The 461373-nt window shown below is 62.9% G+C and carries 389 protein-coding genes, 7 tRNA genes, 6 rRNA genes, 1 other RNA gene, 5 pseudogenes and 1 riboswitch (1 of these 409 only partly in view); of the genes and pseudogenes, 196 read left to right on the top strand and 212 right to left on the bottom strand.

Annotated elements, in window-relative coordinates:
• Positions 1–101, bottom strand: the beginning of a protein-coding gene (gene hemC / locus AC3D25_RS04975; protein WP_488887355.1) for a hydroxymethylbilane synthase. The gene continues 919 nt to the left of window position 1, outside the view; 101 of the gene's 1020 nt are visible here — the first part of the coding sequence; its start codon is at positions 99–101; the stop codon falls past the left edge of the window.
• A gap of 354 nt (positions 102–455) precedes the next feature.
• On the opposite strand from hemC, the gene ppc reads away from it, so the two are divergent.
• A complete protein-coding gene (gene ppc / locus AC3D25_RS04970; RefSeq protein WP_488887354.1) occupies positions 456–3584 on the top strand; it encodes a phosphoenolpyruvate carboxylase in 3129 nt (1042 codons plus the stop codon).
• Between the two features lie 75 nt (positions 3585–3659).
• Here the strand turns inward: ppc and AC3D25_RS04965 are convergent, their stop codons facing one another.
• The gene (locus AC3D25_RS04965; protein WP_488887353.1) at positions 3660–4412 is read right to left on the bottom strand and encodes a class I SAM-dependent methyltransferase; all 753 of its coding nucleotides are present in this window, start codon (positions 4410–4412) and stop codon (positions 3660–3662) included.
• Between the two features lie 153 nt (positions 4413–4565).
• On the opposite strand from AC3D25_RS04965, the gene AC3D25_RS04960 reads away from it, so the two are divergent.
• From AC3D25_RS04960 to AC3D25_RS04940, 5 genes are all read left to right on the top strand, one after another.
• Positions 4566–5408, top strand: coding sequence for a helix-turn-helix transcriptional regulator (locus AC3D25_RS04960; protein ID WP_488887352.1), 843 nt, complete (start codon positions 4566–4568; stop codon positions 5406–5408).
• A gap of 272 nt (positions 5409–5680) precedes the next feature.
• Positions 5681–6265, top strand: a complete 585-nt coding sequence (locus AC3D25_RS04955) for a sigma-70 family RNA polymerase sigma factor (protein WP_488887351.1) — start codon at positions 5681–5683, stop codon at positions 6263–6265.
• A complete protein-coding gene (locus AC3D25_RS04950; protein ID WP_488887350.1) occupies positions 6265–7041 on the top strand; it encodes an anti-sigma factor in 777 nt (258 codons plus the stop codon). The genes AC3D25_RS04955 and AC3D25_RS04950 overlap by 1 nt, the downstream gene beginning before the upstream one ends.
• 165 nt (positions 7042–7206) lie before the next feature.
• A complete protein-coding gene (gene argH / locus AC3D25_RS04945; RefSeq protein WP_488887349.1) occupies positions 7207–8610 on the top strand; it encodes an argininosuccinate lyase in 1404 nt (467 codons plus the stop codon).
• Between the two features lie 153 nt (positions 8611–8763).
• Positions 8764–9693: a bestrophin family protein gene (locus tag AC3D25_RS04940; RefSeq protein WP_488887348.1), complete on the top strand. Its 930-nt coding sequence runs from the start codon at positions 8764–8766 to the stop codon at positions 9691–9693.
• A 60-nt stretch (positions 9694–9753) separates the two neighbouring features.
• On the opposite strand, the gene AC3D25_RS04935 is transcribed toward AC3D25_RS04940, so the two are convergent.
• From AC3D25_RS04935 to apbC, 4 genes are all read right to left on the bottom strand, one after another.
• The gene (locus tag AC3D25_RS04935; protein ID WP_488887347.1) at positions 9754–12057 is read right to left on the bottom strand and encodes an Orn/Lys/Arg family decarboxylase; all 2304 of its coding nucleotides are present in this window, start codon (positions 12055–12057) and stop codon (positions 9754–9756) included.
• Positions 12058–12158: 101 nt separating this feature from the next.
• Positions 12159–12728, bottom strand: a complete 570-nt coding sequence (gene dcd / locus AC3D25_RS04930; protein WP_086972352.1) for a dCTP deaminase — start codon at positions 12726–12728, stop codon at positions 12159–12161.
• A 214-nt stretch (positions 12729–12942) separates the two neighbouring features.
• Positions 12943–13476 carry a superoxide dismutase family protein gene (locus AC3D25_RS04925; protein WP_488887346.1) on the bottom strand — a complete coding sequence of 178 codons (534 nt, stop codon included), beginning with the start codon at positions 13474–13476 and terminating at the stop codon, positions 12943–12945.
• 133 nt (positions 13477–13609) lie between these two features.
• Positions 13610–14698, bottom strand: coding sequence for an iron-sulfur cluster carrier protein ApbC (gene apbC, locus AC3D25_RS04920; RefSeq protein WP_488887345.1), 1089 nt, complete (start codon positions 14696–14698; stop codon positions 13610–13612).
• Positions 14699–14994: 296 nt separating this feature from the next.
• Here apbC and AC3D25_RS04915 point away from each other — a divergent pair, with 296 nt between their 5' ends.
• Together AC3D25_RS04915 and metG are read left to right on the top strand one after the other, a co-directional pair.
• A complete protein-coding gene (locus tag AC3D25_RS04915; RefSeq protein WP_488887344.1) occupies positions 14995–15651 on the top strand; it encodes a YiaD family glycine zipper/OmpA-like lipoprotein in 657 nt (218 codons plus the stop codon).
• A gap of 356 nt (positions 15652–16007) precedes the next feature.
• Positions 16008–18155: a methionine--tRNA ligase gene (gene metG, locus AC3D25_RS04910; protein WP_488887343.1), complete on the top strand. Its 2148-nt coding sequence runs from the start codon at positions 16008–16010 to the stop codon at positions 18153–18155.
• Positions 18156–18291: 136 nt separating this feature from the next.
• On the opposite strand, the gene AC3D25_RS04905 is transcribed toward metG, so the two are convergent.
• The 3 genes from AC3D25_RS04905 to AC3D25_RS04895 all read right to left on the bottom strand — a co-directional run bounded on the left by AC3D25_RS04905 (position 18292) and on the right by AC3D25_RS04895 (position 25622).
• Entirely contained in the window at positions 18292–19542 is a 1251-nt protein-coding gene (locus AC3D25_RS04905; RefSeq protein ID WP_488887153.1) for an IS256 family transposase, read from the bottom strand.
• Positions 19543–19705: 163 nt separating this feature from the next.
• Positions 19706–23776: a translocation/assembly module TamB domain-containing protein gene (locus AC3D25_RS04900; RefSeq protein ID WP_488887342.1), complete on the bottom strand. Its 4071-nt coding sequence runs from the start codon at positions 23774–23776 to the stop codon at positions 19706–19708.
• A 25-nt stretch (positions 23777–23801) separates the two neighbouring features.
• Positions 23802–25622 carry an autotransporter assembly complex protein TamA gene (locus AC3D25_RS04895; protein ID WP_488887341.1) on the bottom strand — a complete coding sequence of 607 codons (1821 nt, stop codon included), beginning with the start codon at positions 25620–25622 and terminating at the stop codon, positions 23802–23804.
• A 446-nt stretch (positions 25623–26068) separates the two neighbouring features.
• Between AC3D25_RS04895 and AC3D25_RS04890 the strand changes: the two genes are divergently transcribed.
• From AC3D25_RS04890 to panD, 4 genes are all read left to right on the top strand, one after another.
• Complete coding sequence (locus AC3D25_RS04890; protein ID WP_488887340.1) at positions 26069–26254, top strand: DUF3460 family protein; 186 nt, start codon at positions 26069–26071, stop codon at positions 26252–26254.
• Positions 26255–26367: 113 nt separating this feature from the next.
• Complete coding sequence (locus AC3D25_RS04885) at positions 26368–27153, top strand: segregation and condensation protein A (protein ID WP_488889599.1); 786 nt, start codon at positions 26368–26370, stop codon at positions 27151–27153.
• Positions 27154–27234: 81 nt separating this feature from the next.
• Entirely contained in the window at positions 27235–28068 is an 834-nt protein-coding gene (gene panC, locus AC3D25_RS04880; protein ID WP_488887339.1) for a pantoate--beta-alanine ligase, read from the top strand.
• 12 nt (positions 28069–28080) lie between these two features.
• Positions 28081–28467 carry an aspartate 1-decarboxylase gene (gene panD / locus AC3D25_RS04875; RefSeq protein WP_488887338.1) on the top strand — a complete coding sequence of 129 codons (387 nt, stop codon included), beginning with the start codon at positions 28081–28083 and terminating at the stop codon, positions 28465–28467.
• Between the two features lie 888 nt (positions 28468–29355).
• Here the strand turns inward: panD and AC3D25_RS04870 are convergent.
• Positions 29356–29991, bottom strand: coding sequence for a ParA family protein (locus AC3D25_RS04870; RefSeq protein WP_488887337.1), 636 nt, complete (start codon positions 29989–29991; stop codon positions 29356–29358).
• A gap of 138 nt (positions 29992–30129) precedes the next feature.
• Between AC3D25_RS04870 and AC3D25_RS04865 the strand changes: the two genes are divergently transcribed.
• The gene (locus AC3D25_RS04865; RefSeq protein ID WP_488887336.1) at positions 30130–30549 is read left to right on the top strand and encodes a PaaI family thioesterase; all 420 of its coding nucleotides are present in this window, start codon (positions 30130–30132) and stop codon (positions 30547–30549) included.
• A 14-nt stretch (positions 30550–30563) separates the two neighbouring features.
• Here AC3D25_RS04865 and AC3D25_RS04860 read toward each other — a convergent pair whose 3' ends face one another.
• On the bottom strand, positions 30564–32039 hold the full coding sequence (locus AC3D25_RS04860) for a cobyric acid synthase (RefSeq protein WP_488887335.1): 1476 nt from the start codon (positions 32037–32039) through the stop codon (positions 30564–30566).
• 168 nt (positions 32040–32207) lie between these two features.
• On the opposite strand from AC3D25_RS04860, the gene cobU reads away from it, so the two are divergent.
• The 4 genes from cobU to AC3D25_RS04840 are packed head-to-tail and all read left to right on the top strand — an operon-like array spanning position 32208 to position 35604.
• Positions 32208–32750 (top strand): bifunctional adenosylcobinamide kinase/adenosylcobinamide-phosphate guanylyltransferase, encoded by a 543-nt coding sequence (gene cobU, locus AC3D25_RS04855; RefSeq protein ID WP_488887334.1) that lies wholly within the window; start codon positions 32208–32210, stop codon positions 32748–32750.
• A gap of 7 nt (positions 32751–32757) precedes the next feature.
• Positions 32758–33699, top strand: a complete 942-nt coding sequence (cbiB, locus tag AC3D25_RS04850) for an adenosylcobinamide-phosphate synthase CbiB (RefSeq protein ID WP_488887333.1) — start codon at positions 32758–32760, stop codon at positions 33697–33699.
• Entirely contained in the window at positions 33692–34714 is a 1023-nt protein-coding gene (gene cobD, locus AC3D25_RS04845; RefSeq protein ID WP_488887332.1) for a threonine-phosphate decarboxylase CobD, read from the top strand. Before cbiB ends, cobD begins: the two co-directional genes overlap by 8 nt.
• A complete protein-coding gene (locus AC3D25_RS04840; protein ID WP_488887331.1) occupies positions 34672–35604 on the top strand; it encodes a cobalamin-binding protein in 933 nt (310 codons plus the stop codon). The genes cobD and AC3D25_RS04840 overlap by 43 nt, the downstream gene beginning before the upstream one ends.
• On the opposite strand, the gene cobC is transcribed toward AC3D25_RS04840, so the two are convergent.
• The 6 genes from cobC to AC3D25_RS04810 are packed head-to-tail and all read right to left on the bottom strand — an operon-like array spanning position 35605 to position 41710.
• Positions 35605–36174, bottom strand: coding sequence for an alpha-ribazole phosphatase (gene cobC / locus AC3D25_RS04835; RefSeq protein ID WP_488887330.1), 570 nt, complete (start codon positions 36172–36174; stop codon positions 35605–35607).
• Positions 36159–36929, bottom strand: a complete 771-nt coding sequence (locus tag AC3D25_RS04830; protein ID WP_488887329.1) for an adenosylcobinamide-GDP ribazoletransferase — start codon at positions 36927–36929, stop codon at positions 36159–36161. The genes cobC and AC3D25_RS04830 overlap by 16 nt, the downstream gene beginning before the upstream one ends.
• Before the next feature lie 4 nt (positions 36930–36933).
• Positions 36934–38016, bottom strand: coding sequence for a nicotinate-nucleotide--dimethylbenzimidazole phosphoribosyltransferase (gene cobT, locus AC3D25_RS04825; protein ID WP_488887328.1), 1083 nt, complete (start codon positions 38014–38016; stop codon positions 36934–36936).
• An 11-nt stretch (positions 38017–38027) separates the two neighbouring features.
• Positions 38028–38816 carry an ABC transporter ATP-binding protein gene (locus tag AC3D25_RS04820; RefSeq protein ID WP_488887327.1) on the bottom strand — a complete coding sequence of 263 codons (789 nt, stop codon included), beginning with the start codon at positions 38814–38816 and terminating at the stop codon, positions 38028–38030.
• A complete protein-coding gene (locus AC3D25_RS04815; protein WP_488887326.1) occupies positions 38813–39841 on the bottom strand; it encodes a FecCD family ABC transporter permease in 1029 nt (342 codons plus the stop codon). The genes AC3D25_RS04820 and AC3D25_RS04815 overlap by 4 nt, the downstream gene beginning before the upstream one ends.
• A gap of 18 nt (positions 39842–39859) precedes the next feature.
• Entirely contained in the window at positions 39860–41710 is a 1851-nt protein-coding gene (locus AC3D25_RS04810) for a TonB-dependent receptor domain-containing protein (RefSeq protein WP_488887325.1), read from the bottom strand.
• A gap of 77 nt (positions 41711–41787) precedes the next feature.
• Positions 41788–42129, bottom strand: a riboswitch (cobalamin riboswitch).
• A gap of 227 nt (positions 42130–42356) precedes the next feature.
• On the opposite strand from AC3D25_RS04810, the gene AC3D25_RS04805 reads away from it, so the two are divergent.
• From AC3D25_RS04805 to AC3D25_RS04750, 12 genes and pseudogenes are all read left to right on the top strand, one after another.
• A complete protein-coding gene (locus AC3D25_RS04805) occupies positions 42357–42758 on the top strand; it encodes an ATPase (protein WP_488887324.1) in 402 nt (133 codons plus the stop codon).
• Positions 42755–43069 (top strand): cell division protein ZapA, encoded by a 315-nt coding sequence (locus AC3D25_RS04800; RefSeq protein ID WP_488887323.1) that lies wholly within the window; start codon positions 42755–42757, stop codon positions 43067–43069. Before AC3D25_RS04805 ends, AC3D25_RS04800 begins: the two co-directional genes overlap by 4 nt.
• A gap of 151 nt (positions 43070–43220) precedes the next feature.
• Positions 43221–43402: non-coding RNA, 6S RNA (gene ssrS / locus AC3D25_RS04795), on the top strand.
• 173 nt (positions 43403–43575) lie between these two features.
• Positions 43576–44034 carry an EVE domain-containing protein gene (locus tag AC3D25_RS04790; RefSeq protein WP_488887322.1) on the top strand — a complete coding sequence of 153 codons (459 nt, stop codon included), beginning with the start codon at positions 43576–43578 and terminating at the stop codon, positions 44032–44034.
• Positions 44035–44630: 596 nt separating this feature from the next.
• Entirely contained in the window at positions 44631–47375 is a 2745-nt protein-coding gene (locus AC3D25_RS04785; protein ID WP_488887321.1) for a type VI secretion system Vgr family protein, read from the top strand.
• A complete protein-coding gene (locus AC3D25_RS04780) occupies positions 47375–48025 on the top strand; it encodes a hypothetical protein (RefSeq protein ID WP_488887320.1) in 651 nt (216 codons plus the stop codon). Before AC3D25_RS04785 ends, AC3D25_RS04780 begins: the two co-directional genes overlap by 1 nt.
• A 75-nt stretch (positions 48026–48100) precedes the next feature.
• Positions 48101–49195 (top strand): annotated as a pseudogene (istA, locus tag AC3D25_RS04775) (IS21 family transposase); the annotation flags it as partial.
• A gap of 85 nt (positions 49196–49280) precedes the next feature.
• A complete protein-coding gene (locus tag AC3D25_RS04770; RefSeq protein WP_488887319.1) occupies positions 49281–50672 on the top strand; it encodes a phospholipase D-like domain-containing protein in 1392 nt (463 codons plus the stop codon).
• A complete protein-coding gene (locus AC3D25_RS04765) occupies positions 50669–51706 on the top strand; it encodes a T6SS immunity protein Tli4 family protein (RefSeq protein ID WP_488887318.1) in 1038 nt (345 codons plus the stop codon). Before AC3D25_RS04770 ends, AC3D25_RS04765 begins: the two co-directional genes overlap by 4 nt.
• Positions 51707–51786: 80 nt before the next feature.
• On the top strand, positions 51787–53361 hold the full coding sequence (locus AC3D25_RS04760) for a phospholipase D-like domain-containing protein (protein ID WP_488887317.1): 1575 nt from the start codon (positions 51787–51789) through the stop codon (positions 53359–53361).
• Positions 53362–53420: 59 nt separating this feature from the next.
• Positions 53421–54395 (top strand): T6SS immunity protein Tli4 family protein, encoded by a 975-nt coding sequence (locus tag AC3D25_RS04755; RefSeq protein ID WP_488887316.1) that lies wholly within the window; start codon positions 53421–53423, stop codon positions 54393–54395.
• 139 nt (positions 54396–54534) lie between these two features.
• Complete coding sequence (locus AC3D25_RS04750; RefSeq protein ID WP_488887315.1) at positions 54535–55260, top strand: SIMPL domain-containing protein; 726 nt, start codon at positions 54535–54537, stop codon at positions 55258–55260.
• Positions 55261–55337: 77 nt separating this feature from the next.
• Here the strand turns inward: AC3D25_RS04750 and lgt are convergent, their stop codons facing one another.
• Together lgt and AC3D25_RS04740 are read right to left on the bottom strand one after the other, a co-directional pair.
• Complete coding sequence (gene lgt, locus AC3D25_RS04745; protein WP_488887314.1) at positions 55338–56231, bottom strand: prolipoprotein diacylglyceryl transferase; 894 nt, start codon at positions 56229–56231, stop codon at positions 55338–55340.
• Between the two features lie 56 nt (positions 56232–56287).
• A complete protein-coding gene (locus tag AC3D25_RS04740) occupies positions 56288–57262 on the bottom strand; it encodes a LysR family transcriptional regulator (protein WP_488887313.1) in 975 nt (324 codons plus the stop codon).
• Positions 57263–57368: 106 nt separating this feature from the next.
• Between AC3D25_RS04740 and ilvD the strand changes: the two genes are divergently transcribed.
• Positions 57369–59042: a dihydroxy-acid dehydratase gene (gene ilvD, locus AC3D25_RS04735; RefSeq protein ID WP_488887312.1), complete on the top strand. Its 1674-nt coding sequence runs from the start codon at positions 57369–57371 to the stop codon at positions 59040–59042.
• Positions 59043–59158: 116 nt separating this feature from the next.
• A complete protein-coding gene (locus AC3D25_RS04730; protein WP_488887311.1) occupies positions 59159–59512 on the top strand; it encodes a c-type cytochrome in 354 nt (117 codons plus the stop codon).
• 15 nt (positions 59513–59527) lie between these two features.
• On the opposite strand, the pseudogene AC3D25_RS04725 reads toward AC3D25_RS04730, so the two are convergent.
• The 3 genes and pseudogenes from AC3D25_RS04725 to AC3D25_RS04715 all read right to left on the bottom strand — a co-directional run.
• Positions 59528–59752, bottom strand: a pseudogene (locus tag AC3D25_RS04725) (DUF2486 family protein); the annotation flags it as partial.
• Positions 59753–59999: 247 nt separating this feature from the next.
• Complete coding sequence (locus tag AC3D25_RS04720; RefSeq protein ID WP_488887310.1) at positions 60000–60428, bottom strand: DNA polymerase III subunit chi; 429 nt, start codon at positions 60426–60428, stop codon at positions 60000–60002.
• A 31-nt stretch (positions 60429–60459) separates the two neighbouring features.
• Positions 60460–61971 (bottom strand): leucyl aminopeptidase, encoded by a 1512-nt coding sequence (locus tag AC3D25_RS04715; RefSeq protein WP_488887309.1) that lies wholly within the window; start codon positions 61969–61971, stop codon positions 60460–60462.
• Between the two features lie 213 nt (positions 61972–62184).
• On the opposite strand from AC3D25_RS04715, the gene lptF reads away from it, so the two are divergent.
• Genes lptF through AC3D25_RS04700 form a run of 3 tightly spaced genes read left to right on the top strand, consistent with a single transcriptional unit; the run spans position 62185 to position 64821 of the window.
• The gene (gene lptF, locus AC3D25_RS04710) at positions 62185–63282 is read left to right on the top strand and encodes an LPS export ABC transporter permease LptF (protein WP_488887308.1); all 1098 of its coding nucleotides are present in this window, start codon (positions 62185–62187) and stop codon (positions 63280–63282) included.
• 4 nt (positions 63283–63286) lie between these two features.
• Positions 63287–64435 (top strand): LPS export ABC transporter permease LptG, encoded by a 1149-nt coding sequence (gene lptG, locus AC3D25_RS04705; RefSeq protein WP_488887307.1) that lies wholly within the window; start codon positions 63287–63289, stop codon positions 64433–64435.
• 20 nt (positions 64436–64455) lie between these two features.
• Complete coding sequence (locus tag AC3D25_RS04700) at positions 64456–64821, top strand: sirohydrochlorin chelatase (RefSeq protein WP_488887306.1); 366 nt, start codon at positions 64456–64458, stop codon at positions 64819–64821.
• 91 nt (positions 64822–64912) lie between these two features.
• Here AC3D25_RS04700 and cobA read toward each other — a convergent pair whose 3' ends face one another.
• From cobA to AC3D25_RS04670, 6 genes are all read right to left on the bottom strand, one after another.
• Positions 64913–65668 carry a uroporphyrinogen-III C-methyltransferase gene (cobA, locus tag AC3D25_RS04695; RefSeq protein ID WP_488887305.1) on the bottom strand — a complete coding sequence of 252 codons (756 nt, stop codon included), beginning with the start codon at positions 65666–65668 and terminating at the stop codon, positions 64913–64915.
• Between the two features lie 18 nt (positions 65669–65686).
• On the bottom strand, positions 65687–67000 hold the full coding sequence (locus AC3D25_RS04690) for a sulfate adenylyltransferase subunit 1 (protein ID WP_488887304.1): 1314 nt from the start codon (positions 66998–67000) through the stop codon (positions 65687–65689).
• Between the two features lie 24 nt (positions 67001–67024).
• Positions 67025–67987 carry a sulfate adenylyltransferase subunit CysD gene (gene cysD / locus AC3D25_RS04685; RefSeq protein ID WP_488887303.1) on the bottom strand — a complete coding sequence of 321 codons (963 nt, stop codon included), beginning with the start codon at positions 67985–67987 and terminating at the stop codon, positions 67025–67027.
• A 104-nt stretch (positions 67988–68091) separates the two neighbouring features.
• Positions 68092–68823, bottom strand: coding sequence for a phosphoadenylyl-sulfate reductase (locus tag AC3D25_RS04680; RefSeq protein ID WP_488887302.1), 732 nt, complete (start codon positions 68821–68823; stop codon positions 68092–68094).
• Positions 68820–69353 carry a DUF934 domain-containing protein gene (locus AC3D25_RS04675; RefSeq protein WP_488887301.1) on the bottom strand — a complete coding sequence of 178 codons (534 nt, stop codon included), beginning with the start codon at positions 69351–69353 and terminating at the stop codon, positions 68820–68822. Before AC3D25_RS04675 ends, AC3D25_RS04680 begins: the two co-directional genes overlap by 4 nt.
• 28 nt (positions 69354–69381) lie before the next feature.
• Positions 69382–71061 carry a nitrite/sulfite reductase gene (locus tag AC3D25_RS04670; RefSeq protein ID WP_488887300.1) on the bottom strand — a complete coding sequence of 560 codons (1680 nt, stop codon included), beginning with the start codon at positions 71059–71061 and terminating at the stop codon, positions 69382–69384.
• A gap of 216 nt (positions 71062–71277) precedes the next feature.
• On the opposite strand from AC3D25_RS04670, the gene AC3D25_RS04665 reads away from it, so the two are divergent.
• The 3 genes from AC3D25_RS04665 (at position 71278) to AC3D25_RS04655 (ending at position 73684) form a co-directional block, all read left to right on the top strand.
• Positions 71278–72219 (top strand): CysB family HTH-type transcriptional regulator, encoded by a 942-nt coding sequence (locus tag AC3D25_RS04665; RefSeq protein WP_488887299.1) that lies wholly within the window; start codon positions 71278–71280, stop codon positions 72217–72219.
• 78 nt (positions 72220–72297) lie between these two features.
• Positions 72298–73449, top strand: a complete 1152-nt coding sequence (locus tag AC3D25_RS04660; RefSeq protein WP_488889598.1) for an ABC transporter substrate-binding protein — start codon at positions 72298–72300, stop codon at positions 73447–73449.
• A 150-nt stretch (positions 73450–73599) separates the two neighbouring features.
• A tRNA-Leu gene (locus tag AC3D25_RS04655) sits at positions 73600–73684 on the top strand.
• A gap of 107 nt (positions 73685–73791) precedes the next feature.
• On the opposite strand, the gene AC3D25_RS04650 is transcribed toward AC3D25_RS04655, so the two are convergent.
• A complete protein-coding gene (locus AC3D25_RS04650) occupies positions 73792–74196 on the bottom strand; it encodes a DUF3331 domain-containing protein (RefSeq protein ID WP_488887298.1) in 405 nt (134 codons plus the stop codon).
• Positions 74197–74699: 503 nt separating this feature from the next.
• Here AC3D25_RS04650 and AC3D25_RS04645 point away from each other — a divergent pair.
• The 3 genes from AC3D25_RS04645 to AC3D25_RS04635 all read left to right on the top strand — a co-directional run bounded on the left by AC3D25_RS04645 (position 74700) and on the right by AC3D25_RS04635 (position 76636).
• Positions 74700–75404: a pseudouridine synthase gene (locus AC3D25_RS04645; protein ID WP_488887297.1), complete on the top strand. Its 705-nt coding sequence runs from the start codon at positions 74700–74702 to the stop codon at positions 75402–75404.
• Positions 75405–75470: 66 nt separating this feature from the next.
• Positions 75471–76379 carry an alpha/beta hydrolase gene (locus AC3D25_RS04640; RefSeq protein ID WP_488887296.1) on the top strand — a complete coding sequence of 303 codons (909 nt, stop codon included), beginning with the start codon at positions 75471–75473 and terminating at the stop codon, positions 76377–76379.
• Positions 76380–76459: 80 nt separating this feature from the next.
• Positions 76460–76636 carry a hypothetical protein gene (locus AC3D25_RS04635; protein WP_488887295.1) on the top strand — a complete coding sequence of 59 codons (177 nt, stop codon included), beginning with the start codon at positions 76460–76462 and terminating at the stop codon, positions 76634–76636.
• Here AC3D25_RS04635 and AC3D25_RS04630 read toward each other — a convergent pair.
• Complete coding sequence (locus AC3D25_RS04630; RefSeq protein ID WP_488887294.1) at positions 76633–77709, bottom strand: NAD-dependent epimerase/dehydratase family protein; 1077 nt, start codon at positions 77707–77709, stop codon at positions 76633–76635. The genes AC3D25_RS04635 and AC3D25_RS04630 overlap by 4 nt on opposite strands.
• 91 nt (positions 77710–77800) lie before the next feature.
• Between AC3D25_RS04630 and AC3D25_RS04625 the strand changes: the two genes are divergently transcribed.
• From AC3D25_RS04625 to AC3D25_RS04615, 3 genes are all read left to right on the top strand, one after another.
• Positions 77801–78832 carry a CDP-6-deoxy-delta-3,4-glucoseen reductase gene (locus AC3D25_RS04625; RefSeq protein WP_488887293.1) on the top strand — a complete coding sequence of 344 codons (1032 nt, stop codon included), beginning with the start codon at positions 77801–77803 and terminating at the stop codon, positions 78830–78832.
• 275 nt (positions 78833–79107) lie between these two features.
• On the top strand, positions 79108–80292 hold the full coding sequence (locus AC3D25_RS04620) for an acetylornithine transaminase (RefSeq protein WP_488887292.1): 1185 nt from the start codon (positions 79108–79110) through the stop codon (positions 80290–80292).
• Positions 80292–80729 carry a GNAT family acetyltransferase gene (locus tag AC3D25_RS04615; protein ID WP_488889597.1) on the top strand — a complete coding sequence of 146 codons (438 nt, stop codon included), beginning with the start codon at positions 80292–80294 and terminating at the stop codon, positions 80727–80729. The genes AC3D25_RS04620 and AC3D25_RS04615 overlap by 1 nt, the downstream gene beginning before the upstream one ends.
• Positions 80730–80783: 54 nt before the next feature.
• Here the strand turns inward: AC3D25_RS04615 and AC3D25_RS04610 are convergent, their stop codons facing one another.
• From AC3D25_RS04610 to AC3D25_RS04580, 7 genes are all read right to left on the bottom strand, one after another.
• On the bottom strand, positions 80784–81488 hold the full coding sequence (locus AC3D25_RS04610) for an ABC transporter ATP-binding protein (protein ID WP_488889596.1): 705 nt from the start codon (positions 81486–81488) through the stop codon (positions 80784–80786).
• A gap of 17 nt (positions 81489–81505) precedes the next feature.
• A complete protein-coding gene (locus tag AC3D25_RS04605) occupies positions 81506–82294 on the bottom strand; it encodes an ABC transporter ATP-binding protein (RefSeq protein ID WP_488887291.1) in 789 nt (262 codons plus the stop codon).
• 29 nt (positions 82295–82323) lie between these two features.
• Complete coding sequence (locus AC3D25_RS04600; protein WP_488887290.1) at positions 82324–83493, bottom strand: ABC transporter permease subunit; 1170 nt, start codon at positions 83491–83493, stop codon at positions 82324–82326.
• A gap of 10 nt (positions 83494–83503) precedes the next feature.
• Positions 83504–84454, bottom strand: coding sequence for a branched-chain amino acid ABC transporter permease (locus AC3D25_RS04595; RefSeq protein ID WP_488887289.1), 951 nt, complete (start codon positions 84452–84454; stop codon positions 83504–83506).
• 235 nt (positions 84455–84689) lie between these two features.
• Complete coding sequence (locus AC3D25_RS04590) at positions 84690–85922, bottom strand: branched-chain amino acid ABC transporter substrate-binding protein (RefSeq protein WP_488887288.1); 1233 nt, start codon at positions 85920–85922, stop codon at positions 84690–84692.
• Positions 85923–86329: 407 nt separating this feature from the next.
• Positions 86330–87286 (bottom strand): 4-hydroxy-3-methylbut-2-enyl diphosphate reductase, encoded by a 957-nt coding sequence (gene ispH, locus AC3D25_RS04585; RefSeq protein WP_488887287.1) that lies wholly within the window; start codon positions 87284–87286, stop codon positions 86330–86332.
• Between the two features lie 2 nt (positions 87287–87288).
• Positions 87289–87744, bottom strand: a complete 456-nt coding sequence (locus tag AC3D25_RS04580) for an FKBP-type peptidyl-prolyl cis-trans isomerase (protein WP_488887286.1) — start codon at positions 87742–87744, stop codon at positions 87289–87291.
• A gap of 251 nt (positions 87745–87995) precedes the next feature.
• Here AC3D25_RS04580 and radC point away from each other — a divergent pair, with 251 nt between their 5' ends.
• The 4 genes from radC (at position 87996) to nadB (ending at position 91192) form a co-directional block, all read left to right on the top strand.
• Positions 87996–88670 (top strand): RadC family protein, encoded by a 675-nt coding sequence (gene radC / locus AC3D25_RS04575; protein ID WP_488889595.1) that lies wholly within the window; start codon positions 87996–87998, stop codon positions 88668–88670.
• 284 nt (positions 88671–88954) lie between these two features.
• Complete coding sequence (rpmB, locus tag AC3D25_RS04570) at positions 88955–89188, top strand: 50S ribosomal protein L28 (RefSeq protein WP_488887285.1); 234 nt, start codon at positions 88955–88957, stop codon at positions 89186–89188.
• A gap of 11 nt (positions 89189–89199) precedes the next feature.
• Positions 89200–89367, top strand: coding sequence for a 50S ribosomal protein L33 (gene rpmG / locus AC3D25_RS04565; RefSeq protein ID WP_006050116.1), 168 nt, complete (start codon positions 89200–89202; stop codon positions 89365–89367).
• 226 nt (positions 89368–89593) lie between these two features.
• Positions 89594–91192 carry an L-aspartate oxidase gene (gene nadB, locus AC3D25_RS04560; RefSeq protein ID WP_488887284.1) on the top strand — a complete coding sequence of 533 codons (1599 nt, stop codon included), beginning with the start codon at positions 89594–89596 and terminating at the stop codon, positions 91190–91192.
• 10 nt (positions 91193–91202) lie between these two features.
• On the opposite strand, the pseudogene nadC reads toward nadB, so the two are convergent.
• The 6 genes and pseudogenes from nadC to purN all read right to left on the bottom strand — a co-directional run bounded on the left by nadC (position 91203) and on the right by purN (position 98156).
• Positions 91203–92071 (bottom strand): annotated as a pseudogene (nadC, locus tag AC3D25_RS04555) (carboxylating nicotinate-nucleotide diphosphorylase).
• The gene (nadA, locus tag AC3D25_RS04550) at positions 92071–93201 is read right to left on the bottom strand and encodes a quinolinate synthase NadA (protein WP_488887283.1); all 1131 of its coding nucleotides are present in this window, start codon (positions 93199–93201) and stop codon (positions 92071–92073) included. Before nadA ends, nadC begins: the two are co-directional and overlap by 1 nt.
• A 134-nt stretch (positions 93202–93335) precedes the next feature.
• Positions 93336–94532 (bottom strand): DesA family fatty acid desaturase, encoded by a 1197-nt coding sequence (locus tag AC3D25_RS04545; protein WP_488887282.1) that lies wholly within the window; start codon positions 94530–94532, stop codon positions 93336–93338.
• 248 nt (positions 94533–94780) lie between these two features.
• Positions 94781–96115, bottom strand: a complete 1335-nt coding sequence (locus tag AC3D25_RS04540; RefSeq protein WP_488889594.1) for a mechanosensitive ion channel family protein — start codon at positions 96113–96115, stop codon at positions 94781–94783.
• A 17-nt stretch (positions 96116–96132) separates the two neighbouring features.
• On the bottom strand, positions 96133–97509 hold the full coding sequence (locus tag AC3D25_RS04535) for an RsmB/NOP family class I SAM-dependent RNA methyltransferase (protein ID WP_488887281.1): 1377 nt from the start codon (positions 97507–97509) through the stop codon (positions 96133–96135).
• Entirely contained in the window at positions 97506–98156 is a 651-nt protein-coding gene (gene purN / locus AC3D25_RS04530; RefSeq protein WP_488887280.1) for a phosphoribosylglycinamide formyltransferase, read from the bottom strand. Before purN ends, AC3D25_RS04535 begins: the two co-directional genes overlap by 4 nt.
• A 126-nt stretch (positions 98157–98282) precedes the next feature.
• Here purN and AC3D25_RS04525 point away from each other — a divergent pair, with 126 nt between their 5' ends.
• From AC3D25_RS04525 to dut, 6 genes are all read left to right on the top strand, one after another.
• Positions 98283–99260 carry a bifunctional riboflavin kinase/FAD synthetase gene (locus AC3D25_RS04525; RefSeq protein WP_488887279.1) on the top strand — a complete coding sequence of 326 codons (978 nt, stop codon included), beginning with the start codon at positions 98283–98285 and terminating at the stop codon, positions 99258–99260.
• Between the two features lie 112 nt (positions 99261–99372).
• Complete coding sequence (ileS, locus tag AC3D25_RS04520) at positions 99373–102213, top strand: isoleucine--tRNA ligase (RefSeq protein WP_488887278.1); 2841 nt, start codon at positions 99373–99375, stop codon at positions 102211–102213.
• A gap of 5 nt (positions 102214–102218) precedes the next feature.
• Positions 102219–102719 carry a signal peptidase II gene (lspA, locus tag AC3D25_RS04515; RefSeq protein ID WP_488887277.1) on the top strand — a complete coding sequence of 167 codons (501 nt, stop codon included), beginning with the start codon at positions 102219–102221 and terminating at the stop codon, positions 102717–102719.
• Positions 102720–103564: 845 nt separating this feature from the next.
• Positions 103565–104782: a bifunctional phosphopantothenoylcysteine decarboxylase/phosphopantothenate--cysteine ligase CoaBC gene (gene coaBC, locus AC3D25_RS04510; RefSeq protein WP_488887276.1), complete on the top strand. Its 1218-nt coding sequence runs from the start codon at positions 103565–103567 to the stop codon at positions 104780–104782.
• A gap of 13 nt (positions 104783–104795) precedes the next feature.
• The gene (locus tag AC3D25_RS04505; protein WP_488887275.1) at positions 104796–105803 is read left to right on the top strand and encodes an LLM class flavin-dependent oxidoreductase; all 1008 of its coding nucleotides are present in this window, start codon (positions 104796–104798) and stop codon (positions 105801–105803) included.
• The gene (gene dut, locus AC3D25_RS04500; RefSeq protein ID WP_488887274.1) at positions 105800–106246 is read left to right on the top strand and encodes a dUTP diphosphatase; all 447 of its coding nucleotides are present in this window, start codon (positions 105800–105802) and stop codon (positions 106244–106246) included. The genes AC3D25_RS04505 and dut overlap by 4 nt, the downstream gene beginning before the upstream one ends.
• A gap of 14 nt (positions 106247–106260) precedes the next feature.
• On the opposite strand, the gene AC3D25_RS04495 is transcribed toward dut, so the two are convergent.
• The 6 genes from AC3D25_RS04495 to clpS form a co-directional block, all read right to left on the bottom strand.
• Entirely contained in the window at positions 106261–107544 is a 1284-nt protein-coding gene (locus AC3D25_RS04495) for a D-tagatose-bisphosphate aldolase, class II, non-catalytic subunit (protein ID WP_488887273.1), read from the bottom strand.
• Between the two features lie 4 nt (positions 107545–107548).
• The gene (locus AC3D25_RS04490) at positions 107549–108520 is read right to left on the bottom strand and encodes a tagatose kinase (protein WP_488887272.1); all 972 of its coding nucleotides are present in this window, start codon (positions 108518–108520) and stop codon (positions 107549–107551) included.
• Positions 108513–109418, bottom strand: a complete 906-nt coding sequence (locus tag AC3D25_RS04485; protein WP_488887271.1) for a DeoR/GlpR family DNA-binding transcription regulator — start codon at positions 109416–109418, stop codon at positions 108513–108515. Before AC3D25_RS04485 ends, AC3D25_RS04490 begins: the two co-directional genes overlap by 8 nt.
• Before the next feature lie 115 nt (positions 109419–109533).
• The gene (locus tag AC3D25_RS04480; protein ID WP_488887270.1) at positions 109534–110916 is read right to left on the bottom strand and encodes an amino acid permease; all 1383 of its coding nucleotides are present in this window, start codon (positions 110914–110916) and stop codon (positions 109534–109536) included.
• A 146-nt stretch (positions 110917–111062) separates the two neighbouring features.
• Positions 111063–113363 (bottom strand): ATP-dependent Clp protease ATP-binding subunit ClpA, encoded by a 2301-nt coding sequence (gene clpA, locus AC3D25_RS04475; protein ID WP_488887269.1) that lies wholly within the window; start codon positions 113361–113363, stop codon positions 111063–111065.
• Positions 113360–113674, bottom strand: coding sequence for an ATP-dependent Clp protease adapter ClpS (gene clpS, locus AC3D25_RS04470; protein WP_488887268.1), 315 nt, complete (start codon positions 113672–113674; stop codon positions 113360–113362). The genes clpA and clpS overlap by 4 nt, the downstream gene beginning before the upstream one ends.
• 512 nt (positions 113675–114186) lie before the next feature.
• Between clpS and cspD the strand changes: the two genes are divergently transcribed.
• Positions 114187–114393: a cold shock domain-containing protein CspD gene (cspD, locus tag AC3D25_RS04465; RefSeq protein ID WP_008351201.1), complete on the top strand. Its 207-nt coding sequence runs from the start codon at positions 114187–114189 to the stop codon at positions 114391–114393.
• A 125-nt stretch (positions 114394–114518) separates the two neighbouring features.
• On the opposite strand, the gene AC3D25_RS04460 is transcribed toward cspD, so the two are convergent.
• The 3 genes from AC3D25_RS04460 to icd all read right to left on the bottom strand — a co-directional run bounded on the left by AC3D25_RS04460 (position 114519) and on the right by icd (position 117345).
• Entirely contained in the window at positions 114519–115280 is a 762-nt protein-coding gene (locus AC3D25_RS04460; protein ID WP_488887267.1) for a hypothetical protein, read from the bottom strand.
• Between the two features lie 153 nt (positions 115281–115433).
• A complete protein-coding gene (locus tag AC3D25_RS04455) occupies positions 115434–115868 on the bottom strand; it encodes a DUF2628 domain-containing protein (RefSeq protein WP_488887266.1) in 435 nt (144 codons plus the stop codon).
• A 220-nt stretch (positions 115869–116088) separates the two neighbouring features.
• Positions 116089–117345 (bottom strand): NADP-dependent isocitrate dehydrogenase, encoded by a 1257-nt coding sequence (icd, locus tag AC3D25_RS04450; protein WP_488887265.1) that lies wholly within the window; start codon positions 117343–117345, stop codon positions 116089–116091.
• Positions 117346–117744: 399 nt separating this feature from the next.
• Here icd and AC3D25_RS04445 point away from each other — a divergent pair, with 399 nt between their 5' ends.
• The 10 genes from AC3D25_RS04445 (at position 117745) to AC3D25_RS04400 (ending at position 128896) form a co-directional block, all read left to right on the top strand.
• Complete coding sequence (locus AC3D25_RS04445; protein WP_488887264.1) at positions 117745–118314, top strand: pseudouridine synthase; 570 nt, start codon at positions 117745–117747, stop codon at positions 118312–118314.
• Positions 118315–118679: 365 nt separating this feature from the next.
• Positions 118680–118880 (top strand): hypothetical protein, encoded by a 201-nt coding sequence (locus AC3D25_RS04440; RefSeq protein ID WP_488887263.1) that lies wholly within the window; start codon positions 118680–118682, stop codon positions 118878–118880.
• A gap of 121 nt (positions 118881–119001) precedes the next feature.
• Positions 119002–119595 (top strand): DUF192 domain-containing protein, encoded by a 594-nt coding sequence (locus AC3D25_RS04435; protein WP_488887262.1) that lies wholly within the window; start codon positions 119002–119004, stop codon positions 119593–119595.
• 245 nt (positions 119596–119840) lie between these two features.
• A complete protein-coding gene (gene fusA, locus AC3D25_RS04430) occupies positions 119841–121946 on the top strand; it encodes an elongation factor G (RefSeq protein WP_488887261.1) in 2106 nt (701 codons plus the stop codon).
• 80 nt (positions 121947–122026) lie between these two features.
• Positions 122027–122503, top strand: a complete 477-nt coding sequence (locus AC3D25_RS04425) for a cupin domain-containing protein (protein ID WP_488887260.1) — start codon at positions 122027–122029, stop codon at positions 122501–122503.
• A 187-nt stretch (positions 122504–122690) separates the two neighbouring features.
• Complete coding sequence (locus AC3D25_RS04420; RefSeq protein ID WP_488887259.1) at positions 122691–124376, top strand: ABC transporter substrate-binding protein; 1686 nt, start codon at positions 122691–122693, stop codon at positions 124374–124376.
• A gap of 56 nt (positions 124377–124432) precedes the next feature.
• Positions 124433–125440, top strand: coding sequence for an ABC transporter permease (locus AC3D25_RS04415; protein ID WP_488889593.1), 1008 nt, complete (start codon positions 124433–124435; stop codon positions 125438–125440).
• Positions 125441–125461: 21 nt separating this feature from the next.
• Positions 125462–126319, top strand: coding sequence for an ABC transporter permease (locus tag AC3D25_RS04410; protein WP_488887258.1), 858 nt, complete (start codon positions 125462–125464; stop codon positions 126317–126319).
• Entirely contained in the window at positions 126316–128403 is a 2088-nt protein-coding gene (locus AC3D25_RS04405; RefSeq protein WP_488887257.1) for an ABC transporter ATP-binding protein, read from the top strand. The genes AC3D25_RS04410 and AC3D25_RS04405 overlap by 4 nt, the downstream gene beginning before the upstream one ends.
• Positions 128404–128470: 67 nt before the next feature.
• Positions 128471–128896: a hypothetical protein gene (locus tag AC3D25_RS04400; protein ID WP_488887256.1), complete on the top strand. Its 426-nt coding sequence runs from the start codon at positions 128471–128473 to the stop codon at positions 128894–128896.
• Between the two features lie 769 nt (positions 128897–129665).
• On the opposite strand, the gene AC3D25_RS04395 is transcribed toward AC3D25_RS04400, so the two are convergent.
• The 4 genes from AC3D25_RS04395 to aspT (AC3D25_RS04380) all read right to left on the bottom strand — a co-directional run bounded on the left by AC3D25_RS04395 (position 129666) and on the right by aspT (AC3D25_RS04380) (position 135790).
• On the bottom strand, positions 129666–130511 hold the full coding sequence (locus AC3D25_RS04395) for an aldo/keto reductase (RefSeq protein WP_488887255.1): 846 nt from the start codon (positions 130509–130511) through the stop codon (positions 129666–129668).
• A gap of 117 nt (positions 130512–130628) precedes the next feature.
• Positions 130629–132284 carry a bifunctional aspartate transaminase/aspartate 4-decarboxylase gene (locus AC3D25_RS04390; protein WP_488889592.1) on the bottom strand — a complete coding sequence of 552 codons (1656 nt, stop codon included), beginning with the start codon at positions 132282–132284 and terminating at the stop codon, positions 130629–130631.
• Positions 132285–132352: 68 nt separating this feature from the next.
• On the bottom strand, positions 132353–134038 hold the full coding sequence (aspT, locus tag AC3D25_RS04385; RefSeq protein ID WP_488887254.1) for an aspartate-alanine antiporter: 1686 nt from the start codon (positions 134036–134038) through the stop codon (positions 132353–132355).
• A 69-nt stretch (positions 134039–134107) separates the two neighbouring features.
• Positions 134108–135790, bottom strand: coding sequence for an aspartate-alanine antiporter (gene aspT, locus AC3D25_RS04380; RefSeq protein ID WP_488887253.1), 1683 nt, complete (start codon positions 135788–135790; stop codon positions 134108–134110).
• Positions 135791–135884: 94 nt separating this feature from the next.
• On the opposite strand from aspT (AC3D25_RS04380), the gene AC3D25_RS04375 reads away from it, so the two are divergent.
• The 4 genes from AC3D25_RS04375 (at position 135885) to AC3D25_RS04360 (ending at position 139768) form a co-directional block, all read left to right on the top strand.
• Positions 135885–136187, top strand: a complete 303-nt coding sequence (locus AC3D25_RS04375; RefSeq protein WP_488887252.1) for a hypothetical protein — start codon at positions 135885–135887, stop codon at positions 136185–136187.
• Between the two features lie 215 nt (positions 136188–136402).
• Positions 136403–137419: a LysR family transcriptional regulator gene (locus AC3D25_RS04370; protein ID WP_488887251.1), complete on the top strand. Its 1017-nt coding sequence runs from the start codon at positions 136403–136405 to the stop codon at positions 137417–137419.
• 323 nt (positions 137420–137742) lie between these two features.
• Positions 137743–138732 carry a LysR family transcriptional regulator gene (locus tag AC3D25_RS04365; RefSeq protein ID WP_488887250.1) on the top strand — a complete coding sequence of 330 codons (990 nt, stop codon included), beginning with the start codon at positions 137743–137745 and terminating at the stop codon, positions 138730–138732.
• Between the two features lie 34 nt (positions 138733–138766).
• The gene (locus AC3D25_RS04360; protein ID WP_488887249.1) at positions 138767–139768 is read left to right on the top strand and encodes a 2-hydroxyacid dehydrogenase; all 1002 of its coding nucleotides are present in this window, start codon (positions 138767–138769) and stop codon (positions 139766–139768) included.
• Between the two features lie 8 nt (positions 139769–139776).
• On the opposite strand, the gene AC3D25_RS04355 is transcribed toward AC3D25_RS04360, so the two are convergent.
• Positions 139777–140283, bottom strand: a complete 507-nt coding sequence (locus tag AC3D25_RS04355) for a plasmid fertility inhibition factor family protein (protein WP_488887248.1) — start codon at positions 140281–140283, stop codon at positions 139777–139779.
• A 219-nt stretch (positions 140284–140502) separates the two neighbouring features.
• Here AC3D25_RS04355 and AC3D25_RS04350 point away from each other — a divergent pair, with 219 nt between their 5' ends.
• Genes AC3D25_RS04350 through pdeM form a run of 4 tightly spaced genes read left to right on the top strand, consistent with a single transcriptional unit; the run spans position 140503 to position 146532 of the window.
• The gene (locus AC3D25_RS04350) at positions 140503–141561 is read left to right on the top strand and encodes a ligase-associated DNA damage response exonuclease (RefSeq protein ID WP_488887247.1); all 1059 of its coding nucleotides are present in this window, start codon (positions 140503–140505) and stop codon (positions 141559–141561) included.
• Positions 141558–143231 (top strand): ATP-dependent DNA ligase, encoded by a 1674-nt coding sequence (locus AC3D25_RS04345; protein WP_488887246.1) that lies wholly within the window; start codon positions 141558–141560, stop codon positions 143229–143231. The genes AC3D25_RS04350 and AC3D25_RS04345 overlap by 4 nt, the downstream gene beginning before the upstream one ends.
• Positions 143228–145828 (top strand): ligase-associated DNA damage response DEXH box helicase, encoded by a 2601-nt coding sequence (locus AC3D25_RS04340; RefSeq protein ID WP_488887245.1) that lies wholly within the window; start codon positions 143228–143230, stop codon positions 145826–145828. The genes AC3D25_RS04345 and AC3D25_RS04340 overlap by 4 nt, the downstream gene beginning before the upstream one ends.
• Positions 145825–146532 (top strand): ligase-associated DNA damage response endonuclease PdeM, encoded by a 708-nt coding sequence (pdeM, locus tag AC3D25_RS04335; protein WP_488887244.1) that lies wholly within the window; start codon positions 145825–145827, stop codon positions 146530–146532. Before AC3D25_RS04340 ends, pdeM begins: the two co-directional genes overlap by 4 nt.
• On the opposite strand, the gene AC3D25_RS04330 is transcribed toward pdeM, so the two are convergent.
• Complete coding sequence (locus AC3D25_RS04330) at positions 146504–146935, bottom strand: hypothetical protein (RefSeq protein ID WP_488887243.1); 432 nt, start codon at positions 146933–146935, stop codon at positions 146504–146506. The two genes, pdeM and AC3D25_RS04330, sit on opposite strands and share 29 nt — an antisense overlap.
• A gap of 881 nt (positions 146936–147816) precedes the next feature.
• On the opposite strand from AC3D25_RS04330, the gene AC3D25_RS04325 reads away from it, so the two are divergent.
• Complete coding sequence (locus tag AC3D25_RS04325) at positions 147817–148989, top strand: MFS transporter (RefSeq protein WP_488887242.1); 1173 nt, start codon at positions 147817–147819, stop codon at positions 148987–148989.
• Positions 148990–148996: 7 nt separating this feature from the next.
• Entirely contained in the window at positions 148997–150160 is a 1164-nt protein-coding gene (locus AC3D25_RS04320; protein WP_488887241.1) for an MFS transporter, read from the top strand.
• Positions 150161–150291: 131 nt separating this feature from the next.
• Here AC3D25_RS04320 and hmgA read toward each other — a convergent pair whose 3' ends face one another.
• Positions 150292–151629 (bottom strand): homogentisate 1,2-dioxygenase, encoded by a 1338-nt coding sequence (gene hmgA, locus AC3D25_RS04315; RefSeq protein WP_488887240.1) that lies wholly within the window; start codon positions 151627–151629, stop codon positions 150292–150294.
• A gap of 208 nt (positions 151630–151837) precedes the next feature.
• On the opposite strand from hmgA, the gene AC3D25_RS04310 reads away from it, so the two are divergent.
• The 4 genes from AC3D25_RS04310 to AC3D25_RS04295 all read left to right on the top strand — a co-directional run bounded on the left by AC3D25_RS04310 (position 151838) and on the right by AC3D25_RS04295 (position 158008).
• Positions 151838–152662, top strand: a complete 825-nt coding sequence (locus AC3D25_RS04310; protein ID WP_488887239.1) for an EAL domain-containing protein — start codon at positions 151838–151840, stop codon at positions 152660–152662.
• Positions 152663–152943: 281 nt separating this feature from the next.
• On the top strand, positions 152944–154335 hold the full coding sequence (dalD, locus tag AC3D25_RS04305) for a D-arabinitol 4-dehydrogenase (protein WP_488887238.1): 1392 nt from the start codon (positions 152944–152946) through the stop codon (positions 154333–154335).
• Between the two features lie 1131 nt (positions 154336–155466).
• Complete coding sequence (gene xylB, locus AC3D25_RS04300; protein ID WP_488887237.1) at positions 155467–156948, top strand: xylulokinase; 1482 nt, start codon at positions 155467–155469, stop codon at positions 156946–156948.
• 112 nt (positions 156949–157060) lie between these two features.
• The gene (locus AC3D25_RS04295; RefSeq protein WP_488887236.1) at positions 157061–158008 is read left to right on the top strand and encodes a sugar-binding transcriptional regulator; all 948 of its coding nucleotides are present in this window, start codon (positions 157061–157063) and stop codon (positions 158006–158008) included.
• A gap of 49 nt (positions 158009–158057) precedes the next feature.
• On the opposite strand, the gene AC3D25_RS04290 is transcribed toward AC3D25_RS04295, so the two are convergent.
• The 6 genes from AC3D25_RS04290 to AC3D25_RS04265 form a co-directional block, all read right to left on the bottom strand.
• Positions 158058–159179 carry an ABC transporter ATP-binding protein gene (locus AC3D25_RS04290; protein ID WP_488887235.1) on the bottom strand — a complete coding sequence of 374 codons (1122 nt, stop codon included), beginning with the start codon at positions 159177–159179 and terminating at the stop codon, positions 158058–158060.
• A gap of 49 nt (positions 159180–159228) precedes the next feature.
• Positions 159229–159945 (bottom strand): HAD family hydrolase, encoded by a 717-nt coding sequence (locus AC3D25_RS04285; protein WP_488887234.1) that lies wholly within the window; start codon positions 159943–159945, stop codon positions 159229–159231.
• A 4-nt stretch (positions 159946–159949) separates the two neighbouring features.
• Positions 159950–160795: a carbohydrate ABC transporter permease gene (locus AC3D25_RS04280; RefSeq protein WP_488887233.1), complete on the bottom strand. Its 846-nt coding sequence runs from the start codon at positions 160793–160795 to the stop codon at positions 159950–159952.
• Positions 160792–161727, bottom strand: coding sequence for a carbohydrate ABC transporter permease (locus tag AC3D25_RS04275; protein WP_488887232.1), 936 nt, complete (start codon positions 161725–161727; stop codon positions 160792–160794). The genes AC3D25_RS04280 and AC3D25_RS04275 overlap by 4 nt, the downstream gene beginning before the upstream one ends.
• An 82-nt stretch (positions 161728–161809) precedes the next feature.
• The gene (locus AC3D25_RS04270; RefSeq protein WP_488889591.1) at positions 161810–163126 is read right to left on the bottom strand and encodes an ABC transporter substrate-binding protein; all 1317 of its coding nucleotides are present in this window, start codon (positions 163124–163126) and stop codon (positions 161810–161812) included.
• Between the two features lie 349 nt (positions 163127–163475).
• Positions 163476–164258: an L-iditol 2-dehydrogenase gene (locus tag AC3D25_RS04265; protein ID WP_488887231.1), complete on the bottom strand. Its 783-nt coding sequence runs from the start codon at positions 164256–164258 to the stop codon at positions 163476–163478.
• A 321-nt stretch (positions 164259–164579) separates the two neighbouring features.
• Between AC3D25_RS04265 and AC3D25_RS04260 the strand changes: the two genes are divergently transcribed.
• From AC3D25_RS04260 to AC3D25_RS04250, 3 genes are read left to right on the top strand one after another with little or no spacing between them, the layout of a single operon-like run.
• Positions 164580–165461 (top strand): metal ABC transporter solute-binding protein, encoded by an 882-nt coding sequence (locus AC3D25_RS04260; RefSeq protein ID WP_488887230.1) that lies wholly within the window; start codon positions 164580–164582, stop codon positions 165459–165461.
• Positions 165458–166366 carry an ABC transporter ATP-binding protein gene (locus tag AC3D25_RS04255; RefSeq protein WP_488887229.1) on the top strand — a complete coding sequence of 303 codons (909 nt, stop codon included), beginning with the start codon at positions 165458–165460 and terminating at the stop codon, positions 166364–166366. The genes AC3D25_RS04260 and AC3D25_RS04255 overlap by 4 nt, the downstream gene beginning before the upstream one ends.
• Positions 166359–167141, top strand: coding sequence for a metal ABC transporter permease (locus tag AC3D25_RS04250; protein ID WP_488887228.1), 783 nt, complete (start codon positions 166359–166361; stop codon positions 167139–167141). Before AC3D25_RS04255 ends, AC3D25_RS04250 begins: the two co-directional genes overlap by 8 nt.
• Positions 167142–167152: 11 nt before the next feature.
• On the opposite strand, the gene AC3D25_RS04245 is transcribed toward AC3D25_RS04250, so the two are convergent.
• Positions 167153–168619 (bottom strand): aminotransferase-like domain-containing protein, encoded by a 1467-nt coding sequence (locus AC3D25_RS04245; RefSeq protein ID WP_488887227.1) that lies wholly within the window; start codon positions 168617–168619, stop codon positions 167153–167155.
• A gap of 180 nt (positions 168620–168799) precedes the next feature.
• Here AC3D25_RS04245 and AC3D25_RS04240 point away from each other — a divergent pair, with 180 nt between their 5' ends.
• The gene (locus AC3D25_RS04240; RefSeq protein ID WP_488887226.1) at positions 168800–169108 is read left to right on the top strand and encodes a hypothetical protein; all 309 of its coding nucleotides are present in this window, start codon (positions 168800–168802) and stop codon (positions 169106–169108) included.
• A 43-nt stretch (positions 169109–169151) separates the two neighbouring features.
• A complete protein-coding gene (locus tag AC3D25_RS04235; RefSeq protein ID WP_488887225.1) occupies positions 169152–169577 on the top strand; it encodes a DUF6632 domain-containing protein in 426 nt (141 codons plus the stop codon).
• Positions 169578–169587: 10 nt separating this feature from the next.
• On the opposite strand, the gene fghA is transcribed toward AC3D25_RS04235, so the two are convergent.
• From fghA to AC3D25_RS04215, 4 genes are all read right to left on the bottom strand, one after another.
• On the bottom strand, positions 169588–170433 hold the full coding sequence (fghA, locus tag AC3D25_RS04230) for an S-formylglutathione hydrolase (RefSeq protein WP_488887224.1): 846 nt from the start codon (positions 170431–170433) through the stop codon (positions 169588–169590).
• A gap of 12 nt (positions 170434–170445) precedes the next feature.
• Positions 170446–171552 carry an S-(hydroxymethyl)glutathione dehydrogenase/class III alcohol dehydrogenase gene (locus AC3D25_RS04225; RefSeq protein WP_488887223.1) on the bottom strand — a complete coding sequence of 369 codons (1107 nt, stop codon included), beginning with the start codon at positions 171550–171552 and terminating at the stop codon, positions 170446–170448.
• Positions 171553–171609: 57 nt separating this feature from the next.
• Positions 171610–172830, bottom strand: coding sequence for an AGE family epimerase/isomerase (locus AC3D25_RS04220; RefSeq protein WP_488887222.1), 1221 nt, complete (start codon positions 172828–172830; stop codon positions 171610–171612).
• 109 nt (positions 172831–172939) lie between these two features.
• Complete coding sequence (locus AC3D25_RS04215; protein WP_488887221.1) at positions 172940–173158, bottom strand: hypothetical protein; 219 nt, start codon at positions 173156–173158, stop codon at positions 172940–172942.
• Between the two features lie 191 nt (positions 173159–173349).
• Between AC3D25_RS04215 and AC3D25_RS04210 the strand changes: the two genes are divergently transcribed.
• Together AC3D25_RS04210 and AC3D25_RS04205 are read left to right on the top strand one after the other, a co-directional pair.
• The gene (locus tag AC3D25_RS04210; RefSeq protein ID WP_488887220.1) at positions 173350–174729 is read left to right on the top strand and encodes a nucleobase:cation symporter-2 family protein; all 1380 of its coding nucleotides are present in this window, start codon (positions 173350–173352) and stop codon (positions 174727–174729) included.
• Positions 174730–174950: 221 nt separating this feature from the next.
• The gene (locus AC3D25_RS04205; protein WP_488887219.1) at positions 174951–177065 is read left to right on the top strand and encodes a PhoX family protein; all 2115 of its coding nucleotides are present in this window, start codon (positions 174951–174953) and stop codon (positions 177063–177065) included.
• Positions 177066–177230: 165 nt separating this feature from the next.
• Here AC3D25_RS04205 and AC3D25_RS04200 read toward each other — a convergent pair whose 3' ends face one another.
• Genes AC3D25_RS04200 through AC3D25_RS04190 form a run of 3 tightly spaced genes read right to left on the bottom strand, consistent with a single transcriptional unit; the run spans position 177231 to position 183234 of the window.
• Positions 177231–178802, bottom strand: coding sequence for an efflux transporter outer membrane subunit (locus AC3D25_RS04200; protein ID WP_488887218.1), 1572 nt, complete (start codon positions 178800–178802; stop codon positions 177231–177233).
• A gap of 1 nt (position 178803) precedes the next feature.
• A complete protein-coding gene (locus AC3D25_RS04195) occupies positions 178804–181986 on the bottom strand; it encodes an efflux RND transporter permease subunit (RefSeq protein WP_488887217.1) in 3183 nt (1060 codons plus the stop codon).
• An 18-nt stretch (positions 181987–182004) separates the two neighbouring features.
• On the bottom strand, positions 182005–183234 hold the full coding sequence (locus AC3D25_RS04190) for an efflux RND transporter periplasmic adaptor subunit (protein ID WP_488887216.1): 1230 nt from the start codon (positions 183232–183234) through the stop codon (positions 182005–182007).
• Positions 183235–183689: 455 nt separating this feature from the next.
• Between AC3D25_RS04190 and AC3D25_RS04185 the strand changes: the two genes are divergently transcribed.
• The gene (locus tag AC3D25_RS04185) at positions 183690–184337 is read left to right on the top strand and encodes a TetR family transcriptional regulator (RefSeq protein ID WP_488887215.1); all 648 of its coding nucleotides are present in this window, start codon (positions 183690–183692) and stop codon (positions 184335–184337) included.
• Between the two features lie 3 nt (positions 184338–184340).
• On the opposite strand, the gene AC3D25_RS04180 is transcribed toward AC3D25_RS04185, so the two are convergent.
• From AC3D25_RS04180 to AC3D25_RS04155, 6 genes are all read right to left on the bottom strand, one after another.
• Positions 184341–185114 (bottom strand): SRPBCC family protein, encoded by a 774-nt coding sequence (locus AC3D25_RS04180; RefSeq protein WP_488887214.1) that lies wholly within the window; start codon positions 185112–185114, stop codon positions 184341–184343.
• Between the two features lie 65 nt (positions 185115–185179).
• Positions 185180–185548 carry a DUF427 domain-containing protein gene (locus AC3D25_RS04175; protein ID WP_488887213.1) on the bottom strand — a complete coding sequence of 123 codons (369 nt, stop codon included), beginning with the start codon at positions 185546–185548 and terminating at the stop codon, positions 185180–185182.
• 214 nt (positions 185549–185762) lie between these two features.
• On the bottom strand, positions 185763–186245 hold the full coding sequence (locus AC3D25_RS04170) for a carboxypeptidase regulatory-like domain-containing protein (protein WP_488887212.1): 483 nt from the start codon (positions 186243–186245) through the stop codon (positions 185763–185765).
• Positions 186246–186399: 154 nt separating this feature from the next.
• Positions 186400–187920, bottom strand: coding sequence for a DegQ family serine endoprotease (locus tag AC3D25_RS04165; RefSeq protein ID WP_488887211.1), 1521 nt, complete (start codon positions 187918–187920; stop codon positions 186400–186402).
• Positions 187921–188007: 87 nt separating this feature from the next.
• The gene (locus tag AC3D25_RS04160; RefSeq protein ID WP_488887210.1) at positions 188008–189318 is read right to left on the bottom strand and encodes an ATP-binding protein; all 1311 of its coding nucleotides are present in this window, start codon (positions 189316–189318) and stop codon (positions 188008–188010) included.
• Positions 189319–189981, bottom strand: coding sequence for a response regulator (locus AC3D25_RS04155; RefSeq protein ID WP_488887209.1), 663 nt, complete (start codon positions 189979–189981; stop codon positions 189319–189321).
• A 186-nt stretch (positions 189982–190167) separates the two neighbouring features.
• On the opposite strand from AC3D25_RS04155, the gene dacB reads away from it, so the two are divergent.
• The 3 genes from dacB (at position 190168) to AC3D25_RS04140 (ending at position 194085) form a co-directional block, all read left to right on the top strand.
• Positions 190168–191760 (top strand): D-alanyl-D-alanine carboxypeptidase/D-alanyl-D-alanine endopeptidase, encoded by a 1593-nt coding sequence (gene dacB, locus AC3D25_RS04150; RefSeq protein ID WP_488887208.1) that lies wholly within the window; start codon positions 190168–190170, stop codon positions 191758–191760.
• 146 nt (positions 191761–191906) lie between these two features.
• On the top strand, positions 191907–192812 hold the full coding sequence (locus AC3D25_RS04145) for a sterol desaturase family protein (protein ID WP_488887207.1): 906 nt from the start codon (positions 191907–191909) through the stop codon (positions 192810–192812).
• Between the two features lie 124 nt (positions 192813–192936).
• Positions 192937–194085: an SGNH/GDSL hydrolase family protein gene (locus tag AC3D25_RS04140; protein ID WP_488887206.1), complete on the top strand. Its 1149-nt coding sequence runs from the start codon at positions 192937–192939 to the stop codon at positions 194083–194085.
• 82 nt (positions 194086–194167) lie between these two features.
• Here AC3D25_RS04140 and AC3D25_RS04135 read toward each other — a convergent pair whose 3' ends face one another.
• The 9 genes from AC3D25_RS04135 to AC3D25_RS04095 form a co-directional block, all read right to left on the bottom strand.
• Entirely contained in the window at positions 194168–195205 is a 1038-nt protein-coding gene (locus tag AC3D25_RS04135) for an L-threonylcarbamoyladenylate synthase (protein WP_488887205.1), read from the bottom strand.
• A gap of 10 nt (positions 195206–195215) precedes the next feature.
• Positions 195216–196409, bottom strand: a complete 1194-nt coding sequence (locus tag AC3D25_RS04130; RefSeq protein WP_488887204.1) for a 5-(carboxyamino)imidazole ribonucleotide synthase — start codon at positions 196407–196409, stop codon at positions 195216–195218.
• A gap of 74 nt (positions 196410–196483) precedes the next feature.
• A complete protein-coding gene (gene purE, locus AC3D25_RS04125) occupies positions 196484–197002 on the bottom strand; it encodes a 5-(carboxyamino)imidazole ribonucleotide mutase (RefSeq protein WP_488887203.1) in 519 nt (172 codons plus the stop codon).
• 88 nt (positions 197003–197090) lie between these two features.
• Positions 197091–198005: a phosphoribosylaminoimidazolesuccinocarboxamide synthase gene (locus AC3D25_RS04120; protein ID WP_488887202.1), complete on the bottom strand. Its 915-nt coding sequence runs from the start codon at positions 198003–198005 to the stop codon at positions 197091–197093.
• A 178-nt stretch (positions 198006–198183) separates the two neighbouring features.
• A complete protein-coding gene (gene fba / locus AC3D25_RS04115) occupies positions 198184–199248 on the bottom strand; it encodes a class II fructose-bisphosphate aldolase (protein WP_488887201.1) in 1065 nt (354 codons plus the stop codon).
• Between the two features lie 241 nt (positions 199249–199489).
• Positions 199490–200926 carry a pyruvate kinase gene (pyk, locus tag AC3D25_RS04110; protein ID WP_488889590.1) on the bottom strand — a complete coding sequence of 479 codons (1437 nt, stop codon included), beginning with the start codon at positions 200924–200926 and terminating at the stop codon, positions 199490–199492.
• A gap of 403 nt (positions 200927–201329) precedes the next feature.
• Positions 201330–202535 (bottom strand): phosphoglycerate kinase, encoded by a 1206-nt coding sequence (locus AC3D25_RS04105; RefSeq protein WP_488887200.1) that lies wholly within the window; start codon positions 202533–202535, stop codon positions 201330–201332.
• Positions 202536–203004: 469 nt separating this feature from the next.
• Positions 203005–203328 carry an AzlD domain-containing protein gene (locus tag AC3D25_RS04100; protein WP_488887199.1) on the bottom strand — a complete coding sequence of 108 codons (324 nt, stop codon included), beginning with the start codon at positions 203326–203328 and terminating at the stop codon, positions 203005–203007.
• The gene (locus AC3D25_RS04095) at positions 203325–204104 is read right to left on the bottom strand and encodes an AzlC family ABC transporter permease (RefSeq protein ID WP_488889589.1); all 780 of its coding nucleotides are present in this window, start codon (positions 204102–204104) and stop codon (positions 203325–203327) included. The genes AC3D25_RS04100 and AC3D25_RS04095 overlap by 4 nt, the downstream gene beginning before the upstream one ends.
• Positions 204105–204434: 330 nt before the next feature.
• Here AC3D25_RS04095 and AC3D25_RS04090 point away from each other — a divergent pair, with 330 nt between their 5' ends.
• From AC3D25_RS04090 to AC3D25_RS04065, 6 genes are all read left to right on the top strand, one after another.
• The gene (locus AC3D25_RS04090; RefSeq protein ID WP_488887198.1) at positions 204435–205355 is read left to right on the top strand and encodes a branched-chain amino acid transaminase; all 921 of its coding nucleotides are present in this window, start codon (positions 204435–204437) and stop codon (positions 205353–205355) included.
• A 76-nt stretch (positions 205356–205431) separates the two neighbouring features.
• Complete coding sequence (locus tag AC3D25_RS04085; protein WP_488887197.1) at positions 205432–205626, top strand: zinc-finger domain-containing protein; 195 nt, start codon at positions 205432–205434, stop codon at positions 205624–205626.
• Positions 205627–205799: 173 nt separating this feature from the next.
• Complete coding sequence (gene waaF / locus AC3D25_RS04080) at positions 205800–206852, top strand: lipopolysaccharide heptosyltransferase II (RefSeq protein WP_488887196.1); 1053 nt, start codon at positions 205800–205802, stop codon at positions 206850–206852.
• Between the two features lie 173 nt (positions 206853–207025).
• On the top strand, positions 207026–207472 hold the full coding sequence (locus AC3D25_RS04075; protein WP_488887195.1) for a nuclear transport factor 2 family protein: 447 nt from the start codon (positions 207026–207028) through the stop codon (positions 207470–207472).
• A gap of 41 nt (positions 207473–207513) precedes the next feature.
• Positions 207514–208575 (top strand): hydrolase, encoded by a 1062-nt coding sequence (locus AC3D25_RS04070; protein ID WP_488887194.1) that lies wholly within the window; start codon positions 207514–207516, stop codon positions 208573–208575.
• Positions 208568–209152, top strand: coding sequence for a DUF2946 family protein (locus AC3D25_RS04065; RefSeq protein ID WP_488887193.1), 585 nt, complete (start codon positions 208568–208570; stop codon positions 209150–209152). The genes AC3D25_RS04070 and AC3D25_RS04065 overlap by 8 nt, the downstream gene beginning before the upstream one ends.
• A 51-nt stretch (positions 209153–209203) precedes the next feature.
• On the opposite strand, the gene AC3D25_RS04060 is transcribed toward AC3D25_RS04065, so the two are convergent.
• Positions 209204–211054 carry a M48 family metalloprotease gene (locus AC3D25_RS04060; protein WP_488887192.1) on the bottom strand — a complete coding sequence of 617 codons (1851 nt, stop codon included), beginning with the start codon at positions 211052–211054 and terminating at the stop codon, positions 209204–209206.
• A gap of 198 nt (positions 211055–211252) precedes the next feature.
• Here AC3D25_RS04060 and moaC point away from each other — a divergent pair, with 198 nt between their 5' ends.
• Positions 211253–211729, top strand: coding sequence for a cyclic pyranopterin monophosphate synthase MoaC (gene moaC, locus AC3D25_RS04055; protein WP_488887191.1), 477 nt, complete (start codon positions 211253–211255; stop codon positions 211727–211729).
• Between the two features lie 90 nt (positions 211730–211819).
• Here moaC and AC3D25_RS04050 read toward each other — a convergent pair whose 3' ends face one another.
• The 8 genes from AC3D25_RS04050 to recA all read right to left on the bottom strand — a co-directional run bounded on the left by AC3D25_RS04050 (position 211820) and on the right by recA (position 221020).
• Entirely contained in the window at positions 211820–213628 is a 1809-nt protein-coding gene (locus AC3D25_RS04050) for a PglL family O-oligosaccharyltransferase (RefSeq protein ID WP_488887190.1), read from the bottom strand.
• A gap of 183 nt (positions 213629–213811) precedes the next feature.
• Positions 213812–214399 (bottom strand): pilin, encoded by a 588-nt coding sequence (locus AC3D25_RS04045; RefSeq protein ID WP_488887189.1) that lies wholly within the window; start codon positions 214397–214399, stop codon positions 213812–213814.
• A 179-nt stretch (positions 214400–214578) separates the two neighbouring features.
• Entirely contained in the window at positions 214579–215289 is a 711-nt protein-coding gene (locus AC3D25_RS04040) for a TerC family protein (RefSeq protein WP_488887188.1), read from the bottom strand.
• A 199-nt stretch (positions 215290–215488) separates the two neighbouring features.
• Positions 215489–216370 carry a succinate--CoA ligase subunit alpha gene (sucD, locus tag AC3D25_RS04035; protein ID WP_488887187.1) on the bottom strand — a complete coding sequence of 294 codons (882 nt, stop codon included), beginning with the start codon at positions 216368–216370 and terminating at the stop codon, positions 215489–215491.
• Between the two features lie 120 nt (positions 216371–216490).
• Positions 216491–217672 (bottom strand): ADP-forming succinate--CoA ligase subunit beta, encoded by a 1182-nt coding sequence (sucC, locus tag AC3D25_RS04030; protein ID WP_488889588.1) that lies wholly within the window; start codon positions 217670–217672, stop codon positions 216491–216493.
• 141 nt (positions 217673–217813) lie between these two features.
• A complete protein-coding gene (locus AC3D25_RS04025) occupies positions 217814–218455 on the bottom strand; it encodes a DUF2889 domain-containing protein (RefSeq protein ID WP_488887186.1) in 642 nt (213 codons plus the stop codon).
• 226 nt (positions 218456–218681) lie between these two features.
• A complete protein-coding gene (recX, locus tag AC3D25_RS04020) occupies positions 218682–219410 on the bottom strand; it encodes a recombination regulator RecX (RefSeq protein ID WP_488889587.1) in 729 nt (242 codons plus the stop codon).
• 539 nt (positions 219411–219949) lie between these two features.
• Positions 219950–221020: a recombinase RecA gene (gene recA / locus AC3D25_RS04015; RefSeq protein WP_488887185.1), complete on the bottom strand. Its 1071-nt coding sequence runs from the start codon at positions 221018–221020 to the stop codon at positions 219950–219952.
• 230 nt (positions 221021–221250) lie between these two features.
• On the opposite strand from recA, the gene AC3D25_RS04010 reads away from it, so the two are divergent.
• From AC3D25_RS04010 to AC3D25_RS03995, 4 genes are all read left to right on the top strand, one after another.
• A complete protein-coding gene (locus AC3D25_RS04010) occupies positions 221251–221985 on the top strand; it encodes a response regulator (protein ID WP_488887184.1) in 735 nt (244 codons plus the stop codon).
• 7 nt (positions 221986–221992) lie between these two features.
• Positions 221993–223570 (top strand): sensor histidine kinase, encoded by a 1578-nt coding sequence (locus AC3D25_RS04005; protein WP_488887183.1) that lies wholly within the window; start codon positions 221993–221995, stop codon positions 223568–223570.
• A 233-nt stretch (positions 223571–223803) separates the two neighbouring features.
• Positions 223804–225462, top strand: coding sequence for an MFS transporter (locus AC3D25_RS04000; RefSeq protein WP_488887182.1), 1659 nt, complete (start codon positions 223804–223806; stop codon positions 225460–225462).
• 95 nt (positions 225463–225557) lie between these two features.
• Positions 225558–225634, top strand: a tRNA-Met gene (locus AC3D25_RS03995).
• A gap of 87 nt (positions 225635–225721) precedes the next feature.
• Here the strand turns inward: AC3D25_RS03995 and AC3D25_RS03990 are convergent.
• The 3 genes from AC3D25_RS03990 to AC3D25_RS03980 all read right to left on the bottom strand — a co-directional run bounded on the left by AC3D25_RS03990 (position 225722) and on the right by AC3D25_RS03980 (position 228473).
• The gene (locus tag AC3D25_RS03990) at positions 225722–226519 is read right to left on the bottom strand and encodes an alpha/beta fold hydrolase (RefSeq protein WP_488889586.1); all 798 of its coding nucleotides are present in this window, start codon (positions 226517–226519) and stop codon (positions 225722–225724) included.
• Between the two features lie 117 nt (positions 226520–226636).
• Positions 226637–227656 carry a DedA family protein/thiosulfate sulfurtransferase GlpE gene (locus AC3D25_RS03985; RefSeq protein WP_488887181.1) on the bottom strand — a complete coding sequence of 340 codons (1020 nt, stop codon included), beginning with the start codon at positions 227654–227656 and terminating at the stop codon, positions 226637–226639.
• A gap of 136 nt (positions 227657–227792) precedes the next feature.
• The gene (locus AC3D25_RS03980; protein WP_488889585.1) at positions 227793–228473 is read right to left on the bottom strand and encodes a FadR/GntR family transcriptional regulator; all 681 of its coding nucleotides are present in this window, start codon (positions 228471–228473) and stop codon (positions 227793–227795) included.
• Between the two features lie 166 nt (positions 228474–228639).
• Here AC3D25_RS03980 and dgoD point away from each other — a divergent pair, with 166 nt between their 5' ends.
• Together dgoD and AC3D25_RS03970 are read left to right on the top strand one after the other, a co-directional pair.
• On the top strand, positions 228640–229788 hold the full coding sequence (dgoD, locus tag AC3D25_RS03975) for a galactonate dehydratase (protein ID WP_488887180.1): 1149 nt from the start codon (positions 228640–228642) through the stop codon (positions 229786–229788).
• A 317-nt stretch (positions 229789–230105) separates the two neighbouring features.
• Positions 230106–230408 carry a hypothetical protein gene (locus AC3D25_RS03970; protein WP_488887179.1) on the top strand — a complete coding sequence of 101 codons (303 nt, stop codon included), beginning with the start codon at positions 230106–230108 and terminating at the stop codon, positions 230406–230408.
• A gap of 41 nt (positions 230409–230449) precedes the next feature.
• Here the strand turns inward: AC3D25_RS03970 and AC3D25_RS03965 are convergent, their stop codons facing one another.
• Complete coding sequence (locus tag AC3D25_RS03965) at positions 230450–231400, bottom strand: CopD family protein (RefSeq protein WP_488887178.1); 951 nt, start codon at positions 231398–231400, stop codon at positions 230450–230452.
• 465 nt (positions 231401–231865) lie between these two features.
• Between AC3D25_RS03965 and AC3D25_RS03960 the strand changes: the two genes are divergently transcribed.
• The 4 genes from AC3D25_RS03960 to AC3D25_RS03945 all read left to right on the top strand — a co-directional run bounded on the left by AC3D25_RS03960 (position 231866) and on the right by AC3D25_RS03945 (position 236436).
• Positions 231866–232609, top strand: coding sequence for a c-type cytochrome (locus AC3D25_RS03960; protein ID WP_488887177.1), 744 nt, complete (start codon positions 231866–231868; stop codon positions 232607–232609).
• Between the two features lie 21 nt (positions 232610–232630).
• Complete coding sequence (locus AC3D25_RS03955; protein ID WP_488887176.1) at positions 232631–233929, top strand: c-type cytochrome; 1299 nt, start codon at positions 232631–232633, stop codon at positions 233927–233929.
• A 143-nt stretch (positions 233930–234072) separates the two neighbouring features.
• Positions 234073–234693 carry a PAQR family membrane homeostasis protein TrhA gene (gene trhA, locus AC3D25_RS03950; protein ID WP_488887175.1) on the top strand — a complete coding sequence of 207 codons (621 nt, stop codon included), beginning with the start codon at positions 234073–234075 and terminating at the stop codon, positions 234691–234693.
• A gap of 228 nt (positions 234694–234921) precedes the next feature.
• Positions 234922–236436 carry a DEAD/DEAH box helicase gene (locus tag AC3D25_RS03945; RefSeq protein WP_488887174.1) on the top strand — a complete coding sequence of 505 codons (1515 nt, stop codon included), beginning with the start codon at positions 234922–234924 and terminating at the stop codon, positions 236434–236436.
• 74 nt (positions 236437–236510) lie between these two features.
• On the opposite strand, the gene AC3D25_RS03940 is transcribed toward AC3D25_RS03945, so the two are convergent.
• Both AC3D25_RS03940 and AC3D25_RS03935 read right to left on the bottom strand, forming a co-directional pair.
• Positions 236511–237005, bottom strand: coding sequence for a hypothetical protein (locus tag AC3D25_RS03940; RefSeq protein ID WP_488887173.1), 495 nt, complete (start codon positions 237003–237005; stop codon positions 236511–236513).
• A gap of 53 nt (positions 237006–237058) precedes the next feature.
• A complete protein-coding gene (locus tag AC3D25_RS03935) occupies positions 237059–237886 on the bottom strand; it encodes a ferritin-like domain-containing protein (protein WP_488887172.1) in 828 nt (275 codons plus the stop codon).
• Between the two features lie 404 nt (positions 237887–238290).
• Here AC3D25_RS03935 and AC3D25_RS03930 point away from each other — a divergent pair, with 404 nt between their 5' ends.
• Together AC3D25_RS03930 and AC3D25_RS03925 are read left to right on the top strand one after the other, a co-directional pair.
• Positions 238291–239070: a DeoR/GlpR family DNA-binding transcription regulator gene (locus tag AC3D25_RS03930; protein ID WP_488887171.1), complete on the top strand. Its 780-nt coding sequence runs from the start codon at positions 238291–238293 to the stop codon at positions 239068–239070.
• Positions 239071–239401: 331 nt separating this feature from the next.
• Complete coding sequence (locus tag AC3D25_RS03925; RefSeq protein WP_488887170.1) at positions 239402–239599, top strand: hypothetical protein; 198 nt, start codon at positions 239402–239404, stop codon at positions 239597–239599.
• 55 nt (positions 239600–239654) lie between these two features.
• Here the strand turns inward: AC3D25_RS03925 and AC3D25_RS03920 are convergent, their stop codons facing one another.
• On the bottom strand, positions 239655–240044 hold the full coding sequence (locus tag AC3D25_RS03920; protein ID WP_488887169.1) for a hypothetical protein: 390 nt from the start codon (positions 240042–240044) through the stop codon (positions 239655–239657).
• Positions 240045–240268: 224 nt separating this feature from the next.
• On the opposite strand from AC3D25_RS03920, the gene glpD reads away from it, so the two are divergent.
• From glpD to AC3D25_RS03905, 3 genes are all read left to right on the top strand, one after another.
• Positions 240269–241819 carry a glycerol-3-phosphate dehydrogenase gene (gene glpD, locus AC3D25_RS03915; protein WP_488889584.1) on the top strand — a complete coding sequence of 517 codons (1551 nt, stop codon included), beginning with the start codon at positions 240269–240271 and terminating at the stop codon, positions 241817–241819.
• A gap of 71 nt (positions 241820–241890) precedes the next feature.
• Positions 241891–243387, top strand: a complete 1497-nt coding sequence (gene glpK / locus AC3D25_RS03910; RefSeq protein ID WP_488887168.1) for a glycerol kinase GlpK — start codon at positions 241891–241893, stop codon at positions 243385–243387.
• A gap of 210 nt (positions 243388–243597) precedes the next feature.
• On the top strand, positions 243598–244368 hold the full coding sequence (locus AC3D25_RS03905) for a helix-turn-helix domain-containing protein (RefSeq protein ID WP_488887167.1): 771 nt from the start codon (positions 243598–243600) through the stop codon (positions 244366–244368).
• 9 nt (positions 244369–244377) lie between these two features.
• On the opposite strand, the gene AC3D25_RS03900 is transcribed toward AC3D25_RS03905, so the two are convergent.
• On the bottom strand, positions 244378–245064 hold the full coding sequence (locus AC3D25_RS03900) for an HAD family hydrolase (protein WP_488887166.1): 687 nt from the start codon (positions 245062–245064) through the stop codon (positions 244378–244380).
• Between the two features lie 241 nt (positions 245065–245305).
• Here AC3D25_RS03900 and miaB point away from each other — a divergent pair, with 241 nt between their 5' ends.
• The 13 genes from miaB to AC3D25_RS03835 all read left to right on the top strand — a co-directional run bounded on the left by miaB (position 245306) and on the right by AC3D25_RS03835 (position 259094).
• Complete coding sequence (gene miaB / locus AC3D25_RS03895; protein ID WP_488887165.1) at positions 245306–246667, top strand: tRNA (N6-isopentenyl adenosine(37)-C2)-methylthiotransferase MiaB; 1362 nt, start codon at positions 245306–245308, stop codon at positions 246665–246667.
• A gap of 31 nt (positions 246668–246698) precedes the next feature.
• Positions 246699–247805, top strand: a complete 1107-nt coding sequence (locus AC3D25_RS03890; protein ID WP_488887164.1) for a PhoH family protein — start codon at positions 246699–246701, stop codon at positions 247803–247805.
• Positions 247802–248260: an rRNA maturation RNase YbeY gene (gene ybeY / locus AC3D25_RS03885; RefSeq protein WP_488887163.1), complete on the top strand. Its 459-nt coding sequence runs from the start codon at positions 247802–247804 to the stop codon at positions 248258–248260. The genes AC3D25_RS03890 and ybeY overlap by 4 nt, the downstream gene beginning before the upstream one ends.
• Positions 248261–248265: 5 nt before the next feature.
• Positions 248266–248916 (top strand): gamma-glutamylcyclotransferase, encoded by a 651-nt coding sequence (locus AC3D25_RS03880; protein ID WP_488887162.1) that lies wholly within the window; start codon positions 248266–248268, stop codon positions 248914–248916.
• Between the two features lie 187 nt (positions 248917–249103).
• The gene (locus tag AC3D25_RS03875) at positions 249104–250003 is read left to right on the top strand and encodes a CorC family transporter (RefSeq protein WP_488887161.1); all 900 of its coding nucleotides are present in this window, start codon (positions 249104–249106) and stop codon (positions 250001–250003) included.
• Between the two features lie 80 nt (positions 250004–250083).
• Complete coding sequence (gene lnt, locus AC3D25_RS03870; protein ID WP_488887160.1) at positions 250084–251736, top strand: apolipoprotein N-acyltransferase; 1653 nt, start codon at positions 250084–250086, stop codon at positions 251734–251736.
• Between the two features lie 180 nt (positions 251737–251916).
• On the top strand, positions 251917–252924 hold the full coding sequence (gene glyQ, locus AC3D25_RS03865; protein ID WP_488887159.1) for a glycine--tRNA ligase subunit alpha: 1008 nt from the start codon (positions 251917–251919) through the stop codon (positions 252922–252924).
• A 27-nt stretch (positions 252925–252951) separates the two neighbouring features.
• A complete protein-coding gene (glyS, locus tag AC3D25_RS03860) occupies positions 252952–255051 on the top strand; it encodes a glycine--tRNA ligase subunit beta (RefSeq protein WP_488887158.1) in 2100 nt (699 codons plus the stop codon).
• A gap of 35 nt (positions 255052–255086) precedes the next feature.
• Positions 255087–255650 carry a D-glycero-beta-D-manno-heptose 1,7-bisphosphate 7-phosphatase gene (gmhB, locus tag AC3D25_RS03855; RefSeq protein WP_488887157.1) on the top strand — a complete coding sequence of 188 codons (564 nt, stop codon included), beginning with the start codon at positions 255087–255089 and terminating at the stop codon, positions 255648–255650.
• Between the two features lie 64 nt (positions 255651–255714).
• A complete protein-coding gene (locus tag AC3D25_RS03850) occupies positions 255715–256488 on the top strand; it encodes a lysophospholipid acyltransferase family protein (RefSeq protein ID WP_488889583.1) in 774 nt (257 codons plus the stop codon).
• Between the two features lie 81 nt (positions 256489–256569).
• A complete protein-coding gene (locus tag AC3D25_RS03845; RefSeq protein WP_488887156.1) occupies positions 256570–257499 on the top strand; it encodes a M48 family metallopeptidase in 930 nt (309 codons plus the stop codon).
• A 133-nt stretch (positions 257500–257632) separates the two neighbouring features.
• On the top strand, positions 257633–258019 hold the full coding sequence (gloA, locus tag AC3D25_RS03840; RefSeq protein ID WP_488887155.1) for a lactoylglutathione lyase: 387 nt from the start codon (positions 257633–257635) through the stop codon (positions 258017–258019).
• A 145-nt stretch (positions 258020–258164) separates the two neighbouring features.
• Entirely contained in the window at positions 258165–259094 is a 930-nt protein-coding gene (locus tag AC3D25_RS03835) for a DMT family transporter (RefSeq protein WP_488887154.1), read from the top strand.
• A gap of 156 nt (positions 259095–259250) precedes the next feature.
• Here AC3D25_RS03835 and AC3D25_RS03830 read toward each other — a convergent pair whose 3' ends face one another.
• The 5 genes from AC3D25_RS03830 to AC3D25_RS03810 all read right to left on the bottom strand — a co-directional run bounded on the left by AC3D25_RS03830 (position 259251) and on the right by AC3D25_RS03810 (position 266497).
• The gene (locus tag AC3D25_RS03830; RefSeq protein ID WP_488887153.1) at positions 259251–260501 is read right to left on the bottom strand and encodes an IS256 family transposase; all 1251 of its coding nucleotides are present in this window, start codon (positions 260499–260501) and stop codon (positions 259251–259253) included.
• 198 nt (positions 260502–260699) lie between these two features.
• A complete protein-coding gene (rsmA, locus tag AC3D25_RS03825) occupies positions 260700–261518 on the bottom strand; it encodes a 16S rRNA (adenine(1518)-N(6)/adenine(1519)-N(6))-dimethyltransferase RsmA (RefSeq protein ID WP_488887152.1) in 819 nt (272 codons plus the stop codon).
• 87 nt (positions 261519–261605) lie between these two features.
• A complete protein-coding gene (gene pdxA, locus AC3D25_RS03820) occupies positions 261606–262595 on the bottom strand; it encodes a 4-hydroxythreonine-4-phosphate dehydrogenase PdxA (RefSeq protein WP_488887151.1) in 990 nt (329 codons plus the stop codon).
• Position 262596: 1 nt separating this feature from the next.
• Complete coding sequence (locus tag AC3D25_RS03815) at positions 262597–263943, bottom strand: peptidylprolyl isomerase (RefSeq protein WP_488889582.1); 1347 nt, start codon at positions 263941–263943, stop codon at positions 262597–262599.
• A gap of 130 nt (positions 263944–264073) precedes the next feature.
• Complete coding sequence (locus AC3D25_RS03810; RefSeq protein ID WP_488887150.1) at positions 264074–266497, bottom strand: LPS-assembly protein LptD; 2424 nt, start codon at positions 266495–266497, stop codon at positions 264074–264076.
• 252 nt (positions 266498–266749) lie between these two features.
• Here AC3D25_RS03810 and AC3D25_RS03805 point away from each other — a divergent pair, with 252 nt between their 5' ends.
• From AC3D25_RS03805 to purB, 3 genes are all read left to right on the top strand, one after another.
• On the top strand, positions 266750–267775 hold the full coding sequence (locus AC3D25_RS03805) for an aminoglycoside phosphotransferase family protein (RefSeq protein WP_488887149.1): 1026 nt from the start codon (positions 266750–266752) through the stop codon (positions 267773–267775).
• 9 nt (positions 267776–267784) lie between these two features.
• Complete coding sequence (gene murU, locus AC3D25_RS03800) at positions 267785–268498, top strand: N-acetylmuramate alpha-1-phosphate uridylyltransferase MurU (protein ID WP_488887148.1); 714 nt, start codon at positions 267785–267787, stop codon at positions 268496–268498.
• Positions 268499–268688: 190 nt separating this feature from the next.
• Complete coding sequence (gene purB, locus AC3D25_RS03795) at positions 268689–270077, top strand: adenylosuccinate lyase (protein WP_488887147.1); 1389 nt, start codon at positions 268689–268691, stop codon at positions 270075–270077.
• A gap of 75 nt (positions 270078–270152) precedes the next feature.
• Here purB and AC3D25_RS03790 read toward each other — a convergent pair whose 3' ends face one another.
• The 4 genes from AC3D25_RS03790 to edd all read right to left on the bottom strand — a co-directional run bounded on the left by AC3D25_RS03790 (position 270153) and on the right by edd (position 274919).
• Positions 270153–270647: a gluconokinase gene (locus AC3D25_RS03790; RefSeq protein ID WP_488887146.1), complete on the bottom strand. Its 495-nt coding sequence runs from the start codon at positions 270645–270647 to the stop codon at positions 270153–270155.
• A 31-nt stretch (positions 270648–270678) separates the two neighbouring features.
• A complete protein-coding gene (locus AC3D25_RS03785; protein ID WP_488887145.1) occupies positions 270679–272040 on the bottom strand; it encodes a GntP family permease in 1362 nt (453 codons plus the stop codon).
• 286 nt (positions 272041–272326) lie between these two features.
• A complete protein-coding gene (gene eda, locus AC3D25_RS03780) occupies positions 272327–272968 on the bottom strand; it encodes a bifunctional 4-hydroxy-2-oxoglutarate aldolase/2-dehydro-3-deoxy-phosphogluconate aldolase (protein WP_488887144.1) in 642 nt (213 codons plus the stop codon).
• Between the two features lie 109 nt (positions 272969–273077).
• Positions 273078–274919, bottom strand: a complete 1842-nt coding sequence (edd, locus tag AC3D25_RS03775) for a phosphogluconate dehydratase (RefSeq protein WP_488887143.1) — start codon at positions 274917–274919, stop codon at positions 273078–273080.
• A 286-nt stretch (positions 274920–275205) separates the two neighbouring features.
• Between edd and AC3D25_RS03770 the strand changes: the two genes are divergently transcribed.
• Complete coding sequence (locus tag AC3D25_RS03770; RefSeq protein ID WP_488887142.1) at positions 275206–276045, top strand: MurR/RpiR family transcriptional regulator; 840 nt, start codon at positions 275206–275208, stop codon at positions 276043–276045.
• A 240-nt stretch (positions 276046–276285) separates the two neighbouring features.
• Here the strand turns inward: AC3D25_RS03770 and AC3D25_RS03765 are convergent, their stop codons facing one another.
• The 12 genes and pseudogenes from AC3D25_RS03765 to AC3D25_RS03710 all read right to left on the bottom strand — a co-directional run bounded on the left by AC3D25_RS03765 (position 276286) and on the right by AC3D25_RS03710 (position 293078).
• Positions 276286–277344, bottom strand: a complete 1059-nt coding sequence (locus AC3D25_RS03765; protein WP_488887141.1) for a YadA family autotransporter adhesin — start codon at positions 277342–277344, stop codon at positions 276286–276288.
• Positions 277326–282932 (bottom strand): beta strand repeat-containing protein, encoded by a 5607-nt coding sequence (locus AC3D25_RS03760; RefSeq protein ID WP_488889581.1) that lies wholly within the window; start codon positions 282930–282932, stop codon positions 277326–277328. Before AC3D25_RS03760 ends, AC3D25_RS03765 begins: the two co-directional genes overlap by 19 nt.
• Positions 282933–283115: 183 nt before the next feature.
• Positions 283116–283235, bottom strand: a pseudogene (locus AC3D25_RS03755) (ESPR domain-containing protein); the annotation flags it as partial.
• Between the two features lie 539 nt (positions 283236–283774).
• Positions 283775–284191, bottom strand: coding sequence for a CopD family protein (locus tag AC3D25_RS03750; RefSeq protein ID WP_488887140.1), 417 nt, complete (start codon positions 284189–284191; stop codon positions 283775–283777).
• Between the two features lie 19 nt (positions 284192–284210).
• Positions 284211–285485 (bottom strand): glutamate-5-semialdehyde dehydrogenase, encoded by a 1275-nt coding sequence (locus AC3D25_RS03745; protein WP_488887139.1) that lies wholly within the window; start codon positions 285483–285485, stop codon positions 284211–284213.
• 125 nt (positions 285486–285610) lie between these two features.
• Entirely contained in the window at positions 285611–286717 is a 1107-nt protein-coding gene (gene holA, locus AC3D25_RS03740; RefSeq protein ID WP_488887138.1) for a DNA polymerase III subunit delta, read from the bottom strand.
• A 13-nt stretch (positions 286718–286730) separates the two neighbouring features.
• A complete protein-coding gene (locus AC3D25_RS03735; protein WP_488889580.1) occupies positions 286731–287297 on the bottom strand; it encodes an LPS-assembly lipoprotein LptE in 567 nt (188 codons plus the stop codon).
• Positions 287298–287358: 61 nt separating this feature from the next.
• A complete protein-coding gene (gene leuS / locus AC3D25_RS03730; RefSeq protein ID WP_488887137.1) occupies positions 287359–289953 on the bottom strand; it encodes a leucine--tRNA ligase in 2595 nt (864 codons plus the stop codon).
• Between the two features lie 171 nt (positions 289954–290124).
• Positions 290125–290586 carry an ExbD/TolR family protein gene (locus AC3D25_RS03725; protein ID WP_488887136.1) on the bottom strand — a complete coding sequence of 154 codons (462 nt, stop codon included), beginning with the start codon at positions 290584–290586 and terminating at the stop codon, positions 290125–290127.
• Positions 290587–290590: 4 nt separating this feature from the next.
• The gene (locus AC3D25_RS03720) at positions 290591–291256 is read right to left on the bottom strand and encodes a MotA/TolQ/ExbB proton channel family protein (protein WP_488887135.1); all 666 of its coding nucleotides are present in this window, start codon (positions 291254–291256) and stop codon (positions 290591–290593) included.
• A 27-nt stretch (positions 291257–291283) separates the two neighbouring features.
• The gene (gene dapB, locus AC3D25_RS03715) at positions 291284–292081 is read right to left on the bottom strand and encodes a 4-hydroxy-tetrahydrodipicolinate reductase (protein ID WP_488887134.1); all 798 of its coding nucleotides are present in this window, start codon (positions 292079–292081) and stop codon (positions 291284–291286) included.
• Between the two features lie 190 nt (positions 292082–292271).
• Entirely contained in the window at positions 292272–293078 is an 807-nt protein-coding gene (locus AC3D25_RS03710) for an outer membrane protein assembly factor BamE (RefSeq protein ID WP_488887133.1), read from the bottom strand.
• A gap of 154 nt (positions 293079–293232) precedes the next feature.
• Between AC3D25_RS03710 and fur the strand changes: the two genes are divergently transcribed.
• Positions 293233–293661: a ferric iron uptake transcriptional regulator gene (gene fur / locus AC3D25_RS03705; protein WP_488887132.1), complete on the top strand. Its 429-nt coding sequence runs from the start codon at positions 293233–293235 to the stop codon at positions 293659–293661.
• Between the two features lie 186 nt (positions 293662–293847).
• Here fur and gap read toward each other — a convergent pair whose 3' ends face one another.
• Positions 293848–294858, bottom strand: coding sequence for a type I glyceraldehyde-3-phosphate dehydrogenase (gene gap, locus AC3D25_RS03700; protein ID WP_488887131.1), 1011 nt, complete (start codon positions 294856–294858; stop codon positions 293848–293850).
• A gap of 72 nt (positions 294859–294930) precedes the next feature.
• On the bottom strand, positions 294931–296985 hold the full coding sequence (gene tkt / locus AC3D25_RS03695; RefSeq protein WP_488887130.1) for a transketolase: 2055 nt from the start codon (positions 296983–296985) through the stop codon (positions 294931–294933).
• A 390-nt stretch (positions 296986–297375) separates the two neighbouring features.
• On the opposite strand from tkt, the gene AC3D25_RS03690 reads away from it, so the two are divergent.
• On the top strand, positions 297376–297789 hold the full coding sequence (locus tag AC3D25_RS03690; protein ID WP_488887129.1) for a VOC family protein: 414 nt from the start codon (positions 297376–297378) through the stop codon (positions 297787–297789).
• A gap of 54 nt (positions 297790–297843) precedes the next feature.
• A complete protein-coding gene (locus AC3D25_RS03685) occupies positions 297844–298581 on the top strand; it encodes a 16S rRNA (uracil(1498)-N(3))-methyltransferase (RefSeq protein ID WP_488887128.1) in 738 nt (245 codons plus the stop codon).
• 81 nt (positions 298582–298662) lie between these two features.
• On the opposite strand, the gene AC3D25_RS03680 is transcribed toward AC3D25_RS03685, so the two are convergent.
• From AC3D25_RS03680 to AC3D25_RS03665, 4 genes are all read right to left on the bottom strand, one after another.
• Positions 298663–299238, bottom strand: coding sequence for a barstar family protein (locus tag AC3D25_RS03680; RefSeq protein WP_488887127.1), 576 nt, complete (start codon positions 299236–299238; stop codon positions 298663–298665).
• A 16-nt stretch (positions 299239–299254) separates the two neighbouring features.
• Positions 299255–299758, bottom strand: a complete 504-nt coding sequence (locus AC3D25_RS03675; protein ID WP_488887126.1) for a ribonuclease — start codon at positions 299756–299758, stop codon at positions 299255–299257.
• A 77-nt stretch (positions 299759–299835) separates the two neighbouring features.
• Positions 299836–300180 carry a hypothetical protein gene (locus AC3D25_RS03670; protein ID WP_488887125.1) on the bottom strand — a complete coding sequence of 115 codons (345 nt, stop codon included), beginning with the start codon at positions 300178–300180 and terminating at the stop codon, positions 299836–299838.
• A 37-nt stretch (positions 300181–300217) separates the two neighbouring features.
• Complete coding sequence (locus AC3D25_RS03665; protein WP_488887124.1) at positions 300218–302560, bottom strand: NADP-dependent malic enzyme; 2343 nt, start codon at positions 302558–302560, stop codon at positions 300218–300220.
• 201 nt (positions 302561–302761) lie between these two features.
• Here AC3D25_RS03665 and thiL point away from each other — a divergent pair, with 201 nt between their 5' ends.
• From thiL to AC3D25_RS03650, 3 genes are read left to right on the top strand one after another with little or no spacing between them, the layout of a single operon-like run.
• Positions 302762–303778: a thiamine-phosphate kinase gene (gene thiL, locus AC3D25_RS03660; protein WP_488887123.1), complete on the top strand. Its 1017-nt coding sequence runs from the start codon at positions 302762–302764 to the stop codon at positions 303776–303778.
• Positions 303768–304301 (top strand): phosphatidylglycerophosphatase A family protein, encoded by a 534-nt coding sequence (locus tag AC3D25_RS03655; protein ID WP_488887122.1) that lies wholly within the window; start codon positions 303768–303770, stop codon positions 304299–304301. The genes thiL and AC3D25_RS03655 overlap by 11 nt, the downstream gene beginning before the upstream one ends.
• A gap of 32 nt (positions 304302–304333) precedes the next feature.
• A complete protein-coding gene (locus AC3D25_RS03650; RefSeq protein WP_488887121.1) occupies positions 304334–304834 on the top strand; it encodes a CinA family protein in 501 nt (166 codons plus the stop codon).
• Positions 304835–304841: 7 nt separating this feature from the next.
• Here AC3D25_RS03650 and pyrF read toward each other — a convergent pair whose 3' ends face one another.
• The 16 genes from pyrF to mpl all read right to left on the bottom strand — a co-directional run bounded on the left by pyrF (position 304842) and on the right by mpl (position 323139).
• Positions 304842–305654: an orotidine-5'-phosphate decarboxylase gene (pyrF, locus tag AC3D25_RS03645; RefSeq protein ID WP_488887120.1), complete on the bottom strand. Its 813-nt coding sequence runs from the start codon at positions 305652–305654 to the stop codon at positions 304842–304844.
• 95 nt (positions 305655–305749) lie between these two features.
• Entirely contained in the window at positions 305750–306874 is a 1125-nt protein-coding gene (locus AC3D25_RS03640; protein ID WP_488887119.1) for an aldose 1-epimerase, read from the bottom strand.
• 78 nt (positions 306875–306952) lie between these two features.
• Positions 306953–307822 (bottom strand): SMP-30/gluconolactonase/LRE family protein, encoded by an 870-nt coding sequence (locus tag AC3D25_RS03635; RefSeq protein WP_488887118.1) that lies wholly within the window; start codon positions 307820–307822, stop codon positions 306953–306955.
• The gene (locus AC3D25_RS03630; RefSeq protein ID WP_488887117.1) at positions 307819–308610 is read right to left on the bottom strand and encodes an SDR family NAD(P)-dependent oxidoreductase; all 792 of its coding nucleotides are present in this window, start codon (positions 308608–308610) and stop codon (positions 307819–307821) included. The genes AC3D25_RS03635 and AC3D25_RS03630 overlap by 4 nt, the downstream gene beginning before the upstream one ends.
• Before the next feature lie 37 nt (positions 308611–308647).
• On the bottom strand, positions 308648–309640 hold the full coding sequence (araH, locus tag AC3D25_RS03625) for an L-arabinose ABC transporter permease AraH (protein WP_488887116.1): 993 nt from the start codon (positions 309638–309640) through the stop codon (positions 308648–308650).
• 986 nt (positions 309641–310626) lie between these two features.
• Complete coding sequence (araG, locus tag AC3D25_RS03620; RefSeq protein ID WP_488887115.1) at positions 310627–312141, bottom strand: L-arabinose ABC transporter ATP-binding protein AraG; 1515 nt, start codon at positions 312139–312141, stop codon at positions 310627–310629.
• Between the two features lie 79 nt (positions 312142–312220).
• Positions 312221–313228: an arabinose ABC transporter substrate-binding protein gene (locus AC3D25_RS03615; RefSeq protein WP_488887114.1), complete on the bottom strand. Its 1008-nt coding sequence runs from the start codon at positions 313226–313228 to the stop codon at positions 312221–312223.
• A 143-nt stretch (positions 313229–313371) separates the two neighbouring features.
• Positions 313372–314151 carry an SDR family oxidoreductase gene (locus tag AC3D25_RS03610; protein ID WP_488887113.1) on the bottom strand — a complete coding sequence of 260 codons (780 nt, stop codon included), beginning with the start codon at positions 314149–314151 and terminating at the stop codon, positions 313372–313374.
• Entirely contained in the window at positions 314148–314825 is a 678-nt protein-coding gene (locus AC3D25_RS03605) for a 2-dehydro-3-deoxy-6-phosphogalactonate aldolase (RefSeq protein ID WP_488887112.1), read from the bottom strand. The genes AC3D25_RS03610 and AC3D25_RS03605 overlap by 4 nt, the downstream gene beginning before the upstream one ends.
• A gap of 31 nt (positions 314826–314856) precedes the next feature.
• Positions 314857–315843 (bottom strand): 2-dehydro-3-deoxygalactonokinase, encoded by a 987-nt coding sequence (locus tag AC3D25_RS03600; protein WP_488887111.1) that lies wholly within the window; start codon positions 315841–315843, stop codon positions 314857–314859.
• The gene (locus tag AC3D25_RS03595) at positions 315840–316775 is read right to left on the bottom strand and encodes an IclR family transcriptional regulator (protein WP_488887110.1); all 936 of its coding nucleotides are present in this window, start codon (positions 316773–316775) and stop codon (positions 315840–315842) included. The genes AC3D25_RS03600 and AC3D25_RS03595 overlap by 4 nt, the downstream gene beginning before the upstream one ends.
• A 555-nt stretch (positions 316776–317330) precedes the next feature.
• Positions 317331–318044: a monofunctional biosynthetic peptidoglycan transglycosylase gene (gene mtgA / locus AC3D25_RS03590; RefSeq protein ID WP_488887109.1), complete on the bottom strand. Its 714-nt coding sequence runs from the start codon at positions 318042–318044 to the stop codon at positions 317331–317333.
• Between the two features lie 57 nt (positions 318045–318101).
• Positions 318102–318944, bottom strand: a complete 843-nt coding sequence (aroE, locus tag AC3D25_RS03585) for a shikimate dehydrogenase (protein ID WP_488887108.1) — start codon at positions 318942–318944, stop codon at positions 318102–318104.
• A complete protein-coding gene (locus AC3D25_RS03580; RefSeq protein WP_488887107.1) occupies positions 318941–321037 on the bottom strand; it encodes a ribonuclease catalytic domain-containing protein in 2097 nt (698 codons plus the stop codon). Before AC3D25_RS03580 ends, aroE begins: the two co-directional genes overlap by 4 nt.
• 111 nt (positions 321038–321148) lie before the next feature.
• Positions 321149–321748 carry a YqiA/YcfP family alpha/beta fold hydrolase gene (locus tag AC3D25_RS03575; RefSeq protein WP_488887106.1) on the bottom strand — a complete coding sequence of 200 codons (600 nt, stop codon included), beginning with the start codon at positions 321746–321748 and terminating at the stop codon, positions 321149–321151.
• A complete protein-coding gene (mpl, locus tag AC3D25_RS03570) occupies positions 321745–323139 on the bottom strand; it encodes a UDP-N-acetylmuramate:L-alanyl-gamma-D-glutamyl-meso-diaminopimelate ligase (protein ID WP_488887105.1) in 1395 nt (464 codons plus the stop codon). The genes AC3D25_RS03575 and mpl overlap by 4 nt, the downstream gene beginning before the upstream one ends.
• A gap of 226 nt (positions 323140–323365) precedes the next feature.
• Here mpl and AC3D25_RS03565 point away from each other — a divergent pair, with 226 nt between their 5' ends.
• The 10 genes and pseudogenes from AC3D25_RS03565 (at position 323366) to AC3D25_RS03520 (ending at position 331585) form a co-directional block, all read left to right on the top strand.
• Positions 323366–324037 (top strand): UDP-N-acetylmuramate--alanine ligase, encoded by a 672-nt coding sequence (locus tag AC3D25_RS03565; RefSeq protein WP_488887104.1) that lies wholly within the window; start codon positions 323366–323368, stop codon positions 324035–324037.
• Between the two features lie 22 nt (positions 324038–324059).
• On the top strand, positions 324060–324596 hold the full coding sequence (locus tag AC3D25_RS03560; protein WP_488887103.1) for a TlpA family protein disulfide reductase: 537 nt from the start codon (positions 324060–324062) through the stop codon (positions 324594–324596).
• Positions 324597–324800: 204 nt separating this feature from the next.
• Positions 324801–325096: pseudogene (locus AC3D25_RS03555) on the top strand (type II 3-dehydroquinate dehydratase).
• A gap of 88 nt (positions 325097–325184) precedes the next feature.
• Complete coding sequence (accB, locus tag AC3D25_RS03550) at positions 325185–325655, top strand: acetyl-CoA carboxylase biotin carboxyl carrier protein (RefSeq protein WP_488887102.1); 471 nt, start codon at positions 325185–325187, stop codon at positions 325653–325655.
• 201 nt (positions 325656–325856) lie between these two features.
• Complete coding sequence (gene accC / locus AC3D25_RS03545; RefSeq protein WP_488887101.1) at positions 325857–327227, top strand: acetyl-CoA carboxylase biotin carboxylase subunit; 1371 nt, start codon at positions 325857–325859, stop codon at positions 327225–327227.
• Positions 327228–327237: 10 nt separating this feature from the next.
• Complete coding sequence (prmA, locus tag AC3D25_RS03540; RefSeq protein WP_488887100.1) at positions 327238–328140, top strand: 50S ribosomal protein L11 methyltransferase; 903 nt, start codon at positions 327238–327240, stop codon at positions 328138–328140.
• A 46-nt stretch (positions 328141–328186) separates the two neighbouring features.
• Positions 328187–329293 carry a DUF3426 domain-containing protein gene (locus AC3D25_RS03535; RefSeq protein WP_488887099.1) on the top strand — a complete coding sequence of 369 codons (1107 nt, stop codon included), beginning with the start codon at positions 328187–328189 and terminating at the stop codon, positions 329291–329293.
• Positions 329294–329373: 80 nt separating this feature from the next.
• Positions 329374–329874: a thiol peroxidase gene (gene tpx, locus AC3D25_RS03530; RefSeq protein ID WP_488887098.1), complete on the top strand. Its 501-nt coding sequence runs from the start codon at positions 329374–329376 to the stop codon at positions 329872–329874.
• 279 nt (positions 329875–330153) lie between these two features.
• Entirely contained in the window at positions 330154–331092 is a 939-nt protein-coding gene (locus tag AC3D25_RS03525; RefSeq protein WP_488887097.1) for a carbohydrate kinase family protein, read from the top strand.
• 16 nt (positions 331093–331108) lie between these two features.
• Positions 331109–331585 carry an outer membrane lipoprotein gene (locus tag AC3D25_RS03520; protein WP_488887096.1) on the top strand — a complete coding sequence of 159 codons (477 nt, stop codon included), beginning with the start codon at positions 331109–331111 and terminating at the stop codon, positions 331583–331585.
• Between the two features lie 265 nt (positions 331586–331850).
• On the opposite strand, the gene AC3D25_RS03515 is transcribed toward AC3D25_RS03520, so the two are convergent.
• The 4 genes from AC3D25_RS03515 to AC3D25_RS03500 all read right to left on the bottom strand — a co-directional run bounded on the left by AC3D25_RS03515 (position 331851) and on the right by AC3D25_RS03500 (position 335175).
• The gene (locus tag AC3D25_RS03515; RefSeq protein ID WP_488889579.1) at positions 331851–332630 is read right to left on the bottom strand and encodes a histone H1; all 780 of its coding nucleotides are present in this window, start codon (positions 332628–332630) and stop codon (positions 331851–331853) included.
• A 29-nt stretch (positions 332631–332659) separates the two neighbouring features.
• Entirely contained in the window at positions 332660–332974 is a 315-nt protein-coding gene (locus AC3D25_RS03510) for a hypothetical protein (protein ID WP_488887095.1), read from the bottom strand.
• A 101-nt stretch (positions 332975–333075) separates the two neighbouring features.
• On the bottom strand, positions 333076–334311 hold the full coding sequence (locus tag AC3D25_RS03505) for a ribonucleotide-diphosphate reductase subunit beta (protein ID WP_488887094.1): 1236 nt from the start codon (positions 334309–334311) through the stop codon (positions 333076–333078).
• A gap of 651 nt (positions 334312–334962) precedes the next feature.
• The gene (locus AC3D25_RS03500) at positions 334963–335175 is read right to left on the bottom strand and encodes a DUF3820 family protein (protein ID WP_488887093.1); all 213 of its coding nucleotides are present in this window, start codon (positions 335173–335175) and stop codon (positions 334963–334965) included.
• 101 nt (positions 335176–335276) lie between these two features.
• On the opposite strand from AC3D25_RS03500, the gene AC3D25_RS03495 reads away from it, so the two are divergent.
• The 3 genes from AC3D25_RS03495 (at position 335277) to AC3D25_RS03485 (ending at position 341157) form a co-directional block, all read left to right on the top strand.
• A complete protein-coding gene (locus AC3D25_RS03495; RefSeq protein WP_488887092.1) occupies positions 335277–336674 on the top strand; it encodes an MFS transporter in 1398 nt (465 codons plus the stop codon).
• 453 nt (positions 336675–337127) lie between these two features.
• Positions 337128–338807 carry a ShlB/FhaC/HecB family hemolysin secretion/activation protein gene (locus AC3D25_RS03490; protein ID WP_488887091.1) on the top strand — a complete coding sequence of 560 codons (1680 nt, stop codon included), beginning with the start codon at positions 337128–337130 and terminating at the stop codon, positions 338805–338807.
• 154 nt (positions 338808–338961) lie between these two features.
• Positions 338962–341157 (top strand): two-partner secretion domain-containing protein, encoded by a 2196-nt coding sequence (locus AC3D25_RS03485; RefSeq protein WP_488887090.1) that lies wholly within the window; start codon positions 338962–338964, stop codon positions 341155–341157.
• A 271-nt stretch (positions 341158–341428) separates the two neighbouring features.
• Here AC3D25_RS03485 and AC3D25_RS03480 read toward each other — a convergent pair whose 3' ends face one another.
• The 4 genes from AC3D25_RS03480 to AC3D25_RS03465 form a co-directional block, all read right to left on the bottom strand.
• Positions 341429–344434 carry a ribonucleoside-diphosphate reductase subunit alpha gene (locus tag AC3D25_RS03480; protein WP_488887089.1) on the bottom strand — a complete coding sequence of 1002 codons (3006 nt, stop codon included), beginning with the start codon at positions 344432–344434 and terminating at the stop codon, positions 341429–341431.
• 550 nt (positions 344435–344984) lie between these two features.
• On the bottom strand, positions 344985–345569 hold the full coding sequence (gene ampD / locus AC3D25_RS03475; protein WP_488889578.1) for a 1,6-anhydro-N-acetylmuramyl-L-alanine amidase AmpD: 585 nt from the start codon (positions 345567–345569) through the stop codon (positions 344985–344987).
• Between the two features lie 2 nt (positions 345570–345571).
• The gene (locus AC3D25_RS03470; protein ID WP_488887088.1) at positions 345572–345895 is read right to left on the bottom strand and encodes a PP0621 family protein; all 324 of its coding nucleotides are present in this window, start codon (positions 345893–345895) and stop codon (positions 345572–345574) included.
• 28 nt (positions 345896–345923) lie between these two features.
• Positions 345924–346832 carry a cytochrome C assembly family protein gene (locus AC3D25_RS03465; RefSeq protein WP_488887087.1) on the bottom strand — a complete coding sequence of 303 codons (909 nt, stop codon included), beginning with the start codon at positions 346830–346832 and terminating at the stop codon, positions 345924–345926.
• 112 nt (positions 346833–346944) lie between these two features.
• Here AC3D25_RS03465 and ffh point away from each other — a divergent pair, with 112 nt between their 5' ends.
• Together ffh and AC3D25_RS03455 are read left to right on the top strand one after the other, a co-directional pair.
• Positions 346945–348312, top strand: a complete 1368-nt coding sequence (gene ffh / locus AC3D25_RS03460) for a signal recognition particle protein (RefSeq protein WP_488887086.1) — start codon at positions 346945–346947, stop codon at positions 348310–348312.
• A gap of 122 nt (positions 348313–348434) precedes the next feature.
• Positions 348435–348986, top strand: coding sequence for a hypoxanthine-guanine phosphoribosyltransferase (locus tag AC3D25_RS03455; protein WP_488887085.1), 552 nt, complete (start codon positions 348435–348437; stop codon positions 348984–348986).
• A 50-nt stretch (positions 348987–349036) separates the two neighbouring features.
• On the opposite strand, the gene AC3D25_RS03450 is transcribed toward AC3D25_RS03455, so the two are convergent.
• Both AC3D25_RS03450 and AC3D25_RS03445 read right to left on the bottom strand, forming a co-directional pair.
• A complete protein-coding gene (locus AC3D25_RS03450) occupies positions 349037–349636 on the bottom strand; it encodes a MarC family protein (RefSeq protein ID WP_488887084.1) in 600 nt (199 codons plus the stop codon).
• Between the two features lie 10 nt (positions 349637–349646).
• On the bottom strand, positions 349647–351383 hold the full coding sequence (locus AC3D25_RS03445; RefSeq protein ID WP_488887083.1) for a proline--tRNA ligase: 1737 nt from the start codon (positions 351381–351383) through the stop codon (positions 349647–349649).
• A gap of 227 nt (positions 351384–351610) precedes the next feature.
• Between AC3D25_RS03445 and AC3D25_RS03440 the strand changes: the two genes are divergently transcribed.
• Positions 351611–352261, top strand: coding sequence for an RNA pyrophosphohydrolase (locus AC3D25_RS03440; protein ID WP_488889577.1), 651 nt, complete (start codon positions 351611–351613; stop codon positions 352259–352261).
• 95 nt (positions 352262–352356) lie between these two features.
• Complete coding sequence (locus tag AC3D25_RS03435) at positions 352357–352914, top strand: CNP1-like family protein (protein ID WP_488887082.1); 558 nt, start codon at positions 352357–352359, stop codon at positions 352912–352914.
• Between the two features lie 61 nt (positions 352915–352975).
• On the opposite strand, the gene proB is transcribed toward AC3D25_RS03435, so the two are convergent.
• The 4 genes from proB to rplU form a co-directional block, all read right to left on the bottom strand.
• Positions 352976–354094 carry a glutamate 5-kinase gene (proB, locus tag AC3D25_RS03430; protein WP_488887081.1) on the bottom strand — a complete coding sequence of 373 codons (1119 nt, stop codon included), beginning with the start codon at positions 354092–354094 and terminating at the stop codon, positions 352976–352978.
• A 14-nt stretch (positions 354095–354108) separates the two neighbouring features.
• Positions 354109–355242 (bottom strand): Obg family GTPase CgtA, encoded by a 1134-nt coding sequence (cgtA, locus tag AC3D25_RS03425; protein ID WP_488887080.1) that lies wholly within the window; start codon positions 355240–355242, stop codon positions 354109–354111.
• Between the two features lie 281 nt (positions 355243–355523).
• On the bottom strand, positions 355524–355784 hold the full coding sequence (rpmA, locus tag AC3D25_RS03420) for a 50S ribosomal protein L27 (protein WP_056354760.1): 261 nt from the start codon (positions 355782–355784) through the stop codon (positions 355524–355526).
• A gap of 35 nt (positions 355785–355819) precedes the next feature.
• The gene (gene rplU / locus AC3D25_RS03415) at positions 355820–356131 is read right to left on the bottom strand and encodes a 50S ribosomal protein L21 (RefSeq protein WP_035927503.1); all 312 of its coding nucleotides are present in this window, start codon (positions 356129–356131) and stop codon (positions 355820–355822) included.
• 271 nt (positions 356132–356402) lie between these two features.
• Here rplU and AC3D25_RS03410 point away from each other — a divergent pair, with 271 nt between their 5' ends.
• From AC3D25_RS03410 to AC3D25_RS03370, 9 genes are all read left to right on the top strand, one after another.
• Positions 356403–357395, top strand: a complete 993-nt coding sequence (locus AC3D25_RS03410; RefSeq protein WP_488887079.1) for a polyprenyl synthetase family protein — start codon at positions 356403–356405, stop codon at positions 357393–357395.
• A 39-nt stretch (positions 357396–357434) separates the two neighbouring features.
• Positions 357435–357511, top strand: a tRNA-Pro gene (locus AC3D25_RS03405).
• Positions 357512–357710: 199 nt separating this feature from the next.
• On the top strand, positions 357711–359018 hold the full coding sequence (locus tag AC3D25_RS03400; RefSeq protein ID WP_488887078.1) for an HlyC/CorC family transporter: 1308 nt from the start codon (positions 357711–357713) through the stop codon (positions 359016–359018).
• A 74-nt stretch (positions 359019–359092) separates the two neighbouring features.
• On the top strand, positions 359093–360271 hold the full coding sequence (locus AC3D25_RS03395) for a GspE/PulE family protein (RefSeq protein WP_488887077.1): 1179 nt from the start codon (positions 359093–359095) through the stop codon (positions 360269–360271).
• Positions 360268–361461, top strand: a complete 1194-nt coding sequence (locus AC3D25_RS03390; RefSeq protein WP_488887076.1) for a type II secretion system F family protein — start codon at positions 360268–360270, stop codon at positions 361459–361461. Before AC3D25_RS03395 ends, AC3D25_RS03390 begins: the two co-directional genes overlap by 4 nt.
• Positions 361462–361491: 30 nt before the next feature.
• Complete coding sequence (locus tag AC3D25_RS03385) at positions 361492–362403, top strand: prepilin peptidase (RefSeq protein WP_488887075.1); 912 nt, start codon at positions 361492–361494, stop codon at positions 362401–362403.
• 31 nt (positions 362404–362434) lie between these two features.
• Positions 362435–363046: a dephospho-CoA kinase gene (coaE, locus tag AC3D25_RS03380; RefSeq protein WP_488887074.1), complete on the top strand. Its 612-nt coding sequence runs from the start codon at positions 362435–362437 to the stop codon at positions 363044–363046.
• A 183-nt stretch (positions 363047–363229) separates the two neighbouring features.
• Positions 363230–363985 (top strand): cell division protein ZapD, encoded by a 756-nt coding sequence (gene zapD / locus AC3D25_RS03375; RefSeq protein ID WP_488887073.1) that lies wholly within the window; start codon positions 363230–363232, stop codon positions 363983–363985.
• A gap of 64 nt (positions 363986–364049) precedes the next feature.
• On the top strand, positions 364050–364241 hold the full coding sequence (locus AC3D25_RS03370) for a DNA gyrase inhibitor YacG (RefSeq protein WP_488887072.1): 192 nt from the start codon (positions 364050–364052) through the stop codon (positions 364239–364241).
• Between the two features lie 7 nt (positions 364242–364248).
• Here AC3D25_RS03370 and AC3D25_RS03365 read toward each other — a convergent pair whose 3' ends face one another.
• From AC3D25_RS03365 to secA, 4 genes are all read right to left on the bottom strand, one after another.
• Entirely contained in the window at positions 364249–364680 is a 432-nt protein-coding gene (locus tag AC3D25_RS03365; protein WP_488887071.1) for an NUDIX domain-containing protein, read from the bottom strand.
• Complete coding sequence (locus tag AC3D25_RS03360; protein ID WP_488887070.1) at positions 364677–365549, bottom strand: ATP-binding protein; 873 nt, start codon at positions 365547–365549, stop codon at positions 364677–364679. The genes AC3D25_RS03365 and AC3D25_RS03360 overlap by 4 nt, the downstream gene beginning before the upstream one ends.
• 8 nt (positions 365550–365557) lie before the next feature.
• Positions 365558–366799: a bifunctional glutamate N-acetyltransferase/amino-acid acetyltransferase ArgJ gene (argJ, locus tag AC3D25_RS03355; protein WP_488887069.1), complete on the bottom strand. Its 1242-nt coding sequence runs from the start codon at positions 366797–366799 to the stop codon at positions 365558–365560.
• A gap of 191 nt (positions 366800–366990) precedes the next feature.
• Positions 366991–369804, bottom strand: coding sequence for a preprotein translocase subunit SecA (gene secA / locus AC3D25_RS03350; protein WP_488887068.1), 2814 nt, complete (start codon positions 369802–369804; stop codon positions 366991–366993).
• 278 nt (positions 369805–370082) lie between these two features.
• On the opposite strand from secA, the gene AC3D25_RS03345 reads away from it, so the two are divergent.
• The gene (locus AC3D25_RS03345) at positions 370083–370577 is read left to right on the top strand and encodes a DciA family protein (protein WP_488887067.1); all 495 of its coding nucleotides are present in this window, start codon (positions 370083–370085) and stop codon (positions 370575–370577) included.
• Between the two features lie 56 nt (positions 370578–370633).
• Here the strand turns inward: AC3D25_RS03345 and lpxC are convergent, their stop codons facing one another.
• The 20 genes from lpxC to AC3D25_RS03245 all read right to left on the bottom strand — a co-directional run bounded on the left by lpxC (position 370634) and on the right by AC3D25_RS03245 (position 395113).
• Positions 370634–371551, bottom strand: coding sequence for a UDP-3-O-acyl-N-acetylglucosamine deacetylase (lpxC, locus tag AC3D25_RS03340; RefSeq protein ID WP_488887066.1), 918 nt, complete (start codon positions 371549–371551; stop codon positions 370634–370636).
• Between the two features lie 268 nt (positions 371552–371819).
• The gene (locus AC3D25_RS03335) at positions 371820–372323 is read right to left on the bottom strand and encodes a peroxiredoxin (protein WP_488887065.1); all 504 of its coding nucleotides are present in this window, start codon (positions 372321–372323) and stop codon (positions 371820–371822) included.
• 270 nt (positions 372324–372593) lie between these two features.
• The gene (gene ftsZ / locus AC3D25_RS03330; protein WP_488887064.1) at positions 372594–373787 is read right to left on the bottom strand and encodes a cell division protein FtsZ; all 1194 of its coding nucleotides are present in this window, start codon (positions 373785–373787) and stop codon (positions 372594–372596) included.
• A 133-nt stretch (positions 373788–373920) separates the two neighbouring features.
• Positions 373921–375153, bottom strand: a complete 1233-nt coding sequence (gene ftsA, locus AC3D25_RS03325) for a cell division protein FtsA (RefSeq protein WP_488887063.1) — start codon at positions 375151–375153, stop codon at positions 373921–373923.
• A gap of 27 nt (positions 375154–375180) precedes the next feature.
• A complete protein-coding gene (locus tag AC3D25_RS03320) occupies positions 375181–375933 on the bottom strand; it encodes a cell division protein FtsQ/DivIB (protein ID WP_488887062.1) in 753 nt (250 codons plus the stop codon).
• A 9-nt stretch (positions 375934–375942) separates the two neighbouring features.
• Positions 375943–376884, bottom strand: a complete 942-nt coding sequence (locus AC3D25_RS03315; protein WP_488887061.1) for a D-alanine--D-alanine ligase — start codon at positions 376882–376884, stop codon at positions 375943–375945.
• Between the two features lie 32 nt (positions 376885–376916).
• Entirely contained in the window at positions 376917–378311 is a 1395-nt protein-coding gene (gene murC, locus AC3D25_RS03310; RefSeq protein WP_488887060.1) for a UDP-N-acetylmuramate--L-alanine ligase, read from the bottom strand.
• Positions 378312–378314: 3 nt separating this feature from the next.
• Positions 378315–379442, bottom strand: a complete 1128-nt coding sequence (gene murG / locus AC3D25_RS03305) for an undecaprenyldiphospho-muramoylpentapeptide beta-N-acetylglucosaminyltransferase (protein WP_488887059.1) — start codon at positions 379440–379442, stop codon at positions 378315–378317.
• On the bottom strand, positions 379439–380740 hold the full coding sequence (ftsW, locus tag AC3D25_RS03300) for a putative lipid II flippase FtsW (RefSeq protein ID WP_488887058.1): 1302 nt from the start codon (positions 380738–380740) through the stop codon (positions 379439–379441). The genes murG and ftsW overlap by 4 nt, the downstream gene beginning before the upstream one ends.
• Positions 380737–382245 carry a UDP-N-acetylmuramoyl-L-alanine--D-glutamate ligase gene (gene murD / locus AC3D25_RS03295; protein ID WP_488887057.1) on the bottom strand — a complete coding sequence of 503 codons (1509 nt, stop codon included), beginning with the start codon at positions 382243–382245 and terminating at the stop codon, positions 380737–380739. The genes ftsW and murD overlap by 4 nt, the downstream gene beginning before the upstream one ends.
• A gap of 27 nt (positions 382246–382272) precedes the next feature.
• Entirely contained in the window at positions 382273–383442 is a 1170-nt protein-coding gene (gene mraY / locus AC3D25_RS03290) for a phospho-N-acetylmuramoyl-pentapeptide-transferase (RefSeq protein WP_488887056.1), read from the bottom strand.
• Between the two features lie 15 nt (positions 383443–383457).
• Entirely contained in the window at positions 383458–384873 is a 1416-nt protein-coding gene (locus AC3D25_RS03285; RefSeq protein ID WP_488887055.1) for a UDP-N-acetylmuramoyl-tripeptide--D-alanyl-D-alanine ligase, read from the bottom strand.
• Positions 384870–386399 (bottom strand): UDP-N-acetylmuramoyl-L-alanyl-D-glutamate--2,6-diaminopimelate ligase, encoded by a 1530-nt coding sequence (locus AC3D25_RS03280; protein ID WP_488887054.1) that lies wholly within the window; start codon positions 386397–386399, stop codon positions 384870–384872. The genes AC3D25_RS03285 and AC3D25_RS03280 overlap by 4 nt, the downstream gene beginning before the upstream one ends.
• Positions 386396–388240, bottom strand: coding sequence for a peptidoglycan D,D-transpeptidase FtsI family protein (locus AC3D25_RS03275; protein WP_488887053.1), 1845 nt, complete (start codon positions 388238–388240; stop codon positions 386396–386398). Before AC3D25_RS03275 ends, AC3D25_RS03280 begins: the two co-directional genes overlap by 4 nt.
• A complete protein-coding gene (gene ftsL, locus AC3D25_RS03270; RefSeq protein ID WP_488887052.1) occupies positions 388237–388581 on the bottom strand; it encodes a cell division protein FtsL in 345 nt (114 codons plus the stop codon). Before ftsL ends, AC3D25_RS03275 begins: the two co-directional genes overlap by 4 nt.
• The gene (rsmH, locus tag AC3D25_RS03265; protein ID WP_488887051.1) at positions 388578–389531 is read right to left on the bottom strand and encodes a 16S rRNA (cytosine(1402)-N(4))-methyltransferase RsmH; all 954 of its coding nucleotides are present in this window, start codon (positions 389529–389531) and stop codon (positions 388578–388580) included. The genes ftsL and rsmH overlap by 4 nt, the downstream gene beginning before the upstream one ends.
• Before the next feature lie 16 nt (positions 389532–389547).
• Complete coding sequence (mraZ, locus tag AC3D25_RS03260) at positions 389548–389976, bottom strand: division/cell wall cluster transcriptional repressor MraZ (RefSeq protein ID WP_488887050.1); 429 nt, start codon at positions 389974–389976, stop codon at positions 389548–389550.
• Positions 389977–390385: 409 nt separating this feature from the next.
• Positions 390386–391021, bottom strand: a complete 636-nt coding sequence (gene coq7, locus AC3D25_RS03255; protein WP_488887049.1) for a 2-polyprenyl-3-methyl-6-methoxy-1,4-benzoquinone monooxygenase — start codon at positions 391019–391021, stop codon at positions 390386–390388.
• Between the two features lie 209 nt (positions 391022–391230).
• Entirely contained in the window at positions 391231–392904 is a 1674-nt protein-coding gene (locus AC3D25_RS03250; RefSeq protein ID WP_488887048.1) for a long-chain fatty acid--CoA ligase, read from the bottom strand.
• Between the two features lie 127 nt (positions 392905–393031).
• Positions 393032–395113 (bottom strand): molybdopterin-containing oxidoreductase family protein, encoded by a 2082-nt coding sequence (locus tag AC3D25_RS03245; RefSeq protein ID WP_488887047.1) that lies wholly within the window; start codon positions 395111–395113, stop codon positions 393032–393034.
• 161 nt (positions 395114–395274) lie between these two features.
• On the opposite strand from AC3D25_RS03245, the gene AC3D25_RS03240 reads away from it, so the two are divergent.
• Complete coding sequence (locus AC3D25_RS03240) at positions 395275–396465, top strand: M20 aminoacylase family protein (protein WP_488887046.1); 1191 nt, start codon at positions 395275–395277, stop codon at positions 396463–396465.
• Between the two features lie 437 nt (positions 396466–396902).
• Here AC3D25_RS03240 and rrf (AC3D25_RS03235) read toward each other — a convergent pair.
• From rrf (AC3D25_RS03235) to AC3D25_RS03210, 6 genes are all read right to left on the bottom strand, one after another.
• Positions 396903–397015 (bottom strand): 5S ribosomal RNA (rrf, locus tag AC3D25_RS03235).
• A 230-nt stretch (positions 397016–397245) separates the two neighbouring features.
• Positions 397246–400125, bottom strand: a 23S ribosomal RNA gene (locus AC3D25_RS03230).
• Positions 400126–400437: 312 nt separating this feature from the next.
• Positions 400438–400513, bottom strand: a tRNA-Ala gene (locus tag AC3D25_RS03225).
• 53 nt (positions 400514–400566) lie between these two features.
• Positions 400567–400643: transfer RNA gene (locus tag AC3D25_RS03220), tRNA-Ile, on the bottom strand.
• A gap of 61 nt (positions 400644–400704) precedes the next feature.
• A 16S ribosomal RNA gene (locus AC3D25_RS03215) occupies positions 400705–402235 on the bottom strand.
• The 16S, 23S and 5S rRNA genes sit together here with 2 tRNA genes alongside, the layout of an rRNA operon.
• Before the next feature lie 505 nt (positions 402236–402740).
• Positions 402741–403517 carry an enoyl-CoA hydratase gene (locus AC3D25_RS03210; protein WP_488887045.1) on the bottom strand — a complete coding sequence of 259 codons (777 nt, stop codon included), beginning with the start codon at positions 403515–403517 and terminating at the stop codon, positions 402741–402743.
• Positions 403518–403648: 131 nt separating this feature from the next.
• Between AC3D25_RS03210 and paaN the strand changes: the two genes are divergently transcribed.
• The 4 genes from paaN to paaK all read left to right on the top strand — a co-directional run bounded on the left by paaN (position 403649) and on the right by paaK (position 408098).
• Positions 403649–405358 (top strand): phenylacetic acid degradation protein PaaN, encoded by a 1710-nt coding sequence (gene paaN / locus AC3D25_RS03205; protein WP_488887044.1) that lies wholly within the window; start codon positions 403649–403651, stop codon positions 405356–405358.
• A 125-nt stretch (positions 405359–405483) separates the two neighbouring features.
• Entirely contained in the window at positions 405484–406275 is a 792-nt protein-coding gene (gene paaG / locus AC3D25_RS03200) for a 2-(1,2-epoxy-1,2-dihydrophenyl)acetyl-CoA isomerase PaaG (protein WP_488887043.1), read from the top strand.
• A 32-nt stretch (positions 406276–406307) separates the two neighbouring features.
• Positions 406308–406742, top strand: coding sequence for a hydroxyphenylacetyl-CoA thioesterase PaaI (gene paaI, locus AC3D25_RS03195; RefSeq protein WP_488887042.1), 435 nt, complete (start codon positions 406308–406310; stop codon positions 406740–406742).
• A gap of 51 nt (positions 406743–406793) precedes the next feature.
• The gene (gene paaK / locus AC3D25_RS03190; RefSeq protein ID WP_488887041.1) at positions 406794–408098 is read left to right on the top strand and encodes a phenylacetate--CoA ligase PaaK; all 1305 of its coding nucleotides are present in this window, start codon (positions 406794–406796) and stop codon (positions 408096–408098) included.
• Positions 408099–408149: 51 nt separating this feature from the next.
• Here paaK and mltA read toward each other — a convergent pair whose 3' ends face one another.
• Together mltA and apaG are read right to left on the bottom strand one after the other, a co-directional pair.
• Complete coding sequence (gene mltA / locus AC3D25_RS03185) at positions 408150–409394, bottom strand: murein transglycosylase A (protein ID WP_488887040.1); 1245 nt, start codon at positions 409392–409394, stop codon at positions 408150–408152.
• A gap of 71 nt (positions 409395–409465) precedes the next feature.
• Positions 409466–409840 carry a Co2+/Mg2+ efflux protein ApaG gene (gene apaG, locus AC3D25_RS03180; protein ID WP_488887039.1) on the bottom strand — a complete coding sequence of 125 codons (375 nt, stop codon included), beginning with the start codon at positions 409838–409840 and terminating at the stop codon, positions 409466–409468.
• A 200-nt stretch (positions 409841–410040) separates the two neighbouring features.
• Between apaG and rpe the strand changes: the two genes are divergently transcribed.
• The 8 genes from rpe (at position 410041) to AC3D25_RS03140 (ending at position 417231) form a co-directional block, all read left to right on the top strand.
• Positions 410041–410730 carry a ribulose-phosphate 3-epimerase gene (rpe, locus tag AC3D25_RS03175; RefSeq protein WP_488887038.1) on the top strand — a complete coding sequence of 230 codons (690 nt, stop codon included), beginning with the start codon at positions 410041–410043 and terminating at the stop codon, positions 410728–410730.
• Positions 410727–411449 (top strand): phosphoglycolate phosphatase, encoded by a 723-nt coding sequence (locus AC3D25_RS03170; protein WP_488887037.1) that lies wholly within the window; start codon positions 410727–410729, stop codon positions 411447–411449. The genes rpe and AC3D25_RS03170 overlap by 4 nt, the downstream gene beginning before the upstream one ends.
• Before the next feature lie 392 nt (positions 411450–411841).
• Positions 411842–413338 carry an anthranilate synthase component I gene (trpE, locus tag AC3D25_RS03165; protein WP_488887036.1) on the top strand — a complete coding sequence of 499 codons (1497 nt, stop codon included), beginning with the start codon at positions 411842–411844 and terminating at the stop codon, positions 413336–413338.
• Positions 413339–413351: 13 nt separating this feature from the next.
• Positions 413352–413936, top strand: a complete 585-nt coding sequence (locus AC3D25_RS03160) for an aminodeoxychorismate/anthranilate synthase component II (RefSeq protein ID WP_488887035.1) — start codon at positions 413352–413354, stop codon at positions 413934–413936.
• A gap of 14 nt (positions 413937–413950) precedes the next feature.
• Positions 413951–414982, top strand: a complete 1032-nt coding sequence (gene trpD / locus AC3D25_RS03155; protein ID WP_488887034.1) for an anthranilate phosphoribosyltransferase — start codon at positions 413951–413953, stop codon at positions 414980–414982.
• Between the two features lie 12 nt (positions 414983–414994).
• On the top strand, positions 414995–415780 hold the full coding sequence (gene trpC, locus AC3D25_RS03150; RefSeq protein ID WP_488887033.1) for an indole-3-glycerol phosphate synthase TrpC: 786 nt from the start codon (positions 414995–414997) through the stop codon (positions 415778–415780).
• A 30-nt stretch (positions 415781–415810) separates the two neighbouring features.
• Positions 415811–416467 (top strand): CYTH domain-containing protein, encoded by a 657-nt coding sequence (locus tag AC3D25_RS03145; RefSeq protein WP_488887032.1) that lies wholly within the window; start codon positions 415811–415813, stop codon positions 416465–416467.
• The gene (locus AC3D25_RS03140) at positions 416464–417231 is read left to right on the top strand and encodes a uracil-DNA glycosylase (RefSeq protein ID WP_488887031.1); all 768 of its coding nucleotides are present in this window, start codon (positions 416464–416466) and stop codon (positions 417229–417231) included. Before AC3D25_RS03145 ends, AC3D25_RS03140 begins: the two co-directional genes overlap by 4 nt.
• Positions 417232–417307: 76 nt before the next feature.
• Here the strand turns inward: AC3D25_RS03140 and AC3D25_RS03135 are convergent, their stop codons facing one another.
• From AC3D25_RS03135 to AC3D25_RS03120, 4 genes are all read right to left on the bottom strand, one after another.
• Positions 417308–417904, bottom strand: coding sequence for an FMN-dependent NADH-azoreductase (locus AC3D25_RS03135; protein ID WP_488887030.1), 597 nt, complete (start codon positions 417902–417904; stop codon positions 417308–417310).
• Between the two features lie 182 nt (positions 417905–418086).
• A complete protein-coding gene (locus tag AC3D25_RS03130) occupies positions 418087–419886 on the bottom strand; it encodes a M61 family metallopeptidase (RefSeq protein ID WP_488889576.1) in 1800 nt (599 codons plus the stop codon).
• Between the two features lie 121 nt (positions 419887–420007).
• Positions 420008–420739: a DsbC family protein gene (locus AC3D25_RS03125; protein ID WP_488887029.1), complete on the bottom strand. Its 732-nt coding sequence runs from the start codon at positions 420737–420739 to the stop codon at positions 420008–420010.
• A gap of 81 nt (positions 420740–420820) precedes the next feature.
• Positions 420821–421993: a UbiH/UbiF family hydroxylase gene (locus tag AC3D25_RS03120; RefSeq protein ID WP_488887028.1), complete on the bottom strand. Its 1173-nt coding sequence runs from the start codon at positions 421991–421993 to the stop codon at positions 420821–420823.
• A 300-nt stretch (positions 421994–422293) separates the two neighbouring features.
• On the opposite strand from AC3D25_RS03120, the gene ychF reads away from it, so the two are divergent.
• The 8 genes from ychF (at position 422294) to AC3D25_RS03080 (ending at position 430640) form a co-directional block, all read left to right on the top strand.
• A complete protein-coding gene (gene ychF / locus AC3D25_RS03115; RefSeq protein ID WP_488887027.1) occupies positions 422294–423388 on the top strand; it encodes a redox-regulated ATPase YchF in 1095 nt (364 codons plus the stop codon).
• A 147-nt stretch (positions 423389–423535) separates the two neighbouring features.
• On the top strand, positions 423536–423826 hold the full coding sequence (locus AC3D25_RS03110; RefSeq protein WP_488887026.1) for a DUF3761 domain-containing protein: 291 nt from the start codon (positions 423536–423538) through the stop codon (positions 423824–423826).
• Between the two features lie 203 nt (positions 423827–424029).
• Positions 424030–425697: an energy-dependent translational throttle protein EttA gene (gene ettA, locus AC3D25_RS03105; RefSeq protein ID WP_488887025.1), complete on the top strand. Its 1668-nt coding sequence runs from the start codon at positions 424030–424032 to the stop codon at positions 425695–425697.
• Positions 425698–425825: 128 nt separating this feature from the next.
• Positions 425826–426950, top strand: coding sequence for a DUF748 domain-containing protein (locus tag AC3D25_RS03100; RefSeq protein WP_488887024.1), 1125 nt, complete (start codon positions 425826–425828; stop codon positions 426948–426950).
• A 102-nt stretch (positions 426951–427052) separates the two neighbouring features.
• The gene (locus AC3D25_RS03095; protein WP_488887023.1) at positions 427053–427580 is read left to right on the top strand and encodes a 2,4'-dihydroxyacetophenone dioxygenase family protein; all 528 of its coding nucleotides are present in this window, start codon (positions 427053–427055) and stop codon (positions 427578–427580) included.
• A 74-nt stretch (positions 427581–427654) separates the two neighbouring features.
• Positions 427655–428956, top strand: coding sequence for an MFS transporter (locus tag AC3D25_RS03090; RefSeq protein WP_488887022.1), 1302 nt, complete (start codon positions 427655–427657; stop codon positions 428954–428956).
• 13 nt (positions 428957–428969) lie between these two features.
• Complete coding sequence (locus tag AC3D25_RS03085) at positions 428970–429698, top strand: SDR family NAD(P)-dependent oxidoreductase (protein WP_488887021.1); 729 nt, start codon at positions 428970–428972, stop codon at positions 429696–429698.
• 156 nt (positions 429699–429854) lie between these two features.
• Complete coding sequence (locus tag AC3D25_RS03080; RefSeq protein ID WP_488887020.1) at positions 429855–430640, top strand: IclR family transcriptional regulator; 786 nt, start codon at positions 429855–429857, stop codon at positions 430638–430640.
• A gap of 15 nt (positions 430641–430655) precedes the next feature.
• On the opposite strand, the gene AC3D25_RS03075 is transcribed toward AC3D25_RS03080, so the two are convergent.
• Entirely contained in the window at positions 430656–432476 is a 1821-nt protein-coding gene (locus AC3D25_RS03075; RefSeq protein WP_488887019.1) for an aminopeptidase P family protein, read from the bottom strand.
• A gap of 77 nt (positions 432477–432553) precedes the next feature.
• Positions 432554–432823 carry a hypothetical protein gene (locus tag AC3D25_RS03070; RefSeq protein ID WP_488887018.1) on the bottom strand — a complete coding sequence of 90 codons (270 nt, stop codon included), beginning with the start codon at positions 432821–432823 and terminating at the stop codon, positions 432554–432556.
• 346 nt (positions 432824–433169) lie between these two features.
• On the opposite strand from AC3D25_RS03070, the gene hemA reads away from it, so the two are divergent.
• The 6 genes from hemA to AC3D25_RS03040 all read left to right on the top strand — a co-directional run bounded on the left by hemA (position 433170) and on the right by AC3D25_RS03040 (position 438419).
• Positions 433170–434468 (top strand): glutamyl-tRNA reductase, encoded by a 1299-nt coding sequence (gene hemA, locus AC3D25_RS03065; protein WP_488887017.1) that lies wholly within the window; start codon positions 433170–433172, stop codon positions 434466–434468.
• Between the two features lie 96 nt (positions 434469–434564).
• The gene (gene prfA, locus AC3D25_RS03060) at positions 434565–435647 is read left to right on the top strand and encodes a peptide chain release factor 1 (RefSeq protein WP_488887016.1); all 1083 of its coding nucleotides are present in this window, start codon (positions 434565–434567) and stop codon (positions 435645–435647) included.
• The gene (gene prmC / locus AC3D25_RS03055) at positions 435644–436480 is read left to right on the top strand and encodes a peptide chain release factor N(5)-glutamine methyltransferase (RefSeq protein WP_488887015.1); all 837 of its coding nucleotides are present in this window, start codon (positions 435644–435646) and stop codon (positions 436478–436480) included. The genes prfA and prmC overlap by 4 nt, the downstream gene beginning before the upstream one ends.
• 129 nt (positions 436481–436609) lie before the next feature.
• The gene (grxD, locus tag AC3D25_RS03050) at positions 436610–436921 is read left to right on the top strand and encodes a Grx4 family monothiol glutaredoxin (protein WP_488887014.1); all 312 of its coding nucleotides are present in this window, start codon (positions 436610–436612) and stop codon (positions 436919–436921) included.
• A 19-nt stretch (positions 436922–436940) separates the two neighbouring features.
• Positions 436941–437534 (top strand): UbiX family flavin prenyltransferase, encoded by a 594-nt coding sequence (locus AC3D25_RS03045; protein ID WP_488887013.1) that lies wholly within the window; start codon positions 436941–436943, stop codon positions 437532–437534.
• Positions 437535–437639: 105 nt separating this feature from the next.
• Complete coding sequence (locus AC3D25_RS03040) at positions 437640–438419, top strand: DODA-type extradiol aromatic ring-opening family dioxygenase (protein ID WP_488887012.1); 780 nt, start codon at positions 437640–437642, stop codon at positions 438417–438419.
• 79 nt (positions 438420–438498) lie between these two features.
• On the opposite strand, the gene AC3D25_RS03035 is transcribed toward AC3D25_RS03040, so the two are convergent.
• Positions 438499–440091, bottom strand: coding sequence for an APC family permease (locus AC3D25_RS03035; protein WP_488887011.1), 1593 nt, complete (start codon positions 440089–440091; stop codon positions 438499–438501).
• A 465-nt stretch (positions 440092–440556) separates the two neighbouring features.
• On the opposite strand from AC3D25_RS03035, the gene AC3D25_RS03030 reads away from it, so the two are divergent.
• On the top strand, positions 440557–440760 hold the full coding sequence (locus AC3D25_RS03030) for a cold-shock protein (protein ID WP_035936159.1): 204 nt from the start codon (positions 440557–440559) through the stop codon (positions 440758–440760).
• Positions 440761–440877: 117 nt separating this feature from the next.
• On the opposite strand, the gene AC3D25_RS03025 is transcribed toward AC3D25_RS03030, so the two are convergent.
• Positions 440878–442128: an Hsp70 family protein gene (locus AC3D25_RS03025; protein ID WP_488887010.1), complete on the bottom strand. Its 1251-nt coding sequence runs from the start codon at positions 442126–442128 to the stop codon at positions 440878–440880.
• 238 nt (positions 442129–442366) lie between these two features.
• Between AC3D25_RS03025 and AC3D25_RS03020 the strand changes: the two genes are divergently transcribed.
• Positions 442367–443854, top strand: a complete 1488-nt coding sequence (locus tag AC3D25_RS03020) for an MFS transporter (protein ID WP_488887009.1) — start codon at positions 442367–442369, stop codon at positions 443852–443854.
• 54 nt (positions 443855–443908) lie between these two features.
• Here AC3D25_RS03020 and AC3D25_RS03015 read toward each other — a convergent pair whose 3' ends face one another.
• Both AC3D25_RS03015 and AC3D25_RS03010 read right to left on the bottom strand, forming a co-directional pair.
• Positions 443909–444505: a nitroreductase family protein gene (locus AC3D25_RS03015; protein ID WP_488887008.1), complete on the bottom strand. Its 597-nt coding sequence runs from the start codon at positions 444503–444505 to the stop codon at positions 443909–443911.
• A gap of 91 nt (positions 444506–444596) precedes the next feature.
• Entirely contained in the window at positions 444597–445880 is a 1284-nt protein-coding gene (locus tag AC3D25_RS03010) for an MFS transporter (protein WP_488887007.1), read from the bottom strand.
• Between the two features lie 84 nt (positions 445881–445964).
• Between AC3D25_RS03010 and AC3D25_RS03005 the strand changes: the two genes are divergently transcribed.
• Together AC3D25_RS03005 and AC3D25_RS03000 are read left to right on the top strand one after the other, a co-directional pair.
• Positions 445965–446651: a TetR/AcrR family transcriptional regulator gene (locus tag AC3D25_RS03005; protein WP_488887006.1), complete on the top strand. Its 687-nt coding sequence runs from the start codon at positions 445965–445967 to the stop codon at positions 446649–446651.
• Entirely contained in the window at positions 446648–447211 is a 564-nt protein-coding gene (locus AC3D25_RS03000; protein WP_488887005.1) for a DUF1415 domain-containing protein, read from the top strand. Before AC3D25_RS03005 ends, AC3D25_RS03000 begins: the two co-directional genes overlap by 4 nt.
• Before the next feature lie 25 nt (positions 447212–447236).
• Here AC3D25_RS03000 and AC3D25_RS02995 read toward each other — a convergent pair whose 3' ends face one another.
• Positions 447237–448127 carry a class I SAM-dependent methyltransferase gene (locus AC3D25_RS02995; protein ID WP_488887004.1) on the bottom strand — a complete coding sequence of 297 codons (891 nt, stop codon included), beginning with the start codon at positions 448125–448127 and terminating at the stop codon, positions 447237–447239.
• A 380-nt stretch (positions 448128–448507) separates the two neighbouring features.
• On the opposite strand from AC3D25_RS02995, the gene AC3D25_RS02990 reads away from it, so the two are divergent.
• Complete coding sequence (locus tag AC3D25_RS02990; protein ID WP_488887003.1) at positions 448508–448828, top strand: DNA-binding protein; 321 nt, start codon at positions 448508–448510, stop codon at positions 448826–448828.
• A 23-nt stretch (positions 448829–448851) separates the two neighbouring features.
• Here AC3D25_RS02990 and AC3D25_RS02985 read toward each other — a convergent pair whose 3' ends face one another.
• Positions 448852–449553 carry a FadR/GntR family transcriptional regulator gene (locus AC3D25_RS02985; RefSeq protein WP_488887002.1) on the bottom strand — a complete coding sequence of 234 codons (702 nt, stop codon included), beginning with the start codon at positions 449551–449553 and terminating at the stop codon, positions 448852–448854.
• Positions 449554–449813: 260 nt separating this feature from the next.
• Between AC3D25_RS02985 and AC3D25_RS02980 the strand changes: the two genes are divergently transcribed.
• From AC3D25_RS02980 to AC3D25_RS02970, 3 genes are all read left to right on the top strand, one after another.
• Positions 449814–450932, top strand: coding sequence for a mannitol dehydrogenase family protein (locus tag AC3D25_RS02980; protein WP_488887001.1), 1119 nt, complete (start codon positions 449814–449816; stop codon positions 450930–450932).
• Positions 450933–451051: 119 nt separating this feature from the next.
• Positions 451052–452335 carry an MFS transporter gene (locus tag AC3D25_RS02975; protein ID WP_488887000.1) on the top strand — a complete coding sequence of 428 codons (1284 nt, stop codon included), beginning with the start codon at positions 451052–451054 and terminating at the stop codon, positions 452333–452335.
• 5 nt (positions 452336–452340) lie between these two features.
• Positions 452341–453882 (top strand): UxaA family hydrolase, encoded by a 1542-nt coding sequence (locus tag AC3D25_RS02970; protein WP_488886999.1) that lies wholly within the window; start codon positions 452341–452343, stop codon positions 453880–453882.
• A 44-nt stretch (positions 453883–453926) separates the two neighbouring features.
• Here the strand turns inward: AC3D25_RS02970 and AC3D25_RS02965 are convergent, their stop codons facing one another.
• The 6 genes from AC3D25_RS02965 to AC3D25_RS02940 all read right to left on the bottom strand — a co-directional run bounded on the left by AC3D25_RS02965 (position 453927) and on the right by AC3D25_RS02940 (position 461058).
• Entirely contained in the window at positions 453927–455546 is a 1620-nt protein-coding gene (locus AC3D25_RS02965; protein WP_488886998.1) for an NAD(P)/FAD-dependent oxidoreductase, read from the bottom strand.
• A 179-nt stretch (positions 455547–455725) separates the two neighbouring features.
• Positions 455726–455838 (bottom strand): 5S ribosomal RNA (gene rrf, locus AC3D25_RS02960).
• 230 nt (positions 455839–456068) lie between these two features.
• A 23S ribosomal RNA gene (locus AC3D25_RS02955) occupies positions 456069–458948 on the bottom strand.
• 312 nt (positions 458949–459260) lie between these two features.
• A tRNA-Ala gene (locus AC3D25_RS02950) sits at positions 459261–459336 on the bottom strand.
• Between the two features lie 53 nt (positions 459337–459389).
• Positions 459390–459466 (bottom strand) — tRNA-Ile (locus AC3D25_RS02945).
• A gap of 61 nt (positions 459467–459527) precedes the next feature.
• Positions 459528–461058, bottom strand: a 16S ribosomal RNA gene (locus AC3D25_RS02940).
• Positions 461059–461373: the final 315 nt, after the last annotated feature.

The raw sequence follows: 461373 nt of genomic DNA, 5'->3' as shown, positions 1-461373 counted from the left end.
TGTTCAGCTTGCCACATGGCGAGCCGGCTCTCACGCGAAGCGATGACCAGACTGTGGGGCGGTGGCGTGGAATGCGTCTCGGAATTCGTTGCAGGCTTCATTGAAGTCATTCGAATGACGGGATGGATAACAAACAATGGTAGCACGCACGCCAGGGTCTATTTACAGACGGACAGCGCGCGCGGGCCGCATCGGAATCCTTTGGGGAGCCTTGCGGCGTGGGCGCGTCGACCAGAGACAGGGCAGTAGACAGGGCGGGAGACAGGGCGGGAGACAGGGGCCGGAGAGCCTCGGCTGCGATGAACTGACCGAACGCGCGGAATACGCTTTTCGTGCGCGCGAGCGCGCAGTGCAGCACGCGACAAAGCGACCCCAAGCCGCGGACGGCGCGGGCCCGCTTAACCTCCCCTCGCTTCCTTCTTTATATAGGCCTTGGCTTCCAAGAGGAACTCAACGTGACGTCTTCCGGATCGGCGCGCCCCGCTCGCCGCAAAGCTGCATTGCCCGATGTTCCCTCCGACGCCACGGCCAAGCAGGCCGCCAAAGGCATCGCCGCTACCGCCACGCGTGCATCGAAAACCGCTGTTGCGGCCAAGAAGAGCGCGAAGCCTGCCGCCGCTGAACAGGCTGCGAAGCCGGCTGTAAAACCGGCTGTAAAATTGGCCGCTAAACAGGCAGTGAAGCCTGCCGCTAAACAGGCCAGCGCGAAGACGACCAACGGCGCAACCGCGCCCGACATCGCCGTGAAAGCGACGAAACCGACCTCGCGCGCCCGCGACGACAAAGACCGTCCGCTGTTCGAAGACATCCGCTTTCTTGGCCGCCTGCTCGGTGAAGTCGTGCGCGAACAGGAAGGCGATGCCGTCTTCGACGTGGTCGAGACCATCCGCCAGAACGCGGTGAAGTTCCGTCGCGAAGACGACCGCGACGCCTCGCAGGCGCTCGAAAAGCGGCTGCGCGGGTTGTCGCCGGAGCAGACGGTGAGCGTCGTGCGCGCGTTCAGCTACTTTTCGCATCTGGCGAATATCGCGGAAGACCGTCACCACAACCGCCGCCGCCGCATTCACGCGCTGGCCGGTTCCGCGCCGCAAGCGGGCACGATCGCCTACGCGATCGAGCGCATGCGCGAAGGCTCGCGCGTCGCCGAAACGCGCGCGCTCCTGCAAAAATTCTTCGATAACGCGCTGATCGTCCCTGTGCTCACCGCGCATCCGACCGAAGTGCAGCGCAAAAGCATTCTCGACGCGCAGCACGAAGTCGCGCGCCTGCTCGCCGAGCGCGATCAGGAATTGACCGCGCGCGAACGCACGCACAACGAGGCGCTGCTGCGCGCGCACGTCACGTCGCTCTGGCAGACGCGGATGCTGCGCGATTCGCGGTTGTCGGTCGCCGATGAAATCGAGAATGCGCTGTCGTATTACCGCGCGACCTTCCTCGGTGAAATTCCGGCGCTTTACGCCGATATCGAAGCCGCGCTCGCCGAGCACGGCCTGCCCGCGCGCCTGCCGCCGTTCCTGCAGATGGGAAGCTGGATCGGCGGGGATCGCGACGGCAATCCGAACGTCGCCGCGCCCACGCTGGAGACCGCCATCACGCGTCAGGCGACGGTGATTTTCGAGCACTATCTGGAACAAGTTCACAAGCTGGGCGCGGAATTGTCGGTGTCGAACCTGCTCGCCGGGTCGAGCGATGAACTGACGGCGCTTGCCGATTCGTCGCCCGACCAGTCGCCGCATCGCACCGACGAACCGTACCGGCGCGCGCTGATCGGCATTTACACGCGGCTGGCGGCAAGCGCGCGCGTGCGGCTCGGCGAAGGCGTCGTCGCGGTGCGCAGCGCTGGCCGTGGCGCGACGCCCGTCCGTGCGACGCCCTACGCGGATGCCGCCGAGTTCGCGCGCGATCTGCACGTGCTCGTCGATTCGCTTTCGGCGCATCACGGCGGCTCGCTGACCGCGCAACGGCTCGCACCGCTTGCGCGCGCCGCCGAGGTGTTCGGCTTCCACCTGGCGAGTATCGACTTGCGCCAGAGCTCCGATATCCACGAAGCCGTGGTGTCGGAACTCCTCGCGCGCGCGGGCGTCGAGGCGGATTACTCGGCGCTCACCGAAGAGGAAAAGCGCCAGGTGCTGCTCGCGGAACTCGCGCAGCCGCGCCCGCTGCGCCTGCCCTATTTCAGCTATTCGGATCTCGCGAAAAGCGAACTCGGCGTGCTGGAAGCGGCGCGTGTGACGCGCGAGAAGTTCGGCGCGCGCGCCGTGCGCAACTACATCATTTCGCACACGGAAACCGTCAGCGATTTGCTGGAAGTCATGCTCCTGCAAAAGGAAACCGGTTTGCTGCAAGGCCGGCTCGGCAGCGACACCGAACCCGCCGGCGACGGCCTGATGGTGATTCCGCTGTTCGAAACCATCGCCGATTTGCGCAACGCGCCGCACATCATGGGCGATTTCTTCGCGCTGCCGGGCGTGGATGCGCTCGTCAAGGCGCAAGGCGGCGAGCAGGAAGTGATGCTCGGCTACTCCGACAGCAACAAGGACGGCGGTTTTCTCACGTCGAACTGGGAGCTGTATCGCGCGGAACTGGCGCTGGTCGCGCTCTTCAAGGGACGCGGCACGACGCTGCGGCTTTTCCACGGCCGGGGCGGCACAGTCGGTCGCGGCGGCGGCCCGACGTATCAGGCCATCCTGTCGCAGCCGCCCGGCACCGTCGACGGGCAGATTCGCCTGACCGAACAGGGCGAAGTGATCGCGAGCAAGTTCGGCAATCCGGAAATCGGCCGGCGCAATCTGGAAACCGTCGTGGCCGCAACGCTCGAAGCGTCGCTGCTGCCGCACGAGAACGCGCCCGCGCAATTGCCGCAGTTCGAAGCGGCGATGCAGGCGCTCTCGGATGAGGCGATGGCGTCGTATCGCGCGCTGGTTTACGAGACGCCGGGTTTCACCGATTACTTCTTCTCGTCCACGCCGATCGCGGAAATCGCGGAACTGAACATCGGCAGCCGTCCGGCTTCGCGGAAGTTGCAGGATCCGAAGCAGCGGAAGATCGAGGATTTGCGGGCGATTCCCTGGGGTTTCTCGTGGGGCCAGTGCCGTTTGCTGCTGACCGGCTGGTACGGTTTCGGCAGTGCGGTGAGTGCGTATCTGGATGCCGCCGAGAGTGCCGCGGATCGCGCGAAACGGCTCGCCTTGCTGAAAAAAATGCACAAGACGTGGCCGTTTTTCGCGAATCTGCTGTCGAACATGGACATGGTGCTCGCCAAGACGGATCTGGCGGTGGCGTCGCGTTACGCGCAACTGGTCGCGGACAAGAAGCTGCGCAAGCACGTGTTCGACCGGATCGTCGGCGAATGGGAGCGCACGTCGAACATGCTGGCGGAGATCACGGGACGCACCGAGCGCCTCGCCGATAACCCGCTGCTCGCGCGTTCCATCAAGAACCGCTTCCCGTATCTCGATCCGCTGAATCACCTTCAGGTGGAACTGCTCAAGCGGCACCGCGCGGGCGACGACAACGTGCGTCTGCGGCGCGGCATCCATCTGACGATCAACGGCATTGCGGCAGGATTGCGTAATACGGGCTGACCGGCGTTTGTTCGTTTGCTTCCGATAAAAATGGCACCGATCGAGTCGGTGCCATTTTTTTTCAGCGCGTTCTTTTCACCGAGCCTCGACCATCAACGCGTCGAGTTGGAACGATCCGTCTTCCTGTACCGCGAAATACTGGCGCACTTCATCCGGCGCGTTTCGCCAGACCGACCGGATCGCTACGATCCGGTCCTCGGGCGTGCGCATCCGCGCGACCCACGTATCGAAACCGATCGGCAGACGCCAACGTTCGCGCACCGTCGCCGTGAAACCGGCGTTCTGAAACAGCGCGACCCATTCGTCCGCGCGGTAATCGCGGATATGCGAGCCGTCGCGCAGCAATTCGACCGTCTGCAAATGCGTGTCGAGCAACGGATGATCGGTGCCCGCGATATCCACGAACAGCACGCGGCCGCCCGGTTTCAGCACGCGCCGCACCTCGGCGAGCGCGGCAGGCACGTCGTGCCAATGGTGCGCGCTCATGCGGCTCAACACCCAGTCGAAGGTCGCGGCGGCGAACGGCAATTGCTCGGCCGGGCCTTGCTGTGTGCGAATCGTGGCGAGCCCGCGATCGCGCGCGGCCGCGGCGACCGTCGCCAGCATGCCCTCGGCGATGTCGTACGCGACGACCGAGCGCGCGTGCGGCGCGACCGCGAAACTCACGTGACCCGCGCCGCAGCCGAGATCGAGGACGTCCGCGTCCGGTGTCGCCGCGACTTCGCGCGCCAGCGTCTGCAGATCCGCACCGGTCGCGTGGACTGCGCTCGTGAGGTAAGCGGCGGCGGTGGAACCGAACGCGTCGGCGACCTGATCGTGATGTTTCATCGTGTGCTCCGGGCAATGAGGAGATGTTTTTATCGCGGCGAACGGCTCTGTTCTCCGAACGCCAGACCGTACAATAGATCCCGCCCTGTACCGGTACAAGTTAAGCAGTTATTCTGGTATCTAAAACACCTGTCGTCTGAGTCGAGCCGTTCCATGTCCACGCCGATACTCCCGAAAGCCGAGCAGCCCGCCCCGCCGCCGCTCGACGCCACGCCCGCCCGCGCGCTCGGCGAATTCATCCGCGCGCATCGCGAGCGTCTTTCGCCGCTCGCGGTCGGCCTGCCGCCGGGACCACGCCGCCGCACGCCCGGCCTGCGCCGTGAGGAAGTGGCGCAACTGTGCGGCGTGAGTCCGACCTGGTACACGTGGATCGAGCAAGGGCGGCCGGTGTCGGCCTCCGCCGATGCGCTCGCGCGGATCGCCGTCGCGTTGCAGTTGTCGCGCGCGGAACGGGCGTATCTGTTCGAACTCGCGGCGCAACGCGATCCCGCCGAACCGGACCCGGCCGCGCAGGACGCGCCCGACGCGCTATTGAAAACCGTCGGGTTGATCGATGCGCCTGCCTACGTGCTCGACCGGCAATGGAATGCGTTGCGCTGGAATGCGCGGGCGGCGGAATTGTTCGTCGGCTGGCTGGATGGCACGCGGGACCGCAATCTGCTTACGTTCACGTTCACCGCGCCGGAAGCGCGGAATTTGATCGTCGATTGGGAGACGCGGGCGCGGCGGCTCGTCGCGGAATTTCGGGCGGATTCGATCCGGCATCTGAACGACGCGCCCACGCGCGCGCTGATCGATTCGCTCGGCGCGGAAAGCGATGCGTTCGGAAAGTTCTGGGCGTCGCAGGATGTCGGCGAGCGCGAAGGCGGCGAGCGGGCGTTCAATCATCCGGTGCGCGGACGGCTGGTGTATCACCAGATCACGTTCAAGCCGGCGCATCGGGAAGATTTGAAGCTGGTGATTCTGGTCGACGGCGAGACATCGACCCCTAATTAAACATACGAATTAAACAGCAAAATCAGCGCCCCAAAAAAGAACCCGGCCTTGAGGCCGGGCCAAACCGCTTCTCTCCCGGCATCGCCGAAAGAGAACGGGGACACGTCGTGAGCCCCAGGCGTTGCGTACCGCACGGTGTACGCGGCGAACGGACTCGTACCTTTATCTACGCAGCGTCCGCTCGACCGGATGCAACGCCGCGCGAAAAAATCCGCGCGGTCCGTCCCGATAAATTCGGTAACATAAGCCGCGCTGCCTAACCAAACGGTCCCATGACGACAGCCCTCCCTCAAGAACCGACGCCCGATGCACTCGTCCAGTTGCTCGCGCGCGTCGCAAGCGAAGACGCAATTGCGTTGCGTGCGCTCTACGACCTCACATCCTCGAAACTGTTCGGCCTCGCGCTTCGTATATTGGTGAAGCGGGAATGGGCCGAAGAAGTACTACAGGACGCGTTCGTCAATATCTGGCGATACGCCGGGGACTACAAAGCCGGCCTTTCCGCACCCATGACCTGGATGGCGGCGATCGTCCGCAACCGGGCACTCGATTATTTGCGGCGGCAAAAGGCCAACGGGGCAAGCGCCGAAACCGAATGGAGCGACGCGTTGGACGACACCCTCCCCGCGAACGAGGCTGACCCCTCGGAGCAGATGCTGATGAGCCAGGAAGCAAAACAGCTCAGGATCTGCATGGACCGGCTCGAAGCCAACCAGCGGCAAGCGGTTGCGCTGGCGTATCTGCGTGACCAGAGCCACAGCGAAGTGGCCGACGTGCTGAAAGTGCCGCTCGGCACGGTCAAATCCTGGATCCGGCGCGGTCTCGAAAAACTCAAGACCTGTCTGGGAGGTCTGTGATGGATCTGCACAGATATCCCGGTCTCGTCGATCAGCTTTCCGCCGAATACACGTTGGGCGTCTTGCGCGGCGGTTCGCGCCGGCGTTTCGAGCGCATCTCGCAACACGATCCCGCGATCCGCCTCGCCGTCGAAACGTGGCGTCTGCGGCTCGAAGCGATGACCGAACTCGGGCCGGAAGTCGCGCCGCCGCCGGCGGTGTGGCAGGCGATCGAGCGTCGGCTGCATCTGATGAACGCTCGCCGCGATGCCACGGCGGCGCGTCCCGCGCCGTCGCGCGCCGCTCCGCGCTGGTTCGAGAACCTGTCGTTCTGGCGTGGCTGGTCGGTGGCCGCGACCGCGATCGCCGCGCTGGCGCTGGTCGTCGCGCTCCGCCAGTTGACGACCGTCGCGCCCGTGCCGGTTCCGCCGCCTGTTCCTGTTCCGCAGGTGGCGCAGGAACCGCACGTGGGCTACGTCGTGACGCTCGCCGACAAGGAAGCGCACCCGGTCGTGCTCGTCACCTGGGACGATCGTTCGTCCGAGATGACGGTGCGGCGTCTGTCCGGCGCGTCCGATCCGACCGACAAGTCCATGCAGTTGTGGGGCTTGCCGAAGGAAGGCCATCCGGTCTCGCTCGGCGTCTTGCCGCGCGGCGGCGTCGCGCACATGAAGGCCGACGCGGTCGGTGCGTATCCGGCGCTCGCGATCTCGGTCGAGCCGGTCGGCGGATCGCCGAATCCGAACGGCCCGAGCGGTCCGGTCGTCTATACCGGCAAGGTCATTCCGGCTGCCTGAGTCCGGAATCGGCACAGACGGAACGCGCCGCGCAAGGTGACTTGCGCGGCGCGTTCTGCTTTTCGGCGCATCCACGGCGCCCCGAGGCCGTTTTCGGAATTCGCGGATGGTAAAATCGCCGATTCCTTGTGCCGACTTGGCCTCCTTCCTCTCTACGCACTCACCATGACGTCCCAACTGCACAAAAAAGGCGAAGCCTGGTCGGCTCGCTTCTCCGAGCCGATGTCGGATCTGGTCAAACGCTATACGTCGTCGGTATTTTTCGACAAGCGGCTCGCTTTCGTGGACATCGAAGGGTCGCTCGCGCACGCGTCGATGCTCGCCGCGCAGAAAATCATCGGCGCGGACGATCTGGACGCCATCCAGCGCGGCATGACGCAGATTCGCGGCGAAATCGAGCGCGGCGAGTTCGAGTGGAAGCTGGATCTGGAAGACGTGCACCTGAACATCGAGGCGCGGCTGACCGCGCTGATCGGCGATGCCGGCAAGCGCCTGCACACTGGCCGTTCGCGCAACGATCAGGTCGCGACCGATATCCGTTTGTGGCTGCGCGGCGAAATCGACCGGATCGTCGATCTGCTGCGCGGTCTGCGCGCCGCGCTGATCGACCTCGCGGGCGAGCACGCGGGCACGATCATGCCCGGCTTCACGCACTTGCAGGTGGCGCAACCGGTCACGTTCGGCCATCACCTGCTTGCCTACGTCGAAATGTTCACGCGCGACACCGAGCGCATGACGGACTGCCGGCGTCGCGTGAACCGCCTGCCGCTCGGCGCGGCGGCGCTCGCGGGCACGAGCTATCCGATCGACCGTCACGCGGTGGCGAAGACGCTCGGCTTCGACGGCATCTGCGCGAATTCGCTCGACGCCGTGTCCGACCGCGACTTCGCGATCGAATTCACGGCGGCGTCGGCGCTCGTGATGACGCACGTTTCGCGCTTTTCCGAAGAACTGGTGCTGTGGATGAGCCCTCGCGTCGGCTTTATCGATCTGGCCGACCGTTTCTGCACCGGCTCGTCGATCATGCCGCAGAAGAAGAATCCGGACGTGCCGGAACTCGCGCGCGGCAAGACCGGCCGTGTGAACGGCCACCTGATGGCGCTGCTGACGCTGATGAAGGGCCAGCCGCTCGCGTACAACAAGGACAATCAGGAAGACAAGGAACCGCTGTTCGACACGGTCGATACCGTCGCCGATACGCTGCGCATTTTCGCGGAAATGGCGGCGGGCATCACGGTCAAGCAGGACGCGATGCGCGCGGCGGCGTTGCAGGGTTTTTCGACCGCCACCGATCTCGCCGATTATCTGGTGAAGCGCGGCCTGCCGTTCCGCGACGCGCACGAAGCCGTCGCGCACGCGGTGCGGATCTGCGTGGATCGCGGCTGCGATCTGGCCGATCTGTCGCTCGACGAAATGCGTCGCGATCTGCCGAACGTCGCGCATCTGCTGGGCGAGGACGTTTTCGAATACCTGACGCTCGAAGGGTCGGTCGCGAGCCGCAATCACGCGGGCGGCACGGCGCCGGAGCAGGTGCGGGCAGCGGTCGAGGCGGCGCGCGCGGCGTTGTAAGAGCTGGGTTTAACGGTTGAATAAAAAGCTGCCCGGCGACGAACCGGGCAGCTTTTTTTTCGTCGTTCGCCGCGTCTCGGCCGAGCCCGCGCTCCACGCCCCGCCCGCTTTTCCGAGATAATCGGCCGATTCCACGCTCCACTTTCCCCGCCGATGATCGTTCGTCCCCAACTCCACTGGTTCCGCTTGCTGTTCGTCTGGCGCGGGTCCGTGTTGCCGCAGCTTCTTCCGCGTCTCACGCTGATCTTCGCGTTGTCGATTGCCGCCATCGTGATGCACGGCCACATGCGCCATTACCCGGTCGGCCTCGGGACGCCGCCGTTTTCGCTGGTCGGGATTGCGCTTGCCGTGTTTCTCGGCTTTCGGAACAGCGCGAGTTACGACCGCTGGTGGGAAGGCCGCAAGCTCTGGGGCGCGCTCGCGATCGAGGCGCGCACGTTGACGCGGCAGGCGCTCACGCTGCCGGCCACGCGCAATCCCGCCGATACGCGCGAGTTCATCGCCGCGCTCGGCGCGCTCGCGCACGCGCTGCGGCATCAATTGCGCGGCACCGATTCGAGCGACGATCTCGCCGCGCGTCTGTCGCCGGAACTGCATCGGCGGGTGTGCGCGTCGCGATACCAGCCGGCCACGCTTTTGCTCTGGCTCGGCGAATGGGTTACGGCGCGCTCGCGTGAAGGCGCGATCGACGGTTATGGACTGCTCGCGTTCGAGCGCCCGCTCAATGAGATTTCCGGGGTGATCGCCGGCTGCGAGCGGATCGCCGCGACGCCGCTGCCGTTTTCCTACTCGGTGATGATTCACCGCACGGTCTACGTGTTCTGCGCGCTGCTGCCGTTCGGGCTCGTGGACGGCGCGGGCGTGCTGACGCCGATTTTCGCCGTGCTGGTCGCGTACACGTTCATGGCGCTGGAGGCGATCGCCGCGCAGATCGAAGATCCGTTCGGCATCGAGGAAAACGATCTCGCGCTGAACACGATGTGCGAGACGCTCGAAAACGCGCTGCACGATATGGCTGCTGACCCCGCGTTGCAGCGGGCAGGTTCGAAGGCGTCGCCGGGACGCGATTTCATTCTGGATTGAACGGACGAAAAAAAGGCCGCTCCCGAACATCGGAAGCGGCCTTCTCAGCACTCGCGGTGCTTATTTGCGCGACGTTTCGTCGCGCACGCAATCGACAAAATATTCGATCCGCCCGTTGATCACCTCGCCCACCAGCCCGTGGATATCCGTGTGGAAACCCGGGAAGCGCTCGTTGAATTCGCGCGCGAAACGCAAATAATCGACGATCGTGCGGTTAAAGCGCTCGCCCGGAATCAGGAGCGGAATGCCCGGCGGATACGGCGTCAGCAGAATCGACGTCACACGGCCTTCGAGTTCGTCGATAGGCACCCGGTCGATCTCGCGGTGCGCAAGCTTCGCAAATGCTTCGGACGGCTTCATCGCCGGTTCCATGCTCGACAGATACATTTCGGTGGTCAGCCGCGCGATATTGTTTGCGCGGTACACGCTGTGGATCTGCTCGCAGAGGTCGCGCAGGCCGATTCGCTCGTACGACGGATGCTGCGCGATGAATTCCGGCAGCACGCGCCAGAGCGGCTGGTTGTTGTCGTAGTCGTCCTTGAACTGCTGGAGTTCGGTGACCATCGAGTTCCAGCGGCCCTTCGTAATGCCGATCGTGAACATGATGAAGAACGAGTAAAGCCCCGTCTTCTCCACGATGATTCCATGCTCCGCCAGATACTTCGTCACGATCGCGGCGGGAATGCCGCTCTCGCCGAACTCGCCGTCCACGTCCAGTCCCGGCGTGATGATGGTCGCCTTGATCGGGTCGAGCATGTTGAAGCCTTCCGCGAGCGGGCCGAAGCCGTGCCAGCGGTCGTTCGGCTTCAGCACCCACTCCTCGCGATCGCCGATGCCTTCCTCGGCCAGCGCGTCCGGACCCCAGACCTTGAAGAACCATTCGTCGCCATATTCGGCGTCCACCTTGCGCATCGCCCGGCGGAAATCGAGCGCTTCCGCGATCGATTCTTCCACCAGCGCCGTGCCGCCCGGCGGCTCCATCATCGCGGCCGCCACGTCGCATGACGCGATGATCGCGTATTGCGGGCTCGTGGACGTGTGCATCAGATACGCCTCGTTGAAACGATGGCGGTCGAACGTGCTGTTCTCGCTGTCCTGCACGAGAATCTGCGACGCCTGCGAGATGCCGGCCAGCAGCTTGTGCGTGGAATGCGTCGCGAACACCAGCGCCTTCGTGCGCGGGCGGCCCGCGCCGATCGCGTGCATGTCCTGATAAAACTCGTGGAACTCGGCGTGCGGCAGCCACGCTTCGTCGAAATGCAGTGTATCGAGCAGATCGCCGAGCAGGTCCTTGATCATTTCCACGTTGTAGACCACGCCGTCGTACGTGCTTTGCGTGATCGTCAGGATGCGCGGCTTCAAGTTCGGATTCTTCGCGAGCGCCTCGCGCGCGAACGGATTCGCCTCGATCTTCTTGCGGATGTTTTCCGGCTTGAACTCGTCGCGCGGAATCGGGCCGATCAGTCCGAAGTGATTGCGCGTCGGCGTGAGGAAGACCGGAATCGAGCCGGTCATGGTGATCGCGTGGAGGATCGACTTGTGGCAGTTACGGTCGACCAGCACGATGTCGCCCGGCGCGACCGTCGCGTGCCACACGATCTTGTTCGACGTAGACGTGCCGTTGGTCACGAAAAACAGGTGATCGGCGCTGAAAATGCGCGCGGCGTTGCGCTCGGAAGCGGCGACCGGACCAGTGTGGTCGAGCAGCTGGCCGAGTTCATCGACGGCGTTGCAGACGTCCGCGCGCAACATGTTTTCGCCGAAAAACTGGTGGAACATCTGCCCGAGCGGGTTCTTCAGGAACGCGACGCCGCCCGAGTGCCCCGGGCAGTGCCACGAGTACGACCCTTCCTCGGCGTATTGCACGAGTTCCTTGAAGAACGGCGGCGCGAGCGCATCGAGATAAACCTTCGCCTCGCGAATGATGTGCCGCGCGACGAATTCCGGCGTGTCCTCGAACATGTGGATGAAACCATGCAGTTCGCGCAGGATATCGTTCGGCAAATGGCGCGAGGTGCGCGTTTCGCCGTACAGGAAAATCGGAATATCCGCGTTGCGGCGACGCACGGCCGTGACAAAAGCGCGCAGCGCGACGATCGCGGCGGCCAGTTCCGGCGTGTCGCCTTCGGCCACCACGACGTTATCGGTGTACGGCAGCAGTTCGTCGTCGTCGATGGACAGGATGAAACACGACGCGCGGCTCGATTGCTGCGCGAACGAGGTCAGGTCGCCGTAGCTCGTGAGGCCGAGCACTTCCGCGCCTTCGCGCTCGATCGCCTCGGCGAGCGCGCGGATACCGGAACCCGAAATATTCTCGGAGCGAAAATCTTCGTCGATGATGACGACGGGGAAACGAAACTTCATGAGGCGAATCTCCAAATGGAACGACCGCTGGCCGAGTACCCGATGCTCGCGCCAGCGGTCTTTCAATAACCGTTACCGGTCGGCTTCCCGAATGCGGGAGCTCAGGTCTTCGGCAACGTCACGCCGTGCTGCCCCTGATATTTGCCGCCGCGATCCGCGTAGGACGTCTCGCAGATTTCGTCGCTCTCGAAAAACAGCACCTGCGCCACGCCTTCGTTAGCGTAGATCTTCGCAGGCAACGGTGTCGTATTCGAGAATTCCAGTGTCACATAACCTTCCCATTCCGGTTCGAACGGCGTCACGTTCACAATGATCCCGCAACGCGCGTACGTGCTCTTGCCGAGACACACCGTCAGGCACGAGCGCGGAATGCGGAAATACTCGACCGTGCGCGCGAGCGCGAACGAATTCGGCGGAATGATGCAGACATCGCCCTTGAAATCAACGAACGATTTTTCGTCGAAGTTCTTGGGATCGACGATGGTCGAATTGATGTTGGTGAAGATCTTGAATTCGTCGGCGACGCGAATGTCGTAGCCGTAACTCGACGTGCCGTAGGACACGATCTTGCGGCCGTCTTCGGTGACACGCACCTGATCGCGCACGAACGGCTCGATCATCTTGTGTTCTTCGGCCATGCGCCGGATCCACTTGTCGGACTTGATGCTCATAGTGACGCTACCTTAAGCGGTTGACGGCGCAACTCCGGCGCCGTGCTTTAAACGGGCGTGGCGGGCAGCGCAGGCTCGAAACACATTCGATGCACGGCCGGCCAAACGAAAGGGCGTATTTTACTTGAACGGGAAATGCAAATCAGAAGAGAAGGCGGAAGGGACGGCGGAAGGGACGGCGACAGCGCCGACGGCATTGCCGCGCGCGTCGCGATTACGGTTTGATGACGCCGCACGCGAGCGCCGGACCCGCGCCGTGCGGCACGCTCGCGTAGGGATCGGACCCATCGCGATGCAGCACGATCGCGCGCGACACGACCGAGCGCACGCCGTCGAGCGACAGTTCCGGCGCGACGATAAACCCGGTGGCCGAACCGTTCGCATCGGCGCGGATGTTGGCGAGATCGCCGTCCATGCGCGAACTGTATTTACGGCGGTCCAGCGCGGGCGCGAACACGGCGCCCGTGTCCTCCTGACCGGCGACGATGCAGTCGCCGCGCTCGTGAACCTGCAGCGCGTGCTCGCTATTCGGCGGCATGCCGGACAGGTTGTAGGTCACCTGCACGCCGTCCGCCCGCTCGATAAACGTGACGAGCCCGCGCGCCGTTGCGCCCGGTGCGCTCTGCAGCAGCGCGTCGGCGCGCTTTTCGTGATCCTGGAACAGAATGCCGCAGCCGCCGAGCAGCATGCTGGCAGCCGTCAGGCCGATCAGGGCAAGCACCGCCCGCCCGTCGAATCTTTGTCTCATGCGATCCCTTTGGCGAACCCGCGCACACCCGATGTGTCCGCGCGGCCGCACCAATCGAAGCCGACATGATACAGCGGACCGCCGCGCCAGAAGGCTCGCGCGACGTTGTGAACCGGGCGTGCCCAAGCGTCGCTCAGGTGTTCTGCACCACGATGCTCGGGAATTTCGACGTCATGTCGCGCTGACGCTCGGCAATCGCGACAGCCACCTTGCGCGCGATCTCGCGATACGTCGCCGCGATCTTGCCGTCGGGATCGGAGACGACGGTCGGCGTTCCCGCGTCGGTCTGCTCGCGGATCGCGATGTCGAGCGGCAAATGGCCGAGCACGTTCACGCCGTATTCCTTCGCCATCCGCTCGCCGCCGCCCGCGCCGAAAATGTGTTCCTCGTGGCCGCAATTCGAGCAGATATGCGTGCTCATGTTCTCCACGATGCCGAGGATCGGAATGCCGACCTTTTCGAACATCTTGAGGCCCTTCTTCGCGTCGAGCAGCGCGATATCCTGCGGCGTCGTCACGATCACCGCGCCCGTCACGGGCACTTTCTGCGACAGCGTCAACTGAATGTCGCCGGTGCCGGGCGGCATGTCCACCACCAGGTAATCGAGATCCTTCCAGTTGGTCTGACGCAGCAACTGTTCGAGCGCGGACGTGACCATCGGGCCGCGCCACACCATCGGATTGTCCTGCTCGATCAGAAAGCCGATCGAGTTGGCCTGAATGCCGTGGCCGGTCAGCGGGTTCATCGACTGGTTGTCGGGCGACTCCGGACGGCCGCTGATGCCGAGCATCATGGGCAGCGACGGGCCGTAGATATCGGCGTCGAGCATGCCGACCGACGCGCCTTCCGCGGCGAGCGCGAGCGCGAGATTGGTAGCCGTCGTGCTTTTGCCGACGCCGCCCTTGCCCGACGCGACCGCGATGATGTTCTTCACGTTCGGCAGCAACTTCACGCCGCGCTGCACCGCGTGCGCGACGACCTGCGACGATACGTCGATCTGCACGTCCGTCACGCCCGCGACCTGGCGCAGCGCCGTGTCGAACTGCGTGCGGATCGCCGCGAACTGGCTTTTCGCCGGATAAGCCAGCACGACGGCGAGCGCGACCTTGCCGCCTTCGACCGTGACCTGCCGGATGCTCTTCGTGTCCGCAAACGTGCGGCCCGTGTTGGGATCGGTCAACGCGGCGAGCGCGGCGTCGATCTGGGCGCGGTCAATACTCATCGAAACTCCGTGGAACGCTTGTTGCGATGGCGTTCGAATCCGGGTCTCGTAAAACCCGGGAATCGGCACTCAACGCTTAAACGAAAAATTTGAAAGGAATTGTTGCGTGGCGTTGCGCGCGGGCTTCGCCGCATTGCACTATCCGGCGCAGCAATATGAGCGGGGGCAAAGCCGAAAACCGGCGCGCTGCCATCCCGATATTGTAGTGTCTGCGATGGAGGCACGCTGTAAAGCCCTCCTGCGCTGTCGGCAGCACGGTTGCTTAGATCGAAGTGAAATTCTGGAGAAATTTGAAAATGAACGCAAAATTGTTGACCCGCTTGTCCGTTTTTGCCGTGGCCGGAGCACTCGTCACGGGCTGTGCGACCCAGCAAGGTAACAATGCGGCCGTCGGCACGGGTGTCGGCGCGGCCACAGGTGCGGGCCTCGGCGCGATTTTCGGCGGCGGCAAGGGCGCGGCGATCGGCGCGGGCGTCGGCGCGGCGGTCGGCGGCATCACGGGATACAACTGGCAGGCCATCAAGGGCAAGCTCTCGGGCGCAACGGCCGGCACGGGCACGCAAGTGACCGAGCAGCAAGACGGTTCGCTGAAAGTGAATATTCCGAACTCGATCTCCTTCGACACCAACAGCTACGCCATCAAGCCGACCTTCGCGCCGGTTCTGAACGAAGTGTCGCAAACGCTCACGCAGCATCCGGAACTGATCGCGCAGGTGGTCGGCCATACGGACAGCACGGGCCAGCCGGCCTACAACCAGACTTTGTCGCAGAACCGCGCGCAGAGCGTGGCGTCGTATCTGGCCGGACATGGCGTGGCGGGACAACGTCTGTCGGCGCAAGGATTGGGTCAGACGCAGCCGATCGCCGACAACGCGACGGAAGCGGGCCGCGCCCAGAATCGCCGCGTCGAAATCTATCTGCGCGCGACCGCGCAGCCGGGTCAGGCTCAGTAAGGCGATTGATTTAAAAGGAGAATTAGCCGCAGTCGCGCATGTCGAAACTGCCCAGGTTCATCGAGACGAAAAAAATTTGAAACTTTGGGCCGATGCCGCGTGTCTGTATTAACGGTAGGTGGCTGGCGATGCCGCTGCTTACCATTCTCCTCTTGTCGTTGTTGCTCCGGGGCCCGCTTACGCCCCGGTTTTTTTTCGCCTTTTTTTCGCCGTTCTTCGACTGACCGGTTCGTCCGAACCCCGCCGCCAAGCGCGCCGCTCCTCGCGGCCAACACGTCCAAACGCGCTCCCCTGCTAGAATCGTGATTCCGCTTTTCACGCATTCATCGCAACCCATTCCGCAGGCCCGCGCCTTTATGTCAGCACCGATCACCGCCCCCACGCCTCACGCGAGCGCCCCGGCCACCGCCGGCCGCCGCCGGATTCTCGTCACGTCCGCGCTTCCGTACGCGAACGGCCAGATTCATATCGGCCATATGGTCGAATACATCCAGACGGATATCTGGGTGCGGGCGTTGCGCATGCACGGTCACGAGGTCTACTACGTCGGCGCCGACGACACACACGGCACGCCGATCATGCTGCGCGCCGAGAAGGAAGGCATCACGCCAAAGCAACTGATCGACCGCGTGTGGACCGAACACAAGCGCGATTTCGATAGCTTCGGCATTTCCTTCGACAACTATTACTCCACCGACGCCGACGAAAACCGCGTCCTGTGCGAGTCGATTTACCAGTCGCTGCAACGGGCGGGGCTGATCGACGCCCGCGATATCGAGCAGGCGTACGACCCGGTGAAGGAAATGTTCCTGCCGGACCGTTTCATCAAGGGCGAGTGTCCGAAATGCGGCGCGAAGGATCAGTACGGCGACAACTGCGAAGTCTGCGGCTCGACCTATCTGCCGACCGACCTCGTGAATCCGTACTCGGTGGTGTCCGGCGCCACGCCGATCAAAAAAACCTCCACGCATTACTTTTTCCGCCTCTCCGACCCGCGCTGCGAAGATTTCCTGCGCACCTGGGTGAGCGGCCTCGCCCAAGCCGAAGCGACCAACAAGATGCGCGAATGGCTCGGCGAAAAAGGCGACGCCAAGCTCGCCGACTGGGATATTTCCCGCGATGCGCCGTACTTCGGCTTCGAGATTCCGGGCGCGCCGGGCAAGTATTTTTACGTGTGGGTGGATGCGCCGGTCGGTTATTACGCGAGCTTCAAGCAACTCGCCGACGCGCGCGGGCTCGACTTCGCGGAATGGATCAAGCCGGATTCGACGACCGAGCAATACCACTTCATCGGCAAGGACATCCTGTATTTCCACACGCTGTTCTGGCCCGCGATGCTGCAGTTTTCCGGCCATCGCACGCCGACCAACGTGTTCGCGCACGGCTTTTTGACCGTCGACGGCGCGAAGATGTCGAAGTCGCGCGGCACGTTCATCACGGCGCAGAGCGTGATCGACACCGGGATCAATCCCGAGTGGCTGCGCTACTACTTCGCCGCGAAGCTGAACAACACGATGGAAGATATCGACCTGAATCTGGACGATTTCCAGGCGCGCGTGAACAGCGATCTCGTCGGCAAGTATGTGAATATCGCGAGCCGCGCCGCCGGGTTCCTGATCAAGCGCTTCGAAGGCCGCGTGCAGGACAGCGCGATGAACCATCCGCTGCTGGATCAGTTGCGCGCGGCGCTGCCGGTGATCGCCGGTCTTTACGAGTCGCGCGAATACAGCCGCGCGCTGCGCACGACGATGGAACTCGCGGATGCCGTGAACGCCTACGTCGATACGTCCAAGCCGTGGGATCAGGCGAAGGATCCGGCGAATGCCGTCGCGCTGCACGAAACGTGCAGCGTGAGCCTGGAAGCGTTCCGGCTGTTATCACTCGCGCTGAAGCCGGTTTTGCCGACGCTCGCGGAGGCGGTCGAGGGCTTCCTCGGCATCGCGCCGCTGACCTGGGCGAACGTTGGCACGCCGTTGTCGTCCGCGCAGCCGATCAACGCGTACAAGCATTTGATGACGCGCGTCGATCCGAAGCAGATCGACGCGTTGCTCGCGGCGAATCGCGAGACGTTGCAGCCGGGGGCGGAAGGCGCGGCGGCGGCGGCGGTGGCGGCGGTTTCTTCGGCGAAGAAGGCGAAGAAGGACGTGTCGGCGGAACAACCGGGCTCGATTTCCATCGACGATTTCGCGAAGGTCGATCTGCGGATCGCAAGGATTGTGGATTGCAAGGCGGTCGAAGGATCGGACAAGTTGTTGCAACTGACGCTCGATATCGGCGAGGACAAGACGCGCAACGTGTTTTCCGGCATCAAGTCGGCGTATCAGCCGCAGGATCTGATCGGCAAATTGACGGTGATGGTCGTGAATCTTGCGCCGCGCAAGATGAAGTTCGGGTTGTCGGAAGGGATGGTTTTGGCCGCTTCCGCGACGGACGAGAAGGCCGAGCCGGGGTTGTATATTCTTGAGCCGAATAGTGGGGCTAGGCCGGGGATGCGGGTGAAGTAAGGGGTTTTTGGCTTATCGCCGGCAAGGAGAGGCACGCGAAGGCGTGCCTTTTTTATGGCTTGGGCGGGTTGTTGTTGGGCCGAAAGCGCAGGCAAACAAAGGGGGTGTCCCGAATTTTGTGTAAACAGGTTGTGGTTTAACGGGGCATCAGCCTGTCCTCGAACTGGATAGTAAAGCGGTTCAAAGCTGCCTTCCAATCGCGGATTGGCATCGTCCAGTTCTTGCTGATGTTGTTCAGCGCCAGGTAAAACAGCTTGGTCACGGCGTCGTCGGTCGGAAACGAGCTGCGGGTCTTGATCACCTTGCGCAGGCTCATGTTGATCGATTCAATGGCGTTGGTCGTATAGATCACTTTGCGGATTTCCGGCGGATAGTCGAAGAATGGAACGACGCGTGCCCAGTTGCGCCGCCAACTCTGCCCGATTGACGGATAGTCCTTGTCCCACTTGGCCTCGAACGCTTCGAGCATTTGCATGGCCAGTTCGACTGTCGTTGATGTGTAGATCATCTTCAGATCGGCGGCAACTTCGCGCTGCACTTTCCACGACACGAAGTTCAGGCAGTTGCGCACCATGTGCACGATGCAAAGCTGCACGGCTGCTTTCGGATAGACCGCTTCAATGGCTTCGGGAAAGCCTTTGAGCCCATCGACGCAGGCGATAAAAATGTCCTGCACGCCGCGTGTTTTTAACTCGGTGACCACCTGCAGCCAGAACTTCGCCCCCTCGGTCTGGGCGATCCACAGTCCCAGCACTTCCTTGTGGCCGTCCATGTTCACACCAATGGCCAGATAGACCGCCTTAGTCCGCACCGCACCGCTGTCGCGCACCTTGACGTGGATGCAGTCGAGATAAATGATGGGGTACAGCGCGTCGAGTGGGCGAGCTTGCCAGAGCTTCACCTCCTCGCTGACCGCGTCGGTCACCGCGGAGATCAGCGTGGGCGACACTTCGGTGCCGTACATCTCTTCCAGATGCCCCTGAATCTCACGCACGCTCAGGCCCCGTGCGTACAGGGAGATGATCTTGTCGTCGAAGCCCGACCAGCGGGTCTGATGGCGTTCTACCAGCTTCGGCTCGAACGCGCCTTGACGATCACGCGGGATATCGAGCGGTAGTTCGCCGAACTCACCCTGCAACGTCTTGGCGCTGTGACCGTTACGGGTGTTTCCCGTGGCGTTGGTGACGGTCTCGCTCTTGCCGTGCCCCAGATGCTCGGACATCTCGGTCTCCAGCGCCCGCTCAACCAGCATCTTGGTGAGCTGCTTGAGCAGGCCGTTCTCGCCAACCAGGTCCTCGGGTTTCTGGTAATTCGCCAGCAACCTGTCCGCCAGCTTGACGAGTTCAGGATCGGGTTTCGCACGTTTGTTGCGTTTGGCTACGGTCATCGTCGCTCCTGTTACAGGCAGTCTCCTGCCAAATGACCGTTTACACAAAACTAATTACACCCTCCAAACAAAAGCAAAAGGCGCCAGCAAACCAAACCGTCCGAGCAAACTTCCCCAAACCACAGGCAAACAAAACCCAGGGCGCCAGCAACCCGGAAACCCCCTATGGATTCCCCCTCCTCGACCAAGAATCAAACCGCCGCGTATACAAAAGGTCCATCCCTTGGAAAGTGCCCCCATACGCGGCCACCGACCAGAACCGCGACAAGTTCACGGTCGCCTTGATCGCGTTGCTAGCAGACTGCAAACCCTGCTCATACCCGATCACAAGCCGCTCGTTGATCGCCTTCGAGATCATCACCACCTGCGGGTCGGTCAAGCCAACCTCACTCGTCCCGATCGAGAATTCGTCCAGTCCGAACGTCTGCGCAATCCGCTTGCCGCTCGCGCTCCCGAGCAACGCCAGCGCGTTCGTCATCGCGCTTTGCTGGCCGATGTTGTTGCCCTGATCGGTGCCGTGGCCGAACAGCAGCCATGAGAGCTTTTCGTTATCCGGCACGTTCGGCTCGGACACGAGCTTCGCGTTCGGCGACTGCACCGTGCCCGTCACCTGCACGCCCGCCTCGATCTCCTGATTGCGTCGCATCGCGAGAATGTTGATGCCCGGATTCGCCACCGGTCCGTTAAACGTAAAGAATCCATTCTCGATACCGAGCTTCCTGCCAAACGCCGTGTAGGTCGAACCGGGCGTCACGCGCACATTGCCGATCGCGCGCAGCGGCATGTTCGGCGCGCTCATCGCCGTGATCGTACCGGCGAGTCCGAGGTCCGCGCCCTGTCCACGGAAACGGAATTTCTGGCCCAGATCGATATCGACATTCGCGCGCGGCGCGAACGGTCCGATCGGCTTTTCGCTGCCCGGCACGGCTTCCTTGCCCTCGCCTTTCACCGTTCCGTCGGCACGCACGATCACCACGTCGTCGCCGAGCGACGGCGCGGATTTCTCCGGCAGATCGAACAACGCGTGGTCGACGGTGAACTTGCCGTTGATCGCCATGCCGCCGCGCACGCCCGCGTTCGCCACGCTCGCGCTGCCCGACAACGACAACTGGCGGTCCGGCGACGCGAACAGTTCGAGCTTGTCCGCGACGATGCTCGCGGTCAGATCCGGCTCGTCCTGATCGAGCCGGACGCGGCCCTCGGCGCGCAATGTGCCGCTCGCGCCATGAAACTCGACCTTCTGGAAATCGACGAGATTCTCGGACAGCGCCACGCGGATCACGCCGTCCTTCAACTGCACGCCCTGATCGACGAGCGTGGCCGAGATTTCGTCGCCGGTGAGATTGCCGGTGAGCGTCGGCTTCGCGACCACGCCGGCAATCGCGAGCTTGAGCGCGAGATGGCCGCCGAGCAGATAGGTCGGCCCGAACAGGCCGCCGGTCGTGCGCAGCGCCGGAACGTTCGCGTCGATCCCGCCGGTCAACGGCGATTCGTCGGCGACCGTCAGAATGCCGTCGCGGGCGACGAGCGGCGTGTGCACGTTGGCGTCGATCACGCCGATCCGGTTAGCCTGCGCGTGCAAGGTCGCGTTCAGCCGGTTGCCGCCGGTGAATTCGGCGCGCGCGGATATATCGGTGATGCCAAGCGCGGCCACGCCCCGCGCGGCGTCGATGCTGAGATCGCCGCTGCGTCGCTTGAGCTGCACGTAGCCCGTCGCGGTTGCGCCGAGCGCGAAGTCCCAGTCGCCATCGAAGACGAGATCGGTCCTGAACGTCGGCTCGACCCCGGTGATTTCGCGGCGGATTTCCTGCAGCCGAGGCACCGAAATTCCCGTCAAACGACCCGCCGAACTGATGCGCCCATGGTCGAACGAGAAGCCGCGCAAATCGAGCACGGCGCCTTCCGCCGACAGCCGCGACGCGCCCAGCACCACGCGATCCGGCGCGTAACTCACGGTGAGCGGCGCGTCGAGATTCAGGTTGGGCGTGCCCTTGTTCGACAGCCGCGTGACGGTGCCGTCCCAGTGCGTGCCGTCGCGGGCGTCGGTGAGCCGGCCGTTCGCCGACAACACCACATTCACCGCTTCGCCGCGCACCTTGCCGGCGGCGCTCGCCTCCAGCGTGTGGCGCGCACGCGTGCCGGACAGATTGGCGTCGAGCGTCGTGAGATCGACGCCTTCGGTCGCCACGTCGCGCGCCGCGATGGTCGCAACCAGCGCGCCGTTCGCGCCGTCGCGCAACTCCACGCGGCCCTCCGCATGGCCCGCGCGGTTCGCGCCGAACACGACGCCGTCGGCCTGATAATTCGCCGCGACGTTCGGATGCGCGAACGAACCCGTCACGTCGCCGTCCGCCTTGACGAGCCCTTCCAGCCCGAAACCGAGCCGCGCGAGTTCAGGCGCATCGACGCGAAAGCGCAGCCGATCACCCGGCGCGCCGAAGCTGCCGTTCAGATCGACGTCATTACCCGCGACCGAAAGCTTCGCGGTGCTCGGCAGGATGCGCGTGCCGACGATCTGCACGTTGCCCGCGCCGGTCAGCGGCAAATTGTCGTATTCGCTTTCGCCGAGCGTGAAGCGCGCCTTCGCGGTCAGCGTCGGCGCGAGCTGGCCGGTCGCGGCGAGTTCGCCGTTGACGCGCGCGACGATCACGCGCGCCGGGGCCGCGTTCTTGCCCTTCACCGGCGCGGCGGGCTTCGTTTCGGTAAGCAACAACGGATTGAAATCGACGAACCTGGCTTTCAGGTCGTAGCTCGAATTAACGTCCTTTTTCAGCGCGCCGTTCAGTTCGACGCGGCCTTTGCCCGCCGTGAGCTTCACGCCGTCGAAGCTCGTCTGCTTTGCGTCGAGGCGAATCTTGCCTTGCGCGCGGATCGCGGCTTTCGGGTCGTCGAGATCGACGGTGACGGTTTGCGTGTCGCCCGCGAGCGACACGGCGACGGGCCCGCTGAACTGCGTCGGCCGTATGCTTGATTGAATCGCGTTGAGGTCGAGCTTCGCGACTTTCAGGTCGAATTCGCCGAGATTGCCCTTGATCGTGCCGCCGCCGGTAACGGTCGCGTCCTTGACCAGCCGCACGGTGAGACCGCTGATGGTTTGCGCCGATGCATCCAGCCGCACGTCGGCGCGGGCGTCGATCAGCGGCAGCAACTGCTGGTCGATCGAACCGGGCTTTGCATTGACGATCGAGACCGGCCCCGTCACGACCAGCGCTGACGGCTTTTTAGGATCGCCCGGCGCGGGTTTCACTTCGGCGCGCACGGCGAGATCGGCGAATGGCGCGCTCGGGCTGAACGATTGCGGGTTGATGTGATCGGCGGTAATCTGCGCGCTTTTGAGCGGAACATCGGCAAATGGCGTGGCTTCGACCCGCGCGTGGCCTTTCAGCTTCAGGCCAGTCGCATCGACATCGGCGATGAGATTTTCGAGCGAACCCGTCAGATGCGCGCCCACTTCCACGGTTTCGCCGCTCACCTTGCCCGAATAACCGGCGTCGCCCGTCAGCGGGAACGGCCGCGCGCCGCCGTCCATCTTGAGCGCCGCGGTCAGCGCGCCGAACGGCGTGTCGAGACGCTCGACGGCGGCTTCGTGATGTTGCCCGTCGCTTCGTCCGTGAAAGCGCAGACGCGAGAATTCGGTGACGGCCGTGCCGTCGTGAAGCCGCAGCAGATCGAGCGATACGTCGCGAATCGCGAGCTGGATCGGCAAGCGCAGATCCTTCGGCAATTCGAACTTCGTGTTGTCTTTCGGCGACGGCGCGATGCGTGCGTCGACCGTGCCGACGTGCAGATAATCGACGGTGAAACGCCACGGCTCGCGCGTCAGTTCCCAGCGGCCCGCCACGCGATCGACCGCGATATCGGTGCCATGACCGTCGAGGCTTTTCCAGTGGACGTTTCGCAAGCTGACGCCGGTCGCGATCGCGCCGCCGTCGAGCGTGCCCGACAGCCTGCCCCCCAAGACGTACACCGCCGCCTGCCAGACATAGCGCGTTCCGCGCTCGCTTTTCACGGCATAGGCGAGCATCCCCACGCCGAGCGCGAGACACACCACAAGTACCGCAAACGTCCTGCCGATCGCGCTCGCGTAGCGCCGCCAGCCGCGTTTCTTCGGCGGCTTGGTTTCCGGCGCACCTTCGGGCGCACCGCCGCCGGCCGCACCATTCTCCCGGCCTGCTGCGTCGGCGGCGGGGGAATTCGGCTCGTTTGCGTCCGGGTTGGCTGTCGGGTCCGTCATGCGTCTCGATTCGTCCAGAAAAATACTAAAAAGCGATGCCGAGCGTCAGATACGGACGCACGCTGTGGTTCTTCATGCCATAAGCGACATCGACGTTGACCGGTCCGACCGGACTGCGCCAGCGCGCGCCGACGCCAACGCCCGGATAGAACACGCGCTCGCGCCAGGTGTCGGTGGCCGTGCCGATATCGAAAAACGCCGCCGCGCCCCAGTCGTGATTGAACCAGTGCTGATACTCGGCGCTGCCCGTCGCGAGATATTTGGTCGGCAGGATGGAGCCGTCCACGTTGTTACCGATACTTTGATAGCCATAACCGCGCACGGAATTCGATCCGCCCGCGCGAAACAGCAGCGACGCCGGCACGCCGTTCGAACTGCCGCTCGTAAACACGCCGCCCAGTTCGGCGCGGAACACGAACAGGTCGCGCTTGCCGATCGGCAGGTATTGCAGCACGTTCGTATAGATGCGCCCGAAAGTCTGGTCGGTCAGCAGGCCCTTCACCGCAAAGCCCGCTTCCGCGCGGATCAGGTTGCCGCTGCGGGGGAACAGCGGATCGTCGACATTGCGGCGGATCCACTGCCACGCGGGCACGAGCGCGCGGCTGGTCGACGGTTCGCCGGAATTTTGCGTCAGCCGGTCGGCATAGAACAGGATCGAGTAGGTGGTGTCGATGTTCTGCAGCGAGCGCGAGCGCTGCACGCCCACGCGCGCGCTATAAATGCGCGTGTCCGACACGTTCGTGTTCGTGTACGACGCGAGCACGCTGTTCACCCAGCCACGTCCGTCGGGACGCTGCGAAAGCTGAACCTGGCCGTACTGCTGCGTCTGGTCGAGGCGCCCGGAAATCGTGAACGGATACGCCGCGCCGAAAGTGTCGAGATAGCTGTACGAACCCTGGATGTGCGGGCCGGTATCGGTCGCGTAACCGACGCCGTAGCGCACACTGTTGTACGGATACTCGCTCACCTTCAGGTGGAGCGGCGTCCGGTCGGGCTTGGCGACGTCGTTATCCGCGTCGATCGCGACGCTCGCGTAGTACGGTGTGTTCTGCAACTGGCGCTGGAGTTCGTTCACGCGCGCGACGTCGTAGATATCGCCCGGGTGGATCGGGTTCACGTGACGGATGATTTCTTCCGGATAACGCCGCACGCCGCTCACGTCGAGGTCGCCGAACGTAAAGGTTGGGCCGCTCTCGAACGTCACCGACAAATCGACGATATGCGTGCGCGGATTCACACGCGCCTTCGACTGAGCGATCTTCGCGCCCAGATAGCGCTTCGAGCGCAACACCTTGAGCGCGGCGTTCTTGGCGTCGTCCCAGGCGGATTGCGAAAACGGATCGCCCTCCTTCACCGAAAACGCGAAGCGCGCGGCGTTTTCCTGATTGCGGTCCTCGGTCGTGACAGGGCCGGTGAAGTTCAGCGATACCGACGCCACCGTGGTTTGCGGACCGGGATCGACGCTCACGGTGACCGAGCGCTTGCCGTCCTCCACCTTCACATCCGTCCGAACGACGGGCGTGAAATAGCCGTCGGTCGCGACGAGATCGCGCACTTCCTGCGGCGTCGCGGTGACGAGGAACTCGAACTGTTCGTCGCTGATGTCGTCGCGTTTTGCGAAGCGCGCCAGATCCAGGTGATCTTTGAGCAGCGAGCGGACGCTGCGCGGCGCATCGACATCGACGCTGTATTTGGCGAAAGCCGGCTGCGCGGCCATGAGCGACCCGAGTGCGCCAAGCGCCCCGAGCGCCCAGACGACGCGCCTAAGCCTCGACGGCGACAGGCGCCGAACGCCTGGCGCGTCGCGGCGCACTGCGCGCAACGGATCAAAAAGACGCCCCGCCAAACGTGACCTCCGGCGAAAGAAATGGGTATTTAAGGGAATCGAAGGGTGAAAAGCGCTTCGCGGCTGCAAGGCGATGCAATTCAAGCATTTCAGGCATTCGGCCGACCGCTATTTCACCACAGCCGCGCGGGGCGCCGCCTCAATTCGCCCGAAGCGAGAAGGCAAGCGCTTGTTAGCTTGTCAGTACCGTTCGCACAGCGTGGCGGGAGGCTAAAAAAGCACGCGTGTTTTAACCGGCCGTGCGCCTTGGACGGTCGCGGCCGGCGCGGGTTCCGGGATTTTCCGGGCCTTTTAAGCGCCATCCGATACCCGACTGCCGAATCGTATCGCGCTAAAGGGCCGATATGCGCGCGGCGCGGCGCGCTTGCGGTAAAATTACGTCGATCCGCGCGAGCGCGCCTGACCTGGCCGCGCCGCCGCGCCCCTGAAGCCCAAGGACGTCGAACATGTACCAGTCGGACATCACCCAGTTCATCAATCAGTTGAAAGAGCAAAAGCCGTCGCTGGAAGACGAACAGCGCCGCGGCCGCGCGCTCCTGTGGGACAAGCAGCCGGTCGACCTCGACGAGCGCGCCAAGCAGCAGACGTCGAAGGTCAGCCAAACGTCCTACGTCTACTACCAGAACTTCTGAGCGTGAGCGCCGCTCGCGGGCGCCAGCCGACGGAAAATCCGCCGGCGCACCCGGGCCGTGACGAACGCGCCGCCGCGCTCGCCAGGCCAGCCAACGATTCGACGCCCGATACCATCGACGGCGTCGCTTTCGCGCATCTGTATGGCGAGCCGCTCTGGAAGCTGCCGACCGACCTTTACATCCCGCCGGACGCGCTCGAAATTTTCCTCGAAGCGTTCGAAGGTCCGCTGGATCTCTTGCTGTACCTGATCCGCAAGCAGAACTTCAACGTCCTCGACATTCCGATGGCGGATGTCACCGCGCAGTATCTCGGCTACGTCGATCAAATCCGCCAGACGAATCTCGAACTCGCCGGCGAATATCTGCTGATGGCCGCGATGCTGATCGAGATCAAGTCGCGCATGTTGCTGCCGGTGAAAAAGGCCGATACCGGCGAGGAAGCGGAAGACCCGCGCGCCGAACTCGTGCGCCGTCTGCTCGAATACGAGCAGATGAAGCTCGCGGCGCAACGGCTCGATCACATTCCGCAACTCGGGCGCGATTTTCTGCGCGCCGAGGTGTATATCGAGCAAAGTTCGACGCAGCGTTTCCCCGATGTCGATGCCGTCGATCTGCGCGCCGCCTGGGCCGACGTCATCAAGCGCGCGAAGCTCGTGCAGCATCACAAGATTTCGCGCGAGGAACTTTCGGTGCGCGAGCACATGAGCGTGATCCTGCGACGCCTGCAAACGGCGCGCTTCATGGAGTTCTGCGACCTCTTCGACACCTCGCGCGGCGTGCCGGTGGTGGTCGTCAACTTCATCGCGATGCTGGAGCTGTCGCGCGAATCGCTGATCGAAATCACTCAGGCCGAGCCGTATGCGCCGATCTACGTGAGACTCGCCTACTCACCCGCGTGAGACGGCCGCGTCCTTGTCCACCCTTGTCATCCATCCGTGGAAGCCGCCCGCCGTGGCGCTTCGCCAGGAGTCACCCGCTCGATGAAAGTCATCAGCTCGATCCATGAACTGCGCGATCAGTTGCGCGGCCAGAACCGTACCGCCTTCGTCCCGACGATGGGCAACCTGCACGAAGGCCACCTCTCGCTGATGCGCCTCGCGCGCCAGCACGGCGACCCGGTCGTCGCGAGTATTTTCGTGAACCGGCTGCAATTCGGCCCGAACGAGGACTTCGAAAAATATCCGCGCACGCTCGCGGACGACATCGAAAAGCTGCAATCGGAGAACGTCTACGTGCTGTTCGCGCCGACCGAAGCCGATCTGTATCCCGAACCGCAGCAATACCGCGTGCATCCGCCGACCAACCTCGGCGATATCCTCGAAGGCGAGTTCCGCCCGGGTTTCTTTCAGGGCGTGTGTACGGTCGTGATGAAGCTGATGTCGTGCGTGCAGCCGCGCGTCGCGGTGTTCGGCAAGAAGGATTACCAGCAGTTGATGATCGTGCGGCAGATGTGCCACCAGTTCGCGCTGCCGACCGAGGTGATCGCCGCCGAAACCGTGCGCAGCGAAGACGGCCTCGCGCTCAGTTCGCGCAACCGTTACCTGCAGGCCGCCGAGCGCGCGGAAGCGCCGGTGCTCGCCGCCACGCTCAATCGCGTGCGCGACGCGGTGCTCGCGGGCGGCCGGGATTTCGCCTCGATCGAGCGCGACGCGGTCGAATCGCTTGCGCTGCGCGGCTGGCAGCCCGACTACATCGCCATTCGCAAGCGCTCGGACCTGTTGCCGCCAGGCCTGGCGGACACCGCAGCGCCGCTCGTGGTGCTGGCTGCCGCGAAGATCGGCGCGACGCGGCTTATCGATAACCTTGAGATTTAAGAGAGCAAGACCATGCTGCGCACCCTGTTGAAATCGAAAATCCACCGCGCGACGGTCACGCATTGCGAGCTTCACTACGAAGGTTCGTGCGCGATCGACGAAGACTTGCTGGAAGCCGCGAACCTGGTGGAGAACGAGCAGATCGACATCTGGAACGTGAACAATGGCGAGCGTCTGACGACTTACGCGATCAAGGGCGAACGGGGTAGCGGCATGATCTCGCTGAATGGGTCGGCGGCGCGGCGCGCGCAGTTGGGCGATCTCGTGATTATTGCGGCTTTCGCGCAGGTGGATGAGGTGGAGCTCAAGGCTGGGTGGACGCCGGAGTTGGTTTTTGTCGATGACAAGAATCGGATTAAGGGGAGCCGGGGGTACGTGCCGACGCAGAGCTGGACATAGACGGGTTGGTTTTGCTGGCGCGGGTTGGTTTTGCTGGCGCCGGTTGGTTTTGCTGGCGCCGGTTGGTTTTGCTGGCGCCGGTTGGTTTTGCTGGCGCCGGTTGGTTTTGCTGGCGCGGGTTGGTTTTGCTGGCGCGGTTGGTCTTGCTGGCGCGGGCGGGTTTTTGTTTGCATGTCCTTCCTGGGAACTTGCTTTCGTGTAGGTCTATTAGCACGCCGCTATGCGCGGCAGCAGTCACTTTCTTTGCTGCTGCAAAGAAAGTAACCAAAGAAAGCAGCTTATCCGTCTAAGTGTCCACCACGAACGGTTTCCGGGAGTGGTGCGCAAGCTGATTCGGCCATCGCACCATACAACAGAGTGGAGCCGCTCATCCATCCCCGCAGGCACAAAGTGCCTGCCGGAACGGCATAAACGGAAAAACCAAACCAAACCAAACCAACCGACGGTTGTTAGATATGCCCAACGTCCAAGCGCAGCGAGGACGGAACTGACAGATGCTGTGCCAATACCGACGAATGCGAGTTGCCATAGTCAGCTTGCGCGCCTATCCGCTCGGTTATTCGAGGTGGACACTTAGGCGGATAAGCTGCTTTCTTTGGTTACTTTCTTTGCAGCAGCAAAGAAAGTGACTGCCGCCGCGCATAGCGGCGTGCTAATAGACCTACACGAAAGCAAGTTCCCAGAAACCGCCCGAACATCAGACGGTGTAACCCACCCTGAAGTCGCCCCCACGGCGCCGAATTCCGTGCTGCTTTCTTTGGTTACTTTCTTTGCAGCTAGCCAAAGAAAGTGACTGCCGCCGCGCATAGCGGCGTGCTAATAAACCTACACGAAAGCAAGTTCCCAGAAAGCGCAGGCAAACAAAAGCAAACCCCACCCAAGCCGCGATCAGCCGGCTACCCCCCCCTCGGCCCAAGCCAAAATCGGCTCCCACTGCTCCAAATCCTTCTCAGCGCGGCTCTTAGCAATATCCCAAAGCGTGAGCCCGTGCGCCGCAAGCTGCACATAATTCTGCGTATCGCGCAAAAACCCGAGCACCGGCAGGTCCAACCCTTCGACAAACCGATGCAACTGTTCAGCCGAACGCGTCCGGGCGTCCACCCGCATCCCCACCACGCCAATCTCGATCGTCCCCTTCCGCACAGCCTTCTCCTTCGCCAGCCGCTGCAAAAACTCCTGCGTGGCAAGAATATCGAACATGGAAGGCTGGAGCGGCACGATCACCTTGTCGGCGAGTCCCAGCGCCAAGGCGAGCCGGTTGCCGTGCACGCCCGCCGGGGTATCGACCACGGCTTTTTCCAGTCCTTTCGGCGGCTTTCCGGGCGCATCGACGTCGATCTGCCAGCTTTCGATTTTCGGCAACGTGTCCGGACGCAGGTCGAGCCACGCACGCGACGACTGCTGCTTGTCGAGATCGGCGAGCGCGACCCATTCGCCGTTCGACGCAAAATATCCGGCGAGATTGGTCGAAAGCGTGCTCTTGCCGACACCGCCTTTCGGATTCGCCACCACGATGACCGTCATGTAGTTTCCCGATGAATTGGTTTGCCGCTACCTTGGGCTGATGCGCTCGCCGGCCCGTCCGAACGTTCGCGCCCTTGATAATATCGGCAAAACCGGCCCGGCCGGAATATCCCCGATCAGCCTAAGGATCTTTACGCCATGTCCACCCTGCGTCCCGATGTCACCCTCGATTTCCTGCGCCAACGCCAGCGCGGCCGTCTGCCCGAGCTGCTCGGGGTCGAACTGGTGTCGCTCGAAAGCGGCATTCTGGTCGGCGAATTGCCAATCCGCGAGCAACTTCTCGCGCCGAACGGCTTCCTGCACGCGGCAAGCGTCGTCGGTCTCGCGGACACCTGCTGCGGCTACGCGTGCATCGCGCACCTTCCCGAAGGCGCGAAAAACTTCACGACCGTCGAGTTGAAAAGCAACCACGTCGGCACGGCGCGCGAGGGGAAAATCGTCGCGAAGGCAAGCGCCGTGCACCTCGGACGCACCACGCAAGTCTGGGACGCGACGGTCACGAACGCGGACTGCAAGCTCGTCGCGCTCTTCCGCTGCACGCAAATCATCCTCTACTGACGCGACTCGACCGTTCACGCGAACGCGGCGGCGATCGCGTTCAGATCGAGCGACGCGGCAAGCGTGTCGGCCAGCCGGTCGAGCGAGGCTTCGCGCAGCGCTGGGTAATCGAGCGGTTCGGCGTCTGCCAGACCCGCCCACGCGAGCAGCGCCGCGAGCGCTTCGGGTGTATCGAAGATGCCGTGCAGGTACGTCGCGGCGATCTGCCCATCGGCGGAAACCGCGCCGTCCGGACGGCCGTCGTCGAGGTGGAGCGCCGGATGGTCGAGCGCCGCGCCCGTCGTGCGTCCCATGTGGATTTCGTAACCGCGCACCGGCGCGCCGTCCATGACGAGCCGCCCGGACACGTTAGCGAGCAGCTTGTGCGGCGTCAGCGTGGTATCGAGATCGAGCAGACCGAGACCTTCGACACAGCCCGCCGCGCCTTCCAGACCGTCGGGATCGTCGATCGTTCTACCCAGCATCTGCATGCCGCCGCAAATCCCGAGCACCTTTCCGCCATAGCGCAGATGCCGCTCGATCGCGCGATCCCAGCCATGTTCGCGCAGCCACGCGAGATCGCGCTGCACGTTTTTCGACCCCGGCAACACGATCAAATCCGCCGGCGGCGGCGCACTGCCCGCCTTCACGTACTGGAAATCCACCTGAGCGTGCGCCCGCAGCGCGTCGAAATCGGTGTGATTGCTGATACGCGGCAGCGCCGGCACGACCACGCGCAGCACGTTCGTCGCGCCATCCGCCGCGCCCGCGCGCTTCTCGCCGGGCAACATGTCTTCGGCATCGAGCGTCAAGCCATGCAGATACGGCACGACGCCGAGCACCGGCTTGCCCGTTTGCGCTTCCAGCCAGTCGAGGCCGGGCTGCAACAGGCCGAGATCGCCGCGAAACCGGTTGATGACGAACCCGCGCACCCGCGCGCGCTCGCTCGCCGAGAGGCACGCGAGCGTGCCGGTCAGGTGCGCGAACACGCCGCCCCGGTCGATATCGGCCACCAGCACGACCGGGCAATCGACCCGTTCCGCGAAACCCATATTGGCGATATCGCGGTCGCGCAGGTTCACTTCGGCCGGACTGCCCGCGCCCTCCACGATGATCGCGTCGAAATTCGCCTGAAGCCGCGCATACGACTCAAGCACGGCCTCCATCGCGACGCTTTTGTAGGCGTGATACGCCCGCGCGTCGAGATTGGCGTGCGCGTGACCGTGGATGATGACCTGCGCGCCGCGATCGCTGGTCGGCTTGAGCAGCACGGGATTGAAGTCGATCTGCGCCGGCACGCCCGCCGCGATCGCCTGCAAGGCCTGCGCGCGGCCGATCTCGCCGCCATCGACCGTGACCGCGCTGTTGAGCGCCATGTTCTGCGGCTTGAACGGCGCGACGCGCACGCCGCCGCGACGCGCGAGCCGCGCGAGTCCGGCCACTAGCGTGCTTTTGCCGGCGTCGGAGGTCGTGCCCTGGATCATCAGCGTGCCGCGCGGTGCAAAGTGCATGGGATTCTTGGTCAGTGTGAACGAAGCGAACTGGCTGGATGCTACCGAGGTTTTTGCAGCGTCGCAGGCGCGCAGGTGCATATAGCAAGCGCACCGGCCATATATTGCTGGCGCACCGGCCATATATTGATACCTGGATGGAACCAGACGCGCCGCTACAATACCGCGATGACCTCACCCGACATCACCTTCGTCCTCGGCGGCGCGCGTTCCGGCAAGAGTCTCTATGCCGAAAATCTGGCCGCCGCGAGCGGCCTGCCCGTCACGTACATCGCGACCGCCGCGACGCCGCCCGACGACGCCGAATTCGCCGAACGTATCGCGCATCATCGCGCGCGGCGGCCCGCGCAGTGGACGCTCGTCGAGGCGCCGGTGGATCTCGCGGGCGCACTCGCCCGCGCGGCGCGCGAGCAGCACTGTGTGTTGATCGACTGTTTGACGCTCTGGCTCGCGAATCTGCTTTGTCCCGCCGATCAACTTCCGCCGCCGCGCCCGCCCGCCAAATGCCTGAGCGATTTCGACGCGGCGCTCGAAAAGACGCCCGGCAAGATCATCGTGGTGAGCAATGAAATCGGGCTGGGCGTCGTGCCGCTCGGGTCGGTCACGCGCCATTACGTCGATGAACTCGGGCGGCTCAACCAGCGCGTCGCCGCCGCCAGCCGCCGCGCGACGATGATGGTCGCGGGCCTGCCGCTCGCGCTCAAAGGCTGACCGGCCCATGCTGCTGCTCTCTTTCTACGCAATGGCGATGCTCGCGGTGGCCGGTGTAATCGTCGACCGGCTGTTCGGCGAACCGCGCGGACGGCATCCGCTCACCGCGTTCGGCGACTACGCGGCGCGCCTCGAAGCGCGTCTGAACACGGGCTTTCGCGCACGGCCCGCCGGGATTCTCGCGTGGCTGCTGGCGGTCGTGCCGCCGGTCGTATTCGCCTGGGCGCTCGTCGCCGTGCTGCCGTTTTCGCTCGCGTGCATCGTGCATGTCGTGCTGCTCTGGTTCGCGCTCGGCGCGAAGAGCCTGCGCGATCACATCGTGCCGATCGCCCGCGCGCTCGGCAGCGGCGATCTGCCGGAGGCGCGCCGGCTGACCGCGCGCATCGTGTCGCGCGAAACCGCGAACGCCGACGAAGGCGCGCTGTCCCGCGCGGCGGTCGAATCGACGCTTGAGAACGGCAACGATGCGATCTTCGGCGCGCTGTTCTGGTTCGCCATCGCGGGCGGACCGGGCGCGCTCGGGTTCCGCCTCGCCAATACGCTCGACGCGATGTGGGGTTATCGCACGACGCGGTATCTGCGATTCGGCTGGGCCGCCGCCCGTTTCGACGACGTGCTCAACTACGTTCCCGCGCGCCTCACGGCGGCGAGCTACGCGCTGCTCGGCGATACGCGCATGGCGTTGCACTGCTGGCGCACGCAGGCCAAGTCGTGGGACAGCCCGAACGCCGGGCCGGTCATGGCGTCGGGCGCGGGGAGCCTGAATGTGCTGATCGGCGGCGCGGCGGTTTATCACGGCGCGCTCGAAAGCCGGCCGACGCTCGGCGCGGGCATGGCGGCCGCGCCGCATCACGTGGTATCGGCGCTGCGGCTCGTGGAGCGCACCGTGTGGCTGTGGGTCGCCATCTATCTGATCGTGGCTTTCCTGAGCGTGGGTTTTCATGGCTGACTTTGACTTGCCTTCGACCCCGATCCGACACGGCGGCAACCTGCGCGAAGCGGCGCGCCGTTACGGCATCGCGCTCGAAGACTGGCTCGATCTTTCGACCGGCATCAATCCGTGCGGCTATCCGGTGCCGCCGGTGCCGCCCGATGCGTGGCGGCGTCTGCCGGAAGAAGACGACGGTCTCGCCGATACCGCCGCGCGCTACTACGGCGCGCCCGCCGCGCTGCCGGTAGCGGGCAGTCAGGCGGCGATCCGCGCGCTGCCGTGGCTGCTGGCGCGGGGTGTTGCCACCGTCGCCGCTGTCGCGCCGCTCACCTACGCGGAATACGCGCCCGCATTCGAGCGCGCCGGTCATCGGGTGACCACGCTCGACGTGACGGCGGCCGCGCTGCCGGACGAGGTGGATTACGTGATCGTCGCTAATCCGAATAATCCGACCGCCGAGCGTCTGTCGCGCGACACGCTGCTTTCGTGGCACGCGCAACTGAGCGCGCGCGGCGGTACGTTGATCGTCGATGAAGCGTTCGCCGATGCCGATCCGTTTGCGTCGTTATCGGCATTCACCGGCGTGGAAGGACTCGTGGTGTTGCGCTCGGTCGGCAAGTTCTTCGGGCTGGCCGGGATTCGCGCGGGATTCGTGCTCGCGAGCCCGCGCGTCTGCGATGCGTTGCGCGACATGCTCGGCGCGTGGACAGTCGGCGGTCCCGCGCGCCACGCGGTGCTGGCCGCGTTCGCCGACCACGCGTGGCAGGACGCGACGCGCGCGCGGCTCGCGAATGACGGCGCGCGCCTCGCGGCGCTGATCGCGCGACATGGATTCGACGTGCGCGGCACGCCGCTTTTCGCGTGGTTCGAAACGCCGCGCGCCGCCGCTTTGCAGGACGCGCTCGCGAAACGCGGCGTGTGGACCCGGCTGTTCGATCGCGGTGACGGAACGCCCAGTTTGCGGATCGGTTTGCCGGGCGGCGAAGGCGAATGGGCGCGGCTGTCGCGCGCGCTCGACGAGGCGCTCGCATGAATCTCCGGCACGTCGCGTTCTGCGGGCTGTTCGTGGCGATGCACGCGCACGCCGCGCTCACCGTCACCGACGACACCGGCGCGTCGGTCACGCTGAACGCACCCGCCGCGCGCGTGGTGAGCCTCGCGCCGCACGTGACCGAGATGCTGTTCGCGGCGGGCGGCGGCGCGCGGGTCGTCGGCGCGGTGAGCTACAGCGACTATCCGCCGGAAGCGAAAAATATCCCGCGTGTCGGCGATAACAAGGCGCTCGACCTCGAACGGATCGTCGCGCTGAAGCCGGATTTGATCGTCGTGTGGCGGCATGGCAATGCGACGCGCCAGCTCGACCGTCTGCGCGAACTGAACGTGCCGCTCTTTTTCAGCGAACCGCATCGCCTCGACGATATCCCCGCCACGCTCGATAAACTCGGCACGCTGCTCGGCACGTCCGCCACGGCGTCGCGCGCCGCCGATGCATTCCGCCACGACATCGCGCAACTGCGCACGCGCTATGCGGCCAAGTCGCCGGTCGCCGTGTTCTATCAGGTCTGGGACGATCCGCTGATGACCCTGAGCGGCGCGCACATCGTGAGCGACGTCATCACACTGTGCGGCGGGCGCAACGTATTCGCGGGCCTCACGCCGCTCGTCCCGACAGTCTCGACGGAAGCCGTGCTCGCGGCGAATCCGGAAGCCATCGTCACGGCGACGCCGGGCGCGACCGCGCCGGACCGGCCGTTGCCCGCGCTCGACCGCTGGCAGCGCTGGCCTTCCGTGACGGCGGTCGCGCGCAAGAATCTGTTCGGTATCGACGGCGATCTGATCAACCGTCCTACGCCACGACTTGCCGAAGGCGCGGCGCAACTGTGCGCCGATCTCGATCAAGCCCGCGCGCGCCGCCCGCACTAATCACGCGTTCCAGCGCACCAGCAGCCACGTATCGCGCACGCGCCGCAACCAGACGATCGCGCCGAAATCGAGCGGCCATTGCAGCACGTTCGCGCTCGGCTGCTGCAAAAGGTGCGCCGTGAGCACGCGAATCACGCCGGCATGCGTGACGCAGTGAACGGGCGTCGCCCCCGCTGAACTTGTTTCATCGAACCATTGGATCACGCGCGCGGTGAACTGCGCGAGACTCTCGCCGCCGTGCGGACGGCCATGCTCGACATCGGCGGCCCATTCGTCGAGCAGCGCCCGCTCGATGCCGTCCCACGCGCGGCCTTCCCACGCGCCGAAATCGAGTTCCTTCAGACGCGCGTCCGTCCGCATCGCCCCGAGCGATGCCGCCAGCCGTGCGCATCGTTGCAGCGGACTCGTGAACCATGCGCCCTCGCACGGCGGCACGTCGAGCGCCTTCATGCGACCTTCGAGCAAGCGCGCCGACGCCGCCGCATCGCCCGCGAGCGGCACGTCGGTTTGTCCGTAGCACACGCCGGCGTCGATCGCGACTGCCGGATGGCGAATCAGGATGAGATCCATCCAAGTCCGATCAGGTAGATGGCAAGCTCGAAAATTTGCTGCGCGAAGCCGAGGCAATCGCCGGTATAGCCGCCGATCCGCCGCACGAAATAGCGGCCGAGCATGAAGCGCAACGCCGCGAGCGCCGCCAGCATCACACTGCCGAGCCGCCAGTCGGGCCAGAAGAGCCACGGCAATCCGACGACGGCAGCCAGCCCGAAAGCCGCGCCGCTCATGCGTTGCGCCACCGGCTTCGCCTTGCCCTCGGCGCGCACGTAATCGAGCGTGACGAGGAAGCTGATCGCGACAGTGCGGCTCGCCGCGTGCGCCGCGATCATCAGCCACGCGACGCGGCTCGCATCGCGCGCGCCAAACGACGCCAGCGTCTGCCACTTCAGCGCGAGCGCCACCACGAGCGCAATCGCGCCGAACGCGCCGATGCGCGAATCGTGCATGATGCGCAGCGCATCCTCGCGGGTGTACGCGCCGCCGAACGCATCGACGCTATCCGCCAAGCCGTCTTCATGGAACGCGCCGGTCAGAAGCAGCGTCGCGGCCATCGAGAGCAGCACGGCGACGCCCGCAGGAAATACGCGCAGCGCCGCCAGATACGCGAGCGCGCCGACGCCGCCGACCATCAGCCCGACCAGCGGAAAATAACGCGCCGCCGCGTTCAGATAATGCCGCTCGAAGCCGACCCAGCGCGGCACCGGCACGCGCGTGAAATAGCCAAGCGCCGTGAAAAAGTAGCGGAGTTCGTCGAGCGCGCGCGACATCGCGTCAGCCGCCTTTGCCGCTCGTGTCGCTCTTGTCGCTCTTGGTCGCGACGCCCGCCGACTCGAAGCTCGCCATCTCGCAGAGGAACGCCGCCGCCGCGCGCAACAAGGGCAGCGCGAGCGCCGCGCCTGTTCCTTCGCCAAGACGCAGATCCAGTTCGAGCAGCGGTTTCGCGCCGAAAAAATCGAGCATCCGCCGATGCCCCGCTTCGTCCGACGCGTGCGCGAACACGCAATAGTCGAGCACGGCGGGCGACATCGCGTGCGCGACGAGCAGCGCCGACGTCGCGATGAAACCATCGACCAGAATCGTCAGCCGCGCCTCGGCGGCCGCGAGGAACGCGCCGGTCATCATCGCGATTTCGAAGCCGCCGAAGGTCGCAAGCGTGTCGAGCGGGTCCGTGCTTGCCGGGTGAAGTTCGAGCGCCTTCGCGAGGACGGCGCGCTTGCGGTCCACGCCTTCATTCGACAACCCCGTGCCGCGCCCGACGCACACGTCGATCGGCAGATCGCACAGCCGGCTCATCAGGCACGCGGCCGCCGACGTATTGGCGATCCCCATTTCGCCGAAGCCGATCACCGTCGTGCCGAGCGCCGCGTGATGCCGCACGCGCGCCGCGCCGCGCGCGATCGCCGCGAGCGCTTCGTCGCGCGTCATCGCGGGTTCGTGCGCGAAGTTGCGCGTGCCGCCGCGCCGGATCGCCAGGTCGATCAGGCCGTCGGATGCGGGCAGCGCGCTCGCGACACCGGCATCCACGACTTCGAGCGTCATGCCCGCCGCGCGCGACAACGCGTTGATCGCCGCGCCCCCGCCGACGAAGTTCGCGACCATCTGCACGGTCACTTCCTGCGGAAACGAACTCACGCCCTCAGCGGCAATACCGTGATCGGCGGCGAACACGATGATTGTCGGACGCTCGACGCGCGGCGTCTCCGTGCGCTGGATCAGGCCGAGCTGAAGCGCGAGCCCTTCGAGCCGGCCGAGACTGCCGAGCGGCTTGGTCTTCGTATCGATGACATGAGCGAGACGCGCTTCGAGCGTGCGATCGAGCGCTTCAGGACGTGGCACGGCGAGTTCGAGTGACATGATGGATTCCGTTAGAAACTGGGACGTTGCAGGGCGGGCACGAGCGCCTCGTGGCCGCCCTCGTGAATAAGGATCAGCGGATAGCCGAAGGCCGCGCTCGCGCGTTCTGCGCTGAGCACGTCGCGCGCGCGTCCCGCCGACACCTCGCCCGCGCCGTCGAGCAGCAGCGCATGGCTCGCGAAACGGCGCGCGAGATTGAGATCGTGGCAGGAAAACACAACCGTGCGCGCGGCGGGTTCGGCTTGCAGCCAGCGTGTGAGCGCGTCGAGGCACGCCATCTGATGATGCAGGTCGAGATGCGACAGCGGTTCGTCGAGAAAGAGCAGCGGTGCGTCCTGCGCGAGCGCCGCGGCGAGTGCGACGCGTTGCCGCTCGCCGCCCGACAACGTGCGGACATCGCGCGAGGCGAATGGCGCAAGGCCGAGCGTATCGAGCGCCGCGAGCGAGACCGCGCGATCCGCCGCGCTTTCCCAGCCCCATCCGCTCAAGTGAGGAAAGCGGTTCAGCATCACGATATCGAGCACGCTCGCGCTGAACGCGTCGTGCTCGGTCTGCGGCATCAGCGCGCGGCGGCGGGCGAGATCGGCGGCGCGCCATGCGTTGAGCGGCCGTCCGTCGAGCAGGATCGCCCCCGACGCCGGCGCGGCGAGTCCAGCCAGCGCGCCGATCAGCGTGGTCTTTCCCGCGCCGTTCGGCCCGGCCACGCACCACATTTCGCCGGGTTCGAACCGGCCGCTGAAGCCGTCGATCAACATCCGGCTTCCGGCGCGCAACTGGAGGTTTTGAACGGAGAGCGTCATGACGTGCGCCGCAGCAGCATCCACAGGAACACCGGCACGCCGACCAGCGCGGTGATCACGCCCACCGGCAACTGCGCTGGCGCAATCACCGTGCGCGCGATCAAATCCGCGCCCATCACCGCGACGCCGCCGCCGAGCGCGCACGCGGGCAGGAGCATGCGCTGATCGTTGCCACAGGCGAGCCGCAACACATGCGGCACGACCAGCCCGACAAAGCCGATCGTACCCGCCGTCGTCACGGCCGCCGCGGCCGCGAGCGACGCCACGAGATACACGCGCAGACGCAAGCGCGCGACCGGCACGCCAAGCGCTTGCGCGGCGGCGTCGCCCCGCAGCAGCACGTTGAGTTGCGGCGCGACGGGCACGACGGCGACGAGCGCGGCGGCGAGCGCGAACGCCGCCGTCCACGGTGTCGCGACGCCGTTCAGGTCGCCGGTCAGCCAGAACACCATGCCGCGCAGCCGGTTCTCGGGCGCGACGGCGAGCATCAGCGTGATGAGCGCGCCCCAGCCCGCCGCGATCACCGCGCCCGTGAGCAACAATCGCGGCGATGCATCCTGCGGATCGCCGCGCCACAACTCGCGGCGCGCAAGACCGAGCACGAGCACGATGGACAAGAACGCGCCCGCGAATGCGGCGGCCTCGACGCTCCACCACGGCAGCGCAGCGAGCATGGCCGCGAGCGCGAACGCCGCCGCGCCGCCCGACACACCGAGCACGTAGGGTTCAGCGAGCGGATTGCGCAGCAAGACTTGCAGCAACGCGCCGGCAAGCGCGAGCAGCGCGCCCGACGCGAAGCCGCCGAGCGCGCGCGGCAGACGCAGTCCAAGCACGATTTCATCGGCGATTCCGGACGGCGCGCCCGCGTGCAGCAACGCCGCGACCGCGCGCCACGGCGGCACGGCGACGCTGCCGCACGCGAGCGACGCCACGAACACGAGCACCGCAGCGCCCGCCAGCGTCGACCAGATCGCCATGGCGCGGCTCGCCGACATGCCGCGGATCATCCCGCGCGCGGCGCTCATGTCAGCGCGTCCCGGCGATCATTGCTGCTGCCAGCCGAGCGTGAGATACGCGCCGCGTCGTGGCGTGTTGTAGGAATACGCGAGTTCATAGTCCTTGTTGAACAGGTTGTCGATGCGCGCATCGACGTACCACGCCTTCGTGATGCTGTAGCGCGCCGAGAGATTCACGACGCCGTAGCCGGCGAGCGTCGAATCGTAATCGCTGCGCGCGCCGCTCGTGATCCACTCGCCGCCCACGCGCCAGCCGCCGAACGAGCGGTGCGCCGAGAGCGTCGCGAAACGTCGGGCGCGGCGCGTGAGATCCTGGCCGTTCGTTTCATCGACCGGATTCTGGAACGTGAACGACGCGCGCAAGTCCGTGCGCGCGAGTTGCCCCGCCCACGAGGCTTCGACGCCCTGCACTTTCGCGCGCCCGACGTTCTGCGCGATGTAAAACCCCGCGCCGTCGGCCACGTAATCGATCAGGTTCGAATAGCGCGTCTCGAACGCCGTCACCCGGATCACGCCGATCCCGCTCGCCGCGTACTGGAGCGCCGCCTCGACCGAATGGCTGCGCTCCGGCTGAATGGACGGATTGCCGCTGAACGGATAGTACAGATCGTCGAAACTCGGCGCGCGGAACGCAGCGGAATAGCTCGCGCTCACCTTCCAGTGCGCATCGAAGTTGTAGCCGTAGCCGAGATAGTAGCTGTTCGCGCCGCCGAAATCGGAGTACTGGTCACGCCGCACGTTCGCCTGGAACTGATTCCCGCCGATCCGCCCGACATAGCCCGCGAACACCGAGTTGACGTGGCGCGCGGGCGCGTCGAATTCGTTCGAGTCGAGGGTCTCGTCGAGATGCTCGTAGCCGAACAGCAGTTTGTGATCGCGCGTGAGCAGGAAATCGTTTTGCCAGGTGTACTGGCGCGTCTCCGAGTTGAACTTGCTCGTGTACACGCCGTTCTGCTCGATATTCGAGCGATCCTGACCCTGCGCGATCGTGAAGTGCGCAGTCCAGCGATCGGTCAGCTTGCCGTTCGCGAACACCGACGCCGAACGCACGCGGTTATGCGACTCGTTGAGGTCGGTCGGAAGGCCGTAGGCATCGTCGAAACTATTGATGCCGTTCGACTGGAAAAAGCGCGCGCCCGCGTCCCAGTTCGCCGTGAACGTATGGCGCAGCGTCGCGCTCACGCTCTCGTTCAGATAGCCGTTCGCGTTGGGATTCGCGTTCGGCGAAATGGCGGGATCAATGGACGAAAAACCGTCCGTCTTGCCACGCGATGCGGTGACGCTGAACGTGGTGCGGCCGTCCTGGTCAAGCGCGCCGGACACGCCGAGTTGCTGGCGCTGCGTGTGATAACTGCCGTACTCGGTTTCGAAGTTGAAGCGCGGCGGATGATCCTCGCCCGTCTTGGTAAATATCTGCACAACCCCGCCGACCGCGCTCGATCCATACAACGCCGACACATTCCCGTTCACCACTTCCACATGGTCGATCTCGTCGAGCATCAGTTGCGATAACTGCGCCGCGCCCAGCCCCGCCGACTCCACGCGCACGCCGTCGATCAGCACGAGCGATTGCGCCGACGAAGCGCCGCGCACGAAAATGCTCGACGACGCGCCCGGCCCGCCATTGCGCGACACCTGCACGCCCGCGCCGAGCGCGAGCAGGCCGGCGACGTCGGTCGCGTTGGTATCGGCGATATCCTGCGGGTCGAACAGCGTGGTCTGCGCGAGCGAACTCGCGAGTGGCTCAGGCGTGCGCGTCGCGGTCACGACGACGGGTGCGAGCGTGGGCGTGGGATCGTGGTCGGTGGTCTGCGCGAACGCAGCGCACGGCAGGCTGCCGCATAGCAGCATCGCCGCGCGGGCAAAGGGTGAAAGCATCGGTCGAAAAGGTCCGGTTGGGAGCATGTGCCACCCGCGCCCCGCGAGTGCATGCGTCGAGCGCCGCGTTTTTGCACGCGGCGCTCTCCTCTTTGGCCGGTATCCGGGCTCACGACATGCCGGTCCGCCTTCCCACGCGAAATTTGCGCAGTGGCGTTTTGGCGCATCGTCGTCAGCATTATTCGGTATGAAAAAAGCGCGCAAAGGTTTGCATGCTGCTTGCATGCTGTTTGCGCACTCATCGCACACACGCGGACCGACTCGATACGCCCTGGACCGGCTTGCAACTTGCGTTGCGGTCGCTTACCGTTGCGGGGGCAGCACAGGTTGGCTCGTCCGGGCGGACTTCGCTCCCTGTTTCCCGTTTGACTGCGCGAGCGTAGACCGCGAGCGCGAGCACCAAAGTGCCGGGAGTTTAGGAGCGGCGGCACGAAGCGTCAAGAAAGCGGCACGCGTTCGACGGTCGGTCGCTTTCACATTTCGTGCCTGAAAAATAGGGCTTTCCGCACATGAATGACGAACATCCGTTGCGTCGTTAGCGATGCTTTGCCTGCACGTTCGCATGCTGTTACGTCTCGAAACGAGACATTTATCGGCTGCTGGATTGAACCGCGCTAAAATGCCAGGTCTTTAGAGGACGCAGCACATGCTCAACGAACTCGAATCACTTTCACAGAACATCGGCCGGCTGATCAAGATCAGCGAACGCCATCATCAGGCGCGCCACGCGCTCGAAGAACAACTCGAACACTTGCGCGCCGACTTCGCGAACGCACAGACCGAGTTGGCTCAAGTGCGCGAGGAACGCGACACGCTGCAAGCGGAGCGCGACACGCTGTCGGCGAAAATCGACGACGCGCAAGTGCGCCTCAACGCAATCCTGGAAAAGCTGCCGCGCGCGAAAGCCGCGCCGGAGCCGGACAATCAACTCGATCTTCTCCCACCCGATGCGTCCGCTACGTCCGATACGTCGACCGGTCTTGCGCACGCGGCCGGCATGAACGGCGTCGCGAACGATGAAGCGCACAGCCACGGAGAAAAAGCATGACCACCAAACAGATCGAAGTTGCGATTCTCGGGCAGCAATACCGGCTCGCGTGTTCGCCGGAAACGGAAGACGCGCTGCGCGAAGCGGTGGCGCGCGTGGACGCGGAAATGTCGAAGGTGCGCAATGCGAGCAACGTGCGCGGCACCGACCGCATCGCCGTGATGGCGGCGCTCTCGCTGGCGTCGGAATTGCTTAAGCTTCAGAACAGCGTTCGTCACGGCGAATCGTTCCCCGCCGAAGAAATTCGACGCACCATGCACTCCATGAACGAGCAGCTCGGCGCTGTCATTTCACAATACGAAGCGCAGTAAAAGCTTGCGCCAACCGGCGCAGCCCGTGCGGGCAACGTGCAAAAAATAGTGATCGAGCGCGCGGGAAAATACCTGTTGCGGCGTCACGAAAAACGCACGAAGAAAAAGCCAATACGTTGCTGCATCTCCCCGATGATTGGTGTAGAGTTAGTACTCCCTGCCTGGTTCGCCAAGGTCATATATTCCTTGAACCAATGCCTATGTGCACGGTTGCGGAAATTTGTAGCACGGGCGCGCGCGTCACTCTGTCTGATGTACCCGAAGTGCTGCCAACTGCGACCAATCTTGAACCCAGGTTCAGGATGCCGGCCTAGCGGCTGAGGCGGGGACCTTATTTTTCAAGCTGAATTTTCAGCTCAAGCCACGGCGTCGGAATTTTTCCGATGCCGTTTTTTCTTGGGGCTCGGCGTTTGGCTTCACGTTGTGTTGCTCCACGCGTTTCGCGTGAAGCGCGCTTGCGTTGAACGCTACCGTTCCCTGACGCGCCTTCTCATTCATCTCCGCTCATGCGCTACTGGCTGATGAAGTCCGAACCGGACGAAGCAAGCATCGACCATCTCGCGAACGCGCCCGGCAAAACGTTGCCATGGACCGGCGTGCGCAACTATCAGGCGCGCAACTTCATGCGCGACATCATGCAACCCGGCGACGGCGTTCTGTTCTATCACTCGAGTTGTCCGCAGCCGGGAATCGCGGGCCTCGCCGAGGTGTCCTCCTCCGCGTATCCGGATGCCACGCAATTCGATAAGAAGAGTCCTTACTTCGATCCGAAGTCGACGCAGGAAACGCCGCGCTGGCTGCTCGTCGATGTGAAGTTCTTGAAGAAGACGCCGCTCGTGTCGCTCGCTACGTTGCGCGAGCACGCCGAACTCGCGGACATGCAGGTGTTAGCCAAAGGCAATCGCCTTTCGATCACGCCGGTGACCGAGGCGCAGTGGCGATTTATTACGAAGCGGCTTGTGTGACGGGCTTGGATGCAGCGTGTGCGTAAGCGCGATGAAGGGAACTTCGGGTGTGTGAGGCGTTTGAAGTGGCGTCGCGTGCGGCTGTTTTTTCCGCTGAGTTGGAAAGCAAACGTCAATGGTGTGAACGAGGCAGTATCGGTGCGCGTTCACGTGCGCGAATCGCAGCCCCGACCTCCAACGTGTTATTAGGGCCAGCACTATCGTCGATAGCGAGGGATTAAATCGTTTCTTCGGCACGTCGCGCTAACTAGTCAGCGAAATCACGTCTCCCATTACGACGTAACCGCTGCTTCCGATCACCATTGAACGTGAAAGGATCGCACGCGGGTTGCCGGCCTGTCCTGCCCTGGAACCTTTGCTTCCATCAATGAGTTTTCTATCCGCTTCGAGCCCCGAATAGCACGTCGGACATCTCGAAAACAGCGCGAACCGTTAACAATTGTCATCGACGGAATAAATACAACAGTCGCCATCAGTCGCAGCTTTCATATCCTTCACCGTTAGGATGAGGGCGCGTATTGTGTCCTTTCCAAATGCCTACCATTTGCACGGATCGAATGCTACGCATTGCTAATCAAATTACGGGTTGATAAGAGATGGCAAGCCTGCATGAAGACGCGAGCAGATTTCTAACCAGCGTGACGGCGATTCCCGGGCGGCAAGCCTACTTTCTCGATGTGCCCGGCACCGATCGCGCGGCGCAGTTATCGGTCGTGTCGTTCGCGGCAACGGAGAAGATGGGCGAGCCGGTTGAAGTGTGCATCGAACTGACGCATCCGCTGCAACTCGCGCGCGCCGACTACCTGAGCCGCGACGCAGTCTTCACGATCGTGCCGGACGACGGTACCTCACGGAAGTTCTCAGGCTTTATCGAGCGCTTCTCGATAATCCAGACGACGAAGGACTTCACGAAGTACCGTGTCGTGCTGAAATCCCACATCGGGCGGCTTTCGGCGGTCACCAATACGCAGGTCTATCAGCATCAATCGACGCCGGACATCATCGCCTCGGTGATGCGTCGTCACGGTCTGAGACCCGAGCAGTACGCGTTTCGTCTGAGAAACCAGTACGTCAAGCACCTGTTCCGCTTCCAATACAAGATCGACGATTTGGCCTACGTGCAGATGCTTATGCAGAAGGCGGGCATCTACTCTTTCGTCGTTGAGACGGAGTATGGCGATCAGGTGGTCTTCAGCGATGACATCGACCATTATCTCTACGATCCACAACTGATCGCGCCGTATCGCGAGGTTTCCGGCTTAGATGCGGCCGGCGTCGAAGCGGTGACGTCGCTCAAAACGCACATGGTGACGGTGCCGCAATCGTTCGTCGTGGCGGATTACGACCCGGAGCAGGCGTGGGAGCGCTTTCGCGACGAGGCGAATATCGCGCCTCAGGATCCTACGACCTATGGCCAGCCGTACATCTACGGCACGCACCACTTGAGTCAAGACGGCGCGAAATGGGAAGCCCAGTTGCGCCATGAGGCAGCCATCGCGCGGCAAGTGATATTCGATGGCGAGAGCACCGTGCTCGCGCTGCAATGCGCGCGCGTGCTGGAAACGGATGTGGTGTTGCCGGATGCGCCCAAAGGCCAAGTGGTGATCGAAGTCACGCACCTCGGAGCGCGGGACAAGTCCTATACCAATAGCTATAAGGCCATTCCCGCCGATCGGCGCTTTCGTCTCGAACTGCAACCCGAAGCGTGGCCGAAGATCGCGGGGACGCTCAGTGCGCGGGTTTGCAGCCCTGATAAATACAAATACGGATATTTGACGTCGGCGGGCTATTACGTGGTCCGCTTCGACGTCGATTTCGCGGACTGGCCCGGCGGTGGTGAAAGTGTGCCGCTGCGGCTGGCGAAACCATTCGCTGGCAAGTTGCAGACAGGCATGCACTTCGTCGCGCTCGATAACGACGAAGCGGTGATTTCCTTCCGCGATGGAGACCCCGACAAGCCGGAGATCACGGCGTTCCACCACCATAGTCAGGCGAGGGATCTGGTGACGAACGATCGTCGCTGGCTCTCGCGCAACACGATCCGTACGCAGTCAAACAACAAACTGCGGATGGAGGATTGGGCGGGGCAGGAAGGCATCAAGCTGAGTACGGAGCATTCGGGGAAGTCGCAACTCAACCTCGGCTATTTGGTCGACAGCAAGCTCGAAAAGCGTGGCGAAGGATACGAGTTGAGGACGTCGGGGTATGGCGTCGAACGCGCGGGCAAGGGTCTGCATCTGACGACTTATGATCGTCCCGGTGCAAGTGGCAAGCAGCTCGATATGCAGGAGACGATTGCGCAGCTTGAGAGTGCGTTGGCGACTGCAAAGGCGCTGGCAGAGTCGGCGACGAGCGCGAAAGCCGAGCCTGCCGACACCGACGCACAGCAGCAAATGAAAGAAGCTTTCGACGGTCTGAAGAAACCGGGTCTGCTGATGAGCACGCCAGCTTCGGCGGGCATCGTCGCGGGCCAGGGCATCCAGTTCGCGGCGCAGGGCAACATCGAGACGGTCGCGGGCACGAACGCCGACTTCAGCGTCGGGAAGCGCTTCACAGTCGCGGCGGGCGAGAAGATTTCGATGTTCGCGCAGAAGCTCGGAATCAAGATATTCGCCGGGAAAGGCCCTGTCGAGATTCAGGCGCAAAGCGACGCGATGTCGCTGCTCGCCGATAAGGATGTGTCGATGGCGAGTGTCAACGGGGCGGTCAATATAGCCGCCGCCAAGGAAATCATCCTCGAATGCGGCGGCGCGTTCATTGAGCTGAAGGGCGGCAGTATCACGATCGGCGGTCCCGGCGACCTGTTTCTCAAGGTCATTACGGTCCAGAAAAAAGGCGCAGCGTCGATGTATCCCAAGCTCGGCCCCTTGCCTCCTCAGCCCCAACAAGGCCCCGTGAAATTCAACATGCTTCTTTCCGATTTGCCCGGCCCAAATGGAACGGCCCACTCCAGCACTGCGTGGCGAGTTGTTCAGGCGTCGAACGCGGAAGAAGCCTTGATGGCTTCGGAGAGTGTTCTAAGCGGTAAGAGCGACGCGGACGGCAAGATTAAGCTGAACGATGCGGAACAGAAGCAACTGCATGAAGCGTACAACGAGAACCCCGCTCAAACCTGGCTCGTCTTCGCAGGACAAATCCGCCAACTCTACCTTCAACGCGAACGGGAAAGCTGGAACGATGGCACCCGCCTTTACGCTGCACTGGATGCGATGGGTTACAGCGACCAGCAATATACGGCGCAGCAAGAGGATGTGGATCGGAGTTTTTCGCCACTGGCAAAACAGGAATTGCAAGCAAAAAGCGGCCGCGTAATTCTCGGCAAACTCCGGGGGAATAGCTGATGTCCGATGTGATGGCAAAAGTGCCGCCGACAGGCACTCTGTTTGATTACACCGTCCCCCTGCTGAATCAGATCATCGACCAAGCAGGCGCGCCGTATAAGGCGCATGGGACAGAAAATCTATGGGCGCTTGCCGGTCAACCTTTTTCGGCGCCCCGGTGGGGAAACAAGGTCACGCCGTTCACAACTGGAGTGGAATACTTCGCGAACCTGATTGCAGCGATCGAGGGTGCGACGGATACGGTGTACATCGTTGGCTGGCAGGTGAATTGGGATGCTCAGCTCAAGGCAGGCAAAGGCGGCCGGCTGTTCGACGTCTTGCTGAAAGCGGTTAAGGCAAACAAAGGCTTGAAAGTCTATGTCATGCCCTGGAAGCATTCGCCGCCGGTGCAAACGTACGACGGCCCGACCAAATCGGTGCTGGAGGCAATCAACGACCTGGCAGAACGTACCTGCATATGGGTGACACTGGCCGAGGCGCTAGCCGACGACGATTCCGGCTTTTTCAGCCACCACCAGAAGTTCGTCTTGGTGGATGGAAAGTCCGCCTTTGTCGGTGGTATGGACCTCTGCTATGGGCGCTTCGATGACGCAACCTACGACCTGAAAGCGGATGTTGATGGCCATGCAAAACTGACCCACTTGGGTTAAAAGTTTTCATCGAAAATTGACCCACATGTTCGAATGTCCGCTCGGTAGCCCGAGCGGAGAACCGGAGTGATTACGGTGAGCATGTTGGCCAAGATTCGGCGGATGCACTTCCGCGACGGCGTCTCTATCCGAGACATATCCCGGCGCACGGGCTTATCCAGAAATACTGTTCGGCAGTGGTTGAGAGAGCCGAAAGAGGATGTGCCGCGCTACCCCAAACGCGTGAACCGCAGTGTGGTAGACCCATGGTCCGAGCAATTGCGAATGTGGCTCGTCGCGGACACTCGGCGGCCTAAGCGCGACCGCCGCACCGGACGGCAGATGTATGAAGACCTCCGCGCTGCTGGTTACGACGGAAGCTATGGGCGTATCTGCGCTTTCATTCGGGCCTGGAGCGAGGCAAAGGAACAATCTCCGCGCGGTGCGTTTGTCCCGATGGCGTTTGAATATGGCGAAGCATTCCAGTTTGACTGGAGCTGCGAATACGTCTTCGTTGGGGGCTTGCGCAAGCGGCTTGAGGTCGCGCACTTAAAGTTGGCCGCCAGCCGCGCCTTCTGGCTTGTTGCCTATTACACGCAGAGTCATGAGATGTTGTTCGACGCGCACGCACGTTCGTTTCAGGCGTTGGGTGGCGTTCCGCGTCGAGGCATATACGACAACATGAAGACCGCCGTCGACAAGGTCGGCCCGGGCAAGGAGCGGGCAATCAATGCGCGTTTCCACACGATGTGCGGCCACTACCTGTTCGAGCCGGAGTTCTGTAATCGAGCAGCCGGTTGGGAGAAAGGCATCGTCGAAAAGAACGTCCAAGACCGACGACGGCAAATTTGGCATGAAGCAATTCGCCAGCGCTGGGAGTCACTCGACGTTCTGAACATCTGGCTTGGCGAACGCTGCAAAGCGGCTTGGCAGGAGCTGCGTCACCCCCAATGGCCGGAGCTGACTGTCGCCGACGTACTGCAAGAGGAACGGCCGCAACTCATGGCCAATCCGAAACCGTTCGATGGCTACATCGAGCAGCCCGTTCGTGTTTCCTCTACGAGCCTGATTCACTTCCAGCGCAACCGCTACAGCGTGCCCACGAAGCACGCTAATCAGGTTGCGAGTCTGCGCATCTATCCAACCTACCTGAGCGTCGTCGCAGACGGCGAGGAGGTCGCACGCCACCCGCGCAGAGCCGCTGCAATTGCCGTCGACTCCCGCGCTTCAGACCGGTGGCTGTGGCGTTCAGGTTCTGCGCAGCGCCCCCGCGAGGATGCGTCTAGCCGAGTACAACAACCTCAGCCGCAGCGATCAGGCGCTTCGCCGTGCTCCGACCGGCAGCCAGCGTGAGATCGCGTTGGCGATGGGCAATCTCATCAGCAGAGCCACGTCGTTCATCTATATCGAGAACCAGTTTTTCGTATCGGGATTTGTGAGCGAACACACCGATCCCAACAAGCAGGCACCCGATATCAGTTCGCCGGGGAACCTTTCCGGTCCTGCAACCCTGATCAAGGGGCGCGGCACCGACCAACTCGCGACCCGCCTGACCGTTGTCTCATCGCACGCCCATGAAGCGCCCAAGAATTTCATCTGTGAACGACTCGGGCAACGGATCGGCCGCACCATCATGTCCGGGGTCAAGGAGCACTTTCACGTCATCATCACTCTGCCCGTTCATCCGGAAGGCACCCTGAACGATCCGTCCGTTATGAATCAGGTGCATTGGACTATGCAGTCGCTGGTATTCGGTTCGTTCAGTTTGCTCAATCGGGTTCGCCGTTATCTGAAGGCGAAGGAACTTCGCGACAAGAAGGTCGTCGACTGGAAGAAAGTCCTCACCGAGGCCAATGACTTACGTTACAAGGACATTCCCGTCGAGAAGTGTCGTGAGTACGTGACGCTGCTGAATCTGCGCAATTGGGTCAAGCTCGGCGACCGGTACGTCACTGAGCAGATCTACGTCCATAACAAGATGATGATCGTCGATGATCTGTATGCGATCGTGGGCAGCGCCAATATCAACGACCGGAGCATGCTCGGGTCGCGGGACTCGGAAATCGCGGTGTTGATCGCCGATTCGGTGACTGAAAAGTGTGATCTGGACGGCAGCGGCGATCTGAAGTCGACGCGTACTTTTGCACGTCAACTGCGACAAGCGGTGTGGAAGAAGATTTTCGGGATCACGGGCAATGTGCGCCCCGCGTCCGAACTTCAGACGGCTATTGATCAGCCGGCGAATCCGGCGAGCTGGAAGGCTATTCAGAAAGTCGCGGATGCGAATACGGCGATTTATGAGGCGGCGTTTGATTTTATTCCGCGGAATAGGCCTGCCACTTCGCGGCGGAATTCCTCGGCGCACGCGTCGATTTGGCCCGCGTGGAACGATTCCGACAAAAGCATGAACGAGAAAAATGTCGTGATGCCATTCAACGAAAGCTTTTGGCTAAAACCTCAATACACGCCTGCTGCTGCCGATCTCACAAAAGTGAAAGGTTTTATCGTTTCCCTACCGATCAATTGGACTCGGGGCGAAAACAACAATATTGGTTTTGCCACGTCCTTGGTCGCGAAGAACAATACGTCCGCGAACAAAGCAATTTCACCGGAAATCGCGCTGCAAGCGTCAATCGAAAGCCAGAACGCACGGGGAGAATTGGGATGATGCCGAACATCTACTTTCCACGGAACTGGCATCTGAGAACAGCATATCTTCTTTATTTTCTCCTTACGGGTTCCGCATCAGCGGACGTGTACAAGGAGTGCGTTGGGCGATACGAACTAACATTTCCAAGTCCGGTGGATGTGGCAACGACCACTCCCGCCGCCTTTGATGGAGAATTTATTAAGTATCCGATCCAGTTCGCTAACGGCCAACAGACTATGTATTCTTCGTTTGCTTTTAACGGCGCATTCGACATTGTTCAGGGTATTTCGGAATCGTGGGCTCGCGAATTCTTGAGTAAGAGCAAAGCCTTTGTCGTCGCCAGCAAGCGCGAATCCAACGCAGACAAACACTTCTCTGAAATTCCAACCGATCGGCCGAATTCTTTCGTTATGTCGGGAGTGCGCTCGTCGGAGTTCGATATCTACAGGGATCGGCAACTCGTCAGTTACACGGCAATGTCATACGACGACGATCCTGGAACAATAAGGAAGCGCATGTTGGACACGTTCACGAATCTTCGCATGCGTCAACCATATGAGGTTCCCCGTGAATCAGGAGCTTGCCTTCCCGGAATTTTCATTGCGTCCATTGGAGCAAATGATTACAGCAACATTGGCGTTACTTTTAGGCTGAAAGACCACCCAGATGTGACCATTTACCTCGCGGATCATACTGCCGGTGACTTATCGAAAATGACTTCGCGCCAACGGAACGAATTCGTCTGGACTTCGGACGCCGTCGGCCGCGTGATCCATCTGCATGGTCCACTGCGTTATCGACCAACCATCATGGCAGGTCGTCTGGGCACAGCGAGCTTCGCTACCGTCACGCGCTACGATGGCGCAACGGACTATGCCTATCTCGTGACAGTGCAAGGCGACCCGAACGCCTCAGTGGACACACCCGATCTGGAATTGCTAATCGAGCGAACCGCAAAGTATGCAAAGGGCGTTCCGCCAGTCTCCGGCGATCAGCTAGAGGACATTGCAAAGTCCATTGCACGGTCCGTCAAGCGCAGACCGGTTCAATAAAACCAAAAGTGTTGCCATACCCTAGCCCATCCCGGTTACGAGCGGGAACATTCCCAAGCGTCGGCGGTGAGAACAAAACCTTGGACGAAAAGGTCCAGCCGCGTATGCCGTGGCAGGATTCCCATGTACGCATCGACGGCCCCTCCGCCACCGATATCGCACTGAACTTCGTGTTGCGCTGGAACAGCGCGGGCGGCGAGCCGCTGCAATTGCCGTCGACTCCCGCGCTTCAGACCGGTGGCTGTGGCGTTCAGGTTCTGCGCAGCGCCCCCGCGAGGATGCGTCTAGCCGAGTACAACGACCTCAGCCGCAGCGATCAGGCGCTTCGCCGTGCTCCGACTGGCAGCCAGCGTGAGATCGCGTTGGCGATGGGCAATCTCATCAGCAGAGCCACGTCGTTCATCTATATTGAAAACCAGTTTTTCGTATCGGGCTTTGTCAGCGAACACACCGATCCCAACAAGCAGGCACCTGATATCAGTTCGCCGGGGAACCTTTCCGGTCCTGCAACGCTGATCAAGGGGTACGGCACCGACCAACTCGCGACCCGCCTGACCGTTGTCTCATCGCACGCCCATGAAGCGCCCAAGAATTTCATCTGTGAACGACTCGGGCAACGGATCGGCCGCACCATCATGTCCGGCGTCAAAGAGCACTTTCACGTCATCATCACTCTGCCCGTTCATCCGGAAGGCACCCTGAACGATCCGTCCGTTATGAATCAGGTGCATTGGACTATGCAGTCGCTGGTATTCGGTTCGTTCAGTTTGCTCAATCGGGTTCGCCGTTATCTGAAAGCCAAGGAACTTCGCGACAAGAAGGTCGTCGACTGGAAGAAAGTCCTCACCGAGGCCAATGACTTACGTTACAAGGACATTCCCGTCGAGAAGTGTCGTGAGTACGTGACGCTGCTGAATCTGCGCAATTGGGCCAAGCTCGGCGACCGGTACGTCACTGAGCAGATCTACGTCCATAACAAGATGATGATCGTCGATGATCTGTATGCGATCGTGGGCAGCGCCAATATCAACGACCGGAGCATGCTCGGGTCGCGAGACTCGGAAATCGCTGTGTTGATCGCCGATTCGGTGACTGAAAAGGTTGATCTGGACGGCAGCGGCGATCTGAAGTCGACGCGTACTTTTGCACGTCAACTGCGACAAGCGGTGTGGAAGAAGATTTTCGGGATCACGGGCAATGTGCGCCCCGCGTCCGAACTTCAGACGGCTATTGATCAGCCGGCTAATCCGGCGAGCTGGAAGGCTATTCAGAAAGTCGCGGATGCGAATTCGGCGCTTTATGAGGCGGCGTTTGATTTTATTCCGCGGAATAGGCCTTTAGGAAATAACGAAGTGTATGCGTCAATTTGGCCTACGTGGAAAAGTAAAACAACGAACACGGAAGACGTTCGCATGCCCTTTTCCAAAAACTTCTGGTCTAAGCCCCGTCATACCCACGATGCCGATAATCTGAAGGAAGTAAGAGGTTTCATCTGTTCACTTCCCATCGATTGGACACGCAGCGAAAACAATAATCTTGGGTTCGCAACATCGTTAATCGCAGAAAACAATTTCTTTCCGAACCACCTTAAACTATCCGACGCCAGCGGACAGTTAGTAGTTGAAAGCCGCCGTACACGCGGGGATGTGTCGTGATACGAAACCTTCGCAAAACACGATTCGTAGTTTCGGTAGCCGCGTTTTCATCGTGTGCCTTGTTATTCTCGGCTGATTGCAACGCTGAAGAATACCGTGAATGCGTCGGACGCTACCAACTAGCCTTTCCTGGCCCCGTCGATGTCGCGACTACTAGACCTTCGGTCTATCGTGGCGACATTTTAGACGATTCAATCCAGTTCCCAGACGGTCAAACGGCGACGCATTCATCATTCGTACTGAATGGTGAATTTCGGATTTTGCACGATGTTTCGGAAAAACAGGCTCACGACCTTTTCAAGAGAAGAAGGGAAGCCGCTGTTGCCAGCATGAAAGAGTTCGCCGAAAGCAATCGTTATTCCGAGATTCCGACGACTCAGCCGAACTCCCTCGTCATATCTGGCCGGGTCGCCTCGAGATTTTATCACTACAAGAACGGTGAATTCATTGATTTCATGACCACTTCATACGACGACAGTCCCGATGCAATGAGAAAAGATGCGATGGACACGCTGTCGGATCTTCATTTTCGTCAGCCATATGAAATACCTCATGAGAAAGGTGCTTGTCTTCCTGGCATCTTTGTCGCCGATAGCGGGCACGATACGGGTCGAGTTGTCGGTGTCACTTTCCGGTTAAAGGATCACCCCGACGTAAGTATCTTTCTCCTGGATCGTACCGCGGGGGACTTGTCAAAAATGACTTCTCAACAAAGGAATGAGTTCACCTGGACTACATTTGCGATCGGCAAGGTAATCCACTTGCATGGTCCGATGCGTTACCGTCCAAGCGTCATGGCAGGACGTCTGGGCACGGCGAGCTTCGCAACTGTCACGCGCTACGATGGCGTGACGGATTACGCCTATCTCGTGACGGTGCAAGGAGATCCGGATGCCTCCGTTGACACGCCTGATTTGCTGCTGCTGGTCGAACGAACCGCGAAATACGCAAAGGGACTTCCAGCGTCCGGGGATCAACTGGAAGACATCGCGAAGGCCATCGCAGCGTCCGTTACGCGCAGACCGGTTCAATAGCGCATCATTAGCCCCCAAAGAGAAACGAAACCGGAACAAACGACATTAAGCGCGGGTCATATCTGAACTCCAACTTTTGCTCCCTAATATTCACGCGCGCATTACACCCCAGAGCCAATCAAAAATGATCAGAACAACAATGACCAACAACAAAACCGCCCTCGCCCTCATCGCCGCCGCAGTCTTCAGCGTAACGAGCGCAACGAGCGCCTTCGCGCAAACCACCGCCTCGCAAACGTCGCTTGCCGGCGTGCTATCGCTTTCAGCAGAAGCCAGCACCGAAGTGCCGCAGGACGTCGTCCACATCACGCTCTTCTACGAGCAGCAAGCGAACGACGCATCCACACTCACCACCACGCTCAACCAACGCGCGGAAGCCGCGTTGCGCGAGGCGAAGAGCGTCGATGGCGTAACAGCGCGCAGCGGTTCGTTCACCGTGTATCCGTCGACGGATCGTGATGGCCGTATTTCCGCATGGCGCGGGCGCACGGAGGTCGTGCTCGAATCGCACGACTTCGCGGCGGCGTCGAAGCTCGCGGGCAAGATGAGCGCGTCGATGCAGGTCGGCGAGGTGACCTTCTCGCTGTCGCCCGAGGCCCAGCGCGCGGCTGAACAGAAGCTCACGACACAAGCCATCGCGTCCTTCCGCACGCAAGCGCAAGCCGCCGCGCAAGCGTTCGGCTACAGCAACTATTCGATCCGCGAAGTGAGCGTCGGCAGCAACGGTTCCGGGCCGCGTCCGGTGATGATGATGCAGGCGCGCGCGATGAGCGCCGACGCAAAAATGGCCGCGCCGATGGCGCTCGAAGCAGGAACATCGACGGTCACGACCAACGTGTCCGGCTCGGTGCAGATGGGCCGCTGACCCGCACTCGCCTGCCGCATGAAAAAACGCCTCGCATGCAATGCGAGGCGTTTTTCATTTGAGCGATGCGACGAAGCTCAAGCCACGTTCGCCCGCTGCCGCGAACGTCGATACGACCAGATCATCAGCCCGATCCCGGCGAGGATCATCGGCAGCGAAAGCCATTGGCCCATCGACATGCCGAACGTGAGCAGTCCAAGATAATCGTCCGGCTCGCGCGCGAATTCCACTGTGAAACGGGCCAGCCCGTAGCCGATCAGGAACAGCGCCGAACCCGCGCCGATCGGACGCGGCTTGCGCGAAAACGTCCACATGACGATGAACAGCACGAAGCCTTCCAGCGCGATCTCGTACAGTTGCGACGGATGGCGCGGCAACATGTGATAACGCTCGAAAATCTCGCTCAAACCCCATTGCAGATCGTCTTGCGGATGCCGCGCGAGCCAGATTGCATCGTCGTTGGATGCGCCGGGAAACAGCATCGCCCACGGCGCTTTCGGATCGGTCACGCGGCCCCACAACTCACCGTTGATAAAGTTGCCTAGACGCCCGGCCGCAAGCCCGAGCGGCACCATCGGCGCGACGAAATCGGTGACCTGCAGCCACGTGCGCTTGCGCTGGAACGCGAACAGAACCATGGCGAGCGTCACGCCGATCATCCCGCCGTGGAACGACATGCCGCCCTCCCACACCTTGACGATGTCGAGCGGATGCGCGAAGTAATAGCTCGCCTTGTAGAAGACGACATAGCCGAGCCGCCCGCCGAGGATCGTGCCGAGCACGCCGTAAAACAGCATGTCGTCGATGTCCTTCACGGTCCAGCCTTGCGCGGCCACGTGAGGCAGCCGCAGGCGCAACCGGCCGATCATGATCGCCGACATGAACGCGACCAGATACATGAGGCCGTACCAGCGGACCGCGAGCGGGCCGAGATGAATGGCGACGGGATCGAAATTGGGATGAATGAGCATCGTGGATTTATTAGCGGTTCAACTGAATAGGCGTTTCAGCAAGCGGTTCGACATTTTCAAAGCGGCAAATCGGACGAATCAAACGCGGCGGGAACGGTCGCGGCATGCGCGCGGACGATTTCGATAAAACCCGCGAGCACCGGGCTGACCTCCGCCGCGCGCCACACGAGCCCGGTTTCGACCACCGGACTCGTCTCGCGCAACGGACGATACACCACGCCCGTGCGCCGCAGGTTCCGCAGCGACTGCGGCACAAGCGCGATGCCCATGCCGGCCGACACGAGGCTTACGATCGTCTGCATCTGGATCGCTTCCTGGCCGATGTGCGGCGTGAGTCCCGCCGCGCCGTAGCAACCCATAATGATGTCATAGAAACCGGGTGCGAGACGGCGCGGGAAGACGACGAGCGGCGCATCGGCCAGATCGTGAAGGCTCACGGGTGTCTCGGCCCACTCCGCCGCGCCCTGCCCGGTTCGCTCGGCGGTCTCGCTCGACATCGCGATCACGAGCGGCTCGCGCGCGATCGGCAGATACGACAGCGCGACCGCGTGGCGCGGCGGCAGCGGCGGAATCACGAGCCCCGCGTCGATCCGCCCGGCGATCAGTTCGTCGATCTGCACGTCGCTCGTCGCCTCGGCGAGTTGCAGCCGCACGCCCGAAAAGCGCGCGCCGAAATCGCGCAGAAGCGGCGGCAGCAGGCCGTAATCGGCGGTGGAGACGAACGCGAGCGACAGCACGCCCGCCTCGCCGCGCGCGAGCGACTGCGCGAGCGGCCGCAAACCCTCGGCGGCGGCCAGCAACCGCCGCACTTCGGGCAGCAAGTCCTTGCCCACCGGCGACAACTCCACGGAACGCTTGGTACGCACGAACAGCGCGACGCCGAGCGCGTCTTCGAGCGCGCGGATCGCCTGCGAAAGCGGCGGCTGCGTCATCGCGAGCCGCGCGGCGGCGCGCCCGAAGTGCATTTCCTCGGCGACGGTCACGAAATAGCGCAAAAGGCGCAGTTCGATCGGGGGATTGCGAGGCTCCATTGATATCTTCCACGACTTAATACAGCCTGAATAATATATTGGACACGCGCTACACGAAGCTGCATTCTTGCGCCACTAGACGAAAAAATCCCACAAGGAGCCCCACATGGCCTTCAATCGCCGCTCGAAAAACATCACGCAGGGCGTCGCGCGCTCGCCGAACCGCTCGATGTATTACGCCCTTGGCTACAAGGAAGAAGACTTCGACAAGCCGATGATCGGCGTGGCTAACGGCCACTCCACCATCACGCCGTGCAACGCCGGTCTGCAACGCCTCACCGACGCCGCCATCGCCTCCATCAAGCAATCCGACGCGAACGCGCAGGTCTTCGGCACGCCCACCATTTCCGACGGCATGTCGATGGGCACCGAAGGCATGAAGTACTCGCTCGTGTCGCGCGAAGTGATCGCGGATTGCATCGAAACCGCCGTGCAGGGCCAGTGGATGGACGGCGCGGTCGTGATCGGCGGTTGCGACAAGAACATGCCGGGCGGCATGATCGGCATGGCGCGCATGAACGTGCCGTCGATTTACGTGTACGGCGGCACGATCCGTCCGGGCAACTGGAAGGGCAAGGATCTGACCATCGTGTCGTCGTTCGAGGCGGTCGGCGAGTTCACCGCCGGACGCATGTCGGAAGAAGACTTCAAGGGCATCGAGAAGAATTCGTGCCCGTCCACCGGCTCGTGCGGCGGCATGTACACGGCCAACACGATGAGCTCGTCGTTCGAGGCGCTCGGCATGTCGCTGATGTATTCGTCGACGATGGCGAATCCCGACGACGAAAAAGTCGATTCCGCCGCCGAATCGGCGCGCGTGCTCGTTGAAGCGGTCAAGAAGGACCTGAAGCCGCGCGACATCATCACGAAGAAGTCGATCGAAAACGCGGTTGCGCTGATCATGGCGACCGGCGGCTCGACCAACGCCGTGCTCCACTATCTGGCAATCGCGCACGCGGCAGAAGTCGAATGGACCATCGACGATTTCGAGCGCATGCGCAAGAAAGTGCCGGTGATCTGCGACCTGAAGCCGTCGGGCCAGTACGTCGCGACCGACCTGCATAAAGCCGGCGGCATTCCGCAAGTGCTGCGCCTTCTGCTCGACGCCGGCATGTTGCATGGCGACTGCATCACCATCACGGGACGCACGATCGCGGAAGAACTGAAGGACGTGCAAGCCAAGCCGCGCGCGGATCAGAAGGTGATTTACCCGATCGACCAGGCGCTCTACGCCGAAGGCCACCTCGCGATCCTGAAGGGCAATCTGGCCCCGGACGGCGCGGTCGCGAAAATCACCGGGCTGAAGAATCCGGTCATCACCGGTCCGGCTCGCGTGTTCGAGGACGAGCAAAGCGCGATGTCCGCGATTCTCGCCGACGAGATCAAGGCCGGCGACGTCGTCGTGCTGCGCTATCTCGGCCCGACGGGCGGTCCCGGCATGCCGGAAATGCTCGCGCCGACCTCGGCGATCATCGGCAAAGGTCTGGGCGAAACGGTCGGCCTGATTACCGACGGCCGCTTCTCCGGCGGCACCTGGGGCATGGTGGTCGGCCACGTTGCGCCGGAAGCGGCGGTGGGCGGCACGATCGCATTCGTGAAGGAAGGCGACTCGATCACCATCGACGCGCACACGCTGACGCTGCAACTGAACGTGGACGACGCGGAAATCGAAAAACGCCGCGCCGCGTGGACCAAGCCCGCACCGCGCTACACGCGTGGCGTGCTGGCGAAATACGCCGCGCTCGCGTTGCCCGCGAACAAGGGCGCCGTGACGGGCTGATCGCCGTCAGAAACCGCCAGGCGATAAAAAAGGGGCGCATGCGTGAAGCATGCGCCCCTTGTCTTTATAATGCCGCGATCAGATGCCGAGCCAGTATCGACGGAGACCCGATACCGATGACTTCGATCCACCGAATCGCGCGCGCTTTCATGCTGCTCACCGCACTTGCCGCCGCACTTGTCACGGGTCACGCGGCGCGCGCGCAGAGTCCCGCGCCCGATAGCCGGCTCGCGCTCGCGCAGGCGAAGAACTGCATGAGCTGTCATTCGGTGTCGCGCGATTCGCTGGGACCGCCGTTCCGCAGCATCGCGGCGAAATATCAGGGCGTCGAAGGCGCGCGCGGACTGCTTGCGCGGCGGATCGTGGAAGGCAGCGGCGATGTCTGGGGCGTCGTGCCGATGCCCGCGAATACCCAGGTCTCGCCGGATCAGGCCGAGACGCTGGTCGACTGGATCCTTTCGCTCAGATGAGCACGCTCGGTTTGCTCAGGCGGCCGTGCGCCGCACCAGTTGCTCTTCCACTGCTTCGCGCACCCATTCGGTCATCTCGGTTTCGAGCGCGAGCGCGACTTCACGCGTGACTTGATGCACAAGCCAGGTCGAATGTTCCTGAAGCGCTTCGCGGCAACGCGTTTCGATCAATTCGCGCCCGTCGCCCGTCAGGAAACTCGTAAACCGACCGCGCAGACGTTCGGCGATCAAATCGGCTTCGTGCTTCGTTCCCGCCGGCGACGCGCCGAACGCCTTGCCCTCCGCGATCACGTCGGTCAGCACCGGCACCGAGTCCTGCGTGGCCTCCGCGATGCTGCGCGCCAGCGCGGGCTTGCCCGGCGTGACGACATCGGTGAGAACGGGTATCGAGGTATCGAAGGAATGCGGCGTATCGGACACGGTGGTCTCCGTCTCGTTATGGTGTGCGGCCGATCTTACCAAGGGCCGCGCGACGCGCTCTGTACGGTCAGCCGCCTTGCTTGTCGCCTTGTTTGTAATTGTTGAGCGCGTAGCCGCGGTCGCGATAAAAGCGGTAGCGCTCGCGCCCGGCCGCGAGTTCCGGCTCGTCATTGCCGACGATTTCGAGCAGGCGCTCGAAACGCGCGAACTGCGCGGGCACGGTCAGGCCGAGATTCACGAGGATGTGATGGTGCGGCGCGTTGTCTAGATTCGCGGTGAGCACGACCGGCGTGTCCTTCGCCAGATCGCTCGACGCCATGCAGTGCGGCACGAAATCGAGCGGCGAGAAGGTCCACAACTGCGTATCGAAGGCGGCGAGCCGCGCGGGTTCGGCCAGCACGACGATCGGCTGGCCGCTCAAATACGCCTTGCGCACGAGGCGGCAGGCATACGCGATCGAATCGCCGACGTTCGAATGGAAGTCGATCCGCGTCATGCCTTAGCCTCTGCTGCTCTGCTACGTACGATCATTGGCCCGCGCGGTCGATCAGGAACTGCGCGAGCAACGGCACCGGACGTCCCGTTGCACCCTTCGCCGCACCGCTCTTCCACGCCGTGCCCGCGATATCCAGATGCGCCCACGGATAGTTCTGCGCGAATCGCGCGAGGAAACACGCCGCCGTCACGCTGCCCGCCGGACGTCCGCCGATATTCGCGACATCGGCGAAATTGGACTTGAGCTGGTCCTGATACTCGTCGTCGAGCGGCAGGCGCCACGCCGGGTCCGACGCCTCGCGCGAAGCGTCGAGCAGTTCGCCCGCGAGCGCGTCGTCCTTCGAGAAGAGACCCGAGTTGTGAAAGCCGAGGGCGACGATGCACGCGCCGGTGAGCGTCGCGATATCGACCACCGCCGCGGGCTTGAAACGTTCCGCGTAGGTCAGCGCGTCGCACAGGATCAGACGGCCTTCGGCGTCGGTATTGAGCACTTCGATGGTCGTGCCCGACATGGCCGTGATGATGTCGCCCGGCTTGAGCGCATTGCCCGCGGGCATGTTCTCGCAAGTCGGAACGATACCGATCACGTTCAGTTTCAGGCCCATCTCGGCGACCGCGCGCAGCGTGCCGAACACCGTGCCAGCGCCGCACATGTCGTACTTCATCTCGTCCATCGCTTCGCCTGGCTTGATCGAGATGCCGCCCGAATCGAATGTGATGCCCTTGCCGACGAGCACGACCGGCGCGCTCTTGGCACCCGCGCCCTGGTAATGCATGACGATGAACTGCGGCGGCTCGATGGAACCCTTCGCCACCGCGAGGAACGAACCCATGTTGAGCGCTTCGATCTGCTTCTGGCCGAGCACTTCGACCTTCAGCTTCCATTCCTTGCCGAGCTTCTTCGCGGTATGGCCGAGATACGTGGGCGTGCAGACATTCGGCGGCAAGTTGCCGAGATCGCGCGTCAGGTCCATGCCGTTCGCCAGCGCCTCAGCTTGTTTCGCCGCGAGTTTCGCGGCCTTCTCGTCCACTGTATCGACGCTGAACACGACCTTCTTCAATGCGCGCGCGCCGTTGTCCGGCTTGCTCTTCATCTGCGTGAAGCGATAGGTGAGCTCGCGCAGCGCGAGGATGGCGGTGCGGACCGCCCAATCGCCGGTGCGCTCGGGAACCGGCAATTGCGCGAGCGTGAACGTGACCTGCGCGATCTTCGTGCCGAGGAGCGCGCGCCATGCCGCGCGCACGGCTTCGCCGTAAGCCTTCTGATTGAACGCGTCCTGCTTGCCGAGACCGACCAGCAAAACACGCGATGCACCGATGCCCGAAACCTCGTGCAGGAACAGCGTCGTGCCCGCCTTGCCGTTCATGTCGCCGGCTTTCACGATGCGTGTGACGAGCCCTTTGGTCGCCAGATCCATCTCGCGTGCGGCGCCTGTCAGCGTCTGCGCTTCGAACACGCCGACCACCACCACGTCGGCCTTTCCTGTCAGGAAACCATTTGCTGCGCCTTTGCTCCAATCACAGGCTTTTATGCTAAAGTCCATCGCGCTTATCCTCGGATAAAATCTGGGCTGAAGGATGAAAGCCGCAATTATCCGCTATTTTTTCCGCGGCGGTCACAGGCGCGGCGATCGGGAACATTCGGCAACGACCGGGAACGCTCGGGACGTTAAACGCCCACCCGCTCGCGTCTGTTATGAGGCGTAACGTATCAACGCCGGGTCAAGCGATTTGCCGCCGGCCACCCAAATCAATCAATGATCTTCGAACGCTCCCTACAGCGCGAACTCGCGTATACGGCCGGCGCCGTATTCATGGTGCTGCTCACGATCATGCTCACCACGATGATGATCCGCATCGTCGGCTTCGCGGCGTCCGGCCAGGTCGATCCGCGCGACGTGGTCGTGCTGATCGGGCTCACCGTGATCGGCTATCTCGCCGTCATGCTGATCGTGACGTTGTTCGTGTCGATTCTCTTTGTGCTCACGCGCTGGTATCGCGACTCCGAAATGGTCGTGTGGCTCGCCTCGGGTGTCAGCCAGACGCGCCTCATCAAGCCGATCGCCGTGTTCTCCACGCCGATCATCATCCTCATCATGTTCTTCGCATTCGTCGGCTGGCCGTGGTCGAACCAGCAGAGCAAGCTCATCAAGGCGCGCTTTCAGCAGCGCGATGAAGTGTCGCTGCTCGCGCCGGGCCAGTTCCGCGAATCGCCTGCAAGCCACCGCGTGTTCTTCATCGAGAAGATGTCGCCGGATCAGGGTCACGTCGAGAACGTGTTCGTCACGAGCACGGAAGGCGGCAAGGTGAACGTGGTGGTGTCGAAGACAGGCCACACCGAAACGCACAAGAGCGGCGACCGCTTCATCGTGCTGGAAAACGGCCGCCGATACGACGGCGAACCGGGCCAGCCGAATTTCCGCATCATGGAGTTCGAGCGCTATGGTGTGAAGATTCAGAGCCAGCAAGTGGTCAACACGCCGTCCACGACGGGCATCTACACGCCCGATCTGCTCGCCGATCCGACCAAGGACAACCTCGCGGAATTTGCGTGGCGCGTCGGCTTGCCGCTGATCGCCGTGAACCTGATGCTGCTCGCCATTCCGCTGTCGTATCAGAACCCGCGCCGCAGCCGCACGATCAATCTCGTGATGGCCGTCTTGATCTACCTCACGTATTCGAACTTGCTGAACGTGGTTCAGTCGTGGATCGAGCAGGGCAAGATGTCGTTCGGCGTCGGCCTGGTGGGACTGCATATTCTCGTGAGCGCGCTCGTTGCGTTCATCTTCTGGCTGCGCGTGCGCAATCGACCGCTCTTCACGCTTTCGATGTTCACCCGGTCGAAGGGAACCTGACGCCATGCGTATTTACGAACGTTATTTCGCGCGCCAGATCTACCTCGCGTTCATCTTCATCCTGTTCGCGTTTTCCGGCCTGTTCTTCTTCTTCGACCTGATCAACGAGCTGAACACGGTCGGGCACGGCAACTACAAGTTCGGCCTCGCGGTGCTGCGCGTCGCGCTGCAGACGCCCTCGCGCTTCTACGAAATCATTCCGGTCGCGGCGCTCATCAGCGCGATCTACGTGTTCGCGCAGATGGCGGCGGCGTCCGAATTCACCATCTTTCGCGTGTCCGGCCTGTCGACCGGCAAGGCGTTGCGCTCGCTGCTCAAGATCGGCGTGCCGATGGTGATCGTCACGTATCTGATCGGCGAAGTGGTCGGGCCTTATGCGGATCAATTGTCCGAACGCGTGCGGCTCGAAGCGTTGGGGTCGGCGGTGTCGAGCAACTTCGAATCCGGCGTCTGGGTGAAGGACACGCTGAATGTGCGCACGGACGGCGAGCAGGTTACGCGTTTCGTGAACGTCGGACAGTTGAATCCGGACACAACCATCGCCAATGTGCGCATCTACGAGTTCGATTCGAAGTTCCGGCTCTCCAACGTGCGGATCGCGAAGAGCGGCGTGTACGAACCGCCGGGCCACTGGAAACTGACCGGTGTGACCGACACGCAACTCGTCGATGCCGCGCCGCAAGCCGTGAATCCCGGCGACGCGCTCAACCCCGTGTATCGCGCGAACCAGACGACGCTGCCCGAATACTCGCTGCGCTCCGAACTGACGCCGCAGATTTTGTCGGTGCTGCTGGTGTCGCCGGACCGCATGTCGATGTTCAATCTTTTCAAGTACATCCAGCATCTGACCGAGAACCATCAGGATACGCAGCGCTACCAGATCGCGTTCTGGCGCAAGATCCTGTACCCGTTCGCGGTTTTCGTGATGCTCGTGCTGTCGCTGCCGTTCGCGTATCTGCACACGCGCGCCGGCGTGGTGGGCGTGAAGGTGTTCGGCGGGATCATGATCGGCATGAGCTTCCAGCTGTTCAACACGCTCTTTTCGCACATCGGCACGCTCAATACCTGGCCCGCGCCAATCACGGCGGCGGCACCTGCGCTCGCGTATCTGATCGTCGGGCTGATCGGATTGAAGTGGGTGGACCGGCATTAGCCGCGCCTTTGGAGAAAGCAATGAGCAAGCACGGCATCATCCTGTTCGGTCACGGCGCACGCGATCCACGCTGGGCCGAGCCTTTCGAGCGCCTCGCCGCGAAGTTGCGCGCCGAGCGTGGCGATCCGGTTTCGCTCGCTTTCCTCGAACTGATGACGCCCGACCTGCCCGCCGCCGTCGCGCAGCAAGCCGCCGACGGCTGCGATGCCGTCACCGTCGTGCCGGTCTTCTTCGGCCAGGGCGGCCATGTGCGACGCGATTTACCGGCGGTGCTCGACACCTGCCGCGCGTCCCATCCGGCGCTCGCCATTCATTGCGCGACCGCGGTCGGCGAAGACGAAGGCGTGCTTGATGCGGTGGCCGCGTACTGCCTCCGGCAACTTTGAAGCTGCGCGGAAAATGAAAAAAGCCCCGAGAATTCGGGGCTTTTTTCATTTTCTGCGGATCTCTCAGGTCCTGCGCGGTATGCCGGCTTATTCAGGCTGCATGCTGGCCATACCGGATCGCTTCGTCTTTTGCAGTCGATACGCGCTCCGCAAACGCCTCGCCGATCATCAGCAAACTCGGCTGCGATGCGTCGAGCCAGTCCTGCGCCTCGCCGCGCGCCATGCGGGCGAGCGTGAGCGTCAGCGTGCGTTCGCGCGGCGTGCTGCAGGCCTCGACGATCGCAACCGGCGTCGAAGCGGGACGACCCGCGTCGATCAACTGTTGCGCGATCTCCGGTGCGCTGTCGCGGCCCATGTAGAAGACGAGCGAATCGGCGCTGGCCTGCTGGCGAATCTCGTCGCTGTCGGGCGCGCGGCTATGGGTTGCGAGCGCGACGCTGCGCGCGACGCCGCGCAAGGTCAGCGAGCGCTTGAGCGCGGCTGCGCTGGCAAGCGCCGCCGTAATGCCCGGCACCACCTCGTACTCGATCCCCGCCGCTTCCAGCGCGCGCATTTCTTCATCGGCGCGGCCGAACAGCATCGGATCGCCGCCCTTCAGACGCACGACGACCGCGTGTTCGCGCGCGGCATCGACGATCTGCTTGTTGATGAAATGCTGCGCCGTCGAACGCTGCCCGCAACGCTTGCCGACCGCGATCTTGCGTGCGTCGGGCGCGTAGTCGAGCATCGCCGGCTCGATGAGCGCATCGTGCAGCACCACGTCCGCCGTGCCGAGAAGCCGCGCGCCGCGCACCGTGATGAGGTCCGCCGCGCCCGGTCCCGCGCCGATCAGATACACCTTGCCCATAACGTTCACCCTCTCGCTTTACGCCGACACCGCGCGGATCATGCCCGCCGCGACCGTGTGATGCGTCGCCTCGTCGATCAGCACGAACGCGCCGGTGCCCTGATGCGTGTCGTATTCGTCCGCGACGAGCGGCTTTTGCAGCGTCAGCGACACGCGGCCGATATCGTTCATCGCCAGATCGTTGCGGTCCACCGCATGCAATAGCGTATGCACGTCGAGCACTTGCTTGATCGCGCCGATCCGCGCAAACACCGTGTTCGTGGTCTGCTTGAGCAAATACTTGCGCTGCGTCGAGAGCGGTTCCTCGTCGAACCAGCACAGGTCCGCTTCGAGCTTCTTCGCCGGCTCGACCTTCTGGTCGCGCGGCACGAACGTGTCGCCACGCGATACATCGACGTCTTCCGAGAGACGAATCGTCACCGTCTGACCCGCGAACGCGCGATCCACCTGCGCGACGCCGCCCGGCACCGGCGCGATGATTTCTGCGACCGTGGCATCGCGATTCGCCGGCAGCACGGTAATCAGATCGCCCACGCGCACTTCGCCCGCTTCCACGCGGCCCATGTAGCCGCGGAAATCGTCGGCCTGGCTGCCGTCCTGGCGCGCGACCCACTGCACCGGAAAACGCAGCGCCTGCTCGGTCGGCTGCGTGACGGGCAGTGCTTCGAGCAGATCGAGCAGCGGTTCGCCCGCGTACCACGGCATGCGCTCGCTCGCCGTCACGATGTTGTCGCCCTTGAGCGCCGACACCGGCACGAAGCGCACATCGGCGATATTCAACCGACGCGCGAGTTCGACATACGCATCGCGAATCTCGTTGAAGCGCGCCTCGCTGAACTCGATCAGATCCATCTTGTTGATCGCGACGATCACGTGCTGCAGGCCGAGCAACTTGACGATCGCGCTGTGACGCACGGTTTGCGGCAACAGTTGCGCGACGCCGTCCTTGAACGTGATGCGCGTTGCGTCCACCAGAATGATGGCCGCGTGCGCCGTCGACGCGCCGGTCACCATGTTGCGCGTGTACTGCTCGTGGCCCGGCGTATCGGCGATGATGAACTTGCGCTTGGCGGTCGCGAAATAGCGGTACGCGACGTCGATGGTGATGCCCTGCTCGCGCTCGGCTTCGAGGCCGTCAGTGAGCAGCGACAAATCGATTTCGTCGCCCACGGTGCGCTTATTCTTCGCGCGCGAGATGGCCGACAACTGGTCCGACAAAACGGCCTTGCTGTCGTACAGCAGGCGGCCGATCAACGTGCTCTTACCGTCGTCGACGCTGCCCGCCGTGATGAAACGCAGCACGCCGAGGTCTTCAGGCTGGTGAATGCTCATGTCAAATATCCTGTTGGCGTGTGCTTAGAAATAACCTTGCTTCTTGCGCTGTTCCATCGCGGCTTCGGAGGCTTGATCGTCCATCCGCGTCGCGCCGCGCTCGGTGATTTCCGTCACCGCCGTCTCGGCGATGATCTTCTCCACGTCGTCCGCGTCGCTCGATACCGGGCACGTGCAGCTAATGTCGCCCACGGTACGGAAGCGCACTTGCGCCATTTCCGCCGTCTCGCCTTCCTTCACCGGCGTGAGCGGCGTGACCGGCACGAGCAGGCCGTTACGGCGCACGATCTCGCGTTCGTGCGCGTAATAGATCGACGGCAATTCGAGCTTCTCGCGGCCGATGTATTGCCAGATATCCAGTTCGGTCCAGTTCGAAATCGGGAAGACGCGCAGATGCTCGCCATTGTGCAGACGCGCGTTATAGATGCTCCACAGTTCCGGACGCTGCGCCTTCGGATCCCACTGGCCGAATTCGTCGCGGAACGAGAAGATACGTTCCTTCGCACGCGCCTTTTCTTCATCGCGACGCGCACCGCCGATCAGCGCCGTGTAGCCGTATTCCTCGATAGTTTCGAGCAGCGTGACCGCTTGCGCGGCATTGCGCGAATCCGTTTCGCGGCGCAGGCGCACGGTGCCTTTCTTGATCGAATCCTCGACGTGTCCGACGATCAGTTCAGCGCCGATTTCAGCGGCGCGGCGGTCGCGGAAATCGATCACTTCGTCGAAGTTATGACCGGTGTCGATGTGAACCAGCGGAAACGGCAACTGTGTCTTGCGACCCGCGCCGAGACCGAACGCCTTCAGCGCCAGATGCAGCACGACGACCGAATCCTTGCCGCCCGAGAACAGCAGCGCCGGCTTGCTGCATTCGGCGACGAGTTCACGCAGGATGTGAATGGACTCGGCTTCGAGCCAGTCGAGGTGATCCATCCGCGTCGCGTTATTGGCGATCGGGGCGGTGACGGTTGAGTCGAGCGTGGTGCTCATGTTCGTCGATCCTTTTCTTGGCATTGCTCTCAGCTTGTGGCGAAAGCGCTGCGTTTCAATGACGGGGTTTGTTTGGCCGGCGTATCTTCGCGCGCCGTGACCGTTCAGATGGCCGAGCTGGGTGCTTCCTCGACTACCTTGATATTCGTGATGTTGGTGACGTGCAACCCGCATTCCTTCGTGTCGCGCGACTCCCACCACCAGCGTCCCGCGCGGCTGTCCTCGCCTGGACGAACCGCGCGCGTGCACGGTTCGCAGCCGATGCTCGGATAACCACGCGCGTGCAGCGGATTCACCGGCACGTCGAACGCTTTCAGGTAATCCCACACGTCCGTCTCGGTCCAGTCCGCGAGCGGATTGAACTTGGCGATATCGCGCGGCGCGTCGTGCTCTTCCTCATGCAGTTCCACGCGCGTGACCGACTGCTCGCGCCGCTGCCCCGTGACCCACGCGGACACATCCGACAGCGCGCGATTGAGCGGCTCGACCTTGCGAATGCCGCAGCAGCTTTTACGCAGATCGACGCTTTCGTAGAACGCGTTGAGACCGTGATCGCGGACATACGCTTCGACCGCTTCCGGCTGCGGATAAAACTGCTCGATGTCGTAGCCATAACGCTCTTTCACACGGTCGATCATGCCGAGCGTTTCCGCATGCAACCGACCCGTATTCAGCGAGAAGATACCGATCCCCACGCCGCGCGAAAGAATGGCATGCGTGAGCAGCATGTCTTCGGCGGCAAGGCTGCTGGCTAGCTTGACCTTCTCATGGCGTCGCGCGATCGAATCGAGCAACGCGTCGAGCCGTTCAACCTTGGCTTGCAGTTCGGGTGTCATGCATGTGCTCCGTCAGCCGTCTGGCGACGGCGAAACAGCGGTTCGAGGTTGTCGGTTGCGCCCTGGTAGACCTCGGTGAATTCGTGGAAGGCATTCAGCGCGTCGTTGATGTCCTTGTCCTCGCGCACGGCGAACGCGTCGAAGCCGCAACGCGCGTGGAACAGCAACTGGTCGCGCAATACATCGCCGATCGCGCGCAGTTCGCCGGTCCACTGATAACGCTCGCGCAGCAAGCGGCCGATGCTGAAGCCGCGGCCATCGCGAAATACCGGGAAATCGACCGCGATCAGCGCGAGTTTGTCGAAATCGGGCGCGATCTCCGACGGTTCGTCGTCGGGAGCGAGCCACACGCCGAGCGTGTCTTTCGAGCGCGCGGCAAGCAGCGCGTCCTTGTGTTCCTTCCAGAACGAAAACGGCACGAGCGCCTTCGCGGGCAGCGCATCGACTGCGGGCAGCGCGCCGTCTTCGGCGGCACGCACGACCGACCAGTCATCGGACACGACCGCGCGGTTCTTGATAATCAAAGCCATCTGCGAAATCCTTTTCTGACCGAAGCGTTCAGGCATGCGCCGGCTGGCGCGATGCATACACACGTTCCTTGAACGGTGCCATGCCGATCCGGTTGTACGTTTCGATAAAGCGCTCGCCGTCCGCGCGATTCTCGACGAACGTGTCGATCACTTGCGACACCACGTCCGGCATTTCTTCCGCCGAGAACGACGGGCCGATCACGCGGCCGAGATGCGCGCCGGTCGCGCCCGAGCTTTGCTCGCCGCCGAGCGTCACCTGATACCACTCCGAGCCGTCCTTATCGACGCCGAGCACGCCGATATTGCCGATGTGGTGATGACCGCACGCGTTGATGCAGCCCGAGATGTTCAGCGTGAGATCGCCCAGGTCGTACACGTAGTCGAGGTCGCTGAAACGCTCCTGAATGGCCTGCGCGATCGGGATCGACTTCGCGTTCGCGAGCGAGCAGAAATCGCCGCCCGGGCACGCGATGATGTCGGTGAGCAGACCGATATTCGACGTCGCGAAACCCAACGCCTTCGCGCGTTCCCACACCGCGAACAGGTCGCGCTTCTTCACGTTCGCGAGAATCAGGTTCTGCTCGTGCGACACGCGGATTTCACCGAACGAGTATTCGTCGGCGAGATCGGCGACCGCGTCCATCTGCGCGTCGGTCGCGTCGCCCGGCGCGATGCCGGTCGGCTTCAGCGACAGCGTGACCGACGCGTAGCCCGCCACCTTGTGCGGCCGCACGTTACGCTCGATCCAGCGCGCAAACGGCTTGCTGTCGATCAGATTCTGCTCGTAGGACGCGTCGGTATCCGGCAGCTTTTCATACGCCGGCGGCGCGAAATACTGCGTGACCCGCGCCACTTCTTCCTCTGTGAGTGTCGAAGGACCGTCCTTCAGATGCAGCCATTCCTCTTCCACCTGCTGCGCGAACTTGGCCGGACTGAGCGCCTTGACCAGAATCTTGATCCGCGCCTTGTACATGTTGTCGCGGCGGCCGTAGCGGTTATAGACGCGCAGCACGGCTTCGCAATACGTCAGCAGGTGCTGCCACGGCAAGTCTTCCTTGATGACCGCGCCGACGATTGGCGTGCGCCCGAGGCCGCCGCCCGCAAGAATGCTCGCGACGATTTCCCCCGCCTCATTCTTCTTCAGATAGACGCCGAGATCGTGTACCTGCACCGCTGCGCGATCTTCGGTCGAGCCATTTACCGCGATCTTGAACTTGCGCGGCAGCCACGCGAATTCCGGATGGAACGTGGACCACTGACGCATGATTTCGGCCCACGGACGCGGATCGACGTGTTCGTCGGGCGCGACGCCCGCGAATTGATCCGCGGTGATGTTGCGGATGCAATTGCCCGACGTCTGGATGCCGTGCATCTGCACGGACGCCAGCTTGCGCAGGATTTCCGGCGTTTCTTCCAGTTCGATCCAGTTGAACTGGATGTTCGTGCGCGTCGAAAAGTGGCCGTAGCCGCGATCGTGCTCGCGCGCGATGGTCGCGAGCATGCGCATCTGGTCGCTACGCAGGTTGCCGTAGGGAATCGCGATGCGGTGCATGTACGCGTGGCGCTGCATGTACAGGCCGTTTTGCAGGCGCAGCGGACGAAACTCTTCTTCGCTCAACTCGCCCGACAGCCGGCGGCGGACCTGGTCGCCATATTGGGCGACGCGTTCGTCGACGATGGTCTGGTCGATCTGATCGTATTGGTACATTCGGGGACCCCAAGTTTTCTTGTCTCACGCCAGCGTCCTAGCCACGCCGCGTCTCGATACAGATTGAGTCATTGCACGCGCCGTCGTTCAGACGGAACGCTTATTTGCTAATGACAAATACAGATATCGATATTGGAAAAAGTGCAGTGATCGTAATAAACTTCCTATATATTGCAAACGACTGAAAAATTACTTTGATATGCGGATGGGTTATAAATGAATCTGCACCAGTTCCGCTTCGTGCGCGAAGCCGTGCGGCAGAATTTCAACCTCACGGAAGCCGCAAAGGCCCTGTTTACCTCACAGCCGGGCGTTTCAAAAGCCATCATCGAGCTTGAGGATGAACTTGGCGTCGAAATTTTCACGCGCCACGGCAAACGCGTCCGCTCGCTGACGGAACCGGGGCGGATTATTCTCGCATCGGTCGAAAAAATTCTGCAGGAAGTCGAAAGCCTGAAACGCGTCGGTAAAGATTACGCGGCGCAGGATCAGGGCAACCTCGTGATCGCCGCGACGCACACGCAGGCGCGCTACTCGCTGCCGAACGCCATCGCGGAGTTTAAAAAGCGCTTTCCGAAGGTGCATCTGTCCATTCTTCAGGGCAGTCCGACGCAAGTGGCGGAAATGGTGATCCACGATCAGGCCGATATCGCCATCGCGACCGAAGCGATCGCCAACTATAAGGAACTGGTCTCGCTGCCCTGCTTTCAGTGGCAGCATCTGGCGGTCATGCTGCCGGATCATCCGCTGCTCGAACGCAAGCTGCTGACGCTCGACGATATCGTCCAGTACCCGCTCATCACCTACGACAACGCGTTCGCCGGCCGCTCGAAGATCAACCAGGCGTTTGGGCTGCGCAATCTGACGCCGGACATCGTGCTCGAAGCGATCGACGCGGATGTCATCAAGACCTATGTGGAACTGGGACTCGGCGTCGGCATCATGGCCGATATCGCCTTCAATCCCGAGCGCGACAAGCATTTGCGCGCGATGCCAGTCGGCCATCTGTTCGGCACCAACGTCACGCGGCTCGCGCTCAAGCAGGGCGCGTATCTGCGCAGCTACGTGTACACGCTCGTGGAACTGCTCGCACCTTCGATGAACCGCAGGCTGATCGAACAGGCGCTCTCCGGCGAGCACGAAAGCTACGAACTTTGAGGCGTTTGGCAGCATCCCACCGATAACCCGTTTTCCACCTTCCACACGGAGACCCTAGTAATGATGTCGTCAGAGTTCATGCGCCGGATCGCGGCTTTCGGTTTGGGCTGCACACTGAGCGCGGCCAGCGCGCTCGCTCAAGCGCAACTCAAGGTGGGCGTGGATCTGTCCAGCACGGGGCCGGCGGCGGCGATCGGGATCACGAGCAAGAACGCCATGCTGATGTGGCCGAAAACCATCGCCGGGCAGAACGCGGAATATCTGATTCTCGACGACGGCTCCGACCCGGGCGCGGCCGTGCGCAATATCCGCAAGCTGATCACGGAAGATCACGTGGATGTGATCGTCGGCCCGAACATCACGCCGGCGGCGCTCGCGGCGCTGGATCCGGTATCGGAATACGAAACGCCGATGATCACGCTGATCGGCTCGGCGCTCGTGGTCGAGCCGCAGGAAGGCAAGAAAGTGTGGGCGTTCAAGATGGCGCAGACGGACCGCGCCATGGCCGACGTGATGACGCGCTACATGGCGAATCACGGCGTGAAAACGGTCGGTTTCATCGGTTTCGCCGATAGTTACGGCGATAGCTGGTTCAACGAGTTCTCGAAATTCGCCGATCTCCGGCATATCAAGGTCGTGGCGAGCGAGCGCTTCAACCGCACCGATGCCAGCGTGACCGGCCAGATCCTCAAGCTAATGTCGGCCAAGCCGGACGCCGTGTTGATCGCCGGCGCGGGCACGCCGACCGTGCTGCCGCAGCGCACCCTGGTCGAGCGCGGTTACAAGGGCGCGATTTACCAGACGCACGGCATCGCGACGCCCGAATTCATCAAGCTGGGCGGGAAGGACGTGGAAGGCACGCTGTTTCCGACGCAGCCGGTGGTCGTCGCGCGCACGTTGCCCGCCGATCACCCTTCGAAGAAGGCGGCGCTCGCGTTCGTCGGCACTTACGAGGCGAAGTACGGACAAGGCTCGGTCACGCAGTTCGCAGGCGACGCGGCGGGGGTTTATCCGCGGCTGGAAGACGCCGTCGCGCGTGCGCTCAAGGCCGGAAAGCCGGGCACGAAGGCGTTTCGTGTTGCGCTGCGCTCGGAACTTGAGCACGCGCACGAGCTGGTGGTTCCGAACGGCGTGGTCAACACGAGCGCAACCGATCACGTCGGGCTGGATCAGCGCGCGAGCGTGATGGGCGTGATCAAAAACAGCACGTTCACGTATTTGAGCCAGTGAACCTTGCTGCCGAGCGCCGCGCGGGCGAGTAAGCGCTGAACGCCTTATGCTTGCCCACGCGGAAGTTTTCCGACATAATCGCTGACTTCCTGGCCGGTGCTGGTTCTTAAGCGCGCGGGTTCCAGGTTGACTCAGAACGAAGATCGCGCTGCCCGGGTGGTGAAATTGGTAGACGCAGGGGACTCAAAATCCCCCGCCGCAAGGCGTGCCGGTTCGATTCCGGCCCCGGGCACCAGCAGCGTTTCGTGATGGCGAAGCAAAGATTGAAGTAAAACGACAAACCCGCGAGAGCATCAGGCTTCGCGGGTTTTTTGTTTTGTGGCGGTCAGGAGTATCGCGCCGTCAAGGCATCGCCGACGCCAAAATGAGCTGATCCGCGTTGACCGGAACGTTCCCGCGCGTCTGCCGCGGCCGATACACCGCGTCGCCGCGCATAATCTGCGCGCCGCTCAGCGCGCACACCGCCGGCCGCCGGGCGATGCCCATCGTCCAGATCTGGTCGCCGTATCGGCACGACGTGGAATCGCACCAGCCTATCGACACCGACGTCGGCGTGCGCCGCTCCAGTATTTTCACGGTCGGCGGCGCAACCGCCACCGTTTCCGCCGTCGCGTCGGCTGTCGAAATCGTTTCGCGTTCTCGACGCAACATCGCCGGCCGCGCGTGGCGCGAAGTCGCCGGCGCCGAGACCGAACACAGCATCTTCAGGGTCGCTTTCCAAGCATCCCTCTTCGCGAGGTCGTCCATGATCGCTCTCCGCAAGGTGAATACAGCAAGTGTCTACGCTCGCCGTCACGGCTCGCCGCCACGGCGCGCCGCCACGGTGTTCGGTGGATTCGGCGATGTTTTCGGCGCATCGGCTGCTGCGCCTTTGAGACACACTTCGGCGTGCCTCGGCGTGCTTTACGCAAAACGAGCGGGTGATGGCAGTGAAACAAACAGAGTGTGGCGAACAGCTTTAAGGACTACGTGACACGTAGCGAATTGCGCGAGATGTACAACCACGAACCGCGAGCTTGCATGCGATGACCGCTCGACGTAGAAGCGTGCATGAATCGCGCGTTTCGGTCCAAGAATAAGCCAAGACTTTTCAGAGAGCGAATAAAAAATTCTTAATCCCACGGACGCTGCGCCGATGGCGGATTGTGCTGGCGGATCAAGCGGAACCGGACCCGTGGACGGCCTCATCGGGTAACCTCGCTTAGAATGCGCGCCTGACTCGAATCCACTGACACGACCTAAAACACTCGATGGACCTTGAACGCATTCTCTTTTCCCAAGGCTTCGGCACGCGGCGTCAGTGCCGCTCGCTGATCACGCAAGGCCGCGTCAGCGTGGCGAGCGCGGTCTGCGCCGATCCCGACGCGGATTTCGACGTATCGGCGGCGTTCGACTTCGAGGTCGATGGCGCTTCGTGGCGGTATCGGGAGAAGGCGTATCTGGCGCTAAACAAGCCCGCCGGCTACGAGTGCTCGCGCGAGCCGCAGCATCATCTAAGCGTGTTCGCGCTGCTTCCGCCGCAGTTCGCCGAGCGCGGCGTGCAGTGCGTCGGGCGGCTCGATCAGGACACGACCGGCCTGCTGCTCCTCTCCGACGACGGCGCGTTCGTCCACGCGTACACGTCGCCGAAGCGTCACGTGCCGAAGGTGTATCTCGTGACGACGCGCCATGCGATCGACGACACACAGCTCGCCGCGCTCCGCGACGGCGTGTTGCTGCATGGCGAGACAAAGCCGATCGCCGCGGCCAGCGCCGTGCAGCGCGACGAGCGGCTCCTGGAACTCACCGTTCGCGAAGGCAAATATCATCAGGTCAAGCGGATGGTCGCGGCGGCGGGCAATCGCGTGGAAGGGCTGCATCGCGAGCGGATCGGCGCGTTCGGTTTGCCGCCGACGCTGGCGCCCGGCACATGGTGCTGGCTCGACGAAGCCGATCTCACCGCCTTGAAAGGCTGAAGCTAGAACGCATCCGATAGTCTGCGCGAAGCGTAGATAGTCTTATCGAACGCCTGTGCACACCGAATGCCCGCAAAAACCCACCGACGCACCTTCCTTCTCGGACTCGCCACGATCTCCGCCGCGCTCGCCGCGTGCAGCCCGGTCAGGCTGCTGAACGCCACAATCCCGTCGAGCGGATATCGCCGCACCGCGAATCTCGCCTACGGCGGCGATCCGCGCCAGCAACTCGATGTCTACGCGCCCGCCGTGGTGGAAACAACGCCGCGCCCGGTCGTCGTGTTTTTCTATGGCGGAAGCTGGCAGCACGGCGAGCGCGCCAATTATCTGTTCGTCGCCGAGGCGCTCACGTCGCGCGGCTTCGTCGCCGTGTTGCCGGATTACCGCACGTATCCGCAAACGGCGTTTCCGGGTTTCGTCGACGACGCCGCCGCCGCCGTGCGCTGGACGCGCGACCACGCGGCCCAATACGGCGGCGATCCCGGACAGCTTTTCGTGATGGGACATTCGGCGGGCGCGCATCTGGCCGCGCTACTCGCGACCGATCCGCGCTATCTGGCGGCCGAATCGATGTCGAAGGCGGAACTGCGGGGCATGATCGGACTCGCCGGTCCCTACGATTTCCTGCCGATCCGAGACCGCACGCTGCTCGACGTATTTCCCGCCGCAACCCGCCCCGCGAGCCAGCCGATCAACTTCGTGAGCGGCGACGAACCGCCGATGTTCCTCGCCGCCGGCACCGCCGATTCGACCGTCGATCCGGGCAATACCGACCGGCTCGCCGCCGCGCTGCGACGCCGAGGCGACCGCGTGGAAGTCAGGCATTACGACGGTTTCGGCCACATCCGGATCGTGTCGGCGCTCGCCGCGCCGCTGCGCGGGAAATCGACCGTACTCGCCGATATCGCCGCGTTCATCGAGGCGCAATGCCTTCAAAAAGCCGCGCGTAAAATCGGTGAAAGCACCGAGGGATAAGCGTTGCGGCGCAACATGCCTTTCGTCTGACGCGACCCTATACTTCTGCTTACGACTATCAAAATAAGCAGGAGGCGACCATGCTCGCCCACTCCACCGCCGCATTCGTCGGGTTCATCGCGCTGAGCGCGTTGCTGATCGGCGTGCTGCTCGCCACGATGCACGTGCGCCACCGTTACGAGCCGAATCTGATCGGCGCGCTGATCGGCGCGCTGCTGTGCTTCGCTTTGCTCGAAACGATTCCCGCGCTGATCTAGACGCCTGGCGTGCGCCCGGCGCGCACGCCGCCAAGGAACGTTTCGACGCTCGGATAGCGAAGTTCGTAGCGCAATTCGCGCTTGAGTCTCGTGTTGCCCAGCCGCCGCGATTCGCGCATGAACGACAGCATGACCGGTTCGAGCCGCGCCTCTGCTTCCTCGCGGCCGACGCGCGGCGCGCGCGGCAGGCCGTACGCATCGGCGACGACGTCGAAGTAATCGCCCATGCGCAGGTCGGTGTCGTCGGATGCGTGGATCGCGCGTTGCGGCAGCCCGCGTTCGAGCACGCGCACGAGGATTGCTGCGAGATCGTCGGCGTGAATGTGGTTCGTGAAAACGTCTTCCGATTCGATCAGCGCCGGCGTGCCCTTTTGCAGACGCGCGAGCGGCAGCCGGTTGGCGGCGTAGATGCCGGGAATCCGCACGATCGACGCGCGGATCGAGCCGCGCGCCGTCGCGCGGCGCAATTGCGATTCAGCCGATACCCGTCGTTTGGCGCGCGGATTTTCGGGGCGCACGGCCCGCGTTTCGTCGATCCACGCGCCGCCGCAATCGCCGTACACGCCGGATGTGCTGGCGTAGACGAGCCGCGTGGCGGGACGCACGCGGCGTATCCGGCCAGAGGCGTCGGGTACAATGGAACCTGTTTTTGCGCGCTTTCCAGCACCTTTCGACGTCGCGCGAAACCACGCGCGCCACTTGCGGTGCGGGGCGCTTGCCGAGGCTGCCGCACGCGCCGAAGTACGCGCCAAACTACGCGCCGGCGCGCTTAAAACGGCGATCAGCGCGCGGGTGCGTCGGTCGTCGTCGCCGGTTTTTTGCGGCGGTGCGAGATGCAGCACGCTCGGCGCAAGACCGGCCAGACGCCGCAGGCTCGCGCGAACGTCGAGGTCGCCGAAGATCGGCGTCGTCCCTGCCGCGCGCAATTCGCCGATGCGTTCGCGCTGGCTCGTCAACGCGAACACGCGCGGCGCGGCGGCGCGGGATTTGATGAGCGGCACGGCGCGGATGCCGACGTCGCCGCAGCCGACAATCAGCACGCGCGCGCGGCGTAAAGTTCGAGTGGCAATCATGCGTTCATTGTAGCTGTGGCCTGCATAACAGAAATTCGACCCAGAAATTCGACCCAGAATTCCGACTGAGAAATCCTACCGATCCAGATCTATGGCATTTAACGTAACGCTCCGGCAAAGCGGCCGGCAGTTTCAAGTAGAACCCGACGAACCCGTGCTGATCGCGGCGCTGCGCCAGGGAATCGGCCTGCCTTACGGCTGCAAGAACGGCGCCTGCGGTTCGTGCAAGGGCACCGTGCTCGCGGGCGAAGTGGAACAGGCGCCGCATTCGTCGTCGGCGCTGTCGAATGACGAACGCACCCGCGGCATGGCGCTCTTTTGCTGCGCGACCGCGCAGACGGATCTGGAAATCGACGTGCGCGAAGTCGCGGGCGTCGGCGATGTGCAGGTGAAAAAGCTGCCTTGCCGCGTCAATGCGCTCACGCGCTGCGCGTCGGATGTGGTCGAACTGAAACTGCAACTGCCCGCCAACGAGCGGCTGCAATATCTCGCCGGGCAGTACATCGAATTCATTCTGAAGGACGGCAAGCGCCGCAGTTATTCGATGGCGAGCCCGCCGCATCACGAAGGTCCGCTCGAACTGCATATCCGCCACATGCCCGGCGGCACATTTACGGACCACGTATTCGGCCCGATGAAAGAGCGCGACATCCTGCGCTTCGAAGGCCCGCTCGGCACGTTCTTCCTGCGTGAAGATTCCGACAAACCCATCGTGCTGCTCGCTTCCGGCACCGGTTTCGCGCCGATCAAGGCGATCATCGAGCACGCGGTGTTCAAGAATCTGAACCGTCCGATGACGCTTTATTGGGGCGGCCGCCGCAAGCAGGATCTGTACATGATGGAACTCGCCGAGCAATGGGCGCGCGACGTGCCGAATTTCAAGTTCGTGCCGGTGCTGTCCGAACCCGACGCCGACGACGCGTGGACGGGCCGCACGGGCTTCGTTCATCGGGCTGTCATCGAGGATCTGCCAGACTTGAGCGCTCATCAGGTGTACGCGTGCGGCGCACCGGTGATGGTCGAATCGGCGCAGCGCGATTTCACGAATCATCATCGCCTGCCGGAGGACGAGTTCTACGCGGATTCGTTCACCAGCGCAGCCGATCTCGCGAACCCGGTGTAGGTTTTTCGCGCGGCGGACGGAAAAAATCCGGCCGCCGCGGTTTACACGCAGGAACTTCATATCGTATTCTTCGCGAATGATCCGCATCCAGACCCATCTTCGACGTCGCCGCTCGCCGCTTCCCTAGGGACGCCGCTGGCTCGTCACGGATTCGCGTCTGAAGCTTGAAATCAAGCTCCAAACGCAAGAAATGAAGCCACGGGATACCGTGGCTTTTTTATTTTTCGACGCCGTTTTCTTCAACCCCTGTTGTCGCTCTCGTGGAGCCTGCTGTCATGAATTTCAATGAGTACCCTGTCGAATCGCTGATGTTCATCACGAACCGTCCTGAAATCGTCTTTACGCACGGCAAGGGCTCGTGGCTCTACGACAACACCGGCAAGCGATACCTCGATTTCATCCAGGGCTGGGCCGTAAATTCGCTCGGCCACTGCAACGACGGCATGATCGAGGCGATGGACAAGCAGGCGCGCACGCTCATCAACCCGTCGCCCGCGTTCTACAACGCGCCGATGGCGCAACTGGCCGGCCTCTTGACCGCCAACAGCTGCTTCGACAAGGTGTTTTTCGCCAACAGCGGCGCGGAAGCGAACGAAGGCGCGATCAAACTCGCGCGCAAATGGGGCAAGAAGTTCAAGGGCGGCGCCTACGAGATCATCACGTTCGACCACAGCTTCCACGGCCGCACGCTCGCCACGATGTCCGCGAGCGGGAAGCCCGGCTGGGACACGATCTACGCGCCGCAGGTGCCGGGTTTCCCGAAGGCGGAATTGAACGATATCGCGTCGGTGGAAAAGCTGATCACCGATAAAACCGTCGGCGTGATGCTCGAACCCATTCAGGGCGAAGGCGGCGTGATTCCCGCCACGCGCGAATTCATGCAGGAACTGCGCGCGCTGACGAAGAAACACAACCTGCTGCTGATGGTCGATGAAGTGCAAAGCGGCTGCGGCCGTGCGGGCACCTTGTTCGCGTATGAACTGTCGGGCGTGGAGCCGGACATCATGACGCTCGGCAAGGGCATCGGCGGCGGCGTGCCGCTCGCGGCGCTGCTGTCGAAGGCGGATGTCGCGTGCTTCGAACCCGGTGATCAGGGCGGCACATACAACGGCAATCCGCTCACCACGGCGGTCGGTTATTCGGTGATTTCGCAACTGACCGCGCCGGGATTCCTCGAAGGCGTGCGCGAGCGCGGCGAGTATCTGAAGACCGAACTGCTCAAGCTCTCCGACGAACGCGGCTACAACGGCGAGCGCGGCGAAGGCCTGCTGCGCGCGCTGCTGCTCAATAACGACAACGGTCCGCAGATCGTCGAAAAGGCGCGCCTGATGCAGCCCGACGGCTTGCTGCTGAACGCCGCGCGTCCGAATCTGCTGCGCTTCATGCCCGCGCTGAACGTGACGAAGGACGAGATCGACCAGATGATGGCGATGCTGCGCACCGTGCTGGATTCGATGTGATTGCGATCCGCGTATTCAATGCGAAAAGCGATACGGACGCCGTGATCGCGCTCTGGCATCGCGCGTTTCCGGAATACGCGGATCCCGCGAAGCCGCAGCGCGATCCGCGCGTGTCGGTTGCCAACAAGCTCGCGACGCAGCCGGAATTGTTCTTCGTGGCGACGCTGGACGCGCGCGTGATCGGCACGATCATGGCGGGCTACGACGGTCATCGCGGCTGGCTGTATTCGCTTGCCGTCGACCCCGACGCGCGCGGCCATCGCTACGGTCACGCGCTGGTCGCGCACGCGGAAGCCGCGCTCGCGAAGCTCGGCTGCCCAAAGGTGAATCTGCAGGTGCTGGAGGCGAAGGCGTATCTGCGGACGTACTACGAAAAGCTCGGCTATTTCGTCGATGAAGTCGTGAGCCTCGGCAAACGGCTCGGTCCAGCGGCATAAAAAAAACCGCATGCTTCTTTTGGAAGCATGCGGTTTTCATATAAGCCGAGACACTTATTCGCCCAGATATGCCGCGCGAACTTTCGGATCGTCTAGCATGGTCTTGGCGTCGCCCGACATCGTAACGAGACCGGAGTCCATCACGTAGCCGCGATTCGCCGCCTGCAGCGCAAGCCGCGCGTTCTGCTCGACCAGCAGCACGGTCAACCCTTCGTGCGAAATCTCGCGCACCACCTCAAAAATCTTCTCGACCATGATCGGCGAGAGACCCATCGACGGTTCGTCCAGCAGCAGCAACTTCGGACGCGACAACAGCGCGCGCGCCATCGCCAGCATCTGCTGCTCGCCGCCCGACAGCGTGCCCGCGTATTGCGACGCGCGCTCTTTCAGACGCGGAAAGAAGCCGAACATGCGCTCGGTGTCTTTCTGAATCTCGGCGGTGTCGTTCCGCAGATACGCGCCCATCTGCATGTTTTCGAGAATCGACATGCGCGCGAAAATGCCACGGCCTTCCGGCACCATCGCGAGGCCGCGCTTGAGCAACTCGTGCGTGGGCACACCCTTGATCGACTGGCCCATGTACTCGATATCGCCCGAGCCGTACGGCTTGAGACCGGTGATCGCCTTCATCGTCGTGGTCTTGCCCGCGCCGTTCGCGCCGATCAGCGTGACCAGTTCGCCCTGCGCGACTTCCAGATCCACGCCCTTGACTGCCTGAATGCCGCCGTAATTGACCTGAAGACCTTTGACTTTCAACATTGCTTGAGTGGTAGACATCAGTGGACCCCTGCCCCGAGATAAGCCTCGATCACCTTCGGGTCCTTCTGCACGTCTTGCGGCAGACCCTCGGCGATCACCTTGCCGTAATCGAGCACCGTCATGCGGTTGCACAATCCCATCACGAGCTTCACGTCGTGCTCGATCAGCAGAATGGTCTTGCCATCCGAGCGGATCTTGTCGAGCAGGCGCGTGAGTTCGACCTTTTCCGTGGCGTTCATGCCGGCAGCGGGTTCGTCGAGTGCGAGCAGTTTCGGATCGGTTGCCAGTGCGCGCGCGATTTCCAGACGGCGCTGGTGACCATACGACAGGTTGCGCGACGTGTAATCGGCGTATTGCAGCACGCCCACGTATTCGAGCAGTTCCAGCGCGCGTTCCTTGATTTCGCGCTCTTCGCGGCGCTCGGAGGGCGTCTGCAACACCGCGCCGATCAGGCCGTGCTTCGTGCGCACATGACGCCCGACCATCACGTTTTCGAGCGCGGTCATGCCGCCGAACAGGCGAATGTTCTGGAACGTACGCGCGATGCCCGCCTGCGCGACCTGATACACGGCCGTCGGCGTGTAGGGCGTGCCGTCGAGCTTGAACTCGCCGGAATCCGGCGTGTAGAGACCGGTGATCACGTTGAAGAACGTGGTCTTGCCGGCGCCGTTCGGGCCGATCAGCCCGTAAATCTCGCCTTCCTTGATCTCAAGCCGCACATCCGACAGCGCCTGCAGACCGCCAAAGCGCTTGTTCACGCCCTGCACGGACAACCGCGTGCGCTTGGTGCTTGTGTTATCGCTCATTGAAATTTTCTCCGCTTAAATCCAGGCGATCAGGCACGCACCGGCTTCTTGTTGTTGCGCTTCGCAATCTTCGCGATCTTGTCCTCGTGTTTCGCGGCAGGCCACAGGCCTTCCGAGCGATACAACATGATCAGCACCATCGCGAGGCCGTACAGCAACTGGCGGATGACTTCGGTATCGACGATCTGATGGCCGAAAATCGCGTTCTGCAGCGGACCCATGGTCGAGCGCAGGAATTCGGGGAACACGGCGAGCAGCACCGCGCCGAGAATCACGCCCGGAATGTGGCCCATGCCGCCGAGCACCACGCAGGCCAGCACGACGATCGATTCCCAGAAAGTGAACGATTCCGGCGACACGAAGCCCTGGAACGCGCCGAACATCGCGCCCGACAAGCCGCCGAACGAAGCGCCCATCGCGAAGGCCAGCAGCTTCACGTTACGCGTGTTGATGCCCATCGCCTTCGCGGCGATCTCGTCTTCGCGGATCGCGGCCCAAGCACGGCCGATACGCGAATGCTGCAGGCGCACGCACACGAAGATCACGAACAGCGAGCACAGCACGAACAGGTAGTAATACATGTACACGGACGGGAACTTCATTCCGAAGAACTCGTGCGTCTGCGACAGATTGAAGCCCGCGATCGTCACCGGATCGACGCCCGTGATGCCCTTCGGCCCGTTCGTGATGTTGATCGGACGGTCCAGGTTGTTCATGAAAATACGGACGATTTCCCCGAAGCCCAGCGTCACGATGGCTAGGTAATCGCCGCGCAGACGCAGCGTCGGTGCGCCGAGCAGCACGCCGAAGGTGGCGGCGAGCGCCATCGCGCACGGCACGATCAGGAGGAACGGCACGTGCAGGCCGCCCGGGAACAGATGCGCGATCCATTCGAATTGCGTGGTCAATTGCGGCGACGACAGCAACGCCGCGACATAAGCGCCGACCGCGTAGAACGCGATGTAGCCCAAATCCAGCAGGCCGGCAAAGCCGACCACCACGTTGAGGCCGAGCGCCAGCATCACGTAGAGCATCGCGAAGTCGAGCACGCGCACCCAGTAATTGCCGCCGGCCGCGCCGATCACCATCGGCGCCAAGATCACGAGTGCGGCGACCAGAATGGTAATCGCGTAGCTCTTCGCGCCTTTTTTCTCGGGGATGAGCGTCGTGGACGGCTCAATCGGTTGAATCGAAGTCATGTTTTCTCCCTTATGCGCGATCTGCCACACGTTCGCCGAGCAGGCCGGACGGACGGAACACGAGAACGATGATCAGCACCACGAACGCGAACACGTCCTGATAGTTACTGCCGAAAACCCCGCCGGTCAGGTTGCCGATGTAACCCGCGCCGAGCTGTTCGATCAGGCCGAGCAGCACGCCGCCGACCATCGCGCCGCCCAGATTGCCGATCCCGCCGAGCACCGCCGCCGTGAACGCCTTCAGGCCAGGAATGAAGCCCATGTAGAAGTGCGCGTTGCCATATTCGGAGGCAATCATCACGCCCGCCAGCGCCGCCAGCGCCGAGCCGATCATGAAGGTGGCCGAGATCACGAAGTTCGGGTTCACGCCCATCAGGCTCGCGACGCCGGGGTTCTCGGCGATCGCACGCATCGCGCGGCCGAGCCGGGTCTTGTGCACGAGGAGGAGCAGTCCCGCCATCACGAGGAACGCCACCACGATGATCACGATTTCAGTCATCGAGATGACCGCGCCCGGACGGGTTTCCGTCGCGGTGATCACGTTGATCGGATCGGTCGGCAGCAGTTGCGGGAACGGCAGCGGATTGCGGCCCCAGATCATCATGGCGAGCGTCTGAAGAAGAATCGACACGCCGATCGCGGTGATCAGCGGCGCGAGACGCGGTGCCTTACGCAGCGGCCGGTAGGCGACGCGCTCGATCGTATAGCCGACCACCGCGCAGACGACGGCCGCGACCAGCAGCGCAATCACGAGCATCAGCGACATCGGCAAGCCGGGGAAGTGGTTTTGCATCACGCCGATCGCCGACAACGCGACCATTGCCCCGACCATCAGCACGTCGCCGTGGGCGAAGTTGATGATGCCCAGAATGCCGTACACCATCGTGTAGCCCAACGCGATGATGGCGTAGACGCTGCCAAGCACCAGACCGTTGATGATCTGCTGGATGAAGATATCCATTAATAGCTCCTTAGCCGTGCGACCCGATGTTCGCTTTATCACCGGCCGATAAACCGATGGGAAGCGAAAAAAGAGAAAGCATTGCGCGTACTTGAGAAAAAAACCGGTAAGGGTCAATCGCCCCGATCTGTTTCCGCTGCCGGGTAAAGCGGCGGAACCTGACTGGAACGGATACGGAAACGGCGCCTTTCGATGTTCGGCACCATCAAAAACGTGGGCACCGCGCCATGCGCTCTCACGGCCTTACGACGTCGAGGACATTCTTCTTCTTGTCCTTGAAGTCGTACAGCGTGATTGCGCCGCCCTTCAAATCGCCCTTGTCGTCGAATGCGATGTGTCCCGTCAGACCGTTGTAATCGGTCGACGCGATCGCTGCGAGCACCTTGGGCGCTTCGATGGAATTGGCGCGCTTCATTGCGTCGACGATCACGTACACAGCGTCATACGTGAACGGCGCGTAACTCTGCACCGGCGTGTGGAAGCGGGCTTCGTACTTGCGTTCGAAATCCGCTCCGTTGTCCAGTTTCGAAAGTCCTGTTCCGACTTCCGAACAGACGAGGTTTCGCACCGCGTCGCCCGCGAGCTCCACCACCTGGCCGGTACACACCCCGTCACCGGCCAGGTATCTTGCTTTGATGCCGAGTGCCGCCGCTTCCTTGAAGAACGGGCCGCCCGTCGCGTCCATGCCGCCGTACATCACGACGTCCGGCTGGATGCGTTTGATCTTGGTGAGAATGGCCTTGTAGTTCCGGACCTTCTCGCTGGTCGCCTCGCGGGCGGCGATCGTGCCGCCGCCTGCTTGTACTGATTTTGTGAATTCGTCCGCAAGGCCCCGGCCATATGCGCTCGCGTCGTCCACGACCACGAACTTGTGCGCGTGGAGCGTGTTCTTCGCGTAGTCCGCGAGGACGGGGCCTTGCTGTGCATCCGTTGCGACGACGCGGAACGTCGTCTTGAAACCTTGCTGCGTGAACTGCGGGTTGGTGGTCGAGGGCGAGATCTGCGCCACGTTCGCGTCGCTGTAGATCTTCGCCGCCGGAATCGACACACCGGAATTCAGATGACCGATGACCGCCACCACGTGATCGTCCACCAGTCGCTGCGCCGCTTCGCTTCCTGTTTTCGCGTCCGCGCCGTCGTCCTGCGAGTCGAGTTCGAGGTGGATCGCGTGGCCGTCGATAGTCAGACCCTGTGCGCTGATTTCCTCGATCGCGAGCCGCGCGCCGTTCTCGTTATCCTGCCCGAGATGCGCGAGCGTGCCGGTAAGCGGCGCCGCGTGCCCGATCTTCACCACGATCGCATCGCTTGCCGGGGCCGGCGCTGCCGGATTTGCCGCTGCACTCGCCACAGTCGCCGCGCTCGCCGAACTTGCTGCCCCGCCCGCCTCGCCGTCGCTCTTCTTGCTGCATGCGGCCATCATTGCAACCGCAGCCGCGAGGGTCACGGCACAAGCAAACTTGACTCGCATTAAGTAGGTCTCCCGCGGCTTAAAAACCAATGTTTCAAGCCCCTTCCGGCTTAGAACGCGCGCATTGTAACTCTATTTATGGGATGGGCAATATTGTTGTGCGACAGGGGTTTTCCAGCATTGCAACCCACTTTAAGCGGCTTTTTTCGCACAATGGCGCAACCGGGTTGCGATCCGAAGTTGTGCAGCAGTTGCACCATAACCGCAATCGTATCGATCAAGCGAATTGTAAGGATTCTGTATCGCGTAGCAGCACAAGGGATTACCCGTAGAAACCTGACCGCTTGCGCAATATCGACAATGCACCATGAATGTGCGCCCCGCATTGAAAAGAGCGCGCCTGAAACCCGGTGACGCATAAAAAAAGCGTCCCAGTGGGACGCTTTTTTTCGATGCCGGGTTCTAAATTATTCCGGCAGCGTGAGACCGCGTGGCAGCGGAAACGAAATCGTCTCTTCGATTCCCTCAAGCGGGCGCACGTTGCGCACGCCCAGTTCGCGCAGCCGCGCGATCACCGCTTGCGCGAGCACTTCCGGCGCGGACGCACCGGCAGTCACGCCGATCCGCTTCTTGCCCTCGACCCATTTCGGATCGATTTGAGTGGGCGAATCCACCATATAGGCGGGGATGCCGCGCTTCTCGGCCACTTCGCGCAGACGGCTCGAATTCGAACTGTTCGGGCTGCCCACCACGATCACCACGTCGCATTGCGGCGCGAGGAACTTGACCGCGTCCTGCCGGTTTTGCGTCGCGTAGCAGATGTCCTGCTTCTTCGGCTCCTTGACTGCCGGGTATTTCGTCTTCAGCGCGTCGATGATCGCCGAGGCGTCGTCCACCGAAAGCGTGGTCTGCGTGACGTAAGCGATGCGCGCCGGATCCGGCAGCGCGAGCGCCTGCACGTCCGCGATGTCTTCCACGAGATGCATGCCTTCGCCGGTCTGCCCCATCGTGCCTTCCACTTCAGGATGTCCCTTGTGGCCGATCATCACGATATCGAAGCCTTCCTGGCGCATCTTCGCGACTTCCATGTGCACTTTGGTGACAAGCGGACAGGTCGCGTCGAACACGCGCAGGCCGCGCGTGCCGGCTTCGTTGCGCACGGCCTTTGACACACCGTGGGCACTGAAAATCAGCGTGCTGCCTTCCGGCACATCCGCCAGATCTTCGACGAAAATCGCGCCTTTCATGCGCAGATCCTCGACGACATAGGCGTTATGGACGATTTCGTGGCGCACGTAGATAGGCGCGCCGAACAGTTTGATCGCGCGCTCGACGATCTCGATCGCCCGATCGACGCCCGCGCAGAAGCCGCGAGGCTGCGCGAGCAGGATTTCGACGTCGGTGAGGGTGTCTGGGGTGCTCATGGCTACAGAATTCCGATGATTTTCACTTCGAATGCGAGCGGCTGCCCTGCAAGCGGGTGGTTGAAATCGAACAGCGCCGACGTTTCGCCGACTTCCTTCAGCACGCCAGCGTAGCGACCGCCGCCGGGCGCATTGAATTCCACGAGATCGCCCGGGGAAAAATTCTCGCCGATCATGCTGTTTTCACGCAGCGTCGCGAGCGACACGCGCTGGATCATGTCCGGGTTACGCGGACCGAACGCCTGCTCCGGCGTTAGCTGAAAGGTCGAATGGTGGCCGACCTTCAATCCCAGCAGAATGTCTTCCAGCGGAGGCGCGAGTTGACCCGCGCCGAGCAGCAGCGTGGCGGGTTTGTCGGTGAAGGTGTTGACGATGTCGGCGCCGCCGGCGAGCGCCAGCCGGTAATGAAGCGTGACATGCGAGCCGGGTTTGATCTCGGAAATATCAATGATGCTCATGAGTATGGAATCTGACCGTTCATTCGAAAGCCGATGCATGTTGAAACTAGACGTCTGCATCGAGGGCGCCGCGCGCCAAACCGCCATTGTAAGCCACAGTTGATGACATTCACTGAGGCCAGTCACACCGCCGCGAGCGGCGCAACAGCAATTCGTACTATATAGAAGGCGTCGCGCGGGCGGCGCCCAAGGAACTGTCAATGAACGCCAACCTGCAACTCGTCCTGCCCGGTCCGACGCCCGGCGCGGTCATGCCGATCAGCGAATGGCTCGCGCGCGAGCGGCCTCGCGAGCGTTTGCTGGAAACGGGCGCGGCGTCGCTTTCCGACGCCGAACTATTCGCGCTCTTCCTCCACGCGGGCGTGCCCGGCGCGACAGCCGTCGATCTCGCGCGCGACCTTCTGCGGCACTTCGGCACATTGCGGGGCGTGCTCGATGCCTCGGCGTCCGAACTGCGGGCGTTGCGCGGGATCGGCCCGGCGCGGGCGGCGCAATTGCTGGCGGTGTCGGAACTGTGCCGGCGCGCGCTCGCCGAGAAAGCCCGGTCTCGCGCGTTGCTCGACTCGCCCGATGCCGTCGAGGATTATCTGCGGCTCCTGATCGGTACGCGGCCCAACGAGGTTTTCATGTGCCTCTACCTCGACGCAAGCAACCGGTTGATCTCCACAGAGGAATCAGCGCACGGTTCGATCACGCGCGTCGCGGTTTATCCGCGGGAAATCGTCCGGCGCGCGATGGCGCTGAACGCGGCGGGGTTGATCGTCGCGCACAATCATCCGTCGGGCGCGGTCACGCCGAGCCCGAGCGACCGCAGACTCACGCGCACGTTGAAGGACGCGCTCGCGTTGATCGACGTGCAACTACTCGATCACCTCGTGATCACGTCGAATGAGGTATGCTCCTTCGCTCGCAAAGGTTTGCTGTGACATCTGCGCCTCGGGCACGGCGCTCATAAGTAGCACGCCAAAGCCTCCCAAACATGGGTAATTCCGCCCTCGGCAAAGGTCCGCGGCTCAAGAACAAGACCAAAAAGGGCTTGATATTGCAGACTTTTTGCTGCTAGAATCGCGGTTTGCTTCTTTCAACCAACCTGTTCCGAGCGTACGCGGTCTCTGCTAGTTTCACCTGAAGAGATCAACCCAGAGGGTGCAAAACCCGAAGGTGTCAAAGGCGTTCGAACTCAGAATTTAAGCGTATTAGGAGTGCTCTCATGGCACGCGTATGCCAAGTAACTGGGAAAGCGCCGATGAGCGGCAACAACGTTTCCCACGCGAACAACCGTACCAAGCGTCGTTTTCTGCCGAACCTGCAGAACCGTCGTTTCTTTGTTGAAAGCGAAAACCGTTGGGTCCGTCTGCGCCTTTCGAACGCAGGCCTGCGCCTGATCGACAAGAACGGCATTGACTCCGTGCTCGCAGACCTGCGCGCACGCGGCGAAGTCTAAGGAGTACGGAAATGGCCAAGGGCGCACGCGACAAGATCAAGTTGGAATCGACCGCAGGTACGGGTCACTTCTACACGACGACGAAGAACAAACGCAACATGCCGGAAAAGATGCTGATCAAGAAGTTCGATCCCGTCGTCCGCAAGCACGTTGACTACAAAGAAACCAAGATCAAATAAATCGGGTTTCTCTTGCTGAATACCAAAAAGCCTCGCATTCGCGAGGCTTTTTGTTTTGCGCCGCCTTTTCTCCACCCCGCCCCGCTCTCCTTAGCTCCACTCCAGCGCCTCTCATTTCCCTTCTTCCGTATCGCCCGAACTGTCCGCGGGTCGCCTCGCACGGTATGCTTGCCGGCTAGCGTCGCTCGCGCGGCACATACAAGAAACTGGACGGAGATGCGGCAGGATGAATTTCGATGTGGCAATCATTGGGAGCGGTCTGGCAGGCTTGAGTGTCGCGCTGAATCTGGCCGAAACGCGGCGCGTCGCGATCGTGGCGAAACGCACGGTGAGCGACGGCGCGAGCGACTGGGCGCAAGGCGGCATCGCGGCGGTGCTCGACTCGACCGACAGCATCCAGAACCATGTCGACGACACACTGATCGCCGGCGGCGGCCTGTGCGACGAAGCGGCCACACGCTTTATCGTCGAGAACGGGCGGGCGGCGATCGAATGGCTGATTAAAGAAGGCGTGCCCTTCACGCGCGATCTCTCGGCAGAACTCGGCTTTCATCTGACGCGCGAAGGCGGCCATAGCCACCGGCGCATCATCCACGCTGCCGATGCCACCGGCCACGCCGTCGTCAGCACGCTCAACGAGCGCGTGCGCAATCATCCGAACATTACCGTTCTCGAAGATCACTACGCGATTGATCTCATCACCTCCGACCGTCTCGGCTTGCCCGGACACCGCTGCCACGGACTCTACGCGCTCGACCTGCAAAACGGCCGGACGGTCACGATCGAAGCGCCGCACACCGTGCTCGCGACCGGCGGCGCAGGGAAGGTCTATTTGTACACGACGAATCCCGATACGGCGACGGGCGACGGCATCGCGATGGCCTGGCGCGCCGGCTGCCGCGTGTCGAACATGGAATTCATCCAGTTCCACCCGACCTGCCTCTTCCATCCGTACGCGAAGTCGTTTCTGATCTCCGAAGCCGTGCGCGGCGAAGGCGGCATTCTGCGTCTGCCCGACGGCACGCGCTTCATGCCCGCGCACGATGAACGCGCCGAACTCGCGCCACGCGATATCGTGGCGCGCGCGATCGACTTCGAGATGAAAAAACGCGGGATCGACTGCGTCTATCTCGATATTACCCATCAGCCCGAAGCGTTCCTGCAAGAACACTTCCCGACGATTCTGGCGCGCTGCCGCGAATTCGGCATCGACATCGCCACGCAGCCCATTCCTGTCGTGCCCGCCGCGCACTACACCTGCGGTGGCGTGGTGACGGATCTCGCCGGGCGCACCGATCGCGAAGGGCTCTACGCGGTCGGCGAAACCTCGTGCACCGGTCTGCACGGCGCGAACCGGCTCGCGAGCAATTCGCTGCTGGAATGTCTGGTGATCGGCCGCGCGGCCGCGCAAGCGATCGAAGCGGCCGGATTTTCCACCGCCGGTCACGCGCCGCTGCCGGACTGGGACGAAAGCCGCGTCTCCGATCCCGACGAGGAAGTAGTCGTCGCGCATAACTGGGACGAGTTGCGGCGGCTCATGTGGAATTACGTCGGCATCGTGCGCACGGACAAGCGCCTCGCGCGCGCGCAACACCGGCTCGCGCTGCTGCGCGACGAAATCCATGAGTATTACGCGAATTTCAAAGTGAGCCGGGATCTGCTGGAGCTGCGAAATCTCGTCGATGTCGCTTCGTTGATCGTGGAAAGCGCGTGTTCGCGGCGCGAAAGCCGCGGGCTGCATTTCAGCCGCGACTGGCCGGACACGCTGCCGAAAGCACTGCCGACCGTGCTCACGCCGCGCGTCGCCCGGCGGCGCACGGTCTGAGCGCTTTCGCCTAGATCAGCCGCATCGAAAAATCGGTGGCGCGCACGTCTTTCGTGAGCGCGCCGATCGAAATACGATCGACGCCCGTTTCTGCAATCGTCCGGACCGTTTCGAAATTGACGCCACCCGATACTTCGAGCACCGCGCGGCCGGCCGTTAGCCGCACGGCGTCGCGCATGGCGTCGAAGGTGAAATTGTCGAGCAGAACCGATTCGGCGCGATGCGCGAGCGCCGTTTCCAGTTGCTCGAGCGTTTCGACTTCAATCTGGATCGGCACGCCGGCGTTCAGCGCAAACGCGGCGTCCATTGCCGCGCCGACGCCGCCCGCCGCGGCGATGTGATTTTCCTTGATCAGGATGCCGTCGTAGAGTGCGAGCCGCTGGTTCGCGCCGCCGCCGACGCGCACCGCGTATTTTTGCGCGAGGCGAAGGCCAGGCAAGGTTTTCCGGTGTCGAGAATACGCGCGCGCGTGCCTTCGATTGCATCGACATAGCGCCGCGTCGCGCTCGCCACGCCCGACAGCAACTGCAGGAAGTTGAGGCCGTTGCGCTCGGCGCTCAAAAGCGCGCGCGCCGGGCCGTGCAGCAACACGACGGGCGTGTCGGCCGACATGCGATCGCCATCGCGATATTTCCAATCCACCTCAATCGACGGATCGACGCGACGCATGACTTCGTCGAACCACGGCGTGCCGCACAGCACCGCGTCCTCGCGCACCGTGATGCGCGCCGTGCGGTGTGCGTCCGCGGGCACCAGCAGTCCGGTTCGATCGCCATCGCCGATGTCCTCGGCCAGCGCATCGGTCACATTCCGCGCAAGCGCCAAGTCGAGCGCCGCGCCGTATTGCGTGCGAATTTGGTCGAAAAGCGTCGACGTCATCAGGCGGCTCCGACGTTGGCGAACAGCGCGACGTCGCGCGCCAGGTCGCCGCTCGCTTGCACGCGTTTCTTGTGCTCGGCGGCGAACGCCAGCATCCGGTCGATCGGTAAGCGCGCCCGCGCGCCGATCGCGGCATCCACGAAGATTTCGTTATGACCGCGTTTGAGCACGTCCGCGAGGTTGTCGAGACCGTTCATCGCCATCCACGGACAATGCGCGCAGCTCTTGCAGCTCGCGCTGTTGCCGGCGGTGGGCGCTTCAATGAACGTCTTGCCCGGCGCGGCGAGCCGCATCTTGTGCAGAATGCCCAGATCGGTCGCGACGATAAACGTGCTCGCGTCGAGCCGCACTGCCGCGTCGATTAGTTGCGTGGTCGAGCCGACGACGTCGGCCAGCGCCACTACGGCCTCGGGCGATTCCGGATGCACGAGAACCCTCGCGTCCGGATATTGCGCGCGCAGCAAGTCGAGTTCGATCCCCTTGAATTCGTCATGGACGAGGCACGAGCCCTGCCAGAGCAGCATGTCGGCGCCGGTCTTTTTCTGAATGTACCCGCCCAGATGCCGGTCCGGCGCCCAGAGGATTTTCTCGCCGCGCGCGTGGAGATCGGCGACGATTTCGAGCCCGATCGACGATGTGACCATCCAGTCCGCGCGCGCCTTCACCGCCGCGCTGGTGTTGGCGTACACGACCACGGTGCGATCCGGATGGGCGTCGCAAAACGCCGAAAATTCATCCGCCGGACAGCCGAGATCCAGCGAGCATGTCGCGTCGAGATCGGGCATCAGTACGCGCTTTTCCGGGCTGAGAATCTTCGCCGTCTCGCCCATGAACCGGACGCCCGCGACCACCAAGGTTTGCGCCGCATGATCGCGGCCGAAGCGCGCCATTTCCAGCGAATCCGCGACACAGCCGCCGGTTTCGTCGGCGAGTTCCTGCAACTCGGCATCGACGTAGTAATGCGCGACCAGCACGGCTTTTTCGAGCTTCAGCAACGCGCGAATCTCGTCCTTCAATTCCCGCCGACGCGCCGCCGACGGCGCATCCGCGACTTTCGCCCACGCTTGTCCGACGCCACATGTCAGGCCTTGCGGCTTGTCGTATTCGACACTCTTGATGATGGTTTCCATGTCCCCTGTCTCCCGCAACGGCCGCATCCGTACCGATTTTCTGGCGTCGAAAAAACAAAAACCCCGCCAGAGCGGGGTCTTGTGACGTCACGAAATTTTAACGGATATCGCGACTGGGTGTCATGGCTCGCGGGTCAGGCGTAGCGGCGCAGCCGTATCGCAAAATCCTGCAGCGCCTTGATGCCGCTTTGTTCAGCGCGATGGCACCAATCCTGCAATTGCGCGAGCAGTTGTTCGCGCGACGCATTCGAGCGGTCCCACATCGCCGAAAGATCCTTGCGCAGTTCGATATACGTGCGCAGTTTCTGGTTGTCCGAGAAAATTTCCGGCAGTTGCAGACGCTGCGGCTCGTTCAGACCCGCTTCTTCCTTGTGGAACCATTTGCGCGCGCCGTGCATCAACTGGTACTTCTCGCGTGCGCCGGCTTCCTTCAACTTCGACAATTCCTGGCGATACGCGCGCTTGAGCGCCTTGCCGTAACGCGCCATCACTTCGTAGCGATTCGACAGCACGGCTTGCAGCGTGTCGTTGTCGAGCACCGGCTTCGAGGCCGACAGACGCGGCGTCGGCGCGATCTTCTTCACCGTGGCGAGCTTGAATGCCGACAGGATGCGGATATACATCCAGCCGATATCGAATTCGTACCACTTGTTCGACAGCTTCGCGGACGTCGCATACGTGTGGTGATTGTTGTGCAGTTCTTCGCCGCCGATGATGATGCCGAGCGGGAAGATGTTCGTGCTGGCGTCGCTGGAGTTGAAGTTGCGATAACCCCACCAGTGCGCGAGACCGTTGACCACACCGGCCGCCCAGAACGGGATCCAGATCATCTGCACGGCCCAGACCGACAGACCGACAATGCCGAACAGCGCAACGTCGATCACCATCATGATGCTGATGCCGAGAATCGGGTAACGCGTGTAGACGTTGCGTTCCATCCAATCGTTCGGCGTACCGTGACTGAACTTGCGCATCGTTTCTTCGTTTTTGGCTTCCGTGCGATACAGTTCCGCGCCTTCGAGCAGCACCTTCCAGATGCCGCGCGTCTGCGGGCTGTGCGGATCTTCTTCCGTTTCGCACTTGGCGTGGTGCTTACGGTGGATTGCGGCCCACTGGCCGGTCAGCATGCCCGTGGTCATCCACAGCCAGAGACGGAAGAAGTGGCTGACGGCCGGATGCAGCTCCAGCGCGCGGTGCGCCTGGCAGCGGTGCAGGTAGACGGTCACGCCGATGATCGTGATGTGGGTCATCACGGCCGTGAAAAGCAAGATCTGCCACCAGGAAAAGTCGAGCAATCCGTTGGCGAGAAATTCGAGCGAAGAATTCAGCAAGGCAATTTCCTGTTGAGGCGGAAAAAATGGCCGGTCGAAAAAGAGCTTCGGCGACTGTTGGGCGCATGAAAGAAAACACGCACAAGTTCGACGGCATTCTACTTCAAGCGTTCCAAGTCTTTGTGCCAAATGAGAAATTTTTTGATTAGGGTCGGGTTTGGCAAACCCCATGCAGCAAAATTTGCCAAAAAATCCTTTTGATCGAAAGGATTTAGAGCCACTAACCACTCATTGTTTTAGGCGCTAACTTAGTTAGCCGTACCGTCGGTACGCGTTACCACGTCGATCGGGTGCGTTACGCCACCGACAATCCTTATCTCGCGTTGCGCGTGGGGAATTTCAATACCGTGCTGAGAATAAAGCCGCCAGATATTGCGGTTGACCTGCGATTTCACGCCGCCCGTGCCCTTCGCGGCTTCGTCGATCCAGAAACTCAACTCCAGATTGACGCCGTCCGCGCCGAAACTGGCGAGCAGCGCTGCGGGCGCCGGATCGGCCAGCACGCGATCGACATCGCGCGCCGCCTCGACCAGCAGGCTCATCGCGTGCTCGACGTCCGAACGGTAACTCACCTGCACGGCCACCTTTGCGTTGCCGCGCGTCAGATATGACGAATGGTTCTGAACGACATCGGTGATGAGTTTTTCGTTCGGAATCAGCGTTTCGATGCCGTCAAGCCCGCGCACGACCGTGTAACGCGTGCGGATCTGCGTGACGGTGCCTTGCGAGCCGCCGACGTTGATCATGTCGCCGAGCCTGAGCGACCGGTCGAGCAAAATGATGAAACCCGACACGTAATTGCTCGCGATCTTCTGCAAGCCGAAACCCAGCCCGACGCCCAGCGCGCCACCGAACACGCCGAGCACCGTCACGTCGATCCCGACGATCGACAGGCTGATCAGCACCGCCGCCAGGATCATCAGCGCGCGGCCGACGCGCGCGAGCACGACCTTGAGATTCGCGTCGAGCGTGCGCGCGCGCATCAGACGGTCTTCGAGCGACGCGCCGGCCCACATCGCCACGATCAGGGTGATGCAGACCCACAGCACGCCGGTCGCGAGCGACAGCAGCGTCATGTGCGCGTTGGCGAAATTGAAACGCACGCTCGCCATCCAGTGCACGACGTCGTCCTGAATGCCCATCACGGTGAGCAGCATCGCGACCCAGACGAGCGTCGTCACGACTTTCTCGAACAGGAAAAGGAGGCCGTGATCGCGGCCGTCGCGGCTGAAAACGCGCCGTGCAACGTAAAACATCATGTAGATGACGGTGATGCCGCAGAGCGGCACCAGCGCGAGCCGCAGCAGCGCGGTGTGCATGAACTGCGACATCGTAAGCTGGGCGATCGACACGAGAGCCGTGCCGAGCAGCGGGAACAGCGCCTTGTTGAGACTTTCCGCGCCGAAGCGCAGCGCCTCGAAACGCGACTGGCGACGCGCGTCGAGCCGACCGCGCAGCAAACGCGCGAGCCACCACGCGAGCACCAGCGAACCGATCAGCGCGATCGATTGCCAGATCATCGCGGGCTCGCCGAAATCCCGGACGAGCCCGCCCAGCATGTGCGAGAAAAGGCGGTTCTGCACGCTGTCCATGCCGCTTGTCACTCGGGCGTGGCTTCCGGCGAAGCTTGCGGGGCGTCTGCTTCCTTGGCTTCCCTGGCTTCCTTCGCCTCTTCAACTTCAGCGGCTTCCTCAGCTTCCGCGGCAGGCTTCGCCGGCGCGGCCACGCGCGTCATCACGGCGGCGAAGAAGCCGTCCGTGCCGTGCTTGTGCGGCCACAGCGACAAATAATCGCCGGTGTCGAGGTCGATACGCTGGTCGGCGAGCACCTCGCGCGCCGGGATCAGCTTGAAGTTCGGATGCGCCGCCAGGAACTGCGTGACGACGTTCTCGTTTTCCGCTTCCAGCATGCTGCAGGTCGCGTAGACGAGCCGCCCGCCGACCTTCACGAGGCGCGCCGCGCTCGTGAGAATCGACAATTGCTTCGGCGCCAGTTCGGCGACGGAATCCGGCGACTGGCGCCATTTCAGGTCGGGATTGCGCCGCAGCGTGCCGAGACCGGAACACGGTGCATCGACCAGCACGCGGTCGATCTTGCCCGCGAGCCGCTTGATCTTGGCGTCGTGTTCGCTGTCGATCAGCACCGGATTCACGTTCGACAAACCGCTGCGCGCCAGGCGCGGCTTGAGTTTGGCGAGCCGGCGGTCGGACACGTCGAAGGCGTAGAGACGGCCCGACGAGCGCATCATCGCGCCGAGCGCCAGCGTCTTGCCGCCCGCGCCCGCGCAGAAATCGACGATCATCTCGCCGCGCTTCGGCGCGACCAGCGAGCAGAGCAACTGGCTGCCTTCGTCCTGCACCTCGATCCAGCCGTCCTGGAACGGCTGCAGGCGCGTGAGCGCGGGCTTGCCGTCTACCCGCACGCCGAACGGCGCGAACGGCATCTCGCCCGCTTCGATCCCGGCTTCGGTCAGAAAGTTGATGACATTTTCACGCGTCGCCTTGATCGGATTGACGCGCAGGTCGAGCGGCGCCGGGTAATTCAGCGCGGCGGCGAGGCGCGCGAGTTCCTCGGCGTCGAAACGCTTCGCCATCGCCTCGTAGATCCACTGCGGCAAATTCGTGCGCACGCGCACCGAAAGGCTCGCCGGATCGATTTTCGATACCTGGTTGAGCCATTGGTATTCGTCGGCGGAAACGAACGGCTTGACCGCCGACAAACCCGCCGTCTGCATCAGCCCGAGCAGCGCGAGACGCCGCGCCTGGTTGCCGCTGCCGCTTTCCGCGAGATGCGAAAACTCCATTTTCCGGCGCAGCACGGCGAAAACGGCTTCCGCGATCACGCCGCGTTCGTTGTGGCCGAGCTTCGGATGCGCGCGGAAGAAGCGGCTGGTGGCGGCATCGGCCGGGCCGCTAAAACGCAGCACGTCCGCCAGCAGTGTCTCGGTTTGTCCAATCAAAAATCCATGCAGCCTCATACGCCCTCCCCGGCAATATCAGCAAAGAGCCATTGCGGCTCCGGTGGCGTGAGCACGACGCGCTCGCCTTCCAGGCTCAAACGCCCTTCGACGAACCAGCGCACCGCGCGTGGGTAAATTACATGTTCGACGGCAAGCACACGCGTGCTGAGCGCCGCCGCGTCGTCGCCGGGCAGCACCGGCACCGCGGTTTGCGCGGCGATCGGTCCGTGATCCAGCTTCGACGTGACAAAATGGACGCTCGCGCCGTGCACGCGCACGCCCGCGTCGAGCGCCTGTTGGTGAGTGCGCAGACCCGGAAAGCTGGGCAAAAGCGACGGATGCACGTTCATCATGCGTCCGGCGTAATGGTCGACGAAACCCGCCGTCAGCACGCGCATGAAGCCCGCGAGCACGACGAGCTCCGGTGCGAAACGGTCGATTTCGCGCGCGAGCGCGGCGTCGAACGCTTCGCGGCCATCGAATTGTCGATGATCGACGACCGCCGTGGCGATGCCGTTCGCCTGGGCAAAGCCCAGTCCGGCGGCATCGGGCCGGTTGGTGATGACAGCGGCGATTTCAGCCGGCCAGCCTTCGCGCGCGCACGCTCGCACAATGGCTTCCATGTTGCTTCCACGGCCTGAAATCAGGATGACGATTTTTTTCATCCGCGGATTTTAACATTCGACGCTGCGAAAACCGTGCCAAAAGCGCGGCCGGCCGCCGTGCATTCCTGTGAGCGTTTATAATCGAACGCTTTGCGGCAGAAGCCCAACCACCGACCAACCGCTATCGTGAGAGTCTTTCGCGGCCTACCCAACGCTGAAAGCCGTGCGCCCTGCGCGCTGACTATCGGCAATTTCGACGGTGTCCACCGCGGCCATCAGGCGCTGCTCGCCCGCGTGCGCGCGGCCGCCGACGCGCGCGGCCTGCCCGTGTGCGTGATGACGTTCGAGCCGCATCCGCGCGAATTCTTCAATCCGGCCGGCGCGCCGCCGCGCATCGCGATGCTGCGCGACAAGCTGGAAGCGCTGCGCACGAACGGCGTGGATCGCGTGGTGGTCGAACATTTCAACGCCACGTTCGCGAGCCAGTCGCCGGATACGTTCGTCGAAGACATTATCGTGAACGGATTGCACGCGCGCTGGGTGATGATCGGCGACGATTTCCGCTACGGCGCGAAACGCGCGGGCGATTTCGAGTCGCTGAAAGCCGCGGGCAAGCTGCACGGCTTCGAAGTCGAACAGATGGCGACCGTCGCGGATCCTAATGGCGCGCGCATTTCGTCTTCGTCGGTGCGCGCCTCGCTGGTGGCGGGCGATCTCGATTCCGCGCGCGTCGCGCTCGGCCGGCCGTATGTGATCAGCGGCCACGTCGTACACGGCCAGAAGCTCGGCCGCGATCTCGGCTTTCCCACGCTCAACATGCCGATCGCCCACAAGCGGCCGGCGCTCGCAGGTATTTTCGTCGTGCGCGTGCATGGTATCGGCCCTGAGCCACTGCCGGGCGTGGCGAGTCTCGGCCTGCGTCCGACGGTGGACGACTCGGGCCGCGTCCTGCTCGAAACTTTCCTGCTCGACTGGCATGGCGACGCCTACGGCAAGCTCGTGCGGGTCGAATTCCTGAAAAAGCTGCGCGACGAGGAAAAATACATCGACCTCGAAACGCTCACGGCCGCGATTGCCCGCGATGTCGCGAACGCCCGCGAATATTTCAACGCGGGCGGCCGGGAAACCGGTTTCGCCATCTCCGCGACCGATCGAATTAGGTGAGCGCGCGGCGCCGGACGACACAACCCGCGCGCCGCCCGCTCTCTCGCTATAAGCCGATCCACGGTCCGGCTCCCTGAAGCCCGGATCTCACAGCATTCATATCGAGTCATCCATGAGCAACAAGAAAGGCGACGCCAAGCCGCAGTCCAAATATCCGGTCAACCTGCTCGACACGCCGTTTCCGATGCGTGGCGACCTGCCCAAGCGCGAGCCGCAATGGGTCAAGGAATGGCAGGAGAACAAGATCTACGAAAAGATCCGCGCGGCGAGCGCGGGCCGCAAGAAGTTCATCCTGCACGACGGCCCGCCGTATGCGAACGGCGACATTCACCTCGGCCACGCGGTCAACAAGATCCTGAAGGACATGATCGTGAAGGCGCGCAATCTGGCGGGCTTCGACGCGGTCTATGTGCCGGGCTGGGATTGCCACGGCATGCCGATCGAAATCCAGATCGAAAAGCAGTTCGGCAAGTCGCTGCCGGCGCGCGAAGTCATGGAAAAGGCGCGCGCTTACGCGAGCGAGCAGATTGAAAAGCAGAAAGTGGGCTTTCGCCGCCTCGGCGTCCTCGGCGACTGGGACAATCCGTACAAGACGATGAACTTCGTCAACGAAGCGGGCGAAATTCGCGCGCTCGCGAAGATTCTCGAAAAGGGCTATGTGTATCGCGGGCTGAAGCCGGTGAACTGGTGCTTCGACTGCGGCTCGGCGCTGGCCGAGGCGGAAGTCGAATACAAGGACAAGATGGATCCGACCATCGACGTGCGTTTCGCCTTCGCCGAGCCGGAAAAGACCGCCGCCGCCTTCGGTCTCGCCGCGCTGCCGAAGGATGAAGGCGGCATCGTCATCTGGACCACCACGCCGTGGACGATTCCCGCCAATCAGGCGCTGAACGTGCATCCGGAAATCGTCTACAGCCTCGTCGATACGGACAATCGCGGCCTGTTGATTCTGGCGCAGGAACGTGTCGAGGAATGCCTGAAACAATACGGGCTGACCGGCACCGAAATCGCGACGACGACCGGCGAAAAGCTCGCCAACATCCGTTTCCATCATCCGCTTTCCGATGCACATCCGGGCTATCAGCGCACCGCGCCCGTCTATCTCGGCGACTACGTGACGACCGAAAGCGGCACCGGCATCGTCCATTCGTCGCCGGCATATGGCGTGGAAGATTTCGTTTCGTGCAAGGCGCACGGCATGACGGATTCCGACATCATCGGTCCGGTGATGGGCGACGGACGGTATATCGAATCGCTGCCGCTCTTCGGCGGGCTGTCGATCTGGGAAGCGAATCCGCAGATCATCGAGGCGTTGCGCGGCGCGCATTCGCTCCTCAAGACCGAGAAGTACACGCACAGCTACATGCATTGCTGGCGCCACAAGACGCCGATCATCTACCGCGCGACCTCGCAATGGTTCGCCGGCATGGATGTGAAGCCGAACGACAGCGCGAAGACGCTGCGCGAAACGGCGCTCGAAGGCATCGAGGCGACGGCGTTCTATCCGTCGTGGGGCAAGCAGCGGCTCTACAGCATGATCGCGAACCGGCCCGACTGGACGCTCTCGCGGCAACGCCAGTGGGGCGTGCCGATGGCGTTCTTCGTGCACAAGGAAACCGGCGAACTCCACCCGCGCACGCTCGAACTACTTGAGAAAGTGGCGAAGCGCGTCGAGGTGAGCGGGATCGAGGCGTGGCAGACGCTCGACGCGTCCGAACTGCTCGGCGACGAAGCCAACATGTACGAGAAGAATCGCGACACGCTCGACGTGTGGTTCGACTCGGGCACGACGCATTGGCACGTCCTGCGCGGCTCGCACAAGGACTCGCTGCAATTCCCGGCGGATCTTTATCTGGAAGGCTCGGACCAGCATCGCGGATGGTTCCATTCGTCGCTGCTGACGGCGTCCATGCTCGATGGCCGGCCGCCTTACGATGCCCTGCTCACGCACGGCTTCACGGTCGACGGCGAAGGCCGCAAGATGTCGAAATCGCTCGGTAACGGCGTCGATCCGCACGAAGTGTCGAACCGGCTGGGCGCGGAAATCATCCGCCTGTGGATTGCGTCGACCGATTATTCGGGCGAACTCGCGATTTCGGAAGAAATCCTGAAGCGCGTGACCGAGACGTATCGGCGCATCCGCAACACGCTGCGCTTCTTACTCGCGAACCTGTCCGATTTCGACTTCGAAAAAGACGCGCTGCCGCCGCAACAATGGCTCGAAATCGACCGTTACGCCGTCGCGCTCGCGCAGAATCTGCAGGACGACGTCCTCGCGCATTACGAGAAGTACGAGTTCCATCCGGTCGTCGCGAAGCTCGCGACGTTCTGCTCGGAAGATCTCGGCGGTTTCTACCTCGACGTGCTGAAGGACCGCCTCTACACGACCAAGCCCGGTTCGCGCGAACGCCGTGCCGCGCAGACCGTGCTGCATCATCTCGCGCACGGTTTGCTGCGCCTGATCGCGCCGTATCTGTCGTTCACGGCGGAAGAAGCGTACAAGGTGCTGAAACCGGGCCAGGAGACGATTTTCACCGAGGTTTATCACGCGTATCCGCAGATCGCCGAAGCGGGCGAATTGCTCGACCGCTGGACGCTCGTGCGTTCGGCGCGCAGCGACGTGACGAAGGCGCTGGAGGAAGCGCGCACGGCGAATTTGATCGGCTCGTCGTTGCAGGCGGAAGTCGCGGTGCGGGCGAGCGGCGCGCGTTACGACGCGCTTGCGAGTCTCGGCGACGACCTGAGCTTCGTGCTCATCACGTCTGCCGCGACGCTCGTGCGGGTGGAGAGCGAGGCGGACGAAGGCGTCGATGTGATCGGTTCGAAGTATTTGAAGTGCGAGCGTTGCTGGCACTATCGCGCGGACGTGGGCGCGAACGCCGAGCATCCGGGCCTGTGCGGCCGGTGTATTTCCAACCTTTTCGGCGCGGGTGAAACGCGCAACGCGGCTTAACGAATATGGCACGAACGATGTCGAAACAAAGCAGTGGAACACTGGCGCCGTGGCTGGGCGTCGCGTTGATCGTCATTTTGCTCGACCAGTTGACGAAGATCGCCGTGCTGCGGATTTTCGCTTATGGCGAGCCGCACGCGGTGGCGCCGTTCTTCAATTTGCTGCTCGTCTATAACCGCGGCGCGGCGTTCAGCTTTCTCGCCGCGGCGGGCGGCTGGCAGCGCTGGGCGTTCACGGCGCTGGGCGTCGCCGCCGCGATTGTGATTTGCTATTTGCTCAAGCGGCACGGCGCGCAGCGGATGTTTTGCACGGCATTGTCGTTGATCATGGGCGGCGCGATCGGGAATGCGATCGACCGGATCGCTTACGGACATGTGATCGATTTTCTCGATTTTCACGTGAATACGTGGCACTGGCCGGCGTTTAATATCGCCGATAGCGGGATTACCGTTGGTGCGGCGTTGTTGATTTTCGATGAGTTGAGGCGGGTACGGGGAGCGCGGTGACGGTTTCGCTGGCGCTTGGGGTTGGGGTTTTGGTTTGCTCGCGCCCTGGCTTTTGTGTGCCCATGCTCTCTGGGAACTTGCTCGGTTTTGGTTTGCTCGCGCCCTGGCTTTTGTGTGCCCATGCTCTCTGGGAACTTGCTTTCGTGTAGGTCTATTAGCACGCCGCTGTGCGCGGCAGCAGTCACTTTCTTTGCCGCTGCAAAGAAAGTAACCAAAGAAAGCAGCTTATCCGTCGAAGTGTCCACCACGAACCGTAACCGGGAGTGGCGCGCAAGCTGATTCGGCCATCGCACCACACAACAAAGTGGAGCCGCTCATCCATCCCCGCAGGCACAAAGTGCCTGCCGGAACGGCAAAACTGAACAACAAACCAAACCAAACCAAACCGACCGCCGAGCACAGACCACCGGTTTTTGACATGCCCGTCGTCCGAGCGCAGCGAGGATGGAACTGACAGGTGCTGTGCCAATGCGAGTGACTGCGCGCTAACCGAATCAGCCTGCGCGCCTATCCGGGTTGTTATTCGAGGTGGACACTTCGGCGGATAAGCTGCTTTCTTTGCTTACTTTCTTTGCAGCTAGCCAAAGAAAGTGACTGCTGCCGCGCATAGCGGCGTGCTTATAAACCTACACGAAAGCAAGTTCGCAAAAAGCACAGGCAAACAAAAAACAAAAGCGCCAGCAAACCAGGTCCGGCGAAAATTCCCAGAAAAGCACAACCACGACGACAAAACCAAAGCGAACCCCAAGAGCGGCCTTGTGCAGACCAGCTCAAAACCCGCCAAAATCGAACCCGCAAAACCCCAAACCCAAGCGCAAGCGAAAACACCACCTCGGGGAAAGAAATTGGAACCATCAGAACTCGCAGGAAAGCACCTGGTGCTGGGCATGACCGGCGGTATCGCCTGCTACAAAATCGCGGAACTGACGCGGCTCCTGATCAAAGCGGGCGCGACGGTCCAAATCGTGATGACGGAAGCGGCCACGCAGTTCATCACCCCCGTCACCATGCAGGCGCTCTCCGGCCGTCCCGTCTATACGTCGCAATGGGACGCGCGCATGCCGAACAACATGGCGCACATCGACCTCTCGCGGGAAGCCGACGCTATCGTGATCGCGCCGGCATCGACGGACTTCCTCGCGAAGCTCGCGCACGGCACCTGCGATGACCTGCTCTCCACGCTGTGCGTCGCGCGCGATTGCCCGCTGCTCGTCGTCCCCGCGATGAACCGCCAGATGTGGCAGAACCCCGCCACGCAGCGCAACGTGGCGCAAGTGCGCGCGGACGGGATCGAAGTGCTCGGGCCGGACTCGGGATCGCAGGCGTGCGGTGAGGTCGGCGACGGCCGGATGCTCGAACCCGCCGCGACCTTCGAGGCCATCTGCGCTTTCTTCCAGCCGAAAATTCTCGCCGGCCAGCGCGTGTTGATCACCGCAGGACCGACCTTCGAACCGCTCGATCCGGTGCGCGGCGTCACCAACCGGTCCTCGGGCAAGATGGGCTTCGCGCTCGCGCGCGCCGCCGCGCAGGCGGGTGCTGACGTGCATCTCGTCGCCGGGCCGGTCGCGCTGGAGACGCCCTGGGGCGTGTTCCGCGAAGACGTGCAGACCGCGCAGGAGATGCACGACGCCGTGATGCACGCGACGCCCGACACCGACATTTTTATCGCGGTGGCGGCGGTGGCCGACTGGCGCGTCGATCACCCGAGCGATCACAAGATCAAGAAATCGGCCGATCAGTCCATTCCCACGTTCACGTTCGTCGAAAATCCGGACATTCTGGCGAGCGTCGCCAAATTGCCGAATCCGCCGTATTGCGTTGGCTTCGCGGCGGAAAGCGGCGATCTCGAATTGCACGGCGAGCAAAAGCGCGTGCGCAAGAACGTGCCGCTCTTGATCGGCAATCTTGGGCCGCTGACGTTCGGTCTCGACGATAACGAAGTTGTGCTGTTCGAGGCATCCGGCATCACGCGTCTGCCGCGCGCCGACAAAAAGCAACTCGCGCGCGCGCTGATCGCCGAAATCGCGAAGCGCGCCCCGCGCGGCGGCTCCCTGCTCTCCTGACTGCGACTCCGCCATGACCCGACTCTCCGTTCTCGACCAGACGCCCGTGATCGACGGCCACAGCACCGCCGACGCCATCGCGGCCACGCTCGACCTCGCCCGCCTCGCCGACGACCTCGGCTACACGCGCTACTGGTGCGCCGAACATCACGGGCTGCGCGGCGTGTCGAATCCGTGTCCCGAAGTGATGCTGGCACGCATCGGCAGTCTGACTTCGCGGATACGGATCGGCTCGGGCGGCGTGATGCTGCCGTACTACAGCCCGTTCAAGGTCGCCGAGCAATTTCTGATGCTCGAAGCGCTGTTCCCGAATCGCGTCGATCTCGGCGTCGGGCGCGCGCCGGGCGGCGACATGCGGACGGCGCAAGCGGTGGCGTCCGGCACATACAATCGCGGCGACATTTTTCCTCAGCAAGTGGGCGAACTCGTCGGCTTGTTCAACGGCCGGCTGCCTGACGAGCACATCGCGAAAAACGTGCTGCTGCAACCGCAGATCGCGACGCGTCCGCAACTCTGGATGCTCGGTTCCAGCGATTTTGGCGGTTTGCTCGCGGCGGAACTCGGCATTCGCTTCGCGTTCGCGCATTTCATCAACGCGCAATATGGGCATCGCGTGGCCGAGGCGTATCGCGAGCGGTTCTCAGCGGGCAACGAGCCGACGCCGTATCTCGCGGCCGCTGTATTCGTGATTTGCGCGGATACCGAAGCCGAAGCCGCCGCACTTGAAAAAGCCGTGGATCTGCGCCGCGTGCAGATGGCCTACGGCCTGAACCTGCCGATTCCGTCGATCGAACAAGGCGCCGCGCAGGAATACGGCCCGCGCGATCTCGACGTGATCGCGCGCGAAAAGAGCCGCAGCATTATCGGCACGCCGGAAAGCGTGACCGAGCAGCTCCACACATTGCAACAACGCTTCGATGCCGACGAACTGATCGTGCTCACCGTCGCGGGCAGTTACCGCGCGCGGCTGCGCTCGTATGAACTATTGGCCGAAGCCTTCGAACTCGGAAAAAACCCATGAAACTCGACGTCAAGATTCTCGATGCGCGCATGCGCGACTACCTGCCCGCCTACGCCACGCCGGGCAGCGCGGGGCTCGACCTGCGCGCGTGCATCGACGCGCCGATGGTGATCGCGCCGGGCGAAACCACGCTCGTCCCGACCGGCCTCGCCATTCACCTCGCGGACCCGGGCTACGCGGCGATGATCCTGCCGCGCTCCGGCCTCGGCCACAAGCACGGCGTCGTGCTCGGCAATCTGGTGGGGTTGATCGACTCGGACTATCAAGGCCAGTTGATGATCTCGACGTGGAATCGCGGCGACACCGCGTTCACGCTGAATCCGTTCGAACGGCTCGCGCAGATGGTGATCGTGCCGGTCGTGCAGGCAACGTTCAATATCGTCGATGAGTTCGAGACGAGCGAGCGCGGCGCGGGCGGCTTCGGCAGCACCGGCAAGCATTAAGCCGCTAGGCACTTTTAAGCGCGGCACGCCGCCGCGTACATGCGAATAACCTGCCGCACGCGATCCTGCGCGATCTCGTGCGGCGTGTTTTTCAGCGCGCCGCTTCGCACCGCCCAATACTGATCCGGCAAATACTGGCTCAGTAAATTTTCGGGAATACCCGCCGTGGCGAGGTTGTTCATCAGCGCGCGCACGGCCGCGCCGATCTCGGGATCGGTCCAGTAATAACGCACGCGATCGCTGTAGCTGAAGGTGCGCAACAGGCGTTGCACGCGTGCATCGCCGTGGTAATACTTCTCCCAGAAACCCGGCTTCGCCAGCATCACACGCTCGATCACCGCGCGCAGATTCGAGCGCTTCCCGGCATCGACGATTTCCGTCTCGATATCCGCGAGCGCGAATAGCGCCTCGCGCAACGCGAACGTCACGCCCGGCCCGACTTTGAGAATGCGGAAACCGTCGCGCACGAGCGCCGCGAGCGCTTCGGCGGTCTGGTAGTCGGTGGAATGCGCTTCGAACACGAAGCCGGGAAGATCGTCGAGCGCGCTTTTCAGCGATCCTGCCCGCTCCGGCCGGTAATCGATCACCTTCGTATGGTCGAATTCCACGCCCGGCTGCACGACCAGCGCGATCACGCGCGGCCACGCGTCCTCCACGCCGTGCTCGCGCCACGCGGCTTCGTGAACGGCCGCCGTCTGCAACGCGGCTTCGCGCGAGGTCGGTGCGACTTCGTGGAGTTCTTCCGCCGCGCCGCCCGGCACCGGCACTTCCGTGCCGATCACGTACACCGGCGCGGCCTTCAGCCCTTCGCGACGCACCGCGGCTTCCGCGACGGCGCACAGCCGCGCCGCGCGCGCGGCGACCACGGCGTCCGAGAGGCGCTCGGGATCGTCGGCGCAAGCCATGCTCGTGTCGAGGTGAATCTTCGTGAATCCCGCCGACACATACGCGTCGATCAGCGCGCACGCGCGCTCCATCGCGTGCGCCGACGGCAGATCGCGCCACGCGTTCGGCCCGAGATGATCGCCGCCGAGAATCAGGTCCGCAGCCGGAAAGCCCAACTTTTCCGCGATGCCGTGCACGAACGCGACGAAATCGCGCGGCGTCATGCCGGTATAGCCGCCGAACTGATCGACCTGATTGGAAGTCGATTCGATCAAAAGCGGCGTGTTGTCGGCGAGCGCCTGCCGCATCGCGGCTTCCAGCACCCACGGATGCGCCGAGCAGATCGAATAAATGCCCGCCAGCCGCGCCGACGCCGGGTGTGCGCCGCTCAACCGAGCCACGATATCGCTCATCTTGTCACTCCACGGTGCTGAGAAATGCGTCGAGTTCGGCGAAGGTCGCCGTGCCTTCCATCGGCCCTTTCACGCCGACCGCGCGCGCGCCGCTCGCGCACGCGTAGCGCAGCGCGGAATCGACCGCCATGCCTTGCGCGCGGCACGCGATATAGGTCGCGCCGAAGCAATCGCCCGCGCCGGTCGGATCGAGTTCGGTCACCTTGAACGCTGCGCGATGCTGCTCGCCGTGGGCGTCGAAATAGCTGCAGCCTTCGGCGCCGCGCTTGACGATCACTTCCTTCACGCCGCGCCCGAGCAGTTCGTCGATCGCGCCGCGCTCGGACGTCGCGTTCGCCAGCAGCGTGACTTCGTGGCCGCTCGGCAGGAACACGTCGGTGTAATCGAGGATGAAGTCGAGCGCGTCGCGCATCTCCGGAATCCGCAGCATTTCCTTGCGGATATTCGGGTCGAAACTGACCGTGCCGCCGTTCGCCTTCACGGTTTCGATCGCACGCTTCATCGCCTCGATGATCCGGAACGAGAACAGCGACGAACCCATCACGTGGAAATTCCGGCAGCCGGCGAGCAGGTCGTCGCGCAGGTTCGCGACCGACAACTGCGCCGATGCGCTGTTCGTGATGTTGTAGATGAAGTCGCGGTCGCCGTCCTCGCGATACGTGACGAACGCGCTGCCGGTGGTCGCGTCCTTCAGCACGGCGATGCCCGAGACATCCACGCCGTCCTCGCGCAGCCGCTCCACGTTGAGCACACCGAAATCGTCGTCGCCGACGCAGCCGATCATCGCCGCGCGGCTGCCGAGTTTCGCAACCTGATCGATGAAAATGGCCGGCGCGCCGCTCGCGTAAGGCCCGATCAGCGTGCCGGGACGGCGAAAACTCTGCCCGCGCTCGGTCGCCATGATTTCGACCAGAATCTCGCCCATCGCGACGATGGAACCCGACGGCGCTGCTGAACTGCTCGGAACATTAGGCATGGCGCTTTTTCGCTTGAGGTTGGAGCGTGGGAAGTTGCGGCTCGGAAACGGCGCTCACCCTGATGCGGCGGCCGTCGCCTGCATCCAGCGTGGTGGCGCGAAATTCGAGGATCTTTTCTTCGCGGCGATGCACCGCGAGTCCGGCGTTCACGATGAGATCCATCGTGGGCGGATCGAGCGTGTCGTCGAGGATGAGCGCGTCGAGATCGGCGAGACGGCAGAACGGCTCGCCCGCGCCGCCGCGCAAACTCGGCTGAAAGGCGACCGCCACGCCGCGCCGCGCCGCCGAGAGCGCCGCGCGAAACAGCCGCGCGAGCCGCGCGTCGGCGCATAGCAGATTGCCGCCGCGGTCCACGCCGGTCGCTTCCACCACGGCGACGTCGAGCGCGCGCGCCGTGACCGAGCGCTCGGCGTCGGGGCCGGTGAGTATCGTGGAAGCGTCGTCGAGCGTGCCGCCGGTCAGTTGCAGCTCGCACGACACGAAGCGCTGGGCGGTCGGCACCATCGCAAGGTCGTTGAGCGTGAGCGAGAGATTCGCGCGATCCGCGAGCAGCGGCAGGATCTTGTGCGTCACCGCGCCCGCGCCGATAAACACGGCCGCGTGGTCGTCGATGAAATCCGCCGCGAAACGCGCGATCGCCATGTCGGCCGCCTTGCGCGCGGCGGGCGATGCGCTGGGAAGCAGCGCGCTTTCGGCGCTTTGCTGGGGCAGATAGCGCGCGCGACCGAACGCGCGCACCAGATAGCGCTGGCCTTCGAGGTAATTCAGGTCGGAGCGGATCGTGACGCTCGATACGTCGAACGCCTGGCTCAGTTCCTCGACCGATACCTCGCCGCGCTTCCGAACCAGTTCCACGATCCGGAGGCGGCGATCCAGCGAGTTTTTGTTGGCAAGCATGGGCATCCGGTGACGGAATCGCCAAGCGAACAGGATATTCGCTCTTTCGTTTCGAAAGAGTTTAATTTCGAAACGAAAGTCATGCAAAGATTTAAAACCGCTTGAAGTTAAGCGTTTACCCTTGATCGGCGCGCTTTCTATACCAGACGAAGTACACGCTCGTCAGCACCAGCATGAACGCGAAGCCGTACACGAGCGTCATGCGGAATTCGCGCGTGAACGCCGTGGTGAGCATCACGGCGGCCATGAGCGCCGCGCCGAGCAGGCTGCCGAACGGATGCAGCACCATCCGGAAGCCAGGCGTCGGACCGGCGTAACGCGCGCGAAAAAAGAGATGCGTGACGAAGATCATCAGCCAAGCGAACATCGCGCCGAAGATCGCGATGGAGAGCATCAGGCCGAACGCGGTATCCGGATAGAGCGCCGTGAGCAGCGTCGCGAGCGCGATCCCGATGGTCGAGAGCGACAACGCCGCCGTCGGCACGCCGCTCGCGCTGAGCACGCCGAAGCGCCTCGGCGCATAGCCCGCGCGCGAGAGGCTGAACATCATGCGCGCGGTGATATAGAGCTGGCTGTTCATCGCCGAGAGCGCCGCGACCAGCACCACAAAGTTGATCACGCCCGCCGCGTAAGGCACGTGGGTCGCGGCCATGACTTTGACGAAGGGGCTTTCGTCGGTGCTCGCCTGGGTCCACGGCACGATGGCGAGCATCAGCGCGAGCGTCAGCAGGTAGAACAAAACCAGCCGGAACACCGTCGAACGAAACGCGCGCGTGACGGCGCGCTGCGGGTCTTTCGCCTCGCCCGCCGCGACCGCGATGGTTTCGATATTGAGGTAGCTGAAAATCGAGACGATCACCGCGATCCACGTCCCCCACAGTCCTTTCGGAAAGAAGCCACCGTACGCCGTGTAGTTCTGCAGACCGATACCGGAGCTAGCCGGCGCGCCGAATACGAACACCGCGCCGAGCAAAATGAACGCGACGATCGCGACGATCTTGAGCATCGAAAAGACATATTCGATCACCCCGTACACCTTGACGCTCAACGCGTTCACCACGATCAGCGCCGCCGAAAAGCCGACGATCCAGTACCAGCCGGGGACCGCCGGAAACCAGTACTTCATGAACACGGCGACCGCGCTGACCTCGGTGCCGACGGCAAATACCACCGCCGACCAGTACGCGTAGCGCACGAGAAACCCGGCGAGCGGCCCGATATAGTGCTCGGCATACGCGCCGAACGAGCCGGACGTGGGATGCGCGACCGTCATTTCCGCGAGCGCGCCCATCAAGAGCAAGGCGATCAGCGCGCCGATCGCGTAACTCACCAGCACGCTCGGGCCGGCGAAACCGATCGCGAAGCCGCTGCCGAGGAACAAGCCGGTTCCGATCGCGCCGCCGATGGCGATCATCGACATCTGTCCGGCGCCGAGACTCCGGTGCAACCCTTTCTCGCGTTCGACGATTCTGTCGAACGAGCCACGCTCAATACTCACAGCGACCTCTGTCTAATCGGTTTGCGTTATCGTTTTGCGGACACAAAAAAGCGAGGCGGCGCGGGAAACTTCCCCGCGCCGCCTCGCGTATGTTACCGCCGATCAGCTAATAAGCTAAGGCCGCAGATTCGCTGCCTACTCGCTACCTACTCGACTTCGATCGTCTCCGGATTCGGATTACGCGGCGTCGGATTCTCGTCGAACGTCAGTTGCACCTTGTCGTTCTCGTCGACATCCACCGTCACGCGACCGCCCGAAAGCAGCTTGCCGAACAACAGCTCGTCCGCCAGCGCGCGACGAATCGTGTCCTGAATCAGACGCTGCATCGGACGCGCGCCCATCAGCGGATCGAAACCGTGCTTCGCCAGATGCTTGCGCAACGCGTCGGTGAAGAGCGCATCGACCTTCTTCTCGTGCAACTGGTCTTCGAGTTGCATCAGGAACTTATCGACCACGCGCATGATGATTTCTTCATCGAGCGAACGGAAGCTGATGATCTGGTCCAGACGATTCCGGAACTCCGGCGTAAACATCCGCTTGATATCGGCCATTTCGTCGCCGGTTTCGCGGCGGTTCGTAAAGCCGATCACCGACTTGCCCATTGCCTCGGCGCCCGCGTTCGTCGTCATGATGATGATGACGTTGCGGAAATCCGCCTTGCGGCCGTTGTTGTCGGTCAGCGTGCCGTGGTCCATCACCTGCAGCAGCACGTTGTAGATGTCCGGATGCGCCTTTTCGATTTCGTCCAGCAACAGCACGCAATGCGGCTTCTTCGTGACGGCTTCGGTCAGCAACCCGCCCTGATCGAAACCGACATAGCCCGGCGGCGCGCCGATCAGCCGGCTGACCGCGTGACGCTCCATGTATTCGGACATGTCGAAGCGGATCAGTTCGATCCCCAGCGTGAACGCCAGTTGCTTCGCCACTTCGGTCTTGCCGACACCGGTCGGGCCCGAGAAGAGGAACGCGCCGATCGGCTTGTCCAGCTTGCCGAGACCTGCACGCGCCATCTTGATGGACGCCGACAGCGCATCGATGGCCGGATCCTGCCCGAACACCACGCTCTTCAGGTCGCGATCGAGCGTTTGCAGCTTGCTGCGGTCGTCCTGCGAGACGCTTTGCGCCGGCACACGCGCGATCTTGGAGATGATTTCCTCGATCTCGTTCTTGCCGATGGTCTTCTTCTGCTTCGACTTCGGCAGAATGCGCTGCGCTGCGCCCGCTTCGTCGATCACGTCGATCGCCTTGTCGGGCAAATGACGGTCGGTGATGAAGCGCGCCGACAATTCAGCCGCCGCCGACAGCGCACCCGACGAATATTTCACGCCATGGTGCTCTTCGAAACGCGACTTCAGTCCGCGCAGGATCGCAACCGTCTGCTCGACGGTCGGCTCGGTCACGTCCACCTTCTGGAACCGGCGCGACAAGGCCGCGTCTTTCTCGAAGATGCCGCGATATTCCGTGAACGTCGTAGCGCCAATGCACTTCAACTGTCCCGACGACAACGCCGGCTTCAGCAGGTTGGATGCGTCGAGCGTTCCGCCCGAAGCCGCGCCCGCACCGATCAGCGTATGAATTTCGTCGATGAACAGAATGGCGTGCGGACGCTCTTTCAGTTCCTTCAGCACCGTCTTGAGACGCTGCTCGAAGTCGCCGCGATACTTCGTGCCCGCGAGGAGCGCGCCCATGTCGAGCGAGTACACCTGCGCGTCGGCCAAAATGTCCGGCACTTCGCCGCGCGTGATGCGCCACGCGAGCCCTTCCGCAATCGCGGTCTTGCCCACGCCGGCTTCACCCACCAGCAGCGGATTATTCTTGCGTCGACGGCACAGCACCTGCACCACGCGCTCGACTTCGGACTCCCGACCGATCAGCGGATCGATCTTGCCGTCCTTCGCAAGCTGGTTCAGGTTCGACGTGAACTGCGCGAGCGGCGTTTCCTTCTGAGCGGCGGCTTCATCCGATTCCGGATTCGCCTCGCTGCTCGCCTTCGCGGCCTCGCCGCTGTTCGTCTTCGCGATACCGTGCGAGATAAAATTCACGACGTCGAGACGCGTCACGCCCTGCTGCTGCAGGTAGTAGACCGCGTGCGAATCCTTCTCGCCGAAGATCGCGACGAGCACGTTCGCGCCCGTCACTTCCTTCTTGCCATTCGACGTCGACTGCACGTGCATGATCGCGCGCTGAATCACGCGCTGGAAACCAAGCGTCGGCTGCGTATCGACGTCGTCCGTGCCAGGCACGGTCGGCGTGTTGTCGTGAATGAAATTGCGCAGGTTCTGACGCAAATCTTCAATATTTGCTGCGCATGCGCGCAACACTTCAGCCGCGGTCGGGTTGTCCAACAAGGCCAGTAAAAGATGCTCGACCGTAATGAACTCGTGCCGCGCCTGACGTGCTTCCATAAACGCCATGTGCAGACTGACTTCCAGTTCCTGGGCAATCATGCTTCCTCCATCACACACTGCAGCGGGTGCCCCGCTTGCCGTGCATGGCTAACGACTTGCTCAACTTTGGTCGACGCGATGTCCCGCGTGTAGACCCCACAAACTCCCCTACCCTCGCGATGAACCTTCAGCATGATCTGCGTCGCAGTCTCACGATCTTTGTTGAAATATTCCTGCACGACCATCACGACGAATTCCATCGGCGTGAAGTCGTCGTTCAGCAGCACCACCTTATACATGGACGGCTGTTTCAGCTTTTGTTCCTGCCGCTCCAGTACAGTGCCATCCTGCTTGTTGGGATTGATCGCCATACACCCATTCTAAACAACTCGGACTGACCCGTATCGCCGCCGAAACGCCGACCGTCCGGTCGAAAAAATGGCGTTTTCGTCACTCGATACGCGATCCGTCGCGTCTGAATTCCGCCACCGCCTGCCAGGCGCCGGCCCGCTTGATCATCGTCGAATCCAGTATCGCACAGCTTCCAAAAAAACAAATTCGTCGCGGGTCCGGCGCTCTCCTGCCGGGTGCTACACAGGTGAGTCGATTATGCGACTTTTCAAGATGGCGTGCTTGCGCGACCGCACGCTACAAAATAATGAATAACCCTACAAATGTGCTCTTTACAACGTCATATCGGCCATCTCAAAATTTTCTTGACACCCGATTTAAGAGATTCAACAATCAAACTGGCACTTTTTTCCGAAGGCCATTACGCGAAAAGAGGCCGAGGTGAGCTAGTGAGGAGGGGACGGCTGCTACAGCGGCCGTTGAGCTTTTCGAGCGTGCTCGTGTAGCGATGAGAGCTAGAGGGGAAGTAGGTATGTCAACTGGTACGGTCAAATGGTTCAACGACGCGAAAGGCTACGGATTCATCACGCCCGATGAAGGCGGCGAGGATTTGTTTGCGCATTTCTCGGCGATTCAAATGAACGGTTTCAAGACGCTCAAAGAAGGCCAGAAGGTCAGCTTTGAAATCGTCCAGGGACCGAAGGGCAAACAAGCATCGAATATTCAGGACGCGGCCTGACTATTCCATCGCTGTGCTGCTCGGGGACCCGGCCTTCGCGCCGGGTTTTTTGTTTTTGGTTGAGCGGATTTCGGGGCTGGGTTGCGAGTGACCTTTTGGCGAAGCGTTGCGGCGGTGCGGTACGTTCAGCTCGGAGACGGCTGTATGCGCCCTCGTTCCCGCGCACGCCGGCGATAGCGGCGGACGAGCACGACCCCGAACACGACCAGCGCGATAAGCAAAAGCAACGCGCCCGCAATAAAACCCATTACTAGCGTGCCGAGTTGTTCGTCGGGATCGCCGGGAGTATGACGGTTAAGCGGCCGGAACGACGCGAAAAATCGATCCGCGACGGCCGGCGCGAGCGGTTGCTCCGCACGATCGGCGATGGCGAATAAATATAGATTTCCCTCGATCGCGACAAAGCGACCCGAGAAGTGATTCAGATCCTTCCCGAACGACTCCGTAGTATCAGGACCGCGGTTGAGTTCGAATTGAATCCCCTGATAACCGTTCACCTGAAAGGGCATCTGACCGACGACGACCGCGCCCGGCAAAGCCGTTTCAATGGCATCTCGAAAGCCACCACTGGCGCAGTCGGAAGACAGAAAATCGGGCGCGCGGAGAACTATCAGTTTCCACCAAAACGGCAAGTCTGCACGGGTCGCGATAAATAACGCCTTCTGCTTTCCGTCAGTTGCCGATTGCCTGAGTTCAAAACCGGTCAGTCCAGGGAACTTCGCAATACTGGATTGCGTGGGAAAATCCACCGTGACCGCGTCGCCGAATTTCACGGTTTCAGCATGCGCGCACGTGAAGTTGAAAACCACAAATGCGATTGCGATCCGATATGCGTAAAGTATGCATTTGCGGATTGTCCGCAAGAAATAGCTTTTGCTTTTCAACATCGATAAACTCAGTGTACTGTCGCGATACCGCTGAAAAATGCGATTATTGATTCCCGGTTTTCTAGTCCGCGCCCTTCCGTCGCGCCCGCGCGACGCGCAGCGACACCGAATTGACACGGCACCCGCGCGACGCAATCAACGGATCGACCGTAATTACCAGAGCCGCAGACCCTCAAACAAATTCCAGCCGTTCCGGCCTTTTACTTCTTTCAGGTAATACGCGTAGTTTGCAATACTCGCGAAGAGAAACGAGAGACCTATTCCCAAAGGCCGCGACAAATCCTTGCCCGTCGCTGCAAGGATAAGAACGTCAAGCAAAAAGACGACGAACACGCACCCAAGTAGCCCAATTGCTTTTTTCCACATCCCTAGAACCAGGAAATAAATCGGCCCAAAGAAGAACGCGATAAAATTCCAGCTAAATAGAAACCGTTTCATAAACGGAAGGGCTTGAATTGCTGCTTTATACGAAGGCGTTCCCGGCGCGCCGTTTGCCTCGATGAAGGCAAACCGTTCGCGCCACTTTTGACTGACCGCCATTGACCCGATAGTGCTCGATTCGTTCAGATCCAGATTTCGATTTTCCATATCGCGCTCCGCTAAATGGACAAATTCTAATCTCTAATGGAGCGCACGCATGGCGTCGGCGACAAACCTTAACGATTTCAAAATGGTTAAAACCGGACGGCGTCAGATAATGGTTATTATTGAGATAAACCGGCAGATAAGCGGCTCTAATTCGTTGAGACAAAACAAAACCCCGTCACACGTGACGTATGACGGGGTTCGTGCTTAAAGCGCCGAGCGCCTACATATTCTCGATCAGCACCTGACCGAATCCCGAACACGACACTTGCGTTGCGCCTTCCATCAGCCGCGCGAAATCGTAAGTCACGCGCTTTTGCAAAATCGATTTTTCCATCGACGCAATAATCACGTCCGCTGCTTCAATCCAGCCCATGTGACGCAGCATCATTTCAGCGGACAAAATTTCCGATCCCGGATTCACGTAGTCCTTGCCCGCATACTTCGGCGCCGTGCCGTGCGTCGCTTCGAACATCGCGACCGAATCCGACAGATTCGCGCCCGGCGCAATGCCGATGCCGCCCACTTGCGCCGCGAGCGCGTCCGAAACGTAGTCGCCGTTCAGGTTCAGCGTCGCGATCACGTCGTATTCGGCCGGACGCAACAGGATTTGCTGCAGGAATGCATCGGCGATCACGTCCTTCACGACGACATCGCCACCCGTCTTCGGATTCTTGATCTTCATCCACGGACCGCCGTCGATCAATTCCGCGTTGAATTCGCTTTGCGCCAGTTCATAGCCGTAGTCACGGAACGCGCCTTCCGTGAACTTCATGATATTGCCCTTGTGCACGAGCGTGACCGAGCGTCGGTCGTTGTCGAGCGCGTATTGGATGGCCTTGCGCACGAGGCGCTGCGTGCCCTCTTTCGAGACCGGCTTGATCCCGATGCCCGACGTGTCCGGGAAGCGGATTTTCTTCACGCCCATCTCTTCCTGCAGAAACTTGATGACTTTCTTCGCTTCCGCCGATTCCGCCGCCCACTCGATCCCGGCGTAAATGTCCTCCGAGTTCTCGCGGAAAATCACCATGTTGGTCTTTTCCGGCTCGCGCACCGGCGACGGCACGCCCTTGAAATACTGCACCGGGCGCAGACAGACATAGAGGTCGAGTTGCTGGCGCAGCGCCACGTTGAGCGAGCGGATGCCGCCGCCGACCGGCGTCGTGAGCGGTCCCTTGATGGACACGACATACTCTTTCAGCACGTCGAGCGTTTCTTCGGGCAGCCAGACGTCGGGGCCATACACCTTGGTCGCCTTCTCGCCCGCGTAGATTTCCATCCAGTGGATTTGCTTCTTGCCGCCATAGGCCTTCTCCACGGCCGCATCGACCACCTTGATCATGACCGGCGTGATGTCGAAGCCCGTGCCGTCGCCTTCGATATACGGAATGATCGGCTGGTCGGACACGTTGAGCGTGAAATCCGCGTTGACGGTGATCTTGTCACCGCCGGTCGGAACCTTGATGTGCTGATACGGCATGGTCGACTCCAAAGATGGCTGGGCTGTTTAAAAGCTGGCTGAACCTGAGTTGAAGCCGGGCCGGATGGCGATTCGCACATCGCCGGCCAAGTCACCACGGGTCACAATCTTTCTGCGGTAGAGCGTGCGCGGGCGCATGCCGCGCGAAGCGCGCGCCGATAGAGCAATGGCGGGTGTAAGCGCGGAAGGAACCTCATTCTAGCCCACCGCCGCCCGCTTGCCGCGCTTGGCTTTCCAAAGTTGCCGCGCGCCGCCACTCAACACTTATATCTTATATAAGACATAAGTGTTCGCGATCCGGATTATGCATTAAGATCCCGGCAGCCACTATAGGCGCTCACCCGCAGAAGCACGCCGCTCAAGGCGTTGCGCTGCACTCATCCACGTTTCGTTTTCGCCATGCCGCTTATCGCACTGAACAAGCCGTTCGGCACCATCTGCCAGTTTTCGCCGCACGAGACGCGGGCGTCGCTCGGCGACTGGGTGAAAACGCCCGGCGTTTATCCGGCGGGCCGGCTCGACGCCGACAGCGAAGGCCTGCTGCTGCTCACCGACGACGGCGCGTTGCAGACGCGGATCGCCGAGCCGCGTCACAAGCTCGTCAAGCGATATTGGGCGCAAGTGGAAGGCGCGCCGGAAGCGGACGCGCTCGACCGGCTGGCCGCGGGTGTCGATCTGGGCGAATTCGTCACGCGGCCGTGCAAGGCACGTTTCGTCACGCCGCCCGACACGTTGTGGCCGCGCACTCCGCCGGTGCGCTTTCGCGCGGCCATTCCGACGACGTGGATCGAATTGTCGATTACCGAAGGCAAGAACCGGCAGGTGCGTCGCATGACGGCGGCCGTCGGCTTTCCGACGCTGCGTCTCGTGCGCGTGGGGATCGGCGCGCTCGATATCTTCGCGCTCGGTCTCGCGCCCGGCGAAACGGCGACGCTTGCGCCACGCGCGCCATGGGACGGCGTTCGCTGATCGACGCGTTCCGCTTCGTAAGCACAAGTCAGCACACACGCGTGTCGATTCAATGAAAAACGACATTTCGCGCAAGCCGTCCCGACGCCTCTTTCGCGTGTCATTCGAATAAAGAAATTTCTCGTCAACCGACGACGGACACGCGGCGTTATTGAGCGCAGATGCCTTAAAACGCTATCCGGCATTAGCGAAGAACTTCGATTGATAACCTGTTTTTCACAGGCTGTTTGTAAGGTTTTAGCGCTCGCAGCGATGTCGATTTATTTGTCGATATAACTGTCAACCGAAAGGTGGATGGCTCGTTTACCGACATGACTCCAATAACCGGGTCGTTGGTTAATTTACTAAAGCTGAGGATTCACAAAATGAACAAACTGATCGCTGCTCTCGTCGCTGGCCTGTTCGCAACGGCTGCTTTCGCACAAGCTTCGGACGCTACGGCTCCGGCAGCAGCAGCTCCGGCCGCAGCTTCGACGGCTCACAAGTCGGCACACAAGAAGTCGCACAAGAAGGCATCGCACAAGAAGGCAGCTTCGGCTGCAGCCGCTTCGGCAGCTTCGGAGTAAGTTTGTTGTAAGAGGCAGTCAGGCGAAGTTAATAACTAGCGTCACTGCCGTTCTTACGGCGTTAAAAGGCAGATGGCCGCAAGGCACTCTGCCTTTTTCTTTTTGCGCACGCTCAAGTAACATGCGCGGGTCTTTCCGGCTTTCCGCTGGATTTGCGGATTTTTATCGAAGAAGGAGTTTCGCCGTGCGTCTTTCGCTGCATTCGTTCAATCCGTTTAGCCAATCACCCAGTCTCGGCCAGCGCGTTCGCCGCCTCGCAATCGCGCTCTTGTTGCCGCTCGCCGTCTTGCCGCCCGTGCTCGCGTTCGCGCAACAAATGCCCGCGGGCGCCAAGCAGCCCGGTGACTTTCCGCGCGTGCGCCTGACCGCTGGCATGTTCGTGATCGACGCGGCCGTCGCCTCGAACGATGCCGACCGCGAACAAGGCCTGATGTACCGTTCGACGCTCGCGTCCAACGAAGGCATGCTGTTCGTGTTCAACGAAAACGCCGTGCATTGCTTCTGGATGAAAAACACGCTGATCCCGCTGTCGATCGCGTTTATCCGCGCGGACGGCACGATCACGGATATCGACGAGATGCAGGCCGAGACGACCGACAATCACTGTCCGCGCAACAACGGCGTGTATGCGCTCGAAATGAGCAAGGGCTGGTTCGCCGCCAAAGGCATCAAGCCGGGCATGAAGCTCACCGGACTTCCCGCCGCACCGCAATAAGCCGCGCGCCTTTTACAGGCTCGCCGCCGATCAAGCCGGCCGTTCGACCGAACGCGCCGGCTTTTTTGCGTCCGCTCGCCTTGCCTGGCAGGATTCCTGCAAAGAGATTAGCTAAGCGCTATCCTAATAGACCAAGAGAGACCGCGAGAGACCACGGGACGCCCTGCGCGCACCGCCTCACCGTCCGACCCACGCCGCCGCGCCGCGTCGTCCGTCCGGCGCTCTCTAAACCACAGGAGGTTCAAGTGCCCCGCAAGACTCCCATCGAGCGTTACCGGAACATCGGCATCAGCGCTCACATCGACGCCGGCAAGACCACGACCACCGAACGCATTCTTTTTTACACCGGCGTGAACCACAAGATCGGCGAGGTTCACAACGGCGCGGCGACGATGGACTGGATGGAGCAGGAGCAGGAGCGCGGCATCACCATCACCTCCGCCGCCACGACGGCCTTCTGGAAAGGCATGGCGGGCAATTATCCGGAACACCGGATCAATATCATCGACACCCCCGGCCACGTCGACTTCACGATCGAGGTGGAGCGCTCGATGCGCGTGCTCGACGGCGCGTGCATGGTCTACGACTCGGTGGGCGGCGTGCAGCCGCAATCCGAAACCGTGTGGCGTCAGGCGAACAAGTACAAGGTGCCGCGCATCGCGTTCGTCAACAAGATGGACCGCGTGGGCGCCGATTTTTTCCGCGTGCAGAAGCAGATCGGCGACCGGCTGAAGGGTGTCGCCGTGCCGATGCAGATCCCCGTCGGCGCGGAAGAGCACTTCCAGGGCGTGATCGACCTGGTGAAGATGAAGGCGATCATCTGGGACGAAGACAGTCAGGGCGTGCTGTTCGAATATCAGGAGATTCCGGCGAACCTGCTGGAGACGGCGAAGGAATGGCGCGACAAGATGATCGAGGCGGCGGCCGAAGCGAATGAAACGCTGCTCGAAAAGTATCTGGGCGGCGAGGAACTGAGCGAGGACGAGATCAAGAGCGCGATCCGTCAGCGCACGATCAAGAACGAGATCGTGCCGATGTTCTGCGGCAGCGCGTTCAAGAACAAGGGCGTGCAGGCCATGCTCGACGCCGTGATCGACTATCTGCCCTCGCCGGTGGACATTCCCGCCATCCTCGGCCACGACGAATACGACAAGGAAGCGGAACGCCATCCGACCGACGACGAGCCGTTCTCCGCCCTCGCCTTCAAGATCATGACGGACCCGTTCGTCGGCCAGCTGATCTTTTTCCGCGTGTATTCGGGCGTCGTGAATTCGGGCGACACGGTCTACAACGCCGTGAAGGAAAAGAAGGAACGCCTCGGGCGGATCCTGCAGATGCACGCCAACGAGCGCAAGGAAATCAAGGAAGTGTATGCGGGCGACATCGCGGCGGCCGTCGGTTTGAAGGAAGCCACGACGGGCGACACCTTGTGCGATCCGAACCACGTCATCGTCCTCGAACGGATGATCTTCCCGGAACCGGTGATCTCGCAGGCCGTCGAGCCGAAGACGAAAGCCGACCAGGAAAAGATGGGCATCGCGCTCAACCGGCTGGCTCAGGAAGATCCATCATTCCGCGTGCAGACCGACGAGGAATCCGGCCAGACCATCATCTCGGGCATGGGCGAACTGCATCTGGAAATTCTGGTCGACCGGATGAAGCGCGAGTTCAGCGTCGAGGCGACGGTCGGCAAGCCGCAGGTCGCGTATCGGGAGACCATCCGCGTGCCGATCGACGATGTCGAGGGCAAGTTCGTCAAGCAGTCGGGCGGCCGCGGCCAGTACGGTCACGTGGTGCTGAAGCTCGAACCGCAGAAGCCGGGCGGCGGCTACGAATTCGTCGATGCGATCAAGGGCGGCGTCGTGCCGCGCGAGTACATTCCGGCGGTCGATAAAGGCATTCAGGAAACGCTCAAGGCCGGCGTGCTGGCGGGTTATCCGGTGGTGGACGTGAAAGTGACGCTGACGTTCGGCTCCTACCACGACGTCGATTCGAACGAAAACGCGTTCCGCATGGCAGGCTCGATGGCGTTCAAGGACGGCATGCGCCGTGCCAGACCGGTGCTGCTCGAACCGATGATGGCGGTCGAAGTGGAAACGCCCGAGGACTTCATGGGCAACGTAATGGGCGATCTTTCGTCGCGGCGCGGCATCGTGCAGGGCATGGAAGACATCGCGGGCGGCGGCGGCAAGCTGGTCCGCGCGGAAGTGCCGCTCGCGGAAATGTTCGGCTACTCAACCACGCTGCGTTCGCTGACCCAAGGCCGCGCGACTTACACGATGGAGTTCAAGCACTATTCCGAGACGCCGACCAACGTCGCGGAAGCCATCGTCAATTCGAAGTCCAGGTAAGCATTTGTCTGGACGTTTCATGCAGGAGTCCGTTGTCGCCGCCCGGTGGCAACGGACTTTTTGTTATCCGGGAGAAGACCATGAGCGACGAAGCTATCGATTGGCGGGAACACGGCGTCAAGGTCATCAAGAGCGATCAACTCGACGCCAACACCGCGCAGACGCCCGGCATGAACCGCGCGGCCGCGATTAACGCGGCGCGCGTCGGCGCGCAGAAAATCTGGGCGGGCACGGTCACGATCCATCCGAACGCGAAGACCGGCGCACATCATCACGGCGCGCTCGAAAGCGTGATCTACGTCGTACGCGGACAGGCGCGCATGCGTTGGGGCGAGCATCTCGAATTCACGGCCGAAGCGGGTCCGGGCGACTTCATCTTCGTTCCGCCGTATGTGCCGCATCAGGAGATCAACGCGCGCACCGACGAGCCGCTCGAATGCGTGCTCGTGCGCAGCGACAACGAAGCGGTCGTCGTGAACCTGAATATCGACGCCGTGGAAGCGCCGGAAGAAGTGTTCTGGGTCGATCCGATTCATAAACATCCGCACGACCACTGACTTCACGACCTCGCGCGGCATTTCCTACCGTCGCGCGTGAGCCATAGCCAGCAAGGCTTTCCGCTTCGCGCGCGCAGCGTCGCAAAAATGGAACTCGATCGGTTGCCAGTGAATCGGAAACGTTTCGGCTCGGCTAAACTGGGCTCGCGCGCTCGCCACAAAACACATCAAAACGGAACGCTCCCCGATGAAGAAACCTTCGATCGACCTCGCCGCTCTCGAAACGTCGCGCGCGAACGCCGGCGAACTTGGCAATCACGCTATCGACGAATTCCGCGCGGGCCGCCTGACGCGCCGCGAACTGCTACGCCACGCTAGCCTGCTTGGGCTTTCGCTCGCGGCGACGGGTCTTGTCGGCGGAATGGCGGGCGGCCTGCTGATGCCGCGCGATGCGCGCGCGCAAGTTGCAGGCAAGCCCGGCGGCACGATCCGCGTCGCGCATCTGACGCCGTCGGGCGCGGTCGATCCGCTGACCGTGACCGATCCGCCCGGCCTCGCGCTGATTAATCAGACGGGTGAATTCCTGATCGACGATGACGGGGAAAAGCTCACGCTTCATCCGGCGCTTGCGCTTTCGTGGAAGGCCAACGCGAAGGGCGACGTGTGGACGTTCAAGCTGCGCCCGAACGTCAAATTCCACAACGGCCAGCCGATGACGGCGAAGGACGTCGCCGCCACTTTCAACCGTCTCGCCGATCCGGACGCCGGATCGGCCGCGCTTTCCGTGCTGAAGGGCGTGTTGTCGAAGAACGCGGTGAAGGCCACGGACGACCTGACCGTCGAGTTCCATCTCGACGCGCCGAACGGCAATTTCCCGTACTACGTCTCCTCCGACAACTACAACGCCGTGATCCTGCCGGCGAATTTTTCGGGCAGCTACGAGAAATCGTTTATCGGCACGGGGCCGTTCAAGCTCGAAAAATACACGCCGAAAGTGGGTGCATCGTTCGTGCGCAATCCGGACTACTGGGGCGACAAGGCGTTGCCGGAGCGCGTGCAGTTCGCCTTCTACGCCGACCAGCAGGCGCAGTTGCTCGCGCTGCAAGGCCGTCAGGCCGATGTCATGGGCGACTTCACGGTTCAGGGCGGCGTCAGCATGATGAACAACGGCGAGTTCAAGGTGCTCGGCGTGAAGTCGAGCGCGCATCGCCAGATTCACATGCGTACCGACACCGGCCCGTTCAAGGACAAACGCGTGCGCCAGGCGCTCGCGCTTGCGGTGAATCGTGAGGTGATCGTGAAGGGGCTGTTCCGCGGGCGCGCTGCGCTCGGCAACGACAGCCCGTTCGCGCCGGTGTTTCCGTCGAGCGACTTGACCGTGCCGCAGCGCAAGCTCGATATCGCGAAGGCGAAGCAACTGCTCGCGCAGGCGGGCGTGCCGAATGGTTTCGAGGTGACGCTCACGACCGAAAAGTACATGGAGATTCCCGATCTCGCCGTCGTGCTGCAGAACGCGGCGAAGGCGATCGGCGTGAAAATCACGCTGAAGGTGGAAAGCCAGGAGCTGTATTACGGCGCGGGCACGTTCGGCAAGTCGGACTGGCTGGATTCGCCGCTCGGCATTACCGATTACGGCCATCGCGGCGTGCCGAACGTGTTCCTCAACGCGCCGCTCACGAGCGACGGCACATGGAACGCCGCGCACTTCAAGAATCCGCAGTACGACAAGCTGGTGGCGGATTTCGTCGGCGCGCTCGATGTCGCGTCGCAAAAGAAGTTGTCGGGGCAGATACAAAACTTGCTACTCGATGAAACGCCGGTCGTGATTCCGTATTTCTACGACCAGTTGATCGTCACGCGCGCAAATGTCCACGGCGTGCGCTTCAACGCCATTTCGCAGCTGTACTTCGAGCGGGCGACGATCAGCGCTTAAGTTTCCAACTCAAGGACTCACCGAGCATGAGCACGGCTTCTCCTCCCGCGCCGAATATGCCGAACGCGCCACACACGACCGCTCGCCGCGATTCAGGCGGCGCGTGGCGTGCGGCGCGCTTCGTCGGTACGCGGCTTTTGCTCGCCGCGATCACGCTCTGGCTGCTCTCGGTCATCGTGTTCGCGGGCGGCCAGTTGCTGCCCGGCGACGTAGGCCGCGCGATCCTTGGGCCCCTCGCCGATGCGCGCGCGGTCGCCGCGCTCGATCATCAACTGGGCGTCGACCGGCCGCTTTTCGCGCAATACGCGGGCTGGATCGGTCGCTTTCTGCGCGGCGACATGGGCGAGTCCTACGCGTTTCGCGCGCCGGTCGCGCCGTTCATCGTCGATGCGTTGCTGAATTCGGCCAAGCTCGGCGCGCTCGCGTTCGTGGTGGTCGTGCCGCTCGGTATCGCGGGCGGCGTGTTCTCGGCGCTGCACGCGGGACGCTGGATCGACCGGACGATCAGCATCGCGGGATTGTCGGCGACGGTCGTGCCGGAATTCGTTTCGTCGATCGTGCTGATTCTCGTGTTCGGCGTATGGCTGCAATGGCTGCCGATCGAGGCGACCTTCCCGCCCGGTTCCAGCGTGCTCGTGCAATTGCAGCATCTGATCCTGCCGGTGCTGCCGCTCGTGCTCGTTTTCTTTGGCTATATCGCGCGGATGGCGCGCGCTGGCACCGTGGAAGCGCTCGACGCCGACTACACGCGCACCGCGATCCTCAAAGGGCTGCCGCGCCGCGTCGTGATCTGGCGGCACGTGCTGCGCAACGCGCTGCTGCCCACCGTCACCGTCGCGGCGACGCAGCTCGGTTACATGATCGGCGGGCTGGTGGTGGTGGAGACGCTCTTTCACTATCAGGGCATCGGCTCGCTCATCTACAACGCCGCGAAGGCGAAGGATTTCCCCATGCTCGAAGCCGGCGTGCTGACGATCGGCGTGATCTATACGGCGGCCAACCTCATTGCCGACGCGCTGTATGTCGTGCTCAATCCGCGTCTGCGGGTGAGGAACGCGCAATGAGGAACACGCGATGAGGACGCAATGAGCAGCGTGATTTCATCTGGCGCCAGGACGCCACGCTTCGAACGCTCGACAGCGCTGCTGCGCTCGCCAACCTTCGTCGCGGGCGCGCTGATCCTGCTGTTCTGGATCGCGTGCGCGATCGGTGGGCATTGGGTCGTGCCGCAAGATCCCTACGCCTCCGATCCGCTGAATTCGCTCACGCCGCCCGACACCACGCACTGGTTCGGCACCGATCAACTGGGCCGCGACGTATTCGCGCGGGTGATCGTCGGCGCGCGGGACATCCTGACCATCGCCCCGCTCGCGACCCTGCTCGGCACGCTCGGCGGGACCGCCATCGGCCTCGCCGTCGGCTATTTCGACGGCTGGGTGGACAACGTGGTCGGCCGGCTGATCGACGCGGTGCTGGCGCTGCCGCTCGTGATCGTCGCGCTGCTCGCGCTGGCGGCGGTCGGGGCGAGCAACGGCACGGTGATACTCGTGATCGGCATCACGTTCGCGCCGATCACCGCGCGCACCGTGCGCGCCGCGGTGTTCGCCGAACGCCACCTGGACTACGTGCTCGCCGCCCAGTTGCGCGGCGAAAACGCGCTCTACATCATGTTCGCGGAAATCCTGCCGAACGTGCTGCAGCCGATCATCGTCGAGGCGACGGTGCGGCTCGGCTACGCGATCTTCGCGGTGGCGACGCTGTCGTTCCTCGGCTTCGGCATCCAGCCGCCGTCGGCCGACTGGGGCCTCGCACTCTCCGAGTGCTATACGTTGATGGCGGGCGGCGCGTGGTGGACGGTCGTCTTCGACGCGGCGGCCATCGCCTCGCTGGTGGTCGGCGTGAACCTGGTGGCGGATGGTATCGAGGGAGTGCTCGAACGATGAATGGACCGCCCCCGTCCGCTTTCCCCGCGTTCGATGCCGCGAAAAGCGACAAGACCGACGCGCTGACCATCGTCGGCCTGACGGTTGCGTATCGCTCGCGCGGCCGCGAACGCGAAGTGCTGCAGGACGTCACGTTGCGGGTGAAACGCGGCGAAGCCTACGGGCTTGTCGGCGAATCGGGCTGCGGCAAATCGACGGCCGCGCTCGCCGTCGTGCGCTACTTGCCGCGCAACGGCCGCGTCAAGGCAGGACGCATTTCGATCGCGGGACGCGATATCGCGTCGCTCAACACCGAATCGCTGCGCGAAATGCGCGCCAACGCGGTATCGATGGTCTATCAGGACCCGGGCCGCGCGCTCAACCCGTCGCTCACCATCGCGCGGCAGGTGTCCGAGGCGTTCGAAGCATCGGGCGCGTCGTCGGGCGAGGCGCTCGAACGGACCGTCGAGATGCTTCGGCGCGTGCGGATCGCCGCGCCCGAACGCGTGATGGAAAGCTATCCGCACCAGTTGTCCGGCGGCATGCAGCAGCGCGTGGTGATCGCGATGGCGCTCGCGTGCAATCCCGACCTGCTGATCCTCGACGAACCCACCACCGGACTCGATGCAACCGTCGAAGCGGAAGTGCTCGATTTGATCGCGCATCTGCGTGCCGAGTTGGGCACGGCGGTGCTCTTCATCAGCCACAATCTGGCGGTGATCGGCCGGATGTGCGACCGCGTCGGCGTGCTCTACGCGGGGAAACTGGTCGAGGAAGGCGCGACCGCCGATGTCTTCGCGCGGCCGCGCCATCCGTACACGACCGGCTTGCTGCGCTGCCTGCCCGCGCCGGGACGCTCGAAGGACAGTGGCCGCCTCGACACCATTCCCGGCGCGCTGCCGCTGCCGGGCGCGGTGACGCAGGGCTGTATCTACGCGGCACGCTGCAAGCTCGCCGACGAGCGTTGTCTGCGCGACGCGCCGCCGCCGTATCGCGTGGTGTCGATGCATGGCGAGCAGATGGCGCGCTGTCACTATCACGAGCGCGCCGCCGAGTTGCCGCGCGCGACGCCCGATGTGCCCGCGCCCGCGGCTTCCCTCGAAAACGCGCCGATTGCGCTGCGCGCCGAGCATCTGTCGAAGACGTTCCAGGTGGGCGGCGAATCCGTGCGCGCCGTGCACGATGTCTCCCTCGAACTTGCGCACGGCGAGACGCTCGGGCTGGTCGGCGAATCGGGCAGCGGCAAGACGACGCTCGCCAAACTGCTGCTCGGCCTGCTTTCACCCGACGAAGGCGCGACGCTCGAACTCGACGGCGCGAGCCTCGCGGCGCGCGTGACGCATCGCAACGACGAGCAGGTGAAGTCGCTGCAGATCGTGTTTCAGAACCCGGATTCCGCGTTGAACCGCGCGCACTCGGTGCGTCGGCTGATCGCGCGGTCGTTGTCGAAGCTCGGCGCGTTGCGTGGTGCGGCGAAGGAGTCGCGGCTGCAGACGCTGACTGCCGCCGTGCGGCTGCCCGAGCGTTATCTCACCGCGCGCACGCGGCAGTTGTCGGGCGGGCTCAAGCAGCGCGTCGCGATTGCGCGCGCGTTCGCGGGCGATCCCCGTGTGGTCGTGTGCGACGAGCCGACCTCCGCGCTCGACGTCTCCGTGCAGGCCGCGATCCTCAACCTGCTCGCCGATCTCCAGCGCGAGCACGGCGTGAGCTACGTGTTCATCTCGCACGATCTGAACGTGGTGCGCTACGTGTCCGACCGTATCGCCGTGCTGTATCTCGGGCGGCTGATGGAGATCGGCCGCGCCGCCGAAGTGTTCGACGGGCCGCATCATCCGTACACGGAGGCGCTGTTGTCGTCGATGCCTTCGATTGGTTTGGAAAGTGCGCTACCCGCGCGCATCCGGCTTTCCGGCGATTTGCCAAGCGCCGCCGATCCACCGTCGGGCTGCGTGTTTCATACGCGCTGTCCGCGCAAGATCGGCGCGATCTGCGAAACGACGGAGCCGCCTTTCGCGGAGGCGGGCACTGCCCACCGTATTCGCTGCCACATTCCGGCGGACGAACTGCGCGCGATGCAGAGCGTCGCCGCCGAGCCGCAAACGTAATTGCGCGGAACCAAACCGCAATCGCGCTCTCCTATCGAGTTCAATGTTCGACATGAGGGCTAAAACAATGAAACGATCTTTCGCGATGGCGTGCGCAGCGGCGCTGACTTCGGCTGCCACTTTCGGCGTGGCTTCGACCGCGAGCGCGCAGCAAAACACCCCGAACGCGCCGGTCGATCCGAGTTTTTCCGCCTATTCGCTTGCGCAGCAATGCGCGCAGAAAACCGATAATGTTGCGCAAGGGCAGTGTGTCGGCGCGGTGCGCGGGATCGTGCGGGGGTATCAGTACGGCGTACTGTTCCTTGGGCAGCGGTCGGCGTTGCCGGCGAATGAAACGCAGCGCGTGTCGTTGTGTCTTGACAAGACGCAGGTGTCGACTATCGTCGATGAGTTTTTGGCCGATGCCAGGCAAGTCGATCAGGATGCGTTGAAGCGCACGCCGGCGGAGGTGGCGGTCTTGGGGTCGGTGCATTCGCACCATGCCTGTATGTAGGGTTTGGCGTTGGCACTAGGGTTGGATGGGGTTTGTCGGTTAGCGGTTTTGGGGGACTTGCTGTCGTGTAGGTCTGACTGGCGCCCCTTGCTTTTGTTTGCCTGTGCTTCTTCTGAACTTGCTTTCGTGTAGGTCTGACTGGCGCCCCTTGTTTTTGTTTGCCTGTGCTTCTTCTGAACTTGCTTTCGTGTAGGTCCATTAGCTCGCCGCTGTGCGCGGCAGCAGTCACTTTCTTTGCTGCTGCAAAGAAAGTAACCAAAGAAAGCAGCTTATCCGTCTAAGTGTCCACCACGAATAACCGCGCGGATAGGCGCGCAGGCTGATTCGGTTAGCGCGCAGTCATTCGTATTGGCACAGCGCCTGTCAGTTCCATCCTCGCTGCGCGAGGACGACGGGCACGTCTAAAAACCTTCGGTCTTGGTTTGTGGTGCTGGCCCCGAACTTGGCGTTGCCGCAGGCCTTGACCCGGGTCTTCCGGTTATGCCGTTCCGACAGGCACTTTGTGCCTGTCGGGATGGATGAGCGGCTCCACTCTGTAGTGTGGTGCGATGGCCGAATCAGCTTGCGCACCACTCCGGGTTACGTTTCGTGGTGGACACTTAGTAGGTCACGCTGCTTTCTTTGGTTACTTTCTTTGCAGCAGCAAAGAAAGTGACTGCTGCCGCGCATAGCGGCGTGCTAATAAACCTACACGAAAGCAAGTTCCCAAGAAGCGCCAGCAAACAAAAGCATAGGGCGCCAGCAACCACACCGTGCGTTAGCAAAACCCTCAGAGCATTTCAAGCCCCCGCTTCCCCCGCGGCGGCGCAAACTGTGCATCGATCTGCGCAATCTCCGCATCTGAAAGCACAACATCGAGCGCCGCGCGATTCTCCCGCACATGCGCCACATCGGCGGCCTTAGGAATCGCAAAAACCTGCGGCTGCCGCAGCACCCAGGCCAGTGCGATCTGAAACGCCGACACCCCGCGCGCCGCCGCAATATCATGAAGCACGCCTTGCTTCGGCAAGCGCGCATGATCGACGGGACTGTAGGCCATCGCGGGCAACCCGCGCGCGCCAAGCCACGGCAACAAATCGAATTCCGCTCCGCGACGCGCGACGTTGTAGAGAATCTGATCGGTGACGCAGGCATCGCCGCCTTCGATCGCGAACAATTCCTCCATGTCGTCGGTGTCGAAATTGCTCACGCCCCAGTGACGGATCTTGCCGTCGCGCTTGAGCCGCTCGAAGCCGGCGACCACACCTTCGAGGTCTTCGCCACCGCGCCAATGCAGCAAATAAAGATCGAGCCGATCGGTTTTCAGGCGCTTCAGGCTGCGCTCGCACGCGGCCTTCACGCCCGCTTCGCTGCCGTTGTGCGGATACACCTTGCTCACCAGGAATGCATCGTCGCGCAAGCCATCGAGCGCCTCGGCCAGCAGCTTTTCGCTCTCGCCGTCGCCGTACATTTCCGCCGTGTCGATCAACGTCATGCCGAGTTCGACGCCCGCGCGCAACGCGGCGATCTCGGTTTTTCGCGCCGATGCGCGTTCGCCCATTTCCCACGTGCCCTGTCCGAGCTTCGGAATCGTCTCGCCGCCGGGCAAAGTCACGGTCGCCGTTTTCTGCGTCATGCGTTTCTCCTGGTTAGCCGCTCATCGTAGATTGGTCAGCGAAAACGCGCGGCGGTTCAATGCAAAAAGCCGCGCGGACCCAAGCGCGGCTTTCCGGACAAACACAATCAACCGCGCTTACTTCACCTTGTTCCGGTCCAGCTTCTTGCCCGTTTCCTTGTTGAACCGGTCCACGTAATCCTCGATCAGCTTGCGCAGCGCAATTCCGATCAGCCTGTAATCGCTCTCGTTGAGGTTCGCGAGCGACACGCGCCCCGACGGATGCTGCGTGCCGAAGCCGCGTCCCGGCAGCAGCACGACCCGCGCTTCACGCGCGAGCCGGAACAGCAGTTCCGAAGGCTCGGTGTTCTTCAACAGCCAATCGACGAACTCGCGCCCGTACGCCCGCTCGCCGAGATATTCGATGTCGAGAATCGTGTAGTAATCGACTGCGTTTTCATCGTCGTCGTCGAACGTGAAGCCGATCTCGCGATACAGCGCCTGCTTGCGGCTGCGGATCAGCCGCTTCAGCGCGTTCTTGTACGCGTCCGGCGTATCCATCAGCGAGAACAGCGAAAACAGCACCATCTGCACCTGCTGCGGCGTGGACAAGCCCGCCGTGTGATTCAGCGCGACGGTGCGGCTGTCGGCCACCAGCCGGTCGATGAACTTGAGATTCTCCGGCTCCGTCGTGATGGACTCGTAGCGCTCATGCAGTTGCTTCTTCTGGTCCTTCGGCAAAGCGGCAATCAGCCGGTCGAGCACGTTGTCGCGATGCGTCGCGATCGTGCCGAGCCGCCAGCCAGTCGCACCGAAATACTTCGAGTACGAATAGACCAGGATCGTGTTCTTCGGACACAGCGCGAACAGCGAGACGAAATCGTCCGCGAAGGTGCCATAAACGTCGTCCGTCAGAAGGATCAGGTCCGGACGTTCCTCGACGATCTTCGCGATGTATTCGAGGCTCTCCGTATTCATTTTCACCGAAGGCGGATTGCTCGGATTCACGAGGAAGAACGCCTTCACTTTCGGGTCGCGCAACTTGTCGAGTTCTTGCTTCGAATACTGCCAGCCCTTCGCGACATCGGCATCCAGGTTGACCACGTTCAACTGGTAGTCGTTGAGCGTCGGAATTTCGATGTAGGGCGTGAAGATCGGCGAGCCGAGCGCGATGGTGTCGCCCGGCTTGATGAGGTGATTTTCCCGCATCGTGTTGAAGATGTAGGTCATCGCCGCCGTGCCGCCCTCGACCGCGAAAACATCGAACTCGCCGATGAACGGATGCTTGCCGATCATCTCGCGACGCAGATACTGCCCGACGATCACCTCGGACAATTTCAGCATGCGGTCCGGCACCGGATAGTTCGACGCGAGAATGCCTTCGCACATTTCGTAGAGGAATTCGCCGGCGTTGAGTCCCAGTTGATCGCGCACGTAGGAGACCGCGCCGTTCAGGAACGCGACGCCCGGTACGCCCTTGTTCTCGCGCACGAACAATTCGAAGCGTTCCTCCAGTCCATCGCGCTTCGGGAAGCCGCCGAGTCCTTCGGGCATGTAGGCGAACGAGCGCTCCGATTCGCGCATCGCGAACAGGCCGAGTTGCCAGAAGCCGTGGCGTGGCGTGGTCGCGAGAAAATTCGGGTTGCCGCGCCCGGCGTTGAGCATCGAGACATTCGCTGCCCGCTCGACGGCGCCGCCACCCGCGGCCTTGATCAGTTCGTCCTTCAACTCGAACGGACTCAGCGACGCCAGCTTCGATTGCTTCTCTTTCCCTTCCTTGCTGCCCTTCGCCATGATGTATTTCCCCAGAGGCAGACGCTCGATGCGCGTCGAAGTCGAAAAAATGAGCGCCAGCATCGGGCTCAGACGAGGCCCACGACGAGCGGCCCGAGCAGCGTCAGAAGCACGTTCGCGAGCGCGTAGGTGATCGCGAACGGCACGGTCGGCACGGCGCTTTCGGCTTTGTCGAGCACGCCGCCGAACGCCGGATTCGCGCTGCGCGAACCGGTCAGCGCGCCGGCGAGAATCGCCGCGTTGTTGTAGCGCAGCACGTAACGGCCGAAGAGCATCGTGAGGAGCAGCGGGAACATCGTGACGAACACGCCGAGCAGGAAGATCGTCATGCCGCTCTGCTTGACCGTCACGACCGCTTGCAGGCCCGAATTCAGCCCGACCACGGCGACGAACGCCGCCAGCCCGAAGTCCTTCAGCAGTTGCGAGGCGGCGCTCGGCATCACGCCGTACATCGGATGCTTGCCGCGCATCCAGCCGAACAACAATCCCGCGAGCAGGCAGCCGCCGCCCGATCCGAGCGTGAGCGGAATACCGCCCACGTTCACCACGATCAAGCCGACCAGCAGCCCGAGCACGATGCCGACGCCCATGTAGATGAAGTCAGTCTTGTTGGTGTAGGGCAGTTCGTAGCCCGCTGCATCGACGGCGCGCTTGGTGTCTTGCGGCGAACCGTAGAACGTCAGAACGTCGCCGTGTTCGAGCTTCGTTTCGGGCAGGATAGGCAGCGGCTGATCGGCGCGGCGGACTTCCTGGAGAAACACGCCGTGACGCAGTTCGCGATCCACCGTCGTGCGCACCGCGGCGATGGTCATGTGGTTCATGCCCTTCCTCGTGAACACGCCCTGCCGGTTCTGCATGACGACGCTGATGCCGTCGGTGTCGGCCACTTCATCGCCGATCAGCGGCGCGGTTTCCACCATCATTTCGCGGCGCCCGACCACGAGCACGATGTCGTCCTTCTGCAGCATCACGTCGGGTCGCGGATCCACCGCCTTGCCCGCGCGCCGGATCTTCTCGATCGTGATCATGTCCTGCTGCGCGAGTTCGATGTCGGCGATGGTCCGGCCCGCGCCGCCGGTCACGCGAAACGCGCGTCCGACCAGGATCGGCAGCGCGGAGGTTTGTCCCGGCCCGTGCGCGACCGTCCCGCCGAGCAGGCCTTTCTCGGCCTCGATGGAAGCGTCCTTGAGGCTTTGCCCCATGAACTTCGGCAAGATATTCACCGCGACGATGATCGCGCCGAGCGAGCCGAACACGTAGGTCACGGCGTAGGCGATGGCGACGTCCGACTGCAGCGACTTGGTTTCCTCGATCGGCAACCCGAGCCGCGCGATCGCGTCACCCGCCGTGCCGATAATCGCCGACTGCGTGAGCGCGCCGCCCGCGAGACCCGCGGCGAGTCCCTTGTTCAGCCCGAAAATCTTCGCGCAGACGACCACCGTGATCAGCGCCGATACCGCGAGAAACACCGCCATCGCAATTTCGCGGAGTGTCTTCCGGTTGAGCGAATTGAAGAACTGCGGGCCGGAGTCGTAGCCGACCGCATAGATGAACACGGCGAACATGATCGACTTCACGCCGTTGTCGATCTGCACGCCCGCCTGACTGATGACGACCGCCGCGAGCAGCGAACCGCCGACCCCGCCGAGCTGGAACTTGCCGAAATTGATCTGGCCGATGAAATAACCGATCGCCAGCGACATAAACAGCGCGATTTCCGGTGACTTCTGAAAGATGTGGTGTAGCCACTCCATGTTGTCTCCGCTCGTGAGTGATCGGTGCGTGATCGATGCGTGATCGGTGCGTGATCGATGCCGCTGACGTCAGCCCGCCTTGCTGGCAAGCCCGACCACGAGCGGACCCATTAGCGGCAGCAAGACGTTGGATAGCGCGTAGGTGATCGTGTAGCCGATTACCGGCGTGGCGTTGCCGGTAACGTTCACCAGTGCGCTGATGGCGGGCGTGCTGCATTGCTGGCCGGCGATTGCGCCGAGCAGCATCGGCACTTCGAGTTTCAGGATCAGTCGCCCGACGAAGAGCGACACGAGCGCCGGACCGAGCGTGATGACGATGCCCGCGATCGGCAGCGCGACGCCGTATTCGCGGATCAGCCGGATCGCGTCCGCGCCCGCGCCGAGTCCGACCGCCGCGATGAACGTGCATAGCCCGAAGTCCTTCAGGATCTGCGCGGCGGCGGACGGCAGCGAGCCGATCACCGGATAACGCGAGCGGATCCAGCCGAAGAACAGGCCCGCGAGCAGGCAGCCGCCGCCCGTGCCGAGCGTCAGGTCCACGCCGCCGACACGCGTGCTCAGACGCCCGACCGCGATTCCGAGCAGCACGCCCAGGCCGAGGAACACGAAGTCGGTTTTCAGGGTCGCCTTCACCACGTAGCCGAGTTTCGACGCACCGCGCGCGATGTCTTCCTTCGAGCCGATCAACGTCAGGATGTCGCCGCGATGCAGTTCCGTGCCCGGCAGCGCGGGAATCGTGCTGTCGAGGCGCGTGACCGCCGCGATGAACACGCCGTGCGCATCGGCAGGCGTCGCCCGCGCGCGCACCTGCGCGACCGTCAGGCCGTGGATTTCGCGGTGCGTGAGCATGACGTCCACTTTGTCGGCGTAGACATCGGCGACATCCGCGCCCGCGACTTCTTCGCCGAGATCACGCATCGCGCTCACGACCGCCTCACGCCGCCCGCCGATCACGATGCGGTCGTTTTCCTTCAGCACGAGCGTCGGCTGCGGCTTGATGACGGAGCGGCTGCGCGTCACGCGCTGCACGCTCACGTTATATCCATGACGCTTTTCCAGCGCTTCGACGCTCATTCCCGCGCCGGTCGTCACACGCACTTCGCGGCCGACGAGCGACGGCGCCGCCTGCCGCTGCCCTTCGCCGAGCGCGCCGTCGCCGCCGAGCGCGCGCCAGAGCCGCTCGGCTTCGTCGCGCAGATTCACGCGCAACATGAGCGGCGCGAACTGGCTGGTGAACAGGACGATGGTGACGAGCCCGAACAGATAGCTCACGCTGTACGCGGTCACGATGTTCGCCTGAAGCCGCGCGATTTCCGCGGCGGGCAGGCCGAGCTTGCCGATCGCTTCAGACGCCGTGCCGACCACCGCCGATTCCGTCGCGGCGCCCGCGAGCAGGCCGGCGGCCGTGCCCGGGTCGAGCTTGAGCAGCCCGACCGCGCCGAGCACGAGCGCGAGCACGACGACCATCTCGATGAGCGAAAGCACGCCGTATCGCCAGCCGCGTCCGATATTGGCGAAGAATTGCGGGCCGCCCGTGAAACCCAGCGCAAAAATGAATAGTGCGAATGCAATATTCTTCATATCGGGCGAAATTCTCGCGCCGCTTTGTCCAAGTATTAGCGCCACGATCAACGTGCCGCACACACCGCCTAACTGAAGCGGTCCGACTTTGAAAGAACCGATGAAAAACCCGATAGCGAGACTCGCAAACAGCGCGATTTCGGGTTGAGCGGCAAGCAAGTGCCAAAGCATGAATTTATAGGTCTCGCTGGTTAGTCGGCCGCGCGTGTTCTATCCCCGGACGAATGAACTAATTAACGAATAAAGACGGTTGCATATCCCAAAAATGGTGAATAAAAATACAGTGAAAAAAACGTATGAACGTTCTAAAAATGTGGTGAGGTCGAACGCTTGGCGCTTTTACATTCATATGAAGAAAAGCAACCTCCCGAATCGCCTCGCTTCCAGCACGTATGGCAAGCAAAGCTTTTACCCCGCGCTGCGCTTTGCTGACGGCTGCCTGCTCGCTACCTGCTCGCTACCTGCGCGCTACCTGCTCGCTTTCCCGCTTTGTTTTCCTGCCTTGCATCGCGTCGCCGCAGTAATCGCGATTCATTGCTCAATACCAGAAAATGCCGCGTCGCATTAGTATTCATGCGCATGACAGCCGAATGAAAATAAATCCTGCGGTGTCGCGACAGCAGTTCCGAGGCTAAAAACAACGCGGAATTTCCTTCCGAATTTATTTAAATATTGTAATTCGTGGCGGGTGTCAATATTATTTCCCAGGCCATCTCAAAACGGATGCAATCGCGCCAGCGTGTAAAGCATCGACATAGCGGCTTTGATACGAGGGACACAACGATGAACCAGATTCATGCAATGCGCGTATTCGTGCGCGTGTCTGAAACGGAGAGCTTCAGACGCGCGGCCCAGCAACTCGATGTTTCGAATGCGCTCGTTACCCGTTCCATTGCAATGCTTGAAGCGCATCTTCACACTCGCCTGATTAACCGGACCACCCGTAATCTGTCGCTGACGGAAGCGGGAACGCGTTATCTGGAAGGCTGCCGGGCACTGCTGGAAGAACTCGACCATCTTGAAACCACCGTCACGCATACCGAGGGCGAGCCGAGCGGGACCTTGCGCGTGGTCGCGTCGGGTGCGCTTTCGCTGGTGTCGCTGACGCCCCTGATCGACGGATTCCGCAAGAAATATCCGAAAGTGAACGTGCGCCTGACGCTCGCGGAACGCCATGTCGATCTGGTCGAGGATGGTTTCGACGTGGGGATCGTGACGGCTTTCATGGTGTCGAGCACGGCGCTGGTCGAGCGGCCGGTGGCGAAAAGCGCGTTCGTGCCGGTGGCGACGCCTGCCTATCTCGCCGAACACGGAACGCCCGCCACGCCGCAAGACCTGCTCAGCCACGCATTTCTCGCGTTGCCGAGCGAAATGCGCAGCGCGACGTGGCACTTCGCGCCGCGCCACGGCAGCGCCGAGCAGGTGACGTTTACGCCATCGTATAGCGTGAACAGCGCGCTGATGGTGCGGCTCGCGACGCTCGCGCACATGGGTTTCGCGATCCTGCCGGAAGCCCTGGTGGCCGGCGATATCGCGGAGGGCAAGCTGGTGCGCGTGATTCCCGACTACGATATCGACGACCCCGACGTAAAGATCTCGATCGTCTATCCGGGGCGCCAGTATCTACCCTCGAAAACGCGCGCGTTCATCGACTACACCATCGCCACGATGGAACCGGACGGTGCGGTCGGCACGCCGAACCCGGATTCGATCATTGCGCGGCTGCCGCCCTTCAGGCCGCTCACGCACGCTCATCCGGGTCCCGTGGCCGCGACCGCCACGGCCGCCGCCACGAATTGAGGCGAACGGGCAAAGCTGTCAGCTTTCCTGACGAAACTGGCAGCTTTTTCTCAACTGGGGATTGGAAATTCCCGTAATTTTTGCCTACACTTTGTCCATAAGAAATAGACGCCTTTCTTCCGACATGCAGCGTTGCGCCGCCATCGCGGACCATGACGCACGCCCGTCTTTTTCGGCCGTGGCCTAGCGGCATCACTGCGGCTATCACACCAGCCGGCGCACCGCCCGCGCCGGCCTTTATCGAATTTCCGCGTTCGTGCCGGCGCATCCCGCTCCGATGCGGTGTCGCCCCTTCTAAAAAGAGATCGAAGAGAGGTTCCGCGATGATGAATCAGCTCGACGCCATGCGCGTGTTCGTCCGCGTGGTCGATTCGGAAAGTTTCCGGCGCGCCGCGCAGCAACTGGATGTCTCCAACGCGTTCGTCACGCGCTCCATCGCGATGCTCGAATCGCATTTGCAGACGCGGCTTATCAACCGCACCACGCGCAATCTCTCGCTCACCGAAGCCGGCGCGCATTATCTGGAAGGCTGCCGCGCATTGATCGAGGAACTCGATCACCTCGAATCGACCGTCGAAAGCGGCGAAGGCGAGCCGAACGGCACGCTCCGCGTGGTCGCCTCCGGCGCGCTTTCGCTGCTCACGCTGACGCCGCTCCTGGAAGGATTCCGGCGCAAATACCCGAAGATCACCGTGCGTCTCACGCTCGCCGAGCATCGTGTCGATCTGATCGAAGACGGCTTCGACGTGGGCATCGTCACGCCGTTCATGGTGACGAGCCTCGATCTCGTCGAACGTCCGATTGCAAGCGACACGTTCGTCGCGGTGGCCGCGCCCGGCTATCTCGCCGCGCGCGGCACGCCGCAGACGCCGCGCGATCTTCTGGCGCACGCGTCGATCGCGTTGCCGGTGGACATGCGCAGCGCGACATGGCATTTCCGCGCGCCCGGCGAGACCGCCGAAGCGGTCACGCTCGTGCCGGTCTACGCGGTCAACAGCGCGCTGATGGTGCGCCAGGCGGTGCTTTCGGGCATGGGTTTCGCCGTGCTGCCGCATGCGCTCGTGGCCGACGACCTCGCGAACGGCAAACTGGAGCGCGTCTTGCCGCAACACACAATCGACGACCCCGACGTGAAGGTCTCCATCGTTTATCCGGGCCGGCAGTATCTGCCCGCGAAAACGCGTTGTTTCATCGATTACACTCTGGAGAAGATGGCTTCGGGCGCGAGCGCCGCGCCGGAAGCCAGCGCCGCCGCAGAACAACCGCCGCCACCGATCTACGTGCACGCGGCGGTGTCGAACGGGGCGTACTGAGGACACCATCGACGCCCCATTTCCGGGAGCTGCCATGCCGAGCCGAATGATCCTGTTCAGCAGCCGTCAATACGACAGCGACACATTCATCGAAGCAAACGCGGCCTACGGGTACGACCTGCAGTTCCAGGAATCCCACCTCGATGCGCAAACCGCCGTGCTCGCGCAAGGCTTCGAGGCGGTCTGCCCGTTCGTGAACGACTCCATCGACGAAGCCGTGCTGAACAAACTCCATGCAGGCGGCACGCGGCTCATCGCGCTGCGTTCGGCAGGCTTCAATCACGTCGATCTGGCGGCGGCGAAGCGCCTCGGCATCGCCGTCGTGCGCGTGCCGGCCTATTCACCGCACGCCGTGGCCGAGCACGCCGCGGGCATGATCCTCACGCTCAACCGCAATCTGCACCGCGCCTATGCGCGAACGCGCGACCGCGATTTTTCGCTGAACGGCCTGCTCGGCTTCGACCTGCACGGCAAGACGGTCGGGGTGATCGGCACGGGCGTGATCGGACGGGTTTTCGGCGCGATCATGGCGGGTATCGGCATGAAACTGCTCGCCTACGATCCGGGTCCGCATGCTGAGGATTTGATCGCGCGCGGCGCGCAATACGTGCCGCTCGACACGCTGCTCGCGCAATCGGACGTGGTGAGCCTGCACTGTCCGCTGCTGCCTTCGACGTATCACCTGATCGACGAGACCGCGCTCGGCAAGATGAAGCGCGGCGCAATGCTCATCAACACGGGACGTGGCGGGCTGGTGGAAAGCAACGCGCTGATCGGCGCGTTAAAAAGCGGCCAGCTCGGGCATCTGGGCCTCGATGTGTACGAAGAAGAAGGCGGCCTGTTCTTCGAGGATCACTCGAATCAGCTATTGCAAGACGACGTGCTCGCGCGTCTCCTGAGCTTTCCGAACGTGCTGATTACCGCGCATCAGGCGTTTTTCACGCGCGAGGCGCTGATCGAAATCGCCACGACGACGCTCGGCAATTTGAAAGCGTGGGCGGAAGGCACGCCGAGGAACGTGGTCGAAACGCCGTAGCGAGCCGTTCAGGTCTCGCCATATTCGTCGGGACTGTCGACGGGTGCGGCGCACAGCGCGCGCAGCAGGTCGGCCTCGCGCTCGTGAACTTCCACCGGCACGCAAGACGCGCCCGCGTAAGCCAGATAGCGCGCGCGGTGCTGGCCGTTGCGAAACGACACCACACCCTCCCGATGCATGCCGAGCAAGCCGAGCAAACCGCCCGAGCGCCGCACGGTAATGGTGACGTAAGGCATTTCGGGGACGCGCGGGTTGTCGGGATCGAGAAATTCGCGGATGCCTTTCACCTTGCCCGAGTGCCAGTCGTCTACCGGTTTGAGCACGTAATCCGTGTTGTCGCGGTCGGCGCACGCCAACAGGCGCCGCACATCGACGAGCACGACCTGATGACGCGAACCGCATTCGCTGAAAATGCGCTTCAGGCGCACGAAGTCATATAGCGGATGGCCTTGCAGGCGCACGATCCACACCGTTTCGGCCGTGGGGGGCGCAACCATCGAACCTTCGTTTGGCATGGGATCTACACGCTCACGCGCGCGTTCGCGCACGTACTCTGGGACAAAACCTTTACACGCTACGGATGATTTGTGACACCCCGGTGAACCCGCCGACATACCGCCGTGACGGGCATGGCGCGTGCTGTCAGAAACGCGTCCATGTCGGTTTCAATGGCGTCGCAAACCCCTGCGGGAGACGTCCTGGAACCGTCGCTGAAAACTCAAGCCGGAGGCAGGTTGAACGCGCCCGCAGACCTGATCATCGCACGGCCAGAAGGCCTTTATTGCCCGCCCGGCGATTTTTATATCGACCCGTGGCGTCCGGTCGACAAAGCCGTCATCACGCACGCGCACGCGGATCACGCGCGCTTCGGGCATCGGCATTATCTGGCCGCCGAACCGGGCGCGGGCGTGCTGCTGTCGCGGCTGCCGGGCATCGATCTGCAATGCGCGCCGTATGGCGAGCGGCTCGTCATCAACGGCGTCACGGTCTCGCTGCATCCGGCAGGACATGTGCTCGGTTCCGCGCAGGTTCGCGTGGAACACGGCGGGCGCGTGTGGGTCGCGTCGGGCGACTACAAGGTCGAGCCGGACCCGACCTGCGCGCCGTTCGAACCGGTTCGCTGCGACACGTTCATCACCGAATCCACGTTCGGCCTGCCGATTTATCGCTGGGAGCCGTCGCAAGAAGTCTTCGACGGCGTCGATTCGTGGTGGCGTCATAACGCTTCGGAAGGCCGCGCATCGGTGCTGTTCTGCTATTCGTTCGGCAAGGCGCAGCGTCTTCTGGCGGGCGTCGATGCGGCCATCGGCCCGATCTTCTGCCACGGCGCGGTCGAGCCGCTGAACCGCGCCTACCGGGAAGCGGGCGTCGCACTGCCGGCGACGCGGCCGGTCGCCGATATCGCCCCGCGCGACAAGGCCGCGTTCAAAGGCGCGCTGATCGTCGCTCCGCCGTCGGCGCAAGGGAGCGCGTGGATGCGCCGCTTCGGCGACTACAGCGACGCGTTCGCGTCGGGCTGGATGCGCCTGCGCGGCACACGGCGGCGTCGCGGGCTGGATCGCGGCTTCGTGCTGTCCGATCACGCCGACTGGCCCGGCCTGCAGACGGCGATCGGCGCGACCGGCGCGGAACGGGTGATCGTCACGCACGGCCAGATCGAACCGATGGTGCGGTGGCTGCGCGAGCAAGGACTCGACGCGGGCGCGTTCGAAACCGAATACGGCGACGATCGCATCGAAGCCGATGCCGAAGCGGCCGCAGCGCCGGAGTCCGTCACTGCGGATAACCCATGAGACGCTTCGCCGCGCTGTACGCCGCCCTCGATGCGACCACGTCGACGAAGGACAAACTCGACGCCCTGAGCGCCTATTTCGCCGCCGCCGAGCCGGAAGACGCCGCGTGGGCGTCGTATTTCCTCGCGGGCGGCAAGCCGCGCCAGTCGGTGCCGACGCGCGTACTGACCGAACTCGCCCGCGAGCGCGCGGGCTTGCCCGAATGGCTCTTCGACGAGTCGTATCAGGCGGTCGGCGATCTCGCCGAAACCATCGCGCATATCCTGCCGCCCGCGCTGCGCGAGTCGGAGCTCGGCCTCGCGCAGTGGATCGAGGAACGCGTGCTGACGCTGCGCGGCGCCGATCCCGCCGAACTCCGCGAACGGCTGACCGGTTACTGGGACGAACTGAACTGGAGCGAGCGGTTTCTGCTCACCAAGCTGATCGGCGGCGGATTCAGAGTGGGCGTGGCGCGGCAACTCGTGGTGCGGGCGCTCGCGGAAGTCGCGGGCGTCGATCACAAGCGGATCGCGCAACGGATGGTCGGCTGGACCGATTCGCGTCAGCCGCCGGGCGCGGCGCGTTATCTGCGGCTGATCGCGCCCGAATCGTCCGGCGGCGACGCCAACGAAAATGCGCCGCACGAAAGCGATCTCGGCCTGCCCTATCCGTTCTTTCTCGCGCATCCGCTGCAAGCCGATCCGGCGACGCTCGGCGCGCCGTCGGAATGGGTGATCGAGTGGAAGTGGGACGGCATTCGCGCGCAACTGGTGAAGCGCGGCGGCCGCGTGTGGCTCTGGTCGCGCGGCGAGGACCTGATTACCGAGCGCTTTCCCGAACTCGCCTCGCTCGGCGCGGCGCTGGCGGACGGCACGGTGATCGACGGCGAGATTCTGGCCTGGGAACCGGGCGCGCCCGCGCCGCTGCCGTTCGCGCGCCTTCAGCCGCGCATCACACGCAAGACGCTCGGCAAGAAGGTGCTCGCCGATTCGCCCGCCGCGTTCCTCGCCTACGATCTGCTCGAAGCCGATGGACGCGACTTGCGCACGACGCCGCTGGTCGATCGCCGCGCGCGCCTCGACACGCTGGCGGCGAGTCTCGCCGAAACGCTCGCCGTCGATTTGCTTCGCGTGTCGCCGCAAGTGAGCGCGAGCGACTGGAACGCGCTCGCCACACTGCGCGAGGAAAGCCGGGCGCGCGGTGTCGAAGGATTGATGCTGAAGGGCCGCGATTCGATGTACGGCGTCGGCCGCACCAAGGCATCGGGCACGTGGTGGAAGTGGAAGGTCGAGCCGTACGCCATCGACGCCGTGCTGCTCTACGCGCAGCGCGGACACGGCCGGCGCGCGAGCCTCTACACGGATTTCACCTTTGCCGTCTGGGATGAAGCGGACGGTGTGCGCACGCTGGTGCCGTTCGCCAAGGCGTACTCGGGCCTCACCGACGAGGAAATGCGCAAGGTCGATGCGATCGTCCGCAAGACGACGGTGGAAAAATTCGGCCCGGTGCGCAGCGTCACGCCGACGCTCGTGTTCGAGATCGGTTTCGAGGGCATTCAGGCGAGTCCGCGCCATAAATCGGGCATCGCGGTGCGCTTCCCGCGCATGCTGCGTTGGCGCACCGACAAACAAATCGACGACGCCGATACGCTCGCCATGCTCAAGGGTTTTCTAGACGGAGCCGCGCCGTGAACGCGCCCGCCGAAGGACGTCGACGCGCGCCGCGGCCGCGCCGCGTTCCGAAAACGCGCGCCGCGCAGGCAAAAGCCGATGCGCGCGCCGAATTGTTCCAGCCGGAACCGCTTGCGTTCGACCCGGATCGCACCGAACCCGACGTGCCGTTCGAAACGCGGCTCGCCGCGTGGTTCGACGCGCACGGCTGGCAGCCCTTTCCGTTCCAGCGCGAGGTCTGGCGGGAGATTGCAACGGGCGCGAGCGGCCTGCTGCATGCCACGACCGGCGCAGGCAAAACGTGGGCGGTATGGCTCGGCGCGCTGGCGGCGTTCGGTCGATCCGCGAGAAGCACCACGCCCGCGCCGCTCACGGTGCTCTGGATCACGCCGATGCGCGCGCTCGCCGCCGATACCGCACGCGCCCTGCAAACCGCCGTCACCGAACTCGCGGTGCCGTGGACCATCGGCCTGCGCACCGGCGACACACCGTCGGGCGAACGCGCGCGCCAGAACCGCCGCATGCCGTCCGCGCTCGTCACCACGCCCGAAAGCTTCACGCTGATGCTCACGCGCGCCAACGCGCAGGAAGAGTTGTCGAAGGTGCGGCTGGTCGTCGTGGATGAGTGGCATGAACTGCTCGGCAACAAGCGCGGCACGCAGACGCAACTCGCGCTCGCGCGCCTCGCGCACTGGCTGCCGGGCGTGCAGGTGTGGGGTTTATCGGCGACGCTCGGCAACTTGCCCGTCGCGCACGACGCGCTGCTCGCCGCCGTCGCCGGCAAAACCCCACCGCGCGCGACGGTGCGCGGCGCGCAGCCGAAAACGCTGATCGTCGATACCTTGATTCCCGACACCATCGAGCGCTTTCCGTGGGGCGGCCATCTCGGCGTGCGGCAAGTCGGGCCGGTCGCCGATGAAATCGACCGGGCGCGCAGTTCGCTCGTCTTTACCAACACGCGCTCGCAATCGGAAATCTGGTATCGCGCGCTGCTCGAATTGCGCCCGGAATGGGCCGGCCTGATCGCGCTGCATCACGGCTCGCTCGACCACGAAGTGCGCGAATGGGTCGAACTGGGCCTTAAGAACGGTCAGTTGAAGGTAGTCGTGTGTACATCGAGTCTCGACCTCGGCGTCGATTTCCTGCCGGTCGAACGCGTCTTTCAGATCGGCTCGCCGAAGGGCGTCGCGCGGCTGATGCAGCGCGCCGGGCGATCCGGCCACGCGCCGGGCCGTGCATCGCGCGTGACGCTCGTGCCGACGCACGCGCTCGAACTGGTCGAAGCGGCGGCCGCGCGCTGGGCGGTCGAGGAACGGCGGATCGAAGGGCGCGAGATGCCGTACAAGCCGCTCGACGTGCTCGTGCAGCATCTCGTCACCATCGCGATAGGCGGCGGCTTCACGCCCGAACAACTCTTCGACGAAGTGCGCAGCGCCCACGCGTATCGCGATCTCACGCGCGCCGAGTTCGACTGGGCGCTCGCGTTCGTCGAACGCGGCGGCGCGTCGCTCGCCGCGTATCCTGACTTTCATCGCGTGGTGCGCGATTCGGACGGCGTGTATCGCGTGCCGCGCGAGGACCTGATCCGGCGGCACCGGAACAATGTCGGCACCATCGTCGCCAACGCGACCATCAACGTCGCCTACATGACCGGCGGGCGGATCGGCGCGATGGAGGAATCGTTCATCTCGCGCCTGAAACCCGGTGACGTTTTCACCTTCGGCGGCCGCGCGCTCGAACTCGTGCGCGTGCGCGAGATGACCGCCTACGTGAAACGCGCGACGTCTTCGCGCGGCGCGATGCCGCAATGGGCGGGCAGCCGGATGCCGCTGTCGTCGGAACTCGCGGACGCCACGCTGATGATGCTTGCGCGCGCCGTGCAAGGCGTCTACGACGAACCCGAGATGCAGGCCGTGCGGCCGCTCCTCGAATTGCAGGCGAAGTGGTCCGCGCTGCCCGAGCCGGGCGTGCTCGTGTGCGAGGCGATCCGTTCGCGCGAAGGGCATCATTTCTTCTGCTATCCGTTCGCGGGACGCATGGCGCACATCGGCCTCGGCTCGCTTTTGGCGTGGCGGGTCGCGCGTGACCAGCCGAGCACGTTCTCCATTTCGATGAACGACTACGGCTTCGAGTTGTTGTCCGCGCGGCCGTTCGACTGGCAGACGTTGATCGACGACGGGCTTTTTTCGGCGGTCGATCTCGAACACGACATACTCGCGAGTCTCAATTCGTCCGAACTCGCCGCGCGGCGCTTTCGTGAAATTGCGCGCGTATCGGGCCTCGTATTTCAGGGGCATCCCGGACAGCAGAAAAGCGCGCGGCAATTGCAGGCGTCGAGCGGATTGTTCTACGAAGTTTTCCGCAAACACGACAGCGCCAACCTGCTGCTCGCGCAAGCCGAAGAGGAAGTGATGTTGCAGGAACTCGAACTCGACAGGATTCGCGCCGCGCTCGAACGCATGAGCGCGAGCCGGCTCGCGCTCATGCATCCGAAGAAGCCGACGCCGTTCGCGTTTCCCTTGATCGTCGCGCGGTTGCGGGAAAAGGTGAGCACGGAAAAACTCTCCGATCGCGTCGAACGCATGCTCGCCGATCTCGAAAAGGCGGCGCGCGCATGAGTGTGGATCGCGTCACCGAGGCGCTGACCATCGACGTGAACGGTCACACGCTGCTGCTGTCCGCCGAGCGCGCGGCGTTCGATCCGCTGCGCCGGAGCCTCTTTATCGCCGATGCGCATTTTGGCAAGGATGCCGTCTTTCGCGCGCGCGGCATTCCGGTTCCGGCGGGCGCAACGCTCGACAATCTGGCGCGGATCGATGCGCTCATTGCGACGCATCGGCCCGAATCGATCGTCTTTCTCGGCGATTTGCTGCACGCGCGCGAATCGCACGCCGACGAACTCTTGAACGCGCTGGCCGCGTGGCGCGCGCGTCATTCAGCGTTGCGGCTCGTGCTGGTGGAAGGCAATCACGATCGTCACGCGGGCGCGCTACCCGCTTCGCTCGGCGTGGAAACCGTGCTGGAGCCGTTCGTTTTCGGGCCTTGGGCGCTGTGTCATTTTCCGCAGGACGTGGCGGGCGCGTATGCGCTCGCGGGTCACGAGCATCCCGTGTATCGGGTCGCGACGCGGATCGACCGCGCGCGTTTGCCCTGCTTCCGGTTCGGCGTGCAGTCGGGCGTGCTGCCCGCGTTCGGCGCGTTCACGGGCGGATACGAAGTGAACGAAAGCGCGCGCGGCGACGCGATTTACGTCGTGGCGGGCGATCGGGTGATCGGCGTTCGGCGGCCTCGAATTAGTGATAAGTCGTCTTCGACGCAGTGAGCTTCGTCAGCGTGCCGCGCTCGAATCGATACCAGCCGCTTTTCGTGCGCAGCACCGCGTGATCGCCCTGCCAGAACACACCGTCGATCCGCAATGGCTGCGCGACGCGCGCGACAGCGGGCGGATTGCGGCGGAAATCGTAGAGCGCGACACCCTCGCCCGAACTGACGACCATCCGCGCGACCGTGCCGTGCGGGCCGTCGGTATCGTCGAAATGCTGGAAGCGGGTGGCGTCGAGGCGATCGAACGGATGTCCGTCGAGTTGCGCCGACAGCGCCGCGCCTTCGGGCACGAATTGCAGCGCGCCGGTGGGGGTCGCGATCTGGGCAATCGTGCTGCCTTGCGGCGAGGCTGTGCTGGCCCAGAGCGCTAGTAGCAACGCTATCCATCGTCTTTGGTTCATTTCTGGTCCCCAGATTAGGTAGAAAGTAGACGTTAGCGCGGGTGGGTTGTTGGCGCCCGGTTTTTGTTTGCGCGTGCTTCTTGGGAACTTGCACGGTGCTGGTTTGCTGGCGCTTTGTTTCTGTTTGCGCGTGCTTCTTGGGAACTTGTATTCGTGTGCGTTTATTAGCGATGCCCCTGTCCGGGGCGGGACTCACTTTCTTTGCTGCTGCAAAGAAAGTAAGCAAAGAAAGCAGCGTGACCGTCTAAGTGTCCACCACGAATCGTAACCCGGAGTGGTACGCAAGCCGATTCGGCCATCGCACCACAAAACAGAGTGGAACCGCTCATCCATCCCGACAGGCACATAGTGCCTGCCGGTAAGGCATAACCGAAGAAACCACACCGACCAACCAACCAACCGAAGGTTTTCAGATATGCCCGTCGTCCGAGCGCAGCAAGGACGGAACTGACAGGCGCTGTGCCAATACCAATAACTGCGAGTTTGCCGAATCAGCCTGCGCGCCTATCCGCGAGGTTATTCGTGGTGGACACTTAGCCGGACTAGCTGCTTTCTTTGGTTACTTTCTTTGCAGCAGCAAAGAAAGTGACTGCTGCCGCGCATAGCGGCGTGCTAATAAACCGACACGAAAGCAAGTTCCCAGAAAGCACAGGCAAACAAAGGCCGCGGCGCCAGCAGACCAAACCTGTGCAAATTCCCAGGAAGCGCAACAAAATCAGACGGCGTAACCAATCCAACAATCCAACAATCCAACGTACCCCGCTAGGGGTTTCCCCCATCAACCGAACCCGTGTTCGGTACAATGCGCTCCTTCACCTTTGCCTCGCGCCTGCGTCGTTCACTCCGAAAACGCGCGTGGAGGCCGTCCACGCCCAAGCGCCATGCCTCTTCCCCTTCTTGCCCTCGCCATCGCGGCGTTCGGCATCGGCACGACTGAATTCGTCATCATGGGCCTCTTGCCCAATGTCGCCCGCGATCTCGCTGTATCGATTCCCGCCGCCGGCATGCTCGTGTCCGGCTACGCGCTGGGCGTGACCATCGGCGCGCCGATCCTCGCCATCGTCACCGCGAAAATGCCGCGCAAGACGGCGCTGATGAGCCTGATCGGCGTGTTTATCGTCGGCAATATGTTGTGCGCGATCGCGCCCGGCTACTGGGTGCTGATGGCCGCGCGCGTCGTCACTGCGTTCTGTCACGGCGCGTTCTTCGGCATCGGCTCGGTGGTCGCCGCCGATCTCGTCGCGCCGAACCGCCGCGCGCAAGCCATCGCGCTGATGTTCACGGGCCTCACGCTCGCCAACGTGCTCGGCGTGCCGCTCGGCACGGCGCTCGGTCAGGCGGCGGGCTGGCGCGCGACGTTCTGGGTGGTGACGCTGATCGGCCTCGTTGCGGCGGGCGCGCTGTGGGTCTGCTTGCCGAAGAATATCGACATGGGCGAGTCGAGCATCCTGCGCGAGTTCAAGGTGCTCAAGAATCCGCAAGTGCTGATGGTGCTATGTATCAGCGTGCTGGCATCGGCGAGCCTGTTCTCCGTGTTCACCTACATCACGCCGATACTCGAAGACGTCACCGGTTTCTCGCCGCATTCGGTCACGCTCGTACTGCTGTTGTTCGGCCTCGGGCTGACGGTTGGCAGCACGCTCGGCGGAAAGCTGGCCGACTGGCGGCTCTTGCGCTCGCTGCTCGCGTTCCTGCTCGCCATCGTCGCGATTCTGACCATTTTCGCCGCCGCGATGCACGCCGCCATCCCCGCGATGATCACGATTTTCCTCTGGGGCGTGCTCGCCTTCGCCATCGTGCCGGTGCTGCAGATGCTGATTGTGAATCGCGCGATCGAGGCGCCCAATCTCGCCTCGACGCTCAATCAGGGCGCGTTCAACCTCGGCAACGCGGCCGGCGCGTGGTTCGGCGGCATGGCGATCAGCGCGGGCGCGTCGCTCTCGACGCTGCCGTGGATCGGCGTGCTGCTCGCGCTCGCCGCATTCGGGTTGACCTGGCTGTCGGCCTCGATCGACCGCCGCGCGCGTCGCGAAAGTATCGGCCAGACGGTTTGAACACGCGATGAAACGCGTTCTCACGCGCGATTTTCTCGCGCTGATCCTAAGCGTCGCCGTGGTCGGGCTGGGTCTCGGCGCGACGCTGCCGCTGACCGCGCTCGCGCTCACGCAAGCCGGCTACGGCAGCGACGTCGTCGGCCTGATGACGGCGATGCAGGCCGGCGGCGGTCTGGCTATCGTGCCGCTCGCGACGCGTCTCGCGGTCCGCTTCGGCGCGCGCGAAACCATCATCGGCTCGGTACTTTTGGTGGCCGCCGCGACCGCGCTGATGCAACTCACCACGAACCTGTGGCTCTGGGCCGTGCTGCGCTTTCTGTGCGGCGCGGCGCTGATGCTGCTTTTCACGATCGGCGAGGCGTGGGTGAACCAGCTCGCCGACGACAACACGCGCGGTCGCGTCGTCGCGATCTACGCGACGAATTTCACGCTGTTTCAGATGGCGGGGCCGCTGTTGGTGAGCCTGATCGGCGAGTGGCGGTCCGTGCGCTTCGCGCTATGCGCGGCGATCTTTCTGGGCGCGCTGCCCGCGCTCGCGATGATCCGCGTCACGCCGCGCACGCTTGAATCGCACGAAGCGCATCAGCCCGATAACGCCCACTGGCGTCGCGTGTTGCCGCTGATGCCGGCCATCGTGATCGGCACGGGCTTTTTCGCGCTCTTCGATACGCTCGCGCTTTCGCTGATGCCGCTCTTCGCGATGTCGCACGGCGTATCGCCGGAGATCGCGGTGCTGTTCGCCTCGGCGCTCCTCCTCGGCGACACGACGATGCAATTTCCGATCGGCTGGCTCGCGGACCGCGTGGGCCGCGCGCGCGTGCATGTCGGCGCGGCTGTCGTCGTGGTGGCGCTGCTGCCGCTCTTGCCGTGGGCGGCATCGCGGCCGTGGGCGTGCTGGCCGCTGCTTTACGTGCTCGGCGCGGCGGCGGGCAGTATCTATACGCTCTCTCTTGTTGCCTGCGGCGAGCGGTTTCGCGGCGCGGCGCTGGTATCGGCGAGTTCGCTTGTCGGCGCTTCGTGGAGTATCGCGAGTTTCGGCGGCCCGCTGATCGCGGGCGCGCTCATGCAGCACAACGGGCCGAATACGCTGATCGCCGTGTTGCTGGCGAGCGCGGCGGCGTTTCTCGTCGCGGCGGGCTGGGAAGCGAGGACGCGCCGCGCGACGGCTTGAGCGAGCGGCTGGGCTTCTTGCGGCTTGGCTTTTTGCTGCTTGGCTTTTTGCTGCTTGGCTCTTGCCGCTTGGCTCTCGCTGCTTGGCTTCTTGCCGCGCGGCTTCTTGCGGCCCGGGTTCTCACAGCGCTCCTACCGTTTCGCCGGGTCGAAGTGCTTCGCGAGACCCTGCCAGCATTCAAAGTAATGCGCCTGCAATTGCGCGGTTTCGAGCGCGAACCGCGTCGGCTTGATAAGGTTGCGCGTCTCGAACATGAACGCCATCGTGTCGGCGATTTTCGCGGGCTTCGACGTGTCGGCGTTCGACGCTTTCTCGAAGGTCTGCGCGTCCGGACCATGCCCCGACATGCAGTTGTGCAGGCTCGCGCCGCCAGGCCGGAAGCCCTCGGCCTTCGCGTCGTACACGCCGTGCACCAGTCCCATGAATTCGCTCGCCACGTTCCGATGAAACCACGGCGGGCGAAACGTATCCTCGGCGACAAGCCAGCGCGGCGGGAAGATCACGAAGTCGATCGTGTCCACGCCCGGCGTGTCGCTCGGCGAATGCAGCACGAGAAAGATGGACGGATCGGGATGGTCGAAGCTGATCGAACCGATCGCGTTGAACAAGCGCAAATCGTACTTGTACGGCGCATAGTTGCCGTGCCACGCGACCACGTCGAGCGGCGAATGGCCGATCTCCGCGCGCCACAGCGCACCGTTCAGCTTTGCGACGAGTTCGAAGTCGCCCTCGCGATCTTCATACGCCGCGTGCGGCGTGAGGAAATCGCGCGGATTCGCGAGGCCGTTCGAGCCGATCGGCCCGAGATCCGGCAGCCGCAAGAGCGCGCCGAAGTTCTCGCAGATATAACCGCGCGCAGCGCCGTCCGGCAGCGTCACCGCAAAGCGCACGCCGCGCGGAATCACTGCAATCTCGAACGGCTCGACCTCGATCCGGCCCATTTCCGTCGCCACCACAAGCCGCCCTTCCTGCGGCACGATCAGCAATTCGCCGTCGGCGCTGTAGAAAAAGCGATCCTGCATGTCCCGGTTCGCCGCGTACAGATGAATCGCGCAGCCCATCATCGCTTCCGCCGCGCCGTTACCGGCCATCGTCACCCAGCCGTCGATGAAATCGGTCGGCTCGGACGGCATCGGCAGCGGATCCCAGCGAAGCTGGTTCGGCGGCGTCGGCGGCACATCCGCGAAATTAGCGACAAGCCGCGCGCGGAGCGCATCGCCCGTTATGAGCGTGAACGGCAAATGGACGGCCGCCGGACGAATCCGATATAGCCACGAACGCCGGTTGTGTCCGCGCGGCGCGGTGAACGCCGTGCCGGACAGTTGCTCGGCGTAGAGGCCGTAGCTCACGCGCTGCGGCGAATTGCGGCCGATAGGCAGCGCGCCCGGCAGCGCCTCGGTCGCGAAGTCGCAAGCGAATCCCGACTGGTAGCGACCGCTTTTATCGGTATGAGTTTCGAAGGAGGGCATGGGTCGGCTCTAAGTGAAGATCACGCGCGTCTCGCAGGGAGAACGCCGCTGTCATTCCGCATGGTAAAAGCAATTACGAATAGGATAATCAAAGTAAACCCTAGGTGCGCTTCCCCGATCCACTATGAATAGCTGAATTTTGTCCAAGCCAGCGCCAAGACCGCTGCTAACATCCCAAGATGCCCCAACGCTCACGTCATTCGCTTCCATGATCGCGCCCACACTGGATCAGCTCGTCGCCATGGCCGCCGACCATCCGTTCCTCGGCGCGCACCTCGCGCCCGGCATGGCCGAGCACGCGGGAAGCGCCATCGCGCATTACGGCGAGGTGTCGCTCGCGAGTTGCTACGAGCCGATTTTCGATGTCGGCACGCACAGCTTTCCGCAGACGCTCACGGTGTCGCCGGGAAGCGCCGAGCGTTTCGGCGACGAACTGGGTTTTCAGGCGGTGACGCAACTGGCCGACGGCGCGAGCTACGACCCGTTCGCGCAACTCGACGACGACCGCGAACTCGTCGAACTCGACCGGCTCTCGCGCGCTTTGCACGCGTTCAACTTCTTCGGCGCGCAGCGGCCCGGCCTGCTATTCCTGCGCGTGCACGAGCGTCTCCTCAAGAGTGTGAAATACGACCACGGGCTGCACTTTTCGTCGGTGCTCGTGAAGTTCGGGCTGAATCCGTCGCGGATCGTGATCGAGTTGCCGAGCGCCGCGGTCGCGCACAAGACGTTCCTCGGCTATCTGACCAAGAGCTATCAGCACTACGGCTTCAAGGTCGCGGGTAATCTGCCGAACGCCGGGCAGATCATGTCGGTGTCGGAAATGGCCCGGCTCGATTTCATCAAGATGGATGCGGGCGCGGCGCTGCGCGATTCGGTCGTGAAGCCGCTCGTGGGTTACGCGAGCCGTCTGGGCATTCCGCTCATCTTCAGCCAGGTCGGCGATGAAGCGCAGTTCGAAGCGCTCCAGCAATTCGACGTGCGCTTCGTGCAAGGACCGGCGTTTCACGCGCAGCCGGACTCCGGCGCACGGTAAATCCACACTTGCCTGGCCGCCTCGCGCCGCCTGGCATCGGCGAGCCCAGTTTCAAACTTGAATTTGCACGGCTGAGCCCGTGCGGCCGCGCTATACGGGTTATTCCCGAGCCTTCGAAAGCGCCTTCAGGATTGCTGCATAGCGCCTTGACTTTCCTCGATTCGAATACGATCATTCGCTCACACAAAGAGCAATTGATCGTCGGTACGGAGCCGGCGGCGTGAGACGCATAACAGGCGGCTGGCACCGACCGGACGCATTCCAATCAGAGGAAGGAAGACATGACTAGCGAACGCAACGCGAGCGCCGATGTGATCCTGCACATTGGCGCGGGCTCGTTTCATCGTGCGCATCAGGCGTGGTATCTGCACCGGCTGATCGAAACCGGCGATACGCGCTGGTCGCTCACGGTCGGCAATATTCGCGGCGACATGAACGCGGTGCTCGACGCGCTCGCCGCGCAAGACGGCGCGTACACGCTCGAAACCGTGACGCCGCACGGCGAACGCGCCTACGAAACCGTGCGCTCGATCACGCAGGTCGTGCCGTGGGCCGCCGATCTCGACGCGCTGGTCGCGGCGGGCGCGTCGCCCGCGTGCAAGATCGTGTCGTTCACGGTGACCGAAGGCGGCTATTACCTCGACGAAAACGACCGGCTGGAGACCTCGAACGCCGATCTCGCGGCGGATCTGAAAGGCGCGCGCACGACCATTTACGGCGCGGTCGCCGCGATTCTCGACGCGCGCATGAAGCAGAACGCGGGCAAGGTCACGCTGCAGAACTGCGACAACCTGCGCAGCAACGGCGATCGTTTCAAGGCCGGGATGCTCGAATTCCTGCAATTGCGCGGCGAAACCGCGCTGCGTGACTGGATGATCGCCAACACGACGTGTCCGAATTCCATGGTCGACCGGATCACGCCGCGTCCGACGCCGGACGTCCGCGAGCGCGTGAAGGCCGCGACCGGCTTCGACGATCAGGCGCCGGTGATGGGCGAGGCGTTCATCCAGTGGGTGATCGAAGATCATTTTTGCGCGGGCCGTCCCGCGTGGGAGACGGTCGGCGCGGAGCTGGTGGAATCCGTGCTGCCGTACGAGGAAGCGAAGATCCGCATTCTCAACGCGAGCCATAGCTGCATCGCGTGGGCGGGGACGCTCGCCGGCCTGCAATATATTCACGAAGGCACACTGGATAGCGAAATCCGCGCGCTCGCCGATGCCTACGTGACCGAAGACGTGATTCCGTGCCTCACGCCGAGTCCGCTCGATCTCGCGAAATATCGCGATGTCGTGCTCGACCGTTTCAGCAATCCCTACATTCAGGATACGAACCAGCGCGTGGCCGCCGACGGTTTCTCGAAGATCCCGGGATTTATCGCGCCGACGCTGGCCGAATGTTTCGCGCGCAACGTCGAGCCGAACGCCACGGCGATGCTTCCGGCGCTCTTTTTCCGTTTCCTCGAACGCTGGCATACGGGCGCGTTGCCGTACACGTATCAGGACGGCGTGATGGACCCGGCCACGGCGCACGCGTACTTCGACGCGGCGGATCCGCTTGCCGCTTTTACCGCCGATAAGCTGCTTTGGGGCAGCATGGCGGGGAGTGAGGCGCTTGAGCGCGTATTGCGTGGGGCGCTTGGACGGTTGGATGTTTGGCTCGCTGGCCGCGGTTGAGTGGAGGTGTTGGCTTTGCTCGTTTAAGCGCTTTTTGTGAACTTGCTTTCGTGTACGTTTTTTAGCACGCCGCTGTGCGCGGCAGCACGGGTTTGGTTTGCTGGCGCCTTTTGCTTTGGTTTCTTAGGCGCTTCTTGTGAACTTGCGTTCGTGTACGTTTTTTAGCACGCCGCTGTGCGCGGCAGCACGGGTTTGGTTTGCTGGCGCCTTTTGCTTTGGTTTCTTGGACGCTTCTGGGGAATTTGCTTTCGCGTACGTTTATTAGCACGCCGCTGTGCGCGGCAGCACGGGTTTGGTTTGCTGGCGTCTTTTGCTTTGGTTTCTTGGACGCTTCTGGGGAATTTGCTTTCGCGTACGTTTATTAGCACGCCGCTGTGCGCGGCAGCACGTGTTTGGTTTGCTGGCGCCTTTTGCTTTGGTTTCTTGGACGCTTCTGGGGAACTTGCTTTCGTGTACGTTTATTAGCACGCCGCTATGCGCGGCAGCAGTCACTTTCTTTGCTGCTGCAAAGAAAGTAACCAAAGAAAGCAGCTTATCCGCCTAAGTGTCCACCTCGAATAACCAAAGGGATAGGCACGCAGGCTGACTAGGTTAGCGCGCGCATTGACCTTATTGGCACAGCGCCTGTCAGTTCCATCCTCGCTACGCGAGGACGACGGGCATGTCACAAACCGGCGGTTGGTTTGGTTTTGGTTGGTTTGGTTTTGGTTTGTCCTGTTATGCCGTTCCGGCAGGCACTTTGTGCCTGCCGGGATGAATGAGCGGCTCCACTCTGTTGTGTGGTGCGATGGCCGAATCAGCTTGCGCACCACTCCGGGTTACGTTTCGTGGTGGACACTTAGTAGGTCACGCTGCTTTCTTTGGTTACTTTCTTTGCAGCAGCAAAGAAAGTGACTGCTGCCGCGCATAGCGGCGTGCTAATAGACCTACACGAAAGCAAGTTCCCAGAAAGCACAAGACAACCAGACGGTGTATGGAACCCAAACCCAACCACTCATGCAAATCCAGAGAAAAACCCGCTGTTTTTTCAAACAGCCCACCGTGCGTCGGGTGTTATGCCCATGGCGCAAACCCCGTCCAAGACGCTACGATTAGCGCCTCCAGCTTCCCGCCTTCGATAAGGGCTCGTCCATGTATTTAGGCATCGACCTCGGCACATCCGAAGTAAAAGTTCTGCTGCTTGCCTCCGACGGCAGCGTCATCGGCACGGCGGGAACGCCATTCACCGTCTCGCGGCCGAAACCGCGCTGGGCCGAGCAGAATCCGCTCGACTGGTGGAACGGCACGCGCGCCGCGCTCTTCGCGCTGCGCGACAAATTCCCGGACGAATTCGCGCAAGTGCGCGGTATCGGCCTGTCCGGGCAAATGCACGGCGCCGTCCTGCTCGACTCCACAGACCGCGTGCTGCGTCCCGCGATTCTCTGGAACGACATGCGCAGCGACAAAGAATGCGCGGAGTTGACCGAGCGCGCGCCGGAACTGCACCGCATCGCGGGCAATCTGGCGATGCCCGGTTTCACCGCGCCGAAACTGCTCTGGGTCGCGCACAACGAACCTCAAATCTTCCAGCAGACCGCATGCGTGCTGCTGCCGAAGGACTATCTGCGTCTGCATCTGACCGGCACGAAAGTCTCCGATCCATCGGACGCCGCCGGTACGCTCTGGCTCGACGTGGCGCGGCGCGACTGGTCCGATGAACTGCTCGCGGCCTGCAACATGACGCGCCAGCAGATGCCCGCGCTCGCGGAAGGCAGCGAGCCGTCCGGCACGTTGCGCCCGGAACTCGCGCGCGAACTCGGCTTGCCCGACGGCGTGATCGTCGCGGCGGGCGGCGGGGACAACGCGGCGAGCGCCGTCGGTATCGGCGCGACGCAACCGGGCGACGGTTTCCTGTCGCTCGGCACCTCGGGCGTGCTGTGTGTCGTCGGCGATCGCTTCCGGCCGAATCCGGCGTCCGCCGTCCACGCGTTCTGTCACGCGATTCCGGACCGCTGGCATCAGATGAGCGTCGTGTTGTCGGCGGCGAGTTGCCTGCGCTGGGTCTGCAAGCTGACCTCCACCGACGAACCCACGCTGCTCGCTGAAATCGCCGCGCTCGATCCCGACGCGCTCGCCATCGCGCCGCTGTTCCTGCCGTATCTGAGCGGCGAACGCACGCCGCACAACGATCCCTACGCGCAGGGCGTGTTCTTCGGCATGACGCACGCGACCGACCGCGCGCTGCTCGGCTACGCGGTGCTCGAAGGCGTCACGCTCGCGCTGACCGACGGCCTCGACGCGCTGCAAGCGGCGGGCACGGAAGCGCACGCGTTTTCGCTGATCGGCGGCGGTGCGCGCAGTGCGTACTGGGGCCAGTTGCTCGCCGACGCGCTCGATACACCGACTCGCACGCACGGCGGCGGCGAGACCGGCGCGGCGCTCGGCGCGGCGCGGCTCGGTTGGCTCGCGGCGGGCGGCGACCCCGCCATCGTGCTCGCCAAACCGCCGGTCAAGGCCGAGTTCACGCCGAACGCCGAGCGTCACGCGCTGCTGCGTCAGCGGCTGAAAGGCTTTCGCGAGTTGTATCAGCACGTTCGCCCGCTCTTCGATCCCGCGCGGCCCCGGCTCGCTTGAGGATCGCATCAGGAGCGCGGCGAACGTCGAGCACAATAGCGGTCGGGGCGCGTGTTGCAACTGGACGCGCGCCTTAAAAAAACCATAAAACACAAACCAGACCCATCGAACCGTGCCCAAGTCCAACGAAAAACTCGACCTCGCTACCCGCGCCGCGTGGCTCTACTACGTCGCCGGGAACACCCAGAACGAGATTGCGGAGAAATTGCAGATCTCGCGTCCGGTGGCGCAGCGGCTCGTCGCGTTTGCAGTGGAAAAGAACTTGATCCGCGTGCGCGTCGATCATCAGATCGCCGATTGTCTCGGCCTCGCCGCGGAGTTGTCGAAGCGCTACGGACTTGCGATGTGCGAAGTCGTGCCGATCGACGGCGACACCGGCGAGCAGGTCGACCGCAAACTCGCGGTCGCCGGCGCGCAAGTAATGGAACGCTATCTCGGCGACGAGAAGCCGCTCGTCGTCTCCATCAGCAGCGGACGAACTCTGAAAGCCGCCGTCGCGCAGATCGGCCAGTTGGAGCGGCCACAGCACAAGCTCGTGTCGATGGTCGGCGCGATCGCCCACGATGGTTCCTCGAACCGGTACGACGTCGCGCAGTTGCTGTCGGAGAAGACCGGCGGCAAGCACTTCATGCTGCCCGCGCCGCTCATGGCCGACAACGAGGCCGAGCGCGCGCAGTGGTGCAATCACCGGCTGTATCGCATCGTCGATGCGCTTTCGCTGAAGGCGGATGTCGCGTTCGTCGGCGTGGGCAATATCGGGATTGGCTGTCCGCTGCACGAGGACGGCTTCATTACTTCGGCCGAAGTGAAGGAAATGATGAAGGCCGGCGCGGTGGCGGAATTGCTGGGCTTGCCGATCGACGCGAAAGGCGTGCGCGTGGAATCGAAGACCGGCGCGCGCGTGACGAGCCTCACGCTCGACACGCCGCCGAAACGGCCGACGATCGGTTTCGCTGGCGGTCAGCGCAAACATCAGGCGGTGATCGCGGCGCTCAAGGGCGGATGGCTTTCGGGCTTAGTGACCGACGAGTTGTGCGCGCGGGCGGCGCTCGCGGGGTAGGCCCCAAAAAAAACGCCCCGAATTCGGGGCGCTTCTCCTCAACGGCGCATCAAGCCGCCGACAACACTTCCACGATCTTCCGCTGAAACGCGATTCCCTGCGCGTCGAACAGATGGCAATGTTCCGGCGTCGCGCCGAGCTTGAGCGTCTCGCCGCGCGTGTGGCGTTCGAGCGGCGGAATCCGCGCGATCATTCCATCCGGTGCAACGGGCGACTCCGAGTACAGATAAGCCGAGTCGCCGAGCGATTCGACCGTCATCGTCGTGGTCGAGATGCCATGTTCGAGCGTCGCCGCCGTGCCCGCGTGCAGATGCTCGGGACGAATGCCGACCGTCACCGCATCGCCGATCTTCGCTGCCGCCGGTTCCACGGCAACAAGCTGCGTCTCGCCCGACGCATAACGCACGAGCACGCCGTCGGACATCACCTGCGTCACTTCGCCGTTCAGGAAATTCATTTTCGGCGAGCCGATAAAACCCGCCACGAACTTGTTCGCCGGCGCGTGATAAAGCTGGTTCGGCGTGCCGACCTGCTCGACATTGCCCGCCGACAACACGACGATCTTGTCCGCGAGCGTCATCGCTTCGACCTGATCGTGCGTCACGTAGATCATCGTGGTCTTGAGTTCGTCGTGCAGGCGCGCGAATTCGAGGCGCATCTTCACGCGCAGCGCGGCATCGAGATTCGAGAGCGGTTCGTCGAACAGGAACACTTTCGGCTTGCGCGTGATCGCGCGTCCGATCGCCACGCGCTGACGCTGGCCACCCGACAGTTGCTTCGGCTTGCGGTCGAGCAGATGGTCGATGTGCAGGATTTTCGCGGCCTGCTTCACGGCGGCGTCGATTTCCGGCTTCTTGGTGCCGGCGAGCTTGAGGCCGAACGCCATGTTGTCGTAGAGCGTCATGTGCGGATACAGCGCGTAGGACTGGAACACCATCGCGATGCCGCGCTTGGCGGGCGGAATATCGTTCACGCGCGTGCCGTCGATCATCAGATCGCCGCCGCTGATTTCCTCCAGTCCGGCGATCATCCGCATCAGCGTGGATTTGCCACAGCCGCTCGGCCCGACGAACACGACGAATTCGCCGTCCGCGATCTCCAGGTTGACGCTCTTGAGCACTTCGGTTTCTTCGTACCGCTTGTTGATGCCGCGCAGGTTCAGGCTTGCCATGATGAGTCTCCCATGTTGCTTCTTCGATGCTTCGCCGATTTCTGCCGGATTACCGGATCTCGAAGCTCGCGTTTTGCAGCCATTGCTCGACGAGGCCGGGCAAGCGGCCCATCTCGTCGAACACGACACTCGCGCCCGCCTGGCGTAGCGCGTCGATCTGTCCTTCGCTTGCATGCCCGCCGCCGATAAACCCCAGCACCGTCATGCCCGCCGCCGTCGCCGCGGTCACGCCCGTCACGCTGTCCTCGACCACGAGACACCGCTCGGGCGCGACGCGCAACGTGCGCGCGGCGGCCAGATAGACGTCGGGCGCGGGCTTCGGATTCGGCACGAGATCGGCGGTGAAACGGCGTTCGCCGAAAAACCGCACGAGGCCGGTGCGCGTCAGCACCGCTTCGACATACGGCCCAAAACTATTGCTCGCGCAGGCTTTCTTAAGCGGGATCGCCGCGAGCGCCTCGGCGATGCCCACGACCGGCGGCGCGCCCACCGCCGCCGCTTCGACCGCGAGCCGGATCGAGTCGATCCAGCGCGCGTCGATCGTGCGGCCGAGCGCCTCAGCCGTCTTGTTCAGCACGGCTTCGATACGCAGCCCGAGCAGCGGCAACACGACCGGTTCGACATCGACGCCCGGCCACAGCGCGTGCAGTTGTTCGACCAGCACGCTCGCCGCCACCGCTTCGCTGTCGATCAGCACGCCGTCGCAGTCGCAGATCAGCAAGCGGTCGTCGAGTTCGGCCTGGTTCAGAGTGATATTCACGAGCATCGCCTCACTTCACCGCGCCGAACGTCAGGCCGCGCACGAGTTGCTTCTGCGAGAGCCAGCCGACGATCAGAATAGGCGCGACCGCCAGCAGCGATGCCGCCGAGAGCTTGGCCCAGAACAGCCCTTCCGGACTCGAATACGACGCGATGAACACCGTGAGCGGCGCGGCGTTGGAGCTGGACAGGTTGATGCTCCAGAACGCCTCGTTCCACGACAGGATCACGAGCAGCAAGCCGGTCGAGGCGAGCCCCGGCAGCGACATCGGCATCAGGAGGTAGACGATTTCCTGCCACGTCTGCGCCCCGTCGATCCGCCCGGCTTCCAGAATGTCGCGCGGAATCTCGTTGAAGTACGTGAACGCCATCCACACGGCAATCGGCAGGTTGATGAGCGTGTAGACGATCACGAGGCCCCACACCGTGTCGAGCATCCCGGTGTTCTTCCAGAGCAGGTAGATCGGCACGAGCACGCCGACCGACGGCATCATCTTCGTGGAGAGCATCCACAGCAGCACTTTCTGCGTTTTCTTGGTCGGGAAGAACGCCATCGCGTAGGCGCACGGCACGGCGAACAGCAGGCAGATCACCGTCACGCCGACCGAGATCAGGATGGAGTTCCACGCGAACGCGAAGTAGTTGCTGCGGGCGAACACCTCGCGGAAGCTGTCGAGCGTCGGCGTGAAAAAGAGCGACGACGCATACGCCTGCTGCTCGGTCTTGAACGCCGTGATGGTCATCCAGAAAATCGGGAAGAACAGCAGGATCGCGAAGAACCACGCGACGATGCCCGCGATGCTGCGCTTGAGCGTACCCAGAATCGGCATGCCGCCCGAGGCCGTGACTTGGCTCATGATTCGTACTCCCCTTTCAGGTTCTTCGCGAGCATCCGCACGAGGAAGAACGCGACGATATTCGCCAACACGACCGCCAGAATGCCGCCCGCGGAAGCGAGGCCGACGTCGAACTGCTGCAGTCCGAGCGCGTAGATCAGGTACGACAGATTGGTCGTCGCGGTGCCGGGACCGCCGCCGGTGGTCGTGTAGATTTCAGCGAAGATCGACAGCAGGAAAATGGTTTCCATCATCACCACGACCGCGATAGCGCGCTTCAGGTGCGGCAGCGTGATGTAGAAAAACATCGAGAACGCACCCGCGCCGTCGATGCGCGCGGCTTCCTTTTGCTCCTGATCGAGCGACTGGATGGCGGTGAACAGAATCAGGAACGCGAACGGCAGCCATTGCCACGCGACGATCATGATGACCGCGAACAGCGGATAGTCGGCGAACCAGTCGATCGGCTGCATGCCGATCGCGCGCATGCCCTGCGCGATCAGTCCGTAGACCGGATGCAGGATCATGTTCTTCCAGATCAGCGCGGAGACCGTGGGCATCACGAAGAACGGCGCGATCACGAGCAGCCGCGCGACGCCTTGGCCGATGAATTTGCGGTCGAACAGCACGGAGAGCAGCACGCCGCCCACGACCGTAATCAGCAGCACCGATCCGATCAGCGTCAGCGTATGGACGATGGAAGGACCGAACGCGGGGTCGGTGGCGAGAAAGTGATAGTTGTCGAGACCGGCGAAGCCTTTGACATCGGGATTGAGCAGGTTGTAGCGCGAGAACGAATACCAGATCGTCATCGCGAGCGGGATCGCCATCCACAGGAACAGCACCGCGACCGACGGCGATACGAGCCAGCGCACCGATTTCGCGCGCTTCCTGTCGCGCTCGGCGGCGGATTCCGCGTAGGCGTCCGTCATGGGGGGAGTCAATTGACGCATGATCGTGTCACCTCTCGATGATGCGCGGACCGCGCGTGACGTTTAAGCGCGGTCCGCTTGCTGCGCTAGATGCTGCGAGACTTCACTTTTGATAGCCGGCCTGGCGCACGGCACGATCCGCGGTGGCATTGCCCGCCTTGAGCGCGGTCTCGACATCGGTTTGCCCGGCGACCACACCCGCAATCGACTGGCCGACCACGGTCCCGAACGACTGGAACTCCGGAATGCCGACGAACTGCACGCCGGTGTACGGAACCTTCTTCAGCGACGAATCGTTCGGATTGGCGCTTTCGATCGCCTTCAGCACGAAGTCGGAGAACGGCGCGGCCTTCTTGTACTCGTCGCGCGCGTAAGTCGATTTACGCGTTCCCGGCGGCACGGACGCCCAGCCTTCGTCCTTCGCGGCCAGTTCGATGTATTGCTTCGACGTGGCCCACGTCGCGAATTTCTTCGCGGCGTCCTGCGACTTCGAGGTCTTCGGAATCGCGAGCGCCCACGACCACAGCCAGTGCGCGCCCTTCGGCGTCACTTGCACCGGCGCCGCCGCGAAGCCGACCTTGTCGGCCACCTGCGATTGCGACTTGTTGTAGAGCATGCCGGCCGCGACCGTCGCGTCGATCCACATCGCGCACTTGCCCGACGACATCAGCGTCAGGTTTTCGTTGAAGCCGTTCGAGCTGGCTCCCGGCGGGCCGTCCTTTTTCAGCATGTCGGAGTAGAACGTGACGGCCTTGTTCCATTCGGGTGTATCGAGTTGCGCCTTCCAGTTCTCGTCGAACCAGCGGCCGCCGAACGTGTTGACGACCGTCGAGACGAACGCCATGTTCTCGCCCCAGCCCGCTTTGCCGCGCAGGCAGATACCGTACTGGCCTTTCGCTTTGTCGGTGAGCTTGTCCGCAAACTGGCGGATTTGATCGTAGGTCGGCTGATCCGGCATTTTCAGGCCGGCCGCTTCGAACAGGTCCTTGCGGTAATACGTCATCGAGCTTTCGACGTAGAACGGCAGCGCATACAACTGGCCGTTGTACGAGAGGCCGTCGCGCGCGGATTTCACGACGTCTTCGAGGTCGTAGTCGGCGGGCAGGTTGGTCATCGGCGCGAGCCAGCCGCGCTTGCCCCACTGCGGCGCTTCATACGTGCCGATCGCCATCACGTCGAACTGGCCGCTGTTGGTGGTGATGTCGGTGGTCGCGCGCTGACGCAGCACGTTTTCTTCGAGGATCACCCACTTCAACTGAATGTCCGGATTGGCCTTCTCGAAATTCGACGACAGCTTCTTCAACTCGATCATGTCCGGGTTGTTGAGCGTCGCAATGGTCACGGTGGTCGCGTGTGCGGCCTGCGGCACGAGCGCGGCGGCCGACGCGGCAGCGAACGCCGTGACGGCGAGCGTGCGCATGGGCCGGATTCCAACGATGGGATTAGCGCGTTTCATGTTGTTTCGTCTCCTTTTTCTCGAGCACGGGCGCTCGTGCTGCGTAGCTTGGGCTGTGATGGCAGTTGCTTTTCGTGTGCTTCCATGTGCTTCGGTAGCGGCGCTTTGTGCCGCGTGGTGCCGCGTGGTGCCGCGTGGTGCCGCGTGGTGCCGCGTGGTGCCGCGTGGTGCCGCGTGGTGCCGCTTTGTGCCGCGTGGTGCCGCTTTGTGCCGCTTTGTGCCGCTTTGTGCCGCGTGGTGCGGTCGTTCAGAGGTGCGGGTGCAACGTGTTTCTGAAGCGTGAAGCGTGGTGAGGATCGCCGGGAGGCGGCCTTCAACTCATCCAGTTGCCGCCGTCGACGTTGAGCGTCTGCGCGGTGATGTAGTCGGAATCGGCGGACGCGAGGAAGAGCGCCGCGCCCGTCAGGTCGTCGGGGACGCCCATGCGGCCGAGCGGCACTTCTTCGCCGACGAGACGTTTTTTCTCGCCCAGCGGACGGTTTTCGTATTTGGCGAAGAGCGCGTCGACCTGCTCCCACATCGGCGTATCGACGACACCCGGCGCGATGCCGTTCACCTTGATGCCGTCCTTCGCGAGCGCGAGCGCCGCCGATTGCGTGTAGCTGATCACGGCGGCCTTGGTCGCGCAATAGTGCGAAACCAGCGACTCGCCGCGCCGTCCGGCCTGCGACGCCATATTGACAATCTTGCCGCCGCGGCCCTGCGCGACCATCTGGCGGGCGACTGCCTGCATCAGGAAGAACATGCCCTTCACGTTCACCGCGAAGAGCCGGTCGTAGACGTCCCAGGATTCGTCGAGGATCGGGCGCATGTCGAACAGCGCCGCGTTATTAAAGAGAATGTCGATCCCGCCGAAACGTTCGACCGTCGCCGTGACGATGCGCTCGATATCTTCGCGTTTCGTAATGTCAGCCCGCAGCGCGAGCACGCGGTCCTGTGCGTTGGAAGAACCTGAAAAACGCGCGGCGATTTCGCCTTCGTCTTTCACATCGACCAGCACGACTTTCGCGCCTTCGTCGAGATATCGCTTTGCCACCGCCTCGCCGATACCGCTTGCCGCGCCGGTCAGAATAGCCACTTTGTCTTGCAATCTCACAGCTGTCTCCGTTCGTCGTTCGAATCGTATCGCGGTGAGCGAACGCTCTTTGCGCGATCATTTGCTCTGTGTGTGATCGAATGATCGGTGACGGAAGATGCGGTGTCAAGGCGCGTCGCGATCTTTCGATGCTGCGACGCGCAAAGCGTCCGCAATCTGCGGGAAAACCCGATGGGCTTGGGTTTGCGGCTATTCGGGTAAAGCCGAACGCGGCTCGGCGCGGGCAAATTCGTGCGTGTGGAAGTGATATGTTATATCATCGCGGCCAGCATTCGACGCCACCGCGCCCCTTCCGAATCCGACCGAACCCGCGAGAAAACGATGAAAAAATTCGCCGCCTTCCTGAGTTGCGCCGCGTTGTCCGTGGCATTTTGCAGTCAGGCCTTCGCGCAGGCGTCGCCGGTGAAAGTGGTCGCCGCGGAGAATTTCTACGGCGATATCATCCGGCAACTCGGCGGCGATCACGTTCAGGTCACGAGCATCCTGAGTAATCCGGATCAGGATCCGCATTTGTTCGAGGCGAGCCCGAAAACCGCGCGCGATCTCCAGCATGCGGCGCTTGTTGTCTATAACGGCGCCGACTACGATCCGTGGATGGACAAGCTGCTCGCGGCATCGAAGGGTGAAAAGCGCACGACGATCGTCGCGGCGCAGCTTGTCGGCAAGAAATCCGGCGACAATCCGCACCTCTGGTACGACCCGGCCACGATGCCGGCCGTGGCGAAAGCGGTCAGCCAGTATCTGGTGCAAGCCGATCCCGCGCACAAGTCCGACTACGACACGCGGCTGCAAACGTTCCTTGCGTCGCTTAAGGCAATCGACAATCGCGTGGCTGTGCTCGCGTCGCACTACAAGGGCGTGCCGGTGACGGCGACCGAGCCGGTGTTCGGCTACATGGCCGATGCAATCGGTTTCGAGATGCGCAACGCGCGTTTCCAGCTCGCCGCGATGAACGAAACCGAACCGAGTGCGGCGGACATCGGCGCGTTCGAGAAGGATCTGCGCGAGCGCCGCGTCCACGTTCTGATCTATAACAGTCAGGCGACGGAAGCGCTGACGCGGCGCATGCTCGCGCTCGCGAAGGATTCGCATGTGCCGAGCGTGAGCGTCACGGAGACGCTGCCGGCCGGCAAGACGTTCCAGCAATGGATGACTTCCCAACTCGACGCGTTGTCGGGTGCGCTGCAAGGATGGCAACGATGAACGGTTCAGCAGGCAGCGGCCAGCCGCACGCGCTCGACGTCGACAACGTCACGCTCGAACTCGGTGGCCGTTCCATTTTGAAGGATGCGAGTTTCACGGTCGCGGCGGGCGAGTTTATCGGCGTGCTCGGGCCGAACGGCGCGGGCAAGACCACGCTGATGCGCGCGCTGCTCGGCTTGCTGCCGGTGGCGCGCGGCGCGATCCGCGTGAACGGCGAAGCGGTCGTGCGCGGCAATCCGTCGATCGGCTACATGCCGCAAATCCGCAGCGGGCTCGCGGGCCGGCGCGTGCGCGGACGCGATTTCGTCGCGATGGCGGCCGACGGACATCGCTGGGGTTTGCCGCACGAAAACGCTGCGACGCGCGCCGATGTGGATCGCGTGCTCGACCTCGTCGGCGCGACCGCGCTTTCGGCCCGGCCGCTGTGCGAACTATCGGGCGGCGAGCGCCAGCGCCTTTTGCTCGCGCAATGTCTGCTCGGCAATCCGAAAGTGCTGCTTCTCGACGAACCGCTCATTAGCCTCGATCCGCGTCATCAGACGGGCGTCGTCGATCTCGTGCGGCGCGTCCAGCGCGAACTCGGCATCACCGTGCTGTTTTCCGCGCACGAACTCAACCCGCTGCTGAACTCGCTCGACCGCGTGCTTTATCTCGGCAACGGGCGCGCGGCGCTCGGCACGGTCGATGAAGTGATTACGCGGCCGGTGCTCTCCGCGCTCTACGGCTCGCCGATCGACGTGATGCGCGTGAACGGGCGCATCTTCGTCATGTCGGGCGATGTGGAAATAGAAAAGCTCGACCACGCGCACGAAGAAGGCGACCACGAGCACGAGCACGATCACGGCCATGAGCACGACCACGGCCACGACCACAAAGGCAGCGGAAAGCACACGCACAATGTTTGAATACGACTTCATGGTGAACGCCTTCGCGGCGTCGGGGATTGTGGCGGTGCTGGCGGGGATCGTCGGCTATTTTCTCGTGCTGCGCGGCCAGACTTTCGCCGGCCACGCGCTGTCGCACGTCGGTTTCACCGGCGCGACCGGCGCGGTGCTGATCGGCGTCTCGCCGCTCTGGGGGATGATCGGCTTCACGCTCGCGGCGGGCGTCGGCATGGGCGCGCTCGGCGAGCGGCTGTCCGGGCGCGATGTGGCGATCGGCGTGATTCTGTCGCTATCGCTCGGCTTCGGTCTCTTGTTCCTGCACTTCTTCACCGCCTACGCGACCCAGGCGACGGCGCTCCTGTTCGGCAACGTGCTCGGCGTGAGCCACGAGACGCTCGTCGTGCTCGCGGGACTCGCCGCCGTCAGTCTGGCCGCGCTCGCCGCCGTCATGCGCCCGCTGCTGTTCGCCTCGCTGCAGCCCGAACTGGCCGAAGCGAAAGGCGTATCGCTGCGGCTCGTCTCCGTGCTGTTTCTCGCGATCACCGCGCTCGCGGTCGCTGCTTGCACGCAGATTGTCGGCGTGCTGCTCGTCTTTGCGCTGATGGTCGGCCCGGCGGCGGCCGCGCAAAACGTCACGACGCGGCTCTCGACCGGCCTCGTGCTCGCCGCCGCGTTCGCGCTCGCGCAGGCGTGGATCGGACTCACGCTCGCCTTCTACACCGACTGGCCGACGAGTTTCTGGATCACGATTCTCGCCGCGCTCGTCTATGGCGGCAGCCTCATCGGCCGGAAGTAAAACGCGCGTCGCTAGCGCGCGGCCAGCGCTGCGACCAACTGGCCGAGCCTGGCGATTGCACGCTCCACGTCCGGACCGAACGGCATCGGACAGGCGAGCCGGATGAAATTCGCGAAGCGCGCCGAGTTCGAAAAGATCGTCCCCGGCGCGATGCGAATGTTCTCCGCGAGCGCCGCGTCGAACAGCGCATCCGACGACACCCCTTCCGGCAATTCCACCCACAGCAGCAAACCGCCCGGCGGCATCGTGAGACGCGTGCCCGCTGGAAAGTGACGCGCGATGGCATCGGCGGTCGCTTCGCGCTGCTCGCGCAAACGCGCGCGCAACTGATGCAGATGCCGGTCGTAAGCGCCTGACGCGATGAATTCCGCCACCACCACTTGCGGCAGCGCCTCGTTGTGGCGGCTTTGCGCGTACTTCAGCATCTGCACGCGCGCGAGCCAGCGGCCCGCCGTCATCCAGCCGATCCGCAAGCCGGGCGCGAGCACCTTGTTGAACGACGCGCAATGAATCACGCCGCCGTCGCGATCGAAGGCTTTCAGCGCCTTCAGCGGCACGGCGCTGTCCGCAAGTTCGCGATACGGCTCGTCTTCGATCAGCGGCACGCCGTGCTGCGCGCAGAGCGCCACCAGCGCCGCCTTGCGCTCGTCGGGCATCACGCTGCCGAGCGGATTCTGGAGGTTCGGCACGACCACCAGCGCCTTCACATTGCCATACGCGCGCAACGCCGTTTCGAACGCTTCCAGCGACAAACCCGTGCTCGAACTCGCCGGAATTTCGAGCGCGCGCAGGCCGAGGCTTTCCAGAATCTGCAATAGCCCGAAGAACGCGGGCGACTCGATCGCCACCGTATCGCCGGGCTGCGTTACCGCGCGCAAGGCCAGATTGACGCCCTCGACACCGCCGTGCGTCACGATCACTTCATCCGGCGAAATCGTGATGCCCGCCGACATCGCGCGGCGCGCCACGGCCTGACGGAACGCGTCGCTGCCCGCGTCGGCGCCGTGCGCGGTGAGCAGCGTCGGCTGATGACGCAGGATTTTCATGGTCAGCGCCTGCAGACGCGCGGTGGGATACAGCGCGGTATCGCCGGTTGCGCCCGCGAGATTAAGCGCCTGCGGATAATCGCGCGCCTTCGCGACGACCTCCGAAATCTTCTGATGCAAACCGACGTATTGCGCCTGATCGGGGAGCGGGCGCGTGTCCGGCTCGGCGACGCTTGCGAGCATCGTGGAAACGGGACGCCGCACGAAGTAGCCGGAGCGCGGGCGTGCTTGCAGCCAGCCGGCGTCCTCGAGCCGGCGATACACCTGGAGCGCGGTCGAGAGGCTCACGCTGTGGCGCTGCATCAATGCGCGCACGGACGGCATGCGGTCGCCCGGCGCGAGCGTGCCGGCGGCGATCACGCGGCGATAGTGATCGGCGAGGCGTTCGTAGAGCGGACCGCTTGACGCGGCTGGATCGGCGATGGATTTCATACGGGCGATGCTGCATGCGTTAAGCGCGTTTGGACAGATACAGCGCGGGGGAATCTGGAGCGTAACAGAGGGTCGATTTTGGGTTCTGTTGCGGTGCAGACTGCCGGGCGCTGAATCTGTTGCGGTTTTGCGCGCGCCGATACGCTGAGGGTGTTCGAACTCCTTGGTGGCGGTGGTGAGATGAAAGCGCAGAGCAGGTTATCGGCGGAGTGGGCGTTGGTGCCGGGGCAGGTGCGGATGGAGTTCGTCGAGGCGGGCGCGATGATTGTCGCGATCGATGGCGACGTGCGGGTCGCGGCGCGGGTCGCGGGGCGGGTCGTGCGTGAGGGCGAGTGCTGGGTGATCGACGAGCGCGGCGTGGTGAGCGTCGAAGCTGAAGGCGCGCGGAACGTGCGATGCGGCGTAATCGAGCCAGCGGGATTCTGGCCAGCGCTGCGGTCGCGCTGGCCGTTCGCGACGCGCGGGCGCGCCGTTCCGATGACAGGCTGACGCGAGATGCTACGCTACGCGGACTCACGCGAAGGAGTTCGCCATGAACGACGTCCGCCGTCTCGCCTGCTTGCGCATCGTGCTCGTGATCGTCGGGTTGATCGCGTTGGTCGCCTTCTATCCGCTGACGCTGCTATGGCCCGCCGGATGGGCCTGGGAATCCGGCCACGGCGGCCGCTCGGACTACCCGCTGATGATCGTCGGCATTTACGCGACGCTCGGCGTGTTTCTGCTGATCGCATCGCGCGATCCGCTCAGGCATCTGAGCCTGATCTGGTTCACGGTGTGGTCGAGCATCGTGCACGCCGCGATCATGGCCGCGCAGTCGTTCGGCGGCGAGGGGCATGGCGAACATTTGGGTCATCTGCTGGGCGATGTACCCGCGCTTTTTATTGCGGCGGCGGCGCTGGCTTTTTTTATGCCGCGTGGGGAGCGGGCGGGCGATGCTTCACGAAGCCCGCGCGGATAGCGGGCGCCCACTACGCCAACAAAACCCCCGCATGATGCGCCAGATGCTCCCCCACCACGGTAGCAATAAAGTAATACCCGTGGTCATACCCCTCATGCCGCCTCAGCGTCACCGGCTGCCCCGCCGCCTTCGCCGCCGCTTCGAACACCTCGGGCAATAACTGCTCGGCGAGAAACTGATCCGCCAGCCCCTGATCGATCAAAATCCCTTCCTTGAACCGCACCGGACCACTGCGCACAAGCTCGCTCGCGTCATACTGCTTCCAGCTCTCGCGATCCTCACCGAGATAGCCCGAAAACGCCTTCACGCCCCACGGACACTGCGACGGCGCGGCAATCGGCGCGAATGCCGAAACCGATCGATAAATCTCCGGATTCCTCAGCGCCAGCACGAGCGCGCCGTGTCCGCCCATCGAGTGGCCGAAGATCCCGAGCCGCTCGCCGTCCACGGGCAGTTCCGCCACCACCGCCTCGCGCAAATCCTGCGTGATATACGAATACATCCGATACCGCGCCGCCCAAGGCTCGCGCGTCGCATCGACGTAAAAGCCCGCGCCCACGCCGAAATCCCACGACGCGCTTTCGTTCGCCACGCCCGCGCCGCGCGGGCTCGTATCCGGCGAAATCAGCGCGATGCCGTGCTCCGCCGCGTAACGCTGCGCGCCCGCCTTGATCGCGAAGGTTTCCTCGGTACAGGTCAGCCCGGCCAGAAAAAACAGTCCCGGCACCGGCCCCGACGCGGCCTGCGGCGGCAGATACACGGAGAAGCGCATCGGCAAGCCGATCGCCTTCGAATCGTGCCGGTACGTGCGCTGCACGCCGCCAAACGAGCGATGTTCTTCCACGAGTTCGAGCATGATTTCTCCCGCTCAGTACAGCACGACGGAGCGGATCGACTCGCCCTTCTTCATCAGATCGAAACCTTCGTTGATGCGTTCGAGCGGCAGACGGTGCGTGATGAGATCGTCGATATTGATCTTGCCTTCCATGTACCAGTCGACGATCTTCGGCACATCCGTGCGGCCGCGCGCGCCGCCGAACGCCGAGCCTTTCCACTCGCGGCCGGTGACGAGCTGAAACGGTCGCGTCGAGATTTCCTCGCCCGCCGCCGCCACGCCGATGATGAACGACTGACCCCAGCCCTTGTGCGTGCATTCGAGCGCCTGACGCATCACCTTCGTATTGCCGATGCACTCGAACGAGTAATCCGCGCCGCCATCGGTGAGTTGCACGATGTAATCGACGACGTTCTCCACTTCGTTCGGATTCACGAAGTGCGTCATGCCGAACTTCTTCGCGAGTTCGACGCGGCCCGGATTCAGATCGACGCCGATGATCTTGTCCGCGCCGACCATCTTCGCGCCCTGGATCACGTTCAGCCCGATGCCGCCGAGCCCGAACACCACCACGTTCGCGCCCGCTTCCACCTTCGCCGAATATACGACCGCGCCGACGCCCGTCGTCACGCCGCAGCCGATGTAGCAAATCTTGTCGAACGGCGCGTCTTCTCGCACCTTCGCGACCGCGATCTCGGGCACCACGATGTAGTTCGAGAACGTGGACGTGCCCATGTAGTGGAACAGCGGCTTGCCGTCGATCGAAAAACGCGAGGTCGCGTCGGGCATCAGGCCGCGCCCTTGCGTCGAGCGGATCGCCTGGCACAGGTTGGTTTTGCGCGACAGGCAGAACTTGCACTGGCGGCATTCCGGCGTGTAGAGCGGAATGACGTGATCGCCCTTTTTCAGCGTGCCGACGCCCGGTCCCGTATCGACGATCACGCCCGCGCCTTCGTGGCCCAGGATTGCCGGAAAGATGCCTTCCGGGTCCGCGCCCGAAAGCGTGTAGTAATCCGTGTGGCAGATCCCCGTCGCCTTGACTTCGATCAGCACTTCACCGGCGCGCGGGCCTTCGAGATCGACTTCCTCGATGGTGAGCGGCGCACCGGCTTTCCATGCAATAGCGGCTTTGGTTTTCATGTTTCGACTCCAGTCGATAAGGTTCGGATTGGTCCGGCGCGCGCGCTCCGGCTGGTTTCAAAGCGCGTTCAGCACTTCGTAGCACGCGCCCATGGTGTGATAGTCGGTCTTGCCGGCGGGGCTTTTTTCGTCGCTGTACTGGCGGTTCTCGCGCGACAAAATGCGATACCACGCGCCGTATTTATGATCGACGAAATGCGCCCAGCTATAGTTCCACAGCCGTTCGTAATCGTTCCAGTACCGTGCTGCGGCGTCTGTGTCGCCCGCCTTCGCGGCGCGGTCCGCGAGCAGCGCGGCCGCCGCGAACGATTCGGCCTGCACCCAGAAATACTTGTCTTCGTCGTAGAACTGGCCTTGGCGGTCGAAGCCATAAACCATGCCGCCGTACTGCGCGTCCCACGACGATTCCATCGCGCGGTCGAACAGTTCGCGAGCGCGCGCGAGATGCCACGCTTCGGGCCGATGCCGGTCGAGAATCAGCAGCAGCTTCGCCCACTCGGTCTGATGACCCGGCTGAAAGCCCCACGGACGAAAGATATTGCTGCGATCGCCCTTGTTGTATTCCCAGTCGATCGACCAGTCCGGCTTGTAGTGCTCCCACACGAGTCCGCCGGCCAGCGCGGCCTGGCGATTCACCATGTTGTCGGCAAGGAGCGCCGCGCGATCCAGATAGCGCGCTTCGCCCGTCGCTTCGAATGCGGCGAGCAGCGCCTCGCACGTGTGCATGTTGGCGTTTTGTCCGCGATAGTCGGACACCTGCCAACCGGCGCTCGCTTCGTCCTTGTAGAGCCCGTGCGGCGCATCCCAGAAGTGCGTCTCCATCAGCGTCCAAGTTTCATCGAGATACGCGCGGGCTTCGTCGAAACCGGCTTCGACGGCCTTCGCGTACGCGAGCATCACGAACGCGAGGCCATAGCAATGATTGGTGGCGTCCGTCACGTCGCGGCCGTCGAGCGTCCACGCGTAGCCGCCGGTTTCCGGATTGCGGTGGAACTCGCGCAGGTAGTCGATGCCGTGCTGCACGCCGCCGCGATATTCGTCGAGGCCGAAGTGCTTGTACGCCATCGCGTAATTGAAGACGAAGCGCGTACTCGATACGAGATGGCGCGTGCGCCGGTCGTAGATCGTGCCGTCGTTCTTGTAGAAGTGATAGAAGCCGCCCGCGGGGTCGAGGCAATGCGGGTGATAGAACGTCATGGTGCGCAGCGCGTGATCGAGCAGGAACTCGCGCGAGCGGAAATCGGGATGGGATGGCGTGGCGTTTTCGTGTGCGGACATGACGGAGTTGAAGGTTTATGTCGTGGTTTTTTACCGCGCGCGCGCTTTTCAAGACGCGGGCGTCAGTGTAAGCGGTAAGCCGCGAACACGTCAGCGTCGACAGCAAGTTTCAGCGACCCGCGCCGGGTTCGATACCAGGAAAACGCATGGCGATCCGGGTCGATAAACGTCCAAACAGGGTCGAGAAAACCACGTCGAAAAAACTAAGGGAAAACGCGGAAAACGGCGGGTTAACCCGCTGCAACCGGGCAAACAGCGTAAAAACCACTATGTGGCGCCTCGCATAGACATCATAACGACGCATCAACGATTTGCGGCCGTTTGCCACACGGCACGCTTCGCCGATTATGGCTGCAACGCCCCGCCGACAGTGCTCCGGACGCCGCGCGCGAGGCTTTTCGGCCCGCTGCGCATATCCGCTCGCGGAGGCGCGGGATAGCAACGCGTGGGCTTGTTTAGCCCTTTTTAGGCGCTTACCTTGGAGGCCACTAAAACGGAACGAGTTGAAGGAGACACGATATGGCTTCGAACACGGTACATCCGTGCGACGAGCGGTTGCCGACAGGACAACTGCTTACGCTTGGCATTCAGCACGTCCTCGTGATGTACGCGGGGGCCGTCGCCGTTCCGCTGATCCTCGGCGCGGCGCTGAAACTGCCGAAGGACCAGATCGCGTTTCTCATTAGCGCCGATCTCTTTTGCTGCGGCATCGCCACGCTGATTCAAACGCTCGGCCTGTGGGTTTTCGGTATCCGCCTGCCGGTCATCATGGGCTGCACGTTCGCAGCGGTCGGCCCGATGATCGCGATCGGCACGAATCCGAGCCTCGGCATTCTCGACGTGTTCGGCTCGACCATCGCGGCGGGCGCGATCGGCATCGTGCTCGCGCCGATGATCGGCAAGCTCTTGCGCTTCTTCCCGCCGGTCGTGGTCGGCACGGTGATCACCGTGATCGGCCTCTCGCTGATGGGCGTCGGCATCAACTGGGCGGCGGGTGGCGTCGGCAGCCCGGACTACGGCAATCCGCTTTACTTGCTGCTCGCGTTCGTCGTGCTGATGCTGATCCTGCTCATCAACAAATTCGCGCGCGGTTTCGTCGCGAATATTTCGGTGCTGCTCGGCATGGTCGCGGGCTTCGTGATCGCGGCGGTGCTCGGTCGCGTGAACATGGACGGCGTCGCGCACGCGCCGTGGGTCGGCGTGGTGTTGCCGTTCCACTTCGGCCTGCCGCATTTCGACTCGCTCTCCATCGCGACGATGGTCATCGTCATGTTCGTCACGTTCATCGAATCGACCGGCATGTTCCTCGCGGTCGGCGACATGGTGGAGCGCCCGGTCGATCAAAAAGCGCTCGTGCGCGGCCTGCGGGTGGACGGACTCGGCACGCTGATCGGCGGCATTTTCAACTCGTTCCCGCATACGTCCTTCTCGCAGAACGTCGGGTTGATCGGCGTGACAGGCGTGAAAAGCCGCTTTGTCTGCGCGACGGGCGGCGTGATCCTCGTCCTGCTCGGCCTGTTCCCGAAGATGGCGCAAGTGGTGGCCTCGGTGCCGCCGTTCGTGCTCGGCGGCGCGGGCATCGTCATGTTCGGCATGGTCGCGGCGAACGGCATCAAGGTGCTGTCGAAGGTGGACTTCGTGAAGAACCATCACAACCTGTTCATCGTCGCGGTGAGCATCGGCCTGGGTCTCGTGCCGGTGGTCGCGCCGAAGTTCTTCTCGCAACTGCCGCACGCGCTCGAACCGATCCTGCACAGCGGCATTCTGCTGGCGTCGGTGTCGGCGGTGGTGCTGAATGTGATTTTCAACGGCGTGCGCAAGGAGCGCGAGGCGCGCTGCGAGATTCGCCGGACGGGCCATGATTTCGATGGCACGGCGAGCGCGGGCGAAGCGAAATAAACCCAAACTGCCAGCCGAAAGCTTTGAAAGCGCCGTGATGAAAATCACGGCGCTTTTTAATTTTCCGAAAGGATTTAGTTAGACTCGATTCGCGCTTTTTCGGTCTTTTACCCTTTTAATCATTAGGAAGCGCCAAAATCGCGAGAAAGCATCCTGTAATAATAATTCCATACAAAGTCCCTACATTGATGGATTCTTGACCCCACCCGAGAATCCACAAAATGAGCAAGAACCGCTACGCCAATCCTGCCGCAAGCTCGTCCACTTATACCGAACCGGATGACGACAACCCCAGCGCGAACCAGCATTTCACCGACATCCTGCAAACGCGCATCACGCGCCGCAAGACGATCTTGGGCGGCCTCTCGGCGACGACCGCCGCCCTGTTCGCTCCGCTTTCGCTATCGGCGTGCGGTGGATCGGACGACAACGACAACACGCCCGCCACGCCGACGCCCACCGTCAAAACGTCGCTCAACTTCCAGGCGGTCGGCCATAGCCTGGAGGACGTGGTGAAGGTGCCGGCGGGCTACAGCATCGGCGTGCTCTACACACTCGGCGATCCACAGCATTTCGGCGACGCGAGCTGGACGGGCAACGGATCGGAGACGGCGGAATCGTACGATCGCCGCGCGGGCGATCATCACGACGGCATGCGCTACTTCGGTCTCGCCGACGACGGCACCTACGCCGCGTCGCGTTCGGATCGCGGCGTGCTCTGCGTGAATCACGAGAACATCACCCAGGCGTATCTGCACGCGGCCGGACCGACCAGCGTCGCGGGCGTGCGGCCCGCCGCCGAAGTCGACAAGGAAGTGAACTGCCACGGCGTCAGCGTGCTGGAACTCAAGCGCTCGACCGGAAACGCGCTGCAGTACGTGCGCGGGTCGCGCCTCAACCGGCGTCTGACCGCCGCGAGCCATTTCGCGATCGAAGGGCCGGCGGCAGGCACGGCGCGCATGACGACGCTCTATTCCACCGACGGCCGCGCCACGCGCGGCACGGTGAACAACTGCGCGAACGGCTACACGCCGTGGGGCACGTATCTCACCTGCGAGGAAAACTGGGCGGGCTACTTCAAGCGCGTGGCCACCGACACTACCCGCGCCGATGCCGCCGGCCTTGACCGCTACGGCGTCAAGGCGGGCCAGTCGGGCAATTACGGCTGGAGCACGCCAACGGGCGATCTGTACCAGCGCTGGGACATCTCCGTCACGGCGGCAGCGGCTGCTACCGGCGACTACCGCAACGTGGCGAACACGTTCGGCTGGATCGTGGAAATCGATCCGTTCGACCCTGCGTCCACGCCCGTCAAGCGCACCGCGCTCGGACGCTTCGGCCACGAAGGCTGCCAGCCCGCGAATCCGGTCGAAGGCCAGCCGCTCGTGTTCTACATGGGCGACGACAGCCGCAACGAATACATCTACAAGTTCGTATCGAAAGCGCCGTATTCGGCGGCGGATCGCGGGCTCGCCGCCGGCGCGAAGTACCTGAACGAAGGCACGCTCTACGTTGCGCGCTTCAACGCCGACGGCTCCGGCAACTGGCTCGCGCTCGACATCGCGAACCCGCTGCTTGCGAGTTTCGCGAGCCTCGCGGATATCCTGATCGATACGCGCCGCGCCGCCGATCTCGTCGGCGCGACGAAGATGGACCGCCCCGAGTGGACCGCCGTGCATCCGGCGAACGGCGAGGTGTACGTGACGCTCACGAACGGCACCGCGTCCGTGCGTCCGCAAAGCGCGACCGACGCGGCCAACCCGCGCCCGGGCAACGTCAACGGACACATCTTGCGCTGGCGCGAGGCGAACGCACGCGCCGACGCCACGCAGTTCCAGTGGGACGTCTATCTGTTCGGGTCGCCGTCCGCGCAAAGCGCCGACTACAACCTCTCCGCGCTCACCGACAACAACGACTTCTCCAGTCCCGACGGCCTCTGGTTCGACTCGCGCGGCCTGCTGTGGATCGAAACCGACGACGGCGCGTACACCGGCACGACCAACTGCATGCTGCTCGCGGCGACGCCGGGCACGGTCGGCGATGGCGGCGCGGTCATGGCGGGCGGTGGCACGAAGACGTTCAAGGGCGCGAATCCCGGCGAGCAGAATCTGCGGCGCTTTCTGGTCGGGCCGAAGGAGTGCGAACTGACCGGCATCGCGATGACACCGGACAACAAGACGCTGATGGTGAACATCCAGCATCCGGGCGAAGGCGGCACGGCGAGCACGTTGACGAGCCACTGGCCGGACAGCCAGACCAACGCCGGCAGCGGCGCGCGTCCGCGCTCGGCGACGATCTTTATCACGAAGGACGACGGCGGGATGATCGGGGTTTAAGGTCGCGGGTTTAACGTCGCGGGGTTTAACGTCGCGGGTTTAGGTTCGCGGCGGTTAAGCTCGCGGGTCTAAACCTCGGCTCGGGCACACCGTTACACCCGACGAAAAAAAACCGCAGTCTCTTTCGAGACTGCGGTTTTTTATTACGCGAAAGAACCTGAAGCGTCAGCCCGGCACGCTGGCTTTCGCCACCGTCGCAGGCCGCGCCGCCGCGGCCGCACTCGAAGGCGCCGAAGCCGCCACGGGCGCGCTTGCGCTGTAGTCGACCGGGGCATCGGCGGGACGCGGTTGATCGCCCGAATGCTCGATCCATCCGCCGCCGAGCGACTGGTACAAGTCCACGAGGTTCGTCAGGCGCAACAGGCGAGCATTGATCAGCAACTGCTGCGCCGTGTACAGGTTGGTTTGCGCCGTCAGGACCGCCAGATAGTTGTCCACGCCATTGCGATAACGCAGGTCCGACAACTCCAGGCTGCGGCTCTGCGAACCGGTATAGCGTTCGAGCGCGCGGATCTGGTCGTCGTAGGTGCCGCGCGCTGCCAGACCGTCCGCCACTTCGCGGAACGCCGTCTGGATGGTCTTCTCGTAGTTCGCGATTTCGATCCGCTTCTGCACCTGCGCGAGATCGAGATTGGCGACGTTCGTGCCGCCCTCGAAGATCGGCAGCGAAATCTGCGGCGCGAACGACCACGCAGCGGAACCCGGCTTGAAGAGACCGCCGAGCGTCGGCGAAAGCGTGCCGAAGCTGCCGGTCAGCGAAATGGTCGGGAAGAATGCCGCCCGTGCCGCGCCGATATTCGCGTTCGCCGCGAGCAGCGTCTGCTCGGCAGCGGCGATATCGGGACGGCGCGTCAGCAGATCCGACGGCAAGCCGGCCGGAATATCCGAGAGCAGGTTCTGACTGTCGAGCGGCAAGCCCGACGGCAAATCGTCCGGCAACGGCTGGCCGACCAGCAGCACGAGCGCGTTTTCAGCCTGCGCCCGCAGACGCAACTGCGACTGCAGATTCGCCGCGGCCTGTTCCAGAATGCCCTGCGATTGCCGCACGTCCAGTTCCGATCCCACGCCGTTCTCGAACTGCAGGTTCGTGATCCGGAACGACTCCTGCGCCGTCTTCAGCGTATTGCGGGTAACGGTGAGCTGATCGTCGTAGGCGAGCATCGTCAGATACTGGTCCGCCACCGACGACACCAGCGAGATTTCCGCCGCCTTGCGGTTCTGCGCGATTGCGAAGAACTGGTCGAGAGCCTGTTCCTTCAGGCTGCGAATCCGCCCGAAGAAGTCGATTTCCCACGACGCGTTCACCCCGACCGAATACTGGTTCGAGATCGTCTGGTCGAAGAACGACAGGTCGCGCGGCGTGCGCGACTTGCTCTGGCTCCCGACCGCGTTGAGCGTCGGGAACAGCCCGGCGCGCGTGATCTGAAACTGCGCGCGCGCGGCTTCCACGTTCAGCACCGACACGCGCAGATCGCGGTTGTTCTTCAACGCAAGTTCGACGATCTGCTGCAGCCGCTGATCGACGAAGAAATCGCGCCAACCGATCTCCACCGCCGGTTTCGCGTCCGCCGAATGGCCCTGGCTCGCCGGGGAAGCGGCGGTCGGCTGGTTATCGTAGATGCCGCCCGCCGGGAAGCTCTGCGTGACCGGCGCGGCAGGCCGGTCGTACTTCGGGATCATCGTGCAGCCCGCCGCGAAAATCGCCACGGCGGTTGCCATCAAGGAGTGTTTAAGCATCTCAGTGTCCTTCCTTGGCCGCGCCGTCTTCGTTGTGACCCGGGCCTTCGATATCGGCGTGCGTGCCGGGCGTCGGCGTGTCCTTCGACTTGCTGAACTTGCTGATCACGACAAAGAACATCGGGATCATGAAAATCGCTAGGAAGGTCGCCGTCAGCATCCCGCCGATCACGCCGGTACCGATCGCGTGCTGGCTCGCCGAACCCGCGCCGTTACTGATGGCAAGCGGCAGCACACCGAGAATGAACGCGAGCGACGTCATCAGAATCGGACGCAGCCGCAGCCGCGCCGCTTCCACCGCCGCTTCGACCGTGCCCATGCCCTGCATGCGCAGTTCGCGGGCGAATTCCACGATCAGAATCGCGTTCTTCGCCGACAGTCCCACCGTGGTCAGCAAGCCGACCTGGAAGAACACGTCGTTTTCCAGCCCGCGCAGCGTGGCCGCGAGCAGCGCGCCGAGCACGCCGAGCGGCACCACCATGATGACCGAGAACGGGATCGACCAGCTTTCGTACAGCGCCGCGAGACACAGGAACACGACGAGGATCGAGATGCCGTACAGCACCGGCGCCTGCGAACCCGACTGGCGTTCCTGATACGACAGACCCGTCCATTCGTAGCCGATACCCGCCGGCAACTTGGCCGCGATCGCTTCGATCGCCGTCATGGCCTGACCCGTCGATTTACCCGGCGACGCCGCGCCCTGGATTTCCACCGCGGAAATACCGTTGTAGCGTTCCAGCTTGGGCGAACCGTAGATCCACTCGCCCGAACCGAACGCGCCGAACGGCACCATTCCACCCGCCGAATTGCGCACGTACCAGTTGTTCAGGTCTTCCGGGTTCATGCGGAACTTCGCATCGCCCTGCACGTAGACCTTCTTGATCCGGTTATCGACGTCGAGGAAGTTGTTCACGTACGACGATGCCCACGCGATCGAGAACGTCTGGTCGATATCGGCCGTCGTGATGCCAAGCGCGTTCGCCTTCTCGCGATCCACGTTCACCTTGAACTGCGGCGTGTCGTTCAGGCCGTTCGGACGCACCTGCGCGAGCGACGGATCCTTCGCGGCCATGCCGAGCAGCATATTGCGCGCTTCCATCAGCTTCGCGTGGCCGACGCCCGCGCGATCCTGCAGCTCGAAGTCGAAGCCCGACGCCGTGCCGAGTTCAGGAATGGACGGCGGATTCACCGGGAACACCATCGCGTCCTTATAGCCCGCGAAGTGTCCGAACATCCGGCCGACCAGCGCCTGCACCTTCTGGTTCGACGACTGGCGCTCGCCGTAGTCCTTCATCCGCACGAACACGAGACCCGAGTTCTGGCCGCGGCCGGCGAAGCTGAAGCCGTTCACCGTGAACACCGCTTCCACGATGCTCTTTTCGTCGTTCAGCAAGTAGTGGCTGACGTCGGCAAGCACCTTGGCCGTGCGTTCCTGCGTCGAGCCGACCGGCGCCTGAACCAGCACGAACATCGTGCCCTGGTCTTCGTCCGGCAGGAACGACTTCGGCAGGCGCACGAACAGCATCCCCACCGCCACGATCACCACCAGATAGATGATGAGCCAGCGGCCCGAACGCCGGATGACGTGCTCCACACCGCCGTGATACTTCTTCTGGCTCTTTTCGAAGGTCCGGTTGAACCAGCCGAAGAAGCCCTTCTTCTCCTCGTGATGGCCCTGCGGGATCGGCTTCAGGATGGTCGCGCACAGCGCCGGCGTCAGAATCAACGCGACGAGCACGGACAACACCATCGCCGCCACGATCGTGAGCGAGAACTGCCGGTAAATCGCGCCGACCGAACCACCCGAGAACGCAACCGGCACGAACACCGCCGACAGCACGAGCGCCACGCCGATCAGCGCGCCGGTGATCTGGTCCATCGCCTTGCGGGTCGCGTCGCGTGGAGACAGCCCTTCCTCGGCCATCACCCGCTCGACGTTTTCCACCACCACGATCGCATCGTCCACCAGCAAGCCGATGGCGAGCACCAGCCCGAACATGGAAAGCGTGTTGATCGAGAAGCCGACGATCGACATGATCGCGAACGTGCCGAGCAGCACGACCGGCACGGCGATGGTCGGAATCAGCGTCGCCCGCAGGTTCTGCAGGAACAGATACATCACGAGGAACACCAGCACGATGCCTTCGATCAGCGTCTTGACCACTTCCTCGATGGACAGCTTCACGAACGGCGTCGTGTCATACGGATACTTCACCGACAGCCCGTGCGGGAAGTACTTCGACAGGTCGTCGATCTTCTGGCGAACCAGCTTCGCCGTCTGCAGCGCGTTCGCGCCCGTGGCGAGCTGAATACCGAAGCCGGCGGTCGGCTGACCGTTGTACTTAGTGTCGAAGTTGTAGTTCTCGCCGCCCAGATCGATATGCGAGACGTCCTTCAGGCGAACCTGCGAGCCGTCCGTGTTCACCTTCAGCAGGATGTTGCCGAACTGCTCGGGCGTCTGCAGCAGCGTGGCTTCCGTGATGGTCGCCTGCAGCATCTGGCCCGGCACCGACGGCGTGCCGCCGAGACCGCCGCCCGCCACCTGCACGTTCTGCGCGGTGATCGCGGTCTTCACGTCCACCGGCGTCAGGCCGTAGTTCGTGAGCTTGGTCGCGTCGAGCCAGATCCGCATCGCGTACTGCGAGCCGAACAGCGTGACCGTGCCGACCCCGTCGATCCGGCTGACCGGATCCTGGATCTTCGACGCCACGTAGTTCGCGAGGTCGTACTTGTTCATGCTGCCGTCTTCGGAGGTGAACGCCATCACGAGCAAGAAGCTGCTGCTCGATTTGGTCACCTTCGTGCCGTTTTGCTGCACGGCCGACGGAAGCAGCGGCGTCGCGAGCTGCAGCTTGTTCTGCACCTGCACCTGCGCGATGTCCGGATTGGTCCCCGCCGCGAACGTCAGCGTAATGGTGGCCGTGCCGGAATCGTCACTGGTGGAGGACAGATACAGCAAGTGGTCGAGACCGCTCATCTGCTGCTCGATCACCTGCGTCACGGTGTTTTCCACCGTGCTCGCCGATGCCCCCGGATACGTCGCGCTGATCTGAATGGCCGGCGGCGCGATCGTCGGATACTGCGCGATCGGCAGGTTGAAGATCGAAGCGATCCCCGCCAGCATCAGAATAATGGCGATCACCCACGCAAAAATCGGGCGATCGATAAAGAACTTTGCCATGAAACAGGCTCCCTGTTATTACGCGCCGGATGCAGCGGAGGCCGGAGCCGCGCCGGATGCGCCGCTTGCCGCGGGAGCCGCGGCCGCTTGTGCGCCCGATGCCGGCTGCGCGGGCGACTGCGCTTCCACCGGCTTCACCGTCATGCCGGGCTTCACTTTCTCCACGCCGTTCACGACCACGCGATCACCCGGATTCAGGCCACTGTCGACCACCCAGTTGCTGCCGTAGGTCGCGGAGGTCACGAGATTGCGTTGCGAGACCTTGTTGTCCGCATCGACCACGAGCGCGACCGGCTGGCCCTTCTGGTCGTGCGTCACGCCGATCTGCGGCACGACGATCGCCTTGTTGTTCACGCCTTCGTCGATACGCGCATGCACGAACATGCCCGGCAGCAGCACGCGGTCCTTGTTCGGGAAAATGGCGCGCACGGTCACGGAACCCGTGCCCTGATCGACGCTCACGTCCGAGAACTGGAGCTTGCCGCTCTCGCTGTAGTTGCGGCCGTCTTCCAGTTGCAGCGTGACTTTCGCCGCGTTGATGCCGCTCGTTTGCAGGCGCCCTTCCTGGATTTCGCGGCGCAGCTTGAGGCCGTCCACGCTCGATTGCGTCAAGTCCACGTAGACCGGGTCCAGTTGCTGGACGGTCGCGAGGAGCGTCGCCGCGCTCGCCTGCACGTACGCGCCCGGCGTGACCTGCGACAGGCCGATCCGGCCGGTGATCGGCGAGACGACGTCGGTGTAGCCGAGGTTGATCTGCGCGGTATCGACTGCCGCCTTGCCCGACGCGACATCCGCGACGGCCTGGCCTTGCGCCGCGACGGCGTTGTCGTAGTCCTGCTTGCTCACGGCGTTCGCCGCGACCAGCACCTTGTAGCGCGCGGTCAACGCGTTTTGCGTCGTGACATTGGCTTGCGCCTTCGCGAGCGACGCCTTCGCGCTGTTCAGCGTGGCGATGTACGGCGCCGGATCGATCTTGTAGAGACGCTGGCCGGCTTTCACGTCGGCGCCTTCGGTGAATTCGCGGCGCAGCACGATTCCGTCGACACGCGCACGCACTTGCGCGTTCAGGAACGCGCTGGTGCGGCCGGGAAGATCGGTCGTCACCGGCACCGTGGTGGGCTGGACGGTAACGACGCCGACTTCAGGCGTCTGGGGCGGCGGTGCCGATTGTTTTTGTCCGCAGGCTGCAAGAATCACGGCAGCCGTCGCGGCACTGATTAAGCGGAATGGAACCCGTTCGACGCGCATGGAGCGACCTCTGTCAAAGACTGAGAGTGAAGTGAGTCCGCGGCCGCTTTCTACGAGCGGGCCGCGTGTAAGCGTAGTGAGACGCTGACCGATATCCGGCACAGAACACGCTCGGTATCCGGCCAGTCATTCGCGCGCGTTCGCCACGCCAGGGAGGCGCCACGATGCCGCAGGGGAGTGAATCCGGGCGGCGATTACGGAGCGTGCGAATAAAAAGCTGTGTCGGATATTAACCGGTCAACGCTGCTTGGGCTATCGGTGGTCGGATGGTATTGTATATACATTCACGAATGAATGTAAAAGAGACGATCGTTCGCCCTTTGGCACGCCGTGAGGGGATTCGTCTCCCTCATATCGACGCCGATGTACAAACCTTCGACATTGTTGCGCCGCAATAAGTTAAATAGCTGTTTTTGAAAGCATTTTCAAGATGGAGCGGGCGGGAACCGGACGCTATGGTCAGACGAACAAAAGAAGAAGCGCTTGAGACGCGCAACCAGATCCTCGACGCGGCGGAACGGGTTTTTTTTGAAAAAGGCGTATCGCGGACGTCGCTCGCCGACATCGCGCACGCTGCCGGCGTCACGCGTGGCGCGATCTACTGGCATTTCGCCAATAAAGGCGATTTGTTCACGGCCATGTTCGACCGCAGCCTGCTGCCGCTCGACGAACTGGTCGCCGCGACGCTCGATCCGAAAGAAGCCGATCCGCTCGGCCGGCTTCGTTATATTTTTATCTGGTGCATGCGCAATATCGCGCTCGACGACCAGCGCCGGCGCGTGTTCGACATCCTTTTTCTGAAGTGCGAGTTCGTCGAGGAAATGGGGCCGGTGCGCGAGCGCCACCAGAACAACATGCGCGAGGGAATCGAGAATATCGAGGCCGGCTTGCGCAACGCGGTCGATAAAGGCCAGCTTCCGGCGCGGCTCGATACGCGTCACGCGACCACGCTGCTGCACGCGCTGTTCACGGGCATCCTGCGCGACTCGCTGATGCTGCCCGAAAGCGTGGATCTGGAAAAAGACACGGAACGGCTGATCGACGCGTGCTTCGACACCATGCGATACAGCCCGCACATGCTGCGGCCTGAGCCAACTAGCTAAACGCTAATTCAACCCGACGTGCTGCGCGAAATACGCGAACAGCGCGACGCAGGCGAGCATCGTAGCCCACGCCCAGCCCGGCAGGCCGAGCGGATGCGGATCGTGGGAATGATCGTGATCGTGATGCCCGAACGCATGGCCGAGACGGTGACGCAGGACGCCGCTTCCCGCGGTCTCGGCAGCCGTGGCGCGCGGCAGCGAACCCACGCGGCGCGCGAACGACCCGGACATCACGCTCGGCCGCAGAAATACGTGACGCCGCGCCGTCGCGTTAGTCTCGCACTCGCCCGGCTCGCCGTGCTTCGCTCGCACCACTTCGCAGAATTCGGAGAAAAATTCGTCGGCAGCCTGGCGCAGCGCATTTTCTATCTGCCGCGACGGCAATCCGGCCAGCGGGCCGCTGACCGTCGCCCACACCGTGTAGTCGATCCAGGTCGCCGCGCCGCCCGCATCCGGCGTCAGCGCGACCGCGATCTGTCCGCGCAGCGAACCGACGCCCTCGCCGCGCGCCTTGAAGCTCAAGGTATGCGCATCGACGGACGCATTCGCGTTCGCGTGCGCCGTCGCCCGCGTCTCGCCCGCCGTGTGCGCGCGGATTTCGTAGCGCGATCGCAACGCGCCGAGCGGAATGGTCACGGTGAGCGCGTACTCGCCGCTTGGCAGCAAAACAAACGATTCGCAATTGTCGAGACTCGCGCGTAACAGCGCGAGGTCGCCGAGCGCCTCGCGAACGTGAACGGGATCGAGCGGAATGCGCAGCGCGTCGGTGATTTCCATCCCGGCCTCCCACAGGCAAGACGGTGATCGTGCGTTCTTGATGCGGCCCTTTCAAGCGTGCTGCGCTAAGACGTGACGTCGATACGATCGACCCGCGACGGATAGAACGCGAGAAAACCCTTGATCTGCTCGGCGCCGTCGATTGGATTTTCGTAGCTCCAGACCGCGTCTTCGACCGGCCCGTCTTCCGTCAGCAGATGGTAGTAAGTGGCTTCGCCCTTGAACGGGCAATGCGAGGTGTGTTCCGAACGCGCGAGGCGCGCCATGTTGACATCGCCGCGCGGGAAATAGAGGACAGGCGGCAATCCGCTCTCGGCGAGCGTCAGCGATTCGTGGGTATCCGCGTAAGTGACGCCCTGATGGATCACCCTTGCACGCCTCGGGTTCAGCGTGATCTCGATGCGGTGAGCGGTGTGCTGCGTGTCGGCGTTCATCGTGGTGCGCTCCCGGTTCGGCTGAGAGAAAACGAGGCCACAGGCGTCGAGGCTGCGAACGTGTTCGCCGCGCACCCCGGCACAAAAAAAAGCCACGGGCGACGACGCCCGTGACTTTCATTATGAGACAAACCGGGCTCGCTTGTGTGCGCAGTTGCACGTTAAGTCCGCGGGTTTATTTCCAGGTCGGAATCGGGTCGGAATCGGGTCGGACTTACTGGATATTCCAGTGATAAGACACTTTTGCCTTACCGTTTCCGGCAACGGTTACGGCGCGCTGCTGCTCCTGATCCTTGTATTTCGCATACACGGTGTAGCGGCCCGGGCGCAGCTTGACGAGCATGTAGGGGCCCATCGCCTCGGTGTTCAGCACTTCGGCCTGATGCGCGTCGGTCACGCGCACGTGCACGCCGGAAAGGTAGTCGCTCGTGGGACCGGTAAACCGCAAGGACAGCGGCCACTGGTTCTGCGCGCCCAGCAATGCCTTCGATTCGTCCAGGCCGACGCCGCCCGATGTGTACGACACATCGCCCTGCTGCTGGACTTGCGGCAGACCGCCGCCGTTCGTGTTGCCGGCGCTACTCATGTCGTTCGTACCGGCGCTCGATGCCTGCGCCCACGCGCCGCTGGCTGCGGTCATCGCGAGCAAGGTGGAGACGGTGACGGCGATCAGCTTGCCGCTGGTTTTCTGGATCATTGTGGTGGCTCCTTGTTGGTCATTGCCTGCGGTCCTGCCGCGATGCAACAAAGCGGCTCGGACGTGGCATTGTGAAATAGGGCCAGCCAGAAACAGCACGGTTCGTGCCCGGCCAAAGCCGCCGCACGAACCGCTAGGACGCTACGAAATGCCTTCAGCCGAGATCGACGGGCACGAAGATTTGCGCATCGTCACGCTGGATCAGCAGCGCGAGACTGTTGCCCGCGTGCGTCACCATCGCCTTGAGTTGCTGCACGCTCGTGACCGGCTGGCCGTTCACCGCGAGAATCACATCGCCCGCCTGGATGCCCGCGCTTTCCGCCGCGCCGCCGGACTGCTGCACCAGCAAGCCACGCGTGAGCGACGCGCTCTGCTTTTCCTCGGGCGTGAGCGGACGGACCGCGACGCCGAGACGCGCGTCCTGCGTTGCGTCGTCGCCGTTCGCTTTGTCGGCGGAAGCGGTTTTGGCGTCGGCCAGCGCGCCGATGGTCACGCTCAGGTCCTTCGCGCCCTTGTCGCGCCACACCTGCACCTTCGCCGAGCTACCCGGCGCCAGACCCGCGACCTGCGACGGCAACGCGTTCGAATCGGCGACCGGCTCGCCGTTCAGCGACAGGATCACGTCGCCGGGTTGCAGACCCGCCTTCGCCGCCGGACCGCCCGGCTCGACCGAACTGACGAGCGCGCCTTGCGGCTTCTGCATGCCGAAGGAATTCGCGAGCGTCTGGTTCATGCCCTGCACGGTCACGCCGAGGCGTCCGCGATCGACGTGACCGGTTTTCACCAGCGCGTCCTTCACCTTGATCGCCTCGTTGATCGGGATGGCGAACGAAAGGCCCTGGAAGCCGCCCGTTTGCGAATAGATCATCGAATTGATGCCGATCACTTCGCCCTGCAAGTTGAACAGCGGTCCGCCCGAGTTGCCCGGATTCACCGGCACGTCGGTCTGGATGAACGGCGTGTAGTTCTCGTTCGGCAGCGAGCGCGACTTCGCGCTGATGATGCCGGACGTCACCGTGTTGTCGAAACCGTAAGGCGAACCGATCGCGACGACCCACTGGCCGACCTTGCTGCCGTTCGGATCGCCGATCTTCACCGTCGGCAGGTCTTTCGCTTCGATCTTCAGCACCGCGACGTCCGATTGCTTGTCCGCGCCGACCACTTTTGCGCGGTATTCGCGTTTGTCGGTGGTGCGCACGGTGACGACATTCGCGCCGTCCACGACGTGCGCGTTCGTCAGGATGTAGCCGTCGCCGCTCACGATGAAGCCCGAGCCGAGGCTTTCGCTCGCGCGGTCCGCGCCGCCCGCGCCATCGTCGCCGCCGCCGTTGCCGCCCATGCCGGGCACGCCGCCGTAGAAGTGCTTGAAGAACTGGTAGAACGGATCGCTCGGGTCGATCGGCAACTGGCCGCTACCGCCGCCGCGGCGCGCCGACGCCTGCTTCACGACATGCTTCGCGCTGATGTTGACCACAGCGGGGCCGTAGGTTTCGACGAGACCGGAGAAGTCGGGAATGCCGGTTTTGGCGGCAGCCTCGGCGGGCATCATCGCGGCTTGCGCGGCGGGAATGACCTGCGGCGCCGGGACGTTTTTGTGTCCGGCCACGTAGCCCGCCGACAAGGCAACGGCAACCGCGACTGCAACCGCGCTGCGGGAGAAAATCTTCGCTTTCATCGAGTGCTCCTGACGATAAGGATGCGTTCTGGGATGAAACGAAGATTATGGGACGCCGCTTAAAGGCCGCTTAAAGTTGGTTTCGTTTTAAAAGCGCACGGCGACGAGCAGTCCGCCCATCCGCGATTCGCCGAGTTCCACGCGCGCGCCGTGCTTCAGCGCGATCCGCCGCACGATGGCAAGCCCAAGTCCGCTGCCCGCGACATCGGTACGCGCCCGGCTCGCGCCCTCGCCCACGCGATAAAACCGGTCGAACACGCGCTCGCGCTCGTCGGCCGGAATGCCCGGGCCGCTATCCGCGATCCGCACGACCGGGCGCTCGTCTTCTATCACGAGGCTCACATCGACGGAACCGCCCTGCGGCGTGTACTTAGTCGCGTTATCGATGAGATTGTTGAGCATCACGCGCAGCGCTTCCGGATCGCCTTCGATGGTCGCCAGCTCGCTCTTTTCGTTCTGCTCGATCCCAAGATCGACGCCGCGCTGCTGCGCGAGCAACACCGCGCCGCCGACACAACTGTCGAGCAGCGCGTGCAGATCCACTGGCTTGTTCGCGCTCGCGCCGTCCGGCTCCGAGCGGGCGAGCGCGAGCAGTTGCTCGGCGAGCCGCGTGGCGCGCGTGATGCCCGCCTGCAGATCCGCGAGCGCTTCCTTGCGCGAATCGTCGTCGCGGGCGCGCGCCACCAGTTGCGCCTGAATCTGCACGGCGGCGAGCGGCGTGCGCAACTCGTGCGCGGCATCGGCGACAAACGCCTTTTGTGTATCGAGCGCGGTCGCGAGCCGCGCGAGCAACGCGTTCAGCGCGTGAACCACCGGCTGCACTTCGCCCGGCAAACGCCGATCCGGCAAGGGATCGAGCGCTTCCGGATGGCGCGTGTCGAGCGCGTGCGTCACGCGCTGAAGCGGCGCGAGCCCTCGCCCGACGATCACCCACACCGCAAGCCCGAGAAACGGCAACAGCAGCACGAGCGGCCACAACGTGCGCCACGCGACGCCCGCCGCAAGCCGGTTGCGGATGGACAGCGGCTGCGCGAGCTGCACGACGTTATCGCCGACGATCGCGCTGTACACGCGCCATTCGCCGCGCGCCGTCATCTCCGTGGAGAAGCCGAGTTCGGCGTGCGGCGCGAGCGGCACGCGCGGATGCGAGTAGTACATCAGCACGCCGTTGCGGTTCCAGATTTGAATGACGACGCCTTCCTCGCTGCCGCCGCGCGACGTGAGCACCGACGAAAACGGCTCCGACGGCAGCGCGGCGGCGATCTGCTCAAGCTGGTAATCGAAGAGTTCGTTTGCTTCGGCGAGCGCCTGCCGGTAAATCAGCCATCCGGCAAACCCCACACCGACAATCACCAGCGCGAGCAGCCAGACGAGCAGTTGTCGGCGGATCGAATGCATCTACGCGTCCTTCGCGACCATATAGCCGAGTCCGCGCACGTTTCGAATCAGGTCCGCGCCGAGTTTCTTGCGCAGCGAGTGGATGTAGACCTCGACCGTATTGCTGCCGATTTCCTCGCCCCACCCGTAGATTTTCTCTTCGAGCTGGCTCTTGGAGAGCACCGCGCCGGGCCGCGCCATCAGCGCTTCGAGCAACGCGAATTCGCGCGCCGACAATGCGACCGGCGCGCCGTCGAGCGTGACCTGATGGCCGACGGCGTCGAGCGTGAGCGCGCCGTGGCGCACCAGCGACTCGCCGCGCCCCGCGTGACGCCGGATCAGCGCGCGCATGCGGGCGCCGAGTTCGTCGAGATCGAACGGCTTCACGAGGTAATCGTCCGCGCCGGCGTCGAGGCCTTTCACGCGGTCCGCGATCGCGTCGCGCGCGGTCACGATCAGCACCGGCAGTTTGTTGCCGCGCGCGCGCAGGCTTTTCAGGACGTCGAGGCCGTCGCGCTTCGGCAGCCCGAGATCGAGCAGCATGAGATCGTAAGGTTCGCCTCCGGCAGCGGTCAGCGCGCCTTCGCCATCCTGCACCCAATCGACCGCGAAGCCGTCACTGCGCAGCGCCTTGCGCACGCCCTCGGCGATCATTCGGTCATCTTCGACTAGCAGGATTCGCATGGCTTGATCTGGGGCGGGAATGGAGCCGTCCATTCTAGCCGCGGCGGGCAGGCGCGGGATTAAACGGGGCTTAAGGACGCGTCCGAGACACACCGCGCCGACGCCCGTCGATAAGCTGTCTACAATACCGGCTCACCGCCCGGCGCCGCAGCCTAACACTCGCATTACTCGCTTCCGACGCACTACATGCCGCTCGCTTCCGTATCGAAATTCAGTTTTCCGCAGCTTTCGCTCGCCTTATTGACCGCCCTCGCGTTCGGCGCCGCCGCCGTCTACGCGCCGCCCGCCGCTGCGCGCGGCGGCTCGAAAGCCGAGCAGACGCAATCGCCGAATCGTGCCGCCCGCGCCGCCCGCGCGTTCGGCAAGAACAAACGCGCCGAGCGCGTCGCCGTGCCGGCCGGTCCGCTGCCGGCATCGGTCATGGCCGGACTCGCGCGCGCGCACGTGCCGCTTTCGTCGATGAGCGTGGTCGTGCAGCGCATCGGCGCGGCCGTGCCGCTCGTCGCGATCAACGCGGGCGAGCCGATGCTCCCTGCCTCGACGATGAAGCTCGTCACCACCTATTCCGGTCTCTCGATACTTGGGCCGGATTACCGCTGGAAGACCACGGCCTATGCCGACGGCCAGGTCGACGCGGCGGGCGTGCTGCACGGCAATCTCTATATCGAAGGCACCGGCGACCCGAAGCTCGTACCCGAAGAACTGATCGACCTCGTCGATCAAATCCGCAAGAACGGCATCACAGGGATCGACGGTGGCCTGGTGCTCGACAAGCGCTACTTCGATCCTTCCACGCGCGATCTGCCCGCCTTCGACAACGACGAAACGGCGCCGTACAACGTCGGTCCCGATCCGCTGCTCTACGCGTTCAAGTCGCTCACGTTCACGCTCACGCCGAGCCCGGACGGGCAAGTCGCGATCGACGTGCTGCCGCAACTCGCGCAGCTTCAGATCGACAACGAACTGCGCGTGACGCGCGGCGCGTGCGCGGGCACGCTGCCGGCCGCGTCGCCGAGCGTGTCGCAGACCACGGGCGGCTTCGTGCAGGCGTCGTTCATCGGCGATTACCCACTGCGCTGCGGCTCGCGCACGATCAACGTCGCCGCGCTCGATCATTCCACCTTCTTCGCCGGTGGCTTTCTCGCGCTCTGGAAGCAGGCGGGCGGCACGTTCGCCGGCACGACGCGCGAAGGGCCGACGCCCGCGAACGCGCGGCTCGTCGGTACGCACCGCAGCCCGGTGCTCTCGGAAATCGTCCGCGACATCAACAAGTTCAGCAACAACGTGATGGCCCGCAACCTGTTCCTCACGATCGGCGCGGCCTCGGCCAAGCCGCCCGCGACCACCGCGAAGTCATCGCAGGCGATCCTCTCGTTCCTGCACCGCAACGCGCTGCCGATGCCCGGCCTCGTGCTCGACAACGGCTCCGGCCTCTCGCGCGACGAACACATCAGCGCGCAGTCGCTCGCCGATCTCCTGATCGCCGCGAATTCGAGCCCGGTCGCGCAGGTTTTCGTGGAGTCGCTGCCGATCGCGGGCGTCGACGGCACGATGCGCAACCGGCTGTCGAACGCGGGCGCGCTCGGCAACGCGCACATCAAGACCGGCACGCTGCGCGACGTGCGGGCGATCGCGGGCTACGTGGGCGCGGCGAATGGCGAGAGCTACGTGGTGGTGAGTTTCATCAACGATCCGCGTTCGGAAGCGGCCCGCGCGGCGCACGACGCGCTGCTCGAATGGGTCTACGAAGGCGCGCGCAAGCCGGGCACGGCGGAATAAGGCGCGGAAACGCCGCGTAAAAAGCTGGAAGAATCCTTCTACGAAGTTGGCGGCGCGCACCTGCGAGCCGCGTGTACGCTGTCGGGCAGGCGGCAAAGACCGCCTCGACGACACGTCAAAAAAACAGCTTCCCGAAGGAGACATCCATGCAATTCGATGCCGAATTGCTTCTGCTTGCGTTAGCGCCGGTATTTATTGCCTGCATCGGCTGGGAAGCGTGGCATCTGCATCGCACGCGGCCCGAGGCGCGGCTCTACAGCCTCGCCGATACGCTCTGCAACACCGCGCTCGCGCTGTTCCATCAAGCCGCCGATAAACTCGCGTGGCCCGTTGTCATCCCGATTTACACCTACGTCTACGCGCACTACCGGCTGATGTCCTGGCCCGCGTCGTGGCTGTCGTTTCTCGTGCTGTTCGTCGCTCAAGACCTGCTCTATTACGTGTTTCACCGCATGAGTCATCGGGTGCGCTGGCTGTGGGCGGCGCATGTCGTCCATCACTCGTCCGAGCGGCTTAATTTCTCGACGGCGTTCCGCCAGAGCCTCATGTATCCGATCGCCGGAATGTGGCTCTTCTGGCTGCCGCTCGCCGTTCTGGGCTTTCCGCCGAAGCAGATCGTCGCGGTCGTGCTGCTCAATCTCGCGTTCCAGTTCTTCGTCCATACGCAAACGGCCGCGAAGCTCGGCTGGATCGAATGGGTGTTCAACACGCCGTCCATTCATCGCGTCCATCACGCGCGCAATCCGCGCTATATCGACCGGAATTACGCCGGCGTGCTGGTGATCTGGGACCGGCTGTTCGGCAGTTTCGTCGAGGAAGATCCAAACGAACCGCCGCAATACGGCATTGTCGATCCGCTCCATACCTTCAATCCGCTCGTCGCCACATTCCACGAATGGCGCGCGATGTTCGCGGATACCGCGCGTCTCGCCGGCTGGCGAAACAAGCTCGGCGCGCTCGTCGGTCCGCCCGAATGGGTGGCGCAATTGCGACAGCAAGCCGGTCAAGAGCGCAAAGGCGATGTGGCGCTGTTTGAAACATCTCAAAAATAAGGAAAGATTCGGTAAGCTAACGCCCGGCTCCGTTCGCGGCGCATTGAACCCAAAAATCCGATTCGCGGCGCAAGAGCCGCGACACAGATCGAGACACACAACAGAAGAGACGAGGAACGAGGAGATGAAGTCGATGAACCTGAAAGACACCCGCCGCGCAGCATGCATTCGCGTGGCACGCATTTCCGCCGCTTGCGCGGCTTTCGCTGTGATCGCCGCCTGCGGGGGCGGCGGCGATGACAACAACACGCCGGCGTTGCCGCCGGGCGGCGTGAAGCTGCAAGTCGTATCGTTCGGCGACAGTTTGTCGGACGTCGGCACGTATGCGCCGGTCGTCACGTCGAGCTTCGGCGGCGGCCGTTTCACGACGAATCCGGGCCAGGTCTGGACCCAGAACGTCGCGCAGTATTACGGCGATACGCTGACCGCGGCGCAAGTCGGCGGCTTCGGCAAGCCGCTCGTCGCGGCAGGCGGTTACGGTTATGCGCAGGGCGGCTCGCGCGTCGCGTTGCAGCCGGGTCAGGGTCACGCCACGACGGGCGCGGCGACCGACGCGTACTCGCAAGCCACGACCATCCCGGTCACGGCCCAGCTCACGCAATACCTGACCGATCACGGCAGCTTCAACGCGAACCAGCTGGTTCTGCTGAACGGCGGCGCGAACGATATCTTCGCCGCGCTGACGGCCGTTGCAACGGCGAAAGCCACCGATCCGACCACGGTTCCGGCCGCGCTCCAGGCGGCGACGCTGGCGGTCGGGACGGCGGCTTACCAGCTTGCGGGCGTCGCGCAGGCGATCCTCGGGAAGGGCGCGACGCACGTCGTGGTGTCGGGCATTCCGGATATCGGCGGCACACCGCTCGGCGTCTCCGATCCGACGCAGACCGCGCTGATCTCGCAAGTGTCGAAGGGCTTCAACGACGCGCTCCAGGCACGCCTCGCAGCGCTCGGCATCGCGAACAAGGTGATCTACATCGACGCATACGGCTGGGTGGACGGAATCACCGCCAACTATCAGTCGAACGGCTTCACGGTGTCGAACACGGGCACGGCGTGCAACCTTCAGTCGATGGTCGCCAGCGCCACGGCCAACGGCCTGCCGAACCCGACGGGCTTCGGTTCGTCGCTGTTCTGCTCGCCGCAGACCTACACCGCGCCGAACGCCGACCAGACCTACATGTACGCGGACACGGTCCATCCGACGACGCACCTGCACTTGCTGTTCTCGCAGTACGTGGAGTCGCGCATCGCGCAGTCGGGCCTCGGCAAGTAAGCCGCAAACGCTATGCGCAGAAGCAAAAACGCCCGGTCTCGACCGGGCGTTTTTTATTGGGCGCGGAGAAAATCGAGCGCCGTCATTCCTGCGCCTCGAAAGCCGCCGCCGCGCGGCCGAGCCGGTCGTTCACCGCGATCCACTCGATCGACTCCGGCAGTTTCTCGATCAGAATCCGCTCCACATTCGCGCGATCCAGCGCGCGCAGCAGGCCGTAAAGATCGCGCGCGTAGCTTTGCGGATCTTCCGGCGCGGCGATGAAGTGTACGTTGCGCGCATCCGCCCACGCACCGGCGCTCGACGCCCGCGCGACCAGCGCGATCTTGCGCTGGCCGCCGCGCTGGCCGCTTTGTTCGCCATGCTCCGTTAGCAACGGCGCGATCCCGGAAAACGGCAGCAACGCGAGCGGCGTGCGCGGCGCGTAATGCGCTTTCAGCGTGCCGGACGCGCGCGGCGCGGTCGCGTCCGAGCCGTCCGGCAAACGCGGCGCGACGCCGAGCACGTCGGCGATGTCCTGCGGGCTGACGTGGCCCGGCCGCAACAGCGCGGGAAAGCCGCGCGACAAATCCAGAATGGTCGATTCGATACCGACCGCCGCCGCGCCGCCGTCGAGCACATGCACGGACGCGCCGAATTCATCGCGGACATGTTGCGCGGTGGTCGGGCTGACGTGGCCGAAACGATTCGCGGACGGCCCCGCCACGCCGCCATGGCCATCGCGGCGCGCGGAGAACGCGCTGAGTAGCAACTGCGCGACCGGATGTGAAGGACAGCGAATGCCGACCGAATCCTGCCCGCCGCTGACCGCCGCCGGAATGTGCGCGGCGCGCTTGAGAATGAGCGTGAGCGGACCGGGCCAGAACGCGTCGATCAGCTTCTGCGCATCCGCCGAAAGCGTTTCCACCCAGTACGCCGGATCGCCATTCGGCGCGAGATGCACGATCACCGGATGATTCGCCGGCCGGCCTTTCGCCGCGTAGATGCGCGCGATGGCGTCCGGATTCTCGGCGTCGCCGCCGAGCCCGTAGACTGTTTCGGTCGGAAACGCGACCAGTTCGCCCGCCGCGAGCAACGCGGCGGCTTCGTCGATTTGCGCGGCGCTCGGGTAAAGAATGCTCATCGCGCGGCGCTCAGTCGAGCGGAATGTGCAGCATGCGCGCACAGTCGCGCGCCGCGCCGCGCGCTTCTTCGAGCGTCGGCGCGGTGAAGTTGATGTGGCCCATCTTGCGGCCCGGCCGCGCCTCTTCCTTGCCGTACAGATGCAGCCGCGCGGTCGGCATCGCCGCGACGTCGTGCCACGGCGGCATGCGCGCCTTGTCCGCGCCGCCCTGGAACCAGACATCGCCGAGAATATTGAGCATCGCGGCCGGCGAATGCTGGCGCGTGTCGCCGAGCGGCATGCCGGTCATCGCGCGCACTTGCTGCTCGAACTGGCTGGTCGCGCAGGCATCGACGGTGTAATGGCCCGAGTTGTGCGGACGCGGCGCCATTTCATTGGCGATCAGCGAGCCGTCTTCGAGGATGAAAAACTCCACGCAGAGCACGCCCACATAGCCGAGCTTCGCGGCAATCGTGAGCGCGGCGTCCTGCGCCTGCGCGACCAGCGACGCGGGCGCGTCCGGCGCGGGCACCACGGTTTTCGCGAGAATGCCGTCGAGATGCTGGTTCTGCGCGAGCGGAAAGACGGCCGATTTGCCGTCGCCGCCCCGCGCGATCAATACCGACACCTCGTATTTCAGCGGCAAACGCTTTTCCAGCACGCACGGCACGCCGGACAGCGAACCGTAGGCCGTGCGCGCTTCCTCGACGTTGCGCACGCCGATTTGCCCTTTACCGTCGTAGCCGAGCCGCGCCGTTTTCAGGATGCCGGGCAGCACGGCGGCGATCGCGGCGTCCGGAATGGCGGCGAGCGCCTCGGGCGACTCGATCACCACGTGGGGCGCAACCGGCACGCCGGTCGAAGCGATAAAGCGCTTCTCCGCCACGCGATCCTGCGCAATGGCGACACAGCGCCCGGCCGGACTGACGAACGTGGTGTTCGCGAGGAAATCGAGGCTCGCGGCAGGCACGTTCTCGAATTCCGTCGAGACCGACGCGCACAGGCGCGCGAGTTCGGTCAACGCGGTCTTGTCGTCGTAGGCCGCGCGGATATGGCGATCCGCGACGGCGCCCGCCGGACTCGTTTCGTCAGGATCGAGCACGGCGACGCGATAGCCCATCGACTGCGCGGCGAAACAGAACATGCGGCCAAGCTGGCCGCCACCGACCATGCCGAGCCAGGCGCCCGGCAGAATGGGTGAAACCGGAGAATTTTGTGGGTTCATCGTGTGTGATCGGTCACGGGCGTTCCCGGCGGGCCGTTGCCCGCCGCGCGCCCGGTCTTGCTACGGGAAAAACGTTACAGCGGCGGCAACACCATCGCGTGCGCAGCTTCGTTCTGGCGCGCGCGAAATGCGTCCAGGCGATTCGCATAAGTTTCATCGACCACGCCGAGCATCGCCACCGCGAACAGCGCCGCGTTCGCCGCGCCCGCCTCGCCGATGGCGAACGTCGCGACCGGTACGCCCTTCGGCATCTGCACGATCGAGTGAAGCGAATCGACGCCCTTCAGATATTTGCTGACCGCCGGCACGCCGAGCACCGGAACGGTCGTTTTCGCGGCCAGCATGCCCGGCAGATGCGCCGCGCCGCCCGCGCCCGCGATGATCGCGCGCAAGCCGCGCTCGCGCGCCTTTTCGGCGTACTCGAACATTTCGTCGGGCATGCGGTGCGCCGAGACCACCTTCGCCTCGTAAGGCACACCGAATTCCTGGAGGATCGCCACCGCGTTCTTCATCACGTCCCAGTCGGAACTCGATCCCATCAGCACGCCGACCAACGGCGCGCTGTGCGTGTGTGCGGGCTGAACTTCGCTCATCGTGCTGCTTTCCTGTTTGAACGCCGCTCTAAAGCGGCCGATTCTCGAAGGCTGCATGGTGCAGCCGGGCTTGCCTCAAGCAATGGCGTCAAGCCAGCGTCTGGCCGGTCAGGCGCTGCAGCGCTTCCTCGTACTTTTCCGCGGTCTTCGCGATCACGTCGTCCGGCAGTTGCGGTGCGGGCGGTTCCTTCTTCCACGGCTGGGTTTCGAGCCAGTCGCGCACGAACTGCTTGTCGAACGAAGGCGGATTCGTGCCGATCTGATAACCGTCCGCCGGCCAGAAGCGCGAGGAATCGGCGGTCAGCACTTCGTCCATCAGGAACAACTGGCCGCGATTGTCGAGACCGAACTCGAACTTCGTGTCCGCGATGATGATGCCGCGCGTCGCCGCGTACTCGGCCGCTTCCTTGTACAGCTTGATGGAGATGTCGCGGATCGTGGCCGACAATTCCGTGCCGATCCGACGTTCCATCTCATCGTAGGTGATGTTTTCGTCGTGATGACCCATTTCGGCCTTCGCGGCGGGCGTGAAGATCGGCTCGGGCAGCTTTTCGGCGTTTTGCAGGCCGGGCGGCAGTTCCACGCCGCAGACCGAACCCGTCGCCTGATAGTCCTTCCAGCCGCTGCCCGCCAGATATCCGCGCACGACAGCTTCCACGAGAATCGGCTCCAGACGCTTCACCACGACCGCGCGGCCCTTGACCTGCGCGGCTTCGTCGGCGGCGACCACCGTTGCCGGGTCGATCCCCGTGTTGTGATTCGGGACGATGTGCGCGAGCTTGTCGAACCAGAAATCGGCCATCTGGTTCAGGACGCGGCCCTTGTTCGGAATCGGCTCGCCCATGATGACGTCGAACGCCGAAAGGCGGTCCGTCGTCACGATCAGGAGCTTGTCCTGACCGACTGCGTAGTTGTCGCGGACTTTGCCGCGGCCGAGCAGCGGCAGCGATTTCAGCGTGGATTCGTAAAGAGCCAGGCTCGGAGTCAAATTCGGGGTCGACATCGTCATCTACCGGAAAAAGTGGCGCAACACGGCGCCGCGTCAAGCCGCGCGCCGCAACGACCAACATAAGCCAAAAAGAAAAAACCAAACGCCGTTCCCCGGGTGCTGCAGGAACGGCGATCCAAAGACAAACGGGTTCCGTTGGACGGAACCCGTTGATTTTACTACCGAAGCGACCTTATCTGACGATCTGTGACAGTTCGCCGGATTTGTACTTCTCGGCGATCTTGTCGAGCGGCACCGGCTTGATCTTCGCGGCCTGGCCTTCGCAGCCGAACTGCATGTAACGTTCGACGCAGATCTTTTTCGCGGCGTCGCGCGCCGGCTTCAGGTAATCGCGCGGATCGAATTTCGAGCGGTTTTCGCCCATATAACGACGAATCGCAGCAGTAATCGCCAGACGCAGGTCGGTATCGATATTGACCTTGCGCACGCCGTTCTTGATGCCTTCCTGGATTTCCTCGACCGGCACGCCGTAGGTTTCCTTCATGTCGCCGCCGAATTCGCGGATTTCAGCCAGCAAATCCTGCGGCACCGACGACGAACCGTGCATCACGAGGTGCGTATTCGGAATGCGCTGGTGAATTTCCTTGATGCGCTGAATGGCGAGGATGTCGCCCGTCGGCTTCTTTGTGAACTTGTACGCGCCGTGCGAAGTGCCGATGGCAATCGCTAGCGCATCGCATTGCGTGAGCTTCACGAAATCGGCGGCCTGCTCGACGTCGGTGAGCAACTGCTCGCGCGTCATCGTGCCTTCCGCGCCGTGGCCGTCTTCCTTGTCGCCCTTCATGGTTTCCAGCGAACCGAGCACGCCGAGTTCCGCTTCCACCGTCACGCCGATCGAATGCGCCGCATCCACGACCTTGCGCGACACATCGACGTTGTACTCGTAGGACGCCACCGTCTTGCCGTCGCCTTCGAGCGAGCCGTCCATCATCACGCTGGTGAAACCGCTGCGAATGGCCGCCATGCAAACCGCCGGCGACTGCCCGTGATCCTGATGCATCACGACCGGAATGTGCGGATACGATTCCACCGCCGCTTCGATCAGATGGCGCAGAAACGCTTCGCCCGCGTACTTCCGCGCGCCGGCGGACGCCTGCATGATGACCGGCGCGCCGACCTGATCGGCCGCCGACATGATGGCTTGCACCTGTTCCAGATTATTCACGTTGAATGCCGGCAACGCGTAGCCGTTTTCAGCCGCGTGGTCCAGCAGTTGACGCATTGATACGAGAGGCATGGTGTAGCTCCTAAAGATGAAACGAAATCTTTGCGTGCGGCTAAATTTTTCGGGATTTTAGCGGTTGGCAAGCGCTATTTCAGTGCGCCTGCGTGCGTTCATACGCATTTCGTCACGCTTAATGCCAATGTCAAAGGCCCGCGGAGAGAAATTCGCGGGCCTTTTCGTTCGCATCGGAATTGCGGAGTGCGGCACGCGGACGGCGCAGAAGCCGCCGACCCCGGTGCCGCATCAGATCGGATCAATACGGATCGCCCACCCGCACGATCTTCAGCGTGTTCGTGCCGCCCGCCGCGCCCATCGGCTCGCCGACGGTCAGCACCACCATGTCGCCGAGCGCGGCATAGCCCTTCGATACCACGACTTCCAGCGCCTGGCTGAGCGCGGTATCGCGGTCGGTGTTCGTATCCAGATGCAGCGGCGTCACGTTACGGAACAGCGACATCGCCCGCTCGCTGCCCAAGCGCGGCGTGAGCGCGAAAATCGGCACATGGGTCCAGTGGCGCGACATCCAGAGCGCGGTCGCGCCCGATTCCGTCAGCGCCACGATCGCCTTCGCGCCCAGATGGAACGCCGTGAACAGCGCGCCCATCGCGATGGACTGGTCGATCCGCGTGAACGTGCGGTCGAGGAAGTCGCGGTCGAGCAGCGAATCTTCCGACTTCTCCGCTTCGAGACAGATCGCGGCCATGGTTTCGATGGTCGTGACCGGATATTTGCCCGCCGCCGTTTCCGCCGACAGCATCACCGCGTCCGTGCCGTCGAGCACGGCATTCGCCACGTCCGACACTTCCGCGCGCGTCGGCACGGGCGCGTGGATCATGGATTCCATCATCTGCGTCGCCGTGATGACGAGCTTGTTCGACTCCCGCGCCATACGGATCATGCGTTTCTGCAACGCCGGAACCGCCGCATTGCCGACTTCCACGGCCAGATCGCCACGCGCGACCATGATGCCGTCGGACGCATCGAGAATACCTTGCAGCGCCGGAATCGCTTCCGCGCGCTCGATCTTCGCGATCATCTTCGGCTTGATGCCGTAAGGCGCGCCGGCGATATTCGCCAGTTGACGCGCCATTTCCATGTCGGTCGCGTTCTTCGGGAACGATACCGCGACAAAATCCGCGCCGAGCGACATCGCGGTCTTGATGTCTTCCATGTCCTTCTCGGTCAGCGCCGGCGCGGTCAGCCCGCCGCCCTGCCGGTTGATGCCCTTGTTGTTCGACAGTTCGCCGCCCACCTTCACGGTGGTGTGGATTTCCTCGCCGATCACGCGCGTCACGTCGAGCACGATCAGCCCGTCGTTCAGCAGCAGGATGTCGCCGGGACGCAGGTCGCGCGGCAGGTCCGGGTAATCGAGGCCGACGCGGTCGTCGTTACCGAGCTGGCAACGCGCGTCGAGAATGAACGGATTGCCCGCCACCAGCATGGTCTTGCCGTTCTCGAATTTGCCGACGCGGATTTTCGGACCTTGCAGGTCCGCCATCAGCGCGACTTCGCGGCCCACCTGACGCGCCGCCTCTCGAACCCACTCGGCGCGCTGACGATGGTCGTCGGCGGTGCCGTGCGAGAAGTTGAAGCGGACGACATCGAGACCCGCCTCCATCATTTTCAGGAGGATTTCCGGTGAACTGGAAGCGGGGCCGATAGTGGCGACAATCTTTGTGGCGCGATGCATGGAACTCCTCGTCTGGGTGGAACCGCCTGATACGGCGCTGCGAGCACGTTGCGCCGACGGTGAGGTATTGCTCACCGGCTGCGGGCGCGCGCCGGATCCGGCCGGCGTCGCTTTTTGATATTGGGATTGCTGCTGTTTCTGTTCCGGCAGCTCCTCGATCCCGCCGATCAGTACCGCCGACGCGATGGCATCGGCAGGGGTGAGACCGGCGTCGGCGGGTTGCTGCGGATTCGTTTCGTTGCTGACTTCTGATTCACCTGCGGGTCCTGCTTGTGCGTCTGCGTTTGCGTCTGCTTGTGCGTCTGTTTCGCGAGCCATGGCCGCGTGCTCCTTTATGTTGTTGTTTTGCGCGCGTCCGGCCTCGCGCGCGCCCTTCTTCTCCGTCCTGGCTCGCGTCGCCAACTTATTGCGCGCCCGCCGCCGCGCGTGCTTCGAGCACTTCCACCGCCGGCAAGGTCTTGCCTTCGAGGAATTCGAGGAACGCGCCGCCACCGGTCGAGATGTAGCTGACTTTGTCGTGAATGCCGTATTTCGCGATGGCCGCGAGGGTATCGCCGCCGCCCGCGATCGAGAACGCCGGGGAATTCGCGATGGCTTCCGCGAGCGTCTTCGTGCCGTTGCCGAACTGGTCGAATTCGAACACGCCGACCGGCCCGTTCCACACGATCGTGCCCGCCTTTTCCAGTTGCGCGGCGAGCGCCTTCGCGGTGTCCGGGCCGATGTCGAGAATGAGATCGTCGTCCTGCACCTGATCGACGGCCTTGGTTTCGGCTTTCGCTGTCGGCGCGAATTCCTTCGCGGTGACGACATCGCTCGGAATCGGCACCGATGCGCCGCGCGCGCGGGCTTGATCGATGATGGTCTTGGCTTCGTCGAGCAGATCCTTCTCCGCCAGCGACTTACCGATGTTCAGGCCCGACGCCAGCATGAACGTATTGGCGATCCCGCCGCCCACGATCAGCTGATCCACTTTTTCGGCCAGCGACTTGAGAATGGTCAGCTTGGTGGACACCTTCGACCCGGCGACGATCGCGACCAGCGGGCGCTTCGGGTTGCCGAGCGCCTTGCCGAGCGCGTCGAGTTCGGCGGCGAGCAGCGGGCCCGCGCACGCGACGGGCGCATATTTGGCGATGCCGTTGGTCGTCGCTTCGGCGCGATGCGCGGTGCCGAAAGCGTCGTTCACGTAGATATCGCAGAGCTTCGCGAGCTTTTGCGACAGCGCGTCGTCGTTCTTTTTCTCGCCTTTGTTGCAGCGGCAGTTTTCTAGCAGCACGACGTTGCCCGGCTGCACTTCCACGCCGTCCACCCAGTTCGCCACCAGCGGCACGTCGCGGCCGAGCAGTTCGCCGAGACGCTTCGCGACCGGCGCGAGCGAGTCTTCCGGCTTGAAAGCGCCTTCGGTCGGGCGGCCCAGATGGGACGTAACCATCACCGCCGCGCCCGCCGCGAGCGCTTCCTGAATGGCAGGCACCGACGCGCGGATCCGCGTGTCTTCGGTGATGTTGCCCTGGTCGTCTTGCGGAACGTTGAGGTCGGCGCGGATAAAGATGCGCTTGGCCGAGACTTTGCCTTCGGCGATCAGATCGGTGAAACGCAGTACTTTCGTCATGGGAGTCAACGTGTGATTAGGAAAGCGGTTCAGGCGAGCGAAGCGGATAGGGCCGCAACGTGCGACGTGCGAGACGCGCACAGACGCGGCGGCCGCCGGTTCGCGGAATCGCCGGGGAAATGCGACGTTCGGACCAGCCCGGAACGGCAGAAGGCTGAAGCGAAATCGAGAACGAAATCGAGAACAAAAGCGAGGAGCGGGACAACGAGGAAGGCGGAAACCGGGGAAGCAGCAGAGGTGAAGCGGATATGCGGGGACGTGCGTCCGGCGAAGCGCCGAGCGCGGGACAGCGAATTTGTGAGCGGTAGCGCGATGACTGCGGGAAACACGTTCGACCCCATTCGATGCGACAGCAAGAGCGCCATTTTAACCGATACCCATGCCCGCTTTGGGCCTGGAATCCGGAATGACGCGTATTTGGCGCGTGAATCAGCGGCGGTCTGCCGTGCGGCGGCGCAGCATTCCGACCTCAGGCGAACAGCCGCAAAAGCGTGAAAACCACCATGCCCACGACGATCGTGCCCAGCATGCTGCGGCGCCACAAATACCAGCCGAGGCCGACGAGCGACGCATACAGCGCATGGTTGGACAACCCGATCGACAAGCCGTGCGGCGTTTCCAGCAGGTCGGGCACGACCACCGCCGCGAGCGCGGCCGCGGGCGCATACCGCAGCGCCCGCTGCGCGCGCGGCGGCAGCACCAGCCGCTCGCCGCCGATCAAAAACGACGCACGGGTGAGCGCGGTCACGAGCGCCATGCCGATGATCGCGAGCCACGTTTCGAGCGGGCTCATCGGGCGCTCCGGCTTTTGGAATCGGCGTTCTGGGGCGTCGCGTCCGGCTCGGGCAGCGGCGCACGGCGTTCGATGCGGGCAAAAACGGCATCGGCGATACTTCCCGCCGCCAGCGCCGCGATCACCGCGAGCGGCAAGCCAAAGCGGTACGGCAGGTCGATCGCGAGCAACGCGACGACACTCGCGACGCCCACGGCGGCAAGCGTCGAGCGCGTCGCGACCGCCGAGACGATCAGCGGCAGCAACGCGAGCGTGCCCGCGAGCTCGAGGCCCCAGTCGTCGGGAAAGAGACTGCCGAGCAAAATGCCCACGATCGACGAAATCTGCCACGACGACCAGCTCGTCATCGCAAGTCCCCAGAAAAACGCTTCCTTGCCGGGCTGGCGGGTGGTCGGGAAATTTCGCTTCGAGAACATCAAATAGATGATGTCGCCGTTGAAATACCCGAGCAGAAGCCTGCGCCACAGCGGCAGATGCGAGAAATGCGGCACGAGCCCGGCGCTGAAGATCACGAAACGCAAGTTGACCATCGCGGCGGTCAGGAGCACGGTCCAGACCGGCAACTTCGCGGCGAAGAGCGGCAGCACGGCGAGTTGCGACGACCCGGCGTACACCGCGATCGACATGCCGAGCGCCTGCGGCAGGCTCAACACGGATTTGCTCATCGCGATGCCGGTGACGAGGCCCCACGAGAACGTCGCGAGAATGGCGGGCGAAAAGGTGCGGACGCCGTCGAAAAAGGCGCGGCGCTGAAGGTCGGACAGCCGGTCGAGCATGGACGCGAGCATTGACGGAAGAACCAGCGCCGGACGGCGGCGCATCGGCAGAATGGGAAACGCGCGATGGAACAGCCGCGCTGATAGGGCGTGCGCGGCACGGATCGCAGGCCGTCGGCGAAAGGCGAATTATAGCGTCGTGAAAGGCGCGAGACGGCCGATCTTGCCCGTTTTGCGTCGAAAAGACGCTAAAATGACGGTCTTTCGGCGCGCCGCGAAAAGCTGCGCCGGCACTGCGATACGCGCGTCGTTTCAGACGCGCGCACGCGAGGCCGGGCGCATCTGACCGGAACCCGCACATTACCTGCAACGAGAGCTAGGAGAACACGTATGTCAATGGCCGACCGCGACGGCAAGATCTGGATGGATGGCAAGCTGATCGACTGGCGCGATGCCAACATCCACGTCCTGACCCACACGCTGCATTACGGCATGGGCGTTTTCGAAGGCGTGCGCGCGTACAAGACGCCGGACGGCACTGCCATTTTCCGCCTGAAGGAACACACGAAGCGCCTGCTCAACTCGGCGAAGATCTTCCAGATGGAAGTCCCGTTCGATCACGCCACGCTCGAAGCCGCGCAACTCGAAGTCGTGCGCACGAACAAGCTGGAGTCGTGCTATATCCGCCCGCTGATCTGGGTCGGCTCGGAGAAGCTCGGCGTATCGGCGAAGGGCAACACCATTCACGTGGCGATCGCCGCGTGGCCGTGGGGCGCCTATCTCGGCGACGACGGCCTGGCGAAGGGCATCCGCGTGAAGACGTCGTCGTTCACGCGCCATCACGTGAACGTGTCGATGGTCCGCGCGAAGGCATCGGGCTGGTACGTGAACTCGATCCTGGCGAACCAGGAAGCCGTGACCGACGGCTACGACGAAGCGCTTCTGCTCGACGTGGACGGCTACGTCTCCGAAGGCTCGGGCGAGAACTTCTTCCTGGTGAACAACGGCAAGCTTTACACGCCGGATCTTTCGTCGTGCCTCGACGGCATCACGCGCGACACCATCATCACGCTCGCGCGCGATTTCGGCATTCCGGTGATCGAAAAGCGCATCACGCGCGACGAGGTCTACACCTGCGACGAAGCGTTCTTCACCGGCACGGCCGCCGAAGTGACGCCGATCCGCGAACTCGACAACCGCACGATCGGCGATGGCAAGCGCGGTCCGATCACGGAAAAGCTGCAAAGCGCGTTTTTCGATATCGTCTCGGGCAAGAACGAAAAATACGCCGGCTGGCTCGCGAAGGTCTGAACGCGGCGAAGCCGGACACGGCGCGCCGGTGGGCTTCACCGGCGCGCCTCCCCACACGAAACAAACGAGATTCCTCATGAGCGAACTGAAGGAAATGCCGCTGGTGGAACTGTCGGCGAAGGATGTGCCGGCGTACTGTCCGAACCCGTCGATGCCGCGCTGGAGCACGCATCCGCGCGTTTTTCTCGACGTCACGCACGGCGAAGCGCGTTGTCCGTATTGCGGCACGCGTTACAAGCTGAAAGCCGGCGAAGTCGTCAAAGGTCACTGAGCGGCACACCGCCTGGCTTTAAGTCCGATGCCCCGAGCGGGTCGCGCAAGCGCGGCCCGCTTTGGGTCGTCTGAACGGCCTGCACCGCTGTTCCTCTCGTTGTTCTTCTAATTACTGAACCCTCACGCCCAATGGCCTGAGCCGCGTTCTTTTTGAGACCGGAAATTACTTAGATGCGTCGCGCGTTGGTTATTGCACCGAACTGGATCGGTGACGCATTGATGGCGCAGCCGCTCTTTTCGCTGCTGCGAAAGCTGCATCCGCGCATCGTGATCGATGCCGTCGCGCCCGCGTGGGTGGCGCCGGTGCTCGAACGGATGCCGGAAATCCACGACGTCTACGCGACCGATCTCGCCCACGGCAAGCTGCAGATGCTGCGCCGCTGGCAACTCGCGAGCGATTTGCGCGATGTCGGCTACGACGCGGCCTACGTGCTGCCGAATTCGCTGAAATCGGCGCTGATTCCGTGGCTCGCGGGCATTCCGCTGAGGATCGGCTATACCGGCGAAAGCCGCTACGGCCTGCTCAACGTGCGTCACAAGAATCCGCCGAAAGGCGAGCGCCCGCCGATGGTCGGCCAGTACGCCGCCCTCGCCTACGCGCCGGGCGCAAAGCTGCCGTTCGCGACGCAACCGGCCGAAGGCCAGACGCAACTTCCCGTCCCGCGCCTCGACACGGATCTCAACGAAGCGGCGCGCGTCTCGGCGCGCTTCAATCTCGACACGCGCGCGCCGCTCGTCGTGTTCTGTCCGGGCGCGGAGTACGGTCCGGCGAAACGCTGGCCGCCCGAGCATTTCGCGGCGCTCGCGCATTTCGTCGCGCAGTCGTTTCCTTACGCGCGCATCGTGGCGCTCGGGTCGCCGAAAGACGCGCCGGTCGCGCAAGCTATCGCCGATCGTGCGTCGAATGTGCGCAATCTCTGCGGCCAGACATCGCTCGGCGAAGCGTGCGCGCTGATCTCGCGCGCGAGCGCCGTCGTCACCAACGACTCCGGCCTGATGCACGTCGCCGCCGCGCTGCGACGCCCGCTCGTCGCGGTGTTCGGCTCGACCGACCCGCGCCACACCCCGCCCCTCTCCGATCTCGCAAAGGTACAATGGCTGCATCTTGAGTGCAGTCCATGCTTCGCCCGCGAGTGCCCGCTCGGCCATCTGAACTGCCTGCGCGAACTGAGCGCGGAACAGGTTTTCGGCGACTTGCGGGGCATGTTGCTCGCGCATCGTTAGGTTCGAACGCGGCCGCTCCAACTGCGTGACGTGGCCGCAATCGAATGCAATGTGCGGGCGCTGACACGCGAATGTCCCCGAGCGGGGGCATGCTTTGATTCATGACCCGGCTTGAGTTCCGCCGCCGCAAACGCGGGTGGCGGGACGCGCCGAACGCCAGAGACCCACGAGCCATGCCACGTTTTGCCCGACTCTTCGAAGCCGCCGCCGATACCCTCAACGCCTACTATCAGGCCGTCGCCGAGGCGAATGTCGACCGCGTGATGGCGCTGTGGATCGACGAGGAGTTCGCGACCTGCATCAGCGCGGACGGCGCGCATCTGCATGGGCTCGACAATATTCGCGCGGGCCTTTCCATTCAGCTCGAAGCCGCGCACACCGTGATCGAACCGCTCGATATCCGTGTGTACGACAGTCTCGGCACGGTCGTGTACGCGATTGCCGAAGCGCATCAGCCGGCCGATCCCGCCGACCTGCCGCGCATGATCTTCACGACCTACGTGATGGTGCACGAGCGCGGCGAGTGGCGTATCGCGCATATCCACGCGAGCCCGATGCCCGACGAAGCCGCCGGCCAGTTCGCCGCGAAGATGCGCCACGGGAAGGGTCCGCTGCACTGAACACGCTGTAAAGAGAAGAAGCCGTCCGAAGGGGAGCCGCCATGAAACGTGATCCGTTGATCCCGTCCAGTCCGTCTTTCGTCGACCACGCGCCGGGTGGGGCCGAGGCGGCGTCCGTGCCGGTCGAACCGCTCGCGGAATGGCTCTATCGCGCGCCGCGCTGGCTGCCGACCAGCCACGCGCAAACCATCGTTCCCGCCCTCTTCGCCCGTCGTCCCGCCGTGAATTACCGGCGCGAGCGCTGGGACACGCCCGACGGCGACTTCATCGATCTCGACTGGCTCGATACCGCTGCAAATCCGGCCGCGCCGCTTTTCGTGCTGTTCCACGGCCTCGAAGGCAGTTCCGATTCCCACTACGCCCGCGTCCTGATGGCCGAAGCGCACGCACGCGGCTGGCACGGCGTCGTGCCGCATTTTCGCAGTTGCAGCGGGCCGATGAACCTGCTGCCGCGCTTCTACCATCTTGCCGACAGCAACGAAGTCGACTGGATCCTGCGCCGGCTCGCGGCGACGCACGCCGGGCCGGTCGTCGCGGCGGGCGTCTCGCTCGGCGGCAACGTGCTGCTGCGCTGGCTGTGCGAACGCGAGGGCGAGGCGCGGGTGATCGACGCGGCGGCTGCGATCTCCGCGCCGCTCGATGTCCACGCGGGCGGCCACGCGATCTCGCAAGGTTTCGGCCGCGTATACACGCGTAGTTTTCTCAAGACGCTCAAGCTGAAAGCGCTCGCCAAGCTGGAACAATTCCCGGGCCTCTTCGACCGCGACGCGATGCTCGCCGCGCGCACGATGTACGCGTTCGACAACGCCGTGACCGCGCCGCTGCACGGTTTTCGCGACACCGATCACTACTGGTCGAGCGCCACCACGCGCCCGCTTTTGCCGAATATCGAAGTGCCGACGCTGATCCTGAACGCGCGCAACGATCCGTTCCTGCCGGCTTCCGTGCTGCCGTCGCGACACGAGGTCTCGGAAGCCGTCACGCTCGATCAACCCGATCACGGCGGCCATGTCGGCTTTATGACCGGACCGTTTCCGGGGCGGATCGACTGGCTTTCACAACGCGTTTTCGGCTATCTGGAACAATTCCCCGACCATGGATGAACTCGTCAAGCAGGCGCTCGCCAAATGGCCGAACGTGCCGCATTGCACCGGCTGGCTGCTGCTCGACCGGCGCGGCCAGTGGCGCATGCGCGACGACGCGGTACAAGCGGCGGGCGAATCGGGCGATCCGATCCGGCATGAGGCGCTGATCGGCTTCATCAATCGGAACTACGAGCACGACGCCCGCGGCCAGTGGTTTTTCCAGAACGGCCCGCAGCGCGTGTACGTGGAACTGGCGTATACGCCGACGATCGTGCGCTTGAGTTTGAGCCCGGACGCCAGCGAACTGACGCTCACCGATCACGCGGGCGCGCTCTTCGAGCCGTCGGAAGCGTGGATCGACGACGACGGCGGCGTGCTGTTTTCGGACGCCGCCATGCCGCCACGCGTGGCGGCGCTCCATGATCACGATCTCGATTTGCTGGCGCAGCACGCGACGCTCGACGCGGACGGCGCGGGCGGCGTGTTCCACTGGCGCGCCGCGCAGAATCTGCCGCTCCAGCCGATCCGCCGTGCCGATGTCGCCGCGCGCTTCGGTTTTGTCGCGAGTCCTGCCGCGCTCGCGGCCGCGGCCTAGCTCGCGCGGTCAGGCGCAGGTCAGGCGCGGGTCGGCGCGGGTCGGCGCGGGTCAGGAAAATCCGCCGTCCTTTTCCTGCTCGCGCTCTTCCTTGTAGCGCGATTCGAAATCGCGCAAACGCGCTGAAATCGTCGATAAATCGTAGAAGTTCGCGCTTTTCACGTCGCGCGCTTCCTTCAACTGGCGGATCGCCGACGGCCACGCGCCGTCGAGCGCGAATTTTTCCGCCATCGCCCGATGCTGCTCCAGCGGATCGTTCGCGCCCACGCACGCTTCCGCCAGATACCGCCACCAGTCCGGCTGCGCAGGATCGGCGCGGGTCTCGGCTCTCGCGAGCGTGCGCGCATCGTCGAAACGCTGCGCCGACAGCAGCGCCCGCAAATGCGTTTCGATCGCCGCGTGCGACGCCGGCCAGCGACGCTGCGCGGTATCCGCGAGACGCACGGCCTCGTCCGCGCGACCTGCACGGCGCGCGATCTCGGCGGCCAAAACGTCGAGACTCGGTGAACTCCGGCTGGCGGGCGCGATGGACGTTGGTTTGATCGGCTTCGCGCTGGTGATCCGGATCGCCGCGTTGGTCGCCGGTTCCGGGCTCAAGCTGCGGGTCTGAGCGTCCTCGTTTTTGACCTCGCTGGCGGCCTGCGCCGCGTTCGCCAGTTCGCCTTCGAACAGCCGGCGCGACGTGGCGAGCGACTCGCCGGCCGGGCCGTAATCGCCGAGCAGTGTCTGCGCGAGCGCGATGCCATACCAGTTCGCGGCGGCGTTGAGCGCGGTTTGATCGTCGATTTCGGCACGCAGGCGGCTCACGATATCGCGATAATCGCTCGCGGAATTCACCTGCAGCACGCGGGCGCGCGCCCGCACGAAACCGTACTCCGACGACTGGCGCGGCTGACGGTACGGCACGCGTCGCGCGCGGTCTTCCATATCGGCGATCCGCTCGCCCGTCAGCGGGTGGGTGCGCGCGTAGGGCGGCACGCCGGCGTCGCCCATCGCCGAGCGGTCGAGGCGCTCGAAAAACGTGGCCATCGCGTACGGATCGTAGCCGGCGGCGCTCAGCATCTGAAAGCCGACGCGATCCGCCTCGTGCTCGGCCGAGCGCGAAAAGCGCAACTGGCTGTCGACCGCGAACGCCTGGCCGCTCATCGCGATCCCCATGCCGAGGTCGCCGCTTCTCGCGACCACGCCCGCGAGCAGGCCGAGCAGCATCGCGGCGAGCGCGGCGTAGCCACTGCGCTCGCTCGTGCCGAGCATCCGCGCGATATGCCGCTGCAGCACGTGCCCCATCTCGTGTCCGATCACCGACGCCAGTTCCGACTCCGTCTGACTCGTCGCGATCAACCCGGTATTCACGCCGATAAAGCCGCCGGGCATCGAAAACGCGTTGATCTGCGGGTCGCGGACCGGAAACAGGTCGAAATCGGGCAAATAGCCGCCGAGGTATTGCGACACCGCCGCCGTCGATAATTTCGATGCGATCGAGTTGAGGTAGTCGCGCATCAGCCAGTCGTCGAGATAGTCGGGTTCGCGGCGCAGGTCCCGCATCATGCGTTCACCGACCCGCCGTTCCGCTTGCGGTGTGAGCGTGCCGCCCGAACCGTCGCCGAGATCGGGGAGTTCCATCGCGTTGAGCGGCGCGCGCATGCCGACTTTTTCGCCCGGCCGGTTGGCGAAGCGCGCATCCGCGCCGCCGTAGACGCCGAAGACGCCATCGGCGAAATTCGCGGGTGCATCGCGGGATAACGCCGCCGCGCTGGATGAATACACGTTCGCTGTGCCCGGGCTTGTGCTCGAACTCGCGCCCGCGGACGACGCCGCTCGCGGTGCCGTCTGCGCGAACGACGCGGGCGGCACGGCGAGACATACACACAGCACGGCGGTCAGAAGACGTTTCGGGCGCATGGCGAACAGTGAAACAGCGCGGCCGCGCGAGCGGCGGGATGAGGGAAACGGGCTTATCGTATCAAGTGCTTATCGAGTATTGGGTGTGCCCGCGCGAAATTCGGCGGATTTGCGGTTTCGGGCCAGGCGATCCGGTTTTACGCGCCGAACCGCGCGTTTTTCGGCTGGTATCATAAGCGCCCCATGGCAGGAGAGATTATGTCCGGACTCACTCATTTCGACGCGGCGGGCGACGCCCACATGGTCGATGTCGGCGATAAAAGCGAGACGCGGCGCGTGGCGATCGCGCGCGGTTCGATCGCGATGAAGCCCGACACGCTCGCGCTGATTCGCGGCGGCAACGCGAAAAAAGGCGACGTGATCGGCGTGGCGCGGATCGCGGCGATTCAGGGCGCGAAACGCACCGCCGACCTGATTCCGTTGTGCCATCCGCTCGCGCTCACGCGCGTCGCCGTCGAATTCGACATGGACGACGCGCTGCCCGGCGTGCATTGCGAAGTGCGTGTTGAAACGGTGGGACGAACCGGTGTGGAGATGGAGGCGCTGACTGCGGTGCAGATCGGTCTGCTGACCGTTTATGACATGTGCAAGGCGGTGGATCGCGAGATGCGGATCACCGATGTGCATGTGGTAGAGAAGCGCGGGGGGAAGTCGGGGGATTGGGTGGCTACGTGACGTCGCTTCGTCGCGACAAATAAAAAAGCCGTTCCGCGCAGCGCGGAACGGCTTTTTCAATTCAACGAGAACGCTTCGAGCGGCTTCAGCTCACTCGTCATCACCCTCATCGTCGTCCTGCTCGAAATTGTCCTTCGACGGCGTGCCGTATTGCTTCACCAGCTTCGCCCTGAAGCCCGCGAGCGTCTTCCCCTGCTCGTCGATCAACTGATACAACGCCGCCAGTTGCTTCGGCCAGTCGTGCAGTTCCATCGCGAAAATCTTCAGGCGCGCGACGGTATCCAGCGCGTCGTCCTGCTGGCCCGCCAGCGCCTGCAACACGGCGTAACGACGCAACACGGTCTCGCCCGGTAGCAACGCAATCGCCTGACGGTGCATCGCGAGTTTCATCGCGAGATCCTGGCTATTCATCGGCAGCAGCGTCGCCGCGCCGTATTCGCCCCACGCGCGGAACAGGAAGGCCGGATCGGCGTTGTATTGCTCGGCCGGGCGCGTGCCGTAATACAGCACTTCCGACCGGTTGTAGTCGCGCATGACCGGATAGAGCGATGCCAACCCGCCGATCACCAGCACCGTATAAACACCGAGCGACACGGGCCGCGCGACCAGCCGCAGCGAACGCGTTTCGAGCAAACCGATCACGAGCATCGCGGGCATCAGGAAAAACATGTACTGCTGCGGATATTCGACCAACGCGTGCATCAGCAGCACGCCGAGCAGCGCCAGCCCGAAGATGCGTGCGGGCGTCTGCGGGGCGCGCACAACGCGCACGAACCACGTCGCGATGCCGAGCACCAGAATACCGACGCCCAGGAGCCCGGTTTTAGCGAGCAAATCGATGAAGATATCGTGCGAATTATTAGCGATCTCCACGCCGCCCAGATCCCGCACCATGTCGAACTGATAACGCGGAAACTCGCCCCAGCCGACGCCGAGCAGCGGATGCTCGTGGAACATCGTCCAGCCGTATTTCCAGAGCGCGAGACGCGGCGCGATCTGGTTCGCGTCCTGCATGCGCTCCGCCGCCGACTGGCCGAGTTCGAGGTGATAGCGCACGTTCGCCCACCGGACCGCGCCGTTCACGAGGACGAACAGCACGCCCAGCACAACCGGCAGCAGCCACGCTCGGGTATCGCGCCGCGCGGAAACCGCGAATCCTTCGGCCTTCTCGCGGCCGAGCGCGAACGCCATCCACCAACCCGCGACGCAGATCACGCCCATTTGCAGCCACGGTCCGCGCGAAACGGTGAGCGCGAGGCCCGTCGCGAAAACGGCGGATGCGACAAGCCACACGACCATATTCAGCCGCCGCGCCTGCACGAGGTAAAGCGCCGCCGCCATCGCGAACGCGATATAGGTCGCAAGATGGTTCGCCTGCGCCATGTTGCCGAACGGCCGGCGCTCGATCGCGACGTTATACGCGACGACGAGCGGCGTGAACTTCACTTCGAGATGGAGCAGCTGCACGACCTGGCAAAACACCGCAAACAGGCCGCCGACCATCAGCGCCGCCGCGCCCCAGCGCATCGCTTTATCGGCGAGACCGGCGCGCACGAGGGCGAAACCCGTATGCACCGCGACGAACGCAGAAAGCAGATAGCCCGCGCCAAGCCAGTTCATCGAGGGCTGCGCGACCGGCAACACCACGGTTTGCACGGCGAGCAACGCGCCGAAGGCGAGCGGCATCAGCGAAACCATCGGCGACGCGAACGCGATACGCGGCTCGGACACGTTCACCATCAGCAAAACGGTCGCACCGAGCGCCAGGTAAAGCGCGAACGCGCAGAACTCGGCGTAGAAGGTCGGAATCGGATAGGTGTGGTTGACGACCGCGTAGGGAATCGTCAAGGCGAGACACAGTGCAGCCAGGGAAAGATAACGCGCGATGTTTGAAGGCATGAGGGGTCGGGAACGTCGGCAACCGGCGCACTATACAAAAATTTACCCGGGCTGTCCGACGCACCGTGTCGAAAACCGTGCAAATCGTGCGGATGTGGCGTTTTTGTACGAATCGCGGGCCTGGAATGGGGTTTTTTTGCCGGCAACTGCCCTTATCCGACATTGCCGGCAACATCGCTCATGTCAGGCGCGGCATTCCGGCGGTGCGAGATTCGAGGCCAGTGTCGGCGCGTCCGAAGGCGACGGCCCGGCACCCGGCGCGGGCAACGACGACGCCGCCTTGGCCGCCGCGAAGCATTCCCACGTCACCGCGCCCGCCTGGACCGCGCCTTTCGCGAGCGGGATTCGTGCGGTCGGCGTGTCGGCGTTGTCGGGCGCGGACGGCACGAGCACAAGCGTATTCGAGCCGGCGGGCGCGACGCGCGTCGAATAGGCGATCGTGATCTGGCCGTTGTCGCTGTCCACGTGAATCGATTCGACGTTGCGCGTACCCGGCGGCGACGCGTAACCGCCGTTGAGATCGCCACCGCTCGCGGCGTTTTCAGCCACCGCGATCCGCGCCGACGACGCGAGCGACAAGCCCTCGCCCACGCGGCTTCTCGCCAGATAATCCTGATACGCCGGGATCGCATACGCCGCGACCACGCCGACAATCGCCAGCACGATCATCAATTCGATCAGCGTAAAGCCCGACCACACTCGGCCGGCGTCGCGCCGCTTAACCTCGCGCGACGTTTCCGCCGCGCCAAAACCGCTCACCATTACCGTCATCGCTGAACTCCAAAAAGGACAAAGCGCCCGGCCGCGCAATGCGGATCGGACGCTTCAATCTTATTCAGCAGTGCGCGTGAGCGGCAGTCAGCCGGATGGCTAACGTGAAGCGAAAGTGAACGCCAGCGCCAAGCTAACGCGCAAGAATGCGGCTCAACTCTGCGGCTCAACTCTGCGGCTCAACTCTGCGGCTGACGCTCCGTTGCGACGGCGCGGCGGCGGAACAGCCAGCCCGCCGCGAGCACCACGAGCGCACCCAGCGCGTGCGCGGTGTATTCGACGGCCGGCGTGTTGAGCGCGGGCCACCGGTCGATAAACGGATCGCCGATAATCAGCCCGCCCGCGATCCAGCCGAGCAGCCCCGCGCCGAGCGCGATGACGACCGGATAGCGGTCAAGCAGCTTGAGCACCAGCGTGCTGCCCCACACGATCAGCGGAATGCTCACGATCAACCCGAAGATCACGAGCGTGAGCCGATGCTGCGGGTCCGCCGCCTCGGCCGCGCCGGCAATGGCGATCACGTTGTCGAGGCTCATCACGGCGTCCGCGACGATGATCGTCTTGACGGCCGCCCAGAGCTTGTCGGACGCGGCGACGTGCGGATCGTCGTGACCCGGCATCATCAATTTGATACCGATCCACAGCAGCAACAGCCCGCCGACGAACTTGAGAAACGGTATGTCCAGCAGCACCACGGCAAATGCGATCAGCACGACGCGCAGCACGATCGCGCCGAGCGTGCCGAGCAGGACGCCGCGCGTGCGTTGCGCGTCGGGCAAATTTCGGCACGCGAGCGCGATCACGACGGCGTTGTCGCCGCCGAGCAGAATATCGATAACGATGATTTGCAGCACCGCGCCCCAATGGAGCGTCGCGAAGAATTCGAGCATGTCGGGCGTCTGAGAAATCGGCTGCGTCCAGCGCTTGTCGTGCGTGGACGCCGGAAATAAAAAAGCGAGGAAGCTATTCGCTCCCTCGCTTCAGAATCAACTTTTGCGAAAGGGTTCCGTAAGAGTACCAAACCCTGACGCTTCGCGCCGAATCTTGTGGCGCGGCGCCGGATCGGACGACCCGGACGCCGCCGCCGGCTTAGATCACCGACTTCAGAAGACGACCCATTTCCGACGGGTTCTTCGTGACCTTGATGCCGCAGGCGTCCATGATTTCCAGCTTCGCGTCGGCCGTATCGGCACCGCCCGAGATCAGCGCGCCGGCGTGGCCCATGCGCTTGCCCGGAGGCGCCGTGACACCCGCGATGAAGCCGACCACCGGCTTCTTCATGTTGTCCTTGATCCAGTAAGCCGCGTTGGCTTCGTCCGGACCGCCGATCTCGCCGATCATGATCACGGCGTCCGTGTCGGGATCGTCGTTGAACATCTTCATGATGTCGATGTGCTTGAGACCGTTGATCGGATCGCCGCCGATACCCACTGCCGACGATTGGCCGAGACCCAGCGCCGTCAGTTGGCCGACCGCTTCATACGTCAGCGTGCCCGAACGCGACACGACGCCAATACGGCCCTTCTTGTGGATGTGACCCGGCATGATGCCGATCTTCAGTTCGTCCGGCGTGATCGTGCCCGGGCAGTTCGGTCCAAGCAGCAGCGTCTTGCGATTTTCGCGACGCATGCGGTCCTTGATCTCGAGCATGTCGCGAACCGGAATGCCTTCGGTGATGCAGATCGCGAGATCCAGATCCGCTTCGACCGCTTCCCAGATCGCCGCAGCCGCGCCAGCCGGCGGCACGTAGATCACCGAAACGGTTGCGCCCGTTTCGGCCTTCGCTTCCGCGACGCTTGCATAGATGGGAATGCCTTCGAAATCTTCACCGGCTTTCTTCGGGTTCACGCCCGCCACGTATGCCTCACGGCCGTTCGCGTACTCGCGGCAAGCGCGCGTATGGAACTGACCGGTCTTGCCGGTGATGCCCTGCGTGATGACCTTTGTGTCTTTGTTGATCAGAATCGACATGTATAGACCTCTGTTCGTTTGGCGGCGTCCCGCCCGCGCCCGATGTCTCGGGCGCGCGGAAAAACGCCGCCATTCGTATCTTATGGAACGCTCGTAACCGCTTTACGCAGGGTAAAGCGCTTACTTGCCAACGGCGGCCGCAACCACCTTCTGCGCGGCTTCTTCCATGCTGTCAGCCGCGATGATCGGGAGACCCGAATCCGCCAGCATCTTCTTGCCGAGGTCCTCGTTCGTGCCCTTCATGCGCACGACGAGCGGCACCTTCAGCGACACGGCCTTCGACGCCGCGATCACGCCTTCCGCGATCACGTCGCAGCGCATGATGCCGCCGAAAATGTTGACCAGGATCGCCTTCAGGCCCGGGTTCTTCAACATGATCTTGAAGGCTTCCGTGACCTTTTCGGTCGTCGCGCCGCCGCCGACGTCCAGGAAGTTCGCCGGCTCGCCGCCGAAGAGCTTGATGGTGTCCATCGTCGCCATTGCCAGACCCGCGCCGTTCACGAGACAGCCGATATTGCCGTCGAGCGAGATGTACGCGAGATCGAACTTCGACGCTTCCACTTCAGCCGGATCTTCTTCGTCCACATCGCGATACGCGACGATGTCCGGGTGACGGAACAGCGCGTTCGCGTCGAAGTTGAACTTGGCGTCGAGCGCGATCACCTTGCCGTCGCCGGTGACGATCAGCGGGTTGATTTCCGCGAGCGAGGCGTCCGTTTCCCAGAAAGCCTTGTACAGACCTTGCAGGATGGCGCGCGCTTGCGGCAGCGATGCGTCGGGAATGCCGATCTTGCGGGCGAGGTCGTCCGCGTCCGCATCTTGCAGGCCGGTTGCCGGGTCGACGGGGAACTTGTGCAGCAGTTCCGGCGTCTTTTCCGCGACTTCCTCAATGTCCATGCCGCCTTCGCTCGACGCCATCACGACGACTTTTTGCGAGACACGGTCGAGCACCAGGCCGATGTACAGTTCCTTCTTGATGTCCGCGCCTTCCTCGATGAGCAGGCGGTTCACCTTCTGGCCTTCAGGGCCGGTCTGGTGGGTGACGAGCTGCATGCCGAGGATCTGGTTCGAGTATTCGCGAACCTGCTCCAGCGACTTCGCAACCTTCACGCCGCCGCCCTTACCGCGGCCGCCAGCATGAATTTGCGCCTTGACGACCCATATCGGGCCGCCCAGCTCTTCCGCGGCCTTGACCGCATCATCCACCGAGAACACGGGCTTGCCGCGCGGGACCGCGACGCCGAACTTCCGCAGGATTTCCTTACCCTGGTACTCGTGAATCTTCATGCGTGATTCCTTCAGTCTGAGAGTTGGATAGAACTTCGTGTTTTCTTGAACCGCTTGTTTCTTCAGATTCTTTTCAGATTCTTTCTTGCAGATTCTTGGCCTGATCGGGCCGATTTCTGGCTTGTTCCGTGCATGTTCCGTGTTAGCCGCGGTTCGTCAGGTTTTCTCGCCCGAGTTCTCTACGTTCTCCGCATTCGCCTTACGCTCGTCTCGCTCGTCTCGCTCGTTCGCAAACCATCGCGGATAAAACTGCCTGACCGCTTCGCCATCGAAACGCAACGCGTTGCATCGGCCAAGCTGAAAAGGTGGTTTATCGGGAGATTCGGACTGAGTACCCCGCTCCCCGCCAGGACCACCGCTGTTCGTGTCCCAGACCTCGCCCGCAAATGCCTGGATTGCGGCTGTCGGCAAGACAGCGCACAACTCGGTGAGATGCGTGCAACCGACGGTACCCGCCAGAAGGCGAGTGACGTCGCGGCGAAAATTTTGGAGGAGATTGAGTCCGACGAGCGCGCGGTAGGCAGAATTCGACGCTGCACAGAGACCGCCATAGGGCGCCCATTCCGAGGACGCGTTGGCGTCGACGATGGTGAGCTTGCGGTCGATGGTGATGCGCAGCCAGAGTTCATGGATCGGCAGGCCAAGAGGCCGGACGCCCGACGCGAGGTGAACATCGCGCGGCTTTTCATCGGTTAGACAGGCTTCGATGTCCCACAGACCGTCTTCGCGCTCGAAAGCTTCCAGCCGAATCGCGCGACGGTGGCGCAATTGTCGGGAAACGGTTGGAGTAAGCGGCATGCAGGATGGAAGGCCGGAATCGGAAAACCCTTAAATTTTAGCATACTGAGTATTTGTCGCTGGAGCGGGTTTGATGCGCGACGGCTTACGGCGCGTTGTGCGCCCGGAAGAGTGTCGCAGACGGAAGCCTGCGACAACGCTCGAAACATGGTTTCGACGCGGCGCGCGGCGTCCTGACATACGGGATTGAATGCGGCCGGAAGCCTTTGGACGAGAGGCCGACTGGCTATTCGTCGAACTCGTCTTCGCCGCCGCCCTTGAGCACTTTGACGATCACGCCGCTCGAAAAACCCCGCGCCGCCAGGAACCTGCCCTGCTTCGCGCGCTCGGCCGAAGTTGTGGGCGGCTGACCGAACTTTTTGCTCCAGACCGCGTGGGCGCGCGCGAGATCCGTCTGCTGCAACTTCACGCCGACTTCCTCGATCAACGTATCGCCCACTGCGTGCCGCTTAAGTTCATTGACGATCCGGCTTGCGCCCATCCGCCCGGCGCGCCTGTGCACGATACTTTCGACAAACCGTTCGTTCGACAGCCAGCCCTCGCGTTCGAGCGTATCGAGGAGCGTTTCCAGCGAATCGGCTTCCTCGACAAATGGCACGAGCTTGCGCGAAAGTTCAACACGACTGTATTCGCGACGCGATAAATAACCGAGCGCGCGACCTTTCAGCGATCGCTGCGGACGCTTGCTGGCCTTGGCTTCGGGATTCACGTCCCGGGCGCTCGGCGCCTTGCGGCGGCCCGGGGCAGAACGGCTATAAACAGCTTCGACAAATTCGGGCTCGGCGTCGGGCGGTTGTGCTTCCGGGGCGGGCGCGCATTGTTCGAAGGGCTCGAACGGGTCGGCTTCGTCGAAAGGATTGGCGTGGGCCATGCCTTCGTGCGGCGACGCGCTTCGTGGCGCGCGAGCGGTCGCGGTCGCGGGTTGGGCCTTTAGGCTCAGCTCTTCGCTGACCATCTTTCGGGCGCGTTCCAATCGCTCGTTTCTCGCCAGCTTTTCCGCACTGGTTTCCGGACGGACATTGGCATCTGCATCGCCTTCCACGAGATTTGCAGGAGCGCCGGCGTTTCCCGCGTGCCGAGCCGCGCCAAGTGCGCCATCCCGCCCAAAGGTGCGCCCGCCTGATTCGTCGCGCGCGAACGCGTCGCCAGAAATGCGACGCGCCGGCACAGATCGCTCTGTGCCGGCGCGTTTTCCAAATGAGCTACCCGAAGAGCTACCCGAAGAGCTACCCGAAGAACGCCCGAAGGAATTTCCCGCTGAACTACGCGAGAAGCCCCCCGATTTCGGATACGTTCTTTCGCTGCTTCGTTCGTAACGATCGCCAGTTTCGGTTTCGGCTCCAGCTTCCGCAGAGCTGCCTGCGCTCGCCTCACCGTCACCGTCACCGTCACCGTCGCTCGATGTGCGGTTCCGGTCATCACGGCGGCTAAAGCTACCGCCGACTTTCGATGACCCAAACCGGCTCTTGCGCATGATCGTCCGCTATCTCGCTCTTACTCTTCGTCCGCAACTTCGACGCCCGGCGCGAACGCCTCGGCCATTGCATTGACGCCGAGCGACTCGCGAATCTTGTTCTCGATTTCACGCGCCATCTCGGGATTTTCGCGCAGGAATTCACGCGCGTTGTCCTTGCCCTGACCAATCCGCTCGCCGTTGTAGCTGTACCAGGCGCCCGCCTTGTCGACGAGTTTCGCCTGCACGCCGAGGTCGATGATTTCGCCCTGACGCGAGATGCCTTCGCCATACAGAATGTCGAAGATCGCCTCGCGGAACGGCGGCGAAACCTTGTTTTTCACGACCTTCACGCGCGTTTCGTTGCCGATCACTTCGTCGTTCTTCTTGATCGAACCGATACGGCGAATATCGAGACGCACCGACGCGTAGAACTTCAGCGCGTTACCGCCCGTGGTGGTTTCCGGATTACCGAACATCACGCCGATCTTCATGCGGATCTGGTTGATGAAGATCACCAGGCAGTTCGTGCGCTTGATCGTGCCGGTCAACTTGCGCAGCGCCTGCGACATCAGACGAGCCTGCAAGCCCGGCAGCGAGTCGCCCATTTCGCCTTCGATTTCAGCCTTCGGCACGAGCGCCGCAACCGAGTCGATCACGATCATGTCGATCGAGCCCGAACGCACCAGCGCATCTGCGATTTCCAGCGCCTGCTCACCCGTGTCCGGCTGCGAAATCAGCAGGTCCGACGCGTTCACGCCGAGCTTTTGCGCGTACTGGACGTCGAGCGCGTGTTCCGCGTCGATAAACGCCGCCGTGCCGCCGATCTTCTGCATTTCCGCGATCACTTGCAGCGTCAGCGTGGTCTTGCCCGACGATTCCGGACCGTAGATTTCCACGACACGCCCGCGCGGCAAACCACCGACGCCCAGCGCGATATCCAGCCCGAGCGAGCCGGTGGACACCACTTGAATATCCTCGACCACTTCGCCCGCGCCGAGACGCATGATCGACCCTTTGCCGAACTGCTTTTCGATCTGGGAAAGCGCGGCAGCCAGCGCCTTGCTCTTTTCCGGAGTCATGCCAGCCGGGCCTTTCTTGCTTTCTTCCATGAATCGTCCTTTGCTATGATGAACGGCGTCCGAGGCGTGCGCGCGGGCTTCGGCCCATCCAGCGCACTGAATTCAGACACTGTATAAAAAAACAGTGGTTTTTGCAAGCCCGATTGTCGGGGCGCTGCATTTTAATGCGCCTCGCGAACCGCGTGAAAACCACGAGAACACCTGGAGACCGCCGCGCCGGGCGAAATGCGGTGCCGGCAATGCCTTTTGCGCACACTACGATGCGAATCCTCATTGCCGAAGACGACAGCATACTCGCGGACGGCCTCATTCGATCACTCCGCCAATCGGGATACGCCGTCGATCACGTGAAGCACGGCGTCGAGGCCGATAGCGCCCTTTCGATGCAGACTTTCGACCTGCTGATCCTCGATCTCGGCCTGCCGCTCATGTCAGGCCTAGAAGTCCTGCGACGCCTGCGCGCCCGCAATTCGCAGATGCCCGTCCTCATCCTGACAGCCGCCGACAGCGTGGACGAGCGGGTGAAAGGCCTCGACCTCGGCGCCGACGACTACATGGCGAAACCGTTCGCGCTCAACGAACTCGAAGCCCGCGTGCGCGCGCTCACGCGGCGCGGCGCGGGCGGCGGTCCGACCGTCGTGCGGCACGGCGCGCTGTCGTTCGATCAGGTCGGCCGAATTGCCTATATCAACGAGCAGGTGATCGAATTGTCCGCGCGCGAACTTGGCGTGCTGGAAGTGCTGCTCCAGCGCGTCGGCCGGCTCGTCTCCAAGGAGCAACTCGTCAACCACCTGTGCGAGTGGGGCGAGGAAGTCAGCAACAACGCGATCGAAGTCTATGTCCACCGGCTGCGCAAGAAAATCGAACCGGGCGGCGCGCGCATCATGACCGTGCGCGGCCTCGGCTACAGCCTCGAAAAAGCGGCGGCGAACGCACCAGCCGTGACCGAAAGCCCGGCGCCCGAACCGCTCCCCGCCAGCCCTCACTATAAGTAGACCGCTCATGGCGTCGCCCGCTTCCCCCGAGCGCGCGGCCGCGCCCCGTTCGCCGTCCGCCGATCCCGACGCCACCCGCGACGCGCGCTACGCCAATCCGTTCGCGCCGCCCGACGAACTGGAGCCGGACAGCGCGCCGCATCCGCGCTCGCTGTTCGGCGAAATCCTCGACTGGATGCTCGCGCCGCTTTTGCTGCTCTGGCCGATGAGCATCGCGGTCACGTATCTGGTCGCCAAGTCGATCGCGAACGGGCCGTTCGACCGCGCGCTCGAAGCCGATGCCTACGTGCTCGCGCGCCAGATTCAGCCGATAAACGGCGTCGCCGAGCTTCGCTTGCCCGACGCAACGCGCGATTTCCTGCGGGCGGATAACGTCGATAGCGTGTTTTTCCAGGTGCTCGGCACGCGCGGCGAACTGGTGAGCGGCGACCGCGACATGCCGCTGCCGCACGACGACGACCGTCCTCAGCCGGGCCTCGTCGAATTTCGGGACGACGTGCTGCGCGGCAACGATATCCGCGTGGCCTACACGACAGTCGACATGCCGACGCTCGCGGCGTCCGCCGCCACGCCGGGCCGCGCCGCCGTCCAGCCCGTGCTCGTGCAGGTAGCCGAGACGCTCGACAAACGCAGCCAGCTTGCCAACGACATCATCAAGGGCGTGATCCTGCCGCAGTTCGTGATCCTGCCGCTCGCGATCGTGCTGGTCTGGTTCGGACTCTCGCGCGGTCTCGCGCCGCTGCACGCGTTGCAATCGAACATCCGCGCGCGTCGTCCGGACGATCTCTCGCCGCTCGAAGCCGGGCGCGCGCCGCCCGAAATCGCGCCGTTGGTGGCGTCGTTCAACGATCTATTGACGCGGCTCGCGCAGAACATGGAGTTGCAGAAGCGGTTTATCGCCGACGCCGCGCATCAGATGAAAACGCCGCTCGCCGGCTTGCGGATGCAGGCGGAGCTTGCGTTGCGGCAGGACGCGCCGGCGGAAGTACACCGCTCGCTCGAACAGATCGCGACCAGTTCCGAACATGCCGCGCGGCTCGTCACACAATTGCTCGCCCTCGCCCGCGCCGAAAACCGGGCGAGCGGCCAGGTTTTCTCGCGCGTCGAACTGACCGATCTGGCGCGCTTCGCGGTGCGCGACTGGGTGCAGCCCGCGCTCGCCAAGCAGATGGACATCGGCTACGAAGAACCCGCGTATCCGGTCGAAGTCGAGGGCAACACGGTGATGCTGCGCGAAATGCTGTCGAATCTCATCGACAACGCCATCCGCTACACGCCCGCCGGCGGCCGGATCACGGTCCGCGTACGGACGGACGAAACGAACTCGCGCGTGGTTTATCTCGAAGTGGAAGACACGGGCCTCGGTATTCCGCCCGCCGAACGCGAGCGCGTGGTCGAGCGCTTTTACCGGATTCTCGGGCGCGAAGGCGACGGCAGCGGACTCGGACTTGCGATCGTCCGCGAGATCGCGAGCATGCATGGCGGCACCCTCGACATCGACGATCACGTGTACAGCGAAACGCCACGCAGGGCCGGAACGCTCGTCCGCGTGGGTTTGCAGCGGGTTTATCCTGCCGGGGATTAACCCTGAGCTTACGGCGCATCGCCCTCCCGCACGATTTCTCAAAGACACCCGTTACGCGGCGAAAACGACACAATGAAGGGACGTTACGCGAATAAGCGAAAATATCGACGCTTTTAGCTTAATCCGGGCCGCGAACCGCGCGTCAGAACGCCGTAAGTTTTCGCTCCAATAATCGATGCACGGTCAACACCACACGCCGACCGCATTCGAATATCAAAATCAGGAGACGATTCATGGCTACGGTTGAAGGGCGCATTTCCCACGCGCCGATGACGAGCGAGGAGAAGAAGGTCATCTTCGCCTCGTCGCTCGGCACGGTGTTCGAGTGGTACGACTTTTATCTGGCGGGTTCGCTCGCGGTCTACATCAGCCGAACCTTCTTCTCGGGCGTGAATCCGACGGCCGGCTTCATCTTCACGCTGCTCGGCTTCGCGGCGGGTTTCGCCGTGCGTCCGTTCGGCGCGATCGTGTTCGGGCGTCTCGGCGATATGGTCGGCCGCAAATACACGTTCCTCGTGACCATCGTGATCATGGGACTTTCGACGTTCGTGATCGGCTTCCTGCCGGGTTATGCGTCCATTGGCATCGCCGCGCCGGTGATTTTCATCGCGATGCGGCTGCTGCAGGGCCTCGCGCTCGGCGGCGAGTACGGCGGCGCGGCGACCTACGTGGCCGAACATGCGCCCGCCAACAAGCGCGGCGCGTGGACCGCGTGGATCCAGACGACGGCCACACTCGGCCTCTTCATCTCGCTGCTCGTCATCCTGGCCGTACGCACGATGATCGGCGAAGAAAAGTTCGGCGCCTGGGGCTGGCGCGTGCCGTTCATCGCGTCGATCGTGCTGCTGGGCATTTCGGTGTGGATCCGGATGCAACTGCATGAATCGCCGGTGTTCGAGCGCATCAAGGCCGAGGGCAAGACGTCGAAGGCGCCGCTGACCGAAGCGTTCGGCCAGTGGAAGAACCTGAAAATCGTGCTGCTCGCGCTGTTCGGGCTGACGGCGGGTCAGGCCGTGGTCTGGTACACGGGCCAGTTCTATTCGCTCTTCTTCCTCACGCAGACGCTCAAGGTGGACGGCACGAGCGCGAACATCATGGTCGCGGCGGCGTTGTTGATCGGCACACCGTTCTTCGTGTTTTTCGGCTCGCTGTCGGATCGGATCGGCCGCAAGCCGATCATCATGGCGGGTTGCCTGATCGCCGCGCTGTCGTATTTCCCGCTGTTCAAGGCGCTCGCGCACTACACGAACCCGACGCTTGAAACGGCGACGATGAAGTCGCCGATCGTGGTGATCGCCGATCCGAGCCAGTGCTCGTTCCAGTTCAATCCGGTGGGAACGTCGAAGTTCACGAGTTCGTGCGATATCGCGAAAAGCGCGCTTTCGAAAGCCGGTCTGAACTACGAAAACGTCGCGGCGCCGGCCGGCACGCAGGCGCAGATCAAGGTGGGCGAAACGGTCGTGGATACTTACGACGGCAAGTCCGGCGACGCGAAAGCGCTCGGCGCGACCTTCGACAAATCGCTCGCCGGCACGCTCAAGGCGGCGGGTTATCCGCCCAAAGCCGATCCAGCGCTGATCAACTGGCCGATGGCGATTGTCGTGCTGACGATCCTCGTGATTTTCGTGACGATGGTGTACGGACCGATCGCGGCGATGCTCGTGGAAATGTTCCCCGCGCGGATCCGCTATACATCGATGTCGCTGCCTTACCACATCGGCAATGGCTGGTTCGGCGGCTTCCTGCCGGCGACCGCGTTCGCGATTGTCGCGGCCAAGGGCGATATCTACTCGGGCCTCTGGTATCCGATCACGATTGCGCTGGCGACGTTCGTGATCGGCATGCTGTTCGTGAAGGACACGCGTCATTCGAACGTGTACGAGCAGGACTGACGATGTGTTCGCGGACTTCGGCGCTTTGTCTGTAGGAAATTGCTGAGCCGGGGGTTGACAGGGTTGGTGTCTATCTCCATAATCTTGCTCTCTTAGGCGAATTAGCTCAGCCGGTTAGAGCGACGGAATCATAATCCGCAGGTCCGGGGTTCGAATCCCTGATTCGCCACCAGTAGTTAAAAAAGCCGCTGCTTCGAAAGAAGCAGCGGCTTTTTGCTTTGTGACGAGGACGGCGCAAGCGCATCAGCCCCGACAAACCTCACCCGCCCCGCACCAACCCCTCCACCGCGCGATTAAACCGCGCCGCGTGCGTCACGTTCATCCCGTGCGAAGCGCCTTCGATCGTCATCCGCTGTGCGCCAACGATCCACCCGCTCAACGCCGTCACCACATCGCGGAACATGCGCGGGCTCTTCTCGCCTTCCATCAACAGCGCCGGACACCTCACCTTCGCGGCATCGTCGGACGTGTAAGCAGGCAGCGGATCGCCGAACTGCAACGCGAGCGTCGCGGCGTTATCGGTCGCCATCGCGCGAAATTCGCGCGGGCTGCGCGCCCAGAATCCCGGACGGCTCACGGAATCGACGAACAATTCCAGCCCCGCCTCCACCTCGCCATCCGCGATCAACTGCGCCGCGCGCGCGCGCAACGGATTCAACGGCGTCGATGCCGACGCCGATGCCGCCGTTCCAGCACGCGCAACCGCGCCGCCCGGATCGGCGAGCAACAACGACTTCACGTGCTCCGGAAAGCTCGCAGCCAGATGAAATGCGACGCAGCCGCCGCGCGAATGCCCGACCACATGCACCGGCCCATCGCCGAGCTCGGCGATAAACGCCGCCGTTTCATCGACGTGCCGCCGCCAGCCGAACGGCTCATCCGACGCCGCCGGCCAGTAATGCGACAAACTCACGGCGACACATCGATACCGCGCCGACAAACCCGCAATCTGCGGTTTCCAGTAGCGGTAATCGCATAGCGAGCCGTGGATAAACAGAATCGTCTCGCCCTCGCCGACACTCACGAACGGCACGCGAGCGCCGTCCGGCAAGACCATGACGGAGGGCGCGGGAAGGCCGAAAAGGCGATCGGGAGACAACGCGGAAAAATCGCTCATCGAATGAGCGCCGCAAAAAAGTGAGAAACCATCTTTATCCTGCTTCTTTATAAATTTTTAGTCCGCCGCCGTGGCGCGCACGGTCACCATGCCGTCGAGCGGCCTGTGGTCGTCGTAATCGCGGCTCGGCGCGGACGCTTCGAACGGTATCGGTTCGACCGGGAAGCCAAGTTTTTCCCACGCGTCCAGACCGCCCTTCAGCGGACGCACATTGGTGAATCCTTTCGTGCGAAGGCGTTTCGCAATCGCTTTCGCCGTCGCTTCATTGGGACAAACGCAATAAACCACCACTTCGCGCGCATTCAATAAGCCGTCGATCTTCTCCGGCGAGCGCAAATCGAGCGCAATCGCGCCGGCAATCCGATACGGCTCTCGGCGCCGGATTTCGGCGGGTCGCGCGTCGTAGATCACGGGCGGCGTCGGCGAACGCATCATGGCGTCGAGCTGGTCGGGCGTGATCCGATACTTGGCGAGCCAGCGGCGAAATTGAAGACGGCGCAGCCAGCGATATGCAAGAAACGCGACCGCCGCAATCGCTAGCACGTCGAGCACGGTGACGCCGTGTTCGCGCACGAGCATCAAAAGCGCGGCGACTTCTTCGCGCAGCGCCGCGCCGCCGAGAATCCAGAAGGTCGCCCAAAGCGCGGCGCCGACGATATCCCAAAATACGAACACGCGCAGTTCGATCTGCGTGGTGCCCAGCAGCGGCGAGGACACGAGCCCGAGTCCCGGCACGAATTTCGATACCGCGAGCAGCGGCACGCCGAAGCGCTCGAACCAGTTGCGCGCGATGCGCAGCGTGCTGTCGAGCGAGAGCGAAAAACGGACGAGCGAGTTCAGGAAGCGGCGGCCATACAACCGTCCAGCAGCGAACCACAGCGAATCGGCGATCAGCACGGCGATCACCGCCGCCGCCAGCGTGTGCCAGAACGAGCCGAGCCCGGCGGCGATCAGCGAGCCGGCGAGGATCAGCATCGGCGCGGCGGGGATCGGCACGCCCAGTTGCGTGGCGAGAACGCTCACGAACACGGCCCACGCGCCCCAGGACGCGACGAGCGACGTCGGAACGTGCGGCATTGCGAACTCCTTTGATCTGAATCAGATGCTGTAAGCGCTAAAAACGAACTTTATCGCGAACTACAGAATGCTGCTGCGCACGGCTCAAGGGAATGGAGCACGCAGAAACGGTCCACGTCGTTGATTGGAAAAGGTTTTATCCTTCGATCCGGCCCCGCGTGACGCCGAGAAGATTTGCCATGGCGCGCCGCGCGGCGACGCTGTCGCGCGCGACGATCGCGTCGAATACGGCGGTGTGTTCGGCCAGCGACGCGTTGAAGACGCCGGCGCGCTTCGCGTTGAGGCGCAGTTGCGCTTCGAGCGTGCGTTCGATCAGCGTCCCGAGCGGGATCAGCAATTCGTTGCTGCACGCGCTCAACACGCCGATATGAAAGCGCAGATCGGCGCGCACCCATTCGTCGACGTGCTGCGCGCAGGCCATCGCGCGATGCGCGTCGCGCAGCGCGGCGAGGCTCGCGTCATCGTGATTTCCCGCCGCGAGCGCCGCCGCGTAAGGCTCGATCATCTCGCGCATTTCCTGCAGTTTCAGCGCGAATTCCAGCGGCGGCGCGACTCGGGAATACCATTCGAGCAAATCGGCATCGAGCAGATTCCAGGCGGTACGCACGCGCACCCGCGTCCCCACTTTCGGCCGCGATTCAATTAATCCCTTCGACGTCAGCGTTCGCAACGCCTCGCGCAACACGGTCCGGCTCACGCCGAAACGCGCCATCAAATCGGGCTCGCGCGGCAGCGTCGCCTCGGGCGCGAACTCGCCGCGCAGAATCGATGTGGCCAGTTCGTAGGCGACGCGGCCGTGCAGGTCGTGCTGAATGATGGGCTCCTTCTAATAGAGTAACGGCGGAGACGAGGCCGGATTATCGTTGATGTTCGCGCCCGGCCAATCACATAAAACCGCGCGAAACTCGTCCGAATAATACTATTAATAGTACGACTCGCAATTTTTTTGATAGCATATCGATTCTTGCAAGGAGACGCTTCCCATGAAAATCACCAAACTCGAAACCTTCATCGTCCCGCCGCGCTGGTGCTTCCTCAAGATCACAACCGACGAAGGCATCGTCGGCTGGGGCGAGCCGGTGGTGGAAGGCCGCGCGCACACGGTCGCGGCGGCAGTCGACGAACTGGCCGACTACCTGATCGGCAAAGATCCGCTCCTGATCGAGGATCACTGGCAGGTCATGTACCGCGCGGGCTTCTATCGCGGCGGTCCGATCGGCATGAGCGCGATCGCGGGCGTCGATCAGGCGCTGTGGGACATCAAGGGCAAGCACCACGGCGTGCCGATCCACGCGCTGCTCGGCGGCCAGGTGCGCGACAAGATCAAGGTGTATTCGTGGATCGGCGGCGACCGTCCGAGCGACGTGGCGAACAACGCGCGCGCCGTGGTCGAGCGCGGCTTCAAGGCCGTGAAGATGAACGGTTCGGAAGAACTGCAGATCATCGACACCTTCGACAAAGTGCAGGGTGTCATCAACAACGTCGCGGCCGTGCGGGAAGCGGTCGGACCGAATATCGGCATCGGCGTGGACTTCCACGGCCGCGTTCACAAGCCGATGGCGAAGGTGCTCGCGAAGGAACTGGACCCGTTCAAGCTGCTGTTTATCGAAGAGCCGGTGTTGTCGGAGAACGTGGAGGCGCTGCGCGATATCGTCAATCAGACCAGCACGCCGATCGCGCTCGGCGAGCGGCTCTACTCGCGCTGGGACTTCAAGCACATCCTCGCCGGCGGTTACGTGGACATTCTCCAGCCGGACGCGTCGCACGCGGGCGGGATCACGGAATGCCGCAAGATCGCGACGATGGCGGAAGCGTACGACGTCGCGATCGCCCTGCATTGTCCGCTCGGGCCGATCGCGCTCGCGACTTGCCTGCAAATCGACGCGGTCAGCTACAACGCGTTCATCCAGGAGCAGAGCCTCGGGATTCACTACAACAAGGGCAACGATCTGCTCGACTACATCAAGAATCCGGAAGTCTTCAAGTACGAAGACGGCATGGTCGCGATCCCGCAAGGGCCGGGGCTTGGGATCGAGGTGAACGAGGAGAAAGTGCGCGAAATGGCGAAGGTCGGCCACCGCTGGCGCAATCCGGTGTGGCGTCACGCGGATGGCAGCGTCGCCGAGTGGTGATTGCGGGTGATTGCGGGTGATTGCGGGTGATTGCGGGTGGGACCGGCGCTTATCGGCGGTCGAGCGCGGCGCGGCGAACCTAAAACGCCGCGCTGTCGAAGTAGAATGCTGAAAAGTTGTGCCTTTTTGTGTTCCGCGCGACGCGTCCTTTGTCATAAATTGGGCGCAACGGCGCGTGACGCGGTTTCGTCCCGATCGCGAATGGTCGGGCGAAAAAGGCGCAGATCCCTTGCCGGCAAAGCTAGATCGCGCGCGTTCGCGCGGGCTGGCTCGGGGTTTGCAAAAACTCGACCCGTTCACGACCGACCCGCAACCGTATGAGCTACTACCTTCCTGACGAGTATGTCCGCACCCAGATGGCCGTCGGCGCGCTCGTGCTGTTCGGCGTGCTGCGCGTGGTCGGCGCGGGCATCGGCGCTCATTACGGCTGGCGCATGAAGCTGGTGAATCGCTGCTTTATCGGCGCGGCCGTGGTGTTCTGTCTGCCGCAACTGGTCGATGTGCTCGCGTTCTCGCCGTTGTCCCATAAGGCTTTCGTCGAATTGCAGGGCAAGGCGGTCGGCTCGGCGCTCGCGCTTTTCTTCGCGCCGATCGTGAGCCACAAGCTCGGCTACGAGTAACGCGCTGCCGCGCTACCTCGCCTGAACAAACGTTCGGCGGATCACCCGGCCAGCGCCGCGCCGGGGATGCTGTGCGACAGCACGGCGGCCGCGACGAACACGCCGATCATCAACAACGCTTCCACGCGCATCATGCCGGTCACGGTATGGGCATCGACCGTCGATGCCGTGCGCTTCAGCCGCGGCAACGCCGACCAGCGATTCAGCGCGCCGAACAGGAGTGCCGCCGCGACCAGTCCGGCCTTCACGATCAACACATGTCCCCAGACGCTCGATTCGAGCACGTCCACCGATCCCCCTAACCCGCGCAGCGCATTGAACACGCCCGTTGCAATCACGAGGGCGACCGCGAACACCGCGACCGTGGACATCCGCGACGCCACCCGCAACAGCGACGCCCGCGCGAGCGACGTGCCGAGCGGGGGCAGCACGGCGAACGCGCCCGCGATCACCAGCCCGCCCCACAAACCGGTCGCGAGCAAATGCACGGTCTGCACGGCTTCGGCTAAGGAAAACGCGCCGGCATCGGCCGCGTGGCCGATCGACGCCTTGCCCGCCGCCGCGAAGAGCGCGCCCGCAAGCCCAAGCGCGAGGCGGCCGCCGCCCATGCGCTCACCCGATCCCGCCGCGAGCAGCAACACGAAACTTGCCGCGCACGCGAGCGTCCAGCCGGCGCCCGCGTGCGTGGTCGTGACGACAAGCCACACCGCGCCGCCCGCCTCGCTCAAAGGCGCGCCGCTCATGGCCGCAGCCTGCAGCCACAGCGAAACGGCATTCGCGACGAGCATCGCAAACGCGCCCCACGCGCCCGCCCGCTGCGCGCCGCGCCAGCCGAGGCGCGCGGGCGAGACGGCCGCATAAGCCTTCTCCGCCGATAACCACGCGTTGATCGTCATGCCGCCGAGCACGCAGGCGAACGCGATATCGGCGAGCGCCGCGAACGCGACTTGCGCGAGCCAGAGCGGATCCATCGAGACGGGATCGAAGTTCATGCGCTCACCCGCGCGGGACGGGTCGAAGCGAATGGGGCGGGCTGTATGGGCAAAGGCATTCTCGGCAAGAAGAGAAGCGCGAAAGGGCGCGGTTGCGCCAGCGCAGGGCACGAGTCTAGACGAACGGGCACGCCGAATGCGAATGCCGATACACCATGAAACGTCTTTCGCGCGGTATCCCGGACGACGCAAAAAGGTTCAGGGTTTGTCGAAGCGAGGTCGCGTTAAAGCGCTTCTGAGTTCAGTCAACCGAAACAAAAAGTCGCGCGGCATATTGTCGCGCATACGCCGCATCGTCCGTGGTACAAGGCGATGCACAAATAGTCACCATCATTCAACGATGATAGAATGCCGCGTCGCATCAGAGGCTCGTAGAGCCGCTGTGGCCGTGGCTTTGCAACCTGACGCCACCTTCGCCACGATTGGCACCGAGCCGAACGAAGCTCGGCAAAATCCCCGAATTTCATGGAGTGTCGCGTGTCTTCAAGACGCATTTCTCGTCCGCTGCTCGCCCCGCTGGTCGGCCTGACGCTGTTCGCCAGCGCCGGCATTTTTAGCGCCGCGCAGGCGCAAAGCCAGCCGATCGCCCCGGACACGATGGCCGCTCGCGTGCAAGGTTGTACTGCTTGCCACGGCGTGCACGGCGAAGGCACCGACAACGACTATTTCCCGCGCCTGGCCGGCAAGCCCGCCGACTATCTGTACAACCAGTTGCAGAATTTCCGCGAAGGCCGCCGCAAATATCCGCCGATGAACTACCTCGTCACGTATCTCTCGGACGACTACCTTCATCAGATCGCGACGTATTTCTCGCAGCAACGCCCGCCGTATCCGACGCCCGCGAAGCCTACCGTGTCGGCATCGACGGTCGCGCGCGGCCAGCAGATCGTGCTAAACGGCGATCCCTCGAAGAATATTCCCGCTTGCGCAGCTTGCCACGGCAAGGGTTTGACCGGCATGGAGCCGGCCATTCCGGGTCTCGTCGGCCTGCACTCGGACTACATCAGCGCGCAGCTCGGCGCGTGGCGTTCGGGCACGCGTCACGCAAAAGCGCCTGACTGCATGCAACAGATCGCCACCCGCCTGACGGACGACGACGTCACCGCCGTCGCCGCCTGGCTTTCGACGCAAACCGCGCCGGCCAACCCGGTGCCCTCGCCTGCTGGCTCGAACAAAATGCCGCTCACTTGCGGCAGCGAACCGCAATAAGGCGAGAGGAGCGAGAACATAATGAAACGCAAGTCCCTGTTCGCACTCTCATCGGCTGTCGTCGTGGCAGCCCTCGCAGCCGGCGCCGTACTTTGGTCCGGTGGCGACAACCTGCACTCGGGCGGCGCAATCGCCGCCACGCCAGCCGATCAAGCCGCGCTGGTCAAGAAAGGCGAGTACCTCGCGCGCGCCGGCGACTGTATTGCCTGCCACACGGTCCGTGGCGGCAAGCAATTCGGCGGCGGCCTCCCGATGGCGACGCCGTTCGGCACGATGTTCACGCCGAACATCACGCCGGACGACCAATTCGGCATCGGCAAGTGGACGTCGGACGACTTCTACCGCGCGATGCACACGGGCCGTTCGAAGGACGGCAGCCTGCTGTACCCGGGCTTCCCGTTCACGAGCTACACGAAGGTCACGCGCACGGACTCCGACGCGATCTACGCGTATCTGCGTTCGGTCACGCCGGTCAACGAACCGAGCCGTCCGCATGAACTGCGCTTCCCGTTCAACAACCGCAATCTGCTGATCGGCTGGCGCACGCTGTTCTTCCGTGAAGGCGAGTACAAAGCCGATCCGACCAAATCGGTCGAATGGAACCGCGGTGCTTACCTTGTCGAAGGTCTCGGCCATTGCTCGATGTGCCACACGTCGATCAACGCGATGGGCGCGCCGGTGAGTTCGTCGGCGTTCGCGGGCGGGCTGATTCCGCTGCAGAACTGGTACGCGCCGTCGCTCACGTCAAGCAAGGAATCCGGCCTCGGCGACTGGGATATCAAGGACATCAACGCACTGTTGAAGACCGGTGTATCGCAGCGCGGCGCGGTGTTCGGCCCGATGGCTGAAGTTGTCCACAACAGCCTGCAGTACATGACGGACGCCGATATCAACGCGATGTCGGTGTACCTGAAGTCGATTCCGCAAAAGAAGGAAGCGCCGGAATCGATGCAGTTCGAGACGTCGGAGAAGTTTGGTTCCGAGTTGCTGACGATGGGCAAAAAGGTCTACACGGAAAATTGTGCGAAGTGTCACGCGGAGAACGGGCTCGGCAAACCGCCGGCTTACCCGCCGCTCGCCAACAACCAGTCCATCCAGATGCAATCGGCCGTCAACCCGATCCGCATGACGCTGAACGGCGGCTATCCGCCGAGCACGGAAGGCAATCCGCAGCCGCACGGCATGCCGCCGTTCGCGCAGGCGCTGTCGGACACGGAAGTCGCCGCGGTCGTGACGTATATCCGTATGTCGTGGGGCAACCACGGCACGCCGGTTTCGCCGCAGCAGGTCAGCAATTTGCGCTCGGCGCCGCTCGACTGACGGACAGAGTAGAATAGAGACACGGGCGCAGCCTTCGAAGTCGGGGCCGCGCCCGTTGTCTTTTTGAGGCTCGAAACGCGCCTCAAATCTTCACAGCTTCAAAAAACGCGGGCGCTCGGCATGGCTCGCAACGAGGACACCGGATGCATCTCGGCGAGCGATTCAACAGCATTACCCATCTCGTCGGCGCGGTGTTGTCGGTGGCGGGACTGGCTGCGCTCGTCACGATGGGCGCGCTGGAAGGCGATCCGTACAAGGTCGTCAGCTTTGCCGTGTATGGCGCGATGCTGTTCGTGCTTTACGCGATCTCGACGCTTTACCACTGCGCGCGCAGCCCGCGTCTCAAGGCGGTTCTGCAGAAATGCGATCATTCGGCCATCTATTTGCTGATCGCAGGCAGCTACACCCCGTTCACGCTCGTCACCTTGCGCGGTCCGTGGGGCTGGTCGCTGTTTGGCGTAAGCTGGGGACTCGCGGTCCTCGGCATCGTGCAGGAACTCACGCTCGGGCGCCGTACCCGCAGCGTTTCGATGGTGCTTTACGTGTTGATGGGCTGGCTCGCGCTCGTAGCCGTCCGTCCGCTCGTTTCGGCGTTGCCGCCCGCAGGGACTGCGTGGCTCGTCGCCGGTGGCGTGATCTATAGCGCCGGTATCTACTTTTTCATCAACGACGAGCGTATCCGGCACGGCCACGGCATCTGGCACCTGTTCGTGCTGGCGGGCAGTCTGTGTCAGTTCGTCAGCGTCGCGCGCTATGTCGCCTGAGCGCCAGCCGGCCTGACGCGAAACGCATCCCGGCGTTTCAGATGCAACTTAAAGCCAGTCGACGTGTCTTGATAGCGCGTTGATCTTCGCGGCGCCGTTTCCGGCCTGATGGCCCGAACGCCGCGCCGCCCGATTTCTTCGATCGTCGTCCATGTGCGCTGAATCGACGGAGCACTCCGTCAGCCCACACGCCAGCGCCGGTCGTCATACCGAATTTGCAAACAAATTATGTCTTTTGATTCCCTCGGCTTGTCCGAACCCCTCGTCCGTGCCGTCAACGAACTCGGTTACACGTCGCCCACGCCGATCCAGCTCCAGGCGATTCCGGCCGTGCTGAATGGCGGCGACCTGCTCGCGGGCGCGCAAACCGGCACCGGCAAGACCGCCGGTTTCACGCTGCCGATCCTGCAACGCCTGTCGCAACTGCCGCTGCCCACGGGCGGCGCGAAGCGTCCGGTGCGCGCGCTGATTCTGACGCCGACGCGTGAGCTCGCCGCGCAGGTCGAGGAAAGCGTGCGCGCTTACGGCAAGTACCTGAAGCTCAAGTCGACCGTGATGTTCGGCGGCGTCGGTATCAATCCGCAGATCGACGCGCTGCGCCGTGGCGTGGATATCGTTGTCGCGACGCCGGGCCGTCTGCTCGATCACATGCAGCAAAAGACCATCGACTTGTCGCAGCTCGAAATCCTCGTGCTCGACGAAGCCGACCGGATGCTCGACATGGGTTTTATCCACGATATCAAGCGCGTGCTCGCCAAGCTGCCGCCGAAGCGCCAGAACTTGCTGTTCTCGGCGACGTTCTCGGACGAAATCAAGACGCTCGCCGATAGCCTGCTGGATTCGCCGGCGCTGATCGAAGTCGCGCGCCGCAATTCGACGGTCGAGCGTATCGAGCAAAAGGTGTATCCGGTCGATCGCGACAAGAAGCGCGAGCTGCTCACGCATCTGATTCGCGAAAACAACTGGATTCAGGTGCTCGTGTTCACGCGGACCAAGCACGGCGCGAACCGTCTTGCCGAGCAGTTGGGCAAGGACGGCATTAGCGCGCTGGCGATCCACGGCAACAAGAGTCAATCTGCGCGCACCCGCGCGCTCGCCGAGTTCAAGGGCGAGACGCTGCAGGTGCTGGTCGCGACCGATATCGCGGCGCGCGGGATCGATATCGACCAGTTGCCGCATGTCGTCAACTACGATCTGCCGAACGTGCCGGAAGACTACGTTCACCGTATCGGCCGCACGGGGCGCGCGGGCGCGACGGGCGAAGCGGTGTCGCTCGTGTGCGTGGACGAGCATCAGTTGCTGAAGGATATCGAGCGGCTCATCAAGCGTCCGATTCCGCAGGAGGTCATTGTCGGCTTCGAGCCGGACCCGAATGCCAAGCCGGAACCGATCCAGCGACGCAGCCAAGGCGGCGGCGGTGGTGGTCAGCGCGCACCGCGTCAAGGCGCGCCGCGTCGCGATGGCGGTAATTCGAGCGGCGCGAAGCCTGCGAGCGGCAATGCGGGCAAGGGCGGCGGCAATGGTGGCAATGGCGGATCGCGTTCGCCGAAGCCCTCGGCTGCGGCCAAGCCGAACGGCAATGGCGCGGCGCCGCGCAAAGACGCTCCGCGTTCGGCGCATGCCGGCGCGCCGCGCAGTGGTGGGTCGAATGCAAGCGCGCTGCTCGGCGGCAAGCCGCGCGGTGAAGGCGGCGGCGGAAGTGGTCGCCGCGACACGCCGCGTACGGGTCAGCGCGGCCGGTAAGCGCGGTCAGTTGCGGTGCCCGCTTTCAGCGGGTGCGATTGCGAAAAAAAAGCGAGGCTTCCGCCTCGCTTTTTTTATGCCGCCGCGCTGGCAGCTCGTTTCAGCACGTCGACTTGCGCCCGCCATCGTGTCAACACGGCGTCCTTTTGCATGTTCGACAATTCGAACGCGATGCCGCCCGTGATTCGAGCATAGGTGACGCGCTGCCATGTGCCCTCCTCGATCGTCCCGACGAAGCACGCAAGCGCGTCGGGCATCGAGATCCGGCGTGTTTCCAACTGAATCTGGAAGAACGCCGAGTCGTGGACGAACGTCAATGTGGCCCGCCCGCTCTCCCCGATCCTGCGCGCCGCCCCGGAGTCCGGCCACAGGCCGAAGCAAAGCGTGCGCGCGTCAGGTGAAAACAACTCGCCCGCGCTCAAAAGCGACGTATGCACGCCGCCGTTTTCATCGACAGACAGGAGCGACGCGGTGAAGCCGCCCTTGGTTTCGATCAGCGTGCCGTCGAATAAAGCACGCATGGCGAGCGGCCATTCGTCGAACGTATCGTGCTCCAGGGAAGCGGTCATAGACGTCTCTTCACGATGGCAGTGCGGCGCACGTGGGGTTCGCGGCCCACGGCCTAGCGGAAGAACACGTGCTGCGTGATCTTCGCGAGCGGATACTGGACACTCGGCAAAATACGCGCGGGCAGATCGAGCGGCTTGAGCAGCATTTTCACGCACATGTCGGCGGAAAGATTGCGCCTCACCAGTTGGTTCACTCTCGCGACGAGGTCACGATTGTAGGCAGGATCGTTCACGCGATCGGGGTAGCGGACCGCGAAAACGTGCCGCAGCGCAATCTCGGAATCTTCGTTCTTGATTTCCATTAAGCGCCGCGTCAACGCGCCCAGCACGGCAATGCGCCCGTTGCCCTCGATCTTGTTGTACTTCTTAAAGAAGCGGAAGAAATGCTTGTAGTGACGGACTTCGTCGGTGCGGATGTTGTCGGTGATTTGCTTGAGCACCGGTTCGTCCGAACAATGATTGATGGCGCGATAGAGCGTCGCCGTTCCCGTTTCGACGACGCAACGCGCGACCATTTCGAGCGCCCGCGTCTTCTCGAATTCCTCGACCGAGCAGGTCAGCGAGTATTCGTCGAAGAAATTTTTGAACGCCGTGTCCCAGTCGAACTCGGGCCAGACATGATGGATATACGTTTTCAGCGCCCGCCCATGCTGCATTTCCTCCGGCTCCCATTCCTCGTTGAGCCAGGCGGAAACTTCGGGATCGTCGTTGAAAAAGGTGCTTAGGTTGCTCGTGTAAAGATCTGTGCCGCTTTCGATAAACGAAGCCGCGCACAGCAACAGCAGAAGGTCTTCATTCGATCCGGCCTTATGTCGATCGATGCGATCGAGGTCGATGTCCTCGATACGCCAGGGCATCACGTGTGTTCTTTCAGCATGCATTTATCGCGCTCCCGAGCTGGACTGAACGCGCCGTCAGCCAAAACCGGCCGAGGTTCAGGCGACGCCGTGGACGTTTCAGTCACAGCGTCTTCAAAGTGTTAAGGCTTTATTTTTTTGCATCTTAGCTGTGCTGCGAGGAATCTGCAGATACGGGACAGACCGTTCCGGATATCCGTCAGTTCCTGAAGGTGCGCCTCTTATAGCAGAAAACATGCCCCGGAACGCGCGACGCCGTGGGACAAGGCCGAATGTAAAATTTGGGGCGGCGAAATGAAAAGCAAAACGTGCGGCGCCAACCGCAGGTCTGATAACCCCACGTACATGCACGGGTTCGTGGATCGGGGTTCGAACACTTACAATACGCGCACCGCAACGAAGCGCTCGATCGCCCTAGAATCTTCGCCATGACACGAGACCCCCGCATCACCTTGAACGCGCGACAGCAAGAGCTGCTCGAATGGGTCCAGCGCGACGGCTTCGTGACCGTGGACGATCTCGCCGCCCATTTCGACGTGACGCCGCAGACCATCCGCCGCGACGTGAACTGGCTCTCCGACATGAACCTCCTGCGCCGCTACCACGGCGGCGCGAGCCTTCCGACCAGCTCGGAAAACGTCTCGTACACGGCGCGCCAGCGGATGTTCCACGACGAAAAGCGCCGGATCGCCGCGCTGGTCGCCACGCATATCCCCGATCAGGCTTCTCTTTTCATCAATCTCGGCACGACGACAGAAGAGATCGCCCGTGCGCTGAACCGGCACCGCGGCCTGCGCGTCATTACCAACAACCTGAACGTGGCGAGCATGATGGGCGGCTACCCCGACTGCGAAGTGCTCGTGACGGGCGGCATCGTGCGGCCTTGGGACAAGGGCATTGTCGGCGAACTGGCGATCGATTTCATTCGGCAGTTCAAGGTGGATTTCGCGATCATCGGCACGTCGAGTATCGAGAGCGACGGTACGCTGCGCGACTTCGATACACGTGAGGTGCGCGTGGCCGAGGCCATCATCCAGCACGCGCGCACCGTCTTCCTCGCCGCCGATCATTCGAAGTTCGGCCGCCCCGCGCTCGTGCGGCTCGGCCATCTCAACCAGATCCAGGCCCTTTTCACCGACCAGCCGCCGCCCGCCGACATGCAAGAAACGCTTGCCGCGGCGAACACGCAGGTGTACATCGCCGACTAAACTGCGAACGCTCCAGTTCGCCCGCAAACCTTGTGTGCGCTGCCGCACGAAGCTCAGGTAAATTCTCCGAATCCACCCGCCCGCCGAACCGCTTTGACGCCCGATAAAAGTCAAACGCATTATTTTTCGGGCGCGTTTGGCACTCTTCCGACGGTTGCCTACAATCCAAATCCCCGGCCATTGCGCTTGGCGCCCGAGGCGTTGTCGCACGGTCGGCGAATTCTTCTTAGCAACGTTCTGCTGCACCTTCTGCTGCACTAAGCGCCGGGTGTCCGACGTTTCATGTCGCGCTACCGGTCACTGATGCCGTTCGGTCGTCATGGAGAGCACGATGTTGAGTCCGCATGAATTTGCCACACTGCTGCTGGTACAGGAAGAGCCCGATCAGGTAGACATGGAGCGCGGCGAGCTGGACGCGCTCCTTGAACGCCAGCTCGTGCAGCTTGAAAACCTCGCCTCCGGTCGCCAGCAATGGCGATTAACCGAGTCGGGCGATTCGACCGTCAAAGCTTTCCGCCGCTTCTCCTAGCTTCGTTCTTTCGTCCCGCGCCGCGACGCTGTCGCGTTGCGGCGTTTTGCGGTTGCTATCCGGCCCGCAAGGTCGGGTCGACATTTGCGCGCCAACTAAGCGCCTGAGCCCGCTGGCCGAGCACGAAACTCGCCCAGCCGCTCTGGGCCTCCCGCGTCGGATTCGCCGCATAGGCCGCATGCCTTTCGGCAATCGCGCTTTGGAACGCGCACATCTTTTCTTTCGATATCCCGCCCCGCCGATTCGCCACGTATGCGTCGAGCAACGCCGGATAAACCGACTCGGCTTCCGCGCCGTAATCCACGTTCGCCGTACCGCACAGCGCGGTCAGTTCGGTCATTGGCGGCCCGCCCGCTGCGCCGTCCAGTCCCGGAACGCCTACGCAGCCGGCGAGCGCTACCGCGCCCAGCGCGCCGGCCAATAACGTCAAAATCGCTTTTCGCATCGCATCAACTCCCTCTTGAGTTCCGACAGTATCGTCCGCGAAACGCGATACCGCCATTCGACCGAACGGCATAGGCAAAACGGTAATCGAACGAATCGTGCAAAAAGCTTATACCTTTCGGCCGACTTTACTTTTTCGTTTGTGTTCGTTAAATTTCGAATTCGAACATTGGGCGTTCGTCGAATTTCCATTCGGCGCATCCGGCGTTCATGGAGAACACTAAAGTGACGCAGGGCAAACTGTACGACTTGCTCGTAATTGGCGGCGGGATCAACGGGGCGGGCATCGCGCGGGACGCGGCGGGGCGCGGTCTCACGGTGCTGTTGTGCGAGAAGGACGACCTCGCGGCGCACACGTCGTCATCGAGCACGAAGCTGATCCACGGCGGCCTGCGTTATCTCGAATACGGCGAGTTCAAACTGGTGCGCAAGGCGTTGCAGGAGCGCGAGGTCTTGCTGCGCGCGGCGCCGCACATCATGTGGCCGCTGCGTTTCGTCATGCCGCACATGCCAAACCTGCGCCCGGCGTGGATGATCCGCGCGGGCCTCTTTCTCTACGATCACCTTGCGCGACGCAAGCTGCTGCCAGGTTCGAAAGGCATCGACATGCGCCGCCATCCCGCCGGCGCGCCGCTTGTGGATTCGATCCGCCGTGGCTTCGTCTATTCCGACGGCTGGGTGGACGACGCGCGGCTCGTCGTACTCAATGCGCGCGATGCCGCCGAGCACGGCGCGACCATCAAGACCCGCACGCGGCTCGTGAACGCCGTGCGCGCGGGCGGCGAGTGGCACGCGAACCTCGTAGACGCCGGTGGCGCAGAGGTCAGCGTGCGCGCGCGATCGATCGCAAACGCGGCGGGCCCGTGGGTCGGTGATTTGCTGAAAGGCTCGCTCGGCAGCGGCGCGCGAACCCGCCATAGCGTGCGGCTCGTCAAAGGCAGCCATATCGTGACGCGGCGGCTGTTCGAGCACGATCACGCGTACATTTTCCAGAATCCCGACAAGCGCATCATCTTCGCGATTCCCTACGAGCACGATTACACGCTGATAGGCACGACGGATATCGAATATCACGGCGACGCGTCGAAGGTCGAGATCAGCGCGGACGAGGTGCAGTATCTCTGCGATTCGATCAATCGCTACTTCAAGCATCACATTTCGCCTCAGGATGTGTGCTGGACCTACTCCGGCGTGCGGCCGTTGCTGGAGGACGAAAACGCGGAGAACGCATCGGCGGTCACACGCGATTACCTGCTCGAACTCGACGCCCCCAATGACGCCGCGCCCCTGCTCTCGGTGTTCGGCGGCAAGATCACCACGTTCCGGAAGCTGGCGGAAGAAGCGGTGGACAAACTGGGCGCCGCGCTCGGATCGCCCGCGCGCACGTGGACCGAAGGCGCGGCGCTGCCTGGCGGCGATATCGAAGATGCAAACTTCGAGCGCTTTCTCGCCGCACTCCGGCAACGGCACGCGTGGCTGCCCGACGCGCTCGCGTATCGCTATGCACGCGCTTACGGCACGCGAGCCGAACGGGTAATCGGCGACGCGCGCTCACTCGCGGATCTCGGCGAGGCTTTCGCGGCGGGCCTGTACGAAGCCGAGTTGCGCTATCTGCGCGACGCCGAATGGGCCACGCGCGCCGAAGACGTTCTCTGGCGGCGCTCGAAGCTCGGCCTGCACATCGAACGCGAAGAACTTGAAGCGGCAACGAGACGAATCGACGCGTGGTTCGGCCGTGCGCCGCGGGTCGCGCCCTCATCGCGATCGGCTGCCTGAAACCTTGAAAGAATAGACAATGCCGAGCGTCGCGATACGATCGGAAACAACAGAAAAACGTGGAGAAGACAATGCAGGATCAGTACGTCCTAGCGCTCGATCAGGGCACGACGAGTTCCCGCGCGATGCTGTTCGACCGGCAGGGCAACGTGGTGTCGGTGGCACAGAAGGAATTCGAGCAGATTTATCCGAAGCCGGGCTGGGTCGAGCACGATCCGCTGGAAATCTGGTCGACGCAGGCGGGTGTCGCCGCCGAAGCCGTGACGCGCGCCGGGATGAACGGCACGTCGATCGCCGCGATCGGCATCACGAATCAGCGCGAAACCACCATTGTCTGGGACCGCGAGACGGGCCATCCGATCTACAACGCGATCGTCTGGCAGGATCGGCGTACCGCCGAATTCTGCGATCAGTTGAAGGAACAGGGGCTGGAAGAAAAAGTCCGGGCGAAAACGGGTCTTCCGATCGACTCGTATTTCTCGGCGACGAAAATCCGCTGGATCCTGGATAACGTCAAGGGCGCGCGCGAAAAAGCGCGTCAGGGAAAGCTGGCGTTCGGCACGGTCGATAGCTGGCTCGTGTGGAATTTCACGAAGCACGGCATGCATATCACCGACGTCACCAACGCGTCGCGCACGATGCTTTTCAACATCCACACGCTGCAATGGGACGACGAACTCCTCGACGCGCTCGACATTCCGCGCAGCATGCTGCCGGAAGTGCGGCCTTCGTCGGAGGTGTATGGACCGACGAAAACCACGGTCTTCGCCTCGAAAATCCCGCTTGCCGGGATCGCCGGCGACCAGCACGCCGCGCTTTTCGGGCAGATGTGCACGGAATCCGGCATGGTGAAGAACACCTACGGCACAGGTTGCTTCCTCGTGATGAACACGGGCGACAAGCCGATCGAATCGCGCAACAACCTGGTCACGACCATTGCGTGGCAAATCGGCGACGAGATCAATTACGCGCTGGAAGGCAGCATTTTCATCGCGGGCGCGGTGGTGCAATGGCTCCGCGACGGCCTGGGACTCATCAAGAGCGCAAGCGAGATCGAAACGCTCGCGCGCGGTGCGCCGCATTGCGACGGCGTGTATCTCGTGCCAGCGTTCGCCGGACTCGGCGCGCCGCACTGGAACGCGCGGGCGCGCGGGACGCTCTTCGGCGTGACGCGCGGCACGACTTCCGCGCACATCGCGCGGGCGGCGCTCGACTCGATCGCCTATCAATCGGTCGATGTGCTGAAGGCAATGGAAGCGGATTCGGGCATACGGATCGCGGAATTGCGCGTGGACGGCGGCGCGTGCGCGAACAATCTGCTGATGCAGTTTCAGGCGGATATTCTCGGCGTCGACGCGGTGCGGCCGCAGGTCGCCGAGACCACGGCGCTCGGCGCGGCTTATCTGGCGGGCCTCGCGGTCGGCTATTGGAAGGACATCGACGAACTCAAGCAGCAGTGGAAACTCGACCGCCGCTTCACGCCCGCCATGTCGCAGCAGGAAATCGACGCAAGCCTCGCCGGCTGGCATCGCGCGGTCAACGCGGCGAAGGCGTGGGCGGATGCTTGAGATGCGCGGCGCGTCGGTTTGCAGATTGGGCGTGGTTTCAACCCGGCATCCGAAACGCCGCCGCTGCATCCGCTTCGGACGCTTTGCTCAGAGATAGGCGCTTCATAACGGTGTGACGATAACTTGGTTTGAACGCTTTCGGCCCGATGCTATCTTGCCCTGACCCGAAACCCGGCGTGCGTCGCCGGGTTCCTTCGAAAGGAGACAAGCATGGTTTCAACCGCTCTGGAAGCGCACGCGCTTTCGCCGTTCGAACACCCGCGCGAGGAAGACGAGCCGCGCATCGCCGACGATTTCACGCGAATCGAAGCGCAACCGGAGACGCCGGCGCTCGTGCGGCCCAAAGCCGTGGCGGCCGGAAACGACGCGTTGGAACATCTCGTCGGCGTGAATCTGGCGCGCTTGCGCTCGGAGCGTCAACTCTCGCTCGACGCTCTCGCCCGCGCGTCCGGCGTTTCGCGGGCGATGCTCGCGCAGATCGAATCCGCGCGCAGCGTCCCGTCGATCAAAGTACTCTGCAAGATCGCCGCCGCGCTGAAAGTATCGGTATCGGCGTTTCTGCGCCAGCACGCGACAAACGGCATCGAGCACCTTCCCGCCGATCAGTCCACGCGCCTCGTCAGTTCGAACGGCCGGTTTTCGTCGCGGCCGCTCTATCCGCAGGCCGCCACCGGCGCGGCGGAATTTCACGAATTGCGGATTGCGCCGCTGCACACGGAAAGCGGCGAGACGCGCGCGCCCGGCACGTCGGTGAATCTCGTGGTGAGCGAAGGCACGCTGGAAGTGCGCGTGCACGACCACAAACAGTTGCTCGCGACTGGCGACGCGATCGTCTTCGATGCCGATCAGCCTCATACCCTGCGCAATCCCGGCGACACCGAAGCGCGCGCGTTTCGCGTGACGGTGAGCGCGGAATCGCCGCCGCGCTGGCACGTCCCCGCCGATACACCGCGCGAGGAAGCCGGCCGGCCGGCTCGCTAGACATTCCCTCTACGAGCGCACGTCGCCGAATTCGCCGCTCATGCCCGCCTCGACGAGCGCGGGCAATTCGTCCATGTGCTCCATGATTCGCGTGATCCCCGTCTCGCGCAGCACCTCGGCGTAACCCGCCGGAATATGGCTCGCGCCGACGAACGCGATGGTCATCATGCCCGCCGCCCGCGCCGCCGTGAGGCCCGCCACGCTGTCCTCCACGACGAGGCAGCGCGCAGGTTCGACGCCGAGCGTCTTCGCGGCCAACAAATAAACATCGGGAAAGGGCTTCGGTCGCGCGACCTGATCCGCGCTGAACACGCGCTCGCCGAACACTTCGACGAGCCCCGCGCGACGCACCGACGAGCGCACGCGCTCCATCCGGCTATTCGACACCACGGCGGCAGGCAGCGGCTGGCGCTTGAGCGCGTCGCGCACGCCCGCAATCGGACCGACCGATTTCGCCAGTTCCACGCTCACGCGCGCCTCGATCTGGTCGACGAAATCGGCGGGCAGCGTAATGTCGAAGCGCGTTTCGAGATTGGCGAGAAAGCGCGAGGTTTGCTGGCCGAACGCCGTCTTGACGGTCGATTTGAAGTCGATGCGGGGAAAAGCTTCGGTCAGCGTGTCGAGCAGGACGGCGTCGGCGATGATTTCGCTATCGACGAGCACGCCGTCGCAATCGCAAATGAGATGGTCGATCATGATCGGCAGAATGACGTAGAGCCGACATGATAAGCGCTCGACGCCAGCGGCTCACCGGGCCGCCGCATCAAGAAAGCCGAGCCGGCGCTATAATATCTGGCTCACACAGACCAAAACGCAAACGAAAAATCCCCAATGGATTCAAGCGAATCCATGCGGAATTAAATCGAAAAGCGCTCCTTTTCACCCAGTTTTAAACCAGACCGCGCCCCCAGGTTAATCACTGCGACCGGCGAAATCCATGACCAAGAAAGTTTATGTAAAGACCTTTGGCTGCCAGATGAACGAGTACGACTCCGACAAAATGGTCGACGTACTCGGTGCAGCGGAAGGCCTCGTGAAAACCGACACGCCCGAAGACGCGGACGTGATCCTCTTCAATACCTGTTCGGTGCGCGAAAAAGCGCAGGAAAAGGTGTTTTCGGACCTCGGCCGCGTGCGCGAGTTGAAGGAAGCGAATCCGAACCTGATTATCGGCGTCGGCGGCTGCGTGGCGAGCCAGGAAGGCGCGGCCATCGTGTCGCGCGCGCCTTATGTCGACCTCGTGTTCGGCCCGCAAACGCTGCATCGCCTGCCCGAGATGATCGACAAGCGCCGCTCCAGCGGCCGCGCGCAAGTCGACATCTCGTTCCCCGAAATCGAAAAGTTCGACCACCTGCCGCCCGCGCGCGTGGACGGCCCGAGCGCGTTCGTGTCGATCATGGAAGGCTGCAGCAAGTACTGCAGCTATTGCGTCGTGCCCTACACGCGCGGCGAGGAAGTGTCGCGCCCGCTCGACGATGTGCTCACCGAAATCGCCGGTCTCGCCGACCAGGGCGTGCGCGAAGTGACGCTGCTCGGCCAGAATGTGAACGCGTATCGCGCGCCGGTCACGCTCGGCGCGACCGATATCGCCGATTTCGCGACGCTGATCGAATACGTGGCGGACGTGCCCGGAATCGAGCGGATTCGTTACACGACGTCGCATCCGAAGGAATTCACGCAGCGGCTGATCGACACTTACGCTAAGGTGCCGAAGCTCGTCTCGCACCTGCATCTGCCGGTGCAACACGGCTCGGACCGCATTCTGATGGCGATGAAGCGCGGCTATACCGTGCTCGAATATAAATCGGTGATCCGCAAGTTGCGCGCGATCCGTCCGGATTTGTCGCTTTCGACGGACATGATCGTCGGCTTTCCGGGCGAAACCGAGGAAGATTTCGCGAAGATGATGACGCTCGTGGAAGAAATGAGCTACGACACGAGTTTCTCGTTCATCTACAGTCCGCGTCCCGGCACGCCCGCCGCGAACCTGCACGACGACACGCCGCGCGAGGTCAAGTTGAAGCGCCTGCAGCATCTGCAGGCGACCATCGAGGCGAACGTCGCGAAAATCAGCAATTCCATGCTCGGCTCGGTCCAGCGTATTCTCGTGGAAGGCCCGTCGCGCAAGGACCCGACCGAACTCGCGGGCCGCACGGAAAACAACCGCGTGGTGAATTTCCCGGCGCCCGTTTCGTCGCATGCACGGCTGATCGGGCAGATGGTGGATGTCGAGATCAATGTCGCGTATCCGCACTCGCTGCGCGGCGAACTGATCCTGACGCCCGCTACCACTCATTAAGCCTCACTCTGACTGGACAGACACTTTCGCCTTGAAGACCGCTCAGCAGCACATGGAATTCACCGCTCCGCACGACGACAACGCGCGGCTCGCCAACCTCTGCGGACCGCTCGACGAGAATCTGCGGCAAATCGAGCAGGCGCTCGACGTCACGCTCACGCGTCGCGGCCACAAGATCACGATCCGCGGACGCGGCGCGAAAGTGGCGCTCGCGGCGCTCGAAAATTTTTATACCCGCGCACGCGAGCCCATTTCCATCGACGATATCCAGCTCGCGCTGGTCGAAGCGCGGCACCGGGCGCGGCGCGCTAAGCCCGCGAACGGCGAAGGCGAAACGCCCATCGATCCCCGTTTTCGCGGCGATCCCGACCATCCGTTCGACGAGCCGAGCGCGACGATCGACCTCGACGAAACCGAAGATCCGGGTCCGAAGCTCTACACGCGCCGCGCCGATCTGCGCGGCCGCACGCCCGCGCAGCGCGAGTATCTGAAGCAGATCATCGCGCACGACGTGACGTTCGGCATCGGGCCGGCGGGCACGGGCAAGACGTATCTGGCCGTCGCATGCGCGGTGGACGCGCTGGAGCGCGATCAGGTGAAGCGCATCGTGCTGACGCGCCCGGCCGTGGAAGCGGGCGAACGGCTCGGTTTCCTGCCCGGCGATCTCGCGCAAAAGGTGGATCCGTATCTGCGCCCGCTCTACGACGCGCTCTACGATCTGCTCGGCTTCGACAAGACCGCGAAGATGTTCGAGCGCCAGATGATCGAAATCGCGCCGCTCGCATATATGCGCGGCCGGACGCTGAACCACGCGTTCATCATCCTCGACGAAGCGCAGAACACCACGCCCGAGCAGATGAAGATGTTCCTCACGCGGATCGGCTTCGGCTCGAAAGCGGTCGTGACCGGCGACACCACGCAGGTCGATCTGCCGCGCGGCCACAAGAGCGGGTTGATCGAGGCGCAGCATGTGTTGTCGGATGTGCGCGGGATCGCGCTGACGCATTTCACGTCGGTGGACGTGGTGCGGCATCCGCTGGTGGCGCGTATCGTCGAGGCCTACGACGCGCAGTCGCAAAAAGACGCGGCGGCCGCCGAGGCGCTGAAAGCCACGCAGCAGGCGTCCCGTCCGGCATGAAGCTCGCGCTCGCCTTGCAGTTTCCCGCTGCAAAAGCCTTCCCGGCCCACAAGGCGCTCCTGCCGCGCGCGACCGTCGCGCGCTGGATCAAGGCGTCGCTTTTCGCGGACGCCGAGTTGACCGTGCGTTTCGTCGATGAAGACGAGGGGCGGACGCTGAACCGCACGTATCGGCAGAAGGATTACGCCACCAACGTGCTGACGTTCGCCTACGCCGAATCGGAAGACGATCCGGTCGCGGGCGACCTGATTCTGTGCTGTCCGGTGGTGGAACGCGAAGCCGCCGAACAGGGCAAGCCGCTCGCCGCGCACTACGCGCATCTGCTCGTGCACGGCACGCTGCATGCTCAGGGTTACGATCACGAAGACGACGACGAAGCGGAAGAAATGGAGTCGATCGAGACCGAAATTCTGCAATCGCTCGGCTTCACGGACCCTTATCTTCCGCTCGCCTGACCGCCTTGAACGACGCCACGCCGCCTCCGCCGCCTGTCTGCCCGTATCCGCCGATACTCGGCGAATCGCGTCTGCTCACCGACGAAGAACTCGCCGCCTCGCGAGACGCGACGCTCAAGCGCTGGGACGGCAAATCGGATCTTTGGCTCTTCGGCTATGGGTCGCTGATCTGGAATCCGGGCCTCACCGCCGAGGAAGCCGTGCGCAGCAAGGTCCATGGTTATCATCGCGGGCTTTATCTGTGGTCGCGTGTGAATCGCGGCACGCCCGAGCAGCCGGGCCTCGTGCTTGCGCTCGATCGCGGCGGTTCCTGCACCGGCGTCGCGTTCCGGATCGCGGGCGACGGCGCGCTCGCGCATCTCGACGTACTGTGGCGGCGTGAAATGGCGATGGGCTCGTATCGTCCGGCCTGGCTTCCCTGCACGCTCGCCGACGGCCGGCGCGTCGAGGCGCTCGCGTTCGTCATGCGGCGCGACGTCGCCAGTTACACCGGCAAGCTCACCGACCCCGTGTTGCGCACCGTCTTCGGCTGCGCAAGCGGCCGCTACGGATCGACGCTTGAATACGTCAGCCGCACGGTCGAAGCGTTGCGCGAGAGCGGCATGCCCGATCGCGCGCTCGAAGCGCTGTTGCGCCGCTGCCAGTCCGGTGAGTGACGTTTTCCCCGCCGGAATCCGGCCAGTAGGCCGTTCGGCCAACGCTGCGCCAGCGCATGCCGCGTGGATATTTATCAGTTACGATGAGCAGCAAATCCCTGCGCGTCGCGTTCATCGGCGTGCAATGCCCTTCGTGTATGCTTAACTTTCCGTTATTTCGCGCCCGGAAACATCCGGACGCCTCACTATGAACGACGCTTATCCCAGTCGAAGACAGACCGACAAACCGCAAGAAAAGCGCTCGCTGCTCGAGCGTCTGACCGATTTCATCTCGCACGAGCCCGAATCGCGCGACGAACTTCTCGAAGTGCTGCAAGACGCCCACGAACGCAATCTGCTCGACGCCGATTCGCTTTCGATGATCGAAGGCGTCTTCCAGGTTTCCGATCTGTGCGCCCGCGACATCATGATTCCGCGCGCCCAGATGGACGCGATCAACATTTCCGAAACACCTGACGAATTCATGCCCTATGCGCTGGAAAAGGCGCACTCGCGCTATCCGGTGTACGAAGGCAACCGCGACAACATCATCGGCGTGCTGCTCGCGAAAGACTTGCTGCGCTATTACGCCGAAGAAGAATTCGATGTGCGCGGCATGCTGCGCCCCGCCGTGTTCATCCCGGAATCGAAGCGCCTGAACGTGCTGCTGCACGACTTCCGCGTGAACCGCAATCACATCGCCATCGTGGTGGACGAATACGGCGGCGTCGCGGGTCTTATCACCATCGAGGACGTGCTGGAGCAGATCGTCGGCGATATCGAGGACGAATACGACTTCGACGAGGAAGCGGGCAATATTCTCGCGTCGCCGGACGGCAAGTTCCGCGTGCGCGCGCTGACCGGCATCGAGCAGTTCAACGAGCAGTTCGGTTCCGAATTTTCCGACGAAGAAGTGGACACCATCGGCGGCCTCGTCACGCATCGCTTCGGGCGCGTGCCGCATCGCGGCGAAAAAGTGCGTATCGACGACTTCGTATTCGAAATCCTGCGCGGCGACGCCCGCCAGGTGCACGTGCTTCTGGTGCGGCGCGTGCCGAATCTGAACGCTCGCGACCGCCATCCAGGCGACGAAGACGACCGCGGCTAACGCGCCGCCTCCGCATCGAGACGCGCCCGCCGCGTCGTTCGCATTTCGCTTCCGCCTCTGCTTTGCCGACCCTGTAATCAATGGCCGACTCACGTTTTCGACTTATTCCCCGTTCGACGCGGCCCGCCGCTTCGGGCAATAAACGCGCATTACCGCTCTGGCATTACGCCGTCGCCACATTGCTCGGCGCGGCCAACACGCTTTCGTTCGCGCCGACGCCGCACGGCGGCTGGCTCGAACTCGTCATTTTCGCGGGCTTTTTCGCGTGGCTTTCGCGCACGGACAACTGGAAGCGCGCGGCGTTGACGGGCTGGGCGTTCGGGATCGGCAATTTCGCGTCGGGCGTGTGGTGGCTCTACGTGAGCATGCACTTCTACGGCGGCATGGCCGCGCCGCTCGCGGCCGCCGCCGTCGTGCTGTTTTCGCTCTATTTGGCGGTGTATCCGGCGTTGTCGTGCGTGGCGTGGTCGCTGCTCGCGGGGCGCGCGCGCTTTGACGACACCTCCGAGACCGCCGACGAACCGCGTTACGTGCCGACCTGGCACGGCGCGTTCGTGTTCGCCAGCGCCTGGGCGCTCGGCGAATGGCTGCGCGGTCTTGTATTTACCGGATTCCCGTGGCTCGCGAGCGGCTATGCGCAAGTCGACGGTCCCCTCGCCGGTTTCGCGCCGATCGCAGGCGTCTACGGCGTTGGTTTCGTGCTTGCGCTCGTCGCGGCGCTCGTCGTGCAGGCGCTGTATCGGGTGCCGGGGCTCCCCGTGCAACGCGGCGCTGCGTGGATGCCCGCGCTCGTCGCCGTCGCCGCGCTCGCCGCCGGCATGCTGCTGTCGCTCGTCCAGTGGACGACGCCCGCCAATTCGCCGCTCACCGTGCGGCTCTTGCAGGGCAACGTGAAGCAGGAGATGAAGTTCGAGCAGGAAGGCGTGGATGCGTCGCTCGCGCTTTACCAGCGGCTCATCACGGAAAAGCCGGCCGATCTGATCGTCACGCCGGAAACCGCGTTGCCGGTGCTGGCCGTGCGTGTGCCCGAGGACTTCGCGCTCGCCGTCCGCACCTTCGCCGACACCACGAACTCGTCGATCCTGTTCGGCGCCATCGGCGTGACCGTGACGCCGGAAGGCCGCGCGACCGATTTCACCAACAGCCTGTTCGGCATCACGCCGCATGCGCACGACGTCTACCGCTACGACAAGCATCATCTCGTGCCGTTCGGCGAATTCGTGCCGCTCGGCTTTCACTGGTTTGTGAACCTGATGGGCATCCCGCTCGGCGATCTGGCGCGCGGCGCGCCGGTGCAAAAGGCATTTTTTGTGCGCAACCAGCCGATCGCCGTCGACGTCTGCTACGAGGACATTTTCGGCGAGGAAATCGCCCGAACGATCCGCGAGCAGGAAACGCCCGCCGGCATTCTCGTCAATTCGACGAACCTCGCGTGGTTCGGCAACACCATCGCGCTCGACCAGCATCTGCAGATGGCGCGCATGCGTTCCATCGAAACCGGCCGGCCGATGCTGCGCGCGACCAACACCGGCATCACGGCGGTGATCGCGGCGAACGGCGAGGTGACCGGACGGCTGCCGACCTTCACCACCGGTTCGCTCGACGCCACCGTGCAGGGCACGTCCGGGCGCACGCCTTATGTCACGAGCGGCAACATCGTGGTGATCGTGGTGTCGCTGCTGTTCCTCGCGTTCGGCGCGGCGTTCGCGCCGTCACGCCGAAACTCGCGATAAGGCGGCCCGGAGCGCCCGCGCCGCGCGTTTGCGGCGCGCGGCATCCGCTAAAGTCGCACAAGACCCTCATTCCCGCTAAAATTCAACGTTTTAGCACTTTGACCGGCCGCACGGCCAGGTTCCCGGAACGCCTTTGCGCGCCCGGCGCCTGCCGCGTCCTGTCCGCCTTGAAGGCAATCCATGCTCACTTTTCAGCAAATCATCCTGACGCTGCAATCCTATTGGGACAACAAGGGTTGCGCGCTTCTGCAGCCTATCGATATGGAAGTCGGCGCGGGCACTTCGCACGTCCACACGTTCCTGCGCGCGCTCGGGCCGGAACCGTGGCGCGCGGCGTATGTTCAGCCGTCGCGGCGTCCGAAAGACGGCCGTTACGGCGACAACCCGAACCGCCTGCAGCATTACTACCAGTATCAGGTCGTGCTGAAACCCGCGCCGGAGAACATTCTCGATTTGTATCTCGGCTCGCTGGAAGCGCTCGGTTTCGACCTGAAGCAAAACGACGTGCGCTTTGTCGAAGATGACTGGGAAAATCCGACGCTCGGCGCGTGGGGTCTCGGCTGGGAAGTGTGGCTGAACGGCATGGAAGTGACCCAGTTCACGTATTTCCAGCAGGTCGGCGGGATCGACTGCAAGCCGGTGCTCGGCGAAATCACCTACGGCCTCGAACGTTTGGCGATGTATCTGCAAAAGGTCGAAAACGTCTACGACCTCGTCTGGACCGAGTGGGAAGAAACCGGCCCGAACGGCCCGGAAATGCGCCGCCTGACCTATGGCGACGTCTATCACCAGAACGAAGTCGAGCAATCCACCTATAACTTCGAGCACGCGAACGTCGATTTGCTGTTCGGCTTCTTCAATAGCTACGAAGCCGAAGCGAAACGGATGATCGAGGCGCAGCTTGCGCTGCCGGCTTACGAACTCGTGCTGAAAGCCGGTCACACGTTCAATCTGCTCGACGCGCGCGGCGCGATTTCCGTGACGGAACGCGCGTCGTATATCGGCCGGATCCGCGATCTTTCGCGTCTGGTCGCGCGCTCCTACTACGACTCGCGCGAGGCGCTCGGTTTTCCGATGCTCGCCAATCCCGTGCGCGCCGCAGCCGAACTCACCACCGATGCCGAAGACGTCGCGAAGCCCGCCTGGGCGCCCGCGCTGAAGATCGAGCGCAAGATCGACGCCGAATGACGCGCATTGACGAGACACGAAAGAACAATGACTGAAGCCACTCAAGCATCGCTCCTGGTCGAGCTGCTCACCGAAGAATTGCCGCCGAAAGCGCTGGCGCGCCTGGGCGTCGCGTTTGCCGAAGGGATCGTGCAGCGTCTCGTCGCGCGCGATTTGATCGACGGTGAGCCGAGTTTCGAAAAATACGCGACGCCGCGCCGCCTCGCCGTGCTTATCAAAAATGTGCGCAGTGTCGCGCCCGAAAAGCAGGTGCGTGAAAAGGTGTTGCCGGTGACCGTCGCGCTCGACGCGAACGGCGAGCCGACCGCGCCGCTCGCGAAGAAACTCGCCGCGCTCGGCTTTCCCGATTTTCCGGTCAGCCAGCTCGAACGCGCGCAGGACGGCAAGGCCGAAGCGTTCTTCCTGCGCTACGCCGCGCCGGGCGCGACGCTCGCCGAAGGCTTGCAGACGGCGCTTGCCGAAACGCTCGCCAAATTGCCGATCCCGAAGGTGATGACGTATCAGCGTCCCGACGGCACGAGCGTCCAGTTCGTGCGTCCGGTGCATCGGCTGATCGCGCTGCACGGCCGTGAGATCGTGCCGGTCTCGGTGCTCGGAATTGATTCGGGCGACACCACGCTCGGTCATCGCTTCATGTCCGAAGGGCTGGTCGCGATCCAGCACGCCGACGACTACGCCGAGACGCTGCGCACGAAGGCCCGCGTCGTCGCGAATTTCGACGATCGCCGCGAGTCCATCCGCACGCAGTTGCAGGCGTTCGCGGGCGAAGATCGCGTGGTGATGCCGGAAGCGCTGCTCGACGAAGTGAACGCGCTGGTCGAGTGGCCGGTCGTGTATCAGTGCTACTTCGACGAAGCCTTCCTGCAAGTTCCGCAGGAATGCCTGATCCTCACGATGCAGACGAACCAGAAGTACTTCGCGCTCACCGATGCCGAAGGCCGGCTGCGTTCGCGCTTCCTGATCGTGTCGAATATCGACACCGAAACGCCGGGCGATATCGTGGAAGGTAACGAGCGCGTCGTGCGCCCGCGTCTCGCCGACGCGAAGTTCTTCTTCGAGCAGGACAAGAAAAAGCGTCTCGCGGATCGCGTGCCGCTGCTCGCGAACGTCGTGTATCACAACAAGCTCGGCTCGCAATTGCAGCGCGTGCAGCGCCTCGAAGCGCTCGCGGGCGAGATCGCGCCGCTGGTCGGCGTGGATGCCGCGCTGACCCGCCGCGCCGCGTTGCTCGCGAAGGCCGATCTCTTGACCGACATGGTCGGCGAGTTTCCCGAGTTGCAAGGCACGATGGGCACGTACTACGCGCGTCACGACGGCGAGCCGGACGAAGTCGCGCTCGCGTGCTCGGAACACTACCAGCCGCGTTTTTCGGGCGACGAAACGCCGTCCACCGGCGTCGGCTGCGCGGTCGCGCTCGCCGACAAGCTCGAAACGCTGGTCGGAATCTGGGGCATCGGCCTGCAGCCTACCGGCGAACGCGATCCGTTCGCGCTGCGCCGTCATGCGCTCGGCGTGCTGCGGATCCTGCTGGAAAAGCGCCTCGCGATCGACCTGCGCACGCTGCTGACGCTCGCGCAAAAGCAGTTCGCCGACATGCCGCAAGTGGCCGATTCCATTGAACCGCTGTACGCGTTCGTGATCGACCGGTTGCGCGGCGTGTTGCGCGAACGCGGTTTCAACGCGGGCGAAATCGACGCGGTGCTGAGTCTGAATCCCACGCGTATCGACGATATCGTGCTGCGTCTCGACGCCGTGCGCGAATTCGCGGCGCTACCGGAAGCGGCATCGCTCGCGGCGGCGAACAAGCGTATCTCGAATATTCTGAAGAAGTCGGCGGACCCGGTTTCCGCGACCGTGAACCCGGCGTTGCTCGTCGAAGCGGCTGAAAAAGCGCTTTACGATCAACTCGAACACGTTGCGCCGCGCGTTCAGGGGCAACTGGCCGAGCGCAACTACACGGAAGCGCTCTCGGCGCTCGCCGCGTTGCGCGACGCAGTGGACACGTTCTTCAACGATGTCATGGTGAACGCGGAAGATCCGGCGTTGCGGGCAAACCGTCTCGCGTTGCTCGGCGCACTGCATCAGCAGATGAACTGCGTCGCGGATATTTCGAAGCTCGCTGCTTGAGCCATCACCCGACCAAGACGCCCGGACGCCGCGCCATGCCCACGACCGCAAACCGAAAACTCGTGATTCTCGACCGCGACGGTGTGATCAACGTCGATTCCGACGCCTTCATCAAGTCGCCCGACGAATGGGTCGCGATTCCCGGCAGTCTGGAGGCGATCGCGCGGCTCAATCAGGCGGGGTATCGCGTGGCGATTGCGTCGAACCAGTCGGGCATCGGCCGCGGATTGTTCGACATGGCCGCGCTCAACGCGATGCATCAGAAGATGAATCGCGCGGCGGCGTCGGTGGGCGGACGGATCGACGCGATCTTTTTCTGCCCGCATACCTCCGAAGATCAATGCGATTGCAGAAAGCCGAAGCCCGGCATGATGCAGCAGATCATCGACCGTTTTGAAATCGAGTCGGAAGACACGCCGGTCGTGGGCGATTCGCTGCGCGATCTGCAAGCGGGCGCGGCGCTCGGCTTTCCGACGCATCTCGTTTTGACCGGCAAGGGTGAAAAGACGCTTGCCGCGGGCGATCTGCCGCCGGGTACGCAAGTGCATCGCGACTTGCGCACCTTCGCGCTCGATTTCCTGTCCGTCGGACACGACTGACGCGTTCTTCACGCGTCGCGGCATTCCCGGCGTCCTCGTGACGCCTTTTTTACTCGTCACGTCCATGCGCTTCATTCGTTCCTTGTTGTTGCAGATCTACTTCGCCGTGTACACGGTGCCCTACGCGATCGCATGCTTCATCGCGTTCCCGTTCATGCGCGCCGAAAAGCGTTACTGGATGGCAGCCGGATGGTGCAAGTCGAGCATCGTCGTGATGCGCTATCTGGTCGGTATCCGCTATCGGATTGAAGGGTACGAGAATCTGCCGCAAGGGCCAGCCGTGCTGCTCTCCAAACATCAGTCCGCGTGGGAGACGATTGCGTTTCCCGCGCTGATGCCGCGTCCGCTTTGCTACGTCTTCAAGCGCGAATTGCTCTACGTGCCGTTCTTCGGCTGGGCGCTCGGCTTGCTGAAAATGGTTCACATCGATCGCAAGCAGGGCAAGGACGCGTTCGCCTCGGTGGCGCGCCAGGGCCGCGCGCGCATGGACGAAGGCGCGTGGGTCATCATGTTTCCGGAAGGCACGCGCACGCCGGTCGGCCGTCAGGGCAAGTACAAGACGGGCGGCGCGCGCTTCGCGGTCGATACGGGCGCGCCGGTCGTGCCGATCGCGCACAATGCCGGGCACGCCTGGCCGCGAAATTCCTTTCTCAAATATGCGGGTATAGTCACGTTGTCCATCGGACAACCGATCGACACGACAGGTCTCACGCCGGAAGAAGTGAATACGCGCGTGGAGAACTGGATCGAAGCGGAAATGCGTCGTATCGATCCCGGTTCGTACGACTCGGCGAATGCCGGCGCGGCAGAGGTCAAGCGCGCCGCCGCAGGCCGCTGATCCAGCCGAACCCACGCGAGCCGCGCATTGCCTTTTTCGTTCTTCTCGTCATTCCTGCGCCGTGTGCGCCAAGCTGAGCCGATGCAGAAGCCCCCTTCGCGACAGCGCCCCGCCGTCGCGCTCGACCATCCGCAACTCGACCTGCCGTTCGCCGAGCCAACGGCGTCGTCCGTGCCTTCCGCCGCGCCGTCCGCGTCTCCTGCCGTGACGCCCGCGCCGTTGCGCGGCGATATCGCGCCGCTTCAACCCAGTATCGCGCCGCCGCCTTCGCTGCAACCGCCCGAAGGCGCGCGTTTGCGTCGGGTCAAGCTTGGACAGCAGACGCTCGAATATCGGCTGAAGCGTTCGTCGCGGCGCACGATCGGTTTCAGTATCGACGGTACCGGGCTCGCGATTACCGCGCCGCGCTGGGTCACGCTGGCCGATATCGAAAGTGCGATTGCTGAAAAGCAGAACTGGATTTTCAAGAAGCTGACCGAGTGGCAAACGCGTGTCGAACAGCGCGCGCTGCCGCGGATCGACTGGAAAGACGGCGCGGAATTGCCGTATCTCGGCCGGATGATTCGCGTGTCGCTCGGCTCGACGTTGAACACGCTGCACTTCGATGCCGACGCGAACGTGCTCTCGCTCGCGCTGCCCGCGCTTGCCGATCCGCAGCAGATCAAGGACCGTGTGCAAAGCTGGCTGCAAACCGAGGCGAAGCGGATTTTCGGCGAACGGCTCGCGGTCTACGCGCCGAAACTCGGCGTGCAGTTCCGGGCGTACGCGCTGTCATCGGCGGCGACGCGCTGGGGCAGTTGTTCCAGCGACGGCAAGATTCGTCTGAACTGGCGGCTGATCCACTTCCCTGTTTCGATCATCGATTACGTCGTCGCGCACGAACTCGCGCACCTGCGTGAGATGAACCACAGCCCGCGATTCTGGGAAACGGTCGAGTCGATCTTCCCGGAATTCCGCGAAGCGCGACATACGCTGAAAAATCATCCGCCCGAGTTGCTGCCGGCGCTCTGAGCGCTGACTGAGTGCTGACTGAGCGTTCAGCGAAGCTGCGCGGCGGACGGTACAATTTCGCTCTCGATCGCCATTTACAAGACCGGTCCGGACGCGCAAGAGCTCCGGCCAACTTCCCCACAGGAACTCCACCATGCGACTTCTTCACACGATGCTGCGCGTCGGCGACTTGCAGCGTTCCATCGATTTCTACACCCGCATTCTCGGCATGAAAGTGCTGCGTCAGAGCGAAAACACCGAGTACAAATACACGCTCGCGTTCGTCGGTTACGGCGACGAGAGCGAAAACAGCGTGCTCGAACTCACCTACAACTGGGGCGTCGAAAAGTACGACCTCGGCACGGCTTACGGCCATATCGCGCTGGAAGTGGACGACGCGGCGAAGGCGTGCGACGCGATTCGCGAGGCGGGCGGCCGTGTGTCGCGCGAGGCGGGGCCGGTGAAGGGCGGCACGACGGTGATCGCGTTCGTCGAAGATCCGGACGGCTACAAGGTCGAATTGATCGAGAAACATTCCTGATGTGATGAGCGTGGTTTCGCGTGGCGTTGAGAAGCCACGCTTTTCCGCGCCTGCCTCTCTTCCGCCTCTCTTCCGCCTCTCTTCCGCCTGCCGTTCGGTGGCAAAATCATCGCTCCAAAATTGTGCATGACGAGTGCATGAGCCGATGAGCACAACCGCCCTGACCTTGCGCCGCGCGCCCGACAGCACCGCTGTCGTCCTGATGATCGTCCTGTGCGCCGCCTGGGGTTTCCAGCAAGTCGCGATCAAAGGCGCAAACGCGTCGTTTCCCCCGATTCTCCAGGCCGGCATCCGCTCGGTCGTGGCGAGCGCGCTCGTCTGGATATGGACGCGATCGCGCGGCGAATCGCTCTTCAAACGCGACGGCACGCTCGGCGCGGGTCTGCTCGCCGGGTTGCTGTTCAGCGGCGAATTCGTTTGCATCTTCGTCGGATTGACGATGACATCGGCCTCGCGCATGGCCGTGTTTCTCTACACCGCGCCGTGCTTCACGGCGCTCGGACTGCACTGGTTCGTCGCGGGCGAGCGGCTGCGGCGCGTGCAATGGACGGGGATCGCGGTCGCGTTCGGCGGCATGGCGCTCGCCTTCGCCGACGGTTTCCTGCGCGGCAATCCCAACGGCGTATCGACGCTGCAAGGTCTCGCGGGCGATGCACTCGGCGTGCTCGGCGGACTTTTGTGGGCATCGACGACGGTCGTCGTGCGCGGCTCGTCGCTCTCGCACACGAACGCGAGCAAAACGCTGTTCTATCAGTTGGGGGTGTCGGCGGTGGCGTTGCTGGCGCTCGCGGCGGCGCTCGGGCAAACGCATGTCGAGGCGATCACGCCGCTCGCGCTCGCGTGTCTTGCGTATCAGGCGGTGGTCGTGGCGTTCGTCAGCTATTTGACGTGGTTCTGGCTGTTGACGCGCTATATGGCGTCGCGGCTTTCGGTGTTCTCGTTCTTGACGCCGATCTTTGGCGTCACGTTCGGCGTGCTGCTGCTTGGGGAGCATTTCACGCTGCGGTTTATGGTCGCTGCTGGGCTCGTGCTTGTGGGGATTGCGCTTGTGAATGCGCCCGGGAGGCGCTTGTAGCGGACGGGTTTGGTTTTGCTGGCGCTTTTGGTTTTGTTGCTAAGCGCTTCCTGGAAACTTATTTTCGTGTACGTCTATTAGCGATGCCCCGGTCCGGGGCGGACGGGTTTGGCTTTGCCGGGGGGTGTCCCGAATTTTGTGTAAACAGGTTGTGGTTTAACGGGGCATCAGCCTGTCCTCGAACTGGATAGTAAAGCGGTTCAAAGCTGCCTTCCAATCGCGGATTGGCATCGTCCAGTTCTTGCTGATGTTGTTCAGCGCCAGGTAAAACAGCTTGGTCACGGCGTCGTCGGTCGGAAACGAGCTGCGGGTCTTGATCACCTTGCGCAGGCTCATGTTGATCGATTCAATGGCGTTGGTCGTATAGATCACTTTGCGGATTTCCGGCGGATAGTCGAAGAATGGAACGACGCGTGCCCAGTTGCGCCGCCAACTCTGCCCGATTGACGGATAGTCCTTGTCCCACTTGGCCTCGAACGCTTCGAGCATTTGCATGGCCAGTTCGACTGTCGTTGATGTGTAGATCATCTTCAGATCGGCGGCAACTTCGCGCTGCACTTTCCACGACACGAAGTTCAGGCAGTTGCGCACCATGTGCACGATGCAAAGCTGCACGGCTGCTTTCGGATAGACCGCTTCAATGGCTTCGGGAAAGCCTTTGAGCCCATCGACGCAGGCGATAAAAATGTCCTGCACGCCGCGTGTTTTTAACTCGGTGACCACCTGCAGCCAGAACTTCGCCCCCTCGGTCTGGGCGATCCACAGTCCCAGCACTTCCTTGTGGCCGTCCATGTTCACACCAATGGCCAGATAGACCGCCTTAGTCCGCACCGCACCGCTGTCGCGCACCTTGACGTGGATGCAGTCGAGATAAATGATGGGGTACAGCGCGTCGAGTGGGCGAGCTTGCCAGAGCTTCACCTCCTCGCTGACCGCGTCGGTCACCGCGGAGATCAGCGTGGGCGACACTTCGGTGCCGTACATCTCTTCCAGATGCCCCTGAATCTCACGCACGCTCAGGCCCCGTGCGTACAGGGAGATGATCTTGTCGTCGAAGCCCGACCAGCGGGTCTGATGGCGTTCTACCAGCTTCGGCTCGAACGCGCCTTGACGATCACGCGGGATATCGAGCGGTAGTTCGCCGAACTCACCCTGCAACGTCTTGGCGCTGTGACCGTTACGGGTGTTTCCCGTGGCGTTGGTGACGGTCTCGCTCTTGCCGTGCCCCAGATGCTCGGACATCTCGGTCTCCAGCGCCCGCTCAACCAGCATCTTGGTGAGCTGCTTGAGCAGGCCGTTCTCGCCAACCAGGTCCTCGGGTTTCTGGTAATTCGCCAGCAACCTGTCCGCCAGCTTGACGAGTTCAGGATCGGGTTTCGCACGTTTGTTGCGTTTGGCTACGGTCATCGTCGCTCCTGTTACGGGCAGTCTCCTGCCAAATGACCGTTTACACAAAACTAATTACACCCTCCTTTGCCGGTGCTTTTACTTTTGTTGCCTCGCGCTTTCTGGGAACTTGCATTCATGGTGGTCTAATTAGCTCGCCGCTGTGCGCGGCAACCAGAACGCCAACCCAACCCAACTCAGACCAAAACCGTCATCCCGCTAAACGCCCTTCGCCCCCTCAACCACCTGCGCGAGCTTAACAAACTCCGCCACCGGCACCTCCTCCGCGCGCCGCGACAGATCAAACCCAATTGCATCGAAATCCACGCGATCGCGATACACACCAAGCGTGTTACGCATCATCTTGCGTCGTTGCGAGAACGCCGCGAGCACCACTTCACCGAGCGTTTTTTCGTCGACGGAAGGCAACTCGTGCGGCGCAAACGGAATCATCCGTACGATGGCCGAATTCACCTTCGGCGGCGGCTGGAACGATTCCGGCGGCACGTCGATCATCTTGTCGATCACGTAGCGGTACTGCAGCATCACCGTGAGCCGGCCGAAATCCTTGCTGCCCGGCTCCGCGATCATCCGGTCCACGACTTCATCCTGAAGCATGAAATGCTGGTCGATCACCTTCTCCGCGAACGCCGTAAGGTGAAACAGCAGCGGGCTGGAAATGTTGTACGGCAAATTGCCGACGATCCGCAGCGAGGGCTTGTCGCTGTCCGCCGCGAGCGAGTCGAAATCGAACGCGAGCGCATCGCCGGAATGGAGCACAAGCAGATCGCCGAAGCGCTTTTCCAGCCGACCGATCAAATCGCGGTCCAGTTCGACCGCGTGCAGCGGCGACTCGGGCGTCGCGAGCCGTTCGATCAGCGGCGCGGTAAGCGCGGCGAGCCCCGGCCCAATCTCGACCATCCGCTCGCCGCGTTTTGGCGCGATCGTATCGACGATCGCGTTGATCACGCCTTGATCGACGAGGAAGTTTTGCCCGAAGCGCTTGCGCGCGAAATGGCCCTGGTGCTTGATGGACATCGGAAGAAGAACCGCTTAGAAAACACGTGAAAAATGAGCCGGACACCGGAATCAGCCCGAATGCCGGAATCAGCCCAAACGCCGTATTCAGCCCGCGCGCCGGTGGCTCGCCATCGAAACCGCTGTCTCGATCGCCGCGATCAGGCTGCCGGAATCCGCGCGGCCCGTGCCGGCGAGATCGAGCGCCGTGCCGTGATCGACCGACGTGCGGATGATCGGCAGGCCGAGCGTCACGTTGATGCCCGCGCCGAACGTCGCGAACTTGAGCACCGGCAGTCCCTGGTCGTGGAACATCGCGAGCACGCAATCGGCGTCTTTCAGATGACGCGGCTGGAACAGCGTGTCGGCCGGATACGGACCGCGCGCATCGATACCCAGCGCGCGCGCCGCGTCGAGCGCAGGCGCGATCACGTCGATTTCCTCGCGCCCCAGATAGCCGTTTTCGCCCGCGTGCGGATTGAGCCCGGTAACCAGAATTCGCGGATTCGGCAGACCGAAATGCGCGCGCAGATCGTGATGAATGATGCGCAACGTCTCGACGATCCCGCCCACCGTGATCGCCGCCGGCACGTCCTTCAGCGGCAGATGCGTGGTGGCCAGCGCGACGCGCAGCGGCCGGTCGCCCGTGCCCGCGAGCATCATCACGACGCGCGGAGTGCCGGTGCGATCGGCGAGATATTCGGTGTGACCGGTGAATGGCACGCCGGCGTCGTTGATCGTGCTCTTTTGCAGCGGCGCCGTGACGATGGCGTCGAAACGTCCGCTCACCGCACCGTCGATCGCCGCGTCGAGCAGCGCGAGCACGTAGCGGCCGTTCGCGGCATCGAGCGTACCCGCCTTCGACGGCACCGCAAGCGCGTGATGCTCGACCACGACATTGCCCGGCAGCGCGTCCGGAAACGGACTACCGGCGCGCTCGTGGATGAGCGCGTTATCGCCGAGCACCGTGAAGCGCACCGAAGGCCAGCGCGAAGCCGCGTCGTGGAGCGCCGCCACCGTCAGTTCGGGACCGACCCCGGCAGGTTCGCCGGTGGTGATCGCGATCGACAGCGGACGCGCGTCCGACGCGGCGTTCACGTTATTGCTCCTGCTGGGCCGCGACGCCCTTGTACTGGACGTAGGCCGTGTCGCGCAATTCGCGCAGCCAGTCGGAGTACGCCTGCTCCGCCTTCCGCTGGCCGATAGCCTGGCGCGCGGTATCGAGCTGCTGCGTAGCCGATCCTTCCGCTTCGCGCCGGCCAAGCACCTGAATCAGGTGATAACCGTACTCGCTGCGCACCGGGTCGCTGACATCGCCGTCCTTCAGGTTGTTCATCGCGCGCTCGAATTCCGGCACGGTTTCTCCCGGGCTGACCCAGCCAAGATCGCCGCCCTGCGACGCCGATCCATCCTGCGAATACGTGCGCGCGAAGTTCGCGAAGTCGCCGCCTGCGAGCACGTCGCGCTTGATTTCAAGCAACTTCTGACGCGCCGCCGATTCCGACGTGCCGTCCGACACGCGCACGAGAATGTGGCGCACGTGCGTCTGCACGAGCTTCGGCGCATCGGCCGCGGTGCCCTGACCCGCGCGCCGCTCGACCAGCCGGACGATCTCGAAACCGCCGTCCGTGCGGATCAGTTGCGGATTCACTTCGCCCGGACGCAGCGCTGCCGCCGCGGTCACGATGGAAGCCGGCAACGAAGCCTGCGTGCGAAAACCCAGATCGCCGCCCTTCGCGGCGTCGGTATCCTGCGAGTTGTTCTTGGCGAGCTTCGTGAAATCCGTGTCGCTTTGCGCGTCCTTCAGCACGGCTTCCGCCTTCGTCTGGATCGCCGCGATGTCGTTCTGGCTCGCGCCGGCCGGCACCTTGAACATGATGTGCTGCAGATGCAGGTCGCTCGACTGCCGGGCGTTCGGCCCGCGCTGGCTCGCCACGTAGTTCGCCACTTCGCCGTCCGACACCGTCACTTTGCTGTCCACTTCCTTCTCGCGCAGCTTCGAGAGCGTGAGTTCCGTGCGCGCGTCGCGGATAAACATGGGCCACGGCACACCCTGAGCCTCGATGCGCGCGCGGTAGACGTCGAGCGTCATCTGGTTCTGCTGCGCGAGACGTTCGAGCGTGCGGTTGACGGCGGTATCGTCGACGGTGATGCCGTCTTCCTTCGCCTTTTGCAACTGAATGCGTTCGAGCACCATCTGGTCGAGCACCTGACGCTGCAGCTGCGCGGCGGGCGGCAGCGGCGCGTTCTGCTGGTTCAGGCGGCGCGTGATGAGGCCCGTGCGGTCTTCCAGTTCACGTCGCGTGATGACGTCGCTGTTCACCACCGCGACGACCGAATCCGCAAGCTGCACCTGGCCTTTCGACAAAGCCTGCGCGCCCGCGGGCGAACTCAGAAAAAGCGTCGCGGCGAATGCGCCCGCCGCGACTGTTGTCCATCGAAACATATTCACGTTTGCCACAGATACTCCATCAAATACGAGCGCAGCCGGCTTGCGTGCATTCCGCTGCTGTTTGTTGTTACCCGCTGAAACTCTCGCTGCAATTCTCTAACCTTGTCCTGCGGTCATTTTTCGTTCACTCGTAATTGCCGAAGCGCGAAAGCGGCGGGGTCGGCCCCGGCGGCGGCGTGTAACCCGCGACGCTGGAACGGAATGCCGCGACGAGACCGTTATCGACATTCGACAAGCCCTTGAACGTCAGTTGGGCAAGCACTCGCGTGCCGGAACTCGAGGTGCCGGTCGAGGTCACGCCGTTCGCGTAACGCTGCATGCCGAACCCGAATGTCCAGCAGTCGGCATCGTACTGGAAGCCGACCAGACCGTCGACGAGCCGATGGCTCGCCAGGTCGTAGTTCACGCGCCCCACGCCATAAATGCGTCGCGTGATGGGCCATTGCGCCGACACCAGAATCTGGTTGATCGGCTCGTTGGACAGCGTGGTTTCGTTCGCCCGCGTGTAGCGGTAGCCGATGTTCAGCACTTTGCGCGTTTCCGGGCTGAACGAAAAACCGACGCTTGTCCGGACGAGCTGGTTGTTATCGGCATTATATTGGAACGCTGTTTCCGACGCGAAACCAGCGCCCAGCTTGATCGCCGCGCCCGCGATGAGGTCCGAGTGCTTCGCCTGATCGAGCGATTGCGTGTCGGAAATCGTGGTGCGCTGGCTCTGGAAATAGTACTGCTGCGCGATCACGAAACGCGCGCGCTCGTCGCCCGTCGCCGGGTTGATGAAGCGCGTGGTGAGACCGACCGTGAGGCGGTTCGCGTCGGCAATACGGTCGTTACCGACGAACGTGTTTGGCGTGTAGATTTCCGCGAGGCCGAAGTCGGATTCGGCCGTATCGAAGATAGGGGCGAAACTCTGGTCGCGATACGGCGTGTACACGTAGTACAGGCGCGGTTCCAGCGTCTGGATGTAATCCTGCCCGAAAAGCCTGACCGAACGGTCGAACACGAGGCCGGTGTCGAAACTCAGCGTCGGGATGGACTCGGTGAAGTTCTTCGGCTGACCGGCGGGCGCGCTGCTCGCGACGTGCGACAGGTCATAGGACGCGAAGTGCCACTGCACCTTCGGCGTGACGAAGTAACCCGGCGCGTTGATGTTATAGGCAAGGTACGGATTGAAGACCGCGCGCTGACCGTCGGTCGCGCCGTCCTCGGTGATCGTGAAGCGCGTGTAATCCGCTTCCGCGCCATAGTCGAAACCGCCGACGTTGTACTTGTTGTACTGCACGTTCAACTGCGGCTCGCGTGCATACGGCGGCACCGACGGCTGCAGCGTCTGCCAGCGCTGCTCGCGTGCGAGCACGGACCACGGACCATTGCTGTAGGTCAGCCCCACTTCCTGCTGGTACAGCAACTGCGTACCGTTCAGGAACTGGTTCGACGCCGACGCGAGATCTTCCGGATATTGATTGTCCGAGACCTTGTTGTAGTTGATGTAGCCCGCGAAACCGTTGCCGAAGTACTGCTGGTGCTGCAGGTAGATCGCATAACGGTTCGTATGCGTTTTCTGATCCTGCGGCAGGAATTCGCCGGTGATCGTGCCGGAATACGTGGGCGACAGATAACGGAACGTGGACTGCAACTGCACGCCGCGCTGCGTCATGATGCGCGGCGTCACCGTCAGATCGCGATTCGGCGCGATGTTGAAGTAATACGGAATGCTCGCTTCGAAGCCGGTGGTCGAACTGAGCGACACCGTGGGCGGCAGGAAGCCGCTGCGACGCTCGCCGGTGAGCGGAAACGAAAGCCACGGGCTCGCGAATACCGGTACGCCCTGGAAGAACAGCACGCCGTTGTGGGCAACGCCTTCATCGGCGCCGCTGTCGAAATCGAACGACGAACCCTTGATGTACCACGCCGGATCGGTCTCGCACTCGCAGGCCGTGTAGGTGCCGTGATCGACGCGCGTCCGCTCGTTGTCGATCAGGTCGATCCGCTCCGCGCTGCCCGATCCGCCCGTCGCGCTGAAGTGGTACTTCGGGTTCGTCATGTAGCCTTCGTTCGCCTCGACCCGCAAGTGCGCTTCGGGACCGATGAACGTATTGCCGTTGCTTTGAATCCGGACATTGCCGTAGGCGTCGGCTTTGTCGGTGTCGAGATCGTAATGCAGCGCGTCGCCTTTCACGACCGACGTGTAGCGGCGCATTTCCGCCGCGCCCTTCGCGGCCATGTCCTGGTCGCTCGTCCCCGTGGTTTTATCGCCTAGAACAAAGGTGGCTGGCTGCGAACCCGAGCTAAGTGTGCGTTCCTCGATCTGAGGTGCCAACCGCAAACCAGTGTCTCTCTGGGCCGGGCCGGGCTGGTCGAGCGGCTGCGGATCGGCGGCGGCGCCGGAAAGCTGAGCGTGCGAAAGCGCGGGCATGAGGCCCGGAATGGCGAGCAGCGCCGCGACGAGTCGCCGCCTGCGGGGTTGCGCGTCGCGCTTCGTGCGAACGGCGCTTGCGGCACGTGTTGCGCGCTTAGGATCCGGTGATAAGAACTGTCGTGGCGGCATGTATGGAGGCAATTCGATCCCGATTCGATCCCGTTCGTTTCCCTTGAGGCGTTGCGGCTCTGCATCCGTTGCGGTGCATCCCCACCCGCGCTCACGCTCGCGCAGCCGGACGCGAAGGTCGGGCCGCGGAGAAGTCATGTCACCGGTCGATGGATGAGGCAGGCGGAAGGCGGCCTTGACGCCTGAGCGATAACGGATCGCTTAAAAAAGTCGTGGGGTATTATATGGCAAGATGTTTTGCCCTTCGAATTTATGACGCACATTCCCTCAGACGCCCGCCTTACACAGCTTTACGACTGGCTCCATGCCCTCGCCGATTCGTATCGGCTGGATGTGTCGAGCCTCGCGCCCGCTTCCACCGACGCCAGTTTCCGGCGCTATTTCCGCTTGTCGAGCAACGCCGATTTCGGCGCCACGCTGATCGCCGTCGACGCCCCGCCGCCCGAGAAATGCCGCGAATTCGTGCAGGTCGCGCAGTTGCTCGCGGAGGCCGGCGTGCACGTCCCGCGCATTCTCGAAGCCGATTTCGACGCGGGCTTCATGCTCGTAACGGATCTCGGCACGACGTCGTATCTGTCCGTGCTGGACGAAAAGAACGCGCGGCCGTTGATGCGCGCCGCGCTCGACGCGCTGATCCGCTTCCAGCTCAGCGCGCGCGAAGGCGTGCTGCCGCCCTTCGACGAAGCGTTCCTGCGCCGCGAAATGGAACTGATGCCGGAGTGGTTCGTCGGCAAGCATCTGGGTCACACGCTCGACGCCGCCGAGCGCCGCGTCCTCGACCAGACCTTCGACGCGCTCGTGAAGAGCGCGCTCGATCAGCCGCAGACGTTCATGCTGCGCGACTTCATGCCGCGCAATCTGATGATCGCGGAGCCGAATCCTGGCGTGCTCGACTTCCAGGACGCGGTATACGGCCCGATCACGTACGACGTCGCCTCGCTGCTGCGCGACGCTTTCATCAGCTGGGACGAGGAGTTCCAGCTCGACTGCTTCGTGTACTACTGGGAGCACGCGAGAAAAGCGGGCCTGCCGGTCGATCCCGATTTCGGCGAGTTCTACCGGCAAATCGAGTGGATGGGATTGCAGCGCCATATCAAGGTGCTCGGGCTGTTCGCACGCATTTATCACCGTGACGGCAAGCCGCAATATCTCGCCGATCTGCCGCGTTTTATCGGCTATGCGCGCAAGGTGGCCGAGCGCTACGGACCGCTTCGGCCGTTCGCGCGCCTGCTCGACACGCTCGAAGGCCGCGCGGTCGACGTCGGCTACACGTTCTAAGCGCGCCGCATGAGCTCTAACCTGACGACGGCGATGATTTTCGCCGCCGGACGCGGCGAACGCATGCGTCCGCTCACCGATTCCTGCCCGAAACCGCTGCTCGAAGTAGCCGGAAAACCGTTGATCGTGTGGCAGATCGAGCGGCTCGCGGCGGCCGGTTTCGTCGATATCGTGATTAATCACGCGTGGCTCGGCGCGCAACTCGAAAGCGCGCTCGGCGACGGCGCGCGCTGGGGCGTGCGGCTGCACTATTCCGCTGAAACCGAGGCGCTGGAAACGGCGGGCGGGATCGCGAAGGCGTTGCCGCTTATCGAAACGCGCGGCGAGCCCGAAGTGTTTCTGGCGGTCAGCGGCGACGTGTTCTGCGAATTCGATTACGCCGCGCTCGGCGAGCGCGCCGTGCAACTCGCGCGCGATGCCGAGCCCGGCATGCATCTCGTGATGGTGCCGAACCCTGCTTTCCATTCCGACGGCGACTTTGCGCTGAACGGCGGCCTGCTCGCGCTCGAAGGCGCGCCGCGCTACACGTTCGGCAACATCGGGCTGTACGACACGCGGATGTTCCGCGATGTGCCGCCCGGCACCTGCCGCGCGCTCACGCCCTACTATCGCGCAACCATCGCGGCGGGCCGCGCGAGCGGCGAACTCTACGAAGGGCGTTGGGAAAACGTCGGTACGCCGGCGCAGTTGCAGGCGCTCGATCGCGCGCTTCGAGGCGATTAGGGGTTTTCGGCTCTTTCGGGTCTTTCGGGTCTTTCGAGCCTTTCGGCTCTTTCGGCTCTTTCGGCTCTTTCCAGCCTTTCCAGGCGCTTAAAGGCATTTCAAGCCGCCGCCCGTTCCGGGTTGCAAGCCGTCCGATGTTAAAATCCGTGGTTCCCCTCGTCTCTCTCAGTCGCTGCCCGCGGCCGCCACCATGTCCGATACCCGTCCCGATACCCTTTTCGCGCTGACCGCGCTGTCGCCGCTCGACGGCCGCTACGCCGCGAAAACCGAAGCATTGCGCGACTGGCTCTCCGAAGCCGCTTTCATGCGTCATCGTGTGATGGTCGAAATTCACTGGCTGATCGCGCTTTCGCGCGCCGGTTTCGCCGAAGTGCCGCGCTTTTCCGAAGCGTCCGAGCAATTCCTGCTGCAACTCGTGGAGCGCTTCACCGCGCACGACGCCGCGCGCATCAAGGATATCGAGCGCGTGACGAATCACGACGTGAAAGCGGTCGAATACTGGCTGAAGGAATCGGTGAAGGGTCAGCCGGAACTCGAACGCGCGAGCGAATTCATCCATTTCGCCTGCACCTCGGAAGACATCAACAACACGTCGCACGGCATGATGCTCGCGGGCGCCCGCGAACACGTGATCCTGCCGGCGCTGCGTTCGGTGCAGGAACGGCTCATCAAGCTCGCGCATGCGCACGCCGCGCAGCCGATGCTCTCGCGCACGCACGGCCAGCCCGCCAGCCCGACGACGCTCGGCAAGGAAATCGCGAACGTCGCGGCGCGTCTCTCGCGCGCGATCGAGCGGATCGAAGCGGTGCCGCTTTTGGGCAAGATGAACGGCGCGGTCGGCAATTTCAACGCGCATTTGTCGGCGTATCCGGAATTCGACTGGGAGTCGTTCTCGAAGTCGGTCGTCGAAGACCGGCTGAAGCTGACGTTCAATCCGTACACGATCCAGATCGAGCCGCACGACTACATGGCCGAACTGTTCGACGCCATCTCGCGCGCAAACACGATCCTGCTCGACCTCGACCGCGACGTGTGGGGTTATATCTCGGTCGGTTATTTCAAGCAGCGCACGAAGGCGGGCGAGATCGGTTCGTCGACGATGCCGCACAAGGTCAACCCGATCGACTTCGAAAATTCGGAAGGCAATCTCGGTCTCGCGAACGCGACGCTGCGCCATCTGGCCGACAAGCTGCCCGTCTCGCGCTGGCAGCGCGACCTGACCGATTCGACGGTGCTGCGCAATATCGGCGTCGCGTTCGGCTATTCGCTGCTGTCGTACGACTCGCTGATCCGCGGCCTCGACAAGCTGGAAGTGAACGCGGCGCGTCTGAACGAAGACCTCGACAACTGCTGGGAAGTGCTGGCCGAGCCGGTGCAGACGGTCATGCGCCGTTACGGCATCGAGAATCCGTATGAGCAATTGAAGGAACTGACGCGCGGCAAGGGGATTACGCGCGATGGCTTGCAGACGTTTATCGGCGGCCTCGCCATTCCCGACGAAGCGAAGAAGCTGCTGCTCGAAATGACGCCGGCTTCGTATGTGGGTAAAGCGGTCGAACTGGCGAAGCGGATTGCCTGATCGTTTTCGCCGCGCTTCAAAATAAAAAAGCCGTCCGGATAAACTCCGGACGGCTTTTTTTATCGTGACGCGCGACTAACGCGTTTTGATCTCCGCCAGCACCTGATCGACGATCTGCTCTGGCGTGAGCGTGATTTCCGCGACGATCGCCTCATCGGCGCCCGGCTCTTCGAGCGTGTCGAGCTGGCTTTGCAGCAGCGACGGATCGAAGAAATGGCCCGTGCGCGTTTGCAAACGCTCCTGCAGCACTTCGAACGTTCCCTTCAGGTACACAAAGCAAACGTCCTTGTCGCCGCCGCGCAGGATATCGCGGTACGAGCGCTTCAACGACGAACACGTGAACACCGCCGTCTCGCCCGCGTTCCGCTTTTCCTCGATCGCGGCGCGGATCGTGCGCAGCCACGGCCAGCGGTCGTCGTCGGTAAGCGGAATGCCCTTGTGCATCTTCTCTTTGTTGGAGGCGCTGTGAAACGCGTCGCCATCGGTGAAGTCGCACTCCAGACGCTCCGCCAGCAATTCGCCAATCCGCGTCTTGCCGCAGCCCGAGACGCCCATCGCGATCAAAATCATAAGTTACTCCTGAATCCTTCTACGAAAGCCTTTATACGACCGCCGCGAGCCCGAACGTCAGACCCAGACCCATCAGGGAAATGATGGTTTCGCACAGCGACCAGGTCTGAAACGTCTGGCCGACGGTCATCCCGAAATACTCTTTGATCAGCCAGAAGCCGCCATCGTTCACATGCGAAAAGATGAGCGAGCCCGAACCGGTTGCCAGCACCAGCAGTTCCGGGCTGACACTGCCGCCCGCCGCCGCCGCGATCGGCGCGACGATCCCGCAGGCGGTGGTCATCGCGACCGTCGCCGAGCCGGTGGCGAGGCGAATCAGCGCGGCCACGAACCAGCCGAGCAGCAACGGCGACAAATGCGCGGCCGATGCCTGCGACACCAGTTCCTGCGAAATGCCGCTTTCGCGCAGGATGTTGCCGAAGCCGCCGCCCGCGCCGACGATCAGCGTAATGCCCGCGATCGGCGCGAGACACTCGCCGCAGAACTTCTGGATCTGCTCGCGGTTGAATCCGCGCGATGCGCCGAAGGTCCAGAAGCTGACCAGCACGGCGATCAGCAGCGCGACGTCGGACGTGCCGACAAAGCGCAGCAGATTGTTCGCGAGCGTCTTCGGCGCGAACACCAGATCCGCCCAGCTGCCGACCAGCATCAGAATCACCGGCAGCAGAATCGTGAACAGCGTGATGCCGAAACTCGGCAGTTCACGCGTCTCGCCTTCCTTGCCCGAATCCACGAACTGCGACGCGAGCGGATTGTTCGGCGCGAGCTTGATGTGCTTGTGGATCAGCAGCGCAAACAGCGGACCCGCGACGATCGCCGTCGGAATACCGACGATCAACCCGTAAGCGATCGTCTTGCCGATATCCGCGTGATACGCCTGCACCGCGAGCAGCGCGGCCGGGTGCGGCGGGATCAGGCCGTGAACGACGGACAAGCCCGCGACCATCGGCAGACCGATCAGCAAGAGCGATTTGCCCGTGCGTTTCGCGACGTTGAACGCGATCGGGATCAGCAGCACGAAGCCGACTTCGAAGAACACCGGCAGGCCGACGATGATCGCGACGCACATCATCGCCCAGTGAATATGCTTCTCGCCGAACCAGCCGATCAGCGTATTCGCGATGCGCTCCGCCCCGCCCGATTCGGCCATCATCTTGCCGAGCATCGTACCGAGACCGACGACGATCGCAATGTGGCCGAGCGTGTTGCCGTTGCCGGTTTCGAACGCCTTGACGATCTTGTCCATCGGCATGCCGACGGCGAGTCCAAGCAGCAGCGAAACGATGATCAGAACGAGGAACGGGTAAACCTTGAAGCGCGTGATCATCAAGATCAGCACTGCGATCGCGATGACCGCGTACACCAGCAGCATGCTGCCGTGGACTGCTTCCATGAAGCGTCTCCCTTGCTATTGAACGTTATTGGAACTCTTCTTCCGCTCTCGTGTAGCGTGCTTTCGCGTGCATCGCGTGCATCGCGTGCATCAAGCAGACCGGCGCCACGGCGGTACCTTACGAAAACCCGGATTTTACTTGCAGGGTAGATTAAGCGCTAAGGTTTTAGGAATCATCGCGTGTTGCGCGGCACAACATCCATGACAAAGAGCCTCGCGGACATGCCGCAAGGCACATCGACGAGGCTCTCGTTCTGCTCTCTCAGGTCCTGGACGCGGCCTTTAATCAGGCCTTGGGCGCCGGCGGCGCGAGTTCGGTCGCGGCGCGCGCGAGACGCGTGACTTCGTCCCAGTTCTGCGCGGCGAGCGCGGATTTCGGCGTAAGCCACGAACCGCCGACACACACCACGTTCGGCAGCGACAGGAAATTCGGCGCTGTTTCAGCAGTGATGCCGCCCGTCGGACAGAACTTCAGCGTCGGGAACGGGCCGTAGAAAGCTTGCAGCATCGGCACGCCGCCCGCTTGCTGCGCGGGGAAAAACTTGACGATCTCATAGCCCAGTTCGAGCGCCGTGATGATGTCGCTCGGCGTCATGACGCCAGGCAAAAGCGGCAAGCCCGCGTCCTGCGCGGCCTTGTGCATGTCTTTCGTCAGGCCCGGCGACACGCCGAATTGCGCGCCCGCTTTCTTCGCCTGCGCGCAGTGCTCAGGCTTCGTGATCGTGCCGACGCCCACCACGATATCTTCCGACAACTGGCTCGCGCGCTCGATCGCGCCGATCCCGGCTGGCGTGCGCAGCGTGATTTCGAGCACCTTGACGCCGCCCGCGTGCAACGCGCGCGACACGTTCTCGCCTTGTTCGACCGATTCGAATGCGAGGACCGGAATCACCGGACCGAGGCGCACGATTTCGCTTACCGTCTTCATGTTTGTTGCTCCTAGATTGCTTCGTGCTTCGTGTTTGCGCGAGCCGCTTGCGTGGGCCGCTTGCGTGAGCCGCTTGCGTGAGCGTCAAGCCGGACACCGCGCCGGGATGTTAGTGAAGCTCGCCCGGCATCGCGCCGAATACCGACGCGCCGAGTTCCGCCGGCATCGCCGCGCTGCGGAACACGCCGAACAGCTCGCGCCCGAATCCCACTTCGTTTTCCGCCTGATGCTCCGGCTGCGCGACCGGCCGGTTCGCCCACTCCGTCGAGTCGATATCGATATCGAGCACGCCGGCTTCGGCGTCGATCACCAGCTTGTCGCCCGTGCGGACCTTGCCGAGCGGGCCTTGCAGCAACGCTTCCGGCGACACGTGGATCACGGCGGGCACTTTACCCGACGCGCCCGACATGCGCCCGTCCGTCACCAGCGCGACGTGAAAACCCTGATCCTGCAACACGCCGAGCAGCGGCGTCAAACGATGTAGTTCCGGCATGCCGTTCGCCCGCGCGCCCTGGAACCGCACCACGGCGATGAAATCGCGCTTCAACTCGCCGTTATCGAACGCCTCTTGCACTTCCTCTTGCGAATTGAACACGATCGCGGGCGCGCTCACTTTCCGATGCGCCGCCGCAACCGCCGAAATCTTGATCACGCCGCGGCCGAGCTTGCCTTGCATCAGACGCAAGCCGCCATCCGGCGCGAAAGGCTCGCGGATATCGCGCAACACGGCGACGTCGTGACTCGTCTCCGCACCCGGCACCCATTCCAGCCGGCCGTCGATCAGCTTCGGCTCCTGCGTGTAGTGCGCAAGACCGCGACCCGCGACGGTGAGCACGTCGCCGTGCAGCAAGCCAGCTTCCAGCAGATTGCGGACCAGGAATGCAACGCCGCCCGCCGCGTGGAAGTGGTTCACGTCCGCCTTGCCGTTCGGATAGATCTTGGCGAGCAGCGGCACGGCGCCCGACAGCGCGTCGAAGTCGTCCCAGTCGATCACGATGCCCGCCGCCCGCGCAATCGCCACCAGATGCAGCGTGTGATTGGTCGAACCGCCCGTCGCCAGCAGCGCGACGATCCCGTTCACGATCGCTTTTTCATCGACGACATGACCGATCGGCGTGTAATTGCCGCGCTCGACCGTCAAATCGAGCACGCGTTCCGCCGCAGCGGCCGTGAGCGCGTCGCGCAGCGGCGTATGCGGGTGAATGAACGCCGAACCCGGCAGATGCAGACCCATGACTTCCATCAGCATCTGGTTGCTGTTGGCGGTGCCGTAGAACGTGCAGGTGCCGTGTCCGTGATAGGCGGACGCCTCGGCTTCGAGCAGCGCGTCGCGGCCGCACTGGCCGGTGGCGAACTGCTGGCGCGTCTTGGCTTTGTCGTCGTTGGAGAGGCCGCTCGTCATCGGCCCCGCCGGCACGAAAATGGTCGGCAGATGGCCGAACTGCAACGCGCCGATCAGCAATCCCGGCACGATCTTGTCGCAGATGCCGAGGCAGAGCGCCGCGTCGAACATGTTGTGCGTGAGCGCGACCGCCGTGCTCATCGCGATGACTTCGCGCGAAAACAGCGACAGTTCCATGCCCGCGTTGCCTTGCGTCACGCCATCGCACATGGCAGGCACCCCGCCCGCGAACTGCGCGACGCCGCCGTTGCGGCGCGCGGCTTCCTTGATGATGTCCGGGTAATTCTTGAACGGCGCGTGTGCCGAGAGCATCTCGTTGTACGACGACACAATGCCGATATTCGGCTCGCGGATCGCCTTGATCGCGATCTTGTCCTGCCCTTCGAGGGCCGCGAAACCGTGCGCGAGATTTGCGCACGACAGCGCGCCCCGCGCGGGAAAACGTCCCTGCGCGGCGTCGATGCGCGCAAGATAGGCCGAACGCGTCGGCTTGCTGCGCTCGATCACGCGCTGGGTCACTTTCGTCAACTGCGAATGCGGGGAAGCCATCGAATCTCCTTCGCCTCTCTCGGGCGAGCGCACCGGGGGCGCCTGGGTTGTGTATTGCGGGGCGGGCGTTCGTCTCGAACGCCGAAGCCAAGATGTTAGTAGAAAAACTACACGATCTATATGCGGGTTTCTCCGTATCTCAAATTTAACGAAACACTCCGACATGCTATTGAATAGGGCTTTCTCCCGGCTGCGGCGATGTCCGCCATGCCTTGACGATGTAGTATTTGTACATAAGTTTCTATCGGCTATAGTCCCTCTATCTTCAGAATAGGCAAATTTCCCGATGTTGCTGTCCCAAGTCGAAGCCATGCGAGCGCAATTGCGGCCGTCCGAGCAAAAGCTCGCCGATTACGTTCTGGAAGCGCCACGCGAAGTCCTCGACCTCGCGATGACCGATTTCGCCGCGCGCGCGGGTGTCAGCCAGCCGACGATCGCGCGGTTTTGCCGCGCCCTCGGCTTTTCGGGTTTCCGCGAGTTCAAGATCCGGCTCGCGCAGGGCGTCGCGTCGAATCTGCCCGCCGTCTACCGCGACGTGCGGCCGGACGAACCCGCGCCCGGCGTCGCGGCGAAGGTGCTCGACCGGACCATCGGCGCGCTGATCCAGGTGCGCAATAGTTTGTCGTCGGATAGCGTCGCGGCGGCGATTACGCTGTTATCGGAGGCGCGGCGCATCGAGTTTTACGGCGCGGGCGGCTCGGGTATCGCCGCGCTCGACGTTCAGCACAAGTTTTTCCGGCTGGGCGTGCCGAGCGTCGCCTATTCCGATCCGCACACTTACACGATGTCGGCGGCGCTTTTGCGACAGGGCGACGTCGTGGTCGCGATTTCGAACACCGGCCGCACCAAGGACATACTCGCCGCCGCAAAATCCGCGCTGGACGGCGGCGCGAAGGTTATCGCGATCACGCACGGAAACTCGCCGCTTGCGCGCATGGCGACGATCGGCCTCTTCGCCAACGTCGACGAAGACACCGACATTTTTTCGCCGATGACCTCGCGCGTCTCGCATCTCGCCATCGGCGATATTCTGGCGGTCGGCGTCGCGCTGGCACGCGGGCCGGAGTTGACCGAGAAACTCGCGCAGGCGAAGGACGTGCTGGATCGGCGGCGGGTGAGTGTCTGAGGGATAACTTACTTCGGCATTTGCGCCGGATAAAAAAAAGCGGGCTCTCCCGAAGGAGAGCCCGCTTTTTTTGTCTTGAGATTTTGCTGCTTGAGTTTCGACTAGCTACTAGCTTTAACAACGGCGAGTGAAACGCCGATCCCGCCGCGATGGCCGACTCTTTCGAATCAACCACCGGGCGAGACCGGCTGCGAACCAGGGTGCGCCTAAACGCACCGCTGACTCACTGCCGGCTGCGGCTTACCACTGATACGAAGCGCCTGCACCGAACGTCGTACCGGCCGAGCTGTAAGCACCGCCCACGCGCACCTTGATGTTCTGCGTGATGCGCGCCGTACCGCCGATAGCCGTTGCCGCATAGCCGCGATACGAACCCGTACCGATACCGAGCGACAGCGTCTTGTTCGCATCGACGTCCGGAATCATCGTCAATGCCGTTGCCGCTGCCACACCGCTGTACGCGTTGCGTGCCACGCTACCCAGTCCAGACTGCAACTGGTTCATGTTGACCGCATCCGTGCCACGCGTACCGGCTGCCACGTTGGTGATGCGACGCTGGTTGTCGTCGGAACCCACCGAAACGGTGTTGTCCTCGGAAGCCACCGAGCCCGAACCCAGGGCCACGGAACCGTTACCGGTTGCCGACGAGCCCTTGCCGAATGCCAGCGAACCTTCACCGCCCGCATTCGAATTGCTGCCGATCGAAACGCCATCCTTGCCGTTCGAGTTCGCACCGCCGCCGATCGCGATACTGCCGGTTCCGGTTGCGGTTGCCACCGGCGCCGTGCCGTCTTCGCCGTTAGCACTCGCGATGCCTGTCGAACCCGTCGAAGTGATGTTACGAACAGCGCTGTCGATAGTATCGAGCTTGGCGTTGGTCGTGAACAACTGCTTGCCGGTTACCGCGTCCGTGCTCGTCGCGCTCAACGTTGCATCCGACAGGTTGGTCAACGACGCCGTGCTGCCCGCGCTGCCCAACGAGATCTTGTCGTGTGCCGACGAGTCGTACTTCACGACATCGGCGGAGGCGACACCGCTCGGGCTGATTCCGCCCAGCGCCGTTTTGATCTGATCGATCGCCGTGGCGTTGGTGTTAACACGACCGTCGATGTTCGACAGCGCGGCGCCCACGTTGGTCACCGTTGTTCCGCCGACCGAATAGGACGGAAGCGAGATCGTGCCATCGCTGTTCACCACCGATCCACCGCCCAGCGCGGAAGCCACGCTCGACGACACACCGGACAGTTGCGAGCCGTTGATCGCGTCGAAGCTCTTCGCGGTCACGTCGCCGTTGGCCACGCCGGTGACCTTGCGGTTGCGGACTTCAACTGCGACAGGTTCACGGCGTCCATGTTGGCCGTACCGTTCGCCACATTGGCGATCTTCGTGCCGCTCGTGCCCTTCAGCGTGACCGTACCGAGCGTTGCGTTGTCGTAGGCGACAAACGAGTTCGTCACGTTGCCCGACGTGTCCGTCGTGATACCCGCGGCCTTCAACTGCGCCACGTTCACGGCGTCCGTGTTCGCCTTACCGGCTGCCACGTTTGCCAGCGTCACCGCAGCACCCGTACCGCCAAACGTCACCTTCGCCTTCGATGCATCGTCGTACGCAACGAACGAGTTCGTCACGTTGCCCGACGTATCCGTCGTGAGGCCTGCTGCCTTCAACTGCGACAGGTTCACGGCGTCCATGTTGGCCGTACCGTTCGCCACATTGGCGATCTTCGTGCCGCTCGTGCCCTTCAGCGTGACCGTGCCGAGTGTTGCGTTGTCGTAGGCGACGAACGAGTTCGTCACGTTGCCCGACGTGTCCGTCGTGATACCCGCGGCCTTCAACTGCGCTACGTTCACGGCGTCCGTGTTCGCCTTACCGGCTGCCACGTTTGCCAGCGTCACCGCAGCACCCGTACCGCCGAACGTCACCTTCGACTTCGATGCGTCGTCGTACGCAACGAACGAGTTCGTCACGTTGCCGCTCGTATCCGTCGTGAGGCCGATCTTCTTCAGTTGCGACAGGTTCACCGCATCGGTGTCTTGCGTACCCGCAGCGACGTTCACGATCTGGCGTTCTGCGCCCGTATTGCCAACCGACACCGTGTTCGCACGAGTCGCGAGCGAGTTTGAACCGAGCGCCACGCTGTTCGTGCCGGTGGCAGAAACCGTGGCGCCGAAACCAACCGCGACGCCGTTCGTCACGTTGACCACGGTGCTGTTACCCATCGCAAGCGCATTGCCCATCCGCGCCGCCGCACCGTTACCGAATGCAGCCGCACCAGCACCCAGTGCAACCGCACTGCTGCCCACCGCGTTCGAGTAGTCGCCGCTGGCCGTTGCGCTTGTACCGAGGGCGCTCGCGTTGATGCCGCTGGCCGATGCGCGCGCACCGAGGGCATCGGAATACGTCCCCGAGCTCACCGCACCCATGCCGATCGCAACTGCATCGCCACCGGTTGCGGACGAATCCGTACCGGCCGAGTTTGCGTGGAAGAACTTCGTTCCGCTGTTCTGGATCGAATTGACGGTGTTCGTGACGCTCGTCACGTTTGCGTTCGTAGCATTAAGCTGCGAACCGTTCACTGCGTCCGTGCTGGTTGCCGTGAGTGCGCCCGCCTTCACGTTCGTGATCGTCGTGCCACCCGTGCCGCCCAGCGATACCGTCGACTTCGTCGCGTCCGTGTACGCAACAAGCGCGTTCGTCACATTGCCCGACGTGTCCGTCGTGATACCCGCGGCCTTCAACTGCGCCACGTTCACGGCGTCCGTGTTTGCCTTACCGGCTGCCACGTTTGCCAGCGTCACCGCAGCACCCGTACCGCCAAACGTCACCTTCGCCTTCGATGCGTCGTCATATGCGACGAACGAATTCGTCACGTTGCCAGCCGTGTCGGTCGTAAGGCCTGCTGCTTTCAACTGCGACAGGTTCACTGCGTCCGTATCGACCGTACCCTTCGCCACGTTGGCGATCTTCGAGCCGCTCGTGCCCTTCAGCGTGATCGAACCGAGCGTCGAATCGTCGTACGAGACGGAATTCGCACTGCTACTTCCCGTGACAGCCTTGAGCTGCGCAAGGTTCACCGCGTCGGTGTCAGCGGTACCCGCCTTGACGTTGACAACCTTCCGCTCGGTGCCTACTGCGCCGACGGAAACCACATTGGCCTGCGATCCATCGCTGCCAGCGCCAAGCACGACACTGTTCGCGCCCTTCGCCGTCACGCCGCTACCGAGAACGAACGTACCGGCGCCCGTCACCGTGTTCGAGCCGCCGATGGCGGTCGAGCCCGCTGCCGATACTCGGCTGTTGCCGCCAAGGAGAATCGAGTTCGTGGCGGCGCTCGTCACGGTATTCGCGTTACCGACCGAAATTGCATTAGCGGCGCTGGCGTTGGTATTGTTACCCAGGACAAACGTGTTTGCCGCCGTGATCGAGTTGGTATTGCCGAGCGAAACCGAGTTTGCTGCCGAGATGAAGCTGTTCGTGCCGATCGCGACAGCCTGCGTCTGGCCGGGTCCACCGATTGCCGTGTTCGTACCGATAGCAATGCCGTCATCCTGCTCCACGGTCGTGCCAGTACCCACAGCGACGCCGCGCGTCGCGATCGAGTTGGCGTTTATGCCGACGACGGTGGATGAGTCACCCATCGAAATCGCGCCCACGCCGACACCGACCGCATTGTTGCCCGTCGCGCTGGTGTTCGTACCGATAGCGACTGCTCCCGGACCGTTTGCATGCGTGTTCAGGCCGATTGCGACCGCGTCCGATCCAAGCGCTTCAATCTGGCCGCCCTTGTCGGTCACGCCGGCTACGATCAACTGGTCCGGCGTCACGCTCGAAACGAACGGAGCGTCTTGCACGACGACCAGCGAGCGGGTCATCGCGAGGTTCTGCGGCGAAACCGGAGCCGATGCCGCGCCGATCTGGCTGGCGATCAGCTGGTTGACCTGGCCGAGATTGACTGCGTCGTGGGCTGCGGTACCGTCGGCAACGTTGACGATGCGACGCGTCGAGAAGCCCGAACCCACCGAGAACGTGTTGGCCTCCGTCGCAGCGGAATTGATACCCACCGCGACTGCATTCAAGCCCGAAGCGCGGGCGCCACTACCAATTGCCAGCGTGCCGTCGCCGTTTGCAAACGAACCACCGCCGATCGCAACGGCATTATTGCCCGCTGCCTGCGCGGCCGCCCCGGTAGGCGAACCGAACCGAACATACTGGCTGCCGCTTACGGTCGCAACCGTGTCGGTCAATTGCTTGACGTTCACCGCGTCCGTGGCGGCGACGCCGGTTGCCACGTTCGAGATTTTGACGCCGTTCGTCCCGCCGACCAGCGTGACCGACGATTTGCCGCCCGCGTCGTAGGATACGAACGAATTGGTGACGTTGCCGTTCGAATCGGTCGTCAAGCCAGCGGCGTTCAGTTGGCTAAGGTTGACAGCGTCCTTTGCCGATGTGCCGTTTGCCACGTTGGACAGCCGCGTACCCGCCGTGCCGCCGAACGAAATGGCGCCGAGCGTTGCGTTGGTATATTTGACGGCGAGCGGGTCTGCTGTGCCCGATCCGCCGGTTCCGACCAAAGCGGCCGTTGCGGTAAGCGCCTTGCCGACGTCGTCGTAGCTCGTGCCGTTCACCGTGTAAGTCGGCGCCTTGATGGTGCCGTCGGCGTTGAGGCCGCCACCGGTTCCGCCCAGCGCCTTGCTCGCGCTCAGCGCGGTTGCGTAGAGTTGCGAGCCGTTGACTGCATCCGAGCTCGTTGCCGAGAGCGCGCCCGACTTGAGGTTCGTGATGGTCGTGCCCGCACCGCCGCCCAGCGTGATCATGCCTTTCGATGCGTCGTTGTAGGCGACGAACGCGTTTGTCACGTTGCCCGACGTGTCGGTCGCGATGCCGAGCGACTTCAACTGCGACAGGTTCACGGCGTCCGTATCGGCCGTGCCCTTAGCGACGTTAACAATCTGGCGTTCTGCGCCCGTATTGCCAACCGACACCGTGTTCGCACGAGTCGCGAGCGAGTTCGAACCGAGCGCCACGCTGTTTGTGCCCGTGGCAGAAACCGTTGCGCCGAAACCAACAGCGACGCCGTTCGTCGCGTTGGCCACGGTGGAGTTACCCAGCGCGAGCGTATTACCCATCCGCGCCGCTGCACCGTTACCGAATGCAGCCGCACCAGCACCCAGTGCAACCGAATTGGCGCCCACCGCGTTCGTGTAGTCGCCGCTGGCGGTTGCGCTTAGACCGAGGGCGCTCGTGTTGACGCCGCTGGCCACCGCGCTTGAACCGAGGGCGGTCGCGCCGTAGCCGCTGGCCACCGCGCTTGAACCGAGGGCGTTACCGCCCCAGCCGCTGGCCGTCGCGCGCGCACCGAGGGCATCGGAATACGTCCCCGAGCTCACCGCACCCATGCCGATCGCAACTGCATCGCCACCGGTTGCGGTTGAATCCGCACCGGTCGAGTTCGCGTGGAAGAACTTGACTGCGCCGCCGCCGCTCTGCAACGAATTGACGGTGTTCGTGAGGCTCGTCACGTTTGCGTTCGTAGCCGTCACGTTTGCGTTCGTAGCATTAAGCTGCGAACCGTTCACCGCATCCGTGCTGCTCGCCGTGAGTGCGCCCGCCTTCACGTTCGTGATCGTCGTGCCACCCGTGCCGCCCAGCGATACCGCCGACTTCGTCGCGTCCGTGTAGGCCACGAACGCGTTCGTGGCGTTGCCCGACGTGTCGGTCGTGATACCTGCTGCCTTCAACTGCGACAGGTTCACCGCGTCGGTGTTTTGCGTACCCGCAGCCACGTTCACGATCTGGCGTTCTGCGCCCGTATTGCCAACCGACACCGTGTTGGTGCGATTCGCGATCGAGCCGAAACCGAGTGCAACCGACCCGTCCGCCGAAGCGTTCGCTCCGCCAATCGCCACAGCGGTCGAGCCGCCCGCCGTTGCCTTATAACCGAGCGCCACGCTGGCGTTACCGGAGGCCTGCGCGGCATTTGCGGCGTTGTCCGACGCGCCACCGATGGCAACAGCCGCTGCGTAGGTCGATGCCGAGTTAAGGCCGATCGCAACTCCAGAGTCCTGCGACGCCTTCGCCGCCGAGCCCACCGCAATTGCATTGCCGCCGCTAGCGGTTGAATCCGCGCCGGTCGAGTTCGCGTGGAAGTACTTCGTTCCGCTGTCCTGGATCGAATTGACGGTGTTCGTGATGCTCGTCACGTTTGCGTTCGTAGCATTAAGCTGCGAACCGTTCACTGCATCCGTGCTGGTTGCCGTGAGTGCGCCCGCCTTCACGTTCGTGATCGTCGTGCCACCCGTGCCGCCCAGCGATACCTTCGACTTCGTCGCGTCCGTATAGGCAACGAACGCGTTCGTGGCGTTGCCCGACGTGTCGGTCGTGATACCTGCTGCCTTCAACTGCGACAGGTTCACCGCGTCGGTGTCTTGCGTACCCGCTGCGACGCTCACGATCTGGCGTTCCGCGCCTGTCGTGCCAACCGACACCGTGTTCGTGCGATTCGCGATCGAGCCAGAGCCGAGTGCAACCGACTTGTCCGCCAACGCGTTCGCCGCCGAGCCTACGGCAATCGCGTTGCTGCCGCCCGCGGACGAATCAGCGCCGGTCGAGTTCGCGTGGAAGTACTTGACAGCGCCGCTGCCGCTTTGCAACGAACTGACGGTCCTCGCGAGGCTCGCCACGTCATAGTTCGTACTCGCCAACTGATTATAATTGACGGCGTCGGTTCCAGTAGATCCAGCAGCCAGATCATGAATTTGATTTCCGGCCATGGAGGTCGGAGCTCTGAGGGTGAGCAGTTTCGAACTAATTGTGATTCCTCCGTCACCCAAGGGGCCCCCGCCGCCCGCAATGGTGTCCCCGGAATAACTTCCGTCGTATCTGCCCATCAACACGAAACCAGGACCACCGGATGCGGCGCAATTGAGGCCAGCTAGCCCGGACTGTGTATAAGAGGTCCCGCTGGTAAGACCCGGGCCCGAGGGAATGCCAGTGCCATCGTTCGCGCAAACGGCCAACTGCGCCCCCGCGGCGAACGCACTACCGGCCCCCATCGCAGAAGCACCGACCACAGCCGCCATCGCGACCGTGCGCCCTGCCTTACTCCGCTTGCCTCGCGCCTTCTCCAGCTCCGAAACAGCGACCCACGAGCCTGTCGACTCATTCCATACGGATTTGTATGTCTTGTTCATTCTTTAACACCCCAACAAAATTAAGAAATCGCTTCCAGACCCAGCGCCGCCTCTAACTGCCTTTTTATTGGCATGACTAACTTGTCTTGTATTAGAGGCATCGTCGAGCGGCCTGCACCGTCGTTCAATGAAGCCGGCCACGGAGCATCTTCGAGAAGTCGACGCAAACGCATCGCTCCCAATTTGGAAAACCGACGAACTATAGGTTTTGGGGCGAGCGCTCTTAACGCGATAATTCTTAATTGTTTGAGAATGAAAGTGCGCTTGACACCGCGCCAATCAACGCACGGATCGGGTTGCCAGACTAGCGGCGGCGGGCCACTCAGCGAGTCAATCAAATCAATGCTCTGCGTGAGTTCTACATAATGTGAGTTTCGATCTCGATATCAACCAAGAACATTCTCAAGCCATCCTATGTATCTTTCCCGACACGGAAAGCCCGCGTTCAAGCCCGCGAACAGACGAAAAAAAAGCCGCCGATGATTGCTCATCGGCGGCTTGCTTTATTACACCTGAGCGGGCGCGTTGCCCGCCTCATTTCAAAACGGCTTGATCACGACCAGCAGCGTCGCGCCGAGCAGCCCGAGCACCGGCAGCTCGTTGAACATGCGATACCAGCGGTCCGTGCGCGTGTTCTCACCGCGCTCGAACGTGCCGAGCAGACGCCCGCAATACGCGTGATACGCGATCAGCAACACGACAATCCCGAGCTTCGCGTGCAGCCAGCCCTGCCCCGCGCCGATGCCGACCACGAGCCACAGCCACAGCCCGCACGCGAGCGCGGGCACCGCGATCACCGTCATGAAGCGAAACAGCTTGCGCGCCATGAGGAGCAGCCGGGCGACGGCGGTCGGCTCCGTTTCCATCGCGAGATTCACGAAAAGGCGCGGCAGATAAAACAGCCCGGCAAACCAGGAAGCGATCAACACGATATGCAGCGATTTGATCCAGAGCATCTAGATAGTGGCCTTGTTCTTATTGACGCGCTTCGCCGTGGCCGAGCACGACGTATTTCAGCGAAGTCAGCCCGTCGAGTCCGACCGGGCCGCGCGCGTGCAGTTTGTCGTTCGAAATGCCGATCTCCGCGCCGAGGCCGAACTCGAAGCCATCGGCGAAACGCGTGGACGCGTTCACCATGACGCTCGCCGAATCCACTTCGCGCAGGAAGCGCATGGCGCGGTCGTGGTCTTCGGTGACGATGGCGTCGGTGTGGTGCGAGCCGTACTGGTTGATGTGCTCGATGGCGTCGTCGAGATTCTCGACGATCTTCACCGCGAGCACCGGCGCGAGATATTCGGTGCTCCAGTCGACGTCGGTCGCGTCCACCAGTCCGCGGCCCAGTTGAGCGGCTTCGAGCACATCGCGCGCCTCGCGATCCACGCGCAGTTCGACTTCCTTCGCCTGGAACGCGCGCGCGAGCGGCGGCAACGCGGCGGCGGCGATGCCGCGCGCCACCAGCAGCGTTTCCATCGTGTTGCAGGTGCCATAGCGATGCGTCTTGGCGTTGTCGCAGACCTTCAGCGCCTTAGCAAGGTCGGCGCGGTCGTCCACGTAGACGTGGCAGATGCCGTCGAGGTGCTTGATCATCGGCACGCGCGCTTCTTCCATCAGGCGCGCGATCAGGCTCTTGCCGCCGCGCGGCACGATCACATCGACGAACTCGGTCATCGTGATGAGCTTGCCGACGGCCGCGCGGTCCGCGGTCGCGACCACCTGCACGGCGTCCTGCGGCAAACCGGCGGCTTCCAGCCCTTCGCCGATCAGTTTCGCCAGCGCCGTGTTGCATTCGAGCGCCTCGGAACCGCCGCGAAGAATCGTCGCGTTGCCGGATTTGAGACAGAGCGCGGCGGCGTCGATCGTGACGTTCGGCCGCGATTCGTAAATGATGCCGATCACGCCGAGCGGCACGCGCATCTGGCCGACCTGAATGCCGCTCGGCCGATATTTGAGACCGCTGATTTCGCCGATCGGATCGGCGAGCGTCGCGACCTGGCGCAGGCCTTCGACCATCGTGTCGAGCGCTTTATCGGAGAGCGTCAGACGGTCGATAAACGCCGCGTCGTGGCCCTTCGTGCGGGCACGGTCCAGATCGCGCGCGTTCGCGGCCTTCAGTTGCGCGCGTTCGCGCTCGATGGCGTGCGCCACGGCGTCCAGCGCGGCGTTCTTGGCCGCCGTCGAGGCGCGGGCCATCGCGCGCGACGCCTGACGCGCGCGGCGGCCGAGATCGGTCATGTATTCGTCGATGTTCATCGTGGGTCTCTTCACCGGACGGTCAGCCGGTTGACGTATGGAATTCGTTGCGGACTGCGCGCCGGAACAGCACGTTTCGAGCTACGACGCGACGCCAGAACGTTGATTTTAAACGTTTCTCGCGTTTAGCGACGAGGTCGCGCGGGCGCTGCGGCCCGGCCTTCCGACGGATGGCCCGACTGGGCGACGCTCATCGCCAGTTCGAACATGCCGCTCCACGGATCCGGCGGCGGTTCGGCGCCGCGCGCGGCCGCGCTTCGCGACGTGCCGGACAAGCCCTTGACCTGCCGGTCGAGCTTCGCGGCGAGCGCGAGCGCCTTTTCCAGCGCGGCTTCGGTCACGCGCGAGAGCGCCGGGCCGATCAGCCGTTCACGCGGTCCCCAGACCCGGTTTTCGCGCAGCAGCGTGGCAAGCGGCTTGCCCGCCGCGACGCCGCGCTTGATGCGCAGCAGCGTACGCACTTCCTCGACGAGCGCCCACAGCACCAGCACGGACGCCTCGCCCTCGCCTTTCAGGCCGTCGAGCATGCGCGCGAGCCGGCCGACATCGCCGGTCAGCATGGCTTCGTTCAGCTTGAACACGTCGTAGCGCGCGACGTTCAGCACGGCGTCGTGGATCTGCTCGGCGCTGAGCACGCCTTGCGGATACAGCAGCCCGAGTTTCTGGATTTCCTGATGCGCGGCGAGCAAATTGCCCTCGACGCGCTCGGCGATGAATTGCAGCGCGCGCCGTCCTTCTTCGCCCGGCGCCACGCGCTGGCCTTGACCGGCGAGCCGCTGCCCGACCCACATCGGCAATTGCGCGCGCTCGACTGGGTCGATTTTCAGCGCGACGCCCGTATTCGTGATGGCCGTGAACCACGCCGACTTTTGCGTCGCGGCGTCGAGACGCGGCAACGTGATGAGCGTGAGGACGTCGGGATTGTCGGCGGCGGACAGTATTTTCAGCGCCTCGGCGCCTTCCTTGCCCGGCTTGCCCGTTGGAATGCGTAATTCCACCAGCTGGCGATCGCCGAACAGCGACATCGACTGGCTCGCGCCCAGCAGCGAACTCCAGTCGAATCCGCGCTCGACCGTGAACACGGAACGGTCGGTAAAGCCCGCTGCACGGGCCGCCGCGCGAATCCGGTCGCACGCTTCCTGCGCGAGCAGATGCTCGTCGCCGAACACGACGTACAAGCCCTTGAGGCCCTTCGCGAGATGCGCTTCGAGCGCGTCCAGACGCAATTGCATGGCGGCGCGTAGCTTAAAGCGGCGGCGTCGGCAGCGGCGCGCGGGGCGCGATGCCCGGCGCTGCTTCGCCCGGCAGCGGATGCAGCGAACGCACCACGGCGAGACGGCGCATCAGTTGATCGACGGCGTCGTTCTGCATGTCGCGCGCGAGCAGCTCGGCTTCCTGCTGCTTCGCGAGCGCGTACTGGTCGCTATAGGTCATCGCGCGGTTCAACGCGATGGCGCTCGGCGGGATCAGCAGCGTGCCGTCCACGCCCGACAGCGAATAGTTGAGGTTGTAGGTCAGCTCGTACTCCTGCACGGCACCCGCCGAGTTCAGGCTGAGCGTGCTTTGTCCGCGGCCTTCGACGAGCGAAAGAATCGCGTCCGGCTTCTCCGACGCCTTGACGATCACCGTGTCGCTGCCGCCCTCGACCATGCGTTCGAGGCGCGCGACCAGGAACGGCGCGCCGCCCGAAATGGCGAGCCGCTTGAACGCGAAGTCCTGCTGGCCGCGCAACTGGAAGCCGCACGCCGACAGCGCAAACGCGCCGCCGACGAGCGATAGGAACGAGCGCCGGCTGACGCCGCCTTCGGCCAAGCCTGCCTGCTCCTGCTGTTTGACGACTTTGCGGCTCACATCCACTCCCCTGTTTGATCTTTTATACGACCACGTTCACCAGCCGGCCCGGCACCACGACGATCTTCTTCGGCGTGCGTCCTTCGGCGAATTTCTCGAACATTTCGTGCGCGAGCGCCGCCTGTTCGATCGCCTCGCGCGGCGCGTCCTTCGCGACCGTCAGCGAGCCGCGCACCTTGCCGTTCACCTGCAGCACGAGTTCGATCTCGGCTTGTTCGAGCGCGGCTTCATCGACGTTCGGCCAGGGCGCGTCGAGCAGACCGCCGAACACGGTGTCATAACCGAGTTCCGTCCACAACTGACACGTGATGTGCGGCACGACCGGGTAAAGCACGCGCAACAGCACGCCGAAAGTCTCGTTGAGCACGGCGGGCGTGGCGTCTTTCGCGCTATCGACGGCGTTCAGCATCTTCATGCCCGCCGACACCACAGTGTTGTATTGCAAGCGGCCGTAGTCGAAATCGGCTTGCTTGAGCACGCTGTAGATTTCGCGGCGCAGCGCGCGGTCGGTGTCGTTGATCTTCGATGCATCGAGCTTCGCGTGCTGCTTCAGCGCATCGGCGCGGCCGTGCGCGGTCTGCCACACGCGGCGCAGGAACCGGCTCGCGCCTTCCACGCCCGTGCCCGACCATTCGAGCGACTGCTCCGGCGGCGCCGCGAACATCACGAAAAGACGCGCGGTATCGGCGCCGTACTGATCGATCAGCACTTGCGGATCGACGCCGTTGTTCTTCGACTTCGACATCTTCTCGACGCCGCCGATCACTACCGGCTGGCCGTCCTTGATCAGCACCGCGCCGACCGGGCGGCCTTTGTCGTCGTGCGAAACCGTGACATCCGCCGGATTGATCCAGGTCTTCTTGCCCGCCGCGTCCTCGCGATAGTACGTTTCGTTCAGCACCATCCCTTGCGTGAGCAGATTCTTTGCGGGCTCGCCGAATTTCACGAGACCCATGTCGCGCATCACCTTGGTCCAGAAACGCGAGTACAGCAAGTGCAGAATGGCGTGCTCGATCCCACCGATGTACTGATCCATCGGCATCCAGTAATCGGTGCGCTCGTCCACCATCGACGTGGCGTCCGGCGCGGTGTAGCGCGAGAAGTACCACGACGAATCGACGAACGTGTCCATCGTGTCCGTTTCACGCTTCGACGGCGCGCCGCATGTCGGGCACGCGCAGTTCAGGAACGCCTCGGATTTCGCGAGCGGGTTGCCCGTGCCGTCCGGCACGAGGTCCTCCGGCAACACGACCGGCAGATCCTTTTCCGGCACCGGCACGTCGCCGCAACTCGGGCAATGGATGATCGGGATCGGCGTGCCCCAATAGCGCTGGCGCGAAATGCCCCAGTCGCGCAGACGCCAGGTGATCTGCTTGTCGCCGAGATTCTGCGCCTTCAAATCGGCGGCGATCGCCTCGATGGCCGCGTCGAACGCCAGGCCGTCGTACTTGCCGCTGTTCACCAGCACGCCCGCACCCTTCTCGCCGTACCACTCTTGCCAGGCGTCGGTCGAGTACGTCTTGCCTTCCACGGCCACGACTTGCTCGATCGGCAGCGCGTACTTCTTCGCGAACGCGAAATCGCGTTCGTCGTGCGCCGGCACGCCCATCACGGCGCCTTCGCCGTAGCTCATCAGCACGTAATTGCCGACCCACACTTCCACTTTTTCCTGCGTCAGCGGATGCGTGACGAAAAAGCCGGTCGCCATGCCCTTCTTTTCCATTGTCGCCATATCGGCTTCAGCGACGCCGCCGCGCTTGCATTCTTCGATGAACGCCTGCAAGTCCGCGTTGTCGCGCGCGAGATGCGTCGCGAGCGGATGCTCGGCGGCGACCGCCGCGAAAGTCACGCCCATGACGGTGTCGGCGCGCGTGGTGAACACGCGCAGCAGCTTTTGCTCGCCGTCGAGTTCATACGGGAAACCGAAATTCACGCCGAAACTCTTGCCGATCCAGTTCTGCTGCATGACCTTCACGCGCTCGGGCCAGCCGAGGCCTTCGAGGTCGTCGAGCAGTTGATCCGCGTAATCGGTGATGCGCATGTAGTACATCGGGATTTCGCGCTTTTCCACGAGCGCGCCCGAACGCCAGCCGCGCCCGTCGATCACCTGCTCGTTCGCGAGCACGGTTTGATCGACCGGGTCCCAGTTGACGGTGCCGGTCTTCTTGTACGCGATGCCTTTTTCCAGCATCTTGAGGAACAGCCACTGGTTCCACTTGTAGTACTCGGGCGAGCAGGTGGCGATTTCCCGCGACCAGTCGATGGCGAGTCCCATCGACTGCATCTGCTTCTTCATGTACGCGATGTTGTCGTAGGTCCACTTGGCAGGCGGCACGCCGTTCGCCATCGCCGCGTTTTCCGCGGGCATGCCGAACGCGTCCCAGCCCATCGGCATCAGCACGTTGTGGCCGTTCATCCGCAGATACCGCGCCATCACGTCGTTGATCGTGTAGTTGCGCACGTGGCCCATGTGCAGCTTGCCCGACGGATACGGCAGCATCGAAACGCAATAGAACTTGGGCTTGGTCGTGTTTTCTACCGACCGATAGACGTCTTTCGCGCGCCAGTCGCTCTGCGCGGCGGATTCGACGTCGGCGGGTAAGTATTTATCGTGCATGGTGTGGTTGGCTTCGGCAAAGGCGGATGGCTATCGCGCGGTGCGGCCAACGAAAACGCGGGCGCGCGGCGCGGGGTTGCTTCAAGCGGACTGGCCTAGAAAGACGCGCCGTTCGGGCAAAGGGCGATTATACCGTTCGACGGCGCGCCGCAGTCGGGCGGCGTGAGGCGCCTAGCGGGCCGGCGCGCCAGCGCTTTGGGGAGTTCGCGGTGTTTGTGGAGATTGCGGCTCGGTCACGAAGCCGATTTTGTCGAGGCCGGCCTGCTGCGCCGCGCCCATCACCTGCGCGATGACCTCGTAACGCGTTCCGCTCGACGCCCGCAAGTGGATTTCGGGCGGTGCGCCGCGTCGACCTTCTTGCGCGAAGCGTGCGCGCATCGCGTCGGCCGTGACCGGCTGGTCGTTCCAGTAGAGCTTGCCGGCGGCGTCGATGGAAAGCGTGATGGTGTCCGGCGTCTCGCGCACGGATTGCGACGAAACCTTCGGCAGATCGAGCCGGATCGCGTGCGTGAAAAGCGGCGCAGTGATGATGAAGATGACCAGCAGCACGAGCATGACGTCGATCAGCGGCGTCATGTTGATCTCGGCCATCGGCGCGCCGTTCGGCTTTTTATCGAGTCCGCCGAAAGCCATCTGCTTACTCCGCCCGGGCGCAGACGAACGCGTGGAGATCGTGCGCGAAACCGTCCAGTTCCTCGGAGATCTGGCGCACGAGGCGGCCGAGCACGTTATAGGCAAGCACGGCCGGAATGGCGACCACCAGCCCGAAAGCCGTCATGATGAGCGCCTCGCCGACCGGCCCGGCGACATTTTCGATCATCGCCTGGCCACTCGCCGCGATGCTCCCAAGCGCGTGATAAATGCCCCACACCGTGCCGAGCAAGCCGACGAACGGCGCCGTGCTGCCCACCGACGCCAGCAAGACCTGCCCGAATTCGAGCCGCCGCTGCGACGTGAGAAGCGCCTGCCGCAACGCGCGCAGCACGCGTTCGCTCGGCTCGACGCCCGCGAGCAACGCGCCCGGCAATTCCGCCTCCGAAGCGCGCCAGGCGGCCTCGGCGAGCGGCAGATAAACCCGCTCGCGATCCACCGCGCGCAACGCCGACACGCCGTCGGCGAGCGTCGCCGCCTGCCAGAAGCGGATCACCGCGCGCGGACCTTGCCGCTTCGCGCGGCCGAGCACCCACGCCTTGACGATCAAAAAGCACCAGCTCGCCACCGACATCGCGAGCAGAACGCCCGCGACGCCATGCGTGACGGCGTCGCCGTCCTGGAGATAATGGATAACGCCGGTGTTCGCCATCGTCACCTTGGGTGGTTTTTTGAGGGCTCAGCGCAGGCCGAGCACGTCCTGCATGTCGAAAAAGCCGCGCTCGCGGCCCGCGAGGAAACGCACGGCGCGCAGCGCGCCCTGCGCGTAGGACAAGCGGCTCGCCGATTTGTGCGTGATCTCGATACGTTCGCCGATGCCGGCGAACAGTACTGTGTGATCGCCCACGATATCGCCGCCGCGGATCGCCGCGAAGCCGATCGTCGATGAATCGCGCTCGCCGGTCACGCCTTCGCGGCCGTAGACGGCGCAGTTCTTCAGGTCGCGGCCGAGCGCATCGGCGATCACTTCGCCCATCGCGAGCGCGGTGCCGGACGGGGCATCGACCTTGTGGCGGTGATGCGCCTCGATGATTTCGATGTCGTAGCCTTCCGCGAACTGCTTGGCCGCGAATTCGAGCAGCTTCAGCGTCACATTCACGCCCACGCTCATGTTCGGCGCGAACACGACGCCGATCTTGTCGCCCGCCGCGCGAAGCTGCGCTTTCTGGGCATCGTCGAAACCGGTCGTCCCGACGATCATTTTCACGTTGTGGCGCAACGCCGCTTCGAGATGCGCGAGCGTGCCTTCCGGCCGCGTGAAGTCGATCAAAAAATCGGCTTCGGCAAACACGCGCTCGATGTCGTCGGTGAGCGCGACGCCCGTGGTCTTGCCGAGAAACGCGCCCGCGTCCTGGCCGAGATGCGGCGAGCCGGGACGGTCGAGCGCGCCGGCGAGCGTGGCGTCGGCATCGTTGAGAACGGTTTCGATCAGCATGTGGCCCATGCGGCCCGATGCCCCGGCGATGGCGATTTTCATGATGTTTCTGCGTGGTGACGAGTGACGTGAACGATTCGAGCGGCCCGCGCATGCAGCGCGTCCTTCCATAGACAAGGACAGCGGGACGCGCCCGCCGTTCCTCAGGTGATGCTAGCGTGAAACTGGAGATCTGCAACCGGGGAATGCGCACGTTTCGGCAAGCTGCGCGCGCATTCCGATGCCGCGCCGGTTAGTTGCCTTGCGGCGGCACGGTGAACTGGGTCTGACCGTTCGCGTTCGTGGGTGCCGGCGACGAACCTTGCGGACCGACCGCGCTGCTGTCCGGAATCGTGATCTGTTGCGGACGACGCTGCAACTGGATCTGCGAATTGCCGACGCCGTTCACGTTCGGCGGCAAGCCGGCCGATTGCGGATTGTTCGCGCGCACCGAAGGCGTCGTGCGGCCGGTCGGCGCCTGCACGGCGCTGGTGGCGCGATTGGCGGCCTGCGCAGCCTGCTGGTTCGCGTCGCCGGCGAAAGCGGCCGACGGGTTCGGCTGCGTCGACGGTTCGCCGGCCGGCGCGGTGACGCCCGACGTCGCGGATGCGCCTGAAGCTGCAGCAGCGACGGCAGCCGGGGCCTTCGGCAACGAAGCGATCTTGCGACCCTTGTCGCCGTCGATTTCCGCGAGCAGTTCGAGGTTGGACGGCAGATTTTCGCCGCCGGTCCAGTTCGCCACGCGATCCGCCGTGAAATTCACGACGAAGTCACGCTGCTGGACAACCGAAGTAGAACCGCGCTTGAAGTAGAAGACATAGTCCCAGCGATCGGCGTGGAACATGTCGGTGAGGAGCGGCGTGCCGAGCAGCGCGCGCACTTGATCGCGGGACATGCCGACTTTCATCTGGCTCGCAGCTTCCGCCGACACGAAGTTGCCCTGCACGACGGTGATGCGGTAAGGCGTAATGCTTTGCGCAATGCGCTGCGTGACACTGTCGTAGGTCGAACATCCGGCCAGAACGGTAATCAGGGTGGCAGCGATCAAGGTTCCGCGCATACGACGGCTCTCCCCGCGATTCATTAAAGATTTTGGAAACATTTCACCCTTCAAGCGCGACATTCGTAGGCCGCGCATTCGTTCGAAGATGACCGAAACGGCAAAAAACGCATTACTATGAGAACCTTGAATTGTACTCTAGGGATGCCTAGCCATGACCAATCCCTCCGATCTCAAAAATATCGGGCTCAAGGCGACCCTGCCCCGCCTCAAGATTCTCGAAATCTTTCAACATAGTCCCGTGCGTCACCTGACGGCGGAAGACGTGTATCGCAACTTGCTGCATGAAGAACTGGATATCGGTCTCGCGACGGTGTATCGCGTGCTCACGCAGTTCGAGCAGGCGGGACTGCTGTCGCGCAGTAATTTCGAATCCGGCAAGGCTGTTTTCGAACTGAACGAAGGCTCGCACCACGACCATCTGGTGTGTATCGACTGCGGGCTGGTCGAGGAATTCTTCGACGCGGAAATCGAAAATCGTCAGCAGGCGATTGCGAAGGAACGTGGCTTCAAACTGCACGAACACGCGCTCGCGCTTTACGGCGCCTGCACGAAGGAAAACTGCCCGCATCGCAAGAATTAGCCGGTACGCGCATCCCTGGAAACCGCCGCTCATCGGTCACGAGGACGGCGGTTTTTTGATGCGCTTCGGTCTTGCGTCCGCAGGTTCGACGGCAAGAATCCGTAAGAGAAATCGAAAATAAAAAACCCCGCACGCTCGCGCGTGCGGGGTTTTTTGCGTGCTGCGGCGTCGGCTTACTTCGCCGATTTACTTCGCATTCGCCAGCGCAACCGCCGTGTCCAGCATGCGGTTCGAGAAGCCCCACTCGTTGTCGTACCAGCTCGACACCTTGACCAGACGCCCCGAAACCTTCGTCAGCGTCGAATCGAACGTCGACGAAGCCGGGTTGTGGTTGAAGTCGATCGAGACCAGCGGCGCGTCGTTGTAGCCGAGAATGCCTTTCAGCGCGCCTTCCGATGCTTCCTTCATGATCGCGTTGACTTCATCAACCGTCGTGTCGCGCGCAGCGATGAACGACAGATCGACCACCGACACGTTGATCGTCGGCACGCGGATCGCGTAGCCGTCGAGTTTGCCGTTCAGTTCCGGCAGCACCAGGCCGACCGCGGAAGCCGCGCCCGTTTTGGTCGGGATCTGGCTGTGCGTGGCCGAGCGAGCGCGGCGCAGGTCCTCGTGATACACGTCGGTCAGAACCTGGTCGTTCGTGTACGCGTGGATGGTCGTCATCAGGCCGTTCACGAGGCCGATCTTGTCGTTCAGCGGCTTGACGAGCGGCGCGAGGCAGTTCGTCGTGCACGATGCGTTCGAGATGACCGTGTCCGATGCCTTCAGGACGTGGTGGTTCACGCCGTAGACGATGGTCGCGTCGACGTCCTTGCCGCCCGGTGCCGAGATGATCACCTTCTTCGCGCCCGCCTTGATGTGCGCGCTCGCCTTCTCCTTCGTGGTGAAGAAGCCGGTGCACTCCATCACGACGTCCACGTTCAAGTCGCCCCACGGCAGTTCAGCCGGATTGCGGGTCGCGAGCACGCGGATCTTGTCGCCGTTGACGACGAGGTAATCGCCGTCCACTTTCACTTCGCCCGGGAATTTGCCGTGCGCCGTGTCGTATTGCGTCAGATGCGCGTTCGTCTTGGCGTCGCCGAGGTCGTTGATGGCGACGATCTCGATGTCGTGCTTCTTGCCGTTTTCATACAGGGCACGCAACGTGTTGCGGCCGATCCGGCCGTAGCCGTTGATTGCAACGCGAATCGTCATGGTCTATCTCCTGATGGCTAAAAAATACGTTCAGTTCGCGGGCTTTGAAGCGCGCAATGCGTCGCGCAACGCTCAGGCGCCCGCGAGCGCGGCCTTCGCCGTCTCGACGACATTCTCGACGGTAAAACCGAAATACTTGAAAAGTTCGCCGGCGGGCGCGGATTCGCCGAACGAATCGATGCCCACCACGCCGCCTTCCAGGCCCACATACTTGCGCCAGAAATCCGTCACGCCGGCTTCGATCGCGACCCGCGCCACGCCCTTCGGCAGCACGCGCTCGCGGTACTCGGCGTCCTGCGCGTCGAACACGTTCGTGGACGGCATGGAAACGATGCGCGCGCCAATCCCTTCCTGCGCCAGCTTGTCGCCCGCCTTCAGGGCCAGTTCGACCTCCGAACCAGTCGCGATCAGGATGATCTTGCGCGCCGGAATGTCGTCGTTCCAGTCGCGCAGCACGTAGCCGCCCTTCGAAATATTAGCGATCTGAACGTCGTTGCGCGGCGAAAACAGCAGGTTTTGACGCGTAAAAATCAGCACCGACGGACCCTTGTGCTCGATCGCGTGCGTCCAGGCCACCGCGGTTTCGACCGTATCGGCCGGACGCCACACCTGCATGTGCGGAATCAGGCGCAGACTGGCCGTCTGCTCGACCGACTGGTGCGTCGGGCCGTCTTCGCCGAGACCGATCGAATCGTGCGTGAACACGAAGATCGAGCGCGACTTCATCAACGCGGCGACGCGCAGCGCGTTGCGGCTGTAGTCGGAGAACGTCAGGAACGTGCCGCCGAACGGACGATAGCCACCGTGCAGCACGATGCCGTTGATCGCCGCGCTCATACCGAATTCGCGCACGCCGTAGTTGATATGGTTGCCCCACTGGATGCCCGCGCCGTCCGGGTTGTGGTTGTCGGCGTCGCCGGCTGCGCGCACCGGCTTCGACGCTTTCCAGTTCGTGAGATTCGAACTCGTCAGATCCGCCGATCCGCCGAGCAGTTCCGGCAATGCCGCCGCCAGACCGTCCAGCGTTTGCTGCGACGCCTTGCGGGTCGCGACCGTTTCGGCTTTCTGGTTAGCTTCCTCGATGATAGCGGCCGCTTTCTGCGACCAGTCTGCCGGCAGTTCGCCGCTCATCCGACGCACGAATTCCGCGGCTTCAGCCGGGAATTTCGCGCGGTAAGCTTCCAGCGTCTTGTTCCAGTCGGCTTCGGCGCGCGCGCCCGATTCCTTCGCGTCCCACGCGGCATAGACTTCCGCCGGAATCACGAACGGCTCCCAGGTCCAGCCGAGGCCCGCGCGCGCGTCCGCGATTTCCTTCGTCCCGAGCGGTGAGCCGTGCGAATCGTGGCTGCCCGCCTTCGTGGGCGCGCCCTTGCCGATGGTCGTGCGGCAGCAGATCAGCGTCGGTTTGTCCGAATTCTTGGCTTGCGCGATGGCTGCGTCCACCGCGTCGACGTTGTGGCCGTCAACCGCGCGGATCACGTTCCAGCCGTAGGCTTCGAAGCGCTTCGGGGTGTCGTCGTGGAACCAGTGCTCGACGTGGCCGTCGATGGAAATGCCGTTGTCGTCGTACAGCGCGATCAGCTTGTTCAGCTTCAGCGTGCCGGCGAACGAGCACGCTTCGTGCGAAATGCCTTCCATCAGGCAGCCGTCGCCGAGGAACACGTAGGTGTGGTGATCGACGAGCTTCGTGCCGTCCTTGTTGAACTCGGCGGCGAGCAGCGCTTCAGCCAGCGCCATGCCGACCGCGTTGCCCAGACCCTGACCGAGCGGACCCGTCGTGGTTTCGACGCCCGGCGTGATGCCCACTTCCGGGTGACCCGGCGTCTTCGAATGGAGCTGGCGGAAATTCTTCAGTTCGCCGATCGGCAGGTCATAGCCGGTCAGATGCAGCAACGAATAAAGCAGCATCGAGCCGTGGCCGTTCGACAGGACGAAGCGGTCGCGGTCGGCCCAGTGCGGGTTCTGCGGATTGTGCTTGAGGTGACGCGACCAGAGCGCGACGCCGATCTCGGCCATGCCCATCGGCATGCCCGGGTGACCGGAATTGGCTTGTTGAACGGCATCCATGGACAGCGCGCGAATTGCGTTTGCCATCAGAGCGGTTTGGCTGGAGGTCGGGGTCGTCATGTCGATTCCGGGTAGGTCCTGAAATAATCCTGGGAGCTTCTGGATGACGCGCCGGGCGAAAGGCTGAACGACATTTTCGGGACCCGGAACGACGAGAAACGAAGAGGATCGGAAGCCGGTCATTCTAACAGACAGGTCCGGCAGGCATATCGCCAAAGGCGCTGGCGGATCAGTACGGGTCGCTGGAAACGGTTCCGGATCATCGCGCCGCCCGCGAGCGTGGCAACGCGCCGCATGTCGGGCACGCTACCTGCATGCGAACGGTTCGAACATCTGAACAAATAGCGCGCTTAAGCGCTCGAAACGCGTGCTCAGCCGTACCGACGCCAGACGCGCCGGGGCTTCGTGGCACAATGCCCCGACACAGGAACCTGCTTCAGGGAGTTTGCAATGACCGATCCCCGCCCAGCCGATGTCCCCTGGCTGACGCCCTATCTGACCGTGCGCGATGCGCGCGTGAGCACTGGTTTCTACGAGCAGGCGCTGGGTTTTGCCGTGCGCGACAGCGTCCACGACGACGGTGCGGTCATCCATGTCGAGATGACGTATCGCGGCCAGTTGATCGTGATGTTTGCGCCGGAGGGCGCGTATGGATCGCACGCGCGCACGCCGAAAAGCGCCGGGCTGATGGCACCGCAGTCGTTCTATCTGTACGTAGACGACGTCGATGCCGTGTTTGCCCGCGCGCTCGCCGTCGGCGCGAAGGGCTTGATCGAGCCGCAAGACCAGTTCTGGGGCGACCGCTTCGCGCAATTCGAAGATCCGGACGGCTATCGCTGGGCCATCGCGCGGCATCTGAATTAAACTCGCGCCCTCTCTTTTTACCGACGCCGGTCCTTCCGAGGCACGGTCACGCTCATGCCCCGTTTCTTCGTCGCCGGCCCGCTCGCGCCGGGCGTTACCGTTTCCCTTCCCGACGATGTCGTGCGCCACGTCCACGTTCTGCGCTTGCAGACGGGCGATTCCGTCGTGCTGTTCGACGGCTCGGGCGGCGAATTTCATGGTGAATTGATCGAAATCGGGAAGAAGTCGGCGATGGCGCAGCTTGGACATCACGTCGAACGTGAAGCCGAAGCGCCGTATCGCGTGACGCTGGCGCAAGGCGTCGCCGGTGGCGACAAGATGGATTGGCTGATCGAGAAATCGGTCGAACTCGGCGTTTCGGCGGTGGTGCCGCTGATCGCCGAGCGCGGCGTGGTGCGGCTTTCCGGCGAGCGCGCCGCGAAGCGTCAGGCGCACTGGCAGGCTTTGACGCGCGCGGCGTGCGAACAATGCGGACGGAACCGCATCCCCGACGTATCGCCCGCGCTGAGTCTTTCTGCGTGGATCGACGGATTGCCAAGCGCTCTCGACGGCGAACTCCGATTGCTGCTGTCGCCGCGCGCCGAAGTGAGTTTCGCGACCTTGCCCGCCACCCCGGCGGACGCGCCGGTTATCGTGCTGATCGGCCCGGAAGCCGGATTTTCACCGGCGGAAGAAGCGATGATCGTCGATGCGGGATTTGCCGCGCTCGGCCTTGGGCCGCGCGTCCTGCGCACCGAGACGGCGGGCGTGGCAGTGCTTGCGGCGTTAGCGGCGCGTTGGGGCGGTTGGTGATGCTCCAACCGAAGCCTTAGCTAAAGAACGCAAAAAGCCGGTCACCTCGCGATGACCGGCTTTTTGTTCAACCCGTGAATCTCAGGCGAACGAGTAGAACACCCGGAACGCCACGCGCCGTTCGGCCCAGAATTCCGCGGCTTCGCGAAACACGTCGAGCAGCGTTTCGCGGCCTTCCTTGTCGAATTTCTGCGCCACCGGCAGCGCTTCGAGCACGATCACGAAGCCCGGCTGCGTGCCGGCTTTATGCACGAGATCGGTGAGACTGTCGAACAGCGCGTCATAGTTCTTGCCGAAATGCTTCGGAAGAAGGAACGACGTCGCGATGGTTTCGAGCACTTCCTGCTTGCTTTGCGCCTGGCCGCAGTACGCGTAAAGGAAATGCTGGCCGAGCTTGTTGGCTTCGTCGGCGAGATCCTGCACGCGGAAAGCGCGAATCGACTGCACGATATTCGATCGTACCGTCTTGAAAAGACTCATAGACCCCTCGTCCAATGATGACAGCGCCGGGCTCGGTTCGTCGTCGGGTCTGGTCTCGGTGCCGGTCGCGTCGGTCGCGCCGCGCAGGCGCAGCACGCGCTGGAACAGGTTGCCATCGCCGGTGGCGAAAAGATCACCCGCGACACCGTTGTCGTGCGCGTAGATGTTGTCGCTCATGCCGTTCATCCCGAAGTTATCCCGCAATGCGTTTAAAACTGGCGTAATGGTCGTCGGAGTAAAAGCAGTTGTCGATCTGCCGACGCGGGCCGCCGCACACGATCCGGCGTGCGCCGCGGTTGCGGGCGCGCGGCGTGGGAACGGTGTATTCGCGGTAAAAGCCGCGCGGATGGGCCGGCAACGCACGCTCGCGATTTCCGAACACGATGCCGTCCTTCTCGAACGGGAACGGCCCGCCTGCCTCGATCTTGCGTAACGTCGCCACGGCCTGCTTCGGCAACTCCGCGGTTTTGACCGTGCCGCCGCTGAATGTTTCCCGGCTCGCCGAATCGACTTGAGACGATGCAGCTTTTTGCTCGGACGGCGTCGGCTGAAAGGCCTCGACCACGGCGCTTGCGCCGCTTTTGCCCGTCGCTTGCGTGCGTGCGTCGCGGTTTTGATCCTGATCGTGGCAACCGCTCAGAATCAGCGCCGATGCCGCCAACGCGATGCCGCAACCTCTGAACAACACGCGCTTCACTCCGTTTCGTCCCCGCGATAAAACCATGTTTTCGACGACCATGAAAGTCGTAAGGGTATCGCTAAAGCCCTTTGGAATCAACGTTCGTTCGGGAATTGAAAGCGTTCTTTCCGTAATCGAGCCGATTCGCCGCCGATCCGAGCAAAATCCGCCCGGACGTTTTTAGCCCAAATCTGAGAGATTTTTATCCTGTTCAGGGGAATACTGGATTTCAAGCGTGGTTCAGAAAACGTCTGCGGATTTCGCCTCTCTCGCGGATATTTCACAGTCGTTCCGCCAGGTTCGGCTGTCGCCACTGCTGTTTTTCGAGGGAAACGCAATCCCCTTGCTTGCCTCGGGCGTGCCGCATTGCGCGGCACGCTTTTTTTGGCCCAAAAACAATTTGGGCCTTCCGCACGCGGAAAGCCCAAGGTCAGCAACATCCTGTTGATCGCGTGGCCGCCTGCGCAGCCCCGCGCTTTACCGCGCCGCCGTCGCGTCCGCGACCAGCAGCGCCGTCATATTGACGATCCGCCGCACCGTAGCCGAAGCCGTCAGAACATGCACCGGTTGCGCCGCGCCCAGCAGCATCGGGCCGATGGCGATATTGTTGCCCGCCGCCGTCTTCAGCAAATTGTAGGAAATGTTCGCGGCGTCGATATTCGGCAGGATCAGCAGATTGGCGTCGCCTTCGAGCGTCGATTCCGGCAGCACTTCGCGGCGCAGATTCGAATCGAGCGCGACGTCGCCGTGCATTTCGCCGTCCACGTCCAGATCCGGCGCGCGTTCACGCAGGATGGCGAGCGTGTCGCGCATTTTCTGCGCGCTCGGCGCGTTGCTCGTGCCGAAGTTCGAATGCGACAGCAGCGCGATCTTCGGCACGATGCCGAAGCGGCGCACTTCCTCGGCGGCCATGATGGTGATTTCGGCGAGTTGCTCGGGCGTAGGATCGACGTTCACGTGCGTATCGACTATGAAAATCTGCCGTCCCGGCAGCACCAGCCCGTTCATCGCGGCGTAGACGCTGCAGCCTTCCTTCTTGCCGATCACCTGGTCGATAAAGTGCAAGTGGCGATGCGTCGTGCTGATCGTGCCGCAAATCATGCCGTCCGCTTCGCCCTTCTTCACCAGCATCGAGCCGATCAGCGTCGTGCGGCGGCGCATTTCCAGCTTCGCCATCTGCGCGCTGATGCCCTTTCTCGCCATCATCGCGTGATACGTCTGCCAGAAATCGCGATAACGCTCGTCGTGATCGGTATCGACCACCGTGAAATCGACGCCCGGCGTGAGACGCAGGCCGAATTTCGTGATCCGCTGCTGAATCACCGCCGGCCGGCCGATCAAAATCGGCTTCGCGATCTTCTCGTCCACCGCGATTTGCACCGCGCGCAACACGCGCTCTTCCTCGCCCTCGGCGAACACGATGCGCTTCTTGTCCGGCTCGACGCTGCGCGCAAGCTGGAACACGGGCTTCATCGTGGTGCCGCTGTGATAGACGAACTGCTGCAAATGTTGCTCGTAGGCGTCCATGTCCTCGATCGGACGCGTCGCGACGCCGGAATCCATCGCGGCCTTGGCAACGGCCGGCGCGATCTTGACGATCAAACGCGGGTCGAAAGGCTTCGGAATCAGATATTCCGGGCCGAACGACAAATCCTGAATGCCGTAAGCCGTCGCGACGATATCGCTTTGTTCCTGACGCGCCAGTTCCGCAATCGCGTTCACGGCGGCGATTTCCATCTCGCGCGTGACCGTCGTCGCGCCTGCATCGAGCGCGCCGCGGAAGATGAACGGGAAGCACAGCACGTTGTTGACCTGATTCGGATAGTCCGTGCGGCCCGTGGCGAGCACGGCGTCCGGACGCACTTCCAGTGCGAGTTCCGGCAGGATTTCCGGCGTCGGGTTGGCGAGCGCGAGAATCAGCGGCTTCGTGCCCATCGCCTTGACCATGTCCTGCTTGAGCACGCCACCGGCCGACAAACCGAGGAACACGTCGGCGCCTTCGATCACCTCGGCGAGCGTGCGCGCGTCGGTCTCGCGAGCGAAGCGCTCCTTGTCCGGATCCATCAGTTCGACGCGGCCCTTGTAGACCACGCCGGCCAGATCCGTCACATAAATGTTCTCAAGCTTCATGCCGAGATCGACGAGCAAATCGAGACACGCGAGCGCCGCGGCGCCCGCGCCCGAGGCGACCAGTTTCACTTCGCCGATATGCTTGCCGACCACTTTCAGACCGTTCGTGATCGCGGCCGCGACGACGATGGCGGTACCGTGCTGGTCGTCGTGGAAGACCGGGATCTTCATGCGCTTGCGGCATTCGCGCTCGACGATAAAGCAGTCCGGCGCCTTGATGTCTTCCAGGTTGATGCCGCCGAACGTGGGTTCGAGCGCGGCGATCACGTCCACCAGCTTGTGCGGGTCCATCTCGTTCAGTTCGATGTCGAACACGTCGATGCCCGCAAACTTCTTGAACAACACCGCCTTGCCTTCCATCACCGGCTTCGACGCGAGCGGTCCGATGTTGCCGAGACCGAGCACCGCCGTGCCGTTCGTCACCACGCCGACGAGGTTGCTACGCGCCGTGAAGCGCGCGGCGTTGAGCGGATCTTCGACGATCGCCTCGCACGCGAACGCCACGCCCGGCGAATACGCCAGCGCGAGGTCGCGCTGGTTGATCATTTGCTTGGTCGGCGCGATGGCGATTTTGCCCGGCGTCGGAAATTCGTGGTAATCGAGCGCAGCTTCGCGCAATTTCATATTGGCGTCGTTTGTGGTCATGGAGCAGGCTGGCAGTGCGAGATTAGAATAGAAGTTCGAACGCATTGTAGCGCCATTCAACCGTCCGGTCGGGTTGCAATCCTTGCAATTAGGGTGCAACTGCCGGACCCGAAACGCACTGAAAGCGGGCTGTCCACGCACTGCGCGACGCGTTAAATTCGCTCATCGCATTCAAACGCGCGCGCATTCGCCGCTTAAACCGGGCAGCCAGCGTTCCCACTATTTCGCTTAATTTCCGGACCGTTCATGTCTTCCGAGTTTTCCCTGATCGAGCGATATTTCGCCCGTCGCGCGGCTCATCCGCCTCAACCCGCGTTCTCGGCGGACCGCTCGCGCGCGACGCTCGGTATCGGCGACGACTGCGCGTTGTTCGCGCCGTCGCCTGGTCAGGAACTGGCTATCTCCACCGACATGCTGGTGGAAGGCCGCCACTTTTTCGCCGACGTCGATCCACACGCGCTCGGGCACAAGGCGCTCGCCGTGAATCTCTCGGATCTGGCCGCGATGGGCGCCGCCGCGCGTGCGTTCACGCTGGCGCTTGCGCTGCCATCCGCCGACGAGCGCTGGCTCGACGCGTTCAGCCGCGGCATGTTCGAACTGGCGGAGGCGTGCAACGTTGAACTGATCGGCGGCGATACGACCGGCGGACCGCTCAACATCTGCATCACCGTGTTCGGCGATGTGCCGCGCGGTCAGGCGCTGCGTCGCGATGCCGCGCAGCCGGGCGACGATATCTACGTGTCCGGGCCGCTCGGCGATGCGCGCGCGGGACTCGGCATCCGGCGCGGCGAATGGCGCGCGCCGGATGCCGCCGCCGAGCGCCAGATGATGCGCGCCCTCGAAATGCCGCAACCGCGCGTGGAACTTGGCGTGAACCTGCGCGGCGTCGCGCACGCGGCGCTCGATCTCTCCGACGGCCTCGCCGGCGATCTTCTGCATATCCTGAAGCGTTCGAATGTCGCGGCCACGGTCGATGTGGACGCCGTGCCGCGCTCGGCCGCGCTCGCCGCGTTGCCGCCGGACACGGTGCGCCTCTGCACGCTCGCGGGCGGCGACGACTACGAACTGTGCTTCACCGCGCCGCGCGACGCCCGCGAACGCATCGCGCGAATCGGCGATCAGTGCCGCGCGCCGATTACCCGCATCGGTACAATCGAGGCCCTCGAAACGCCCGGCCAGACGCCGTTCATCGCGTGGCGCGATCGGACCGGCGCACCGGTTTCACTGACGTTGCAAGGCTTCGACCATTTTCATGCAGACTGACCCGACCATCGACGACGAGCTTTCCGCCGCCCCGGTTAAACCGCGCAAGGCGACTGCGCGCTTCATGCTCACGCATCCGCTGCATATCTTGTCGCTCGGTTTCGGCAGCGGACTTTCGCCGGTCGCGCCGGGCACGGTCGGCACGCTGTTCGCGTGGGCGTCGTTTGTCGCGTTCAATCCGTACATGACGGTCGCGGAATGGGCCGCGCTGATTGCCGTGGGATTTGTCGCGGGATGCTGGTTCACCGGCTTCACGGCGAAGAAAATGGCGGTGAGCGATCCGTCTGCGGTGGTGTGGGACGAGATCGTCGCGTTCTGGCTCGTGCTGCTGCTCGTCACGCCGGCCACGTTCACCGGGCAGTTGTGGGCGTTTATCGTGTTCCGCTTCTTCGACATGGTGAAACCGCAGCCGATCCGCTATTTCGACCGCCATTTGAAAGGCGGTTTTGGCATCATGTTCGACGATCTCGTCGCCGCGTTTATGTCGCTGCTCGTCATTGCGCTCTGGCGCATGACGGTCTGAGCAATTCAACCCGAGTTCCTTCGAGGCGCGCCATGCCCACCGATAACGTCGTCCACCAGCTTGCGATCCGCGTCGGCAATAAACTGCGCGACGAGCGGCTGATGCTCGCCACCGCCGAATCCTGCACGGGCGGCATGGTCGCCACCGCGATCACCGATATTTCAGGCAGCAGCGGCTGGTTCGAACGCGGCTTCGTCACGTATTCGAATCTGGCGAAGACGGAGATGATCGGCGTGCCGGCGGCGTTGATCGAGCAGCACGGCGCGGTGAGCGAACCGGTCGCGCGCGCGATGGCCGAAGGCGCGCTGCGCAACAGCCGCGCGCAAATCTCGGTGGCGATCACGGGCGTGGCGGGACCAGCGGGCGGCAGCGATGCGAAACCGGTCGGCACCGTGTCGTTCGCGTGGAGCAACCGGCTGCATACGTCGGTGGAAACGCATTTATTCAAGGGCGACCGCGAGCACGTTCGCGCGCAGGCCGCCGCGCACGCGCTGCGCGGCCTGCTGGAATTGCTGGATCGGCGGGAAAAGTAGCGCTGTCTTACAGATACGCGTTGATCGTATCGCGTGTTTTCTTCGCGGCGAGCGCGGCGGCATCGGCGAAATCGTCGCCCTTGCCTGCGTAAATAATCGCCCGCGACGAGTTGATGAGCATGCCGCGACCCGAACGCGTGCGCCCCGCGCGCACCGTCGCCTCCACGTCGCCACCCTGCGCGCCGATGCCCGGAATCAGCAGCGGCATATCGCCGACAATCGCGCGCACGGTTTCAATTTCACGCGGAAACGTCGCGCCGACCACGAGGCCGAGTTGCCCGCTCGCGTTCCACTGCTCGGCCGCGAGCTGCGCGACGACCTGATACAGCGGCCGCCCGCCCGTCTCCAGAAACTGGAGGTCGGAGCCGCCCGGATTCGACGTCCGGCACAACACGATCACGCCCTTGCCCTCATGCGCGAGATACGGCTGGATCGAATCGAAACCCATGTATGGATTGACCGTCACGGCGTCCGCCCGATACCGCTCGAAGGCTTCGCGCGCGTATTGCTCGGCGGTGCTGCCGATATCGCCGCGTTTTGCGTCGAGAATCACCGGCAGGCCGGGATGCCGCTCGTGAATATGCGCGATCAGTTGCTCAAGCTGGTCTTCCGCCCGATGCGCGGCGAAGTACGCGATCTGCGGCTTGAACGACGACGCGTAAGGCGCGGTGGCATCGACGATGGCGCTGCAAAACTCGAAAATCGCGTCCGGCCGATTCGCGAGCGCGCCGGGAAACTTGCTCGGCTCGGGGTCGAGGCCGACGCAGAGGAGCGACTGAGTCCGCGTCCACGCGGCGTTGAGAGAACTAATGAAGGACATGGGAACCCGCAGGGAAGGAAACGACGATGTCACGCATTTTAACGTGTCGCGAGCGGCTTCCGGCTGCGGCTGCCGCCTGCGGCGCGCGGGCGTCGTCAGGCGGCGGGCCGCGCCGCCGCTTTTCCGCGCGCTTTTTGTCCCGCCGGATTGCGCGGCCGATTGCGGCGCGCGGACTCGCCGGAACGCTCGACGGTGAAGCGGAATTCGCGCGTGAGCGATTCGCCGCGCGCGAGCGCCGTCATGCCGTGCGCCTCGCCGCCGCCCGGCAGATTGACGGCGTTGATCGGGTGATCGACGGGTTCGAAGCAGAAGAAATTCTCGCCTGGCGGCGCGTACAGCACGTAATAGTCGGTATTCGCGGCGATCGTGAGCGTCAGTTTGCGCTTCGGCCACAACACGCTCGTGCGCCCGCTCCAGCCGGTGAACGCGTTGTTCACCATCGCGGCGGGCATTGGGTAAGCGACGCCGAATTGCCACGCGGGCGGCGCAGGAACGTGGCGCACCGGCAGCCAGTCGGCGCCGCAGAGCCACAAGCCGCCCGCCGCCGCCGATAATTCCGTGTCGGCTTCGCGCATCAGAAACGGGTGCAGTCCGAGGCCGAACGGTAGTGTTTCGCGGCCGGTATTCTCGACATCGAGCGTGACGATCAGCGTGGCGCCATCGAGCGTAAAAGTCTGCGACGCGCGATACGAATAAGGATCGCCGCCGCGCCGGTCGAGCGTGAGGCGCAGACGCGTCGATTCCTCGGATTCGACCTGCCAGCAGCCGAGCCAGCCGTCGCCGTGGAGCGGCAGCGCCTCGTGGGCGCGATTGCGCGGCACCTGCACGGCGCGTCCCGAAAAGCGAAAATGCCCGCCGCCGATCCGGTTCGAGTACGGCAGAAGCGGAAAGCAGGCAAGTTGCTCGGGATCGGTGCCGGGCCCGGGATGCGCGCACGGCCGGAAAATCGGCACCAGCGCGCCTTCGCTGCGCCAGTCGAAGCGCGTGATGCCGCCGCCGAGCGCGGGCGCGACATCGAGGCGCAACTGGGAATTCGCGAGCGTGATGCAGCCTTCGACATTCGCGCCGCCCATCGCGACGACCGCCGTGCTCGGGCCGGGGCGGATCGGCGGCTCGGTGGCAGCGGCGAGCCGGGAGCGGCGAGCGTCGGCGCCGGAAGCAGCCGTTGTGGAGGACGTCGAAGCCGACGGTGTTCTTCCTGCCGAACGCGCAACTGTCATGGCTTTAGCTCCATCGAGAGGCGAAAAAGCCCGGCTCGGCCGGGTGCGGCGGGACGCGCGCCGTGGCGCGCGGCCTCGTTATTTCTTGCGCTGAAACACCGCTTCGACCACCCCGCGCGCCGCCGGCGTCGCGATAAACACGCCGCCCGCGCGCAGGTCGTGCTGCAAGGCGTCGTGATCGAGGCCCGCGCGGGCGCTGGTGATATAGAGCGTGCCGAGCTTCGGGCCGCCGAACGCGACGCAACTCGGCTGTGCGCTCGGCACGTCCACGCGCGCCGTTTCGCGGCCGTCCGGCGCATAGCGCACGACGCGCGCGCCGCCCCACTGCGCGTTCCAGAGTCCGCCGTCACGATCGACGATGGAGCCGTCCGGCTCGCCCGTCGGGTCCGCGAGACGCACGAACACGCGGTCGTTCTTGAAACCGTCGTAGTCGCACACGCGGATTTCGCGGCTCGGCGAGTCGCAATAGTACATTTTCGAGCCGTCCGGGCTGAACGCAATGCTGTTCGAAATCGCGCAGTCTCCGAGCGGCAGGCGTTCGAGCGTCAGATCGGCGTTGAGCCGGTAGAAGCCGCCGATCGCTTCCGCATTCGCCACGTCGTGCTTCGTGCCGAACACGAAACGTCCCTGACGGTCGCATCGGCCGTCGTTCAGGCGCGTCGGCAGGTCCGGCTCGACTTCGCGGATCGTCTCGATCCGGCCGGTTTCAAGGTCGAAAAACGCGAGCCGCGAAGCGAGGCCGAGCAAGAGCGTGTCGGGATCGGCGGTGAGCGCGAAACAGCCGAGCCGCTCCGGCATGTCGAACGAGACCTTGCGTTCGTCGCGCGGATCGTAGCGCCACAGCCGCTTGCCTTCGATATCCGTCCAGTAGAACAGGCCGTTCGCTGCGTCCCACGTCGCGCCTTCGCCCAGCGTGCATTTGCAGTCGATCAGCAACTGCGCGCTCACGCCCAGCCTCCGTCGATCACCACGTCCTGCGCCGTCATCATGCGGCTATCGTCGGCGGCGAGGAAAAGCGCCGCGCGCGCGAGATGTTCCGGCAGCAATTCGCCGTCGATACACTGGCCTTCCTTGATCGAGCGGCGGCCGGCGTCGTCGAGCCACAGCCGCTTTTGCTTGTCCGTCATCACCCAGCCCGGCACGAGCGTGTTCACGCGGATATTGAAGGCCCCAAGGTCGCGCGCGAGGCCGCGCGTCATGCCCTGCACGGCGGCTTTCGCGGAAACGTACACCGGATAACCGCCGTTTTTCAGCATCCAGCTCACCGAGCCGAGATTGATGATCGAGCCGCCGCCTGCTTGCTTCATGTCGTCGATCACGGCCTGCGCCGCGAAAAACTGATGCCGCAGATTCACCGCGATGCCCGCGTCGTAAGACTCAGGCGTCACGTCCTCGATCTTGTGGCGCTTGTCGTTCGCCGCGTTGTTCACGAGCACGGTGATCGGGCCGAACGCGGCGCGGACATCGGCGATGCCTTTGCGCAATGCGTCGATATCGGTCAGATCGACGCGCAGGAACATCGGCCGGAAACGGTTCTCGGGGAGATCCGCGCCGAGCTGGTCGGCGAGCGCCTCGCCGGCGTCGGTGTCGACATCGAAGAAGGCGACTTTCGCGCCCTGATCGAAGAAATGCTCGACAAACGCCGCGCCGATTCCGGTCGCGCCGCCCGTGATCAGCACGGTTTTGTTAGCCAGGCTGGGAAAGCGCGCGAGGGCGCTATCGACGGTAGTGGGCATGCTGGCGCTTCCTTTTCTCTTAAGTTAGCCGCGCGAGTTAGTCGCGCGAGCCGCGGTTCTTCAACTGGTCGAGCAGCACGGCGGCAAGCAGGATCGCGCCGCGCACGAGGTACTGGTAAAACGCGTCGATGTTCAGCAGGTTCATCACGTTCTCGACCGTGCCCATGATCAGCACGCCGATCACCACGCCCGAAATCGTCGCGCGGCCGCCGAGCAGCGACACGCCGCCCAGCACGCACGCCGAAATCACGTTCAGCTCGAAACCCTGCGCCGCGTTCGGCTGGCCCGACGTGATCCGCGAGGCGAGAATCACGCCTGCCAGCGCCGTGACCGCGCCCTGGATCAGGAAGATCCAGACCCGCGTGCGTTCCACGTTGATCCCCGCGAGCCGCGACGCTTCCGGATTCCCGCCGATCGCGAGCGTATTGCGACCATACACCGTTTGGTTGAGCAATACGCCAAACACGATAAAGCACGCAAGCGTCACCCAGATCGGCAGCGAAATGCCGAAGAACGCGAGGCCGCCGAGCGCGATGAACGTATCCGACGACACGCCGACCGCCTGACCGTGCGACACGATGAAGCCGAGGCCGCGCACGATTTCCATCGTCGCGAGCGTCGTGATCAGCGCGTTGATGCGCAGGTACGCGATGACCGCGCCGTTCACGAAGCCGATCGCGGCGCCGGCCGCGACGGCCGCGACGATCGCGATGAACGTGTTGCCCGTGGCGTTGAGCACCATCGCGCAGAGGACGCCGGCGAAGGCGATGGTCGAGCCGATCGACAAGTCGAAGTCGCGCGACGCGAGGCAGAACATCATCGTGCAGGCGACCATGCCGATTTGCGAGATCGACAGCGCGAGGCCGAGCATGTTCTCGATGGAGAAGAAGTGATCGACGGTCGCGGACATCGTGACGAACATCACGATGAAGATCACGATCAAGCTGTACTCGGTGATTTGTTGCCACCATTTTTGCTTGTCGTTCTTTGCTGGTACCAGCGTGTTGGTGATGTTTTCTCTGACTTCCATGATTTGCTCCTGTATCTCTTTGTTGCTGGCGACGGGTTTGGTTTGCTCGCGCTTTTGCTTTTGTTGCCTGGCGCTTACTGGAAACTTGTACGGGTTTGGTTTGCTTGCGCTTTTGCTCTTGTTGCCTAGCGCTTACTGGAAACTTGTACGGGTTCGGTTTGCTTGCGCTTTTGCTCTTGTTGCCTAGCGCTTGCTGGAAACTTGTACGGGTTTGGTTTGCTTGCGCTTTTGCTCTTGTTGCCTAGCGCTTACTGGAAACTTGTACGGGTTCGGTTTGCTTGCGCTTTTGCTCTTGTTGCCTAGCGCTTACTGGAAACTTGGTTTCGTGTACGTCTATTAGCTCTGCCCCTGTCCGGGGCGGGACTCACTTTCTTTGCTGCTGCAAAGAAAGTAAGCAAAGAAAGCAGCTTATCCGCCTAAGTGTCTCTCCCACATAACCACCCGGATAGGCGCGCAGGCTGACTCGCACACCGCACACTCAAACGAATTGGCACAGCTCCTCTCAGTTCCATCCTCGCTACGCTCGGACGACGGGTACATCAAAAACCAGCGGTCGGTTCGCTTGCTCGGTTCGCTTGCTTGGTTCGCTTGCTTGGTTCGCTTGCTTGGTTCGCTTGCTTGGTTCGCTTGCTTGGTTCGCTTGCTTGGTTCGCTTGCTTGGTTCGCTTGCTTGGTTCGGCGGTCGGTTTGGTTGTTCGGTTATGCCGTTCCGGCGGGCACTTCGTGCCTGCCGGGTTGGATGAGCGGCTCCACTTTGTTGTGTGGTGCGATGGCCGAATCAGCTTGCGTGCCACTCCGGGTTACGGTTCGTGGTGGACACTTAGACGGACTAGCTGCTTTCTTTGGTTACTTTCTTTGCAGCAGCAAAGAAAGTGACTGCTGCCGCGCACAGCGGCGTGCTAATAAACCGACACGAAAGCAAGTTCCCAGAAACCGTTAAAGAAACCAAACCACCCCTAAGCGCCAGCGCCCCAACCCTCCGCCGATCAGGCCGCCTCCGCCTCCTCCTCCGACTGCGGCAACGCAAGATTCAACACCGACTGTTCACTAGCATTCGCCCGCGACAACTCCCCCGCAATCCGCCCCTGCCGCATCACTACAATCCGGTCCGACACCCCAAGCACCTCCGGCAATTCCGACGAAATCATCACAATCGCGCAACCGCGCTCGGCCAACTGATAAATCACGTTGTAGATCTCGTGCTTTGCCCCGACGTCGATCCCCCGCGTCGGTTCATCGAGGATCACGACCTTCAGGTCCGGCTCGGCCAGCCACCGCGACAAAATCGCCTTCTGCTGATTGCCGCCCGACAAGAAACGGATTTTCTGCTTGCGGCTCGGCGTCTTGATCTTCAGCAACTTGATAAAACGCTCGGCCGTCGCGGCTTCCTTCTTGCGATCGAGGAAAAGCCCCGCGTGCAAGTAATGCCGACGGCACGAAATATTGATGTTCTCCGCCACCGTCGCCATCGCGACAATCCCCTCTTCCTTGCGGTCCTCCGGACACAGCACGATCCCGTTGCGGATCGCCTCGCCGGTGCTACGCACCTTGATGGCCTTGCCGTCGAGCGTGAGCGTGCCGCCCTTTTTCTTGTCCGCGCCGTACACGAGGTGCATCAGTTCGCTGCGCCCCGCGCCGACCAGCCCGAAAAATCCGACGATTTCACCGCGCCGCACTTCGAAGTTCGCCGCGCCGTGCAACGCATCGCCCTGAATGTTTTGCGCCGAAAAGCGCACCGGGCCGAGTTCGCGCGGTTTGTAGTCGTAAATATCCGAAATTTCACGTCCGACCATTTCCTGAACCAGCGTATCGCGCGGTACGTCCGACAAATGCGGATGCGACGCGATCTTGCGGCCATCGCGGAAAATCGTGCAGGTGCTGCAGAGTTCGTAAATCTCGTCCATCCGGTGCGAGATATAAATCAGCGCCCGGTTGTCCGCCTGCAGGCCGCGCACGAGCTTGAACAGCACTTCGGTCTCGCGGTGCGAGAGCGAACTCGTCGGCTCGTCGAGCGCGATCACCCGCGCGTTGCGCAACAGCGCCTTGCAGATTTCCACCATCTGGCGCTGCGCGATCGAGAGCTTGCGCAGCTTCGCGTTCGGATCGAGATCCACGCCCATCTGCACGAGCCGCTCGCGCACGTGCTTTTTCGCCTCGCGCTTGTTCACCCAGCCGAACGTGTTCGGCAGCGCGCCGAGCAGCAGGTTTTCGGCCACGGTGAGATCCGGCACGTACTGCAATTCCTGGTGAATCACCGCGATTCCCGCCGCGATCGACGAAGCCGCGCTCGTAAAACGCACCTCGTTCCCGTCGATCAAAACGCGTCCGGAATCCGGCTGGTACTCGCCGCCGAGCACCTTGAGCAAGGTCGATTTACCTGCGCCGTTCTCGCCCATCAAGCCGTGAACTTCGCCGGCGTTGACGTCGAACGACACGCCGTCGAGCGCGCGCACGCCTGGAAACACCTTGCCGATATTGTCAAAACGCAGCGTCGCTGACACATCGCCTCCTGAATTCGTTGCGGCCGCCCACGCGATGAACCGCGCGGGCAGCGTCTTCCCGTTACTCGTACCCGACGCCTTAGTTGGCGGCGAGGCCCATCTTCTGGCGCACGTCGGCCACGTTGTCACGCGTCGCGAGCATGCCGCTCGTGAGCGTGAGCAGCGGCGGCTGCTTGCCGTCCTTGATCCACGCGTACATCAGTTCCGACGTTTCTTCGCCGTGGCGCTTCGGGCTGATGATGACCGTGCCGTAGAAGCCCGTCGGGTTCGGCTTCTTGAATTCGTTCAGAGCCGAATCCGAACCGCCGATCCCCACGCCGATCATGTTGTCCGCCTTGAAGCCGCGACCTTCCGCTGCGCGCACCGCGCCGAGCACGGCTTCGTCGTTCAGGCCGAACGCGACCCAATGCTTGAAGTTCGTGTTCTTCGTCAGCGCGATGTTCGCTGCGTTGAACGCGTTTTCCGTGTCGGTCTTGGCTTGCGGCGCCATCACGATGTTCGCCTTCGGGAAACCGGCGGCAACCAGCGCGTCGGCGGCGCCGGCGGTGCGGTCATGCGCGGTCGGCAGTTGCTCGAACGTCACGTCGATCGCGCCGACGTCCTTCATGTCCCAGCCGCGCTTCTTGATTTCAGCCGCGATGCCTTCGCCCACTTGCTTGCCGATGTTGTAAGCCGAGATGCCCATGTGCGGCACGGATTCGATCGGCTTGCCCGCGCCGTCAACCAGGCGGTCGTCGACCGTCATCATCTTCAGGCCGTCGGCTTTCGCCTTCGCGACGATGCCCGGTCCGAGCTTGACGTCCGGCGTGCAGATCACGAAGCCCTGCGCCTTTTGCGCGGCCAGATTGTCGATCGCGCTCATCACCTTTTCACCCGACGGCGCGCCGATCTTCACCAGTGTGAAGCCCTTCTCCTTGGCGGCGGCTTCGGCGAATTTCCACTCGTCCTGGAACCACGGTTCTTCCGGCTGCTTCACCAGAAAGCCGATCTTGACGCTGTCGGCGGCCTGCGCCACCGGAGCGGCGAGCATCGTGGCGCTTGCAGCGGTCGTCGCGGCAACCAGCGTGAGGAACATTCTGCGTTTCATGTCGTGTCTCCTGAACTTGATATAACGAAGGTGTGTGGCCGCGTCTTCTTGTCGTGACGGCGCACCGCGGCCAGTGCGTCATCCGTATTCGGAACGTCTTCAGTCTTTCTTCAGTCGTTCTTCAGTCGTTCTTCAGTCGTTCTTCAGTCGTGATACAGCGCCGAACGTCCGCCATCCACCGTGATGCAGCTCGCGTTGATGAACGGCGCTTCGTCGGAGGCGAGAAACACGGCCGTCATCGCCACTTCTTCCGGCCGGCCGATACGTTTCATCGGCTGGAGATCGAGCGTCGCCTGACGCGCGGCTTTCGGATCGGCCTGTTCGTTCCACCAGTCGAGCGTCAACTGCGTCTCGATATAACCCGGCGCGATAGCGTTCACGCGCACCTGCCGGGCGGCATATTCGATCCCGAGCGCGCGCGTCAATCCGATCACGCCGTGCTTCGCCACCGGATACGGAAAGCAGCCCGGAATGATCTTGAAACTGTGCGTGGACGCGATATTCACGATACTTCCCGCGCCCCGCTCGACCATGCCCGGCAGCACCGCGCGGCAACCGTTCCAGACGCCGTCGAGGTCGACCGCGAAACAGCGCCGCCAGTCTTCGTCGGTGAGGGTGAGCGGATCGCGGAACATGTTGATGCCCGCGTTGTTCACCAGCACGCCGACCGCGCCGAATCGCGCCTCGGCTTCGCGCACCGCGTTCTGCACCGACGCGCTATGCGTCACGTCCGTTTGAACCGCGAGCACGGCGGCGGAACCCGTCGCTTCCGTGATCCGCGCAGCCGTTTCGCGGGCGGTGTCGAGATCCAGTTCCGCGAGCACGACCGACGCGCCTTCGCGCGCGAACGCCAGCGCGATCGCCGCGCCGATCCCGCGTCCGGCGCCCGTGATCAGCGCGGTCTTGCCGGCGAGCCGCTTCATTTCTTCTGACCCCGCGCAACGCGCAAGCCGTTCACGTAAGCCTTCGCGTGGGAGCCTGTGACCGCCGCGCTCTGGCCCGGCTTGTACAGCGCCGAGCCGAGGCCGAAGCCGTTCGCGCCCGCCGTGAGGAACGGTCCCATGTTGTCCGGCGTGATCCCGCCGACCGGCACGAGCGGTACTTCCGCCGCGATCACCGCGCGCCACGCCTTGACGACGTGCGCGCCCAACTGCTCGGCGGGGAACATCTTCAGCACGTCCGCGCCGTTTTTCAGCGCAAGGAACGCCTCGTTCGGCGTGGCGACGCCCGGCGCGCACGCCAGACCTTGCGCCTTCGCCGCGCGGATCACGTCGGCGTCGCTGTGCGGCATCACGATCAAATCGCCGCCCGCCGCCTTCACGTCCGCGACAAAGCTCGCGTGCAGCACGGTGCCCGCGCCGACGATCGCATCGGCGGGCAACGCAGCGCGAATCGCCGCGATGCTGTCGAACGGCTGCGGCGAATTGAGCGGCACCTCGACGATCCGAAAGCCCGCTTCATACAGCGCGAGGCCGTGATCGGCGGCGTCGGCGGGCGTCACGCCGCGCAGGATCGCGATCAGCGGACACGCGCTGAACGCGGCGTCGAGTCCGGCGTGCGGTGCATACGGCGCGGGAAGATTGATGTGAGGCTGCATGGTGTAACTCCTAAATGGATCAGGCCGCCCGTCAGGCCGCCCGGATTCCGGGTGCAATCAGTCCGGCTTCGGCGGCGATCCGATGCAGGCCGCGCTCGGTCGCGTGCGCGACGGTTTTCGCGTCGTCGCAGCCGTAGCGCGCGAGCGCCGCGCGGTAGCGTTCGCAGAGCGCGTCGTTGCCGATCAGGCGCAGCGTCTTGCCCGCGAGCGTCGATTGTTCGCGCGCCAGCACTTCGTTCAACCCGCGCAATTCATGGCCGATCAAGAGGCCCGAGAGGTAATCGGCCTGCTGTTCGGGCGCAAGCTGGCCGGTGAGGCCGAGCGTGCGCGTGCTGAAAATGGTCGCGAGCATGCCCGCGTGACCGGCGTTTTTCGCGGTATCGACGCCGCGCAGGAAGGCGGCGGTGTCCGGCTGATCGGCGTGACGCATCGTGCGGCCGAGGATCGTGTGGTCGCGCAGCGCACCGAACGTCTCGCCGGTCATGAACGTATAAAACCGCTCGATCCGGCCATGCCGCACGAACGCCCATTTCGCGTGCGTGCCGGGCAAGCCGATCAGCGCGCCGTCCGGCTCGCTTTCGAGAGATGCGTCGCCGGCGAGCGCGCCGAAAATCTGCGTTTCCTCGCCGCGCATGACGTTCGGCAGCGCGCCGGGTTCGAGCACGCCGGGCACGATATTCACGGTTGCGCCGTTTTTCGCCGTGACCTGGACCAGCCCGGCGACGAGCGCGGCGGCTCCGGCGGGCGTTTCAACGTACGGCGCTTCGAGCCAGCCCTGCGCACTGCCGACCATGCCCGCCGCGATCACGGGCAGACCGGGCCGCGCGGCGAGCCACGCGCCGCAGGTTTCGTCGAAGACCTGATCGAAGCCGCCATCCGGCAACTTCATGATGCCCGCCGACGACGAAACCGAGTCGAGCGGCGCGCCGTGTTCGTCGAGCAGATACGCGCGCAGGGACGTCGTGCCCCAGTCGAGCGCGATCAGCGCGGCAGCGGCGAAAGAAGAGCCGTCGTTCATCGTTTGATCCTGCGGGTTGTCGGCTGCGGCACGCGCCAGCCCAATTCTTCCGAGATCGCGCGCGCCTCGCGCTGCACGACCGGAATCAGTTCGTCCATGCGCTCGTGCGGCATGTAAGGAATCGTGCTCGCGACCGACAGCGCCGCGACGATCGCACCCGACGCATCGCGCACCGGCGCGGCGACGCAGCGGATCGACGCTTCGTTTTCTTCGAGATCGAACGTGAAGCCGCCTTGCGAATAGCGCGTCATGCGCTGCATGAAGGTATCGGAGTCGGGACGGTGATCCGGCTTGAAAATCGCGCCAGCGAGCGCGCGATGCGACGCGTCGAGCAGCTTCTTCCAGTACTCGGGCGCGAGGTCGAGCATCATCGCCTTGCCGATGCCTGTGGACGCGAGCGGCATCCGGTGGCCGACGCGCGAGCGCATTTCCAGCCCGCGCGTGCCGGGGATTTTGTCGATGTAGAGCACGTCGTCGCCGTCGCGCACGCCGAGGTGGATCGTGTCGTGCGTGTGCTGCGCCAGCGCTTCGAGATGCGGACGCGCGACGGCGGTGAGCGGCATCTGTTCGAGCGCGATGGTGCCGAGTTCGATCAGCTTCGGCCCAAGCAGATAACCGCCCTGCACCTGACGCAGATACCGCGCCTGCACGAGCGAACTGACGAGCCGGTGCGTCGTGCTACGGGTCGTGCCGAGGGCCGCGCCGAACGCGCGCAGATCGCGCGCGCCCGCAGCGGCGGCTTCGAGAATGGCGAGGCCGCGCAGCAGCGTTTGCGTGCCGGCCTGCTGCGGCGTGAGATCGAGCAGCGCGTTGGGCCGGGCGAGATCGGCGTGATTCGCGTGTTCGTTACCGCCGACGTGACCGTCGGACTTATCCGCGGTTTCGGCCGCGTGCGAGGCGGAGTCGAGTTCGGAATTCAGGGATTTGATCATGGCGCTCGGTGCGTACTCGTTGCGTGCTCTGGACCGGTTCGGTACGGGACTCGTTCGGCGGGGTAACGCTGCAAGGCGGCGCGCTCTGCTTGCGACGCGCGAGAACGTCAGTGGGGCCGGGAGCGGGCCGAAGGTGGCTTCATGAGCGGCTTCAAGAGCGGCTTCACAAGCGACTTCGAAAGCGACTTCGAAAGCGACTTCGAAAGCGGGAACGATGCGGCTTCGAGCGAGCGTGGACGAGCGATCGGATCAGGGATCGGGTGCATGGATTGTCTCCGTTCTTATGTCGGCGCGTGTGCTCGGAACGGGGTTCCGGCGCACTCGCGTGATGCCTTTCTGGCTGTGAACGGATTTTAGATCCGGCTCTCTCAAAAATTCAATATGTGATTGTGCTGCTCATATAATGGGAGTTTCGCGCTTTCGGATTGCTTTCATTTACGATAGAAAACCCTTAAAAATCAGTTCACTACACTAAACAATCGGGTTTGAGCGACCGGAAGCAAAAAGCCCCGATCGGACGATCAGGGCTTTTGGGAGATTCGGCACACGAAAGCTTTACTGCGGCAACTCCGCCGCGCCCATCCGCCGCGCGATCACGCCCGCGCGCTGCGCGAGATAAGGCGAATTGCGATGCTCGTCGAAGTATTTCGGGCGCGGCAACATAACGGCGAGCCGCGCGCTTTGCCCGGCCGTGAGTTTCGACGCCGACGTCTTGTAGTAATAGCGCGCCGCGGCTTCCGCGCCATAGACACCGTTGCCCCACTCCACCGAATTCAGATAGATCTCGTAGATGCGCTCTTTATCCATCCACAATTCGAGCATCGACGTGATGACGAGCTCTTCGCCCTTGCGGATATAGCTTTTTTCCCGCGACAGAAACAGATTTCGCGCAAGCTGCTGCGAAATCGTGGAGCCGCCCGCGACGATCTTCCCGCGCGCCTTGTTCTTTTCCCAGGCCTGCAGAATGGCGTCGGTTTCGTAGCCGTTGTTATTGACGAAATTGGCATCCTCGGAGGCGATGATCGCGCGCTTCAGGTTGCGCGAAATCTGGTCGTAGGGCACCCAGATTCGCTGCACCGGCACGCCTGGCCGTTCCTGCGCAAGCCGCCATGCGTCCGAGCGCATAAACGCCGTCGACGATGGATTCACCACCGTCCAGATGCCGATCTGCGCGAAAAAATAGAGCTGCGTCGCGAGAAACGCGATGCCGAGCACCGCGACGCCGTAGAAAATCCAGCGCGCCGGACTGGGACGTTTTGTTGTTGTCATCGTCGGTAGATTTTGTGGCCCAGCCAGCGCCCCGAGGTCGTACGCGGGTCGTGCCCGTTACGCCGTCTTCAGCACGCGGCGCAGTTCGCGCAGCGCTTCGCCGCCATCGGGCCGCACGCCGCGCCACACATAAAACGATTCCGCCGCCTGCTCGACGAGCATCCCGAGTCCATCCGCGACGCGCGCGCCGAGCGCGCTCGCGTGGCGCATGAACACGGTCGGCTGCGCGCTGTACATCATGTCGTAGGCAAGCGTGCCCGGACCGAACGCCGCGTCGTCGCAATCCGGCAGCGCGCCGTCGAGACTGCCCGCCGTCGCATTGACGATCACGTCGTAGACGCCCGCTTCCACCGCATCCGCGCCGCCGCCCGAAAAGCGCACGTTCGCGGCGTGCGCGGCGTCGGCGAACTGATCGACGAGTTGCTGCGCTTTCGCGGCCGTGCGATTCGCGATGGTCAGCGCGGCGGGCTTGCGCTCGAAAATCGGCAACACGACGCCACGCGCCGCGCCGCCCGCGCCGAGCAGCAAAACGCGCGCGCCGAGCAGATCGACGCCGAGGTTCTGCTCGATATCGCGCACGAGGCCGGCGCCGTCGGTGTTGTCGCCCTGGATGCCGTCGGCGGTGAACGACAAGGTGTTGACCGCGCCCGCCGCCGCCGCGCGCGGCGTCAGCGAATTCGCGAGCGCGTGCGCTTCGAGTTTGAACGGCACGGTCACATTCATGCCGCGCCCGCCCGCCGCGATAAACGCGCGCACGTCCTGCTCGAACGCGCCGATGGTGCCGCGAATGCGCCCGTATTCCACCGCTTCGCCCGTCTTCTGCGCGAAACGCGCGTGGATCCACGGCGACTTGCTATGTTCGACAGGATTGCCGATGACGGCGTAGCGGTCGCGATTCATCGCGTGGACTCCGTGGCGTCGGTCGCGTCGGGCGCGGCCGTGTCGGGTGAATGCTGGTCCGCAGAATCAGACGCTTCCGTAGATTCGGCCGACGCTTCCGCCTGCGCTTCAGCTTCGCTTTCCGCGCTGAGATCGTCGGATTCGACGATCTCTTCCTCTTCGGCTTCGGCTTGCGTGTCGGCGGCGGACGGCGCGGGTGCGTCGATCACATGCAGCAGACGGCACGACGCTTCAACGGTGAGTTCGTCGATCGACATCACATCCAGCATCACCTTCGTGCCGCGCGCGTGGACTCCGAGGCCGGGAACGTGCAGCATCAGCGGAATGTCGTCCAGACGCACGAGGTCGTCCTTCACCACCGACGCCGCGACGTGCTTCTTGCCCTCTTGCGTCAGCCAGCGCAGACACCAGAAATATTCCATCCGGCGCTGATGGTCGGCGTAGGCGGAATACGTGTCGTCGAAACCTTGCACGACGGCGAACAAATCCGCGTCCTTCGGCTTGAACGGCGCGGCGAACGCGGCCGTCACGCCGTGATGCACGCACGCGAGCAATTGCCACTGATTCACCAAGTCGACGTAGCGACGCAGCGGCGACGTGCTCCAAGCGTATTGCGCGACGCCAAGCCCTTCGTGCGGCGCGGGCGTCGTCTGCATGCGCGTGCGCTTCGGACCCGGCCCGCCGAAACCGCGCTGCGAGCGATAAATGCCCGGCACGCCGTGATCGTTCAGGAACGCGCCCCACGACGAATTCGCGAGAATCGCCAGTTCAGCGACGATCAGATCGAGCGGCGAACCGCGCCGGCGCGGCGTGATCGTGATGTGCTCGCCTTCCACATAAAAGTTGAAGTCGTTGTTGCGCTGGACTTCGCGGCGCAGGCCGTAAGTCGCGCGCGCTTCCTGGCGCTTTTCGAACAGCGCCTGCGCGAGCGGCCAGAGCACCGCGATGTCGTCCTTGTGCGGATAATCGCCCGAACCCGCCGCGAGCGTTTCCTCGGTGACGTGCTCATCGAGATGGTTATGGCGCAGATTGCTCGCGATAAACACGCGTTCCGCGCGCGTTTCCGACGCGACGATTTCCTGCGTCTCGCGATTCACGATGATGTAGAGCGACAACGCCGGGCGCAAACCGCCTTCGGCCAGCGTGAACGTTTCGACGACGCTATCGGGCAGCATCGTGATCTTGTCGCCGGGCATGTAGACCGTCGACAAGCGCGTTCGCGCAATCGCGTCCACCATGTCGCCGCGCGTGATGCCGAGCGCGGGCGCGGCGATGTGCACGCCCACGCGCACGCGGCCATCGGCGAGATGCTCGACGGAAAACGCATCGTCGATTTCAGTGGTCGTAACGTCGTCGATAGAGAACGCGCGCACGTTCGCTTCCGGCAGATCGTCCGGAAGCGGCGGCACCTGAACCGCCGGAAAGCCGATCCCGTGCGGGAAGAACTCGGACAGAAAGCGCGCTTCGTGCAGCGCGCGCGCCGACGGAATGCCACCGCATTCGAGCATCAGCCGCGCCTGCGAAATGCCGCGCGCCGCCGCCGCCGCTTCGAGCGCCTTGTACTCGATCGCGTTCTTGTCGGGCTTGGTCAAAAGGCCGATCGCCTTGCCCACCAGCGCGTCGGGCAGCTTGCCCGCCTTCAGTTCCTCTTCGTAGCCCGCCTGCACGAGCGCCTGCTGGCGCTTGCGCTCCAGCCCGGCGAGCGCCATTTTCAGTTGCTCCTGCGGCGCGCGCTGATATTGCCCGCGACCCTTGCGCCGAAAATACACCGGCGCGCCGTGCATGCGCAGCACGAGCGCCGCGCGTTCGACCGCGCCGAATTTATCGCCGAAGTAATCCGCGCCGAGCGTCGCGAACGGAAATTCGTCTTCGGGCGCGCATTCCCACAGGAAGTCCAGATCGATATCCTGCGCGACGGTGTCCGCCTGCTGCATCAGATCGCCCGCGCCGGGTTTTTCGAACTCGATCAGCACGTCTTTCGCGCGCACCTTCGCGCGCCGGCCGCCCGGCAACTCGACCTGGAACGCGTCGCCCTGCTTGGACAGGACTGCGCCGGCCTTGAAACTACCCGATTCCTCGAAGAAAACGTTCACTCAATACTCTCGTAAGACTGTGAACCGGCACATCGCGCGCGCCGGTGAAAATTGGATTGCCGCGTGTTGGCTTCGTTTAGCGCAACTTGGCGACGGTTCGATGCATAGCGCTCAGGCGGCTGGCGCCATCGGCGCGGATTGCCTCTGCGCACAGAACGCGAGCACCGCATCGAGATGCGCCGGGAAATCGCTGAGCGCGTGGTCGCCGCCCTGGATCAGCGTGGTTCGCACATTCGGATAATGGTCCAGCATGGTTCGGTAATCGAGCACTTCGTCGCCGGTCGCCGCGATCAGATAGTAGCGCTCGGGACGCGTGATCGATGCGACCGTCAGCGCGCGCAGTTCTTCCAGATGCCGCGGCGTGACGACCACGCTGCCGCCGCCGTGCCACAGCGGCTGTTCGCCGAGATACGCGCTGAGATCGCGATCCGGCACCACGGCCGGATTCAGCAGCACGGCCGGCCAGCCGTGCTTTTCCGCGAGATACGTCGCGTAAAAGCCGCCGAGCGAACTGCCGACCACGGTGATCGGCTCGTCCTTTTGCGCCTCGGCTGCGAGTTTTTCCGCGAGCTCGATGGCCTCGCGCGGCGACACCGGCAGGCTCGGACAACGCCACTCCGCGGACCGGCCGGCTTCCGCGAGCCGCGCGGCCATCACGCGCGCCTTGAACGACTGCGGGGACGAGCGGAAACCGTGCAGATAAAGAATCACGCGAGTTCTCCACGCGGCCGCGCCGACAGCGCGTCCAGCAATTTCTGATGCACGCCGCCGAAGCCGCCGTTACTCATCACGAGAATGTGGTCGCCGGGACGGGCCGCCGCCACGACGGCTTTGACGAGCGGCTCGATTTCGTCGAACGCGCGCGCCTTGTCGCCGAGCGGCGATAACGCCTCGCCGAGATCCCAGCCGAGCTTGTCGCGCCCTTCGCGCGCGCCGTAACCGAAAACGAGATCCGCACCGCCGAGGCTCGCGGGCAACTGGGCTTTCATCGTGCCGAGTTTCATCGTGTTCGAACGCGGTTCGAGCACGGCGAGAATGCGTGAATTGCCGATGCGTGTGCGCAAGCCCGCGACGGTCGTGTCGATCGCGGTCGGATGGTGCGCGAAGTCGTCGTAGACGGTCACGCCGTCCACGCTGCCTTTCACTTCCATGCGTCGCTTGACGTTGCGAAAGCTCGCGAGCGATTGCGCCGCCTGCGCGGGCGGCACGCCAACCGAGCGCGCCGCCGCGATCGCCGCCAGCGCATTCATGCGGTTGTGCTCGCCCTGCACGTGCCAGTCCACGACGCCCATCCGCTCGCCCGCCCAATAAACCGCGAATTGTTCATCGACGCGCGCGCCGTCGGTCGCGGGCAACGCCTGCCAGCCGCCTTCGACACCAAAACGCTCGACGCCCGACCAGCAGCCGCGCGAAAGCACGCGGTCGAGCGCGTCTTCACGCCCGTTCGACACGATCCGCCCGACGCCCGGCACCGTCCGGACAAGGTGATGAAACTGCGTTTCGATCGCGGCGAGATCGGCAAAGATGTCGGCGTGATCGAATTCGAGATTGTTCAGGACGGCCGTACGCGGCCGGTAGTGGACGAACTTGGAGCGCTTGTCGAAAAACGCGGTGTCGTATTCGTCGGCTTCGATCACGAAGAAACTCGAATCCGTCAGCCGCGCCGAAATGCCGAAGTTCAGCGGCACGCCGCCGATCAGGAAGCCGGGGTTCATGCCCGCGTCTTCCAGCAGCCACGCGAGCATCGAACTCGTGGTGGTCTTGCCGTGCGTTCCAGCTACCGCCAGCACCCATTTTCCCGCCAGCACGTGCTCGCCGAGCCATTGCGGACCGGACGTGTACGGCAGGCCGCGATCGAGAATTGCTTCCATCAGCGGATTGCCGCGCGACACCACGTTGCCGATTACGAACAGATCGGGTTCGAGCGACAGTTGCTCGACGCCGTACCCTTCAATCAGTTCGATACCCTGCGCTTCGAGCTGCGTGCTCATCGGCGGGTAGACGCCGGCGTCGCAGCCGGTGACCTTGTGGCCCGCCTCGCGAGCCAGAACGGCGAGACCGCCCATGAACGTGCCGCAGATACCGAGGATGTGGATGTGCATAAACCGTGTCGCGCCGCGCGGGCGTCATTGCGGAAAACCTGGACGGGCAGAGAACGTGAAACGCCCGTCCGCGAAGGTGCCGGGTGCCGGCGGAAATCCGCCCGCACCGAAGCGTCATATTGTAACCGAGCGCGCCGGGCGTTCCGGCCTCCGGCTCTCCGGCGGTTGGCCGTTCCGGCGTCCGGCGGCGCACGGAAGGTCCGGCAATCTCTTGTATGATTCAGCCATGGTTCGCAAATCACATTTCGATCCGCTACGGGTGCGCGAGGAAATCGCCATTGCGGCTGCGCGGATGATCGCCGAAGACGGGCTCGACTATTCCACCGCGAAGCGCAAGGCTGCGCGGCAAGTGGTAGGCGAGACGAAAGTGGGCGGCGAATGGCTCCCGGACAACGATCAGATCGAAGAGGAAATCCGCGAGTACCAAGCGATTTTCCAGAGCGACAGCCAGCCCGCCGTGTTGCGGCGCATGCGCGAAGTCGCGCTCGACTGGATGCTGCGCCTTGAGCCATTCAATCCGTATCTGACTGGCGCCGTGCTGAACGGCACGGCGGGCGAACATTCCGACATTCATCTGCAATGTTTCTGCGACAACCCGAAGGAAGTCGCGATTTATCTGCTGAACGCCAACATTCAATACGACGTTTCCGAGACGCGCCATTTCGCCGGACGCGGCTACGTCGAAACGCTCAGCTTCCTGACGCGCCCGACTCGCGACGAAGCGCCGATGGGCCTGCATATCGCGCTCTACGACACCAACGACTTGCGCGGCGCCGTGCGCGCCGACCATCGTGGACGCCTGTCGCGGGCGAACACCGCGGCGGTACGCGCACTGCTCGAACGCCCCGCCTCGACCGACTCCAAAGATGCGCCGCCACCGGCGGCCGTCGATCACTAATCCGGCATTTACGGCACTTCCGATGAACTCCAAACGTATTTTCGCGGCGCTCGTCGTCGCGCTCGTGGCGACGGGCGGCGGTTATTACGCGGGCCATCTGGCGATGGGCGGCGGATCGAGCGAGGCCGCGTCCACCGGCAGCGCAGTCGATCAACTTTGGCACGCGCAACTCCAGAACGCCGACGGCACGACGCAAAGCATTGCGTCGTTCAAGGGCAAAGCGGTCGTCGTCAATTTCTGGGCGTCGTGGTGCGCGCCGTGCGTGAAGGAGATGCCGGCGCTTGCCGCGTTGCATCGCGAGTATGAGAAGAAGGGCATCACGTTCGTTGGCCTCGGCGTGGATACCGATAAGAACGTCAACGGCTTCCTGCAGAAAGTCCCGGTGAACTACCCCGTCTACATAGCGGGATTTGGCGGCGCGGACCTTGCGCGCGCATTCGGCAATACGGCGGGCGGCTTGCCGTTTACCGTCGTAATCGACGCAAAAGGCGTCGTTCGTTCGACAAAACTAGGCGAAGTCGATCCTAAAGAACTTAAGCAGACGCTCGACGCGCTGTAAGTTTTCACGCCAGCATCCTCGACATTCGAGCGCGTTCGGCGCGCGTTGGACGCTTTTTCCGCATTTTTGAGAGAACATGTGACCGCTCGGGCGCATCTTCGTGTAATTTCTCCCGGTGCGCCAAACTGCCTTGCGCGGTAAAACTAGACAAAATTCTCTAATCAGCGCTAAAGTGCGCCCAATTCCGGACAAACCGAAGCGACTATGTCACGACTGCTGGAGCCGCGCGGCTCCAATCTCATTCTGTTAGGCACCCGCGAACCTGCCATGTACGGGCGCGTCGTTCTGACGGAAATCGATCACGCGCTGACGCAGCGGGCGTCCGGATCCGGCGCGCAGCGTTCGACGTTTCCAACCAGTCACGAAGGCGCAAGGCGTTCCGGCATCACGCTTACTTTTCAGACGCGGCAAAAGGCGTTGTCTGAGGTCTCGGCTGAAAAGGCTATCTGTACGCACTCGACTTCGCACTCGAGCGGCTGGCGGCAAAAACGCGCGGCTGAACGCGCGTAGCGCCCCGCCGGCGGCACCATAAATCAAGTCAGCACCGGACGCGTTTCCGGTCTCCAAGCATTGAAAGGGGATTTTTCGATGGACCTTCGTAAACTCAAAACTTTGATCGACCTCGTCTCGGAATCCGGTATCTCGGAACTGGAAGTGACGGAAGGCGAAGGAAAGGTTCGCATCGTCAAGAACGCCGCGCCGGTCTACATGCAGGCGCCGCAATACGCGCCGGCGGGCCCGATGCAGGCCGCGCCGCAATACGGCGGTCCCGCCGCCGAAGGCGCCGCACCGGCGGCGCCCGCCGTCGCCGCCGCGCCGCAAGGTCACGTGGTCACCTCGCCGATGGTCGGCTCGTTCTACCGCGCGCCGTCGCCGGGCGCGGACCCGTTCGTGCAGGTCGGCGATACGGTCAAGGAAGGCCAGACGATCTGCATCATCGAAGCCATGAAGCTCCTGAACGAGATCGAATCGGACAAGTCCGGCGTCGTGAAGGAAATTCTGGTCGATAACGGTCAGGCCGTGGAATACGGTCAGCCGCTCTTCGTGATCGGCGACTAAGCGACAGCGCGGATTTTTCGCGCGTACGTGCCGGAAGCCGCAGCGCCACGAGCCGCGCGAATTCCGGTGCACGCAGCATTCAGGCGCGCGCTGACCGCAGGTCGGGCGCGCCTCCGATCCTCTAGGACCGCTTGCCGCAACCTGGCCGCGCACACCGCGGCACCTGCCCAAGCAGCCCATTGATGAGTCGAAAAACGAGCTATGTTTGAAAAAATCCTCATTGCGAACCGTGGCGAAATCGCGCTTCGTATCCAGCGCGCGTGCCGCGAACTGGGCGTCAAGACGGTTATCGTCTATTCGGAAGCCGACAAGGAAGCCAAATACGTGAAGTTGGCCGACGAAGCCGTCTGTATCGGACCGGCTCCGTCGAACCTGAGTTATCTGAACATGCCCGCGCTGATCAGCGCGGCCGAAGTGACCGACGCCGAAGCGATCCACCCCGGCTACGGCTTCCTCTCGGAAAACGCGGACTTCGCGGAGCGCGTCGAGCAATCCGGCTTTACGTTTATCGGCCCGCGTCCGGAAACCATCCGCATGATGGGCGACAAGGTCACCGCCAAGCAGACGATGATCAAGACCGGCGTGCCGTGCGTGCCGGGTTCGGAAGGTGCGTTGCCCGACGATCCGAAGGAAATCGTGAAGATTGCGCGCGCGGTCGGCTATCCGGTCATCATCAAGGCGGCGGGCGGCGGCGGCGGACGCGGCATGCGCGTGGTGCATACGGAAGCGGCGCTCGTGAACGCGGTCAACATGACGCGTGAAGAAGCGGGCCGCGCGTTCGGCAATCCGCAGGTCTACATGGAGAAATTCCTGGAGAACCCGCGGCACATCGAGATCCAGATCCTCGCCGACTCGTTCAAGAACGCGATCTGGCTGGGCGAGCGCGATTGCTCGATGCAGCGCCGTCACCAGAAGGTGATCGAGGAAGCGCCGGCGCCGGGTATCGCGCGCCGCCTGATCGACAGGATTGGCGATCGTTGCGCGGATGCCTGCAAGAAAATGGGCTATCTCGGCGCGGGCACGTTCGAATTCCTGTACGAAAACAACGAGTTCTATTTCATTGAAATGAACACGCGCGTGCAGGTCGAGCATCCGGTCACCGAACTGATTACCGGCGTCGATATCGTGCAGGAACAGATCCGGATCGCGGCGGGCGAAAAGCTGCTGTTCCGTCAGAAGGACATTCAGTTCCGCGGCCACGCGATCGAATGCCGGATCAACGCCGAAGATCCGTTCAAGTTCACGCCGTCGCCGGGACGCCTGACCTCGTGGCATTCGCCGGGCGGCCCGGGCATTCGCGTCGATTCGCATGCGTACAACGGCTATTTCGTGCCGCCGAACTACGATTCGATGATCGGCAAGCTGATTTCCTACGGCGCGACGCGCGAGCAGGCGATCAACCGCATGCGTATCGCGTTGTCGGAAATGGTGGTGGAAGGCATCTCGACCAACATCCCGCTGCATCGCGAGATGATGATCGACGCGAAGTTCGTCGAAGGCGGCACGAGCATTCACTACCTCGAAAACAAGCTGGCGGCGCGCCAGGCCGCCGTCGCCGCCGAAGACGCGTGAAGGTGAAGCCATGAGTTACCGGGAACTGATCGCCGAGCTGGATCGCGAGCACGCGGAAGCGCTGTCGGACGCGCTGCTCGAACTCGGCGCGTTGTCGGTGTCGGTGGAAGACGCCGACGCCGATACGCCCGACGAGCAGCCGCTTTTCGGCGAGCCCGGTCTCACGCCGGAAAACCGCGCGTGGAATCGCTCGCGCGTGGTCGCGCTCCTCGCCGACGACGCCGATCCCGCCGTCCTGCTCGCCGCCGCCGCGAACGAAATCGCGCTGGCGGAAGCGCCCGCGTTCACGTTGCGCGACGTCGAGGAGCAGGACTGGGTGCGGCTTACGCAATCCCAGTTCGACCCCATTTCGATCGGCGAACGCATCTGGGTCGTGCCGTCGTGGCACGACGCGCCCGATCCCGACGCGCTCATTCTCGAACTCGATCCGGGCCTCGCGTTCGGCACGGGCAGCCACCCCACCACGCGTTTGTGCATGGAATGGCTGGAGCAATCGGTGAAGGCGGATCAATCCGTGCTCGATTACGGTTGCGGCTCCGGCATCCTCGCGATTCTCGCGAAGAAGTGCGGCGCGAATCCGGTGATCGGCATCGATATCGACCCGCAGGCGGTCGAGTCCGCGCGTCAGAACAGCGAGCGCAACCGCGCGGAAGTGACCTACGGATTGCCCGCCGATCTCGCCGAAGGCGAGTTCGATATCGTCGTCGCGAATATTCTGTCGAACCCGCTGAAACTGATGGCGTCGATGCTCTCGGCGCGCGTCAAACCGGGCGGGCGCATCGCGTTGTCGGGCATTCTGGCGCGTCAGGCCGACGAGGTCGCCGCAGTCTATGCGGAATGGATCGACATCGGCGTATGGCGCGAGCACGAAGGCTGGGTGTGTCTTGCGGGAACCCGGCGCGAAAGCCTTTAGAATAGCGCCATCGTCCACGACCGGCCGTCAGGCCTACGGCTCAAACATGGCGCTGGCAACCCGCTGTCCTCACTGCGAAACAGTTTTCCGACTCGATCCACACCTGCTCGCGCCGCACGACGGCCGCGTGCGGTGCGGCCATTGCCAGGAAGTATTCGACGCAGCACATCATCAGTTCGAATTCGTCGAACCGGAAGCCGCGCGCGCGACTCCGGACGAAACCGCATTCGACGAAACACTCGTCAGTAATACCGTTCGTCACGCCAGCACCGCCGATGAACCGGCTGCCCGGCATCCGTCGGTCGCCGCTGCGCCGCTGAAACCCTCCGCGTCCGCCGCTCCGGATTACTCCCCCGCCATCGCGAACGAGTTCGAGGAAGACGAGCCGGAAACCTCGGGCGCGCTCTTCGAAAAGCATCACGCCGATGTGCGCACCGAGCCGTATATCGGCACGCCGCCGCCTTCATCTAAACCCGCACCGCAACCGGCATCAGCCACCCCGCAGGAGACGCGCATGAGGTGGCGTCCGGTCGATGCGCCCGAAAGCGCCGTGCCGCCGTCGCGCCCTGAAAGCGCGTATGCACCGGCTGCCGCCCTGCCCGCCCACGCGCATCATCATCCCGCTGGCGAATCGTTCCCCACGATGCGCGAACCGCATTCGCCGGTGCGCTCCAACGCTGCGCTGCGGATCGCGGGAACGGTCGTGGCGGTGCTGCTCGCGATCCTGCTCGTCGCGCAGATCGCGTGGTGGCAGCGCGAGGCCGTCATGATCTATCTGCCGCGCTCGCAGGCGGTCTATGCGTCGGTTTGCGCGAAGATCGGCTGCGCGGTTGCGCCGCCGCGCGATATCGACGGATTGCAGATCGAGAATTCCGGATTGCGGCAGGTGGACGGCTCGCACAAGCTCGAACTCAAACTCTCGCTGCACAACCGTTTCGATGTCGCGCTCGCCTATCCGGCGCTGGAAGTCACCCTGCTCGACGATAAAAACAACGTCGCGATCCGCCGCGTGCTCTGGCCGCTGGACTACGCGCGGCCCGGCACGGCGATCGCCGCGGGACTTCCGCCGCGCGGCACGCAGAACGTGATCGTGCGTCTCGACACCGGCGACAGCGTCGCCGCCAATTACCGCGTGCAGATTTTCTATCCCTGACGCGGCGTGTTTTCTCATCGCGCGTGCGGCATTGCGGCACGCGTATTCCTCTGAACATCCACGCAAATCTGGAGCACACCATGAGTCAAGTCACCCTCGGCGGCAAGCCGATCGACGTCGCAGGCACCTTCCCGTCCGCGGGCCAGCAAGCGGCCGATTTCACGCTGGTCGGCAAGGATCTGGGCGATCTCAAGCTCGCGAATTTCGCTGGCAAGCGCAAAGTGCTGAACATCGTGCCGAGCCTCGACACGCCGACCTGCGCCACGTCCACGCGCAGGTTCAACGAAGCCGCCGCGAAGCTGGATAACACGGTGGTGGTCGTGGTGTCGGGCGACCTGCCGTTCGCGGCGACGCGGTTTTGCACGACCGAAGGCATTGAAAACGTCGTGACGGCATCGACGTTCCGCGGCCACGAATTCGCCCAGGCCTACGGCGTGGACGTGACGAGCGGCCCGCTCAAAGGCCTGACGGCGCGCGCGGTCGTCGTGCTCGACGAAAGCGACAAGGTGCTGCACGCTGAACTCGTCTCCGAAATCAAGAACGAGCCGAACTACGACGCCGCACTGTCGGCGCTGAAATAAGGCGTTGAAACAAGGCGCTGAAACAAGGCGTTGGAACAAGGCGCTGAAACAAGGCGCTGAAACAAGGCGCTGAAACAAGGCGTTGAAACAAGGCGTTGAAACAAGGCGCTGGATTAGCCGTAACCCGCAGGCCGCTCGCGGCCTGCGCATTCTTTACACATTGGCCGCCGCCGTTCGATCGAACCCGCACGCCGCACTGTAAAGAATGCGCATACGACGCACACGAACCGCGCCGGTGCCGCACACTTCACTCACGCAATTTTTGAAAGGACGTTCGCCTTGGCTACGCTCATCTGCGGCTCGCTCGCCTACGACAACATCATGACTTTCCAAGGCCGCTTCGGCGACCACATCCTGCCGGACCAGGTGCATATGCTGAACATCAGCTTCCTGGTCCCGACGATGCGCCGCAACTTCGGCGGCTGCGCGGGCAATATCGCGTATGCGCTGAAGCTGCTCGGCGGCGACGCGAAAATCATGGCGACGCTGGGCGATGCCGACGCGCAACTCTATATCGACCGTCTCGACACGCTCGGGCTCTCGAAGGAATACGTGCGCGTGCTGCCGGGCCAGCACTCGGCGCAGTGCTTCATCACGACCGATCTCGCGAACAACCAGATCACCGCGTTCCACCCGGGCGCGATGATGGACTCGCATCTGAACCGCGCCGACGAAACCACCGGTATCACGCTCGGGATCGTCGCCCCGGACGGCGCTGACGGCATGCGCCAGCACGCCGAGCAGTTCGCCACGGCGGGCGTGCCGTTCATCTTCGATCCGGGCCAGGGCCTGCCGATCCTCGAAGGTGCGGAACTTCGTCGCATGATTGAACTTGCCACTTACGTAGCAGTCAACGATTACGAGGCCAAGCTGTTGAGCAACAAGACGGGCTGGTCGGTCGCGGACATACTGAGCCGCGTCGAGGCAGTCGTGATCACGCGCGGCGACCAGGGCGCGCAGATCCACCACGCAAACGGCGTCGAGGACATTCCGGTGGTGACGGCGCAGCAAGTCGTCGACCCGACCGGTTGCGGCGACGCTTTCCGCGGCGGCCTGCTGTACGGTATCGAAAACAAGCTGGGCTGGGAAAAAACGGGACGTCTCGCAAGCCTGATGGGCGCGCTGAAAATCGAACATCAAGGACCGCAGACCTACGCGCCGACGCGCGCTGAAATTGAAGAACGCTTCAAGCAGGCATTTGGCAGCAGCCTGTCGTAATTTAGTGGAGTCAGGGATGAAAGCAACAAGTCGTATCGTGCTGGCAGCAGCACTCGTCGGCGCCGTCACGATGACGGGCTGCGCGTACAACAGCAGTTCCGCGGACGTCTACACGGCGTCGCAGGCGCAACGCGAGGAAACGGTGCGCATGGCGACAGTGGAAAGCGTGCGCGGCGTGAAGATCAGTTCGAACAACGGACAGCCGAGCGGTCTGGGCGCGATCGGCGGCGGCGCGCTCGGCGCGGTGGCGGGCAGCCAGATCGGCGGCGGAACGGGATCGATCATCACCGGCATCATCGGCGGCCTGGCGGGCGCGGTCGCGGGTAACGCGGTGGAGAACAACGTCGCGGTGAAGAACGGTTTGGAAATAACCGTTCGCCTCGATAACGGCGACATGCGCGCGATCACCCAGACTTCGACCGGCGAAGTGTTTCAAGCCGGCGAACGGGTTCGGCTGCTGTCGAGCGGCGGCGTGACACGAGTGACGCACTGATGCACTGACGCTCGCCGCCTAGTCTCGCGCGACAGTTAGAAGAAAGCGCATGTGCCCTCGGGCGCATGCGCTTTTTTGCGTCTGATGAAATCGTGAAGCATCGCGCGAACGCGACGTGACGTGACGTGACGTGACGTGACGTGACGTGACATTGCGCGCAAGAAAAAACCCGCCGCCAGGATCAACCTGACGGCGGGTCGGGACCGGAGGACGACCCGATCGCACGGCACGCAGAACGTGCCGAAGTCTTGCGTGCTGCCCGTACTTACGGACGGCTGCCCGTCGGGAACGGCCAGGCCGCTGCCGGGTTCAACGCCGTCTTGACCGCTGCGGCCGGAGCCGGAGCTGCCGGGGTCGTCGCGGTGGTCGCCGGTGCTGCAGCGGCCGTCTTCTTCGCGGGAACCGCCTTCTTGACCGGCGCCTTCTTCACAGCGGCCGGAGCGGCAGCTTTCGTCGCGGCGGGTGCAGCAGCCTTCTTCGCGGCGGGAGCAGCCTTCTTCACGGCAGGTGCGGCCTTCTTGGCAGCGGGTGCAGCCTTCTTTGCAGCAGGAGCAGCCTTCTTCGCAGCAGGCGCCTTCTTGGCAGCGGGAGCCTTCTTCGCAGCAGGGGCAGCCTTCTTGGCGGCAGCCTTCTTCGCGGGGGCCTTCTTGGCAGCAGCCTTCTTCGCCGGTGCAGCCTTCTTGGCAGCAGCCTTCTTAGCGGGTGCAGCCTTCTTCGCTGCGGCCTTCTTCGCCGGCGCTGCCTTCTTCGCGGCAACCTTCTTCACCGCGACTTTCTTCGCTGCAACCTTCTTCACTGCGGCCTTCTTGGCCGGAGCTGCCTTCTTCGCCGGTGCAGCTTTCTTCGCTGCGACCTTCTTCACGGCGACCTTCTTGGCTGCGACTTTCTTCGCTGCCGGTGCGGCCTTCTTGGCGACTACTTTCTTCGCCGGCGCTGCCTTCTTCACTGCAGCAGCTTTCTTGGCGACGACTTTCTTCGCGGCCGGCTTAGCGGCCGGCTTAGCTGCAGCCTTTTTCGCGACGGGTTTCTTCTTGGCAAGTGCCATCATTTTCTCCTTCAGGTTTCAGATGAGAGTCAGTTCAAACAACACCCTTCGTCAAAACCCGCTTCCCGCGTGGGCTTCTCACGACGCACGCTGCAAAGCGGATTATTCATCGGCGTACGCTGATGGAGCCTGCTTACGCTAATGAATACGGCAAGGCGCGCCGTGCCCCGAGGCACCGCGCGCCAAATTGAGTCAGCACCGAAACCCGGTGCCGGCAATCGCTTGATCGAGCCAACGGACACGCCGTTGGCATATTCCGGGGGGAAGTTTGCCCGTCCCATTGAAGGGTCTGCAAAACGCCTGTCATCTTTTTGGGCCGTTAAGCCACAAGGCGCACTTTGCATTAGGCGACCGTTCTCCTAAACCTTGATGGCAAATGCACGCGGTGGTCGCGGCCGCATTTGCTCTCCGTCGATTTTCGTCTGCAACACGTCCTGGCTTGTTCTTATTCCCAGGTCAGCGCGCCGCCCGTTTGATACTCGATTACGCGTGTCTCGAAGAAATTGCGTTCTTTCTTCAAGTCGATCATTTCGCTCATCCACGGGAACGGGTTTTCCTCGTTCGGGAAAAGCGGATCGAGCCCGATCTGCTGACAACGGCGGTTGCAGATAAAGCGCAAATAGCTCTTGAACATCGATGCGTTCAGACCGAGCACGCCACGCGGCATGGTGTCTTCGGCGTAACGATATTCAAGTTCGACAGCCTGCTTGAAGATCTCGCGGATTTCCGCACGGAACTCAGGCGTCCACAGTTGCGGTTCTTCCAGCTTGATCTGGTTGATCAGGTCGATGCCGAAATTGCAGTGCATCGACTCGTCGCGCAGGATGTACTGATACTGCTCCGCCGCGCCCGTCATCTTGTTCTGACGGCCCAGCGCCAGGATCTGCGTGAAGCCGACGTAGAAGAACAACCCTTCCATGACGCAAGCGAACACGATCAGCGACTTCAGCAATTTCTGGTCCGCTTCGAGCGTGCCAGTGGTGAAAGCGGGATCGGTCAGCGTCTGGATGAACGGAATCAGGAACTCGTCCTTCGCGCGGATCGAGTCGACCTCGTGATACGCGTTGAAGATTTCGCTCTCGTCGAGACCCAGCGATTCGACGATGTACTGATACGCGTGCGTGTGGATTGCTTCTTCGAACGCCTGGCGCAGCAGGAACTGGCGGCACTCGGGTGCGGTGATGTGGCGATACGTGCCGAGCACGATATTGTTCGCGGCGAGCGAGTCGGCCGTGACGAAGAAGCCGAGGTTGCGCTTCACGATACGACGTTCGTCGTCCGACAGGCCGTTGGGATCTTTCCACAGGGCGATGTCTCGCGACATGTTCACTTCCTGCGGCATCCAGTGGTTGGCACAACCCGCCAGATATTTTTCCCACGCCCATTTGTACTTGAACGGCACGAGCTGATTGACGTCAGTCTTGCCGTTGATGATGCGCTTGTCGGCGACATTCACGCGCGCTTCGCTCGCGGCGGCAATCGCGCCTGCGCTCGGTTGCGGCGGAGCGACGAAATCGCTCGCGAAAATGTTTTGTGCCGAGGGCGGCAGATGAGTGCCTTGATGAGCGGCACGCGATGCATCCTGCATGCCGGCAACCGTACCCGCGGTGTTCAGCAACACGTTGTGTTGCGAGCCGCTCGCGGGAGCTACGGTAGTGGTCTCGTCATCCCAGTTGAGCATAAATTCTCACCATCAATTTAGATCGGTTTGTACCATCTTTCCATGAGCGATAAAAGAGCTTGCTCATAAAAATTCCTGTTTTCGTGTTCGCGTTGCTACTTGCATACAACACTTCGCGCGACGCATCGTGTGTGATGCTCTTCGTGACGCTCTTCGTGACGCTCATCGTGACCTTCATCGCGATGCTCTTTGCAGCGTGCTTGAAGCGTCTTTGATGATGCGTCTCGTGTGTTCGGAACGTGCCGCGTTCGTCGTGCGCGTGGGTCGTGAGGTTCGCTGCGTTCCCCTGAATTTCTTCGCTAACGACGCGGCTTCAATTCACGTTATAGATGCCACTCGACGCACGTCAAAGGCGATGCGTTCAACGGCCCTTCCGAACCGTGCCTCGCGATGCTCTTCGCACGCCTTCGATCGCTCGAAGCGATCGCCGAAAAAACGCGTTCGATGTGTGCCTCATTGCGCCGAACACACCTGCCGATGCCGCGCGATTTCGTTTCCGAAGTTTAACATCCGGCGTCCGCTCGCGAAAGCCGGACCCACTAAATATTGGGCTTGACCTTCTCAAATTCACTACCTATGGTGCTTTCGCAAAACAGGACGAATCGAGCTCAAAGCACCGCGCGATGCGGCTCGCGGGCAATCGACGACACCTCACCGACGCCTGAGCGGCTCAAGCAGCGAGCCGAGATTGTTGTGATCGATCTCGTGCATGAGCGCGAGCAGGCGGCCGAGTTGGCCTTGCGGAAAACCCTCACGCGCGAACCACGCGAGATAGTGGCTCGGCAGATCCGCGATCACGCGTCCCTTGAATTTTCCGTAAGGCATGGTCTGAGTGACCAGTCGTTGCAAATCTTCCGGGTCCATCGTCTTCGTCCTCGTGTTTCGTGAGTGGCTGGCGGCGCACGATATCTTATCGGTGACATAATCGGCCCTTCCTGCCGCGTAGAGATCACCACCGACCTCCCATGTCGCAAACGCAGAAAGTCTATGTCGTCCCGCTCATCGTCGCGTGCGCGATGTTCATGGAAAGCGTCGATGCGAATGTCATCGTCACGGCCATTCCCGAAATGGCGCGCGCGTTCGGACGCGATCCCGTCACGCTGCGGATCGCCGTCACGAGCTACGTGCTCGGGCTCGGCGTCTTCATCCCGATCTGCGGCTGGGTCGCCGACCGCTTCGGCGCTCGCGCCGTCTTCCGCACCGCCATCGGCATTTTCGTGACCGGCTCGATCTTGTGCGCGGCATCGGATTCGCTCGCGACATTCACGGTGGCGCGTTTCATCCAGGGCGTCGGCGGCGCGATGATGGTGCCGGTCGGCCGGATCATCATCTTCCGCTCGGTGCGGCGCGCCGAGTTCATCACCGCGATGAACTACCTGAGCGTCCCCGCGATGCTCGGCCCCGCCGCCGGGCCGCTGCTCGGCGGCTTTATCACGACGTATCTGCACTGGCGGCTGATCTTCTTCATCAACATCCCGATCGGCATCGCGGGCATCTATCTGACCAACCGTTTCATTGCCAACACGCGCGAGTCGCATCCCGGTCCGCTCGACTGGACGGGCTTCGTGCTCTCCGCGTGCGGCGGCACGCTGTTCCTGCTCGGGCTGTCGCTCGTGGGCGGCGAACTACTGCCGGAGCGATTCGCGGCGGCGATGTGCCTCGCGGGCATCGTGTTTCTCATCGCCTATCTGGTGCATGCAAAGCGCGTGAAACTGCCACTCCTCGACTTAAGCTTTTTGCGCGTGCCGACGTTTCAGGCGAGCGTCGCCGGCGGCTCGCTATTCCGGATCGGCCTCGGCGCGGTGCCGTTCCTGCTGCCGCTCGCGTTGCAGGAAGGGCTCGGCATGACGGCGTTCAAGTCCGGCTCGATCACCTGTGCGTCGGCGTTCGGCGGCATGTTCATGCGCTCGCTGGCGTCGCGCGTGCTGCACCGCTTCGGCTTCCGGCAGACGCTGATGGTCAACGCGGCGTTCGCGGGCATCGCGATCGCCGCGTGCGGGCTGTTCTTTCCGGGCACGCCGACGTGGGTGATCTGGTGCGTCGTGCTGCTCGGCGGATTCTTCCCGGCGCTGCAGTTCACGAGTCTCAACTCGCTCGCCTACGCGGAAATCGAAAGCCGCGATGTCGGCCGGGCGACGAGTCTCGCGAGTTTCGTGCAACAGGTTTCGCTCGGACTGGGCGTGACGATCGCGGGCATCGCGCTGCAGATTTCGCAGAGCCTGAATGGTCACGCGAGCGTGCTCTGGTCGGATTTCTGGCCGGCGTTCGCGGTGGTCGGTTTCTTTTCGTTTCTCTCGATTCCCGTGACGGCGCGGCTTGGGCGCGATGCAGGGCAGGAGATTTCGCGGGGAACGCGGGGATAAGCACGCGCGTCCGCTGGACCGCGTCCGATGCGTCGTGCCCACGTGCCATCGATGACGTATTCGTGAAGCGAATGCGCCAGACGTCCCGCAAAGAAACGCATCTTTCTCCCGAAACGAGCGCCCGGCCGACACCGCGGCGCCGGCCGAGCTCGCTCGAAAAATCCGCGAAACACACGCATAAAAAATCTCTTTACGAATTCTAGACGCAAGAATTACGAAGTTTTTATTAAGAATCTCCGCATTTAACATCGTCCCGATATTTGAGATTCTTCGGCCCCTTTTAGCGGCGCGCCCGGGTCATCCCGGAACTGCATCGGGTCAGAGTGCGGTTACATGACCCTCAACTTCACGTGATGAAGGCCGCGCGCATTGCCTCAAGATTCAAATCGTTTTGCAGCGCCTTTTGCGCCCATGTGCAAAGGCGCTCGACATCTCCGCGCCGCATCCTCTCGAATGGGCATTACTGCGCGGCACGCGCTGGTCGCCGTTCTGGCCTGCACGGCGGCAATGCGCGCGCATGCGCAGCAGTCACCGCTCACGCTTCTTGCGCTGCCGAGTGACACGCAGCGTCGCCAGCAGGAACAACTTCTTGCCGCACAACAAGCGACCGTCCCCGCGCCCTCGCTTCTTCAACGCCCCTCCGCCATCGTTTCGCCGCGGCTCGAATTTCCGCTCGAAGCCGACTGCATGACGATCAAGACAGCCGACTGGCGAGGCGCGCAGGACTTCCCGTGGCTGATCGAACGCACGCCGGTCGAAGGCGCGTGCATCGGGCCGCGTGGCGTGAAGGCGCTGCGCGACTGGATCGCGGGCGAACTGATCGCGCGTGGTTTCGTCACGGCGCGCGTCGAGATCGGCGCGGATGATCTCAAGCACGGCCGTATCGCGATCGATGTGATCGCGGGACGTATCGGCGCAATACGCGATGAAGGCGACAGCGTCGGCTGGAACCGCGTGGCGTTTCCGACCGGGCCCGGCGATCTGCTCAACGTGCGCGACATGGACGAGGCACTGGAAACCATGCGCCGCCTGCCGGGCCAGCAAGGCGTCGCGTTCGATCTGCTTCCTGGCGCGAGGCTCGGCGAAACCGATATCGTCGTGAAGCATCCCGAGTCGAAGCGCTGGCACGTTCTGCTGAGCGCCGACAACTCGGGCATCGACGCCAGCGGGCGCGACCGCCTGGGCGCGGTGCTCGCGCTGGATTCGCCGCTGCATCTGTACGACCAGCTGATCCTGAGCGCGAGCACGGACGCCGAGCTTGCCGATCACACCCGCGCGTCGCTCGCGAAAAGCGCGTCCTGGAACGTGCCGTTGGGTTACGCGTCGCTTTCGATCGGCGTGAGCGAATGGGTTTCCACGCAACCGTTCGCCGTGCTCGGCGACAGCGTGCCCTACACGACGCGCACGCGCCGTGCGGAAATCGGCATCGGCTTCGCGCCCTACCGTTCGCAGGACAAGAAGGGCTCGCTGCAGTTCAAGGTGGTCCGCCGGACGGACGACACGACGCTCGGTGGCGCTGAAGTCGATATCCAGAACCACGACATCACCGGCTACGAAGCGAGCTTCGACCATCAGCAGGAATTTCCGGGAGCGTCGGTGAAGGCGGGCGTGGGCGTGCGCGGAAGTTTTGCGGGCGTGAGCCGCAACGCCGGCTTCGTCTACGGGGAGCCGGACTGGAACGGCCGCTACGAAGTGGCGAGCGCGAACGCGTCGGTGACCCGGCCGTTCTCGATAGGCACGCGACGCTTCGCCTATCGCAGCGCGTTCTTCCTGCAAGCCGCACCGACCCCGTTGCCATCGACCGAATACCTGCAGATCGGCGGCCTCTACACGGTTCGCGGATTCGACGGCAACTCGACGCTTTCCGCGCCGAGCGGCTGGCTATGGCGCAACGAACTGGCGACGGGCGCGGGCGCGGCGAACGAGGCGTACGTCACGCTCGATGCGGGACGCGTCTATGGAGCGCCGGTCGCCGCCGTCGATGGACGTTCGTTGGCGGGCGCGTCGCTCGGCCTGCGCGGGTCGTACCGGAATGTCGGCTACGACGTGTCGATGGGTCTGCCGCTCGTCCAGCCTTCCTCGTTCGGAAGCCGCAAACCCAACTTGAGCGTTTCACTGACGAGCCGGTTTTAAGTTCCGCTTTCCACTTTTGTGAACCCTGAACCCGGAGGCCGTCATGTAACCGCCTATGCATCGTCTATGTCGCGTTTGAACAGGAAACGATCCGCGCGTTTTGGCGCCGCTCGTCGAATCCCTTGTGAATTCACCAATGAAGAAAAAATTCAATATGAACCGCTTCTCTAAGAACAACGCGCTCGCACTGTCGGGTCATCGCACGAAAATCGCTGCTGCTTTGCTCCTCGCCGTGCCCGCGATCGCGCTCGTCCACGGATCCGGCGCCCATGCGGCGGCGCTGTCCGCCGCGACTGGCGCGGGCGGCCATCCGTCGATATCTTCGGCATCCAACGGCACGCCCATCGCGAACATCGTCGCGCCGAACGCCGCCGGTGTCTCCGTGAACAAGTTCGCCGACTACAACGTCGGCGCGGCTGGCCTGATCTTGAACAACAGCAACACGAGCGTGAAAACACAGCTTGGCGGGACGATCGCCGGCAACACTCAGCTCGGCGCGACGCCAGCCAAGGTCATCCTGAACCAGGTGACCGGTGCGAACGCCACGACGCTCGGCGGCACGACGGAAATCGCGGGCGCCGCGGCGCAGTTGATCGTCGCGAATCCGAACGGGATCACAGCGAACGGCGCCAGCTTCACCAACACGACGCGCGCGACGCTGACCACCGGCCAGGCGATCCTGGATGCAACCGGCAACATCGCAAGCATCGACACGACGACGGGCGGCATCAGCATTCAGGGCAATGGCCTGGATGCATCGAAGGCGGATCAGCTCGACCTGATTTCCCGCAGCATCGAAGTGAACGCGGCGTTGCAGGCGAAGAAGCTTGTCGCGGTCGCGGGCGTGACGCGGCAAAACCTCGCCACCGACGCCACGACGGACGGCGCGACCGCCGGCCTGACGGGCACGGGCGCAGTGCCGACCGTCGCTATCGATGTGTCGAAACTGGGCAGCATGTACGCTAACTCGATTCGGCTCGTGGGGTCGGCGTCTGGCGTCGGTGTGAACAGCAATAGCGGCAACGGCAATAACAACAACAGCGGCAATCAAAACCAGGTGCAAGCCAAACCGCTAGTGGTGGTGGCAAGTCAGGACCAAAACCAGAATCAAGGCAACCAGAACCAGAACAACAACCAAAACCAGAACCAAAACCAAAACCAAAACCAAAACCAAAACCAAAACCAAAACCAAAACCAAAACCAGAACCAGAACCAAAACCAAAACCAAAACCAAAACCAAAACCAGAACCAGAACCAATCCGCTCAGCCGAGCCAGAATCAGACGAGCCAGTTAGCTTCCGCCACGACCAGCGTCACTCCCATGTCGGCTTCCGTCACGCAACAACCGTCCGATAGCGGCCTGATCACGATCAACGGTCAAGTCAAGGCGCTGGCCGGCGATGCCTCGCTCACCGGTTCGACGACCATCGCGAGCGGCGCATCGCTGTCGGCAACTCAGGGCGTTTCGTTCATCGGCTCGGCCTCGAATCAAGGCACGATCCAGGGGAACACCGTCGCAGTATCGAATTCGCTGAGCAACGACGGCGGAACGATCGCTTCGACCGGCGCGTTGACCGTGGCAAACAGCGCGTCGAACAAACTCGGGACGATCACGGCCGGCTCGGCGCTCTTCTCGGGCTCGCTCGACAACTCGAACGGCGCGATTCACTCGACCGGCAACGTGACCAGCACGAGCAGCACGAACAACAAGGCGGGCCTGATCGATGCGAACACGGCGACGCTCGCCAGTTCGCTCGACAACACCGGCGGCACGATCCACACCATCGGCGCGATGTCCAGTTCGAGCAGCACGAACAACACCAACGGTACGATCACGGCCGCATCCGCACTGCTGTCGGGTTCGCTCAACAACACGAACGGCACGATCCGCACGACCGGCAATGTCACGAGCACGAGCAGCACGAACAACAAGGGCGGCCTGATCCAGGCAGGCTCCGCGCTGTTCTCGGGCTCGCTCGACAACACGGGCGGCACGATCCTGTCGGCGGGTAATGTGACGAGTTCGAGCAGCACGAACAACAAAAACGGCACGATGACGATCGGTTCCGGCTCGTTTTCCGGCTCGCTCGACAACACAAGCGGCGCGATCCAGTCGGCTGGTGCGCTCGCGACGTCGGGAAGCGTCCGGAACAACAGCGGCCAGATCACCGCACAGTCGTTCACGGATTCGGGCTCGCTCAACAACGATTCCGGCTTCCTGCATTCGGATTCGACGATCGCGGTCACGGGAAGCGTGTCGAACAACAACGGCGTCATCGAGTACGTGAAGTCGATCAGCGCTCCGGCCAACGTGAATGGCACCGTCCGCAAGGTGAACGCGGCGAGCTAAGGCTGGATGCATGAGCTGAATGCAAAAGCTGAATGCATAAGCTGAACGCATAAGCTGAACGCTTGCGCCTCGAACCAACCGGCTGTGAAGCGCTTTCGGCGCTTCGCGCGGCGGCCATAGCGGTCATGTCGCAAACAGCCGGACGATTCAGGCGCACGGAAAAAAGCCGGGCCGATCGAAAGATCGGCCCGGCTTTTTTACAACGTTCACAGCGGTCGTGAACTTAACCGCAAAGGCAGGAAAAGACGCAAGTCCGCCCGTCCCTTCCCGCTTACTGGCAAGCCTCGCACTCGTCGAAGCCCGGATCGCCCGGACGCATCATGCACACCGGACCGTCCGCTTCCGGCGCTGCCGCGATGGCCGGAGCCGCCGCTGCGGCCGCATTGAAACCGCCCGTCGACGAACCGCTCACGCCGCCGATCCCCGCGCCGCCGAAGCCCGCACCCGACGCACCACCCGCACCGCTGCCCGAATCGCCGGACGGCACCGAGTTCAGCTGACCGTGCGCGACGGTCGACTTCTCGACGTGCGTCGCCGCCATCGTGCGGAGGTAGTACGTCGTCTTGAGGCCGCGCAGCCAGGCGAGCTTGTAGATTTCGTCGAGCTTCTTGCCCGACGCGCCGCCCATGTAGATGTTCAGCGACTGCGCCTGATCGATCCACTTCTGGCGGCGCGACGCCGCTTCCACAATCCACTTCGCGTCGAGTTCGAACGCCGTCGCGTAGATCGCGCGCAGATCGGCCGGAATGCGGTCGATGCGCGAAAGCGTGCCGTCGAAGTACTTCAGATCCGACACCATCACTTCGTCCCACAGGCCGCGCGCCTTCAGATCACGCACCAGGTAGTCGTTCACCACCGTGAATTCGCCCGAGAGGTTCGACTTCACGTACAGGTTCTGGTAAGTCGGCTCGATACACGCCGACACGCCGATGATGTTCGAAATGGTTGCCGTCGGCGCGATCGCCACGCAGTTCGAATTGCGCATGCCGTAGGTGGCGATCCGCGAACGCAGCTCGGTCCAGTCCATCGACTCGCTCTTGTCCACTTCCACGTAGCCGCCGCGCGCTTCTTCCAGCAACTTCAGCGAATCTTGCGGGAGAATGCCGCGATCCCACAGCGAACCGCGATAGCTCGAATAACGGCCGCGCTGTTCCGCGAGTTCGGTCGAGGCGTAGTAAGCGTAGTAGCAGACCGCTTCCATCGACGTATCGGCGAACTTGACCGCTTCATCGGATGCATACGGCGTGCGCAGCAGATGCAGGCAGTCCTGGAAGCCCATGATGCCCATGCCGACCGGACGATGCTTCAGGTTCGAGTTACGCGCCTTCGCCACGGCGTAGTAATTGATGTCGATCACGTTGTCGAGCATGCGCATCGCGACGCTGATGGTGCGCTTCAACTTGTCGTGATCGAGCGCCAGCGTGCCGTCGGCCTGCTTCGCCAAGTGGGCGACCAGGTTCACGGAACCCAGGTTGCACACCGCAATTTCCGTGTCGCTCGTGTTCAGCGTGATTTCCGTGCACAGGTTCGACGAATGCACGACACCCACGTGCTGCTGCGGCGAACGGATGTTGCACGGGTCCTTGAACGTGATCCACGGATGGCCCGTTTCGAACAGCATGCCCAGCATCTTGCGCCAGAGTTGCGCGGCCGGAACCTTCTTGAACAGCTTGATCTCGCCGCGCGCGACCTTTTCTTCATAGCCGACATACGCGCGCTCGAACTCCGCGCCGAACAGGTCGTGCAGATCCGGGCAGGTTGCCGGCGAGAACAGCGTCCAGTCGCCGCCTTCGTGCACGCGCTTCATGAACAGATCGGGAATCCAGTTCGCCGTGTTCATGTCGTGCGTGCGGCGACGGTCGTCGCCCGTGTTCTTGCGCAGTTCCAGGAATTCTTCGATATCCAGGTGCCACGTTTCCAGGTACGCGCAGACCGCGCCCTTGCGCTTGCCGCCCTGATTGACCGCAACCGCCGTGTCGTTCACCACTTTCAGGAACGGAACGACGCCTTGCGACTTGCCGTTCGTGCCCTTGATGTGCGAGCCGAGCGCACGGACGCGCGTCCAGTCGTTGCCCAGGCCGCCCGCGAACTTCGACAGCAGCGCGTTTTCCTTCAGCGCTTCGTAGATGCCGTCGAGATCGTCGGCAACCGTCGTCAGGTAGCACGACGACAATTGCGAACGGCGCGTACCGGAGTTGAACAGCGTCGGCGTGGACGACATGAAGTCGAAGCTCGACAGCACGTTGTAGAACTCGATGGCGCGGGCTTCGCGGTCGATTTCGTTCAGCGACAGACCCATCGCGACGCGCATGAAGAACGCCTGCGGCAGTTCGATGCGCTTGCCTTCCGTGTGCAGGAAGTAGCGGTCATACAGCGTCTGCAGGCCGAGATAGCCGAATTGCAGGTCGCGGCTCGCGTCGAGCGCCGCGCCGAGGCGCTTCAGGTCGAACTGCTGGAGCTTTTCGTCGAGCAGTTCCGCTTCCACGCCCTGCTTGATGAACTGCGGGAAGTATTCCGCGTAGCGCTCGGCCATTTCGGCTTGCGTGACTTCTTCTTCCAGAATCTCGCGGCGGATCGTGTGCAGCAGGATGCGTGCGGTGACCTGGCTGTACGCCGGGTCTTTCTCGATCATCGTGCGGGCGGCGAGGATGGCCGAGTCGTAGACCTGGCTCATCGGCACGCCGTCGTACAGGTTCTTCACCGTTTCCGCGACGATCGGGTCGGCGTTCACCACGTCGCCCAGATTCGCGCACGCCTCGACGATGCGCGCCTTCAGCGCGTTCAGGTCGAGCGGATGCGACACGCCGCCGTCGATCACATTGATGCCTAGCGCACTCGCCTGCACTTCCGGCGCGTGCGCGCGTTCCTGCGTGCGCTTCTCGCGATACAGCACGTAAGCACGCGCGACGTTGTGCTCGCCGCCGCGCATCAGCGCGAGTTCGACTTGATCCTGAATGTCTTCGATATGGAACGTGCCGCCGTTCGGACGGCTGCGCACGAGCGCGCGGACCACGCTTTGCGTCAGTTGCTCGACGAGTTCGCGCACGCGCGCGGACGCTGCACCCTGCCCGCCGTTCACCGCCAGGAACGCCTTGGTCACGGCGATGGCGATTTTCGACGGCTCGAACGACACCACGGTTCCGTTGCGGCGAATGATTTTGTAGTCGGCGAGGGTCGTGTTCGGCGCGAGCGCCTGTGCGCCCGGCTGCGCCGCTACGCCGGCGGGACGCACGGATGCGCCCTCGTAGGAAGTCGTGGAGTTGTCGGTGGTTTGCATGTGCAAATCTCCTGGTGTTCGATGGTGCGGAACGTCCGCGGTTTGTTGGCTCAAGTTCGCGCCGGGTGCGTCACCGGTGCGGACATCTGGAAACTGAAAACGGTCGGCCGGAGAAACGTGTTTCGTCCGAGCCGTGCCGTTTTTGCCCGACGCTTTTCTGCGATGGGTGGCTTTCATCGACGGTGTGGCCTTTGCTCGGTGCTGCGTGCTTGCGGTATTGCTGACGCTGCGTCTGGCGTTGTTGCTAGCTTTGTCGCTAGCGATGCTGCTGGCGGTTTTGCACGGTTTTCATCGAGATTTCGTGCCGTGCAACCGCCTTTCCTCGTGCTACCCCGTAAAACCTGCGGCGCCGGCTCTGGGAGCGGGGCGCCGCCTTCACAACACAAGATGTAGTGGAAAGTACGTCTCTGGGCACCAAGTATAGTGAACTTCCGCCTAGTCTCAAAAAGATTTATTTTCAGCAGGAGGTTGACTTTTGCGGTTCCGAAGCACGGCAAGGGCTAGCGCCTTTCCGCCAGGGAGACGCGGTGAGAAAGACCTTGAAGGCCGTTCAGCGTGGGTCGAGATAGGGAAAGAAGTGCGCGCCGAGACGCGTCTCGCGTTGCATGCGCGGCCAGTCGAAGTGCGGGCCGGGATCGGTCTTGCGACCCGGCGCGATGTCGGAATGGCCCGCGATTGCGTCGATTGGATAGCGCGCCGCGAGCGCGCCGGTGAGCCTCGAAAGCGCCGCGTATTGCGCCGCTTCGAACGGGCAATGATCGCTGCCTTCGAGCTCGATGCCGACGGAAAAGTCGTTGCAGTTTTCGCGTCCGAGAAAACTCGACACGCCCGCGTGCCACGCGCGCTCGTTGCACGAGACGAACTGCTCGATCTCGCCGTCGCGGCGGATCAGGAAATGCGACGACACGCGCACGCCGCGCAGATGCGCGTAGTACGGATGCGCGTCGTGATCGAGACGATTCTGGAAGAACTCGGCGATCGCGCTGCCGCCGAACTGATCGGGCGGAAGCGAAATGTTGTGCACGACAACCAGCGTCGGTTCGATCGCGCCGGGACGCGGCTCGACGTTGGGCGACGGCAATCTCGTCGCATCGCGAAGCCAGCCGTCCGCGCCGATTACCGCATGCGCCGACACGCTCACCGCGCGTCGCGGCCCGTCGGTCGAGCGGCGTGGCGTCGCGCGTGATCGGCGGAACAGAAGCGATGGCCCGCCGCTACGATGGATTCGCTCGTCGGCGTATGCACGCCGCATTCGGCGCAACGCACCAGGGGATCGGGCAACTGCGGTGCGGAATTCGCGGAACGCCCGGAACGCGTGGAATTCGCGCCCGGAGCCGGACCCCGGCCCGCACCCGCTTGCGGACCGCCCGCGTGTTGCGCGCGCTCGCTGGCGCGGCGCAGCTTGCGGAAAACCCATTGGCTCGCGAAGAACACAAGGATCAGAAGAAGGAGTTGTCGCATGATCTTACTAATATAGAGGCTTATCCGGTCAGACGACGGCGCGATGCAGCAGCACTTCGAACACGAAGCGGCTGCCGACATACGCGAGCAGCAACGCCACGAACGAAGCCAGCACCCAGCGCAGCGCGGCGCGCCCGCGCCAGCCGGAAACACGGCGCGCGGTGAGCAGCGCGCCGAACATGACCCACGAGAGAATCGCGAAGACGGTTTTGTGATCGAGCTTGATCGCGCGATCGACGAGTTGTTCGTTGAACATGATGCCCGACACGAGCGTCAGCGTGAGCAGCACGAAGCCCGCCGAGATCAGACGAAACAGCAGTTTTTCGAGCGTGAGCAGCGGCGGCAGCGTATCGAGCCAGCCGGACAGCCAGCTATTTGACGTTGGCCGCGCGGCCGAGCGCCGCATGCCCTGCAAGCGCTTTTCGACAGCCAGCATCAGAACGGCGTGAAGCGCGGCGATCGCGAATAAACCGTAAGCAATATTCGCGATCAGGAAGTGCAGCTTGAACATCGGCGCGGCTGAATACGGCAGCACGCGCACGCCGCCGAACACGAGCGGCATCAACGAAGCCGCGCAAGCCAGCGGCAAAACCAGCAGCCGCAAGCCGTCGAGCGGAAAGAAAAAACTTTCTATCCAATAGATGCCCGCGCCGAGCCAGAACATCGCGGACAGCGCGAAGGCGAAGCCGAACACCATCGCATCGGCCGGGAAGATGGTCATGTGCAGCAAAAGCCCATGCACGAGCAGCGCCACGAACAGCAGCGCGCGCCCCATTCCGCTCATGCCCGACGCGTTCGACGCACGCAGCGGCGCCTGAGTGCCCGCCGGCATTCCCGCGAGCGCGGGCTCCACGCCGACATGGCGATGCGCGCGCCATCCCGCTACGGCAAGTCCGCCGTAGAGAAGCGCAGTGAGGGCATACAGTACAATATCCATGTTCGAAGTTTACACTAGGCCCCGGACTCTCGACGTCTTCCCCTTCCGCCCGAAATGGCAACCGAAGGAGCAGACGGACGCCACGGCGAGGCCGCACTTTCTACCGCTCCCCATGCTCGACAATCTCACTCAACGGATGGCGCGCGTCGTCAAGACGCTGCGCGGCGAAGCCCGGCTTACCGAGGCTAACACGCAGGAAATGCTCCGCGAAGTGCGGCTCGCCTTGCTGGAGGCCGACGTCGCGCTGCCGGTCGTGCGCGAATTCATCGCGAAAGTGAAGGAAAAGGCGCTCGGCGAAGAAGTCATCTCCAGCCTGTCGCCGGGTCAGGCGCTGGTCGGCGTGGTGCAGCGCGAGCTGACCGCGATTATCGGCGGCAGTTACGAGGGCAAAGCGTCCGAGCTGAACCTCGCCGTCACGCCGCCCGCCGTGATCCTGATGGCCGGTCTCCAGGGCGCGGGTAAAACCACCACGTCGGGCAAACTTGCGAAGTTGCTGCGCGAGAAGCACAAGAAAAAAGTCCTGACCGTCTCCGTCGACGTCTACCGCCCGGCCGCCATTGCGCAGTTGAAAACGGTGACCGAACAGGTCGGCGCGGATTTCTTCCCGTCGGAGCCGAACCAGAAACCGGCGGATATCGCGCGCGCGGCCGTCGACTGGGCGAAGCGTCATTACCATGACGTGCTGATCGTCGATACGGCCGGCCGTCTCGGTATCGACGAAGCGATGATGAACGAGATCAGCGAACTCCACGCGCTCTTGAAACCGGCGGAAACGCTGTTCGTCGTCGATGCGATGCTCGGGCAGGACGCGGTCAACACGGCCAAGGCGTTCAACGACGCGCTGCCGCTGACCGGCGTCGTGCTCACCAAGCTCGACGGCGATTCGCGCGGCGGCGCGGCGCTGTCTGTCCGCCATGTCACGGGAAAACCGATCAAGTTCGTCGGCGTGGCCGAAAAGCTCGACGGGCTGGAAGTGTTCCACCCGGACCGGATGGCGAACCGGATCCTCGGCATGGGCGACATTCTCGCGCTCGTCGAGGAAGCGCAGAAAGGCGTCGATACGCAAGCCGCGCAGAAACTCGCCGACAAGGTCAAGAAAGGCGGCGACTTCGATCTCAACGATTTCCGCGCCCAGCTTTCGCAGATGAAGAACATGGGCGGCCTCTCGTCGCTGATGGACAAGCTGCCCGCGCAGTTTCAGCAGGCCGCGCAGGGCGCGGACATGGGCGTCGCCGAAAAGCAGATGCGCCGCATGGAAGGCATCATCAATTCGATGACGCTCAAGGAGCGCGCGAAGCCCGAACTCATCAAGGCGGCGCGCAAACGCCGGATCGCCGCGGGTGCGGGCGTGCATGTGCAGGAAGTGAACCGCATGCTCAATCAGTACGAGCAGATGCGCGGCATGATGAAGAAGCTGAAAGGCGGCAATCTGCAAAAAATGATGCGCGGCATGAAGGGCATGATGCCCGGCATGCGCTAAATCGTTCAGCGCGCAAGAACCCGCGCGGCGCTGGTCTTTGTCGGCGACACGCGGGTTTATCATATGGCGCTCGCCGCCGTTTTTTCCCACACTAGGTAATCAGTCCCCCGCCGCTTTCCCTTATGAATCGCGAAGAAGCTCTCCACATTTTCAGCCACTCCGAAGAAATCGTCTCGGCCGATGAAGTCAATTCATCCATTGCGGGCATGGCAAGCGCCATCAAGGACGCGACGGGCGACGACTTCCCGCTCGTGCTCTCGGTGATGGGCGGCGCCGCCGTGTTCACAGGCATGCTGCTGCCGCACCTCGATTTCCCGCTGGAATTCGACTACATCCACCTGACGCGCTACCGGAACACCACGCAGGGCGGCCACGAGATGCAGTGGCGCGTGGCGCCGGCGGAGTCGGTGAAGGATCGCGTGGTGCTCGTGCTCGACGATATCCTCGACGAAGGCGAGACGATGGCCGCCATCCGCGACCGCATCATGGCGATGGGCGCGAAGCATTTCCTGTCGGCGGTGCTGTGTGAAAAGCTGATCCCGAAGGCGAAACCGCTGCATCCGGATTTCTGCGGCTTCCAGGTGCCGGACCGCTACGTGTTCGGCTGCGGCATGGACGCACGCGGTTACTGGCGCAATCTGCCGTCGATCCGCGCATTGACCGAAGGCGCGTGACGGGCTCGGAGGAATAAAAAAAGCGGCCTCGGCCGCTTTTTTTTCGCTCTTTACAGTTGATGCACGAAGGTTCGTATCCCGGTCAGAATCATTTCCACCGAGATCGCGACCAGCACCAGTCCCATCAGACGCTCGAACGCCGTGACCGCGCGTTCGCCGAGAAAGTGCTGGATCTTCTCGGCCAGCACTAAGACGACCGCGCAGACGACCATCGTCACCGTCAACGCGCCGATCCACTCCAGCATTTTGCCCGGTGCCTGCGACGTCAGCAGCATCACCGTCGCGAGTGCCGACGGACCCGCGAGCGCCGGAATGGCAAGCGGCACGATCAGCGGCTCGCCGCCGCGCGAGTCGCCGCCCATCGGACCGTCCGGATGCGGAAAAATCATCCGCAGGGCGATCAGGAACAACACGATCCCGCCGCCGAGCCGCAACGATAAATCGGTGAGACTCATCGCGCGAAGAAAGCGATCGCCCGTCAGCATGAACAGCAACAGGATGCCGAACGCGATCGCCACTTCCCGCAGAATCACGATCCGCCGCCGTTCCGCCGCCACCCCGCGCAAGGCGTTGATGAAGATCGGAATGTTGCCGAGCGGATCCGTAATCAGGATCAGCAGGATCGTCGCCGACAGGAAGTTGTATTCCATTGCGTTTTTGTTACTTGGCGAGCGCCGCGCGAACCTTCTCGATCACGGCGCTGGCGGCATCGTCCACCGGCAGCAGCGTGGCTTCGGTATCGCGGCGGCCCTGATATTCGAGCTTGCCTTCCTTCAGGCCGCGATCGCCGATCACGAGCCGATGCGGCACGCCGATCAGTTCCCAATCCGCGAACATCACGCCCGGACGCTCGCCGCGATCGTCCAGAATCACGTCGATACCCGCTTCCACGAGCGACGCATACAGCTTGTCGGCCTGCTCGCGCACGGCGTCGCTGCGGTCGTAGCCCATCGGACACAGCACGACTTCGAACGGCGCGATCGCCTCGGGCCAGATGATGCCCTTGTCGTCGAAATTCTGTTCGATCGCCGCGCCCAGAATGCGCGTGATGCCGATGCCGTAGCAGCCCATCTGCATCTGCGCCGGCTTGCCGTTTTCGTCGAGGAACGTGGCGTTCATCGACTGCGAGTACTTCGTGCCCAACTGGAATACGTGGCCGACTTCGATCCCGCGGCAGAATTCGAGCACGCCCTGGCCGTCCGGCGACGGATCGCCCGCGACCACGTTGCGGATGTCCGCGACGTCCGGTTCCGGCAGATCGCGGCCCCAGTTCACGCCCGCGATGTGGAAATCCACCTCGTTCGCGCCGACCACGAAGTCGCTCATGTTCGCGACCGTGCGATCCGCGATCACCTTCACCGGTTTCTTCGTGCCGATCGGACCGAGGTAGCCCGGCGGCGTGCCGAATGAATCGACAATCTCGGCTTCGCTCGCGAACCGGAAGCCCTTCAGGCCCGGCAGTTTGCCGGCCTTGATGTCGTTCAGCGAATGATCGCCGCGCAGCAACAACAGCCAGATGGTCGGCTCGGCGCCTTCGTTGTCGGTCGCGAGCACGATCGACTTGATGGTGCGTTCGAGCGGAATGCTCAACAGTTCCGCAACCGCTTCGCACTTCGCGCGGCCCGGCGTCGCCGTTTTCTTCATCTCTTCGGCGGGCGCGGCGCGCGTCGGGTTGAGCGGAAGCGCGTCGGCGGCTTCAACGTTCGCCGCGTAGTCGGAAGTCGGGCAATACGCGATCGCGTCCTCGCCGGTGTCGGCGATCACGTGAAATTCGTGCGAACCGCTACCGCCGATCGAGCCGTTATCCGCCGCCACCGCGCGGAACTCGAGGCCGATGCGCGAGAAAATGCGCACGTAGGCGTCGAACATCTTGCGATACGACTCGGCGAGACCGGCCGTGTCGCGATCGAACGAATACGCATCCTTCATGATGAATTCGCGGCCGCGCATCACGCCGAAACGCGGGCGGATTTCGTCGCGAAACTTCGTCTGGATCTGGTAGAAATTGACCGGCAACTGACGATAACTCTTGATATCGCGACGCGCGATATCCGTCACGACTTCCTCGTGCGTCGGCCCGACGACGAATTCGCGATCGTGGCGGTCCTTCATGCGCAGCAGTTCCGGCCCGTATTGTTCCCAGCGCCCCGATTCCTGCCACAACTCGGCCGGCTGCACGGCCGGCATCAGCATTTCGAGTGCGCCGGCGCGGTTCATCTCTTCACGAACGATGGCTTCGACCTTGCGAATGGAGCGCAGGCCAATCGGCAAATAATCGTAGATACCGCCCGCCACGCGACGAATCATGCCCGCGCGGATCATCAATTTATGGCTGACGATTTCGGCGTCGGCCGGGGCTTCTTTCAGTGTGCCGATGAAGAAACGGGATGCTTTCATTCAGAAATTTTCCAAAAGCGGGAGCGCGCCGGGCGCGGTTCGATCATCTCGATGCGCCGCCCAAACGTGCAGAACGGGTGAAATACGGGACCGCCCGTGGCGAGAAGAATTTGCCGCCAGCGAGTTTGCTGCGCGAAAGGCGTGCCCAAATTCGGGTTCGTGCCGGTGCGCTAGGCCCGTTATCTGTTTATAATCAAAGCAATTTTAAAGGATTCGAAGGTGGTTGTATGCTGGATCGTGAAGGCTTTCGCCCGAACGTCGGCATCATCCTCTTGAACGCGCGCAACGAGGTGTTTTGGGGCAAGCGGCTGCGTGAACATTCCTGGCAGTTTCCGCAAGGGGGGATCAAGTATGGCGAGACCCCTGTGCAAGCGATGTATCGGGAGTTACACGAAGAAACCGGCTTGTTGCCTGAGCATGTCAAGGTCGTGGGGCGCACTCGCGACTGGCTGCGTTATGAGGTGCCGGACAAGTTCATCAAGCGCGAAGTTCGCGGCCATTATCGGGGCCAGAAACAGATCTGGTTTCTGCTACGCATGGTAGGCCGTGACTGTGACATTTGTTTGCGTGCGACGGACCATCCGGAATTCGATGCCTGGCGCTGGAACGAGTATTGGGTCCCGCTCGACGCGGTGATCGAGTTCAAGCGGGACGTTTATCAACTGGCGCTCACCGAGTTGTCGCGCTTTCTGCGGCGTACTGTCGCAAAGAGCGAACGGATCGAGCGCGTCTTGCATCACGGCGCGCGGTATCCGCGTCTGATCCAGACGCTGACGATCGAAGCACCTGTCATTTCTGCGGATGGCACCGCGGTTCAGGCAGAATGCTCGATCAGCGAAGAGGTGCATATCTTTTCGCCAAGGCCGCTACGCGACTAGCGGGCGGCACGCGGCACGTTCAAGGCGGCGGTACGGCATCGTGCCCCGCTTTTTCCGTGGCGCCTCGCGTCGCGGACATTCCCAGGAAAACCCAATTGAAAGCCATTGCATTAATTGCGGCATCCGCGGCAGCACTTGCCGTGCTCGCCGGTTGTTCGAGCGACAAAACGCCGTCGAATAAGGACGACAGCGCTTTTGCCTACCTGCTCGACCGCACGCCCAACTGGACCGAAAACAAGGTCGATACGTTGCCGCCGCTGCCGCAAGCGTCGAATCTGCTCCCGTTCAACGTTTCGCAAAATACGCCGCTTACGTTTTCCATCGACCGTAATTCGCTCGCCGTCGGCACGGACGGCGTTGTGCGCTACTCGGTGGTCATCACAAGCCCGGCGGGCGCGCGTAACGTGAACTACGAAGGCATCCGCTGCGACAACTACGAATGGCGTCGTTACGCGAGCATCAACGAAGATCAGACCGCGTGGGATCGCACGGTTGAAAACGACTTCCGCCGGATCGAGAACGGCGAACTGAACGCCTATCAGGCCGCGCTTTATCAGGATTACTTCTGCGCCAACAAGCTGCCGACCGGATCGTCCAAGCAGATTCTCGACAACATCCAATACAAGCGCACGGCGGTTTCGCAGTATCGATAAACGTGTGAGCGATTCATCTGCGCAATAAAAAACGCCGGCTTTTCAAAGCTGGCGTTTTTCATTAAACCAATACCAGATTGTCGCGATGGATCAGCTCCGGTTCCAGCATGTAGCCGAGCACGGATTCGATCTCGCCGCTCGGTTTCCGATGAATCAACCGAGCCTCCGCGCTGCTGTAATTCGTGATGCCGCGCGCCACCGCCACGCCGCGCTGATTCACGCACGCGATCACCTCGCCGCGCGCGAACGCGCCCTGCACTTCCACGACGCCGATCGGCAGCAAACTTTTCCCGCCCTCGGTCAGCTTTTCAGCTGCACCATCGTCGATCACGACATGCCCGCGCACCTGCAAGTGATCCGCCATCCACTGCTTCCGCGCCGCGATCCGCGCCGTGCGCGCCACGAGTTGCGTGCCGATCATTTCGCCCGACGCGAGGCGCGTCAACACATCCGATTCCCGGCCGCTCGCGATAACCGTATTCGCGCCGCTATGCGCCGCGCGCTTCGCCGCGAGAATCTTGGTGAGCATGCCGCCGCGCCCGAGACTCGATCCCGCGCCGCCGGCCATCGCTTCGAGTTCGGGCGTGCCCGCGTCGGCCTGCTCGACGAGCGTGGCCGTCGGATCCTTGCGCGGATCGGCGGTGAAAAGACCGCGTTGATCGGTGAGGATAATCAGCGCGTCGCCTTCGATCAAATTCGCCACCAGCGCGCCGAGCGTGTCGTTATCGCCGAACTTGATTTCGTCGGTGATGACCGTGTCGTTCTCGTTGATGATCGGCACCGCGCCGAGACGCAACAGCGTGAGCAGCGTGGAGCGCGCGTTCAGGTAGCGCTCGCGATCCGCCAAATCGGCATGCGTTAGAAGAATCTGCGCGGTACGGATACCGTGGACGCTGAAACTGCTCTCGTAGACCTGAGCGAGTCCCATTTGACCCACGGCCGCGGCCGCCTGCAATTCGTCGATTTCACGCGGACGCTTGGTCCACCCGAGCCTGTGAATGCCTTCCGCGATCGCGCCGGAACTGACCAACACGACTTCCTTGCCCTGCTCGCGCAACGCCGCGATCTGCGACGCCCAGCGCGCGATGGCCGCATGATCGAGCCCGCGCCCGTCGTTCGTGACGAGGCTCGAACCCACCTTTACTACCAGTCGCTTTGAAGCCGCGATCACAGAACGCATCGTGCGCAATCTCCTTATTCTTCGTCGTCCTGCTCGGCCTGGGGCGCGGCGGGCGCTGCCGTCTGTGCTGCCGTCGATTCGTCGCGGAAACGAACATCGGCGGCGTGATCTTCCGCTTCGGCCGCGCGCGAGGCGTCGGAATTTTGCGAGATGTAGTCGAAGATCGCGTAGGTCAGCGCTTCGCAGCCTTGTCCCGTCAGCGCCGAAATTTCAAACACGGGACCGTCCCATTCGTAACGCTTCAGGAAGTCGTCGACGCGGGCTTCGCGCTCGTCGTCCGGCACCATGTCGAGCTTGTTCAACACGAGCCAGCGCGGCTTCTCGTACAGCGCTTCATCGTATTTGCGCAGTTCGTTCACGATCGCTTTCGCTTCCGCGACCGGATCGACGTTTTCGTCGAACGGCGCCAGATCGACGAGATGCAGCAGCACGCCCGTACGCTGCAAATGCCGCAGGAAACGATGGCCGAGACCCGCGCCTTCCGCCGCACCTTCGATCAACCCGGGAATATCCGCGATCACGAAGCTCTTGCTCGGCCCGACGCGCACCACGCCGAGATTCGGCGCGAGCGTGGTGAACGGGTAATCGGCGATTTTCGGGCGTGCGTTGGACACCGACGAAATGAACGTCGATTTACCCGCGTTCGGCATGCCGAGGAGACCGACATCGGCGAGGACTTTCAGTTCGAGGCGCAGCATCCGCCGTTCGCCGGGCTTGCCTTCGGTTTTCTGGCGCGGCGCGCGATTCGTGCTCGACTTGAAGTGCAGGTTGCCAAGGCCGCCCGCGCCGCCGTTCGCAATCAGCACTTCCTGATTGTGCTCGGTCAAATCGGCGATCAGTTCGCCCGTCTCCATATCCGCGACGACCGTGCCGACCGGCATGCGCAACGTGATGTCGTCGCCGCCTTTGCCGTAGCAATCCGCGCCACGGCCGTTTTCGCCGTTACGCGCCTGGTGTTTTTTCGCGTACCGGTAGTCGATTAGCGTGTTGATGTTGCGATCCGCGACCGCGTACACGCTGCCGCCTCGGCCGCCATCGCCGCCGTCCGGCCCGCCGAACGGGACGAATTTCTCGCGGCGCATCGACGCGCTGCCATCGCCTCCGTCGCCGGCGATGACTTCAATTCTCGCTTCGTCAATGAACTTCATGAGTTGCTCCGTCCCGTGTTTCAAGCTGTGCAACGAAAGTGGGCGCGATGAGAAGCGCTTACTCCAGCCGCACTGTGTGTGGGGCCGGAGTAAGCGCTGAAGCGCCGACTCGAGCCGCACTGTGTGGGGCCGGAGTAAGGCGCTGAAGCGCCAACTCCAGCCGACATTCTATTTCGCCGTGACCCGCGAGTGCCGGTCATCGATAAACGATAAAACCAATAAAAAAGGCCCCGCGAACTTCGCGGGGCCTTTGTCGGTCCTGAAGCCCGTGCCCGTATTACTTAGGCTGCCGGGACGACGTTGACCAGATGCTTCTTGGCTGCGCCCTTCGTCGTGAACGTGACGTGGCCGTCCGTCAGCGCGAACAAGGTGTGATCCTTGCCGATACCGACGTTGTCGCCCGGGTGCATACGCGTGCCGCGCTGGCGAACGATGATGCCGCCTGCGTTGATTGCCTGGCCGCCGTAAACCTTCACGCCGAGGCGCTTGGATTCTGAGTCGCGGCCATTGCGGGAAGACCCGCCTGCTTTTTTGTGTGCCATGTGATTACTCCTTGACCGTTACGCTTCGTCGCCGCTTACGCGTTGATCGCGTCGATGCGCAGTTCGGTATAGTTCTGGCGATGGCCAGCGTGCTTTTGGTAGTGCTTCCGGCGACGCATCTTGAAGATCGTAACCTTCTTATGACGACCCTGGGACACGACGGTAGCCTTGACGGAAGCCCCACTGACCAGCGGCGCACCGAACTTAATCGATTCACCTTCGCCTACTGCGAGAACCTGGTCGAGCGTGATTTCAGCGTCAATGTCTGCCGGTATCTGTTCTACTTTCAATTTTTCGCCGACAGCAACTTTATACTGCTTGCCACCGGTTTTTATGACCGCGTACATTGAGAACCTCACTCTGAATTCATTTTTCCGCACACCGTGCGCGAAAACGCGTGATTATACATAGAGTTAGGCTCTTCGTCAAAAGCCGTCGACGCTTGGCGGCCAGCCTTCCGGCGTCGGTTGGCATCCAGTCGCCGTCATGATGAAAATCGCAGTCTTCCTGTACTTATTTAGCGGTCATTTTCGCTCCGCATCCATTGCAGCGCCTTCCGGACATCCGTCGAAACGCCGATTCGCCTTATAATTCGCGGCATTACCCTAATTGCCGATCATGTCGTCCACTGCCACTTCATCTCCCAACGCCGCCACCCTGCTCGCCCCGATCGCCGAGGACATGCAGCAGGTCAATCGCGTCATTCGGCAGCGCCTGGCATCCGAAGTGATGCTGATCAATCAGATTTCGGAGTACATCATCGGCGCGGGCGGCAAGCGCCTGCGGCCCGCGCTGCTGCTGCTCGTCTCGGGCGCGCTCGGCGACACGACCGGGCATCGGCACGAACTGGCGGCTGTCGTCGAGTTCATCCATACGGCGACGTTGCTGCACGACGATGTCGTCGATGAGTCCGATTTGCGCCGTGGCCGCAAGACCGCGAACGCGCTGTTCGGCAACGCGGCGAGCGTGCTGGTCGGCGACTTTTTGTATTCGCGCTCGTTCGAGATGATGGTCGGCGTGGGCAAGATGCGCGTGATGGAAATCCTGTCGGTTGCGACCAACGTGATTTCCGAGGGCGAAGTGCTGCAGTTGCTGAACATGCACGATCCCGACGTCGACGAAGCGCGTTACATGCAGGTGATCCGCTACAAGACGGCGAAGCTGTTCGAAGCGGCCGCGCAACTCGGCGCGGTGCTGTCCGGCTCGGACGCCAAGACGGAAGCGGCGGCCGCGGAGTTCGGCCGGCGCATCGGCACGGCGTTCCAGATCATGGACGACTGGCTCGACTACACAGGCACGGCGGAATCGATGGGCAAGAACGCCGGCGACGATTTGCGAGAAGGCAAGCCGACGCTGCCGCTGATCTATTTGATGGAACACGGCACACCGGAACAGGCGGCGCTCGCGCGCGAGGCAATCGAGCAAGGCGGGACGGACCGTTTCGAGACCATTTTCGAAGCGATTACGCACTCCGGCGCGCTCGATCACACGCTGGAATGTGCTCGTCAGGAAGCAGAAGCGGCGGCCAACGCAATTTCTTCGTTTCCTGATTCCATTTACAAAGAAAGCCTGCTAGAATTATGTTCTTACTCGACGGCACGGCAGAGTTAGTAACATAAAAACTCAAAAAGCCGTGTTGATCGGGAAATTCGGGGTGTAGCTTAGCCTGGTAGAGCGCTACGTTCGGGACGTAGAGGCCGGAGGTTCGAATCCTCTCACCCCGACCAAAATTAATCGAAAAGCCGCACAGTTCGCTGTGCGGCTTTTTGTTTTCGGCTCGCCATTTGCTATTTGCGTTGCACATCGGCCTTCCGCTAAACCGTCCGTGGCATCGGCCATTCGGCCAACGTCCAGGCTCAGGCGAAGCGCGCCCGGCCGCCTCTGCTATAGTCATCTCCAATCCCTCTCCCCTTCCCGAATCGTCGCGTGGACCACCTTCCCTTATGGGCGCAAATTTGCGCCATTTTTCTGCTGCTGATTCTTTCCGGTTTTTTCTCCATCTCCGAAACGTCGATGATGGCGCTCAATCGCCATCGTCTGAAACACCTCGCCAATCAGGGGTCGCTCCGCGCGCGCGTTACGCAAGGCCTGCTCGGCAAAACGGATCAGCTGCTGAGCGTGATCCTGATTGGCAACAATCTGATCAACACGATCATCCCCGTTCTCACCACGTCGATCGCGCTACGCACCTTCGGGCATAACAATCTGGTGCTGTCGATCGCGACCGGGATCGTCGCGTTCCTGATTATCGTGTTCGCGGAAATCGCGCCGAAGATCGTCGGGGCGACGTTTCCGGAAAAGGTCGCGCTCCCGGCCAGCCTGATCCTCGCGCCGTTGATGCGCCTGTTGCGGCCGGTCGTGTGGTTCGTGAATCTTTTCGCGAACGGCGTGCTGTCGCTGCTGCAAATCAATACCAAGGGCGGACGCGACCAGCGGCTTTCGACCGAGGAACTGCGCACCGTCGTGCTCGAATCCGGCAGCTTCATGCCGACTAAACACCGCAGCATTCTGCTGAATCTGTTCGATCTCGAAAACATCACGGTGGACGACGTGATGATTCCGCGCCGCCGGATCGAGGCGCTCGACTTCGATGCGCCGTTCGACCAGATCATGCATCAGCTCGAAACCTGTTATCACAACAAACTCGTTGTATATCAAGGCGATATCGACCGCGTGATGGGCGTGCTGCACGTGCGCAAAACGCTTTCGGCGCTGCATAACCAGGAACTTGAGCGCGAAACATTGCGCGAACTGCTCGCCGAACCGTACTTCGTGCCGGCCGGCACGCCGGTGTTCCAGCAGCTTCAGTTTTTCCAGGAAAGCCGTCATCGCATCGCGATCGTCGTGGACGAATACGGCGAACTGCAGGGACTGGTCACGCCGGAAGACATCATCGAGGAACTGATCGGCGAGTTCACGACGACCATTCCGCGCGGCACGGCCTCGCGCGGCGGCTGGAACGACGACGGCGAGTGCATCGTCGCGGGCAGCATGCCGTTGCGCGAACTGAACCGCTGGCTGCATCTGACGCTGCCGACCGACGGGCCGAAAACGCTGAACGGGTTGATCCTCGAAACGCTGGAAGAGATTCCGGACGGCGACGTGTCCGTGCGGATCGCGGGCGTGCATTTCGAGGTGATGCGCAGCGACGATCAAGCGATCCGCACCGTGAAAATCTTTCGGCCCGAGGCCGCGCGCGCGCTCGTGCCGGCCAAGCTGCGCGCGTCGCGTTAGCCATTCGGCTGAATAGGCGCGCGTCACGTCAGCGGCGATGATCGGCTTTAACCGATCCACCGAGGCGCGCCGCCATGTCCACCCTTTCCCTACCCGCCCCGCAAACTGACGCCGATGCGGCCTCCGCGCCTGCCGTCGCGCTGCTCGCCGAAACACTTCGCGAGGCGGCGGCGCGCGGCGCATCCGATATCCATGTGGAACCAGCGGAGCACGCGTGGCGAATCCGTTTGCGGATCGACGGTGCGCTGCATGTTTTGCGCAAGCCACCGCTTCATCTGCGCGACGCGTTCGTCACGCGGATCAAAGTGCTCGCGCGGATGGATATCGCCGAGCGCCGGGTGCCGCAAGACGGGCGTTTGCGTCTGCCGCTCGCGAACGGCCAGCTCGAGGATTACCGCGTGAACTCGCTGCCGACGCTCTTCGGCGAAAAGCTCGTGCTGCGCCGTCTCGACGCATTGCCCGCCGACCTTTCGCTCGCCGCACTCGGACTCGATCCGGCGCAGCGGCAGGTGATCGAGACGGCGATCGGCGCGCCGCACGGCCTGATTCTCGTGACCGGTCCGACCGGCAGCGGCAAGACGCTATCGCTCTATTGCTTCCTGCAAATGCTCAACGCGGAATCGCGCAACGTCTGCGCGGTCGAGGATCCCGCCGAAATCCAGCTTGCCGGAATCAATCAGGTCAGCGTGCGCGAGAAGGCCGGGCTGACCTTCGCGGTGGCGCTGCGGGCGTTCATGCGGCAAGACCCGGACGTCATCATGGTGGGCGAAATCCGCGACGCCGAAACCGCCGATACGGCCGTGAAGGCCGCGCAAACGGGGCATCTCGTGTTATCGACGCTGCACACGAACGACGCGCCTGCCGCGATCGCGCGACTGATCGATATCGGAATCGCGCCGTATAACCTCGCGGCTGCGTTGCGGCTCGTGACGGCGCAGCGCCTCGTGCGGAAGCTATGCGAAGCGTGTCGCGTGCCATCGGCGCTGCCGCTCAAAGACGGCTGGCGACCGTTTGAGCCGCGCGGCTGCGTGCAGTGTCACGGCATTGGTTATCGCGGGCGTGTCGGCGTGCATCAGTTGATGCCGGTCTCCGACGCCCAGCGCGAATTGATCGTCACGCGCGCCGCGACGCACGCCATCACGCGACAAGCGCAGTCCGAAGGTATGCCCAGCTTGCGCGACGCCGCGTTCGCGAGGGTTCGGGAGGGCGTGACGAGCGTCGCGGAAGCCATCGACGCCACGGAGGTCGCATGAGCGACATCCGCTTCGCGTGGCGCGGCGCGGATGCGACAGGCGCGAACAAGCGCGGCAAGATCATCGCCGCCGACACCGACGCGGCCCGCGCGGCGCTCAAGCGCGAGGGCTGGACGGTCTTCGAATTGACGAACCTCGGCGCCGCGCCGCCGCCGAAAGTGCGCGCCGCCGAGATCACGTTGTTCACGCGCCAGCTCGCCGGCTTGCTCCGCGCCGGGCTGCCGCTCGCGCCCTCGCTCGAACTGATCGCGCAGACGCCGACGCGCGGCGGCCTTCCGCGCGTCATCAAGAACGTCGCGCGCGACATCACGCAAGGCATCCGGATTTCCGATGCGCTCGCGCGGCATCCGGCGTGCTTCGGCCCGCTGTATTGCCAGCTGATCGCGGTTGGTGAACTCGCCGGCGCTCTGCCCGCTGTGCTCGCGCGCGTCGCCGAAGACCGCGAGCGCGCGGCGTCGCAGCGCGCGAAATTGAAAGGTGCGCTCACGTATCCTGTGATGGTGTTGCTGCTGTCGCTCGCGATTACGGCGGGCTTGCTAATCGGCGTGGTGCCGACGTTCAAGACAATTTTCGACGGCTTTGGCGCCGCGCTGCCTGCGCCGACGCGCTTCGTCCTCGCGCTGTCGGACGGTGTCGCGCGCTGGAGCGTGCCGGTTGCGATTGTCTGCGCGATCGTGTGTATCGCGACGACGCGCACGATCGCGCGGGTGCCGGCGGCGCGGCTTGCCGCGGATCGGCTGGTGCTCGCGCTGCCGCTCGCCGGTCCGTTGCTGCGCGCGCTCGCGGTTGCGCGCTGGAGTCGCGCGCTCGGTACGCTGCTCGCCGCCGGCACGCCGCTCTCCGACGCGTTCGATTCGCTCGCGAACGCAACGGGAAATCGTATTTTCGACCGTGCGACCGTCGAAATCGGCACGCGGCTGCGGCATGGCGAACGACTCGCGGCGGCCATGCGCGCGCTCGGCTGCTTTCCGCCGGACGTCGTCCAGCCGATCGCCGTCGCGGAGGAATCCGGCTCGCTCGATGCCATGCTGATGGACTTGGCGCTGATCGGCGACCGTCAGGTGGACGAAAAGATCGGCGCGTTCGCGAGCCTGTGCGAGCCGGTGGTGATCGTCGTGCTCGGCGCGCTTGTCGGCGGGCTCGTGATCGCGATGTATCTTCCCATTATTCAACTCGGCAACGTGGTGTAGGATGCCAGCCGAATTAACCCGATACCCGTCATGCAGCCTTTGTTCGAAACGCTCGGAGCGCCATCCGCCGGTCAATACGTGCTCGCGTTCGCCGCCTTGCCGGCATCGGCGCAGTATGGGTTCGCGGTCGTGTTCGGCCTGGTGATCGGCAGCTTTCTCACGGTCGTCGTCCATCGCCTGCCGATCATGCTCGAACGCGCGTGGCGCGCGGAAATCGATTCGGCGCAAGCAGGCCGCGATCCGCAACCGGGCGACGTCGCGCCCGGACGCTTCAATCTTGCCGTGCCGCGCAGCGCGTGCCCGCATTGCGGACACGTGCTGAGGCCCTGGGAGAACTTGCCTGTCCTGAGCTACGTGATGTTGCGCGGACGTTGCTCGCAATGCCATGCACACGTGAGCGCGCGCTACCCGTTGATCGAACTCGCCACCGCACTCTTCGCCGCCGCGTCCCTGTATGCATTCGGATCGAGCTGGCTCGCGCTCGCCGCGTTCGGCCTGTGCGCGACGCTGCTGGCGATGAGCCTGATCGACTTCGACACGAAATATCTCCCCGACAATCTCACGCTGCCGCTGATGTGGGCCGGACTCATCGTGAATATCGGCGACGGCGGGTTCGTGCAGCTGCGCGACGCGGTTATCGGTGCGATCGCGGGCTATCTTTTTCTGTGGTGCGTGTACTGGCTGTTCAAACTCGTGCGCGGCGTGGAAGGCATGGGCTACGGCGACTTCAAGCTGCTCGGCGCGCTAGGCGCATGGCTCGGCTGGATGGCGCTGCCGCAGATCGTGCTGATTTCGGCGGTGGCGGGCGCGCTGGTCGGGCTGATCGCGACGGGGCTGAAACGTATGCGCTTCGAGGAACCGTTGCCGTTCGGCCCGTTTCTCGCCACGGGCGGTGTGCTGACGCTTTTCTTCGGCACGCCGTTCTACGCGCTTCTCGGATGAAATTGCCTGATCGGAACAAGGAGCGCCGCGCATGATAAGCATCGGTTTGACGGGCGGGATCGGCAGCGGCAAGACGACGGTCGCGGACTTGTTCGCGGCCCACGGCGTGCCGGTGATCGATACCGATCTGATCGCGCACGGCATCACGGCGCCGGGAGGCGTGGCGATGCCGCTGATCGCGAGCGAGTTCGGCTCCGAGTATGTGGCGGCGGACGGCTCGCTCGATCGCCCGAAAATGCGCGCGCGCGTGTTCAGCGACGACGCCGCGAAGGCACGTCTGGAAGCGATCACGCATCCGCTGATACGCGCCGAAACCGAGCGTCAGCGCCACGAGGCGGCGAGCGTGTATCCGTATCAGATTGTGGCGGTGCCCTTGCTGGTGGAGTCGAAAAACTGGGCGTCGCGGGTCACGCGCGTGCTCGTCGTGGATTGTCCGGTCGAGACGCAGATCGAGCGCGTGATTCGCCGCAACGGCTTCACGCGCGACCAGGTGCTCGCGATCATCGCGCGGCAGGCCACACGGGAAGCGCGTCTCGCCGCCGCGACCGACGTGATTACGAACGACGACCACGCGACGCTCGAATCGCTGAAACGCGATGTGGATGCGCTGCACGCGCGCTATTTCGCGCTCGCCGCTAAATAGAGCGACGGCCAAGCAACGTGCATACCCGCGACGCGCAGCGAACGTTCGGAAAATGCGTTTAACGGCGCTGAAAATGCGCATCCGGGCACCTATTTCGTGCGGATTTGCTAGGGTAGTGATGCGGCATTAGAATGTCCTGACTTTCCGTCCACGAACTTACGACCAACGCCGAGGCGAGCGCGCTTGATCCTTTACGAGTACCCCTTCAACGAGCGCATCCGAACGCTTCTGCGTCTCGAAGACCTGTTCGAACGCTTCACGTTCTTTCTGACGCAAGAGGACCCGAGGGAGCACCACGTCGCGTTGACGACGCTCTTCGAAATTGCCGAAGTCGCGGGCCGGACGGATCTGAAGGCGGATCTGATGAAGGAACTGGAGCGGCAGCGCCAGACGCTCGCGCCGTTTCGCGGCAATCCGGGTATCGAGCAGAGCGCGCTCGAATCCGTGCTTGGGGAAATCGAGCAGACGCTGAGCGGTCTCGCGCAAATGCAGGGCAAAACCGGCCAGCATCTCGCCGAAAACGAATGGCTCGCGAGCATCCGCAGCCGCGCGATCATCCCGGGCGGCACCTGCAGATTCGATCTCCCGTCCTATTTTGCGTGGCAGCAAACCCCGGCTGAACAGCGCCGCCAGGACATCGCGAAGTGGGTCATGCCGATGCTGCCGCTGCGCGATGCCGCCACCATCGTGTTGCGGCTCGCGCGCGAATCGGGTCAGGCGTCTAAAGTAATGGCGATGCAGGGCAGTTATCAGCAGATGCTGTCGGGCCGGACCTATCAGTTGATGCAGGTCCGCGTGTCGCCGGAGGTGCGCGTGATTCCCGAGGCCAGCGCGAACAAGTACATGTTGTGGGTGCGTTTCACTGTGCAGGACGGCGATCTGCGTCCGCGCGCGGTCGATGTGGACGTGCCGTTCCACCTCACGTTGTGCAGTCTTTGAATTTGAAACCGGGCAAAACGGCACCATCTGTCCGAATCAACCACTTCGATCATCGCTCGACCGTATGACCACTGTCGTCAAATGCCCGACCTGCGGAAAAGATGTCCGCTGGGTTCCGGAAAACCGCTCCCGTCCGTTCTGCTCGGACCGTTGCAAGCAGATCGATCTCGGCGCTTGGGCGACCGGCAAATACAAGATCGCCGGAAATTCGCAGGAAACGCCGCCCGACGAAGACTCGTCTGGCGGTCTTAACTAGCGCACTTCTACAGCGCGTCCGCCGCCAGCCACTCCAGCACTGGAATGGTGGCGGGCAAGAGCGGCGCCACGTCGGCGGGCAAATGCTGCCACGCTAGCGCCTGTCCCTCGCGCCCGGCGGGCGTCCCCGCCCATTCCGTCACCTTGCAGAAATAGAGCCGCACATAAGCGTGCGGATAGTCGTGTTCGAGCACGCGCCAGCGCTCGCACGCCTTAACGTCGATCCCGAGCTCCTCGTGAAGCTCACGCGAAAGCGCAGCTTCCACGCTCTCGCCCGCCTCCAGCTTCCCGCCCGGAAACTCCCAGTAGCCCTCGTAAGGCTTGCCTTCGGGCCGCTGCGCGAGCAGATAACGCCCGTCGGGCTGAACCAGCACGCCGACCGCCACCTCGGTCACCGGCCGCCCGTTCGCCGCAACATCGGCTGCACGCGCCGCCGTCATGCCTGCGGCTCTTTGCGGCCCGACCAGTCGCGCGCGAATTGCCACGCGACGCGTCCCGAGCGCGATCCGCGTTCGAGCGCCCAGACGAGCGCATCGCCACGCGCCGATACGATTTCCGCTGCGCCGCAGCCAAAATGCTCGAGCCAGTGACCGACGATCGACAGGTAATCGTCCTGTTTGAACGGATAGAAACTCACCCATAGACCAAAGCGTTCGGAGAGGGAAATCTTCTCTTCGACCACTTCGCCCGGGTGAATCTCGCCATCGGACGTATGTTTGTACGTCTCGTTGTCGCTCATGTATTCAGGCAGCAAATGCCGGCGATTCGACGTCGCGTAAATCACCACGTTGTCCGACTGCGCCGCGATCGAGCCGTCGAGCGCCACCTTTAGCGCCTTGTAGCCCGATTCACCGTCCTCGAACGACAAATCGTCGCAGAAAACGATAAACCGCTCCGGCCGCGCCGAGATCAGATCGACGATATCGCCGAGATCGTGCAGATCGTCCTTGTCCACTTCGATCAGCCGTAGCCCTTCCTTCGCGTAGGCGTTCAGGCACGCCTTGATCAACGACGACTTGCCGGTCCCGCGCGCGCCGGTCAGCAGCACATTATTGGCGGGCGCTTTGCGCACGAACTGCCGCGTGTTCTGCTCGATCAGCGCTTTCTGACGATCGATATTGCACAGATCGTCGAGCGAAATGAGCGAAATGGCGTGCACCGGCTGCAAAAAGCCGCGTCCCTGACGCGTGCGCCAGCGAAACGCCACCGCCGATTCCCAGTCGATCTGCGGCGCGGCCGGCGGCAGCATGCCTTCGATTCGCGCAAGCACGGCTTCCGCGCGGGTCAAAAATTGTTCGAGCTTGTCCATATGGGTTCTCAGGAACGGTAATCGGCGTTGATGCTGACGTATTCGTGCGAAAGGTCGCAGGTCCAGATGGTCGCTTGCGCGTCGCCGCGACCGAGCACCACGCAAATCGCAATTTCGCTCTTCTTCATCACACGCTGGCCGTCTTCCTCGCGATATTCCGGGTTGCGGCCGCCCGTTTTCGCGACCAGCACGTCGTCCAGATACAGGTCGATCTTGCCCACGTCCAGATCCGCGACGCCCGCATAACCGATCGCGGCGAGAATGCGGCCGAGGTTGGGATCGGACGCGTAGAAAGCCGTCTTGACCAGCGGCGAATGGCCGATCGCATACGCGATCTGGCGGCATTCCGCCTCGCTCGCGCCGCCTTCCACCGTCACCGTCATGAACTTGGTCGCGCCTTCGCCATCGCGCACGATGAGCTGCGCGAGTTCCTGCGCCACGTCCGTCACGGCATCGCGCAACGCAATGTAAGCGGCGGAATCGGTGGAGGTGATTGCAGGCAATGTGGATTTGCCCGACGCGATCAGGATGAACGAATCGTTCGTCGACGTATCGCCGTCGATGGTGATGCAGTTGAACGAGCGATCGGCGACGTGCTTGATCAGCGCGTCGAGTACCGGCTGCGCGACGGCGGCGTCGAACGCGAGGAAACCGAGCATGGTCGCCATGTTCGGCTTGATCATGCCCGCGCCCTTGCTGATGCCGGACAGCGTCACCGTGTGACCGTCGATCTGCACCTGACGCGACGCGGCCTTCGGCAACGTGTCGGTCGTCATGATGGTCTGCGCGGCGTCGTACCAGTGCGCCGCCTTTTGATTGGCGAGCGCGGCGGGAAGGCCCGCCACAAGACGATCGACCGGCAGCGGCTCCAGAATCACGCCAGTCGAGAACGGCAGGATTTGCTGTGCGTCGAGGCCCATCAGCCGCGCGAGTTCATCGCAGGTCGCGCGGGTCGCCGCCATGCCCGGCTCGCCCGTTCCCGCGTTCGCGTTGCCCGTGTTCACGACCAGCGCGCGAATACCCTCGCCGCCCGCGCGCACCGCGTCGAGATGCTCGCGGCACACCGTCACCGGCGCGGCGCAAAAGCGGTTCAGCGTGAACACGCCGCCGACGCTCGCGCCTTCTTCAACCTGAATGACGAGCAGATCCTTGCGATTCGGCTTGCGAATGTTCGCCTCCGCCCAGCCTAGCGTGACGCCGGCGACGGGATGAAGCGCTGCGGGATTGATCGAGGGGAAATTGACGGCCATGTTCGCGACTCGCTGAATGTGGCGGATGCCGGCGCGAGTCGTTGAACACGCCGCGCCGGCACGGATAAAAGAAACGCGCTTGTCCGGCGAAACCGGACGAACGCCGTGAAAACCGATCCTGCAAAGACAAACGACGCATCGCTGCGTCGCCTGACCTCATGTCTGGACAAACTTCCTGGCGCTTCGAAAAATCAGGACAGCTTGCCGTGACAGTTCTTGTACTTCTTGCCGCTGCCGCAAGGGCACGGGTCGTTGCGGCCGACCTTCGGCACTTCGTCGGACGCGGCGCGCGTGGCGACCGTCGTGTCGTCGCCGTAGGCCATCGCCTGATTGACCATTTGCGAGGTGGCGTCGGCCTGGACCGGCGCGACCGCGACGGCCGCGTTCTCGTCGAAGTCGGCGTGCATGAACGCGACGTTTTCCAGATGGCTGCCCTTCTCCTCGTACTGCTCGGCGGCTTCTTCAAGCTGCTCGGGCGACTGGATCTGGACATTCATCACGACGCGCGTGACTTCCTGCTTTACTGAATCGAGCATCGCGGCAAACAGTTCGAACGCCTCGCGCTTGTACTCCTGCTTCGGGTTTTTCTGCGCATAGCCGCGCAGATGGATGCCCTGACGCAGGTGATCGAGCGCGGCCAGATGTTCGCGCCAGCGGCTGTCGAGCGTCTGCAGCATGATCGAGCGTTCGAACGCGCTGAACGACTCGCGGCCGACGAGCGTCACTTTCGCTTCGTATGCCTCGTCGGCGGCGGATTCCACCGCTTCGAGAATCTCGCTCGATTCGATCGAATTCGACTCGTTGATCATCTCCTGAATCGCCAGATCGAGCGACCAGTCGTTGCGCAGCGCTTCTTCGAGTTCCGGCACGTCCCACTGCTCTTCGATACTGCCCGCCGGCACGAACGTGTGCACGATCTCGCCGATCACGCTCTGGCGCATCGCCGTAATTGTCTCGGCCACGTCGGTCGCTTCGAGCAATTCGTTGCGCTGCTGGTAGATCACCTTGCGCTGATCGTTCGACACATCGTCGTATTCGAGCAATTGCTTGCGAATGTCGAAGTTGCGCGCTTCGACCTTGCGCTGCGCCGATTCGATCGAGCGCGTGACGATACCCGCTTCGATCGCCTCGCCTTCCGGCATCTTCAGGCGGTCCATGATGGAACGCACGCGGTCGCCGGCGAAGATGCGCAGAAGCGGATCGTCGAGCGACAGATAGAAACGCGACGATCCCGGATCGCCCTGACGGCCCGCACGGCCGCGCAATTGATTATCGATACGGCGCGATTCGTGGCGTTCCGTGCCCACGATATGCAGACCGCCCGCGGCCTTCACCTTGTCGTGCAGCGCTTGCCACTCATCGCTCAGTTGCTGGATCCGGCGCTGTTTCTCGGCGTCCGGAATCGCTTCGTCGGCTTCGATGAACGACGCCTGCTTCTCGACGTTGCCGCCGAGCACGATGTCCGTGCCGCGGCCGGCCATGTTCGTCGCGATGGTCACGGCGCCCGGACGGCCGGCTTCCGCGACGATCGCCGCTTCCCGCGCGTGCTGCTTCGCGTTCAGCACTTCGTGCTTGACCTTCGCCTGCGTGAGCAGCGACGAGAGCAACTCGGATGCTTCGATCGAGGTCGTTCCGACCAGCACCGGCTGCCCGCGCTCGACGCACTCGCGGATATCGCGAATCACCGCTTCGTAGCGTTCCTTCGCCGTCTTGTAGATCTGATCCTGCTTGTCGATCCGCTTCGGCGGGCGGTTCGTCGGAATCACGACCGTTTCCAGGCCGTAAATTTCGTTGAACTCGTAGGCTTCCGTATCCGCCGTGCCGGTCATGCCCGACAGCTTCGAATACATGCGGAAATAGTTCTGGAACGTGATGGACGCGAGCGTCTGGTTCTCGTTCTGGATCTTGACGTGTTCCTTGGCTTCCACGGCCTGATGCAGCCCGTCCGACCAGCGCCGGCCGGTCATCATGCGACCCGTGAATTCATCGACGATCACCACTTCGCCGCCCTGCACCACATAGTGCTGGTCGCGCAGGAAGAGCGTGTGACCGCGCAGCGCGGCGTACACGTGGTGCATCAGCGTGATGTTCTGCGGCGCGTAAAGGCTTTCGCCCTCGCCGATCAAACCCCACTCGGCCAGAAGCCGCTCGGCCTTTTCGTGACCTTGCTCAGTCAGGAAAACCTGCCGCGATTTTTCGTCGAGCGTGTAGTCGCCCGGCTTTTCGACGCCCGTGCCATCCGCCTTCTCCTCGCCGATCTGCTGCTCCAGCAGCGGCGGAAGCGCGTTCATGCGCACGTAGAGTTCGGTGTGATCCTCGGCCTGACCGGAAATGATGAGCGGCGTGCGCGCTTCGTCGATCAGGATCGAGTCCACTTCGTCGACGACCGCGAAATTGAGCGGTCGCTGCACGCGCGCGTCGGTCTCGTAGACCATGTTGTCGCGCAGGTAGTCGAAGCCGAACTCGTTGTTCGTGCCGTAGGTGATGTCGGCGGCGTAGGCGCTCTGCTTCTGCGCGTGTTCCATCTGCGACAGGTTGATGCCCCACGACAACCCGAGGAAGTTGTAGAGCTTGCCCATCCATTCGGCGTCGCGCTGCGCGAGGTAGTCGTTCACGGTCACGACGTGGACGCCGCGCCCGGACAGCGCATTCAGATAAGCCGCGAGCGTCGCGACGAGCGTCTTGCCCTCGCCCGTGCGCATTTCCGCGATCTTGCCGTAATGAAGCACCATGCCGCCGATCAACTGGACGTCGAAGTGGCGCATCTTCAGCACGCGCTTGCTGGCCTCGCGACAGACGGCGAACGCCTCGGGCAGCAGCTTGTCGAGCGACTCGCCGCTTGCCACGCGCTGCCGGAATTCGTCGGTTTTAGCGCGCAGTTGCTGATCGGAATACTGTTCGATCTGCGGTTCGAGCGCATTGATCGCCGCGACGGTCTTTTGGTATTGCTTGACGAGTCGCTGGTTGCGACTGCCAAAGAGCTTTTGAAGGAAACCGGTGGTCATCGGATCAGTGTCTGCGTCGCGGCTACGGCTGGGTGCATGCGCTAGATGCGCCCGAGTTCGGTGAACCTCGGCGGCTTAAGTCCATGAGTGAAATCGAATCGGGGATTTTAGCACGCGCCCCCGTCAGAACCTGTGTCCGCGTCGTTCGGCGCGCGCCCGTGAAATCCCGGAGCAACACTGGGCCGGGCCGGGGATGCGGGCCGTGGCGGACAAGAGGCGCGCGGTACAATCAGCGCGTGCCGAAGCGCGTCGCTTCGCGTTTGCCTGACCACTACGACATGAGCCGATTTTCGCCGATTTCAAGGCCGCCGCCGCAACGCTTCAACCCGCGCAAGCCGCAGGCGATCGCCGACGTGCTCGGTCGCACCGACGCGTTTCAGGCATTGCGCGCGGGCGTCGAGCAAATCGCGGCGCTTCAGCGCGATTTGTCGGCGCTGCTGCCGGATTATCTGGCGTCGAGTGTCGAGCCTGGATTTATCAAGGATGGCGTTCTGGCGCTGTTTGCCGGCCATAACGCGCTGGCCGCGCGTTTGCGGCATATCGAACCGCGTCTGCTCGCCGATCTGCAACAGCGCGGCTGGGCGGTCGAATCGATCCGGATCCGCGTGCGCCCGCAATCGATGAAGGAAGCCGTGCCGCCGAAACAGGCGCGCATGTCGGCGGCCGGCGCCGACGCGCTTCAGACGCTCGCCGAGACGCTCGAACCCTCGCCACTGCAAGAAGCGCTCGCCAAAATGGCGGCGCGTCACGCCGCCAAGCACCAAAAAAAATGAGCGGCGCATCGCGCGCCGCTCATTGTTCAAATCAACTTTTCCTACTTCGGACCGAGTTACGCAAAGGCCGTTTGCGTATCGAACGCGAAGCCGCGAGGCGCCTTCTGCGTGTCCTCAAAAGTGACAATTTCATACGAATTTTCATGCGCTAGCAGCTCGCGCAACAACATGTTGTTCAGCGCGTGGCCGCCCTTGTAGGCGGTGTACGACGCGAGCAACGGATGACCGATCACGTAAAGATCGCCGATCGCGTCGAGCATCTTGTGCTTCACGAACTCGTCTTCGTACCGCAGACCGTCGTTATTCAGGATGCGGTATTCGTCGAGCACGATGGCGTTATCCATGCTGCCGCCGCGCGCCAGACCCATTTCACGCATCATCTCGACCTCGTGCGCAAAGCCGAACGTGCGCGCACGCGCGATTTCGCGAACGTATGACGTATTCGCGAAATCTACACTCAGCGCCTGGCCAGTTTTATCGACGGCGGGATGGCGGAAATCGATCGTGAATTGCAGTTTGAAGCCGAAATACGGTTCGAGACGCGCGAATTTGTCGCCTTCGCGGATTTCGACCGGCTTCGTCACCTTGATAAATTTCTTCGCGGAATTCTGTTCTTCGATGCCCGCCGACTGGATCAGAAACACGAACGACGCCGCGCTTCCGTCCATGATCGGGATTTCCTCGGCCGTGACATCGACATACAAGTTGTCGATCCCGAGTCCCGCACACGCCGACATCAAATGTTCGATGGTCGAAACGCGCGCGCCGTCTTTCTGAAGGACCGACGCGAGCCGCGTGTCACCGATCGACAGCGCCGAAACCGGAATGTCCACCGGTTGCGGCAGGTCGATACGCGCGAAGACGATGCCGGTATCGGCCGGCGCGGGACGCAGCGTCAATTCCACCTTGCGGCCGGAATGCACGCCGATACCCACGGTCTTCACTACGGTTTTGATTGTTCGCTGCTTCAACATAATTTTTTTCGCTTCGATTTGAATTCCCTATTAAGAGAATTAATCGTGAATTTGTATTCAATAGCGGTAAGTATACTCCATCCGCTACCCGTCGTCTTGCCAGGGCGTGTGTCAGTCTGTTTCGCCCTGTTACTCTCGTAAGCCGCAATCCGCGAGAAGCAGAACGGGCCGATGACCGGAATGGAGGCATTTCCGGTCATCGGCCCAGGTCGCAACCGATTGCGAAGGCGTCCGTATGTTGCGTTGCCGCAACACGACGCCGGTGCGATCAGCGCAACGTCGCCAGCATGCTTTCGGCGTCGCTGACTTCGAACTTGCCCGGTGCTTCGACGTGCAGCGTCTTGACCACGCTGTCGTCGACCACCATGGCGTAGCGCTGGGATCGGATTCCCATGCCGCGCTCAGACAAATCCTGATCCAGACCGAGTGCCTGAGTGAAACGCGCGGCGCCGTCGGCGATCATCATGACCTTGCCCGAGGTCCGAAGATCGCGTCCCCACGCATTCATCACGAATGCGTCGTTGACGGACACGCACCAGATTTCGTCGATACCGGCGGCGCTAAACCGCTCTGCTGCATCGACAAAGCCCGGCACGTGCTTCGCGGAACACGTCGGGGTGAACGCGCCCGGCAATCCGAAGATCACCACGCGCTTACCCGCCGTCCGCTCGCGCGCCGAGAACCCGTTCGGTCCCACGGCGCAGCCTTCGCCCGCCACCTCGATGAACTCGAAGAGGCGTGCATCCGGCAACGTTTCGCCCACTTTGATCATGCTCGATCCTTCCCTTGTCAGTGCCGTCATCACACTAGCGAAGCGGCTTTTCAAAACGTGCACTCGCGATGCGATCGGCTTCGAATCCGCCCAGATTCCGCGGCTTTCGCGGAGGTCGGCTGGCCACGGCCCGGCGTCCTGAAGAGACGCGGCCTTGGACAGTCGCCCCGGCAGCCCGATCGCTCACATTACGCTCTCCGTTGGACCTGACGCAGTACGCCGCGCCACGCTCCCGCCAGATTGCGTGCAACACGTTTCTTAAGCCTTCGCTTAGTCGGCTTGCTTGCGCAGGAACGCCGGGATGTCGTAGGTATCGACGCCCTTTTCCTGCAATGCCTGCACATGCGATGCCGCCGTTTCACGCGAATTGCGCCACACTGCCGGCGTATCGAGTTGACCGTAATCCGTCGAGCTCGATTGCTGCGGTGCGTAGCTGTGCTGTGCGTGCGCGATCGGCGCGTTGTCCGTGCCGGTACGCAGCAGCGTCATCGGAGCGGCTTGTTGCTTCTTCGCCGCGCGGCCGAGACCCGTCGCCACCACCGTCACGCGCAGGGCGTCGCCCATTGCATCGTCGTACACCGCGCCGAAAATCACGGTCGCATCTTCAGCAGCATAGCTCTTGATCGTGTTCATGACTTCGCGCGTTTCCGACAAACGCAGCGAACGGCTCGACGTAATGTTCACCAGCACGCCGCGCGCACCCGACAGATCCACGCCTTCCAGCAGCGGGCTTGCGACCGCCTGTTCAGCCGCGAGACGCGCGCGATCGACGCCGGCAACCGTCGCCGTGCCCATCATCGCCTTGCCTTGCTCGCCCATCACCGTCTTCACGTCTTCGAAGTCGACGTTGACCAGACCGTCGACGTTGATGATTTCCGCGATGCCGGCCACTGCGTTGTTCAGGACGTCGTCGGCGCACTGGAAGCACTTGTCCATTTCGGCGTCGTCGCCCATCACTTCGAACAGCTTGTCGTTCAGTACGACGATCAGCGAATCGACGTGATCTTCCAGTTGTTGCGAACCGGCTTCAGCCACGCGCATGCGGCGGCCGCCTTCGAATTCGAACGGCTTGCTGACGACACCCACCGTCAGAATGCCCATTTCCTTCGCGATCTGCGCGACGACCGGTGCCGCGCCCGTGCCCGTACCGCCGCCCATGCCGGCGGTGATGAACACCATGTGCGCGCCGCGCAGTGCATCGGCGATCCGCTCGCGCGCGTCTTCCGCCGCGGCCTTGCCCATGTCCGGCTTGGCGCCAGCGCCCAGACCCGTGTTGCCGAGCTGGATCACGGTCGTGGCGCGCGAACGTGCGAGCGCCTGCGCGTCCGTGTTCATTACGATGAAATCGACACCTTGCACGCCGCGATTGATCATGTGCTGCACTGCGTTACCGCCTGCGCCACCAACGCCCACGACCTTGATGATCGTTCCGTTGGTTTCCGTTTCCAGCATTTCGAAATCCATATTGCCTCCGTCAAGAATGAAAATCGGCGTTATTCGGCAAGAGATCGGGCAACCCCTTGTCGCGCGCCAGCCGCCGGCACCAGCGCGTATTCGGATTCTGCGAATTCGTTAAAACGCGTGCTTAAAGCGAGTCTTAAAAATTACCGAGGAACCAGTCCTTCATGCGCGTGAAAACCTGTCCCATCGAGCCGTTCTGCACGGCGACCTTGCGGCCGCGCATACGCTGCGAACGCCCTTCGACGAGCAAGCCCATCGCGGTCGAATAGCGCGGATTGCGCACGACATCCGCGAGACCGCCCGCGTATTCCGGCACGCCGATCCGCACCGGCTTCAGAAAAATGTCTTCGCCGAGTTCGACCATGCCGGGCATCATCGACGCACCGCCGGTCAGCACCACGCCGCTCGACAGCAATTCCTCGTAGCCCGACTCGCGCACGACCTGCTGCACGAGCGAGAACAGTTCTTCCACGCGCGGCTCGACCACCGCCGCGAGCGCCTGGCGCGACAGCGTGCGCGGTCCGCGCTCGCCGAGTCCCGGCACTTCGATCATTTCGTCCGGATCGGCGAGTGCCTGCTTCGCGATGCCGTAGCTCACCTTGATATCCTCGGCGTCCGGCGTCGGCGTGCGCAGCGCCATCGCGACGTCGCTCGTGATCTGGTCGCCGGCGATCGGAATCACGGCCGTGTGGCGGATCGCGCCTTCACTGAAGATCGCGATGTCCGTCGTGCCGCCGCCGATATCCACCAGCACGACGCCGAGTTCCTTTTCGTCTTCGGTCAAGACAGCCAGCGACGACGCGAGCGGCTGCAGGATCAGATCGTTCACTTCGAGCCCGCAGCGGCGCACGCACTTCACGATGTTCTGCGCTGCGCTCACCGCGCCCGTCACGATGTGGACCTTCACTTCGAGCCGGATGCCGCTCATGCCGATCGGCTCGCGCACGTCTTCCTGGCCGTCGATGATGAATTCCTGCGTGAGGATATGCAGCACCTGCTGATCGGTCGGGATGTTGATCGCCTTGGCCGTTTCGATCACGCGCGCGACGTCCGCCTGCGTGACTTCCTTGTCCTTGATCGCGACCATGCCGCTCGAATTGAAGCTGCGGATGTGGCTGCCGGCGATCCCCGTGAATACGTTGGTGATCTTGCAGTCGGCCATCAGTTCCGCTTCTTCGAGCGCGCGCTGGATCGACTGGACGGTCGCCTCGATATTGACGACCACGCCCTTCTTCAACCCTTTCGAGTCGTTCTGGCCGAGCCCGATCACTTCGTAGTGGCCCTCGCCCTTTAGCTCGGCGACGATCGCCACCACCTTCGACGTCCCGATGTCGAGGGCGACCAGCAGGTCTTTGTAGTCTTTGCTCATAGCGTGCTCAGTGCCTGTGATGTCTGCTTACTTCTTCGCTTTGTCGGTGTCGCTGATGAAACGCATGCCGGCGGCCCGTATCGCAAAGCCGTTCGGATAGCGCAAATCCGCGTATTCGATGTCATTTCCCCACCGCCCCGTCACCGATGACCACGCCGACACGAAACGCCGGCTACGATCCAACAACGTGTCCTGATTGCGCTCGCGTCCCAGTTCGATCTGCGTACCGTTCGAGAGCTTCACCGTCCACGCGAAACGCGGCGACAAGATCACCTCTTCCGGATGCGCGTTAAGCGGCGCGAACCACTTCGTAAAATCGCGATACCGTGCGACCACGTCTTTCGCCGATCCTTCCGGCCCGTCGAACGCGGGCAAATCGTCGTCCAGTTCGCCCTGGTTTGCCGTGAACAGGTCGCCGTCCACGCTCACCAACTGGTCGCTGCCCCAGGTTCCGAGCGGCTTGAACTCTTCCAGCGTCACCGCCAGCGCATTCGGCCAGACACGCCGCACGCTTGCGTGACGCACCCACGGCATCTGCTCGAACGCGCTCCTCGCCGTATCGAGATCCACCGTGAAAAAATTGCCCTTCAACTTCCCGACCACGCTCGCGCGGACCGTCGGCGAATTGATGTGCGCCGTGTCGCCGTCGATCTGAATCTCGCGCAGACGAAACTCCGGACGCTGAATCGCCCAGTAACCCGCCGCGCCCAGCAGCACGGCCACCAGCAGCAGATGCAGCGCGTTGGCGGCCAGATTGAGCTGTCGAACGTTGTTCCACATGGCGCGCGCTCAGTCCTTCAGCGTCAGCGACAACACCTTCACCACCAGGTCCCGGTAGCTGATCCCGACCGCGCGAGCCGCTTTCGGCGGCAGCGAGTGGTCCGTCATACCGGGTGCCGTGTTCACTTCCAGGAAATACGGATTGCCGTCGGCGTCGAGCATGAAATCGGCGCGGCCCCAGTCGGTGCAGCCGAGCACGTCGAACGAGCGCCGCGCCAGTTGCTTCATGCGCGCTTCCTCGGCCTCGGTCAGACCGCACGGAATCAGGTATTGCGTGTCGTTGGCGATGTACTTCGCGTGATAGTCGTAGAACTCGCCCGCCGGAACGATGCGGATCACCGGCAGATCCAGATCGCCCGCGATACAGCACGTGTACTCGCCGCCACCGTCGATACTCTTTTCCGCGAGCACCATCGTGTCGTACTTCGCCGCTTCGGCGAGCGCCGGCGCGAGCGTTTCGGCGCTCTTCACCTTGATGACCGCAACGCTCGATCCTTCGCTCGCCGGCTTGACGAAGAGCGGCAGCCCGAGCTTCGCGATGATCGCGTGCGCGCGCGCTTCGTAGTCGTCGCCGCGCATGACGAGTTCGAACGGCGGCGTCGGCACGCCGGTCTGCTGCCATACGAGCTTGGTGCGGAACTTGTCCATGCCGAGCGCCGAACCCAGCACGCCGCTGCCCGTATAGCGGATGCCGTAGAAATCGAGCGCGCCCTGCAACTGCCCGTTCTCGCCGTAACCGCCGTGCAGCGCGATAAACGCGCGCACGAATCCTTCGTCCTTCAGTTCCGACAGCGGACGCTCGGCGGGATCGAACGGATGGGCATCGATGCCCGCCTCGCGCAGACCCTGCAGCACGAGTGCGCCGGATTTCAGCGACACCTCGCGCTCGGCTGTTTCGCCGCCCAACAGCACGGCCACACGGCCGAAAACCTTGGGATCAGTTGCGTTCACGTTTTTGCTCACTGCGTCAGTCATGTCAGTTGTTAAAAGCTTGTGCTCTGGGTCAGCCGTCCACACACACCGCCGATGGAACCCGCGCCCATCGTGATCACCACATCGCCATTGCGCGCCAGCGTCGCGATCGCGTCCGGCATTTCATCCACGGTTTCCACGAACACCGGTTCCACCTTGCCCGCGACACGGATCGCACGCGCGAGCGCGCGGCCGTCGGCGGCGACGATCGGCGCTTCGCCTGCCGAATACACTTCGGTCAGCACGAGTGCATCGACGGTGGAGAGCACCTTCACGAAATCTTCGAAACAATCCCGCGTGCGCGTGAAGCGATGCGGCTGGAACGCCAGCACGAGGCGTCGGCCCGGGAACGCGCCGCGCGCGGCCGCGACCGTCGCGGCCATTTCCACCGGGTGATGACCGTAATCGTCGATCAGCGTGTACGCGCCGTCGCCGTTATTCGCGTTGACTTCGCCATAGCGCTGGAAGCGGCGGCCCACGCCGTTGAACTCGGCGAGCGCGCGCTGGATATCGGCGTCGGCGACTTCGAGTTCGGTCGCGATCGCGATGGCGGCCAGCGCGTTCTGCACGTTGTGCACGCCCGGCAGGTTCAGCGTGATGTCGAGCGGCGCGGCGTCTTCGCGCAGCGTCGTGAAGTGCATCTTGCCGTCGCGCGCTTCCACGTTCACCGCGCGCACCTGCGCTTCGGCGCCGAGGCCGTAGCGGATGATCGGCTTCGAGACGAACGGCAGGATTTCGCGCACGTTCGGGTCGTCCACGCACAGCACCGCGATGCCGTAGAACGGCAAACGGTGCGTGAATTCGATGAACGCCTGCTTGAGCCGCGCGAAGTCGTGGCCGTAGGTATCCATGTGATCGGCGTCGATATTCGTGATGACTTCGATCACCGGGAACAGGTTCAGGAACGACGCGTCCGACTCGTCCGCTTCCGCGACGATGAAGTCGCCCGTGCCGAGCCGCGCGTTCGCGCCCGCGCTGATGAGCCGCCCGCCGATCACGAAGGTCGGATCGAGCCCGCCCGCCGCCAGCACGCTCGCGACCAGCGACGTGGTCGTGGTCTTGCCATGCGTCCCGGCAATGGCGATGCCCTGTTTCAGCCGCATGAGTTCGGCAAGCATGACGGCGCGCGGCACGATCGGAATGCGGCGATGGCGCGCGGCCAGCACTTCCGGATTGTCCGAGCGCACGGCGGTCGATACGACGACCGCGTTCGCGCCCTCGATGTTCTCCGCCTGATGGCCGATCGCCACCGTTGCGCCGAGTTCGGTCAGCCGGTCGGTCACGCCGTTGCGCGACAGGTCCGAGCCGCTCACCTGATAGCCGAGGTTGAGCAGCACCTCCGCAATCCCGCTCATGCCCGCGCCGCCGATGCCGACGAAGTGAATGTGTTTGACGATATGTTTCATGGCTTAATCTGTCTCCCGCGCTAAAACGCTGTCCCGCATGCCGGCTACGTCGGCGCACACCTGGGCGACGCGTTCAGTCGCGTCGGGTTTTGCCAGTTCGCGGGAACGCTCGGCCATTTCTGCGAGCGAGGCACGCGTCTGGCTGCGCAACCAGCCGGCGAGTTTTTCCGCCGACAAATCGCGTTGTTGTATCAATTGCGCCGCGCCGTTCTTTTCCAGAAACGCGGCGTTGGTGGTCTGGTGATCGTCCACGGCGAAAGGGAACGGCACGAACAGCGCCGCGACGCCCACCGCCGCAATTTCCGACACGGTCATCGCACCCGAGCGGCAGATCACGAGATCGGCTGCCGCGTAGGCGCTCGCCATATCCTCAATGAACGGCACGAGCTGAAGATCCTCGCCGCGCTGCAGACCGGCTGCCGCGTAGTTCGCCTGCAATGCGTCGATATGCTTCGCGCCCGCCTGATGCACGATGCGCGGACGCTGCGCCGGATCGAGCAGAGCCAGCGCTTTCGGCACCGTTTCGTTCAACGCCGCCGCACCCAGACTGCCGCCAACAATCAGAACATTGAGCGACCCAAGACGCGCGGCGTAGCGTTCTTTGGGTGGCAATGCGCGCGAGAGTTCCGCACGAATCGGATTTCCGGTCCATTCAGCGTTCGGCAGCGCGTTCGGGAACGCGACGAGCACGCGTTTCGCCAGATGCGCGAGCACTTTGTTCGCCATGCCCGCGATCGAATTCTGTTCGTGCAGCACGAGCGGGCAGCCGGAGAGCTTCGTCATCAGGCCGGCCGGAAACGTGATGTAGCCGCCCATGCCGAGCACGACGTCGGGCTTGACGATGCGCAACACGCGCAGGCTTTGCGAACATGCGCGCAGCAGGTTCACCGGCAGCATCAACTTGGTCTTGATGCCCTTGCCGCGCACGCCGCCAAAGCGCACGTATTCCATCGGAATGCCGTGCTTCGGCACGAGCGTCGCTTCCATGCCCGCCGCGTTGCCGAGCCACACCACACGCCAGCCGCGCGCCTGCATCCAATGGGCGACCGCGAGCCCCGGGAACACGTGCCCCCCGGTGCCGCCGGCCATCACCATCAGCGTGCCTGCGCCGCTTGCGCGCGATCCGGTCATACCTTTCCTCCGCGCATCAGCACCCGGTTTTCGTAGTCCACGCGCATCAGCACCGCGAGCGCGACACAGTTCAGCAAAATGCCCGAACCGCCATAGCTCACGAGCGGCAGCGTCAGACCCTTGGTCGGCAGGAGGCCGAGATTCACGCCCATGTTGATGAAGGTCTGCGCGCCGAACCAGATGCCGACGCCCTTCGCCATCAGTCCCGCGAACGTGCGGTCGAGCGCGAGCGCCTGACGGCCGATCTCGAACGCGCGCCGCACGATCCAGTAAAACAGCAGGATCACGACGATCACGCCGACAAATCCCAGTTCCTCGCCGATCACCGCGAGGATGAAGTCGGTATGCGCTTCCGGCAGGTAGTTGAGCTTTTCGACACTGCCGCCGAGTCCCACGCCGAACCATTCGCCGCGCCCGAACGCGATCAGCGAATGGGTCAGCTGGTACGCCTTGCCCTGCGCGTAACGGTCGTCCCACGGATCGAGGTACGCGAAAATCCGCTCACGGCGCCACGGCGAAAGCCACACGAGCATCGTGAACGTGCCCACGGCGGTGAGCACGAGGCCGCCGAACAGCTTGCCGTTCACGCCGCCGAGAAACAGCACGCCCATCGCGATCGCCGCGATCACCATGAACGCGCCCATGTCCGGTTCGAGCAGCAGCAACGCGCCGACAAAGCCCACCGCGACCGCCATCGGCAAAAAGCCGCGGCCGAAGCTGTGCATGAATTCTTGCTTCCGCACCGTGTAGTTCGCCGCGTAGATGGTCACGGCGAGCTTCATGATTTCCGACGGCTGCATGTTCGTGATGCCGAGCGGAATCCAGCGGCGCGCGCCGTTCACGCCCTTGCCGATGTGCGGAATCAGCACGATCACCAGCATGAAGAGCGAGAGCATGAAGAACTTCGGCGCGTATTTGTCCCACGCCGAGACCGGAATGCGGAATGCGATCACCGCGCCGACCACGGCGGTGGCGACGGAAATGAGGTGCCGCACGAGAAAGTGATAGTCGCGGTACTGCGCGTATTTGGGCGAATCGGGCATCGCGATGGACGCCGAGTACACCATCACCACGCCCAGGCCCAGCAACGCGATCACGACCCACAACAGCGAGTGATCGTAGTCGAGCATGCGCGAGCGGATCGGCTTGACGCCGTTCACCGCGCTCGAGATACCGCCCGCGCGCTCTTCCACGCGCGCGCCGATCCGGCTCGTGCGGCCGCCGAGCGCCGCGCTGTCGTTGGCGACGGCGTTGCGCTGTCCCGTGAGTTTCGATCCAATGCGTTCGGACCAGCTCATAGCATCACTCCCCGCTCGGCGGCGATTTCTTCGACCGTGCGGCGAAACACGTCCGCGCGATGTGCGTAGTTCCTGAACATGTCGAGGCTCGCGCACGCGGGCGACAACAACACGGCGTCGCCGGCACGCGCGGCTTCCGACGCGGCGCGCGTCGCGGCTTCGAGCGTCGCGTGATCTGCGAGCGGCACGCCGGTTTCCGCGAGCGTCTCGCGAATCGCGGGCGCGTCGCGGCCGATCAGCATCACGGCGCGGCACCAGCGCGCGACGGGCGCGACGAGCGGCGCGAAGTCCTGCCCCTTGCCGTCGCCACCGGCGATCAGCACGATTTTTTGCGCGAGGCCATCGAGCGCCGCGACGGTCGCGCCGACGTTCGTGCCTTTGCTGTCGTCCACATAATCGACGCCGTCGATCTGCGCGATTTCTTCCACGCGATGCGGCTCGCCGCGATATTCACGCAAGCCGTGCAGCAGGGCCGCGAGCGGCAAGTTGATCGCGCGTGCCAGCGCGAGCGCGGCCAGCGCGTTTGCCGCGTTGTGCAGACCGCGGATGCGCAGCGCGTCGGCGGGCATCAGGCGCTTCGAAACCAGCGTCGGTTCGGCGGCCACGTCGCTCTTGCGGCGGCGCGTGGGCGCGGCTTCGTCGCCGGCGTCGCGGTCGTGCGCCTGCACGAGCCACACGATGCCGTTCTCGTGCAGCAATCCGAAGTCGCCCACGCGGGCCGGTTCGTTCACGCCGAACGTCACGACCGTGCTTCCCGTGGACGCCAGCGCCATCGTGCGGGCGTCGTCGCGATTGAGCACGCGCACCGTGTTCGGACCGAACACCCGGCCTTTCGCGGCAGCGTAGGCGTCGAGGCCGCCGTGCCAGTCGAGATGGTCCTGCGTGATGTTCAGCACGGTTGCCGCGTCGGGCGCGAACGACTGTGCCGTTTCAAGCTGGAAACTCGACAATTCGAGCACCCAGACGTCGGGGAGCGCGGTGTTGTCGATGGCATCGGACAGCTTGTCGAGCATCGCCGGGCTGATGTTGCCCGCGACCGCCACCGACTTGCCCGCGCGTTCGCACAGCAGGCCCGTGAGCGCGGTGGTCGTGGTCTTGCCGTTCGTGCCGGTGATCGCGACGACCTTCGGCGCGTAGCCGTTGCTGCCGAGCGACTTCAGCGCGAGCGCGAAAAGTTCGAGTTCGCCCCACACCGGAATGCCGCGTTCCCGCGCAGCCGCGAGCAAGGGCTTCAGGTCGTCGGCGAGCGGCGACAAACCGGGGCTCACCGCCACGACTTCGATCCCGCCATCCAGCAGCGCAGGCGTGAACGCGCCGCCGACAAATTCGGCTTCGATGCGGTGAACTTCGAGTTCCGACAGGTTCGGCGGCGTCGCCCGCGTATCGGCGATGCGCAGCCGGCACCCATGGCGCGCGCACCAGCGCGCCATCGCGAGGCCGGATTCACCGAGCCCCAGCACGAGCACCATCGGACCTGGCCGATCGACAAACTTCTCGCCAAACATCGCTAACCCTTTTCCTTTGCTATTCGATCAACGCAACTTGAGCGTCGAGAGGCCAAACAGACACAACATCAGCGTGATGATCCAGAAGCGCACGACCACCTGCGTTTCCTTCCAGCCGGACAATTCGAAATGGTGATGCAGCGGCGCCATCTTGAAGATGCGGCGCCCTTCGCCGAAGCGCTTCTTCGTATAGCGGAACCACGAAACCTGCAGCATCACCGAGACCGTTTCCGCGACGAAAATGCCGCCCATGATGAACAGCACGATTTCCTGCCGCACGATCACGGCGATCGTGCCGAGCGCGCCGCCGAGCGCGAGCGCGCCGACATCGCCCATGAAAACCTGCGCGGGATGCGTGTTGAACCAGAGGAACGCGAGGCCCGCGCCACCCATCGCCGAGCAGAAAATCAGCAGTTCGCCCGCGCCGGGAATGTGCGGGAACAGCAGGTATTTTGAGTAGACCGAGCTGCCCATCACGTAGGCGAACGCGCCGAGCGACGCGCCCACGAGCACGACCGGCATGATGACGAGACCATCGAGGCCATCGGTAAGATTCACGGCATTGCTCGTACCGACGATCACGAAATACGTCAGCGCGATGAATCCCCACACGCCGAGCGGATAGCTGATTGCCTTGACGAACGGCAGCATCAAATCGGCGCGCGCGGGCAGGCCCATTGAAAGACCGCTGCGCACCCACGCCATGAACAGGTCGAACACGCGCGCGTTGTTGGCTTCCGAGACGCTGAACGCGAGGTACACGGCGGCGAACAGGCCGATCACCGATTGCCAGAAATACTTCTCGCGCGAGGACATGCCGCGCGGGTCCTTGTAGACCACCTTGCGGTAATCGTCGACCCAGCCGATCACGCCATAGCCGAACGTCACCAGCATCACGATCCACACGAAGCGGTTCGTCAGATCGGCCCACAAAAGCGTCGAAATAGCGATGCCGAGCAGAATCAGAACGCCGCCCATCGTCGGCGTGCCGGACTTGATGAGGTGCGACTGCGGGCCGTCCTTGCGCACGGCCTGACCGACTTTCAGCAGCGTGAGTTTGCGGATCACCCAGGGTCCGCAGAACAGGCCGATCATCAGCGCCGTCGCCGTGGCACCCACGGCGCGGAACGTAATATAAGTGAACACGCGCAGAAAGCTGGCGTCATTCTGAAGCCATTGCGCGAGTGCAAGTAGCATGCTGGTCCTTCTTCTTCAGTGCGCGCCGGGCGCTGTGCCCGACGCTTGTTGGTGTGGACTCGTCACGGCGTCCACCACGCGTTCCATTTTCATGAACCGCGAGCCTTTCACGAGAAACGTAGCGCCGGGTCCGAATCCGGCCTGGGTCAATGCTTGAATCAGTGCGTGCACGTCGTTGAAGTGGTGCGCATTGGCGTGCGCGGCTTCGAAGGCTTTCTTCGCGTCGAGGCTCGCATCGCCGAGCGCGAACAGCGCATCGATCCCGCGTTCCGCCGCATACGCGCCCACTTCGCGATGAAACGCGGCACCCTGATCGCCCACTTCGCCCATGTCGCCCATGACGAGCACGCGCGGCGAACTTTGCGACGCGAGCACGTCGATGGCCGCGCGCATCGAATCGGGATTCGAGTTGTAGGTGTCGTCGATCACGATCGCGCCTTCGATCGGCGCCACCGCCGCGCGCTTCACCTGCAGGCGGCCCTTCACCGGTTCGAATGCTTCGAGGCCGCGCTTGATGGCGTCGAGCGAGACGCCCGCGGCAATCGCCGCCGATGCCGCCGCCAGCGCATTGCGCGCGTTGTGCTCGCCGAGCACGCGCAACGCGATTTCAACCGGACCGAGCGGCGTTTGCGCGATGACGTTCGTGCCGACGATGCGCCCCGTGACTGCCGCTTTCGTGGTGTCGTCGGTGAGCGCGAAATCGACGATGGGATTGCCCGTCGCGGCGACGCGCCAGATGCTCGCGTATTTGTCGTCGGCGGGGAACACGGCCGTGCCGTCGGGCCCGAGCGCATGAATCACCGACGCATGTTCGAGCGCGACCGCTTCCACGGTCGCCATGAATTCCTGATGCTCGCGCTGCGCGTTGTTCACGACAGCCACCGTCGGCGCGGCGATCCGGCCGAGCACTTCGGTTTCGCCCGGATGATTCATGCCGAGTTCGATCACCGCGAGCTTGTGCGTGTCGGTCAGGCGGAACAGCGTGAGCGGCAAGCCGATGTCGTTGTTGAAATTGCCCGCCGTGGCGAGACGCGCGGACTCGCCGACAGCCGCCGCAAAGATCGACGCGATCATCTCTTTGACCGTCGTCTTGCCGTTGCTGCCGGTCACGGCGACGAGCGGGACCGAAAATCGCTTACGCCATCCGTGCGCAATAGCACCGAGTGCCGCGCGCGTGTCCTTTACCTTCAAGGCTGGCAGCGCGAAACCTTCGGGCGTGCGCGAGACCAGCGCGGCGGCGATGCCGCGGGCCGCAACCTGTTCCAGGAAATCATGCGCATCGAAACGGTCACCCTTCACCGCCACGAAAAGATCGCCCGGACCTGCCGTGCGGCTGTCGGTCGAGACGCGTTCGAACGCCGTATTTTCATCGCCGACAACGACCGCGCCGGGAATCAGCGCGGCGGCGTCGCGCAAGGTGAACATCGTCATTCGCCGCCTCCGCGTGTGTGTTGCGGGCGCGCAGCCAGTGCGAGCCTTGCATGATCCTGATCGGAGAACGCGCGTTTCTTGCCCATGATTTCCTGCGTGGCCTCGTGGCCTTTACCGGCCAGCACGATCACGTCCTCGCGGGCCGCCGTGCGGACGGCCTGGAGAATCGCGCTCGCGCGGTCTTCGATGCGGCGCGCGCGCGACGCGTCCGTCATGCCCGCGGCGATCTGTTCGATGATCGACTGGGGATCTTCGCTGCGCGGGTTGTCGCTCGTGATGACGACCTGGTCCGCGCGCTTCTCGGCGATCGCGCCCATCAGCGGACGCTTGGTCGCGTCGCGGTCACCGCCGCAGCCGAACATGCAGACGAGCTGACCGCCGCGCGCCTCGGCAATCGGACGCAGCGCGTCGAGCGTTTTATCGAGCGCGTCCGGCGTGTGTGCGTAGTCGATCACGACGAGCGGTTCGTCGTTTTGCAGGCGGCCGCCGAGTCGCTGCATGCGGCCGTTCACCGGTTCGAGTTTAGCGATCTGCGCGAGCGCGGCGGCAAGCGGAACCTCGGCGGCGAGCAGCGCGCCGAGCACGCCGAGCAAATTGCTCACGTTGAACGCGCCGAGCGTGCCGACTTCGACATCCGCGTCGCCCCAGTCGGACGCGAGGTGAAACGCGGTGCCGCTGGCGGTCGCGCGCACGTTGGTCGCGAGCAGCAACGCGTCGGCGCGCGGCGCGGGCGCTGCGGCCACGTCGATCCCGTACGCAATCGTGCGCACCTTGCCGCGCAGCGCGTCGATCAGGCGCTGTCCGGCTGCGTCGTCGCGATTGACGACGGCGGCGCTGAGCGTCGGCCATGCGAACAGACGCGCCTTCGCGGCCTCGTAGGCGTCGAAGGTGCCGTGGTAATCGAGATGATCCTGCGTGAGATTCGTGAAAATGGCGATATCGAACGCCGTGCCGTTCACGCGCCCCTGATGCAGCGCATGCGACGACACTTCCATCGCCACGGCTTGCGCGCCTTCCGCCTTGAGTTGCGCGAGCGTGCGTTGCAATTGCGGCGCGTCGGGCGTGGTGAATCCTGTCTGCACGAGCTTGCCCGGCATGCCGCTGCCGAGCGTGCCGATAATCGCGCACGGCTTGCCCAGCGCCGACAACGCGCTCGCGAGCCACTGGCTACAGGAAGTCTTCCCGTTCGTGCCGGTGACGCCGACCGTCAGCATGGATTCGCTCGGCAAGCCGTACCACGCCGACGCAATCGATCCCGCCAGTTCGTTCAGCGCGGGCACGCCCAGCGTTTTCGCGGCGTCGGGATGGCCCGCGAAACCTTCCGGCTGATAGAGCGCAACCGAAGCGCCAGCGGCGAGCGCGGTATCGATATACGGCCGGTTGTCCGCGCCGTCCACCGCATACGCGAAAAACACGTCGCCCGCCTGAAGCGAGCGCGTGTCCGCGTGCAACTGGGCCGAGGCCGGTGCATTGGCGCGTAGCCATTCGACCGCCTGCGCGATCTGCTTGTCGGGCGTCGCCGTCATCGCACGACTCCCGGATGCGTCTTCGTGTTGCTCGACACCGCGATTTTTTTCGGCGGAGTTTGCACCGGGTTCTGAGCGGGCGCGGCGGGATTCTGAGCGGAGTCGTCGTTCACGACCATCTGCTTGACCGGCATATCGGGCGGAATATTCAGCGAACGCAGCGTATCGCCGACAATCGACGAGAACACCGGCCCGGACACCTGCCCGCCGAAGTGGCTGCCGGCGGTCGGTTCATCGACGGACACCGCCACCACGATGCGCGGATTCGGCATCGGCGCCATGCCGACGAACGACGCGCGGTACTTCGAGTGATCGTAGCCGCGTCCCGCGTGCTTGTACGCCGTGCCGCTCTTGCCGCCTACTCGATAACCCGGCACCGCCGCGTCCGGCGACGTGCCGCCCTTCGCCGTCACGGTTTCGAGCATCGCGCGCACTTCACGCGCGGTGGTGGGCGAGAAAACCTGCGTGGTCACGGGCGGCTGGTCGCCGGGCGTACGGAAAATCGATACCGGCAAGATCTGGCCGTCGTTGGCGATAGCCGTGTAGGCGCGCGAAAGCTGGAACAGCGACGCCGACAAACCGTAGCCATAAGACATGGTCGCCTGCTCGATGCGCCGCCAGCTCTTCCACGGACGCAAGCGTCCGGTCACCGCGCCCGGAAAACCGACCTTCGGCGCCTGACCGAGACCGATGCTCGTGTACATGTTCCACATTTCTTCCGGCTTCAACTGCATCGCAATCTTGGTCGCGCCGATATTGCTCGACTTCTGGATCACGCCGCCGACTGTCAGCGTGCCGAAACCGGAATCGTCGGTGATGCGCGCGCCGTCGAGCACGAAAGTGCCGCCACCCGTTTCCACGAGCGTATTCGGCGTCACGCGATGCAGATCGAGCGCGAGCGACACCGTGAACGGCTTCATGATCGAGCCGGGTTCGAAGGTGTCGGTGAGGATACGGTTGCGCAACTGCTCGCCGGTCATCCGCGAGCGGTCGTTCGGGTTGTACGTGGGATAGTTGACGAGCGCGAGCACTTCCCCCGTCTTCACGTCGATCACGATTGCCGCGCCTGCCTTCGCCTTGAACTTCTCGACCGCCGCCTTCAGGTTCGTGTACGCGATGTACTGGATCTTGCTGTCGATCGACAGTTCGACGTCCGTTCCGTCGTGCGGCACGACCTGCTCGTCCACGTCCTCGACGATATGGCCCATGCGGTCCTTGATGACGCGCCGCATGCCCGGCGTGCCGGCCAGAATGTGCTGGTCGCCGAGTTCGACGCCTTCCTGGCCCTTGTCTTCAATATTAGTAAAGCCGATCAGATGCGCCGTGATTTCGCCTTCCGGATAGAAGCGCTTGTATTCGCCGCGCGAATAAATGCCGGGAATATCGAGCGCGGCCACTTTCTGCGCCACTTCCATCGGCACCTGGCGCTTCACGTACACGAACGTCTTGTCGACCGAAAGCTTCGCGCGCAACTCTTTCTGCGTCATGTCGAGCAGCGTCGCGAGCTGAGCCAGCTTGTCCGCGCCGAGATCGTTCGGCACGGCTTCGGGAATCGCCCAGATCGCCTTCACCGGCAGACTGGTAGCGAGCACCAGACCGTTGCGGTCGCGAATCTGCCCGCGCGTCGCCGGCAATTCGAGCGTGCGCTGATAGCGGCTTTCGCCCTGCTTCTTGAAGAATGCGTTGCCCGGACCCTGAATCCAGAAGGCGCGGCCCGCCAGCGCCACGAATGCCATGAACAGCATGAACACGACGAGTTTCGAGCGCCACATCGGCAGGCGCACCGAGAGGATCGGATTGGGGGTGAACGCCACACCCTTTTGCTTCGCGGATTTTTTCATCGCTTGGCTCCGCGGGCAGGCGGCGCCGACGCCGGAAGCGGCGGCGGCAACGGCGCATCGGCGGCCTTGGCGGTCGCCGGGTCGTAGGTGAGATATTGCGTGCGGCCGGTCGTCACGGGCTGCATCTTCAGGGAATTGGTAGCCAACTGCTCGATTCGCGACGTCTTCGACAACGCGCTCTGCTGATATTGAAACTGCGAGAAGTCCTGCTGAAGCTGACGCTCCTGCGACTGCGCCCGCTGCAATTCGATAAAAATCTGCCGCTGCTGATTGGTGGCGGACACGACCGACAGCGCGCATCCGAGCACGATCATCAAGAGGAAGATGTTCAGGCGGTTCATGGCGCGATCCGCTCGGCGATTCGCATCACGGCCGACCTGGCGCGCGGATTCGCCGCGACTTCCGCATCGCTCGCGAACACGCGGCCGACAATGCGCAGCGGCGGACTGGGCAAGTCCACCGCGCGAATCGGCAGCCGCCGGTCGATGGCAGGCGCACTCGCGTGTGTCTGCATGAACCGCTTCACGATTCGGTCCTCAAGCGAATGAAAGCTGATCACGACCAGCCGCCCCCCTTGCTCCAACAGCGCCAACGCTGATTCCAGAACTACTTGCAGCTCCGCAAGCTCTTGATTGATGTGAATCCGTATAGCCTGAAAGGTGCGAGTTGCCGGGTCCTTGCCCTTCTCACGGGTTTTGACGACGTGACCCACGATTTCGGCAAGCTCGCTCGTGCTGACGAGAGGCCCAAGACGGTCGGACTCTGCCCGGCGAGCAACAAGCGCCTTTGCAATCTGAAAAGCAAACCGTTCTTCCCCATAATCTCTGATCACCTCCGTCAATTCCTGCACCGTTGCCCGCGCCAGCCAGTCAGCAGCCGATTCGCCGCGCGTCGGGTCCATCCGCATATCGAGCGGGCCGTCGGCCCGAAAACTGAAGCCGCGGCCCGGGTCGTCTACTTGCGGCGACGACACACCCAGGTCCAGCAACACGCCCGACACCCGCCCTACTCCACGTTCGCTCGCCGCATCGCGCAGCGCCGCGAAACTGTCATGCACGATTGAAAATCGCGCATCCTGTATTTGTTGCGCCGTGGCGATGGCGAGCGGGTCTTTGTCGAAGGCGATCAGACGCCCCGCGTCACCCAGCTTCGTCAGCACCAGCCCGCTGTGGCCGCCCCGCCCGAACGTGCCATCTATATAGATGCCGTCGGGACGCGTCACCAGACCGTCCACCGCCTCATCCAGCAGCACCGTGCGATGCTGCAATTCGTTTCCCATCGCAGGTGCCATGTTGTTCAGCGCCGCGTCAGAAAGTGAAGTTCTTCAGCGCGTCGGGCATGCCCTGCGCCATTGCCGCCGCTTCCTTCGCCGCGTACGTTTCTGCGTCCCACAACTCGAACCGGTTGCCCATGCCGAGCAGCGTCAGGTTTTTCTCAAGCGACGCAGCCGAACGCAACTCCGGCGACACGAGCACGCGCCCGGCGGTGTCGAGTTCGACGTCCATTGCATTGCCCAGGAAAATGCGCTGCCACCACGCGGCTTCCATCGGAAGCGCGGCGACTTTCGCGCGAAAGACTTCCCACTCGGGGCGAGGAAAGAGCAACAGGCATCCATCCGGGCTCTTTGTGAGCGTGACCCGGCCTTCTGCCTGTCCTTGCAGCGCTTCGCGATAGCGAGACGGGACGGACATCCGTCCCTTCGCATCGAGCGTCAGCGCCGAAGCCCCTTGGAACACTCGCCCTCTCCTCTGTGACGTCGCCGCGGAAGCGGCGCCGGTTCTTGTCGAATATGCCGGAAAGTGAGCTTGAAATCACACTAAAAAACACTTTCTCACACTGTCTCCCACTTTAGAGGAACGCTTTTACACGGTCAATACTCGCTTCGGCTTTTTGATTAATTTTGTTTGCTAGAACAAGGACTTAGCGCACGAGCTTCAAGTGAGCTAAAAAACTGAAAATCGTTACGAATGAACGATGTAGTGGAGAGTGTGAAGGTAATACGTGAAATGATCGGGCGAAACGCGCGAATCTTAAGCGTTCTGCGAAGCGACAAGTGCGGCGGGAAGGGGAAATTCGGGGCGGGTACGACTGGTGGGAGGATCGTCCCACTTTAGCGAGCGGGACGACCGTGCGAAACCGGACAGATCAAATGTAATAAGCCGTGCGCGTCATGACTTTCGATGCCGCCCGCATCAGCGCGCGCACGGGAAACGGCATCTCGACGCCTCCCGCATCCGTCGCCGCGCTGGCGTGCGCGCTCTCGTCGGCGCGCATTTGATCGACGATCGCGCGCGACGCCAGATCGTTCTCCGGCAACGTCTTCAAATGCCCGTCGAGATGCTGCTCGACCTGACGCTCCGTCTCCGCCATGAAACCCAGACTCGTGCGATCGCCGAGACGCCCGGCGAAGAACCCGAGCGCGAGCGCGCCGGTGTACCACAGCGGATTAAGCAGGCTCGGCCGCGAATCCAGCTCCTTGAGACGCTGCGACGTCCACGCGAGATGATCTTCCTCCTCGCGTCCGGCGCGCTCGAAACCTTCCTTCACCGAAGGCGTGCGCGTCGCGAGTTTTTGCGCCTGATACAACGCCTGAGCGCAGACCTCGCCGACGTGGTTCACGCGCATCAGCGCTGCGGAATGGGCCTTTTCTTCGTCGGTGAGTTCGGGCACTTCGCCGAAAGCCGCCGGCACGTCCGGTGTCGGAACGGGCCGCGACATGCGCGTCACGCCGACGATCGAACGAAGCCCGCGATCGAATTCGGTGATCAGTTCGTCCAGCATATCCGGCACCTCCTCATTTGAAATCCTTGGGCGTTCCCTGTCGGCCACGCGAGCAAACCAGGCAACACGAGTCGCGATAACGACCAAAGCGGGATTTTAGCGCATGCTGCAAAAAGGTCACAGGAGGCGTCCACGGTGCGACTCGCCAATAAAAAAGCCTTCGTGCCGTTTGGTTCGGCACGAAGGCTTTGCACTCGTCCGGCGAGCGCTCAGACTTTCCCGTCGCGCAATTCCCGGCGGAGAATCTTGCCCACATTGCTCTTCGGCAATTCGCTGCGAAACTCGATCAACCTCGGCCGCTTATAGCCGGTGAGTTGCTCCTTGCAATACGCGACGACATCCGCCTCGGTCAGCGCCGGGTCCTTCTTGACGATGAAAAGCTTCACCGCCTCGCCGGAATTCGAATCCTTCATGCCGACCGCCGCGACCTCGAACACGCCCGGCAGTTTCGCGACCACGTCCTCGATTTCGTTCGGATACACGTTGAAACCCGACACCAGGATCATGTCCTTCTTGCGATCGACGATCTTCACGTAGCCGCGCTCGTCCATCACGCCCACGTCGCCCGACTTGAAGAAGCCGTCCGGCGTCATGACCTTCGCCGTTTCATCGGGACGATTCCAGTAGCCCGCCATCACCTGCGGGCCGCGAATGCAAATCTCGCCAGCCTGCCCGATCGGCAGTTCGCGGTTGTCGTCGTCGCGGATGGAAATGTCCGTCGACGGGAACGGCAGGCCGATCGTGCCGGTATATTCGGTGGCCGTCACCGGGTTGCAGGTCACGCATGGTGAGGTTTCCGACAGCCCGTAACCTTCCACAATCGGCGCGCCCGTCGTCTGGAACCAGCGTTTCGCGACCGCTTCCTGCACCGCCATGCCGCCGCCGTTCGCCGCCATCAGCTTCGAAAAATCGAGCTTGGCAAAATCCGGATGATTCAACAGCGCGTTGTACAGCGTGTTCACGGCCGGAAACGTGTTGATTGCGAAGCCTTTCAGTTCCTTGATCGTGCCCGCGATGTCGCGCGGATTCGGAATCAACACGCCGATCCCGCCGGTCCGGATGGTCAGCAGCCCGCACACCGTCAGCGCGAAGATGTGATAAAGCGGCAGCGCCACGACGCACACGAACTGGTCGATATCCGGCCGCTTCTTGCGCGCCGGATCGAGCCACACTTCCGACTGCAACACGTTCGCGATCAAATTCCGGTGCAGCAGCGTCGCGCCTTTCGCGACGCCCGTCGTGCCGCCGGTGTATTGCAGGAACGCGACGTCGTCCGGGCTTTGCTGAACGGGGTTAAGCGTGCCGCGCGCGCCCTCGGCGATGGCGTCGTTAAAGCGCACGTGCCCCGGCAAATCCCACGCGGGCACCATTTTCTTCACGTGCCGGACGACGAAATTGACGATCAACCCCTTCACGCCCATCAGGTCGCCCATCGACGCCACCACGACGTGCTTGATCGCCGTGTGCTTCACGACCGCTTGCAGCGTGGTCGCGAAATTTTCGAGCAGGACGATGGCTTCGGCGCCGCTGTCCTTCAACTGGTGTTCGAGTTCGCGTGGGGTGTAGAGCGGATTCACGTTGACCACGATATAACCCGCGCGCAGGACGGCGGCGATCGCCACCGGATATTGCAGCACGTTCGGCATCATCAACGCGATGCGCGCGCCTGGCTTGATGCCACGCGACTGGAACCAGGTGGCGAGTTTGACGGACAGCGCGTCGAGTTCGCCGTAGGTGATGGCGCGTCCCATGCAGACAAATGCGCGGCGGTCGCGGTTCTTCCGGAAACTGTCCACGAGCAGTTCGGAAACCGAGCGGTAAGGCGATGTGTCGATTTCCGCGGGCACGCCGGCCGGATAGGACTTCAGCCAGATTTTTTCCATACGGCGTCTCCTTTATTTGATTTTCGAATGGTCGTGCGGAAAACGAATCCTAACGGCTCGATTCGTTTCCCACAACCGGGTTAGACGCCACATTCGAGACAGCGCGACGCGTTCTTTCCAAAGTCGTTTAGTGTGCCGGTTCAACTTCGACCAGACAGTCATAAAACGTGGCCGAGCCGCCGAGATCGGTGAGCGCCTGGCTCGTGACCTGATTGGCGTTGCGGCCGTCCGGCGCGAGCTTCTTCCACCAGATCGACAATCCGACGACCAAACCCTCGCGCGCACGGTCGGTCACGCGGGCGCGCGCCCGCATCGAGCCGCGATCGTTGAAAATGCGCACCGTCTCGCCGTGCGCGATCTGGCGCGCGCGCGCATCGGCGGGATGAATATCCACATGCGGCTCGCCTTCGGTCGAGCGCAAACTCTCCACATTCACAAAGCTGCTGTTGAGAAAATTGCGCGCGGGCGGCGAAATCATCGCGAGCGGATAGCGGGCCGCCAGTTCCGGCGATCCCTCGGCGGACTCGTAAGGCGGCAGATAATCGGGCAGCGGGTCGTGACCTTCCTGCTTCAAACGCTCGCTGTAAAACTCGCATTTGCCCGACGGCGTGCGAAATCCGCCATTCGCGAACGGCGCCTCGGCCAGCTTCAGTTGCGCCCAGCCCGCGGTTTTAAGCGTCTCCCAGCTTTGCCCGGCGAGCGCGGGATCGTCCCAGCGCAGCGCGCGCGAGGCGATTTCGTCGTCGGTTTCGTAGAGCGCCGGATGCGTCAGACCCATCGCGCGCGCCAGCCCGCGGAAAATCTCGGTGTTCGAGCGCGAATCGCCAACCGGTGCAATCGCCGGGAGATTCGCCATCACGTGCGTGTGACCATACGATTTGTGGACGTCCAGATGCTCGAGTTGCGTTGTTGCGGGGAAAATCAGGTCGGCGTAATCGGCGGTATCGGTCTCGAAATGTTCCAGCACGATGGTGAAGAGATCCTCGCGCGCGAAACCCGCGGCGACCTTTTCGGAATCCGGCGCGACCGCCACCGGGTTCGAGTTATAGACGATCACCGCTTCGACGCGCGGCCCGAAATCCGTGTCACCATCGTGCAGCAACGCGTCGCCAATTGCATTCATATTCACGATACGCGGCAGCTCCGACGGCCAACCGGGCAGCAAGTCCGGCCTTTCCAACGCGACGCCATCGACAGGCGCCCATCCCGACGACGACAGCAACAATCCGCCCGAGCGCTCCCGCCAAGCGCCGGTGAGCGACGGCAGGCAGGCGATTGCGCGCACCGCATTTCCGCCGCCGCGCACGCGCTGCATCCCGTAATTCAGGCGGATTGACGACTTTCGCGTCGAACCATAAGCGCGCGCGAGATCGACAATCGCCTGCTCATCAATCCCGCAAATCCCCGCCGCGCGCGACGGCGGATACTCGGCCGCGCGCGCTTTGAGCCCGTCGAAGCCGAGCGTATGCGCGTCTATAAAGTCGTGATCGATCAGCCCCTCGCCGATTAAAACGTGAATCATCGCAAGCGCGAGGGCGCCGTCGGTGCCCGGCCGCAACGCGATGTGCTGATGGCACTTTTCGGCGGTAAGCGACCGGTACGGATCGATCGCGATCAAACGCGCGCCGCGCCGCTTCGCCTCTTGCGCGCGCGTCCAGAAGTGCAAATTCGACGCGATCGGATTCGATCCCCAAATGAGGATCAGCTCGCTTTCCTCGTAATACTCAGTGTGCATACCGAGGCTCGCGCCGTAGGTATAGCGCAGCCCGGCAGCACCGGCCGCAGCACAAATCGATCGCTCAAGCCGTGACGCGCCGAGTGCGTTGAAAAACCGCGCCGCGATACTTTCGCCCTGCACGAGACCCATCGTTCCCGCGTAGCTGTACGGCAAAATCGCCTCGGGGGCGCGCGCAGCAATCGGCGCCAGCCGATGCGCCGCCAGTTTCAGGGCTTCGTCCCACCCAATCGGTTCGAAGCGCCCTTCGCCCTTCTTCCCGATCCGGCGCATCGGCGTCAACAGACGATCGCGATGATGCGTGCGCTCTGCGTAACGCGTCACCTTCGTGCAAAGTACGCCTTGCGTCGGCGGATGATCCGGATCGCCGGCCACCTTTATTGCGCGGCCGTCCTGAACGGTAACGCGCATCGCGCAGGTGTCGGGGCAGTCATGCGGGCAGACGGCCCGCGCAAATTCGACGGGAGCATTCATCGGAGAGTCCGGGAAAAAGCGGAGAAAATTCGGTGGATTCCGATTTTATTACGGCTTGAGGTTGTCCACCGGGCGAATCGCCAAATAGTGACAGCGTAGAATAAATGGCAACGGGCGCAGATTCACGCGCGATCTTCATAGGCAAACAGAGGTTTTCTCAAATGAACCTGATCCCCGAAATCGAAGCAGCACACGACGAAATCAAGGCACTCCGACGAACGATCCACGCGCATCCGGAATTGCGTTACGAAGAGACCGCCACCGCCAAACTGGTCGCGGACAACCTTGAACGCTGGGGGATCGAAGTGCATCGCGGCTTGGGTAAAACGGGCGTCGTTGGCGTCCTGAAGCGCGGCACGAGCGCGGCTTCGGTCGGATTGCGCGCGGACATGGACGCGCTGCCGATCCAGGAAATCAATACGTTCGGCCATCGCTCGACGCACGACGGCCGGATGCATGCGTGCGGCCACGACGGCCACACGGCCATGCTGCTCGGCGCGGCGAAACATCTGGCCGAGCGGGGCACATTCGACGGCACGGTTGTGTTCATCTTCCAGCCGGCGGAGGAAGGCGGCGCGGGAGCTCGCGCAATGATCGAAGACGGGCTATTTGAGAAATTTCCCGTCGATGCCGTTTTCGGTATTCACAACTGGCCGGGCATGCCGCCCGGACACTTTGGCGTGACGCCGGGCCCGATCATGGCGTCGAGCAACGAGTTTCGCATTAAGGTGAGGGGCGTCGGATCGCACGCGGCCTTGCCGCATAACGGGCACGATCCTGTTTTCACGGCCGTTCAGATCGCGAACGGCTTGCAGGGCATCATCACGCGCAACAAAAAGCCGATCGACACAGCGGTCCTTTCGATCACGCAGATCCACGCTGGCGATGCGATGAACGTAGTGCCCGAGGAAGCGTGGCTCGGTGGAACCGTGCGCACGTTCACGGTGGAGACTTTGGATCTGATCGAGAGCCGCATGCGGAAAATTGTCGAAGCCACCGCGGCCGCGTACGACTGCACCGTCGAATTCGACTTTCACCGCAACTATCCGCCGACCATCAACGATGCCGAGGAAACAAAGTTTGCGGCGACGGTCATGGCCGAGGTCGTAGGCACGGAAAACGTCGACACATCCGTCGAACCGACCATGGGTGCGGAGGACTTTTCGTTCATGCTTCTGGCGAAACCCGGCTGCTATGCGTTTTTGGGCAATGGTGCGGGTGATCATCGCGAGCACGGACATGGCGCGGGGCCGTGCATGTTGCACAACGCAAGCTACGATTTCAACGATGAGCTACTGTCGATCGGATCGACATATTGGGTGAAGATGGCCGAGCGTTTTTTATCGCGATGAGTACTGGTCGCCACAGATGTTTATCGGCGATTGAATGTGCCAGGCATTGAAGGAGCGATCTTAATTCGATTATTGACGCGCTCAGGTGATTGGGTGATTGGGTGATTGGGTGATTGGTGATTGGGTGATTAGTGATTGGGTGATTGGGTGATTGGGTGATTGGGTGATTGGGTGATTGGTGATTGGTGATTGGTGATTGGTGATTGGTGATTGGTGATTGGTGATTGGTGATTGGTGATTGGTGATTGGTGATTGGTGATTGGTGATTGGTGATTGGGTGATTGGGTGATTGGGTGATTGGGTGATTGGGTGAGCGGGTGAGCGGGTGAGCGGGGTGTGCGAGCCAGTAGGACTGCCGGAGATGCGTTGTAAAGCGCGCACAGAAACGCAAAAACCCCACCTTTTTGGGGTGGGGTTTAGGCGATACTGCATAAGGAGCCTGACGATTACCTACTTTCACACGGGAACCCGCACTATCATCGGCGTAGAGTCGTTTCACGGTCCTGTTCGGGATGGGAAGGGGTGGTACCGACTCGCTATGGTCATCAGGCATGACTTGTTGTTGCGTCGTTTCTTGGGAGAAACGTCCACAACCAATCTGGGAAGAAGTAGTCGAACTGCGCAGGTTAAACGCGTTCGGTATTACTGGTGTTACTTGGGCTGTGCTTGTATTGGGCACAACACTTAATCTCAACCTGGGTGTGCATGACGTACCCCCTTCGGGGGTGGTCCTGAGTAGGCGCTACAGCACTCACTCATGACGTAAAACACACTGGTTATAGGATCAAGCCTTACGGGCAATTAGTATCAGTTAGCTTAATGCATTACTGCACTTCCACACCTGACCTATCAACGTCCTGGTCTAGAACGACCCTTCAAGGGGCTCGAAGCCCCAGGGATATCTCATCTTAAGGCGAGTTTCCCGCTTAGATGCTTTCAGCGGTTATCTCTTCCGAACATAGCTACCCGGCGATGCCACTGGCGTGACAACCGGTACACCAGAGGTTCGTCCACTCCGGTCCTCTCGTACTAGGAGCAGCCCCCTTCAAATATCCAACGCCCACGGCAGATAGGGACCAAACTGTCTCACGACGTTTTAAACCCAGCTCACGTACCTCTTTAAATGGCGAACAGCCATACCCTTGGGACCGGCTACAGCCCCAGGATGAGATGAGCCGACATCGAGGTGCCAAACACCGCCGTCGATATGAACTCTTGGGCGGTATCAGCCTGTTATCCCCAGAGTACCTTTTATCCGTTGAGCGATGGCCCTTCCATACAGAACCACCGGATCACTATGACCTGCTTTCGCACCTGCTCGACTTGTCGGTCTCGCAGTTAAGCACGCTTATGCCATTGCACTATCAGCACGATTTCCGACCGTACCTAGCGTACCTTCGTACTCCTCCGTTACACTTTGGGAGGAGACCGCCCCAGTCAAACTGCCTACCATGCACTGTCCCCGACCCGGATCACGGGCCAAGGTTAGAACCTCAAACAAACCAGGGTGGTATTTCAAGGACGGCTCCACCGAAACTAGCGTTCCGGTTTCATAGCCTCCCACCTATCCTACACAGATCGGTTCAAAGTCCAATGCAAAGCTACAGTAAAGGTTCATGGGGTCTTTCCGTCTAGCCGCGGGGAGATTGCATCATCACAAACACTTCAACTTCGCTGAGTCTCGGGAGGAGACAGTGTGGCCATCGTTACGCCATTCGTGCAGGTCGGAACTTACCCGACAAGGAATTTCGCTACCTTAGGACCGTTATAGTTACGGCCGCCGTTTACCGGGACTTCAATCAAGAGCTTGCACCCCATCATTTAATCTTCCGGCACCGGGCAGGCGTCACACCCTATACGTCCACTTTCGTGTTTGCAGAGTGCTGTGTTTTTATTAAACAGTCGCAGCCACCAGTTTATTGCAACCCTCTCACCCTCCTGGCGCAGGCCAGTCAAGCTACAAGGGCGTACCTTATCCCGAAGTTACGGTACCAATTTGCCGAGTTCCTTCTCCCGAGTTCTCTCAAGCGCCTTAGAATACTCATCTCGCCCACCTGTGTCGGTTTGCGGTACGGTCTTGTTAGACTGAAGCTTAGAGGCTTTTCTTGGAACCACTTCCGATTGCTTCTTCACCTAAGTGAATGGCCTCACACCCTTGAATTCCGCGCCCGGATTTGCCTAAGCGCCTTCTCCAATGCAAGGACCGGGACTTCCAACACCCGGACAACCTTCCGCGATCCGTCCCCCCATCGCATCTAACAATGGTGCAGGAATATTAACCTGCTTCCCATCAGCTACGCATTTCTGCCTCGCCTTAGGGGCCGACTCACCCTACGCCGATGAACGTTGCGTAGGAAACCTTGGGCTTACGGCGAGGGGGCTTTTCACCCCCTTTATCGCTACTCATGTCAGCATTCGCACTTCCGATACCTCCAGCGCACTTTTCAATGCACCTTCGCAGGCTTACGGAACGCTCTCCTACCATGCATATAAATATGCATCCGCAGCTTCGGTGACTGGCTTGAGCCCCGTTACATCTTCCGCGCAGGACGACTCGATCAGTGAGCTATTACGCTTTCTTTAAAGGATGGCTGCTTCTAAGCCAACCTCCTGACTGTTTTAGCCTTCCCACTTCGTTTCCCACTTAGCCAATCTTTGGGACCTTAGCTGGCGGTCTGGGTTGTTTCCCTCTTGACACCGGACGTTAGCACCCGATGTCTGTCTCCCGTGATTGCACTCTTCGGTATTCGGAGTTTGCTATGGCGTAGTAATCCGCAATGGACCCCACAACCATGACAGTGCTCTACCCCCGAAGGTGATACACGAGGCACTACCTAAATAGTTTTCGGAGAGAACCAGCTATTTCCAAGTTTGTTTAGCCTTTCACCCCTATCCACAGCTCATCCCCTAACTTTTCAACGTTAGTGGGTTCGGTCCTCCAGTACGTGTTACCGCACCTTCAACCTGGCCATGGATAGATCACTTGGTTTCGGGTCTACGCCCAGCAACTGAACGCCCTATTCGGACTCGCTTTCGCTACGCCTGCCTTAATCAGTTAAGCTTGCTACTGAACGTAAGTCGCTGACCCATTATACAAAAGGTACGCCGTCACCCCTTACGAGGCTCCGACTGTTTGTATGCATGCGGTTTCAGGATCTATTTCACTCCCCTCCCGGGGTTCTTTTCGCCTTTCCCTCACGGTACTGGTTCACTATCGGTCGATCACGAGTATTTAGCCTTGGAGGATGGTCCCCCCATCTTCAGACAGGATTTCACGTGTCCCGCCCTACTTGTCGTACACCTAGTTCTTCCTCGCTGTTTTCGTCTACAGGGCTATCACCTGCTATGGCGGCACTTTCCAGAGCCTTCGACTAACAATGAAGATAAAGAGTACAGGCTGATCCCATTTCGCTCGCCACTACTCTGGGAATCTCGGTTGATTTCTTTTCCTGCGGTTACTTAGATGTTTCAGTTCACCGCGTTCGCTTCGCATGACCTATGTATTCAGTCATGGATACTCCATTAGGAGTGGGTTTCCCCATTCGGACATCTACGGATCAAAGCTCGTTTGCCAGCTCCCCGTAGCTTTTCGCAGGCTACCGCGTCCTTCATCGCCTGTGATCGCCAAGGCATCCACCACATGCACTTGTTCGCTTGACCCTATAACGAGTGTGTCTCCGTGTCCCCGTAGGGAACTTCGCCACAACGCCATAGGTTGAGTATTCGTGTTGCGCCGTATTCCAAAGCAATCTTTCGATTACCTTTTCATACTTTGATACAATCACAACCCTGATCCACCTACTCACACACCCATCTCTAAGTATGCTTTCGTGAATCTCTTTACTACTTCTTCCAGATTGTTAAAGAACGTGCAGCCGATATTAAATAATTAATATCCTCTGACTGGCTCAATCGCCAATGCACAAGATTCAAAACCATTCACCCGAATGGCAAACCCTGTGCATTGAAGATTGGTGGAGGATGACGGGATCGAACCGACGACCCCCTGCTTGCAAAGCAGGTGCTCTCCCAGCTGAGCTAATCCCCCTATTACCATGTCGCTTGAGGGTCCGCACAACACGCATTGCGTTTCGCGTGTCATGGTGGGTCTGGTTGGATTCGAACCAACGACCCCCGCCTTATCAAGACGGTGCTCTAACCAACTGAGCTACAGACCCTTAGCCTGTCTTCTTACAGCCGATAAGCGTGAGCGCTCAACGTTGACGTCTTGAGCTCGAGAAAGGAGGTGATCCAGCCGCACCTTCCGATACGGCTACCTTGTTACGACTTCACCCCAGTCATGAATCCTACCGTGGTGACCGTCCTCCTTGCGGTTAGACTAGCCACTTCTGGTAAAACCCACTCCCATGGTGTGACGGGCGGTGTGTACAAGACCCGGGAACGTATTCACCGCGGCATGCTGATCCGCGATTACTAGCGATTCCAGCTTCACGCAGTCGAGTTGCAGACTGCGATCCGGACTACGATCGGTTTTCTGGGATTGGCTCCACCTCGCGGCTTAGCGACCCTCTGTTCCGACCATTGTATGACGTGTGAAGCCCTACCCATAAGGGCCATGAGGACTTGACGTCATCCCCACCTTCCTCCGGTTTGTCACCGGCAGTCTCCTTAGAGTGCTCTTGCGTAGCAACTAAGGACAAGGGTTGCGCTCGTTGCGGGACTTAACCCAACATCTCACGACACGAGCTGACGACAGCCATGCAGCACCTGTGTATCGGTTCTCTTTCGAGCACCCCTAGCTCTCACCAGGGTTCCGACCATGTCAAGGGTAGGTAAGGTTTTTCGCGTTGCATCGAATTAATCCACATCATCCACCGCTTGTGCGGGTCCCCGTCAATTCCTTTGAGTTTTAATCTTGCGACCGTACTCCCCAGGCGGTCAACTTCACGCGTTAGCTACGTTACTAAGGAAATGAATCCCCAACAACTAGTTGACATCGTTTAGGGCGTGGACTACCAGGGTATCTAATCCTGTTTGCTCCCCACGCTTTCGTGCATGAGCGTCAGTATTGGCCCAGGGGGCTGCCTTCGCCATCGGTATTCCTCCACATCTCTACGCATTTCACTGCTACACGTGGAATTCTACCCCCCTCTGCCATACTCTAGCTCGCCAGTCACAAATGCAGTTCCCAGGTTAAGCCCGGGGATTTCACATCTGTCTTAACGAACCGCCTGCGCACGCTTTACGCCCAGTAATTCCGATTAACGCTCGCACCCTACGTATTACCGCGGCTGCTGGCACGTAGTTAGCCGGTGCTTATTCTTCCGGTACCGTCATCCCCCTCAGGTATTATCCAAGAGGTTTTCTTTCCGGACAAAAGTGCTTTACAACCCGAAGGCCTTCTTCACACACGCGGCATTGCTGGATCAGGCTTTCGCCCATTGTCCAAAATTCCCCACTGCTGCCTCCCGTAGGAGTCTGGGCCGTGTCTCAGTCCCAGTGTGGCTGGTCGTCCTCTCAGACCAGCTACAGATCGTCGCCTTGGTAGGCCTTTACCCCACCAACTAGCTAATCTGCCATCGGCCGCCCCTATAGCGCGAGGTCCGAAGATCCCCCGCTTTCTTCCGTAGATCGTATGCGGTATTAATCCGGCTTTCGCCGGGCTATCCCCCACTACAGGACACGTTCCGATGTATTACTCACCCGTTCGCCACTCGCCACCAGGATTACTCCCGTGCTGCCGTTCGACTTGCATGTGTAAGGCATGCCGCCAGCGTTCAATCTGAGCCAGGATCAAACTCTTCAGTTCAATGCCTGTTACTGTTTTTCGGTTCAGTTAAGAACCGGTCGCTCACTCAACGTACTGACAGATCCTGCTTATCTTTCGATACTCAAAACCTACCTTAATACTAGTGTGAGACTTGATACTTTCGCTTCAAACCAGATCCGAAAATCTAGTCCAACGTCGCGATCAAGCGCCCACACTTATCGGCTGTTAGTTTTTAAAGAACATTCGCAAAACTTGGCGCCTATCTTAGTCGCCCGAACCGCTTCGGCTTACCGCCTCCGCACTTCGTTTTTTGCGTCGCTGCATCTGCAGCAGAGAAACGAGATTATGAAGAACGTTTCGCTTATCGTCAACAAGTTTTTTTAACTTCTAAACTCGCCGACCGCCTCGAAGACCCCGTCCCGCTTGGCTCTCCAGACTTTACGTACCGCCCCGCCTTCCCGCTTCCTTCGCACTCACAAAAGCGCGAAGGACCGAATTCTAGTCACTCGCAACGCACTATGCAAGCGCAATTTCGAGAGAATATCTAGCGGTGTTTAAAGACCGGTTTGCGCTTCTCGACAAACGCCGCCATCCCCTCCTTTTGATCTTCGGTGGCGAAGAGCGAATGGAACAGGCGGCGCTCGAAATGAACCCCCTCGGCGAGGGTGCTCTCATAAGCGCGATTGACCGCCTCCTTAGCCATCATCACGGAGGGAAGCGAAAAACTGGCGATGACCGTCGCTGCTTCGATGGCTTCGTCGAGCAGACGGTCGGCGGCAACTACGCGCGACACTAGCCCGGCGCGTTCCGCTTCGTCGGCGTTCATCATGCGAGCCGTCAGGCAAAGGTCCATTGCCTTGGCCTTCGACACCGCGCGCGGTAAGCGCTGTGTCCCGCCGGCGCCGGGAATCACGCCGAGCTTGATCTCGGGTTGCCCGAATTTGGCTGTGTCGGCGGCGATGATGATGTCGCACATCATTGCGAGTTCGCAGCCGCCGCCAAGCGCGAAACCGGCGACAGCGGCGATGATCGGCTTGCGGATCGTCCGCACGGTTTCCCAGTTGCGCGTGATGTAGTCGCCCTTGTACGTGTCCATATAGGAATAGCCCGCCATCATGCCGATGTCCGCCCCTGCTGCGAACGCCTTTTCGCTGCCGGTGATGACGATCGCGCCGATGTCGTCGTCGGCGTCGTACTGCTTGAGCGCCGCGCCCAACTCGTCCATCAGGGCGTCGTTCAGCGCATTCAGCGCCTTCGGACGGTTCAGCGTAATAAGCGCAACCCGCCCGCGCGCCTCAGTCAGCACGTTCTCGTAAGTCATCGACTCCTCCTTTTAAGGGTTCGCGCGAAATCGCTTCGCGCTGCTATCTCGATAATGCTACCATTCGCAAACCAACCGGTCGGTCAATTAATGGTCCAGACGTTTCGCCGCGTCCAACTTCCTCTGCCACCATGACACATCCGCTATTCACGAAGCACGAAGCGACGCTGCAAAAAGCGCTCGCGGCCATCGAAACGCGTGGCTACTGGAGTCCGTTCGCCGAAATTCCGAGTCCCAAAGTGTACGGGGAAACGGCCAGCGCAGACGGCGAGACGGCATTCAAAGCGCATCTGAACGGCATGTTTGAACTCGATCAACCTTCGACTGGCGACACTGTCGGCAGCGAAATTTCACCTTTTGGCTTCCCGCTCGGCGTTCGCTATCCAAAGGCCGACGTGGATGCACTCCTCTGCGCCTCGACTGCGGCGCAACCTGCCTGGCGCGTAGCCGGGCAGACAGCCTGGGTCGGTGTCTGCCTCGAAATTCTGACGCGAATCAATCGCGCAAGTTTCGAGATCGCGCACAGCGTGATGCACACGACCGGGCAGGCCTACATGATGGCGTTTCAAGCCGGCGGTCCACACGCGCAGGACCGGGCGCTCGAAGCGGTGGCCTACGCGTGGAACGAGTTGCGCCGGATTCCAGCCGAAGCCCACTGGGAAAAGCCGCAAGGGAAAAATCCGCCGCTCGCGATGAAAAAACGGTTCTCCGTGATGCCGCGCGGCACGGGGCTCGTGCTCGGATGCTGTACTTTTCCGACCTGGAATGGCTACCCGGGTCTGTTCGCGGATCTCGCGACGGGCAATTCCGTTGTGGTGAAGCCGCATCCCGGCGCAATTCTTCCGCTCGCGATCACCGTCCGGATTGCGCGTGACGTGCTGCGCGAGGCTGGCTTCGACCCGAACGTCGTCACGTTGCTCGCGACCGATCCGAACGACGGCCCTCTCGTCCAGGATCTTGCCCTTCGCCCCGAGATAAAGCTGATCGACTTTACCGGCAGTTCGCAGAACGGAACCTGGCTCGAGCGAAATGCCCATCAGGCGCAGGTGTACACCGAAAAAGCCGGCGTCAACCAGATCGTGATCGACTCGGCCGACGATCTCAAAGCCGTCGCCCGCAACATCGCCTTTTCGCTTGCGCTGTACTCGGGCCAGATGTGCACGGCGCCGCAGAACATCTACGTGCCGCGCGACGGTATCGAGACGAGCGAAGGCCGGATCAGCTTCGACGAAGTCGCCCGCACGCTCGCCAGCGCGGTCGAAAAGCTGATCGCCGATCCCGCGCGCGCCGTCGAACTCACCGGCGCGATCCAGAACGACGGCGTGATCCAGCGGATCGACGCGGCGCGCGGGATTGGCGAGGTGCTCACCGATAGTCAGTCGCTCAAGCATCCCGCGTTCGCCGAAGCACGCGTGCGCACGCCGCTGATGCTCAAACTCGACGCGCGCACCGATGCCGCCCGATACACACAAGAATGGTTCGGGCCGATCTCTTTCGTGATCGCCACCGATTCCACTTCGCAATCACTCCACATGGCCGGCTCGATTGCCGCCGAGCATGGCGGGCTGACGCTGTCGGTGTACAGCACGGACGATGCTGTCGTGGAACAGGCGCATGAGGCTGCAATTCGCGGTGGCGTTGCGCTTTCGATCAATCTGACGGGCGGCGTGTTCGTCAATCAGTCGGCCGCGTTCTCGGATTTTCACGGCACCGGCGCGAACCCGGCCGCAAACGCGGCGCTCGCCGACGCGGCGTTTGTCGCGAACCGGTTTCGCGTCGTTCAGAGTCGAATGCATGTTGCACCGAACGCCGTTGTCCAGGAAGTCGGCCAAACGTCATAGGCAAAATGTCGGCCGGATGGCTTAGGCCATTCGGCCGAATGGAAGGCGCAGCGATCCATCGCTAATATCGCTGTGTCGGTTTGGCGCCGACGCACACCGAAATTACCAACGCGAAGGAGACACGCATGCCCGAAAAGTCGATCCTGGTCGAGCTCGACGGCCCCACGCGGGTCGCTGTTCTGACGCTCAACCGTCCGGACAAACTGAACAGTTTCACGCGGGCTATGCACGCGGAACTGGATGAAGCCTTGACTCAAATCGAGGCGAGCGGCTCCAGGGCGCTAGTCATTACGGGCGCAGGACGCGGTTTTTGCGCGGGACAGGATCTGGCCGATCTCGATTTCGCGCCCGGCGCCATGACCGATCTCGGCGAGTTGATCGATGCGCATTTCAATCCGCTCGTGCGTCGCCTGCAGGATTTGTCGCTGCCGGTGATCGCCGCGGTCAACGGCACGGCTGCTGGCGCGGGAGCGAATCTGGCGATGGCGTGCGATCTGATTGTCGCGGCCCGTTCAGCGAGTTTCATCCAGGCGTTCGTAAAGATCGGACTCGTGCCGGATTCAGGCGGGACATGGCTATTGCCGAGGCGCGTCGGAGAAGCGCGCGCGCTCGGGCTCGCACTGACCGGCGAGAAGCTGAGCGCGGAGAAAGCGGAAGCGTGGGGAATCGTGTGGCGCGTGGTCGACGATAGCGATCTGTTGCGCGCCGCCCGCGAACTCGCCGCGCAACTGGCGCAGCAGCCCGCGCGCGCGGTCGCGGCAATCAAACGCGCCATCCGTGAGAGCGCCACGCACACGCTCGATGAGCAACTCGATATCGAGCGCGACCTGCAGCGCGAACTCGGGGCATCGCCGGACTATGCGGAAGGCGTCGCCGCCTTCAGGGAAAAGCGCCCGCCGCGCTTCGAAGGTCTTTGAACACGCGGGATATAACACTGCCGGATATTCCAATGACCACACCGCAACAACTCGCCGAAGCCACTGCCCGCTCGATGTACCAATCCGACGCGTGCAGCCGCGCGCTCGGGATGGAGATCCTCGAAGTCCGGCCCGGCTATGCCCGCCTACAAATGGACGTGCGCGACGATTTCCTCAACGGCCATGGCATTTGCCACGGCGGTCTGATCTTTACGCTGGCGGACTCGACTTTCGCGTTCGCGTGCAACTCCTACAACATCAGCACGGTCGCGGCGGGATGCTCGATTGAATTCCTGCGCGCCGTCAAAGGTGGTGACCGGCTGACGGCGGAAGGCGTCGAACAATCGCTGACCGGGCGCACCGGCATCTACGACATCCGCGTGACGAATCGCGAAGGCGAAACGGTTGCGATGTTTCGCGGCAAATCGGCGCAAATCAAGGGAACGGTGATTCCCACGGAAGACTGAATACGACGGCAGTCCGATTTTGAGCAAACAGGATCAGGAAGGAGACGTTCCATGAATACCCCGCTGCCGCTCGACTCCATCGAAACCGCGAGCCGCGACGAACTCGCCGCCCTGCAACTTGAGCGGCTGAAATGGTCGCTCACTCACGCTTACGAGAACTCGCCTGTGTACCGGCGCAAGTTCGACGAGGCCGGCGTGCATCCGGAGCAGGCGAAATCGCTCGCCGATCTCGCCCGTTTTCCCTTCACGACGAAGCAGGATCTGCGTGACAACTATCCGTACGGCATGTTCGCCGTGCCGCAAGAGCGGATTTCGCGCATTCACGCTTCGTCCGGGACGACCGGCAAGCCCACCGTGGTCGGGTACACGGCGAACGATATCGACATGTGGGCGAATCTGGTCGCGCGTTCGATCCGCGCCGCGGGCGCGCGCCGTGGGGACAAAGTGCATGTCAGCTACGGGTACGGCCTTTTTACCGGCGGACTCGGTGCGCATTACGGCGCTGAGCGTGCGGGCCTCACGGTCATTCCGTTCGGTGGCGGCCAGACGGAAAAGCAGGTGCAACTGATTCAGGATTTTCGTCCCGACATCATCATGGTGACGCCCAGCTACATGCTTTCGATCGCCGACGAACTCGAGCGCCAGGGCGTGGACCCGGCTCGCTGCTCGCTTCGCATCGGCATCTTCGGCGCTGAGCCGTGGACCAACGACATGCGCTCGGCGATCGAACAGCGCATGGGCATCGACGCGGTGGATATCTACGGTCTGTCGGAGGTGATCGGCCCGGGCGTGGCTTCGGAGTGCGCCGAAACGAAAGACGGACCGACCATTTGGGAAGATCACTTCTATCCCGAAATTATCGATCCAATCAGCGGAGAGGTGCTCCCGGATGGCGAATTCGGCGAACTCGTCTTTACTTCGCTGACAAAAGAGGCGTTGCCCATCGTCCGGTATCGGACGCGCGACCTGACCCGTCTGCTACCCGGCACAGCCCGGACCATGCGCCGCATGGAAAAGATCACCGGGCGCTCGGACGACATGATGATCGTGCGGGGCGTGAACGTTTTTCCGACGCAGATCGAGGAGTTGTTGCTGAAGCATCGCGTGCTTGCGCCGCATTATCAGATCGTCCTCACCAAGGAGGGACCGCTCGACGTGATGACGCTCAACGTCGAGCCGTGTCCGGAATCGGCTGCGAACCGAGGCGCGCTGGACGCGGCGAGGTCGGCGCTGACCTACGACATCAAGGCGCTGATCGGCGTGAGCGCGGTGGTCTCGGTGCTTGCTGTCAACGGCATCGAACGGTCGGTCGGCAAAGCGCGCCGTGTCGTGGATAAACGAAAAGTCGTGCAATGAAAAACGGCCTCGAAATGCTTCGAGGCCGTTCTAACCGCAGCGATTCCCAGGTCAAGAGTTAGGCAACAAGAGCCACATGCGCCCGGCCTGCTTCATGCGGCCAGCGAGATCGCCGGCGTCGTCGCCGAGGCCCCAGAAATAGTCGGCCCGCACGCCGCCCTTAATCGCGCTGCCCGTGTCCTGCGCGAACACGAGACGGTTCATGGGCGAATTGCTGAGGGGCCGCGTGGTTTGCAGGAACACCGGCGTGCCGAGCGGGATGGCGGCGGGGTCGACGGCGATGGACCGTTCGGGTGTCAGGGGCACGCCGAGTGCTCCAACCGGGCCTTCGCCCGTTCCAGCGGGCAAGGTGTCCGTCGCCGGCATTTCGCGGAAGAACACGAAACGCGGATTCACGTCGAGCAAAGTATCGACGCGAGCGGGATTGGCTCGAGCCCAGGCCTTGATGCCTTGCATCGTCGCCTGCGCGGGCGTCAGTTCGCGCCGGTCCAGCAACTCACGCCCGATCGACCGGTACGGCTGGTTGTTCGTCCCGCCGAACCCGACGCGCATCACGCTGCCGTCTTCCATCACGACGCGGCCCGAGCCTTGCACCTGAAGAAAGAATGCCTCGATCGGATCGTCCACCCAGACGAGTTCATTCCCGGCCAACACGCCCGAACGTTCGAGTTGCGCGCGCGCGGGCAACGGCGAACCGGCCTTGTACTTATACGGCCAGCGGTAAAGCGCATATTGATACGGACCGTGCCGCGTGCGCGCGCCGCGAAGAAGCGGCTCGTAGTAACCGGTGACGAGGCCGTCGAGCGTCCCGTCCGTGTTGGCTAACTGGAACGGCGTGAAATAGGCCTCGAAGAAATCGCGGGCTGCCGCCATGTCGAGGTCGTCGAGTCGCGCCGCCGCCGCGCATGCCTTCTGCCAGTTCGTCTGCCGCGCGAGACGCGCGCAGTTCTGACGCAGCGCGGCCGTCGCGCCGATCAGCGAATCGTCTTGCCAGCCCGGCACTTGTTGCCAGCTTACCGCCGTGAGTCGGGTCGCCGCGCGCTGGCCGGCGATGATCGGCGCGCCGGTCGGTGGGGCAACCGCGCCGCTTTTGATCGCCCCGCCGCCGCCGCATGACGCGAGCAGAACCGCAGTCGCAAGTGAAGCCGCCCAGGCCGCCAAACCGGCGCCCGTGCGCATGAAACGCATACAATGTTCGTTCTTGATGGGAACCGCCATGTCAGATCTGTTCGACGAATATCCAATGCTCATTTTCGCGCTCGAATCGCTCGCAGCGCTCTTCCTGCTTGTCTTCATCGTCGCGTGGACGTCGTCGGGCAAGAAGAAAAACCGGTCGAACGATACGGCGAAACGCCGCTAGCCACCGCTCAGTGCAACGTGCGCGGCATATGCAGCGCGAATTCCGCAACCGGCGTTTCGAATCGCTCGCCGTCTTCCGCGACGCAGAAATACTCGCCGCGCATCGTGCCAACCGGCGTCGCGATCACCGCCCAGCTCGTGTACTCGAACTGTTCGCCCGGCGGCAGCAGCGGTTGATGGCCGACCACGCCGAGGCCCTTCACTTCCTGAATCCGGCTGTCGCTGTCCGTGATGATCCAGTGACGCGAAATCAGTTGCGCCGTCACCTCGCCCGTATTGCGGATGGTGAGCGTGTACGCGAACGCGTACTGGCGGCTGTCCGGGTCGGATTGCTCGGGCAAATATCGCGTCTGCACCGAGACGCTGAATTCATACTGGCTCATCGTTTTTCCAATTTAGTGCTGGCCGCGCCGCTCGCGCAAGCCGCGAATCGTCGGACCGTTCTGGTGACGCATTCTGCTTGATGCCGACAGTACCCGCAACCGAGCAGGACGCCCGCCGCGCAACGTTAGCCATTCGGCCAGCGGATTCTTGACGATACCCGCGTTAAAATGGGTCTCCTCGCACGCTACCGGTCCACGCCATGACGCAATTTCGCATCGCTCCGAGCATTTTGTCTGCCGATTTTGCCCGACTGGGCGAAGAAGTCCGCAACGTCGTCGCGGCCGGTGCGGACTGGATTCACTTCGACGTGATGGACAACCATTACGTACCGAATCTCACGATCGGACCGTTGGTGTGCGAGGCGATCCGGCCGCACGTGGAAGTGCCGATCGACGTGCATCTGATGGTGCGCCCGGTCGACCGTATTATTCCGGACTTCGCGAAAGCCGGCGCCAATGTGATCAGTTTCCACCCGGAAGGTTCGGATCATATCGACCGTTCGCTTTCGCTGATTCGCGATCACGGCTGCAAGGCGGGCCTCGTCTTCAACCCGGCCACGTCGCTCAGCTATCTCGATCACGTGATGGATCGCGTCGATCTCGTGCTGATCATGTCGGTGAATCCGGGTTTCGGCGGCCAGTCGTTCATTCCCGAGGCGCTGAATAAACTGCGCGAGGCGCGCGCGCGGATCGACGCGTACCGTGAGCGCACCGGCCGCGAGATTCATCTCGAAGTGGACGGCGGCGTGAAAGTGGACAACATCCGCGAGATCGCGGCGGCGGGCGCGGACACGTTCGTCGCGGGATCGGCCATTTTCGGCAAGCACGATTACAAGACGGTGATCGAGGAAATGCGCGCCGAACTGGCGCTCGCCGGAGCGCAACAATGAGCGCGCCGCCCTTCACCACCAATCCGATTCGCGCGGCAATCATCGACCTCGACGGCACGATGGTCGATACCGCCGACGACTTCACCGCCGCCCTCAACGCCATGCTCGCGCGGATCGGCGCGAAGGAAATCGTGCGCGACGAAGTGGTTGGCTACGTCGGCAAAGGCTCTGAGAATCTGATCCGCAGCGTGCTGGCCGCGCGCTTGCCGGCAGCGCAGGCCCACGCGCAGTACGACGACGCGTTCGCCATCTATCAAAGCGAATACGCGAAGGTCAACGGGCACTTTTCCTCGCTCTTTCCAGACGTCGAGCGCGGACTGGCCGCCATGCGCGAGATGGGCATCGGGCTCGCCTGTGTCACGAACAAGCCGCATCGGTTCGCCGTCGAATTGCTCGGCAAGTTCGGTCTCGCGGACTATTTCAAGGTCGTGCTCGGCGGCGATTCGCTCCCGCTCAAAAAGCCCGACCCATTGCCGATGCTGACGGCTTGCGAGCGGCTCGACGTTTTGCCGCGCGAGGCAGTGGCGATCGGCGACTCGGAAAACGACGCGCTCGCGGGCCGCGCCGCGGGCATGGCGACGCTCACCGTGCCCTATGGTTATAACCACGGCAAAGCTGTGCAAACCGTAAAATCCGATGGTATAGTTTCTACGCTGCACGCCGCAGCACGGGCGATTGCCACGACGCTGGCCGCACCCAAACCTACACAGACTGAATAGTCCACTCTCATGTTTCTGAACAAAAAACGGAGTCTGAGCAGCATCGACCGGGGAGCCTGGCCCTGGCGTCGCTGGTCGCGCTAACCTCGCCTGAGGTACGCTGAAGTTTCGCTTCGGCAACCGTTTTTTGTTTCGCTGCGCATCCGCGCGCCGATCCCGCTGATCCGTTTCACCTTGATGCGCCGCATGAGTCTCTGCGTCCGCCGTTGTCTCTGAGCTTGGTGTCTATCGACGCGAAGGTTCAAAGGCCTACAGCGACGCAGCGCATGTGGCGCAGCCAGGTCAGGAACACGATTGAACCGGCGATACGCGGAACACGCTCACGCAGCGCCCAGTTTGTGCCCCGATGCCGCGCCAACAATTAACGCGCGCGGCACGCAAAGGATCGAAACATGACCGAACTCGAATTCCAATCGCTGGCGAACGAAGGCTTCAACCGCATTCCGCTGATCGCCGAAGCGCTCGCCGATCTCGAAACGCCGCTCTCCCTCTACCTCAAACTCGCGCAAGCCGAACGCAATGGCGCGAACTCGTTCCTGCTGGAATCGGTGGTCGGCGGGGAGCGCTTCGGGCGTTACTCGTTCATCGGACTGCCGGCGCGCACGATGGTCCGCGCGCAGAAGGGCGTGACGGAAGTGGTACGAGACGGCGAAGTCGCCGAGACGCACGACGGCGATCCGCTCGCGTTCATCGAGCAATTCCAGAAACGTTTCAAAGTGGCGCAGCGCCCCGGTCTCCCGCGTTTTTGCGGCGGTCTCGCGGGTTATTTCGGCTACGACGCCGTGCGCTATATGGAGAAGAAGCTCGCGCACAGCGCGCCGCCCGACGACCTCGGTCTGCCCGACATCCAGTTGCTGCTGACCGAAGAAGTCGCGGTGATCGACAATCTGGCGGGCAAGCTCTATCTGATCGTCTACGCCGATCCCGCCGTGCCCGAGGCTTACGCGAAAGCCAAGCAGCGTCTGCGCGAACTGCGCTCGCGGCTGCGCACGACCGTGCAGCCGCCGGTGACGTCGGCGAGCGTGCGCACCGAAACCTACCGCGAGTTCGCCAAAGAGGATTATCTGAACGCCGTGCGGCGCGCGAAGGAATACATCGCGGCGGGCGAACTGATGCAGGTGCAGGTCGGCCAGCGCCTCGTGAAGCCATTCCGCGATAACCCGCTGTCGCTGTATCGCGCGTTGCGCTCGCTGAATCCGTCGCCCTATATGTATTACTACAACTTCGGCGGCGAGTTTCACGTCGTGGGCGCATCGCCGGAAATTCTGGTGCGTCAGGAAAAGCGCGCGGAAGACCGGATCGTCACGATTCGCCCGCTCGCCGGCACGCGTCCGCGCGGCAATACGCCGGAACGCGACGCCGAACTCGCCACCGAATTGCTGCAGGATCCGAAGGAAATCGCCGAGCACGTCATGCTGATCGACCTCGCACGTAACGATGTGGGCCGAATCGCGCAGACGGGTTCGGTGGTCGTGACCGACCAGATGACGATCGAAAAATACTCGCACGTGCAGCATATCGTGAGTTCGGTAGAGGGCAAGCTCAAGCCGGGCACGACCAATTTCGACGTGCTGCGCGCGACCTTCCCCGCCGGCACGCTGTCCGGCGCGCCGAAAGTGCGGGCGATGGAACTCATCGACGAACTGGAGCCGGTCAAGCGCGGACTGTACGGCGGCGCGGTCGGCTATCTGTCGTTCACGGGCGAGATGGATCTTGCCATCGCGATCCGCACGGGCATGATTCACAAGGGCAATCTGTACGTTCAGGCGGCGGCGGGCGTGGTCGCCGATTCGGTGCCGGAATCGGAATGGCAGGAAACCGAGAACAAGGCGCGCGCCGTGCTGCGCGCCGCCGAGCAGGTGCAAGACGGCCTCGATAGCGATTTCTGACCGGAGACAGACCATGCTGCTGATGATCGACAACTACGATTCGTTCACCTATAACCTGGTCCAGTACTTCGGCGAACTCGGCGAAGACGTGCGTACCTATCGCAACGACGAAATCACGCTGGACGAAATCGCGAAGCTCAATCCCGCGCGCATTTGCCTGTCGCCCGGTCCGAGCAACCCGCAGCACGCGGGCATCACGCTCGACGTATTGCGGGAATTTTCCGGCAAGCTGCCCATTCTGGGCGTGTGCCTCGGCCATCAGGCGATCGGCGAAGCGTTCGGCGGGCGCGTCGTGCGCGCGCAGACCATCATGCACGGCAAGGTGAGCGAGATCGAAACGGACTGCAAGGGCGTGTTCGCGGATCTGCCGAAGCATTTCAACGTGACGCGTTATCACTCGCTCGCGATCGAGCGCGAGTCGCTGCCGGATTGTCTCGAAGTGTCGGCGTGGACGCCGGACGGCGAAATCATGGGCGTGCGTCATCGCGAACTCGCCGTGGAAGGCGTCCAATTTCACCCGGAATCGATCTTGTCGGAGCACGGCCACGCGCTGCTCGAAAACTTCGTGAAAAGCCCGGCGCAAGGCAAGCGCGCGTGACCCGAGACCCGTCCATGACCATCACTCCGCAAGAAGCGCTGCAACGCACGATCGAGCATCGCGAGATTTTTCACGACGAAATGCTGCACCTGATGCGGATGATCATGCGCGGCGAGATGTCGCCCGTCATGGCGGCCGCCATCATCACCGGCTTGCGCGTCAAGAAGGAAACCATCGGCGAAATCGCGGCGGCCGCGACCGTGATGCGCGAATTCGCGAATCACGTGGAAGTCGAGGACAGCTCGAATTTCGTCGATATTGTCGGGACCGGCGGCGACGGTTCGCACACGTTCAACATTTCCACCGCCACGATGTTCGTGACGGCGGCGGCTGGCGGCAAGGTCGCGAAGCACGGCAATCGCGGCGTGTCGAGCAAGTCGGGCAGCGCGGACGTGCTCGAAGCGCTCGGCGTGAATATCGATCTGAAACCGGAGCAAGTGGCGGCGTCCATCGCGGAAACGGGCATGGGTTTCATGTTCGCGCCCAACCATCACCCGGCGATGAAAAACATCGCGCCGGTGCGCCGGGAACTCGGCGTTCGCACTATTTTCAATATTCTCGGGCCGCTGACCAATCCCGCGGGCGCGCCGAACCAGTTGCAGGGCGTGTTCCACGAGGATCTCGTCGGCATTCAGGTTCGCGTGATGCAGCGCCTGGGCGCGAATCACGTGCTGGTCGTGTACGGCAAGGACGGCATGGACGAGATTTCGCTCGGCGCGGCGACGGTCGTGGGCGAATTGCGCAACGGCGAAGTGCGCGAATACGAGATTCATCCGGAAGACTTCGGCCTGCAAATGGTGTCGAACCGGACGCTGAAAGTGGCTGACGCAGAGGAATCGAAGACCATGCTGCTCGGCGCGCTGAACAACAAAGCGGGCGTGGCGCGCGAAATCGTCACGCTGAACGCGGGCGCGGCGCTGTATTCGGCGAACGTGGTGGAATCGATCGCGCAAGGCATGGTGATGGCGCGCGAAGTCATTGCCAGCGGCGCCGCACGCGAGAAAGTCGAAGAACTGGTGCGCTTCACGCAACAATTCGCCAAGTAACGAGGACAAAACATGAGCGATATTCTCGACCGCATCATCGCGGTCAAGCGCGAGGAAATCCGCGCGGCGGAGCAGAGCGCGCCGCTCGAAGAACTGCGCTTGCAGGCGAGCACGCGCGACACGCGCGATTTCGTCGGCGCGCTGCGGGCCAAGCACGCTGAAAACAAGCCCGCGATCATCGCGGAAGTGAAGAAGGCGAGCCCGTCGAAAGGCGTGCTGCGCGAGCATTTCGTGCCCGCCGAGATCGCGAAATCCTACGAAGCAGGCGGCGCGGCGTGTCTGTCCGTGCTCACCGACGTGCAGTTCTTCAAGGGCAGCGTGGCTTATCTGGAAGAAGCGCGCGCCGCGTGCAGTCTGCCGGTGCTGCGCAAGGACTTCATCGTCGATCCTTATCAGATCATGGAAGCCCGCGCGATGGGCGCCGACTGCATATTGCTGATCGCCGCCGCGCTCGAACTGTCGCAGATGCAGGATCTCGAAGCCTTCGCGCATTCGCTTGGTCTTGCGGTGCTGGTCGAAGTACATGACGCCGAGGAACTGCGGCAATCGCTGACGCTGAAAACGCCGTTGATCGGCGTGAACAATCGCAATCTGCGCACCTTCGAAACGTCGATCGAGACGACCATCGGCATGCTGGACGCAATTCCGGACGACCGGATCGTCGTGACGGAATCGGGCATTCTGAGTCGCGTCGATGTCGAGCGGCTGCGCGCGATGGACGTGCACACGTTCCTGGTCGGCGAGGCGTTCATGCGCGCCGACGATCCCGGCACCGAACTCGCCCGGATGTTTTTCTAACGCCGTTTTCCTTATCTATCGGGCCGAATTTTGAGCATCGAACGCGAGATCAAGCTCGCGCTGCCGACGTCGCAACACGACGAAGTGGCGCAGTTCTTCACCCGGCGTACCGGCCAGCCGGGCCGGCCGGTCACGCTTAAAAACGTCTACTTCGACACGCCGGACCTGACGCTCGCGAATGCGAAAGCCGCCTTGCGGCTGCGCGCGACGCCGGACCAATGGTTGCAGACGTTCAAGACGGTCGGCGAATCGATGGGCGGTTTGCACAACCGGCACGAGTGGGAATTGCCGGTCGCGGGCGAAGCGCTGGAAATCGACGCGCTGCTCGACGCCTGCGACGACGAACCGTCGCGCGACGCGCTCCGCGCGGCCGCGCCCGAATTGATCGCCCTGTTCCGGACGGATTTCGAGCGCGTCATCTGGGATATCGAGCACGAAGGCGCGTGTATCGAAGCGGCGCTGGATTCGGGCGAGGTCTCGGCGGAAGTCGATGGCGAAACGCGCACGACGCCGATCAGCGAACTCGAGCTCGAACTGAAATCCGGCGACGAATCTGCGCTGTCCACGCTCTCGGCCGAATTGCGCGGCATGTTTCTGGACTTGCAGCCGGAAGACGTGAGCAAGGCGCAGCGCGGCTATCGTCTGCGCGAACCCGCCGATCCCGATGAACTGGGTTCGTCGAAATGAATCAGCCGTCGCTTTTTGCCTCGGCTGAAGCGAGCGCGAGTCAAACGCTGGAAAGCCAGTTCGCCGCGCTGCCTGCCGACTGGCGTCGTCATCTGACGTCGTTTGTCGAGAGTCCGCGTTACGCCACGTTGTGCGCGTTCGTCGACGCGGAACGCGCGGCGGGCAAGACCGTGTATCCCGCCGATGTCTTCCGCGCGCTGCGTCTGACGAGTCCCGACGCGGTGAAGGTCGTGATTCTCGGCCAGGACCCGTATCACGGCGAAGATCGCGGCGCGCCGCAAGCGCACGGGCTCGCGTTTTCGGTGCCGTCGCCGGTTCGTCCGCCGCCGTCGCTGCGCAATATCTTTAAGGAAATCAACGCGAGTTTGGGTTTCGAGCCGCCGAAGCACGGCTGTCTCGATGCGTGGGCGAAGCAAGGCGTGTTGCTGCTGAATACGTCGCTCACCGTCGAGCGGGACCGCGCGGGAAGTCACGCCAGGCGCGGCTGGGAACAGTGCACGGACACGCTCATCCACGAACTCGCGACGCGGCACGAGCATCTCGTGTTCATGCTCTGGGGCGCGCACGCGCAGGCGAAGCGCGGGTTGATCGAGGGGACGGGGAAGCCGCATTGCGTGCTCGCGGCGCCTCATCCGTCGCCGCTCTCGGCGCATCGCGGCTTTCTTGGCTGCGGGCATTTCGCCGCCGCGAATGCCTATTTGACCGAGCATGAAAGGACGCCGATCGACTGGCGTCTCCCCGACGATGCGCAATTGCTCGCCTGACAACGCAAAAAAAAGCCCGCCGCGACGTAAAGTCCCGGCGGGCTTTTTTAACCTGCATCCAGCGTCACACTCGGATTCAGACCGCTGCGATCGCTTCGCGTGCCGTCGCGAGCGCTGCACCCGCCGCTTCCGGACCCATCGCCAGGCCTTCGGCGTAGATGAAGTTCACGTCGGTCATGCCGAGGAAGCCGAGGAACGTCTTCAGATACGGCGTTTGCGTGTCGTTCGGCGTGCCGCTGTACTTGCCGCCGCGAGCCGACACCACGTACACCTTCTTGCCTTTGACCAGACCTTCGGGGCCGTTCGCCGTGTACTGGAACGTGATGCCGGCGCGGGCGATCCAGTCGAAATACGCCTTCAGTTGCGACGAAACGCCGAAGTTGTACAGCGGTGCGGCGATCACGACGATATCCGCAGCTTGCAGTTCGGCGATCAGCGCTTCGCTCTTCGCGTTGATGACTTGCTGCTCGGCCGTGCGCTGGTCGGCGGGCGTGAAGAACGCGCCGAGCGTGGCGTCGTCGAGGTGCGTGAGGTTATCGGCGAGCAGATTGCGCACGACGACTGCCGCGCCTGCGTTCGACTGTTGCAGCTTCGCCGTAAGTTCGTCGGCGAGCAGCGTGGACTGGGCGCCTTGCGAACGGGCGGCGGAATTGATCTGAAGGATGGTCGTCATGATGGTGGCTCCTGTTCTGATTCGCTGATTCGCTGAATCGCTGATTCGTTGAACCGCTGATTCGGTTTGCGAGCACCTTTGCGCTCGGACAGGAAGCATTCTTATTTTTTCAGACGACCGGAACAAGCCATTGCGCCGTGACGGATTGTTGCAGTGGTAGAACAATCCGCCGCGCTTTCGTTTTATCCGCGCAGCCAGCGTTCGCGCCATTGCTTCACCGGGCCGCGTCCGTCGACGGCGGAAAGCGTGTAGCGCATGATCTCGGGCGCATCCAGTTTCACTTCCACGCGACGCAGTTCGTCGCGGCGGAACGCGTGTACTTCCACCTTCGCGCCCGGCACATAACGCGCAAGCAGGCTGTCGAGATTGGCGCCGGTCACGCGCAAACCGTCGATAGCAACCAGCACGTCGCCCGCCGATAACCCCGCTTTCTGCGCCGCGCTGCCGTCGTACACCGCCGCCAACACGCAATCCGCGCCGCCGCGCACGCGCGTGCCAAGCGACGGCTTGCCGACCGTGCCGTTGGTCGCGACATCCGGCGCGAGCGTCACGCCGAACGGTTCGAGCAGCGCGTCGAGCGGCAGATCGCGCGTGCCATGCACGCCGTCGCGGAAGATCTTCTTGAGATCGGCGCCGGCGGCTTCCGCGAACAGCGCTTCGACCTCGGATTCTTCGATCCCGCGCGCCTTGCCGTGATAGAAATCGCGGCCATAGCGTTGCCAGAGCAGGCGCATGACGTCGTCGAGCGACTTGCGGTTGGCGGTTTGCGCGCGGATCGACAGGTCGAATGCGAGCGCGATCAACGATCCCTTCTGGTAGTAGCTGACGATCGCGTTCGGCGCGTTTTCGTCCTGCCGGTAATACTTGACCCACGCGTCGAACGAACTTTCGGCCACCGTCTGCTTGAAACGCCCGCTGCCGCGCAGCACGCCGCCGACAGTTTTGCCCAGCAGCGTGAAATATTCGCTCACGCCGATCACCCCGCTGCGCACGAGCATCAGGTCGTCGTAATAGGACGTGAAGCCCTCGAACAGCCACAGCAGCGACGTGTAATTTTCCTGCGAGAGGTCATAGGGCGCGAAGGCGGCGGGCTTGATCCGCTTGACATTCCACGTGTGGAAATATTCGTGGCTGCAAAGTCCGAGGTAAGTCCGGTAGCCGTCCGTCATTTCCGCGCGGCCGCGCACCGGCAGATCGCCGCGATTGCAGATCAGCGCCGTGGACGCGCGATGCTCCAAACCGCCGTATCCGTCGCCCACGGCTACGGTCATGAAGACGTAGCGGTCGACGGGCGCCTTTTTCGTGCGCGGCTCGAACAGCGCGATCTGCGCCTCGCAAATGCGCTTCAGATCGGCCGAGAGACGTGGCATATCGAGCGCGGTCACGCGGCCCGAAATGACGATATCGTGCGTCACGCCGTGCGCCTCGAAATGGCCGAGCGCGAACTCGCCGAGCGTCACGGGATGATCGGTGAGCTCATCGTAGTTTTGCGCCTGATATGCGCCGAAGCCATACCGCTTCGTGCCGCGCGCTTCCGGCAGCGCCGTGGCGACGCGCCAGTTGCGATACGACGCGCCCGGCGGCGGCTGAATATCGACCACGCACGGCGCGTCCGCCTGACCTTCGACGGCCAGGAAAACGCTCGTGCCGTTGACAAAGCCGATGGTGTCGTCGAGATGCGCGGCACGCACCGACATATCCCAGCCGTACACCTCGTAGCGCAGCGTGATCGGACCGTCGTGCGGCGCGGCCTGCCACGCGTGCTTGTCCACTTTCTCGATACCGATCTTCCGCCCCGCCGCGCTGAACGCCTGCAACGTCACGATGTTCCGCGCGAACTCGCGCACCATGTAGCTGCCCGGAATCCAGACGGGCAACAGGAAACGCTGGCCGGCGGGATCGGGATTCGTCACCGTGAGCGTCACCTCGAACAGATGCGCGGCGGGATTTTTCGGGACGATCGTGTAGCGAACGGGCGAGATAAGCGGATTCATCGGTGAAGTTCCTTGTTCTTTTATTGTGGCGCCCGGCTCCGAGTCAAGCCGCGTGCGCCGCAAATCAGAAGAGGCGCTCGCGCGCCTCTTCGTCTGGGTCGGATACCGCTCAGCGAACCGCCGAGAGTTCCTTTTCGAGCCGGTCGGCGGGCACCGCGCCGGGCAGGCGGCGGCCGTCGGCGAGGAACACGGTGGGCGTGCCGGTCACGTTCATCGACTGGCCGAGCTTCAGATTCTGGTCGATGGCCGCGGTGTCGCAGGTCGCGCCGAGCGTCGGCGCCTTGTGGTCGAGCATCCAGCTTTCCCACGCGTTCGCGCGGTCCTTCGCGCACCAGATCGACTTCGACTTCGCGGTCGAATCCGGCGACAGCACCGGATACAGGAACGTGTAGATCGTGACGTTATCGACGGATTTCAGCGTGGTTTCGAGCTGTTTGCAGTACGGGCAATTCGGGTCCGAAAACACGGCGATCTTGCGCGCGCCCGTGCCCTTCACCACTTTCACGGCGTGATCGAACGGCAGCTTCGCGAAGTCGATGCGGTTCGTCTCCGCGATTTTCGCTTCCGTCAGATTCGTGCGCGTGCGCGTATCGACGAGATCGCCGAGCAGCACGTAATTACCCGTTGCATCGCTGTAGACAATCTTCGTGCCGAGATTCACTTCATAGAGACCGGGAATCTGCGATTTCTCGATGCTCTTGATCGTCATGTCGCCCATGCGCGATTGCAACGTGGACTTGAGTTTGTCGGTGGTCTGGTCGGCTTGCGCCGAGCAGCCGAGTCCGAGCGTCGCGCCAAGCGTCACGGCGGCAACGACGGCCATGCGGAGTGTTCTGTTCATGTGGCAAGTCCTGTGAATGGTGTGGCGCGGCAACGGCCGCGCGGTTTTGTATTGGTTCAGCTTTGGATCAATGCGGCCGCGTCATCCGAGCGCCGCCGAAATCAGCCAGCGCTTGACGAACGGCTGCGCGCCGACGAGCGCCATGCCGGTATTGCGGACCGCGCGCGCAAGCGTGCCCGGCACGGAGAAGAGGCGTTGCAAACCATCGGTCGCGGCCATCAGCTTCAGGATATCTTCGCGGCGCGCGCGTTCGTATCGACGCAGCAAAACCGGGTCGCCGAGATCGCGGAACGCTTCGCGTCCGGCCACGGTCGTGGCGAGCGCCGCCACGTCGCGCAAGCCGAGATTCATGCCCTGCCCGGCCAGCGGATGCAGCAAATGCGCCGCGTCGCCCACCAGCGCGACGCGCGGCGCGATCAGCCGGTCCACCGTCTGCAACGCAAGCGGAAAACCGCGCGCGGGCGTCACGCAATCGAGCGCGCCGAGCATGTTCTGCGTCGCCTTTTCCACTTCTGCGGCGAGTTGTGCGGGATCGAGCGCGAGGAGCGCGTCGGCGTGATCCGTGCGCGCCGACCACACGAGCGACACGTAATCGCCCGGCAACGGCAGCAGCGCGATAATTTCGCCGTCGCGAAACCATTGATACGCCGTCTCGCCATGCGGCTTTTCGGCCTTGAAATTCGCGACCACGCCCGTCTGCCGATAATCCCGCCGATCCGCCTTCGCGCCCATTTGCGCGCGCACCCACGAATGCGCGCCATCCGCGCCGACGATCAAATCCGCCTCCAGCGTCTGCCCGTTCGCGAGCGTGACGTGCGCGGCGTCGTCGTGGACGACCATGCCTTGCGCGCGCGAATCGATCCACGTGAGGTTCGGCTGAAACCGCAGCGCGGCGTCGAGCGATTGCTCGATCAGCGTCGATTCCGCGATCCACGCCAGTTGCGGCACCGACGCCTGGAACGCGGAAAAATGCAGCTCGCCGTGCGTGTCGCCGAACACGCGCATGTCGAGCACAGGACCGAGCCGCGTGCGGTCGATCGCCTGCCAGACGCGCAACTTCTCCAGCAATGCCTGCGAACTCGACGACAGCGCGTAGATGCGCGAGTCGAAAACGGCGTCGCTCGGAAGCGCCGCCGCGGGCGAAGCAAGCAGCGCCGTGCGCAATCCCGACTGGGTCAGCGCGAGCGCGGCTGTCTTGCCGACAAGCCCGCCGCCGACGACAACAACGTGAAAGGTCTGGAGGTGTTCGGTCATCCAATCATTATAGCCGCGTGGATTTCGCCGCGATTTGCGCTGAAGAGGGTCTGGCCGCACGCCGCCGTGCGCCTCGCGACGGCCGCCAAGGTCGCGCCAGCGTTACAATGGCGGTTTGCCCGGCCGCACGACGTGGCCGCCCGCTGATCCGCTTTTCGCCTCGTTCAAAACGATCCGTCCGGGACTGCCCGTCCGATGCGATTTGCCGGTCCGGCACGCGCCCCAGGCGCCGCGCCGATGCAGCGGGATAGCAGCTAAACGACACGCGGCCCGCGCCGTTTCACCAGTTCGAAGGATTCCATGAGCCTCCAATGCGGCATCGTCGGCTTGCCTAACGTCGGCAAGTCCACTCTTTTCAATGCACTGACCAAGGCCGGCATCGCCGCCGAAAACTATCCGTTCTGCACGATCGAGCCGAATGTCGGCGTCGTGGAAGTGCCGGATCCGCGTCTGCAGGCGCTCGCCGCGATCGTCAAGCCGGAGCGCGTGCTGCCCGCCGTGGTCGAGTTCGTCGATATCGCCGGGCTGGTCGCCGGCGCGAGCAAGGGCGAAGGTCTCGGCAACCAGTTTCTCGCGAACATCCGCGAAACGGACGCCATCACGCACGTCGTGCGCTGCTTCGAAGACGAGAACGTGATTCACGTGGCGAACAAGATCGATCCGCTCGCGGATATCGAAGTCATCAACACCGAACTCGCGCTCGCCGACCTTTCGACGGTCGAGAAGGCGTACTCGCGATACTCGAAGGTCGCGAAGTCGGGCAACGACAAGGAAGCGGCCAAGCTCGTCGTCGTGCTGGAAAAAGTGCGCGTGCAACTCGATCAGGCCAAGCCTGTGCGCGCGCTCAAGCTGTCCGAGGACGAACTGGCGCTCATCAAGCCGCTGTGCCTCATCACGGCCAAGCCGACCATGTACGTCGCGAACGTGAAGGACGACGGTTTCGAGAACAACCCGCACCTCGACGCCGTGCGCCGTCACGCGGACGCCGAGAACGCGCCGGTGGTGGCGGTGTGCGCGGCGATCGAAGCGGAAATCGCCGATCTCGACGACGCCGACAAGACCGAATTCCTCGCCGACATGGGCATGAACGAGCCGGGCCTCGACCGCGTGATCCGCGCGGGTTTCAAGCTGCTCGGCCTGCAGACGTATTTCACGGCGGGCGTGAAGGAAGTGCGCGCGTGGACCATCCACGTCGGCGACACCGCGCCGCAAGCGGCGGGCGCGATCCACACGGACTTCGAGCGCGGCTTCATCCGCGCGCAGACCATCGCGTTCGACGATTTCGTCGCGTTCAAGGGTGAGCAAGGCGCGAAGGAAGCCGGGAAGATGCGGGCCGAAGGTAAGGAATATGTCGTGCACGACGGCGATGTGATGAACTTCTTGTTCAACGTGTAAGCGTCGCCCGATACGGCTCGTCGCGAGCGTCACAAAGCGTCGCGACGGCTTGTATTGCAAAGCGGAGTCTCCGATAAAGGAACTCCGCTTTTTTTCGCCTATCGCCCGCGCAATGGGCCGCGCCGGAAAAAACAATAAGGAAGAGACATGACCGCATCGGTGTATCGCCGGGCCATTCCGTGGCTGGCCGCCGCGTTTCTGACATTCGCCGCATCGCCTGTTTGGGCTTATAGCACCGGGACGCCCGACGAATCCGACCTCGACAACCACCGCACCTATCAGAATCACGACGGCAACACCGTCCACGCGCCCGCCCACTCCCGCTCCGGCCAGATTCCGGACGGCGCGACCGCGCAGTGTCGCGACGGAACCTACAGTTTCAGTCAGCATCGAAGTGGAACGTGCTCGCGGCATGGCGGCGTCGCGAACTGGCAGTAAGACGCCGCGCCCACGAAGTACAATGTCGGCTCTTCCCGCCGCGCGCCTCGCGCGGCTTCAAGGAACAGCGCGCCGCCGCGACGCGCGACGAAACAAGCAAAGAGACACGCATCGCATTCCGGCGAAATTCCCGGCGCAGGTAAAGCAGGCTTGGCCGCGCGGCGAATTTCGCTCATCTCACGAACCCATTCAATCGTACAGACATGGCCCAATACGTCTTCACCATGAATCGCGTCGGCAAGATCGTTCCGCCGAAGCGCCAGATCCTGAAAGACATCTCCCTTTCCTTTTTCCCCGGCGCCAAGATCGGTCTGCTCGGGCTGAACGGTTCGGGTAAATCCACGCTGATCCGCATCATGGCGGGCGTCGATAAGGAAATCGAAGGCGAAGCCACGCCGATGCCGAACCTGAACATCGGCTATCTGCCGCAGGAACCGCAACTCGATCCGCAGCAGACCGTCCGCGAAGCCGTGGAAGACGGTCTCGGCGACGTCTTCAGCGCGCAGAAGAAACTCGACGAAATCTACGCGGCGTACGCGGAACCGGACGCGGACTTCGACGCGCTCGCCGCCGAACAGGCCAAATACGAAGCGATCCTCGCGACGAGCGACGGCGGCACGCCGGAGCAACAGCTCGAAATCGCCGCGGACGCGTTGCGCCTGCCCGCGTGGGACGCGAAGATCGAGCATCTGTCGGGCGGCGAAAAGCGTCGCGTGGCGCTGTGCAAGTTGTTGCTGCAAAAGCCCGACATGCTGCTCCTCGACGAACCGACCAACCACCTGGACGCGGAATCGGTGGACTGGCTCGAACAGTTCCTGACGCGTTATCCGGGCACCGTGGTCGCCGTGACCCACGACCGCTATTTCCTCGATAACGCCGCCGAGTGGATTCTCGAACTCGACCGCGGCCACGGCATTCCGTGGAAGGGCAATTACAGCAGTTGGCTCGACCAGAAACAGGACCGCCTGAAGCAGGAAGAATCGACGGAATCGGCGCGGCAAAAGGCGCTCAAGAAGGAACTGGAATGGGTGCGCCAGAACCCGAAGGGCCGTCAGGCGAAGTCGAAGGCGCGTATCGCGCGTTTCGAGGAACTCAACAGCCAGGAATACCAGAAGCGCAACGAGACGCAGGAAATCTTCATTCCGGTCGGCGAGCGGCTCGGCAATGAAGTGATCGAGTTCAAGAACGTGAGCAAGGCTTACGGCGACCGTCTGTTGATCGATAACCTGAACATGAAGATTCCGGCGGGCGCGATCGTCGGGATCATCGGGCCGAACGGCGCGGGTAAATCCACGCTGTTCCGCATGCTGACGGGCAAGGAGCAGCCGGATTCGGGCGAGATCGTCACCGGCCCGACCGTAAAGCTCGCCTACGTCGATCAAAGCCGCGATTCGCTCGACGGCACGAAGAACGTGTTCGAGGAAATCTCGGGCGGCGCGGACGTGCTCACCGTCGGCAAGTACGAAACGCCGTCGCGGGCGTATATCGGCCGCTTCAACTTCAAGGGCGGCGACCAGCAAAAGCTAGTCGGCTCACTGTCGGGCGGCGAGCGCGGCCGTCTGCATCTGGCGAAGACGCTGATTTCCGGCGGCAACGTGCTGCTGCTGGACGAACCGTCGAACGATCTCGACGTCGAAACGCTGCGCGCGCTCGAAGACGCGCTGCTCGAATTCGCCGGCTCGGTCATGGTGATCTCGCACGATCGCTGGTTCCTCGACCGGATCGCCACGCACATCATCGCGTTCGAAGGCGATTCGCAAGTGACGTTCTTCGACGGTAATTATCAGGAATACGAGGCCGACAAGCGTAACCGTCTCGGCGAGGAAGCCGCGAAGCCGAAGCGTCTGCGCTACAAGCCGATCGCCCGGTAAGGATTCGCGGACATCCGGTGCGCCATCCGGGAAAAGCAGCGCCCCGCGTGTCGGGGCGCACGGACCGCGCACCCTGAATCACACGACGATGTGAAGCATTTGGCGGCGCTGGCGAGGAGACTTTCCGAATGGCGGAAACGAAGGGGCGGCGGGTTGGCTTGTGGCTGGGCGGGATTGCTGCTGCGGCGGCGATCGTCGTGATCGGCGGATGGCTGTTCGTCGTCCACGCGATGAAAGAGCGTGTGCTGGAAACGCTCGGGCCGCTCGGCTCGGCGGAACAAATCGAGGTGGGTTTTTCGCGCATCACGCTCTCGCGCGTGCGTCTGCGCGGGCCTGCCGGCTGGCCGACCGCCGACGCGCTGCGCGCCGAGCGCATCGCGCTGGATCTCGACATGCGCGCGCTGTTCGCGAATCGCGTGCATGTGCGCAACGTGACCGTCGACGGTTTTTACCTTTCGGTTTCGCGTTCCGCCGACGGGCGCGTCAGTCTTCTTCCCACGCTCAAGGAATCCGCGAGCAAAGCGGACGCCAAGCCCGGCGACGTGGCAGACCAGCACGCGAAGGAGGAAAAGCGCATCGATCACGTTTCGTTCGAACGCGGCACGATGGAGTTCTTCGATCAATCCGTGCAGACGCCGCCGTTCCGCGTCCTGATTACCGACGCGCGCGCCACCATCGACCATCTTCACCTGCCCGCGCTCGACGAACCCACGCAACTTTCGATGAACGGTTCGATCAAGGGCCCGTCGCACACCGGCGCAGTTTCGTTCGGCGGCTGGATGACCATCGCCACGAAAGATTCGCAGACGCGCACGACCCTGCGCAGCGTGGACCTCGTCACCATCGACCCGTATTTCCTGAAGAAGGCGGGCGCGAAATCACTGGTGGCGGGCGGCACGCTCGACCTGACGCTCGACGCGACCGTGCGCAACTCGCACATCCACGCGCCCGGTTCCGTGACCATCGACCATCTGCAACTCAGCGACAACGGCAATCCGCTCGACACTTTCCTTTCGATCCCAACCCGCGCCGCGATCGCCGCGCTGAAAGACCGGCAGAACGAGATCAAACTCGACTTCACGCTGGACGGCAATCTGAACGATCCGAAGTTCTCGCTGCACGAAAGCATGTCGAAGAAACTCGCCACCGGCTTCGCGAAAGCGCTCGGCGTCAGCGCCGAAGGCGTGGCGCAAGGCGCGGGCGAAACAGTCAAGAATATCGGCGGCGCGCTGCTCAACCTGCTCCACAAGTGATGCACTGCACAACATCGTCGGCTTGACACTCCCTGCCTTCCAGGCAGAGCATATGTCCATAATCTGATTCATCGATCCACATTATGGACAGGAGACGACTCGATGGCAGCCCCCCAAGCTGCGGCGGACGCGATGACGCCGTATCAACTTCCCCAACCTGCGGATGCGCTCAAGGAAATCGTCGTTGAATCGGCGATCCCGAAAGACGAGCGCCTGTGGGTCCCGCAAGCCGAAAACGTCTGGTTCCGGCCGCTGTGTCTGAACGTTTCCACCGGCTACTGGATGAATCTGCTGAGAGTGCGGAAATCCGGCGTGTTGAGTCGACATCGACATCCGCAAGCCGTGCACGGCATGGTGCTCAAGGGACGCTGGCGCTATCTGGAGCATGACTGGATCGCGACCGAGGGCAGCTACGTGTTCGAGCCGCCCGGCGAAACGCATACGCTGTACGTGCCGGAAGACGTCGAGGAAATGATCACGTATTTCCAGGTCAACGGCGTGATGTTCTATTGCGATCCGCAAGGCAATTACACCGGCTACGAGGACGTCTTCACGAAAGTGGACATGTGCCGCAAGCATTTCGAAGCCGTCGGCCTCGGCGCCGATTACGCCGATCAATTCATTCGCTAGGGACAACGCCCGAACTCAGCCGCTTCACCACAAAAACCTTCATTCAGACTCAAAAGAGCACCGGAGGAGACACCATGCAGGCCAAATCACCCCGCTTGAAGCGCATTCAATGGGTTGCGCTCACCTTTCTCACGCTCGCGGGCATCGTGAATTATCTCGACCGCAGCACGCTGTCCATCGCGAATCATTCGGTCAGTCAGGAACTCGGACTGTCGGCGTCGCAAATGGGTTTGCTGCTGTCCGCGTTTTCGTTTTCCTATGCGTTCTCGCAATTGCCTATCGGCGTGATGCTCGACCGCTTCGGCGCGCGCATCATGCTCGGCCTCGGCATGTTCGTCTGGTCGGTCGCGCAGTTGTTCGGCGGGCTCGTCACGACGCTCCAGCAGTTCCTGTTCGCGCGGATTGCGCTCGGGATCGGCGAAGCGCCGCAGTTCCCGGCGGGCGCGAAAGTGGTTAGCGAATGGTTCGCGCTGCGCGAACGCGGCAAGCCGACCGGCATTTTCGTGACGTCATCCACCATCGGCCCGGCCCTCGCGCCGCCGATCCTCACCGTGCTGCTGCTCGTATTCGGCTGGCGCTACATGTTCGTCATCATGGGCGTGCTGGGGATCGCGGTGGCGGTCGGCTGGTACATCGTGTACCGGAACCGCGCCGATATCGCGCTGGAGCCGCAGGAAATCGTGCATCTGACCGAGGACGAGCCGCAGCAACGCGCCGAGCGTCGCATGACGTTCGCGGAATGGCGCGGCCTGTTCGGCAAATCCACCACCTGGGGCATGATTTTCGGCTTCATGGGCGTGATCTACATGGTGTGGCTGTATCTGACGTGGCTGCCCGCGTACCTCGAACACGAACGCCATTTGACCATCGCGAAAACCGGCTGGATCGTGTCGATTCCCTACCTCTTCGGCACGCTCGGCATGCTGTCGAGCGGTTTTATCGCCGATGGCCTGATGAAGCGCGGCGTCGCGCCCATCCGCAGCCGCAAATGGCCGATCTGCACCGGGCTGATCGGCGCGGCGCTTTTCACCGTGCCGGCTGCATTCACGCCGAATCTCACGCTCGCGATCACGTATCTGTCGGCGGCGATGTTCTTCGTGAACATGGCGAGCGGCGCTGCGTGGGCGCTCGTCAGCGTGGCTGCGCCGCGCCACATGGTGGCGTCGCTCGGGAGCATCCAGAATTTCGGCGGCTACTTCGGCGGATCGTTCGCGCCGTTCGTGACGGGGCTCGTGGTCGACCGGACGCATTCGTTCGTCAACGCGTTCCTGATCAGCGCGGGCGTCGCGTTCGCGGCGGCGCTGGTTTATATGTTCGTCGTGCGCACGCCGATCCAGGATTCGGAAGCGAGCGTCGCGACGGTTCCGGCCACCTAACCCGGCACTTCTCATGACTTTCCAGAAAGACTTGTTCGGCGGCAAGATCGTGCTCGTGACGGGCGGCACGCAGGGCATCGGCGCGGGCATCGCGCAGCAGTTCGCCTCGCTCGGCGCGCGCGTGATCGCGGCGGGCATCGCGCCGACCGATGCCCAGCGCGACGCGCTTGGCGGCACGATTGAAATTGCGCCGCTCGATGTCAGCGATGACGCGAGCGTCGCCGCGTTGCTCGCCGACCTGCCTTTGCTCGACGTGCTCGTCAACTGCGCGGGCATGATCCGGCGCGGCGAGGAGCACGAGATCGACGTGTTCGAGCGCGTGATCGCCGTGAACCTGAGCGGCACGATGCGGGTGTGCGCGGCGGCGCGCGAGCGGCTGAAGGCAACGGGCGGCGCGATCGTCAACACGGCGTCGATGCTGAGCTTTTTCGGCGGCGGCCTCGTGCCGGCGTACAGCGCGAGCAAGGGCGGCATTGCGCAACTGACGAAATCGCTCGCGATTGCCTACGCGGCCGACGGCATCCGGGTGAACGCGGTGGCGCCGGGCTGGATCGCGACGCCGCTGACTCAAGCGCTTCAGGACGACGCCGCGCGCTCGCAACCTATCCTCGACCGCACGCCGATGAAGCGCTGGGGCACGCCCGGCGATGTCGCGCAGGTCGTCGCGTTCCTGGCGTCGCCCGCGGCGGCGTTCATGACCGGCGCAATCGTGCCGGTCGATGGCGGATATTTGACCGCGTGAGGCGCGCGCGGCTCGATTCGTCACTCCGCGTGACTCGCGACGCGGGCTTCGCGCGGCCTGACACGGTGCTTCCAAAGACGCGCCAGGCCGCGTCGATATAATCGTGGCCCCGCGCCGCCTGTTCGCGCCCAACCGCGCTTATCTGCCAGACACGTGATGCAATCCGACACCGCCAAAGCCTCCGGCACGGCCGCCTTCTCGAAATTCATGGCGGTGCTCCAACTCATCGCCGATGCGGCCGAACCGCCATCCATTCCGCAACTCGCCGCCGCGTGCGGTTATCCACGACCGACCGTGTACCGGATCGTCGGCGCGCTGATCGCGGAAGGGCTGGTGGTGGAGACGGCGCGCGGCAACACGTTTTCGCTTGGAACCCGCTTGCTGACGCTCGCGAGCCGAAGCTGGGAGCGCTCGGACTTGCGCGTCGCCGCCGCCGATGCGCTGCACGTTCTGCGCGACGCCACGCAGGAAACGGTGCATCTGGCGGTGAAAAGCGGGCCGGACATGGTGTACATCGAGAAACTCGAAAGTCCCCACGCGGTGCGGATGGCGTCGCGGATCGGCACGCGCGTCACGCTTTATTCGAGTTCGGTCGGCAAGGCGTATCTCTCGACGCTCGGACGCGCCGAGCGTGACGCGCTCCTCGACAACGTCAAGATGGAACGCTTCACGCCGACCACGATCACCGATCGCCCCGCGCTCGACGTCGAACTCGACGCGACCGCCGAGCGCGGCTATGCGGAAGATCGCGAGGAAAACGAAGCGCAGATTTTTTGCTACGGCAGCGCGATTCTGGACGCGAACGGCCGGCCGCTCGCGTGCGTGAGCATCAGCATTCCGCTGTTCAGGAAAAGCGCGACGCCGCTCGACACCTACGTCGCGCCGCTGCGCGAGGCGTGCCGGGTGATCGGCGAGCAGATGGGACCGGCGGCGGCGCGCTGAGTTAGCGCTATCTGATTAGACAGGCTGCGTGCGGGTTTCGAGCCACTTTTTGGCATCGCCCGAAACGTGCGGCGACACGCGCGTCCACACGGTCGCGTGATATGCGTTGAGCCACGCGCGCTCGTCGTCGCGCAGGAGCGCGAGATCGATACAGCGCGTGTCGATCGGGCAGAGTGTCAGCGTCTCGAATTCGAGGAAATCGCCGAACTCGGTTTTCTCCGACGCCACGTTCATCACCAGATTTTCAATGCGGATGCCCCACTTGCCCGGCCGGTAAATACCCGGCTCGATGGAGGTGATCATGCCCTCTTCCATCGCCGTCCACGGCTCGGCGGGCGCGTAGTGCGAGATCACCTGCGGGCCTTCGTGCACGTTCAGGAAATAGCCGACGCCGTGGCCCGTGCCGTGCCCGTAGTCCGCGCCCGCTTCCCAGATCGGCGCGCGGGCAATGGAATCGAGCATCGGCGAACGGATGCCGCGTGGAAACCGCGCGCGCGACAACGCCATCGTGCCTTTCAGCACGACCGTAAAATCGCGCTTGTGCGCGGCGTCGATCTCGCCGATCGGCACGACGCGCGTGATATCGGTCGTGCCGCTCACGTACTGCCCGCCCGAATCGATCAGCAAGAGCCCATTGCCTTCGATCACCGAATGCGACGCGTCGGTCGCGCGGTAATGCGGCATCGCGCCGTTCGCGTTGAAACCGGCGATGGTCGCGAAACTCAGCGTCTTGAAGCCCGGCCGGCGGGCGCGCGCGGCGGTCAACTTCTCGTCGATGCTCAATTCCGTGATGGTTTCGCGGCCCAGCGCCGCTTCGAACCACGCGAAGAATTCGGCCAGCGCCGCGCCGTCCTGCTCCATCGTCGCGCGAATGTGGGCGGCTTCGTCGGCGGTTTTGCGCGATTTGGCGAACGTGCTTGGATTCACCGACTCCACGATCCTCACGCCCGACGGCACTTTTTCGAGCAGACCGAACGTGATCCGGCGCGGATCGACGAGCAAAGTTGCATCGGCGGGCAATGCGGCGAGCGCGCTGGCCGTTTGCGCATAAGGCTCGACGCGCACGCCGTCTTTCCGCAGCGAGGCTTCGAGCGCCGCGCTCACCTTGCCGCCCGCCACGTAGAGCGCAGCGTCATCAAGGCCGATCAGCGCGTGCGCGACGAACACCGGGTTGTAGCTCACGTCCGCGCCGCGCAGGTTGAACGCCCACGCGAGGTCGTCGAGTGTGGAGATGAAATGCCATTGCGCGCCCTTTTCCTGCATCGCGCGGCGGATCGCGGCGAGCTTGTCCGCGCGCGACACGCTCGCGTGCGGCGCGGCGTGTTCGTAGACTTCGGCGCCGGGCAGTCCCGGCCGCGCGGGCCAGACGGCGTCGAGCAAATCCAGATCCGTGCGCAACACGATACCGCGCGCCGTCAGCGCATCGGCCAGCGCGCGCGCCGCCGCAACGCCGAGCACCGCGCCGTCCACGGCGACCGTCGCGCCCGACGGCACGTTTTGCGCGAGCCATTCGACGTGCGGCGCGGTCTGCTGGCCGCCCATCATCTTCATCAGCGCGATGCCGGTGCCGGCGAGTTGCGCTTCGGCCTGCGTCCAGTAGCGACTATCGACCCACAGCCCGGCGAAGTTCGCGGTGACGACCAGCGTGCCGACCGAGCCGGTGAAGCCCGACAACCACTGGCGGCCCTGCCAGCGCTCGGGCAGATATTCCGAAAGATGCGGATCCGCCGATGGAATCAGCACGGCGGCGAGCGCCTCGCGCGCCATTTCGCCGCGCAGCAATTCGATGCGTTCGCGGAACGTCGCGGTATCGGGGACATTGGTTCGGTCGTTCATGGAGTCACCTCGTGGGTCTTGTAAGTGCGCGCCGGGCGTCGGCCTTTCTCGTGGACGGCCCGCCCCGCGCGTGGAATTTAGCGGCGCGCCGTTGCGCTAACCGTCACGGTCACGGCCAGCAGCGCGAAAAGCGCGCACGCGAGCCATTCGAGCGTATCGCCATCGTGATAAACGCCGACGATATTGCCGAGCATCCGCGCCACCACCGCCGCGATCACGCCCGCGCCGATCGCCATCCAAACGGCGCCTGATGTTCGCCGGCCTCGATTCGCGCGGCGCAGCGGATTCAGCCACCAACCCGCCCAGCCGATCACCGCGCCCAGGAAAATCATGCCGGGCCAGCCCATCAGCGAGCGCTCCGGCGGTTATCGCAAAGAGGGACCGGCGTGGCGGGTTCAAATATCATCGTCGATCTCGTTTTACAGAAGGTAGCAGGCGGGGCGTGCGGCAGCGCCCGAGTTTAGGGGGCCGGATGGGCGAAGGCAAGCCGGCGTCCGGGCGCGTCATGGCGTCGCGGCGCTTGCCGCCCCGTTTCGCACCCGCCAAGCGAGCACACCGCTTTGCTATGAACAAAACGGCCAGAAACGCCGCGTGCGCCACTGTTGAGGCGCGTTATGACGCTCATAACTGTAGAAATCCCGGAAACGCTATAATATCGGGCTATCTCCAAGGCCATCAGCTTAGGCCCAATACATGCAGCTCCTCACGATCGGAATCAATCACCACACTGCGCCTGTCGCCCTTCGCGAACGCGTGGCGTTTCCGCTCGAACAGATCAAACCCGCGCTCGGCGCACTGAAAGACATCTGGCTCGGCCCGCTCGCGAAGGTTTCGCCCGAAGCGGCCATCCTCTCGACGTGCAATCGCACCGAGCTCTACTGCGCCACCGACGACAAAGCCGCCCGCGACGCCTCCGTCCACTGGCTCTCGCAATATCACAATCTGCCGGTGTCCGAACTCGCGCCGCACGTCTACGCGCTGCCGCAGTCGGAAGCGGTGCGTCACGCGTTTCGCGTGGCGTCGGGTCTTGACTCGATGGTGCTCGGCGAAACGCAGATCGTCGGCCAGATGAAGGACGCCGTGCGCACGGCCACGGAAGCGGGCGCGCTCGGCACTTATCTGAACCAGTTGTTCCAGCGCACGTTCGCGGTCGCGAAGGAAGTGCGCACGACTACCGAAATCGGCGCGCAGTCGGTTTCGATGGCCGCCGCCGCCGTGCGTCTCGCGCAGCGTATCTTCGAGAACATTTCGAGCCAGCGCGTGCTGTTCATCGGCGCGGGCGAGATGATCGAGTTGTGCGCCACCCATTTTGCCGCGCAAAAACCGCGTGAACTCGTGGTCGCGAATCGCACGGCCGAGCGCGGCGAAAAACTCGCCGAGCGCTTTCAGGGCCGCGCCATTCCGCTGTCGGAATTGCCGGCGCGAATGCACGAGTTCGACATCATCGTGTCGTGCACGGCGTCCACGTTGCCGATCATCGGCCTCGGCGCGGTCGAACGCGCGGTGCGTGCGCGCCGTCACCGGCCGATTTTCATGGTCGACCTGGCCGTGCCGCGCGATATCGAACCGGAAGTCGGTAATCTGCAGGACGTGTTCCTCTATACCGTCGACGACTTGGGCTCGATCGTCCGCGAAGGCAACGCGTCGCGCCAGGCGGCGGTCGCGCAAGCCGAAGCGATCATCGAGACGCGCGTGCAGAATTTCATGCAGTGGCTCGACGCGCGCAGCATCGTGCCGGTCATCCGCCACATGCACACGCAGGCCGACGCGATGCGGCGCGCCGAAGTCGAGCGCGCGCGCAAGTCGCTTGCGCGCGGCGACGATCCCGCGGCGGTGCTCGAAGCGCTGTCGCAATCGCTCACGAACAAGCTGATTCACGGCCCGACGCACGCGCTGAACCGCGCGAGCCGTGAAAATCGCGACCAGCTCATCGACCTGATGGGCGGCTTCTACAAGCACGGCAACCCCGCGCCGGACGACTCGGACCGTTAGCGGCCCGAAACCGTTTATATTCTGTCGCTCCGCCGGCCGTGCCGGGGGACGCATCCCGACTGATCTCTCTCCGGAGCCGCGCTCCACTCCCGTCCGATGAAAACGAGCATGCAAAGCAAGCTCGACCAGCTTGCTACCCGGCTGGTCGAACTCAACGATCTGCTGAGTCGCGAAGACGTCACGAACGACATGGACCAGTACCGCAAGCTCACGCGCGAGCACGCGGAAATCGGGCCGGTCGTCGAACAGTACGCGCTCTGGCGACAGGCGCTGAACGACGAAGCGACCGCGCAAGAACTCTTGACCGATCCCTCGATGCGCGATTTCGCCGAGGATGAAATCGGCGAGGCGCGCGCCCGGATGGCGAAAATCGCCGCCGATCTGCAAACCATGCTGCTGCCGAAAGACCCGAACGACGAGCGCAATATCTTCATCGAAATTCGTGCGGGCACGGGCGGCGACGAATCGGCGCTGTTCGCGGGCGACTTGCTGCGCATGTATCTGCGCTACGCCGAGCGCAACCGCTGGCAGGTCGAAACCATGTCGGAAAGCGTGTCGGATCTTGGCGGCTTCAAGGAAGTGATCGTGCGGGTCGCGGGCCAGGGCGTGTATTCGCGGCTCAAGTTCGAATCGGGCGGACACCGCGTGCAGCGCGTGCCGGCCACCGAAACGCAGGGGCGCATCCATACGTCGGCGTGCACGGTCGCGGTCATGCCGGAAGCCGACGAAATCAGCGAAGTGGTCATCAATCCGGCGGATCTGCGCATCGACACGTTCCGCGCATCGGGCGCGGGCGGCCAGCACATCAACAAGACCGATTCCGCCGTGCGCGTCACGCACTTGCCGACGGGAATCGTCGTGGAATGCCAGGACGACCGCTCGCAGCACAAGAACAAGGATCGCGCGCTCAAGGTGCTCGCCGCGCGGATCATGGACAAGCAGTATCACGAGCAGCACGCGAAGGAAGCGGCGACGCGCAAGAGCCTGATCGGCTCGGGCGACCGGTCCGAACGCATCCGCACCTACAATTTTCCGCAGGGCCGGATGACCGATCACCGGATCAACCTGACGCTCTACAAGCTCGACAACATCATGGACGGCGATCTCGACGAAATGATCGGCGCGCTCGTGTCCGAACATCAGGCCGATTTGCTCGCCACGCTCGGGGAAGCCGAGTGACGACCGCCGCCGACTTGCTGCGCGCTTCCACGCTGCCCGCGCTCGAAGCGCGGATTCTGCTGATGCACGTCCTCGGCTGGCGGCGCACGGAACTCATCACGCGCGATCAGGAAACGCTCGGCGCGGAAGCACTCGAACGCTTTCGGACGCTCGAAGCGCGGCGCGTGCGCGGTGAGCCGGTCGCGCAGATTGTCGGCGTGCGCGAGTTTTTCGGTCTGCCGTTCGAGGTAACGCCCGACGTGCTGATCCCGCGTCCAGAGACCGAATCGCTCGTGGAAACCGGGCTCGCGGCGATCGAAAACACGCCGAACGCGCGCGTGCTCGATCTTGGCACGGGCAGCGGCGCGATTGCGGTGGCGCTCGCGTCCGCCCGCGACGACGCGCGCGTCTGGGCGGTGGATCGTTCGACCGCCGCGCTCGATATCGCGCGGCGCAATGCCCAAAAGCTGCTCGACGCGGCGCGCCCGGGCGGCCCAATAATTTTCGCGGAGAGCGACTGGACCGAAGCCCTCGATCCCTCGCTGCGTTTCGACCTGATCGTGAGCAATCCGCCGTATATCGCCGATCTCGATCCGCATCTGTCGCAAGGCGATTTGCGCTTCGAGCCGCGCGGCGCGCTCACCGACGAAGCCGACGGCCTCGCCGCGATCCGCGCGATTATCGAAAGCGCGCCGTTTTTGCTCGCGCCGAACGCGCCGCTCTGGCTGGAACACGGCTACGACCAGGCCGAAGCGGTCCGCGCGCTGCTGGTCGCGCGCGGTTTTTCAGACGTGCGCTCATTGCTCGATCTGGCGGGCATCGAACGGATCAGCGGCGGGATTTTCGCGGGCTGAAACCGCCCGGAATCGCGCGCCAAACGAGCACGGCGGCCGGGCGCGTCCAAACTGGCGCGAGCGAAATCCGCTATCATTTCACTCTGATTCCACATAACCCGCAGTACAAAACCGCTTCGCAGGAACGCCATGGAAACCCAAGAACGCATCAAGCAGATCGTCGATCAAAACCCGGTCGTCCTTTTCATGAAAGGCACGGCGCAATTTCCGATGTGCGGTTTTTCGGGCCGCGCGATCCAGGTGCTGAAGGCGTGCGGCGTGGACAAGCCCGCCACCGTCAACGTGCTCGAAGACGAAGAAGTGCGCCAGGGCATCAAGGAATTCTCGAACTGGCCGACCATTCCGCAGCTTTACGTGAACGGCGAGTTCATCGGCGGCTCGGACATCATGATGGAAATGTACCAATCGGGCGAACTGCAGCAATTGTTCGCCGCTGCCTGATTCTCGGGCTACCAGCCTCGTGAACGCGCCTCTGCCCCGGCGGCTGATCGTCGCCATCACCGGGGCGACCGGCGCGATTTACGGCGTGCGCCTGCTGGAAACGCTGCGGCGTCTGGGCGGCGTCGAAACGCATCTGCTGATTTCGAGCGCAGGCTGGCTGAATATCCAGCACGAACTCGACCTCGATAAACGCGCGGTTCACGCGCTCGCGGACGTCGTGCATCAGGTTCGCGATGTCGGCGCGAGCATTGCGTCGGGATCGTTCGCGACCGATGGCATGGTCATCGCGCCGTGCTCGATGAAAACGCTGGCGAGCGTCGCGCACGGTTTGTCGGATAACCTCATCACCCGCGCCGCCGATGTCGTGCTCAAAGAGCGCCGCCGCCTCGTCCTGATGGTGCGCGAAACGCCGTTCAATCTCGCGCATCTGCGCAACATGACCGCTGTGACCGAAATGGGCGGCGTGATTTTCCCGCCAATGCCCGCGTTTTATCACCGTCCCGCTTCCATCGACGAAATGGTCGATCAAACGGTGGAACGCGTGATCGACCTTTTCGCGTTCGGAACGCCGCTCGCACAGGCCTGGCGCGGGATTCGCAGCGAGAGCGAATAAGCTCGGCCATTAACAACACCCGCGACATAATTCATTGCCACCGCGCTTGTTTATCAACCTCGCGGCAAGTCATATAGTGTGAGCAACTCTTTTCGAGATGCTGCCATGACCGCTCTTCCCAGCGTTTTCATTTCCCACGGCGCGCCGACGCTGCCGATCGACCCGTCGATGCCTTCCGGCGAATTCGCCAATCTGGCGGCGACGCTGCCGCGTCCGCGCGCGATCCTCGTGTTATCCGCGCATTGGGCGACGGCCCAGCCTGCCGCGAGCATTGCCGCCCAGCCCGAGACCATCCACGATTTCTACGGTTTTCCGCGCGCGCTCTACGAACTGCGCTATCCCGCGCCGGGTGCGCCGGAACTCGGTGCAGAGGCCGCCGCGCTAATCGGCGCGAGCGGAATTGCCGCGACGACCGCCGATTACGGTCTCGATCACGGCGCGTGGGTGCCGTTGCTGCTGATGTTTCCCGACGCCGACGTGCCGGTCGCGCAAGTGTCGATCCAGCCGCATCTCGACCCGGCGCATCACTTCCGCGTCGGGCGGGCGTTACGGTCGTTGCGCGAGGACGGCGTGTTGATCGTCGGTTCGGGGCAGATCACGCATAACCTGCGCGCCGCCGATTTCAGCGCGCGTCCGGAAGATGCGGATCCACGCGTATCGGAATTCACCGGCTGGTTCGAGGAACGGCTGCTCAACCGCGATATCGACGCATTGCTTGATTACCGCCGACGCGCGCCGCACGCCGTGCTGATGCATCCGACCGACGAACATCTGCTGCCGGTTTTCAGCGCGCTCGGCGCCGCCGACGACGATTTCAAGCTCGGCATTCAATCGCTCGGCACGTTCCAGAAATCGCTCGCGATGACCAATTACGTCTTCAATTGACGCGCGGCTCTCAAGACCCCAATGAAAAAAGCCCTGACACGTCAGGGCTTTTTTAACGACTGCGATCGAACGCCAATAATCAGGCGCCGACGTTCTCCGCGATATCGTCGTGGCTTTCGCGCTCATCCAGATATTGCGTGTGATAACCGGTGTGCACGCCCCAGTAATAGAACACGAGCGCAAACGCCGCCACGACCAGCATGTCCCAGCCATACGGCAACACGCCGCGTCCGCCGAATTCCTTGCTGCCGATGAGCGACATCACGGCCATCGTCGGCAAATAGGCGATCAGCCACCACGCGGCCTTGAGGTCGCGGCCCCAGCCGTCGAAGCCCGTCTTGCCCTGATAGTAGAAGTACACCGGCAATGCGACGACCATCAACAGAATGATCTCGCCCGTCAGCGGCCACTTCGCCCAGTACAGCACGAGCGACGCGCACACGAATGCGAACGGCGCGATCACGCCCATGCCCGGAATCGTGAGCGGCCGATGCAACTCACGCGCCGAACGGCGCAGCGCCATCAGGCTGACCGGACCGGTCAGATAAGAGATCACGGTCGCGACCGAAATCACGGCGGCAAGCGAACTCCAGCCGCGGAAAAAGAACATGAAGATAAACGCGACGATCAGGTTGAACCACATCGCCGGACGCGGCACGCCGTAGAACGGATGCACGCGGCCAAAAATTTCCGGCAGCGTGTTGTTGCGCTCCATCGCGTAGATCATCCGCGACGTGGTCGCCATGTAGGTCGTGCCGGTGCCGCTCGGGCTCACGAATGCATCGACGTAAAGCAGGATCGCGAGCCAGTTCAGATTCAACGCGAGCGCCAGTTCCGCGAACGGCGACGCGAAATTGAAATGGCTCCAGCCCTTCATCACGTCGCCCGGACTCACCGCGCCGATATACGCGATCTGCAACAAAACGTAGATCACGAGCGCCAGCAGGATCGAGCCGACCACGGCGAATGGCACGCTTTTCGACGGATTGCGCGCCTCGCCGGCGAGGTTCACCGGACTCTGGAAGCCGTTGAAACTGAACACGATCCCGCTCGTCGCGACGGCGGTCAGCACCGCCGACCATCCGTAAGGCGCGAAGCTCGAAGTCGTCCCGAAGTTCTCCGAATGAAATCCGGTCAGCATCAAACCGAGAATGGTCGCGCCGGGAATCAGGAACTTGAAGACGGTAATGGCGGAATTAGCGCGAGCGAAAAGTTTTACGCCCCAGTAATTCAACATGAAATAAACAATCACCAGCAAAGCGGAGAGAATCAGCCCTGGTGGAGTCAGCGATCCATTGATGAATAACGAATGCGCCCATTCATACGGCCAGGTGCTCATATATTGAATGGAGGCTTCGGCTTCGATCGGAATCACAGAAACAATTGCAATCCAGTTTGCCCATGCGCTGATGAATCCGACTAGCGCGCCGTGCGAATAGCGCGCATAGCGCACCATGCCGCCCGACTCCGGAAACATCGCGCCGAGTTCGGCGTAGGCGAGCGCGATTGCCAGAATAACGAGCGCGCCGATCACCCACGCGACAATCGCGGCAGGCCCGGCGATTTTCGCGGCCTTCCATGCGCCGAACAGCCAGCCCGAGCCGATGATCGATCCGAGGCCGGTCAGCATGAGCGGAATGGGCCCGATGTTCCGTTGTATAGAACTTTTCACACAATCTCCTGTATCTCGTAAAGCAGGTGTGAAGGTCGAGGAGCGGCCTTTGCGAAGGCCGCAAACGCCCGCCAACCCTGCATCCGACGCGTTCGCATCGTTTTGGTGCAACCCGGCGGAAAGCGCGTAGTTTACCGGTTGCACCCGCAGATTGCAGTCGACAACGTTCGGCAGAACGCAAAAAATGCGCCGCGCCTACGAAAAAACCACCAAAAATGCAAGCTTCGTAAGCAAGCACTTCTCGTTCCGTCGATGAATCTCAAAAAGCCCTTCAGCACGGTCGGATATTATTTGACCTCCAGTTTGATTCGCCGTATAAAGCTTCTTGCAGGATTTCAAGTGGCGAGTGAATTGGTCTTTCGTAGTTCGCCCATCACGGTACTCCGGTTGGTCCCATTGCCCCTTCCTTGATTTTCATGCACAACCAGGCTCCGGCCTTATTCAACATCTTTAGGAACAAGTAACATGGAAACCGGTACCGTCAAGTGGTTCAATGACGCAAAGGGCTTTGGCTTCATCACGCCGGACGGCGGCGGCGAAGATCTGTTCGCCCATTTCTCGGAAATTCGCGTGGAAGGATTCAAGACGCTTCAGGAAAACCAAAAGGTTACCTTCGAAGTGAAGACCGGCCCGAAGGGCAAGCAAGCTGCGAACATCAAGCCGGCCTAAGGCTGCTTGAGTTGCGCACTGAGTTGCACACAAAAAACCCCGCCTCGGCGGGGTTTTTTGTTATCCGGGATTAATCCGCGATTACGCGTGATTGTTCCCGACAAGCATTAGTTAAAATCAGTCAAATACGCGACGCGCATAAATACCTAATCCAGTCGCGACACTCGCAAGACGATCGCCGAAAACGGCCTCAGCGTCCGGAAATGCCGCCGCGAGCGATTGCGATAGAAAACCGAGTCCCGTCGATCCACCCGTGAAATAGACCGCGCCGACGTCGGCGGTAGCGATGCCCGCGCGCCGCACGGTTTCCGTCGCCGCTTCCACGATGCGCCGCGTTTCGTCGCGCCCCGCCTCGATCAATTGCGCTTCGTCGAAGCCGATATGCAACGCTTCCTCGACCTCTTCCATGTCGATGGAAGTCGTCCCGCCCGCCGCCACGTCGATCTTCGCCGCTTCCGCGTGGCCCGTAAGCGCATGCCCGAGTCGCCGGTCGATCACGCGCATCAGCCGGTCGTGGTGACGCGTGTCGGTATAGAGATGGCGCATCAGTTGCAATTCGCCGCTGCGTTTTGGCGCGTAGACGGTGTTGATCAGATGCCAGGTCGCGAGATCGAAATACACGCGGTTCGGCACTTCGCGTCCGTCCGGGCTATGTGTTTGGTAGCCGAGTTCGCGCAGGACAGTCGCGAGTTCGACGCGGCGGTCGAAGTCCGTTCCCGCCACATGCACGCCGTGGTGCGCGAGCACGTCGCTTTTGCGGTCCAGGTTGCGCGCGCGGTCCGGGCCGACGCGCACGAGCGAAAAGTCCGACGTGCCGCCGCCGATATCGGCGACCAGCACGAGACGTTCTTCGGTCAGGCGCGCTTCGTAGTCGAATGCGGCGGCGATCGGTTCGTACTGGAAGTGGATGTCCGCGAGGCCGACCGCTTCGGCCGCGGCTTGCAGCTGATTTTGCGCGAGACGGTCGGCGCGCGGGTCGTCGTCGACGAAAAAAACCGGGCGGCCGAGCACGGCGCGCGTGATCGGCGTGCTCGTGCATGCTTGCGCCTTTTGCTTCAGATGCTGAAGGAAAAGCGTGATGACGTCGGTGTATTTGATCGCCGATCCATCGCCGAGGTCCGTACTGTTTTCGGCGAGCGGCGAGCCGAGAATGCTCTTCATCGAGCGCATCAGGCGGCCGTCGAAACCGTCGATATAAGCCTCGAGCGCCGCGCGGCCGTAGGCCTGGTTGTCTTCGTCTGTGTTGAAGAAAACGGCGGTGGGCAGCGTGACAGCAGTGCCTTCGACCGGAGCCAGCCGGATGGACGCTCCGTCGGGCAATGCGACAGCTGAATTTGACGTGCCGAAGTCGATCGCACAATAAGTCATGGGCCTGGCGGAATGACTTGAGTCATCCCACAAACAAAAGTGGAGCGAATTTTTATCACGATCCGGCTAACGCTACAACCGGCGCGCTCGATCCGTCGCGCCGGAATGGAAATTGCGTCCAAAGCCGGTAATTTGTACTTTCGGTGTTGCTTCACATGCTCGTCCGGGCCTTGAGCGAGCGCCCGTTTCCACCGCAACCCACTAGATTAAAGCAACGGCGAAAACGAGCAACTCATCAATGAACTCATCGACCGAAGAAAGCAAAAAACCCTTGATTCACGACGCGCACGGAAAATCCGCGATCATCGAAACGGATTTGCCCGGACGGCTCGACCGTCTGCCCTGGGGCCGCTTTCACATGCTGATCGTGCTCGCGCTCGGGATTACGTGGCTGCTCGACGGGCTGGAAGTCACGCTCGCAGGCGCCGTGGCGAGCGCGCTGAAAACGAGCCATGTGCTGAAGTTCTCGAACGCGGATGTCGGCATTGCGGGCAGCGCGTATATCGCGGGCGCGGTGATCGGCGCGCTCGGATTCGGCTGGCTCACCGACCGGCTTGGCCGCCGGAAGCTCTTTTTCATCACGCTCTTTCTGTACGTCGCGGCCACGGCGGCAACGGCTTTCTCGTGGAATCTCGCGACATTCGTGCTGTTTCGCTTCCTGACCGGCGCGGGAATCGGCGGCGAATACACGGCGATCAACTCGACCATCCAGGAATTCACGCCCGCGCGCGTGCGCGGCTGGACCGATCTGGCGATCAACGGGACATTCTGGATCGGCGCGGGAATCGGCGCGGCAGGGTCGCTCGTCCTGCTCGATCCCGCGCTTTTGCCGCCGGATTACGGCTGGCGCGCGTGTTTTCTGATCGGCGCGGTGCTTGGGCTGACCATTCTGCTGATGCGCATGTGGGTGCCGGAGAGTCCGCGCTGGCTCGTCACGCACAACCGGGAAAACGAGGCGCGACGGATTGTCGAGGATATCGAGGCGCAATTCCGCGCGCACGGCGTCGCGATTCCCGATACGCCGATCAAGCCGCTGCGTCTGCACGCGCGTGAACACACGCGGATCGGCGAGGTTGTCGAGACGCTCTTCAACGCGCACCGGCAGCGCTCGCTCGTCGGTCTGACGTTGATGACCGCGCAGGCGTTCTTCTACAACGCGATATTTTTCACCTACGCGCTCGTCCTGACCGATTTCTACGGCGTGCCGGGCGACCGGATCGGCTGGTACGTGCTGCCGTTCGCGGCGGGGAATTTTCTCGGCCCGATCCTGCTCGGCAAACTATTCGACGTGATCGGCCGCCGCAAGATGATCGCGTTCACCTACGCGATCTCGGGCGTGCTCCTCACCATCAGCGGTTATCTGTTCGAACAGGGCTTGCTCACGACAACCACGCAAACTATCTCGTGGATGGTGATCTTCTTCTTCGCGTCGTCGGCGGCGAGTTCGGCGTATCTGACGGTCAGCGAGACCTTTCCGCTCGAAATCCGCGCGCTCGCGATTGCCGTGTTCTATGCGTTCGGCACGGCGCTCGGCGGCGTGATCGGCCCGGCGCTGTTCGGCAAGCTGATCGACACGCACTCGCGCGGCGCCGTTTTCGGCGGCTACTTGCTCGGCTCGGCGCTGATGATTCTCGCGGCGGTCGTGGCCGGAATATGGGGCGTGGCGGCGGAGCGGAAATCGCTCGAAGAGGTAGCGCGGCCTTTGTCGTCGGTGGCGGACGAATGAAAAACGCGGCCCGGTTTTTCGTTCCGGGCCGCGTTCCTCTTTAAACCCGACGCGTTATTTGAACGCCTTGCCCCACGCGCCGTCGAACGCGATCTCGCCGAGCGCCACCCGCGCGCGCGGCGCGCTTTCGCGCTCGCGCAGGGCGTCGGATAGCGTGGCGGCGTCTCCATGATGACCGATCGAGATCATCGCGATCACGTCGACATCATCGGGCACGGCGAACGCTTCGCGGAATCCTTTCGCGTCGAAGCCGCCCATTTCGTGCGCCGCGAGGCCGAGCGCGTGCGCCTGGAGAATCAGCGCCATCGCGGCCGCGCCGGTGTCGTAGGGCGCGGCGCGGTTCACGTCGCCTTTCGCGGTCACGGTTTGCGCCGTCACGCAGATCAGCAGCGGCACCGGCGCATTCCAGCTCTGATTGAACGGCACGAGCGTGGCAAACGCGCGCTTGAACGCGGCCTCGTCGTGGAAGCGGTCGAAAGTCAGGAAGCGCCACGGCTGCAAGTTAGACGACGAAGGCGCCCAGCGCGCGGCTTCCAGCATCTGGTGCAACTGCTCGCGCGCGACCGGTTTGTCGGAATAGGCGCGCGGGCTCCAGCGGCCGGCCAGGAGTTCGTGGATATCGACTTCGGTCGGCGCTTTCTTCATGTTCATGTGTGATCCCCGGTTATGAGTGGACGTTGGACGCCCTCAAGGATAACCAAGGTCGCGCGGGGTTGCAGATGCGTCGGCGGGCAGCAATCGATCAGGTTGCGATCGCGCCGGCCGCGCGCACCGGGCGGTTGATGCGCAAAACCAGCACGGCGGCGACGAGGCACAGACCGCCGGAGATCATCGTCGCGACGGTGTAAGTGCCGAGGCTCGCGCGCAACATGCCCGCGCCGAGCGCCGCGAACGCCGCGCCGAGCTGGTGCCCCGCGACCACCCAGCCGAACACGATCGGCGCGGATTCCTTGCCGTAGACGTCGGTGGCAAGGCGCACGGTGGGCGGCACGGTCGCGATCCAGTCGAGGCCGTAGAACACGGCGAAGATCGGCAAGCCGAAAAAGTCGATCCCGAACGCGTGCGGCAGATACATCAGCGAAAGGCCGCGCAGTCCGTAGTACCAGAACAGCAGCACGCGGCTGTTGAAGCGGTCCGACAGCCAGCCGGACAGCGTGGTGCCGAACAGATCGAAGATGCCCATGGCCGCCAGCAGCGATGCGCCCTGCACTTCCGTCATGCCGTAATCGGCGCACATGGCGATCAAATGCGTGCCGACATAGCCGTTCGTGCTCGCGCCGCAAATGAAGAAACTCGCGAACAGCAGCCAGAAATCGCGCGTGCGGCTCGCGCTGCCGAGCGTCGAGAAGGCGAGCTTGATGGGATTTTTCGGCGCGGCGGGCGGCGCGATCGGGGCGTCGGCGGGTTCGCCGAACGGACGCAGGCTCAAATCGGACGGGCGTTCCGGCAACAGCCACGCCACCAGCGGCAAGACGATCACCGACGCCGCCGCGACGATAAACACAACCGGCTTCCAGCCGAAATGCTGCGCGACCGACGCCAGCAGCGGCAAAAACACAAGCTGGCCGGTGGCGGAACTGGCCGTGAGAATGCCCATCGCGAGGCCGCGATGCGTCGTGAACCAGCGATTCACGACCGTCGCCGACAACGTCAGCGCGGCCACGCCCGTCGCACCGCCGACCATCACGCCCCAGATCAGCACCATCTGCCACGGCGCGGTCATCAGCGACGACAACGCGACGCCGCTCGCGAGCGTCGCGAGCGCAATGAGCACGGTCGGACGGACGCCGAAACGCTGCATCGCGGCGGCGGCGAACGGTCCGGTTAGTCCGTAGAGCGCGAGATTCACGGATATCGCGAGCGAAATGGTCGCGCGGCTCCAGCCGAACTGCTGTTCGAGCGGCAACATCATCACGCTCGGCGTCGCCCGCGTGCCGGCGGCGGCCAGCAGCACGAAGAACACCACGCCGACCGAGATCCATCCGTAATGTACCCGGCCCTTCAACGCTCTCGCTGCCCAGTTCATCGCTGCTCCATCTTTGTCATGTTTTCTGTACTCGTGACTGCTCGGTCACATAAGGTGTTGCGATCTTAGTTACCGGTCGGTAACATGTCAACTATTCCACGCAATATCGAAGGATCCGAATTGGCACGAGCACGGGTTGGAGACGACGCAGCCAAAGCGCCGCGCCGGCACACCGACGGCGCCACCGCGCAGGAGCAACTGCTCGACGCGGCGCAGGAACTGTTCTACCGCGATGGTATCCGCGCGATCGGCGTGGACGCCGTCGTCGAGCGCGCGGGCGTCAACAAGATGAGTTTGTACCGGCAGTTTTCGTCGAAGGATGAACTTGCCATCGCCTATCTGAACCGGATGGACGAGCGCTTTCGGGCGCGCTTCGAGGCGAGCGTCGCCAAGCATCCCGACGCGCCGCAAGAGCAATTGTTGCAGGCCATGACCGATCTGGTCGAGCGGGCGAGCGCGCCGGATTATCGCGGCTGTCCGTTCGTGAACGTGGCGAGCGAATTTGCCGATCCCGCGCACCCGGCGCGCGCGAGCGTCGCGCGCAATAAACAGTACCTGATGGCGCGGCTCGTCGAGATTTCGGCCGCTGCCGGCGCCGCCGAACCGGCGGAACTGGCGGACGCGCTCGCGCTTGTCGTAGATGGCGTCTACGCGACCAGTCAGACTTACGGCCCCGGCTGCGGCCCGATGCGAGCCGCGCCGCGCTTGGCCGCGATGTTGATCGCGAATGCGTGTCCGCGTCGGGATTCGCAGCCGGAGGCCGCACAATGATCGAACCGAACGAGCGCGCCGACGTCGCCACGGTGATCGACGAAACGCAGCATTGGCTCACGCGCGCGGTGATCGGCCTGAACTTGTGTCCTTTCGCCAAAAGCGTGCATGTGAAAAATCAGATTCGCTACGCCGTCACCGACGCGCGCAGCCTGGACACCGTGCTCGCCGATCTCGAAGACGAACTCCGCGCGCTGGCGGAAACCGACGCTGCCAAAGTGGACACGACCATGCTGATCGCGCCCCACGCATTCGCCGATTTCACCGATTTTAACGACGCGATTCTCTTCGCCGACCGGCTGCTTGCGCAACTGAAGCTCACGGGCGAACTGCAGATTGCGAGCTTCCATCCGGCGTATCAATTCGATGGCACGGACGCGGACGATATCGAAAACTTCACGAATCGCGCGCCCTATCCAATTTTCCATTTGCTGCGCGAGGCGAGCATCGAACGCGCCGCTGACGCGTTTCCCGATGCGGCCGATATCTACGAACGCAACATGGCGACGCTCCGTCAACTCGGCCATGCGGGCTGGATCGAATGGATGAAGCGGCGCTAGCTTCTGGCCGCTGAACGCCGCTACGCTAGCGCACCACGCTGGTGAAAAACCGCTCGCGCATCTCATCTAGCCCGAGCGTCTCCAACACTTCCGACAATCGCTGCGCGGGCTTCCCGCGCGGCAAATCCTTGAACTGCGCGATGATGAGTTCGTTCTTCATCGAGTGTTCCCAGCCGACGAGTTCCGTCACGCTCACCTGGTAGCCGTGCGATTCGAGTTGCAGGCAGCGCAGCACATTCGTCACCTGACTGCCGAATTCGCGCTTGTGCAGCGGATGCCGCCACATCTCCGTCAGCACGTTCTTCGAGAGCGAATGCCCTTTGTTCTTGCGCAATACCGACGCCACTTCCGCCTGACAGCACGGTACGACCACGATGTATTTCGCTTTCTTCTGGAGCGCGAAATGAATTGCGTCGTCGGTGGCCGTATTGCACGCGTGCAGCGCCGTGACGATATCGATCGATTTCGGCAGACGGTCCGACGTGATCGATTCCGCGACGGACAAGTTGAGGAACGACATGCCGTCGAATCCGAGCCGCGCCGCTAATTCCTCGGATTTTTGTACCAGATCAGGCCGCGTCTCAATGCCATAGATGTGTGACCGATCGCGCAGAGTCTTGAAGAACAGATCGTAGAGAATGAAGCCAAGATAAGACTTGCCCGCGCCGTGATCGGCGAGCGTCACCGCGCCGTTACTCGCGTGGACGTCCGCCAGCAACGGTTCGATGAACTGAAAAAGGTGATAGACCTGCTTCAGCTTGCGGCGGCTGTCCTGGTTCATCTTGCCGTCGCGCGTGAGGATATGCAGTTCCTTCAGCAGTTCGATCGACTGGCCGGGCCTGATTTCATGTTTGCTCGATGCGTCGGCGGCGTTCGGCGCTGACGCCGGCTTGGGTTGAGAGGACTTGTTGACCATCGTGAAGGACGCCGTAGTGTGGACCAGGCAAAACAGATTGCGCTGAATGTGCGCTAGCCGCTGGTTCTGCTGTGTCAAAAGAGCAAGTTTACCCAAAAGCGCGAAGACGCTCCCGCCAGTCGTTCGGACCGACGACTCAAGGCAACCCGTTTTTGCGAAATGTTGGAACGCTTCGTGCAACGCAAGCTGTGCGGACTGGCAGGAGACGGACGCTCGACGCGCGGCAAATTGGTGCCGCGCTGGGCGCGACAAGACCTCAGGTAACAGGTTTCATCGACCGGTCGACGGCCATGCCATCACCCGCGACCGACTTGTTACGTATCACAACACCGCGCGGCGAATCGAAAAACGCCTGGCGCCACGATCATGAGAGGACGGCTATGGACGCGATCCCGGACAAGAAAGCCGAAAAGCAATTTCAGGAAATGATGGCGGTTCTGACTGCCATGCCCGCATGGAGCGAGAAGCAGCAACTCGAACTCGAAATGGCGCGAGAGATCTCGGTCGAGATGTTGCGGCTCGCCGAATCCATGCGCGACGGCAACACCGACATCGAGACGTGCCTGACCGTGCTGAAGTACGCGAAAGTGATGGATTTCGTGCTGACGACGCTCGCGTCCCGGCGGGAAATCGCGCCGCAGACACTGCGCGTGATTTTCAAGCTCGCGGGCCTGAAGGTCGACGAGGCTTATCCAGGCTGATCGGCGCTTTCTTGGCCGGACGCTCAGCGCTTGCGGCGCGTCATCAGACGCCCGTAAGACGCTTTCATATGCCGCTGCATCGCGGCCTGCGCCTGAACAGGGTCGCGGGCCTCTAGCGCTTCCAGAATCTCGCGATGCTCGGCAAGCGCAGCCACCCAGGTATCGTCGGCTTCGAAATGCTCGCGCAAGGTGGACGAGAGCGGGCTGTGCCGCTCGTCGAACAGGCTCGCCACGGTGCGCACGAGCACGTCGTTGCCCGACATCCGCGCGATTTCCAGATGAAACGCCCGATCCGACGCAAGCGGAATCTGTCCTTCCGCGACTTCGGACGCCATCGTTTCGTACACCACGCGCAGCGCCTTGAGCGCCTTCGGCTTCCCGAACGGCGCCACGTTCGCCGCAATCGCCCCTTCTATCACGAGACGCGCCGTCATCAGTTCGAGCGGACTCTCGCCGAGTTCCGCATCGGCGCCAGGCCTCGGCACAGCGCCCGTCGGCGCGCACACATAGACACCCGAACCCATCCGAATCTCCACTCGACCTTCGAGTTCGAGCGCAACCAGCGCCTCCCGCACGGACGGCCGCGACACGCCGAGCGTCAACGCGAGTTCCCGTTCGGACGGCAGGCGGCCGTTCGTCGTGAAGCCCTGCTGGTCGATCAGATCGCGCAGTTTGTCGGCGATCTGCAGGTACAGCCGGCGCGTCTCGACGGGTTTGGTGGGCACGAAACAGGTCCTCGGGGATCGGGAAAACGTGGATTGTAATCAGTAGAGCCGTTGACGGGCTTGTGTTGCCGCGATACGCGCTATCGGAGCGCTTACAAGTGGCTTGACCAGTTGGTTTTATAGAATTTACCATGCAAACTGGTAAGGCCAAATACGCAGATAAAACCGACCCCGACAATTTGCGATCATCCGCATCCCAAAAATATGAAACCGGTTCCCCTCGGCTGCATAGCTGCAGTCCTCGACGAGGACAGCGCGCGATGACTCATCCGATTCTCCAGTTCGGCACGAGCCGTTTTCTGCAGGCGCACGTCGATTTCTTCGTCGCCGAAGCCGCGCGCCGCGACCCGTCGCGCGCGCTCGGCAAGATCACGGTCGTCCAGACCACGGCGAGCGCGGAGAGCCGCGCGCGCATCGAGGCTTTGCGCGCAACGGGCCGTTATCCGGTGCGGATTCGCGGACAGCGCCGCGACGCAACGATCGATTCGACGATCGAATGCGATTCCATCGGCGAAGCGTTGCACGCGAGCGACGACTGGCAAACGGTGCGCGAGCGCGTCGCGAATGACGTGCGCGTGATCGTGTCGAACACGGCGGACGCGGGCTACGCGCTCTTCGACGAAGACACCGCCGAGCTGCTCGACGGCGCGCGCGCGCCGCGCGGCTTCGCGGGGAAGCTCGCGGTGCTGCTGCACGACCGTTATCGCGCGGGCGCCGCGCCGATCACCTTGTTGCCGTGCGAGCTGATATCGCACAACGGCGACACCTTGCGCGATCTGGTGATCGGCGTCGCGGAAAAGTGGCGCGCGGACGGCGGGTTTATCGACTATTTGCGCAGCGGCTGCGTGTGGGTGAATTCGCTGGTGGACCGGATCGTGTCCGAATCGATCCAGCCGGTCGGCGCGATCGCCGAACCCTACGCGCTGTGGGCGATCGAGCGGCAGGCGGGCATGCTTTTGCCGTGCGAACACGAAGACATCGTCGTGACCGACGATCTCGCCCACTACGAGCGCCTGAAACTGCTGCTCCTCAATCTCGGCCACACGACGCTCGCCGAAGCGTGGCTCAACGACGACGGCCCGACCGACGCGACCGTGCTCGACGCCATGCGTCATCCGGCGTGGCGCGCGATCCTCGAAGCGGTATGGACGGAAGAAGTGCTGCCGGTGTTCGACGCGCTCGGCCAGCACGATGTCGCCCGCGCCTATCTGGCCGACGTGCGCGACCGGTTCGGCAACCCGTATCTCGTCCATCGGCTCGCGGATATCGCGAGTAACCACGCGCAGAAAAAAGTGCGGCGCTTCCAGCCCGTCATCGATCTGGCGCGCGAACTCGGCTTGGACGTCGAACAGAAACGGTTGAAGGCCGCGCTCGCCTGAATATCAAAAAAGCGGCTCGCCAATGCAGCGGGCCGTCAGTAGCACAGCAATACGAACCGCCCGTCCGGCATCGCGGCGCGGTCCGCGACATGGCATGCCGTCCTTGGAGGAGACAAACGATGCGCAAAATGCGTTGGGTGGTGATTTTTCTGTGCTTTCTCGCAATCGCGGTGAATTACATCGACCGCGCGAATCTCGCGGTCGCCGCGCCCCAGATTGAAAAGGCGCTCGGGATCGGACCGGCCGAGATGGGACTCGTGATGAGCGGATTCTTCTGGAGCTACGCGCTCATGCAGATGCCGTTCGGCTGGTTCGTCGATCGCGTCGGCGCACGGATCGCGCTGCCTCTAGCAGTTGGCTGGTGGTCCGTTTTCACCGCGATGACCGCGGTCGCGACCAGTGTCGGCGGCATGTTCGGCTGCCGTCTGATGCTCGGCGTCGGCGAAGCGGGCGCGTACCCGTCGTGCGCGAAACTGGTGAGCCAGTGGTTCAAGCCGTCGCAACGCGCGCTCGCGACCAGCATCTTCGACAGCGGATCGCGCGTCGGCTCGGCGCTCTCCATTCCGGTCGTCGCGCTGATCATCAGCTCGTTCGGCTGGGAAGCGTCGTTCGTTATCACGGGCGGGATCGGCGCGCTGTGGATTCTCGGCTGGGTACTGATCTACCGTAATCCGTCGCGCGGCGATCTCACCGGCGAAGAAAACGCCGCTCCGGCACCGCGCGTCGTCAGCGCGAACAAGGTGACGTGGGCGTCGCTGTTCCGCTACCGCACGCTGTGGGGGATGATGCTCGGCTTTTTCTGCCTGAACTTCGTGATTTACTTCTTTATCACGTGGTTTCCGAGCTATCTCGTGCAAACGCGCGGCTTTTCGCTGAAATCGCTCGGCACGCTCGGCATGATCCCGGCGCTCATCTCTATTCCCGGCGGCTGGCTTGGCGGCTTCGTGTCCGACTCGCTCTACCGGCGCGGCTGGAGTCTGACGGCGGCGCGCAAGACCTGCATGGTCGGCGGCATGCTGCTCTCCTCGATCATCACGCTCTGCGCGTTCACGACCGACATTTACCTGATGCTCGCGTTCTTCGGCATCGCCTACGGCAGCCTCGCGTTCGCGGCGGCCAGCATCTGGTCGCTGCCCGGCGACGTCGCGCCGTCACCCGACTACGTCGCGTCGATCAGTGGCATCCAGAACTTCGCGTCGAACCTGGCGGGCATCGTCATCACCACCTTCACCGGCGCGATGGTCGCGCTGACCAAGGGCTCGTTCACCATTCCGCTCTGCGTGGCAGGCGGATTCTGCGTACTCGGCGCGTTCAGCTATCTTTTCATCGTCGGTAAAGTCGAGCCGCTGACCGCCGCCGATGAATCCGCGAGCGCCGACAATCGCGCCCACTCACCGGTATGAACATCATGTCCAACGTACTTACGGACCACACCGTGATCCGGCTTCATCCCAACGACGACGTCGTGATCGCCACGCGCCAGTTGATGTCGGGCGCGCGCATCGCGTCGGAAGATCTGCTCGTCTCCGGTCTGATTCCGCCCGGCCACAAGATCGCCACGCGCGCCATCGCGCAGGACGAACCGGTCAAGCGTTACAACCAGATCATCGGTGTGGCGCGCGAACCGATCGCGCGCGGCCAGCACGTTCATGTCCACAATCTCCGCATGGCGGATTTTGCGCGCGAGCACGAATTTGGCGTGGACCAGCATCCGACCGACTTCGCGAGCGCGCCCGCCACCTTCATGGGCATCCGCCGCGACGATGGCCGCGTCGCAACGCGCAATTTCATCGGCGTGCTGACGAGCGTGAACTGTTCGGCGACGGTCGCGCGCGCCATCGCCGATCATTTCCGCCGCGACGTGCATCCCGAAGCGCTCGCCGATTACCCGAACGTGGACGGCGTGATCGCGCTTACGCACGGGCTCGGCTGCGGCATCGACATGAAAGGCGACGGCCTCGCGATCCTGCGCCGAACGCTCGCGGGCTATGCCGTTCATCCGAATTTCCACTCCGTGCTGTTCGTCGGACTGGGCTGCGAGACGAACCAGATATCCGGTGTGCTCGATTCGGCCGGACTCAAAGATGGCGCGCGCCTGCGCAGCTTCACCATTCAGGACAGCGGCGGCTCTAGAAAGACTGTCGAGCGCGGCATCGCGATGGTGAAGGAACTGCTCGCCGACGCCAATCGCGTCAAGCGCGAACCGTTGCCGGCATCGCATCTCGTGGTCGGCTTGCAATGCGGCGGATCGGATGGCTACTCGGGCATTTCGGCCAATCCGGCGCTCGGCGCAGCGGTCGATCGGCTTGTCCGGCACGGCGGCACGGCGATTCTCTCCGAAACGCCCGAGGTGTACGGCGCGGAACATTTGCTCACGCGACGCGCGGTGAGCCGCGAAGTTGGCGAAAAACTGCTCAAGCGGATCGCGTGGTGGGAAGACTACTGCGCGCGTAACGGCGCGGCGCTGGACAACAATCCGTCGGCGGGCAACAAGGTCGGCGGCCTGACGACCATCCTCGAAAAATCGCTCGGCGCGGTTGCTAAAGGCGGCACGACGAATCTGGTCGAGGTATATGAGTACGCCGAGCGTATCGACGCGAAGGGCTTCGTGTTCATGGATTCGCCTGGCTACGATCCGATGTCGGCAACCGGCCAGGTCGCGTCGGGCGCGAATCTGATCTGCTTCACGACCGGACGGGGGTCCGCCTACGGCTGCGCGCCGTCGCCGTCGCTCAAACTCGCAACCAACACTGCGCTATGGGAACGCCAGGAAGACGATATCGATATCAACTGTGGCGGAGTGATCGACGGAACGGCGTCCATCGACGAACTCGGTGAAGCGATCTTCCGATTGATGCTCGAATGCGCGTCGGGGAATGCATCGAAAAGCGAGTTGCACGGCTATGGGCAGAACGAATTCGTGCCGTGGCAAGTGGGCGTGGTGACGTAACCTTGGTTTATGAAGCCGCGCGCAACGCGCGGCTTCTTCGGCGTTCAGGCGCGATCGGCGGTCATTTTCAACGCCAGCGCTTCGGCTACTTCGATACCGTCGATCGCCGCCGAGTAGATCCCACCCGCGTAACCGGCGCCTTCTCCCGCCGGATAAAGCCCTTCCACATTCATGCTTTGATAATCGTCCTTGCGACGAACGCGGATCGGCGACGACGTGCGCGTTTCCACGCCGGTCAGCACCGCGTCGTGCATCGCAAAGCCCGCGATCTTTTTGTCGATCTGAGGCAACGCCTCGCGAATCGCTTCGATCACATAATCCGGCAACGCCGTGCTCAAATCGGTCGGCCGAACGCCCGGCTTATACGACGGCTCGACGGAACCGAGCGAGGTCGACGGCCGCCCAGCCACGAAATCGCCGACAAGCTGCGCCGGCGCACAATAATCGCCACCACCCAACTCGAACGCTCGTTCTTCCCACTTGCGCTGAAACGCAATGCCCGCGAGCGGACCGCCCGGAAAATCATCCGGCGTAATACCGACGACAATCCCCGCGTTCGCGTTACGTTCGTTGCGCGAATATTGGCTCATGCCGTTCGTCACGACGCGCCCCGGTTCCGAGGTCGCCGCGACTACCGTGCCGCCCGGACACATGCAGAAGCTGTACACCGCGCGCCCGTTGCTGCAGTGGTGGACCACTTTGTAATCGGCCGCGCCGAGCAGTTTGTGCCCGGCGAACTTGCCGAAACGACTACGGTCGATAAGTCCCTGCGGGTGTTCGATTCGGAATCCGAGCGAAAACGGCTTGGATTCCATATAGACGCCGCGCGCGTGCAGCATTTCGAATGTATCGCGCGCGCTATGACCGACGGCGAGGACGACGTGATCGGTACGCAGCGTCTCTCCGTTCGAGAGTCTGAGCCCGCGCACTTTGCCGTTGTCGATCTCCATATCTTCGACACGACTTTCAAACCGCACTTCACCGCCCAGTTGATGAATGGTCGCGCGCATCTTCTCGACCATGCTCACCAGCCGGAACGTCCCGATATGCGGACGGCTTAGATACAAAATGTCTTCCGGTGCACCGGCCCGGACGAATTCATCGAGCACTTTTCGTCCGTAGTGCTTCGGATCTTTGATCTGGCTATAGAGTTTGCCGTCCGAAAATGTCCCTGCTCCACCTTCGCCGAACTGAACATTCGATTCCGGATTGAGCACATTTTTGCGCCACAAGCCCCACGTGTCTTTGGTGCGTTCGCGAACGGCTTTTCCGCGTTCGAGGATGATCGGCCGAAAGCCCATTTGCGCGAGAATCAGACCGGCGAACAATCCGCACGGCCCCATGCCGATCACCACCGGGCGTGGAGCGTCCGAGTGTTCAGGCGCTTTCGCGACGAATCGGTACGCCATATCGGGCGTGCCGCTGCAATTCGGATGCGCTTCGACGTGCGATAACGCAGCCGCTTCATCGCGAACTTCGACATCGACGATATAGGTGAGCTTGATATCCGACCGCTTTCGCGCGTCGTGAGCGCGACGAAACACGGCGTAACGCAGGAGATCTCCGCCGGCTACGCCTAGTTCTTTGAGCCGCAAACGAACCGCCGATTCCAGATCGACATCTGCGTGATCGAGCGGTAGTTTGATTTCGCTGAGACGTAACATGAGGCGTAATTTAACCGGAAAGACGAAGAATGAATTTTAAGTCGAATATCGACCTGCGCAGCGGACTGGATTTGAGGTGCGCGAGCTAGTAGGACTGCTGGAGATGCATTGTAAAGCGCGCACTGAAACGCAAAAACCCCACCTTTTCGGGGTGGGGTTTAGGCGATACTGCATAAGGAGCCTGACGATTACCTACTTTCACACGGGAACCCGCACTATCATCGGCGTAGAGTCGTTTCACGGTCCTGTTCGGGATGGGAAGGGGTGGTACCGACTCGCTATGGTCATCAGGCATGACTTGTTGTTGCGTCGTTTCTTGGGAGAAACGTCCACAACCAATCTGGGAAGAAGTAGTCGAACTGCGCAGGTTAAACGCGTTCGGTGTTACTGGTGTTACTTGGGCTGTGCTTGTATTGGGCACAACACTTAATCTCAACCTGGGTGTGCATGACGTACCCCCTTCGGGGGTGGTCCTGAGTAAGCGCTACAGGACTCACTCATGACGTAAAACACACTGGTTATAGGATCAAGCCTTACGGGCAATTAGTATCAGTTAGCTTAATGCATTACTGCACTTCCACACCTGACCTATCAACGTCCTGGTCTAGAACGACCCTTCAAGGGGCTCGAAGCCCCAGGGATATCTCATCTTAAGGCGAGTTTCCCGCTTAGATGCTTTCAGCGGTTATCTCTTCCGAACATAGCTACCCGGCGATGCCACTGGCGTGACAACCGGTACACCAGAGGTTCGTCCACTCCGGTCCTCTCGTACTAGGAGCAGCCCCCTTCAAATATCCAACGCCCACGGCAGATAGGGACCAAACTGTCTCACGACGTTTTAAACCCAGCTCACGTACCTCTTTAAATGGCGAACAGCCATACCCTTGGGACCGGCTACAGCCCCAGGATGAGATGAGCCGACATCGAGGTGCCAAACACCGCCGTCGATATGAACTCTTGGGCGGTATCAGCCTGTTATCCCCAGAGTACCTTTTATCCGTTGAGCGATGGCCCTTCCATACAGAACCACCGGATCACTATGACCTGCTTTCGCACCTGCTCGACTTGTCGGTCTCGCAGTTAAGCACGCTTATGCCATTGCACTATCAGCACGATTTCCGACCGTACCTAGCGTACCTTCGTACTCCTCCGTTACACTTTGGGAGGAGACCGCCCCAGTCAAACTGCCTACCATGCACTGTCCCCGACCCGGATCACGGGCCAAGGTTAGAACCTCAAACAAACCAGGGTGGTATTTCAAGGACGGCTCCACCGAAACTAGCGTTCCGGTTTCATAGCCTCCCACCTATCCTACACAGATCGGTTCAAAGTCCAATGCAAAGCTACAGTAAAGGTTCATGGGGTCTTTCCGTCTAGCCGCGGGGAGATTGCATCATCACAAACACTTCAACTTCGCTGAGTCTCGGGAGGAGACAGTGTGGCCATCGTTACGCCATTCGTGCAGGTCGGAACTTACCCGACAAGGAATTTCGCTACCTTAGGACCGTTATAGTTACGGCCGCCGTTTACCGGGACTTCAATCAAGAGCTTGCACCCCATCATTTAATCTTCCGGCACCGGGCAGGCGTCACACCCTATACGTCCACTTTCGTGTTTGCAGAGTGCTGTGTTTTTATTAAACAGTCGCAGCCACCAGTTTATTGCAACCCTCTCACCCTCCTGGCGCAGGCCAGTCAAGCTACAAGGGCGTACCTTATCCCGAAGTTACGGTACCAATTTGCCGAGTTCCTTCTCCCGAGTTCTCTCAAGCGCCTTAGAATACTCATCTCGCCCACCTGTGTCGGTTTGCGGTACGGTCTTGTTAGACTGAAGCTTAGAGGCTTTTCTTGGAACCACTTCCGATTGCTTCTTCACCTAAGTGAATGGCCTCACACCCTTGAATTCCGCGCCCGGATTTGCCTAAGCGCCTTCTCCAATGCAAGGACCGGGACTTCCAACACCCGGACAACCTTCCGCGATCCGTCCCCCCATCGCATCTAACAATGGTGCAGGAATATTAACCTGCTTCCCATCAGCTACGCATTTCTGCCTCGCCTTAGGGGCCGACTCACCCTACGCCGATGAACGTTGCGTAGGAAACCTTGGGCTTACGGCGAGGGGGCTTTTCACCCCCTTTATCGCTACTCATGTCAGCATTCGCACTTCCGATACCTCCAGCGCACTTTTCAATGCACCTTCGCAGGCTTACGGAACGCTCTCCTACCATGCATATAAATATGCATCCGCAGCTTCGGTGACTGGCTTGAGCCCCGTTACATCTTCCGCGCAGGACGACTCGATCAGTGAGCTATTACGCTTTCTTTAAAGGATGGCTGCTTCTAAGCCAACCTCCTGACTGTTTTAGCCTTCCCACTTCGTTTCCCACTTAGCCAATCTTTGGGACCTTAGCTGGCGGTCTGGGTTGTTTCCCTCTTGACACCGGACGTTAGCACCCGATGTCTGTCTCCCGTGATTGCACTCTTCGGTATTCGGAGTTTGCTATGGCGTAGTAATCCGCAATGGACCCCACAACCATGACAGTGCTCTACCCCCGAAGGTGATACACGAGGCACTACCTAAATAGTTTTCGGAGAGAACCAGCTATTTCCAAGTTTGTTTAGCCTTTCACCCCTATCCACAGCTCATCCCCTAACTTTTCAACGTTAGTGGGTTCGGTCCTCCAGTACGTGTTACCGCACCTTCAACCTGGCCATGGATAGATCACTTGGTTTCGGGTCTACGCCCAGCAACTGAACGCCCTATTCGGACTCGCTTTCGCTACGCCTGCCTTAATCAGTTAAGCTTGCTACTGAACGTAAGTCGCTGACCCATTATACAAAAGGTACGCCGTCACCCCTTACGAGGCTCCGACTGTTTGTATGCATGCGGTTTCAGGATCTATTTCACTCCCCTCCCGGGGTTCTTTTCGCCTTTCCCTCACGGTACTGGTTCACTATCGGTCGATCACGAGTATTTAGCCTTGGAGGATGGTCCCCCCATCTTCAGACAGGATTTCACGTGTCCCGCCCTACTTGTCGTACACCTAGTTCTTCCTCGCTGTTTTCGTCTACAGGGCTATCACCTGCTATGGCGGCACTTTCCAGAGCCTTCGACTAACAATGAAGATAAAGAGTACAGGCTGATCCCATTTCGCTCGCCACTACTCTGGGAATCTCGGTTGATTTCTTTTCCTGCGGTTACTTAGATGTTTCAGTTCACCGCGTTCGCTTCGCATGACCTATGTATTCAGTCATGGATACTCCATTAGGAGTGGGTTTCCCCATTCGGACATCTACGGATCAAAGCTCGTTTGCCAGCTCCCCGTAGCTTTTCGCAGGCTACCGCGTCCTTCATCGCCTGTGATCGCCAAGGCATCCACCACATGCACTTGTTCGCTTGACCCTATAACGAGTGTGTCTCCGTGTCCCCGTAGGGAACTTCGCCACAACGCCATAGGTTGAGTATTCGTGTTGCGCCGTATTCCAAAGCAATCTTTCGATTACCTTTTCATACTTTGATACAATCACAACCCTGATCCACCTACTCACACACCCATCTCTAAGTATGCTTTCGTGAATCTCTTTACTACTTCTTCCAGATTGTTAAAGAACGTGCAGCCGATATTAAATAATTAATATCCTCTGACTGGCTCAATCGCCAATGCACAAGATTCAAAACCATTCACCCGAATGGCAAACCCTGTGCATTGAAGATTGGTGGAGGATGACGGGATCGAACCGACGACCCCCTGCTTGCAAAGCAGGTGCTCTCCCAGCTGAGCTAATCCCCCTATTACCATGTCGCTTGAGGGTCCGCACAACACGCATTGCGTTTCGCGTGTCATGGTGGGTCTGGTTGGATTCGAACCAACGACCCCCGCCTTATCAAGACGGTGCTCTAACCAACTGAGCTACAGACCCTTAGCCTGTCTTCTTACAGCCGATAAGCGTGAGCGCTCAACGTTGACGTCTTGAGCTCGAGAAAGGAGGTGATCCAGCCGCACCTTCCGATACGGCTACCTTGTTACGACTTCACCCCAGTCATGAATCCTACCGTGGTGACCGTCCTCCTTGCGGTTAGACTAGCCACTTCTGGTAAAACCCACTCCCATGGTGTGACGGGCGGTGTGTACAAGACCCGGGAACGTATTCACCGCGGCATGCTGATCCGCGATTACTAGCGATTCCAGCTTCACGCAGTCGAGTTGCAGACTGCGATCCGGACTACGATCGGTTTTCTGGGATTGGCTCCACCTCGCGGCTTAGCGACCCTCTGTTCCGACCATTGTATGACGTGTGAAGCCCTACCCATAAGGGCCATGAGGACTTGACGTCATCCCCACCTTCCTCCGGTTTGTCACCGGCAGTCTCCTTAGAGTGCTCTTGCGTAGCAACTAAGGACAAGGGTTGCGCTCGTTGCGGGACTTAACCCAACATCTCACGACACGAGCTGACGACAGCCATGCAGCACCTGTGTATCGGTTCTCTTTCGAGCACCCCTAGCTCTCACCAGGGTTCCGACCATGTCAAGGGTAGGTAAGGTTTTTCGCGTTGCATCGAATTAATCCACATCATCCACCGCTTGTGCGGGTCCCCGTCAATTCCTTTGAGTTTTAATCTTGCGACCGTACTCCCCAGGCGGTCAACTTCACGCGTTAGCTACGTTACTAAGGAAATGAATCCCCAACAACTAGTTGACATCGTTTAGGGCGTGGACTACCAGGGTATCTAATCCTGTTTGCTCCCCACGCTTTCGTGCATGAGCGTCAGTATTGGCCCAGGGGGCTGCCTTCGCCATCGGTATTCCTCCACATCTCTACGCATTTCACTGCTACACGTGGAATTCTACCCCCCTCTGCCATACTCTAGCTCGCCAGTCACAAATGCAGTTCCCAGGTTAAGCCCGGGGATTTCACATCTGTCTTAACGAACCGCCTGCGCACGCTTTACGCCCAGTAATTCCGATTAACGCTCGCACCCTACGTATTACCGCGGCTGCTGGCACGTAGTTAGCCGGTGCTTATTCTTCCGGTACCGTCATCCCCCTCAGGTATTATCCAAGAGGTTTTCTTTCCGGACAAAAGTGCTTTACAACCCGAAGGCCTTCTTCACACACGCGGCATTGCTGGATCAGGCTTTCGCCCATTGTCCAAAATTCCCCACTGCTGCCTCCCGTAGGAGTCTGGGCCGTGTCTCAGTCCCAGTGTGGCTGGTCGTCCTCTCAGACCAGCTACAGATCGTCGCCTTGGTAGGCCTTTACCCCACCAACTAGCTAATCTGCCATCGGCCGCCCCTATAGCGCGAGGTCCGAAGATCCCCCGCTTTCTTCCGTAGATCGTATGCGGTATTAATCCGGCTTTCGCCGGGCTATCCCCCACTACAGGACACGTTCCGATGTATTACTCACCCGTTCGCCACTCGCCACCAGGATCACTCCCGTGCTGCCGTTCGACTTGCATGTGTAAGGCATGCCGCCAGCGTTCAATCTGAGCCAGGATCAAACTCTTCAGTTCAATGCCTGTTACTGTTTTTCGGTTCAGTTAAGAACCGGTCGCTCACTCAACGTACTGACAGATCCTGCTTATCTTTCGATACTCAAAACCTACCTTAATACTAGTGTGAGACTTGATACTTTCGCTTCAAACCAGATCCGAAAATCCGGTCCAACATCGCTATCAAGCGCCCACACTTATCGGCTGTTAGTTTTTAAAGAACATTCGCAAAACTTGGCGCCTATCTTAGTCGCCCGAACCGCTTCGGCTTACCGCCTCCGCACTTCGTTTTTTGCGTCGCTGCATCTGCAGCAGAGAAACGAGATTATGAAGAAC

The organism is Caballeronia sp. SL1002 (assembly GCF_057814995.1).
This window is presented reverse-complemented; position numbering and strand designations above follow the sequence as displayed.

Excerpts from the sequence above, each read along its gene's own strand:
- nadA (WP_488887283.1), bottom strand. The coding sequence starts at position 93,201 with ATGGAAACCATCATCAAGAGTGTCGAATACGACAAGCCGCAAGGCCTG.
- AC3D25_RS03665 (WP_488887124.1), bottom strand. The coding sequence starts at position 302,560 with ATGCGTTCGAACTTCTATTCTAATCTCGCACTGCCAGCCTGCTCCATG.
- proB (WP_488887081.1), bottom strand. The coding sequence starts at position 354,094 with ATGCGTTCTGTGATCGCGGCTTCAAAGCGACTGGTAGTAAAGGTGGGT.
- recX (WP_488889587.1), bottom strand. The coding sequence starts at position 219,410 with ATGGTCAGCGAAGAGCTGAGCCTAAAGGCCCAACCCGCGACCGCGACC.
- edd (WP_488887143.1), bottom strand. The coding sequence starts at position 274,919 with ATGGCTTCCCCGCATTCGCAGTTGACGAAAGTGACCCAGCGCGTGATC.
- AC3D25_RS03720 (WP_488887135.1), bottom strand. The coding sequence starts at position 291,256 with ATGGCGAACACCGGCGTTATCCATTATCTCCAGGACGGCGACGCCGTC.
- ftsZ (WP_488887064.1), bottom strand. The coding sequence starts at position 373,787 with ATGGATTTCGAAATGCTGGAAACGGAAACCAACGGAACGATCATCAAG.
- AC3D25_RS03875 (WP_488887161.1), top strand. The coding sequence starts at position 249,104 with ATGAACGACGCTTATCCCAGTCGAAGACAGACCGACAAACCGCAAGAA.
- AC3D25_RS04180 (WP_488887214.1), bottom strand. The coding sequence starts at position 185,114 with ATGGAAATCACCGACGCGCTGCGCATTCCGCTCGATCCCGTTCACGTT.
- tkt (WP_488887130.1), bottom strand. The coding sequence starts at position 296,985 with ATGACGACCCCGACCTCCAGCCAAACCGCTCTGATGGCAAACGCAATT.
- AC3D25_RS03955 (WP_488887176.1), top strand. The coding sequence starts at position 232,631 with ATGAAACGCAAGTCCCTGTTCGCACTCTCATCGGCTGTCGTCGTGGCA.
- gmhB (WP_488887157.1), top strand. The coding sequence starts at position 255,087 with ATGCCCACGACCGCAAACCGAAAACTCGTGATTCTCGACCGCGACGGT.
- AC3D25_RS04785 (WP_488887321.1), top strand. The coding sequence starts at position 44,631 with ATGGCAAGCCTGCATGAAGACGCGAGCAGATTTCTAACCAGCGTGACG.
- AC3D25_RS04605 (WP_488887291.1), bottom strand. The coding sequence starts at position 82,294 with ATGAGCGATAACACAAGCACCAAGCGCACGCGGTTGTCCGTGCAGGGC.
- AC3D25_RS04270 (WP_488889591.1), bottom strand. The coding sequence starts at position 163,126 with ATGCGCACGCTCGCCGTCACGGCGTTCGCTGCCGCGTCGGCCGCCGCG.
- AC3D25_RS04890 (WP_488887340.1), top strand. The coding sequence starts at position 26,069 with ATGTACCAGTCGGACATCACCCAGTTCATCAATCAGTTGAAAGAGCAA.
- AC3D25_RS04730 (WP_488887311.1), top strand. The coding sequence starts at position 59,159 with ATGACTTCGATCCACCGAATCGCGCGCGCTTTCATGCTGCTCACCGCA.
- pyrF (WP_488887120.1), bottom strand. The coding sequence starts at position 305,654 with ATGTCCTTCATTAGTTCTCTCAACGCCGCGTGGACGCGGACTCAGTCG.
- cobD (WP_488887332.1), top strand. The coding sequence starts at position 33,692 with ATGGCTGACTTTGACTTGCCTTCGACCCCGATCCGACACGGCGGCAAC.
- AC3D25_RS03080 (WP_488887020.1), top strand. The coding sequence starts at position 429,855 with ATGCAATCCGACACCGCCAAAGCCTCCGGCACGGCCGCCTTCTCGAAA.
- AC3D25_RS03900 (WP_488887166.1), bottom strand. The coding sequence starts at position 245,064 with ATGATCGACCATCTCATTTGCGATTGCGACGGCGTGCTCGTCGATAGC.
- AC3D25_RS04235 (WP_488887225.1), top strand. The coding sequence starts at position 169,152 with ATGAACGACGTCCGCCGTCTCGCCTGCTTGCGCATCGTGCTCGTGATC.
- AC3D25_RS04840 (WP_488887331.1), top strand. The coding sequence starts at position 34,672 with ATGGGCGCGGCTGTCGCGCGCGCTCGACGAGGCGCTCGCATGAATCTC.
- AC3D25_RS03640 (WP_488887119.1), bottom strand. The coding sequence starts at position 306,874 with ATGACAGTTGCGCGTTCGGCAGGAAGAACACCGTCGGCTTCGACGTCC.
- rsmA (WP_488887152.1), bottom strand. The coding sequence starts at position 261,518 with ATGTCCATCAAGCACCAGGGCCATTTCGCGCGCAAGCGCTTCGGGCAA.
- AC3D25_RS04715 (WP_488887309.1), bottom strand. The coding sequence starts at position 61,971 with ATGGACTTTAGCATAAAAGCCTGTGATTGGAGCAAAGGCGCAGCAAAT.
- AC3D25_RS03970 (WP_488887179.1), top strand. The coding sequence starts at position 230,106 with ATGAGCTACTACCTTCCTGACGAGTATGTCCGCACCCAGATGGCCGTC.
- AC3D25_RS03495 (WP_488887092.1), top strand. The coding sequence starts at position 335,277 with ATGTCGCAAACGCAGAAAGTCTATGTCGTCCCGCTCATCGTCGCGTGC.
- dapB (WP_488887134.1), bottom strand. The coding sequence starts at position 292,081 with ATGAAAATCGCCATCGCCGGGGCATCGGGCCGCATGGGCCACATGCTG.
- leuS (WP_488887137.1), bottom strand. The coding sequence starts at position 289,953 with ATGCACGATAAATACTTACCCGCCGACGTCGAATCCGCCGCGCAGAGC.
- AC3D25_RS04770 (WP_488887319.1), top strand. The coding sequence starts at position 49,281 with ATGCGTCTAGCCGAGTACAACAACCTCAGCCGCAGCGATCAGGCGCTT.
- rpmG (WP_006050116.1), top strand. The coding sequence starts at position 89,200 with ATGGCCAAGGGCGCACGCGACAAGATCAAGTTGGAATCGACCGCAGGT.
- rpmB (WP_488887285.1), top strand. The coding sequence starts at position 88,955 with ATGGCACGCGTATGCCAAGTAACTGGGAAAGCGCCGATGAGCGGCAAC.
- panD (WP_488887338.1), top strand. The coding sequence starts at position 28,081 with ATGCTGCGCACCCTGTTGAAATCGAAAATCCACCGCGCGACGGTCACG.
- ettA (WP_488887025.1), top strand. The coding sequence starts at position 424,030 with ATGGCCCAATACGTCTTCACCATGAATCGCGTCGGCAAGATCGTTCCG.
- AC3D25_RS04345 (WP_488887246.1), top strand. The coding sequence starts at position 141,558 with ATGAGACGCTTCGCCGCGCTGTACGCCGCCCTCGATGCGACCACGTCG.
- aspT (WP_488887253.1), bottom strand. The coding sequence starts at position 135,790 with ATGCTTTGGCACTTGCTTGCCGCTCAACCCGAAATCGCGCTGTTTGCG.
- AC3D25_RS03750 (WP_488887140.1), bottom strand. The coding sequence starts at position 284,191 with ATGCTCTGGATCAAATCGCTGCATATCGTGTTGATCGCTTCCTGGTTT.
- AC3D25_RS04375 (WP_488887252.1), top strand. The coding sequence starts at position 135,885 with ATGGTGAATAAAAATACAGTGAAAAAAACGTATGAACGTTCTAAAAAT.
- AC3D25_RS04240 (WP_488887226.1), top strand. The coding sequence starts at position 168,800 with ATGAAAGCGCAGAGCAGGTTATCGGCGGAGTGGGCGTTGGTGCCGGGG.
- AC3D25_RS04405 (WP_488887257.1), top strand. The coding sequence starts at position 126,316 with ATGAATGGACCGCCCCCGTCCGCTTTCCCCGCGTTCGATGCCGCGAAA.
- AC3D25_RS04950 (WP_488887350.1), top strand. The coding sequence starts at position 6,265 with ATGGATCTGCACAGATATCCCGGTCTCGTCGATCAGCTTTCCGCCGAA.
- AC3D25_RS03685 (WP_488887128.1), top strand. The coding sequence starts at position 297,844 with ATGCCCCGTTTCTTCGTCGCCGGCCCGCTCGCGCCGGGCGTTACCGTT.
- AC3D25_RS03770 (WP_488887142.1), top strand. The coding sequence starts at position 275,206 with ATGTTGCTGTCCCAAGTCGAAGCCATGCGAGCGCAATTGCGGCCGTCC.
- AC3D25_RS03535 (WP_488887099.1), top strand. The coding sequence starts at position 328,187 with ATGGCGCTGGCAACCCGCTGTCCTCACTGCGAAACAGTTTTCCGACTC.
- lnt (WP_488887160.1), top strand. The coding sequence starts at position 250,084 with ATGGCCGACTCACGTTTTCGACTTATTCCCCGTTCGACGCGGCCCGCC.
- AC3D25_RS03250 (WP_488887048.1), bottom strand. The coding sequence starts at position 392,904 with ATGGAAAAAATCTGGCTGAAGTCCTATCCGGCCGGCGTGCCCGCGGAA.
- cobU (WP_488887334.1), top strand. The coding sequence starts at position 32,208 with ATGACCTCACCCGACATCACCTTCGTCCTCGGCGGCGCGCGTTCCGGC.
- AC3D25_RS04495 (WP_488887273.1), bottom strand. The coding sequence starts at position 107,544 with ATGAGCGATATCGTGGCTCGGTTGAGCGGCGCACACCCGGCGTCGGCG.
- AC3D25_RS04925 (WP_488887346.1), bottom strand. The coding sequence starts at position 13,476 with ATGAGACAAAGATTCGACGGGCGGGCGGTGCTTGCCCTGATCGGCCTG.
- miaB (WP_488887165.1), top strand. The coding sequence starts at position 245,306 with ATGACCAAGAAAGTTTATGTAAAGACCTTTGGCTGCCAGATGAACGAG.
- thiL (WP_488887123.1), top strand. The coding sequence starts at position 302,762 with ATGTCTTCCGAGTTTTCCCTGATCGAGCGATATTTCGCCCGTCGCGCG.
- AC3D25_RS03390 (WP_488887076.1), top strand. The coding sequence starts at position 360,268 with ATGAGCGACATCCGCTTCGCGTGGCGCGGCGCGGATGCGACAGGCGCG.
- argJ (WP_488887069.1), bottom strand. The coding sequence starts at position 366,799 with ATGGCCGTCAATTTCCCCTCGATCAATCCCGCAGCGCTTCATCCCGTC.
- AC3D25_RS04390 (WP_488889592.1), bottom strand. The coding sequence starts at position 132,284 with ATGGCGAAGGGCAGCAAGGAAGGGAAAGAGAAGCAATCGAAGCTGGCG.
- ftsL (WP_488887052.1), bottom strand. The coding sequence starts at position 388,581 with ATGAACCGCCTGAACATCTTCCTCTTGATGATCGTGCTCGGATGCGCG.
- AC3D25_RS04805 (WP_488887324.1), top strand. The coding sequence starts at position 42,357 with ATGCTCAACGAACTCGAATCACTTTCACAGAACATCGGCCGGCTGATC.
- AC3D25_RS03410 (WP_488887079.1), top strand. The coding sequence starts at position 356,403 with ATGTCGTCCACTGCCACTTCATCTCCCAACGCCGCCACCCTGCTCGCC.
- AC3D25_RS03810 (WP_488887150.1), bottom strand. The coding sequence starts at position 266,497 with ATGCCGCCACGACAGTTCTTATCACCGGATCCTAAGCGCGCAACACGT.
- glyS (WP_488887158.1), top strand. The coding sequence starts at position 252,952 with ATGACTGAAGCCACTCAAGCATCGCTCCTGGTCGAGCTGCTCACCGAA.
- AC3D25_RS04440 (WP_488887263.1), top strand. The coding sequence starts at position 118,680 with ATGAACAAACTGATCGCTGCTCTCGTCGCTGGCCTGTTCGCAACGGCT.
- AC3D25_RS03785 (WP_488887145.1), bottom strand. The coding sequence starts at position 272,040 with ATGGAAGCAGTCCACGGCAGCATGCTGCTGGTGTACGCGGTCATCGCG.
- AC3D25_RS03085 (WP_488887021.1), top strand. The coding sequence starts at position 428,970 with ATGACTTTCCAGAAAGACTTGTTCGGCGGCAAGATCGTGCTCGTGACG.
- dalD (WP_488887238.1), top strand. The coding sequence starts at position 152,944 with ATGACTAGCGAACGCAACGCGAGCGCCGATGTGATCCTGCACATTGGC.
- ftsW (WP_488887058.1), bottom strand. The coding sequence starts at position 380,740 with ATGAGCTGGTCCGAACGCATTGGATCGAAACTCACGGGACAGCGCAAC.
- AC3D25_RS04045 (WP_488887189.1), bottom strand. The coding sequence starts at position 214,399 with ATGACGGTAATGGTGAGCGGTTTTGGCGCGGCGGAAACGTCGCGCGAG.
- AC3D25_RS04415 (WP_488889593.1), top strand. The coding sequence starts at position 124,433 with ATGCCGAACGCGCCACACACGACCGCTCGCCGCGATTCAGGCGGCGCG.
- AC3D25_RS04025 (WP_488887186.1), bottom strand. The coding sequence starts at position 218,455 with ATGCCGCTTACTCCAACCGTTTCCCGACAATTGCGCCACCGTCGCGCG.
- trpE (WP_488887036.1), top strand. The coding sequence starts at position 411,842 with ATGACCGAACTCGAATTCCAATCGCTGGCGAACGAAGGCTTCAACCGC.
- AC3D25_RS03510 (WP_488887095.1), bottom strand. The coding sequence starts at position 332,974 with ATGCAAAGTGCGCCTTGTGGCTTAACGGCCCAAAAAGATGACAGGCGT.
- AC3D25_RS04905 (WP_488887153.1), bottom strand. The coding sequence starts at position 19,542 with ATGACCGTAGCCAAACGCAACAAACGTGCGAAACCCGATCCTGAACTC.
- AC3D25_RS03280 (WP_488887054.1), bottom strand. The coding sequence starts at position 386,399 with ATGACGGCGACGCCCGACAAGCAGATCGCGCAGGCGGTCGAATGGCTA.
- AC3D25_RS04625 (WP_488887293.1), top strand. The coding sequence starts at position 77,801 with ATGGCATTTAACGTAACGCTCCGGCAAAGCGGCCGGCAGTTTCAAGTA.
- AC3D25_RS03040 (WP_488887012.1), top strand. The coding sequence starts at position 437,640 with ATGACCGCTCTTCCCAGCGTTTTCATTTCCCACGGCGCGCCGACGCTG.
- AC3D25_RS03000 (WP_488887005.1), top strand. The coding sequence starts at position 446,648 with ATGATCGAACCGAACGAGCGCGCCGACGTCGCCACGGTGATCGACGAA.
- AC3D25_RS03515 (WP_488889579.1), bottom strand. The coding sequence starts at position 332,630 with ATGGCACTTGCCAAGAAGAAACCCGTCGCGAAAAAGGCTGCAGCTAAG.
- AC3D25_RS03160 (WP_488887035.1), top strand. The coding sequence starts at position 413,352 with ATGCTGCTGATGATCGACAACTACGATTCGTTCACCTATAACCTGGTC.
- AC3D25_RS04280 (WP_488887233.1), bottom strand. The coding sequence starts at position 160,795 with ATGAGCCAAGTCACGGCCTCGGGCGGCATGCCGATTCTGGGTACGCTC.
- AC3D25_RS03210 (WP_488887045.1), bottom strand. The coding sequence starts at position 403,517 with ATGACTTACGAGAACGTGCTGACTGAGGCGCGCGGGCGGGTTGCGCTT.
- AC3D25_RS04870 (WP_488887337.1), bottom strand. The coding sequence starts at position 29,991 with ATGACGGTCATCGTGGTGGCGAATCCGAAAGGCGGTGTCGGCAAGAGC.
- rsmH (WP_488887051.1), bottom strand. The coding sequence starts at position 389,531 with ATGGCACCTGCGATGGGAAACGAATTGCAGCATCGCACGGTGCTGCTG.
- AC3D25_RS03905 (WP_488887167.1), top strand. The coding sequence starts at position 243,598 with ATGGTTTCAACCGCTCTGGAAGCGCACGCGCTTTCGCCGTTCGAACAC.
- AC3D25_RS03320 (WP_488887062.1), bottom strand. The coding sequence starts at position 375,933 with ATGTGGAACAACGTTCGACAGCTCAATCTGGCCGCCAACGCGCTGCAT.
- AC3D25_RS04250 (WP_488887228.1), top strand. The coding sequence starts at position 166,359 with ATGTTTGAATACGACTTCATGGTGAACGCCTTCGCGGCGTCGGGGATT.
- lgt (WP_488887314.1), bottom strand. The coding sequence starts at position 56,231 with ATGCTCATTCATCCCAATTTCGATCCCGTCGCCATTCATCTCGGCCCG.
- xylB (WP_488887237.1), top strand. The coding sequence starts at position 155,467 with ATGTATTTAGGCATCGACCTCGGCACATCCGAAGTAAAAGTTCTGCTG.
- AC3D25_RS04165 (WP_488887211.1), bottom strand. The coding sequence starts at position 187,920 with ATGAAAGCGAAGATTTTCTCCCGCAGCGCGGTTGCAGTCGCGGTTGCC.
- prfA (WP_488887016.1), top strand. The coding sequence starts at position 434,565 with ATGAAAACGAGCATGCAAAGCAAGCTCGACCAGCTTGCTACCCGGCTG.
- AC3D25_RS04105 (WP_488887200.1), bottom strand. The coding sequence starts at position 202,535 with ATGACGAAAGTACTGCGTTTCACCGATCTGATCGCCGAAGGCAAAGTC.
- murD (WP_488887057.1), bottom strand. The coding sequence starts at position 382,245 with ATGTTTGGCGAGAAGTTTGTCGATCGGCCAGGTCCGATGGTGCTCGTG.
- AC3D25_RS03500 (WP_488887093.1), bottom strand. The coding sequence starts at position 335,175 with ATGGACCCGGAAGATTTGCAACGACTGGTCACTCAGACCATGCCTTAC.
- fghA (WP_488887224.1), bottom strand. The coding sequence starts at position 170,433 with ATGCTCGAACTCGTGGAAGAACATCGCTCGTTTGGCGGCGTGCAGCGC.
- AC3D25_RS03480 (WP_488887089.1), bottom strand. The coding sequence starts at position 344,434 with ATGCAAACCACCGACAACTCCACGACTTCCTACGAGGGCGCATCCGTG.
- mtgA (WP_488887109.1), bottom strand. The coding sequence starts at position 318,044 with ATGACAACAACAAAACGTCCCAGTCCGGCGCGCTGGATTTTCTACGGC.
- AC3D25_RS02990 (WP_488887003.1), top strand. The coding sequence starts at position 448,508 with ATGGACGCGATCCCGGACAAGAAAGCCGAAAAGCAATTTCAGGAAATG.
- AC3D25_RS04600 (WP_488887290.1), bottom strand. The coding sequence starts at position 83,493 with ATGACTTCGATTCAACCGATTGAGCCGTCCACGACGCTCATCCCCGAG.
- trpD (WP_488887034.1), top strand. The coding sequence starts at position 413,951 with ATGACCATCACTCCGCAAGAAGCGCTGCAACGCACGATCGAGCATCGC.
- AC3D25_RS04750 (WP_488887315.1), top strand. The coding sequence starts at position 54,535 with ATGACCAACAACAAAACCGCCCTCGCCCTCATCGCCGCCGCAGTCTTC.
- AC3D25_RS03615 (WP_488887114.1), bottom strand. The coding sequence starts at position 313,228 with ATGAAACGCAGAATGTTCCTCACGCTGGTTGCCGCGACGACCGCTGCA.
- AC3D25_RS04325 (WP_488887242.1), top strand. The coding sequence starts at position 147,817 with ATGCCTCTTCCCCTTCTTGCCCTCGCCATCGCGGCGTTCGGCATCGGC.
- AC3D25_RS04140 (WP_488887206.1), top strand. The coding sequence starts at position 192,937 with ATGAAGTCGATGAACCTGAAAGACACCCGCCGCGCAGCATGCATTCGC.
- AC3D25_RS04595 (WP_488887289.1), bottom strand. The coding sequence starts at position 84,454 with ATGGATATCTTCATCCAGCAGATCATCAACGGTCTGGTGCTTGGCAGC.
- AC3D25_RS03125 (WP_488887029.1), bottom strand. The coding sequence starts at position 420,739 with ATGAACAGAACACTCCGCATGGCCGTCGTTGCCGCCGTGACGCTTGGC.
- AC3D25_RS04245 (WP_488887227.1), bottom strand. The coding sequence starts at position 168,619 with ATGAAATCCATCGCCGATCCAGCCGCGTCAAGCGGTCCGCTCTACGAA.
- AC3D25_RS04175 (WP_488887213.1), bottom strand. The coding sequence starts at position 185,548 with ATGAACGCCGACACGCAGCACACCGCTCACCGCATCGAGATCACGCTG.
- AC3D25_RS02995 (WP_488887004.1), bottom strand. The coding sequence starts at position 448,127 with ATGGTCAACAAGTCCTCTCAACCCAAGCCGGCGTCAGCGCCGAACGCC.
- AC3D25_RS04085 (WP_488887197.1), top strand. The coding sequence starts at position 205,432 with ATGAGCGAACTGAAGGAAATGCCGCTGGTGGAACTGTCGGCGAAGGAT.
- accB (WP_488887102.1), top strand. The coding sequence starts at position 325,185 with ATGGACCTTCGTAAACTCAAAACTTTGATCGACCTCGTCTCGGAATCC.
- AC3D25_RS03520 (WP_488887096.1), top strand. The coding sequence starts at position 331,109 with ATGAAAGCAACAAGTCGTATCGTGCTGGCAGCAGCACTCGTCGGCGCC.
- AC3D25_RS04370 (WP_488887251.1), top strand. The coding sequence starts at position 136,403 with ATGAACCAGATTCATGCAATGCGCGTATTCGTGCGCGTGTCTGAAACG.
- apbC (WP_488887345.1), bottom strand. The coding sequence starts at position 14,698 with ATGAGTATTGACCGCGCCCAGATCGACGCCGCGCTCGCCGCGTTGACC.
- AC3D25_RS04000 (WP_488887182.1), top strand. The coding sequence starts at position 223,804 with ATGGCTACGGTTGAAGGGCGCATTTCCCACGCGCCGATGACGAGCGAG.
- cspD (WP_008351201.1), top strand. The coding sequence starts at position 114,187 with ATGTCAACTGGTACGGTCAAATGGTTCAACGACGCGAAAGGCTACGGA.
- AC3D25_RS03600 (WP_488887111.1), bottom strand. The coding sequence starts at position 315,843 with ATGAACGACGGCTCTTCTTTCGCCGCTGCCGCGCTGATCGCGCTCGAC.
- sucD (WP_488887187.1), bottom strand. The coding sequence starts at position 216,370 with ATGTCGATTCTGATCAACAAAGACACAAAGGTCATCACGCAGGGCATC.
- AC3D25_RS04200 (WP_488887218.1), bottom strand. The coding sequence starts at position 178,802 with ATGCTTAAACACTCCTTGATGGCAACCGCCGTGGCGATTTTCGCGGCG.
- AC3D25_RS03610 (WP_488887113.1), bottom strand. The coding sequence starts at position 314,151 with ATGAAGCGGCTCGCCGGCAAGACCGCGCTGATCACGGGCGCCGGACGC.
- AC3D25_RS04490 (WP_488887272.1), bottom strand. The coding sequence starts at position 108,520 with ATGCCTAATGTTCCGAGCAGTTCAGCAGCGCCGTCGGGTTCCATCGTC.
- AC3D25_RS04935 (WP_488887347.1), bottom strand. The coding sequence starts at position 12,057 with ATGAAGTTTCGTTTCCCCGTCGTCATCATCGACGAAGATTTTCGCTCC.
- AC3D25_RS03960 (WP_488887177.1), top strand. The coding sequence starts at position 231,866 with ATGGAGTGTCGCGTGTCTTCAAGACGCATTTCTCGTCCGCTGCTCGCC.
- AC3D25_RS03015 (WP_488887008.1), bottom strand. The coding sequence starts at position 444,505 with ATGAACATGAAGAAAGCGCCGACCGAAGTCGATATCCACGAACTCCTG.
- AC3D25_RS03025 (WP_488887010.1), bottom strand. The coding sequence starts at position 442,128 with ATGACTTATTGTGCGATCGACTTCGGCACGTCAAATTCAGCTGTCGCA.
- AC3D25_RS04455 (WP_488887266.1), bottom strand. The coding sequence starts at position 115,868 with ATGGAAAATCGAAATCTGGATCTGAACGAATCGAGCACTATCGGGTCA.
- rplU (WP_035927503.1), bottom strand. The coding sequence starts at position 356,131 with ATGTACGCGGTCATAAAAACCGGTGGCAAGCAGTATAAAGTTGCTGTC.
- AC3D25_RS04290 (WP_488887235.1), bottom strand. The coding sequence starts at position 159,179 with ATGGCAAGCCTGAACCTGCGCGGCATCAACAAGCGGTACGAAGAAACC.
- AC3D25_RS04355 (WP_488887248.1), bottom strand. The coding sequence starts at position 140,283 with ATGCCAAACGAAGGTTCGATGGTTGCGCCCCCCACGGCCGAAACGGTG.
- paaK (WP_488887041.1), top strand. The coding sequence starts at position 406,794 with ATGAATACCCCGCTGCCGCTCGACTCCATCGAAACCGCGAGCCGCGAC.
- pdeM (WP_488887244.1), top strand. The coding sequence starts at position 145,825 with ATGAGTGTGGATCGCGTCACCGAGGCGCTGACCATCGACGTGAACGGT.
- AC3D25_RS04690 (WP_488887304.1), bottom strand. The coding sequence starts at position 67,000 with ATGAGCATTCACCAGCCTGAAGACCTCGGCGTGCTGCGTTTCATCACG.
- AC3D25_RS04680 (WP_488887302.1), bottom strand. The coding sequence starts at position 68,823 with ATGACACCCGAACTGCAAGCCAAGGTTGAACGGCTCGACGCGTTGCTC.
- AC3D25_RS04005 (WP_488887183.1), top strand. The coding sequence starts at position 221,993 with ATGGCGTCGCCCGCTTCCCCCGAGCGCGCGGCCGCGCCCCGTTCGCCG.
- gap (WP_488887131.1), bottom strand. The coding sequence starts at position 294,858 with ATGACGATTCGCGTTGCAATCAACGGCTACGGCCGGATCGGCCGCAAC.
- AC3D25_RS04185 (WP_488887215.1), top strand. The coding sequence starts at position 183,690 with ATGGTCAGACGAACAAAAGAAGAAGCGCTTGAGACGCGCAACCAGATC.
- AC3D25_RS03595 (WP_488887110.1), bottom strand. The coding sequence starts at position 316,775 with ATGATCAAATCCCTGAATTCCGAACTCGACTCCGCCTCGCACGCGGCC.
- eda (WP_488887144.1), bottom strand. The coding sequence starts at position 272,968 with ATGAAGACGGTAAGCGAAATCGTGCGCCTCGGTCCGGTGATTCCGGTC.
- cbiB (WP_488887333.1), top strand. The coding sequence starts at position 32,758 with ATGCTGCTGCTCTCTTTCTACGCAATGGCGATGCTCGCGGTGGCCGGT.
- AC3D25_RS04810 (WP_488887325.1), bottom strand. The coding sequence starts at position 41,710 with ATGCTTTCACCCTTTGCCCGCGCGGCGATGCTGCTATGCGGCAGCCTG.
- rpmA (WP_056354760.1), bottom strand. The coding sequence starts at position 355,784 with ATGGCACACAAAAAAGCAGGCGGGTCTTCCCGCAATGGCCGCGACTCA.
- AC3D25_RS04630 (WP_488887294.1), bottom strand. The coding sequence starts at position 77,709 with ATGATTGCCACTCGAACTTTACGCCGCGCGCGCGTGCTGATTGTCGGC.
- AC3D25_RS03385 (WP_488887075.1), top strand. The coding sequence starts at position 361,492 with ATGCAGCCTTTGTTCGAAACGCTCGGAGCGCCATCCGCCGGTCAATAC.
- argH (WP_488887349.1), top strand. The coding sequence starts at position 7,207 with ATGACGTCCCAACTGCACAAAAAAGGCGAAGCCTGGTCGGCTCGCTTC.
- fur (WP_488887132.1), top strand. The coding sequence starts at position 293,233 with ATGACCAATCCCTCCGATCTCAAAAATATCGGGCTCAAGGCGACCCTG.
- AC3D25_RS04940 (WP_488887348.1), top strand. The coding sequence starts at position 8,764 with ATGATCGTTCGTCCCCAACTCCACTGGTTCCGCTTGCTGTTCGTCTGG.
- ftsA (WP_488887063.1), bottom strand. The coding sequence starts at position 375,153 with ATGAGCAAAGACTACAAAGACCTGCTGGTCGCCCTCGACATCGGGACG.
- AC3D25_RS04820 (WP_488887327.1), bottom strand. The coding sequence starts at position 38,816 with ATGACGCTCTCCGTTCAAAACCTCCAGTTGCGCGCCGGAAGCCGGATG.
- AC3D25_RS04960 (WP_488887352.1), top strand. The coding sequence starts at position 4,566 with ATGTCCACGCCGATACTCCCGAAAGCCGAGCAGCCCGCCCCGCCGCCG.
- AC3D25_RS03560 (WP_488887103.1), top strand. The coding sequence starts at position 324,060 with ATGAACTCCAAACGTATTTTCGCGGCGCTCGTCGTCGCGCTCGTGGCG.
- AC3D25_RS04620 (WP_488887292.1), top strand. The coding sequence starts at position 79,108 with ATGAATTTCAATGAGTACCCTGTCGAATCGCTGATGTTCATCACGAAC.
- AC3D25_RS04670 (WP_488887300.1), bottom strand. The coding sequence starts at position 71,061 with ATGTACCAATACGATCAGATCGACCAGACCATCGTCGACGAACGCGTC.
- AC3D25_RS04170 (WP_488887212.1), bottom strand. The coding sequence starts at position 186,245 with ATGATCCAGAAAACCAGCGGCAAGCTGATCGCCGTCACCGTCTCCACC.
- metG (WP_488887343.1), top strand. The coding sequence starts at position 16,008 with ATGTCAGCACCGATCACCGCCCCCACGCCTCACGCGAGCGCCCCGGCC.
- AC3D25_RS04780 (WP_488887320.1), top strand. The coding sequence starts at position 47,375 with ATGTCCGATGTGATGGCAAAAGTGCCGCCGACAGGCACTCTGTTTGAT.
- AC3D25_RS04310 (WP_488887239.1), top strand. The coding sequence starts at position 151,838 with ATGATCGCGCCCACACTGGATCAGCTCGTCGCCATGGCCGCCGACCAT.
- AC3D25_RS03830 (WP_488887153.1), bottom strand. The coding sequence starts at position 260,501 with ATGACCGTAGCCAAACGCAACAAACGTGCGAAACCCGATCCTGAACTC.
- AC3D25_RS04330 (WP_488887243.1), bottom strand. The coding sequence starts at position 146,935 with ATGAACCAAAGACGATGGATAGCGTTGCTACTAGCGCTCTGGGCCAGC.
- AC3D25_RS03630 (WP_488887117.1), bottom strand. The coding sequence starts at position 308,610 with ATGCCCACTACCGTCGATAGCGCCCTCGCGCGCTTTCCCAGCCTGGCT.
- AC3D25_RS04130 (WP_488887204.1), bottom strand. The coding sequence starts at position 196,409 with ATGAACCCACAAAATTCTCCGGTTTCACCCATTCTGCCGGGCGCCTGG.
- AC3D25_RS03935 (WP_488887172.1), bottom strand. The coding sequence starts at position 237,886 with ATGCATGCTGAAAGAACACACGTGATGCCCTGGCGTATCGAGGACATC.
- AC3D25_RS04320 (WP_488887241.1), top strand. The coding sequence starts at position 148,997 with ATGAAACGCGTTCTCACGCGCGATTTTCTCGCGCTGATCCTAAGCGTC.
- AC3D25_RS03090 (WP_488887022.1), top strand. The coding sequence starts at position 427,655 with ATGCAGGCCAAATCACCCCGCTTGAAGCGCATTCAATGGGTTGCGCTC.
- prmA (WP_488887100.1), top strand. The coding sequence starts at position 327,238 with ATGAGTTACCGGGAACTGATCGCCGAGCTGGATCGCGAGCACGCGGAA.
- araH (WP_488887116.1), bottom strand. The coding sequence starts at position 309,640 with ATGGAAGTCAGAGAAAACATCACCAACACGCTGGTACCAGCAAAGAAC.
- AC3D25_RS04460 (WP_488887267.1), bottom strand. The coding sequence starts at position 115,280 with ATGTTGAAAAGCAAAAGCTATTTCTTGCGGACAATCCGCAAATGCATA.
- AC3D25_RS04635 (WP_488887295.1), top strand. The coding sequence starts at position 76,460 with ATGCTCGCCCACTCCACCGCCGCATTCGTCGGGTTCATCGCGCTGAGC.
- murC (WP_488887060.1), bottom strand. The coding sequence starts at position 378,311 with ATGAAACATATCGTCAAACACATTCACTTCGTCGGCATCGGCGGCGCG.
- lspA (WP_488887277.1), top strand. The coding sequence starts at position 102,219 with ATGGCACGAACGATGTCGAAACAAAGCAGTGGAACACTGGCGCCGTGG.
- AC3D25_RS03010 (WP_488887007.1), bottom strand. The coding sequence starts at position 445,880 with ATGAACTGGGCAGCGAGAGCGTTGAAGGGCCGGGTACATTACGGATGG.
- radC (WP_488889595.1), top strand. The coding sequence starts at position 87,996 with ATGCCGATCAGCGAATGGCTCGCGCGCGAGCGGCCTCGCGAGCGTTTG.
- grxD (WP_488887014.1), top strand. The coding sequence starts at position 436,610 with ATGGAAACCCAAGAACGCATCAAGCAGATCGTCGATCAAAACCCGGTC.
- hemA (WP_488887017.1), top strand. The coding sequence starts at position 433,170 with ATGCAGCTCCTCACGATCGGAATCAATCACCACACTGCGCCTGTCGCC.
- AC3D25_RS03120 (WP_488887028.1), bottom strand. The coding sequence starts at position 421,993 with ATGACCGAACACCTCCAGACCTTTCACGTTGTTGTCGTCGGCGGCGGG.
- pyk (WP_488889590.1), bottom strand. The coding sequence starts at position 200,926 with ATGCATCGCGCCACAAAGATTGTCGCCACTATCGGCCCCGCTTCCAGT.
- mltA (WP_488887040.1), bottom strand. The coding sequence starts at position 409,394 with ATGAAGACAAGCAGGAAGAGCGCTGCGAGCGATTCGAGCGCGAAAATG.
- AC3D25_RS03245 (WP_488887047.1), bottom strand. The coding sequence starts at position 395,113 with ATGAATGCTCCCGTCGAATTTGCGCGGGCCGTCTGCCCGCATGACTGC.
- apaG (WP_488887039.1), bottom strand. The coding sequence starts at position 409,840 with ATGAGCCAGTATGAATTCAGCGTCTCGGTGCAGACGCGATATTTGCCC.
- AC3D25_RS03850 (WP_488889583.1), top strand. The coding sequence starts at position 255,715 with ATGCGCTTCATTCGTTCCTTGTTGTTGCAGATCTACTTCGCCGTGTAC.
- trpC (WP_488887033.1), top strand. The coding sequence starts at position 414,995 with ATGAGCGATATTCTCGACCGCATCATCGCGGTCAAGCGCGAGGAAATC.
- trhA (WP_488887175.1), top strand. The coding sequence starts at position 234,073 with ATGCATCTCGGCGAGCGATTCAACAGCATTACCCATCTCGTCGGCGCG.
- dgoD (WP_488887180.1), top strand. The coding sequence starts at position 228,640 with ATGAAAATCACCAAACTCGAAACCTTCATCGTCCCGCCGCGCTGGTGC.
- fba (WP_488887201.1), bottom strand. The coding sequence starts at position 199,248 with ATGCCTCTCGTATCAATGCGTCAACTGCTGGACCACGCGGCTGAAAAC.
- AC3D25_RS03605 (WP_488887112.1), bottom strand. The coding sequence starts at position 314,825 with ATGCAGCCTCACATCAATCTTCCCGCGCCGTATGCACCGCACGCCGGA.
- AC3D25_RS04535 (WP_488887281.1), bottom strand. The coding sequence starts at position 97,509 with ATGAGGCTGCATGGATTTTTGATTGGACAAACCGAGACACTGCTGGCG.
- AC3D25_RS03505 (WP_488887094.1), bottom strand. The coding sequence starts at position 334,311 with ATGCTCAACTGGGATGACGAGACCACTACCGTAGCTCCCGCGAGCGGC.
- AC3D25_RS03470 (WP_488887088.1), bottom strand. The coding sequence starts at position 345,895 with ATGCGACAACTCCTTCTTCTGATCCTTGTGTTCTTCGCGAGCCAATGG.
- AC3D25_RS03670 (WP_488887125.1), bottom strand. The coding sequence starts at position 300,180 with ATGTTGCTGACCTTGGGCTTTCCGCGTGCGGAAGGCCCAAATTGTTTT.
- AC3D25_RS04720 (WP_488887310.1), bottom strand. The coding sequence starts at position 60,428 with ATGACGCGGATCGACTTCCATTCGAACGTCGGCGATTCGATCGCGTAT.
- AC3D25_RS04675 (WP_488887301.1), bottom strand. The coding sequence starts at position 69,353 with ATGGCTTTGATTATCAAGAACCGCGCGGTCGTGTCCGATGACTGGTCG.
- AC3D25_RS04660 (WP_488889598.1), top strand. The coding sequence starts at position 72,298 with ATGCGCCGGATCGCGGCTTTCGGTTTGGGCTGCACACTGAGCGCGGCC.
- AC3D25_RS03925 (WP_488887170.1), top strand. The coding sequence starts at position 239,402 with ATGTTGAGTCCGCATGAATTTGCCACACTGCTGCTGGTACAGGAAGAG.
- mpl (WP_488887105.1), bottom strand. The coding sequence starts at position 323,139 with ATGCACATCCACATCCTCGGTATCTGCGGCACGTTCATGGGCGGTCTC.
- AC3D25_RS04095 (WP_488889589.1), bottom strand. The coding sequence starts at position 204,104 with ATGCTCGACCGGCTGTCCGACCTTCAGCGCCGCGCCTTTTTCGACGGC.
- AC3D25_RS03075 (WP_488887019.1), bottom strand. The coding sequence starts at position 432,476 with ATGAACGACCGAACCAATGTCCCCGATACCGCGACGTTCCGCGAACGC.
- AC3D25_RS03440 (WP_488889577.1), top strand. The coding sequence starts at position 351,611 with ATGCTGGATCGTGAAGGCTTTCGCCCGAACGTCGGCATCATCCTCTTG.
- AC3D25_RS03835 (WP_488887154.1), top strand. The coding sequence starts at position 258,165 with ATGAGCACAACCGCCCTGACCTTGCGCCGCGCGCCCGACAGCACCGCT.
- AC3D25_RS03565 (WP_488887104.1), top strand. The coding sequence starts at position 323,366 with ATGGTTCGCAAATCACATTTCGATCCGCTACGGGTGCGCGAGGAAATC.
- hmgA (WP_488887240.1), bottom strand. The coding sequence starts at position 151,629 with ATGCCCTCCTTCGAAACTCATACCGATAAAAGCGGTCGCTACCAGTCG.
- AC3D25_RS04505 (WP_488887275.1), top strand. The coding sequence starts at position 104,796 with ATGACCCGACTCTCCGTTCTCGACCAGACGCCCGTGATCGACGGCCAC.
- glpK (WP_488887168.1), top strand. The coding sequence starts at position 241,891 with ATGCAGGATCAGTACGTCCTAGCGCTCGATCAGGGCACGACGAGTTCC.
- AC3D25_RS04580 (WP_488887286.1), bottom strand. The coding sequence starts at position 87,744 with ATGAGCATCATTGATATTTCCGAGATCAAACCCGGCTCGCATGTCACG.
- AC3D25_RS04155 (WP_488887209.1), bottom strand. The coding sequence starts at position 189,981 with ATGCGAATCCTGCTAGTCGAAGATGACCGAATGATCGCCGAGGGCGTG.
- secA (WP_488887068.1), bottom strand. The coding sequence starts at position 369,804 with ATGACCACCGGTTTCCTTCAAAAGCTCTTTGGCAGTCGCAACCAGCGA.
- AC3D25_RS04485 (WP_488887271.1), bottom strand. The coding sequence starts at position 109,418 with ATGCTTGCCAACAAAAACTCGCTGGATCGCCGCCTCCGGATCGTGGAA.
- paaI (WP_488887042.1), top strand. The coding sequence starts at position 406,308 with ATGACCACACCGCAACAACTCGCCGAAGCCACTGCCCGCTCGATGTAC.
- AC3D25_RS04225 (WP_488887223.1), bottom strand. The coding sequence starts at position 171,552 with ATGAAAACCAAAGCCGCTATTGCATGGAAAGCCGGTGCGCCGCTCACC.
- AC3D25_RS04610 (WP_488889596.1), bottom strand. The coding sequence starts at position 81,488 with ATGTTGAAAGTCAAAGGTCTTCAGGTCAATTACGGCGGCATTCAGGCA.
- dcd (WP_086972352.1), bottom strand. The coding sequence starts at position 12,728 with ATGAGCATCAAGTCCGACAAGTGGATCCGGCGCATGGCCGAAGAACAC.
- waaF (WP_488887196.1), top strand. The coding sequence starts at position 205,800 with ATGCGTCGCGCGTTGGTTATTGCACCGAACTGGATCGGTGACGCATTG.
- AC3D25_RS03760 (WP_488889581.1), bottom strand. The coding sequence starts at position 282,932 with ATGGGCAGATACGACGGAAGTTATTCCGGGGACACCATTGCGGGCGGC.
- AC3D25_RS04815 (WP_488887326.1), bottom strand. The coding sequence starts at position 39,841 with ATGAGCGCCGCGCGCGGGATGATCCGCGGCATGTCGGCGAGCCGCGCC.
- AC3D25_RS03940 (WP_488887173.1), bottom strand. The coding sequence starts at position 237,005 with ATGACCGCTTCCCTGGAGCACGATACGTTCGACGAATGGCCGCTCGCC.
- AC3D25_RS02965 (WP_488886998.1), bottom strand. The coding sequence starts at position 455,546 with ATGTTACGTCTCAGCGAAATCAAACTACCGCTCGATCACGCAGATGTC.
- AC3D25_RS04640 (WP_488887296.1), top strand. The coding sequence starts at position 75,471 with ATGCCCGCAAAAACCCACCGACGCACCTTCCTTCTCGGACTCGCCACG.
- coaE (WP_488887074.1), top strand. The coding sequence starts at position 362,435 with ATGATAAGCATCGGTTTGACGGGCGGGATCGGCAGCGGCAAGACGACG.
- AC3D25_RS04400 (WP_488887256.1), top strand. The coding sequence starts at position 128,471 with ATGAAACGATCTTTCGCGATGGCGTGCGCAGCGGCGCTGACTTCGGCT.
- AC3D25_RS04060 (WP_488887192.1), bottom strand. The coding sequence starts at position 211,054 with ATGCGCCCGAAACGTCTTCTGACCGCCGTGCTGTGTGTATGTCTCGCC.
- AC3D25_RS04915 (WP_488887344.1), top strand. The coding sequence starts at position 14,995 with ATGAACGCAAAATTGTTGACCCGCTTGTCCGTTTTTGCCGTGGCCGGA.
- ffh (WP_488887086.1), top strand. The coding sequence starts at position 346,945 with ATGCTCGACAATCTCACTCAACGGATGGCGCGCGTCGTCAAGACGCTG.
- AC3D25_RS03030 (WP_035936159.1), top strand. The coding sequence starts at position 440,557 with ATGGAAACCGGTACCGTCAAGTGGTTCAATGACGCAAAGGGCTTTGGC.
- cobC (WP_488887330.1), bottom strand. The coding sequence starts at position 36,174 with ATGGATCTCATCCTGATTCGCCATCCGGCAGTCGCGATCGACGCCGGC.
- mraY (WP_488887056.1), bottom strand. The coding sequence starts at position 383,442 with ATGCTACTTGCACTCGCGCAATGGCTTCAGAATGACGCCAGCTTTCTG.
- AC3D25_RS03140 (WP_488887031.1), top strand. The coding sequence starts at position 416,464 with ATGAATCAGCCGTCGCTTTTTGCCTCGGCTGAAGCGAGCGCGAGTCAA.
- AC3D25_RS03465 (WP_488887087.1), bottom strand. The coding sequence starts at position 346,832 with ATGGATATTGTACTGTATGCCCTCACTGCGCTTCTCTACGGCGGACTT.
- AC3D25_RS03485 (WP_488887090.1), top strand. The coding sequence starts at position 338,962 with ATGAACCGCTTCTCTAAGAACAACGCGCTCGCACTGTCGGGTCATCGC.
- AC3D25_RS03805 (WP_488887149.1), top strand. The coding sequence starts at position 266,750 with ATGACGCACATTCCCTCAGACGCCCGCCTTACACAGCTTTACGACTGG.
- AC3D25_RS03990 (WP_488889586.1), bottom strand. The coding sequence starts at position 226,519 with ATGGTCTTGCCGGACGGCGCTCGCGTGCCGTTCGTGAGTGTCGGCGAG.
- AC3D25_RS03845 (WP_488887156.1), top strand. The coding sequence starts at position 256,570 with ATGCAGAAGCCCCCTTCGCGACAGCGCCCCGCCGTCGCGCTCGACCAT.
- AC3D25_RS04650 (WP_488887298.1), bottom strand. The coding sequence starts at position 74,196 with ATGGACGACCTCGCGAAGAGGGATGCTTGGAAAGCGACCCTGAAGATG.
- AC3D25_RS03240 (WP_488887046.1), top strand. The coding sequence starts at position 395,275 with ATGAACCTGATCCCCGAAATCGAAGCAGCACACGACGAAATCAAGGCA.
- AC3D25_RS03170 (WP_488887037.1), top strand. The coding sequence starts at position 410,727 with ATGAGCGCGCCGCCCTTCACCACCAATCCGATTCGCGCGGCAATCATC.
- AC3D25_RS04420 (WP_488887259.1), top strand. The coding sequence starts at position 122,691 with ATGAAGAAACCTTCGATCGACCTCGCCGCTCTCGAAACGTCGCGCGCG.
- AC3D25_RS04100 (WP_488887199.1), bottom strand. The coding sequence starts at position 203,328 with ATGAGCCCGCTCGAAACGTGGCTCGCGATCATCGGCATGGCGCTCGTG.
- glyQ (WP_488887159.1), top strand. The coding sequence starts at position 251,917 with ATGCTCACTTTTCAGCAAATCATCCTGACGCTGCAATCCTATTGGGAC.
- AC3D25_RS04790 (WP_488887322.1), top strand. The coding sequence starts at position 43,576 with ATGCGCTACTGGCTGATGAAGTCCGAACCGGACGAAGCAAGCATCGAC.
- AC3D25_RS04395 (WP_488887255.1), bottom strand. The coding sequence starts at position 130,511 with ATGACGCAGAAAACGGCGACCGTGACTTTGCCCGGCGGCGAGACGATT.
- holA (WP_488887138.1), bottom strand. The coding sequence starts at position 286,717 with ATGCAATTGCGTCTGGACGCGCTCGAAGCGCATCTCGCGAAGGGCCTC.
- panC (WP_488887339.1), top strand. The coding sequence starts at position 27,235 with ATGAAAGTCATCAGCTCGATCCATGAACTGCGCGATCAGTTGCGCGGC.
- clpS (WP_488887268.1), bottom strand. The coding sequence starts at position 113,674 with ATGGCGATCAATCCCAACAAGCAGGATGGCACTGTACTGGAGCGGCAG.
- AC3D25_RS03345 (WP_488887067.1), top strand. The coding sequence starts at position 370,083 with ATGAGCCGATTTTCGCCGATTTCAAGGCCGCCGCCGCAACGCTTCAAC.
- paaG (WP_488887043.1), top strand. The coding sequence starts at position 405,484 with ATGCCCGAAAAGTCGATCCTGGTCGAGCTCGACGGCCCCACGCGGGTC.
- paaN (WP_488887044.1), top strand. The coding sequence starts at position 403,649 with ATGACACATCCGCTATTCACGAAGCACGAAGCGACGCTGCAAAAAGCG.
- AC3D25_RS04665 (WP_488887299.1), top strand. The coding sequence starts at position 71,278 with ATGAATCTGCACCAGTTCCGCTTCGTGCGCGAAGCCGTGCGGCAGAAT.
- murG (WP_488887059.1), bottom strand. The coding sequence starts at position 379,442 with ATGACCGGATCGCGCGCAAGCGGCGCAGGCACGCTGATGGTGATGGCC.
- AC3D25_RS04195 (WP_488887217.1), bottom strand. The coding sequence starts at position 181,986 with ATGGCAAAGTTCTTTATCGATCGCCCGATTTTTGCGTGGGTGATCGCC.
- AC3D25_RS04965 (WP_488887353.1), bottom strand. The coding sequence starts at position 4,412 with ATGAAACATCACGATCAGGTCGCCGACGCGTTCGGTTCCACCGCCGCC.
- AC3D25_RS03070 (WP_488887018.1), bottom strand. The coding sequence starts at position 432,823 with ATGGGCTGGCCCGGCATGATTTTCCTGGGCGCGGTGATCGGCTGGGCG.
- cobT (WP_488887328.1), bottom strand. The coding sequence starts at position 38,016 with ATGTCACTCGAACTCGCCGTGCCACGTCCTGAAGCGCTCGATCGCACG.
- AC3D25_RS03455 (WP_488887085.1), top strand. The coding sequence starts at position 348,435 with ATGAATCGCGAAGAAGCTCTCCACATTTTCAGCCACTCCGAAGAAATC.
- AC3D25_RS02975 (WP_488887000.1), top strand. The coding sequence starts at position 451,052 with ATGCGCAAAATGCGTTGGGTGGTGATTTTTCTGTGCTTTCTCGCAATC.
- AC3D25_RS03110 (WP_488887026.1), top strand. The coding sequence starts at position 423,536 with ATGACCGCATCGGTGTATCGCCGGGCCATTCCGTGGCTGGCCGCCGCG.
- AC3D25_RS04075 (WP_488887195.1), top strand. The coding sequence starts at position 207,026 with ATGCCACGTTTTGCCCGACTCTTCGAAGCCGCCGCCGATACCCTCAAC.
- ispH (WP_488887287.1), bottom strand. The coding sequence starts at position 87,286 with ATGAGCACCCCAGACACCCTCACCGACGTCGAAATCCTGCTCGCGCAG.
- AC3D25_RS03790 (WP_488887146.1), bottom strand. The coding sequence starts at position 270,647 with ATGATTTTGATCGCGATGGGCGTCTCGGGCTGCGGCAAGACGCGGATT.
- AC3D25_RS03920 (WP_488887169.1), bottom strand. The coding sequence starts at position 240,044 with ATGCGAAAAGCGATTTTGACGTTATTGGCCGGCGCGCTGGGCGCGGTA.
- AC3D25_RS04160 (WP_488887210.1), bottom strand. The coding sequence starts at position 189,318 with ATGCATTCGATCCGCCGACAACTGCTCGTCTGGCTGCTCGCGCTGGTG.
- AC3D25_RS03710 (WP_488887133.1), bottom strand. The coding sequence starts at position 293,078 with ATGCGCGGAACCTTGATCGCTGCCACCCTGATTACCGTTCTGGCCGGA.
- moaC (WP_488887191.1), top strand. The coding sequence starts at position 211,253 with ATGTCCGGACTCACTCATTTCGACGCGGCGGGCGACGCCCACATGGTC.
- AC3D25_RS04800 (WP_488887323.1), top strand. The coding sequence starts at position 42,755 with ATGACCACCAAACAGATCGAAGTTGCGATTCTCGGGCAGCAATACCGG.
- aroE (WP_488887108.1), bottom strand. The coding sequence starts at position 318,944 with ATGAATCGCGACCGCTACGCCGTCATCGGCAATCCTGTCGAACATAGC.
- AC3D25_RS04900 (WP_488887342.1), bottom strand. The coding sequence starts at position 23,776 with ATGACGGACCCGACAGCCAACCCGGACGCAAACGAGCCGAATTCCCCC.
- AC3D25_RS04955 (WP_488887351.1), top strand. The coding sequence starts at position 5,681 with ATGACGACAGCCCTCCCTCAAGAACCGACGCCCGATGCACTCGTCCAG.
- AC3D25_RS04090 (WP_488887198.1), top strand. The coding sequence starts at position 204,435 with ATGTCAATGGCCGACCGCGACGGCAAGATCTGGATGGATGGCAAGCTG.
- AC3D25_RS03395 (WP_488887077.1), top strand. The coding sequence starts at position 359,093 with ATGTCCACCCTTTCCCTACCCGCCCCGCAAACTGACGCCGATGCGGCC.
- AC3D25_RS04590 (WP_488887288.1), bottom strand. The coding sequence starts at position 85,922 with ATGCGAGTCAAGTTTGCTTGTGCCGTGACCCTCGCGGCTGCGGTTGCA.
- AC3D25_RS04765 (WP_488887318.1), top strand. The coding sequence starts at position 50,669 with ATGATGCCGAACATCTACTTTCCACGGAACTGGCATCTGAGAACAGCA.
- AC3D25_RS03725 (WP_488887136.1), bottom strand. The coding sequence starts at position 290,586 with ATGGCTTTCGGCGGACTCGATAAAAAGCCGAACGGCGCGCCGATGGCC.
- coq7 (WP_488887049.1), bottom strand. The coding sequence starts at position 391,021 with ATGCTGGACGAACTGATCACCGAATTCGATCGCGGGCTTCGTTCGATC.
- AC3D25_RS04070 (WP_488887194.1), top strand. The coding sequence starts at position 207,514 with ATGAAACGTGATCCGTTGATCCCGTCCAGTCCGTCTTTCGTCGACCAC.
- lptG (WP_488887307.1), top strand. The coding sequence starts at position 63,287 with ATGCGTATTTACGAACGTTATTTCGCGCGCCAGATCTACCTCGCGTTC.
- AC3D25_RS04010 (WP_488887184.1), top strand. The coding sequence starts at position 221,251 with ATGCGAATCCTCATTGCCGAAGACGACAGCATACTCGCGGACGGCCTC.
- AC3D25_RS04740 (WP_488887313.1), bottom strand. The coding sequence starts at position 57,262 with ATGGAGCCTCGCAATCCCCCGATCGAACTGCGCCTTTTGCGCTATTTC.
- AC3D25_RS03335 (WP_488887065.1), bottom strand. The coding sequence starts at position 372,323 with ATGATCAAAGTGGGCGAAACGTTGCCGGATGCACGCCTCTTCGAGTTC.
- AC3D25_RS03945 (WP_488887174.1), top strand. The coding sequence starts at position 234,922 with ATGTCTTTTGATTCCCTCGGCTTGTCCGAACCCCTCGTCCGTGCCGTC.
- AC3D25_RS03490 (WP_488887091.1), top strand. The coding sequence starts at position 337,128 with ATGGGCATTACTGCGCGGCACGCGCTGGTCGCCGTTCTGGCCTGCACG.
- AC3D25_RS04360 (WP_488887249.1), top strand. The coding sequence starts at position 138,767 with ATGCCGAGCCGAATGATCCTGTTCAGCAGCCGTCAATACGACAGCGAC.
- cysD (WP_488887303.1), bottom strand. The coding sequence starts at position 67,987 with ATGAGCACCACGCTCGACTCAACCGTCACCGCCCCGATCGCCAATAAC.
- cobA (WP_488887305.1), bottom strand. The coding sequence starts at position 65,668 with ATGGGCAAGGTGTATCTGATCGGCGCGGGACCGGGCGCGGCGGACCTC.
- AC3D25_RS04860 (WP_488887335.1), bottom strand. The coding sequence starts at position 32,039 with ATGCACTTTGCACCGCGCGGCACGCTGATGATCCAGGGCACGACCTCC.
- AC3D25_RS03005 (WP_488887006.1), top strand. The coding sequence starts at position 445,965 with ATGTCAACTATTCCACGCAATATCGAAGGATCCGAATTGGCACGAGCA.
- icd (WP_488887265.1), bottom strand. The coding sequence starts at position 117,345 with ATGCCGTATCAGCACATCAAGGTTCCGACCGGCGGTGACAAGATCACC.
- AC3D25_RS04865 (WP_488887336.1), top strand. The coding sequence starts at position 30,130 with ATGTCCACCCTGCGTCCCGATGTCACCCTCGATTTCCTGCGCCAACGC.
- murU (WP_488887148.1), top strand. The coding sequence starts at position 267,785 with ATGAGCTCTAACCTGACGACGGCGATGATTTTCGCCGCCGGACGCGGC.
- gloA (WP_488887155.1), top strand. The coding sequence starts at position 257,633 with ATGCGACTTCTTCACACGATGCTGCGCGTCGGCGACTTGCAGCGTTCC.
- AC3D25_RS04645 (WP_488887297.1), top strand. The coding sequence starts at position 74,700 with ATGGACCTTGAACGCATTCTCTTTTCCCAAGGCTTCGGCACGCGGCGT.
- AC3D25_RS04365 (WP_488887250.1), top strand. The coding sequence starts at position 137,743 with ATGATGAATCAGCTCGACGCCATGCGCGTGTTCGTCCGCGTGGTCGAT.
- AC3D25_RS03965 (WP_488887178.1), bottom strand. The coding sequence starts at position 231,400 with ATGAACTTCGATCCCGTCTCGATGGATCCGCTCTGGCTCGCGCAAGTC.
- purN (WP_488887280.1), bottom strand. The coding sequence starts at position 98,156 with ATGAAAAAAATCGTCATCCTGATTTCAGGCCGTGGAAGCAACATGGAA.
- AC3D25_RS02980 (WP_488887001.1), top strand. The coding sequence starts at position 449,814 with ATGACTCATCCGATTCTCCAGTTCGGCACGAGCCGTTTTCTGCAGGCG.
- AC3D25_RS04050 (WP_488887190.1), bottom strand. The coding sequence starts at position 213,628 with ATGCCTTCAAACATCGCGCGTTATCTTTCCCTGGCTGCACTGTGTCTC.
- ychF (WP_488887027.1), top strand. The coding sequence starts at position 422,294 with ATGAGCCTCCAATGCGGCATCGTCGGCTTGCCTAACGTCGGCAAGTCC.
- AC3D25_RS04145 (WP_488887207.1), top strand. The coding sequence starts at position 191,907 with ATGCAATTCGATGCCGAATTGCTTCTGCTTGCGTTAGCGCCGGTATTT.
- AC3D25_RS03360 (WP_488887070.1), bottom strand. The coding sequence starts at position 365,549 with ATGGACAAGCTCGAACAATTTTTGACCCGCGCGGAAGCCGTGCTTGCG.
- clpA (WP_488887269.1), bottom strand. The coding sequence starts at position 113,363 with ATGATTGCCCAGGAACTGGAAGTCAGTCTGCACATGGCGTTTATGGAA.
- AC3D25_RS04205 (WP_488887219.1), top strand. The coding sequence starts at position 174,951 with ATGAGCAAGAACCGCTACGCCAATCCTGCCGCAAGCTCGTCCACTTAT.
- AC3D25_RS03370 (WP_488887072.1), top strand. The coding sequence starts at position 364,050 with ATGACCACTGTCGTCAAATGCCCGACCTGCGGAAAAGATGTCCGCTGG.
- AC3D25_RS04700 (WP_488887306.1), top strand. The coding sequence starts at position 64,456 with ATGAGCAAGCACGGCATCATCCTGTTCGGTCACGGCGCACGCGATCCA.
- aspT (WP_488887254.1), bottom strand. The coding sequence starts at position 134,038 with ATGGAGTGGCTACACCACATCTTTCAGAAGTCACCGGAAATCGCGCTG.
- AC3D25_RS03650 (WP_488887121.1), top strand. The coding sequence starts at position 304,334 with ATGCCCACCGATAACGTCGTCCACCAGCTTGCGATCCGCGTCGGCAAT.
- AC3D25_RS03135 (WP_488887030.1), bottom strand. The coding sequence starts at position 417,904 with ATGACGACCATCCTTCAGATCAATTCCGCCGCCCGTTCGCAAGGCGCC.
- AC3D25_RS04065 (WP_488887193.1), top strand. The coding sequence starts at position 208,568 with ATGGATGAACTCGTCAAGCAGGCGCTCGCCAAATGGCCGAACGTGCCG.
- AC3D25_RS04410 (WP_488887258.1), top strand. The coding sequence starts at position 125,462 with ATGAGCAGCGTGATTTCATCTGGCGCCAGGACGCCACGCTTCGAACGC.
- ybeY (WP_488887163.1), top strand. The coding sequence starts at position 247,802 with ATGAAGCTCGCGCTCGCCTTGCAGTTTCCCGCTGCAAAAGCCTTCCCG.
- AC3D25_RS03095 (WP_488887023.1), top strand. The coding sequence starts at position 427,053 with ATGGCAGCCCCCCAAGCTGCGGCGGACGCGATGACGCCGTATCAACTT.
- AC3D25_RS04135 (WP_488887205.1), bottom strand. The coding sequence starts at position 195,205 with ATGAGCATTCTTTACCCGAGCGCCGCGCAAATCGACGAAGCCGCCGCG.
- dut (WP_488887274.1), top strand. The coding sequence starts at position 105,800 with ATGAAACTCGACGTCAAGATTCTCGATGCGCGCATGCGCGACTACCTG.
- nadB (WP_488887284.1), top strand. The coding sequence starts at position 89,594 with ATGAATTTCGATGTGGCAATCATTGGGAGCGGTCTGGCAGGCTTGAGT.
- AC3D25_RS03745 (WP_488887139.1), bottom strand. The coding sequence starts at position 285,485 with ATGAACATCGACGAATACATGACCGATCTCGGCCGCCGCGCGCGTCAG.
- AC3D25_RS04425 (WP_488887260.1), top strand. The coding sequence starts at position 122,027 with ATGAGCGACGAAGCTATCGATTGGCGGGAACACGGCGTCAAGGTCATC.
- purE (WP_488887203.1), bottom strand. The coding sequence starts at position 197,002 with ATGAGCGAAGTTCAGCCCGCACACACGCACAGCGCGCCGTTGGTCGGC.
- AC3D25_RS04830 (WP_488887329.1), bottom strand. The coding sequence starts at position 36,929 with ATGTCGCGCGCGCTCGACGAACTCCGCTACTTTTTCACGGCGCTTGGC.
- AC3D25_RS04255 (WP_488887229.1), top strand. The coding sequence starts at position 165,458 with ATGAACGGTTCAGCAGGCAGCGGCCAGCCGCACGCGCTCGACGTCGAC.
- AC3D25_RS03690 (WP_488887129.1), top strand. The coding sequence starts at position 297,376 with ATGACCGATCCCCGCCCAGCCGATGTCCCCTGGCTGACGCCCTATCTG.
- AC3D25_RS02970 (WP_488886999.1), top strand. The coding sequence starts at position 452,341 with ATGTCCAACGTACTTACGGACCACACCGTGATCCGGCTTCATCCCAAC.
- ilvD (WP_488887312.1), top strand. The coding sequence starts at position 57,369 with ATGGCCTTCAATCGCCGCTCGAAAAACATCACGCAGGGCGTCGCGCGC.
- rpe (WP_488887038.1), top strand. The coding sequence starts at position 410,041 with ATGACGCAATTTCGCATCGCTCCGAGCATTTTGTCTGCCGATTTTGCC.
- dacB (WP_488887208.1), top strand. The coding sequence starts at position 190,168 with ATGCCGCTCGCTTCCGTATCGAAATTCAGTTTTCCGCAGCTTTCGCTC.
- AC3D25_RS03020 (WP_488887009.1), top strand. The coding sequence starts at position 442,367 with ATGAACTCATCGACCGAAGAAAGCAAAAAACCCTTGATTCACGACGCG.
- lpxC (WP_488887066.1), bottom strand. The coding sequence starts at position 371,551 with ATGTTGAAGCAGCGAACAATCAAAACCGTAGTGAAGACCGTGGGTATC.
- AC3D25_RS04285 (WP_488887234.1), bottom strand. The coding sequence starts at position 159,945 with ATGCTCGTGAATATCACTCTGAACCAGGCCGAACTCGACGACCGCTTG.
- purB (WP_488887147.1), top strand. The coding sequence starts at position 268,689 with ATGTCCGATACCCGTCCCGATACCCTTTTCGCGCTGACCGCGCTGTCG.
- AC3D25_RS04190 (WP_488887216.1), bottom strand. The coding sequence starts at position 183,234 with ATGCGCGTCGAACGGGTTCCATTCCGCTTAATCAGTGCCGCGACGGCT.
- AC3D25_RS03450 (WP_488887084.1), bottom strand. The coding sequence starts at position 349,636 with ATGGAATACAACTTCCTGTCGGCGACGATCCTGCTGATCCTGATTACG.
- AC3D25_RS04220 (WP_488887222.1), bottom strand. The coding sequence starts at position 172,830 with ATGTCCGCACACGAAAACGCCACGCCATCCCATCCCGATTTCCGCTCG.
- cgtA (WP_488887080.1), bottom strand. The coding sequence starts at position 355,242 with ATGAAGTTCATTGACGAAGCGAGAATTGAAGTCATCGCCGGCGACGGA.
- AC3D25_RS03655 (WP_488887122.1), top strand. The coding sequence starts at position 303,768 with ATGCAGACTGACCCGACCATCGACGACGAGCTTTCCGCCGCCCCGGTT.
- AC3D25_RS04275 (WP_488887232.1), bottom strand. The coding sequence starts at position 161,727 with ATGCGTCAATTGACTCCCCCCATGACGGACGCCTACGCGGAATCCGCC.
- AC3D25_RS03365 (WP_488887071.1), bottom strand. The coding sequence starts at position 364,680 with ATGACGGCGGCGCGTGCAGCCGATGTTGCGGCGAACGGGCGGCCGGTG.
- ileS (WP_488887278.1), top strand. The coding sequence starts at position 99,373 with ATGAGCAACAAGAAAGGCGACGCCAAGCCGCAGTCCAAATATCCGGTC.
- AC3D25_RS03930 (WP_488887171.1), top strand. The coding sequence starts at position 238,291 with ATGACACGAGACCCCCGCATCACCTTGAACGCGCGACAGCAAGAGCTG.
- lptF (WP_488887308.1), top strand. The coding sequence starts at position 62,185 with ATGATCTTCGAACGCTCCCTACAGCGCGAACTCGCGTATACGGCCGGC.
- tpx (WP_488887098.1), top strand. The coding sequence starts at position 329,374 with ATGAGTCAAGTCACCCTCGGCGGCAAGCCGATCGACGTCGCAGGCACC.
- AC3D25_RS04120 (WP_488887202.1), bottom strand. The coding sequence starts at position 198,005 with ATGTCGACCCCGAATTTGACTCCGAGCCTGGCTCTTTACGAATCCACG.
- recA (WP_488887185.1), bottom strand. The coding sequence starts at position 221,020 with ATGGAAGAAAGCAAGAAAGGCCCGGCTGGCATGACTCCGGAAAAGAGC.
- AC3D25_RS04210 (WP_488887220.1), top strand. The coding sequence starts at position 173,350 with ATGGCTTCGAACACGGTACATCCGTGCGACGAGCGGTTGCCGACAGGA.
- AC3D25_RS03100 (WP_488887024.1), top strand. The coding sequence starts at position 425,826 with ATGGCGGAAACGAAGGGGCGGCGGGTTGGCTTGTGGCTGGGCGGGATT.
- AC3D25_RS03680 (WP_488887127.1), bottom strand. The coding sequence starts at position 299,238 with ATGAGCGACAACATCTACGCGCACGACAACGGTGTCGCGGGTGATCTT.
- AC3D25_RS04040 (WP_488887188.1), bottom strand. The coding sequence starts at position 215,289 with ATGCTCGAATTCTTCGCGACGCTCCATTGGGGCGCGGTGCTGCAAATC.
- AC3D25_RS03275 (WP_488887053.1), bottom strand. The coding sequence starts at position 388,240 with ATGAAAAAATCCGCGAAGCAAAAGGGTGTGGCGTTCACCCCCAATCCG.
- accC (WP_488887101.1), top strand. The coding sequence starts at position 325,857 with ATGTTTGAAAAAATCCTCATTGCGAACCGTGGCGAAATCGCGCTTCGT.
- AC3D25_RS04260 (WP_488887230.1), top strand. The coding sequence starts at position 164,580 with ATGAAAAAATTCGCCGCCTTCCTGAGTTGCGCCGCGTTGTCCGTGGCA.
- AC3D25_RS03285 (WP_488887055.1), bottom strand. The coding sequence starts at position 384,873 with ATGACGATGTTCACCTTGCGCGACGCCGCCGCGCTGATTCCCGGCGCG.
- AC3D25_RS03985 (WP_488887181.1), bottom strand. The coding sequence starts at position 227,656 with ATGCCGCACGTTCCGACGTCGCTCGTCGCGTCCTGGGGCGCGTGGGCC.
- AC3D25_RS03815 (WP_488889582.1), bottom strand. The coding sequence starts at position 263,943 with ATGTTTCGATGGACAACAGTCGCGGCGGGCGCATTCGCCGCGACGCTT.
- AC3D25_RS03445 (WP_488887083.1), bottom strand. The coding sequence starts at position 351,383 with ATGAAAGCATCCCGTTTCTTCATCGGCACACTGAAAGAAGCCCCGGCC.
- AC3D25_RS04445 (WP_488887264.1), top strand. The coding sequence starts at position 117,745 with ATGCCGCTTATCGCACTGAACAAGCCGTTCGGCACCATCTGCCAGTTT.
- AC3D25_RS04435 (WP_488887262.1), top strand. The coding sequence starts at position 119,002 with ATGCGCGGGTCTTTCCGGCTTTCCGCTGGATTTGCGGATTTTTATCGA.